General features: G+C 72.0%; 364 protein-coding genes and 6 pseudogenes. 213 read left to right on the top strand and 157 right to left on the bottom strand.

Annotated elements, in window-relative coordinates:
* Positions 1 to 86 precede the first annotated feature (86 nt).
* Genes JT362_RS13075 through JT362_RS13065 form a run of 3 tightly spaced genes read left to right on the top strand, consistent with a single transcriptional unit; the run spans position 87 to position 1,504 of the window.
* Positions 87 to 503, top strand: coding sequence for a prevent-host-death protein (locus tag JT362_RS13075; protein ID WP_260191407.1), 417 nt, complete (start codon positions 87 to 89; stop codon positions 501 to 503).
* Complete coding sequence (locus tag JT362_RS13070) at positions 500 to 928, top strand: cytotoxic translational repressor of toxin-antitoxin stability system (protein WP_260191406.1); 429 nt, start codon at positions 500 to 502, stop codon at positions 926 to 928. The genes JT362_RS13075 and JT362_RS13070 overlap by 4 nt, the downstream gene beginning before the upstream one ends.
* A 54-nt stretch (positions 929 to 982) precedes the next feature.
* A complete protein-coding gene (locus JT362_RS13065; RefSeq protein WP_260191405.1) occupies positions 983 to 1,504 on the top strand; it encodes a GNAT family N-acetyltransferase in 522 nt (173 codons plus the stop codon).
* Positions 1,505 to 1,511: 7 nt separating this feature from the next.
* Here JT362_RS13065 and JT362_RS13060 read toward each other — a convergent pair whose 3' ends face one another.
* Positions 1,512 to 2,684 carry an erythromycin esterase family protein gene (locus tag JT362_RS13060; RefSeq protein WP_260191404.1) on the bottom strand — a complete coding sequence of 391 codons (1,173 nt, stop codon included), beginning with the start codon at positions 2,682 to 2,684 and terminating at the stop codon, positions 1,512 to 1,514.
* Between the two features lie 113 nt (positions 2,685 to 2,797).
* On the opposite strand from JT362_RS13060, the gene JT362_RS13055 reads away from it, so the two are divergent.
* On the top strand, positions 2,798 to 3,493 hold the full coding sequence (locus tag JT362_RS13055) for a MerR family transcriptional regulator (RefSeq protein ID WP_260191403.1): 696 nt from the start codon (positions 2,798 to 2,800) through the stop codon (positions 3,491 to 3,493).
* 3 nt (positions 3,494 to 3,496) lie between these two features.
* Here JT362_RS13055 and JT362_RS13050 read toward each other — a convergent pair whose 3' ends face one another.
* Together JT362_RS13050 and JT362_RS13045 are read right to left on the bottom strand one after the other, a co-directional pair.
* On the bottom strand, positions 3,497 to 5,071 hold the full coding sequence (locus tag JT362_RS13050) for an alpha/beta hydrolase (RefSeq protein ID WP_260191402.1): 1,575 nt from the start codon (positions 5,069 to 5,071) through the stop codon (positions 3,497 to 3,499).
* 1 nt (position 5,072) lies between these two features.
* Positions 5,073 to 5,384: a WXG100 family type VII secretion target gene (locus JT362_RS13045; protein ID WP_260191401.1), complete on the bottom strand. Its 312-nt coding sequence runs from the start codon at positions 5,382 to 5,384 to the stop codon at positions 5,073 to 5,075.
* Positions 5,385 to 5,502: 118 nt separating this feature from the next.
* On the opposite strand from JT362_RS13045, the gene JT362_RS13040 reads away from it, so the two are divergent.
* Positions 5,503 to 6,279 carry a hypothetical protein gene (locus JT362_RS13040; protein WP_260191400.1) on the top strand — a complete coding sequence of 259 codons (777 nt, stop codon included), beginning with the start codon at positions 5,503 to 5,505 and terminating at the stop codon, positions 6,277 to 6,279.
* Positions 6,280 to 6,285: 6 nt separating this feature from the next.
* On the opposite strand, the gene JT362_RS13035 is transcribed toward JT362_RS13040, so the two are convergent.
* From JT362_RS13035 to JT362_RS13010, 6 genes are all read right to left on the bottom strand, one after another.
* The gene (locus JT362_RS13035) at positions 6,286 to 8,301 is read right to left on the bottom strand and encodes a prolyl oligopeptidase family serine peptidase (RefSeq protein ID WP_260191399.1); all 2,016 of its coding nucleotides are present in this window, start codon (positions 8,299 to 8,301) and stop codon (positions 6,286 to 6,288) included.
* Between the two features lie 15 nt (positions 8,302 to 8,316).
* The gene (locus tag JT362_RS13030) at positions 8,317 to 9,114 is read right to left on the bottom strand and encodes a class I SAM-dependent methyltransferase (protein WP_260191398.1); all 798 of its coding nucleotides are present in this window, start codon (positions 9,112 to 9,114) and stop codon (positions 8,317 to 8,319) included.
* Entirely contained in the window at positions 9,111 to 10,001 is an 891-nt protein-coding gene (locus JT362_RS13025) for a lysylphosphatidylglycerol synthase domain-containing protein (RefSeq protein ID WP_260191397.1), read from the bottom strand. The genes JT362_RS13030 and JT362_RS13025 overlap by 4 nt, the downstream gene beginning before the upstream one ends.
* Before the next feature lie 277 nt (positions 10,002 to 10,278).
* Positions 10,279 to 11,379 (bottom strand): glycosyltransferase family 4 protein, encoded by a 1,101-nt coding sequence (locus JT362_RS13020; protein WP_260191396.1) that lies wholly within the window; start codon positions 11,377 to 11,379, stop codon positions 10,279 to 10,281.
* A gap of 203 nt (positions 11,380 to 11,582) precedes the next feature.
* Positions 11,583 to 14,492: a YfhO family protein gene (locus JT362_RS13015; RefSeq protein WP_260191395.1), complete on the bottom strand. Its 2,910-nt coding sequence runs from the start codon at positions 14,490 to 14,492 to the stop codon at positions 11,583 to 11,585.
* Positions 14,493 to 14,805: 313 nt separating this feature from the next.
* Positions 14,806 to 15,426: a gamma carbonic anhydrase family protein gene (locus JT362_RS13010; protein ID WP_260191394.1), complete on the bottom strand. Its 621-nt coding sequence runs from the start codon at positions 15,424 to 15,426 to the stop codon at positions 14,806 to 14,808.
* Between the two features lie 208 nt (positions 15,427 to 15,634).
* On the opposite strand from JT362_RS13010, the gene JT362_RS13005 reads away from it, so the two are divergent.
* Positions 15,635 to 16,687, top strand: coding sequence for a DUF4192 domain-containing protein (locus JT362_RS13005; protein WP_260191393.1), 1,053 nt, complete (start codon positions 15,635 to 15,637; stop codon positions 16,685 to 16,687).
* Between the two features lie 248 nt (positions 16,688 to 16,935).
* Here JT362_RS13005 and galE read toward each other — a convergent pair whose 3' ends face one another.
* From galE to JT362_RS12985, 4 genes are all read right to left on the bottom strand, one after another.
* The gene (gene galE, locus JT362_RS13000) at positions 16,936 to 17,898 is read right to left on the bottom strand and encodes a UDP-glucose 4-epimerase GalE (RefSeq protein ID WP_260191392.1); all 963 of its coding nucleotides are present in this window, start codon (positions 17,896 to 17,898) and stop codon (positions 16,936 to 16,938) included.
* A gap of 80 nt (positions 17,899 to 17,978) precedes the next feature.
* Complete coding sequence (gene galK, locus JT362_RS12995; protein WP_260191391.1) at positions 17,979 to 19,175, bottom strand: galactokinase; 1,197 nt, start codon at positions 19,173 to 19,175, stop codon at positions 17,979 to 17,981.
* Positions 19,172 to 19,303, bottom strand: a complete 132-nt coding sequence (locus JT362_RS12990; RefSeq protein ID WP_260191390.1) for a hypothetical protein — start codon at positions 19,301 to 19,303, stop codon at positions 19,172 to 19,174. Before JT362_RS12990 ends, galK begins: the two co-directional genes overlap by 4 nt.
* Positions 19,304 to 19,329: 26 nt before the next feature.
* On the bottom strand, positions 19,330 to 20,025 hold the full coding sequence (locus tag JT362_RS12985; protein WP_260191389.1) for an iron-dependent transcriptional repressor DtxR: 696 nt from the start codon (positions 20,023 to 20,025) through the stop codon (positions 19,330 to 19,332).
* A gap of 168 nt (positions 20,026 to 20,193) precedes the next feature.
* Here JT362_RS12985 and JT362_RS12980 point away from each other — a divergent pair, with 168 nt between their 5' ends.
* The 5 genes from JT362_RS12980 to JT362_RS12960 all read left to right on the top strand — a co-directional run bounded on the left by JT362_RS12980 (position 20,194) and on the right by JT362_RS12960 (position 26,582).
* Positions 20,194 to 21,048 carry a sulfurtransferase gene (locus JT362_RS12980; protein ID WP_260191388.1) on the top strand — a complete coding sequence of 285 codons (855 nt, stop codon included), beginning with the start codon at positions 20,194 to 20,196 and terminating at the stop codon, positions 21,046 to 21,048.
* Positions 21,049 to 21,529: 481 nt separating this feature from the next.
* Positions 21,530 to 22,705 carry an acetoin utilization protein AcuC gene (locus tag JT362_RS12975; RefSeq protein ID WP_260191387.1) on the top strand — a complete coding sequence of 392 codons (1,176 nt, stop codon included), beginning with the start codon at positions 21,530 to 21,532 and terminating at the stop codon, positions 22,703 to 22,705.
* Between the two features lies 1 nt (position 22,706).
* Positions 22,707 to 25,382 carry a bifunctional acetate--CoA ligase family protein/GNAT family N-acetyltransferase gene (locus JT362_RS12970; RefSeq protein WP_260191386.1) on the top strand — a complete coding sequence of 892 codons (2,676 nt, stop codon included), beginning with the start codon at positions 22,707 to 22,709 and terminating at the stop codon, positions 25,380 to 25,382.
* Positions 25,383 to 25,468: 86 nt separating this feature from the next.
* Positions 25,469 to 25,912 (top strand): hypothetical protein, encoded by a 444-nt coding sequence (locus tag JT362_RS12965; protein ID WP_260191385.1) that lies wholly within the window; start codon positions 25,469 to 25,471, stop codon positions 25,910 to 25,912.
* 91 nt (positions 25,913 to 26,003) lie between these two features.
* The gene (locus tag JT362_RS12960) at positions 26,004 to 26,582 is read left to right on the top strand and encodes a hypothetical protein (RefSeq protein ID WP_260191384.1); all 579 of its coding nucleotides are present in this window, start codon (positions 26,004 to 26,006) and stop codon (positions 26,580 to 26,582) included.
* Positions 26,583 to 26,678: 96 nt separating this feature from the next.
* Here the strand turns inward: JT362_RS12960 and JT362_RS12955 are convergent, their stop codons facing one another.
* The 4 genes from JT362_RS12955 to JT362_RS12940 all read right to left on the bottom strand — a co-directional run bounded on the left by JT362_RS12955 (position 26,679) and on the right by JT362_RS12940 (position 31,001).
* Positions 26,679 to 28,334: a fumarate hydratase gene (locus JT362_RS12955; protein ID WP_260191383.1), complete on the bottom strand. Its 1,656-nt coding sequence runs from the start codon at positions 28,332 to 28,334 to the stop codon at positions 26,679 to 26,681.
* 273 nt (positions 28,335 to 28,607) lie between these two features.
* A complete protein-coding gene (locus JT362_RS12950; RefSeq protein ID WP_260191382.1) occupies positions 28,608 to 29,576 on the bottom strand; it encodes a sigma-70 family RNA polymerase sigma factor in 969 nt (322 codons plus the stop codon).
* Between the two features lie 230 nt (positions 29,577 to 29,806).
* On the bottom strand, positions 29,807 to 30,232 hold the full coding sequence (gene dtd, locus JT362_RS12945) for a D-aminoacyl-tRNA deacylase (RefSeq protein ID WP_260191381.1): 426 nt from the start codon (positions 30,230 to 30,232) through the stop codon (positions 29,807 to 29,809).
* Positions 30,233 to 30,263: 31 nt separating this feature from the next.
* Positions 30,264 to 31,001: a class I SAM-dependent methyltransferase gene (locus tag JT362_RS12940; RefSeq protein ID WP_260191380.1), complete on the bottom strand. Its 738-nt coding sequence runs from the start codon at positions 30,999 to 31,001 to the stop codon at positions 30,264 to 30,266.
* A 101-nt stretch (positions 31,002 to 31,102) separates the two neighbouring features.
* Here JT362_RS12940 and JT362_RS12935 point away from each other — a divergent pair, with 101 nt between their 5' ends.
* On the top strand, positions 31,103 to 31,429 hold the full coding sequence (locus tag JT362_RS12935) for a DUF3099 domain-containing protein (protein ID WP_260191379.1): 327 nt from the start codon (positions 31,103 to 31,105) through the stop codon (positions 31,427 to 31,429).
* On the opposite strand, the gene JT362_RS12930 is transcribed toward JT362_RS12935, so the two are convergent.
* Positions 31,401 to 32,297 carry a carbohydrate kinase family protein gene (locus JT362_RS12930; RefSeq protein WP_260191378.1) on the bottom strand — a complete coding sequence of 299 codons (897 nt, stop codon included), beginning with the start codon at positions 32,295 to 32,297 and terminating at the stop codon, positions 31,401 to 31,403. The two genes, JT362_RS12935 and JT362_RS12930, sit on opposite strands and share 29 nt — an antisense overlap.
* A gap of 42 nt (positions 32,298 to 32,339) precedes the next feature.
* Here JT362_RS12930 and JT362_RS12925 point away from each other — a divergent pair, with 42 nt between their 5' ends.
* The 3 genes from JT362_RS12925 to JT362_RS12915 are packed head-to-tail and all read left to right on the top strand — an operon-like array spanning position 32,340 to position 34,889.
* Positions 32,340 to 33,152, top strand: coding sequence for an ABC transporter permease (locus JT362_RS12925; RefSeq protein WP_260191377.1), 813 nt, complete (start codon positions 32,340 to 32,342; stop codon positions 33,150 to 33,152).
* Positions 33,145 to 33,939 (top strand): ABC transporter permease, encoded by a 795-nt coding sequence (locus JT362_RS12920; protein WP_260191376.1) that lies wholly within the window; start codon positions 33,145 to 33,147, stop codon positions 33,937 to 33,939. Before JT362_RS12925 ends, JT362_RS12920 begins: the two co-directional genes overlap by 8 nt.
* Positions 33,936 to 34,889 carry an ABC transporter ATP-binding protein gene (locus JT362_RS12915; RefSeq protein ID WP_260191375.1) on the top strand — a complete coding sequence of 318 codons (954 nt, stop codon included), beginning with the start codon at positions 33,936 to 33,938 and terminating at the stop codon, positions 34,887 to 34,889. Before JT362_RS12920 ends, JT362_RS12915 begins: the two co-directional genes overlap by 4 nt.
* Here the strand turns inward: JT362_RS12915 and JT362_RS12910 are convergent.
* Genes JT362_RS12910 through JT362_RS12900 form a run of 3 tightly spaced genes read right to left on the bottom strand, consistent with a single transcriptional unit; the run spans position 34,874 to position 37,206 of the window.
* Positions 34,874 to 35,818: a pseudouridine-5'-phosphate glycosidase gene (locus JT362_RS12910; RefSeq protein WP_260191374.1), complete on the bottom strand. Its 945-nt coding sequence runs from the start codon at positions 35,816 to 35,818 to the stop codon at positions 34,874 to 34,876. The two genes, JT362_RS12915 and JT362_RS12910, sit on opposite strands and share 16 nt — an antisense overlap.
* Positions 35,818 to 36,354: a pyridoxamine 5'-phosphate oxidase family protein gene (locus JT362_RS12905; protein WP_260191373.1), complete on the bottom strand. Its 537-nt coding sequence runs from the start codon at positions 36,352 to 36,354 to the stop codon at positions 35,818 to 35,820. Before JT362_RS12905 ends, JT362_RS12910 begins: the two co-directional genes overlap by 1 nt.
* A gap of 39 nt (positions 36,355 to 36,393) precedes the next feature.
* Positions 36,394 to 37,206 (bottom strand): sporulation protein, encoded by an 813-nt coding sequence (locus tag JT362_RS12900; protein ID WP_260191372.1) that lies wholly within the window; start codon positions 37,204 to 37,206, stop codon positions 36,394 to 36,396.
* 49 nt (positions 37,207 to 37,255) lie between these two features.
* On the opposite strand from JT362_RS12900, the gene JT362_RS12895 reads away from it, so the two are divergent.
* Complete coding sequence (locus tag JT362_RS12895; RefSeq protein WP_260191424.1) at positions 37,256 to 37,504, top strand: DUF3039 domain-containing protein; 249 nt, start codon at positions 37,256 to 37,258, stop codon at positions 37,502 to 37,504.
* A gap of 7 nt (positions 37,505 to 37,511) precedes the next feature.
* On the opposite strand, the gene JT362_RS12890 is transcribed toward JT362_RS12895, so the two are convergent.
* Positions 37,512 to 38,591: a YihY/virulence factor BrkB family protein gene (locus tag JT362_RS12890; protein ID WP_260191423.1), complete on the bottom strand. Its 1,080-nt coding sequence runs from the start codon at positions 38,589 to 38,591 to the stop codon at positions 37,512 to 37,514.
* Between the two features lie 198 nt (positions 38,592 to 38,789).
* Between JT362_RS12890 and JT362_RS12885 the strand changes: the two genes are divergently transcribed.
* From JT362_RS12885 to JT362_RS12865, 5 genes are all read left to right on the top strand, one after another.
* Positions 38,790 to 40,526 carry a DEAD/DEAH box helicase gene (locus JT362_RS12885; protein WP_260191371.1) on the top strand — a complete coding sequence of 579 codons (1,737 nt, stop codon included), beginning with the start codon at positions 38,790 to 38,792 and terminating at the stop codon, positions 40,524 to 40,526.
* Positions 40,527 to 40,681: 155 nt separating this feature from the next.
* Positions 40,682 to 41,812: a sugar ABC transporter substrate-binding protein gene (locus JT362_RS12880; protein ID WP_260191370.1), complete on the top strand. Its 1,131-nt coding sequence runs from the start codon at positions 40,682 to 40,684 to the stop codon at positions 41,810 to 41,812.
* A 57-nt stretch (positions 41,813 to 41,869) separates the two neighbouring features.
* Positions 41,870 to 42,643, top strand: a complete 774-nt coding sequence (locus JT362_RS12875; protein ID WP_260191369.1) for an ATP-binding cassette domain-containing protein — start codon at positions 41,870 to 41,872, stop codon at positions 42,641 to 42,643.
* A 23-nt stretch (positions 42,644 to 42,666) separates the two neighbouring features.
* Entirely contained in the window at positions 42,667 to 44,094 is a 1,428-nt protein-coding gene (locus JT362_RS12870; protein ID WP_260191368.1) for a sugar ABC transporter permease, read from the top strand.
* A gap of 31 nt (positions 44,095 to 44,125) precedes the next feature.
* A complete protein-coding gene (locus JT362_RS12865; protein WP_260191367.1) occupies positions 44,126 to 45,298 on the top strand; it encodes an ROK family transcriptional regulator in 1,173 nt (390 codons plus the stop codon).
* 83 nt (positions 45,299 to 45,381) lie between these two features.
* Here JT362_RS12865 and JT362_RS12860 read toward each other — a convergent pair whose 3' ends face one another.
* Complete coding sequence (locus JT362_RS12860; RefSeq protein WP_260191366.1) at positions 45,382 to 45,579, bottom strand: DUF7455 domain-containing protein; 198 nt, start codon at positions 45,577 to 45,579, stop codon at positions 45,382 to 45,384.
* Positions 45,580 to 45,850: 271 nt separating this feature from the next.
* On the opposite strand from JT362_RS12860, the gene JT362_RS12855 reads away from it, so the two are divergent.
* Complete coding sequence (locus JT362_RS12855) at positions 45,851 to 46,642, top strand: EamA family transporter (RefSeq protein ID WP_260191422.1); 792 nt, start codon at positions 45,851 to 45,853, stop codon at positions 46,640 to 46,642.
* 64 nt (positions 46,643 to 46,706) lie between these two features.
* Here the strand turns inward: JT362_RS12855 and JT362_RS12850 are convergent, their stop codons facing one another.
* Together JT362_RS12850 and ppgK are read right to left on the bottom strand one after the other, a co-directional pair.
* Positions 46,707 to 48,077 carry an RNA polymerase sigma factor gene (locus JT362_RS12850; RefSeq protein WP_260191365.1) on the bottom strand — a complete coding sequence of 457 codons (1,371 nt, stop codon included), beginning with the start codon at positions 48,075 to 48,077 and terminating at the stop codon, positions 46,707 to 46,709.
* Between the two features lie 177 nt (positions 48,078 to 48,254).
* The gene (gene ppgK / locus JT362_RS12845) at positions 48,255 to 49,016 is read right to left on the bottom strand and encodes a polyphosphate--glucose phosphotransferase (RefSeq protein ID WP_260191364.1); all 762 of its coding nucleotides are present in this window, start codon (positions 49,014 to 49,016) and stop codon (positions 48,255 to 48,257) included.
* A 65-nt stretch (positions 49,017 to 49,081) separates the two neighbouring features.
* Here ppgK and JT362_RS12840 point away from each other — a divergent pair, with 65 nt between their 5' ends.
* Complete coding sequence (locus JT362_RS12840; protein WP_260191421.1) at positions 49,082 to 49,894, top strand: inositol monophosphatase family protein; 813 nt, start codon at positions 49,082 to 49,084, stop codon at positions 49,892 to 49,894.
* On the opposite strand, the gene cei is transcribed toward JT362_RS12840, so the two are convergent.
* Complete coding sequence (gene cei / locus JT362_RS12835; protein ID WP_260191363.1) at positions 49,891 to 50,592, bottom strand: envelope integrity protein Cei; 702 nt, start codon at positions 50,590 to 50,592, stop codon at positions 49,891 to 49,893. The genes JT362_RS12840 and cei overlap by 4 nt on opposite strands.
* Positions 50,593 to 50,930: 338 nt before the next feature.
* Between cei and JT362_RS12830 the strand changes: the two genes are divergently transcribed.
* Entirely contained in the window at positions 50,931 to 51,239 is a 309-nt protein-coding gene (locus JT362_RS12830) for a DUF4193 domain-containing protein (RefSeq protein ID WP_260191362.1), read from the top strand.
* Between the two features lie 22 nt (positions 51,240 to 51,261).
* Here JT362_RS12830 and JT362_RS12825 read toward each other — a convergent pair whose 3' ends face one another.
* Entirely contained in the window at positions 51,262 to 51,759 is a 498-nt protein-coding gene (locus tag JT362_RS12825) for a DUF3093 domain-containing protein (RefSeq protein ID WP_260191361.1), read from the bottom strand.
* Positions 51,760 to 51,783: 24 nt separating this feature from the next.
* On the opposite strand from JT362_RS12825, the gene dut reads away from it, so the two are divergent.
* Genes dut through JT362_RS12810 form a run of 3 tightly spaced genes read left to right on the top strand, consistent with a single transcriptional unit; the run spans position 51,784 to position 53,647 of the window.
* Entirely contained in the window at positions 51,784 to 52,260 is a 477-nt protein-coding gene (dut, locus tag JT362_RS12820) for a dUTP diphosphatase (RefSeq protein WP_260191360.1), read from the top strand.
* Between the two features lie 6 nt (positions 52,261 to 52,266).
* The gene (locus tag JT362_RS12815) at positions 52,267 to 53,022 is read left to right on the top strand and encodes a DUF3710 domain-containing protein (protein ID WP_260191359.1); all 756 of its coding nucleotides are present in this window, start codon (positions 52,267 to 52,269) and stop codon (positions 53,020 to 53,022) included.
* Between the two features lies 1 nt (position 53,023).
* A complete protein-coding gene (locus JT362_RS12810) occupies positions 53,024 to 53,647 on the top strand; it encodes a LysE family translocator (protein WP_260191358.1) in 624 nt (207 codons plus the stop codon).
* On the opposite strand, the gene JT362_RS12805 is transcribed toward JT362_RS12810, so the two are convergent.
* Positions 53,644 to 54,285: an alpha/beta fold hydrolase gene (locus JT362_RS12805; protein WP_311202699.1), complete on the bottom strand. Its 642-nt coding sequence runs from the start codon at positions 54,283 to 54,285 to the stop codon at positions 53,644 to 53,646. The two genes, JT362_RS12810 and JT362_RS12805, sit on opposite strands and share 4 nt — an antisense overlap.
* 192 nt (positions 54,286 to 54,477) lie before the next feature.
* On the opposite strand from JT362_RS12805, the gene JT362_RS12800 reads away from it, so the two are divergent.
* A complete protein-coding gene (locus JT362_RS12800) occupies positions 54,478 to 54,858 on the top strand; it encodes an OB-fold nucleic acid binding domain-containing protein (protein ID WP_260191356.1) in 381 nt (126 codons plus the stop codon).
* The gene (locus JT362_RS12795; protein ID WP_260191355.1) at positions 54,855 to 55,607 is read left to right on the top strand and encodes a DUF3159 domain-containing protein; all 753 of its coding nucleotides are present in this window, start codon (positions 54,855 to 54,857) and stop codon (positions 55,605 to 55,607) included. Before JT362_RS12800 ends, JT362_RS12795 begins: the two co-directional genes overlap by 4 nt.
* Before the next feature lie 4 nt (positions 55,608 to 55,611).
* On the opposite strand, the gene JT362_RS12790 is transcribed toward JT362_RS12795, so the two are convergent.
* Complete coding sequence (locus JT362_RS12790) at positions 55,612 to 56,238, bottom strand: MerR family transcriptional regulator (protein WP_260191354.1); 627 nt, start codon at positions 56,236 to 56,238, stop codon at positions 55,612 to 55,614.
* Positions 56,239 to 56,312: 74 nt separating this feature from the next.
* Between JT362_RS12790 and JT362_RS12785 the strand changes: the two genes are divergently transcribed.
* Positions 56,313 to 57,260, top strand: a complete 948-nt coding sequence (locus tag JT362_RS12785) for an SDR family NAD(P)-dependent oxidoreductase (RefSeq protein WP_260191353.1) — start codon at positions 56,313 to 56,315, stop codon at positions 57,258 to 57,260.
* Positions 57,261 to 57,429: 169 nt separating this feature from the next.
* On the opposite strand, the gene JT362_RS12780 is transcribed toward JT362_RS12785, so the two are convergent.
* Both JT362_RS12780 and JT362_RS12775 read right to left on the bottom strand, forming a co-directional pair.
* Positions 57,430 to 58,086 (bottom strand): potassium channel family protein, encoded by a 657-nt coding sequence (locus JT362_RS12780; protein ID WP_260191352.1) that lies wholly within the window; start codon positions 58,084 to 58,086, stop codon positions 57,430 to 57,432.
* Positions 58,087 to 58,752, bottom strand: a complete 666-nt coding sequence (locus JT362_RS12775) for a potassium channel family protein (protein ID WP_260191351.1) — start codon at positions 58,750 to 58,752, stop codon at positions 58,087 to 58,089.
* A 107-nt stretch (positions 58,753 to 58,859) separates the two neighbouring features.
* Between JT362_RS12775 and JT362_RS12770 the strand changes: the two genes are divergently transcribed.
* Entirely contained in the window at positions 58,860 to 60,863 is a 2,004-nt protein-coding gene (locus tag JT362_RS12770) for an APC family permease (protein ID WP_260191350.1), read from the top strand.
* Positions 60,860 to 62,017, top strand: coding sequence for a class I SAM-dependent RNA methyltransferase (locus JT362_RS12765; RefSeq protein ID WP_260191348.1), 1,158 nt, complete (start codon positions 60,860 to 60,862; stop codon positions 62,015 to 62,017). Before JT362_RS12770 ends, JT362_RS12765 begins: the two co-directional genes overlap by 4 nt.
* Before the next feature lie 21 nt (positions 62,018 to 62,038).
* On the opposite strand, the gene JT362_RS12760 is transcribed toward JT362_RS12765, so the two are convergent.
* On the bottom strand, positions 62,039 to 62,746 hold the full coding sequence (locus JT362_RS12760; RefSeq protein ID WP_260191346.1) for a hypothetical protein: 708 nt from the start codon (positions 62,744 to 62,746) through the stop codon (positions 62,039 to 62,041).
* Between the two features lie 43 nt (positions 62,747 to 62,789).
* Entirely contained in the window at positions 62,790 to 64,118 is a 1,329-nt protein-coding gene (locus JT362_RS12755) for a hypothetical protein (protein WP_260191345.1), read from the bottom strand.
* 2,238 nt (positions 64,119 to 66,356) lie between these two features.
* Between JT362_RS12755 and dxs the strand changes: the two genes are divergently transcribed.
* The 4 genes from dxs to JT362_RS12735 are packed head-to-tail and all read left to right on the top strand — an operon-like array spanning position 66,357 to position 70,829.
* The gene (gene dxs / locus JT362_RS12750) at positions 66,357 to 68,288 is read left to right on the top strand and encodes a 1-deoxy-D-xylulose-5-phosphate synthase (RefSeq protein WP_260191344.1); all 1,932 of its coding nucleotides are present in this window, start codon (positions 66,357 to 66,359) and stop codon (positions 68,286 to 68,288) included.
* Positions 68,288 to 68,977 carry a DNA alkylation repair protein gene (locus JT362_RS12745; protein ID WP_260191343.1) on the top strand — a complete coding sequence of 230 codons (690 nt, stop codon included), beginning with the start codon at positions 68,288 to 68,290 and terminating at the stop codon, positions 68,975 to 68,977. Before dxs ends, JT362_RS12745 begins: the two co-directional genes overlap by 1 nt.
* 47 nt (positions 68,978 to 69,024) lie before the next feature.
* Complete coding sequence (locus JT362_RS12740) at positions 69,025 to 69,705, top strand: response regulator transcription factor (protein ID WP_260191342.1); 681 nt, start codon at positions 69,025 to 69,027, stop codon at positions 69,703 to 69,705.
* Positions 69,702 to 70,829, top strand: a complete 1,128-nt coding sequence (locus JT362_RS12735) for a sensor histidine kinase (RefSeq protein WP_260191341.1) — start codon at positions 69,702 to 69,704, stop codon at positions 70,827 to 70,829. The genes JT362_RS12740 and JT362_RS12735 overlap by 4 nt, the downstream gene beginning before the upstream one ends.
* Here the strand turns inward: JT362_RS12735 and JT362_RS12730 are convergent.
* Entirely contained in the window at positions 70,795 to 71,256 is a 462-nt protein-coding gene (locus JT362_RS12730; protein WP_260191340.1) for a GNAT family N-acetyltransferase, read from the bottom strand. The genes JT362_RS12735 and JT362_RS12730 overlap by 35 nt on opposite strands.
* Positions 71,253 to 72,227, bottom strand: a complete 975-nt coding sequence (locus JT362_RS12725) for a helix-turn-helix transcriptional regulator (RefSeq protein WP_260191339.1) — start codon at positions 72,225 to 72,227, stop codon at positions 71,253 to 71,255. Before JT362_RS12725 ends, JT362_RS12730 begins: the two co-directional genes overlap by 4 nt.
* Before the next feature lie 93 nt (positions 72,228 to 72,320).
* On the opposite strand from JT362_RS12725, the gene JT362_RS12720 reads away from it, so the two are divergent.
* On the top strand, positions 72,321 to 72,716 hold the full coding sequence (locus JT362_RS12720) for a RidA family protein (RefSeq protein ID WP_260191420.1): 396 nt from the start codon (positions 72,321 to 72,323) through the stop codon (positions 72,714 to 72,716).
* A 22-nt stretch (positions 72,717 to 72,738) separates the two neighbouring features.
* Here JT362_RS12720 and JT362_RS12715 read toward each other — a convergent pair whose 3' ends face one another.
* The 5 genes from JT362_RS12715 to JT362_RS12695 form a co-directional block, all read right to left on the bottom strand.
* Complete coding sequence (locus JT362_RS12715) at positions 72,739 to 73,938, bottom strand: MFS transporter (RefSeq protein ID WP_260191338.1); 1,200 nt, start codon at positions 73,936 to 73,938, stop codon at positions 72,739 to 72,741.
* Between the two features lie 128 nt (positions 73,939 to 74,066).
* Positions 74,067 to 74,231, bottom strand: a complete 165-nt coding sequence (locus tag JT362_RS12710; RefSeq protein WP_260191337.1) for a hypothetical protein — start codon at positions 74,229 to 74,231, stop codon at positions 74,067 to 74,069.
* 161 nt (positions 74,232 to 74,392) lie between these two features.
* Entirely contained in the window at positions 74,393 to 75,226 is an 834-nt protein-coding gene (locus JT362_RS12705) for a DUF72 domain-containing protein (RefSeq protein ID WP_260191336.1), read from the bottom strand.
* A gap of 4 nt (positions 75,227 to 75,230) precedes the next feature.
* On the bottom strand, positions 75,231 to 76,472 hold the full coding sequence (locus JT362_RS12700) for an HRDC domain-containing protein (protein ID WP_260191335.1): 1,242 nt from the start codon (positions 76,470 to 76,472) through the stop codon (positions 75,231 to 75,233).
* A 152-nt stretch (positions 76,473 to 76,624) separates the two neighbouring features.
* On the bottom strand, positions 76,625 to 77,341 hold the full coding sequence (locus tag JT362_RS12695) for a response regulator (protein WP_260191334.1): 717 nt from the start codon (positions 77,339 to 77,341) through the stop codon (positions 76,625 to 76,627).
* Positions 77,342 to 77,595: 254 nt separating this feature from the next.
* Between JT362_RS12695 and JT362_RS12690 the strand changes: the two genes are divergently transcribed.
* Positions 77,596 to 78,738 carry a dipeptidase gene (locus JT362_RS12690; protein ID WP_260191419.1) on the top strand — a complete coding sequence of 381 codons (1,143 nt, stop codon included), beginning with the start codon at positions 77,596 to 77,598 and terminating at the stop codon, positions 78,736 to 78,738.
* A gap of 49 nt (positions 78,739 to 78,787) precedes the next feature.
* On the opposite strand, the gene JT362_RS12685 is transcribed toward JT362_RS12690, so the two are convergent.
* Positions 78,788 to 79,354 carry a DUF3000 domain-containing protein gene (locus JT362_RS12685; protein ID WP_260191333.1) on the bottom strand — a complete coding sequence of 189 codons (567 nt, stop codon included), beginning with the start codon at positions 79,352 to 79,354 and terminating at the stop codon, positions 78,788 to 78,790.
* Positions 79,355 to 79,490: 136 nt separating this feature from the next.
* Here JT362_RS12685 and hemE point away from each other — a divergent pair, with 136 nt between their 5' ends.
* Genes hemE through JT362_RS12665 form a run of 4 tightly spaced genes read left to right on the top strand, consistent with a single transcriptional unit; the run spans position 79,491 to position 84,042 of the window.
* The gene (gene hemE / locus JT362_RS12680; protein ID WP_260191331.1) at positions 79,491 to 80,549 is read left to right on the top strand and encodes a uroporphyrinogen decarboxylase; all 1,059 of its coding nucleotides are present in this window, start codon (positions 79,491 to 79,493) and stop codon (positions 80,547 to 80,549) included.
* Positions 80,546 to 82,042, top strand: a complete 1,497-nt coding sequence (gene hemG, locus JT362_RS12675) for a protoporphyrinogen oxidase (RefSeq protein ID WP_260191330.1) — start codon at positions 80,546 to 80,548, stop codon at positions 82,040 to 82,042. Before hemE ends, hemG begins: the two co-directional genes overlap by 4 nt.
* 15 nt (positions 82,043 to 82,057) lie before the next feature.
* Positions 82,058 to 82,747 (top strand): hydrogen peroxide-dependent heme synthase, encoded by a 690-nt coding sequence (gene hemQ / locus JT362_RS12670; RefSeq protein WP_260191329.1) that lies wholly within the window; start codon positions 82,058 to 82,060, stop codon positions 82,745 to 82,747.
* A gap of 2 nt (positions 82,748 to 82,749) precedes the next feature.
* Positions 82,750 to 84,042, top strand: coding sequence for a CoA transferase (locus JT362_RS12665; RefSeq protein WP_260191328.1), 1,293 nt, complete (start codon positions 82,750 to 82,752; stop codon positions 84,040 to 84,042).
* Here JT362_RS12665 and JT362_RS12660 read toward each other — a convergent pair.
* The gene (locus tag JT362_RS12660; protein WP_260191327.1) at positions 83,960 to 84,790 is read right to left on the bottom strand and encodes a TetR/AcrR family transcriptional regulator; all 831 of its coding nucleotides are present in this window, start codon (positions 84,788 to 84,790) and stop codon (positions 83,960 to 83,962) included. The genes JT362_RS12665 and JT362_RS12660 overlap by 83 nt on opposite strands.
* Positions 84,791 to 84,827: 37 nt before the next feature.
* Here JT362_RS12660 and JT362_RS12655 point away from each other — a divergent pair, with 37 nt between their 5' ends.
* Entirely contained in the window at positions 84,828 to 85,559 is a 732-nt protein-coding gene (locus JT362_RS12655; protein ID WP_260191326.1) for a DUF8817 family protein, read from the top strand.
* 38 nt (positions 85,560 to 85,597) lie between these two features.
* Here the strand turns inward: JT362_RS12655 and JT362_RS12650 are convergent, their stop codons facing one another.
* Positions 85,598 to 88,831 carry a S8 family serine peptidase gene (locus JT362_RS12650; RefSeq protein ID WP_260191325.1) on the bottom strand — a complete coding sequence of 1,078 codons (3,234 nt, stop codon included), beginning with the start codon at positions 88,829 to 88,831 and terminating at the stop codon, positions 85,598 to 85,600.
* Positions 88,832 to 89,121: 290 nt separating this feature from the next.
* Here JT362_RS12650 and JT362_RS12645 point away from each other — a divergent pair, with 290 nt between their 5' ends.
* Positions 89,122 to 93,111: a discoidin domain-containing protein gene (locus tag JT362_RS12645; RefSeq protein WP_260191324.1), complete on the top strand. Its 3,990-nt coding sequence runs from the start codon at positions 89,122 to 89,124 to the stop codon at positions 93,109 to 93,111.
* Between the two features lie 177 nt (positions 93,112 to 93,288).
* On the opposite strand, the gene JT362_RS12640 is transcribed toward JT362_RS12645, so the two are convergent.
* Positions 93,289 to 93,876: a TetR/AcrR family transcriptional regulator gene (locus JT362_RS12640; protein WP_260191323.1), complete on the bottom strand. Its 588-nt coding sequence runs from the start codon at positions 93,874 to 93,876 to the stop codon at positions 93,289 to 93,291.
* A gap of 118 nt (positions 93,877 to 93,994) precedes the next feature.
* Between JT362_RS12640 and JT362_RS12635 the strand changes: the two genes are divergently transcribed.
* Positions 93,995 to 94,828 (top strand): alpha/beta fold hydrolase, encoded by an 834-nt coding sequence (locus JT362_RS12635; protein WP_260191322.1) that lies wholly within the window; start codon positions 93,995 to 93,997, stop codon positions 94,826 to 94,828.
* A gap of 21 nt (positions 94,829 to 94,849) precedes the next feature.
* Here JT362_RS12635 and JT362_RS12630 read toward each other — a convergent pair whose 3' ends face one another.
* Positions 94,850 to 95,578: a hypothetical protein gene (locus tag JT362_RS12630; RefSeq protein WP_260191321.1), complete on the bottom strand. Its 729-nt coding sequence runs from the start codon at positions 95,576 to 95,578 to the stop codon at positions 94,850 to 94,852.
* A gap of 573 nt (positions 95,579 to 96,151) precedes the next feature.
* Between JT362_RS12630 and JT362_RS35395 the strand changes: the two genes are divergently transcribed.
* The 3 genes and pseudogenes from JT362_RS35395 to JT362_RS35585 all read left to right on the top strand — a co-directional run.
* The gene (locus JT362_RS35395; protein ID WP_311202698.1) at positions 96,152 to 98,071 is read left to right on the top strand and encodes an MFS transporter; all 1,920 of its coding nucleotides are present in this window, start codon (positions 96,152 to 96,154) and stop codon (positions 98,069 to 98,071) included.
* Between the two features lie 167 nt (positions 98,072 to 98,238).
* Positions 98,239 to 100,119: an FG-GAP-like repeat-containing protein gene (locus JT362_RS12620; protein WP_260191320.1), complete on the top strand. Its 1,881-nt coding sequence runs from the start codon at positions 98,239 to 98,241 to the stop codon at positions 100,117 to 100,119.
* Positions 100,120 to 100,144: 25 nt separating this feature from the next.
* A pseudogene (locus JT362_RS35585) lies at positions 100,145 to 100,554 on the top strand (LLM class flavin-dependent oxidoreductase); the annotation flags it as partial.
* Between the two features lie 447 nt (positions 100,555 to 101,001).
* Here JT362_RS35585 and JT362_RS12605 read toward each other — a convergent pair.
* Positions 101,002 to 101,772 carry a metal-dependent hydrolase gene (locus JT362_RS12605; RefSeq protein ID WP_260191318.1) on the bottom strand — a complete coding sequence of 257 codons (771 nt, stop codon included), beginning with the start codon at positions 101,770 to 101,772 and terminating at the stop codon, positions 101,002 to 101,004.
* 119 nt (positions 101,773 to 101,891) lie between these two features.
* On the opposite strand from JT362_RS12605, the gene JT362_RS12600 reads away from it, so the two are divergent.
* The 10 genes and pseudogenes from JT362_RS12600 (at position 101,892) to JT362_RS12555 (ending at position 111,908) form a co-directional block, all read left to right on the top strand.
* Entirely contained in the window at positions 101,892 to 104,018 is a 2,127-nt protein-coding gene (locus JT362_RS12600) for a DUF6351 family protein (protein WP_260191317.1), read from the top strand.
* Between the two features lie 58 nt (positions 104,019 to 104,076).
* A complete protein-coding gene (locus tag JT362_RS12595) occupies positions 104,077 to 104,457 on the top strand; it encodes a hypothetical protein (RefSeq protein ID WP_260191316.1) in 381 nt (126 codons plus the stop codon).
* A gap of 10 nt (positions 104,458 to 104,467) precedes the next feature.
* Positions 104,468 to 104,785, top strand: coding sequence for a DUF6412 domain-containing protein (locus JT362_RS12590; RefSeq protein WP_260191315.1), 318 nt, complete (start codon positions 104,468 to 104,470; stop codon positions 104,783 to 104,785).
* A 65-nt stretch (positions 104,786 to 104,850) separates the two neighbouring features.
* Positions 104,851 to 105,567 carry a membrane protein insertase YidC gene (gene yidC, locus JT362_RS12585; RefSeq protein WP_260191314.1) on the top strand — a complete coding sequence of 239 codons (717 nt, stop codon included), beginning with the start codon at positions 104,851 to 104,853 and terminating at the stop codon, positions 105,565 to 105,567.
* A gap of 88 nt (positions 105,568 to 105,655) precedes the next feature.
* The gene (locus JT362_RS12580; protein WP_260191313.1) at positions 105,656 to 106,810 is read left to right on the top strand and encodes an FAD-binding oxidoreductase; all 1,155 of its coding nucleotides are present in this window, start codon (positions 105,656 to 105,658) and stop codon (positions 106,808 to 106,810) included.
* Between the two features lie 278 nt (positions 106,811 to 107,088).
* On the top strand, positions 107,089 to 107,661 hold the full coding sequence (locus JT362_RS12575) for a PadR family transcriptional regulator (protein WP_260191312.1): 573 nt from the start codon (positions 107,089 to 107,091) through the stop codon (positions 107,659 to 107,661).
* 91 nt (positions 107,662 to 107,752) lie between these two features.
* Complete coding sequence (locus tag JT362_RS12570) at positions 107,753 to 108,175, top strand: DoxX family protein (protein WP_260191311.1); 423 nt, start codon at positions 107,753 to 107,755, stop codon at positions 108,173 to 108,175.
* Between the two features lie 27 nt (positions 108,176 to 108,202).
* On the top strand, positions 108,203 to 109,036 hold the full coding sequence (locus JT362_RS12565) for an alpha/beta fold hydrolase (RefSeq protein WP_134130470.1): 834 nt from the start codon (positions 108,203 to 108,205) through the stop codon (positions 109,034 to 109,036).
* Positions 109,037 to 109,457: 421 nt separating this feature from the next.
* A pseudogene (gene istA / locus JT362_RS12560) lies at positions 109,458 to 111,132 on the top strand (IS21 family transposase).
* Positions 111,129 to 111,908: an ATP-binding protein gene (locus JT362_RS12555; protein ID WP_311202696.1), complete on the top strand. Its 780-nt coding sequence runs from the start codon at positions 111,129 to 111,131 to the stop codon at positions 111,906 to 111,908. The pseudogene istA and the gene JT362_RS12555 overlap by 4 nt, the downstream one beginning before the upstream one ends.
* 159 nt (positions 111,909 to 112,067) lie before the next feature.
* Here JT362_RS12555 and ligD read toward each other — a convergent pair whose 3' ends face one another.
* Positions 112,068 to 113,111 carry a non-homologous end-joining DNA ligase gene (ligD, locus tag JT362_RS12550; RefSeq protein WP_260191310.1) on the bottom strand — a complete coding sequence of 348 codons (1,044 nt, stop codon included), beginning with the start codon at positions 113,109 to 113,111 and terminating at the stop codon, positions 112,068 to 112,070.
* 68 nt (positions 113,112 to 113,179) lie between these two features.
* Between ligD and JT362_RS12545 the strand changes: the two genes are divergently transcribed.
* The 5 genes from JT362_RS12545 to JT362_RS12525 all read left to right on the top strand — a co-directional run bounded on the left by JT362_RS12545 (position 113,180) and on the right by JT362_RS12525 (position 116,147).
* Entirely contained in the window at positions 113,180 to 113,506 is a 327-nt protein-coding gene (locus tag JT362_RS12545; protein WP_260191309.1) for a hypothetical protein, read from the top strand.
* A 9-nt stretch (positions 113,507 to 113,515) separates the two neighbouring features.
* Entirely contained in the window at positions 113,516 to 113,941 is a 426-nt protein-coding gene (msrB, locus tag JT362_RS12540; RefSeq protein ID WP_260191308.1) for a peptide-methionine (R)-S-oxide reductase MsrB, read from the top strand.
* 60 nt (positions 113,942 to 114,001) lie between these two features.
* Positions 114,002 to 115,003: a sodium:calcium antiporter gene (locus tag JT362_RS12535; protein ID WP_260191307.1), complete on the top strand. Its 1,002-nt coding sequence runs from the start codon at positions 114,002 to 114,004 to the stop codon at positions 115,001 to 115,003.
* 135 nt (positions 115,004 to 115,138) lie between these two features.
* On the top strand, positions 115,139 to 115,336 hold the full coding sequence (locus JT362_RS12530; RefSeq protein ID WP_260191306.1) for a DUF8847 domain-containing protein: 198 nt from the start codon (positions 115,139 to 115,141) through the stop codon (positions 115,334 to 115,336).
* Between the two features lie 43 nt (positions 115,337 to 115,379).
* Positions 115,380 to 116,147, top strand: coding sequence for a hypothetical protein (locus JT362_RS12525; RefSeq protein WP_260191305.1), 768 nt, complete (start codon positions 115,380 to 115,382; stop codon positions 116,145 to 116,147).
* Here JT362_RS12525 and JT362_RS12520 read toward each other — a convergent pair whose 3' ends face one another.
* The gene (locus tag JT362_RS12520; RefSeq protein WP_260191304.1) at positions 116,148 to 117,689 is read right to left on the bottom strand and encodes an alpha/beta hydrolase; all 1,542 of its coding nucleotides are present in this window, start codon (positions 117,687 to 117,689) and stop codon (positions 116,148 to 116,150) included. It abuts the gene before it with no gap.
* Between the two features lie 194 nt (positions 117,690 to 117,883).
* On the opposite strand from JT362_RS12520, the gene JT362_RS12515 reads away from it, so the two are divergent.
* Positions 117,884 to 118,945 (top strand): ATP-dependent DNA ligase, encoded by a 1,062-nt coding sequence (locus JT362_RS12515; protein ID WP_260191303.1) that lies wholly within the window; start codon positions 117,884 to 117,886, stop codon positions 118,943 to 118,945.
* Here JT362_RS12515 and JT362_RS12510 read toward each other — a convergent pair.
* Positions 118,938 to 119,681, bottom strand: coding sequence for a pyrimidine reductase family protein (locus JT362_RS12510; RefSeq protein ID WP_260191302.1), 744 nt, complete (start codon positions 119,679 to 119,681; stop codon positions 118,938 to 118,940). The two genes, JT362_RS12515 and JT362_RS12510, sit on opposite strands and share 8 nt — an antisense overlap.
* A 21-nt stretch (positions 119,682 to 119,702) precedes the next feature.
* Positions 119,703 to 119,867, bottom strand: coding sequence for a hypothetical protein (locus JT362_RS12505; protein ID WP_260191301.1), 165 nt, complete (start codon positions 119,865 to 119,867; stop codon positions 119,703 to 119,705).
* Positions 119,868 to 120,007: 140 nt separating this feature from the next.
* Between JT362_RS12505 and JT362_RS12500 the strand changes: the two genes are divergently transcribed.
* On the top strand, positions 120,008 to 121,633 hold the full coding sequence (locus tag JT362_RS12500) for an ABC-F family ATP-binding cassette domain-containing protein (RefSeq protein ID WP_260191300.1): 1,626 nt from the start codon (positions 120,008 to 120,010) through the stop codon (positions 121,631 to 121,633).
* Positions 121,634 to 121,640: 7 nt separating this feature from the next.
* Here JT362_RS12500 and JT362_RS12495 read toward each other — a convergent pair whose 3' ends face one another.
* Positions 121,641 to 123,560 (bottom strand): serine hydrolase domain-containing protein, encoded by a 1,920-nt coding sequence (locus JT362_RS12495; protein ID WP_260191299.1) that lies wholly within the window; start codon positions 123,558 to 123,560, stop codon positions 121,641 to 121,643.
* Between the two features lie 101 nt (positions 123,561 to 123,661).
* Between JT362_RS12495 and JT362_RS12490 the strand changes: the two genes are divergently transcribed.
* On the top strand, positions 123,662 to 125,332 hold the full coding sequence (locus tag JT362_RS12490) for a sensor histidine kinase (protein WP_260191298.1): 1,671 nt from the start codon (positions 123,662 to 123,664) through the stop codon (positions 125,330 to 125,332).
* A 7-nt stretch (positions 125,333 to 125,339) separates the two neighbouring features.
* Here the strand turns inward: JT362_RS12490 and JT362_RS12485 are convergent, their stop codons facing one another.
* The 6 genes from JT362_RS12485 to JT362_RS12460 all read right to left on the bottom strand — a co-directional run bounded on the left by JT362_RS12485 (position 125,340) and on the right by JT362_RS12460 (position 132,100).
* On the bottom strand, positions 125,340 to 125,963 hold the full coding sequence (locus JT362_RS12485; protein WP_260191297.1) for a response regulator transcription factor: 624 nt from the start codon (positions 125,961 to 125,963) through the stop codon (positions 125,340 to 125,342).
* A gap of 7 nt (positions 125,964 to 125,970) precedes the next feature.
* Complete coding sequence (rocD, locus tag JT362_RS12480; RefSeq protein WP_260191296.1) at positions 125,971 to 127,176, bottom strand: ornithine--oxo-acid transaminase; 1,206 nt, start codon at positions 127,174 to 127,176, stop codon at positions 125,971 to 125,973.
* A gap of 100 nt (positions 127,177 to 127,276) precedes the next feature.
* Positions 127,277 to 128,275: a TIGR03842 family LLM class F420-dependent oxidoreductase gene (locus JT362_RS12475; RefSeq protein ID WP_260191295.1), complete on the bottom strand. Its 999-nt coding sequence runs from the start codon at positions 128,273 to 128,275 to the stop codon at positions 127,277 to 127,279.
* An 11-nt stretch (positions 128,276 to 128,286) separates the two neighbouring features.
* Entirely contained in the window at positions 128,287 to 129,672 is a 1,386-nt protein-coding gene (hydA, locus tag JT362_RS12470) for a dihydropyrimidinase (RefSeq protein ID WP_260191294.1), read from the bottom strand.
* A 5-nt stretch (positions 129,673 to 129,677) separates the two neighbouring features.
* Positions 129,678 to 130,520, bottom strand: a complete 843-nt coding sequence (locus JT362_RS12465) for a nitrilase-related carbon-nitrogen hydrolase (RefSeq protein ID WP_260191293.1) — start codon at positions 130,518 to 130,520, stop codon at positions 129,678 to 129,680.
* Positions 130,520 to 132,100 carry an NCS1 family nucleobase:cation symporter-1 gene (locus tag JT362_RS12460; protein ID WP_260191292.1) on the bottom strand — a complete coding sequence of 527 codons (1,581 nt, stop codon included), beginning with the start codon at positions 132,098 to 132,100 and terminating at the stop codon, positions 130,520 to 130,522. The genes JT362_RS12465 and JT362_RS12460 overlap by 1 nt, the downstream gene beginning before the upstream one ends.
* A gap of 286 nt (positions 132,101 to 132,386) precedes the next feature.
* Here JT362_RS12460 and JT362_RS12455 point away from each other — a divergent pair, with 286 nt between their 5' ends.
* Entirely contained in the window at positions 132,387 to 133,088 is a 702-nt protein-coding gene (locus JT362_RS12455) for a GOLPH3/VPS74 family protein (protein ID WP_260191291.1), read from the top strand.
* Between the two features lie 62 nt (positions 133,089 to 133,150).
* Here the strand turns inward: JT362_RS12455 and JT362_RS12450 are convergent, their stop codons facing one another.
* Complete coding sequence (locus JT362_RS12450; protein ID WP_260191290.1) at positions 133,151 to 133,858, bottom strand: TetR/AcrR family transcriptional regulator; 708 nt, start codon at positions 133,856 to 133,858, stop codon at positions 133,151 to 133,153.
* A 74-nt stretch (positions 133,859 to 133,932) separates the two neighbouring features.
* Between JT362_RS12450 and JT362_RS12445 the strand changes: the two genes are divergently transcribed.
* The 4 genes and pseudogenes from JT362_RS12445 to JT362_RS35580 form a co-directional block, all read left to right on the top strand.
* The gene (locus JT362_RS12445) at positions 133,933 to 134,805 is read left to right on the top strand and encodes an SDR family NAD(P)-dependent oxidoreductase (protein WP_260191289.1); all 873 of its coding nucleotides are present in this window, start codon (positions 133,933 to 133,935) and stop codon (positions 134,803 to 134,805) included.
* 101 nt (positions 134,806 to 134,906) lie between these two features.
* Positions 134,907 to 135,380: a peptidoglycan-binding domain-containing protein gene (locus tag JT362_RS12440; RefSeq protein WP_260191288.1), complete on the top strand. Its 474-nt coding sequence runs from the start codon at positions 134,907 to 134,909 to the stop codon at positions 135,378 to 135,380.
* A gap of 270 nt (positions 135,381 to 135,650) precedes the next feature.
* Complete coding sequence (locus JT362_RS12435; RefSeq protein WP_375546482.1) at positions 135,651 to 135,914, top strand: (2Fe-2S)-binding protein; 264 nt, start codon at positions 135,651 to 135,653, stop codon at positions 135,912 to 135,914.
* A 103-nt stretch (positions 135,915 to 136,017) separates the two neighbouring features.
* A pseudogene (locus JT362_RS35580) lies at positions 136,018 to 136,197 on the top strand (FAD binding domain-containing protein); the annotation flags it as partial.
* Between the two features lie 225 nt (positions 136,198 to 136,422).
* On the opposite strand, the gene JT362_RS12425 reads toward JT362_RS35580, so the two are convergent.
* Positions 136,423 to 137,253, bottom strand: a complete 831-nt coding sequence (locus tag JT362_RS12425; protein WP_260191287.1) for an NUDIX domain-containing protein — start codon at positions 137,251 to 137,253, stop codon at positions 136,423 to 136,425.
* Entirely contained in the window at positions 137,250 to 138,857 is a 1,608-nt protein-coding gene (locus JT362_RS12420; protein WP_260191285.1) for a PucR family transcriptional regulator, read from the bottom strand. Before JT362_RS12420 ends, JT362_RS12425 begins: the two co-directional genes overlap by 4 nt.
* 76 nt (positions 138,858 to 138,933) lie before the next feature.
* Between JT362_RS12420 and JT362_RS12415 the strand changes: the two genes are divergently transcribed.
* The 4 genes from JT362_RS12415 (at position 138,934) to JT362_RS12400 (ending at position 143,219) form a co-directional block, all read left to right on the top strand.
* Complete coding sequence (locus JT362_RS12415) at positions 138,934 to 140,232, top strand: aspartate aminotransferase family protein (protein ID WP_260191284.1); 1,299 nt, start codon at positions 138,934 to 138,936, stop codon at positions 140,230 to 140,232.
* A complete protein-coding gene (locus JT362_RS12410; protein WP_311202695.1) occupies positions 140,229 to 141,725 on the top strand; it encodes a CoA-acylating methylmalonate-semialdehyde dehydrogenase in 1,497 nt (498 codons plus the stop codon). Before JT362_RS12415 ends, JT362_RS12410 begins: the two co-directional genes overlap by 4 nt.
* 85 nt (positions 141,726 to 141,810) lie before the next feature.
* Positions 141,811 to 141,981 carry a hypothetical protein gene (locus JT362_RS12405; protein ID WP_260191282.1) on the top strand — a complete coding sequence of 57 codons (171 nt, stop codon included), beginning with the start codon at positions 141,811 to 141,813 and terminating at the stop codon, positions 141,979 to 141,981.
* A 389-nt stretch (positions 141,982 to 142,370) separates the two neighbouring features.
* The gene (locus JT362_RS12400) at positions 142,371 to 143,219 is read left to right on the top strand and encodes a S1C family serine protease (protein WP_260191281.1); all 849 of its coding nucleotides are present in this window, start codon (positions 142,371 to 142,373) and stop codon (positions 143,217 to 143,219) included.
* Here JT362_RS12400 and JT362_RS12395 read toward each other — a convergent pair.
* Together JT362_RS12395 and JT362_RS12390 are read right to left on the bottom strand one after the other, a co-directional pair.
* Complete coding sequence (locus JT362_RS12395; protein WP_260191280.1) at positions 143,148 to 143,381, bottom strand: hypothetical protein; 234 nt, start codon at positions 143,379 to 143,381, stop codon at positions 143,148 to 143,150. The genes JT362_RS12400 and JT362_RS12395 overlap by 72 nt on opposite strands.
* Positions 143,362 to 143,742 carry a hypothetical protein gene (locus JT362_RS12390; protein ID WP_260191279.1) on the bottom strand — a complete coding sequence of 127 codons (381 nt, stop codon included), beginning with the start codon at positions 143,740 to 143,742 and terminating at the stop codon, positions 143,362 to 143,364. Before JT362_RS12390 ends, JT362_RS12395 begins: the two co-directional genes overlap by 20 nt.
* 22 nt (positions 143,743 to 143,764) lie before the next feature.
* Between JT362_RS12390 and JT362_RS12385 the strand changes: the two genes are divergently transcribed.
* From JT362_RS12385 to JT362_RS12355, 7 genes are all read left to right on the top strand, one after another.
* Complete coding sequence (locus JT362_RS12385) at positions 143,765 to 145,855, top strand: S9 family peptidase (protein ID WP_260191278.1); 2,091 nt, start codon at positions 143,765 to 143,767, stop codon at positions 145,853 to 145,855.
* Positions 145,852 to 146,799: an LLM class F420-dependent oxidoreductase gene (locus JT362_RS12380; protein WP_260191277.1), complete on the top strand. Its 948-nt coding sequence runs from the start codon at positions 145,852 to 145,854 to the stop codon at positions 146,797 to 146,799. The genes JT362_RS12385 and JT362_RS12380 overlap by 4 nt, the downstream gene beginning before the upstream one ends.
* Positions 146,800 to 146,841: 42 nt before the next feature.
* Positions 146,842 to 148,509, top strand: a complete 1,668-nt coding sequence (locus JT362_RS12375) for a pyridoxal phosphate-dependent decarboxylase family protein (RefSeq protein WP_260191276.1) — start codon at positions 146,842 to 146,844, stop codon at positions 148,507 to 148,509.
* Positions 148,506 to 149,774, top strand: a complete 1,269-nt coding sequence (locus JT362_RS12370) for a lysine N(6)-hydroxylase/L-ornithine N(5)-oxygenase family protein (protein WP_260191275.1) — start codon at positions 148,506 to 148,508, stop codon at positions 149,772 to 149,774. Before JT362_RS12375 ends, JT362_RS12370 begins: the two co-directional genes overlap by 4 nt.
* A complete protein-coding gene (locus JT362_RS12365) occupies positions 149,771 to 151,501 on the top strand; it encodes an IucA/IucC family protein (RefSeq protein WP_260191274.1) in 1,731 nt (576 codons plus the stop codon). The genes JT362_RS12370 and JT362_RS12365 overlap by 4 nt, the downstream gene beginning before the upstream one ends.
* On the top strand, positions 151,495 to 152,784 hold the full coding sequence (locus tag JT362_RS12360) for a type I glutamate--ammonia ligase (RefSeq protein ID WP_311202694.1): 1,290 nt from the start codon (positions 151,495 to 151,497) through the stop codon (positions 152,782 to 152,784). Before JT362_RS12365 ends, JT362_RS12360 begins: the two co-directional genes overlap by 7 nt.
* 329 nt (positions 152,785 to 153,113) lie before the next feature.
* Positions 153,114 to 153,917, top strand: coding sequence for a hypothetical protein (locus JT362_RS12355; protein ID WP_260191273.1), 804 nt, complete (start codon positions 153,114 to 153,116; stop codon positions 153,915 to 153,917).
* Between the two features lie 76 nt (positions 153,918 to 153,993).
* On the opposite strand, the gene JT362_RS12350 is transcribed toward JT362_RS12355, so the two are convergent.
* Positions 153,994 to 155,094 carry an alpha/beta hydrolase gene (locus tag JT362_RS12350; protein ID WP_260191272.1) on the bottom strand — a complete coding sequence of 367 codons (1,101 nt, stop codon included), beginning with the start codon at positions 155,092 to 155,094 and terminating at the stop codon, positions 153,994 to 153,996.
* 197 nt (positions 155,095 to 155,291) lie between these two features.
* Between JT362_RS12350 and JT362_RS12345 the strand changes: the two genes are divergently transcribed.
* Both JT362_RS12345 and JT362_RS12340 read left to right on the top strand, forming a co-directional pair.
* Positions 155,292 to 156,191: an SDR family oxidoreductase gene (locus JT362_RS12345; protein ID WP_260191271.1), complete on the top strand. Its 900-nt coding sequence runs from the start codon at positions 155,292 to 155,294 to the stop codon at positions 156,189 to 156,191.
* Between the two features lie 419 nt (positions 156,192 to 156,610).
* Positions 156,611 to 157,147: a hypothetical protein gene (locus tag JT362_RS12340; RefSeq protein WP_260191270.1), complete on the top strand. Its 537-nt coding sequence runs from the start codon at positions 156,611 to 156,613 to the stop codon at positions 157,145 to 157,147.
* A 1,099-nt stretch (positions 157,148 to 158,246) separates the two neighbouring features.
* On the opposite strand, the gene JT362_RS12335 is transcribed toward JT362_RS12340, so the two are convergent.
* The 4 genes from JT362_RS12335 to JT362_RS12315 form a co-directional block, all read right to left on the bottom strand.
* Positions 158,247 to 159,227: a hypothetical protein gene (locus JT362_RS12335; protein WP_260191269.1), complete on the bottom strand. Its 981-nt coding sequence runs from the start codon at positions 159,225 to 159,227 to the stop codon at positions 158,247 to 158,249.
* 400 nt (positions 159,228 to 159,627) lie between these two features.
* Positions 159,628 to 162,795: a ThuA domain-containing protein gene (locus tag JT362_RS12325; protein ID WP_260191268.1), complete on the bottom strand. Its 3,168-nt coding sequence runs from the start codon at positions 162,793 to 162,795 to the stop codon at positions 159,628 to 159,630.
* A gap of 120 nt (positions 162,796 to 162,915) precedes the next feature.
* Positions 162,916 to 163,143: a hypothetical protein gene (locus tag JT362_RS12320; protein WP_260191267.1), complete on the bottom strand. Its 228-nt coding sequence runs from the start codon at positions 163,141 to 163,143 to the stop codon at positions 162,916 to 162,918.
* Between the two features lie 63 nt (positions 163,144 to 163,206).
* Positions 163,207 to 163,512 (bottom strand): hypothetical protein, encoded by a 306-nt coding sequence (locus tag JT362_RS12315; protein WP_260191266.1) that lies wholly within the window; start codon positions 163,510 to 163,512, stop codon positions 163,207 to 163,209.
* A 144-nt stretch (positions 163,513 to 163,656) separates the two neighbouring features.
* Here JT362_RS12315 and JT362_RS12310 point away from each other — a divergent pair, with 144 nt between their 5' ends.
* The 3 genes from JT362_RS12310 (at position 163,657) to JT362_RS12300 (ending at position 164,852) form a co-directional block, all read left to right on the top strand.
* Positions 163,657 to 164,445, top strand: a complete 789-nt coding sequence (locus tag JT362_RS12310; RefSeq protein ID WP_260191265.1) for a helix-turn-helix domain-containing protein — start codon at positions 163,657 to 163,659, stop codon at positions 164,443 to 164,445.
* A gap of 2 nt (positions 164,446 to 164,447) precedes the next feature.
* Positions 164,448 to 164,612 carry a DUF397 domain-containing protein gene (locus JT362_RS12305; protein ID WP_260191264.1) on the top strand — a complete coding sequence of 55 codons (165 nt, stop codon included), beginning with the start codon at positions 164,448 to 164,450 and terminating at the stop codon, positions 164,610 to 164,612.
* Positions 164,613 to 164,687: 75 nt separating this feature from the next.
* Positions 164,688 to 164,852 (top strand): DUF397 domain-containing protein, encoded by a 165-nt coding sequence (locus tag JT362_RS12300; RefSeq protein ID WP_260191263.1) that lies wholly within the window; start codon positions 164,688 to 164,690, stop codon positions 164,850 to 164,852.
* A gap of 52 nt (positions 164,853 to 164,904) precedes the next feature.
* On the opposite strand, the gene JT362_RS12295 is transcribed toward JT362_RS12300, so the two are convergent.
* The gene (locus JT362_RS12295; protein WP_260191262.1) at positions 164,905 to 165,561 is read right to left on the bottom strand and encodes a YdcF family protein; all 657 of its coding nucleotides are present in this window, start codon (positions 165,559 to 165,561) and stop codon (positions 164,905 to 164,907) included.
* 380 nt (positions 165,562 to 165,941) lie between these two features.
* On the opposite strand from JT362_RS12295, the gene JT362_RS12290 reads away from it, so the two are divergent.
* On the top strand, positions 165,942 to 166,340 hold the full coding sequence (locus JT362_RS12290) for an NUDIX hydrolase (RefSeq protein WP_260191261.1): 399 nt from the start codon (positions 165,942 to 165,944) through the stop codon (positions 166,338 to 166,340).
* On the opposite strand, the gene JT362_RS12285 is transcribed toward JT362_RS12290, so the two are convergent.
* The 3 genes from JT362_RS12285 to JT362_RS12275 are packed head-to-tail and all read right to left on the bottom strand — an operon-like array spanning position 166,333 to position 167,838.
* Positions 166,333 to 166,827, bottom strand: a complete 495-nt coding sequence (locus JT362_RS12285) for an SRPBCC family protein (protein WP_260191260.1) — start codon at positions 166,825 to 166,827, stop codon at positions 166,333 to 166,335. The genes JT362_RS12290 and JT362_RS12285 overlap by 8 nt on opposite strands.
* Positions 166,828 to 166,853: 26 nt before the next feature.
* Positions 166,854 to 167,498 (bottom strand): SRPBCC domain-containing protein, encoded by a 645-nt coding sequence (locus JT362_RS12280; protein ID WP_260191259.1) that lies wholly within the window; start codon positions 167,496 to 167,498, stop codon positions 166,854 to 166,856.
* A gap of 1 nt (position 167,499) precedes the next feature.
* Positions 167,500 to 167,838, bottom strand: coding sequence for an ArsR/SmtB family transcription factor (locus tag JT362_RS12275; RefSeq protein ID WP_260191258.1), 339 nt, complete (start codon positions 167,836 to 167,838; stop codon positions 167,500 to 167,502).
* Between the two features lie 70 nt (positions 167,839 to 167,908).
* Here JT362_RS12275 and JT362_RS12270 point away from each other — a divergent pair, with 70 nt between their 5' ends.
* Positions 167,909 to 168,427 carry an NUDIX domain-containing protein gene (locus tag JT362_RS12270; protein ID WP_260191257.1) on the top strand — a complete coding sequence of 173 codons (519 nt, stop codon included), beginning with the start codon at positions 167,909 to 167,911 and terminating at the stop codon, positions 168,425 to 168,427.
* Positions 168,428 to 168,483: 56 nt separating this feature from the next.
* On the opposite strand, the gene JT362_RS12265 is transcribed toward JT362_RS12270, so the two are convergent.
* The gene (locus JT362_RS12265) at positions 168,484 to 168,960 is read right to left on the bottom strand and encodes a hypothetical protein (RefSeq protein WP_260191256.1); all 477 of its coding nucleotides are present in this window, start codon (positions 168,958 to 168,960) and stop codon (positions 168,484 to 168,486) included.
* Positions 168,961 to 169,107: 147 nt separating this feature from the next.
* Here JT362_RS12265 and JT362_RS12260 point away from each other — a divergent pair, with 147 nt between their 5' ends.
* The 3 genes from JT362_RS12260 to JT362_RS12250 all read left to right on the top strand — a co-directional run bounded on the left by JT362_RS12260 (position 169,108) and on the right by JT362_RS12250 (position 171,793).
* A complete protein-coding gene (locus JT362_RS12260) occupies positions 169,108 to 169,722 on the top strand; it encodes a helix-turn-helix transcriptional regulator (protein WP_260191255.1) in 615 nt (204 codons plus the stop codon).
* 63 nt (positions 169,723 to 169,785) lie between these two features.
* Positions 169,786 to 170,961, top strand: coding sequence for a hypothetical protein (locus tag JT362_RS12255; protein WP_260191254.1), 1,176 nt, complete (start codon positions 169,786 to 169,788; stop codon positions 170,959 to 170,961).
* Position 170,962: 1 nt separating this feature from the next.
* Positions 170,963 to 171,793: a trypsin-like serine peptidase gene (locus tag JT362_RS12250; protein WP_260191253.1), complete on the top strand. Its 831-nt coding sequence runs from the start codon at positions 170,963 to 170,965 to the stop codon at positions 171,791 to 171,793.
* A 35-nt stretch (positions 171,794 to 171,828) separates the two neighbouring features.
* On the opposite strand, the gene JT362_RS12245 is transcribed toward JT362_RS12250, so the two are convergent.
* Entirely contained in the window at positions 171,829 to 172,416 is a 588-nt protein-coding gene (locus tag JT362_RS12245) for a TetR/AcrR family transcriptional regulator (RefSeq protein WP_260191252.1), read from the bottom strand.
* A gap of 171 nt (positions 172,417 to 172,587) precedes the next feature.
* On the opposite strand from JT362_RS12245, the gene JT362_RS12240 reads away from it, so the two are divergent.
* Genes JT362_RS12240 through JT362_RS12230 form a run of 3 tightly spaced genes read left to right on the top strand, consistent with a single transcriptional unit; the run spans position 172,588 to position 174,111 of the window.
* On the top strand, positions 172,588 to 173,028 hold the full coding sequence (locus JT362_RS12240; RefSeq protein ID WP_375546485.1) for an iron chaperone: 441 nt from the start codon (positions 172,588 to 172,590) through the stop codon (positions 173,026 to 173,028).
* 5 nt (positions 173,029 to 173,033) lie between these two features.
* Positions 173,034 to 173,651 carry a VOC family protein gene (locus tag JT362_RS12235; RefSeq protein WP_260191250.1) on the top strand — a complete coding sequence of 206 codons (618 nt, stop codon included), beginning with the start codon at positions 173,034 to 173,036 and terminating at the stop codon, positions 173,649 to 173,651.
* 13 nt (positions 173,652 to 173,664) lie between these two features.
* Positions 173,665 to 174,111 carry a pyridoxamine 5'-phosphate oxidase family protein gene (locus JT362_RS12230; protein ID WP_260191249.1) on the top strand — a complete coding sequence of 149 codons (447 nt, stop codon included), beginning with the start codon at positions 173,665 to 173,667 and terminating at the stop codon, positions 174,109 to 174,111.
* Between the two features lie 18 nt (positions 174,112 to 174,129).
* Here JT362_RS12230 and JT362_RS12225 read toward each other — a convergent pair whose 3' ends face one another.
* The 3 genes and pseudogenes from JT362_RS12225 to JT362_RS12215 form a co-directional block, all read right to left on the bottom strand.
* On the bottom strand, positions 174,130 to 174,429 hold the full coding sequence (locus JT362_RS12225; protein WP_260191248.1) for a gas vesicle protein K: 300 nt from the start codon (positions 174,427 to 174,429) through the stop codon (positions 174,130 to 174,132).
* A complete protein-coding gene (locus JT362_RS12220) occupies positions 174,419 to 174,628 on the bottom strand; it encodes a gas vesicle protein (protein WP_260191247.1) in 210 nt (69 codons plus the stop codon). Before JT362_RS12220 ends, JT362_RS12225 begins: the two co-directional genes overlap by 11 nt.
* Positions 174,625 to 174,918: pseudogene (locus JT362_RS12215) on the bottom strand (GvpL/GvpF family gas vesicle protein); the annotation flags it as partial. The gene JT362_RS12220 and the pseudogene JT362_RS12215, both read right to left, overlap by 4 nt.
* 185 nt (positions 174,919 to 175,103) lie before the next feature.
* Between JT362_RS12215 and JT362_RS12210 the strand changes: the two are divergent.
* From JT362_RS12210 to JT362_RS12165, 10 genes are all read left to right on the top strand, one after another.
* Positions 175,104 to 175,901, top strand: coding sequence for a TIGR03084 family metal-binding protein (locus tag JT362_RS12210; RefSeq protein WP_260191246.1), 798 nt, complete (start codon positions 175,104 to 175,106; stop codon positions 175,899 to 175,901).
* Positions 175,898 to 177,556 (top strand): acyclic terpene utilization AtuA family protein, encoded by a 1,659-nt coding sequence (locus JT362_RS12205; protein WP_260191245.1) that lies wholly within the window; start codon positions 175,898 to 175,900, stop codon positions 177,554 to 177,556. Before JT362_RS12210 ends, JT362_RS12205 begins: the two co-directional genes overlap by 4 nt.
* Positions 177,553 to 178,689 carry an acyl-CoA dehydrogenase family protein gene (locus JT362_RS12200; protein ID WP_260191244.1) on the top strand — a complete coding sequence of 379 codons (1,137 nt, stop codon included), beginning with the start codon at positions 177,553 to 177,555 and terminating at the stop codon, positions 178,687 to 178,689. The genes JT362_RS12205 and JT362_RS12200 overlap by 4 nt, the downstream gene beginning before the upstream one ends.
* Before the next feature lie 81 nt (positions 178,690 to 178,770).
* Positions 178,771 to 180,369 carry an acyl-CoA carboxylase subunit beta gene (locus JT362_RS12195; RefSeq protein ID WP_260191243.1) on the top strand — a complete coding sequence of 533 codons (1,599 nt, stop codon included), beginning with the start codon at positions 178,771 to 178,773 and terminating at the stop codon, positions 180,367 to 180,369.
* Positions 180,370 to 180,374: 5 nt separating this feature from the next.
* Positions 180,375 to 182,336 carry an acetyl/propionyl/methylcrotonyl-CoA carboxylase subunit alpha gene (locus tag JT362_RS12190; RefSeq protein WP_260191242.1) on the top strand — a complete coding sequence of 654 codons (1,962 nt, stop codon included), beginning with the start codon at positions 180,375 to 180,377 and terminating at the stop codon, positions 182,334 to 182,336.
* A complete protein-coding gene (locus JT362_RS12185) occupies positions 182,333 to 183,493 on the top strand; it encodes an acyl-CoA dehydrogenase family protein (RefSeq protein WP_260191241.1) in 1,161 nt (386 codons plus the stop codon). Before JT362_RS12190 ends, JT362_RS12185 begins: the two co-directional genes overlap by 4 nt.
* On the top strand, positions 183,493 to 184,098 hold the full coding sequence (locus tag JT362_RS12180) for a TetR/AcrR family transcriptional regulator (RefSeq protein WP_260191240.1): 606 nt from the start codon (positions 183,493 to 183,495) through the stop codon (positions 184,096 to 184,098). Before JT362_RS12185 ends, JT362_RS12180 begins: the two co-directional genes overlap by 1 nt.
* Before the next feature lie 72 nt (positions 184,099 to 184,170).
* Positions 184,171 to 186,402 (top strand): helicase domain-containing protein, encoded by a 2,232-nt coding sequence (locus tag JT362_RS12175; protein WP_260191239.1) that lies wholly within the window; start codon positions 184,171 to 184,173, stop codon positions 186,400 to 186,402.
* Between the two features lie 138 nt (positions 186,403 to 186,540).
* The gene (locus JT362_RS12170) at positions 186,541 to 187,398 is read left to right on the top strand and encodes a hypothetical protein (RefSeq protein ID WP_260191238.1); all 858 of its coding nucleotides are present in this window, start codon (positions 186,541 to 186,543) and stop codon (positions 187,396 to 187,398) included.
* Positions 187,399 to 187,437: 39 nt separating this feature from the next.
* Positions 187,438 to 188,313 (top strand): LLM class flavin-dependent oxidoreductase, encoded by an 876-nt coding sequence (locus tag JT362_RS12165; protein ID WP_260191237.1) that lies wholly within the window; start codon positions 187,438 to 187,440, stop codon positions 188,311 to 188,313.
* A 9-nt stretch (positions 188,314 to 188,322) separates the two neighbouring features.
* Here the strand turns inward: JT362_RS12165 and JT362_RS12160 are convergent, their stop codons facing one another.
* Positions 188,323 to 189,732: a cytochrome P450 gene (locus JT362_RS12160; RefSeq protein WP_260191236.1), complete on the bottom strand. Its 1,410-nt coding sequence runs from the start codon at positions 189,730 to 189,732 to the stop codon at positions 188,323 to 188,325.
* Positions 189,733 to 189,741: 9 nt separating this feature from the next.
* Entirely contained in the window at positions 189,742 to 190,959 is a 1,218-nt protein-coding gene (locus JT362_RS12155; RefSeq protein ID WP_260191235.1) for a TetR/AcrR family transcriptional regulator, read from the bottom strand.
* 211 nt (positions 190,960 to 191,170) lie between these two features.
* On the opposite strand from JT362_RS12155, the gene JT362_RS12150 reads away from it, so the two are divergent.
* The 3 genes from JT362_RS12150 (at position 191,171) to JT362_RS12140 (ending at position 197,800) form a co-directional block, all read left to right on the top strand.
* Positions 191,171 to 192,397, top strand: a complete 1,227-nt coding sequence (locus tag JT362_RS12150; protein ID WP_260191234.1) for an acetyl-CoA C-acetyltransferase — start codon at positions 191,171 to 191,173, stop codon at positions 192,395 to 192,397.
* Between the two features lie 8 nt (positions 192,398 to 192,405).
* Entirely contained in the window at positions 192,406 to 194,568 is a 2,163-nt protein-coding gene (locus JT362_RS12145; RefSeq protein WP_260191233.1) for a 3-hydroxyacyl-CoA dehydrogenase NAD-binding domain-containing protein, read from the top strand.
* Positions 194,569 to 194,830: 262 nt separating this feature from the next.
* Positions 194,831 to 197,800, top strand: coding sequence for a 3-keto-alpha-glucoside-1,2-lyase-like domain-containing protein (locus tag JT362_RS12140; RefSeq protein ID WP_260191232.1), 2,970 nt, complete (start codon positions 194,831 to 194,833; stop codon positions 197,798 to 197,800).
* A 9-nt stretch (positions 197,801 to 197,809) separates the two neighbouring features.
* On the opposite strand, the gene JT362_RS12135 is transcribed toward JT362_RS12140, so the two are convergent.
* The 5 genes from JT362_RS12135 to JT362_RS12115 all read right to left on the bottom strand — a co-directional run bounded on the left by JT362_RS12135 (position 197,810) and on the right by JT362_RS12115 (position 203,053).
* Positions 197,810 to 199,300 carry a beta-N-acetylhexosaminidase gene (locus tag JT362_RS12135; protein WP_260191231.1) on the bottom strand — a complete coding sequence of 497 codons (1,491 nt, stop codon included), beginning with the start codon at positions 199,298 to 199,300 and terminating at the stop codon, positions 197,810 to 197,812.
* Entirely contained in the window at positions 199,297 to 200,130 is an 834-nt protein-coding gene (locus tag JT362_RS12130) for a carbohydrate ABC transporter permease (protein WP_260191230.1), read from the bottom strand. The genes JT362_RS12135 and JT362_RS12130 overlap by 4 nt, the downstream gene beginning before the upstream one ends.
* Positions 200,127 to 201,062, bottom strand: a complete 936-nt coding sequence (locus JT362_RS12125) for a carbohydrate ABC transporter permease (RefSeq protein ID WP_375546481.1) — start codon at positions 201,060 to 201,062, stop codon at positions 200,127 to 200,129. Before JT362_RS12125 ends, JT362_RS12130 begins: the two co-directional genes overlap by 4 nt.
* Positions 201,063 to 201,064: 2 nt before the next feature.
* The gene (locus JT362_RS12120; RefSeq protein ID WP_260191228.1) at positions 201,065 to 202,351 is read right to left on the bottom strand and encodes an extracellular solute-binding protein; all 1,287 of its coding nucleotides are present in this window, start codon (positions 202,349 to 202,351) and stop codon (positions 201,065 to 201,067) included.
* A gap of 75 nt (positions 202,352 to 202,426) precedes the next feature.
* Positions 202,427 to 203,053: a bifunctional 4-hydroxy-2-oxoglutarate aldolase/2-dehydro-3-deoxy-phosphogluconate aldolase gene (locus JT362_RS12115; protein WP_260191227.1), complete on the bottom strand. Its 627-nt coding sequence runs from the start codon at positions 203,051 to 203,053 to the stop codon at positions 202,427 to 202,429.
* A 452-nt stretch (positions 203,054 to 203,505) separates the two neighbouring features.
* On the opposite strand from JT362_RS12115, the gene JT362_RS12110 reads away from it, so the two are divergent.
* The 3 genes from JT362_RS12110 to JT362_RS12100 are packed head-to-tail and all read left to right on the top strand — an operon-like array spanning position 203,506 to position 206,688.
* The gene (locus tag JT362_RS12110) at positions 203,506 to 204,747 is read left to right on the top strand and encodes a quaternary amine ABC transporter ATP-binding protein (protein WP_311202693.1); all 1,242 of its coding nucleotides are present in this window, start codon (positions 203,506 to 203,508) and stop codon (positions 204,745 to 204,747) included.
* Complete coding sequence (locus JT362_RS12105) at positions 204,744 to 205,733, top strand: ABC transporter permease (protein ID WP_260191226.1); 990 nt, start codon at positions 204,744 to 204,746, stop codon at positions 205,731 to 205,733. Before JT362_RS12110 ends, JT362_RS12105 begins: the two co-directional genes overlap by 4 nt.
* Before the next feature lie 46 nt (positions 205,734 to 205,779).
* Entirely contained in the window at positions 205,780 to 206,688 is a 909-nt protein-coding gene (locus JT362_RS12100; protein WP_260191225.1) for a glycine betaine ABC transporter substrate-binding protein, read from the top strand.
* Between the two features lie 63 nt (positions 206,689 to 206,751).
* On the opposite strand, the gene JT362_RS12095 is transcribed toward JT362_RS12100, so the two are convergent.
* From JT362_RS12095 to JT362_RS12080, 4 genes are all read right to left on the bottom strand, one after another.
* Positions 206,752 to 207,321 carry a dihydrofolate reductase family protein gene (locus JT362_RS12095; protein ID WP_260191224.1) on the bottom strand — a complete coding sequence of 190 codons (570 nt, stop codon included), beginning with the start codon at positions 207,319 to 207,321 and terminating at the stop codon, positions 206,752 to 206,754.
* 10 nt (positions 207,322 to 207,331) lie between these two features.
* Positions 207,332 to 208,390, bottom strand: coding sequence for a Kelch repeat-containing protein (locus JT362_RS12090; RefSeq protein WP_260191223.1), 1,059 nt, complete (start codon positions 208,388 to 208,390; stop codon positions 207,332 to 207,334).
* An 87-nt stretch (positions 208,391 to 208,477) separates the two neighbouring features.
* A complete protein-coding gene (locus tag JT362_RS12085; protein WP_260191222.1) occupies positions 208,478 to 210,052 on the bottom strand; it encodes an N-acyl-D-amino-acid deacylase family protein in 1,575 nt (524 codons plus the stop codon).
* A complete protein-coding gene (locus JT362_RS12080; protein WP_260191221.1) occupies positions 210,052 to 211,329 on the bottom strand; it encodes an amino acid deaminase in 1,278 nt (425 codons plus the stop codon). Before JT362_RS12080 ends, JT362_RS12085 begins: the two co-directional genes overlap by 1 nt.
* A gap of 105 nt (positions 211,330 to 211,434) precedes the next feature.
* Here JT362_RS12080 and JT362_RS12075 point away from each other — a divergent pair, with 105 nt between their 5' ends.
* The 3 genes and pseudogenes from JT362_RS12075 to JT362_RS12065 form a co-directional block, all read left to right on the top strand.
* A complete protein-coding gene (locus JT362_RS12075) occupies positions 211,435 to 212,397 on the top strand; it encodes a sugar kinase (protein WP_260191220.1) in 963 nt (320 codons plus the stop codon).
* On the top strand, positions 212,394 to 213,152 hold the full coding sequence (locus JT362_RS12070; protein ID WP_260191219.1) for an IclR family transcriptional regulator: 759 nt from the start codon (positions 212,394 to 212,396) through the stop codon (positions 213,150 to 213,152). Before JT362_RS12075 ends, JT362_RS12070 begins: the two co-directional genes overlap by 4 nt.
* 40 nt (positions 213,153 to 213,192) lie before the next feature.
* A pseudogene (locus tag JT362_RS12065) lies at positions 213,193 to 213,522 on the top strand (RidA family protein); the annotation flags it as partial.
* Between the two features lie 60 nt (positions 213,523 to 213,582).
* Here JT362_RS12065 and JT362_RS12060 read toward each other — a convergent pair.
* Entirely contained in the window at positions 213,583 to 215,838 is a 2,256-nt protein-coding gene (locus JT362_RS12060) for a glycoside hydrolase family 9 protein (RefSeq protein WP_311202692.1), read from the bottom strand.
* Between the two features lie 199 nt (positions 215,839 to 216,037).
* Between JT362_RS12060 and JT362_RS12055 the strand changes: the two genes are divergently transcribed.
* The 11 genes from JT362_RS12055 (at position 216,038) to JT362_RS12005 (ending at position 228,179) form a co-directional block, all read left to right on the top strand.
* Positions 216,038 to 217,327 (top strand): PQQ-dependent sugar dehydrogenase, encoded by a 1,290-nt coding sequence (locus JT362_RS12055; RefSeq protein ID WP_260191218.1) that lies wholly within the window; start codon positions 216,038 to 216,040, stop codon positions 217,325 to 217,327.
* Positions 217,328 to 217,384: 57 nt separating this feature from the next.
* A complete protein-coding gene (gene uraD, locus JT362_RS12050) occupies positions 217,385 to 217,873 on the top strand; it encodes a 2-oxo-4-hydroxy-4-carboxy-5-ureidoimidazoline decarboxylase (RefSeq protein WP_260191217.1) in 489 nt (162 codons plus the stop codon).
* Positions 217,870 to 218,187 carry a hydroxyisourate hydrolase gene (gene uraH, locus JT362_RS12045; RefSeq protein WP_260191216.1) on the top strand — a complete coding sequence of 106 codons (318 nt, stop codon included), beginning with the start codon at positions 217,870 to 217,872 and terminating at the stop codon, positions 218,185 to 218,187. The genes uraD and uraH overlap by 4 nt, the downstream gene beginning before the upstream one ends.
* 1 nt (position 218,188) lies before the next feature.
* Entirely contained in the window at positions 218,189 to 219,052 is an 864-nt protein-coding gene (gene pucL / locus JT362_RS12040; RefSeq protein WP_260191215.1) for a factor-independent urate hydroxylase, read from the top strand.
* Positions 219,053 to 219,054: 2 nt separating this feature from the next.
* Positions 219,055 to 219,915: an FAD binding domain-containing protein gene (locus JT362_RS12035; RefSeq protein WP_260191214.1), complete on the top strand. Its 861-nt coding sequence runs from the start codon at positions 219,055 to 219,057 to the stop codon at positions 219,913 to 219,915.
* A gap of 3 nt (positions 219,916 to 219,918) precedes the next feature.
* Positions 219,919 to 220,395 carry a (2Fe-2S)-binding protein gene (locus JT362_RS12030; RefSeq protein WP_260191213.1) on the top strand — a complete coding sequence of 159 codons (477 nt, stop codon included), beginning with the start codon at positions 219,919 to 219,921 and terminating at the stop codon, positions 220,393 to 220,395.
* Entirely contained in the window at positions 220,392 to 221,741 is a 1,350-nt protein-coding gene (locus JT362_RS12025; protein WP_260191212.1) for an 8-oxoguanine deaminase, read from the top strand. The genes JT362_RS12030 and JT362_RS12025 overlap by 4 nt, the downstream gene beginning before the upstream one ends.
* A complete protein-coding gene (pucD, locus tag JT362_RS12020; protein WP_260191211.1) occupies positions 221,738 to 224,017 on the top strand; it encodes a xanthine dehydrogenase subunit D in 2,280 nt (759 codons plus the stop codon). Before JT362_RS12025 ends, pucD begins: the two co-directional genes overlap by 4 nt.
* A gap of 216 nt (positions 224,018 to 224,233) precedes the next feature.
* Positions 224,234 to 226,327, top strand: coding sequence for a putative bifunctional diguanylate cyclase/phosphodiesterase (locus JT362_RS12015; protein ID WP_260191210.1), 2,094 nt, complete (start codon positions 224,234 to 224,236; stop codon positions 226,325 to 226,327).
* Positions 226,328 to 226,560: 233 nt separating this feature from the next.
* On the top strand, positions 226,561 to 227,748 hold the full coding sequence (gene tuf / locus JT362_RS12010; protein WP_260191209.1) for an elongation factor Tu: 1,188 nt from the start codon (positions 226,561 to 226,563) through the stop codon (positions 227,746 to 227,748).
* Positions 227,749 to 227,801: 53 nt separating this feature from the next.
* The gene (locus JT362_RS12005; protein WP_260191208.1) at positions 227,802 to 228,179 is read left to right on the top strand and encodes a VOC family protein; all 378 of its coding nucleotides are present in this window, start codon (positions 227,802 to 227,804) and stop codon (positions 228,177 to 228,179) included.
* Positions 228,180 to 228,276: 97 nt separating this feature from the next.
* On the opposite strand, the gene JT362_RS12000 is transcribed toward JT362_RS12005, so the two are convergent.
* From JT362_RS12000 to JT362_RS11980, 5 genes are all read right to left on the bottom strand, one after another.
* The gene (locus tag JT362_RS12000) at positions 228,277 to 228,549 is read right to left on the bottom strand and encodes a hypothetical protein (protein ID WP_260191207.1); all 273 of its coding nucleotides are present in this window, start codon (positions 228,547 to 228,549) and stop codon (positions 228,277 to 228,279) included.
* A gap of 171 nt (positions 228,550 to 228,720) precedes the next feature.
* Positions 228,721 to 229,146, bottom strand: a complete 426-nt coding sequence (locus tag JT362_RS11995) for a nuclear transport factor 2 family protein (RefSeq protein ID WP_260191206.1) — start codon at positions 229,144 to 229,146, stop codon at positions 228,721 to 228,723.
* 48 nt (positions 229,147 to 229,194) lie between these two features.
* Entirely contained in the window at positions 229,195 to 229,836 is a 642-nt protein-coding gene (locus tag JT362_RS11990; RefSeq protein WP_260191205.1) for a LysE family translocator, read from the bottom strand.
* 44 nt (positions 229,837 to 229,880) lie between these two features.
* A complete protein-coding gene (locus tag JT362_RS11985; RefSeq protein ID WP_260191204.1) occupies positions 229,881 to 231,410 on the bottom strand; it encodes an alpha-amylase family glycosyl hydrolase in 1,530 nt (509 codons plus the stop codon).
* Between the two features lie 17 nt (positions 231,411 to 231,427).
* Entirely contained in the window at positions 231,428 to 233,254 is a 1,827-nt protein-coding gene (locus JT362_RS11980) for a GH39 family glycosyl hydrolase (RefSeq protein ID WP_260191203.1), read from the bottom strand.
* A 148-nt stretch (positions 233,255 to 233,402) separates the two neighbouring features.
* Between JT362_RS11980 and JT362_RS11975 the strand changes: the two genes are divergently transcribed.
* Both JT362_RS11975 and JT362_RS11970 read left to right on the top strand, forming a co-directional pair.
* Complete coding sequence (locus JT362_RS11975) at positions 233,403 to 235,073, top strand: ABC transporter ATP-binding protein (protein WP_260191202.1); 1,671 nt, start codon at positions 233,403 to 233,405, stop codon at positions 235,071 to 235,073.
* A 130-nt stretch (positions 235,074 to 235,203) separates the two neighbouring features.
* Positions 235,204 to 236,946, top strand: coding sequence for an ABC transporter ATP-binding protein (locus JT362_RS11970; protein WP_260191201.1), 1,743 nt, complete (start codon positions 235,204 to 235,206; stop codon positions 236,944 to 236,946).
* 10 nt (positions 236,947 to 236,956) lie between these two features.
* Here JT362_RS11970 and JT362_RS11965 read toward each other — a convergent pair whose 3' ends face one another.
* Positions 236,957 to 238,591: an FAD-dependent oxidoreductase gene (locus tag JT362_RS11965; RefSeq protein ID WP_260191200.1), complete on the bottom strand. Its 1,635-nt coding sequence runs from the start codon at positions 238,589 to 238,591 to the stop codon at positions 236,957 to 236,959.
* Between the two features lie 93 nt (positions 238,592 to 238,684).
* On the opposite strand from JT362_RS11965, the gene JT362_RS11960 reads away from it, so the two are divergent.
* The 5 genes from JT362_RS11960 (at position 238,685) to JT362_RS11940 (ending at position 242,158) form a co-directional block, all read left to right on the top strand.
* Positions 238,685 to 239,317, top strand: a complete 633-nt coding sequence (locus JT362_RS11960) for a TetR/AcrR family transcriptional regulator (protein ID WP_260191199.1) — start codon at positions 238,685 to 238,687, stop codon at positions 239,315 to 239,317.
* A complete protein-coding gene (locus JT362_RS11955; RefSeq protein WP_260191198.1) occupies positions 239,314 to 239,733 on the top strand; it encodes an SAM-dependent methyltransferase in 420 nt (139 codons plus the stop codon). Before JT362_RS11960 ends, JT362_RS11955 begins: the two co-directional genes overlap by 4 nt.
* A 72-nt stretch (positions 239,734 to 239,805) precedes the next feature.
* Positions 239,806 to 240,852, top strand: a complete 1,047-nt coding sequence (locus JT362_RS11950; RefSeq protein ID WP_260191197.1) for a LacI family DNA-binding transcriptional regulator — start codon at positions 239,806 to 239,808, stop codon at positions 240,850 to 240,852.
* A gap of 26 nt (positions 240,853 to 240,878) precedes the next feature.
* Positions 240,879 to 241,607 carry a Clp protease N-terminal domain-containing protein gene (locus JT362_RS11945; RefSeq protein WP_260191196.1) on the top strand — a complete coding sequence of 243 codons (729 nt, stop codon included), beginning with the start codon at positions 240,879 to 240,881 and terminating at the stop codon, positions 241,605 to 241,607.
* An 11-nt stretch (positions 241,608 to 241,618) separates the two neighbouring features.
* Entirely contained in the window at positions 241,619 to 242,158 is a 540-nt protein-coding gene (locus JT362_RS11940) for a GNAT family N-acetyltransferase (RefSeq protein WP_260191195.1), read from the top strand.
* A gap of 27 nt (positions 242,159 to 242,185) precedes the next feature.
* Here JT362_RS11940 and JT362_RS11935 read toward each other — a convergent pair whose 3' ends face one another.
* A complete protein-coding gene (locus tag JT362_RS11935; protein ID WP_260191194.1) occupies positions 242,186 to 242,719 on the bottom strand; it encodes a carboxymuconolactone decarboxylase family protein in 534 nt (177 codons plus the stop codon).
* A gap of 16 nt (positions 242,720 to 242,735) precedes the next feature.
* Here JT362_RS11935 and JT362_RS11930 point away from each other — a divergent pair, with 16 nt between their 5' ends.
* The 4 genes from JT362_RS11930 (at position 242,736) to JT362_RS11915 (ending at position 246,796) form a co-directional block, all read left to right on the top strand.
* Positions 242,736 to 243,230: a MarR family winged helix-turn-helix transcriptional regulator gene (locus JT362_RS11930; RefSeq protein WP_260191414.1), complete on the top strand. Its 495-nt coding sequence runs from the start codon at positions 242,736 to 242,738 to the stop codon at positions 243,228 to 243,230.
* A 190-nt stretch (positions 243,231 to 243,420) separates the two neighbouring features.
* Positions 243,421 to 244,614 carry a DNA polymerase IV gene (dinB, locus tag JT362_RS11925; RefSeq protein WP_260191193.1) on the top strand — a complete coding sequence of 398 codons (1,194 nt, stop codon included), beginning with the start codon at positions 243,421 to 243,423 and terminating at the stop codon, positions 244,612 to 244,614.
* A gap of 168 nt (positions 244,615 to 244,782) precedes the next feature.
* A complete protein-coding gene (locus JT362_RS11920; protein ID WP_260191192.1) occupies positions 244,783 to 246,483 on the top strand; it encodes a sodium:solute symporter family protein in 1,701 nt (566 codons plus the stop codon).
* Positions 246,484 to 246,493: 10 nt separating this feature from the next.
* Positions 246,494 to 246,796, top strand: coding sequence for a hypothetical protein (locus JT362_RS11915; protein WP_260191191.1), 303 nt, complete (start codon positions 246,494 to 246,496; stop codon positions 246,794 to 246,796).
* A gap of 59 nt (positions 246,797 to 246,855) precedes the next feature.
* Here the strand turns inward: JT362_RS11915 and JT362_RS11910 are convergent, their stop codons facing one another.
* Complete coding sequence (locus JT362_RS11910; RefSeq protein WP_260191190.1) at positions 246,856 to 247,023, bottom strand: hypothetical protein; 168 nt, start codon at positions 247,021 to 247,023, stop codon at positions 246,856 to 246,858.
* A gap of 94 nt (positions 247,024 to 247,117) precedes the next feature.
* Here JT362_RS11910 and JT362_RS11905 point away from each other — a divergent pair, with 94 nt between their 5' ends.
* Positions 247,118 to 247,735 (top strand): UdgX family uracil-DNA binding protein, encoded by a 618-nt coding sequence (locus JT362_RS11905; RefSeq protein WP_260191189.1) that lies wholly within the window; start codon positions 247,118 to 247,120, stop codon positions 247,733 to 247,735.
* A gap of 3 nt (positions 247,736 to 247,738) precedes the next feature.
* On the opposite strand, the gene JT362_RS11900 is transcribed toward JT362_RS11905, so the two are convergent.
* Positions 247,739 to 248,245 (bottom strand): hypothetical protein, encoded by a 507-nt coding sequence (locus JT362_RS11900; protein ID WP_260191188.1) that lies wholly within the window; start codon positions 248,243 to 248,245, stop codon positions 247,739 to 247,741.
* A 280-nt stretch (positions 248,246 to 248,525) separates the two neighbouring features.
* Between JT362_RS11900 and JT362_RS11895 the strand changes: the two genes are divergently transcribed.
* From JT362_RS11895 to JT362_RS11885, 3 genes are all read left to right on the top strand, one after another.
* Positions 248,526 to 249,629 carry an FUSC family protein gene (locus tag JT362_RS11895; RefSeq protein ID WP_260191187.1) on the top strand — a complete coding sequence of 368 codons (1,104 nt, stop codon included), beginning with the start codon at positions 248,526 to 248,528 and terminating at the stop codon, positions 249,627 to 249,629.
* A 44-nt stretch (positions 249,630 to 249,673) separates the two neighbouring features.
* Positions 249,674 to 250,483, top strand: a complete 810-nt coding sequence (locus JT362_RS11890; RefSeq protein ID WP_260191186.1) for an endonuclease/exonuclease/phosphatase family protein — start codon at positions 249,674 to 249,676, stop codon at positions 250,481 to 250,483.
* Between the two features lie 350 nt (positions 250,484 to 250,833).
* Positions 250,834 to 251,877 (top strand): AI-2E family transporter, encoded by a 1,044-nt coding sequence (locus JT362_RS11885; RefSeq protein WP_260191185.1) that lies wholly within the window; start codon positions 250,834 to 250,836, stop codon positions 251,875 to 251,877.
* 3 nt (positions 251,878 to 251,880) lie between these two features.
* On the opposite strand, the gene JT362_RS11880 is transcribed toward JT362_RS11885, so the two are convergent.
* The 7 genes from JT362_RS11880 to JT362_RS11850 all read right to left on the bottom strand — a co-directional run bounded on the left by JT362_RS11880 (position 251,881) and on the right by JT362_RS11850 (position 262,260).
* A complete protein-coding gene (locus tag JT362_RS11880) occupies positions 251,881 to 252,105 on the bottom strand; it encodes a DUF2630 family protein (protein WP_260191184.1) in 225 nt (74 codons plus the stop codon).
* A 51-nt stretch (positions 252,106 to 252,156) separates the two neighbouring features.
* The gene (gene treZ / locus JT362_RS11875) at positions 252,157 to 253,881 is read right to left on the bottom strand and encodes a malto-oligosyltrehalose trehalohydrolase (protein WP_260191183.1); all 1,725 of its coding nucleotides are present in this window, start codon (positions 253,879 to 253,881) and stop codon (positions 252,157 to 252,159) included.
* Positions 253,881 to 256,124, bottom strand: coding sequence for a malto-oligosyltrehalose synthase (gene treY, locus JT362_RS11870; protein ID WP_375546480.1), 2,244 nt, complete (start codon positions 256,122 to 256,124; stop codon positions 253,881 to 253,883). The genes treZ and treY overlap by 1 nt, the downstream gene beginning before the upstream one ends.
* A gap of 614 nt (positions 256,125 to 256,738) precedes the next feature.
* Complete coding sequence (gene glgX, locus JT362_RS11865) at positions 256,739 to 258,913, bottom strand: glycogen debranching protein GlgX (protein WP_260191182.1); 2,175 nt, start codon at positions 258,911 to 258,913, stop codon at positions 256,739 to 256,741.
* Between the two features lie 91 nt (positions 258,914 to 259,004).
* The gene (gene malQ, locus JT362_RS11860; protein ID WP_260191181.1) at positions 259,005 to 260,939 is read right to left on the bottom strand and encodes a 4-alpha-glucanotransferase; all 1,935 of its coding nucleotides are present in this window, start codon (positions 260,937 to 260,939) and stop codon (positions 259,005 to 259,007) included.
* Positions 260,940 to 260,959: 20 nt separating this feature from the next.
* On the bottom strand, positions 260,960 to 261,322 hold the full coding sequence (locus JT362_RS11855) for a hypothetical protein (protein WP_260191180.1): 363 nt from the start codon (positions 261,320 to 261,322) through the stop codon (positions 260,960 to 260,962).
* Positions 261,323 to 261,441: 119 nt separating this feature from the next.
* Complete coding sequence (locus tag JT362_RS11850) at positions 261,442 to 262,260, bottom strand: SGNH/GDSL hydrolase family protein (RefSeq protein WP_260191179.1); 819 nt, start codon at positions 262,258 to 262,260, stop codon at positions 261,442 to 261,444.
* A gap of 183 nt (positions 262,261 to 262,443) precedes the next feature.
* Here JT362_RS11850 and JT362_RS11845 point away from each other — a divergent pair, with 183 nt between their 5' ends.
* From JT362_RS11845 to JT362_RS11825, 5 genes are all read left to right on the top strand, one after another.
* Positions 262,444 to 262,716: a DUF2277 family protein gene (locus JT362_RS11845; protein WP_260191178.1), complete on the top strand. Its 273-nt coding sequence runs from the start codon at positions 262,444 to 262,446 to the stop codon at positions 262,714 to 262,716.
* Positions 262,717 to 262,864: 148 nt separating this feature from the next.
* Complete coding sequence (gene lanKC, locus JT362_RS11840; protein ID WP_260191177.1) at positions 262,865 to 265,462, top strand: class III lanthionine synthetase LanKC; 2,598 nt, start codon at positions 262,865 to 262,867, stop codon at positions 265,460 to 265,462.
* A gap of 25 nt (positions 265,463 to 265,487) precedes the next feature.
* On the top strand, positions 265,488 to 265,640 hold the full coding sequence (locus JT362_RS11835; RefSeq protein WP_260191176.1) for a SapB/AmfS family lanthipeptide: 153 nt from the start codon (positions 265,488 to 265,490) through the stop codon (positions 265,638 to 265,640).
* A 90-nt stretch (positions 265,641 to 265,730) separates the two neighbouring features.
* Positions 265,731 to 267,377 carry an ABC transporter ATP-binding protein gene (locus JT362_RS11830; protein ID WP_260191175.1) on the top strand — a complete coding sequence of 549 codons (1,647 nt, stop codon included), beginning with the start codon at positions 265,731 to 265,733 and terminating at the stop codon, positions 267,375 to 267,377.
* A gap of 139 nt (positions 267,378 to 267,516) precedes the next feature.
* Complete coding sequence (locus JT362_RS11825; protein WP_260191174.1) at positions 267,517 to 269,208, top strand: ABC transporter ATP-binding protein; 1,692 nt, start codon at positions 267,517 to 267,519, stop codon at positions 269,206 to 269,208.
* Between the two features lie 2 nt (positions 269,209 to 269,210).
* Here the strand turns inward: JT362_RS11825 and JT362_RS11820 are convergent, their stop codons facing one another.
* The gene (locus JT362_RS11820) at positions 269,211 to 269,822 is read right to left on the bottom strand and encodes a response regulator transcription factor (RefSeq protein WP_260191173.1); all 612 of its coding nucleotides are present in this window, start codon (positions 269,820 to 269,822) and stop codon (positions 269,211 to 269,213) included.
* 523 nt (positions 269,823 to 270,345) lie between these two features.
* On the opposite strand from JT362_RS11820, the gene JT362_RS11815 reads away from it, so the two are divergent.
* The 5 genes from JT362_RS11815 to JT362_RS11795 all read left to right on the top strand — a co-directional run bounded on the left by JT362_RS11815 (position 270,346) and on the right by JT362_RS11795 (position 277,056).
* The gene (locus tag JT362_RS11815) at positions 270,346 to 272,145 is read left to right on the top strand and encodes an ATP-binding protein (protein WP_260191172.1); all 1,800 of its coding nucleotides are present in this window, start codon (positions 270,346 to 270,348) and stop codon (positions 272,143 to 272,145) included.
* 9 nt (positions 272,146 to 272,154) lie between these two features.
* The gene (locus JT362_RS11810) at positions 272,155 to 273,312 is read left to right on the top strand and encodes an exonuclease SbcCD subunit D (protein WP_260191171.1); all 1,158 of its coding nucleotides are present in this window, start codon (positions 272,155 to 272,157) and stop codon (positions 273,310 to 273,312) included.
* Positions 273,312 to 275,747, top strand: a complete 2,436-nt coding sequence (locus JT362_RS11805; protein ID WP_260191170.1) for an AAA family ATPase — start codon at positions 273,312 to 273,314, stop codon at positions 275,745 to 275,747. Before JT362_RS11810 ends, JT362_RS11805 begins: the two co-directional genes overlap by 1 nt.
* Before the next feature lie 10 nt (positions 275,748 to 275,757).
* Positions 275,758 to 276,702: a DNA double-strand break repair nuclease NurA gene (locus tag JT362_RS11800; protein WP_260191169.1), complete on the top strand. Its 945-nt coding sequence runs from the start codon at positions 275,758 to 275,760 to the stop codon at positions 276,700 to 276,702.
* Positions 276,703 to 276,768: 66 nt separating this feature from the next.
* Positions 276,769 to 277,056: a HesB/YadR/YfhF-family protein gene (locus JT362_RS11795; protein ID WP_260191168.1), complete on the top strand. Its 288-nt coding sequence runs from the start codon at positions 276,769 to 276,771 to the stop codon at positions 277,054 to 277,056.
* Here JT362_RS11795 and JT362_RS11790 read toward each other — a convergent pair.
* Positions 277,028 to 277,696, bottom strand: a complete 669-nt coding sequence (locus JT362_RS11790) for a TetR/AcrR family transcriptional regulator (protein WP_260191167.1) — start codon at positions 277,694 to 277,696, stop codon at positions 277,028 to 277,030. The two genes, JT362_RS11795 and JT362_RS11790, sit on opposite strands and share 29 nt — an antisense overlap.
* Before the next feature lie 94 nt (positions 277,697 to 277,790).
* Between JT362_RS11790 and JT362_RS11785 the strand changes: the two genes are divergently transcribed.
* The gene (locus JT362_RS11785; RefSeq protein ID WP_260191166.1) at positions 277,791 to 279,257 is read left to right on the top strand and encodes a flavin-containing monooxygenase; all 1,467 of its coding nucleotides are present in this window, start codon (positions 277,791 to 277,793) and stop codon (positions 279,255 to 279,257) included.
* Complete coding sequence (locus JT362_RS11780; protein ID WP_260191165.1) at positions 279,254 to 280,117, top strand: alpha/beta fold hydrolase; 864 nt, start codon at positions 279,254 to 279,256, stop codon at positions 280,115 to 280,117. Before JT362_RS11785 ends, JT362_RS11780 begins: the two co-directional genes overlap by 4 nt.
* Here JT362_RS11780 and JT362_RS11775 read toward each other — a convergent pair.
* The 3 genes from JT362_RS11775 to JT362_RS11765 are packed head-to-tail and all read right to left on the bottom strand — an operon-like array spanning position 280,107 to position 281,356.
* The gene (locus tag JT362_RS11775) at positions 280,107 to 280,487 is read right to left on the bottom strand and encodes a type II toxin-antitoxin system VapC family toxin (RefSeq protein ID WP_260191164.1); all 381 of its coding nucleotides are present in this window, start codon (positions 280,485 to 280,487) and stop codon (positions 280,107 to 280,109) included. The genes JT362_RS11780 and JT362_RS11775 overlap by 11 nt on opposite strands.
* 2 nt (positions 280,488 to 280,489) lie before the next feature.
* Positions 280,490 to 280,747: a ribbon-helix-helix domain-containing protein gene (locus JT362_RS11770; protein WP_260191163.1), complete on the bottom strand. Its 258-nt coding sequence runs from the start codon at positions 280,745 to 280,747 to the stop codon at positions 280,490 to 280,492.
* 45 nt (positions 280,748 to 280,792) lie between these two features.
* On the bottom strand, positions 280,793 to 281,356 hold the full coding sequence (locus JT362_RS11765; RefSeq protein WP_260191162.1) for a hypothetical protein: 564 nt from the start codon (positions 281,354 to 281,356) through the stop codon (positions 280,793 to 280,795).
* A gap of 101 nt (positions 281,357 to 281,457) precedes the next feature.
* Between JT362_RS11765 and JT362_RS11760 the strand changes: the two genes are divergently transcribed.
* Positions 281,458 to 282,243 (top strand): hypothetical protein, encoded by a 786-nt coding sequence (locus JT362_RS11760; RefSeq protein ID WP_260191161.1) that lies wholly within the window; start codon positions 281,458 to 281,460, stop codon positions 282,241 to 282,243.
* On the opposite strand, the gene JT362_RS11755 is transcribed toward JT362_RS11760, so the two are convergent.
* The 3 genes from JT362_RS11755 to JT362_RS11745 are packed head-to-tail and all read right to left on the bottom strand — an operon-like array spanning position 282,230 to position 286,824.
* Positions 282,230 to 282,919 (bottom strand): haloacid dehalogenase type II, encoded by a 690-nt coding sequence (locus tag JT362_RS11755; protein WP_260191160.1) that lies wholly within the window; start codon positions 282,917 to 282,919, stop codon positions 282,230 to 282,232. The genes JT362_RS11760 and JT362_RS11755 overlap by 14 nt on opposite strands.
* 10 nt (positions 282,920 to 282,929) lie before the next feature.
* Positions 282,930 to 285,428 (bottom strand): polynucleotide kinase-phosphatase, encoded by a 2,499-nt coding sequence (locus JT362_RS11750; protein ID WP_260191159.1) that lies wholly within the window; start codon positions 285,426 to 285,428, stop codon positions 282,930 to 282,932.
* Between the two features lies 1 nt (position 285,429).
* A complete protein-coding gene (locus JT362_RS11745) occupies positions 285,430 to 286,824 on the bottom strand; it encodes a 3' terminal RNA ribose 2'-O-methyltransferase Hen1 (protein WP_260191158.1) in 1,395 nt (464 codons plus the stop codon).
* Between the two features lie 95 nt (positions 286,825 to 286,919).
* Between JT362_RS11745 and JT362_RS11740 the strand changes: the two genes are divergently transcribed.
* From JT362_RS11740 to JT362_RS11710, 7 genes are all read left to right on the top strand, one after another.
* Complete coding sequence (locus JT362_RS11740) at positions 286,920 to 290,423, top strand: ATP-binding protein (RefSeq protein WP_260191157.1); 3,504 nt, start codon at positions 286,920 to 286,922, stop codon at positions 290,421 to 290,423.
* Between the two features lie 13 nt (positions 290,424 to 290,436).
* The gene (locus JT362_RS11735; RefSeq protein WP_260191156.1) at positions 290,437 to 292,923 is read left to right on the top strand and encodes a DNA gyrase/topoisomerase IV subunit A; all 2,487 of its coding nucleotides are present in this window, start codon (positions 290,437 to 290,439) and stop codon (positions 292,921 to 292,923) included.
* A gap of 4 nt (positions 292,924 to 292,927) precedes the next feature.
* The gene (locus JT362_RS11730; protein WP_260191155.1) at positions 292,928 to 293,734 is read left to right on the top strand and encodes a class I SAM-dependent methyltransferase; all 807 of its coding nucleotides are present in this window, start codon (positions 292,928 to 292,930) and stop codon (positions 293,732 to 293,734) included.
* 153 nt (positions 293,735 to 293,887) lie between these two features.
* Positions 293,888 to 295,489, top strand: a complete 1,602-nt coding sequence (locus JT362_RS11725; RefSeq protein WP_375546479.1) for a sugar ABC transporter ATP-binding protein — start codon at positions 293,888 to 293,890, stop codon at positions 295,487 to 295,489.
* Between the two features lie 52 nt (positions 295,490 to 295,541).
* Positions 295,542 to 296,537 carry an ABC transporter permease gene (locus tag JT362_RS11720; RefSeq protein ID WP_260191154.1) on the top strand — a complete coding sequence of 332 codons (996 nt, stop codon included), beginning with the start codon at positions 295,542 to 295,544 and terminating at the stop codon, positions 296,535 to 296,537.
* A 3-nt stretch (positions 296,538 to 296,540) separates the two neighbouring features.
* The gene (locus tag JT362_RS11715) at positions 296,541 to 297,509 is read left to right on the top strand and encodes an ABC transporter substrate-binding protein (protein WP_260191153.1); all 969 of its coding nucleotides are present in this window, start codon (positions 296,541 to 296,543) and stop codon (positions 297,507 to 297,509) included.
* 79 nt (positions 297,510 to 297,588) lie between these two features.
* Positions 297,589 to 300,957 carry a glycosyl hydrolase family 95 catalytic domain-containing protein gene (locus JT362_RS11710; RefSeq protein WP_260191151.1) on the top strand — a complete coding sequence of 1,123 codons (3,369 nt, stop codon included), beginning with the start codon at positions 297,589 to 297,591 and terminating at the stop codon, positions 300,955 to 300,957.
* 117 nt (positions 300,958 to 301,074) lie between these two features.
* Here JT362_RS11710 and aroF read toward each other — a convergent pair whose 3' ends face one another.
* The 5 genes from aroF to JT362_RS11685 all read right to left on the bottom strand — a co-directional run bounded on the left by aroF (position 301,075) and on the right by JT362_RS11685 (position 305,484).
* Positions 301,075 to 302,115 (bottom strand): 3-deoxy-7-phosphoheptulonate synthase, encoded by a 1,041-nt coding sequence (aroF, locus tag JT362_RS11705; RefSeq protein ID WP_260191150.1) that lies wholly within the window; start codon positions 302,113 to 302,115, stop codon positions 301,075 to 301,077.
* A gap of 14 nt (positions 302,116 to 302,129) precedes the next feature.
* Positions 302,130 to 302,252 carry a chorismate mutase gene (locus tag JT362_RS11700; RefSeq protein WP_260191149.1) on the bottom strand — a complete coding sequence of 41 codons (123 nt, stop codon included), beginning with the start codon at positions 302,250 to 302,252 and terminating at the stop codon, positions 302,130 to 302,132.
* A gap of 4 nt (positions 302,253 to 302,256) precedes the next feature.
* Complete coding sequence (locus JT362_RS11695; RefSeq protein ID WP_260191148.1) at positions 302,257 to 303,048, bottom strand: TIGR03084 family metal-binding protein; 792 nt, start codon at positions 303,046 to 303,048, stop codon at positions 302,257 to 302,259.
* Positions 303,049 to 303,131: 83 nt separating this feature from the next.
* A complete protein-coding gene (ligA, locus tag JT362_RS11690; RefSeq protein WP_260191147.1) occupies positions 303,132 to 305,174 on the bottom strand; it encodes an NAD-dependent DNA ligase LigA in 2,043 nt (680 codons plus the stop codon).
* 4 nt (positions 305,175 to 305,178) lie between these two features.
* On the bottom strand, positions 305,179 to 305,484 hold the full coding sequence (locus tag JT362_RS11685) for a DUF6235 family protein (protein WP_260191146.1): 306 nt from the start codon (positions 305,482 to 305,484) through the stop codon (positions 305,179 to 305,181).
* 131 nt (positions 305,485 to 305,615) lie between these two features.
* Here JT362_RS11685 and JT362_RS11680 point away from each other — a divergent pair, with 131 nt between their 5' ends.
* Complete coding sequence (locus tag JT362_RS11680; protein ID WP_260191145.1) at positions 305,616 to 306,281, top strand: TetR/AcrR family transcriptional regulator; 666 nt, start codon at positions 305,616 to 305,618, stop codon at positions 306,279 to 306,281.
* Here JT362_RS11680 and JT362_RS11675 read toward each other — a convergent pair.
* The 4 genes from JT362_RS11675 to JT362_RS11660 all read right to left on the bottom strand — a co-directional run bounded on the left by JT362_RS11675 (position 306,253) and on the right by JT362_RS11660 (position 313,900).
* Complete coding sequence (locus JT362_RS11675) at positions 306,253 to 306,954, bottom strand: maleylpyruvate isomerase family mycothiol-dependent enzyme (protein WP_260191144.1); 702 nt, start codon at positions 306,952 to 306,954, stop codon at positions 306,253 to 306,255. The two genes, JT362_RS11680 and JT362_RS11675, sit on opposite strands and share 29 nt — an antisense overlap.
* 40 nt (positions 306,955 to 306,994) lie before the next feature.
* Positions 306,995 to 307,465 carry a flavin reductase family protein gene (locus JT362_RS11670; RefSeq protein WP_260191411.1) on the bottom strand — a complete coding sequence of 157 codons (471 nt, stop codon included), beginning with the start codon at positions 307,463 to 307,465 and terminating at the stop codon, positions 306,995 to 306,997.
* Positions 307,466 to 307,569: 104 nt separating this feature from the next.
* Positions 307,570 to 308,049: an acyl-CoA thioesterase gene (locus JT362_RS11665; RefSeq protein WP_260191143.1), complete on the bottom strand. Its 480-nt coding sequence runs from the start codon at positions 308,047 to 308,049 to the stop codon at positions 307,570 to 307,572.
* 4 nt (positions 308,050 to 308,053) lie between these two features.
* Positions 308,054 to 313,900, bottom strand: coding sequence for a type I polyketide synthase (locus JT362_RS11660; protein WP_260191142.1), 5,847 nt, complete (start codon positions 313,898 to 313,900; stop codon positions 308,054 to 308,056).
* A gap of 264 nt (positions 313,901 to 314,164) precedes the next feature.
* On the opposite strand from JT362_RS11660, the gene JT362_RS11655 reads away from it, so the two are divergent.
* The 6 genes from JT362_RS11655 to JT362_RS11630 all read left to right on the top strand — a co-directional run bounded on the left by JT362_RS11655 (position 314,165) and on the right by JT362_RS11630 (position 321,436).
* Positions 314,165 to 314,992 (top strand): AfsR/SARP family transcriptional regulator, encoded by an 828-nt coding sequence (locus JT362_RS11655; RefSeq protein ID WP_260191141.1) that lies wholly within the window; start codon positions 314,165 to 314,167, stop codon positions 314,990 to 314,992.
* Positions 314,993 to 315,022: 30 nt separating this feature from the next.
* Positions 315,023 to 316,039 (top strand): DUF1702 family protein, encoded by a 1,017-nt coding sequence (locus JT362_RS11650; protein ID WP_260191140.1) that lies wholly within the window; start codon positions 315,023 to 315,025, stop codon positions 316,037 to 316,039.
* Between the two features lie 108 nt (positions 316,040 to 316,147).
* Positions 316,148 to 317,128 carry a DUF1702 family protein gene (locus JT362_RS11645; protein ID WP_260191139.1) on the top strand — a complete coding sequence of 327 codons (981 nt, stop codon included), beginning with the start codon at positions 316,148 to 316,150 and terminating at the stop codon, positions 317,126 to 317,128.
* The gene (locus JT362_RS11640) at positions 317,125 to 319,059 is read left to right on the top strand and encodes a CRTAC1 family protein (protein ID WP_260191138.1); all 1,935 of its coding nucleotides are present in this window, start codon (positions 317,125 to 317,127) and stop codon (positions 319,057 to 319,059) included. The genes JT362_RS11645 and JT362_RS11640 overlap by 4 nt, the downstream gene beginning before the upstream one ends.
* A gap of 5 nt (positions 319,060 to 319,064) precedes the next feature.
* Positions 319,065 to 320,048: an RnfABCDGE type electron transport complex subunit D gene (locus tag JT362_RS11635; protein ID WP_260191137.1), complete on the top strand. Its 984-nt coding sequence runs from the start codon at positions 319,065 to 319,067 to the stop codon at positions 320,046 to 320,048.
* Positions 320,045 to 321,436 carry a cytochrome P450 gene (locus tag JT362_RS11630; RefSeq protein ID WP_260191136.1) on the top strand — a complete coding sequence of 464 codons (1,392 nt, stop codon included), beginning with the start codon at positions 320,045 to 320,047 and terminating at the stop codon, positions 321,434 to 321,436. Before JT362_RS11635 ends, JT362_RS11630 begins: the two co-directional genes overlap by 4 nt.
* Positions 321,437 to 321,491: 55 nt before the next feature.
* On the opposite strand, the gene JT362_RS11625 is transcribed toward JT362_RS11630, so the two are convergent.
* Positions 321,492 to 322,262, bottom strand: a complete 771-nt coding sequence (locus tag JT362_RS11625; protein ID WP_260191135.1) for a helix-turn-helix domain-containing protein — start codon at positions 322,260 to 322,262, stop codon at positions 321,492 to 321,494.
* Positions 322,263 to 322,546: 284 nt separating this feature from the next.
* Here JT362_RS11625 and JT362_RS11620 point away from each other — a divergent pair, with 284 nt between their 5' ends.
* The 3 genes from JT362_RS11620 to JT362_RS11610 are packed head-to-tail and all read left to right on the top strand — an operon-like array spanning position 322,547 to position 325,891.
* Entirely contained in the window at positions 322,547 to 323,107 is a 561-nt protein-coding gene (locus tag JT362_RS11620) for a DUF5987 family protein (RefSeq protein ID WP_260191134.1), read from the top strand.
* A complete protein-coding gene (locus JT362_RS11615) occupies positions 323,104 to 324,738 on the top strand; it encodes an FAD-dependent oxidoreductase (RefSeq protein ID WP_260191133.1) in 1,635 nt (544 codons plus the stop codon). The genes JT362_RS11620 and JT362_RS11615 overlap by 4 nt, the downstream gene beginning before the upstream one ends.
* A gap of 58 nt (positions 324,739 to 324,796) precedes the next feature.
* A complete protein-coding gene (locus JT362_RS11610) occupies positions 324,797 to 325,891 on the top strand; it encodes a carboxymuconolactone decarboxylase family protein (protein ID WP_260191132.1) in 1,095 nt (364 codons plus the stop codon).
* Between the two features lie 54 nt (positions 325,892 to 325,945).
* Here the strand turns inward: JT362_RS11610 and JT362_RS11605 are convergent, their stop codons facing one another.
* From JT362_RS11605 to JT362_RS11590, 4 genes are all read right to left on the bottom strand, one after another.
* Positions 325,946 to 326,707: an AfsR/SARP family transcriptional regulator gene (locus tag JT362_RS11605; RefSeq protein ID WP_260191131.1), complete on the bottom strand. Its 762-nt coding sequence runs from the start codon at positions 326,705 to 326,707 to the stop codon at positions 325,946 to 325,948.
* A gap of 330 nt (positions 326,708 to 327,037) precedes the next feature.
* Entirely contained in the window at positions 327,038 to 327,238 is a 201-nt protein-coding gene (locus JT362_RS11600) for a hypothetical protein (RefSeq protein WP_260191130.1), read from the bottom strand.
* Entirely contained in the window at positions 327,235 to 327,930 is a 696-nt protein-coding gene (locus tag JT362_RS11595; RefSeq protein ID WP_260191129.1) for a hypothetical protein, read from the bottom strand. The genes JT362_RS11600 and JT362_RS11595 overlap by 4 nt, the downstream gene beginning before the upstream one ends.
* A 5-nt stretch (positions 327,931 to 327,935) precedes the next feature.
* Entirely contained in the window at positions 327,936 to 328,877 is a 942-nt protein-coding gene (locus tag JT362_RS11590; protein WP_260191128.1) for a hypothetical protein, read from the bottom strand.
* Positions 328,878 to 329,080: 203 nt separating this feature from the next.
* On the opposite strand from JT362_RS11590, the gene JT362_RS11585 reads away from it, so the two are divergent.
* Positions 329,081 to 329,215: a hypothetical protein gene (locus tag JT362_RS11585; RefSeq protein WP_260191127.1), complete on the top strand. Its 135-nt coding sequence runs from the start codon at positions 329,081 to 329,083 to the stop codon at positions 329,213 to 329,215.
* Between the two features lie 73 nt (positions 329,216 to 329,288).
* On the opposite strand, the gene JT362_RS11580 is transcribed toward JT362_RS11585, so the two are convergent.
* The gene (locus JT362_RS11580) at positions 329,289 to 332,360 is read right to left on the bottom strand and encodes an AfsR/SARP family transcriptional regulator (protein WP_260191126.1); all 3,072 of its coding nucleotides are present in this window, start codon (positions 332,358 to 332,360) and stop codon (positions 329,289 to 329,291) included.
* 363 nt (positions 332,361 to 332,723) lie between these two features.
* On the opposite strand from JT362_RS11580, the gene JT362_RS11575 reads away from it, so the two are divergent.
* On the top strand, positions 332,724 to 333,509 hold the full coding sequence (locus JT362_RS11575; RefSeq protein WP_260191125.1) for a winged helix-turn-helix transcriptional regulator: 786 nt from the start codon (positions 332,724 to 332,726) through the stop codon (positions 333,507 to 333,509).
* Positions 333,510 to 333,522: 13 nt separating this feature from the next.
* Here JT362_RS11575 and JT362_RS11570 read toward each other — a convergent pair whose 3' ends face one another.
* From JT362_RS11570 to JT362_RS11545, 6 genes are all read right to left on the bottom strand, one after another.
* Complete coding sequence (locus tag JT362_RS11570; protein WP_260191124.1) at positions 333,523 to 334,680, bottom strand: VWA domain-containing protein; 1,158 nt, start codon at positions 334,678 to 334,680, stop codon at positions 333,523 to 333,525.
* Positions 334,677 to 336,842, bottom strand: coding sequence for a DUF5682 family protein (locus tag JT362_RS11565; protein ID WP_260191123.1), 2,166 nt, complete (start codon positions 336,840 to 336,842; stop codon positions 334,677 to 334,679). The genes JT362_RS11570 and JT362_RS11565 overlap by 4 nt, the downstream gene beginning before the upstream one ends.
* Positions 336,839 to 337,915 (bottom strand): ATP-binding protein, encoded by a 1,077-nt coding sequence (locus JT362_RS11560; RefSeq protein WP_260191122.1) that lies wholly within the window; start codon positions 337,913 to 337,915, stop codon positions 336,839 to 336,841. Before JT362_RS11560 ends, JT362_RS11565 begins: the two co-directional genes overlap by 4 nt.
* 2 nt (positions 337,916 to 337,917) lie before the next feature.
* Positions 337,918 to 339,294, bottom strand: coding sequence for a DUF5691 domain-containing protein (locus JT362_RS11555; protein WP_260191121.1), 1,377 nt, complete (start codon positions 339,292 to 339,294; stop codon positions 337,918 to 337,920).
* A gap of 211 nt (positions 339,295 to 339,505) precedes the next feature.
* The gene (locus JT362_RS11550) at positions 339,506 to 340,798 is read right to left on the bottom strand and encodes an SWIM zinc finger family protein (RefSeq protein ID WP_260191120.1); all 1,293 of its coding nucleotides are present in this window, start codon (positions 340,796 to 340,798) and stop codon (positions 339,506 to 339,508) included.
* A 22-nt stretch (positions 340,799 to 340,820) separates the two neighbouring features.
* Entirely contained in the window at positions 340,821 to 341,444 is a 624-nt protein-coding gene (locus JT362_RS11545) for a hypothetical protein (protein WP_260191119.1), read from the bottom strand.
* A 114-nt stretch (positions 341,445 to 341,558) separates the two neighbouring features.
* On the opposite strand from JT362_RS11545, the gene JT362_RS11540 reads away from it, so the two are divergent.
* The 14 genes from JT362_RS11540 (at position 341,559) to JT362_RS11475 (ending at position 353,892) form a co-directional block, all read left to right on the top strand.
* Positions 341,559 to 342,542 (top strand): DNA polymerase domain-containing protein, encoded by a 984-nt coding sequence (locus tag JT362_RS11540; RefSeq protein ID WP_260191118.1) that lies wholly within the window; start codon positions 341,559 to 341,561, stop codon positions 342,540 to 342,542.
* A gap of 204 nt (positions 342,543 to 342,746) precedes the next feature.
* Entirely contained in the window at positions 342,747 to 343,232 is a 486-nt protein-coding gene (locus JT362_RS11535; protein ID WP_260191117.1) for a DUF6423 family protein, read from the top strand.
* On the top strand, positions 343,229 to 344,527 hold the full coding sequence (locus tag JT362_RS11530; RefSeq protein WP_260191116.1) for an FAD-dependent monooxygenase: 1,299 nt from the start codon (positions 343,229 to 343,231) through the stop codon (positions 344,525 to 344,527). Before JT362_RS11535 ends, JT362_RS11530 begins: the two co-directional genes overlap by 4 nt.
* Positions 344,520 to 344,969, top strand: a complete 450-nt coding sequence (locus tag JT362_RS11525; protein ID WP_260191115.1) for a DUF6187 family protein — start codon at positions 344,520 to 344,522, stop codon at positions 344,967 to 344,969. Before JT362_RS11530 ends, JT362_RS11525 begins: the two co-directional genes overlap by 8 nt.
* Complete coding sequence (locus tag JT362_RS11520) at positions 344,944 to 345,489, top strand: carboxymuconolactone decarboxylase family protein (protein ID WP_260191114.1); 546 nt, start codon at positions 344,944 to 344,946, stop codon at positions 345,487 to 345,489. The genes JT362_RS11525 and JT362_RS11520 overlap by 26 nt, the downstream gene beginning before the upstream one ends.
* 118 nt (positions 345,490 to 345,607) lie before the next feature.
* On the top strand, positions 345,608 to 346,168 hold the full coding sequence (locus tag JT362_RS11515) for a hypothetical protein (RefSeq protein WP_260191113.1): 561 nt from the start codon (positions 345,608 to 345,610) through the stop codon (positions 346,166 to 346,168).
* A 4-nt stretch (positions 346,169 to 346,172) separates the two neighbouring features.
* Positions 346,173 to 346,811, top strand: coding sequence for a DUF6239 family natural product biosynthesis protein (locus tag JT362_RS11510; RefSeq protein WP_260191112.1), 639 nt, complete (start codon positions 346,173 to 346,175; stop codon positions 346,809 to 346,811).
* Between the two features lie 342 nt (positions 346,812 to 347,153).
* A complete protein-coding gene (locus tag JT362_RS11505) occupies positions 347,154 to 348,500 on the top strand; it encodes a sensor histidine kinase (RefSeq protein WP_260191111.1) in 1,347 nt (448 codons plus the stop codon).
* On the top strand, positions 348,497 to 348,937 hold the full coding sequence (locus JT362_RS11500; RefSeq protein ID WP_260191110.1) for a roadblock/LC7 domain-containing protein: 441 nt from the start codon (positions 348,497 to 348,499) through the stop codon (positions 348,935 to 348,937). The genes JT362_RS11505 and JT362_RS11500 overlap by 4 nt, the downstream gene beginning before the upstream one ends.
* A gap of 20 nt (positions 348,938 to 348,957) precedes the next feature.
* On the top strand, positions 348,958 to 349,344 hold the full coding sequence (locus JT362_RS11495; RefSeq protein ID WP_375546483.1) for a DUF742 domain-containing protein: 387 nt from the start codon (positions 348,958 to 348,960) through the stop codon (positions 349,342 to 349,344).
* Positions 349,319 to 349,915 carry a GTP-binding protein gene (locus JT362_RS11490; protein WP_260191109.1) on the top strand — a complete coding sequence of 199 codons (597 nt, stop codon included), beginning with the start codon at positions 349,319 to 349,321 and terminating at the stop codon, positions 349,913 to 349,915. Before JT362_RS11495 ends, JT362_RS11490 begins: the two co-directional genes overlap by 26 nt.
* A 54-nt stretch (positions 349,916 to 349,969) precedes the next feature.
* Positions 349,970 to 351,214 carry a styrene monooxygenase/indole monooxygenase family protein gene (locus JT362_RS11485; RefSeq protein ID WP_260191108.1) on the top strand — a complete coding sequence of 415 codons (1,245 nt, stop codon included), beginning with the start codon at positions 349,970 to 349,972 and terminating at the stop codon, positions 351,212 to 351,214.
* 302 nt (positions 351,215 to 351,516) lie between these two features.
* Positions 351,517 to 352,683: a metallophosphoesterase gene (locus JT362_RS11480; RefSeq protein WP_260191107.1), complete on the top strand. Its 1,167-nt coding sequence runs from the start codon at positions 351,517 to 351,519 to the stop codon at positions 352,681 to 352,683.
* Between the two features lie 69 nt (positions 352,684 to 352,752).
* On the top strand, positions 352,753 to 353,892 hold the full coding sequence (locus tag JT362_RS11475) for a glycosyltransferase (protein WP_260191106.1): 1,140 nt from the start codon (positions 352,753 to 352,755) through the stop codon (positions 353,890 to 353,892).
* On the opposite strand, the gene JT362_RS11470 is transcribed toward JT362_RS11475, so the two are convergent.
* The 5 genes from JT362_RS11470 to JT362_RS11450 all read right to left on the bottom strand — a co-directional run bounded on the left by JT362_RS11470 (position 353,889) and on the right by JT362_RS11450 (position 357,554).
* Positions 353,889 to 354,392, bottom strand: a complete 504-nt coding sequence (locus JT362_RS11470; RefSeq protein WP_260191105.1) for a hypothetical protein — start codon at positions 354,390 to 354,392, stop codon at positions 353,889 to 353,891. The two genes, JT362_RS11475 and JT362_RS11470, sit on opposite strands and share 4 nt — an antisense overlap.
* A complete protein-coding gene (locus JT362_RS11465) occupies positions 354,389 to 354,952 on the bottom strand; it encodes a DUF3558 family protein (protein ID WP_260191104.1) in 564 nt (187 codons plus the stop codon). The genes JT362_RS11470 and JT362_RS11465 overlap by 4 nt, the downstream gene beginning before the upstream one ends.
* Positions 354,949 to 355,677 (bottom strand): hypothetical protein, encoded by a 729-nt coding sequence (locus JT362_RS11460; RefSeq protein ID WP_260191103.1) that lies wholly within the window; start codon positions 355,675 to 355,677, stop codon positions 354,949 to 354,951. Before JT362_RS11460 ends, JT362_RS11465 begins: the two co-directional genes overlap by 4 nt.
* Positions 355,678 to 355,823: 146 nt before the next feature.
* On the bottom strand, positions 355,824 to 356,807 hold the full coding sequence (locus JT362_RS11455) for a cation diffusion facilitator family transporter (protein ID WP_260191102.1): 984 nt from the start codon (positions 356,805 to 356,807) through the stop codon (positions 355,824 to 355,826).
* A gap of 33 nt (positions 356,808 to 356,840) precedes the next feature.
* The gene (locus tag JT362_RS11450) at positions 356,841 to 357,554 is read right to left on the bottom strand and encodes a DUF6882 domain-containing protein (protein ID WP_260191101.1); all 714 of its coding nucleotides are present in this window, start codon (positions 357,552 to 357,554) and stop codon (positions 356,841 to 356,843) included.
* A gap of 57 nt (positions 357,555 to 357,611) precedes the next feature.
* Here JT362_RS11450 and JT362_RS11445 point away from each other — a divergent pair, with 57 nt between their 5' ends.
* Together JT362_RS11445 and JT362_RS11440 are read left to right on the top strand one after the other, a co-directional pair.
* On the top strand, positions 357,612 to 358,244 hold the full coding sequence (locus tag JT362_RS11445; RefSeq protein WP_260191100.1) for a phosphatase PAP2 family protein: 633 nt from the start codon (positions 357,612 to 357,614) through the stop codon (positions 358,242 to 358,244).
* Positions 358,245 to 358,299: 55 nt separating this feature from the next.
* Positions 358,300 to 359,040, top strand: a complete 741-nt coding sequence (locus tag JT362_RS11440; protein ID WP_260191099.1) for a VOC family protein — start codon at positions 358,300 to 358,302, stop codon at positions 359,038 to 359,040.
* Between the two features lies 1 nt (position 359,041).
* On the opposite strand, the gene JT362_RS11435 is transcribed toward JT362_RS11440, so the two are convergent.
* Complete coding sequence (locus tag JT362_RS11435; RefSeq protein WP_260191098.1) at positions 359,042 to 359,665, bottom strand: SDR family NAD(P)-dependent oxidoreductase; 624 nt, start codon at positions 359,663 to 359,665, stop codon at positions 359,042 to 359,044.
* Positions 359,666 to 359,772: 107 nt separating this feature from the next.
* On the opposite strand from JT362_RS11435, the gene JT362_RS11430 reads away from it, so the two are divergent.
* The 3 genes from JT362_RS11430 (at position 359,773) to JT362_RS11420 (ending at position 361,475) form a co-directional block, all read left to right on the top strand.
* Positions 359,773 to 359,931 (top strand): hypothetical protein, encoded by a 159-nt coding sequence (locus tag JT362_RS11430; RefSeq protein WP_260191097.1) that lies wholly within the window; start codon positions 359,773 to 359,775, stop codon positions 359,929 to 359,931.
* Between the two features lie 84 nt (positions 359,932 to 360,015).
* Positions 360,016 to 360,474, top strand: coding sequence for a MarR family winged helix-turn-helix transcriptional regulator (locus tag JT362_RS11425; protein WP_260191096.1), 459 nt, complete (start codon positions 360,016 to 360,018; stop codon positions 360,472 to 360,474).
* A gap of 110 nt (positions 360,475 to 360,584) precedes the next feature.
* Complete coding sequence (locus tag JT362_RS11420) at positions 360,585 to 361,475, top strand: NmrA family NAD(P)-binding protein (RefSeq protein WP_260191095.1); 891 nt, start codon at positions 360,585 to 360,587, stop codon at positions 361,473 to 361,475.
* Positions 361,476 to 361,640: 165 nt separating this feature from the next.
* On the opposite strand, the gene JT362_RS11415 is transcribed toward JT362_RS11420, so the two are convergent.
* From JT362_RS11415 to JT362_RS11405, 3 genes are read right to left on the bottom strand one after another with little or no spacing between them, the layout of a single operon-like run.
* Positions 361,641 to 363,725: an iron ABC transporter permease gene (locus tag JT362_RS11415; protein WP_260191094.1), complete on the bottom strand. Its 2,085-nt coding sequence runs from the start codon at positions 363,723 to 363,725 to the stop codon at positions 361,641 to 361,643.
* Positions 363,726 to 363,732: 7 nt separating this feature from the next.
* On the bottom strand, positions 363,733 to 364,701 hold the full coding sequence (locus tag JT362_RS11410) for an ABC transporter substrate-binding protein (RefSeq protein WP_260191093.1): 969 nt from the start codon (positions 364,699 to 364,701) through the stop codon (positions 363,733 to 363,735).
* 19 nt (positions 364,702 to 364,720) lie between these two features.
* Positions 364,721 to 365,548, bottom strand: coding sequence for an ABC transporter ATP-binding protein (locus JT362_RS11405; RefSeq protein WP_311202691.1), 828 nt, complete (start codon positions 365,546 to 365,548; stop codon positions 364,721 to 364,723).
* A gap of 137 nt (positions 365,549 to 365,685) precedes the next feature.
* Here JT362_RS11405 and JT362_RS11400 point away from each other — a divergent pair, with 137 nt between their 5' ends.
* From JT362_RS11400 to JT362_RS11390, 3 genes are read left to right on the top strand one after another with little or no spacing between them, the layout of a single operon-like run.
* The gene (locus JT362_RS11400; protein WP_260191092.1) at positions 365,686 to 366,138 is read left to right on the top strand and encodes a MarR family winged helix-turn-helix transcriptional regulator; all 453 of its coding nucleotides are present in this window, start codon (positions 365,686 to 365,688) and stop codon (positions 366,136 to 366,138) included.
* Between the two features lie 12 nt (positions 366,139 to 366,150).
* Positions 366,151 to 366,567, top strand: a complete 417-nt coding sequence (locus tag JT362_RS11395) for an organic hydroperoxide resistance protein (protein WP_260191091.1) — start codon at positions 366,151 to 366,153, stop codon at positions 366,565 to 366,567.
* A complete protein-coding gene (locus JT362_RS11390; protein ID WP_260191090.1) occupies positions 366,567 to 367,571 on the top strand; it encodes an NADP-dependent oxidoreductase in 1,005 nt (334 codons plus the stop codon). The genes JT362_RS11395 and JT362_RS11390 overlap by 1 nt, the downstream gene beginning before the upstream one ends.
* Positions 367,572 to 367,574: 3 nt before the next feature.
* Here the strand turns inward: JT362_RS11390 and JT362_RS11385 are convergent, their stop codons facing one another.
* Genes JT362_RS11385 through JT362_RS11375 form a run of 3 tightly spaced genes read right to left on the bottom strand, consistent with a single transcriptional unit; the run spans position 367,575 to position 369,913 of the window.
* Positions 367,575 to 367,931: a DUF6542 domain-containing protein gene (locus JT362_RS11385; RefSeq protein ID WP_260191089.1), complete on the bottom strand. Its 357-nt coding sequence runs from the start codon at positions 367,929 to 367,931 to the stop codon at positions 367,575 to 367,577.
* Positions 367,921 to 369,144, bottom strand: a complete 1,224-nt coding sequence (locus JT362_RS11380) for an LCP family protein (RefSeq protein WP_260191088.1) — start codon at positions 369,142 to 369,144, stop codon at positions 367,921 to 367,923. Before JT362_RS11380 ends, JT362_RS11385 begins: the two co-directional genes overlap by 11 nt.
* 7 nt (positions 369,145 to 369,151) lie before the next feature.
* A complete protein-coding gene (locus JT362_RS11375) occupies positions 369,152 to 369,913 on the bottom strand; it encodes a polysaccharide deacetylase family protein (RefSeq protein ID WP_260191087.1) in 762 nt (253 codons plus the stop codon).
* Between the two features lie 184 nt (positions 369,914 to 370,097).
* On the opposite strand from JT362_RS11375, the gene JT362_RS11370 reads away from it, so the two are divergent.
* The 3 genes from JT362_RS11370 to JT362_RS11360 all read left to right on the top strand — a co-directional run bounded on the left by JT362_RS11370 (position 370,098) and on the right by JT362_RS11360 (position 372,683).
* Positions 370,098 to 370,661, top strand: coding sequence for a hypothetical protein (locus tag JT362_RS11370; RefSeq protein WP_260191086.1), 564 nt, complete (start codon positions 370,098 to 370,100; stop codon positions 370,659 to 370,661).
* A 118-nt stretch (positions 370,662 to 370,779) separates the two neighbouring features.
* Positions 370,780 to 371,463 (top strand): two-component system response regulator CseB, encoded by a 684-nt coding sequence (gene cseB, locus JT362_RS11365; protein ID WP_260191085.1) that lies wholly within the window; start codon positions 370,780 to 370,782, stop codon positions 371,461 to 371,463.
* The gene (locus JT362_RS11360) at positions 371,460 to 372,683 is read left to right on the top strand and encodes a sensor histidine kinase (RefSeq protein ID WP_260191084.1); all 1,224 of its coding nucleotides are present in this window, start codon (positions 371,460 to 371,462) and stop codon (positions 372,681 to 372,683) included. Before cseB ends, JT362_RS11360 begins: the two co-directional genes overlap by 4 nt.
* Positions 372,684 to 372,694: 11 nt before the next feature.
* Here JT362_RS11360 and JT362_RS11355 read toward each other — a convergent pair whose 3' ends face one another.
* Positions 372,695 to 373,606 (bottom strand): LLM class F420-dependent oxidoreductase, encoded by a 912-nt coding sequence (locus tag JT362_RS11355; RefSeq protein WP_260191083.1) that lies wholly within the window; start codon positions 373,604 to 373,606, stop codon positions 372,695 to 372,697.
* 95 nt (positions 373,607 to 373,701) lie between these two features.
* Between JT362_RS11355 and JT362_RS11350 the strand changes: the two genes are divergently transcribed.
* On the top strand, positions 373,702 to 374,013 hold the full coding sequence (locus tag JT362_RS11350) for an early set domain-containing protein (protein ID WP_260191082.1): 312 nt from the start codon (positions 373,702 to 373,704) through the stop codon (positions 374,011 to 374,013).
* A gap of 1 nt (position 374,014) precedes the next feature.
* Here the strand turns inward: JT362_RS11350 and JT362_RS11345 are convergent, their stop codons facing one another.
* Positions 374,015 to 374,842, bottom strand: coding sequence for an SGNH/GDSL hydrolase family protein (locus JT362_RS11345; protein ID WP_446014129.1), 828 nt, complete (start codon positions 374,840 to 374,842; stop codon positions 374,015 to 374,017).
* Between the two features lie 97 nt (positions 374,843 to 374,939).
* Here JT362_RS11345 and JT362_RS11340 point away from each other — a divergent pair.
* Positions 374,940 to 376,007 (top strand): annotated as a pseudogene (locus JT362_RS11340) (glycerophosphodiester phosphodiesterase family protein); the annotation flags it as partial.
* Complete coding sequence (locus JT362_RS11335) at positions 375,993 to 377,009, top strand: glycerophosphodiester phosphodiesterase family protein (RefSeq protein WP_260191408.1); 1,017 nt, start codon at positions 375,993 to 375,995, stop codon at positions 377,007 to 377,009. The pseudogene JT362_RS11340 and the gene JT362_RS11335, both read left to right, overlap by 15 nt.
* A gap of 6 nt (positions 377,010 to 377,015) precedes the next feature.
* Here the strand turns inward: JT362_RS11335 and JT362_RS11330 are convergent, their stop codons facing one another.
* Both JT362_RS11330 and JT362_RS11325 read right to left on the bottom strand, forming a co-directional pair.
* On the bottom strand, positions 377,016 to 377,672 hold the full coding sequence (locus JT362_RS11330; RefSeq protein ID WP_260191081.1) for a response regulator transcription factor: 657 nt from the start codon (positions 377,670 to 377,672) through the stop codon (positions 377,016 to 377,018).
* On the bottom strand, positions 377,660 to 378,790 hold the full coding sequence (locus tag JT362_RS11325; protein ID WP_260191080.1) for a sensor histidine kinase: 1,131 nt from the start codon (positions 378,788 to 378,790) through the stop codon (positions 377,660 to 377,662). The genes JT362_RS11330 and JT362_RS11325 overlap by 13 nt, the downstream gene beginning before the upstream one ends.
* A 131-nt stretch (positions 378,791 to 378,921) precedes the next feature.
* On the opposite strand from JT362_RS11325, the gene JT362_RS11320 reads away from it, so the two are divergent.
* The 3 genes from JT362_RS11320 to JT362_RS11310 are packed head-to-tail and all read left to right on the top strand — an operon-like array spanning position 378,922 to position 380,217.
* Complete coding sequence (locus tag JT362_RS11320; protein ID WP_260191079.1) at positions 378,922 to 379,512, top strand: class I SAM-dependent methyltransferase; 591 nt, start codon at positions 378,922 to 378,924, stop codon at positions 379,510 to 379,512.
* On the top strand, positions 379,509 to 380,030 hold the full coding sequence (locus tag JT362_RS11315; protein WP_260191078.1) for a YceI family protein: 522 nt from the start codon (positions 379,509 to 379,511) through the stop codon (positions 380,028 to 380,030). The genes JT362_RS11320 and JT362_RS11315 overlap by 4 nt, the downstream gene beginning before the upstream one ends.
* On the top strand, positions 380,020 to 380,217 hold the full coding sequence (locus JT362_RS11310) for a fasciclin domain-containing protein (protein ID WP_311202700.1): 198 nt from the start codon (positions 380,020 to 380,022) through the stop codon (positions 380,215 to 380,217). The genes JT362_RS11315 and JT362_RS11310 overlap by 11 nt, the downstream gene beginning before the upstream one ends.
* Positions 380,218 to 380,302: 85 nt before the next feature.
* On the opposite strand, the gene JT362_RS11305 is transcribed toward JT362_RS11310, so the two are convergent.
* A complete protein-coding gene (locus JT362_RS11305) occupies positions 380,303 to 381,655 on the bottom strand; it encodes a HAMP domain-containing sensor histidine kinase (RefSeq protein ID WP_260191077.1) in 1,353 nt (450 codons plus the stop codon).
* A 7-nt stretch (positions 381,656 to 381,662) separates the two neighbouring features.
* Positions 381,663 to 382,370 carry a response regulator gene (locus JT362_RS11300; protein WP_260191076.1) on the bottom strand — a complete coding sequence of 236 codons (708 nt, stop codon included), beginning with the start codon at positions 382,368 to 382,370 and terminating at the stop codon, positions 381,663 to 381,665.
* 182 nt (positions 382,371 to 382,552) lie between these two features.
* Between JT362_RS11300 and JT362_RS11295 the strand changes: the two genes are divergently transcribed.
* A complete protein-coding gene (locus JT362_RS11295; protein ID WP_260191075.1) occupies positions 382,553 to 382,978 on the top strand; it encodes an ATP-binding protein in 426 nt (141 codons plus the stop codon).
* Positions 382,975 to 383,358: an ATP-binding protein gene (locus tag JT362_RS11290; RefSeq protein ID WP_260191074.1), complete on the top strand. Its 384-nt coding sequence runs from the start codon at positions 382,975 to 382,977 to the stop codon at positions 383,356 to 383,358. The genes JT362_RS11295 and JT362_RS11290 overlap by 4 nt, the downstream gene beginning before the upstream one ends.
* 3 nt (positions 383,359 to 383,361) lie before the next feature.
* On the opposite strand, the gene JT362_RS11285 is transcribed toward JT362_RS11290, so the two are convergent.
* From JT362_RS11285 to JT362_RS11270, 4 genes are read right to left on the bottom strand one after another with little or no spacing between them, the layout of a single operon-like run.
* Complete coding sequence (locus tag JT362_RS11285; protein WP_260191073.1) at positions 383,362 to 383,952, bottom strand: hypothetical protein; 591 nt, start codon at positions 383,950 to 383,952, stop codon at positions 383,362 to 383,364.
* Complete coding sequence (locus tag JT362_RS11280; protein ID WP_260191072.1) at positions 383,952 to 385,526, bottom strand: VWA domain-containing protein; 1,575 nt, start codon at positions 385,524 to 385,526, stop codon at positions 383,952 to 383,954. Before JT362_RS11280 ends, JT362_RS11285 begins: the two co-directional genes overlap by 1 nt.
* Complete coding sequence (locus JT362_RS11275) at positions 385,526 to 386,680, bottom strand: toxic anion resistance protein (protein ID WP_260191071.1); 1,155 nt, start codon at positions 386,678 to 386,680, stop codon at positions 385,526 to 385,528. Before JT362_RS11275 ends, JT362_RS11280 begins: the two co-directional genes overlap by 1 nt.
* The gene (locus JT362_RS11270; RefSeq protein ID WP_260191070.1) at positions 386,677 to 387,741 is read right to left on the bottom strand and encodes a substrate-binding domain-containing protein; all 1,065 of its coding nucleotides are present in this window, start codon (positions 387,739 to 387,741) and stop codon (positions 386,677 to 386,679) included. Before JT362_RS11270 ends, JT362_RS11275 begins: the two co-directional genes overlap by 4 nt.
* 278 nt (positions 387,742 to 388,019) lie before the next feature.
* On the opposite strand from JT362_RS11270, the gene JT362_RS11265 reads away from it, so the two are divergent.
* The 4 genes from JT362_RS11265 (at position 388,020) to JT362_RS11250 (ending at position 391,199) form a co-directional block, all read left to right on the top strand.
* On the top strand, positions 388,020 to 388,970 hold the full coding sequence (locus JT362_RS11265; RefSeq protein ID WP_260191069.1) for an acyl-CoA desaturase: 951 nt from the start codon (positions 388,020 to 388,022) through the stop codon (positions 388,968 to 388,970).
* 71 nt (positions 388,971 to 389,041) lie between these two features.
* Positions 389,042 to 389,509, top strand: a complete 468-nt coding sequence (locus tag JT362_RS11260) for a hypothetical protein (protein WP_260191068.1) — start codon at positions 389,042 to 389,044, stop codon at positions 389,507 to 389,509.
* Between the two features lie 26 nt (positions 389,510 to 389,535).
* Positions 389,536 to 390,423 carry a transglutaminase-like domain-containing protein gene (locus JT362_RS11255; RefSeq protein ID WP_260191067.1) on the top strand — a complete coding sequence of 296 codons (888 nt, stop codon included), beginning with the start codon at positions 389,536 to 389,538 and terminating at the stop codon, positions 390,421 to 390,423.
* A gap of 47 nt (positions 390,424 to 390,470) precedes the next feature.
* Positions 390,471 to 391,199, top strand: coding sequence for a class I SAM-dependent DNA methyltransferase (locus tag JT362_RS11250; RefSeq protein ID WP_260191066.1), 729 nt, complete (start codon positions 390,471 to 390,473; stop codon positions 391,197 to 391,199).
* A gap of 6 nt (positions 391,200 to 391,205) precedes the next feature.
* On the opposite strand, the gene JT362_RS11245 is transcribed toward JT362_RS11250, so the two are convergent.
* Together JT362_RS11245 and JT362_RS11240 are read right to left on the bottom strand one after the other, a co-directional pair.
* Positions 391,206 to 392,447: an anti-sigma factor family protein gene (locus JT362_RS11245; RefSeq protein ID WP_260191065.1), complete on the bottom strand. Its 1,242-nt coding sequence runs from the start codon at positions 392,445 to 392,447 to the stop codon at positions 391,206 to 391,208.
* A gap of 7 nt (positions 392,448 to 392,454) precedes the next feature.
* Positions 392,455 to 393,012, bottom strand: a complete 558-nt coding sequence (locus JT362_RS11240) for a sigma-70 family RNA polymerase sigma factor (protein WP_260191064.1) — start codon at positions 393,010 to 393,012, stop codon at positions 392,455 to 392,457.
* Between the two features lie 477 nt (positions 393,013 to 393,489).
* On the opposite strand from JT362_RS11240, the gene JT362_RS11235 reads away from it, so the two are divergent.
* From JT362_RS11235 to JT362_RS11220, 4 genes are all read left to right on the top strand, one after another.
* On the top strand, positions 393,490 to 395,085 hold the full coding sequence (locus JT362_RS11235; RefSeq protein WP_260191063.1) for a DUF1996 domain-containing protein: 1,596 nt from the start codon (positions 393,490 to 393,492) through the stop codon (positions 395,083 to 395,085).
* A 97-nt stretch (positions 395,086 to 395,182) separates the two neighbouring features.
* Positions 395,183 to 395,758: a ferric reductase-like transmembrane domain-containing protein gene (locus tag JT362_RS11230; protein ID WP_260191062.1), complete on the top strand. Its 576-nt coding sequence runs from the start codon at positions 395,183 to 395,185 to the stop codon at positions 395,756 to 395,758.
* Positions 395,758 to 395,973 (top strand): ferredoxin, encoded by a 216-nt coding sequence (locus tag JT362_RS11225; protein WP_260191061.1) that lies wholly within the window; start codon positions 395,758 to 395,760, stop codon positions 395,971 to 395,973. The genes JT362_RS11230 and JT362_RS11225 overlap by 1 nt, the downstream gene beginning before the upstream one ends.
* Positions 395,974 to 395,978: 5 nt before the next feature.
* Positions 395,979 to 399,409: FAD-dependent oxidoreductase (locus JT362_RS11220; RefSeq protein WP_260191060.1), on the top strand; the 3,431-nt coding region annotated here is incomplete at its 3' end.

The following is a 399,409-nucleotide window of genomic DNA, read 5'->3' as shown; positions in this document are numbered from 1 at the left end:
TCTCTCCCCCCCCGGCCCCATCTTCGCCCTTTACTCGCCGCCCGGCCGGCGGAGGGGGAGCCTGGTGGGACACCGGGGAGGCTGGCATGTCCGCTGTCCACTACGACAGCTACACCGAAGCTCGCGCACATCTGAAGGACCTGTTGGACGCCGCGGAGAAGGGTCTGGTGGCCACGGTTCGGCGGGACTCCGCCACCACGGCCGTGGTGGATGTCGAGCGGCTGCGTCACTTCCTCGCGTCGATCGTTCCGTCCCGTGCCCAGGTCGTTCCGGAGGCCGGCGGTTGGTCGGTGTTCGTTCCTGGATTGCCGGTGGCCGCTGATGGCGCGTCGTTCGACGAAGCCGTCACCAAGATGGTCGTCGCCCTGCGGGAGTACGCGGAAGACTGGCAGCAGCGGCTGCTCGACGCTCCGAACCACCGCGACAACTGGGGACTGGTACAGCTGATCAGCTTCAGTGACGACGAGCAGTTGCGCGACTGGCTTGTCGGTGCCGCACGGTGACGTCCTGGCCACAACCGACGCGCAAGGATCACGAAGCGTTCTGTCGGACCGAGGAATGGCGCGTGGTGCGCGACGCTCTAGGCCGGAGCGGAACAGACCACGTCACCTACGAACTCGACCTTGTTGACGGGAGGATCCTGCGCAGTCGCGTCTCGCACCCGGTGGACCGCACCGGATACGGGCAGGGCATCTGGAAGCACATTCTGCGCGATCAACTCGACGTCGACGAAGCAGCGTTCTGGTCATGCGTGCGGGACGGCGTCAAACCTCGCCGCGGGACACCGGAGCCGCCCACGGCCGCGCTGCCGGCCGATCTGGTGCACCTGCTGATCACACGTGTCGGCCTCGACGAGTCCGAGATAGCCGCGATGAGCAAGGACGAGGCGATCGCCAGGCTTCAGCGTTACTGGACAGCGGGCGGCTGATCGAATGAGGGCAGGATGAACGGAGCGATCACCGAAAGGACGCCAGTGTTGCGGGTGGCCACGAGGTCGGACGTGCCGGGGATCGCCGAGTTGATGCGGCGGTCCGTGCTCGACGTGTTCCCGCACTTCCACGACGAGCGTGAGACGGCCGCCGCCGCCCGGTACCTCACCGAGCCCGACACGGCGCTGATCGACGACGGCACCTACTTCGTCTGCGAGAGCGACGGGCAGATCGTCGCCTGCGGGGGCTGGAGCAAACGGGACAAGCTCTACACCGGTTCCGGCGACCTGCCGACGGACGACCGCCTGCTCGACCCGGCCACCGAGCCGGCGCGGGTACGAGCGATGTTCGTGCGGGGTGACCGGACCCGCCAGGGGCTGGGGCGCGCGATCCTCGCCGAGTGCGTTGCGGCGGCCAGGGCCGAGGGGTTTCGGTCGCTGGTCCTGATGGCCACCATGCCTGGGGTGCCGCTCTACCGGTCGTTCGGCTTCCGCGACGTCCGGCGCACCGAGGTGCCGCTCCCCAACGGGGTCGTCCTCGACGGACTGTCCATGGAGTACCCGCTGTCCGGCTGAGCGGCCACTACCAGTGCCAGTGCCGCCTGCCGTCGGTGTCGGCGATGAAGACGACCGCGTCGACCCCGTCCAGCTCCGCCGGGTCCAGCGGGAGGTGGCCGGGCACGATCGGTTCGCCCTGCCCGGTCGACGGGGGCAGGGCGGCGCGCAGCTCCCCGGTCGGGAACAGGGAACGGCGCGTGGTCGCCTCGGCCAACACGCCCTGCAGGGTGCCCGGGGCGCCGTCCGGGTTCCCGTCGGTCGCCACGAACACGTAGCGCCCGTCGAGGGCGAGCGCCGCGAGCGCGCCGGCGCTGCCCCAGCCCTCCCCGGTGTCGGGCCGGAGGATCGCGTTGTGCGCGAACACCAGGGTCGGGCCACGCCGCCGCTCCTGGTCGACGATCGCGAGCAGGTTCTCGGCCATCATCTCGGCGCGCACGCTGAGCAGGGTGCCCATCCGGTCCGGTCCGGACCCGGCCATGGCCGCGTGGTAGCGCAGCAGCCCCTGGGCCGTGCGCGCGTGCGCGCGGGCCTCGTCGCTCGGGCGCAGGCCGGGGGCCGCTCGACGCAATGCGCTGGCGAGGTCGTCGGCGACGACCCGCAGGGCGCGGGCACGGTCCGAGTCGCCGATGGACGCCGACGGGTCGAACATGGCCGCCTCGTTCGTCCAGTCCGCGTCCTCGCCGCACAGCTCGTCGAGGTCGCGGGCCGACTCGGGGCGCAGTGCCGAGGGCAGGTGGTCGGCGACCGAGGCCAGCGCGTGTCGTGGGCTCGGCGCGTAGGCGTACTCGGTCGGCGGGTCGAAGCCGTGGAAACGAACCCGGTCCGCGGGCGGCCGGCCGGCGTTGTGCGCGCGCAGCCACTCGAGGAGCTCGCGGTTGCCTGGTACGGACCCGAACCCGTGGCTGAACCCGGTCGCGAGCACGGTGTCGATCTCCGCCGTGCCCCCGGCCACGTACTCGTCCACGATGGACGCGGCGAAGACGTCGGTCTCCAACGCGATCGACCGGTACCCGCGGTCCACCAGGTGGCCGAGGAATTCGTTGCGCAGCAACGGAAACGCGGTGATCCCGTGGGTCGGCTCACCGAGGGCGAGCAGGGCGGGCGGCTCTGGCCGGGCCGCGAGCAGCTCGTCGACGGCACGGCCCAGGCCGGCCGGGTCGTCGAGTGGGCGGCCGATCCCACGCAGGGCGGTGGACATAAGTTCCCCTTCCGAACGAGCCTTCCCCTTCGACCGTATCGCTGAAGGTTCGAGTGAAACTTCGCCGAAGCCGACCTGGGTTCGATACCGTGAAGTCTCAAACGGAGGTGAGAGTGCGACCCATCGACCTCGCCCGCGAGCACGGGTTGTCCGCACAGGCGGTGCGCAACTACGAGGACGCGGGCATCCTCCCGCCGGCCGAGCGCGGCGAGACCGGCTACCGGCGCTACACCCCCCGGCACGCGCAGGCCCTGCGCGCCTTCCTCGCGCTGCGCCGCGGCCACGGACACCAGCAGGCCACGGAGATCCTGCGCGCGACCAACCGCGGCGACACCGAGTCCGCCTACCGGCTCATCGACGCGGCACACGTCGAGCTGCTCGCCGAACGCGACACCCGCGCCGAGTCCGCTACGGCACTGGGCAGCCTGTCCGCCACGCCACCCGAGCCGATCGGCGGCCGCCCGCTGACCGTCGGCGAGCTCGCCCGCCGGCTCGGGGTGCACCCGGCGACGCTGCGCACCTGGGAGACCGAGGGCATCCTGCGCCCCGAACGCGACCGCGCGACCGGCTACCGCCAGTACGGGCCCGACCGCGTCCGCGACGCCGAGATCGCCCGGCAGCTGCGCCGAGGCGGGTACCCGCTGCGGCAGGTCGCGCGGTTCCTCGAATCGCTGCGTGCGGCGGGCGGCGCGGACGCGTTGCGTGCCTTCCTCGGCGCCTGGCAGGACCGGCTGGCCAGACGCGGCCGCGACCTCCTCGCCGGCGCGGCCCAGCTCGACGCCTACCTCACCCTGCTCGACCAGCCGTAGCGGTCAGCGGTCCGCGACCGGCCGGTCCCCGGTCACGATCCGCCCGATGTTGTCCACCGACTCCTCGCGGTCCCAGTACGCCCCGGTGTGGCCGTACTCGATACTGGGCCCGTCGCCACCCGTGCCGGTCTCGAACCGGTAGGCGCCGTAGTCGTCGGACATCGGGTCGTTGCCGTGCATCCCACTGAGGCCGGAGCCGACGAAGTCCTGCTCGGTGCGCCCGGCGTACACGGTCGACGAGTCGCCCCGCACGGTGTCGCCGTCGCCGGTGACCAGCCGCAGGTCGCTCGCGTCGTCGACGGTGGTGCCGACGCTGCCGACGAACGCGATCTGGTCGGTGTGCAGTCTTCCGCTGCCCGCGGCCTCGCCGACCACGGTCGACCCGTAGCTGTGCCCGAGCACGGTGTTGTTCGACGGCGGACCGTCGTGGCTCGCCCGCAGTCCTTCCTGGAACCGGCGCAGGTCCGGCGCGGCGTTCTCGGCGTACGAGCCGTCGAGGACCTCGCCGCCGATCGGCGCGTCGTACCCGTACCAGGCGATGGAGGCGGTGCTCTCCGATTCGTCCGCCCGGTTCGCCGCGTCCACGGTGGCGTCGTTCTGCTCCAGCCAGGTGCCGATGTTCCCGTCCACCGTGGAGTTGATGCCGTGCACGTTGGTCACCACGTTGTCGGCGGTGTCCGGGTTGCCGGTGGCGATGACGAACCGGCCCGGGTTGTCCCGGTCGGTGACGTCCTGGGCGTCGAAGTGGATCAGGTACGCGCGGTCCGGCTGGTCGCTCGCCAGCCGCTCGTCGATGAGCTCGATCGCCGCCAGCCGGTCCTGGATCCTGGTCCGCTCACCGCTGCCCTCGGGGTACTGGCCGAGCTGGGTCTCCAGGATTGCCTCGTGCTCGTCGAGCACGATCCGGTTGGCCCGGTCCCGTGCCACGACCGGGATGCCGTCCGTGCTGCCGATCAGCGCGCTGTTGCCGTGGATCAACGACTCCTGCTCGATCGCGCTCAGCCCGTCCCACCACTGGCGTATCTCCTCGGGCGTGCCGTTCTCCGGGAAGTCGGCCAGCGCGTCCCGGTTGGCCGCGTCCGTCACCGCCTCGCCGAGCCCGATCTCCACCGGGTTCAGCTCGCGCAGCGTCGACGCCGCCCGTTCGTCGGCCTCGGTGGCCTGCCGGACCGCCCGGTCGATCCGGTCCTGCAGGTCGGTCAGGTCCCCGGCGATGTCGCCGGTGAGGTCGCCCGAGGGCTGGACCGTGCCGTCCGCGGTGATCCGGAACCGGTCGCCCGCGTCGGCGATCGCCTCGTCCAGCAGCCGCTTGGCGCCACCGATCTCCTCCTCCGCCGTGCGCAGTGCCGGCGCGATCCGCTCCAACAGCCCGACCGAGTCGGCCAGGTTGCCCTTCAGGCCGTCGAAGTGCGTCCTGGCCGCCTCGGCCGCCTCCCCGCACCAGTCCGACAGGGAGTCCACCTCGGTGCCGAGCGCGGTCCGCTGGTCGCCGAGGTTCGTGGCGTGCGCCTCCCAGGCGTCGGCGGCGTCGGCGAAGACGCCCGGCTCGAACTCGTTCAGCTGCGCGAAGTTCACCATCTCAGGCACCCAACCCGTGGCTGAACACGTCGGTGTTCGCGTCCTCAGTGGACGCGTAGGTGTCCGCGTTGACGTCCATCGTGTCGCCGGCGAGCGAGATCCTGGCGGCGATCGCGTCGATCGCGGTCTCCCAGTTCCCCTCGAGCGTCCGCGCCGCCGCCTGGGTGTCGAACCCGCCGTTGGCACCGAACGCGGCGACCGCCGAGGTCTGCCCGGACAGCTCGCTCGCCGTGCGCTGGATCTCGCTCGCGATGTCCACGATGTTGCCGCCCGCCGTGCGCAGCTCCGCCGGGGTGACCCGCATCCCGTCCATTAACCCGCTCCCCACATCGCCCGTGTCACGATTCCTCCCGTCACCAGACTCGCGGCCTGACGCCCGTGGCGGAACACGTTTTCCTCCACGATCCGTGCGAGAAACCGGGGAACCAGACGTGACGAGAGGACCTGGGCGGCCACCCGCCGACCGGCGCGACGCGGTCGCGCGACGCCTGCTGACGCTCGCCGCCGAGGACATCGACGGCTTCCTCGCCGGCGAGGGCCGGGCCGGGGCGACCCCGTTCCCGCAGGTGCTGAGCCACCTCGATCCGGTCGCGATCCTCACCAGGGCCGGCTACTCGCCGGACCGCAGGACGATCACCAGCCGGTGGGGCTCGGTCGAGGCGTTCCGCACCGACGCCGCCGTGTGGGCGCTGTCCAAGCTGGACCGCGCGGCGGAGCCCCCACCGGTGCGGATGGCCGGCGACCTCGCCGACACCGGGGAACCGACCACGGTGGTCGACGCCACGATCCGCACCGCGGACACGCTGCTGCACGAGTTGGTCGCCGACCCCCGCTCGTACCTGATCGCCCACCTCGCCCCGCTGCTGTCGTCGAACGCCGACGGTGCCGACGCCGTGGTCGACGGGCTGCGGGCCGAACAGGACAAGTGGACGGCCACCTACGCGGCGCTGATGGAGGTGACCGGATCGCGGCTGCGCGCCGGGTGGAGCCCGCACCGGCTCGCGCTCGCGCTGCAGGCGATGATCAGCGGGTTCATCATCCACCAGCGGGTGCAGCCCGACGACTACGACTACGCCCGCTCCAGCAGCTACGACAAGCTGAGCCTGTTCGCCGACTCGGTGCTGACGTTCATCATCGGCGTCATCGACTTCTCCGACGAACGCCGCACCAGCCGCCAGGAACTGCTCGACCGGTGGGGCCTGTCCTGAGTCGGGTCACCCCACCTGCCGCCACAGGAACTCGAACACCAGGCCCCACTTGAACGCGGCCTGCTCGTTGTCCGCCGCGCCGCCGTGGCCGCCCTCGATGTTCTCGTAGTACCGCACGTCGTACCCGTGCTCGGCCAGCCGCGCCACCATCTTCCGCGCGTGCCCTGGATGCACCCGGTCGTCGCGGGTCGAGGTGAGCAGGAACGTCGGCGGGTAGGGGCGGTTCGGCCGCACGTTCTGGTACGGCGAGTACTCGCGCAGGAACGCCCAGTCCGCCGGGTCGTCCGGGTCGCCGTACTCCGCCATCCAGGACGCGCCGGCCAGCAGCTTGTGGTACCGCCGCATGTCCAGCAGCGGCACCTGGCACACCACCGCCCCGAACAGTTCCGGGTACCTGGTCAGCATCACGCCCGTCAGCAGCCCGCCGTTCGACCCGCCCTGCACCGCCAGCCGCGCCGGCGTCGTGATCCCGCGGTCCACCAGGTCCCGTGCCACCGCGGCCAGGTCCTCGTACACCCTCGGCCGCGCCTCCCGGAGCACCGACTGGTGCCACGCCGGCCCGTACTCGCCGCCGCCGCGGATGTTCGCCACCACGTACGTGCCGCCGCGCGCCAGCCACCCGCGGCCGATCGTGCCGCTGTACCCCGGGGTCAGCGACACCTCGAACCCGCCGTACCCGTACAGCAGGGTCGGGCCGTCCGCACCGGGGCGGCCGACCACGAAGTACGGGATCCGGGTGCCGTCGTCGGATACCGCGAAGTGCTGGTGGGTCTCCAGCCCGTCGGCGTCGAAGAACGCGGGCGACCGCTTCAGCACCTCGATCCCACCGTCGACCTCGCCCCGGTACAGCGTCGCCGGCTGGGTGTACCCGCTCGCGTTCAGCAGGTACTCGTCGTCATCGTCGGGGTTGGTGTCCAGTACGTCCGCCGAGCCGACCTCCGGCACTCCGGCCAGCGGCGCCCTGGTCCAGCCGGACGGCCCCGGTGTGAGCACCTCGAACCGGCTCTTCACGTCGTGCAGGGTGGCCACCAGCAGGTGGTTGCGGGTCCACCGGAAGTACGACAGCGACGTGTGCTCGTCCGGTGTGAACAGCACGTTCAGCGCCCGCGAACCCGCCAGGTACTCGTCGAACCGCGCGGCGAGCAGCGCCCCGCTCGGGTAGGTCACCTCGCCGACGGTCCACTCCGACCGGGTCGAGATCAGCAGCCACTCGCGGTGCGCCGAGGCCTCCGCGTCGTCCGGCACCTCGATCCGCACCAGCCCGGACGGTGTGCGCAGGAACCGCTCGGTGCGGTAGAAATCCGGGCTGCGGTAGACGATGTCGCGCTCGTAGCCCTCCGTCGGGTCGTGGTAGGCGCCCGCCGCCACGTCGTCCGGCTTGCCCTCGAACACCGTCACCGCCTCGGTCAGCGGTGTCCCGCGCCGCCACTCCTTGGCGATCCGCGGGTAGCCCGACGAGGTCAGTGAGCCCTCCCCGAAGTCGGTGCCGACGTAGATCCGGTCCTCGTCGATCCAGCCGACCTGGCTCTTGGCCTCCGGCAACACGAACCCACCGTCCACCTCCTCCACAAAGGACAGTGAGACCAGGTCGAACTCCCGCACCACCGCCGCGTCCGCTCCGCCGCGGGACAGCTCCACCAGCGCCCGCCGGTAGCCGGGCCGCAGCACCGCCGCGCCCTGCCACACCCAGCTCTCGCCCTCGGCGGCGGCCAGCGCGTCGACGTCGAGCACGACCTCCCACTCCGGCTCCGGTGACCGGTACGACTCCAGCGTCGTGCGCCGCCACAGCCCGCGCGGGTGCGCGGCGTCCTGCCAGAAGTTGTAGAGGTGCGTGCCGCGCCGGCGCGGGTACGGGATGCGGTCGTCGGCGTCGAGCACCTCGCGCACCTGGTCGCGCAGCTCGGTGAAGCGGGCGGAGCCGGTCAGCTCGGTCATGGTCTCGGCGTTGCGCTCCCGGACCCAGTCCAGGGCGGTGTCGCCGGTGACCTCCTCCAGCCAGAGGTACGGGTCGTCATCGGTCATGCCGTCGAGTCTGCCTCAGTTCCGGTCGAAGGCGAGGCGGATGAACGTGTAGTCCAGCCTCGTGCGGTTCCAGTACACCGGCCGTTCGGTGTGTTCGAGCTCGAGGTCGCCGCGCAGCATCAGCCCGTGGTCGGTCGCCATCCACACCAGGTCGCGGATGTCGTCGGGGGAGAAGATGCGCACCGGCTGGCCGTAGGCGGTGATGCCGGTGGTGTCCGGCGGTTCCATGTCGTAGTCGGTGGCGACCACGAGCACCCCGCCCGGCCGGATGATCCGCGCGCACTCGGCGACGAACGGCTCAAGCGCCACGCCGTGCTCGATCACGCTCATGCAGGTCACCGCGTCGAACCGGCCGTCAGGGAAGTCGGTGTCGGTGATGTCGCCGTAGCGGAACAGCACGCCGTCGCGGTGCACCTCGCGGCCGAACTCCAGGTTGTTGCCGACCAGGTCGGTGAGCCCGTACAGGCGCAGCCACGGCAGGATCGAGGAGTACCGAGCGGCACCCGCGTCGAGCACCGACGCCTCGCGGCCGACCGTGCGCAGGATCGTGCCGACCGCGCCGAGGGCGTCCCAGTTCTTCGGGATGTCGCGGTGCAGCGGCAGCCGGAGCCGCTTGCACTCCTCGACCGCCGCCTGCCAGGACGCGGCGTCGCGAAGCAGGTCGGTGTCCGGCATCGGCGGAGGCAGCGGCCGCGGCTCGCCGGACCGGGACTCCAGCCGTCGCCGCAGCGCGACCCTTGTCCACAGGACGCGCTCGGCGATCCGGCGGGCGACGGCGAGCGCGACCCCGCCGGGGGGATCGGCCTGGGTCATGGTCGGAGTCCCTTCGTCCGTCCCCGCGCCCGCAGCCGCGGACGCCGCTCGGCCCAGACCGCACCCGCGAGGACGAAGTCCAGCACCGTGAGCATTATCCGCGAGATGAGCGCGACGGCGAGCGACGCGCCGGGCCCGAGCACCGGCGCGAACGCCAACACCAGCGCGACCTCCCGGACCCCGGCGCCCGCCGGCGCGGGAACGACGATCAGCCCGAGGCAGAACGCCAGCGTGAGCCCGCCGACCGCCACCGGCAGCGACGTTCCGGCGGGCGCGCCGAACCCGAGCATCAGCAACCAGCAGTGCAGCCCGAGCAGCAGCCAGCTCAACGCGTACCACCCGGCCGCCGTCACCATCCCCCGGTAACTGGGCCGCCGCACCAACGGCTCCCGCCGCAACAGCCGCAACACCCGGTCCAACAGCGGCCCGATGACCCGAGGGTGCAGCAACACCAGCCCGGCCGGCACCACCAGCACCACCCACCAGTACGCCACCAGCGCGCCCGAGCCCCCACCGAGCGGCAGCGCGACGAACGCGGTGACCACCCCCGTGCCCACGGCGAGCAGCAGCCCCAGCACGCCGCCGGTGACCGTGACCCGCCGGGAGACCGCGTGGTCCCGAGCCAACTCCGCCTGCGCGACGAACGACCACACCGAGCCGGGCAGGTACTTGCCGAGCTGACCGAGCAGGTACACCCGCCCCGCGACCCGCGCCGGCAGCGGTGCCCCGAGGTCGGCGAGCATCGTCCGCCACCCCAACGCGGTCAACAGGATCCCGCCCGCCGCCGGCACCCCCGCCGCGACCACCAACCCCCACGACGGCCGCTCGAGCGCGACCCGCAACTCACCCCACCGCCCGACGACGACCGCGGCCCCGAACGCCAGCACCGCGACCAGAAACCCACACCGAACCCACCTCAAGGTCCCGCCCCAGCCGGCGGACGCTGCGTCGCTGCGCTCACGGTGTTCATGGTTCGCTGCGCTCCTCCGCTACCCGCCGGCTTCCCTCCTGCGCTGCTCGCCGTTCGTTCCTCACGGCTGCGCTGCTCGTCAGTCCAGCCGGCGGACGCTGCGTCGCTGCGCTCAGGGTGTTCATGGTTCGCTGCGCTCCTCCGCTACCCGCCGGCTTCCCTCGTCACGTGCTCGGCGCTTGGCGCGCCCGCGCTCACTGGCGATCTTCCGCGAACGACGTCAGCGCCTTCAGGTAGCGGCTCCACTGCGGCTCGGCGTCCGGCGGGCAGACGGCGGCGCGCAGCCGCAGCGCCGTGTCGTCGGTGTAGAGCCGGCGCAGTGCCGAGGTGAGGGAGTCCACGTCGTCGGGTACCACCAGCAGGCCGTCGACACCGTCCTGCACGTCGTCGGGCAGCGTGCCGATCCGGCTCGCGATCACCGGGACGCCGTGCTCGAACGCCAGGTACGGGTTGACCGACGCCGTGACCGACCGGTACGGCAGGGCGAGCGCGTCCACCCCGCGGAACAGCGCCGGCACCTGCTCGGCCTCCACGTACCCCGGCCGCAGCTCGACCCGCCCGCTCAGCCCGAGCTCCCGCACCATCCGGTCGGCCACCGCCGGCGTGTCGCCCCAGAACTCGCCCGCCACGGTCAGCGCCACGTCCGGCGGGCCCGCGGCCAGCGCCCGCAGCAGCACGTCCACCCCCTTGTACGGCCGCACCAGACCGAAGAACAGCAGCCGCCGGTGCAGCGCCCCGTCGTACACCCGGCTCGTCGCGCGCGCGACCACCAGCGGCGCCAGCTGCTCGGCCACGACCGGAACGCCGGTCAGCGAGGTCGCGATCCGCGCCTGGTCGTCGGAGTGCGTGAGGACCCCGTCGACCCGGGTGAGCAACCCGCTGATCAGTGCCTCGTCGGACGGTCGCCGCTCGTGCGGGAGCACGTTGTGGCACTGGGTGACCACGCGCGCCCGTCTTCGCCTGCCCAGGCCGGCGAGGACACCGCGGTAGGCGGGCATCTGCACCGGGCTCGCCACGACGAGCACGACCAGGTCGTGGTCGCGGAGGCGGCGGCCGCAGGCGTACCAGGAGTCCGGCCGCCGCCAGGACAGCCGGCGGTGGGTGCGGGGGAACGGGGGCAGCTCCGGCTTGTCGATGGTCAGCCGGCCCGGGTACAGGCGCGACGGGTACTGGTGCGACCACGACTCCAACCGCACCTCGTGCCCGAGCGCGGTCAGCCGGTGGGCGAGCTCGGTGGTGTACTGAGCGATTCCGCCCTTGTAGGGGTGGGTGGGTCCGATGACGGCAATCCGCATGGCAGCTTGGTCCCTGCGTCCGGGTGAACCTCTCCACGGCAGGTGCGACAGAGTAGCGCAGCTGTTATGGCGTCGTTATCGAGGTATGTACACCGCGGTACACCGAACTCACTGTCCGTAGTGGGCGGAGTGTGGGCCATGATCCCGGACCCACGTCGGCCCTGCTCCAGCGGGTACCGAGCCTGGTCACGCTCGGCAGCGGTTCACTCCGTCGGGCCCGGACGGCGGCGTTGACGGCGTAGCAGCAGCTGGTCGAGCACCACCAGGCCGACGAGCACCACACCGGTACCCACGGTCAGCCACAGCCCCGCGTTGTCGTAGGGGGCGGCGTAGCGCAGCGACACGGTGTGCCGGCCCTCCGGCACCGCGACCGCCACCACGCCGTGGTCGGCCGGCACCAGCTCCGCCGGCTCGCCGTCGACGGTGACCTCCCACCCGGCCTGGAGGGCGTCGGCCACCACCAGGTACCCGGCGCCCCGGGCATCGACGGTGGCCTCGATGACGTCGAAGCCGTCCTGGGTGACCTCGACGTCGGCCGGTTCCCCGTCGGTCGGAGCGCCGTGCTCGTTGAGCACGACCTGGTCCGGGTCGACCGCGCCACCGGCCAGCAACCGCACCCGCTCGTTCGGGTAGGGCGTGCTGATCGCGGACGAGGCCCAGCGGATCCGGGGGAGTGCCGTGGTCCGCTCCCAGACCACCGACGACCCGGCGTGCGCCACCGTCAGCCCGTCGTCGGCCGGCATCACCTTCGACACGGCCATCGCGCCGTCCGCGCCCCGGACGGTCAGCGCCGCGCCGGTGTGCAGCGTGAACGTCGCGGTGAGCTTGGCGTCGGCGGGAACGTCGTCGGCGTCCACCGGGATCAGGAACGGCTCGTTCGCGGTCATCTCGTGCGTGAGGCGTTGCGCGGTCGCGACCGTCGCGCCGCTGGCGTCGGTGACCACGACCTCGACCAGCCGGTCCGGGTCGACGTCCTGCTCGGGGATCGACGTGGTCGGAACGAACCCGACCGCGCGGACCGGCCCGGTGCCCGGCACCGGCCGCGACACGGCGGTCCCGTCCGCGACGGTGACCGGTGACCCGTCGCCGCGCGCGATCCTCGGCGCGCCGAAGATCCAGCTCCGCGGCGAGGTGACGAAGTACCGGACGCCGAGCCGGTCGAGGACCGGACTGCTGGCGACGTCCATGGTCGGCTTCAGCCTGATGTGCGTCGGGTAGGGGATCGGGTCGCGCGGGATGCCGCGCACCAACTCGGCGAAGTTCTCGTCGATGAACGTGTGACCGGTCAGCGCGCGCAGCTTCTTCGCGGTGTCCACGCCCATGATCATCGCGTTGCCCGTACCGGTGAACCGCTGGTGGCCGAGGTTCTCCGCGAGGAAGGCGTGCACGTCGGTGGTCGGGTAGAACGTGTCCTTGTCCACCCGTGGGTAGTAGGCGTTGGTGAGGGAGAACCCCTGCACCGCGACCAGCACGGGCAGGACCGCGGCCGCTCCGAACCGGGTCACCCGCCAGCCCAGACCCGTCCGGCCCGCGGTGGCGTAGAGCAGGACGGCGCCCAGCACCGCGAGCCCGAGGAAGCCGAGCCCGATCAGCATCTGCTCGTTGAGGTGGTCGACCCGGCTCACCGGATCGGTGCCGGCCGCGGCGTCCCGGCTGCTCGCCGCTTCCAGGCCGGCGCGCCACACGACGACGATCCCCGCCACGGCCCCCAGCACCACGAGCACGCCGTAGACCACGCGCAGCTTCGCCGCCCGCAGCGCGGCGACCACCCGCGTGCGGTTGCGCAGCAGCAGTTCGAAACCGATCGCGGCGAGGGCGGCGAGCAGCATGCCCAGCACGCTGCGGGCCCGGCCGATGTAGTTGCTGGAGAACACCGGCAGGTCGTTCACGAGCGCGAGCGGGCCGGGAAGGTAGATGAGAGCGAACCAGGCGACGGCCATGCCGACCAGTACCCACCAGGCACCGCGCGGCAGCAGCGACCGGCCGGTCCGCGCCAGCACGACGCTGACGAGCACGAGCACGACCGCGGCCGCGCCCACGTAGGACATGGCCTCGACCATGTTCCGCCCGAAGTGCGGCAGGTACCAGATCGGCGGGTCGGACCGGCTGATGCTGCCCATCGCGTGCGGAGCGATCGCCGTGGTCAGTTCGGGCAACCCGAGGTGTTCGTCCGCCCCCTGCGAGCGACCCTCGATCAGCCACCCTCCGTAGAACTTGGCGAACGGGAGCAACTGGACGGCCGACAACGCGGCACCGGCCGCGACCGCGCCCGCCGCCCCCGCCGTGACCCCGAGGAGCCGCCGCCATTGGCCCCAGTACTCGGCGAACACTCGGACGAGGAAGTACACCCCGACGGACATCAGCGTGAGGGCGGTGACCGCGGGGAAGCCGGCCAGCAGCATGAACGCGACCGGGAGGGCGAGCAGTACGGCGTCGGTCGGCCGTCGCCGCTGCACCAGCCGCTCGGCCGCCCAGAAGACCCACGGGATCATCGCGGCGACCCGGGTCTGCGGCCAGTTCGTCCACATGATCATGAAGGCCGAGCTGGTGAACACCATCCCGCCCAGGATCGCCGCGGGCCGGCTGAGACTGAGGCGGCGCAGGAAGAGGTAGCCACCGAGGAGGGCGACGGCGAGTTCGAGCAGCTTGGCGTAGGCGGGCGCGAGCCAGTCGGGGAGCAGGTAGTAGGGGATGGTCAGCGGGGAGAAGACCGCGTAGGTGGGGATCGCGCCGAGCGGGGTGCCGCCGGAGTTGTACGGGTTCCACTGCGCCGGGTTGCCGTCGAGCACGGAGTCGACGTACAGCATCGTGTTCGGCATGATGGCGTCGTACGTGTCGTCCATGTACGTGTTCTGCACCGGGATCCCGGCGAGCCCACTGTCGTAGTACGGACTGAATCTGGACAACTCGTCCGTGGCGGCGAACACCGAGGTACCGAGCAGCGGCGTGCCGATGCTCGCGAGCATGAAGAACACCGCGGCGATGAGCGTGATCCCGGTCAGCGGACGCGGAAACCGTCTCCGCCGAGTCGCGGCGGGCGCGCCGGTGTCCTCGGTCGAGTCCCCGGCCGCGACAGCACCCGGCGATGACGGTACTTCGGTCCGTTCGGACATCCTTCTCAGCTTCCGGCTCGGTACGTGACGCCCGCCGCGGTAGAACGCGAGGCCGAATCATCGCGCGCGACGCGGACCGGGCGACTCTACCGGGCGTCCACTCTCGACCTTCCTGGCGCCCGCCCGGCCCCACACTGGCGGCACCCGTCAGCCCACGACGTAGCCCCGATTCGTGCGGCGTACTCCCGCCGACGGCACCTGTCCGGCGTCGGCCCACCGCCGTCGGATGGCGGTGTCCTGGGCGTGCGCGGTACTCCCGCCGATGGCTCCCGCCGGCCCCACGTTCGGCCCGGTCACCGTCAGCCCACGATGGTCAACCCACGACGGTGTCCCCCTCGTGCGCGGCGTACTCGGCCGAGCGGACCTCGGCCACCCGCCGGTACCGGGTCAGTTTGTCCTCCCACCGGTCACGCACGCCGAACGCGGCGTCCGCGAACCCCACCTCGCGGATCGCGTCCGCCAACTCGCCAGCACCGTCCGCCGGCAGCACCCGCACCGGGTCACCCAGCGCCGTCGTGTGCGGCGGGACGAAGAACTCCGCCGGTACCACGCTCCGCGCGTGCACCAGCGCGCCGACCGCCACGCACGCGCCGTCCCCTATCCGCGCGGCCTGCAGCACGGTCGCCTGCGCCGCCAGGTACACGCAGCGCCCGACCGTCGCACCCAGCACGGTCGCGTGCGGACCGACGAACACGTGGTCGCCCAGCACCACCGGGCGGTCCTCGTCGGTGACCGCGGTCGCCCGCAGCACGGCGTGCTCGGACACCACCACCGACTCCCCGATCGTCACGCTCGCGCCCTCGGCGTCCAGTACCGCCCCGTACAGAACACGGGCCCTCGGACCCAATCGCACGTCGCCGACCAGCGTCGCGTTCGGCGCCACCCAGGCGGTCGGGTCCACGGTCGGCTCGGCGTCCCGGTGTCGAATCAACATGCTCCGATGCTCGTCGGCCCAGGCACGCCGGGCTGGCGGATTTCGGACACCGTCGCCGGTCGCCCGGGGCGCGGCAGGGTAGCACCCACCACCGACATTTCCGCCCGTCACGGCCACTCTCCGACCGAGTTGTCCACAACCCCTCCGGTTGTCCACAGTTCGCGGCCGCCCACCCCCGAACCCGCCCGTTCTCCCGCATGGTGAATGCATGACGTCTCCACTCGCACCCCCGTTCCCACCGCCCACCGTGATCCGCCTCGACGAACTCGGTGAGCTGATCGCCGGCATCCCCGGCCTGCTCGGCTTCCACCCGACCGACTCGCTCGTACTCGTCACCTTCTCCCACGCGGACGGGTACCGCATCGGCCCCACCGTCCGCATCGACCTGCCGGATCCCGCCGACGGACGCGACCTGGTCCACCAACTGTGCGGCGCGCTCGACCAGAACGACGTCGTCGCCACGGCCGTCGTGGTCGTCGGCGGCGGCGACGCCGATCCACCCGACCTGCCGCACCGCGAGCTCGCGCGGATCCTGACCGAGGAGCTGTCCGGCCTCGGCATCCGCCTGGTGCACTCCGCGTGGGTGCCGCTGATCGCCCGCGACGCGACCTGGTGGTGCTACGAGGAGGAGGAGTGCACCGGCCAGGTGCACGATCCCCGGACCTCGACCCTGGCCGTGCTCCAGACGATCGACGGTTCGGTCACCTACCCCAGCCGCGCCGACATGGCCGCCCTGCTCGCCCCCGACCACGAGGACCGCGTGGCGCACCGGGCCGACCTGCTGGCCGCCCTGGCCGACAGCGACCCACACCCCGACGACCTCACCGCCGACGTGCTGGCCGCCGTCGAGGCGACCACGTCCCGAGCGTCCCCCGCCATCGACGACGAACGGCTCGTCCGCCTCGGCGCCGCCCTGTGCCACGCCCAGGTCCGCGACACGTGTCTCGCCCTGTCGATCACCGAGTGGGCGCTACCGGCCGAACGCCTGTGGCTGGTCCTGACCAGATCCATGCCCGTCCCAGAACGCGCCGAACCGGCGTTCCTGCTGGCCCTGTGCGCCTACCTGCGCGGCGCGGCCGTACTCGCCGGCATGGCCCTCGAAGTCGCCATGGACGCCGACCCCGACCACCGCCTGGCCCCACTCCTCCGCGAAGCCCTCGACCGAGGCACCCCACCCGACGTCCTCCGCACGATGCTCGGCAAGAGCATCGAACGCGCCCACACCCGAACGGAGCCGACCCGAGATGTTCCCGACAACTGACCGCCCCCACCGCCGATCGCCCGAAGCCGAGGCACCACGAGGCGCCCCCACGTCCACAGCCGACTCGCCGCACCCGACCCCGTCTGCCCGCGCCGAACGAGCCACCCGGCCACGGGCGTCCGGCATCGGTCATCGAGCGGGGCCGGACGGAACCGGCGAGCGCGTTCGAGTAGGGACCAGGTGGACGCCTCGCTGCCTCCGCGGGCTCGCGCGGCGATGCTTGATCGACCGACGAGCTCGGCCTCAGGTCAGCGCTCGGCCCGGGAACGCGCGAACTCCCAGGCGTCCCGCACGATCCCCTCGAGGTCCGTGTGCTGCGGCTTCCACCCGAGCTCGGCCTTCGCCAGCTCACTGGACGCGACCAACGAGGCCGGGTCGCCCGCCCGGCGGCCCTTCACCTCGGCCGGCACCGGGTGCCCGGTCACCGACCGGCAGGCCTCGACGACCTGGCGCACCGAGAAGCCCGTGCCGCTGCCCAGGTTGTAGATCCGGTGCGTGCCGGGCGCGGCGTGCTCCAGTGCCAGCAGGTGCGCGTCGGCGAGGTCGCTGACGTGGATGTAGTCGCGGATGCAGGTGCCGTCCTCGGTCGGGTAGTCCTCGCCGTACACGTGGATGGCCGCACGCTGCCCGAGCGCCACCTGCAGCACCAGCGGGATGAGGTGCGTCTCGGTGGTGTGCCGCTCCCCGTAGGCGCCGTACGCGCCGGCGACGTTGAAGTACCGCAGGCTCACCGCGGACAGACCGTACGCGGTGGCATAGGAGGTGATCGCGTGATCGATGGCGAGTTTGGACGCGCCGTAGGTGTTCGTCGGCCGGGTGGCGGCTCCCTCGGGGATCGGCACCTGCTCCGGCTCGCCGTACACCGCGGCCGTCGACGAGAAGACCAGCCGGGGCGTCCCCGCCCGGCGGACGGCCTCCAGCAGGCGAAGTGAGGTGAGCACGTTGCCCGACCAGTACAACGCGGGGTCCTGCATCGACTCGGCCACCAGCGACTTCGCCGCGAAGTGCAGCACCCCGTCGAAGCCCTCGGCGAGCAGGTCGCCGGCCGCCTCGGCCAGGTCGCCCCGCTCGAACCGGCAGCCCTCGGGCACGGCGTCCGCGTGGCCGGTGCTCAGGTCGTCGAGCACCACCACCTCGTGGCCGGACTCGACCAGCCGCGCCGCGCAGACGCTCCCGACGTACCCGGCCCCGCCCGTCACGAGCAGCTTCACCGCGGTCCTCGCTTCCTCAGGTTCGCGGGCCGACGCCCGCTCGGTCAGTGCGGTGCACAGTGTGCCGGTCGCCCCAGGGGTCAGCGATCCCGCCCCGCGCCCCGCGCGGGCACCGCCGTGAACAGGCCTGGCGCGGGCAGCGAGCGTTCCGCGAACGCGGCGAGCACCTTGTCGCCGACGGCGTCCCGCTCCGCGTGCGGCACCAGCGCGATCGCGGAGCCGCCGAACCCGCCGCCGGTCATCCTGGCACCGAGCGCTCCGGCGGCGAGCGCGGCGTCCACGGCCACGTCCAGCTCCAGGCAGGACACCCGGTAGTCGTCGCGCAGGCTCACGTGCGAGGCGCTGAGCAGGTCGCCGGTGTCGGCGAGCCGGCCGGCACGCAGGAGCTCGACCGTGCGCCGCACGCGGTCGTTCTCGGTCACCACGTGCCGGACCAGGGGACGGAGCTCCTCGGGCAGCCGGGCCAGCGCGTCGTCGAGACCGGCCGGATCGACGTCGCGCAGGGCCGCCACCCCGAGCAGTTCGGCGGCGCGCTCGCAGCCGGCGCGGCGCTCCCGGTAGCCGGACTCGCCGTGCGAGTGCCGGGCCCTGGTGTCGATCACCAGCACGTCGAAGCCGGCCGCGGCCGCGTCGAACGGCACCTGCTCCATGGCCCCGGAGCGGACGTCGAGGAACAGCACGTGCGACTCGACACAGCACAGCGACGCGGTCTGGTCGAGCAGGCCGGTCGGTACGCCGACGAAGTCGTTCTCCGACCGTTGCACCCAGGAGGCGACCTCGGTCCTGCTCGGCGCGCCCGGCTGGTCCAGCTCGACGCCCGACAGACCCAACAGCGCCAGCGCCGTGGCGCACTGCAACGCATGGGAGGAGGACAACCCCGCCCCCGCCGGCACGTCGCCGGCGATCACCAGATCAGCTCCGGAAAGGAAGCCCTCGTGACGCAGCACCCAGCTCACCCCGGACGGGTACGCGGCCCACCCGGTGACGACACCTGGCTCGAGCGCGTCCACCGCCACCGGCTCGGCCCGCTGCGGGCGGCCGTCGTCACCGATCGTGGTGACCGCCAGCTTCCCGTCGGCGCGGGCCCGCGCCGCCACCGCGATCCGGAACGGCAGCGCGAACGGCAGCACGAAGCCGTCGTTGTAGTCGGTGTGCTCGCCGATCAGGTTCACCCGGCCCGGCGCGGACCACACCCCGGTGGGGGCCTGCCCGTGCAGCTGCTCGAACACCGTGGCGGCGCGCTCAGGTACCCCGCCGCTCCCGGCGGGTTCGCTCACTCGGTCCACCCCTGGTCGTCCTCCCGGTCGTTCCTCCGGTGCCGCTGGTCGTGCCGCTGGTCCACCCGTTCACCCGCCCGCTCACGCCAGCGGGTCACCTGCCAGACGGTCACCCGTCGGCCGGTCACTCACGGTCAGGGCACTCGCGGTCAGGTCACTTGGCCCGGGCGAGCACGGCGTGCAGCACGCTGGGCGGAACCTCAGTGGAGGAGTGGTCGCTCGAGACCTCGATGGTGTGGCCGTCGCCCTTGGACGGACCGACGTTGACCGTCTGGCCGGGAACGACGCCGACGGCCTTCAACTCGGCCATCAGGTCGGGGTCGAGCTGGACGTGTTCGGCGATGCGGCGGATCTCGACCTTGCCGCCGCCTCGGCGGGCCACGTCGTCGACCCGGACGAGGTCGGCGTCGACCGGCGGCGCCGGCTCGCCCTCGCCGAGCTTGTCCAGGCCGGGGATCGGGTTGCCGTACGGGGACGTGGTCGGGTGGCCGAGGAGCTTCACCAGCTTGCGCTCGACGGCCTCGCTCATCACGTGCTCCCAGCGGCACGCCTCGCTGTGGACGTGCTCCCACTCCAGGCCGATCACGTCCACGAGCAGCCGCTCGGCGAGGCGGTGCTTGCGCATGACGGTGACAGCGAGGGCGCGACCGTGGTCGGTGAGCTCGAGATGCCGGTCACTGGAGACGACGACCAGCCCGTCGCGCTCCATCCGGCCCACCGTCTGGCTCACCGTCGGACCGCTCTGGCCGAGACGTTCGGCGATCCTGGCACGCAGCGGGACGACGCCCTCCTCCTCGAGCTCGTAGATCGTCTTGAGGTACATCTCGGTGGTGTCGATGAGCTCGTTCACGCCATTCCCCTTCGTCGACATCCATGGTAGTCGTTCGCCCGCCCGGACCAGGTGTGTGGTCGCACAGGGTGAGCGCGCAACGCCCGAACCGGCACGAAAGCCACGACCGATTGGACCGAACGGCGGAAAGGAGGATGCCACCGGGTCGGTCACGGCGAGAATGACGCGGTGACCACTCCTCTCGTGTCCTGCACCGAACTCGCCGCCGCACTCGCCGGCCCGCAGCCGCCCGTCCTGCTGGACGTGCGCTGGCGCCTGGGCGGCCCGCCGGGCCGCGAGGACTACGACCGAGGCCACCTGCCCAACGCGGTCTTCCTCGACCTGGACGCCGACCTGGCCGGACCGCCCGGTGCCGGCGGCCGGCACCCGCTGCCCCAACCGGACGCCCTGCAGCGCGCGCTCCGCGCCGCCGGCGTGCGCCACGACCGGCCGGTCGTGGTCTACGACGCCGACAACGGCTCGGTGGCCGCGCGGGCATGGTGGTTGCTGCGCTGGGCGGGACACGAGCGGGTGAGCGTCCTCGACGGCGGCTTCGCGGCCTGGAGCGCCGAGCACTGCCCGGTCACCACCGCGACGCCGAACCCGGAGCCGGGCGACCTGACCGTGCGTCCCGGGGGCATGCCGGTCCTCGACGCGCCCGGTGCGGCCGCCCTCGCACGCGACGGCGTGCTGGTCGACGCCCGCGCGCCGGAACGCTACCGAGGCGACGTCGAGCCGATCGACCCGCGGCCCGGGCACATCCCCGGAGCGGTCAACGCACCGTTCGCCGGCCACGTCGCCGACACCGGCCGCTGGCATCCACCCGCCCGACTCGCGGAGCGGTTCGCCGCCGCGGGCGTGTCCGCCGGCACACCCGTCGGCGCCTACTGCGGCTCCGGCGTGACCGCGGCGTCGGTGGTCCTGGCACTCGAGGTCGCCGGAATCACGACCCCGCTGGCACCGGCACACCTGTACGTCGGCTCGTGGTCGGAGTGGAGCGCCGACCCCGACCGCCCCGCCGCCACGGGCCCACACCCCGGCTGACTACCGAACGCACACGGTTCGCCCGACTCGCAACGGGGCGATGGGTTCGACACCGCCGGCCAAATGCCGAATCGGACGTGCGAACACCGGCTGGCCCGGTACCGGTTGACTCGGTACCGAGCGTCGACGGTTCCCGCGACGACTGCCACACGCCGAGACGGTTCCCGCGACGACTGTCACGCGCCGACCACTCGTGCAACCGGCCGGCACCGCCTTGGCCTGCCAGCCCCGGCTGGCACCGCCTTGGCCGGCACAGCCTCGGCCGGCCAGCTCCGGCTGGCACCGCCTTGGCCTGCCAGGCCTGGCTGGCACCGTCCTGGCTGGCACCGCCCCTGGCCGGCACCGCTCCGGCTGGCACCGCCTTGGCTGGCTAGCCCCGGCCGGCACTGCCCCGGCCGGCGAACCCGGCGACGCTCACCTTCGCGGGCCACCGTCCGCGTGAAACCGGCCGGGGGCGGCGGGCACGGATAAGGTGGCCGGCATGGTGTTGCCAGCCGCGATTGTCTGGGATTCGGCGTTGCTCGGCTACGACCTGGGTGGGGAACACCCCCTCAACCCCATCCGGCTGGAGCTGACCGTTCGGCTGGCGCGCGCTCTCGGTGTCCTCGACGGCGTCGAGTTGCTCGTGCCGGAGGCGGCGCCGGAGGAGGAGATCCGCCGCGTCCACGACGCCGGCTACATCGACGCCGTCCGGGAGGCGCCGTTGGCGGGGTGGGACGTCGGCCACGGGCTCGGTACCTCGGACAACCCCATCTTCGACCGCATGCACGAGTCCTCCGCCATGGTCGTCGGCAGTTCCCTGCTCGCCGCCCGCCAGATCGCCTCCGGCGCCACCAAGCGCGCCGCCAGCATCGCCGGCGGGCTGCACCACGCCATGCGTGACCGTGCCGCCGGGTTCTGCGTCTACAACGACACCGCGATCGCCATCTCCTGGCTGCTGGACAACGGCTACGACCGCATCGCCTACGTCGACACCGACGTCCACCACGGCGACGGCGTGCAGGCCGCCTTCTACGACGACCCGCGCGTGCTCACGATCTCTCTCCACCAGAACCCGCTCACCCTCTTCCCGGGCACCGGGTTCGCCGACGAGACCGGCGGCACGGGAGCCGAGGGCACCGCCGTCAACGTCGCTTTGCCGCCCTACACCGACGACCGCGCCTGGTTCCGGGCCTTCCACGCCGTCGTCCCCTCGCTGCTCGCGGCCTTCCGGCCCCAACTGCTGGTCAGCCAGTGCGGCGTCGACACCCACGACGAGGACCCGCTCGCCGCGCTCTCCCTGTCCGTCGACGGGCACCGGCGGATCTACCAGACCGTGCGCGACCTCGCCGAGACCCACGCCGGCGGCAACTGGCTCGCCGCGGGCGGTGGCGGATACCAGCTGCTCCGCGTCGTCCCGCGGTCCTGGACCCACCTCATCGCCACCATGCTCGACCGTGACGTCGACCCCAAGACCGTGCTGCCGCCGGAGTGGACCTCGACGATCGACCGGATCGCCCCCACCGCGGAGCTCCCGCTCGCTATGGGCGACGGCAAGGACACCGACCACGATCCGTGGGACGGCACCGTCGACCAGCCGGTCGACAACAGCATCCGCGACACCCGCCGGGCCGTGTTCCCCCTGCACGGCCTGGATCCCGACGACCCACGGGACTGACATGGACCCGTTCGACTACCCCCGGCGGTGGGAGGCGGACGTGGTGCTGTCCGACGGCGGCACCGTCCACCTGAGACCCATCGTGCCGACTGACGGCGACGCGCTGCTCGCCTTCCACGGGCGCATGTCCGAGCGCACCCGCTACCTGCGGTACTTCGGGGCCTATCCGCAGATCCCGCCGCGCGACCTAAAACGGTTCAGCACCGTCGATCACCACGACCGGGTCGCCTTCATCGCCCTGCTCGGCGACGACATCGTCGCGGTCGCCCGGTACGAGCGCATCGACGGCGGCCCCTCCGCCGAGGTCGCGTTCGTCGTCGAGGACGCCCACCAGAACCGGGGCCTCGGCCCGATCCTGCTCGAACACCTCGCCGCGGCCGCGCGGGAGAGCGACATCCGCACCTTCGTCGCCGAGGTGCTGGCCGAGAACTCCGCCATGCTCGGGGTCTTCCGCGCCGCCGGCTACCAGCTCACCCGCGCCATGGACGAGGGCGTCTTCCACCTCGAGTTCGCCATCGACCCCACCGAGCAGTCCGTCGCCGTCGCCCACTCCCGCGAACAGGCCGCCGAGGCACGCAGCGTGCACAACCTGCTCCACCCCGGCTCGGTCGCGCTCATCGGCGCCTCCGCCGACCCCGACAAGATCGGCTACGTCGTGCTGGGCAACCTGCTCCGCGCGGACTTCAGCGGCCCCGTCTACCCGGTCAACGCCGAGCGCGGCTCCGTCCGCGGCGTCCGCGCCTACCCGAGCGTCACCGACATCCCAGGCCCGGTCGACCTCGCCGTGGTCGCGGTGCCGGCGGCCAGCATCGACGAGGTGATGGACGCCTGCCTCGCCAAGGGCGTCAAGGCGCTCGTCGTCATCTCCTCCGGCTTCGGCGAGACCGGCCCCAGCGGGCGGGGCGCCGAACGCCGCCTGGTCACCGAGGCCCGCGCGCACGGCATGCGCGTCGTCGGCCCGAACGCGCTCGGCGTGGTCAACACCGACCCGTCGGTGCGGCTCAACGCCACCCTCGCACCCGTGCTGCCCGGTCAGGGCCGCACCGGGTTCTTCTGCCAGTCCGGGGCACTGGGCACCGCGATCCTCGCCGACGCCGCCGCGCGAGGGCTCGGGCTGTCCACCTTCGTCTCCGCCGGCAACCGGGCCGACGTCTCCGGCAACGACCTGCTCCAGTTCTGGGAGACCGATCCCGCCACCGACGTCGTGCTGCTCTACCTCGAGTCGTTCGGCAACCCGCGCAAGTTCGCCCGGCTCGCCCGGCGGCTCGGGCGGGTCAAGCCGATCGTCGCGGTGAAGTCCGGCCGCAACGCCGTGCTGCCCGCGCTCGCCGCCACCTCCGTCCCGGTCGACGAGGCCAGCGTCGACGCGCTGTTCGAGCAGGCGGGCGTGATCCGTGTCGAGTCGCTCGCCCAGCTCTTCGACACCGCGCTGCTGCTCGCCCACCAGCCGTTGCCGCGCGGCGGGCGGGTCGGGATCGTCGGCAACTCCTCCGCGATCGGCGTGCTCGCCGCGGACGCCGCGCTCGCCCGTGACCTCGAGCTCGCCGGTGGCCCGGTCGACGTCGGCGCGTCGGCCGGCCCGGACGTGCTCGCCGGCGCGGTCCGCGACACCCTGCGGCGGCCGGACGTCGACGCGCTGGTCGTCGTGTTCGTGCCGCCGCTGACCACGCCGGGCGCCGCCTACGCCCGCGCGCTGCGGGACGCGGTCGCCGAACTGGACGAGCGCAAGCCGATCGTGTCGACGTTCCTCGCCACCGAGGGCATCCCGGCCGAGCTCGCCGTGCCCGGCCCCGGCGGCGCACCCGGCCGCGGCTCGATCCCGAGCTACCCGAGCCCGGAGCGCGCCGTGCTCGCGCTCGCCCGCGCCACCCGCTACGCCGCCTGGCGGTCCGCGCCGCAGGGCGAGCCGGCCCGCCCGGAGAACCCGGACACCGACCGGGCCAGGGAACTCACCGCCGCCGTCTTGTCCGATGTGGACGGAATGGTGGAGCTGGCCGACGCGGATGTCGTGGCCCTGCTGTCCTGCTACGGGATCGACGTGGTCGACTACCGGGTCGCCGGCAGCGCAGAGGACGCCGTCACGGCGAGCGCGGAACTCGGCTTCCCGGTCGCGGTCAAGGCGACGGGGGAGCGGTTCTGGCGCCGCGCCGACCTCGTCGGTGTCCGGCTCGACCTGGCCACCCCGGAGTCGGTGCGCACCGCCTACGCCGAGCTGACCGAGCTGTCCGGCGTGGACGACGTGTACGTGCAGCGGATGGCCCGCCGCGGCACCGGGTGCGCGATCGGCGTGCAGGACGACCCGTCGTTCGGCACGCTGGTCTCGTTCGGACTGTCCGGTGTGGTCAGCGACCTGCTCGGCGACCGCGCCTACCGGGCCGTGCCGCTCACCGACGTCGACGCCGCCGCGCTCGTCCGTGCCCCCAAGGCGGCGCCCCTGCTGACCGGGTACCTCGGCGACGAACCGGTCGACCTCGACGCGCTCACCGACCTGGTGGTCCGGGTCGCGGCGCTCGCCGAGGACGTGCCGGCCGTGCGCTGGCTCGCCCTCGAACCGGTCCTCGCCACGCCGGTGGGAGCCGCGGTGCTGCGCGCGCGGGTGCGGGTTGGCGCGCCACCGTCGAAGCAGGACACCGGACCGCGCCGGCTCCGGTCCCTGTCCTACGAAAGTAGGGTTTAGCGCCCGCGTGCAACGCGCCCCGCCCGACGGCCCGTCCTCCACACATGAAACGCCTAGGAACCGTCGTTGGCGCAGGCGTTCTGCTCTTGCTGACGAGCGCTTGCGCCAACCCGCAGGAGAACCAGGACAGCGCGGGCGACACCCGCCCCACCGAGACCTCCCAGACCTCAGCGCCGCCCGACACGGAACCGGACAAGCAGCCGGCGCGGACCCCGCCGTCCGGCGGAGAGCGGGTCGAGTCCGGCCGGATCGACGCCTCCGGGCTGCCCAAGGGCTACCCGGTGCTGGTGTGGACCGAGGACGACGGCCGCAGCGTCGGCGTCGTCGCCCAGGAGGGCGGCTGCGGCAAGGCCAGCCTCGAGGTGCCGGTGCAGAACGAGACACAGGTCGTGATCACCATGATCGAGACCGTGCCGAGCGAACCGAAGATGTGCACGATGGACCTGCGCTACCCGAAGCTGACCACCCAGCTCGAGCAGCCGCTCGGCGACCGCACGGTGGTGCTGAAGAACGACCAGCGCGAACGCTGACCTTCCCCCGTGGTGCCCGGCCGCGTATGCCCCTGCGCGGCCGGGCACCTTCCCGTGCAACCGGCGAGGCGGCCGCTACCGTCCTGTCCCCATGAGGGCATTGCTGATCGCGGCCGCTGCCGCCGGCCTGGTCGGCCTCGCCGGCTGCGGCCAGGGCACCGGGGACGGTGGGGACGACGTGTCGGCGGGAACGGACCGCAGCTCCGTGGTGGCCGAGCCGACCCCGCCGGAGGTCACCCGGACCCCGCCGGAAACCAAGCCGCAGGACCCGCCGGGGGACACCGAGGCGAAGGGCACCCCCGCCGCCCGGGTGACCTTGTCGCCGTCCGGCCCGGTGGTGCCGCCCGACGTGCGGCAGGTGCCGGCCGAGCAGGTCGACGCGAGCGCCGTGCCCGAGTACAACGAGCACCGCGGCCTGGTGTGGGTGTACGACGACGGCTACTCGCTGCAGACGTTCGCCATGGCGACCAGCGGCTGCACTGGTGTCGAGGGCGAGGTCGTGACCGAAACGGCGAGCGAGGTCGTGATCGCCACGCGCCCGCTGCCGCAGCCACAGGGCGGCCCCGCCGACGGTCGGATGTGCACGACGGTGATGACCCCGCGCCCGGTGACGGTCACACTGGACGCGCCACTGGGCGACCGAACGGTTCGACTCGAAAGCGGGCGCTGACCAGCGGAAACGCGGGCAGGCGCGGCCTCCGAGGCCACCGGGTTGCGGGGCCACCGGGTTGCGGGTCATGGGGGGCAGCGCGGCCAGGCCCGCTGGTCAGCGGCGGAAGGCGATCTGCAGGGTCGGCTGGGAGGTGCCGGCGAAGAAGTCGTTGCCCTTGTCGTCCACGACGATGAAGGCGGGGAAGTCCTCGACCTCGATCTTCCACACCGCCTCCATGCCCAGTTCGGGGTACTCGAGCACGTCGACCTGCTTGATGCAGTCCTGGGCCAGCCGGGCCGCGGGGCCGCCGATCGAGCCGAGGTAGAAGCCGCCGTGTGCCTGGCACGAGTCGGTGACCTGGCGGGACCGGTTTCCCTTCGCCAGCATCACCTGCGAACCGCCGGCCGCCTGGAACTGCTCGACGTAGGAGTCCATGCGTCCCGCCGTCGTCGGGCCGAAGGAGCCGGAGGCGTAACCCTCCGGGGTCTTCGCGGGCCCGGCGTAGTACACCGGGTGGTCGCGCAGGTACTGGGGCATCGGCTCGCCGGCGTCCAGGCGCTCCTTGATCTTCGCGTGGGCGATGTCGCGGGCCACCACCAGCGGGCCGCTCAGGGACAGGCGGGTCTTCACCGGGAGCCGGGTCAGCGTCGCGCGGATCTCGTCCATGGGGCGGGTGAGGTCGATGCGGACGACCTCGTCGGTGAGGTCCTCGTCGACCACGTCGGGCAGGTACCTGGCCGGATCCCGTTCCAGCTGCTCCAGGAACACGCCGTCGGCGGTGATCTTGGCCTTGGCCTGGCGGTCGGCGGAGCAGGAGACGGCGATGCCGACCGGGCAGGAAGCGCCGTGGCGGGGGAGGCGGATCACCCGCACGTCGTGGCAGAAGTACTTGCCGCCGAACTGGGCGCCGATGCCGAACTGCCTGGTCATCTCCAGCACCTGCTGTTCGAGGTCGACGTCGCGGAACGCGTGGCCGCCCGGCGAACCCTGCGGGGGCAGGGTGTCCAGGTACCTGGCGGACGCCAGCTTGGCGACCTTGAGGTTGTACTCGGCCGACGTTCCGCCGACGACGATCGCCAGGTGGTACGGCGGGCACGCGGCGGTGCCGAGGCTCCGGAGCTTCTCGTCCAGGAACTTGGCCAGCCGCGTCGGGTTCAGCAGCGCCTTGGTCTCCTGGTACAGGAACGTCTTGTTGGCGCTGCCGCCGCCCTTGGCCATGAACAGGAACTCGTACTCGGCCTTGCCGCCGTCCTTGTGGAACAGCTCGATCTGCGCCGGTAGGTTCGTCCCGGTGTTGCGCTCCTCCCAGAAGCTGACCGGCGCGAGCTGGGAGTACCGCAGGTTCAGCTCCTGGTACGCCTCGAAGATCCCCTTCGCCAGCGCGGCCTCGTCCGCCCCGCCGGTGAGCACGTTCTCGGTCCGCTTCCCCATCACGATCGCGGTACCGGTGTCCTGGCACATCGGCAGCACCCCGCCGGCCGAGATGCAGGCGTTGCGCAACAGGTCCATCGCCACGAAGCGGTCGTTGCCGCTGGCCTCCGGGTCGTCCACGATCGTCCGGAGCTGGGCCAGGTGCGAGGACCGCAGCAGGTGCTGGATGTCCCGCACCGCCTCCTTCGCCAGCGTCGTCAGCGCGGACGGCTCCACCTGCAGGAAGGTCCGCCCCGCGGCCTCGACCGTCGACACGCCGTCCGGCGACACCAGCCGGTACTCGGTGTCGACGTCCTGGCCGATCGGCAGCAGCTCAACATGGTCGAAAGAGGCGGTCACAGCGGGGACTCCCTTGTCACGTGGTGGGATTCCCCGACGTTACCGCGCCACCACCACGCCGTCCCCGAGGTGGTGCGCAAGACCACCAGTTGCCGGAAGGCCGGGGCGGCCCCCGGCCGTCCCGACCTCCCGTGGAATGCGCTACGGGCCGTCACCGACCGCCCGCAGCGCGTAGTCTCGTGCATCGACCGTGCCCCCATCGAGGGAACATGTCAATGGCTTCCGCGAAGGCTTCCACAGAGCAGGACGGAACGGCGGCGGAAAGGGTTGCTCTCAGCTCGCGTACGCGCGCAGCTTCTCCGCCCGCTCACCCTGGCGCAGCTTCGACATGACCTCGCGCTCGATCTGGCGCACCCGCTCGCGCGACAGGCCGAAACGCTTGCCGATCTGGTCGAGCGTGTGCGGCTGGCCGTCGTCGAGTCCGTAGCGCAGCCGGATCACCGACTGCTCGCGGTCGTCGAGGGTGGCGAGGACGCGGCGCAGGTCGTCGTGCAGCAGGCCGGAGATCACCGCGCTCTCGGCGTCGGTGGCCTCGCCGTCCTCGATGAAGTCGCCCAGCGGGGCGTCCTCCTCGGAGCCGACCGGCATGTCCAGGCTGACCGGGTCACGCGCGTGGTCGAGCAGGTCGGCGACCTTCTCCGGGGTCAGCCCGACCTCGGACGCCAGCTCCTCGTTCGTCGCCTCGCGGCCGAGCTGCTGGTGCAGGTCGCGCTTGAGCCTGGCCAGCTTGTTCACCTGTTCCACCAGGTGGACGGGCAGCCGGATGGTGCGGCCCTGGTCGGCCATGCCACGGGTGATGGCCTGCCGGATCCACCAGGTCGCGTACGTGGAGAACTTGAAGCCCTTGGTGTAGTCGAACTTCTCGACCGCCCTGATCAGGCCCAGGTTGCCCTCCTGGATCAGGTCGAGCAGTGGCATGCCGCGCCCGGTGTACCGCTTGGCCAGCGACACCACGAGCCGCAGGTTCGCCTCGAGCAGGTGGTTCTTCGCGCGGTGCCCGTCGCGTACGAGTGCGCGCAGCTCGCTGCTGTCCGTGCCCTCCGGGCTGTCGGACGAGTCGAGCATGTGCTGCGCGAACACGCCCGCCTCGATACGCTTGGCCAGGTCGACCTCCTGGGCCGCGGTCAAGAGCGCGGTCCGGCCGATGCCGTTCAGGTACACGCGGACCAGATCGGCCGCGGGGCCCTGCGAGTCGAGATCGATCTCGTTGGGCTCCGGCTCGCGCTGTTGTGGGACCGTCATGCTCTCCCTCCCCCTGTTCGCGGGTCGGTGTGCTGTGTGTCACACACCGGCGCCTACGTCCGGTGCGCCGGTCTCGGGCTCCAACGGTGGCTGTGGTTGGGGTTCCCCGTGTTCGGCTGGACACTCTGCAAAACGCTCGGGTGGTTCGTTTCGTTCCCGGGTTCTCAACTGGATGACGTCACGCGCGCCACACCGGTTGCTCCACCAAACCTGAGGTTTCCCTGAGAGTGCTAGACCTCGACGAGCACCGTGAACGGCCCGTCGTTGACCGACTCCACGGCCATCATCGCGCCGAACCGGCCGGTCTCCACCCGCGCGCCGCGCGCGCCGAGTTCGGCCACCACGGCGTCGACCAACGGCTCGGCGGTCTCCGGCCGGGCGGCCGCGGTCCAGGACGGACGGCGTCCCTTGCGGGTGTCACCGTAAAGAGTGAACTGGCTGACGACGAGCAGCGGCGCGTCCGCCGTGGCGCACGACTGCTCGTCGCGCAGGACGCGGAGTTCGTGCAACTTGCGGGCCATGGTCGCGGCGTGCTCGCGGGTGTCGTCGGTCGTCACGCCGAGCAGCACCAGCAGGCCGGGCTCGTCGATCCGCCCGACCACCTCGTCGCCCACGGTCACGCTCGCCGACGTCACCCTCGCCACCACCGCACGCACGGCGATGATGATGGCAGGCGCTCGACGGGGATCAGCGGCGGGCGACCAGGTGGAAGTACCGCGCGGTCAGCAGCTGCGGCATCCGGTCGGCCATCGCGACCTCGAGCCGGGTCAGGTCGGCCAGGAACACCGGGTCCTCCACCCGCGCCAGGTCGACCAGATCGGCCGCGCAGCGCACCCCGTAGCGGACCACCTCCGCGAACCCGACGCCGGCCAGCAGCGCGATCAGCTCCGCCGCCGGCGCCTCGCGCTCCCCGGACAGCGCGTGCACGGCCTGGTCCGGGTCGAACTCGCGGACCACCGCGTGCAGCGGGTCGAAGTCCGCGTTCGGGCCGAGGATCGACAGCAGCCCGCCCTCGCGCAGCGGCGCTGTCACCGCGGCCAGCACCTCGTGGCGGTCGTCCCGGTCGTCGACGAAGTGCAGCAGGTTGTGGCACAGCACCAGGTCGAACTCGTGCCCGCCGAGCACCTCCGGCGCGTCCAGCGCACCCGCCTGGACCACGTGCAGCCGGTCGGCGACGTCCTGGCTCTCCGCGGTCTCGATGGCCCGGTGCAGCATCGCGCCGGCCGGATCGAGCACGGTGACCTCGTGGCCGAGCGCGGCAAGCCGCACGGCCTCCACGCCGTTGCCGCCGGCCACGTCGAGCACCCGTTGCGGCGCGGGATCGAGGTGCCGCAACAGGTTGGCCTCGGTGACCGCGTACCGGAGACGTTCCAGCGGGCGCTGCTGGAACAGGTCCAGTCGGGTGTCGAACCCGCTCAACGTCATGTCACCTTCATACCTGGTTCACCCCGCCCGGCGACCCATCTCCACCCGGATGGCGCAATCCCGGCGACGGAGTGGCAGCATGGACCCCGGGAGGTGGTGTCGTGAAGGGCGATCAGGACGACACCCCGGTACTCATCACCGAGGCGGCGCCGTCGTACGAGGAAGAGTTCGCGGCGCGCAAACGCAAATACCTGACGATGATGCTGCTGCGTTTCCCGTGTCTGGTCCTCGCGGCCCTGTTCCACGACACGTGGTGGCTCGCCCTCGGGTTCGTGCTGCTGTCGATCCCGCTGCCGTGGATCGCGGTGCTGATCGCCAACGACCGGGCGCCGCGCAAGGCCGAGGAGGTCAACCGCTACCAGCGGGAGGCCAAGGCCATCGAAGGCCCTGGCCACACGGTCATCGACGGTCAGTCGGACGGTCGGTAGGGGGCTGCGCGCCCACCCGCCCGACCGCGAGCGCGCCCAGCCGCACCCCGGCCAGCAGGCTGTCCGCCGGTGACTCGCCGGCCAGCCACGCGGTCAGCACGCCCGCGTCGAACGCGTCGCCCGCGCCGGTGGAGTCCACGCAGTCGCCCGGCGCCGCCGGCACCGACGCCCGCGCGTCCCGCCCCACCCAGCTCGCCCCGTCCGGCCCGGTGGTGACCGCCACCGCGCCGAACGCGTCCAGCAGCTTCGCCGCGCTCTCCGGGTCGCGGGAGCCGGTCAGCGCCGCGAGCTCGTCGAGGTTCGGCAGCAGCAGGTCCACCCCGGACAACCGCTCCACGAACGCCTCCGGATCGGTGATCAGGCCGGCCGACTGCGGGTCGACCGACGTGGTCAGGCCGGCGTCGCGGGCCGCGGCCAGCATCGCCAGACCCGCGTGCTCGGTCGAGGCGTCGAGCAGCACGTAGCCGGACAGGTGCAGGTGGTCGGCCTCGGCGAGCAGCGCCGGATCGAGGTCGGCCGGCGCCAGCCTGGCGCCCGCGCCCCGGTCGGGCAGCATGCTGCGCTGGCCGCCGCCGTCCACCAGCACCACGACACAGCAGGTCGCGGCGTCGGGGTCCAAAGCGAATGCGCACCGCACCCCGGCTTTGGTTAGCTCCTCGCGTGCCTGCCGCCCCGCCACGTCGTCGCCCACCCGCGCGACCAGCACCGCGTCCGCCCCGCACCAGGCCAGCCACGCCGCCGTGTTCGCGCCGGCCCCGCCGGTCGTGAGCGCGATCCGCGCCCGCGAGTCGCCGCCGTGCACGACCGGTGCGGCATGAGCGGCGACGACGTCCACCCCCGCGTCCCCGACCACGACGATCGTGCTCATGATGTCCCCCTCGACGGTCCGAAGCGGACGGAGGCTACCCGTGTGACCGGGGCGAACGCCAGCCGGTCGGCTCGGGTCGTGCTCGCGGTCGCCGGCGCGGGGTTCCGGCGGTACTCGACCTACCGGCAGGCGACGGTCGCCGGTGCGTTCACCAACACCGTGTTCGGGTTCATGCGCTGCTACGTGCTGCTGTCGGTCGCCGGCGTGGCGGGGGAGGCCGGCGGGTACGACCGCGCGCAGCTCGCCACGTTCGTCTGGGTCGGGCAGGGCCTGCTCTCGGTGGTGAACTTCTGGAACCAGCTCGACCTGGCCGAGCGGGTGCGCTCCGGCGACGTCGTGTCGGACCTGCTGCGGCCGATGGACCTGATGACCACCTACGTCGCCACCGACGCCGGCCGCGCCGCCTACGCGATGCTGACCCGGTTCGTGGTGCCGGTGGGAGTCGGCATGCTCGCGTTCGGGCTGTACCTGCCGGCGAACCCGGTCGCCTACCTGGCGTTCGCGGTGTCGGTCGCGATGGCCGTGGTGATCTGCTCGCTGTGCCGGTACCTGGTGGGGCTTACCGCGTTCTGGCTGCTGGACGTGCGCGGCGTGAGCATGCTGTGGATGTTCGCGGCCGGCGCCGGCAGCGGCCTGTACTTCCCGCTGCCGCTGCTGCCGGACTGGCTGGTCACGCTGCTGTGGGTGGCGACCCCGTTCCCCGCGCTGCTCCAGGCGCCGCTGGACGTGCTGGTGGAACGCGGGCCGGCGGGTCCGCTGCTCGCCGGGCAGCTGGCCTGGCTCGCGGTGACCGTGGTGCTCGCCCGAATCGTGCAGCGGCGGGGGCTCCGGCGGCTGGTGATCCAGGGTGGCTAGCCCGTACTGGCACCTGCTGGTCGCACAGGTGCGCAGCCAGACGCAGTACCGGTTCTCGTTCACGCTGGAGCTGGTGTTCAGCACGGTGCTCACGCTGCTCGACGTGGCCACGGTGTTCGTGCTGTTCACCGTGAACGACAGCCTCGGCGGGTTCGGCGGGGGTGAGGTGTTCCTGATGGTCGGCATCTGCGCGCTCGGGTTCCCGCTGGCCGACTTCGCGGTCGGGAACGTGGAGCGGCTGCGGATCTACGTGCGTGGCGGCCTGTTCGACGCGGTGCTGCTGCGCCCGCTGTCGGCGCTCGGGCAACTGCTGGCGATGGACCTCAGCGCGCGCCGGGCCGGCCGGGTGGTCCAGGGGCTGGTGATCTACGTCGTCGCGCTCGTGGTGGCACCGATCGCGTGGTCGCCGGCGGCCGCGGTGCTCGTGGTGCTCGCGCCGCTGTCGGCCGCGGTGTTCTTCGGCGCGATCTTCGTCGGGGCCGCCACCGTGGCGTTCTGGTGGATCGAGTCCGGCGAGTTCGCGAACGCGTTCACCTACGGCGGCCGCGACTTCGCCTCCTACCCGACGACCGTCTTCGGCGGCCTGTTCCGGCGCGTGTTCGCCTACGCCCTGGGGTTCGCCTTCGTCGCCTACCTGCCGGCGCTCGCGCTGCTCGGCCGGTCCGACCCGCTCGGCGTGCCGGACTGGCTGCGCTGGTGCTCGCCGCTGGTCGCCCTGTTCGCCGCCGGGCTCGCCGCGCTGTTCTGGCGAACCGGTGTCCGCCACTACCGGAGTACCGGATCGTGATCATCCAGACATCAGCGCTGCGCAAGGACTTCACCGTGTGGCGCAAGCTCGGCCGGCTGCGCCGGGAGCGGCGCGTGGTGACCGCCGTGGACGGCGTTGACCTGACCGTGGCCGAGGGGGAGCTGCTCGGCTACATCGGCCCGAACGGGGCCGGGAAGTCCACCACGCTGAAGATGATGACCGGCGTGCTCACGCCAAGCGCGGGCGAGGTGTCGGTCTGCGGGCTCACCCCGGTGCCGCAGCGCACCCGGCTCGCCCGGCGAATCGGGGTGGTGTTCGGGCAGCGGTCGCAGCTGTGGTGGGACCTGCCGCTCACCGAGTCGTTCTCCCTGCTGCGGCACGTCTACCGGGTGCCGCCGGCCGACCACGCGGCCCGGCTGCGGCGGTGCCGGTCCCTGCTGGACCTCGACGCGTTCCTGGACACCCCGGTGCGCCAGCTGTCGCTCGGGCAGCGGATGCGCGCGGAACTGACCGCCGCCCTGCTGCACGGGCCGCGCGTGCTGTTCCTGGACGAGCCGACGATCGGACTGGACGTGCTCAGCAAACAGGCCGTGCGGGGCTTCCTCGGCGAGCTGCACGCGACCGGCGACACCACGATCGTGCTCACCACCCACGACCTGGCCGACATCGAGAAGCTGTGCCGCAGGCTCGTGGTGATCGACCACGGGCGGGTGGTGCACGACGGCACCGTGGAGCAGCTGCACGCCGCGTACCGGTCGAAGCGGCGGGTCGTGGCCGACCTCGACACCGCGTGGCCGGACGGCCTCACGCTGCCCGGGGCGTCGGTGGAGCGGGTGGAGGCCGACGGGCTGCGGGTGACGCTGTCGCTGGACGGCGCCACCGCGGGCGAGGTGGTGGCCCAGCTGGCCCAGGTGGTGCCGCTGCGGGACCTGTCGGTGCTCGAACCGGAGATCGAGGACGTGGTCGCGCGCCTCTACACCGGTCGCTGAGCGGCCAGCTCCACCGCGATCTCGGCGGCCACCCGCACGTTGTCCAGCACCAGCGCCTCGTTCGCGTCCAGCGACGCGCCGCCGCTCGCGGTGTGGAAGTGCTCCAGCAGCACCGGGGTCACGTCGCCGCCACGCACGTCCGACGCGGCCACCCGCGCCATGCCCTCGGCGAGCAGCCGGTCGTGCAGGTCGGCGTCCAGCTCGTGCTCGGCGGGCACCGGGTTCACCACCAGCACCCCCGAGCCGGGCCCGCGGCTCCGGTGCGCGGCGACCACCGAGGCCGCCGACGCCGGCGTGTCCACCCGCCACGGCACGCCGAACCGCGACTCGCGCCGGTAGAACGCCGGGAACGTGTCGGTCCGGTACCCCAGCACCGGCACCGAGCGGGTCTCCAGCACCTCGATGGTGGCCGCGATGTCCAGCACCGACTTCACCCCGGAGCACACCACCGCGACCGGTGTGGACCCCAGCACGTCCAGGTCGGCGGACACGTCCCAGGACGCCGTCTGGCCCGGTGCCGGCAGGTGCACCCCGCCCAGGCCGCCGGTGCCGAACACACCGATGCCCGCCGCGTTGGCGATCAGGGTCGTGCTGGCGATCGTGGTCGCGCCGTCCCGGCCGAGCGCGAGCGCCGGGCCGAGATCACGGGCCGACAGCTTCGCCAGGTCGGCGTCCGGGTCGCACACCCGGTCCAGGTCGGCCCCGTCGAGGCCCACGCGCAGGCGGCCGTCCAGCACGGCGATCGTGGCCGGCACCGCGCCGGCCGCGCGTACCGCGTCCTCGACCGAGGCGGCGACCTTCCGGTTGCGCCCCGGCGGCAGCCCGTGCGCCAGGATCGTGCTCTCCAGCGCGACGACCGCGCCGCCGCCGGCCAGCGCCGACGACACCTCCTCGGCTACCCGCATGCGCCCGCTCTCCACCTCAGACATCACCCCGAGGATACGGATGGGAACGTCCAGCGGGTCGGGGAGCCGTCGAAGTCGGTCGACACCACGCCGAACGCCCGCTCCGGGTTGACCTTCGCGACCACCGCCTGGTCCGGCGTGAAGTACGAGACCGGGTACTCGGTGCGGTACTTGACGTTGACCACCGCGACGAACCGGACCAGCCGCTCGTGGTCGGTCACCAGCTCCGCGACGCCCTCCAGCACCACCGGGTTCTCCGGATCCTCGGTCGACATCGAGACCCGGCAGCCGGCCCGGATGTTGCGCACCTTGCGGGAGCCGGGGCTCGCCGAGAACCACAGGCCGCCGTCGTCCCACACACCCCACACCGGCGTCAGGTGCGGGCGGCCGTCCGGCCAGACCGTGGCGAGCCAGAAGTCGTGGCTGTCCCGCAGCCGGGACAGCGCCCAGGTCCACGGCAGCAGCCCGGTGCCCTGCTCGGAGGGCCGCACGCCGTAGCCCGGCATGTACGGCCGGGACGCCTCCGGCTCGGTAGCGGGGTCGCTCGCTGGATCGGTCATCCGACGATTGTCGCGCGTCACACCGGTTCCGGCGACGGCTCAGTCGAAGATGCCCCTCGGCTTGGCGACCTCGCGCAGCCACCCCTCGATCTGCTGCTCCCAGTTGGTGCGCCCGAGCGCGGCGTACTCGACGACGAACATGCCGACCATCGCCCTGCCGCGCCCGCCGAGGCCGCCGCCCTTGGCCACCCGGACCCGCTTGTTCACGTCGAGCACCACCTGCACGTCCCTCGGCCGGGCCAGGAAGGTGACCGCGACCTCGTTGAACACCGGCGCGAACGCGGGCGACGGCGCGAAGTCGACCTCCTGGAAGAACGGCAGCTGCTGTTCGGCGCCGTCGACGCGGTCCTGCACCAGGTTCGCCGAGCGGAACTGGAAGCCGAGCCGGCTCATCGCGTCCAGGACGCGGTGCTGGGCGGGCACCGGCTCGATCGGGATGGCGTCCACGTCCTGCGGGTCGACCACGGTCCTGGCGAGGTTCAGGTTGGTCTGCAGCCCGACCGCCATGCCGGTGAGGTACTTGCCGAAGACCGTGGTGATCGGCGTCTCCCACGGCATCTGCACCTCGAACGGGACGGTGATCCGCGCGCCGGCCCGGACCAGCTCCCGGCCGGCGAGGTGCACGTTCTGGAACGGCATGTCCACCAGCGTCGGCTCGGCCCCGTTGCCGCCACCACGTTCGACCCTGGCCAGCAGGGTGACCCCGAGCGCCTCGACCTCCTGGTCGACCTGCCCGCCGATGAGCCGCACCTCACCGCGCAGCGTGCCGCCGGGGCGCACGTGCCGGTCGAGGAGCTGGGCGTCGACCGTGGCGCCGCCCTGACCGAAGCTGGCCAACACCTTCTGGAACATGCGGGCATCCTGCCAGGTGGCGTACGGCCGCGCCGCCGTTTCCGGCATCATGGACGGCGTGAGTACGCAGACACTGCCCGAGGTCGACACGCGCCCGGAGGGCACGGAGACCACCGGTGACGACACCCCGGACATGTTCCACTACGTCCGCAAGGACAAGATCGCCGAGAGCGCGGTCACCGGCTCGATGGTGGTCGCCCTGTGCGGCGAGGTGTTCCCGGTGACCAAGTCGCCCAAGCCCGGCTCGCCGGTGTGCCCGGAGTGCAAGCGCATCTACCAGCGGCTGCCCGGCGACTGAGGCGCGCTCAGGGCGTTCCGGAGCGTGGAACCCCGGGGTCGGGAGCGGGGGACTCGCGCGACGGGAGCGGGGGACTCGCGGGGTCGGCCGGCTCCTGGGCGGGGGTCGGCTCGGGGGTCGGTGTGTCGCGGGCGCGGTCCATCTCCAGGCGACGCCAGCGGCGGCGTTGGCGGCGGGTCATGCGCGCGGGCCACATCTCCTGGATGGCCGCGTTGAAGTACGCGCCGATCACGATGGCCAGGCCGATGAAGAACGCGAACAGCAGGAACGCGATCGGGGTGGCCAGCGCGCCGTAGGTGTAGCCGGTGGTGGTGATCCAGGCGATGTAGAGGCGCAGGCCGATGCTGGAGAGCAGGAACACGATCATCGCCAGTACCGCGCCGGGCAGACCGCGGTGCCAGGGGAGCTTGCGTGGCAGGGCCAGCTTGTACAGCGTGGCCAGGGCCAGCACGATCAGCACGGCCAGTGCCGGGTAGTAGAAGGCGTCCACCCAGAACCCGATCTCCGGGCGCCAGTCCGTGGGGAACAGCTTCGGCAGCAGCTCCGGGCCGAGCGCCAGGATCGGCAGCCCGATCACCAGCAGCACCAGCGACACCAGGTACAGCAGCAGCGCGAAGATCCGCTGCCACACCTCGTTGCGCACCCCGTACTGGTCGTGCGCGACGGTGATCGCGTCCACGAACGACGACATCGCCGACGAGCCGGCCCACAGCGAGATCAGGAAGCCGACGGTCAGGATCTCGCCCCGGCCGTGCTGCAGGATGTCGTCGACCGTCGGCTGGATGATCTGGTCGACCACGCTGGTGCTGAACGCCGTGCGGGACCACTCGATGATCGCGTCGTGCACGGACTGGATGACGTCCTCGCCGAACCAGTCGGCCACGTAGCCGAGGCTGCCCAGCAGCCCGAGCAGCAGCGGCGGCAGCGACAGGATCTGCCAGAACGCGGCCTCGGCGGCCTCGGAGAAGAGGTTGCCCTCCCACGCCTTGGCCATCGTGCGCCGGACCAGCCTGAGCGGTCCGCGCCGTGCGTGCGCGCCGGGCGGCTGCTCCCCGTCATGGGTCGGGTGCTGTGGCTGCGGGCTCATATCACGGTCAAGCATGGTCCATCGGGTCGCGATCGGCGCGATGCGCCCGGTGAACTGGACGGACGTGTCGCGGGGGCGCACCCCGGCGGCGCTCCGTTGGCGAGAGTAGAGTCATGACGCCCTCAACGGAGCCGGACCGGTCACTTTGAGGGCATTGGTTTGCCGGGAGTTCGTGTGGGGGAAGGGAGCGGTTGGCCGGTGACGTCGGAACCGATCGTGCACGGGGCCGGGGACCGGTCGGCTGCGCGGCCGTTGCGGGCCTGGCAGCGCCGGGCGATCACCAAGTACCTGGCCTCCGGGCCGAAGGACTTCCTGGCGGTGGCCACCCCGGGGGCCGGCAAGACCGTGTTCGGGCTGCGGGTGGCCGCGGAGCTGCTCGCCGACCGGATCGTCGAGCGGGTCACGATCGTGACGCCGACCGAGCACCTCAAGCACCAGTGGGCCGCGGCGGCGGACGCGGCGGGCATCCCGATCGACCCGAACTTCCGCAACGGCGACGGCGCCACGTCCGGCGACTACCGCGGTGTCGCGGTCACCTACGCGCAGGTCGCCGCGCACCCGATGCTGCACCGGGTACGCACCGAGAGCCGCAAGACGCTGGTGATCCTCGACGAGATCCACCACGGCGGGGACGCCAAGTCGTGGGGCGACGCGATCCGCGAGGCGTTCACCCCGGCGGTGCGCCGGCTCGCGCTGACCGGCACCCCGTTCCGCAGCGACGACTCGCAGATCCCGTTCGTCGGCTACGAGCCGGACGGCGCCGGCTTCCTGCGCAGCAAGGCCGACCACACCTACGGCTACGCCGACGCGCTGGCCGACGGCGTCGTCCGCCCGGTGATCTTCCTGGCCTACTCCGGCGAGGCGAGCTGGCGGACCAGCGCGGGCGAGGAGTTCACCGCGCGCCTGGGCGAGCCGATGACCGCCGAGCAGACCGCCCGGGCCTGGCGCACCGCGCTCGATCCGATGGGCGAGTGGATCCCGTCCGTGCTCGGTGCCGCCGACCTGCGGCTGCAGCAGCTGCGGCAGTCGGTGCCGGACGCCGGCGGGCTCGTCATCGCCTCCGACCACGACTCGGCGAAGGCCTACGCGACGATCCTCGAGCGCACGACCGGCGCGAAGCCGGTCGTGGTGCTCTCCGACGACCCGAAGGCGTCCAGCCGGATCGGTGAGTTCGCCGAGTCCGACGACCGGTGGCTGGTGGCCGTGCGGATGGTGTCCGAGGGCGTCGACGTGCCCCGGCTGGCCGTCGGGGTCTACGCGACCAGCGCGTCCACCCCGCTGTTCTTCGCCCAGGCGGTCGGCCGGTTCGTCCGCGCCCGCCGGCCAGGGGAGACCGCGAGCGTGTTCCTGCCGAGCGTGCCGGTGCTGCTGGAGCTGGCCAGCCAGCTGGAGGCGCAGCGCGACCACGTGCTCGGCAAGCCGCACCGGGAGAAGGACGGCTGGGACGACGAGCTGCTCGCCGACGCCAACCGGGTCAAGGACGAGCCCGGCGAGGAGGAGAAGGCCTACACCTCGCTCGGCGCGTCGGCCGAGTTGGACCAGGTGATCTACGACGGGTCCTCGTTCGGCACCGCGGCGTTCGCCGGCTCGGCGGAGGAGCAGGAGTACCTCGGGCTGCCCGGGCTGCTGGAACCGGACCAGGTGCGGGCACTGCTGCGGCAACGGCAGGCCGACCAGGTAACGGATCGGTCCCGTCGCGCGAAGGAGGAGCAAGCGGCGCCGGCCCAGCCGGAACCGCGACCACGCAGCGTGGCCGAACGGCTGACCGCGCTGCGCAAGGAGCTCAACACCCTCGTCGGGCTGTACCACCACCGAACGGGCAAACCCCACGGCATGATCCACAGTGAGCTGCGCAGAGTCTGCGCGGGTCCGCCGACGGCGATGGCCTCGGTGGAGCAGCTCGAGGAGCGGATCGCTACTCTCCGTTCCTGGTAGCGACCCCCGGTCGGGTGAGCGGCAGGTTTCCGGTTCGTTGCCGAATCGTGTCGCTTGCGAGTCGTAAAAAGCTGGTTCGTGGCTTCCATCACTGCCCGTCCGGGCATATGTTGTGCACCGCAACATTTGCCCGGTGGACCGTGAAGGGACCGTTGATGCGCAGTACAAGGCTTGCTCTGCTGGCCGCGGGGATGGGTCTGACCCTTGCCCTTTCGGCCTGCGGCGCCAATCAGGAGACGCCGAGCGAGGGCGGTGGCGGCGAGGGAACCGAGAGCGAGTCCTCGGGCGGCATCCCGGTGGGGGTGATCCTTCCGGAGACCGCGAGCTCGGCCCGCTGGGAGGGCTTCGACAAGCCCATGCTGGAGGAGGCCCTGCGGGCCGAGGGCCTGGACCCGGACATCCAGAACGCCCAGGGTGACGTGCAGAAGTTCAGCACCCTAGCCGACGGGATGATCAACGCCGGGGTCAAGGTGCTGATCATCGCCTCGATCAACAGCGAGGTCGGCGGCACGGTCGCGCAGAAGGCCAACGCCCAGGGCATCCCGACCATCGACTACGACCGGCTCAACCTCGGCGGCAGCTCCGAGTACTACGTGTCGTTCGACAACGTGAAGGTCGGCGAGCTGCAGGGCCAGGGCATGGCGGACGCGCTCGCCGACGCGCCGGACGGCGCCGAGATCATCGAGATCGAGGGCGCGCCGACGGACAACAACGCGACCCTGTTCCACCAGGGCCAGCGCAACATCCTCGACCCGCTGTACGAGTCCGGCAAGTTCGAGCTCGTGCAGTCGCAGGCGATCGACGACTGGGACAACCAGACCGGCGGCGTCACCTTCGAGCAGATCCTGACCGGCAACGGCGGCAACGTCGACGGTGTCGTGGCCGCCAACGACGGCCTGGCCGGCGCGGTCATCACCATCCTCAAGAAGAACGGCCTGAACGGCAAGGTCCCGGTCACCGGCCAGGACGCCACCGCGGACGGCCTCAAGGCCATCCTCGCCGGCGACCAGTACATGACGGTGTTCAAGCCGATCAAGGAGGAGGCGGAGGCGACCGCCAAGCTCGCCGCCGCGCTCGCCGACGGTGACACGGCCGCCGCCGACGAGGTCGCCACCGACACGATCAACGACCCCGAGGGCAAGCGGGAGGTCAAGTCCCTGCTGCTGGAGCCGTACCTGATCACCCGCGAGAACGTGAAGCGGGTCGTCGACGAGGGTTACGTCAAGGCCAGTGAGATCTGCACCGGCCAGCTGAAGGCCGAGTGCGACGAGCTCGGCATCTCCTGACCGGTTCCCCGGGGAGGGCCGCCCGCCGGGGTGGCCCTCCCCGGGCTTGGAGGAATCATGAGTGAACCCCTTCTCGAGCTGATCGGGGTCAACAAGAGCTTCGGCCCCGTGCACGTGCTGCACGACATCGACTTCACCGTCCGGGCCGGCGAGGTCACCGCGATGGTCGGCGACAACGGCGCCGGCAAGTCCACGTTGATCAAGTGCGTGGCCGGGATCCACCCGATGGACACCGGCGAGGTCCGCTTCCGCGGCAAGCCGGTCACCATCCACAACCCGAAGGACGCCGCCGACCTCGGCATCGAGGTCGTGTACCAGGATCTGGCGCTGGCCGACAACCTCGACGTCGTGCAGAACATGTTCCTCGGCCGGGAGCGCGGGTCGCGCTGGCTGATGGACGAGTCGAGCATGGAGCGCGCGGCCCGCGAGACCCTCGCGTCGCTGTCGGTGCGCACGGTCAAGTCGGTCCGCACCCCGGTCGCGGCCCTGTCCGGCGGGCAGCGGCAGACCGTCGCGATCGCCAAGGCCGTGCTGTGGGACAGCAAGGTCGTGCTGCTCGACGAGCCGACCGCGGCGCTCGGCGTCGCGCAGACCCGCCAGGTCCTCGACCTGGTCCGCAGGCTGGCCGAGCAGGGCCTCGGGGTCGTGCTGATCAGCCACAACATGGCCGACGTGTTCGAGGTCGCCGACCGCATCGCCACCCTCTACCTCGGCCGGCTGGTCGCCGAGGTACCGGCGAAGGAGACCACGCACGGCCAGGTCGTCGAGCTGATCACCGCGGGTCGCTCCGGCGACCTCGGTCTCGCCCGGCCCGAGGCCGTCACCCTCTGATTCACCACGCGAGGACCTCATCCATGACCGATTCCCCGGCCAAGACCGAGAACGCGCCCGGCGCGATCTCCGACTTCGGCATCGACACCACCTCCCAGTCCACCGGTGAGGCGATCCGGGACTACGTGGCCAGGTTGCGCGGTGGCGAGCTCGGCTCGCTGCCGGCGCTGCTCGGCCTCGCCGCCCTGGTGATCGTGTTCACCGCCCTGTCGGACAACTTCCTGACGCTCAACAACACGGCGAACCTGCTCGCGCAGGGCGCCGGCAAGATGATCATCGCGATGGGCCTGGTCTACGTCCTGCTGCTGGGCGAGATCGACCTGTCCGCCGGCACGCTGTCCGGTGTCTGCGCCGCGGTGATGGCCATGCACTACGTCCGAGGCGGCAACCTGCTCGGCGGCATGGGCAGCACGGTGTTCTACGTGTTCATCGCCGGCCTGCTCGCCGCCGCCGTCCTCGCGGTGCTGATGCGGATCTGGGCCGGCGCCGCGCTCAGCCTGGTCGCGGTCGCCATGGCGCTGCTCGGTGTGCAGCCGAACGCGTGGCTGGAGATGCTGCTCGCGGTCTGCGTCGGCGCCGCCATCGGCTGCATCACCGGCTACCTGGTCGCCAACATCGGCATGCCGTCGTTCGTGGTGACGCTCGCGCTGTTCATCACCTGGCAGGGCGTGATCCTGCAGTTCATCGGCGAGGGTGGGGTGCTCGGCATCCGCAACTCGCCGGTGCTGTTCAACGTCGCCAACGGCAGCCTCTCGGTAGTCGGCTCCTGGCTGCTGTGCCTGATCGCGGCGGGCGGTTACGCGGCGGTGGTGCTCGGCGAGCACTTCGCCCGGCTGCGCAAGGGCCTGGTCACCCAGCCGACGCCGATCGCGCTGTTCAAGGTCGGCACCGTCGCGGTGATCGCGGTCGCGTCGACCTGGGCGCTGACGCTGAACCGCTCGCCGAACCCGGACCTGGTCACCATCCAGGGCGTGCCCTACGTGGTGCCGATCATCCTGGGCCTGCTGGTGATCGGGACCTACGTGCTCAACCGCACCCGCTACGGGCGGCACATCTACGCTGTCGGCGGCAACGCCGAGGCCGCGCGCCGCGCCGGGATCGACGTGAAGAAGATCCGCGCCAGTGTGTTCGCCGTCTCCGCCTGCGCGGCCGCGATCGGTGCGATCGTGTACTCGTCGAAGGCCGGTTCGGTCGACCCGCAGGCCGGTGGGCTGAACACGCTGCTGTTCGCCGTCGGCGCGGCGGTGATCGGCGGCACGTCGCTGTTCGGCGGGCGCGGCAAGGTCGCGCACGCGGTCATCGGCGGGCTGGTGCTCGCGGTCGTGGAGAACGGCCTCGGGCTGTTGCGGCAGCCGGCGGCGGTGGTCAACATCATCACCGGGCTGGTACTGCTGCTCGCCGCCACGGTCGACGCGCTGTCCCGGCGGAGGGCCGCCGCGGCATCGCGGTGATCAGGGCGGTGATCGGACAGGAGCGAGGGGTTTGACCAGCACACCAACGGGCGCCCGGCCCGACGAGGTGCGCCGGCACAACCGCACGGTCCTGATCCGCAGGCTGCACGTCGGCGGCCCGTGCACCAGGGCGGCGCTCGCGACCGAGCTCGGGCTCAACCGCAGCACCATCAAGGCCCTGGTGGACGGGCTCGCCGAGTCCGGCGTAGTCGAGGAGCGGGTGCCGAGGCAGCGCAGCGGCGCCGGCCGGCCGTCGCTGCTGGTACTGCCGCAGGCGCACGCCGCGGTGGTGCTCGCCGTCGACATCCGGGTGGAGCAGGTGTCGATCGCGCTGGTCGGCCTCGGCGGCGCGATCCTCGGCCGGAACAGCTGGAACCTGCGGGTGCGCACCCGCGAGCCGGGCGAGGTGATCACGCACGTGGTCGACTCGGCCGTCGTGCTCGCCGCTGACCTCGGGGTGACCATCGTGGCCGCCGGGATCTCGGTGCCCGGCGTGGTCCGCCGTTCCGACGGGCTGGTGCACGAGGCGCCGAACCTGCACTGGACCGACGTTCCCCTCGGCGAGCGGCTCGCCGCCGTGCTCGACCTGCCGGTCGTGGTCGGCAACGACGCCGAGCTGGGCGCGCTGGCCGAGCACCTGCGCGGCACCGCGCGCGGCAGCTCCGACGCGGTGTACGTGGCGGCCGACGTGGGTGTCGGCGGCGGCGTGATCTCCGACGGCTCGGCGCTGCGCGGCACCGCCGGCTACCTCGGTGAACTCGGCCACATGGCGGTCCACCCCGGCGGGCGGCGGTGCTACTGCGGCAGCCGGGGGTGCTGGGAGACCGAGGTGGGCGAGCGGGCGCTGTGCCGGGCGCTCGGACTGCGCGAGGGATCCCCCCGCGGCGCGGTGGTCGCCGAGCTGCGGTCGCTGGGAACCGACGCGGAGCGGGTGCGTGAGCGCCTCGGGGAGTTCACCGAATGGCTCACGCTGGGCCTGGTGAACGTGGTGAACGTGCTCGGCCCGGAGCTGGTGGTGCTCGGGGACCTGTTCACCGCGCTGCCCGGATCGCTGGTCGCGGACGTGGCGGCGGAGGTGCGCACCAGGAGCCTGGTGTCACGCGCCGTGGGCGGCGTCCGGATCGTCGCGTCCACGCTGGGTGGCGACGTGACCCTGCTCGGCGCGGCGGAGCTGGCCTTCGAGCCGGTGCTCGACGCGGTCTGATTCCCGCGATGTGATAAGCGTCATGTATGAGCGGGCGGGATCCGGTTCGTCCGGATCCCGCCCGTCAACGCCTCGTGACCGCCTCAGCTGGTGAGCTCTTCCTGCCCCTGCTGAATGTTCGCCTCGAGCTCCTTCAGGCGGTCCTGGTGCTTGCGGGCGTGGTGCCCGCAGAAAAGGAGCTCCCCTCCGGAGGGAAGGACGGCACGTACCTTCGCGGCTGCTCCACAGCGGTCGCAGCGGTCGGCAGCGGTCAGGTCGGGGCGGGCGAGTGTGGTGTTCATGTCAGATCTCCCTCCGTCCCGGCACCGGTTGGCCCGATGCCGTCTCCGGCCGCGATCACCCGGAGAGGTGCTCGCGCCGTCTACTCTTCCAGACGTTTGAGCTCCCGTCAGTGTTCCCCGATGCGATGAGAGATCACTCGACGAGAGATTTAACCCAGTTGTCGTACCGGTCGTCCCGCGATGCAGGATCGGTGGCATGAGTGCGGTCGGTCGGCTACTCCGGGCCCGTCAGGTCCCCGCGCCGCTACTGTTCGTCACCGGCGGCCTGTCCATGTACCTCGGCGCCGCCGCGGCCGTGTGGCTGTTCGCCGAGATCGACCCGGCGTCCGTGGCGTGGCTGCGCCAGCTCGGCGCGGCGCTGGTGCTGCTGGCCTGGCGCCGGCCGGGGCGGGCGGCCTGGCGCGGCCGGGTGTTCTGGCTGGCCGCGGTGTTCGGCGTGGTCACCGCGGGCATGAACGTGGCCTTCTACGAGGCGATCGCCCGGCTCCCGCTCGGCACGGCGGTGGCGCTGGAGTTCGTCGGCCCGGTGCTGGTGGCCGCGTTCGGCTCGCGGACCAGGCGGGACGTGGCGGCGCTGCTGCTCGTGCTGTGCGGAGTGGTGCTGATCGCGGACGTGCAGTGGTCGGGGAGCACGCTGGGGGTGCTGTTCGCGCTCGCGGCGGCCGTGCTCTGGGCGGGCTACATCGTGCTCGGCAAGCGGGTCGCGGACGTGGGGCTCGGCGTGGACGGTCTGGCGGTCGGGTTCGCGGCGGCGACCGTGCTGATGGTGCCGCTGGCGTTCGGCACCGGGCCGGTGTGGTCCTCGCCACGGCTGTTGCTGCTGGGCGTCGGTGTCGGCGTGCTGTCGACCGTAGTGCCCTACGTGCTGGACCAGGTGGTGCTGCGGCGGCTGGGGCAGGCGTCGTTCGCGTTGCTGCTGGCGCTGCTGCCGGTGACGGCGACCGTGGTCGGGCTGGTCGTGCTGCGTCAGGTGCCGACGCTGCCGGAGGCCGCCGGGATCCTCGCCGTCGTGGTCGGGCTGACCCTGCGCTCCCGCGAGCCGGCCCGCCCGGAGCCCCTGTGAGCGGAACGCCCGCCAACCGGGACGGCTGGCGGGCGTTCGCACGTGGAGCACGTGGAGTCTCGGCTCACTCGAGGTAGTCGCGCAGAACCTGCGAGCGCGACGGGTGCCGCAGCTTCGACATGGTCTTCGACTCGATCTGGCGGATCCGCTCGCGGGTGACGCCGTAGACCTGGCCGATCTCGTCGAGCGTGCGGGGCTGGCCGTCGGTGAGGCCGAAGCGCAGCCGCACCACGCCCGCCTCGCGCTCGGACAGCGTGGCCAGCACCGACTGGAGCTGGTCCTGCAGCAGCGTGAAGCTGACCGCGTCGACCGCGACGACGGCCTCGGAGTCCTCGATGAAGTCGCCGAGCTGGCTGTCGCCCTCGTCGCCGATGGTCTGGTCCAGCGAGATGGGCTCACGCGCGTACTGCTGGATCTCCAGCACCTTCTCCGGCGTGATGTCCATTTCCTTCGCCAGCTCCTCCGGCGTGGGCTCACGGCCCAGGTCCTGGAGCAGCTCGCGCTGGATGCGGCCCAGCTTGTTGATGACCTCGACCATGTGCACCGGAATACGGATGGTGCGGGCCTGGTCGGCCATCGCGCGGGTGATCGCCTGCCGGATCCACCAGGTCGCGTAGGTGGAGAACTTGTAGCCCTTGGTGTAGTCGAACTTCTCGACCGCACGGATCAGACCCAGGTTGCCCTCCTGGATGAGGTCCAGGAACGCCATGCCGCGGCCGGTGTAGCGCTTGGCCAGCGACACCACGAGGCGCAGGTTCGCCTCCAGCAGGTGGTTCTTGGCCCGCTCACCGTCGCGCACGATCCAGCGCAGGTCGCGGCGCATCTGCGGGAGCAGCTTCTCCGAGGACTCCTCCTCGGCCTTGCGCACCCGCTCCGCCGCGTACAGGCCGGCCTCGATCCGCTTGGCGAGCTCGACCTCCTCCTCGGCGTTGAGCAGCGCCACCTTGCCGATCTGCTTGAGGTAGGCCCGGACCGAGTCGGCGGACGCGGTCAGCTCGGCGTCCTTGCGCGCCTGGCGCAGCGCCTCGGACTCCTCCTCGTCCCAGACGAAGTCGCCGTCCTTGGTTTCCTTGGTCGGCTTCTCCTCCGCCGGCTCCTCCTCGGCGACCGTGTCGTCGACGAGGTCGACCTCCACGTCCTCCAGGTCCGAGAGGTTGGGGGACTCGAGGTCCGGCTCCTCGCCGTCCTCGGCGGCCGCGCCGTCGGCCTTCTTGTTGGCCTCGGCGGCCTTCGACTTGTCCGCGGTCTTCCTGGCGGGCTTCTTCGCGCCGGCCGCGGGCTTGCGGGGTGCCCGCGTGGTGGTCTTCGCGGCCGGCTTCTTCGCGGTCTTCAAGGCAGGCTTCTCAGTCGGTTCGGTGTCCGGCTGCGCTTCCGCCGACTTGGCGGCGCTCGCCGAGGCGGTGGAGCGTCGGGTTGCGGTTCGTGCGGCTGCCACGTACGCCCTTTCGCTGCTGCGGTCGATCACGGAAACCAAGGAACGAAGCCCTGGTCAACCGGATTGCGGGGAAGTCCCGGGCCGCTGTGAGCCGCGGGCACTGTTCCATTGTAACGACGATACTCCTCCCCAGGTGCGCACCCGGGGCGAAGATCCACCCTGACGTCGGCGAACGTGTCAGCCGTGATGGCCCTGCCGGGCGGCCACGGCGGCCCCCACGATTCCCGCGTCGTTGCGCAGCTCGGCCGCGACGACCCTGGTCCGCACGTCCAGCAGCGGCAGCCACTTGTCGGCCTTCTTGCTGACCCCGCCGCCGGCGATGATCAGGTCCGGCCAGATGAGGTCCTCGAGACTGCGCACGTAGCGAGTGACCCGCTTGGCCCACTCGGCCCAGGACAGGTCGTTCTCCTCCTTGACCGAGGCAGCCGCGCGGGTCTCCGCGTCGTGGCCGTCGACCTCGAGGTGGCCGAACTCGGTGTTGGGAACGAGCTTGCCGTCGCGGAACAGCGCGCTGCCGATGCCGGTACCGAACGTCAGCAGCACCACCACGCCCTCCCGGTCGTCCGGCCAGCCGTAGGAGATCTCGGCGATGCCGGCGGCGTCGGCGTCGTTGAGCACGACCACCTCGCTCGGATCGAGGTTGAGCCGCTCGGCGAACAGCGCGGCGGCGTCGGTGCCGAGCCAGGTCTTGTCGATGTTGGCCGCGGTGTGCGCGATGCCGCGCTTGATGACCGCGGGCAGGGTGATGCCCAGCTTGCCGGTCCAGCCGAACTCGTCGACGATCTGCCGGACCACGTCCGCCACCGCGTCCGGCTTGGACGGGTCGGGCGTCGGGACCCGGATGCGCTCGCCGTGCAGCTTCCCCGCGTCGAGGTCGACCATGCCTCCCTTGATGCCAGAGCCGCCGATGTCCACGCCGAAGCCGAGGGTTGCACCCATCCCCACGGATCCCTTCGTACTCGATTCAGTTCACCTTCCCACGGAGATTAGCCGGATGTGGTCCGATAGGTCCCGTGGGTGTTGAAGAGGGTGACCTTCTCGAGATCGCGGTGTCGGTCGCGTCGGCGGCAGCCGAGCTGGCCAGGACCGCCCGGGAGGACGCGATCCGGGACGTCGGAACGAAGTCCAGCGAGACCGACGTGGTGACAGCGGCGGACCTCGCGGTGGAGCGGCTGGTCCGGGAGCGGCTGGCCGAGCTGCGGCCAGGCGAGCCGGTGCTGGGGGAGGAGGCGGGCGGCTCGACCCCCACGCCCCACGACGGCGTGTCCTGGGTCGTCGACCCGATCGACGGCACGGTGAACTACCTGTACGGCTACCCCTGGTACGCGGTGTCGCTGGCCGCGCAGGTCGGCGGTGAGTCGGTGGCCGCGGCCGTCGTGGAGCCGGTGTCCGGCCGCCGGTGGACGGCCGCGCGGGGTGGCGGCGCGTTCCTCGACGGGCGCCCACTGCGGGTGTCGGCGTCGACGAGGCTGGAGCTGTCGCTGGTCGGCACGGGCTTCGCCTACCGGCCGGAGCGGCGGGTCCGGCAGGCGGCCGGGGTGCCGGGACTGCTGAGCCGGGTGCGGGACATCCGCCGGGCCGGCGCGGCCTCGCTCGACCTGTGCGCGGTCGCGGCCGGCTGGCTCGACGGGTACTTCGAGCACGGCCTGAACCGCTGGGACTGGGCGGGCGGGGCGCTGATCGCGGCCGAGGCGGGCGCGGTGGTCCGGTTGCCGGAGTCCGACGACGACACCGACGGGCTGACGTTCGTGGCCGCGCCCGGGATCGCCGACGACCTGTGGGCCGCGCTGGCGGAGACCGGGTACCTGGACCTCTAGCAGCGGGTGCTGCGGGCGCCGGCGAGCAGTTCGGGGTCGAGGTCCGGCTGGGGGCCGTTGGCCTGCAGGCCGCCCTTGGTCTCCGGGTGCTCCTCGGCCCACTGGGTCAGCTGTTCCAGCGCGGTGCGGGCCTGCGAGTTCGGGGTGAGGGCGTCGAAGTCGGCGCCGATGACCAGGTCGACGGTGGCGTCCTTGCGCTCGTCGCGGATCAGCTCGACGCACGGGTCGAGCAGGCTCAGCGTGCGGGCCGAGGACGTGCCCTGCGGGCCGAAACGGATCTGGCCCCGGCACTCCATCGTGTCGCCGTACAGCGGGTCGTTCCCCGGGTCGGCGACCTTGGCGAAGCCGAGCTCGCGCAGGCGGGCGGTGACGATGCCGGCGGCACCCCGCTGCGAACTCGCGTTGCTCACCTTGACCAGGACCTGACCGGGTGGTGCCGGCACGGTGCGGTCGAGTGACGCGAACTCCAGCTGCTGACCGAGCGTGGTCGGCGGCGTGGTGGGCTTCTCGGTGCCCTTGCGCGGCGCGGGCGGCTCGCACCTGGTCGCGCCCGCGTTCTCGGCCGCGTCGGTCATCACGTTGATCCACACCACCGTGGCCGTGACGCCGAGCACCAGGATCAGGATGAGCGCGGGCAGCGGGCGCCGCTTCCGATAGCGCTGCGGACCGTTGTTCGGCCACACGTTCCGGGACGCCACGCGCTCCGCCTCCTCCGGTCCCCCAAGGACCCGCCGCACCCAGTTCGTTCGTTGCTGATCAGCCTAGGCGCTCGCGGGCCGGTCGGCGGGTCGGGGCGCGTCCTGTTGGCGCATCGTGTCGAGATTGAGTCATCCGTGGCGCGGACACACCCGATCGGGTGAAGTGCTGGATGCGCGCTCGCCGATGGGCTACCCTCCCCGCGCTCCGGTCGTCGAGGGTTCGAGCGAATCGATTCCGAAGCACGAGACCTGCGTCACGTGAGATGGCGGGCACAAACTGGGCCGCTGGGACGTTGTCCAGCGGCACGAACACATCCTGAAGTGGGGGTGCTAGACCAATGGCCACCGACTACGATGCGCCACGCCGAAACGAGGCGGACGACCTCGCGGAGGACTCGCTCGAGGAGCTGAAGGCGCGTCGCAACGAGAACCAGTCCGGCGTCGTCGACGTCGACGAGTCGGAGACCGCGGAGAGCTTCGAGCTGCCCGGCGCCGACCTGTCCGGCCTGTCCGGCGAGGACCTGACCGTTCGCGTCGTGCCGAAGCAGGCCGACGAGTTCACCTGCTCCAAGTGCTTCCTGGTGCATCACCGCAGCAGGCTGGCCGAGGAGAGCAAGGGCCAGTACATCTGCCGCGACTGCGCCTGACCGGCCGGCGCGAGCACACGGCTCAACCCGCGCGCAGCACCTCGGCCAACCGGTCCGGGTGCCGCGTGCTGAACACCCAGTAGGGGGTCGGGTCCTCGGGGTCGGTCTGCCGCAACCGGACGAGCGGACCGACCCAGCCCCGGTGCAGCACGTGCGCGGCGGGGTCCAGGTGCGGGCCGAGCACCTTCCGCTTGTCCTTCGCGGCCACCACCTGGACCTCGCCGACGAACTCCAGCGGCAGGTGCGCGCCGCCGACCCACAGCTCGCCGTCGCGCACCTCGACCTTCGTCCGGCCGGCGCGGTGCACCAGCAGCGCGGTCAGCGGCAGCAGGACGACGTAGGGCAGCCACGCCCGCACTCCCGGGTAGCCAAGGTGGACCTCCGCGGCCAGCAGCCCGGCCGCGAGCAACGGCAGCAGCCACCAGTACCACGTGACGTACAGCCGTTCGGAGTACCGCGCGGACGTCCGCTCGGTAGCGTTCTCGTGCTCGGCGCGCGCACCGGAAGACGTGTCGCTCACACCCCCAGGGTAGTCTCGCCGCTCGTGTCCGACGTGGAGGTCCTGCTGACCCGGATCGATCCGGGTGTTCCCCTGCCGTCGTACGCCCGGCCGGGCGACGCGGGCGCCGACCTGGTGACCACCTCGGACGTGACGATCGCGCCGGGGGAACGGTCGACGGTCGGCACCGGTGTCGCGATCGCCCTGCCCGACGGGTACGCGGCGTTCGTCCATCCCAGGTCCGGCCTCGCCGCCCGGGTGGGGCTGAGCGTGGTGAACACGCCGGGCACCATCGACTCCGGGTACCGTGGCGAGATCCGGGTCTGCCTGGTCAACCACGACCTCCGGGAGCCCGTCGAGCTGCGCCGGGGCGACCGGATCGCGCAGCTGGTGGTGCAGCGGGTGGAACACGCGGTGTTCCGCGAGGTGGCGGCGCTGGCCGACTCGCCGCGGGGCTCCGGAGGGTACGGGTCGACCGGTGGACACTCGGTGCTGAGCGGGTCCAGGGCCACGGAGGAGTAGACGCACGTGGGACTGTTCGGACGGCGGAAGCGGGACCTCGACGACGAGGAGCCCGGGTTCGCGGACGACTACGACGGTGACGCCGAGTACGGCGAGCTCGGTGGCGAGGTCGGCGGCGACCTGTTCGACGACGCCGGCCCGTACGACACCGAGGACGCGCCGGCGGACGGCGTGCCGCGCCTCGACTTCGGGGCGGTCCGGCTGCCGGTGACGCCGTGCGTCGGGTTCCGGCTGACCCCGGGCAACGGGCTCGAGCCGGTCCGCGGCTCCCGGTTCGCGGCGAAGATGAGCCAGGACGGCGCGGTCGCCAGCGAGCTCAACTTCGCCACCGAGCTGTGCCTGGTCACCCTCAGCGCCTACGCGGCGCCGCGCTCCGGTGAGCTGTGGCGCGAGGAGTGGTGCGGCGAGCTGGCCGACAACATGCGCGCCAAGGGCACGAAGGTGCAGAGCACCGCCGGCGCGTGGGGCCAGGAGCTGCTCGCCACCTACCCCGGCGAGGTGTGGCGGTTCGTGGGCGTGGACGGCCCCCGGTGGCTGCTGCGCGCCGCGGTCTGCTCGGCGCCCGACCGGGTCGACAACGCCGCCGCCGCGCTGTACGAGCTGATGCGCGGCACCGTCGTGGTGCGCGGCACCACCCCGATGCCGGTCGGCATGCCGCTCCCGCTGACGCTGCCGCCGCCGGTGCTGGCCTACGTCCAGGCGCAGGCCAGGGCCAGGGCACAGGCGCTGGCCAACGAGCAGGCGCGGGCAGCGCAGGGCTGACATGCCCACGTCCGCCGAGTGGCTGGTGTTCCTCGGAGCGTCGGCCCTGTTCGCGATCCTGCCCGGCCCCGGCGTGCTGTACGTGCTCGCCCGCAGCCTGCGCGGCGGCCGCGCGGACGGCGTGCGCTCGGTGGTCGGCAACGGCATCGGCGCCTCGCTGCACGTGCTGGCGGCGGCGCTCGGGCTGTCCGCGGTCCTCGCCACGTCGGCGACCGCGTTCACCGTGGTGAAGCTCGCCGGCGCGGCGTACCTGGTGTACCTGGGGGTGCGGGCGCTGCTCGACCGGAACGCGGGCGAGGTGGCGGTCCCGGCCGCGCGGCCGAGGCGGAGCGCGCTGCGCCAGGGCGTCGTCGTGGAGGCGCTGAACCCGAAGACGGCACTGTTCTTCCTGGCGTTCCTGCCGCACTTCGTGCACCGGGGCGAGGTGCCGGCGGCGGTGGTGTTCGTGGTCCTCGGGCTGATCGTGGTGGCCATGGCCATGGCGGTGGACCTGCTGGTCGCGTTCTTCGCCGGCGCGCTGTCCCGGCTGGTCGCGGCGCACCCGCGCTGGCAGGTGCGGGAGCGGATCGGGAGCGGCCTGACGATGATCGGCCTCGGTGGCGCGCTCGCGCTGGCCGAGCGCTAGCCGGGCCGCCCACCAGCGTGCAGCCAGGCGAGCACCGCCGCGCGCCCCAACGCCTCGGGATCCCGGCCGACCACCGCCAGCCGCGTGGTCCGCACGGCCGCGTGCGGCAGCGCACGCGCCCACGCCTCCGCCACGCCCACCGGATGGACCGGATCGTCGACACACGCCGCGATGCCCACCGGGACCCGTAGCGCCGCCAGCCCGTCCGGTGTGGGCGCCGCCCGGCCCGCGGCCAGCTCCAGCGAGCCGGCGAGCCCGTCGCCGTAGCCGGGCCAGGCGCGGGCGAGCTCCTCGGCGAGCCAGGCCGGAGCGGACGCGGCCACATCCGTCAGCGCCCCGTCGACGCCCCGGCGCCGTACGTCGGCCGCCGAGGCCCTGGCGGAGAGGGCGGCCGGCGCGTCCTCCGGCTCGCCGTTCCAGGCGGGCAGCGCGAGCACCAGGCCGGCGCACCGGCCGGGGTTGCGCAGCGCCCACTCGGCGGCCAGGTGCGCGCCGAACGAGACGCCCCCGACCAGCACCGGCTCGACCGCGGCGGCCGCGTCGACGGCGGCCAGGTGCGCGTCGGCGAGCCGGGGGCCGGGAACGGGAGTGGGCGCGAGTGTCCGCACACCGACCGCCGCCAGCGGGATCTCGAACACAGATCGGACGAATATGTCGTCGGATCCGGTGCCGGGCAGCATAATCGCCGTCCGTGGAGCGCCGTCCCCGGCGAAGGGGCATACCGAGACATTCACGTGCCACTTCCTCCACCCAGCGCGGCTTCGCGTGGTTACGCTGGAATTGTCCGGGCCGGGTGTCGGGGCCGGCCCCCAGCAGACTGGAGCGTCAGTATGGCCACCGGAGCCGGACGCGGTCCGATACGACGCCTGGTCAAGCGCCTGACCAGCGATGTCGACGAGCTCGACGCCGAGAGCCTCTCCGACAACGTCGAGGCGGTCGGCGCCCGCAAGGCGTGCGACTGCCGGTCCGGCGACGAGGTCACGGTCCTCGGACGACTCCGTACCGTCGAGCTCAGCCCGCGTGACGCTGTGGCGACGCTGGAGGCCGAGCTGTTCGACGGAACCGAGGGTGTGACACTAGTCTGGCTCGGTCGACGGCGTATTCCGGGCATCGAGCCCGGCCGGACCATCAAGGCCCAGGGCCGGATCGCGCTGCGCGACGGGCAGAAGGTGCTCTACAACCCCTACTACGAGTTGCAGACGGCTACATGACGGAACCTGACAGGTCCCCCAGTCCCCCCACCTCCACCGAGGAGCCGGAGCAGGAGAAGGAGAAGCAGCCCACCCTGCTGGAGCAGATGGGCGGCATCACCGGGCTCGTCTACTCGACGATCCCGGTACTGGTGTTCATCCTGATCAACTCCCTGTTCGGGTTGACCGCGGCGATCTGGAGCGCACTGGGCAGCGCGGTGGCGATCACCGTGATCCGGCTGGTGCGCAAGGAGCCGCTGCAGCCGGCGATCTCCGGGTTCTTCGGCGTGGCGATCGCGGCGTTCATCGCCTACCGGACCGGGGACGCCAAGGGGTTCTTCCTGTTCGGCATCTGGACCAGCCTGGTCTACGGCAGCGTGTTCCTGGTGTCGGTGCTGGTGCGCTGGCCGCTGGTCGGGGTGATCTGGTCGTACCTCAACGGGCACGGGATGCTCTGGCGCGGCGACCGCAGGGCCGTGCGGGTGTACAGCATCGCGACCCTGACCTGGATGTCGGTGTTCGCCGCCCGGTTCGTCGTGCAGCGCTGGCTCTACGACGAGGACCAGACCGGCTGGCTCGGCTTCGCCCGGCTGGCCATGGGCTACCCGCTGACCGCCGTCGCACTGCTGGTCACCGTGTGGGCGGTGCGGGCGGCCGGACACCGGCAGAAGGACATCCAGGCCGCCGCGGAAGCCCGCGCGGCCGAGGAACGCGAACTCGAGGCCAAACTGCGCGCCAAGTACGGCGGCCCCGCGCCGGAGAGCAGCTGAGCCCTCACGGCTCCTCGAACCGGCGGGTCGCGTCGGACTCCTGGGCCATCATGCGCAGGGCCGACATCATGGCGTCGCCGAGCACCGACATGGTCACGAGGGTCTCGGACATGCTGTCGACGTTCTCGCGGCTCAGCACCACGTCCACCTCGGAGACCGCCAGCAGCTCGGCGGCCGAGGCGTAGTGTCGCAGCAGCGGGAACAGGTCCCCGTGGCCGAGGCGAGTCAGGTACGCCAGGGCCTCGGCGAGTGACGCACGCGCCGGGTTGCTGTCCCGAACCTGCCAGCCCCGCTCCGCGACGAGTTCGTCCACCCGGCGGACGGCGTCGTGCCACGCCTCGTCCTCGTGCGGCTCGACGGGATCGGCGATGGCGAACTGGGCCTTGCCGATCGAGTGCAGCGTGTTGGTGGCGGCCCGCATCCGCGTGAGCACCTCGCGGGTCGCCGAGATCGACAGCCCGCCCACCTCGACAAGCGCGCGCACCAGGCGGAGCCGGTGCACGTGGGTCTCGCCGTACTGGGCCTGGTTTGGGCTCGTCAGCTCGCCGGGCGGGAGAAGGTGCTCGCGCAGGTAGAACTTGATCGTCGGGATGGGCACGCCCGTCCGCTGGCTGAGCTCGGCGATTCGCACATTGAGAATTCTCTCAGAAAGATAGTTCTACTATCCGTTACGGACAGCGAGGCTATCCATTCCGAAGGGATCCCATGAGTGAGAACGTAGGCCGCCGTACCGTGCTGGGCGGAGCCGCGGCCGGTCTGGCGGCCCTGGCCGCCACCTCGGCCACCGTCGGCACCGCGTCCGCCACCCCGCCCAGTTCCGCCGAGGGCCGTGGACGGCGTCGAGGCCGCTTCGCCGGAAAGGTCGTGCTGATCACCGGCGCCACGTCGGGCATCGGCAGAGAGACCGCGGTCGCGTTCGCGGCGGAGGGAGCCAGGGTCGGCTTCTGCGGCCGCCGCGAGCAGCTCGGCCGCGAGGTCGAACGCGAGATCCGGCGCGCGGGCGGTGACGCGTTCTACCTCAGGGCCGACGTGCGGGTGCCGGAGCAGGTGCGGTCGTTCGTCGACGCGGTGGCGCGCCGGTACGGCCGGCTCGACATCGCCTTCAACAACGCCGGCATCCACCTGGGCAAGCCCTTACACGAGACCACCGTCGACGAGTGGGAGGACGTGCACCGCACGAACGCGCGCGGCGTGTTCCTCGCGATCAAGTACGAGGTCCCGCACCTGCTCAGAGCGGGTGGCGGCGTGATCATCTGCACGGCGTCCTCGCAGGCCGAGCACACCCGTCCCGGCCACGCGACCTACTCGGCGAGCAAGCGCGCCGTGCAGGGCATCGTCCGCGCGGCCGCCCTCGATTACGGCGCGCAGGGCATCCGCGTCCTGTCCGTCGACCCGGGCACCACCGACACCCGCCTGGTCCGCCCCCCGGGCATCCCCGACGACCTGTGGGTGCAGTTCAAGGAGGCGTGGGGCCCACTGAACGTCCACGGACTCCCGCGCATGGCGGAACCGGAGGAGATGGCGACCGCCGTCCTGGCCCTGGCCTCCGCCGACTTCGGCTACCTGTCCGGAACGGAGATCCTCATCGACGGCGGCATGAGCGCCGGCCGGCCCATGACCATGCCCCCCGGCTTCCCGCCCCAACCACAGTGATCATCGTTCCGATCCGGCGAGCTCCCGCGGGTGCGTGGTCGCCGCGAAGAACGTCCGTCCCGATACGACGACGACAGTGGAGGTAGGGACGACAGTGGAGGTAGGGCTGAGCGGAGAAACTCCTCGCCACCCATGAGGCTGGCGTCGATCAGGCCGGCGTCGCCCCGCCTCAGTAACCCAGCGCCGTCCTGATCTCGTCCTCCACGTTCGCCGACGCGACGAACAGCAGCTCGTCGCCCGGTTCCAGCGGGTCGTCCGGCTGCGGCACGATCACCCGGCCGCCGCGCAGGATGGTCACCAGTGCGGCGTCCCGGGGCAGGTGCACGTCGCGCACCGGATGGCCGGCCAGCGGGGTGTCCTCCGGCAGGGTCAGCTCGACCAGGTTGGCCTGGCCCTGCCGCAGCGTCAGCAGCCGCACCAGGTCGCCGACGGAGACGGCCTCCTCGACCATCGCGGCCAGCATCCGCGGGGTCGACACCGCCACGTCGACGCCCCACGCCTCGGTGAACAGCCACTCGTTCGAGGGGTCGTTGACCCTGGCCACCACCCGCCGCACCGCGAACACCGTCTTCGCCAGCAGCGACACGACCAGGTTGACCTTGTCGTCCCCGGTCGCCGCGATGACCACGTCGCACAGCTGCATGCCGGCGTCCTCCAGCGAGGACAGCTCGCACGCGTCCGCCAGCACCCACTCCGCCTGCTCCACGGTGTGCGGCTCGAAGTGGGCGGCCAGCCGCTCGATCAGCATCACCTGGTGCTCGGCGGCCACCAGCTCGGCGGCGATGGACCGGCCGACGGCGCCGGCCCCCGCGATCGCGACCCGCATCTAGGACGCCTCCTCGGGCGATTGGCCTGCGGCGCTGGTGACGTCGGAGATCGTGCCGGACAGCGCCGCCACGTAGACCAGGTCGTCGGCCTGGACCACGGTCTTCGGCGTCGGCAGCACGCCGGTGCCGAACCGCATGACGAACGCGACCCTGGCCCCCGTCGCCTGCTCCAGCGAAGCCACCGTGTGCCCGACCCAGCCCTCGTGCATCGGCAGCTGGACCACCGCGACCTTGCCGGTCGGGTCCCGCCACGCCGACGCGACACCGTCCGGCAGCAGCGTGCGCATCAGCCGGTCGGTGGTCCACGGCACGGTCGCCACCGTCGGGATGCCCAGCCGCTCGTACACCTCGGCCCGCTTGGCGTCGTAGATCCGGGCGACCACGTGCTCGACGCCGAACGTCTCCCGCGCCACCCGCGCCGAGATGATGTTGGAGTTGTCCCCGCTGGACACCGCGGCGAACGCGGCGGCCTCCTCGATCCCGGCCTCGACCAGCACGCGCCGGTCGAACCCGCCGCCGACCACCTGCCGGCCGTGGAAGTCGGTGCCCAGCCGCCGGAACGCCTGCGCGTCCTTGTCGACGACCGCGACCGAGTGGCCGAGCCGTTCGACCGCGGCGGCGAGCGACGAGCCGACCCGCCCGCAGCCCATGATCACCACGTGCACGTCCAGGCCTTCCCTTCTCCTCCGGGCGGACCCCGCACGGATCGCCGGGGTGCAACCTACCGGCCGCTGCTCCGTTCCGGTGACGCGACCGCATACGCTTTGCATCCGTGCCCAAGCTCGCATCGGTGGCGAAGCGCCTGCTGGTCGGCCGACCGTTCCGCACGGACCGGCTGGCCCACACATTGTTGCCCAAGCGCGTCGCCCTGCCAGTGTTCGCCTCGGATGCGATGTCCAGCGTGGCCTACGCGCCCGAGGAGATCCTGCTGACGCTGTCGGTCGCGGGCATCTCCGCCTACGCGTTCAGCCCGTGGATCGCGATCGTCGTGGTCCTGCTGATGACCGCGGTCGTGCTGTCCTACCGGCAGAACGTGCACGCCTACCCGTCCGGCGGCGGCGACTACGAGGTGGCCACCGTCAACCACGGGCGCCGCTGGGGCCTGGTGGTCGGCAGCGCGCTGCTGGTCGACTACGTGCTCACCGTGGCCGTGTCGATCTCCTCGGCGGCGGCGAACATCGGGTCGGTGGTGCCGTTCGTGGCCACGCACAAGGTGGAGTTCGCGGTCGGCGCGATCGTGCTGCTGACCGCGATGAACCTGCGTGGCGTGCGCGAGTCGGGCACGCTGTTCGCGATCCCGACCTACGCGTTCGTGTTCGGCATCCTCGCCATGATCGTCTGGGGTGTCACCCGGGTGGTGCTGCTCGACGACGAGGTGCGCGCGGAGAGTGCCGACTTCACCCTGCTGGAGGAGGGTGACCAGCTCACCGGCATGGCCCTGGTGTTCCTGGTGCTGCGCGCGTTCTCCTCCGGCAGCGCGGCGCTGACCGGTGTCGAGGCGATCAGCAACGGGGTGCCGGCGTTCCGCAAGCCGAAGTCGAGGAACGCGGCGACGACGCTGCTGCTGATGGGCATCATCGCGATCACGATGTTCCTCGGGCTGATCGCGCTGGCCGGGATGTCCGGCGCGAAGATCGCCGAGCACCCCGCCGAGCAGCTCGTCGACGCCCCGCCGGACTACGAGCAGAAGACGCTGGTGGCCCAGCTGGCTAACGCCGTGTTCACCGGGTTCGACCCGGCGGTCTGGTGGATCATCTTCTTCACCGGGCTGATCCTGGTGCTGGCCGCGAACACCGCGTTCAACGGCTTCCCGGTACTCGGCTCGATCCTCGCGCAGGACCGGTACCTGCCGCGCCAGCTGCACACCCGGGGTGACCGGCTGGCGTACTCGAACGGCATCGTCGGGCTCGCCGCGTTCGCGATCATCCTGGTGGTGTCGTTCGACGCCGAGGTCACGCGGCTGATCCAGCTCTACATCGTCGGCGTGTTCGTGTCGTTCGTGCTGAGCCAGAGCGGGATGATCCGGCACTGGAACCGGCTGCTGCGCGACGGGCCGGACGAGGCAGCGGCCAGGCGGATGCGCCGCTCCCGCGCGATCAACGCGTTCGGGCTGACGATGACCTCGGCGGTGCTGGTGATCGTGCTGGTCGCGAAGTTCACCCATGGGGCGTGGATCGCACTCGCCGCGATGGGCACGATCTACGCCCTGATGACCGCGATCCGGCGGCACTACGACCGGGTGGCGGCCGAGCTGGCCGAGGCCGAGCGCAACCGCGACCCCGCGGTGCTGCCGTCACGCAACCACGTGATCGTGCTGGTGTCGAAGCTGCACCTGCCGACCCGGCGCGCGCTGGCGTACGCGCGGGCGACCCGGCCGGACGTGCTCGAGGCGGTCACGGTCAACGTCGACGACGCGGACACCAGGGCGTTGGTGGCGCAGTGGGAGAAGGAGGACTTCTCGGTGCCGCTCAAGGTGGTCGAGTCGCCGTACCGGGAGATCACCAAGCCGGTGCTGGACTACGTGAAGCGAATGCGCACCGACAACCCGCGCGACGTGGTCACCGTGTACATCCCGGAGTACGTCGTCGGCCGGTGGTGGGAGCAGCTGCTGCACAACCAGAGCGCGCTGCGGCTCAAGGGCAGGCTGCTGTTCCAGCCGGGAGTGATGGTGACCAGCGTGCCGTGGCAGCTGGCGTCGGCGCAGCGGGTGCGGGACCGGGACGTGACCGCGCCCGGTGCGGTCCGCCGGGGCCTGTCCGGGAAGGACAAGCGGTGACGTCCTGGGTCGGCCGCCGGTTCGAGGTCACCGTCGGCCCGGTCGCGCACGGTGGGCACTGCGTCGCGCGGCACGAGGGCCGGGTGGTGTTCGTGCGGCACACGCTGCCCGGTGAGCGGGTGGTGGTGTCGGTGACCGAGGACCGGGGTGGCTCGTTCTGCCGCGCGGACGCGGTGTCGGCGCTGGACGCGGCGCCGTCGCGGGTGCCGGCACCGTGCCCGTTCTCCGGCCCGGGCCGGTGCGGCGGCTGCGACTGGCAGCACGTGTCGGCCGAGGGCCAGCGGGCGTTGAAGGCGGCCGTGGTGGCCGAGCAGCTGTCGCGGTTGGCCGGCGTGTCGGTTCCGGTGGAGGTCGAGGAGCTGGCCGGCGGGCTGCTCTCCTGGCGGACCAGGGCCAGGCTGACGGTGGACCGGCTGGGCCGTCCGGGGTTCCTCGCGCACCGCAGCCACCGGGTGGTCCCGGTCGACAGCTGCGCTATCGCCGCGCCCGGCACGGTCGACGCGGTCGTCGACCGGCGGTGGCCGCCCGGGGCGTCTCTGGCCGTGGCGGTCGACTCGACGGCGCACACGCATGTCGTCGAGGACGGGCGGGTGGTGGCCGGCGGGGAGGCGGTGGAGTCCGCGGCGCGCCGGAGCTGGCGGGTGGCGGCCGACGGGTTCTGGCAGACCCATCCGGACGCGGCCGACGTGTACGCGGAGGTGGTCGCGGAGTGGTCCGGCGCGCGGGGTGGGGACGTGGCGTGGGATCTGTACGCGGGGGTGGGTCTGTTCGCGTCGGTGCTGGCCGGGCAGGTCGGCCCGTCCGGGCGGGTGCTGGCCGTCGAGTCGGTGGGGGCGGCCGCCGCGCTGGCGAGGTCGAACCTCGCGGACCTGCCGCAGGTGGAGGTGGTCACCGGTCGGGTGGAGCGGACGTCGTTGCCGGCGCCGAGGGTGGTCGTGCTGGACCCGCCGCGCAAGGGTGCCGGCCGGGCGGTGGTCGACACGATCGCGTCGGCCGGGCCGGAGCGGATCGTCTACGTGGCGTGCGACCCGGCGGCCCTGGCCCGTGACGTGGCCACGTTCGCCGGGCACGGCTACGGGCTCGCCGAGCTCCGGGCCTTCGACGCGTTCCCGATGACCCACCACGTGGAGTGCGTCGCGCTGCTCATGCGATGAAGGACGCCTTCATCGCATCGGCTACCAGGCCGGGCGGGCGGGTGTGGTGCCGTGGAACTGCTGGCCGCCGTGGGGCGGGGTGTGCGGCGGTCCCGGCTGGTGCGGCTGGCCGGGTTGGTGCGGCGGACCCGGCTGGCCGGGTCGGCCGGATTGGTGCGGTGGTCCCGGCTGGTGCGGTGGTTGCGGGGCGCCGTGCGGCGGCGTCGGGTGGGCCGGTTGTTGCTGGGGAGTCGCCGGCGCCCCGGCCGGTGGGGTCGGCGGCGCGTTCGGGGGTTGCTCGCCGCCGGCCGGGGGGAGGCCGGCGCGTTGGCGGAACCAGTCCGGGATGTGCTCGTCCGCGCGCGGGAAGAAGCGCAGCTCGTCCGCGAAGCCGATCGGGGGCGGGACGCGGCGCCAGCGCGGCTCGACGTCCGGTTCGAACTCGGCGCTGAAGCTGCTCGGCGGGTCGAGCAGGTACAGGGCGGACAGCCAGGTTCCGCGGCCCGGCCGGTACATGCCCTGGCGCAGCCGACCGAGTCCGTCGACCACCTCCTGCGGCGGGCGCACCGGCCGCGGCTGCCCGTCCGGGCCGCTGACGAACACGTCGACCTCGACGTGCCGTCCCGCGGACCGGTACTCGGCGCGTACCTGCGTCCAGTCCTGGCCGGCCACGGTCAGCAGGGCGCGCCCCACCTGCCGCGTCAACCGGTCCTGCTCCGCCTGCTCCATCACCGGCTGCGGCTCGGTCACTGCACTGTCCCCACCCTCTGATCACTCATCGTGAGAGTTGACCTTACCGCGTCGGTGTCTCACTGAGCGTGGGGTTTGGCCCGAACGTCAGCCCGAGCTGGAACGGGTGCAGCGACCACGTTCCGACGGCGAACCTGGTCAGCAGCCCGGCGGCGCGGATCGTCCGGTCCGTCGCCGGGGAAACCAGTAACTGGGTGTCGCCGTCAACCGGTTGTTGGTCACGCCACACGGGAGCGTCCACCGGAACAGGGGACGCCTCGACTACGGAGTGCCATTCCTCTCCGTCCGTCCGCAAAGTGACCTCGACCCGAGGCGACGCCGTGGCCGTCCACCCGCCGACCTCGACCGCGACGAGCTCGTCCCGCTCGCCCGCGGCCAGTGCCACCTCGCCGAGCCAGTGGTACAGCGCGGAGATCGCCTTGTCGTCGGCGGCGCGCCTTGCCTCGTCCTCCGTGGCGGGTTCCAGCGCGGTGGTCGGACCGCCGAGCCGGCCGGTGCTGTCGCGGAACCGGTCCGCGAGGAACAGCGTGTTCGCGTCCGGGTCGAGCAGCGCGGTCTCCCGGAACCGCCGGTCCTCGACCTCGGACCGCGCCTCGATCCCGGCCCCGAGCCGGGCGCGGACCGCGTCGGGGTCGGCCAGGCGCCAGTAGGTCAGCTCGTCGTTCACCCAGAGCGAGAGGTAGTCGCCCACCGGCAGCCCGACGAGGACGGTCCGCGTGGTCTCGGCCGGGCTGGCGTGCCGTGGTCTCGGCCTGGGGGAGCCGTTGGTGGCGGGCGAAACCGGGTCGGCGGGCGGTGCCTGCCAGACGGCGGCGGGTTCGTCCAGCGGAGGCACCGCGCGAAGACCGTTGGTGACCGGGTGCAGGGCGCGGACGGGTGGGGGTTCGGGTGGCGGCGGGCTGAGTTCGAGCGACTCCGGCTCAGGCGGCAGCGGAGACCGGCGGAACGGCCCGGCCGCGCTGTCGAGCGTGGCTCGCGGGGGGAGTTGGAACGGGGGCAGTTCGTCGGCCAGCGGGGGAAGGGAGAACGCGTGCGTCGGGCGCGGCGGCCCGTGGCTCGGCTCGTCTTCGACCGTTGGCCGCACCTCGTCGGAGTCACCCGATGAGCTGGAATCGATCGAGTGATCGCCCGATGTCGGGTCGGGCACGTCGGGCGGCGGCCCGAGCGTGGGCGGCGGCCTGAGGTCGGTAGGCGGCCCGTGGAGCGCCGCCGGTGAGAGGTCGGATTCGGAGATCGCCGGCACCTGCGGGTCGCCGCCCGGCTCGGTGGCTGTCGGCTCCGGCGCGTCACTGCGGGACTGAAGCCCGGCGAGCGGCGCGAGACCGTGCGGCTGGTCGTCCGATGCCGAAGATGCCGCCGGTACCGAGCCCATTTCGTCGATCGACGCCGGTGGAGTCTCGTCGACTCGCGGGGCGTCGGCCGGCGCGGGACGGGGTTCGTCGGCAGGTGCCGGGAGATCGTCCGGCGCCGGATCAGTTTCACCCTTCGCCACCGGTGCCTGGGGTTGGTCGCCTGGCGGTGGCACGTCGGGCAGTGCCGGATGTGATTGGTCGCTCGGCGCCGGAAGGTCGGCCGGTGCCGGGTGGGGTTGGTGGGCCGGCGGTGAGAAGCCGGCCGGTGGCGGATGGTGTTGGTCGCTTGGCGGTGGAGGATCGGCCGGTGCCGGGTGGGGTTGGTGGGCCGGCGGTGAGAAGCCGGCCGGTGGCGGATGGTGTTGGTCGCTTGGTGGTGGAGGGTCGGCCGGTGCCGGGTGGGGTTGGTCGCCTGGTGGTAGGAGGTCGGCCGGTGCCGGGTGGCGTTGGTCGTCTGGTGGCGGGTGCTGCTGGTCGCTCGGCGCCGGAGGATCGGCCGATGCCGGCTGAGGTTGGTCGGCTGACGGTGCGAGGCCGGCCAGTGCGTGGTGGGGTTGGCCGCTTGGCGGTGGGAGGTCGGCCGGTGCCGGGTGGGACTGCTGCTCGGCTGGGGGTGAGAGGTCGGCCAGTGCCGGGCGCGATTCGCCGGGTGGTGGTGGGACATCGAGTAGTGGCGGGCGGACCTCGTCAGCTCGTGGCGAGAGCTCGACCGGCTCTGGATGAGGTTGGTCGGCTGGTGAACCGTCGGGCACTGCCGGTCGCGGTGCGTCGGCTGGTGGTGGGACGTCGGGCAGCGCCGAGTGAAGTTGGTCGGCCGGCGGTGGGAGTGCCGCGCCCGCCTCGTCGGCCCATGGCGAAAGGTCGGCCGGTCCTGGACGGGGTGCGTCGGCTGGTGGCGGGGGGTCGGGCAGCGCTGGACGAACCTCGTCGACTGGCGGAGGCAGATCGGCTGGTTCCAGGTGGGGTTCGTCGGGTGGCGCGAGGCTGGTCGGTGCCGGGCGGCGTGCGTTGGTTGGTGGTGGGACGTCCCGCGGTGCTGGGCGAGGTTCGTCGGCTGGTGCGAGGGTGGTCGGTGCCGGGCGGGGTGCGTTGGTTGGTGGTGGGACGTCCCGCGGTGCTGGGCGAGGTTCATCGGCCGGCGCCGGGTGGGGTTGGTCGGCTGGTGGTGCGAGACCGATCGGGCGGGGTTGGTCTGGCCGTGGTGGAAGGTCGGCCGGTCCTGGTCGGGGTGGGTCGGGTCGGTGTCGGACCTCGGCCCGTGCCGGCTCGTCGGCCGATGGTCGCGGGGTGGGACGCGGCGCGTCGGGAACCGGTGTCGCCGCGTCCTCCGCTGACGACGTGGCCGGATGTGGGGGGCCGAACGGAGGTACCGACGTCGGCTCGGTCCACGAGCCCGTCGGCTGCCTCGGTTTCGGTGACGGCGGTACCGGTGCGGACCGCTCCTGGGCGAAAGGCGTCGGCGGCGCGGGGGGCTGGGACGGGGGTTTGGGCGACGGCGCCCGGTCCGTCGAGCCGACCGCCGGCGTGTACACCGTCTCCTGTCTCGGCAGGGTCTCCGTCTGGTCCGGGCGGAACGGGGCCAGGCGGGCGAACGCCGGGTCAACCCGAGCCGTCGCGATCGTGTGGTGGGCCCAGGCTCGGGCTCTGGTCAACGGGTGGTCGGGGAAGTTCGCGTCCCACCTCGCCTCGTCGGCCACGTGCCAGGGGAGCAGACCCGTCAGATCCGGCGCGTACGGGTGCGGGCGCAGGTAGTTCTCCGGGCCGACCTGCCCGGCCACCGTCGCCTCTCGCACGCCGGTCGTGGCTCCCTCGGCGCACTGGATCCGCAGCACCACGCTGCACGTCGCCTTCGGCAGGGTGAACGCGGCGATGAACGCCTGCCCCGTCTCCTGGTTCGGGATCGGCACCTTGAGCAGCTGAAACAGCGCCGGCACCTGGTCGATGAACACCGTGTGCGCCTCGATCAACCCGCCGATCTCGGCGGTCTCCAGCGCTAGCCGGTGGCGCAGCAGCGGCAGCGCGTCCAACCCCGCCGGCAGGTCGGGCACCATACCGATGTACGTCAGGCTCACCTGGTCGCCGGTGCGCGGGTCGAACCACGTCCGCTCGTCGTACTGCTCCATCCCGGCGGAGTCGAAGGCAACGGGCACGGGGGGAGTCTAGGCGCGGAGCCGCATCGAGTGGACGCTCGTAGACTTGCGGGGACCGCCGGATGGCCGAACGCCCCGAAACGAAACCCGAAACCGAGGTGACCATCGGTGACCGACCAGCTCGAGTCCCTGCACGGCCCCGCCGACCTCAAGCGGATGGCCGGCGAGGACCTCCCCAGGCTCGCGGCCGAGATCCGGGAGTTCCTGGTCGACAAGGTCACCACCACCGGCGGCCACCTCGGCCCCAACCTCGGCGTGGTCGAGCTGACCATGGCGATCCACCGCGTCTTCGACTCCCCGCACGACCCGGTCATCTTCGACGTCGGCCACCAGGCCTACGTGCACAAGGTCATCACCGGCCGCCGCGACGAGTTCGAGCACCTCCGCCAGCAGGCCGGCCTCTCCGGCTACCCCAGCCGCGCCGAGAGCGAGCACGACCTCGTCGAGAACAGCCACGCCTCCACCGCCCTCTCCTACGCCGACGGCCTCGCCAAGGCCTACGAGTTGCGCGGCGAGCACCGCCACGTCGTCGCCGTCGTCGGTGACGGCGCGCTCACCGGCGGCATGTGCTGGGAAGCCCTGAACAACATCGCCGCCGGCAGGAACCGGCCAGTGGTGATCGTGGTCAACGACAACGGGCGCTCCTACTCGCCCACCATCGGCGGCCTGGCCGACCACCTCACCTCGCTGCGCCTCACCCCCGGCTACGAGCGCGCGCTGGAGGGCGGCAAGCGGGTCCTGCAGGGCACTCCGGTGGTCGGCAAGCCGATCTACGCCGCCCTGCACGCAGCCAAGCGCGGCATCAAGGACGCGCTCAGCCCGCAGATGATGTTCGAGGACCTCGGCCTCAAGTACCTCGGTCCGGTCGACGGCCACGACTTCGCCGCCCTCGACGCGGCGCTGCGCCGGGCCAAGGAGTTCGGCGGGCCGGTCATCGTGCACGCGGTCACCTGCAAGGGTCGCGGCTTCCCGCTCGCCGAGAACGACGAAGTCGACCAGATGCACCAGACCGACCCGATCGACCCGGTCACCGGCAAGCCGACCACCGCCAAGAGCGCCACCTGGACCTCGGTGTTCGCGAACGAGATGGTGCGGATCGGCGAGACGCGGCCGGACGTCGTCGCGATCACCGCGGCGATGCTGCGCTCGGCCGGACTGGCGCCGTTCGCCGACGCCTACCCCGACCGCTGGTTCGACGTGGGCATCGCCGAGCAGCACGCCGTCACCTCCGCGGCCGGCCTGGCCATGGGCGGCCTGCACCCGGTGGTGGCGATCTACTCGACGTTCCTGAACCGCGCGTTCGACCAGATGCTGATGGACGTCGCCCTGCACCGGCTGCCGGTCACCGTCGTGCTCGACCGCGCCGGCATCACCGGCCCGGACGGCGCGAGCCACCACGGCATGTGGGACCTGTCGATCCTCGGTGCCGTGCCCGGTATCCGGATCGCCGCCCCGCGCGACGCCGGCACCCTGTCCGAGGAGCTGAGCGAGGCGGTCGCGGTGTCCGACGGGCCGACCGTGCTGCGGTTCCCGAAGGCGTCGGTCGGCGCCGACATCCCCGCGCTGGAGCGGCGCGGGGTCGTCGACGTGCTGCGTCACCCGGCCGCCGACGAGAGCGCCGACGTGCTGCTGGTGACCGTCGGCGCGTTCGCCGAGCTGGGCCTGGCGGCGGCCGAACGCCTCGCCGACCAGGGCATCGGCGTCACCGTCGTCGACCCGCGCTGGGTGCTGCCGGTGCCGGCCGAGCTGGTCGCCCTGGCCGCCGGGCACCGCCTGGTGGTCACCGTCGAGGACGGCGGCCGGCACGGCGGGTTCGGCTGGGCCCTGGCCGCGGCCCTGCGCGACGCCGACGTGGACACCCCGCTGCGCGACCTGGGCGTCCCGCAGGAGTTCCACGGCCAGGGCACTCGCGCGGAGGTACTGGTCCGGCTCGGACTGACCGCGCAGCAGGTGGCCCGCCGCGTCACGGAGTGGACGGTCGACCGCATCGGCGACCCGGTCGCCGGGGACCGCGCCCGCACCGAGCTGAACCAGGGCTAGTGGCGAGCGCCGCCGCGCTCCTCGCCGACCTGCTGGCGAACGCCACGGCCGAGGACCGTGAGAAGACCAGCGCCCGCCTCCCGGACGGCTACCCCGTGCTCGGCGTGCGGATGAGGACGACGTTCGACCTCGCCAAGGCCCACGCCGCGATGCCGCTGGACGAGGTGGCGTCGTTGTTCGACGAGCCGGTGTACGAGGCCCGGCTGTGCGCGGTGTGCGTGCTGGACTTCAAGGCCCGGTCCCCGAAGCTCACCGACGACGACCGGAGCGCCGGGTACGAGCTGTACCTGGCGAAACACGCGCGGATCGACTCCTGGGACATGGTCGACCGCGCCGCGCCCCGGGTCGTCGGCCGGTACCTGATGGACCGCTCGCACGACCCCCTGTTCACCCTCGCCCGGTCGACGAACCAGCACGAACGCCGGACGGCGATCACCGCGCCGCTCTACTGGGCGCGGTACGGCGCCCCCGCGCACCTGCCCGACCTGTTCCGGCTGGCCGAGGTACTCCTGCCGGACGACGACGTCGTGGTGTCCAAGCCGGTCGGCATCGCGCTGAAGTACGCGGGCCTGCTCGACGAGCCGGCCCTGCTGTCCTTTCTGGACCAGCACGCCGCCGCGATGCACCGCCCGACCCTCCGCTACGCCGTCGAGAAGCTGGCCCCGCCGTTGCGCGCCCGGTACCTGTAGCGGCCGGGCTGACGGCGACCGAACGTGGCCTCTGGCATCGTGGGGCCGTGCGGATACTGATCGTCGAGGACGAGGAGGCCCTGGCTGAGGCCGTGGCCAGAGGGTTGCGTCGTGAGGGCATGGCGGTGGACGTCGCGCTGGACGGGAACGAGGGGCACGAGAAGGCCACCGTCACCCGGTACGACGTGGTCGTACTGGACCGGGACCTCCCGGGTATGCCCGGCGACGAGCTGTGCCGGGAGATCGTCGCCTCCGGGGCGCTGACCAGGGTGATCATGCTGACCGCCTCGGGCACGGTGGCCGACCGGGTGGAGGGCCTGTCCCTCGGCGCCGACGACTACCTGGCCAAGCCGTTCGCGTTCGACGAGCTGGTCGCGCGGGTCCGGGCGCTCGCCCGGCGTTCGACCCCGGTCACGCCGCCGGTGCTGCGCGCGGGTGACCTGGAACTCGACCCCGCCCGTCGCACGGTGACCAGGGCCGGCGCCCCGGTGGAGCTGACCCGCAAGGAGTTCGGCGTCCTCGAGGTACTGCTCGCGGCCTCCGGGTCGGTGGTGAGCAGCGAGGAGCTGCTGGAGCGGGTCTGGGACGAGCACGCCGACCCGTTCACCACCACCGTCCGGGTGACGGTGATGACACTGCGCAAGAAGCTCGGCGAGCCGGGGATCATCGACACGGTCGTCGGTTCGGGGTACCGGGTGCCGTCCGCCGCCGGAGCCGGGTCAGGGTGACCGGCCCCAGGCGCGGTCCCGGCCTGCGCGCCCGGATCACGCTGCTCGCGACCGCGCTGGTCGCGGTGGTCGCCGCGTTGCTGCTCTGGCTGGCGTGGATCCTCGCCGCCGGCGCGGTCACCGTGCCCTCGCTCCCGGCGGGCACCACGATCGAGGTCGACGGTGTCGCGGTGCCGGCCGAGAAGCTGGCCGAGGTGCTGCGCGACAACGCGCGCTTCCGGGTGCTGGTAGCGGGTTCGATCGCGTTCGTGTGCGTGTTGGTCGCGACCGCCCTGCTGGCGTGGACGTTCACCGGCCGGGTGCTCAAGCCGCTGCGGGACGTCACCGGCACCGCCCGCCGGCTGTCCGCGGAGTCGCTCGGCGAGCGCATCGCCCTGCGGGGCCCGCGCGACGAGGTCGCCGAGCTCGCGGACACCTTCGACGCCATGCTCGACCGGCTGCAGGCCACGTTCTCCGCCCAGCGCCAGTTCGTCGCGAACGCCTCGCACGAGCTGCGCACCCCGCTGTCGGTGATCCGCACCGAGCTCGACGTCACCCTGTCCGACCCGAACGCCGACGCCGACGAGCTGCGCCGGATGGCCGGCGTCGTGCGCGACGCCACCCTGCGGTCCGGTCAGCTGGTCGAGGCGCTGCTGCTGCTCGCCCGCACCGACGGCATGGGCCTCGGCGTGGTGGAGCCGGTCGACCTGGCCGCCGTGGTCGCCGCCGCGTGGCGCCCGATCGCGGCGGACGCCACCCGCCGGGGCCTGTCCACGGCGTTCCACGACCTGCCGGCGCCGGTCGCGGGTGACCCGGCCCTGCTGGAACGGGTGGCGGGGAACCTGCTGGAGAACGCGGTCCGGCACAACGTCGACGGCGGCTGGATCGAGGTGTGGACGGGAGCGACCCCGGAACGGGCGAGCCTGCGCGTGTCCTCGTCCGGTGCGGCGGTCGACCCGGACCGGGTGGACGAGCTGTTCGAGTCGTTCCGCCGAGGCGGCGTGGACCGGACCGCCCAGACCGGCACTGGCCTCGGGCTGTCGATCGTGCGCGCGGTGGTGCTGGCGCACCGCGGCATGGTCACCGCGGAGGCGGTACCCGGCGGCGGCCTCACGGTGACCGTGCACCTGCCGACCCTCCGCTGACCGGCTCCCACCGCATCGCCACCCGGGGATCCTCGACCCGCACGACCTCGAATCCGAGGCGGGTGTAGAGCGCCCGCGCGGGATTGTCGACGAAGACGCTGAGCCGGACCGGAACGCCGCGCCGCTCGGCGGCCAGCAGGATGCCCCGCAACAGCTCGGTGCCGATGCCACGCCCCTGCGCCTCGGGCAACAGCGCGATCTCCTCGATGAAGTCGTACTCGCTCCGGTGCAGGACACACACGTAGCCGATGGGCCGACCGTCCTCCTCGACCACGGAGAACGGCAGGACGGCGAACTCCCCATCGGCGACCACGCGCTGCTCGGCGTCGTCCCAGCCCGACGTCTGTTCGACGTAGGTGCGCAGAGTTGCGCGCCGCACCTCGAAGAGGAACTCCCGGTCGCCGGGCAGCGCCGGCCGAACGTTCATGACGTCGCCCCGTAGCGGTCGGCGATCGCGGCTGCGCGGTCGTGCAGGGAGGCGCGTAACCACTGCGGCGCAAGGGCTTCCGCGTTCGTGGCGAGTTGCCATATGGTCCACTCGGCGTGCCGCGCGTCCTGGAAGGTCACCTCCAGGCGCAGCCAGCCGTCCGCGTCGACCTCCTCCGCGCGGACGGCGAGCGCGGTGTTCACCAGGTCCGACCGCCGTGCCGGGTTCAGCCGTACCAGGACGGCGACCTGGTCCCCACCGGTCCGGAACCGGGTGCCGCGTTCCTGCCACGCGCGGTCCAGGTCGACCCGCTCCGGCCGGTCCGCCGGCTCGTCCAGTTCCTCGGCGGCCAGCACCCGGGACAGCCGGTAGGTGCGGTCCGCGCCGGACCTCGTGGCCAGCAGGTAGCCCTGGTCGCGCACGGTGACCAGCCCGATCGGGTCCACCGTCCGCCACGCCGGCGCCTGGTCCACTGCCGCGTACCGGATCCGCAGCTTGTGCCCGGCGAACACCGCCCGCCGGATCTCGGCCACCGTCGCGTCGGGCACCTCGTCGGCGACCACCCGCCGCGCGAGCAGGTCGGACTCCGGGTCGATGAGCAGCCGCCGCACCGCGCCGGCCGCGGTGTCCCGCTGGCCCGCCGGCAGCGCGTCGACCACCTTCAGCATCGCCGAGGCGAGCGCCGAGCCGAGGCCGAACACCTGCGCCCCACGCCGCGACCCGGCGACCAGCAGCGCGAGCGCCTCGTCGTGGTTCAGCCCGGTCAGCTCCGCCTGGAAACCGGGCAACAACGCGAAACCGCCGTGCCGGCCGCGTTCGGCGTAGACCGGGACACCCGCCGAGGACAGCGCCTCGATGTCCCGCAACACCGTCCTGGTGGACACCTCCAGCTCCCTGGCCAGCGTCGCCGCGGACAGCCGACCGCGCTGGCGCAGCAGCAGCACCAGCGAGACCAACCGGTCGGCGCGCACCAGAAGACCGTACCGAATACACGACACAGGGTGTCGTGATTCCTTGCCAGGCTCGCACCACTGTCGATGAACCGAACGGAGCCTGATGTGACAGTGGAACGTACGACGGTCAACCCGTGGACGTGGTCGAAGGAACTGGGCTACAACCAGGGCGAACTCGTCTCCGGGCACACCCGGACCCTGTACTGCGCGGGACAGACCGCGCTGAGCGCCGACGGCACGCCCCAGCACGCCGACGACCTGGCCGCGCAGCTGACGCTGAGCCTGGACAACCTGGAGGCCGTTCTCGGCGCGGGCGGCATGTCCCTCGGGAACCTCGTCCGGCTCAACGTCTACACCACCGACGTCGACCTGCTCATCCAGCACTACGGTGTGCTGGCGTCCCGGCTGGACGCCGCCGGGGTGGCCCCGACCAGCACGATGCTCGGCGTGACCCGGCTGGCTGTCCCCACCCTGCTGGTCGAACTCGAAGGCACCGCCGTCGCTTAGCTGTGATGTCCAGGGAGGTTGGTCAGGCGGCCCTGGACAGCGAGCCGGCGGGGAACCGCGTCACCTCCGCCGGCTCGCGCCGCACCGCGAGCGCGGACGCGAGCGCCCCGAGCAGCGCGACCGCCGCGAACACCCCGACGTTCACCGTCAGCCCGGCGCCGACCAGCAGCCCGCCGAGCACCGGCCCGATCGCCGCCCCGAGCCGGCCGATGCCCGAGGTGACCCCGAGCGCGGTGGCCCGGTGTTCGGCCGGGAAGTGGGTCGCGACGTACCCGTAGACGACGATCTGGTTCCCGATCGTCGCCGCCCCCGCGACCGCGACGACCAGGTACACGAGCACGACCGGCATCGGCAGCGCCACCAACGCGAGCGACACCGCCGCTACGACGAACAGCCCGGTCGCGACCCAGCGCCCGCCCCACCGGTCCGCCAGTGCCGATCCCGCCAGCCCCCCGGCGACGGCACCGAGGTTCAGCACGAGCAGGAAGCCGAGCGCCGACCCGAGGTCGTACCCGGCGAGCCGCATCAGCTGCGGCAGCCAGGTGTTGAGCCCGAACACGAGCAGGAACCCGGCGAAGTTGGCGACGGCGAAGTAGGTCAGCGGCCCGAGCGGAATCCCGCGCAGGCTCGACCGAGCGCGCCGGAACTGCGGCGACTCCGGCAGCAGCCACAGCGCCAGCGGCACGAGCGTGACCAGCGGCAGCGCGCCGATCAGGAACAACACCCGGAAGCCGTACGGTTCGAGCATGGCGACCGCCAGCACGGCCGCGAGCACCCCGCCGACCGGGAACCCGGCGAGCATGACCGCGTTCCACAGGTTCTTCCGCGACGCGGGAACGGACTCCACCACGAGCGCGATCGCCGTCGGCGCGATCCCCCCGAACCCCAGCCCCGCCAGGAAGCGGAACACCCCGAGCAGTTCCGGGTTCGGCGCCAACGCCACCCCGATCATCATCACCGAGAACCACGCCAGGCACCCGACGAACAGCCGTCGCCGCCCGAACAGGTCGGTGAGCCACCCCGAGCTGATCGCCCCCACGAGCATCCCGATGAGCGCGTAACTGCCGATCGCCCCGACCTGGGCGGCGGTCAGGTCCCATCCCGGATGCTCCAGCAACGCCGGCACGACCGACCCGAAGACGATGAGGTCGTACCCGTCGAACACGATGGCGGCGAACCCGAGCGCGACCACCAGCGCCGGCGAGCCGTGGCGTAACGGCATGTGCGTCCTCCCGGTCAGGTTGGGGCGAGTGTGTTCGCGTCCGCTGACGGTGCGAGCAACACCCGAGCAACGCGAGCGTCCGCGGAACGGCGTGCCGGGCGCGCGGCGATCTTCGGCCGTCGCACCCGCTAATCGGGTTCGACCGCCGCGGCCAGGCGTGCGGCGTCCTGCGCGGCCCGGTCGCCGACGTCGATGGCCAGCTCGCCGGCACCCCGGTACACGGCCCACCCCGGCCTCGGGTCGTCGATGATGCCGACGATCGGGCGCACCGCGGCCTCCGGGCGTTGGCCCACCAGTCCACGTGGATCTCGAGGATGCCTCGCCCACCTCACGCAGATCGGTCAGCAAGCCGTCGACCGCTGCGACCGATCCATCGCTCCCGGCGTGACCGCGAACGACATCGCCCAACTGATGCCCGACCCGGCGCCGGGCGCGATCGAGCACCTGGTGGAACTCACGCTCCGGGCCATCGCACGTCCAGGCGTTCGCTGAGCGCCAGGGCGTCGAACGGCGCGCGGACCTTGGCGTCGTTGTCGAAGTAGGCGTAGGTGTCGACGCCCGCGGCGGTCCAGCCGCGGATCCGCTCGGCCCACTCGTCGAGTGACTCGGGCGTGTACCCGCTGGTGTACAGCTCTGTGCTGCCGTGCAGGCGCACGTAGGCGAAGTCCGTGGTCACCTGCTCCAGGTACGGCCAGTCGGCGGCCGCGTCGGCGATCACCAGGCCGACGTCGTGCGCGCGGAGGACGTCCGGGAACCCCGGATCGGTGAAGCTCGGGTGCCGGACCTCCAGCGCGTGCCGCAGCGGCGCCCGGAACTCCGCGACGGTCAGCGCCCGGCCGTCCAGGCGCTCGTCGTGCCGGGCGGCCAGCTCGGCGGCCTCGACCGTGCTGCGCGGCAGCATCGCGAAGAACCTGGTCAGCTGCTCCCGGTCGTACGGGAGGTTCGGCGGGAGCTGCCACAGGAACGGACCGAGCTTGTCGCCGAGCGCCAGGACTCCGGAGGCGAAGAAGTTCGCCAGCGGCGTCTCGACGTCGCTCAACCGCTTCATATGGGTGATGAAACGCCCGCCCTTGACCGCGAACTCGAACCCGTCCGGGGTCTGCCCGCGCCAGGACAGGTAGCTCGACGGCCGTTGCAGCGAGTAGAAGCTGCCGTTGATCTCCACCGAGTTGAGCCGGCCGGACAGGTGCTCCAACTCCCGGCGGTGCGCCAGCTTCTCCGGATAGAACACCCCGCGCCACGGCGGGTACACCCACCCCGAGGTGCCGATCCGGACCCGCCCGGCCATGCGCTCAGCCGGTGCCGTTGAGCGCGGTGGCCAGCGCGTCGACGGTCAGGTTGATCTGCCACTCCCGTGCCCCACCGGTCCGCAGCGCGTCGGCGACCGTGTCGGTGCCGAGCGGGTCCGGCGGCCGCCAGCAGGTGCGCCGCACCAGGTCCGGCTGGAGCAGGTTCTCGATCGGGAGCCGGTTGTCCTGGGCGATCGTGGTCAGCGCGCCGCGGGCCGCGGCGAGGCGGGCGGCGGCGGCCGGGTCCCGGTCCGCCCAGCGGTTCGGCGGGGGCGGGCCGTCGTGCGGCGGTGACGGGTCGGGCAGCTCGGAGCGGGACAGACCGGCCGCGGTGCGCAGGGCACGTACCCACAGGTCGGCGATCCGGCGCTGGGCGCGGCCCTTGAACACCGGCAGCTGGAGCAGGTCGGCCTCGCTGGTCGGCGCCGCGATCGCGGCCTGCACGATCGAGCTGTCCGGCAGCACCCGGCCGGGTGCGATGTCCCGCTGCCTGGCCAGCGCGTCCCTGGCCTCCCACAGCGCCCGGACCGCGGCCAGCCCGCGCGGGGAGCGCACCCGGTGGATCCCGGACGTGCGGCGCCACGGCTCTGCCCTCGGCGGCGGGGGCGGTGCGACGCGCAGTGCCTCGAACTCCTCCAGCGCCCACGCCAGCTTGCCCTGGTCGGCCAGTTCGGTCTCGAGCGCGTCGCGCAACTCGATGAGAAGCTCGACGTCGAGGGCGGCGTAGTCCAGCCAGTCCTGGGGGAGCGGGCGGCGAGACCAGTCGGCGGCGCCGTGACCCTTCTCCAGGTGGTAGCCGAGCAGCAGCTCGACCAGCGTGCCGAGGGCGACCCGCTCGAACCCGGCGAGCCGGCCGGCCAGCTCGGTGTCGAACAGACGCGCGGGCGCCAGGCCCAGCTCGGCCAGGCACGGCAGGTCCTGGGAGGCGGCGTGCAGCACCCACTCGGTGTCGGCGAGCGCCGCGATCAGGGGGTCGATGCGGTCGTGCAGCGCGACCGGGTCGACCAGGACGGTGCCCGCGTCCTCGCGGCGCACCTGCACCAGGTAGGCGCGCTGGGAGTAGCGGTAGCCGGACGCTCTCTCCGTGTCCACCGCGATCGGTCCGCGCCCGGCGGCCAGCGCGTCCGCTGCCGCGCGCAGTGCCTCGGACGTCTCGACCACGTCCGGTGTGCCGGCCACAGGCTGGGTCAGCAGTACCGGCTCCGGTCGGTCCTCCCCGTCAGTTTCGGTCCCCGATTCGCCCACGGCGGATGACCATACGGGACCGAGGGTGCGGGTGTCCCTCTAACCTGGAGCTATGCGGTCGAGCTGTGATCAAGGCGGGACCGAACACCGGCGGACCGGGGAGCGCACTGTGCCCCGCGCCCCGATCCGCCGACGTTCCGATCATGTTCCGCTCAGCGGATCACGCCCGCGCGCATGGCCAACGCGACCATCTGCGCCCGGTCACCGGTGCCCAACTTGCGGCCGATCCGCGAGAGGTGGCTCTTCACCGTCAGTGCAGACAGGTTGAGCCCCTCGCCGATCTCCTTGTTGGACTGGCCGTCCGCGACGAGCTGGAGCACCTCGACCTCGCGCGCGGACAGCTCGCGCGGGGTGTTGTCGGTGCCGGGGACCCTGGTGCCCGTGGCGAGGATCGGCGCGACACTCGGGTCGGCGTACACGCCGCCCTCGAGCACCCGCCGCACCCCGTCGGTCACCACCACCGGCGAGGCCGACTTCAGCAGGTAGGCCTGAGCCCCTGCCTGGAAGGCCGAACGCACGGCGTACGGGTCGTCCGATGACGCCAGCACCACGATCCGCGGCCAACCATGGCCGCGCAGCTCGGTGACCAGCTCGATACCGCTGCCGTCCGGCAGACCGAGGTCGAGGATCGCCAGGTCGCACGGCCCGGTGGCCAGCGCTCGCGCCCTCGCTTCGGCCACCGTGGCGGCCTCGTGAACGGTGCCCGCACCCATCTGGGTCAACCGGGCAGCTATCGCCTCCCTCAACAACGGATGGTCATCGACCACCAACACCGAGAACAGCTCTTCCCGCGGGTGCGGGACCATGTTCGCCGGCAAGACGCCGGCTGGCGTGGTTCGAACGGCCTGACCTAAGCCGACGGCAGCCACGTCACTACCTCCCTGGAGTCGGTCGTGCCCCCCGACCTACACCGGGACCTTCGGCCAAACAGCCGCGCCGCCATTGGACCGAAAGTGGTGTCGACGAGGGCAGCCTAGCCCCCCAAGCGGGTTAGCGGGATGATCAATTCGTTATCTATCCAATCGAGACATCACTCTGGCGTGCAGACGTCACACGATCGGGTGACATCTTGTTGGTGACGTAACGAATAAGAGTCGGTACACGATGAAACGGGGTCGTGGTTGTGCAGAACGGTTACTTCGAGCGGGCGCGGCAGTTGCTCGGCGCCACTCCACTGGTCGATGGACACAACGATCTGCCGTGGGCGCTGCGGTCCCTGCCGGGTGTCGACACAACCCGCGCGGACGGCTTCGGCGTCGACCTGACCGAGCACCAGCCCGGGCTGCACACCGACCTCGCCCGGCTGCGCGCCGGCGGGGTCGGGCTGCAGTTCTGGTCGGTGTACGTGCCGTGCCGGTTCACCGGCGACGCCGCGGTCACCGCCGTCGTGCAGCAGGCGGAGCTGGTGCACACCCTCGCCGAACGGTACCCCGAGCACCTGCGGGTGGTGTCCACCGCCGCCGAGGCCAGGGCCGCGTTCGCCGACGGCCGGGTCGCGTCGATGCTCGGCGCCGAGGGCGGCCACTGCATCGACTCGTCGCTCGGCGTGCTGCGCGCGCTGTACCGGCTCGGCGTGCGGTACATGACGCTCACGCACAACGAGAACGTGCCGTGGGCCGACTCGGCGACCGACGAGCCAGCGGTGGGCGGCCTGACCGACTTCGGCCGCGAGGTGGTGGCCGAGATGAACCGGATCGGCATGCTGGTGGACCTCTCGCACGTCGCGGCCACGACGATGCGGGACGCGCTGGACGTGAGCACGGCTCCGGTGATCTTCAGCCACTCCTCGTGCCGGGCGGTCACCGACCACCCGCGCAACGTGCCGGACGACGTGCTGGAACGTCTGGCCGGGAACGGCGGGGTGTGCATGGTGACGTTCGTGCCCTACTTCGTGTCGGACGCCCTGGTGGAGTGGGACAAGCGGGTGCACGAGGCGATGACCGAGGCCGGCCTGGACCACAACGACGTCGACGAGCGGAACCGCTTCGCCAAGACGTGGTCCGGCCCGCCCATGCCGCACGTGGGCATCGACGAGGTGGTCAAGCACGTGGAGCACGCCCGCGAGGTCGCCGGCATCGACCACATCGGCCTGGGCGGTGACTACGACGGCGTCAGCGCGCTCCCGGTCGGCCTGGAGGACGTGAGCCGCTACCCCGCGCTGTTCGCGGCCCTGCTGGAGCGGGGCTGGAGCGAGCGGGACTGCGCCAAGCTCGCCGGCGAGAACGTCCTCCGCGCCCTGGCCGCCGCCGAGGACGTCGCCCGCTGAGGAGCCCCGAAGGTGACCTTCGAGACGCCCGGCGTCCTCGAGGTCACCTTCAGGGCGTGCCCTGCCGCTGGGAGAAGACGGTGACGCCGACCGGGGGCAGGCCCACCACGCTCGCCATCAGGTCGCAGAACGCCTCGCCGTGCGGGACGAGGTTCGCGTCCACCGGGGTCCAGGACGCGCGGAGCTCGAGGTCGTCGGTGCGGGCCGGGCCGGAGATGTCGCCGAACCGGGCCGAGGAGGTGTCGGTGACGGTTCCGCCCAGCGCCGTGTACTCCGCGCCGGTGGCGGCCAGCGCGTCGGTCAGCCAGGACCAGCCGACCGTCGGCAGCAGCGGGTCGTCGGCCAGCTCGGCGTCGAGCTCGGCCCGGACGTAGGCGACCAGGCGCAGCACGCCGTCCCAGGACTCCGGGCCCTCCGGGTCGTGCAGCAGGACGAGCCGCCCGGTGGCGAGCACGTCCGCCGGCCCGTTGACCTCGGCGGTGATCGCGTAGGCCCACGGTGCCAGGCGTTGCGGTGCGCGCACCACACCGAGCTCCAACTCCGGCCGCGGACGCAGCGACTTCAGGGCTGCGACGGCCTGAGTGAACAGTTCGGGCGGTGCCGACGTTCTGGTCACGACTCGTAACTGTAAGACCACCCGAGCTAGTGAGCGTGTACGCCGCGCCGGAGGTCACCGTGATCTTCCTACGTACCCAGGGTGGCGGGAGGTCAAACCAGGGCCGCCGGCGCCCCGTGGCACGATTCGTGTCGTTATGACTTCCGTGCCCGATGCCGCCCCCCGCACCACCACAGCGCCGCTGCTGGTGGCCGCCGCGGGTGGTACCCCCGCCCGCGTCCCGGTCTGGTTCATGCGCCAGGCGGGTCGGTCCCTTCCCGAGTACCGCGAGGTCCGCAAGGACATCCCGATGCTGCGGGCGTGCTTCACCCCCGACCTGGTCCGCGAGATCACCATGCAGCCGGTCCGCCGGCACGGCGTGGACGCGGCGATCCTGTTCAGCGACATCGTCGTGCCGCTGGTGGCCGCCGGGCTCGACGTCGACATCGTGCCCGGCACCGGCCCGGTGGTGGCCGAGCCGGTGCGCACCAGGGCGGCGGTCGACGCCCTGCCCGAGCTGCACGCCGAGCAGGTCGCGCCGGTCGCCGAGGCCGTCCGGCTGCTGCGTGCCGAGCTGGGCGAGACACCGCTGATCGGGTTCGCCGGCGCGCCGTTCACGCTGGCGTCGTACCTGATCGAGGGCGGTCCGAGCCGCCACCACGAGCGCACCAAGGCGCTGATGCACTCGGAGCCGGAGACCTGGCACGCGCTGCTCGGCGCGCTGGCCGGCATCACCAGCACGTTCCTGGCGGAACAGGTCGCGGCCGGCGTGCAGGCGGTGCAGCTGTTCGACTCGTGGGCCGGCGCGCTGTCCGAGCGGGACTACCGCGAGTTCGTGCTGCCGCACTCGACCCGCGTACTGGACACGGTCCGCGAGGTACCGAAGATCCACTTCGGCGTCGGCACCGGCGAACTGCTGCCGGCCATGCGCGACGCCGGCGCGGACGTCGTCGGCGTCGACTGGCGGGTGCCGCTCGACGAGGCGGTGCGCCGGCTGACCGTGCCGGGCCGGCCGGCGCCGGTGGTGCAGGGCAACCTCGACCCGGCGGTGCTGCTGGCCGACTTCGACGCCGTGGAGCGCGAGGTCCGGCGGATCGTGGCGGAGGGCCGGGCGGCCGGTGGGCACGTGTTCAACCTGGGCCACGGGGTGCTGCCGGAGACCGACCCGACCGTGCTGACCAGGGTCGTGGAGCTGGTGCATAGCCTGGAGCCGTGAGGCATGTCGTTGTCGTGGGTGGGGGCGTGTCCGGGCTGGTGGCCGCGTACCGGTTGCGTGCGCTGCTCGGGCCGGACGCGCGGATCACGCTGGTAGAGCAGGCGAACCGGCTCGGCGGGAAGCTCCGGACGGTCCCGGTCGGCGGGGTGCCGACCGATGTCGGGGCGGAGGCGTTCGTCCTGCGCAACCCGGCGGCGGCGGCGTTGGCCGGGGAACTGGGGCTGGAGCTGATCCACCCGGGGCCGGCGGGGGCGACGGTGCGGGCCGGTGGACGGACGGTCCGGCTGCCGAGGCGGACGTTCCTGGGCGTGCCGGCGGACGCGGGCGAGGTACGCGGGGTGCTGTCGGCGGACGGGGCCTCGCGGGTGGCGGGGGAGGCGTCCCTGCCGCCGCTCGAGCTGCCGGCGGACGGGGATCGCGCGGTGGGTGAGGTGCTGGCGGAGCGCTTCGGCCGCGAGCTGGTGGACCGGCTGGTCGAGCCGCTGCTGGGCGGGGTGTACGCGGGCCGCGCCGACGAACTGGGCCTGCGCGCGACGATGCCCGCGCTGGTGGCCCGGCTGCAGGCCGCCGGTGGCTCCTTGACGAGGGCGGCGGCCGGGATTGTCGGCGGGACGGCGAGCGGACCTGGGGGCGGGGCCGGGTCCGGCGGCGAGCGGCGACCGAAAAGCCCTGAAGGTGACCTTCGAGACGCCCAACGTCCTGAAGGTCACCTCCAGGGCACTCGACCTCCCGTGTTCGGCGCGTTGCGGGGTGGGATGGGCGTGCTCGTCGACGCGCTCGCCAGGGCGGCGCGGGCCGACGTGCGGCTCGGGTACCCGGTGCGGGAGCTGGCCCGGGAACTTGACGGGTGGCGGCTCGAGATCGGCAGCCCCGGACGGGCCGAGGTCCTGCACGCGGACGCCGTCGTGCTCGCGGTTCCGCCGCCAGCGGCCCGGCGGCTGCTCGAACCGGTCGCACCCGAGGCGGCCAGGGGGTTCGCGGGCATCGAGGTCGGCTCCATGGCGGTGCTGAGCATGGTGCTGCCCGACACCGTCACCCTCCCCGACAGCAGCGGCGTGCTGCTCGCCGTCGGGCAGCGGCACTCGGACGGGACGCCGTTCACCGCCAAGGCGTTCACCCACACGAGCGTCAAGTGGGGCTCCGCGCCGGTGCGGCTGCGGGCCTCGATCGGCCGGGTCGGCGAGACCGAGCTGCTTCGGCGGGACGACCAGGAACTGCTCGCCGGGGTACTCGGCGACCTCCGGGAGTTGACCGGGATCGACGCCCGCCCGCTCGACTGGGTGATCACCCGATGGGGTGGGGGCCTGCCGCAGTACGGCGTCGGGCACGTCGCCGCCGTCGAGGCGATCGAACGGGCCGTCGCGGCGGTGCCGGGGCTCGCGGTCGCCGGTGCGTCGTTCCGCGGTGTCGGCATCCCGGCCTGCGTGGAGACCGCCACCGCCGCCGCCGAGCGTGTCGCCGCGCACCTTCTGGAGCACACCGCCGCGCGCTAGTGGAAACATGGGCACATGGCCCGCCTGAACTACGCCGAGCTCAACGACAAGATCGTCTACACCATGTGGTCGGTGTTCCGCGCCGAACCAGGCCGCCTGGAGGACCGGGACGCCGCCGCCACCGAGGCGCAGCAGTACCTGGACGCCCTCGGCGACAAGGGGGTCACCGTCCGCGGGGTGTACGACGTCGCCGGCCTCCGCGCCGACGCCGACTACCTCGTGTGGTGGCACGCCGAGGAGATCGAGCAGCTGCAGGCCGCGTACAGCGGGTTCCGCCGCACCGCGCTCGGCCGCGCGTCGACCCCGGTGTGGAGCCAGGCGGCGCTGCACCGGCCGGCCGAGTTCAACAAGAGCCACCTGCCCGCGTTCGTGGCCGGCGAGCCGGCGCGCAAGTACGTGTGCGTCTACCCGTTCGTGCGCTCGTACGAGTGGTACCTGCTCCCCGACGACGAGCGTCGCGGCATGCTCGCCGAGCACGGGCTGATGGCGCGCGACTACCCGGACGTGCGGGCGAACACGGTGCCGGCGTTCGCGCTCGGTGACTACGAGTGGATCCTCGCGTTCGAGGCGGACGCGCTGGACCGGATCGTCGACCTGATGCGGCACCTGCGGGGCAGCACCGCGCGCCGGCACGTGCGCGAGGAGATCCCGTTCTACACCGGGCCGATGGTCGCGCCGGCCGAACTGGTCGCGAACCTGCCCTGAACGTGGACGCGCTCGCCGCCCTCTGGCAGGAGGTGACCGGTGAGCCGTTGCCGCCGGTCACCTTCACCGGCGACGAGCACGTGCTCCCCGGCCGGTACCGGGTGGCGCACGCGGCCGCCGTCTGCGTCGCCGCCACCACCCTCGCGGCCGACGCCGGCTCGAAGGTCCACATAGGACACGCGGCGGAGGCGTTCCGCAGCGAGCGCCACCTGCGCCCGCCGGCCGACCTGTGGACACCACTGTCCGGCGACTACCGCACGGCCGACGGCTGGGTTCGCCTGCACGCCAACTACCCGCACCACGCGGCGGCGATCCTCCGGGCGTTGGGCGTGCCAGAGGACGGCGTCCGCGCCGAGGCGGCCCGCAGGCGGGCGGTCGACGTCGAGGAGTCGGTACTGGCCGAAGGCGGCGCGGCGGCGGCGATGCGCACCCGCGAGGAGTGGCTGACGGACGGACCGGGCGCCGCGATCCGCACGGAACCGCTGGTGGCGATCGAGCGGATCGACGAGACGGGACAACGGGACTCGGTCGTCGGCGCGCAGCGACCGGCGAACGGCCCGGGACCGGCGGCGTTGGCCGGGGTGCGGGTACTCGACCTCACGCACGTCATCGCCGGGCCGGTGGGTGGACGGGCGCTCGCCGCGCACGGGGCCGACGTCCTGCACGTCGGTGCGGCGCATCTGCCCGTGCTGGAGCAGCTCGTGCTGGACACCGGGTTCGGCAAGCGCTCGTGTCATCTCGACCTGCGTGCCGAGCCCGATCGGTTGCGCGCCTTGGTTTCCGGTGCCGACGTCTTCCTACAGTCCTACCGGCCCGGTGCCCTGGCCGCCAAGGGGTTCGGGGCGCGGGACCTCGCCGCCATGCGGCCGGGCATCGTCGTCGTCGAGTTGGCCGCGTACGGGCACACCGGGCCGTGGCGGGATCGGCGTGGGTTCGACAGTCTCGTCCAGATGTCCTGCGGGATCGCGGCCGGCGACCCGCCGGCGCCGCTGCCCGTGCAGGCGCTCGACCACGCGACCGGGTGGCTCGCCGCGTTCGGCACGATCGCGGCGTTGCGGCGGCGGGCCACCGAGGGCGGCTCGTGGCGCGTGCGGCTCTCGCTCGCCAGGACCGCGGAGTGGTTGCACGACCTGGGACGGCGGGACGACGTCCCGGTTCGCGAGGTCGACGTTCGGCCGTTCCTCGACGAGACCGACAGCGACTTCGGCCGGCTCACCCATCTCCGGGTGCCGGGGGCGCGGATCCGGCCGGCGGGGCCTCGCCGGCCGGGCCGGGATCCGGCCGAGTGGTGGTGAACTCCGCGATGCGGGCCTCGATGCCGTCGAGGATGGTGTCCAGACCGAACGCGAGCGCGTGCTCGGGGCTCTGCGCCGCGTCGAACCGCGCGCCGACCGCGCCGCCGACCCGCGCGGACAGCACGAGCTCGTCGTCGACCATGACCTGTTCGAGGACCGGGGCGACGGCCGCCCACCACTCGGCGTCCGACATCCCGGACTCGGCCCTGGTCCTGGAGACGTTCCGGTGCGCGCGGGCGGTGCTGTCGACGTGGCTGAGCACCAGGGTCAACGCGGCGTCCATCTCGACGTCGGGCAGGCCGATCCCGTCCAGCGGCCGCAGCTCCGTCTCGTACTTCCGGCTGAGGTTCGGCCCGAGGGACGGCCGGGCGGAGCGGATGTCGAACAGCCACGGGTGTCGTTCGTACAGGGCCCAGTTCCGCGCGGCGACGAACCTCATCGCCGCGCGCCAGTCACCGACGCGGGTCGCCGCCTCGACGTCGTTGTCGTAGAGCTCGCCGTAGACCGAGTCGACCATGAGCGCGGTGAGGTCGTCCTTGCCCGGCACGTGCCCGTACAGGGACATCGCGCCGACACCCAGCCGGTCCGCCACCTTGCGCATCGAGACGGCGTCGAGCCCCTCGGCGTCCGCGAGTTCGATGCCGGCACGGACGATCGCGGACACGGTGAGCCCGGAGCGCCCCGGGCTGGGGTGGTGACCCCACAGCAGGTAGATGGTGCGGGCCAGGTCCGGGGCGCCTCGAGGCACTGGTGAACCTCCAACGGTACGGTGTACGGTACAGCGTATGGCGAACGAGACGACCATACCGCTGCTGCCCTGCCGGTCGATCGACGACATGGCCGAGTTCTACGAGATGCTGGGATTCACGCAGACCTACCGTCAGATCCGTCCCAACCCCTACGTGTGCGTGCGGCGCGAGGACGTCAACCTGCACTTCTTCGGCATGCCGGAGTTCGTTCCGGCGGACTCGTACGGGACCTGCGTGGTGCTCGTCCCCGACACCGGAGCGCTGTTCCGGGCGTTCGCCGACGGGATGCGCGCGGCCCACGGCAAGCTCCTGGTCTCCGGGATCCCCCGGATGACCCGGCCACGCAAACGCAAGAACGCGGACGACCTGTCCGGGTTCACCGTCATCGACCCCGGCGGGAACTGGATCAGGTTCATGGCCGACAAGGCCGAGCCCTCGGCTGAGGAACCGGCCGAGGAACCGGCCGGGGGCAAGCTCACCTCGTCCCTGCGGAACGCCGTGGTCATGGGCGACTCCCGCGGCGACGACGGCCAGGCCGTCCGGATCCTGGACACCGCCCTTCGCCGCGACCGGCACACCGCGGCGCCCGGGGAACTGCTGGAAGCCCTCGCCTACCGCGCCGAACTCGCGGCGAGGACCGACGACCAGGCAGGCGTCCGCGCCTTCCTGGCCCAAGCAGGCGAGGTCCCCCTCACCGATGCCGAACGAGCCGCGTACGCCGAGACGCTCACCAGCCTCGACGACCTCGCGGCCACCCTCGCGGAGTGAGGGCCCGCGGCCGCACACGCGACCGCGGGCCCGGAAACTCACCTGAGGTCGTACGCGTCCACGATCGTCTGCTTCAGCGTGTTGCCCTCGCGGTCGGTCGCGGTCGCGCGCAGGGACACCGTCTCCGCGTCGGCCGGGTGGTGCAGTACCGCCACCAGCTTCAGCAGCACCGGCACCCGCTGCCACGACGCCCCGCCGTCATAGGACACGTCGACGCGCAGCGACCGGGGCCGCGCCCGCTCGCCCGACTCGTCCTGCACCGTCAGCGGCACCAGGTAGGACCGGCCGGCCGGGGCCGCGTTGTTCTCGTCGAGCCTCGGGGTGAACCGGACGGTGTTCAGGTCGACCGCGGTGGGCTCGCTGCCCTCGGCGTGCTCAGAGGTGAACGTCCACTCCGCCGTGACCGCCGTGGTCAGGTCGAAGATCGCCGGCCGGTGGGCCGTGCTGACCAGGCGGTACTCGCCCGGCTCCGGCGGCAGACCGGTCAGGTAGCCGCCGCCGGCCGGAAGCTCGCCGATCAGCTCGTCGCCCCGGTACAGCTTCGTCGACCCGGACTCCACCACCGAGAAGCCGGCGTGCCCGGCACCGTCGCTGAACAGCGGCACCGACACGGCCAGGTCGTCACCGACCCGGTACACCCACGGGTACTCGGTCTCCGGCAGCGCGGGCCCGAACACCGCGTGGTTGAACCGATCCTGGTACGTCCGGCCCGCCCGGTACGCCGTCGGCGGCGAGTCGAGGGACGAGATGCTGTCCCCCTCGGCGTCGGAGATCCACATGGTGCTCGCCCAGCGCACGCCGCCCTCGGTGCTGAGGTACTCGGTGCGCGAGCCGGGCAGTGCCAGCTCGCTGCCGAGACCGAACACGAACCCGGCGCCGGACGGCGGTTGCGGGAACATCGGCCGTGACGCCGTCGTCCCCTCGACCGCCTGCGCGAACTCGGCGCGCACGGTGGCCAGGTCGCCCTGCTCGACGTGCCGGGTGAACCCGGTCGGCATCCCGCCCTCGGGGAACCACGACAGCCCGTAGAAGTCGCCGTTCGCGCCGAGCCACTGGGTGTTGATCTTCGCGGTGAACCGGACGTCGGGCGACGCCGAACCGATCTGCCCGATCGACAGCGTGCTCAGGTCGTTGGTGAGGAAGGCGCTGCCGAACGAGCTGGTGTCGGTCGCCGCCTCGTACCCGAGGTCACCGAGGCCGAGGGTCACGTCGCCCGGCGGGGTGACCTCCACCGGTCCGGCCTCCCGCGCGTCGACGGTCACCGTGCGCTCCTGGTCCACCACCAGCCCCGGCTGCGGGAGCAGGTTGTAGTGGTCGCCGCCGGCGGTGAACACCATGTGGTCGGCGACGTACCGGCCCTTCGGCAGCCGCACCTCGACCGAACCGTCCTCGTCGTACGGGAAGGCGAACGTGTCGTTGTCCAGGCCGATCAGCAGCGTGGAGTACTCCCCGGTCGGCTGCCCGTTGTCGTCGAGGAAGTTCAGCGTGACGTCGTAGCTCTCCACCTCACGGGTGATCGCCACCGGCGTCCTGGTCACCGACTCGCCCGAGGTGGCGAGCACGGCGCCCGAGTACGCGCCGTCGACACTGCCGAGCGTGGTGTCGCCGGTGACCGACACGCTCGCCTCGCCGCCCGCGGGCACGGTGACCTCGTCGTCGCTCAGCGAGAACAGATCCGCCGGCGCGCCGTCCGGGCCGGTCGCCTCGACCGACAGCGCCAGCGTGACGTCGGTGTCGCCGAGGTTGCGGTAGGTGAGCTCCTTGGTCACCGGCTCGTCGTCGTCGTGCGGCCAGGCGACGGTGCCCAGGCTGACGTTCGTCGGCTCGGTCACCAGGGTCTGGGTCATCGCCGCCGCGACGTCGACGCGGCCGGAGCCCTGCTCGAACGCGGTCAGCGACTCGTGCGGGGTCGCCGAGCCGGTGAGCACGGCCTTGAGCTGCTCGCCGGTCCAGTCCGGGTGCTGCTGGGCGAGCAACGCCGCCGCGCCCGCGACGTGCGGGGCGGCCATCGACGTGCCGGACAGCGCGGTGTACCCGTCGACCACCGGCGGGCCGATGGTGCCGGCGGCGTGCAACGCGGCCACGATGTCCACGCCCGGCGCGGTGACGTCCGGCTTGATGCCGCCGTCACCGATCCGGGGGCCGCGGCTGGAGAAGTCGGCCAGCTCGTCGTCGCGGTCCACGGCGCCGACGGTCAGCGCGGCCTCCGCGCTGCCCGGCGAGCCGACCGTGCCCGCACCCGGGCCGGAGTTGCCCGCGGCGATCACGAACAGCGTGTCGGTCTCGGCCGACAGGCGGTTGACGGCCTCCTCCAGCGGGTCGATGTCCGCGGTGTCGCCGCCGCCGAGGCTCAGGTTCGCGACGTCGGCACCCTGCTCGGCCGCCCACTCCATGCCGGCGATGATCCACGACTCGAGGCCGCCGCCGAAGTCGTCGAGCACCTTGCCGTCCAGGATCGACGCGCCCCACGCCACGCCGCGGTACTTGCCCTCGGACTTCGCGCCGGTGCCGGCGACGATCGAGGCGACGTGGGTGCCGTGGCCGAAGTTGTCCACGTTGTCCGGCGCCTCGGTGAAGTTCTGCTCGGCGATCTCCCGGTCGGCGAGGTCGGGGTGGGTCTGGTCGACGCCGGTGTCGAGCACCGCGACCGTGATGCCCTCACCGGTGTAGCCGGCCTCCCAGGCGGTCGGAGCGCCGATCTGCGGCACGCTGTGGTCCAGTGTGGACGTTCGCTTGCCGTCCAGCCAGACCTTCGACACGCCGCCGGCGGTGCGCCTGGTCGCGGTGCCGTCGGTCAGCGCCTCCCAGGTGGTGCCGCCCTTCTCCGCCGTCATCGCGACGGCGTCGATGCTGTCCAGCGCCCGGGTGTCGGTGGCGCCGGCGACCCGCGGCGCGGCCCGATCCTCCGGATGGGTGACGATCAGCGGCACGCTGTCGCGGTGCGCGTCGTCGTAGCCGAACTCGATCAGCGTGGTGACGTCGAACAGCCGACGGTCCACGCGCCCGGTCGCGACGAGCCGCCGAGCGTCGGCCGGGATGACGTAGGTGTGGTCGTCGTGGGTGAACGCGGAGAACGACATTCCGTCGCGGCCCGGGCCCGGCCGCACGGATCTCGCCTGGCCGTCGTGCATGACGACCTGGTCACCGGTGATCAGGGTGACCGTCTGCACTGTCGAGTTGGCTGTGGTGTTGGCTGTTGTCTCCGGACTCGCGGCCGTTGACGGGGCCGCCGCGGCCGCGGGGGCGGTGGCGAGCACCGTCCCCAGGACCACGCCGCAGATCCCTGCTTTTCCGCCGATTCGCACCTGACACCTTCCGGTCGGGACTGGCGGCGCGGATCAGCTATACACAGGGCGTATAGCTGATTGCGTCTCGGGTGAGCAAGCCCCGACGCCCCCAGTCGTGCACGCACTGAACGTATCCATCACCTCACTGGGTGGCAATAGTCCGAGTGAACGACGCGGGAACCGTTGACTTTGAGTAGCCGATGGGCAACTCTTGACCTAATCATCGCAAGAATCGAGCAAACCCCTGCAAAACTCGTACAGATGAGAGCGACGCTATGAGAGCGAAGCGTTTCGTGTCCTGGCTGACCGCCGCGACCCTCCTCACCGGCGTGCTCGTCGCGACCGGTGCCACCACCGCCATCGCCGACCCGCACCCCGACGACCTGGCCTACGGCAAGCCGGTCACCGCGAGCAGCGCCACCGGGCCGGCGGCCAACGTGAACGACGGAAACCCCGAGACCTACTGGGAAAGCTCGACCGCGAAGCAGCAGTGGCTGCGGGTCGACCTCGAACGACAGGCGCGGCTCGGCACCCTGGAGCTGAAGGTGCCGGCCGGCTGGGACACCCGCTCCCAGGTGCTGACCGTGCGGACCAGCACCGACGGCGCCACCTTCACCACCGCGACCGGCTCGGCCACCCGGACCTTCGACCCCGACCGGGGCAACGCCGTCCGCCTCCCGCTCGCCGGTGTCCAGGCCCGCTACGTCGAGCTGGGCTTCCTCAACGACGGCGGCCGCGACACCACCCAGCTGTCCGACCTTCGGGTCTTCCCGGCCGAGGTGTCGACCACGAACCTGGCCCGGACGGCCACCGCGAACAGCGCGCTCGGCGAGTACCCGGCCGGCAACGCCACCGACGGCGACCAGGGCACCTACTGGGAGAGCGCCAACCACGCCTTCCCGCAGTGGATCCAGGTCGACCTCGGCGCGGTCGTCGCCACCAACCGGATGGTGCTGAAGCTGCCCGCCCACTGGGAGGCCAGGACCCAGACCATCGCCGTCCAGCGCAGCGAGACCGGCTCGGCCTTCAGCGACCTGGTCGCCGCCGCCGGCCACCGGTTCGACCCGGCCGGCGGCAACACGGTCACCATCGACTTCGGCCAGACCAGCACCCGGTACCTGCGGCTCGTCATCACCGCGAACACCGGCTGGCCCGCCGGCCAGGTCGCCGAGATCGAGGTCCACGGCCCGGCCGGCGGCGACACGCGGGCCCCGACCGCGCCCGCCGACCTCGCCTACACCCAGCCCGCGACCGGCCAGATCCGCCTCACCTGGGCCGCGAGCACCGACGACGTCGGCGTCACCGGCTACAACGTCTACGCCAACGGCACGCTGCGTACCAGCGTGGACGCGGACAGCCGCACCTTCACCGACAGCCAGCCGGCGAGCGCCACCGTCACCTACTACGTGCGGGCGGTCGACGCGGCCGGCAACGAGTCACCGAACAGCAACACGGTGACCCGCCAGGGCACCACCCAGGGCACGAACCTCGCCGAGGGCAGGCCGATCACCGCGAACGGGCACACCCACGGCTACGTCGCCGCCAACGCCAACGACGGCTCGCTGGCCACGTACTGGGAGGGCGGCGGCTACCCGAACGAGCTGACCGTGAGCCTCGGCGCGAACGCCGCGATCACGTCGGTCGTGGTGAAGCTCAACCCGGACCCGATCTGGGGCCCGCGCACCCAGACCTTCGAGGTGCTCGGCCGCGACCAGGACGGCGGTTCCTTCGCCGGCATCGCGCCGCCGGCCGCCCGCGAGTTCGACCCGGCGACCGACAACACGGTGACGATCCCGGTCACCGCGACCGCCGCCGACGTGCGGCTGCGGTTCACCGGCAACACCGGCGCCCCCGCCGGCCAGGTCGCCGAGCTCCAGGTCATCGGTGCCCCGGCGCCGAACCCGAACCTCGAGGTCACCGGCCTGACCTGGTCGCCGTCGACGCCGTCGGAGAGCGACGAGATCACCCTGTCGGCGACCGTCCGCAACAGCGGCGAACGCCCGGCACCCGCCACGACGGTCGGCTTCACCCTCGGCGACGACGAGGTCGGCACCACGCCGGTCGACACCCTCGCCGCCGGCGCGACCGCGACCGTCACCGCCGACATCGGCGCCCGCGAGGCCGGCAGCTACACGCCAGGCGCGACCGTGGACCCGGCCGAGCAGGTCACCGAGACCGACGAGTCCGACAACACGTTCACCAGCCAGAACGAGCTGGAGGTGACCGCGGTGCCGACCTCGGACCTGGTCGCCGCACCGGTCAGCTGGGCGCCGACCAGCCCGCGACCCGGCGCCACGGTGACGTTCTCGGTGGCGATCCGCAACCAGGGCACCGTCGCGTCGGCGAGCGGCGCGCACGGCGTCACGCTGACCGTCCTCGACGCGAACACCGGCGAGACGGTGCGCACGCTGACCGGCGCGCACGACGGCGTGATCGCGCCGGGCGCGGTGACCGGCCCGGTGCGCCTGGGTACCTGGCAGGCCGCCACCGGCCGGTACACCGTGCGGGTGGTGCTGGCGAACGACGCCAACGAGCTGCCGGCCAAGCGGGACAACAACACCAGCACGCACACCCTGTTCGTCGGTCGCGGCGCGAACATGCCGTACCAGATGTACGAGGCAGAGGACGGCCGCGTCGGCGGCGGCGCCACCGTCGTCGGTCCGAACAGGACGGTCGGCGACCTCGCCGGCGAGGCGTCCGGCCGGCGGGCGGTCACGCTGAACAGCAACGGGTCCTATGTGGAGTGGACGACGACGGCGCCGACCAACACCCTGGTCACCCGGTTCTCCATCCCGGACGCGCCGGGCGGTGGCGGGATCAACTCGACGCTGAACATCTACGTCGACGGGCGGTTCCACAAGGCGATCGACCTGACGTCGAAGTACGCCTGGCTGTACGGCAACGAGGCGAAGCCGGTCAACTCGCCGAGCGCGGGCGGCCCGAGGCACATCTACGACGAGGCCAACGTGCTGCTGGACTCGACGGTGCCCGCGGGCAGCACGATCCGGCTGCAGAAGGACCCGTCGAACGGCACCACGTACGCGATCGACTTCGTCAGCCTGGAGCAGGTGGCGCCGACCGGGAACCCGGACCCCGCGCGGTTCACGATCCCGGACGGGACGTCGCACCAGGACGTGCAGAACGCGCTGGACCGGGTGCGGATGGACCAGACCGGGAACCTGGTCGGCGTGTACCTGCCGCCGGGTGACTACCAGAGCCACACCAAGTTCCAGATCTACGGCAAGGCCATCCAGGTGGTCGGCGCCGGGCCGTGGTACACCCGGTTCCACGCGCCGTCCGGCCAGTTCAACACCGATGTCGGCTTCCGCGCCGACGCCTCGGCGAACGGCTCGGTGTTCTCCGGTTTCGCGTACTTCGGCAACTACAACGACCGGATCGACGGGCCGGGCAAGGTGTTCGACTTCGGCGCCCACTCCGGGTCGACGATCGAGAACATCTGGGTCGAGCACTTCGTGTGCCTGTTCTGGGGCATGAACACCGACAACATGACGATCAGGGACAACCGGATCCGCAACATCTTCGCGGACGCGGTCAACATGACGAACGGCAGTTCGGGGAACCTGGTCGCCAACAACGAGTCCCGGGCCACGGGTGACGACAGCTTCGCCCTGTTCAACGCCCAGGACGGCGGTGGCGGGGAGGTGACCGGGAACGTCTACGAGAACCTGACGTCGATCCTGACCTGGCGGGCGGCGGGGATCGCGGTGTACGGCGGGTACGACAACGTGTTCCGCAACATCTACGTGGCGGACACCCTGGTGTACTCCGGGATCACGATCAGCTCGCTGGACTTCGGCATCCCGATGAACGGCTTCGGCGCCGACCCGCCGACGAGGTTCGAGAACATCTCGATCGTGCGGGCGGGCGGCCACTTCTGGGGCGCGCAGACGTTCCCCGGAATCTGGGTCTACTCGGCGACGAAGATCTTCCAGGGGATCCGGGTGTCGAACGTGGACATCGTGGATCCCACATACAGCGGCATCATGTTCCAGACCGACTACGTGGGCGGCCAGCCGCTGTACCCGGTGGCGGACACCGTGTTCACCGACGTCACGATCAGCGGCGCCAGGAAGAGCGGCGACGAGTTCGACGCCAAGTCCGGGTTCGGCATCTGGGTGAACGAGCTGCCGGAAGCGGGGGAGGGGCCGGCCCGCGGCTCGGTCACGTTCAACAACCTGACGCTGCGGGACAACGCGGTCGACATCAGGAACACGACCGACACGTTCACGATCATCCGCGACTGACCCGGCAAGGGGGAACAGCGGTGCCGCCGGTCCTGCTCCGGCGGCACCGCCGTTTCCGGCTGACGAAGCGGGATCGTGTCGATCGTCTCCGGCGTGACGGCGGTCCTGACCCAGCTTCCGTCCGCCTGCCGGCCGGGGATACGGCGCGCCCAGCAGCGGTACCCGTCGCGGGGTGCCTCACGCCGGCCGGAGCGCGTGGTCGATGAGGACCTCGGCGGCCGCGCGGGCCTGCTTCGCCGGCTCGGGGTCGCCGGCGATCGCCGCGGTCGTCTGGGCGCCCTCGGCCAGGATCGCGAGCTGCGGGGCGAGCGAGGAGGGCGCGCCGGCCGCGGTGACCAGGTCCGCGACCGTGGTCTGGAAGCCGACCTTGTGCGCGCGCACGATTTCGGCGACCCGCGGCGACATCGCGCCGAGCTCGCCGAAGGAGTTGATGAAGAAACAGCCGCGGAAGTCGTCCTGGGTGAACCAGCGGGCCAGCATGTCGTAGATCGCGAGCAGGCGCGATCGCGGGCTGCCGGCCGCGGTGGCCTCCGCGATCCAGGCTTCCCAGGTCTCGTGCCGGCGTTCGAGCACGTGCTCCACGATCGACTCCTTGCCGGCGAAGAGCCGGTAGAGCCGCTTGAGCGACACCCCGGACTCGGCCCGCAGGTCGTCCATTCCGACCGCCTGTACGCCGCGCTCGTAGAAGAGGCGGTCGGCCGCGTCGAGTACGCGCGTCGCGGCCGCCTCGTCGTCGAGCCCGCGCTGTGCGGATGGAGTGCTCACGGTCCTGGCCCTTTCGTGTGACGACCGCCACGGCACCACCCGGAATGACGGTGCGAGAACGGTCGTTTTCCACGATACGCGGAGAACGAAGGTTCTCCATGGAAGCGGAGGAAGTCAGATGCCATACATCACCGTCGGCACCGAGAACAGCACCAGCATCGACCTCTACTACGAGGACCACGGCCAGGGTCAGCCGGTCGTGCTGATCCACGGCTACCCACTCGACGGGCACTCGTGGGAGAAGCAGAGCGCCGCGCTGCTCGACGCCGGCTACCGGGTCATCACCTACGACCGCCGCGGGTTCGGCCGTTCCAGCCAGCCCACCACCGGCTACGACTACGACACCTTCGCCGCCGACCTCAAGGTCGTGCTGGATACCCTCGACCTCACCGACGTCGTTCTCGTCGGCTTCTCGATGGGCACCGGCGAGGTCGGTCGATACCTGGGCACCTACGGGTCGGCGCGGGTCGCGAAGGCCGCCTTCCTCGCCTCGCTGGAACCGTTCCTGCTCAGGACCGACGACAACCCGACCGGCGTGCCGCAGGAGGTGTTCGACGGCATCCTCGCCGCCGTCAGGTCCGACCGCTACGCCTACTTCGACGACTTCTACCGGAACTTCTACAACACCGACGAGACGCTCGGCACCCGCCTGTCCGAGCAGGCCCTGCGCAACAGTTGGCAGGTCGCCGCCGGGTCCTCCTGGTTCGCCTCCAGTGCGGCGGTGCCGACCTGGGTGACCGACTTCCGCGCCGACATCCCGAAGATCGACGTTCCGGCGCTGATCCTGCACGGCACCGCCGACAACATCCTGCCGATCGACGCCACCGGTCGCCCCTTCCACCAGGCGTTGCCCTCGGCGGAGTACGTCGAGATCGAAGGCGCTCCGCACGGTCTGCTGTGGACCCACGCCGACGAGGTGAACGAGGCGCTGCTCCGGTTCCTCGCCAGATAGGTGCCGACGGGGCCCGGGTCCTCAGCCGGTGATTTCGTCCAGGCGGTGCAGTAGCCGCTGCCGGGCGTCCTCGCCAAGGGCGAACGGGGAGTCGGGCCCCTCGTCGGCGTCGTGCTCGTCGAGGAGGTCCGTTGCCTCCAGGACCCAGGTCGTCGAGCCGGCGGAGGCCAGACCGGGGGTCTCGGCCAGTGCCTCGATGCCGCCCGCCTGGTGCAGTTGCTGCAACGCCTCGCTCAGGTCCGTCACGTCGACCGGCTCGTCCCCGTCCTCGGCCGAGTCGTGGTAAGCCTCCTTACCGGCCTGGACGACCGCCGGCTCGTCGGTCACGACGAAGTCCGCCCGGTGCAGGACCGTCAGCCGGAACGACGGCTCGCCGGTGAACTCGAGCTCCTCGGTGCCGTCCTGGTCGACGTCCTCGTCCTCCGGCTCGCCTTCGTCCTCCTCGGCGAACTCCGCCAGATCCTCGTCCTCGTCTTCGTCGAGGTCCTCGTCTTCGTCGACGTCCTCGTCCAGGCCGAGGGGCGGCACGGTGCCGGTGAGCTCGAACTGCGCGTCGGCGTAGGCGGCGGCCGCGGCTTCGAGGTGCTCGTCAACCTCGGCGACGGTGTCGTCGTCCTGCTCCGCGCCGGTCAGCTCCAGCAGTGTCGCGCTGTGCTGGCGGATCGCCTCGACCAGGTTCGTCGTCGCTACCCGGAACGACTCGCGGGCCTCGTCGGTCCACCGCGGGTCGTTCTCGTCCAGCTCCGTCATCGGCGTGCCCGTTCCTCACCAGCGGCTCCCGGGTGGAGCCGAACCGGGCGGGACGCTACCGGAGTACCACCGGACCCCCGACGGCCGGTCGGCTCGAAACCGTTCCGAGACCAACGAAAACCCGGAACCGGCGTGCCGTCCGAAATGTGGGAATGTGCTGTTCATTGCGCCAATGACGCTTGATCGACGTCCGCACTGCCACCTCCACGCGATTTTCCGCGACCTCCAAACGGGTGAAATAGCTGGTTGTGCATCCCGGCGCGCCGTACGACCGGTGGCACCTGACCCGTATTCCAGCCATCACCGAATCGTGATGTACGGGCATTCCGCTACCTCGGGGTCAGCCGTAATGTCGTCTGCGAGTGACCAAAGAAAAGCATCCGGACCGCACCCGCAAACGTTCGCTACAAACGCAGCCGCAAACGCAATTGCAAGCTCCCTCGCCGAGCGTCACAGGACCCCGGCGGCGAACTCCTGCGCCCCCTCCAGCAACGCGGATCAGGTCGCCGTCCTGCGTACCGCGCCGCGGTTCGCGTCCTGCCGCCCTGTGGGGCTGTCCAGCTGGAGGCCGGCATGAGGCCGAACCATGTCGTCGGGCGGAACTCCCCGCCCTACCGAGTCCTTGTTCCGGCCCGACCGTCCGGCGCGGGCCTGCACCGGGGGGCGCGCCGGCGCCGTCCGCCGACCACCGGAGTTCCCGTCGAGGGCGCGCGCGTCGCGTTGTCGATCTCCGTTCTCGTCGCCGTTCCCCTGCTCGCGCTGAATCTTCGCCCGGCCGTCACCAGCGTCGGCGCCGTGCTCAACGACCTGCGGGCCGGCACCGGGTTGTCCGCGGTGCTCGCGTCGGTGGTGGTGTCCGCGCCGGTCTGGTGCTTCGCCGTCGGCGGCGCGTTGTCCTACAAGCTGCGCTCGGCGTGGGGCACCTCGCGCACGGTCACGGTCGCGCTCGTGGTGCTGGCCGCGACGCTGGCCTCCCGGGTCGCGTCCGGCCCGTACCTGCTGCTCGGCGGCACGGTGCTGGCGTGCCTGGCGATCGCCGTGCTCGGCACCCTGCTCCCGGTGATCACGCACGCCGCGCCGACGAAGGCGTGGGCGCTGCTGACCGGGTGTTACGTCGCCGCGATGGGCGGCGGCAGCGGGCTCGGCGCCCTGATCACGCCGCAGGTCTCCGACCGGATGAGCTGGCAGTGGGGGGTCAGCTCGTGGGCGCTGCTCGCCGCGGCGGCGCTGGTGGCGTGGCGGGTGGCGGCTCGCAGGTTCACCGAGCCGCCCGTCGCCGCTTCTGGCCCTCGGCCGAGCCCGTTCAACCTGCGGCCGCCGAGCACGGCCTGGACCACGACCATCCATTTCGGACTCACGTCCGGGTTCACGTTCACCATCATGGGCTGGCTGCCGAGTATTCTGCTCGACCACTCGCACGTCGACGAGTCGATGGTCGGCTGGATGTTCGGCGTGGCGATGGCGCTCGGCGTGCCGATCGCGTTGCTGGTGCCGAAGTGGGCGCGCGGCGCGCAGAGCCAGTCCGCACTGGCGATCGCGCTGTGCGCGCCGAACCTGCTGGCGATGGGCGGGTTGCTGCTGTATCCGCAGATGACGCCGTGGGTGTGGGCGGTGGGACTAGGGCTCGGGATGCCGGCGGTCGGTCTCGCGCTCGCGCTGATCTCGCTGCGCGCGGCGCCGGACGGGGACACGGCGGCGGCGTTGTCGTCGATGGTGCAGGGTTTCGGTTACGCGATCGCGGGGGCCACGACGCTGGGGGCGGGGCTGCTGCACAGCTCGACGCAGTCGTGGGAGTGGCCGCTGATCGCGCTGTTGGTGGTGCTGTGTGGACAGTTGATCACGGGGATGCACGCCGGCCTGCCGACGACGGTGTACTCCGGGCGGAAGCCCGAGCCGCCGGCGCCGCGCCCCACGCCGAGGCCGTCGCCACGCCCGCGCCGCGAAGCGCCGGTGGTGGCGGCGGTGTCGGGGAACGGGTCGGCGCCGGTGCCGGGGAACGGTTCGGGTGTGGTGCAGCGGGTCCCGGTTCCGGCGCCGATCCTGCTGCCGATGCCCGCACCGCGGGTCGGACGCGGAACGTGGGAGCGCGTACCGGGGCTGGAGCGGGTGCCGGAGTTGGAGCGGGTGCCGGAGTTGGAGCGGGTGCCGGAGATCGAGCGGGTGCCGGAGTTGGAGCGGGTGCCGGAGTTGGAGCGGGTGCCGGACCTGGAGCGTAGTCCGGCGGCCGCGGGAGCCGATGGCGTGGCCTGGGAGCGAATGCCGGAGATCGAGCGCGCACCCGAAGCGTCTCCCGATCCTGTTCCGGGTTCGGCGGACGCGCGGGGTGAGCCGGAGGTGCCGTCGGCCGACGTGGCGCCGGCGGCAACGGACTCCGAGCAACACGTCGAGGCGTTCGAGGTCCCGCTCTCCGCTCCGCGTCAGGAGGCGCTGTTCGACCTACCGCGCCAGGAGGCATTGTTCGAGATCCCGACGCAACGGCAGCCAATGACGTAGGCCGGGGCGGCGGGATCGCCGGTGGCCGTGTCGACGGGGCAGCCAGCTCCGCCGGCACGGCCATCGCGCTCCGGGGGTGGTCGGTGCGCGTCTGGTCGGGCTATTGACAGTCAATCACCAACCCCGCACCCTGGTGGGAAATCGATTACTCACCAGAGGTGGATGCGGTGAACCGAACCATGGCCGCCGTCCTGGCCGCGGCGACGCTCGTGACGTCCCTGCTCATCGCACCCGCCGCCGCCACGGCCGCCGAGCTGCCCACCGTGTCCGCCGGTACGTTCGTCCACGTCTACGACCCCTCGGTCGGCGAGTCGGAGCCCTGGTACTACAACGACCACACCCTCGTCCGCGACGTGCGCACCGGTACCTGGCACGTCTTCGCCATCACCCACGCCGAGCCGGCCAACCCCCTGGACGAGAAGAACTTCGGCCACGCCACCGCACCCACCCCGAACGGCCCGTGGACCAAACAACCGTTCGCGCTCACCGCCGACCCCGCCGCCGGCGAGAGCCACATCTGGGCCCCGCACGTCATCCACCACGACGGCGTCTACCACATGTTCTACGCCGCCGGCACCCCCGACCACGCCGCCTACCGCATGCACCTCGCCACCTCGACCGACCTGACCACCTGGACCCGCAGCCCGGCCAACCCCCTGTTCACCGACGGCTTCGACGCCCGCGATCCGATGGTCACCAGGATCGGCACCCAGTGGGTCATGTACTACACCGCCAACAGCACCCCCACCGGCGGCAACCACCAGGTCGCCTACCGCACCAGCACCAACCTCACCGACTGGAGCGCCAAGCGGGTCGCCTTCCAGCACCCGGCCTCCGGCACCTTCGGCGGCCCCACCGAGTCGCCGTTCGTCATGTGGCGCGGCGGCTGGTGGTACCTGTCCGTCTGCTGCGACCCCGGCTACAAGGACACCCGCGTCTACCGCAGCCGCGACCCGTTCCACTTCTCCGTCGACGACCTCGCCGGCCGGATCGACGCTCACGCCGCCGAGATCGTCACCGAACCGAACGGCGCCACCTGGATCACCGGCGCCGGCTGGGGCCAGGGCGGGCTGCACGTCGCGCCGCTGCACGTCAGCGAACCGCAGGCCCGCGTCTTCACCGGCACACCGGCCGACTTCGACGGGGACGGCCGGGACGACATCGTGACGTTCACGCACGGGCCGCTTGCCGACGTCTACGTCGCGCTGTCGGACGGCGGCCGGTTCGTCGGCACCTCCCGGAAGTGGAACGACTTCTTCGCGCTCGACGGCGAGACCCCGCTGACCGGGGACTTCGACGGCGACGGCCGGGACGACATCGTGACCTTCACCCACGGGTCGATGGCCGACGTGCACGTGGCGCTGTCCACCGGCTCCGCGTTCGCCGGCGCCACCAAGTGGCACGACCACTTCGCCCTCGACGGCGAGGTCCCGGCGGTCGGCGACGTCGACGGGGACGGCCGGGACGACATCGTCACGTTCACCCGCGACGCGCTCGGGGACGTCTACGTCGCCCGCTCCACCGGCTCCGGCTTCATTGCGTCGGCGAAGTGGCACGACTTCTTCGGCATCGCCGGCGAGTCGCCCGGGGTGGCCGACGTGAACGGCGACGGCCGCGCGGACATCGTCACGTTCACCCACGGCGGCGACGCCGACGTCTACGTGGCGCTCTCCACGGGCTCCGGTTTCGGCCCGTCGGCGAAGTGGCACGACTCGTTCGCGACGGGCCGGGTGACCCCGAGGCTCGGCGACGTGAACGGTGACGGCCGGGCCGACCTCGTCGCGTTCGACGGCGACCCCGCCGAGGTCCAGGTGGCGCTGTCCACCGGCTCCGGCTTCGGCGCGCCGTCGACCTGGCACGACTTCTTCGCGCCCACCGGCGAGTTCCCCTACGTCGGCGACTTCGACGGCGACGGCCGCACCGACATCGTCACGTTCACCCACAACGCGGGCGCCGACGTCTACACGGCGCTGTCCACCGGCTCCGGGTTCGGGCCAGGCACCCGCTGGCACGACTACTTCGGCCTCCCCGGCGAAACCAGCCTCTAGGCGCGGTGGCGATCACGTGGACGAGATGGGGCCTTCCCTGGACACGGTCGTCGACCAGTCCCGGTCCGTGGCCGACGCGGGCTTCGCCGGGGTGTGGGTCGGCCAGCGCACCGGTCGGGACGCGCTGACGACGCTCGCGGTGGCCGGGCGCGAGGTGCCCGGGATCGAGCTGGGCGTCGGCGTGGTGCGACCTATCCCCGGCACCCGCTCGCCCTCGCCGCGCAGGCGCTGACCGTTCAGGAGGCCGTCGGCGGCCGGCTCAGCCTGGGGCTCGGCGTGAGCCATCAGCACATCGTCGAGGACCAGTTCGGGTACTCCTTCGACCGCCCCGCTCGCCACCTGCGCGAGTACCTGTGCGCGCTGGTTCCGTTGCTATGTGGGGAAAGCGTGACCTACCGGGGTGAGACGCTCACCGCCGTCGGCGGCGTCGACCTGGCCGGGGTCGCGCCGCCGTCCGTGCTCGTCGGCGCACTCGGGCCGGCGATGCTCCGGTCGCCGGCGAGCTGGCCGACGGGACCATCACGACCTGGGCCACCGCGGCCGGTCTCGCCGAGCACGTGGTGCCCACGATCACCCGGGCGGCCGGCTCGCGCACGCCGCGCGTGGTCGCCGCGACGGTCGTCTGCGTCACCTCGCACGAGGAGGACCGCCGGACGTGGGTCGCGGAGAACTTCGGCATGGTCGGGCAGCTGCCCAACTACCGCGCGATGCTCGACCGGGGCCGTGCCGCCGGCCCGGAGGACACCGTCGTCATCGGCGACGAGCGCCGGGTCGAACGCCGGCTCCGCGAGCTGTTCGACGCCGGGGCGACCGACCTGGTGGTCATGCCGCTCGGCCCGGAGGACGAACAGCCAGGACCACCGCGCTCCTGGCCGACCTCACCTAGGGCATCGCGGTGGGTGGGGCGAAGCGGGCGACCAGGGCGGTCAGCGCGCCCCACACGCCGGGCAGCAGCAGCACGCCGGCGACCGTGGCCGCCGGCACCACCAGGTGCTTCTCCACCCCGCCGCCGGTGCGGAACCGCAGCCACTTCGGTGGCCGCAGCTCGTACCAGGTCTCGCCGGCGATCGGGATCGGCCACAGGAACGGACAGCCCGACTTGGTCGCGGCGTCGCCGAGGCAGTGCACGACGCAGCCGAGCGCGACCGCCACCCCCACCCAGCCGGTCGACGCGGTCAACGCGTCGTCCAGCCCGCCCGTGTACGCGGTGAACCCGGCCGCGGTGACCGACACCACCAGCAGCCAGTCGCCGAGCACGTCCGCGGCCAGGAACAGGCCGAACGCGATGATCCCGCCGACCGCCCAGCCGCCGCCCAGCTCGGAGATCCCGGTGGCGAGCCAGCCGAGCAGCAGCGCGAACGCCACCGTGTGCGTCATGTGCCGGTGCGTGCCGGTGCAGTTCTCGTCGCGCGGGCCCTTGGTCAGCGCGTACAGGCCGCGCGAGCACGCTCGCAGGATCTTCGACAGCAACCCGGTGACCGGCCCGAGGAACCGCGACGCGGTGGCGTGCGGGTGGTCCAGGTCGGGCAGCAGCGCGTAGCCCGCCGACGCGGTCGCGAACGGCAGCACCTCGGGCAGCGTGTGCAGGCCGACCAGCGGCGCCACGGCAAGACCGGCGCACCAGCCGGTCAGCGCGTGGCTGTGTCCCATCATGTCTCGCGGCTCCAGAAGGCAGGGTGGGCAGCCAGTTGATCTTACGGACCCGGAACGGTCCGGTCGGTACGCCACGCCGCTGCTCGATCCCTTCGGACCCGGATGGGAGGATCGCCGTCGTGCTCGAATCCCGTCGTCCGGCCGGACCACCCGCGCGCCGGGTCGCGTGGGCGCTGCTCGCCACCGCGGTCGTCACCATCGGCCTCACCGGTGCGATCAGCGCGTCCTCCGGCGATCCGGCGGACGCGCTGCGCCTCTCGACGGTGTCCAACCCAGACCCCGACCTCGTCAGCGGTGGGGACGTGCTGGTCCGGGTCACCAACCTCGACGCCGGCGAGCCGCTGGCGGTGCACAGCAACGGCGAGGACGTCACCGAGCGCTTCGTCGAGCAGCCGGACGGCTCGCTGCTCGGCCTGGTCACCGGCCTGGACGAGGGCCGCAACACGATCACCGCGACGTCCGGGATGCGGCACACGGCGCTGACCGTCACCAACCACGACCGCTCCGGGCCGGTCTTCTCCGGCGAGCAGCAGACGCCGTTCTACTGCGAGACCGCCGCGTTCGGTCTCGAGCCGGCCGAGCAGCCGGACTGCGCGGCGGAGACCGAGGTGTCCTACCGCTACCGCACCACCGACGGCGCGTTCCCGCGGCTCGACGACCCGGACCACCCGCCGGACGACGTCGCCACGGTGACCGTCGACGGTCGGGAGCGCCCCTACGTCGTGCGGGTCGAGATCGGCACGATCAACCGCGCGGTGTACGAGACCGCCGTCCTGTACGACGGCGGCGACCCGTCGCCGACCGACCAGGACGACGGGACGGCGTGGAACGGCAGGCTCGTCTACACCTTCGGCGGCGGCTGCAACGGCGGCCGGCACCAGGGCGTGGCCACCGGCGGCGTGCTGGAGGACCTGTTCCTGTCCCGCGGCTACGGCGTGGCCTCGTCGACGCTGAACGTGCTGGAGACCAACTGCGGCCCGGTCGTCTCGGCGGAGACCGCGATGATGGTCAAGGAGCGGTTCGCCGAGGTCAACGGCCCGATCCGGCACACCATCGGCTGGGGCGGCTCCGGCGGCGCGATCCAGCAGTACACGATCGCCGACGCCTATCCGGGGATCCTCGACGGCATCGTGCCCGGCATCTCCTACCCCGACCCGCTGACCGTGATGACCCCGATCGCCGACTGCGGCCTGCTGACCGCGTTCTTCGCCGGCCCCGGCGCCGACTTCACCACCGAGGAGCGGCACGCGGTCACCGGCTACGTCACCGGCAACACGTGCGCGTCCTGGACGACCTCGTTCCTGAGCCGGCTCAGCGCGACCGGCAGCTGCCCCGACGCGATCCCCGAGCAGGAGCGCTGGGACGAGCACACCAACCAGGACGGGGTGCGGTGCGGCGCCGCCGAGCAGTGGGCCAACCAGCTCGGCCGCGACCCGGCGACCGGGTTCGTTCGGTCCACACTGGACAACACCGGCGTGCAGTACGGCCTGGCCGCGCTGGAGTCCGGGGCGCTGTCGGCCGAACGGTTCGTGCGGCTCAACGCCGGCATCGGCGGCTACGACGCGCACGGCGAACGGGTGCCGGAGCGGATGTCCGCCGACCGGGAGGCGCTGCGCGCGGCCTACGCAGGCGGCCTGCTCAACACCGCCGGGCTCGGCCTGCGCTCCACGCCGATCATCGACCAGCGCACCTACCTCGACCGCTCCGGCTCGATCGCCGACATCCACACCTTGGAGATGTCGTTCGTCCTGCGCGAGCGCCTGCTGGCGGCCAACGGCACCGCCGACAACCAGGTGATCATCGTCAACCCGCCGGACCCGGCGCGGGAGGCCGAGGCCAAGGCCTACGCGCTGGACGCGATGGAGCGCTGGCTCACCGCGATCGCCGCCGACCCGTCCGACCGAGGCCGCGCGGCCAAGGTCGCCGCGAACAAGCCGGCTGACCTGGCCGACGGCTGCTACCCGCCGTCCGGCGAGCGGATCACCGAGCCGCTGACCCACGACGGTGACGGCCGGTGCGCCCAGCTGTATCCGATCGGCGCGAACCCCCGGCTGGTGGCCGGCGCCGACCTGGCGATGACCACCCTGACGTGCGAGCTGCGCCCGATCGACTTCGCCGACTACCCGGTGCGGTTCACCACCGAGCAGCAGGAGCGCCTGCTGACCGCGTTCCCCGACGGCGTGTGCGACCACTCGCGGCCCGGGGTGGCGGAGCGGCCCGCGGAGCACGCCTGGCGTTCGTACTGACTGGCAGCATCCGGCCCGGACGGGACCGGTCCCGTCCGGGCGGCGGCATACTGCCGGCATGACCTCGACCCCACGTCCCCGGCCGCTGGTCGGCGCCGTGGTCGCGGTCGCGCTGGCGGCCCTGCTCTACGCGATGACCGCCACCTCGACCGGCGACACCGCCGCGGGCAGCGGCCTCGCCGTCGTCGCGATCGGCGTCGGGCTGGCCGCCGCGAAGCACCACTGGGCGCGGATCACCGTGACCGTCCTGCTCGGCGTGCAACTCCTGTACTGGTTGCCGCTGCCGCTGAGCGGGGAATGGGAGTTCACCGACAACCCGGTGGTCTACGTGCTCGTCGCCGCGCTGCTCAGCGTCGCCGGAGTGGTCCTGCTGTTCGGGCCGTCGTCGAACGCCTACTTCGCCGCGCGCCGGGCCGAGCGGGCCGGCCGCGTTCGGTAGAGTCCGAGGCGTGGCGACCGAGACCTGGCTGATCCGACTGCGGATCGTGCTGGCCGTCGCCCTGCCCGGCTTCCTCGCCCTGCTCACGCAGTCCGGCGGTCCGCTCGGGCTCGCCGCCGCCGTCTCGGCGTTGACCGCGGGCCTCGCGGTGGCCGTGGTCGCCGCGGCGCTGTTCGTCCGGCTCGCCCCGCCGGCCACGCCCGTCCTGGTGCGGACCGTGCGGATGCGCGAGGCCGCGTGGGCGGCCGCGTTCCTGCGGCTCCGCGACCCGGACGCACCCGGTCGCACCCGTCCACGAGCACCGGGGTCGCGCAGCACGGCTGCGTGACCGGTTCCTTTTTCGCGCAGCCGTTCCGCTGTCCCCCCGATGACCTCGGCCCACGGAGCGCTCGCATGTTCGACCTCGTCCTTTACCCTGTCTCGGCCATCCTCTGGTGCTGGCACACGCTGTTCTCCGGCCTGCCGCCGGCCGCCGCCTGGAGCCTGTCGATCGTCTTCCTCGTGTTCACCGTCCGCGCGCTGCTGGTCAAACCGGCGATCAACCAGCTGCGGGCCGCCCAGCGGGCGCGTGAGCTCGCGCCGAAGGTGGAGAAGCTGCGCGCCAGGTACGGCCGCGACCGGCAGCGCTTCGCCAGGGAGGTCCAGAAGCTGCACGCCGACGCCGGGACCAGCCCGTTCGCCGGCTGCCTGCCCGCGCTGATCCAACTGCCGGTGTTCCTCGGCCTCTACTGGGTGCTGCGTGGTTTCACCGAGGGCGCGGAGTCCAACCAGGTCTTCGACCGGGCAGCCGTCGCGGACTTCGTCGGGGCGGACCTGTTCGGCGCGCCACTCGGCGACTGGATCGCCGAAGGCGCGACCCCCGCGATGCTGGCCGTCGGTGGCGTCCTGATGGTGGTGGCCGCGACCGCGACGTTCCTCACCATGCGCGCGTCGCTGCGTCGTCAGCCCTCGTCGGACCCCCGGTTCGCCACCGTCGGCCGGGCGATGCTGGTCCTGGCGCCGGTCGGGATCGTCACGTCCGGAGCGTTCTTCCCGGTGCCGATCGCGGTGCTGCTGTACTTCGCGGTCAACAACGTCTGGTCGCTCGCACAGCAGCACATCCTCGCCTGAGGTTTTTTTGGTGGAGGGTGTCGATCCGCCCCGAGGGTGTCCGACGCACTGGTGACAGCGAGTTCCGCACCAGAAGGGCCCCCGCGAGATGATCGTCAACGCCACCACCCCAGCCGACGTCCGCACCGCCGTCCTGACCGCGCACGAGCGGCGCCTGCCGCTGACCGTGTACGCGACGGGCCACGGCGGCCCGATGCCGACCGGCGAGGACACCGTAGTCGTCACCACGTCCGAGATGACCGGCGTGCTGGTCGATCCCGACCGCCGCACGGCACGGGTCGGTGCCGGCACGCGCTGGGCCGACGTGATCGCCGCCGCCGCCCCGTTCGGCCTCGCGCCCCTGTCCGGCACGAGCCCGACCGTCGGCGTGGTCGGCTACACCCTCGGCGGTGGTCTTGGCTGGCTGTCCCGCCGCTTCGGCTTCGCCGCCGACAGCGTCCTGCGAGCCGAGATCGTCACCGCCGACGGCGAGTCGCGGACGGTCACCCCCGACCAGAACCCCGACCTGTTCTGGGCCATCCGGGGCGGCGGCGGCAACTTCGGCGTGGTGACGAGCCTGGAATTCCGCCTGCACCCGGTGCATACCGTGCACGCCGGAACGGCCAAGTTCTCCCTCGACCGAGCCGCCGACATCCTCACCCGCTACCGCGAGACAGCCCCGGAAATGCCAGACGCCCTCACCGCGAACATCGTCCTCACCAAGGATTCCGTGGCGATCCGCGGCATGTACGCCGGCTCGGCGTCGGATGCCCGCCGAGCCCTCGCCCCCCTGTTCGAGGTGGCCGGAACCCCCCGCGAGACCACCTGGCAAACGATCCCGTACACGGAGAGCGGCACGGTCGGTGGCATGGCGCCCCGCCAGTTCACCTACCAGGCCGCCCTGCCCGACGCCGTGATCGAAGCCGCCATCGAGGCCGTCCACGGTGAGGCCAACGGCGTGGAGTTCCGCACCTGGGGCGGAGCGATGTCCCGTCCCGGGGCCGACCCGGCCCCCGTCGGCCACCGCGACGTCCCGTTCTCGGTGGTCATCGACGGCCCGCCGGTCCCCACGATCACAGCGGCCGCAACAGGTGGTGCGTTCCTCAACTGGCTCCCCGACCCGACCCGAGTGTCCACCGCGTACACGCCGTCCGACTACGCGCGCCTCCAGAACGTGAAACTGACCCACGACCCGGAGAACCTCTTCCGCCCGGTGAAGCACATCGCACCCGCGACACCCGCACTCGCCCGGCTGGGCGCGTAACCGGGTGCGCGCTGAACCGGACAAAGCCAGCCCATGGGGACGGGCTGAATGACGAGGGTGAAGGTACGCGATGCTACTGAGCGCCGGCCCGCCCCACAGCGAGGCCACGGACTACGAGGTACTGCACGTTGGCTTTGGAGGTCTCCACCAGCACCGTTTGTAGGTCAGTGCTGACACCACCCGGACCAGGAGGGCACCCTAGTGTTGGTGGGAGTTGACACCACCCTGGCGGGCGCGCAAGCGGAGCGAGTCCGAGCAGATTGAGCGGAGGTGGGCGCATGTCGGCGACGAAGCTCCTGGTACTCGGTATCGTGCACCTCTCCGGCGGCGCGCATGGCTACCAGGTGCGGTCCGAGCTGCAGAGCTGGCGTGCGGAGATTTGGGCCAAGATCAAGCCCGGCTCGATTTATCACGCGCTGAAGAAGGCGGCGGCTGATGGCCTCCTCACCGAACACGCCGAGCCGGGCAACTCCGGGCCGGAGCGCGTTCTGTACCGGGTGACAGCTCGGGGACGTGACGAGATAGTCGAACTGGTCCGCGACGGTCTGCGGCGCACCCATGACCCCACCATGCTCAACGCGTCGATCGCCATGTTGCCCATGCTGACCAGGACAGATGCCATCGCGCACGTCAACGAGCGGGTCGCGCGCCTGGAAGCGGAGCTCGTAGAGCAGGCCAAGTGGCGGGAGCACCCGAACCCCGACATTCCCGAACACGTCCGCGATCAGGCCGAACTGTGGGCGGGATATGCACGCACCGAACTGGAGTGGGCGAAGAGCCTGAGCAAACGACTGGCTGAGGGCGCCTACACCATGGCCGATGATCCGGGTTCGTGGCGAACGGTCCCCTAATCAACCTTGACTAGACGCTCCTCCTTGTGTACTTTGGCCGAGTAACCAAACTTGACTAGTCGGCCAGGTCGGACGCGGCAAGGAGAGCCGAATGAGCACCATCCTCAAGAACAGCTCGGAAACCGTTGCGCACACGCCCGGGCGGGCGAGCAGCATCGGAATCTGGATTCTGCATGTCGTGCTGGCGGCGATCATCGCCGGCGGCGGAATCTCGAAGCTCGCCGGCGACCCGGTCATGGTGGACATGTTCGCCGACATCGGGGCTGGCCAGTGGCTCCGGTACCTGGTCGGAGCGCTGGAGGTCGCGGGAGGGGTTGGACTTCTGATCCCGGCTCTGGCGGGCCTGGCCAGTCTCGGGTTGGCGGCATTGCTGACCGGTGCTGTCATCACCGATCAGTTCGTGCTCGAGCAGAGCCCTTGGCTGCCGCTCGCCCTTCTCGTCGTGGCGGCCGTGATCGCAAGGGCGCGGTGGTCGCGCACCGAGGCCGTCGTCGGCACGCTGCTCAGGCGCTGAGACAAACCTCTCGAACGGAGATGTGAGATGAACGAGATGGCCTTTCGCGTGACATCAAACGATGGCACCACCATCGCCTACGACCGGAAGGGAAGCGGCCCGGCTGTCGTCCTGGTAGGCGGCGCACAGGACGACGGAGCCGAGAACGCTCCCTTGATACCTGCTCTCGCCGAGCACTTTACGGTTTACAACTATGCCCGTCGGGGACGGGGCGCGAGCGGCTTCACCGAGCCCTACGCCGTGGAAAGGGAGATCGAGGACCTGGATGCGTTGATCGCGGAGGCGGGCGGCTCGGCACACCTGTTCGGGGCGTCCTCTGGTGGCGCTCTGGCGCTGGAAGCCGCCGCGGCCGGGTCAGCCATCGACACGATCGCCGTGTGGGAGGTGCCCTACGCGGTCGGGGACGACATACGCCCGCGATTCGAGGAGTACGTCGCGGACACCCGACGCGCCTTCGACGCCGGGCGAGACGAGGAGGTTCTCGAACTGTTCATGCGCATGACCGGCGCCTCCGACGACAACATCGCGGCCAGGAAAGCGGCAGGCAAGCAGACGGCGCACTGGGCGGATTCGGTCGCCCTCGCGCCCACGCTGGTCCACGACAGCCTCTTCCTCAACCGCTACCAGTTGCCGGCCGATCGACTGGCAACGGTCACCCAACCGGTCCTGGTCACCACCGGAGGACCGATCACGGTCCCCTACATGGCAGGCCTGCCCTCGGACTTCTTCGACCGCGCAGCCGACGAGCTTGCAGACCTCCTACCCCACGCTCAACGGGAGACCCTCGAGGGGCCGGATCACGTCGTCGACCCACAGATCGTCGGCCCGCTGTTGCTACGGTTCTTCAGCAGCGAACACTGAGGGGCCCGCGAGGTGTTGCGGGAAGACCGATTAGGCACCGCGCAAGCAGATCTTCGTCGCGCCAGGGACACGGGGCGGACAGGTGGTGTCGAGGTTGATGTCGTCGGCGGCATCACAGGCCTGATCCTGGGCGTGCTCGTCACCAACGTCTTCGTCACCACGCAAGGCCGGGCCGTCGTACTGACCTGGGCTTCAGTGGGACTCGACCTGGCCTACTCGCTGCTCATCGGCTCCGTCGTCGGTCGTACCCCGCACTCCGGGCCGACTCAGTACCGCCCTCCGAAGCCCTGCGCAGCACATGACCAGGCACCTCGGTAGGGCCAGTGATTCCGGGCTTTGGTCGCATGCGGTCACCGTTCCCGGGCGGTGGCCCGGTGCCGAAAGTCGTGCCCACGGCGTGCTCACGTCAGGAGTGCCACCGATGACGCAGCCGCGTTCCCGGGTCGACCTGTACGCGGCGATCCGACGGGATGCCCGATCTGGGATGTCCAACCGCGCGCTGCAGCGCAAGCACGGCGTCGGCTTCCGAACCGTGACAGCGGCGCTGGAATCTGCATGGCCGAAGGAGAGAAAGCAACCGCCCAAACGCGGCTCACGGCTTGACGCGTACCGAGTGGTGATCGACGACTGGCTGCGCTCGGACGTCGACGCGCCGGAAGCAGCGACACACGGCGAAGCGGATCTTCGATCGACTGCTTGACGAACATGACGGGGCCGGGGTGGTGTCGTACTGGATGGTCCGCGAGTACGTCGCCACCCGACGCCGTGAGATTCGCGTCGAGGTCGGACGGGAACCTGCCAACGCGTTCATCCCGCAAGAGCACCTCCCGGGCCGCGAGGCCGAGGTTGACTTCGGCGACGTCGCCATCCGCCTGCGCGGCGAGCTCGTAACCTGCGCGCTGTTCAGCCTTCGGCTCTCCTACTCGGGCAAGGCCGTGCACAGGGTCAGTGCCTCGGCTGGGCAGGAAGCCTTCTTCGAGGGTCACGTCCACGCCTTCAACGTGCTCGGCGGGGTGCCGACCGGGAAGATCCGCTACGACAACCTCAAGGCCGCCGTCGCGAGCGTGATCGGGTTCTCCCGCCAGCGGGTCGAGGCCGACAGGTGGACCGCCGTCCGTTCCCACTACGGCATCGAAGCCTTCTATTGCCAGCCCGGAATCCAAGGTGCGCACGAGAAGGGCGGCGTCGAGGGGCAGATCGGCTGGTTGTGACGCAACCACCTCGTCCCTATCCCCGAGGTCGACTCCCTAGACGAGCTCAACGCTATGGTCGACGCCTGGGACGAAGCCGACGATGCCCGGCGGATCGGGTCCCGCGCCCGCACGGTCGGGGAACACTTCGCCACCGAGCAGCCACTCCTCGCGCCCCTTCCGACCGAGCCGTTCGAGACCGGCCGCTGGTTCACCCCGCGCGTGGACAGGTACGCCCAGGTCACGGTCCGGATGAACAAGTACTCCGTGCCCGCGCGCATGGTCGGCCGTCAAGCCCGGGTGCTCCTGAACGCCAGCGACCTGGTCGTGTTCGACGGCAGGACCGAGATCGCCCGCGACGAACGGCTCATGACCAAGGGCTCGACCCGGGTCGACCTGGACCACTATCTCGAGGTCCTCCTCCGCAAACCGGGCGCGCTACCCGGTGCGACAGCGCTGGAGCAGGCCAGGGCATCCGGGCGGTTCACGCCCGTTCACGACGCCTGGTGGGCCGCGGCCTGCAAGGCCCACGGTGACGCCGACGGCACCCGTGCCCTCATCGAGGTCCTGATGCTGCACCGGCACCTTCCACACGACCACGTCGTCGCCGGACTCGCGACGGCGCTGCGTGCAGGCGCGCTCACCGCGGACGCTGTCGCGTTGGAAGCGCGCAAGTACAACGACACGGCAGATGGCGGAGCCGACGACACGACAGCGGACCACCAGTCCCTGATGAGCGGCGCCAGGGCACGCGGAGAAGGCGAGATCCCTGCCGTGCGATCGCTGACCGAGCGCCGGCTCCGCGCCCACATCCCGGCCGACACTCGGCCGCTGCCGAGCGTGGAGAAGTACGACCAGCTGTTGGCCAGCCGACGTGACACCCCGAACGAAGGAGCCGCACCGTGACCACCAAGCGCCGTGGAATGACCGAAGAAGCAGCCGACGCCGCGATCGACCAAGCGTGCCGGATGCTGCGAATGCCCACCATCCGCAACTCCTTCACCGACTACGCCGACCGGGCAAGGCGTGAGCAGATGTCTTACCGCGGGTTCCTCGCCGAACTATTGCTTGCCGAGTGCGACGATCGCGCCCGACGCCGGTCCGAACGCCGGATCAAGGCCGCCAAAGTTCCCCCGCGAGAAGTCCCTGCGGGCCTTCGACTTCGACGCCAACCCCAACATCGATCCCGCCGTGATCCACACCCTCGCCAAGTGCGAATGGGTCCAGAAGGGACAGCCGCTGTGTCTGATCGGGGACTCCGGCACCGGCAAGTCCATCTGCTGATCGCACTCGGCACCGAGGCCGCCATGGCCGGCTACCGGGTCAAGTACACCCTGGCGACCCAGCTTGCCAACGAGCTCGTCGAGGCCGCCGACGAGATGACGCTGGCGAAGACCATCGCCCGCTACGGCCGCGTCGACCTGCTGTGCATCGACGAACTCGGCTACATGCAACTCGACCGCCGCGGCGCGGAACTCCTCTTCCAGGTCCTCACCGAGCGTGAGGAGAAGGCCTCGGTCGCGATCGCGTCCAATGAGTCCTTCGGCGGCTGGACCAAGACCTTCACCGACCCCCGGCTATGCGCAGCCATCGTCGATCGACTCACCTTCGGCGGCACCATCCTCGAGACCGGCACCGACTCCTACCGTCTGGCCCAAGCCACAAAGCAGCGGACAACCTGACACCCGTCGGGCGCGGAAGCGGTGTCGACGCAAACCAACATCCGCGGCACCGACACGTGCCCGGCGGTGTCAGAACTCGCCAACAAGCGGTGTCGGACGAAACCTCCGCAGCCAGCACGTCTCACCCGGACCGGAGGCCAAGGGCTCCACAATGGACCGCTAGTCCTCCTGGCGGGCGCGGGACGGCTGCACGCGCTTGGGCTCACCCTTCATCTTCGGGTACTCGGGGGGATACGGCAGGTCGCCCAGGCCGTCGCGTTCGTCGCGGGACACCAGGGCCAGCAGGGGTTCCAGGGAGAACGCCTCGGTCGCCACGCCGGCGTGCAGGTCGCCGACGCGTTCGAACCGGGCGGGCATGGTGTGCACGTCGAAGTCCTCCGGGTGCACGTCGCCGAGTTCGTCCCAGGTCAGGGGAGCCGACACGAGGGCACGCGGGGTCGGGCGGATCGAGTACGCGCAGGCGATCGTGCGATCGCGGGCGGCCTGGTTGAAGTCGACGAAGATCCGCTCGCCGCGTTCTTCCTTCCACCAGTCGACGGTCACCTGGTCGGGCATGCGGCGGGCGAGTTCGCGACCGAGCGCGATCAGAGCGCGCCGGGCCTCCACGAACGTCCAGCGCGGCTCGATCGGCACGTACACGTGCAGGCCCCGGCCACCGGAGGTCTTCGGGTAGCCGGTCATGCCCAGCTCGTCGAGCAGGGCGCGCAGCTCGTTCGCCACCACGACGGCGTCGGCGAAGTCCGTTCCCGGCTGGGGGTCGAGGTCGACCCGCAGCTGGTCCGGGTGATCGACCTCGGGGCGGCGCACCGGCCACGGGTGGAACGTGAGCGTGCCGAGGTTCGCCGCCCAGGCCACCACGGCCAGCTCGGTGGGGCACACCTCGTCGGCCGGCCGGCCGCTGGGGAACGTGATGCGGGCGGTCTGCACGTACTCCGGCGCGCCCTTGGGGGCCCGCTTCTGGTAGAACGCGTCGCCCCGCTGGTCCGCGCGGGTGGCGAGCTTCGCGCCCTCGAACACCCCACCGGGCCATCGCTCCAAGGTGGTAGGGCGGTCACGCAGCGCACCCAGGATCCCGTCGCCGACGGACAGGAAGTACCGCACCACGTCGAGCTTGGTGACGCCCTTCTCCGCGAAGTACACCTTGCTCGGGTTCGACACCCGCACCGACCTGCCGTCTACCGTGATCTCCGTCGCCTCGGCCACCCCGCCAGCCTAGCCGCCCGGACCGCCGCGTCCGCCCGATCGCGACCCTCAGCGACTACCGTGGAGCCATGCCCCTCAAGACCCCGGACGACGACCGCAGGCCGGCGGACCCGCTGGCCAAGCGGTTCGACGACGACCTGGTCGGGCTCGACCCGGACGACCCGGAGGCCAGGGCGTTCGCCGAGCACCTGGAGCGCCAGCAGCGGGTCCGGCCCAGCTACACCGTCGAGGGGTACATCTCGGGCATGAGCGAGTTCGCCGGCTCCGCGAACCGCCTCGGCGGGCACCGGCGGCTCATGGCCACCCTGCTGGTCGTGCTGATCCTGCTCGGCGTGATCGTCGCCGCCTGGGACGCCATCGTCTACGTCCTCACGGTGTTCTTCGGACCGGGTTAACGTGGAGGCATGAGTACCGACGCACACGCCACCCCGCGCGTGGTCAAGTCCGATCAGGAGTGGCGCGAGCAGCTCACCGCCGAGGAGTACGCGGTCCTGCGGCAGGCCGGCACCGAGCGCCCCTGGACCGGCGAGTACACCGAGACCAAGACGACCGGCGTCTACCGCTGCCGGGCGTGCGACGCCGAGCTGTTCCGCAGCGACACCAAGTTCGACAGCCACTGCGGCTGGCCGTCCTTCTGGAGCCCGCTCGCCGAGGACCGGGTGATCCTGCGCCAGGACAGCTCCCTTGGCATGGTCCGCACCGAGGTCCTCTGCGCCAACTGCCACAGCCACCTCGGCCACGTGTTCGAGGGTGAGGGCTACGGCACGCCGACCGACCAGCGCTACTGCATCAACTCCATCTCGCTGACGCTGGTCCCCGTCGACAGCTGATCACCGCCGCGCCTGCCGGACCGACGTTCAACCCGGCCGAACCCGGGTACGGCTGACCGCATGCCGTGGACCTACGCCCTGCTCGCCCTGAGCTTCGTCATGATCCTCGCGGGTGCGTTCACGTTCACCAACGCGGTCGAGTGGGCCGGGGTGCGGCTCGGTCTCGGGCACGCCGCGGTCGGCAGCGTGCTGGCGGCGGTGGCGACCGCGCTGCCGGAGTCGACGATCCCGGTGATCGCGATCCTCTCCGGCGAGCAGGCGGGGCAGATCGCGATCGGCGCGATCGTCGGGGCGCCGTTCCTGCTGGCCACGCTGGGGATGATCGTGGTGGGCGCCTCGGCCGTGCTGGCGCGGGGCCGGCGGGAGCAGGGCACCCGGCTGCGGCTGCACCGCGCGTCGACCGTGCGGGACCTGGCGGTGTTCCTGGTGCTGCTGGCCGTGGCGCTGCTGCTCGGGGTGCTGGACGTCGGCAAGGTCGTGCACGTGGTCGCCGCGGTGCTGTTCGTGCTGGCGTACGGGGTGTACGTGTGGCGCACGGTGACCCGGGGCGGCGAGGCCGGCCAGGAGGAGGACCCGTCCGGGTTGTTCTTCGACCCGTCGAAGAACAACCCGCCGCGCAACGTGCAGATCGTCCTGCAGGTCGTGGTCAGCCTGGCGCTGATCGTGGGCGGGGCGGAGCTGTTCGTCACCGAGGTGGAGCACGTGGCGCACGCTCTCGGCGTGACCGCGCTGGTGCTCGCGCTGGCGCTGGCGCCGCTGGCGAGTGAGCTGCCGGAGAAGCTGAACAGCGTACTGTGGGTGCGGCAGGGCAAGGACTCCCTGGCACTGGGCAACATCACCGGTGCGATGGTGTTCCAGACGGCGATCCCGGTGGCGATCGGCATGGTGTTCGTGTCGTGGCGGCTGGAGCCCGCCGCGCTGTTGGCGATGGCGTGCGCGCTGGTCGGGGGCGCGCTGGCGCTGGTCAACATCTGGTTCGTCCGGCGGTTCACGGTGCCGTGGCTGCTCGGCTGGCTGGTGCTGTACGGCGGCGTGGTCACCTACCTGTTCACCGCCGCCTGACCGCACCCGCCCTGAACGACACTCTTGCGACACTCAACGTCCTGAACGGGTCGTTCAGACCATGGTTGATTTCCACCAGCACAGCAGGAAACATCGGACGAGGAGCGCGTCGAGCCGGAGGGAGGCGAGGTCATCGTGACGGAGCCGTACGTCGTGCGCTACGTCGGCGGGCCGCTCGACGGTCGGGTGGACACGCTGACCGAGCTGCCCGAGCAGCCACGCTCGACCGTCACCCACGTGCACCTGCACGAGGGTCCGAAGATCGTGCACCACTACGACCTGTGCTACGCCGTGGAATACGGCTGCGAGTACCGGGTGCGGGCCGAGGACTGAACACGGACTGAACACGGTCTGACGCGCGGCGGTAACATCCCGCATGCGCGATCGAGCCCCGGTCGGGGGGCGCCACGAGTACTGGTTACCGCTTGCGCTGCTGGGGCTCGGGCTGCTCGGCCTGCTCGGCTGGGAGTACATGCGACCAGGTTCGCCGTTCGGCTGGTTCGCCTACGCGCCGCTGTCCGCCGACCAGAGCGTGTCGGGGCACCTCGGGTCGGTGACGTTCTACGACCATTCGTTCCCGGCGCGGGACTGGCCGTGGGTGTTGGTGATCACCGCGGTGCTGGTCGCCACGGTGGCCCGGTACGGCGTCCTGGCGCGCCGGGCGGGCGGCTCGGCGCGTACCCACGTGACCCTGGCCGTGTGCGGTGGGGTCGGCCTGCCGCTCGGGTACGTCGTCGCGGGGATGGCCGGGACGACCGACGATCCGGCGGGGCTGATCACGTCGGTCGCGTTGCCGGTGCTGGGACTCGCCGCGGTCGCCGCGGCGTGGGCCGGACTTCGGCTCGGGCCGGGGCGGCGCTCGGCGACGCTGATCGGTGCCGTCAGCCTGGTGGTCGGGGCCGGTGTCCTGCTGGGCGCGTTGGCGGGGCCGGGACTGCTGGAGCCGGTGGTCGTCGCGGGCGGCCTGCTCGCCCTGGCCCGGCACGAGCGCAGCCTCCCGCTCGCGATCCTGGCCGGTGCGGTGCTGGTCCCGATGGTGCTGTTCCCGATCGGCGCGCAGGGCCTGCTCATCCCCGCCGTGCTGGTGTCGGCAGCCGCGGTCGTGGCACTGGTCCGGCGCCGCCGGCTGGCCGAACCGGCCTGATCAGGGCGGGCAGACGGTCCCGTCGCGGGGCACGGTGGCCTCGGTGAGGAAACCCACGGCCGCGTCGGTCGCGCAGGGGGAGAAGCCGAGGGCGCCGTGCCCGCTGCCCTGCCAGGACAGGAACACCCCGGAGTCCAGCTGTTGGGCCGCCCGCTCCGCGCCCTCGTGCGGGGTGACCGCGTCGGCCGCGGTGCCGAGTACCACGATCGGGGGCGCGCCGTTCGCCGTCGGGGTCGGCAACGGCTGGTTCGGCACCGTCCACGGGCCGCACTGCGCGAGCCGCTGCGCCGACAGCGGCCCGAACAGCGGGAACCGCTCCGACCAGTCCGTGCCGAGCTGCTCGATCCGCTCCGGCGACAGCCGGGTCTTGGTGTCGTTGCAGGTGGTCACCAGGGTGCCGTCCATCGTGGGCACCCGCACGGGCGAGCCGTACCGCACCGGCTCCAGGATCGCCGCCACGCCGGTCGGGTCGCCGTTCCCGGCGTCGGCCAGCGCGGTCGCCAGGGCGGGCCACCCGCGCCGGTCCGCCAGGCCGATCCGCACCGCGTGCAGCACCGTGCCGGCGGTGATCTCGCCGTGCACCCCGACCAGCGGGTTCGCCCGTACCTCGCCGAGCAGTTCGAGCAGCGTCTGCTTCGGGTCCTCGCCCAGCTCGCAGCCGCGGCTCACACAGTCCTCGGCGAACGCGTCGAACGCCGCCTCGGCGCCCTTCGCCACGCCCTCCTGGGCGATCGCCGCGTCCTGGGTCGGGTCGGGCAGTCCGTCGAGCACCATCCGGCCCACCTGATCCGGCCAGCGGTCGGCGAACACCGACAGCACCCGCGAGCCCTCGCCGTGCCCGATGCCGTTGAGCCGCGTCTGGCCGAGCGCCGTACGCAGGTTGTCCAGGTCGGCGGCGGTGCGCCAGGTGTCCAGCGCGGGTAGTTGCTCCTCCAGCTGGATGGAGCACTGCTGGCCCGCGGTCTGCGCGCTGTCCAGCCAGGTGTCGATCGGCAGGCCGGCCGGGTCGGTGTCGAGCAGCGCGTCGCGGACCTCCTGCGGCAGGCAGTTCGCGGCCGCCGAGCCGCCCGTGCCGCGCCGGTCCATGCCGATCAGGGAGAACGTGTCGAAGAACTCCTGCGGCAGGGTGGCGGCCAGGCGCGCCGCGTACACCGTGCCCGGCAGCCCACCGATGTCGTTGACGACGGCGATCGGCACCGCGCCGTGACCCGCGCGCAGCAGCTGGACCCGGGCGACGCCGCGACCGGGCGCGTAGGGCGAGTCGAGGACGCTGTTGAGCCGTTGGCACTCGATCCCCAGCCACTCGGGCGGCGGCTGCTCGTCGAGCATGGTCTGGATCTCGATCGGGCAGGGCCGCCACTCCGTGTCCTGCGGCATCTCCTCGAGCGGCGGGACCTCGGTGGCCTGCTCGTCGGGTCCCCGGCTCGGCGCGGGGGCGTCGTTGACCACGATCTCCGGCCGCGGCGACGGCCCGGGCGTGCACGACGCGACCAGGCCGGCGAGGACGCACACCACGGCGATCCGACTGCGCCAGCGCCTCACGTGCTCCTGTCCTCCCCTGAACTCACCCGGTCACACCGCAGCGTCGCACATACCGAGTGTGGGTTCCGTGAGCCATCTTCCGTCGCCCCGACGCGACCCAGCCACAAGTGCGTGACCAGGCCGAACACAGACTCCCAACGCGACCAACAGAGATAAACCCCCGGGGAGGCGGGACTGTGAGTAACAATGGCTCGGTGCAGCTGCCTGTGATGCCACCCGTGCCCCCGATGCTGGCCAAGTCCGTGTCCGGGATCCCGGCCGACCAGTTCTACGAGCCCAAGTGGGACGGGTTCCGGTCGATCATCTTCCGTGACGGCGACGAGGTCGAGATCGGCAGCCGCAACGAGCGGCCGATGACCAGGTACTTCCCCGAAGTCGTCGAGGCGGTCAAGGCCAACCTGCCGCCGCGGTGCGTTGTCGACGGCGAGATCGTCATCGCCAGTACGGAGAAGAAGGGCCTGGACTGGGACGCGCTCCAGCAGCGCATCCACCCGGCCGCGAGCAGGGTGGCGCTGCTGTCCGAGCAGACCCCGGCCAGCTTCATCGCGTTCGACCTGCTCGCACTCGGTGACGAGTCCTACCTCGACCGCCCGTTCGGGGAGCGCCGGGCCGCGCTGGAGCGGGCACTCGAACCGGCGAAGGCACCGGTGCACCTGACGCTGGGCACCACCGACCGGGACAAGGCGGCCGAGTGGTTCGAGCTGTTCGAGGGCGCCGGGCTGGACGGGCTGGTCGCCAAGCAGCTGGACGAGCCGTACCAGCCGGACAAGCGGATCATGCGGAAGATCAAGCACGAGCGCACCGCGGACTGCGTGCTCGCCGGGTACCGGGTGCACAAGTCCGGCCCGGACGCGATCGGGTCGCTGCTGCTCGGCCTGTACGACGAGGCCGGCAAGCTCGCCTCGGTCGGCGTGGTCGGCGCGTTCCCGATGGCCCGCCGCAAGGAGCTGATGGTCGAGCTGCAGCCGCTGGTCACCACGTTCGACGGCCACCCGTGGGCGTGGGCGGCGCACGAGGCGGGGGAGCGGACGCCGAGGAAGAACGAGGTCAGCCGGTGGAACGCGGGCAAGGACCTGTCGTTCGTGCCGCTGCGGCCGGAGCGGGTGCTGGAGGTGCGCTACGACCACATGGAGGGCGTCCGGTTCCGGCACACCACCCAGTTCGTCCGCTGGCGCCCGGACCGCGAGCCGCGCTCGTGCACCTACGACCAGCTGGAGCAGCCGGTCCGCTTCGACATCGCGGACATTCTCACGTAGGGCTCCTGCGGTAGCGGAGCATCAGGAAACCGTCCTCGGTCAGCACCGACGACAGTTCCAGGCCGAGTGGTTCCTGGCCGGGCACACCCTCGGCGATGCGAGGTGCGCCGGCGCCGGTGAGCAGGGGGGCGACGGTCAGGCACAGCTGATCGACCAGGCCGGCCGCGATCAGGTCGGCGAACAGGGTGGGGCCGCCCTCGCAGCACACCCGCAGCAGGCCCCGCTCGGCGAGGGCGTCGAGCGCGCGGTGCGGGTCGACCTTCTCCGCGCCGGCCACGACGACGTCGGCGCCGGCGGCGGTCAGGTCGGCGCGGCGGGCGGCCGGCGCGGCCTCGGTGGTGAGCACGATCGGCGGCACCCGGGTGTCGGCGATCACACTCGCCTCGGGTCCGATCGAGCAGCGGCCGGTGACCACGGCGATCGGGGGCAGCTCGGCCAGTCCGAGGCGGGCCCGGCGCTCGGCGCGGACCTCGGTGCGCTTGATGCCCCGGTAGCCCTCCACGAGCACGGTGCCCGCGCCGACCAGCACGACGTCGGCCAGGTCACGGCCCAGGGCGAAGATCTTCTTGTCGGCCGGATGGGAGAGACCGGCCGACTTCCCGCCGGAAGTCGCCGCGCCGTCCGCGCTGGCGATGAAGTTCACCTGCACGAACGGCCGGCTCAGCGTCTCCGGGTAGGCGTAGAGGTCCTCCAGTGCACGGTCGTCCAGGGTCTCGTCGGGCCGCAGCAGGTGCATGGGGACATCACAGCACGCCGATCAGTGGCGCTTCCCGGAGCGGTGCTGGTTCACCAGGGACCACACGGACACGCTCTGGCTCGGCTCGTCGGCCGCCCTCGACCGGCGGGCGGAGGGGCGTTCGGCTCGTTTCCCGCCGGACTCGAGCTCCTGGCGAATCTGGTCGTAGATCGGGGTGTCGGTCACGCCCATCCCTTCCCGTCGCAGGTAGCCCTCGCAGGCTACGCAGCGTACCGCTTCGGATCCGGACAGCGGTACCGGCACCCCATTACCACTTCGGCGAAAACAGAGTCGCACGAATCGGTGATTTCCCGGACGATCGCGGCGTGGCTACCGGACACCTCGAAGCGAACGGGCTCGGCTACCGGCTCGACGACGGACGCCGACTGTTCGGTGACGTGTCGTTCCGGGTGAGCGCGGGGCAGGTCGTGGCCCTCGTCGGCGAGAACGGCGCGGGCAAGACGACGCTGCTGCGGATCCTCGCCGGTGAGCTGGCGGCGCGCGACGGCGGCGTCGCCGTCCAGGGCGGGCTCGGCGTGATGCCGCAGTTCATCGGCTCGGTGCGGGACGACCGCACCGTCCGTGACCTGCTCCTCGCGGTCGCCCCGCCCGCGCTGCGAGCGGCCGCCGAAGGCCTGGACGCCGCCGAACTGGCGATGATGGACACCGACGACGAGCCGACCCAGCTGCGGTACGCGAACGCGCTGCACGCGTGGGGCGAGGCGGGCGGCTACCAGGCCGAGGTCCTGTGGGACACGGTGACGGTCGCCGCGCTCGGCGTGCCGTTCGACCGGGCACGGTTCCGCGAGGTGCGAACCCTGTCCGGCGGCGAGCAGAAGCGTCTGGTGCTGGAAGCGCTGCTCACCGGCCCCGAGCAGGTGCTGCTGCTCGACGAGCCGGACAACTACCTGGACGTGCCGGGCAAACGCTGGCTGGAACGCAGGCTCGCCGAGTGCGCCAAGGCGGTGCTGCTGGTCAGCCACGACCGCGAACTGCTCGCCTCGGCCGCGAAGCACGTCGTCACCCTGGAAGGCGGCACCGCCTGGGTACACGGCGGCGGCTTCACCACCTGGCACGACGCCCGGGTGGCCCGCTGGGAGCGGATGGCCGAGCTGCGCCGCCGGTGGGACGAGGAGCACGAGAAGCTCAAGGAGCTGGTGCGGTCACTGCAACAGGCCGCGAAGATCAGCGACGCGATGGCGGCCCGGTACAAGGCGGCGCAGACCAGGCTGCGGAAGTTCGAGGAGGCCGGGGCGCCGCCGCTACCACCGCGCGAGCAGCGGGTCCGCCCGAGGCTGCGCGGTGGCCGAACGGGCCTGCGCGCGATCACCTGCGCGGACCTGGAGCTGACCGGCCTGATGAAGCCGTTCGACGTCGAGGTGTTCTTCGCCGACCGGGTGTGCGTGCTGGGTTCGAACGGGTCGGGCAAGAGCCACTTCCTGCGCCTGCTGGCCGGTGACGAGGTGGCGCACACCGGGTCGGCGCGGCTGGGCGCGCGAGTGGTGCCCGGGTTGTTCGCCCAGACCCACCAGCACCCGGAATGGCTCGGCCGGACGCTGACCGACATCCTCTGGCACGGCGACGGCGAGCGTGCCGGGTTGGACCAGGGCCGTGCGTCGGCAGTCCTGTCCCGGTACGGCCTGGCGCCGGCTCGCGAGCAGCGCTTCGAGACGTTGTCGGGCGGTCAGCAGGCCCGGTTCCAGATCCTGCTACTGGAGTTGTCCGGCGCCACCCTGCTCCTGCTCGACGAGCCGACCGACAACCTCGACCTGACCTCGGCCGAGGCCCTCCAGGACGCCCTGGAGGAGTTCACCGGCACGGTCCTCGCGGTCACCCACGACCGCTGGTTCGCCCGCTCCTTCGACCGCTACCTGATCTTCCGCTCCGACGGTGTGGTGTCCGAAGTGGACTATCCGATCTGGGACGAGGGCCGCGTCGACCGCGCCCGTTGAGCGATGGTCAGCTGCTGTGGAAGCCGCCCGGTGAGACCGTGTCGCCGATGGCGAGTAGGTCGTAGTAGGCGCAGACACCGAGGAAGGCGGCCGCGGCGACGGTCATCGCCAGGTAGCCGGTCCAGCCGCGGGCCCGCCACCAGGACTTTCCGATGCCGACCACGGCCAGCACCACCATGCCCGCGAAGGTCACGAGCATCGCGGCGGGCAGGTAGGGGAGCACGGTCAGCAGCGGCGAACCGGTCAGGATCACCTCGTTCATGACGTTGCCGTCCGCGACCAGCACCACGAAGCCGACGAGGAACGCCACGCCGACGGCACAGTTGAGCCAGGCGACCACCCGCGCCACGCGCAGCGGCCAGGTCGTGCCGGCCCCGCGCCGGCGGCGGACCAGCGCGGCGACGGGGAACCAGACGAACCCGGCCAGCAGCCCGACCACCCCGACCACCAGCAGCAACAGGTGCGGCGCCGGGCTCTGGTACCAGGCGATCGGCACGTACACGACCGCCTCCGGGCCGGAGCCGCCGGCGAGGATCCCGTCGGGGCCGAACACGATCCGCTCGGACCCGCCGACCTCGGCGAACTCGCCGTCGCCCACGTGTACCCACTCCTGGGTCGCCTGGGCCGGGTCGGCGCTGATGCCGCTGGTGCGCAGCCTGCCCTCACCCGCCTCCTCGACCGAGACCGGCGTGGTCAGCGCGGTCACCTTCGCCAGCGAGTACTCACTGGTGTTGGACGCCCGGTAGCTGCCGGCGTACTGGCCGACGTCGCCGGGCGCCGGGTCCGGCGTGGCCGACGGTGTGCGCGGGGCGAAGTGGTCCAGCACCGCGGCGCGTACGACCTTGGCGTCCCAGTACGCGGCGCCCGCGTCGCCGTCGCCGTTGAAGCCGACGTAGACACCGACTCCCCGGTCGGGCAGCAGCGCCAGGTCGTGGTGGAACCCGGGCAGGTCACCGTCCTTGCTCAGCACCCGTTCGTCGCCATGGCTGCCCTCGACCAGCAGGTACCCGATGCCCGGCACCCTCGGGTCCTGCGTGAAGTGCTGCCGCTTGACCAGCCGCGCGACGCCGTCGCCGAGGCGGGGATCGTCGCCGAGCAGGGCCAGCATGAGCGCACCCAGGTCCGCCGCGTTGATCACGGTGCCGCCCCCGGTCGGGGTCCAGGGGCCGTACTGCCCCGACGCGACGTCCTGGCCCGTGCCGGCCGGCCGGTGCCCGGTGGCCAGGCGGGCCGCGAGCGCGGTCGGCGTCGGCTGGGTGAAGGTGGTGCTGTCCATGCCGAGCGGGCGCAGGACGTGGTCGGCGACGTACCGGTCGAACGGTTGCCCGGATACCACCTCGACGAGGTGGCCCGCGAGCGCGGCGCCGTAGTTGTCGTAGGCCATCGCCTCGCCGGGTGGGCGCACCCGGATCGGCTGCTTGTCGGCGAGGCTGCGGCCGAGTGCCTCGATGCCCTCCGAGCCGGTGCTGTTCAGCCCGACGAAGTCCTGGTCGAAGCCCGCCGTGTGGGTGAGCAGGTGGTTCATGGTGACCGGCCGGCCGGGGAAGGTGTCCTCGATCGTGAAGTCGGTCAGGTACCGGTTGACGTCCGCGTCCGGGTCGATCCGGCCGGACGCGATCAGCTGCGCGGCGGCGATCGCGGTCAGCACCTTCGCCTCCGAGGCGCCGAGCAGGGTGGTTCGCACCGGGTCCATCGGCGTCCCGTCGTGGACGTCGGCGAGCCCGTACCCCTTGGACAGCACGACCCGGCCGTCCGCGACCACCGTCACCACCGCACCCGGGATGTGGTCGTCGGTCAACTGCCCGCCGACCAGGTCGTCCAGCCGCCGTTCGAGGTCGGCCGGCGGAGCCGGTGCGGGCTGCGCGGCGGCGGCCGGCGCGGCGAGCAGCATCGCGGCGAGCGCGAGCGCCACAGCGTTTCGGTACATGCCGCCAGCCTGTCGATCCCGGCACCGTGCCCGACAGTGCCTGGCGCCCGAGTCCGATGTGCGCAACGCACGAACCGGACAGCTGGCTACAGTGGACACCCGTGCTGGTCGTCCTCGTGCTGGTCGCGTTCGCGGTCGGTCCGGGACTGTCGTCGCCGGACTGGGCGACCGCGCTGACCTTCGCGCTCCAGGTGCTCCACTGTCTGCCCAGGACACGGCGCCTGCGGGGGTGGTGGACGTTGGCCGCGCAGGCCGCGCTGTTCCCGTGGGCCGCGCTGCCGGGATTCCTGTCCGGCTCGGTGCTGCTGATCGTGCCGGACCGCCGGCTGCGCTGGGCGCTGTTCGCCGCCGTCGTGCTCGCCGCCGGCCTCAGCACCACGACGAGCCTCTACGACTGTGCGAACGCCGTGGGCAACACGATCTCGCAGGGGCTGGTGATCTTCGCGCTGACCAGGCTCGACGAGGTGCGCGCCGAGTTGCACGCGACCAGGGGCGAGCTGGCGGCCCGGTCCGTGGCGACCGAGCGGGCCGAGGTGTCCCAGGAGCTCGAGGCGACCGTCGGCAGCGCGCTCGCGGAGATCATCCGGCAGGCCGAGCGCGGCGACCTCGGGCGCGTCGCGACGCTCGCCCGTCAGGCCGCGGAGCGGGTGCGCCAGGACCTCGCCCGGCCGACGGGAGCGGTGCCGACGGACCTGACCCCGAGGATGATGCTGCCGATCCTGGTCGTCGTGCACCTGTCCTACCTGGTGGTGGCGACGCTGTTCGTCCAACGGTCGCACCCGCCGGCCGCATGGTTCGCCGGCGACCTGCTCCTGTTGACCGCGGTCGTCGCCCTGCAACTGCACCACTCCCTGCCGAGGACCCCGCCGGCCAGGGCCGCGCTGGTCGCGTGGACGCTGCCCGTGCAGGTCGTGCTGGCGTGTCTCCCGTTGGTCCAACCCGGCACGCCGTACCCGCAGCTCGTCGGTCTCGCCGCGGGCGCGCTGCTGATCCAGCTGCCCGGCAGGATCGCGTGGCCGCTCTGCGCCGCGCTGCTGGCCGCGGTGCCGGTGGTCCTAACCACCCGGGGCGTCGCGGCCTTCGACGTGCTCTCGCTCAGCCTGGACACCGTGGTGATGGCCGTGATTTTCCACGGGATCGCGCTGACCACCGGACTCGTCCACGAGGTGCGGGAGACCCGGCGGGAGCTAGCCGAGATCGCCGTCGCGCGGGAACGGCGGCGGATCGTGCGGGACACCCACGACCTGCTCGGCCACGGCCTGTCGGCGATCGTGATCAAGGCCGGGCTGGCGGTACGGCTGCCGGACCGGGCCGGGCGGGACGCGGCCGAGATCGCCGGCATCGCCCGTCGCTCGCTCGCCGACCTGCGCGCGATCCCCGGCGACAGCGTCACGTTGTCGCTGGACCGCGAGCTTGGGTCGACCGGTGACGTGCTCGCCGCCGCGGGCACGTCGCTGCGGCTGACCACCCGGCACGGCCGGCTGCCGTCCCGGGTGGACGGTCTGCTGGCGACGGTGCTGCGGGAGGCGGTGACCAACGTGCTGCGCCACAGTCGGGCGCGGCTGTGCGTGATCGACACCGATCGGGCCGGCGACGAGGTCCGGTTGCGGGTGGCCAACGACTCGACCGTCGCCGCGGAGGGCCACCGGGCCGGGCGGGGGATCGGGAACCTGGCCGAGCGGGTGCGCGCGTCGGGGGGCGCGCTCACCACCCGTGCCGACGAGGACGGCTTCGCGCTGACCGTCCGGCTGCCGGTGGAGCCCAGCGCCTGAGGACGCGTCAGAGCCAGTCGTGTTCGACGGCGATGCGGACCGCGTCCAGGCGGTTGCGGGCGTCCAGCTTGGTGACCACGGCACCGAGGTAGTTGCGGACCGTGCCACTGCTCAGGTACAGGCGGCGCGCGATCTCGGCGGTGTCGGCGCCGTCCGCGGCGAGCCGCAGCACCTCGACCTCGCGCTCGCTGAGGGGGTTGTCCCGCAGCCTGAGCGCGGCCGCGGCGAGCGCCGGATCGAGCACCCGCTCACCCGCCACGACGGCGCGGATCGAGGGGGCCAGCTCGGTGGGCGCCGCGTCCTTGGCCAGGAACCCGTCGACGCCGGCCGCCATCGCGTTGCGCAGCACGGTCGGCCTGCCCAGCGCGGTCAGCACCAGCACGCGACAGTCCGGCGCCCGCTCCCGCAGCGAGGCCGCGACGGCGATGCCGTCCATGACGGGCAGGTCGACGTCCAGGACCACCACGTCCGGCCGGTGCGCGAGCACGGCCGGCAGCACACCGTCACCGGTGGACACCTCGGCGACCACGTCGAGGTCGGGCTCGTTGTCGAGCAGTGCCGCCACCGCGCCGCGCACCAGGTGCATGTCCTCGGCGAGCAGCACCGAGATCGGCCCGGCCGCGGGCGTCACCTCGTCCTCACCCGGCCAGGGCGGCGGCGATGGTGTCGATGCCGTGGTCCAGGTCGTCCTTGGCGATGACCAGGGGCGGGGCGATGCGCAGGGTGGTGTCGTGGGTCTCCTTGCACAGGACCCCGCGCGCCATCAGGGTCTCGCTCAGCTCGCGGGCCGTCCGCCCGCCGGGGGCGATCTCCACGCCGGCCCACAAACCGCGGCCGCGGACCTCGGCCACCCCGTGCCCGACCAGCTCGCCCAGGCGCGTGTGCAGGTGCGCGCCCAGCGTCCGGGACCGCTCCTGGAACTCGCCGGTCGCCAGCAGCCGGATGACCGCGCGGCCCACCGCGCAGGCCAGCGGGTTGCCGCCGAAGGTGGAGCCGTGCTCACCCGGACGCAGCACACCCAGGACGTCGCGGCGGCCGACCACCGCGGACACCGGCATGATGCCGCCGCCGAGGGCCTTGCCCAGGGTGTACAGGTCGGCGCGGACGCCGTCGTGCTCGGAGGCGAGCAGGGTGCCGGTGCGGGCCAGGCCGGACTGGATCTCGTCGACGATCAGCAGGGTGTTGTTCGCGTCGCACAGCTCGCGGACCTCGCGCAGGTACCCGGCCGGCGGCACCAGCACGCCGGCCTCGCCCTGCACCGGCTCGATCAGGACCGCCGCCGTGCGCGGCGACAGGGCCGCCTCCAGCGCCTGGGCGTCGCCGTACTTGACGACCTGGAAGCCCGGGGTGAACGGGCCGAAGTCGGCGCGGGCGGTGTCGTCGGTGGAGAACGAGACGATCGTCGTGGTGCGGCCGTGGAAGTTCGAGCCGGCGACCACGATCTCCGCCGTGCCGTCGGGCACGCCCTTGACCTGGTACGCCCACTTGCGGGCCACCTTGATCGCGGACTCGACGGCCTCGGCGCCGGAGTTCATCGGCAGCACCATCTCGGTGCCGGTCAGCTCGGCCAGCTCCCGGCAGAACAGGCCCAGCTGGTCGTGGTGGAACGCGCGGCTGGTCAGCGTGAGCCGGCCCAGCTGCGCCACCGCGGCCTCGACCAGCGCCGGGTGGCGGTGGCCGAAGTTGAGCGCCGAGTAGCCGGCCAGGAAGTCGAGGTACCGCTTGCCGTCCACGTCGGTCACCCAGGCTCCGTCGGCCTCGGCGAGGACGACCGGCAACGGGTGGTAGTTGTGCGTGCTCCACGTCTCGTCGAGCGCGATGAGGTCGGCGGCAGTCTTCGACATGTGAACAGGTTAAGCCCAGTCGGCGGCGGTTTCATCCGCGAACCATTGCGCATACCGAGCAATCGTTGCGTGATCCGCCGCCGACCCGGCGAATCGTTGATCAGGCGGTGAGCTTCGGGATGATCTCGTTGCCGTAGGCCGCCAGCGTCTGCTCCTTCGCGTCGTGCATCAGGTAGATGGCGAACTGGTCGACACCCAGCTCGGCCAGCTCGGTGAGGCGGTCGACGTGCGCCGACGCCGGGCCGAGCAGGCAGAACCGGTCGACGATCTCGTCGGGCACGAAGTCGGTCGACGGGTTCCCGGCCTTGCCGTGGTGGGCGTAGTCGTAGCCCTCCCGGCCGCGGATGTAGTCGGTCAGCTCGCGCGGCACCGGGCCGGACTCGCCGTACCTGGCCACCAGGTCCGCCACGTGGTTGCCGACCATCCCGCCGAACCAGCGCAACTGGTCCCGCTGGTGCGCCAGGTCGTCACCGACGTACGCGGGCGCCGCCACGCACATCGTGATCCCGCCCGGGTCACGGCCGGCATCACGGGCCGCCGCCCGCACCGACTCGATCGTCCAGCGGGTGATCGCGGGGTCGGCCGTCTGCAGGATGAAGCCGTCGGCGTGCTCGCCGACCATCCGGAGCGCCTTCGGCCCGTACGCGGCCATCCACACCTCCAGCCGCCCGTCCCGCACCCACGGAATCCGCACCGGCGCCCCGTGGTGGTCGACCTCCCGGCCCTCGGCCAGCTCGCGGATCACGTGCATCGACTCGCGCAGCACCGACAGCGACGCCGGCTTCTGCCCGATGACCCGGCGCGCGGAGTCCCCTCGGCCGATCCCGCACACCGTGCGGTTGCCGAACATGTCGTTGAGCGTGGCGAACAGCGACGCGGTGACCGACCAGTCCCGGGTGGACGGGTTCGTCACCATCGGCCCCACCACCATCGACCGGGTGCTCGCCAGGATCTGCGAGTAGATGACGAACGGCTCCTGCCACAGCACGCACGAGTCGAACGTCCAGCCGTACCGGAAGCCCTGCTCCTCGGCCGAGGTCATCAGCCGCACGACGTCCCGCGCCGGCGGGTCGGTCTGCAGCACCACTCCGAAGTCCATCGTGGACCCTCCTAAACCAGGTACTGCGACAGATCGCGGGACAGGAACTTCCCGTGGCCCTCGCGGCCGTGGAACTCGCCGTCGGCGATCACCACCGAGCCCCGGGACAGCACGGTCTCCACCCGGCCGGTGACCGACATGCCCTCGTACGCCGAGTAGTCGACGTTCATGTGGTGCGTCTCGACCGACAGCGTCTGGGTCGCCGCCGGGTCGTACACCACGATGTCCGCGTCCGCCCCGGGCGCGATCACGCCCTTGCGCCCGTACAGCCCGAACATCCGTGCCGGCGTCGCCGACGCGACCTCCACCCAGCGCGCCAGCGACAGCTCGCCGGCCACCACGCCCTGGTGCAGCAGGTCCATCCGGTGCTCCACGCCGGGCATGCCGTTCGGGATCTTGGAGAAGTCCCCTCGGCCAAGTTCCTTCTGGTCCTTGAAGCAGAACGGGCAGTGATCCGTCGACACCACCGACAGGTCGTTGGTGCGCAGCCCGCGCCACAGGTCGGCCTGGTGGTCCTTGGGCCGCAGCGGCGGCGACGCCACGTACTTCGCGCCCTCGAACTCCGGCTTGGCCAGGTCCTCGATGGACAGGTACAGGTACTGCGGGCAGGTCTCGGCGAACACGTTCTGCCCGGTGTTCCTGGCCTCCGCCACCGCCTCCAGCGCGTGCCGGGCCGACAGGTGCACGATGTAGAGCGGTGCGCCGGTGACCTTCGCCAGCCGGATGGCCCGCGACGTCGCCTCGCCCTCCAGCTCCGGCGGGCGGGTGATGCCGTGCTCGACCGGATCGGTGCGGCCGGACGCGATGGCGTCGGCGACCAGTTCGTCGATCGCGATGCCGTTCTCCGCGTGCATCATGATCATCGAGCCGGTCTCGGTGGCCTTGTTCATCGCGCGCAGGATCTCGCCGTCGGTCGCGTAGAACACGCCGGGGTAGGCCATGAACATCTTGAAGCTGTTCACGCCCGCGTCGATGCAGGACTCCATCTCCTTCAACGACTGCTCGTTGACGTCGGAGACGATCATGTGGAACCCGTAGTCGACCGCGCAGTGCCCGTCGGCCTTCTCGTGCCACTTGTCCAGGGTGGACAGCAGGGAGGTGCCCTTGGCCTGCACCGCGAAGTCGATGATCGTGGTCGTCCCGCCCCACGCCGCCGCGGTGGTGCCGGTGGCGAAGGTGTCCGCCGAGAACGTGCCGCCGAACGGCATCTCCATGTGCGTGTGCGCGTCGATCCCGCCGGGCAGCACGTACCGGCCCTCGGCCTCGATCACCCGGTCCGCGGTGTCGAACAGGCCGGGCGCGGTGACCGCGGCGATCGTCTCGCCGTCGACCAGCACGTCCGCGGCCAGCGCGCCGCCGGCATTGACCACCGTGCCGTTGCGGATGAGCGTGCGCATCGGCCTCACGCCCCGGTCAGCGAGTCGTAGGTGTCCGGGCGGCGGTCGCGGTAGAACTGCCACAGGTCGCGGACCTCGGTCAGCCGGCCCATGTCCAGGTCGCGCACCACGACCTCGTCGTCGGTGTCCGACGCGGCGTCCCCGACCAGCTGCCCGCGCGGGTCGGCGAAGTACGACTGACCATAGAAGTCGTTGTCGCCCAACGGTTCCACCCCGACCCGGTTGATCGCGCCGACGAAGTACTCGTTGGCCACCGCGGCGGCGGGCTGCTCCAGCCGCCACAGGTACTGCGACAGGCCCCGGCTGGTCGCCGACGGGTTGAACACGATCCGCGCGCCGCCCAGCCCGAGCGCCCGCCAGCCCTCCGGGAAGTGCCGCTCGTAGCAGATGTAGACGCCGATCTTGCCGACCGCGGTGTCGAACACCGGGTAGCCGAGGTTGCCCGGCCGGAAGTAGAACTTCTCCCAGAAGCCCTTGACCTGCGGGATGTGGTTCTTGCGGTGCTTGCCGAGGTAGGTGCCGTCCGCGTCGATCACCGCGGCGGTGTTGTAGTAGACCCCCGGCTGCTCCTGCTCGTACATCGGCACCACGAGCACCACGCCGTGCTGGTCGGCCAGCTCGCACATCAGCTGCGTGGTCGGACCGTCCGGGATCTGCTCGGTGTAGGAGTAGTAGTCGGCGTCCTGCACCTGGCAGAAGTACGGGCCGTAGAACAGCTCCTGCAGGCACACCACCTGTGCGCCCTGCGAGGCCGCGGTCGCGATGTGGGCCACGGCGGCCTCGATCATCGACTCCTTGTCGCCCGTCCAGCGCTGCTGGACCAGGCCGGCCCGAATGATTTCCGACATCAGACAACTCCTTCCGCGCGCCGCTCGTGCGACGCGGCCTCGTCGCGCCGGCCCGCGGTCAGCACCAGGTACGCGACGAATGCTGCCACGAATCCGACCATCCAGCTGTAGTCGTAGAGTCCCTTGAGGAACGGGATCAGTCCGTCCACCGGGAACGGTCCGGTCTTCACGCCCTGGGCGTCGACGTTCGAGTACGCGCCGCCGACGGCGAGCAGGGCGCCGATCAGGGTGGCCGCCAGCGCCGGCCAGTGCCAGCCCCCGGTGTACCAGTACCGGCCCCGCTCCTCGTACAGCTCGCGGAGGTCGAGGTGGGTGCGGGCGCGGATCCAGTACCCGGCCGCCAGCACGCCGGCCACCGGGGCGAGCAGCCCGCCGTAGGTGTTGAGCCAGGCGAAGATGTAGATGTCCGGGTCCTCGAACAGCTTCCACGGCAGGATGACCACGCCGATGATGCCGGTGATCAACCCGCCGGCCCGGAAGCTGATCCGCTTCGGGAACGCGTTGGAGAAGTCGTAGGACGGGCTGACGACGTTCGCCGCGAGGTTCGTGGAGACGGTCGCCACGATGACCACGATCAGGCCGAGGAACACGGCGAACGAGCTGTCGAACTGGTTGACCAGGTTCACCGGGTTGAACAGCGCGCTGAGATCGTCGCCCATCTCATCGGCGTAGAGCTCCCTGGCGCTCGAGGTGATGATGATCGACAGGATGGCGATGAAGGCCATGCTGGTCGGCAGGCCGAGGGCCTGGCCGATGGTCTGCTTGCGCTGGCTGGCGGCGAACCGGGAGAAGTCCGGGATGTTCAGCGACAACGTGGCCCAGAACGCGATCATGCCCATCAGCGAGGGGGCGAAGACCTTCCAGAAGTCGGCGCCCCAACCGAGCTGGGACTCCTGGGAGAAGATCGTGCCGATTCCGCCTGCCTCGCCGACGATCCACACCGCCACCGCGACCAGGCTCAGCGCCAGCACCGGCGCGGCCCAGTTCTCGAGCATCTTGACCGCGTTCATTCCACGCCAGATCAGCACCATCTGGGCGGCCCAGAACAGCGCGAAGCACAGCCACAGCGTCCACGGCTTGCCCGCGATCATCCCCGCGTCGACCCAGACCGGCCCGGTCAGCCGGCCGATGATCGAGTACATGGCCGAACCGCCGATCCAGGTCTGCACCCCGAACCAGCCGCAGGCGACCAGGGCACGCAGCAGGGCGGCCAGGTTCGCGCCGCGTATCCCGTAGAAGGCGCGCGAGTACACCGGGTACGGAATGCCGTACTTGGTGCCCGCGTGGCTGTTGAGCAGCATCGGCACCAGCACGATCACGTTGGCGAGGGTGATCGTGAGGAAGGCCTGCAGCCAGTTCATGCCGAGCAGGATCAGCCCGGCCGCCAGCGAGTAGCTGGGCACGCAGAACGCCATGGCCATCCACAGCGCGGTGTAGTTGTAGGTGTTCCACGTGCGAAAGCCGACCGGGACCGGGGCGAGCTCGGCGTTGTAGAAGCGACTGTCGCGTATCGCGGAGTGATCGGGTAGGTCGACCCGTCCGTCCGGATGAGTCGTCATGGTCGTGCTGACAGTGGTCATAGCTACTCCGCCGCTTTCAGCCTGCCGATAGGAGGGCGATCTTGACACCCGGGCATGTTTGAGGGTTGGAAGCCGGGACGGGAGTGTCAGATTGTCAAAAATTCGCGGTGCTTGTGAACAGTCTGCTTCTTGACTCGAACGTCGGAAGCCCTCTAGGCCCAATCCCCCGGGTTGGGCCATTCGAGGTAATTATCCCGCCTGTTTCGGACAAAGCACTTGTGCGGCGCGTGATCTTCGTCAATTGTCGTGCGCCGACCGGGTCGGTGTAGCGCGACGGGTAGGGGACATGGCGAGCAGTCAATTGCCGGGGCTGCGGCTGGCCGACGAGTTCTTCCTGGCCGCGCACGACCACGAAGCGACCCGGATGCGCCCCAGGCTGCAGCCGGTCGTACTGAGCCTCGGGCTGACCGGCGCGCTGCTCACCGAGCTGATGCTGGACGGGCGGGTCGGGCAGACCGACGACTACATCCTCGCCGCCAACCTGCGGGCGGCCCGAACCGGACGACACCGGGCCGACGGCCACGGGTCGGACGAGATCAGCGAGCAGATCACCGAGCGGATCGCCCGCCACCCGGGGCAGCCGGTCTCGGCATGGCTCAGCGAGCTGCGCCACGACGTCACCGACGGCGTGGTCGCCCGGCTGTTCGCCGCCGGGCTGCTGCGGGAGGTCCGGGCGCGACGCTGGTGGGGTGGTTCGAGTATGGAGTACCACGCCGTCGACCCGAACCGGGCGATGGGCCCGGAGGCCCGGATCTTCGGACTGATGCGCAACCGGGGCGCGGACACCAGCCTGAACGCGGTGCTGCTCGCCGGGCTCGTCGACGCCACCGGACTCCGCGAGAAGCTTCCGGCGTGGGACCTCCCCGCGACCGAGGTCAGGACGATGATGTCCCGGCTGCGAGCCGGCCTGCCCGCGCCGCTGCACCACCTGCTCGCGGACGTGGAGACGTCGGTCGGCGCGGCCCTGCTGTCCACCGGCCACCACTGACCCGGGGGCATGGCCGGTCTCGGTGGGGTCGACCCGGCCGTCCGGTTGAGTGCTCTGCGCCATCACGGCATCGTCGTCGTGTCCCGGGGCGGTAAGGCAGTGTCACGGTGTTCGCCGTTGGCGCGGACGGTGGGCACTGTGTCAGTTGCGTCGCGGCCGCACAGCGGGTCGAGGGTGACGGCGACGCCCTGGACGGCGACGTCGATCGCGCGGCGGAGGGCGTCCGGCAGGTCCGGCTCGTGCGCCGCGAGACCGCTCAACGTGGTGCTGACCACCGCGCCGACGAGCGCGCCGACGGTCGCCGAGGCCGTGACCCGGTCGACCTCGGGATAGGCGTCGTGCAGGGCGTCGGCGAGGCGTTGTTGGGCGTCGGCGAACCGGTGCACGGCGCGGGCGCGGAGCGCGGGTACCGAGTTGAGCAGGCGCAGCCGTAGTGGGCCGAACTCGGCGGCGTGCGCCAGCGCGGCCGAGTGGGCCACCGACATCCGCTCGACCGCCCGGACCAGCACGTCGAGCGGCCGCTCGCCGGCCGCGCGTGTGGCCAGCACGCCGAGGGCCGCGTCGATGCCCTCGTCGTTCGAGGCGAAGAAGACGTCGTCCTTGGTGGGGAAGTGGGTGAAGAACGTCCTGGTCGACACCTCGGCGGCGGCCGCGATCGCCGCGACCGAGGTCTCGTCGTACCCCTGCTCGTCGAACAGGCGCATCGCCGCGTCGACCAGCGCTCGACGGGTGCGTTGCTTCTTGCGCTCGCGCAGGCCGGGCTCGGTCATGTGGACAGCCTACTGCAGCGTCTGCATACTTGCAGTGAGTGTAATTAAGCATCAACTGCAACCAAGGAGTGCGTATGGACACGTTCGACGGCAGGACGGTGTTCGTCACCGGCGGGGCTCGCGGGATCGGGCTCGCGATGGCCCGGGCGTTCGCCCGCGAGGGCGCGAAGGTGGCCGTCGCCGACCTCGACGCGGCCGAGCTCGACCGTGCGCGGGCCGAACTCGCCGAACTCACCGAGGTCGCGGCCTTCGAGCTGGACGTGCGGGACCGAACGGCATTCGAGCGCGTCGCCGACGAGGTGGAGAGCCGGCTCGGGCCGGTCTCGGTGCTGTGCAACAACGCCGGCGTCGGCAGCGGGCTCGGCCTGGCCGAGATGACCTACGCGCACTGGGACCTGGTGCTCGGGGTCAACCTCGGCGGCGTCGTCAACGGCGTCCAGACGTTCCTGCCTCGGATGCTCGCCCGCGGCGGGCCGGGCCACGTCGTGAACACCTCGTCCGGCGCCGGGCTGGCGGTCATGGCCGGCACCGAGTTCATGTACCACACGGCGAAGTACGCGGTGGTCGGCATGTCGGAGGCGCTGCGGCTGCTGCTCGAACCACACGGGATCGGGCTCACCGTGCTCTGTCCCGGCCTGGTGGCGACCGGCATCGCGGCCACCAGCCGGGCCAGCGAGCCGGCGGCGGCGCGCACAGCCGAGGAGCAGGTCGCGGTCGACCAGGCCTGGACAGTCCGGGAGACGCTGCTCGGCGAGCTGGGCCTCGACCCGGAGCAGGTCGGCGACCAGGTGCTCGCCGCGATCCGCGCCGACCAGCTCTACCTGCACACCGACCGGATGATGGTCGACGCCATCGCCGCCCGCACCACCGCCCTGCTCGACGCGATGCCCGAGGAGACCGACCACGACCGGGCGGTCGCCGCGGCCATGCGCCGGCATCTCGGTTAGCCGAACGCTTGCCCTTCGATGAAAGCGTCAGGAAAGCGCCGACGGCAGGATCCGTTCCGGCGTCACAGGGAGTGACGCGGGTATGTGACGAAGGGGGACTCATGCGACGTTTTCTCGCCACGGTCGTGGCCTCGGCCGCGGTACTGGTAGGACTCGGCGCTTCCACCACCACCGCGGCGGCGGTGCCATCCGTGCCGCCGACCGTGTCGCCTGCCGTGGCGGCGTCGGCCGACGGCTGGTGCGACTCGTGGAAGAAGCTCTCGGTCGGCAGCTACGTCCTGCACCAGCCGATGATCAAGGCCACGGGCAGCCGGAACTGCCTGCTCGCCGAGGGAGCCTCCGGCAGCGTGGTGCGGATCCTGCAGCTGACGCTCAAGCAGTGCAACTACGCGTCCGGCCTGGTCGTGGACGGGGACTTCGGGCCCAGGACCAAGAAGGCCCTGGCGTACGCGCAGTACAAGCGCGGCGTCGACGACGACGGCGTGTACGGCCCGAACACCCGCAAGGCCCTGCTGTGGCCGGTGTACTACCCGAACGGGGGAACGGTCGGCACCTGCCGGCCCTCGCCGTCCTGATGGGCCACCGCTCGCCGGAAAGCCGGCATCAGGGGACATCCCTGATGTGCGGGCGGACGAACTCTCGTTAGTTTCGCCCGCATGATCAGGTTGTGGCGACGATGAGTGACGTCTCCCGGCGCGTCTTCCTTGCGGGTGCGGCGCGGTCTCGGCCGCCGTGCTGGCCTCCGGGGGCTCCGGCACGAGTGCGGCGGCCGCGGACACGACGTCGGCGGCCGCCGACACCGTGGACGTCGACACCTGGCTGTCGCGCTGCGGGTGAACGGCCGGGTGCACCACCTCCAGCTGGATCCGAGGACCACGCTGCTGGACACCCTGCGGGAACGGTTGGAACTCACCGGCACGAAGAAGGGCTGCGACCGCGGCCAGTGCGGCTTCTGCACGCCCGGACAGATCATGTCCGCCGTGGCCCTGCACCGCGAAGGACTTCCCGCGTCGGACGAGGAGATCCGCGAGCGGATGTCCGGAAACATCTGCCGGTGCGGTGCCTACCCGAACGTCGTCGACGCGGTGCGCCGGGGCGGGGTGCGCTGATGCGGCCGTTCACCTTCACCACCGCGGCCACTGTGGACGAGGCGATCGCGCTGGCCGGCGAGCACGGCACCTACCTCGCGGGCGGCACCACGCTCGTCGACTGATGAAGCTCGAGGTGACGACACCGGGCACGGTCGTGCACGTCGACCAGTTGCCGCTGCGGGAGATCCGAGGTGACGACGGAGGGCCGCACCTGGGTGCCATGGCCAGGATGAGCGAGGTCGCGGCCAACCCACTGGTCACCACCCCCTACCCGGTGATTTCCCAGGCCCTGCTGCGAAGCGCGTCGCCCCAGCTGCGGAACATGGCCAGCATCGGCGGGAACCTGTTGCAGCACACCCGGTGTGGCTACTTCCGCGACGTCACCACGCCGTGCGACAAACGATCCCCCGGCTCCGGCTGCTCCGCCATCGAAGGCCACAACCGGACGCGCGGTCCTCGGCGGCAGCGAGCACTGCGTGGCCACCCACGCTGGACTGAGTCGCGTCGCGCCCGACCCGCCGGTGGCTCAGAGCTGGTTCAGCAGCCAGCGGGGGCCGGTGACCTCCGCACCCTCCGCGCGGACCCGGGCCTTCAGCGCCCGGTCCGCGGTGACCACCAGGCACGGCACGCCCGGCTCCCGGGTGGCCTCCGCGACGGTGGCCACGATCTGGTCGTCGCCATCGCCGGGTGCGGCGACGACGCGGACGGACGTGTCGCCGGCGCCGATGTCCCTGGCCCTGCCCTCGACGACCAGCACCCGCTCCGGATAGGCCACGTCGAACGGGGCCATCCCGGTCAGGCCGTCGATCGCGGCGATCTCGTCGCGCAGGCGGGCGGCGGCGCCGGCCCGGTCGCGCCACCAGCCGTCCGCCCGCGAACCCATCACGTTGGCCACGTCCACCACCAGCACCGGGCGGCGCAGAACCGGCCGCAGCCGGGGCCACGCGGCGGCGAACGGCGGGAACAGGTCGTGGTCGGCCACCGCGTCGACCGGCACCCACGCGGCGTCCTTCGACTCCCACGACGCGGGCTCGACCACGAGCAGCGACGGCACCGTCGCCAGCACCGTGTCGTAGGACCAGCCGCCGTGGTCCTCGCGCATCACGCCGTGCACGGTCACCTCGGCGGTGTCCAGCGTGGACTCCTCGGCGGTCTCCCGCAGCGCCGCGTCCACCGACGGTTCGTCCCGGTCACGCGCGCCGCCGAAGATGCCCCAGGTGCCGCCGCCGATGGTCAGCTTGGCCCGGTGCTGCAACAGCACGTGCCCGTCGGCGTACGGCAGCAGGCCCGCGGCGCCGTAACGGCCCCAGTGCGTGTGGCCCTGTCCACACCGGACAAGCCGGTCGCCGCTCCTCATCGTGCTCCGATCTCGTTCACCAGCAGGGCCACGTGCAGGGACAGCACCGACTCCGGGTCGTCCAGGGAGACGCCGAGGACCTGCTCGATCCGCGCCAGCTGCTGGTAGTACGCCGTCCGCGACATGTGGGCCGCCGCGGCGGCCGCCGACTTGTTGCCGCCGTGCTCGCAGAAGTGGCGCAGCGCGTCGACCAGGCGGCTCGCGTGCGCCGTGTCCCGCGCCAGCAGCGGGCCCAGCTCGCGCTCCGCGAACGCCGTCACCCGGTCGTCGTCCGCCAGCAGGTGCAGCAGACCGCGCAGCCGCACGTCGTCGAGGCGGTGGTAGGGCCGGGCGTCCGGGAACCGGGACGCGGCCTTCGCCACGTGTGCGGCCTCCACCAGGCTCCGGCGCGCGTCGGGCACCGCCTGGACGGTCGTGCCCACCGCCACCACCACCGGCGGGCCGGCGGACGCGGCCTGGTGCAGTTCCTTGGCCAGCCTGCGCACCACCGACGTCGCGTCCGCCTGCGGGGTCAGCGACAGCAGCGCGCGCACCGAGATGTCGTCGACCACCCCGACCAGCGCCGCCACCCGTGCCCTCCGCGCGGCCAGCGCGGTCGCCTCGGCGAGGTCGCGCAGCACCTCCTGGGTGGCCATCGTCGGTGACGACGTCACCGTGCTCGGGCGCACCGACACCCCGACCAGCTGACGGCGGTACAGCGGCACGCCGAGCGCGTCGGCCCGCGCGGTCAGGTCCGCCGGCGGCGTCGGCGACGCCAGCAGCTCGGTCAGCAGCGTGCGGTGCGCGTGTCGCTCCAGGCCCTCCCGGTCGCGGGCCACCAGCCGGTGCACGGCCAGCGCGGACGCCGCCCGCTCGGCGATCACCACCACGCGGTGCGCCGGCTCGTGCGGGGTCACCAGCACCAGCCTGCCCCAGTCGTTGCCGCGCGCGCCGACCACGGTGACCAGCCAGCCCGGGCCGGCGTGGTAACTGGTCCGCGTCGCGCCGGCGACCGCACGCGAGCGCGCCGCCCAGTCGGCCACCAGCTCCGCGGGGTCCGCGCCGGCCGCGTCGTAGGCCAGCACGTCGTGCCCGAGGGTCTCCAGCACGACCGGCAGCCCGGACGTCCTGGCCACCTCGCGCAGCACCTCCGACGGCTCCGCGCCAGCCACGGTCAGCGCGGTGAACGTCTCGTGCACCCGCTCCGCAGCGCGCAGCTCCGCCACCTGCGCCTCGACGATCAACCCGACGACCGCCTCGGTGACCGCGACGAACCGGGTCTCCCGGGACAGCGTGACCAGCGGGAGCCCGTGCCGGTCGGCCGCCGCGAGCAGCGCGGGCGGCAGTGTGTGGCTCCAGTGCCGGACCAGCTCCACGACCAGGCCGACGACCCCCGCCCCGGCCAGCTCGTCGACGTAGGTGGCCAGCGCGTCCGCGTCGTCGGGCAGGGCGATCCCGGTGGTCAGCACCAGCTCGCCGCCGCGCAACAGCGGCGCGATGTCGGCGATCTCGGCGACGTGCACCCAGCGCACCCGTCGGTCGAGGCCGCCCGCGCCGGCGACCACGGTGGCCACACCCTGCCGGATCACCGGCAGCGCGAGCACGTCCGCGACGGTCGGGTACATAGTGTGCACAGCCTACGGCCGCGCCGATACACACTGTCCATGGCGCGCCGGCAGCCGCGCGGCCACACTCGGGGGCATGGCCGAACCGCCCCTCGTCGAACGACACCGCGCCGTCATGCCGTCCTGGCTCGCCCTCTACTACGACGAACCGCTGGAGATCGTGCACGGGCACGGCCGGCGGGTCACCGACTCGACCGGCCGGACCTACCTCGACTTCTTCGCCGGGATCCTGACCAACGCGATCGGCTACGACGTCGCGGAGATCAGCGACGCGGTGCGCAAGCAGCTCGACAGCGGCATCCTGCACACCTCGACGCTGTACCTGATCCGCGCCCAGGTCGAGCTGGCCGAGCGGATCGCGAAGCTGTCCGGGATCCCGGACGCGAAGGTGTTCTTCACCAACTCCGGCACCGAGGCCAACGAGACCGCGCTGATGCTCGCCACCCAGTACCGGCGCAGCAACCAGGTGCTGGCCCTGCGCAACTCCTACCACGGCCGCGCGTTCGCCACGATCGGCGTGACCGGCAACCGCGGCTGGTCGGCGTCGTCGCTGTCGCCGGTCAAGGTGTCCTACGTGCACGGCGGGTACCGGTACCGGAGCCCGTTCGGACACCTGTCCGACGCCGACTACATCGCCGCGTGCACCGACGACCTGCGCGACGTCCTGCACACCGGCACCTCCGGCGACGTCGCCTGCATGATCGCCGAGCCGATCCAGGGCGTCGGCGGGTTCGCCGTGCCGCCGGACGGGCTGTTCACCAGCTTCGCGCAGGTTCTCGCCGAGCACGGGATCCTGCTCGTCTCCGACGAGGTGCAGACCGGCTGGGGCCGCACCGGCGAGCACTTCTGGGGCATCCAGGCACACGACGTGACCCCGGACATGATGACCTTCGCCAAGGGGCTGGGCAACGGGCTCGCGATCGGCGGCGTGGTGGCCCGCGGCGACGTGATGGACTGCCTCGGCGCGAACTCGATCTCCACGTTCGGCGGCAACCCGGTGGCCACGGTCGGCGCCGGTGCGGTGCTCGACTACGTGCTCGACCACGACCTGATGGCGAACGCGGCGACTCTCGGTTCGGCGCTGCTCGGCGGCCTCCGGAAGATCGCCGAACGGCACCCGGTGGTCGGTGACGTGCGCGGCAAGGGCCTGATGGTGGGTGTCGAGCTCGTCGAGCCGGGTACGACCACGCCGGCACCGGCCGCCGCGACCGCCGTCCTCGAGGAGACCCGGCGGCGTGGCCTGCTCGTCGGCAAGGGCGGGCTGCACAACAACGTCATCCGCCTGGCGCCGCCGATGACGTTGACGGCCGAGGAACTGGACGAGGCGCTGGACATTCTCGCCGCGGCGATCGCCGTGGCGGACGGGGAGCGGTGATGGCGCGGATCAGCCACTGGATCGACGGCAAGACCTGGTCAGGGGTCACCCAGCGGAGTGGCGACGTGTACGACCCGGCGACCGGTGCGGTCACCGGGCAGGTCGACCTGGCCGCACAGTCCGAGGTGGACGAGGCGGTCGCCGCGGCGGAACGCGCCTTCCCGGCGTGGCGGGACACCTCGCTGGCCGCCCGGTCGCGGGTGCTGTTCGCGTTCCGGGAGCTGCTGAACGAGCACAAGGACGAGCTGGCCGCGATCGTCACCGCCGAGCACGGCAAGGTGCTCGACGACGCGGCGGGCGAGGTGCAGCGGGCGATCGAGAACGTCGAGTTCGCGTGCGGGATCCCGGCGCTGCTCAAGGGCGGCTTCTCGGAGAACGCGTCGACCAGGGTGGACGTGTACTCGATCCGGCAGCCGCTCGGCGTGGTCGGGGTGATCTCGCCGTTCAACTTCCCGGCGATGGTGCCGCTGTGGTTCGTGCCGAACGCGATCGCGTGCGGGAACACGGTGGTGCTCAAGCCGAGCGAGAAGGACCCGTCGGCGGCGAACTTCGTGGCCGGGCTGTGGGCGCGCGCCGGGCTGCCGGACGGGGTGCTGAACGTGCTGCACGGCGACAAGGTCGCGGTCGACGGGTTGCTCACCCACCCGACCGTGCGCGGGATCTCGTTCGTCGGGTCGACGCCGGTCGCCCGGTACGTCTACGAGACCGGCACCAGCCACGGCAAGCGGGTGCAGGCGCTCGGTGGGGCGAAGAACCACATGGTCGTGCTGCCCGACGCCGACCTCGACCTGGCGGCCGACGCGGCGGTGTCGGCCGGGTTCGGGTCGGCGGGGGAGCGGTGCATGGCCGTGTCCGTGGTGGTCGCGGTCGACCCGGTAGGCGACGAGTTGGTCGACAAGGTGCGTGCCCGGATGGGTGACCTCCGCGTGGGTGACGGCCGCCGGCCCGGGTGCCAGATGGGTCCGCTGGTCAGCGCCGCGCACCGGGACAAGGTGGCGTCCTACCTCGACGCCGGGGTCCGGGCCGGCGCGTCCCTGGTCGTCGACGGCCGCGGCCACGAGGTCGACGGCGATGCCGACGGCTTCTGGCTCGGCCCGACCCTGTTCGACCGGGTGGAGCCCGGGATGTCCCTGTACACCGACGAGATCTTCGGGCCGGTGTTGTCCGTGGTGCGCGCACCGAGCTACGACGCGGCGGTCGAGCTGGTGAACGGCAACCCGTACGGCAACGGCACGGCGATCTTCACCAACGACGGCGGTGCCGCGCGACGGTTCCAGCACGAGGTCGAGGTGGGCATGGTCGGGGTGAACGTGCCGATCCCGGTGCCGGTCGGCTACTACTCGTTCGGGGGATGGAAGGACTCCCTGTTCGGGGACACCCACGCCTACGGCCCGGACGGGATCCACTTCTACACCAGGACGAAGGTCGTCACCGGCCGCTGGCTCGACCCGTCCCACGGCGGGGTGAACCTGGGCTTCCCACGCAACGACTGACGCGCCGGAGCGGCCGGCCGGGGTGTGAGGCTGCGGGGATCACGACGTAGGGTGCCCCTCGGGAGATCCACAGAGGGGGAACACCATGCCTGATTCGACGGCCTATTCGATGTCGGACGCCCGCCGCGCCGAGGCCGAGGACGCACCGTACGCGGAGGTCGACGAGCTGGAGTCGGCCAGGCCGCCCCGGCACGCACCCCCGCGCCCGGCCCGGCGCCGAGGCCGCCCGACCGGGGACACCCACGAGGATCGCTGAGCCCGGGCGGCCGAGGGCCCGCACAGGAAGTTCTCGGACAACCCTGTGGTGCTTCACAGCTGATTCCCAGCCTGCCCCCGCAATGTGAGGGCATGAACGAGAACCACCTGCCGCCAGTGCCCCCGCAAAGCCCCGCCTCGACCCCACCGCCGGTTCCGCCGGGGAATCCGGGGCAGTCACAGCCGTCTCCGTGGCGCCCACCCGCGCAACCACAGCATGTGCCGGCGCAAGCGCCGGGACCGACGGGATCGCGGGCGTCGGAGTCGGGGCAGTCGCCTCAGTCTCCGTGGCATCCGCCAGCGCAACCGCATCCATCGCCGGAAGTGCGGGCGCCGGAGCCGGGGCAGCCGGTCCAGTCGCCGCAGCCGCCGCAGTCTCACTCGCCGCGGGTGCCACTGCATCAGCAGCCACCGCAGCCGCCGGTGGCGTTGCGGGCGCCGAAGTCGGCGGGTCGGTTCCGGCGGAGCACGGTCGCCCTCGTCGCCGCGGTCACGCTCGCCGCCGGGGGGATCGGGGGGTCGGTGGGGGCGCTCGTCGGCGGGGACGACAGCTCGAGCACGGCCGCTCCGGCCGCGAACGCCTCCGCCAGCGCACCGACCGACATCAGCTCCGTCGTCGCCAAGGTGCGGGACAGCGTCGTGCGGATCGACACCGCCAGCTCGTCCGCCCAGGGGTTCGGCTCCGGTGTCATCGTCGACGGCGACGGGCGCGTCCTCACCAACAACCACGTCGTCGCGGGGGCCGAGCAGATCCGGGTGACGCTCGCGGACGGACGTACCGCGGCGGCGACCGTTCTCGACGCCGACCCGGACGCCGATCTCGCGGTCCTGCGGCTCGAGGGCGTCGACGACCTCACCCCGGCCCCGCTCGGCGACTCCGACGACGTGCACGTCGGCGACCAGGTCATCGCGATCGGCTCGCCCGGCGGGCTGGACGGCACCGTCACCACCGGCATCGTCAGCGCGCTCGACCGCGAGGTCACCGTGCCGAGCGAGCAGCGCACCTCGCCGTGGCAGGGCCAGGACGCGGGCACCAACACCTACCGCGCCATCCAGACCGACGCCTCGATCAACCAGGGCAACTCCGGTGGTCCGCTGTTCAACTCCGCCGGCGAGGTCATCGGCATCAACTCGGCGATCTACTCACCGCTCTCCGGCCCGGACGGGTCAGCCGGCAGCGTCGGCATCGGGTTCGCCATCCCGAGCAACGACGCGCAGCAGTTGCTCGACCAGCTGTGACCCGCCGACCGTGACGCTCGCCCGGCGAGCCTCGGCCATCGCCTCGGTGGCGCGGGTGAGCAGCCACGACGCCCGCCGCACCCGGACCCGCAGCCGCCGCGCCGCCACCAGCAGCGCGGCGGCGCAGGCGACGAACACGACGCTAAGGACGGCGAGCAGCACGGTGCAACCTCACCTCCGCTCGGACGCCGGCGTCGGCGAGACTCCGCCGCACCCGGCCGATCAGGCGACGGTGCACGACATCCCGCAGCAGCCGGGGGGTGAGCGCGGTGAGGGGCCTGGTCAGCGCGCTCTCCCGGTGCGCCAGCTCGAACAGGTTCAGCAGCTCCACCGTGATCAGGTGCCGTGCGCCCGTACCGAACGTCCCGGACAGCTCCGGCGGCAGTGCGTCCAGTCGCTCGGCCACCTCGTCGGCCCGGACGCCCAGCGCATCCACCTCGGACCGCAGCCGCAGCACCTCCCGCACCGCGAACGCCAGCACCCCGAAGCCGACAACCACCAGAACCAGACCGACGACCGCCATACCCGCACCTTAAGGTGCTGGAGTGACCAACTCTTTCCTACGGCTGCAGGCCAGGACCCAGCGGTTCACCCTCGGCACCCCGCGCGGCTTCCAGGTCTCCCCGGACGGCGAGCGGGTGCTGTTCCTCCGCTCCGCCTCCGGTGAGGACCGCCAACACATCCTGTGGCGGCTCGACCTCGCCACCGGGCAGGAGACGCGGCTCGGCGACCCGGCCCGGCTGCTCGACGGGAGCGCGGGCGACGAGGAGTTGCCGCCGGAGGAGCGTGCCCGCCGCGAACGCAGCCGCGAGCAGGGCGGCGGTGTCGTCGGCAACGCCACCGACGCGGCCGTGCGGATCGCCGCGTTCGCGCTGTCCGGGCGGCTCTTCGTCGCCGACGCGGTCACCGGCGACGCCCGCGAACTGCCCACCGCACCCGGCGTGATCGACCCGCGCCCCGACCCGACCGGCACGCACGTGGCGTACGTCTCCCAGGACGCGCTGCGCGTGGTCGGCGTCGACGGCACCGGCGACCGCGCGCTCGCCGAGCCGGACGGGCCGGACCGGGCGTGCGGGGTCGCCGAGTTCATCGCCGCGGAGGAGATGGGCCGCGCTCGCGGGTACTGGTGGTCGCCGGACGGAGAACGGCTGCTCGTCGCGGTCACCGACCGCCGGCCGGTCCGCCGGTGGCACATCGCCGACCCGGCGAACCCCGAGGCCGCGCCGAACGTCGTCGCCTACCCGGCCGCCGGCACCGACAACGTCGAGGTCCGGCTGGTGCTCGTCGGCCTGGACGGCACGCGCGTCGACGTCGACCTGGAGACCGACGTCCTGCCGTACCTGGTCACCGTGCACTGGTCGACGGGCGGCCCGCCGCTCGTCCTGCTCCAGTCCCGCGACCAGCGCCGCACCCAGATCCGCTCGGTCGACCCGGACACCGGCGCCACCGAACTGCTCGCCGAGCACACCGACGAGCGCTGGGTGGAGATCGTCCCCGGCGTGCCGGCGTGGACGCCGGACGGGCGGCTCGTCCACGTGTCCACTTCGGAGGGTGTGAACCGGGTCGTGGTGGACGGCAAGGAGATCACGCCGCCCGACCTGCACGTACGAGCCGTGCTCGACGTCGCCGACGACGTGCTGTGCACCGCGTCCGAGCAGGACCCGACCCAGGTGCACGTCTACCGCGCCGGAGACACCGTCACCCGGATGTCCACATCGGACGGTGTGCACGGCGCGGCCAGGGCGGGCGAGGTGACCGTGCTGTCCTCGTGGTCGCTTCAGCACTCGGGCCCGGTCGTGCGGGTGCTGCGCGGTGACACCGAGGTCGCGCGGGTCGACTCGCACGCCGTCGACCCCGGCGTGGTCCCGAACCTGCACCTGTTCACCCTCGGCGAGCGCCGGCTGCGCGCAGCGGTCGTCTACCCGACCGGGCACGTGCCGGGCAGTGGGAAGCTCCCCGTGCTGCTCGACCCCTACGGCGGCCCGCACGCGCAGCGCGTGCTCGCCAGCCGCAACGCCTACCTGGGCCCGCAGTGGCTCGCCGACCAGGGCTTCGCCGTGCTGATCGCCGACGGGCGCGGCACGCCGGGCCGGGGTACCGACTGGGAGCGGGCGATCGCGTTCGACTTCGCCGGCGTCACCCTCGACGACCAGGTCGACGCCCTGCACGCGGCGGCCGAGGAACACCCGGACCTCGACCTGTCCACAGTGGCCATCCGAGGCTGGTCCTACGGCGGGTACCTGTCCGCGCTCGCCGTGCTGCGCCGCCCGGACGTGTTCCACGCGGCGATCGCCGGCGCGCCGGTCACCGACTGGCGGCTCTACGACACCCACTACACCGAGCGCTACCTCGGTCATCCCAACGAGCACCCGGACGTCTACACCCGCAACTCGCTGATCGACGACGCGCCGAACCTGCGGCGCCCGCTGCTGATCATCCACGGGCTCGCCGACGACAACGTCGTGGTGGCGCACTCGGTCCGGCTGTCGGCCGCGCTGGTCGCCGCCGGCCGACCGCACGCGCTGCTGCCGCTGCCCGGCGTCACCCACATGACCCCGCAGGACGACGAAGTGGCGGAGAACTTCATGCTGATGCAGGTCGAATGGCTGCGCGACGCTCTGGGGGTGGCGAAGTGAACCGCTGGGGCATCACCCTTCCGCTGACCGGCGTGCCGTTGGCCGCGCACCGTGACCTGGTGCGTGAGCTGCCCGACCTCGGCTTCACCGACGTGTGGTCCGCCGAGACCGCCGGCACCGACGCGTTCACCCCGCTCGCGCTGGCCGCCGAGTGGGCGCCTGGCCTGCGCCTGGGCACCGCGATCGCGCCGGTCTACACCCGGGGGCCCGGGCTGCTGGCGATGCAGGCGGCGACCATCGCGGAGCTGGCACCGGGCAAGTTCGTGCTCGGCGTCGGCACCTCGACGCCGGCGATCGTGACCGGGTGGAACGCGGTGCCGTTCGAGGAGCCGTACGCACGCGCCCGCGACACCCTGCGGTTCCTGCGCGCCGCCCTCGTCGGCGACAAGGTCACCGAGACCTACCCGACGTTCGCGGTGTCCAAGTTCCGCCTGGAGCGCCCGCCGACCCCACCACCGCCGATCCTGCTCGCGGCGCTGCGTCCCGGGATGCTCCGGCTCGCCGCCCGCGAGGCCGACGGCGCGATCACCAACTGGCTCGCCCCGACCGACGTGCCGACGGTCCGTGCCGAGCTGGGATCCGACCGCGAGCTGGTGGCCCGGATCTTCGTGTGCCCGACCGAGGACGCCGACGCCGCCCGCGGCCTTGGCCGCCTGCTGATCAGCAGCTACCTGACCGTGCCGGTGTACCGGGCGTTCCACGAGTGGCTCGGCCGCGGCGACGCGCTGGCGCCGATGCACGAGGCGTGGGCGGCGGGCGACCGCGCGGCGGCCAACGAGGCGATCCCGGACTCGGTGGTGGACGAGCTGGTCGTGCACGGGCCGGTCGAGCACTGCCGGGAGCGCGTCGCCGCGTACGTCGAGTCCGGACTGGACACGCCGGTGATCTCCGTGCTGCCCACCGGCGCCGATCCGCTGGACGTGGTGCGGTCGCTGGCACCCTGAGGCCCGGCCGTATTCTGAGGTTCAAGTTAGGTGAACCTAAGAATGGGGTCAGCCTTGATCGACTCGGGCAACTCCGCCGGCGGGCCGCTGCTCGCCGGCGGAGCAGCCGGCGCACACGAGGTGCGCGAACTGGTAGCGGTGGCCCTGGACGCGGTGGCCGAGGCCGCGGCGTCCCGCACCGGCCCGGTCCCGGCGGGCGGCCCACCGGCCGTCGCCGCGGCACTCGCGGCCGCGCTCGGCGCCCCGAACACCGGTAGTGGTTCGGGTGAGGGGCCGGACGCGAACGGTACCGGTGGCCCGGGCACGTACGGCGCCGGCGGTTCGGGTGGTGGCGCGGGTGCGGGTGGCGTCGATGGTTCGGGTGGCGGCCCGGGCACGTACGGCGCCGATGGTTCGGGTGGTGGCGCGGACACGTACGGCGTCGATGGTTCGGGTGGTGGCGCGGGTGCGGGTGGCGTCGGCGGTTCCGGCGCGGGCGGTGGCGGGTTGGCGCGTGGTGCGTCCGGGATCCTGCCCGAGCACGGCGTCGGGCCCGCCGCCGCGCTGGGGGAGCTGACCCGGCTGCTCACCGCCGGCTCCGTCGACCCGGCGCACCCCTGGTGTGCCGCCCACCTGCACGGCCCGCCGCTCGCCGTGTCCGCCGCGGCCGACCTGGTCGCCAGCATGCTCAACCCCTCGCTGGACTCCTGGGACCAGGCCCCGATGGCCAGTGAGCTCGAACGCGAGCTGACCGCCGCGCTCGCCCGCCTCTGCTTCCCCGACGGCACCCCGGACGCGGTGATCACCAGCGGCGGCACCGAGTCCAACCTGCTCGGCATCCTGCTCGCCCGTGAGGCGGGCGCCCGCAACGTCGTCTGTGGACCGACCGCCCACCACAGCGTCGCCCGCGCCGCCTGGCTGCTCGGGCTGCCCACCCCGACCGTCGTCGATCTCGATCGGCCCGACCGGATCAGCCTCCCGGACCGCGCGATCGTCGCCTGTACCGCCGGCACCACCGACACCGGCGCCATCGACCCGCTGCCCGGCCTCGCCGCGCTCGCCGACCGCGCCGGCGCCTGGCTGCACGTCGACGCCTCCTACGGCGGCGCGACCCTGTTCAGCGACCGGCTCGCCCCGCTGCTCGACGGGCTCACCCGCGCCGACTCGGTCGCCGTCGACCTGCACAAGTTCGGCTGGCAGCCGATCGCCGCCGGGGTGCTCGCCACCCGCGAGCCGATCACCGCGCTCGACGTGCGCGCCGACTACCTCAACCCGGACGACGACATGGCCGCCGGGCTGCCCGACCTGCTCGGCCGCTCGCTGCGCACCTCACGCCGCCCGGACGCGTTCAAGATCGCCGTCACGCTGCGGGCGCTCGGCCGCACCGGCGTCGCCGCGCTGGTCGAGCGGTGCTGCCGGATGGCGCGCGACCTCGCCGCCGAAGTACGCCGGCACGACGGGCTGCGGCTGTGGGCCGAGCCGACGCTGTCCACGGTGCTGCTGCGGCCCTCGGTCGCCGACGACCACCCGGACGGCGACGAGCTGGTGGCCGAGGTGCGCCGGCGGCTGCTCAACGCGGGCACCGCCGTGCTCGGCCGGGCCACGATCGACGGGCGGGTCTGGCTCAAGCTCACCCTGCTCAACCCGGAGGCCGACCTCGCGGGCTACGTCGACCTGCTCGACCTGGTGATCACGCACGCCGCGGAACTCGCCGGGGTCCCGCTGCCGTGACCCTCGACCTCGCCGGGGTGGGGATCGGGCCGGTCAACCTGTCCCTCGCCGCGCTCGCCGCCCCGGTGCCCGGCCTGCGCGCCGCGTTCTTCGAGCGGGAGCCGGAGTTCCGCTGGCACCCCGGGCTGATGATCGAGGGCACCACGCTGCAGGTGCCGTTCCTCGCCGACCTGGTGTCCCTGGTCGACCCGACCAACCCGCTGTCGTTCCTGGCCTACCTGCGTGACCTCGACCGGCTGTTCCCGTTCTACTTCGCCGAGAGGTTCCACATCCCGCGCGCCGAGTACGACGACTACTGCGCCTGGGCGTCCCGCCGGCTGCCGAGCTGCCGGTTCGGGCAGCGGGTGCGGGCCGTGCGCTGGGCCGGGGACGCCTTCGAGCTGGACGTCGAGCCGGCCGGCACCGTGCGGGCGCGGAACGTGGTGCTCGGCGTCGGCACCGAGCCGGTGCTGCCCGAACCGCTGGCACCCCTGGCGGGCCCGGACGTCCTGCACTCGGCCGACTACCTGCCCGCGCGGGACCGGCTGCTCGCCGCCGAGGACGTCACCGTGGTCGGCTCCGGGCAGTCCGGCGCGGAGGTGTTCCTGGACCTGCTGCGCGCCCGACCACGCGGGCGGCTGCGGTGGGTCACCCGCACGCCCGCGTTCGCGCCGATGGAGTACTCCAAGCTCGGGCTGGAGCAGTTCACCCCGGACCACACGCGGTTCTTCCACGGCCTCGACGAGCCAACCCGCGACCGGCTGGTGCCCGCGCAGTGGCAGCTCTACAAGGCGATCGACGCGGACACCATCGCCGAGATCCACGACGAGCTGTACCGGCGCACGGTCGGCGGCGGCTGGCCGGACGCCACGCTCCTGCCCGGCGTGGCGGTCACCGGCGCGACCGCGCGGCCCGACGGCGTCGAGCTGACGCTGCGGCACGTCCAGCAGGACAGCGTGGCGACCGTGGTCACCGGCGCGGTGGTGTGCGCGACCGGGTACCGCGAGCGGGACCTCTCCGCGCTGCTCGCGCCGCTGGCCGACCGGATCGAGCGGGACGCGGCCGGCCGGATCGCGGTCGACGCCGACCACCGGGTGCGGCTGGACGCGGGCGGGTCGCTGTTCACGCAGAACGCCGAGCGGCACACCCACGGCGTCGGAGCGCCCGACCTCGGGTTGGCCGCCTGGCGGTCGGCGAGCATCCTGAACTCGGTCTGCGGGCGGGAGGTCCACCGCCTGCCGGAGCGGACCGCGTTCACCACATTCGGACTCGGAGGAACCCCATGAGCGGCTGGAGCGACGCCGGATCACTCGTCGTGCACAAGATGCTGGGCGAGCTGAGCTACGAGGGCCTGCTCGAACCGGTCCGCGACGGCGACGACTGGGTGCTGGCGCTGCCGGCCGCCACCTACCGGTTCCGCGCCCGGCGCGGCGCGTTCGAGTCCTGGCACGTCGAGCCGGGCAGCGCCACCCGCGACGGCGAGCCGGCCCGCGACCCGCGCACGCTGGTCGTCGACGCGCGGGAACGGTTGGGGCTCACCGGGTTGCGGCTCGCCGACGTGCTCGCCGAGCTGACCGCGACGGTCACCAACGAGGCCGCCCGGCTCGACCGCGCGCCCACCGCGGCGGAACTGGTCGCGATGGACTACAACACCGCCGACGGGCATCTCACCGGGCACCCGAGGCTGGTGCTGAACAAGGGCCGGGTCGGCTTCTCCGCCACCGACCGCGCCCGCTACGCGCCGGAGTCCGGGCGGGAGTTCCCGCTGCGCTGGTTCGCCGTGCACCGCGACCACGCGTCGTTCCGCTGCGTCGCCGAGCTGACCGAGGAACAGCTGCTGCGCGAGGAACTCGGCGACCAGCTCGACGCCTTCCGCGCTGGGCTGCCCGGTGACGACTACGTGCTGGTGCCGGTGCACCCGTGGCAGGCCGACGAGATCCTCGGCACCCTCTACGCCGGCGAGTTGGCCGAGGGCGTCGTCGTCCCGGTCGGCGAGAGCCGCGACCACTACCGTCCACACCAGACGATCCGCACGCTCGCCAACGTCACCCGCCCGGACCGCCGGGACGTCAAGACCGCCGTGTCGGTGCGGAACACGCTCGTCTACAGAGGACTCGCGCAGGCCGCCACGCTGGCCGCCCCGGCGGTCACCACCTGGCTGCGCGAGGTCGGCGCCGCCGACCCGCTGCTCACCGAGAAGTACCGGTTCGAGCTGCTCGGCGAGGTCGCCAGCGTGTCCGTGCGCCACCCGCTGCTCGGCCACCTCGACGAGCTGCCGTACCGGTTTCACGAGACCCTCGGCGCGCTGTGGCGCGAGCCGATGGTGGCCCGGCTCGCGCCGGGGGAGCGGGCGATCTCGTTCGCCGCCCTGCCCTACCGAGGCCCGGACGGCGGGGCCGTGCTCACCCGGCTCATCGCCGAGTCCACCCTGGACGCAGGGGAGTGGCTGGGCCGCCTGCTCGACCTGCTGCTGACCCCGCTGCTGCACTGGCTGCTGCGCTACGGCGTCGGCTTCTGCCCGCACGGTCAGAACCTGATCCTCGTCACCGACGAGCACGGCGTCCCGCTGCGCGTCGCGATCAAGGACTTCGCCCAGGGCGTCGACCTGATGGACGCCGACCTGCCCGAGTACGCGAGCCTCGCGCCGGAGGCGAGCGCCGACATGCTGCGCTGGCCCCCGCACCTGCTCGCCCAGTCGCTGTTCAGCTCGGTGTTCGCCGGCCAGCTCCGGTTCTGGGCCGAGATCCTGCTCGACGACCTCGGCCATCCCCGCGCCGACCTGTGGCGGCGGGTCCGGGAGATCGTCGGCCGGTACCGCGACGAGCACCCGGAGCTGGCGGACCGGTTCGACGCCTGCCAGCTCTTCGCGCCCGACGTCGAGCGGGTGACGCTGAACCGCGAGCACCTGGCCGGCCAGGGCTTCGACAAGGTCGACCGGGACGACGAGTTCGACGTCCGCTACGGTCGCGCCCGCAACCCGCTGGCCGGCCCCGACCCGGACGGCGCGTGGTGATCGACCACCAGCGCCCGCGCGGCCCCCGCACCCTGGCCGCCCGCGCGGCACCCGACCTCGCGGCCGCCCTCCGGTCCGACGTGGGCAGCGGCACGGTCCGCTCGCTCACCCTGCTGGTGCCCGACCCGCACGCCCGTTTCGCCGCGGTGACCCTCGGCGCGCGGTTCTTCGTCGACACCGTGCTGGCCGACGGGTACGGCGTCTGCTCCTACGTGTTCGCCTGGGACCCCGCGCGGGAGCCGGTCGCCGCGCCCGTGTTCGAGCCGTACACCGCCACCTACGGCGACCTGCGGATGCGCCCCGACCTGGCCACGCTCGCGCCGCTGCCGGGTGAACCGGGCAGCTGGCTGGTGGTCTGCGACGTCGAGTGGCCCGACGGCCGCCCGGTCCCGATCGCCCCGCGCACCGCCCTGCGCGACCAGCTCACCGCCGCCGAGGCCGCCGGCCTGGTCCCGTCCGTCGGCATCGAGCACGAGGTGACCTTCACCGACCCGTCCGGCACGCCGCTCACCCCCGGCGGCCTGGACTACGCCACCCTCGACCCGCTGCGCGGCCTGCTCGCCGCCGTCGAGTCCGACGTGGACGCCGCCGGCCTCGGCGTGGAGTCCCGCCGCGGCGAGTGCCACCCCGGCCAGTACGAGAGCGTCCTCGGCCACCGTGACGCCCTGGCCGCCTGCGACGACGCCATGCTGCAACAGCTGGTCATCCGCCGCGCCGCCGCGGCCCACGGGGTGCGCGCCGGCTACCTCGCCGCCGAGCGTCCCGGCACCGGTGGCTCCTGCCACGTGCACCTCTCGCTGTCCGACGCGGACGCACTGGACCACTTCGTGGCCGGCGTCCTGCACGCCGCGCCCGACCTCACCGCGATCTGGGCCCCGACCTGGAACTCCTACGTCCGCCTCCGCACCGCCCCGTTCGCCCCGCGCGAGCTGCGCGCCGGCGCCGACGACCGCACCGCCGCGCTCCGCATCGTCGGCCGGGGCGACTCCCGGCGCGTCGAGGTCCGCCTCGCCGGCGCGGACGCGCAGGTGCACCTCGTGGTGGCCGCGATCCTCGCCGCCGGCCGGCACGGCGTCCGCGAGTCCCTGTCCGTCCCGGCCGGCGCCCGCCTGCACGACACCCCCTGGGCGGCCCGGCACGCCCTGGCCGGATCCGCGCTGGCCCGCGCCCTGCTCGGCGACGCCATGGTCGACGCCAGAGTGGCCCTGCTGGACGAGGAACTGGCCACCGGCCTGGACTCGGTGTCCGACTGGCAGCGCACCCGGGGCGACCTGCGGCGCTGACCCGTCCAGTCCTGTCCCAATCCGTCCAAGCCCGCCGCGGCCCGCGCCGGCGGGACACCATGTCAGCCATGGTTACTTACCGGCAGCTCAGAGAGGCGAAGCCGGACGTAGAGCCGGCGGAGTCCGCCACACGTCCGGGTCCCGACGGCCCTGCTGATGTCCACCCAGGCCGGCCGCCGACCGGACCAACCCGGCTGCGCGGGATGGCCCCGGCGCCGTTCGGCAGGTCGGACGGACACGGCCAGGCTCGGGCCATCCCCGATCCGGAGGGGTGTACGTTGCCGAACCCACAGGCACGACTCCCGATCTCCATCACGAAGGCAGGCCCCGTGTCCGGAAAGCTCAGCAGACGACAGGCCCTCGCCCTCGGCGGCGGAGCCCTTCTCGGTGCCGCGGCCGGCACCGGCACCGCCGCCGCGGCGACCGACTGGATCCGTCTCCCCGTGGTCACCGCCAACATCGGCCGCACGAACCTCGGCGCACGGGACGACGCGATCCACGACGTTCGCGACGCCGACCCCGGACACCGGCCGCTGGTGGGCTGGCAGGAGATCTGCGAGGGGGACACCGGCGAGCGTCCGATGATCACGAGGTACTTCGGGAACCTCTACCAGAACGCGTTCCTGTGGCACGACAGGTCCTACCGGGTGCCGCTGTCGGTCCCGAGGCCGTGGAAGGTCGTCAGCTCCCGCGCCACCCGCGTACACGGCGGCATTCCCAAGGTGACGCCCCCGCGCTGGATCAACGAGGTCGTGGTCCGGCACGAGTCGCACCCCGACCTGCGGTTCGCGTTGATCAACACCCACTACATCGCCAACGCCTACAACGGCGACAACCGCGCCGACCTGCGGGACGAGTGGAACCTGCACAAGCGCGTGCACAAGGAGCGGGTGCTCGCCCAGCACCGGCTGGGCCGCCTGGTCATCTGGACCGCCGACACCAACCGTCGTGACTACCGGGATGCAACCGGATGGCAGGCGGAGCAGCAGGTCTTCACCGGCGGCATCGACCGGATCAACTGGTTGCCGGGAAACGGTGACGTCCAACTCCAGCTCCGCGGCACCAGAACGGTTCCCATGCGGGTGGACACACACGACGCACGGGTCGCGATCTTCCGGATCCGTCTGACCTGACGAAGCGGGCACGCGCTTGGTGGCCGAACACCCGGCCGACGGTGCGTGGCGCCTCCCTTGCCGCCGCGGTCGTCCTTCACCGGGGATCGGACCGCAACCAGTCGAGCATGGCGTCGTAGACGGCGTCGTGGCACAAGAGGTCGAAGTGGTGCATGCCGCCGAACCACCGGAGGTCCGCGCCCTGTGTGCTGTCGCCGGCGCTGGCCGGGGCCACCAGTAGGTCGCCGAGGAACCGGGCCAAGAGGCTTTCTCGCGAGCGGGTCAGGGTCGCGGCGACGAAGTACTGCCGGACCTCGGTGGGAAGCGTGGGAACGGGCGCCACGGTGGCGGTGGGCTCGGTGGCCCATTCGGTGCGGTGGAGGCTGCCCCGGGCGAGGTCTTTGATGCCGTCGCTGCGCAGGGCCAGGAGCCGGACCAGCGGTGCGGCGACCGCGAGCTTGTCGAGCAGCGCGGTCACATGGACGACCCCACGTTCGAGGGGCGCGCCCGTGTGGGGGGTGCCCAGGCACACCAGCCGGGTCACCGTCGAGAACCACGGAATCGGCTGTTCGGTGGCCTGGAGCAACGCGCTGCGGGCGACCAGCCCGCCCATGGAATGTCCGATCAGGACGATCTCGGTGACCTCCACAGGCCAGCCCGCGACGAGCTCGGTGAGCAGGTCGACGAGCTCGCCACCGTTGTCGGAGACGCGGCGGCCGGTGTTGTAGCGCACGTAGACGGGAGTGCAGGGCAGGTCTTCGGCGAGCCGGCTGCCGAAGTCCGTGCCAGAGCGGGACCTGCCTGGGGCGTGCCGGTGGAACCAGGAGCGCTCGGTTTCGACCAGTCCGTGCAGGAACACCACCAGGCGCCCGGTCGCGTCGGGGAAGGCGGCCGTGAGTGAGTCACCGTCCAGGTCGATCCGGCGGTGGTCCAGCCGCACCGTCATCGCGGCGGGCAGCGCGCCGCCGCGGGCGTCCGCCTTCTCGCCGAACATGCCGTTCGCGATGCCGAGGGCGCGCTGCCCCACAGGAGAGTCGATCAGCATTCGGGGCGGCCGTGTCGCGGTGGCCGCGAGCGAGCCGAGCACAGCACCGGACCTGCTGACTCCTGTGCGCGCCGTTTCGTGGATCAGCGCGGCGAGCCCGTGGTGCACCTTCTCCGCGCCGTGCACCACGTCCCCCAGCAGTTCGGTCAGCAACGTGTCTCCCCGCCCTCGTCTGCCCGGCCGGAGGGCGGGCAGGTGGCGAATACCCCGGCGACGGCTCCGCACACCGCCCGACCACCCGGTGTGACCGAGGTCAATCCTGAGGTGGGGTGCTGAGCCTCAAGTGTCGGGTTGCCGGGGCCAGCCGGCGGGAACACTGCGGGAGGAGCGTTCACCCAGGAGGGGCAGCCATGGCCGAGGACCAGTACACGCAGCGGAATCCGCGTGACCAGTACCCGCGACCGCAGGAACAGCGCGGGCAGGAGCAGGACCATCCGGGCACGGGTGAGGCGATGGGACCGGAGCCGGACCACGGCGAGGACTCCTACCGCGGGAGTGGCCGGTTGGCCGACCGCAAGGCGGTGATCACCGGTGGCGACTCCGGGATCGGTCGGGCCGTCGCGGTGGCGTTCGCCCGGGAGGGCGCGGACGTGTTGCTGTCCTATCTGGCCGAGGAGCAGGACGACGCCGAGCGGACCGCGGAGTTGGTTCGGGAGGCGGGACGCGAGGTCGTGCTGGTGGCCGGTGACATCCGGGACGAGACCCATTGCGAACGGATCGTCGAACGTGCGTTGGCGGAGTTCGGCCGGATCGACGTGCTGGTGAACAACGCCGCCTACCAGATGTCCCAGGACGACGGACTCCTCGGCATCTCGACCGAGCAGTTCGACCGGGTGTTCAGGACGAACGTCTATGCGATGTTCTGGCTGTGCAAGGCGGCCGTGCCGCACATGCGGGCGGGGTCGAGCATCATCAACACGTCGTCGATCCAGGCGTTTCAGCCGTCACCCGAGCTGCTGGACTACGCGTGCACCAAGGCCGCGATCGTGAACTTCACCAAGGCGTTGTCCGCGGACCTGGCGTCCAGGGGTGTTCGGGTCAACTCCGTGGCGCCGGGACCGGTCTGGACTCCGCTGATCCCGGCGACGATGCCCGCGGAGAAGGTCGACTCGTTCGGCGGGCAGACGCCGCTCGGCCGTGCCGCCCAACCCGCCGAGCTCGCACCGCCGTATGTGTTCTTCGCCTCGCAGGAGTCGAGCTACGTCACCGGCGAGGTGCTCGGGGTGACCGGGGGTCAACTGCTGACCTGAGCATCGGCTCGCGTCCCCTCGCGGCCCCGGACCACGTCCTCCCGGACCTCCTCGGGGATACGGCTCCCCTGGTCAGGAGCAGCCGCCTCCGCCGCCCCACCGCCGGAGGCGGCCGAACTACCACCGGCTCGGGGGCCCGGCGGCATGGCTTGGCGGCAGCGCTCACGAAAAGTGACCTGTGCCCCACTGTGGAGGGAATCTATTTGGGTAGCGTCGACGACAACGGCTACCGAAAACTCGCACTTCGAACAGGTTTCAGTTGCGATTATCCGCTCGACCTGCTGTCCCACGGCGTTTCTGCACTTTAACCGAATGGGTGTCGTTGTGCTCCTTCCGGTACCTCCGGTACCCACTACTTTGGGACGCGTCACCCGTTGGGACCAGTCCCCGGAAGCGGATAAACAGAAACGAGGCTTGTAATGTCTACCTGGACGATTCAACGTACTCGCCTTCGCTACAAGTGGTTCACGGACAAGACAACTCGACCGTCCGATGCTCCACAACTGTCCGACCCGACTGGCCAGCTGATCCTGCGTAGCGCACAGGAGGCTTATCTGCCTGCCGGGCGCTTCCGTGTCGATCAGGTCTCGGCTCTGCTCAACGAGTTGCTCACCCAACCGGATCGGCTGGAGGAGTCCCGAAAACAGCTCGCGAGCCAGGCCGGCCCCGCGCTCTACAGCGAGCTCCAGGGCCTTCAGGCGTGGATGCTGCGGACCGGTCGGGGCGACGACCTCTATGACGTCGTTCCCGTGCACAACGACGACTTGCCGAAGGTCTCCGTGCCGAAGCAGTCGCGCCACGAGGAGTCGTGGAACGAACCGGCCGACTACACCCCCACACCGCCGCCCCCCAAGCACGACGCCGGTATCTTCCCGCCGCCCAGCTACGACGAGCAACCTGTGGTGGACGACCGAGGCGTCAACGTGCCGTACCCGAGCTCGTCGTTCCGATCCTGAGCGACTGACCACGCCGCGGACGCCGAGCCCTCCCGTTCGGAGCCGGCGGGATTACCGCCGTGGCCGTTCACCGGCGGGCCCCGCGGAAGAGAATGCCAGTACCGGAGCGCTGGCCGGTCTCGCCAGCCGCGACGACCATGACACCGGCCGCCGTGGGTACCGTGATGTTCGGGCCGAACCGGGGTTGGCGAGGTATCGGGGAAGCGCCCACCGGCCCCACCGGGGCGCTGGCCCGTTCCGGCAGGTCACGCGGGACGCGGGTCATCGGGGCGACCCAGACGTGCCGCACCACGGGCTGAACCGCCATGTCCCATGGTGCGATTCCCACCGTCGTCGTGCGTGCAGGACACCGAGCCGGCTCACTCGCCTCGCCGGTCCGAGCCGCCTGGTTCTCCGCGACAACCCGACCATGGAGTCGCGTCCCATGGCCCGGCTGGCGCGCGCCCGGCGGGCCATCGTGTCGAGCTGGCCGGATGACCGAGCAGTGCGCCGAGGTCCTCGCCGGCACGTCCACCGCGGCGCCCCGTGCGTGGCTGTCGCGCCTGGACGGATCACCTTTCGTGTGCCGGGCCACGCTCCGCTTGTGGTGCTTTCACTCCGCGGGATGACCGATGTCGCACATGGGTGTGCGGCAGGTTGGACGTCCACCTGGGACGGGCATGCCTGGATGCGCAAGGCAGTCCATCTCAACGGAAGGAAGTGGTGACGATGCGGCGGATGGCGTCGTTCGCAGGTGCTCTGGCTGTCACAGTCGGGGTGATGGTGGGGCTGGCGGGGACCGCGTCAGCCCGACCCGATCCCATCCCCCCGGAGCAGTGCGAATGGGGTGGTGGATCCACTGTTTTCAACCCGCACAGCGAGACCGGCCTGACGTGCCAGGGCGGGTTGTTCGACGGTTGGCCGGTGCTCGTCGACTGAGCCATGAGCTCGTGACACGTCGGGTAGGCGGCCGGTCCGGGGCGAGCGGTCGCCTACCCGCTCGTGCCGCTCCCACTGGAGAACCGCCGGAAGCCCGCCTCGAACCACCGTGGGGTCCGGTTCGGGTGACGTGGGAGTGTCCGCGCCAACGGCGTCGGCAGCCTGGTGGAGTAGGCGCGGGCTACCCGCAGCGCCACACGGTCGGCACCAGGGCTCCGGCACTGGTCCTGGTCTGGCCGCCGACGGTGGTACCGTCCGAGCTGAGCGCGCCGGCCGAGGTGATCGTCGACCCCGCCGGCGGTGCCAGGTCGGTGCTCGTCCCGTCCCGGAACAACGCGTACCCGTCGGCACTGTTCGCGAGGATCGTGCCGTTCTTCAGGGAGATGCCTCGGTAGCCGGTGCTCCCGGGAACGGCCGTGACGTCCCCGGACGCGAGGTCGATCAGGGCGATGTCGTCGTGGAGGGCGCGGTTGACCAGGACCGTACCGGCGTCGATGTCCTCCGGGTCGAGTTCGTCGGCTGGACCGAGGTCCTGCGGCGCGCCGCTCGCGCCGTCGCGCCACACCGCGGCGGTGCGGACACCGTCCCGGTCGTAGTCGCTGCGTCCCAGCACGTCGCCGTTGTCGTCGACGGCGAGCGCGGCGATCGGTACGTCGAGCGAGGACTCCAGGGCATAGCCCGTCCACGTGTCGGCACTGCCGACGAACGCGATGCTGAAGTAGTACGGCCAATGCCCGACCGTGCCGCTGCCGACGTACGTGCCGGCGTCGTTGATCTCGTGCACGGCGTCCTGCGTCGAGCCGATGTCCACGGGCTCCTCGCCCGGCCGCTGCCCGACCGGCTGGGACCAGCGGGTGTCGGGGGTGTACCGGTAGCCGATGAGCACGCCGGAGGCGTTGGCGTCGACGGGATTGAACGCGAGGGCGTCCACGATCGCCCCGTCCCGCCACACCACGCCCGACCCGTTCCCGACCGGCGAGACGGAGCCGTAGAACGTGGTGTTCCCGGTCATCGCGGTCACGGTCGCGGTCCCGTCGGCGGGGTTGGGCAGGGTGGACACCGCACACGCGGACGCGTCGGCCTCGGCTGTCGCCTGTCCCGCCGCCGGCAGCCCGAGGGCCACGACGGTGGCGGACAACAGGACGGCACTGGTTCTTCTCACGGCGCTCCCAGGGAAGTTACGGGTGATGACGGTCTGTCGCACCGTAGGAGCCGGCGCTCAACTCATCGTCGCGGCGAACTCGGGAACCAGGCACCATAATCCTCACGGTGCGGATCACCGTGAAGATTGACGATGACCTAGCCCAGTTGATCGACGACGTGGCACGGCGGGAGCGCCGCCCGAAGAAGCAGGTCATCAACGACGCGCTCCGGCGCGGCTGGCTGACGCCACACGAGTCGGACGTACGGCCGGGATTCGATCCAACCGGGTTCAACCGACTGGTCGACGAGCTTGCCCGGCGGTCGCCCCCGTTCCGGGGCCAACGCTGTTGCCCCTGCGATCGACCCGACCAGCGGAAAGGTGGGGCGAGCCGAACACGCCGGCCCGCCCCACCTCGGTCCTACTGGTTGACGCCCTGCCCGTTGAACAGCAGCTCGTCGAGGGACAGCAGGTCGGCCTTGTCCGGGGACCAGTCCGGGTTGACGAACACCGCGTACAGGGTGATCGTCCGGCCCGGGTCGGTCAGCGGGACGTCCAGGTCCACCGTCGTGCCCCAGCCGCCGGTGTTCGGCACGTCCACCGAGCCCACCAGTTCGCCGTCCGGTGCGTCGGCGCGGAACTCGATCCGGCCGCCGATCCCGCCCGACGACGCCGTCACCGTCACCGAGTCGATCGCGGTCAGGTTGATCGGGTCGTAGGCGACCCAGTCACCGTGCTCGATCTCGCCGAGGCGCTTGCCGGCCGACGCGTCCGACCGGTCCAGCACCTCGACCCCCTCGGTGTCCTCGAAGTGCTCGGCCTCCTTGTGCTTCGGCTCCAGCACCAGGTGCGCGGACCCGACCAGCTCCGGCGCGTCACCCGTGCCGCCACCGTCGGTGTACTGCGCGCTCACCGCGGCGTAGAGGTTCTGCCCCGGCCCGTGGCTGTCGCCGGTGTCCGTCCGGACCGTGCCCGAACAGCCGGTGACGTTGTCCATCGGGTGCAGGTGGTCGTCGTGCCCGAGCTGGGACTGCACCACGACCCGGGAACAGTCGATCTCCGTGTCCTCCGCGTCGGTGACCTCGACCTCGAACGGGATCGTCGTGCCCCAGTCGAACATGCCACCGTCCGGCGGGAACACGATCCGCACCTGCGGCCGGGTGTTCCCCGACGTCACCGTGGTGGCCGCGACCGCGGTGAGGTCCGTGGTCGTGCTGGTCACCGTCAACAGCACCCGGTACTCGCCCGGCTCGGTGTAGGTGTGCGTCGGGTTCGCCTCGGTCGAGTCGACCGTGCCGTCGCCGTCGAAGTCCCAGGCGTAGGTGACCGGCTCGCCGTCACCGCCGCCGGAACCCTCGCTGGAGAACTCGACGGTCAGCGGCGCCGGACCGGAGTCGACCGACGCGGTCACCGCCGCGGTCGGCGCGCGCCCGTTGGCGACGTAGTCGATCCGGTAGATGCCGGAGCCCTCGTTGGTACCGCCCCGGCCGGTGCCGCTGCCGGCGCCGAAGTCGATCACGTACAGCGAGCCGTCCGGCCCGAAGTCCGCGTCGAACGGCTGGATCCACGACATGTCCCCGAACACCCCGTTGATCGACAGCAGGTCGCCGGCGTGCGCGTCCGGGAACCGGGGGTCGGTGAACGACTGGTCCCGCTCCTGCACCGACATGGCCTTGAACCAGCGCCGGGTCAGCTCGTAGGCGAAGAACTTGCCGTCGAAGTACTCCGGGAACTTGGTGACCAGCGGGTTCTTCCTGTCGTACTGGTACACCGGGCCGGCCATCGGGCCGCCACCGCCGGAGCCGAGCTCGGGGAACTCGGCGGAGGTGTCGTAGCTGTACCAGACCCAGGCCGGCTGCACCGGCGGCAGCTCCCGCAGCCCGGTGTTGTTCGGCGAGTCGTTCACCGGCGCGGTGCAGTCGTAGGCCGGGCCGGAGGTGCCGGTGGCGAAGTCGTAGTCGTGGAACGGCGTGTTGTTCCCGGTGCAGTACGGCCAGCCCTGGTTTTCGGCCTCGGTGATGCGCAGGTACTCGACGGTGCCGGCCGGGCCGCGCTCCGGGTCGGCCTCCCGCGCGTCCGGTCCGTAGTCGCCGACCATGAGCGCGTCGGTGGCCGGGTCGACGGTGATCCGGAACGGGTTGCGCATCCCCATCACGTAGATCTCCGGCCGCGTCTTCGGCGTGCCGGGCCGGAACAGGTTGCCCTTCGGGATCGTGTACGTCCCGTCCTTGCGCGGGGTGATCCGCAGGATCTTGCCGCGCAGGTCGTTGGTGTTGGCGCTGGTGCCCTGCGCGTCCCAGGCCGCCCGGCCCGGCCGCTCGTCGGTCGGCGCGAAGCCGTCGGAGTCGAACGGGTCGGTGTTGTCGCCGGTGGCGACGTACAGGTTGCCCTTCGAGTCGAACGCCAGCGAGCCCGCCATGTGCGAGTTCGCCCGGCCCTCGCCCCGGAACGTCGGGATCTCCATCAGCCGCTTCTCCGACGCCAGGTCGACGGTGTCGTCGGCCGAGACGGTGAACCGGGACAGGTTCAGCCGCGACTCCTCGGTGTCGGAGTACAGCAGGTACAGCCAGTTGTTCCGCTCGAAGCGCGGGTCGAGCGCCAGGCCGAGCAGGCCGTCGGACTGGCTGGTCATCTCCGGCGTGTACTCGAAGTCCAGGGCGGTGGTGACCGTGAGCGTTGCCTGGTCGATCACCTTGAGCGCGCCGGTGCGCTGGATGTAGAACACCCGGCGGTCAGGGGCGACGGCCAGCTCGAACGGGTCGGCGAGGCCCTCGGTGACCAGCGGAACCCGCTGGAAGTTGCCGGTCTGGGTGGCCGAGCAGTCGCCGTCCTTGGCGCCGGCCGCCCACTCGATGCCGCCGAGCAGGTGCGTGCGGAACCAGCGGTCGTCGAACTTCTCCGGCGCGTGCCCGCCGGCGGTGAACCAGGACCGGCCGCCGTCGTAGCGCTGGCACCAGGACCACGGGTGGTCGACGCCCTCGTTCAGGCCGGTGACGCCGTCATCGGTCTTGATCTGCACGAGGGTGTGCACCTTGCCGGTGGGGTTGGTCCGCCAGTTGTACCACTCCTCCTGCTGCTCCCACAGCTCCGGAAGGTGCTTTGTGGACGGATGGGCGCGGTCGAGCACCTTGACGCGGCCGACCTGCGGCGCGGGGTGGTTCTCGAAGATGGCGCCGACCAGGCCCTCGTACCACTGCCAGTCTCGTTCGGTGGCGGAGGCGGCGTGGATCCCGGTGAACCCGCCGCCCGCGCGGATGTACCGCTGGAACGCGGCGCGCTGGTCGGCGTCGAGCAGGTCCCCGGACTCCGGGGTCGAGTTGGTGTTGTTGAAGACGACGGCGTCGAACCGGGCCAGGTTGTCGTCGGTGAACGCCGAGGCGTCGTCGGTGGCCTCCACGGTGAACTGGTGGCGCTCGCCGAGTTCGCGGATGGCGTCGATCCCGGCGGGGATGGAGTCGTGGTAGAAGTTCGTGACCTTGGAGAACACGAGGACGGAGAACCTCGTGTGCGCGGTCGCGGTGGCCGTGCCGAGCAGCCCGGCCAGCATGGTCAGAACTACGAGGGTGGCGACTCTTCGTGAGGCGGGCATGCGCGTCCCTTCACGGTCAGCAGGGGAACCGGCCGACCCAGTGTGATACGCGCCCGTAACTCAGGCAAGGGCTTTCCTAGTGGCGGTCCACGCGCTATGCTGAAAGAAAGCCCTTTCCTGTCATCGGTCGCTCGAACCGCAGTCCCACACCAGGTCGAGCGGCGTGATGACGCTGAACCGCCGGTGCGCCGCCTCGACGGAGGCGTGCACCGAGAAGGTGCCGTGCCCGGCGTGGTCCCGCCGGAAGGTGATGACGTCCCGCCCGGACGGAAGATCGATGTCCAACCCGTAGGCGAAGATCATGTTCCGGTCGTCCGGGTCGACCAGGGCGAACGGTGTTGCCGTCACGGTGTGGGTCCCATCGGTTGGAATGGCCAGCAGTGCGGGGTGTCGGCGTCGAGGCGTTCCTGTTCATGCGCCCGTCGTTCGTTCCGCCGGGCGACCGCGGTGGCACAGCCGCGAGAGCCACCCCGACCGGCGCTGCGGTGCCGCGAGTTCGCGTGGCCGGAAGCGAGCGCGCCGGATCGTCCGGCAGCGCGCGCACCGGTGCAGCGGCGCGGCCTCCATGGCGGCGGCCAGGAGCACGGTCCCGCACTCCGCCTCGTACCGCCCGTCGCCGGCGTCCCGCGCGGCCTCCTGCGCCACGTCGGTCACCGCGTGCTCGGTCCCATCCTCCTGCGCGGTGATCCACGAGGATCGGATACTGTTCGTGTTCACTCCGGTTGTCTCCGTCTTCCTGGTCCTGATCGGTGCTGGTCAAGACCGTATGCTTCCTTTTGGAAGCGTGCTGACACTTCCGACTTCCGGGAAGGCATGAGCGTGGCGAAGAAGCGACAACCCCCGAGGCCGCGAGACCGCATCGTGGGCGCCCGCCTGCGCGCGATCCGCAGGGAACGCTCGGGCATGAGCCTCGAAGCGGCGGCGAAGGCGGTCGGCTGGGGCCTGTCCACGATGTCCAGAACCGAGAACGGCCAACGACACATCACCACCGAGGACGTGTCGTCGATCCTGACGGTCTACGGGCTGCCCGTGTACGAGCGCGAAGCGATCATCGCCGAGGCAAGGGCGGACAACGCGGCGGGTTGGTGGGACCGCCCACTCCCCGGCGTCCCCACCGAGATGGGCACCCTGGCGAGCTACGCGGCGGACGCCAACGGCATGACCAACTGGGCCGTGTCGCTGGTTCCGGGCTTGCTCCAGACCGAGGAGTACGCCATGGCGCAAATGCTCTCCCAGGACGTGCCATCGGATGTCGCCGAGTTGCGTTGGATAGCCAGGCGCCGACGACAGAAGATCGTCGGCACGTTGGACTATGCGGCTTACATCAGCGAGACGGCGTTGCGGACTCCATTCGGTGGTCCTCAAGGTCACCGGAAGCAGATCCAACACCTGCTGGACGCGCGGGAGCGTGGTATTCCGGTTCGCGTGGTGCCGGAGCATCTGCCGGTAGGGCTGATCAGTCACTCCTGGCTCTACATGACGTTCCCTCACACCCCGCCGGTAGTGAACGTCGAGGTCTACTCCGGCGGCTTCTACCTGCACGATGACCAGGCGGAGCCGTATACCAGGATGATTGCCAAGCTGGATCACATAGCCCTTCCGATCCGCGAGAGTCGGGCTAGGCTTGAATCGATCCTGAAGGAGGCGTGATCATGGATTGGCGCAAGTCGAGCTTCAGCGGTGACAGCGGCGAGTGCGTGGAGATCAGGCAGGACCTGGCCGCCGTGCGGGACAGCAAGAACCCCGGATCCCTGTCGCTGCTGGCGGACCTGTCTCAGCTGGTGGCGACGGTGAAGTCCGGCAGCCTGGACCGCTGACCAAGAATGATCAACCACTCGGCTCCCGCACCTCCCCGTGTCGGGAGCCGAGTGGTCGCCAACAAAGGAGCGATCATGGACTGGCGCAAGTCGAGCTACAGCGGAACCGGCGGCGACTGCGTGGAAATCAGGCAGGACCTGGCCGCCCTGCGGGACAGCAAGAACGACACTGGCCCCACCCTGGTCGCTGACCTGTCCCGGTTGCTGGCAACGGTGAAGTCCGGCGACCTGCACCGCTGACCCAGAACGCGATCGTCCAGCACGTCGTGGATCGGCGCGTCAACGCCGGCACCTAGATCAGGCGGCTGGTGAAACCCGCGCCGACGAGGCGTTGGTAGGCGGCGTGGACGTGGCCGGGTACGTCTTGCTCGACGGCGAAGCCACGGTGGGCGTATTCGGTGATGCGCTGGGTGTCGCCGACGAGCATGTTGATCACTCGGTCGACGTCGCCGATGCTCGCGACATACTCGTCGAGTGGCAAAGGCCGGGAGGCGCACACGACGTCGGCCTCGGGCCAGACCTTGCGGCAGGTCGCGTAGGCGCGTCGTTGTTGGTAGGGCCGGGAGATCAGCATGACCGATTCGGGGTGAATGCCGGTGTCGGCGAGAACGTGACGGCTGTTGGTGAGGTTCTGGCTGGTGTTGGTCGCCTCGGTCTCGATCAGAATCGCCTCGGCCGGCACGCCGATGCTGATGGCGTGTTCGCTGTAGTGGATGGCCTCGCCTCGGGGAAACCGTTCGATCGTGGTGGGCGCGTTCGCGCCAGTGAACACGATGCGCGGGAACATGCCGCGCTGGTACAGGTCGGCGGTGTGGATCGCGACCCCGAGGTCGTGCGAGCCAAGGCCGATGCCGACGTCGCAGCGGCGTGGCTGGTGGCCCAGGTCGTGGTAGCCCCACAGGGTCTCCACGTCAGCGCGCAGGTCCGGGGGAAGCGTCCTGCTCGCCATGGCGAGGCACTTTAGGCCGGCGTGGATCGGTGCCGTGTCCGGCACGCCGGGCGGAGGTTCGGTGACGAGCCGGGGCGGGACCTGTCGGCGGCGATGGTGCCGAGACGAAGGCTCCGGAGGTTGGTCACGCCGCGGGCGAGGTCGAGACCGACGTTTCCAGGGGCCGGAAGAGCATCGCCTCGCGCGAGGTGTTCCTGCCAGCCCGTGAGTAGCGATGCTGGTTCCACAAGATCGCCAACGTGCTGGTCGCACCGCCCAGATGCGCGCATCCTGGAGATCGTGACTACCCCCGGAACACTGGATCCATCCGCGTACCACCGATCTCGTCGAGTCGACCTTCGCCATACACTGCGGGGCCCCACCAGGTCAGGAAGGAAACGATGACGGCCATAGACAAGATCGCGTGGATTCGGCTGGAAAGCGGCAAGATCCTCAGTACGCGGTCGCACGGCAAGGACGTCTACTACCTCCCCGGCGGCAAACGCGAACCCGGCGAAACCGACATCCAGACCCTCGTCCGGGAGATCGACGAAGAACTCGCCGTCACCATCGCTCCCGCCACCGCGGCACACGCCGGGACCTTCCGAGCCCAAGCACACGGCCACGCCAACGGCATCACGGTGCGCATGACCTGCTACACCGCCGACTACCAAGGCACCCTGACCCCCAGCAGCGAGATCGCGGAGCTCATCTGGCTGACCTACGCCGACCGCGATCGCGTGTCCCCCGTCGACCAAATCATCTTCGACCATCTACATCAGACCGGACAACTCACCTGACACTTTCTTCGCGGACATCCTTCCCCTGTTCGGCGAACTCCTTGAAATCCTGCATGTGCTGTTGTGACTGCTTGTGAAAGGCGCCGGGCATCAGACGCCCCACCAGTCGCATCAACAGGCCGCTGAACCGGTACTCGCTCTCCTGCTCCCAGTGCGTCGTTCCCGGATCGGCTTCGGTCAGCCGGTCGCGCACGACGCTCCACATGCCCGCGCCGACGATCTCGCGGTCGAAGTGCACCACGGTCCCTTCGGGAATCTCGTGCAGGTCCGCCGGGTCCCGGCGGGTGATCGTCTCGGTGCACTCGATCTTCCGCTTCCCCGACTGCATCACGACCCGCGACTTGGTACCGAGCTGCCCGTGTACCCCACTCAGCGGCTCGTGCACCACCATGCCTCGCAGCCACTTCGGCAGGTGTGCCGGGTCGGCGAGCAGTTGGGCCGTCTTCTCCCGCGGCAGGGCGATCTCGATCGAGTTGGTGTACTTCACAACGCGCATTCCTTCTGAGGTGGAAGTCAGGTCGGGTCGGGTGCGTAGAACTTCGTCGTGGCCTCGACCGCGGCCGCGACGTGCTTCGGGTCGCCACCGGCGGCCAGATGGGCCTCGCCCCAGGCCGCGGCGCTGCGCCGGATGAACTCGCGCATTTCGGGCGACTTCTCGAGCGCCTCGTGGTCGGCGGTCTCGCCGTCGGCCAACAGGCGGGCCAGGGCGAGGAGACGCAGGTCCCAGCCGACGCCGCCGGCACCGGGGCCGTAGGTCGGGAAGAGGGGCTCCTCGACGACCGCTGCGTGGATCAGCTCGAACTCGGTGTCGCCGGTCGGGCCAGGGGCCAGGCGCACTTCCACCTCGCTCGTGCCGGGCCAGGCGTCGCCGTCCGGCCCGAAGAGCCAGGACACCTTCAACAGGCGCGGCGGGTCGCACCGGAGGATCTCGCCGTGTTCACCACTGTCCAAGTCGAACTTCCCGCCGAGCCGCAGGTCTCCGGTGACCGGGTTCAACCAGCGACGCAGCCGTTCGGGGCTGGTGACGGCGTCCCAGACGTCGTCGATCCGCGCGTCGTATCGCCGCCGCACCTCAATGGTGTATGCGTCGCCGGCGGGCACGCTGCCCTTGCCCAGTGCCCGGCGCGCGGCGGCCAGTTCGTCCAGTACGTCTTTCATGTCAGGTTCCCTTCGCTGATGGATCGGTCCTGCCCCGGGCCAGCTCGGTTCCCAGAGCGTCGAGGCGTTGTTCCCAGAACCGGCGAAACCGGTCCAACCACGCGTCGACCTCGCTCAGCGGCGCGGGCTCGACGGCGTAGAACCTGCGAGCGCCCTCGGCCCGCACCGACGCGAACCCGCTGTCACGCAGCACGCGCAGATGCTGTGAGACGGCCGGCTGGGAGAGTCCGAACTCGGCCCGGATCACATCCGTGATCGCGCCGGAGGTCTGCTCACCGTCGGCGAGCAGCTCCAGGATGCGCCGGCGACGAGGGTCGCCGAGGATGTCGAACGCGTGCACGATCGAATCATACCGGCCCTCACTTATATAAGTCAGACCTGGTGTCCTGATGGTGGCTAGGGTGTCGCAGGTGACCGAATCGGAGTCCGCCGCACCCGCTGCCGGCGCCATGTTGCCCGTGGAGCAGTACGTGGCGAGGTTGGCCAGGAAGCGGATGGCCGCCGGGATCGTGTTCCGTGACGGCGCGGGCCGGGTGTTGCTGGTCGAGCCGTCGTACAAGCCGAACTGGGAGATGCCCGGCGGTGCGGTCGAGGCCGACGAGTCACCGTGGGCGGCGGCGTCCCGCGAGCTCGCCGAGGAGCTGGGCTGGGACCGCCCGGTGGGTCGGCTGTTGGTCGTCGACTACGTGCGCCCGCGGGAATCCCGCCCGGAAGCCGTGGTGTTCGTCTTCGACGGCGGCGTGTTGGACGAAACGGGCCTGGTGGATCTGGCGTTCCCCGACGGGGAGATCCTCTCCGCCGGCTTCTACACACTGGCGGAGGCCAGGGGCAAGGTGAAGCCGATGTTGGCCGACCGGATCGCCGCCGCGCTGGAGGCCGTGGAACAGGGTGTGACCGTGTTGTGCGAGCAGGGTCAGCGCATCGCTTGACGTGCCGCGCGTGCCCGCGACCTGGTTTCTCGCCACGAGCACACGACTGTGAAGACCTAGCGGAGCGGACCTCGTTCGTCGACCAGGTGGGTCGGTGCTCCCAGAAACACGTCGGCATGGACCGGGCCGTAGGCGATGTTGAAGGTGTCCAGCCAGTAGGACCAGTCCTGCATGCCCGCCGCGCTGCTGAACCGGTAGTTCAGCTGCCAGCGGACCCACTGCCCGGGTGCGAGCCGCACCGCGGGCGGACGTCGCGGTCGTGGGGGCAGGCCGAACAGCGGGTTCACGCGCGGCAGTACCCGCAGCCTGCCGTCGGCCTCGTGCAGGCTCACCTCGACACGTGTCACCTCGGCGACGGTTTCTTCGGGGTGGAAGTCCTGTCGTTCGCTCATGGTGACCAGGTGCGCGAAGGGGATCGGCGCGTTGGGGACGACGAAGCCGATCGGCGCGGTGTTCCGCCGTGTCGCCGCCGCGCCACCGCGTGACCTCTTGGTCCAAGAGGTGTGCACCCACTGCACGGTGACATCCACCATGCCTCCCACCGCTGTTCCGTCGATGCCGGCGGCATTCGACCCGTCGTTGCCGATATTCGGTAAAAGCACCCTTTCGAGTGATGGGGTTGTCCCACGATCGTTTGTTGAAGCTTACTCGTCCAAGATCACGATCTTACGTTGGGCGTCGTGACGGACAGAGAATTGGCGCTGCCGATCCTGATGTTCCCGCATTTCCTCGCGCGTGCCCTGACCGCGGCACTGGACGCGTTGGGATGGCAGATCCGAGAGCACGCGACCGCGCTCAGCCGGCGAATCGTGCTCGTCGCCGATGACGACGGGGCGTTGCCCGTGTCGCCGGCGGTCGCCGCGCAGGTCGTCGTGGTCGGAGGGTTGAACAGTCTGGACTCCCTCGTCGGCCTGTGCGCGAGTGCCGCGGTGAACGCGGACCTGCCGTTCGGGGAGGTGGTCCGAGGTGTCGACGCGGCGCTGCGGGCCGGGCCGGCGCCGGTCGCCGACCGGGAGCGGCGGCAGCACGTGCTGCGTGCGCGGCGAGCCGAGTCGGCCAGGTTCGAGCGGTTGACCGACCGGGAGGCCGCCGTGCTCGCCGACCTGGTGCGGGGGTTGTCCGCCGCGGAGATCGCCAGGGGGCGGCCGGTGGCGCTGGCGACGGTCCGCACGCAGATCGCGGCGGTGCTGCACAAGTTGCGGGTTCGGTCGCAGGCCGCGGCGATCGCCATGGCCTACCGGTCCTGTTGCGACCGGCGGGTCCTGCCCGCGATCCGGTTTCATCAAAATTACTGATGACGTCCGCCTCCGTCGAGAACACTCTGATGGCTGTTACTCGACCTTACAAAGGAGGACGTTATGAGTGACAAATCCCTGACCGTCGCCATGACCGAGGCGACCGCCGGATGGTACTACGCGTTGTGCGACGGGCTCCATCTCGACGACCGGAAGTTCCAGCTCGCGCAGGGCAACGGCATTCCGTTCGGCACGACCTCCGACTACCTGTGGTCGGTCATGGACACCATTCCACCCTATTCCGCGACGAACGTGTGGGGCGGGTCCAGAGACATGTTCTCCAGCGGCTACGGCGACGTCCTGCAGAGCCTGCAGGACCCGCCGGACAGCGAGTTCCAGCAGGCGCTCGGCGACAACTACGACGCCTGGCAGCAGTACCTCGGCTCCTACACCTGGGGCCCGAACGACACCTACGAGTCCGTCTTCCGGCAGTGGGCCCAGCGGTACTACCCGCCCAACCAGGTCGACGAGCTCGTCGGCGAGCTGGACCAGGACACCCCGATCACCTCGGCGCGGGCCATGTGGGCCAAGGTCGGCACCTCGGGCACCAAGGCCTACGTCCCCTCGTACGACATGATCGCGGACAACATGAAGACCGCGCCAGGCGCCACGGTGAAGTTCACCAACGCGCAGTCGACGAAGACGTTCAGCGAGACCTGGGCCAAGGGGCAGGCCGAGATGTGGTACGACATCTTCGGCGGCGAGGGCAGCGCCTCGTACAAGCACACCAGCGAGCACGCCTTCAACGGCTCGATCGACATCGAGATGGACGTCGCGCACGCCCTCTCGGTCGACGTCATCCCGCTGTACGAGAAGAACGACGATCCAGAGCTGGCCAAGTTCACCCCGTGGTACGACGGCGCGGTGCTCAGCCAGGCCTACCGGAACCAGTCCAACCAGGACGAGATCTGGAACACCCGGGGCGAGACCGACTGGGACGACGCCTTCGGGCCCAAGGGGTTCATGCGCTACGTCACCACCGGCATCGTGATCGTCGACGGGGTGAACATGACGATGACGGTGAAGGCCGAGTTCGACGACCAGGACCAGACCAACATCGAGGGCCAGTACGCGACCGGCGTGTGGCCGTTCTTCTACAGCGAGGGCGACGCGGGGTCGAAGTACAAGCTCAACCACGTCGACTCCGCCGGGTTCTCGATGACCTTCACCAGCCTGGAGGGCAACTACCTGATCCTCGGCGCCAACGTCGAGGACGCGGCGACGGCGCTCGGGAGCTGACATGGACTGGACACCGAGGACCAGGTCCTCCGGCGCGACGCTCAGCGAACCGGTGGTCGGGGTCGTCTTCCCCGGCCAGCCCCGCGCGCGGGTCGCCGACACCACCGTCCCACCGTCCTGTTGGGTGGGCAGGCTGGTCACGTCCTGGCCGGACGGGAGCCGGACCTGGGGCACGGCGACGCTGCTCGACGACCGGCATCTGATCACCTGCGCGCACAACTTCTACAACACGCGGGTCGGCGTCGGTGCCGCGCAGGCGACCTTCTGGCCGGGGCTCAACCGGGACGCCCACGGCGGGCTGGTGCAGCCGTACAACGCCCTTCCGGTGCTGCGGTACCGGGTTCCGGACATCTACCAGCGGATCGGTGGACCCCCGCCGGGCCCCGGCGGCATCCCGAGCAACGAGATCACCAGGTACCTGTACGACTACGCGGTCGCCCGGCTGGGCACGGCGATCTCCGACCCGCCCGGCGATTCCCAGTTCGACACCAGCTGGCCGGGTACGAACGTGGTCGACGGACTCCAGTGCACGATCCTCGGCTACTCCGGCGACCTCGACACCACCGGCTGCACCCAGTACACGCGCTCCGGCGCGGTGCGGGTCGACGACGGGGAGAACTTCCTCCTGTACCAGATGTCGACCTACCACGGTGACAGCGGCGCACCGGTGTTCTACCAGCCCCCTGGCCGGCACTTCTGGCGGATCGTCGGCGTGCACGTCAGCGGGGTGCCGTCCACACCGGGCACCACCAACGGCCGGAACTTCGCGGTGGCGCTGACCGAGGACGTCATCGCGCACCTCCAGCAGATGCTGAACCAGGTCGACAGCTGAAACACGGTGAAGGACGTCTTCGCCCGAGGCGTCCTTCACCGCACGGCGTAGGCGGCCATGAACATGTCCAGCAGGGCGTCCACGGCCGCCTCGTCGACGAGGCGGGTCGACAGCAGGTGGCGGTAGTACAACGTGCCGCACAGCACCTCGGCCGCGAACTCGAGATCCACGTCCGGGACCAGTTCGCCGGCCCGCTGCGCGCGGGTGATCCGGTCCAGCGTGCTCTGCTCCACGGTGTGCAGGAAGCGCTCGTGCAGCGTGGCGCGGAGGGCCGGGTCGGACTGCGCCTCGGCGATCAGCCCGCGGTAGACCGGGCCGATCGGTGGGTCGGTGAGCGCGGGGGCGGAGCGCAGGAACTGCTCGCGCAGGTCGGCCCGGACGTCGCCGGTGTCGTGGTAGTCCAGGTCCGTGGTCCAGGCGCGGCTCAGGGCGTCGAGCAGGAGTGCCGACCTGGACGACCAGCGCCGGTAGATCGTGTGCTTGCCGACGCCGGCCCGGCGGGCGACGGCCTCGATGGTCATGCCCGCGTAGCCGACCTCCGCGGCGAGGTCGAGGGTCACCTGGAGCAGCTCGTCGGTGCGGGCGGCGCCTCTGCGTCGCGGGGTGGCGGGCTGGTCGGCCATGACCGTCACTATATCGGCACGGAGCGTGCCGTTGACATCCGGGGTTCTCGCGTGCATCATCGGTCTCGATCGGCACGCCGCGTGCCGATGTTGTGATCACCGAAGGGAACCGCTGTGGGAAGCAGTAGGAGCAGCACGCGCGAGGGCTTCAGCGCCGAGGAACGTGCCGCGATGAAGGACCACGCCAAGGAGCTGAAGGCCGCGGGCCGCCGCGGTACACGCGCGGAGAAGGCGGCGCTGGCGGAGCAGGACGTACTCGCGAAGATCGCCGAGATGCGGGAGTCGGACCGGGTCATGGCCGAGCGCGTGCACGCCGTCGTCATGGCCAGCGCTCCGGTCCTGGAACCGAAGCTGTGGTACGGGATGCCCGCCTATGCGCTGGACGGCAAGGTGGTGTGCTTCTTCCAGAGCGCGGAGAAGTTCAAGGCCCGCTACGCGACGCTCGGGTTCAGCGACCTCGCCACGCTGGACGACGGTCCGATGTGGCCGGCCGGCTTCGCGCTGGCCGATGTGACGGCGGAGGTGGAGGCGCGGATCGGAGCGCTGGTGGAGCGGGCGGTGCGACCGGTCAGGAATCGAGAAGCCCTCGCAGCCGCGGCGGACGTAGCGTGACCGCCATGAACATCGAATCCGTCACCCTCGACGTGGACGACCCCGCGGCCGCGAAACGCTTCTACGTCAAGGCTTTCGACCTGGAGTCCCAGATCCGGGTGCGGGCGTCGGAGGCACCGACGAGCGGCTTCCGCGGGTACACGCTGTCGCTCACGGTGTCCCAGCCGTCCACTGTCGACAGTCTCATCGGTTCCGCGCTCGACGAGGGCGCCACCACGCTGAAGCCCGTGTCCAAGTCGTTCTGGGGCTACGGCGGGGTCGTCCGGGCCCCGGACGGCGCGATCTGGAAGGTGGCGACCTCGGCGAAGAAGGACACCGGCCCGGCCACCCGGCGGATCGACCAGCTCGTGCTCCTGCTGGGCGTCGAGGACGTGGCCGCGAGCAAGCGGTTCTACGTCGACCAGGGCCTGGTCGTCGGCAAGAGCTTCGGCCGCATGTACGTCGAGTTCGCCGCCGAGGCGAGCGCGGTGAAGCTGGCGCTGTACCGGCGCCGCGCCCTCGCCAAGGACGCCGGCGTCGCTCCCGATGGCACCGGCTCGCACCGGCTCACCATCGACGGCTCCGGGTCCTTCACCGACCCGGACGGCTTCGCCTGGCAGCCCGCGACCGCACTCACGTCCTGAGGAAGGGAGAAGCATGACGAACGCGCCGCCACGGGAACCCGGTCCCAGAGCGCGGGACACCCGCGCGAAGCTGGAGCACGACGTCGATGTCTGGGTCGCGACGTCCGGTTCCACGGGCGGCGCCCATCTCGTTCCGCTCTCGTACTTCTGGGACGGCGCCACCTTTCTCATCTCGACCCCGCGAACCTCGGTCACCGCCCGCAACCTGCTGGCGGACGGCCGGGTGCGGCTCAGCCTTGGACCGACCCGGGACGTCGTCATGGTCGACGGCACCGCCGAGCCGGTCGACCCGGACACCGAGACCGGCGACGCGTTCGCGACCAGGACGGGTTTCGACCCGCGCGGGCTCGCCGAGCCCTATCAGTACTTCCTGATCCGGCCGCGGCGCATCCAGGCATGGCGTGAGGAGAACGAGCTACGCGGACGCGACCTCATGCGGGACGGCCGCTGGCTCGCCTGACGGGGTCGGGCAGGCGGGTCAGGGGTCGCCGAGCAGGGGGCCGAGGGGACCGAGGTCGATGTTCAGGTCCTCCGGGGTCAGGCCGAAGTGCTCGCGCAGCTCCTCCATGCGCTCCTCCAGGCGCATCAGGGTGAGGCCGAGCCGTTCCACCTGGTCGTCGGTGAGGTTGCCCTCGTCGACCCGGCGCAGTGCCTGGCGTTCGACCAGCTGCCGGAGTAGCTCGACGATCGTCAGGACCAGGCTCACCAGGCCGCGTTCCACGTTGTCCGGGTCGGCGGCGATCCGGTCGGCCAGGACGTTCCGCTGCTCATTCGTCATCGGCGGCGCTCCGTTCCAGGGTGCTGAGCGAGGTGATGAGCGCCCGGAGCGACACGTGCACCAGGTCGATGTCGGCCACCGCGATCCGGATCTCGCCGGCGAGCACAACGCCGCCGGCGAGTACCCGGTCGAGCAGGTCGACCAGGGCGATCCGCCGTTCCGGGGACACCTCCCGCTCGGTGCTCAGCTCGGTCGTCATCGCTGGTCGACCCCGGCGAACGAGTACGGCGACCACGGGCCGGTGCACTGGACCCGCACGCCGGGCAGCTCGTCGGACAGCCGTTCCGCGGCCGCCGCGATCTCGGCCGCTCCCGCGTCGTCGACGAGGTAGGCGCCGTTGAGCACCATCCAGCCCGGCTGCCCGGACAGCTTGCGGTCCTGCGGCGGGTGCCGGCGCGCGGCCACCGCCAGCGCGGCGAACGTGTCGTGCAGGCGGTCGCCATGGGCGACGGCGGCCTGCTGGGCCCGCTCGCTCGCGGACAACCGCGCCCGGCGGCTCTCCTGTGGATCTCAGTCGAATTTCATTCGGTGGGACGCAGACGACTACCACCGAGGTGTTACCCAAAACCGACAAGGCGCCGTGGCCGGCGCAATTACTCCATGTGGCGCAAAGCCTCCCGACGAAAAAAGCAAGCGTGCTTGCTTGTAACTCCGGCCCGTGTCATGGTGGTGCCGTGGTGGAGCTGAACGCGCTGGTCGCGGACCTTCGCGACGAGGGAGCCGAGATCGACGAGCTGGTCGCCGGCCTGGATCGGGACGGGTGGGCGACCGCGACCCCCGCCGCCGGCTGGACGGTGGCGCACCAGGTCGCGCACCTCGCGTGGACCGACCAGCGGGCGCTGCTCGCGATCACCAACCCCGCCGGTTTCCAGGCCGAGCTGACCGAGCTGGCGTCGACCACGCCGCTGGAGCGGATGGACGCCGTGGTCGACGAGGCCGCTGCCGACGGCGTACGGAAGCCGCCCGCCCAGCTGCTCGACGACTGGCGCCGGGGCCGCGCGGACCTCGCCCACGCCATCGAGCAGGTGCCGGACGGGACGAAGCTGCCCTGGTACGGCCCGCCGATGTCCGCCGCCTCCATGGCCACCGCCCGGCTGATGGAGACCTGGGCACACGGCACCGACATCGCCGACGCGCTCGGCGTCGCCCGCGCTCCGACCCGCCGGCTACGGCACGTCGCGCACATCGGGGTGCGCACCCGGGACTGGGCGTACGTGGTGCGCCAGGAGCCGCCGCCGGGGGAGCCGTTCCGGGTGGAGCTGACCGGACCCGACGGCGACGTGTGGACCTGGGGGCCGGCGGACGCGGCGCAGCGCGTCACCGGGCCGGCGCTGGACTTCTGCCTGCTCGCCACCCAGCGCGTCAACCGGGCCGACACGGCACTCACCGCCACCGGCGCGGACGCCGACCGGTGGCTGGACATCGCGCAGGCGTTCGCGGGTCCGCCGGGGACGGGCAGGGCGGCCACATGATCCGGATCGGGAACGCGTCGGGGTTCTACGGGGACCGGTTCGACGCCGTCACCGAGATGCTCACCGGGGGTGAGCTGGACGTGCTCACCGGGGACTACCTGGCCGAGCTGACCATGCTCATCCTCGGCCGGGACCGGATGAAGGACCCGGACCGCGGGTACGCGCGCACCTTCCTCCGTCAGCTCGAGGACGGGCTCGCGCTCGCCCTGGACCGCGGCGTCCGGATCGTCACCAACGCCGGTGGGCTCAACCCGGCGGGGCTCGCCGCCGCCATCCGGGAACTGGCCGCACGACAGGGGCTCGACGTGCGGGTGTCCCATGTGGAGGGTGACGACCTGCTCGGCCGCGGCATTGACGGTGCGCTCACCGCCAACGCCTACCTCGGCTGCTGGGGCATCGTCGAGTGCCTGAACGCCGGCGCGGACGTCGTGGTCACCGGCCGGGTCACCGACGCCTCGCTCGTCGTCGGGCCGGCCGCCGCGCACTTCGGGTGGCGCCGCGACGACCTGGACGCGCTCGCCGGGGCGACCGTCGCCGGACACGTCGTGGAGTGCGGAACCCAGGCCACCGGCGGGAACTACGCCTTCTTCACCGAGCTGGCCGACCCCGTCCACCCCGGGTTCCCGATCGCGGAGGTCGCCGCGGACGGCTCCGCGGTGATCACCAAGCACGCCGGTACCGGTGGCGCGGTCACCGTCGACACCGTGAAGGCGCAGCTGCTCTACGAGATCGCCGGCCCCCGCTACCTCGGGCCCGACGTCACCAGCCGGTTCGACACGGTCACGCTCATCCAGGACGGACCGGACCGGGTCGGGATCAGCGGCGTTCGCGGTGAGTCGCCGCCGGACACGGTCAAGGTCTGCGTGAACACCCTCGACGGGTTCCGCAACGCGATGACCTTCGTCCTCTGTGGACTCGACATCGACGAGAAGGCCGCGCTGGCCCGTCGTCAGCTCACCGACGCCGTCGGTGGAGACGGCCTGCACTGGACGCTCGCCCGCACCGACCACCCCGACGCGGACACCGAGGAGGCGGCGAGCGCGTTGCTGCACGCCACCATCCGGACCACGGACGCCAAGCGCGCCAAGGCGTTCTCCCGCGCCGCGGTCGAGCTGGCGCTGGCCTCCTACCCGGGGTTCACCCTCACCTCACCGCCCGGCGACCCCAGCCCGGTGGGCGTCTACCGGCCGGAGTACGTGCCGCAGCGCGACATCGAGCAGGTCGCGGTCCTCCCGGACGGCGAGCGGCGCCCGATCGCCCCGCCCACCGCGTTCGGCACCGGCACCGACGACCCGCCCGCCGAACCCGCGTACACCCCCGGCCCGACCCGCCGCGCCCCGCTGGGCACTGTCGTCGCGGCCCGATCCGGCGACAAGGGCGGCGACGCGAACCTGGGCGTGTGGGTGCGCGACCCGGCCGCCTACCCGTGGCTCCTGCACGAGCTGACCACCGACCGGCTGCGCGACCTGCTGCCCGAGGCCAGGGATCGCACGATAGACCGGCACCCGCTGCCGAACCTCGGCGCGATCAACTTCGTGCTGCACGGCCTGCTCGGCCAGGGCGTCGCCGCCTCCACCCGGTTCGACCCGCAGGCCAAGGCACTCGGCGAGTGGTTGCGCTCCCGGCACGTCGACATCCCGGAGGCGCTGCTGTGAACGAGACACCGGAGCGCCGGACCTTGCGGGAGACCACCCGCCGGTTCGTCGAGAAGGAGGTCCTTCCGCACCTCGACGACTGGGAGCTGGCCGGCGAACTACCGCGTGAGCTGCACCGCACGGCAGGTGACCTCGGCCTGCTCGGCGTCGCCTTCCCGGAGAGCGCGGGTGGCGGGGGCGGTGACCTGCTCGACGCGCTCACCGTCACCGAGGAGATCCACCACGCCGGCGGGTCCGGCGGGCTGGTCGCCGGCCTGTTCACCTCCGGCATCGCGCTCCCGCACATCGTCGAAGCCGCCGATCCAGCGCAGATCGACCGCTGGGTCCGGCCGACACTCGCCGGCAGCACGATCGGCTCGCTCGCCGTGACCGAACCGGACGGCGGCTCCGACGTCGCCAACATCCGCACCACCGCGCGCCGTGACAAGGACCACTACGTCGTCAACGGCGCCAAGACGTTCATCACCTCCGGCTGCCGCGCCGACTTCGTCACCACCGTCGTCCGCACCGGCGAGCCCGGCGCCGGCGGCCTGTCGCTGCTGGTCGTCGAGCGGGACACGCCCGGGTTCACCGTCAGCCGTGGTCTGCGCAAGATGGGCTGGCACTGCTCCGACACCGCCGAACTGTCCTACGTGGACGCTCGGGTGCCGGTGGCCAACCTCGTCGGCGCCGAGGGCGCCGGGTTCGCCCAGCTCGCCACCCACTTCGTGACCGAACGGCTCGCGCTGGCCACCCAGGCGCACGCCACCGCGCGGCGCGCGCTCGACCTCACCGTCGAGTGGTGCCGGCTGCGGGAGACGTTCGGCCGGCCGCTGATCTCCCGGCAGCTCGTCCGGCACACGCTCACCGAGATGGCCCGCCGCGTCGACGTCGCCCGCACCTACACCTGGGACGTCGCCGCCCGGCACGCCGCGGGCGAGCCGGTGGTCGCTGAGGCGTGCTTCGCGAAGAACACCGCGGTCGAGACCGGCGAGTGGGTGGTCAACGAGGCCGTCCAGCTGCACGGCGGGCTCGGCTACCTGAGCGAGTCTGAGGTGGAGCGGCACTACCGGGACGTCCGGATCCTCGGCATCGGTGGCGGCACCACCGAGATCCTCACCGGCCTGGCCGCGAAAGTGTTGGGGTATACGTGAGCGAGAGTGACGCAGCGTTCGCCGTCTGGACGAGGGAAGACGGCGAGTAGCGGAGGAGCGAAGCGAACCAATGGGCACAGCATGACAGTTCTCCAGTCCACCGTGGACACCCGGTCGGCCGAGTACGGGGCGAACCGGGAGGCGATGCTGGCCAAGCTCGCCGAGATCGACGCCGAACACGCCAAGGCCGTCGCCGGCGGCGGCGAGAAGTACGTCGACCGGCACCGGTCGCGGGGGAAGCTGCTGGTCCGGGAGCGGATCGAGCTGCTGCTCGACCCGGACTCGCCGTTCCTCGAACTCTCCCCGCTCGCCGCGTGGGGCAGCGACTACCGGGTCGGCGCGAGCGTGGTCACCGGCATCGGCGTCGTGGAGGGGGTCGAGTGCCTGATCTGCGGCAGCGATCCGACCGTCAAGGGCGGCGCCAGCAACCCGTGGACGGCCAAGAAGTCCTTCCGCGCCGCCGACATCGCGGCGCAGAACGGGCTGCCGACGATCAACCTGGTCGAGTCGGGCGGCGCGGACCTGCCGACGCAGAAGGAGATCTTCATCCCGGGCGGCCGGATCTTCCGCGACCTCACCCGCGCCTCGGCCGCCCGCACCCCGACGGTCGCGCTCGTGTTCGGCAACTCGACCGCGGGCGGCGCCTACCTGCCCGGAATGTCCGACTACGTGGTCATGGTCAAGGAACGCGCGAAGGTGTTCCTCGGCGGCCCGCCGCTGGTCAAGATGGCCACCGGCGAGGAGTCCGACGACGAGTCGCTCGGCGGCGCCGAGATGCACGCCCGCACCTCCGGCCTCGCCGACTACCTGGCCGCCGACGAGCAGGACGCCATCCGCATCGGCCGCCGGATCGTCGCACGGCTCAACTGGCGCAAGCAGGGGCCCGCCCCGGACGAGGACTACGCCGAGCCCCGGTACGACCCCGAGGACCTGCTCGGCATCGTGCCCACCGACCTGAAGACGCCGTTCGACCCGCGCGAGGTGATCGCCCGGATCGTCGACGGCTCCGACTTCGACGAGTTCAAGCCCCTGTACGGGACCAGCCTGGTCACCGGTTGGGCGCGGGTGCACGGTTACCCGGTCGGCGTCCTCGCCAACGCCCGCGGGGTGCTGTTCAGCGAGGAGTCGCAGAAGGCCGCCCAGTTCATCCAGCTCGCCAACCAGATCGACACCCCGCTGCTGTTCCTGCACAACACCACCGGCTACATGGTCGGCAAGGAGTACGAGCAGGGCGGCATCATCAAGCACGGCGCCATGATGATCAACGCGGTGTCCAACTCGCGCGTCCCGCACCTGTCGATCCTGATGGGCGCCTCCTACGGTGCCGGGCACTACGGCATGTGCGGCCGCGCCTACGACCCCCGGTTCCTGTTCGCCTGGCCCAGCGCCAAATCCGCGGTGATGGGCCCGCAGCAGCTCGCCGGCGTGCTGTCGATCGTCGCCAGGCAGGCCGCCGCCGGCCGCGGCCAGGACTACAGCGAGGAGCACGACGCGGCCATGCGCGCCATGGTGGAGAACCAGATCGAGGCGGAGTCCCTGCCGATTTTCCTGTCCGGCATGCTCTACGACGACGGCATCATCGACCCCCGGGACACCAGAACCGTGCTCGGCCTCTGCCTGTCGACCATCCACAACGGACCGATCAGTGGCGCCGGCGGCTTCGGCGTCTTCCGGATGTGACCGCCATGATCACGCGCCTCCTGGTCGCCAACCGGGGTGAGATCGCCCGCCGGGTGTTCCGCACCTGCCGCACGCTGGGCATCGCCACCGTCGCCGTGTACTCCGACGCGGACGCCGACGCCCCGCACGTGCGTGAGGCCGACGCCGCCGTGCGCCTGCCGGGCACCGCGCCGGCCGACACCTACCTGCGTGCCGACCTGCTCGTCGCCGCCGCCAGGACGGCCGGTGCCGACGCCGTGCACCCCGGATACGGGTTCCTGTCCGAGAACGCCGGTTTCGCCCGGGCGGTCACCGACGCCGGGCTCACCTGGGTCGGCCCGCCGGCCGCCGCGATCGAGCGGATGGGCTCGAAGGTCGAGGCCAAGCGGATCATGGCCGAGGCCGGCGTGCCGGTGCTGTCCGAGCTGGACTCGGACGCGGTCACCGAGGCCGACCTGCCGGTGCTGGTCAAGGCCTCCGCTGGCGGCGGCGGACGCGGCATGCGGGTCGTGCGTTCCCTCGACGAGCTGGCCGAACAGGTGGACGGCGCGCGGGCTGAGGCCGAGTCGGCGTTCGGTGACGGCACCGTGTTCGTCGAGCCGTACCTGGCGACCGGCCGGCACATCGAGGTGCAGGTCATGTGCGACGCGCACGGCGCGGTGTGGGCGGTCGGCGAGCGGGAGTGCTCGATCCAGCGCCGGCACCAGAAGATCGTCGAGGAGTCGCCGTCGCCACTGGTCGAGCGGCGCCCGGAGATGCGCGAGGAGCTGTTCGACGCCGCCCGGGACGCCGCCAAGGCCATCGGCTACGTCGGCGCCGGCACCGTCGAGTTCCTCGCCGACGACTCCGGCCGGTTCTACTTCCTGGAGATGAACACCCGCCTGCAGGTCGAGCACCCGGTCACCGAGTGCGTCACCGGCCTGGACCTCGTCGGCCTGCAACTCGGCATCGCCGAGGGCCGCCCGCTGCCCGCCGGGCCGCCGCCCTCGCTCGGCCACGCCATCGAGGTGCGGCTCTACGCCGAGAACCCGGCGCAGGACTGGCGCCCGCACAGCGGCACCCTGCACCGCTTCGAGGTCCCCGGCGTCGGCGCGGAGTTCACGATCCCGCTCGGCACCGGCATCCGCCTCGACTCCGGTGTGGAGTCCGGCGACGTGGTCAGCCCGCACTACGACCCCATGCTCGCCAAGGTCATCTCCGTGGCGCCGACCCGCGACGTCGCCGCCCGCGCGCTCGCGTCCGCGCTCACCCGGGCCCGGATCCACGGCGTCACCACCAACCGGGACCTGCTCGTGCGGATCCTCACCCACCCCGCGTTCCTGGCCGGCGACACCGACACCGCGTTCTTCGACACCCACGACCTCGGCACGCTCGCCACCCCGCTGGCCGACGACGACGCCGTGCGGCTCTCCGCGCTCGCGGCCGCGCTGGCCGACGCCGCCGCCAACCGGGCCGCCGCCCGCGTCCAGGGCCGGCTCCCCAGCGGGTGGCGCAACGTCGTCGCCGCGCCGCAGCGCAAACGCTTCACCCACGGCACCGCCGAGCACGAGGTGACCTACCGCCTCACCCGCGACGGCCTGACCGGCCAGGACGGCGTGGACCTGGTGACCGCGACCCCGGACACCGTGGTCCTCGACGTCGCCGGGCTGCGCCGCCGGTTCGACGTCGCCGCCTACCCCGGCCTGTCCTGTGTGGACTCCCCGCTGGGGTCGGTGGCGCTGGTCCCGGTCGGCCGGTTCACCGACCCGGCCGCCCAGGTCGCCGCCGGGTCGCTGCTCGCGCCGATGCCCGGCACCGTCGTCCGGGTCGCCGCCGCCGTCGGCGACGAGGTCCGGACCGGGCAGCCGCTGCTGTGGCTGGAGGCCATGAAGATGCAGCACCAGGTCAACGCCCCCGCCGACGGCGTGCTCACCGAGCTGGGCGTGGCGGCGGGGGACCAGGTCGAGGTCGGTCGCGTACTGGCCGTGGTGAGCAAGGAGGTCCCGTGAACACCTTCACCGAGTCCGAGGAGCGGCAGGCGCTGCGGGCGGCGGTCGCCGACCTTGGCCGGCGCTACGGCGGCGAGTGGTTCCAGCGCAAGGCCCGCGGCGGCGAGAAGACCACGGAGCTGTGGACCGAGGCCGGCAAACTCGGCTACCTCGGGGTGAACGTGCCGGAGGAGTACGGCGGCGGGGGCGGCACGATCGGCGACCTGGCCGCGGTGTGCGAGGAGCTGTCCGCCGCCGGCTGCGGCCTGCTGCTGATGGTCGTCTCCCCGGCGATCTGCGCCACGATCATCACCCGGTTCGGCACCGACGAGCAGAAGCAGGCGTGGCTGCCGCGGTTCGCCGACGGGTCGCTGCGGATGGCGTTCGCGATCACCGAGCCGGACGCCGGCTCCAACGCGCACAAGCTCACCACCACCGCCCGCCGCGACGGGGACGACTGGGTGCTCAACGGCCGGAAGGTGTTCATCTCCGGGGTCGACGAGGCCGCCGCGGTGCTGGTCGTCGGGCGCACCGAGGACGCGAGGACCGGGCGGCTCAAGCCCGCGCTGTTCATCGTGCCCACCGACGCCCCCGGCTTCGAGTACCAGCCGATCGAGATGGACATCGTGTCGCCGGACAAGCAGTTCATGCTGTTCCTCGACGACGTGCGGCTGCCCGCCGACGCGCTCGTCGGCTCCCAGGACGCCGCGCTGATGCAGCTGTTCGCCGGGCTCAACCCGGAGCGGATCATGGCCGCCTCGTTCGCCGTCGGGATGGGCCGGTACGCGCTGGACCGCGCGGTCGCCTACGCGGGGGACCGGTCGGTGTGGAGCACCCCCATCGGCGCGCACCAGGGCATCGCGCACCCGCTCGCGGTGGCGAAGATCGAGCTGGAGCTGGCGAAGCTGATGACGCAGAAGGCCGCCGCGCTCTACGACTCCGGCGACGACGCCGGCGCGGGGGAGTCGGCGAACATGGCGAAGTACGCCGCCGCCGAGGCGTCGATCAAGGCGGTGGACGCCGCCGTGCAGGCACACGGTGGCAACGGGCTGACCGCCGAGTACGGCATGGGCGCGCTGGTCGCGGCGTCGCGGGTGAACCGGATCGCGCCGGTGAGCCGGGAGATGATCCTCAACTTCGTCGCCCAGAACACCCTGGGCCTGCCCAAGTCGTACTGATGGACGTCGTCCGCGAGCCCCGGCAGGACCGCAGCCGCGCCACCCGCCAACGGCTGTTGGAGGCCGCGATCGAGTGCCTGGCCGAGGTCGGCTGGTCGGGCAGCACGGTCGCGGTGGTGGCCGAGCGCGCCGGGGTGTCGCGCGGCGCCGCGCAGCACCACTTCCCGACCCGCGAGGACCTGGTGACCTCGGCGGTCGAGTACGTGTCCCAGGAGCGGCTGGCGCGGCTGCGGGAGCTCGCGGTCGACCTGCCGAGCGGGCCGGGGCGCACCCAGGCCGTGATCGAGCTGGTCGAGCACATGTACACCGGGCCGGTGTTCGGCGCGGCCATCCACCTGTGGGTGGCCGCCTCCGCCGACGAGCGGCTGCGTGAGCGGGTGCTGGTGCTGGAGGCGCGGGCCGGCCGGGAGACCCACCGGGTGGCGCTGGAGCTGCTCGGGGTCGACGAGTCGGTGCCGGGGGTGCGGGAGACCGTGCAGGCGACCCTGGACCTGGCGCGCGGGCTGGGGCTGGCGAACCTGCTCAGCGACGACAGCCGGCGGCGCGCGAAGGTGCTGCGACAGTGGGCGCGAATGCTCGACGCGAGCTTGACATCCGGGTCATAATCGACGATGCGACAATTTCAGAAATACTCTGAATTGTCGCGCTGACGTGATGATACCGGATGAGGGGCTCTTTTGTCAAAAGCACTGGACAAGGCACGGCACGAGACGGAACTGGCGGCTGAACGAGAGCACATCGCCTTTCTGTACGGTCGGCTGGATGCCGAGCGGGCCGCGGCCGCTGGGGAGTTGTCGGGTGTCCTGGCTCACGGTTCCACCGAGACCACCGAGGACCTGTGGCAGCGCGAGGTCGCGGCCAACGCGGCGTCCGGGCGGATCAGCCGGCTGAAGGTGGCCGACAGCGGCCTGTGCTTCGGCCGGCTGGACGGCGGTGACGAGGGTCCGCTCTACGTCGGTCGAATCGGGCTGTTCGACGAGGAGGACGATTACCGGCCGCTGCTCACGGATTGGCGGGCGCCGGTGGCTCGCCCATTTTACACCGCGACCGCGGCGAATCCGGAAGGGGTCACTCGAAGGCGTCATTTCCGCACCCGGGAACGCCGGGTCCTCGATTTCCACGACGACGTCCTCGACCACGGCGTCGCGGACGGCGACGAGGTGCTCCTGGCCGCGCTGAACGCCCCCCGCGCGGACACCATGGGCGACATCGTGGCCACCATCCAGGCCGAGCAGGACGAGATCATCCGGCTCGGGCAGACCGGCGTCGTGGTCATCGACGGCGGCCCCGGCACCGGCAAGACCGTCGTCGCGCTGCACCGGGTGGCGTACCTGCTCTACGCGCACCGCGAGCGGATGTCCCGGCGCGGCGTGCTGATCATCGGCCCGAACACCGGCTTCCTGCGCTACATCGGCGACGTGCTGCCCTCCCTCGGCGAGACCGACGCCGTGTTCGCCACGCCCGGCGAACTGCACGTCGGCCTGGAGACCTCGGTCGCCGACGGCTCGGCCGCCCGCCGGGTCAAGGGCGGCCTGGCGATGGTCGACGTGCTCAAGGCCGCGGTGGCCGACCGCCAGGAGCTGCCGGAGACCCCGATCGAGATCGAACTGGACGACGTGACGGTCGAGATCGACGCCGAGGTCGCCGCCAGGGCCCGCGCCAGGGCCCGCGCGAGCGGCGTGCGGCACAACCAGGCCCGCCCGACCTTCCGCGACGCGCTCATCCTCGACCTGGCCGAGCAGGCGATCGACCGCATCGGCGGCGACTGGCTGGACGCCCGCGAGGTACCCGAGCTGGCCGGCGACCTGCGCGCCGACGTGCGGTCGGAGCTGGCCCGCAGCCGCGCCCTGTCGGTCGCGGTGAACCGGCTCTGGCCGCGGCTGACCCCCTACGGCCTGCTGGTCGAGCTGTACGGCTCGCCCGAGCGCCTGGCCGCGGCCTGCGACGGCATCCTCCCGCCCGAGGACCGCGACGCCCTGCACCGGGAGGCCGGCTCGGACTGGACGGTGTCCGACGTGCCGCTGCTCGACGAGTCCCTCGAGCTGATCGGCCCGCTGACCAGGGAGGACACCGTCGCCGAGCGCCAGCGGCGGGCCGAGCGCCGGTACGCCCGCGGTGTGCTGGAGATCCTCGACACCGAGGAGGACCCGGACGAGGAGACACTGCGCGCGGTCGACCTGATCGACGTGGAGCGGCTGGCCGAGCGGCAGGAGGAGCGCGACCACCGCACGCTCGCCGAGCGCGCCGCCGCCGACCGCGAATGGACCTACGGCCACGTCGTGGTCGACGAGGCACAGGAACTGTCCGAGATGGACTGGCGGGTGGTGATGCGCCGCTGCCCCAGCCGCTCGATGACGATCGTCGGCGACCTCGCCCAGCGGGAGTCGCCGGCCGGCGCGCGCACCTGGGCGCGGATGCTGGAGTCCTACGTGCCCGGCCGCTGGACCTATCGGCAGCTGACCATCAACTACCGCATGCCGTCGGAGATCATGGACGTCGCCGGGCAGGTGCTGTCCACGATGGATCCGTCGCTGCAGGCCCCGAAGTCCGTGCGCAGCAGTGGGGTCCAGCCGTGGGCCCACCACTGCGACCCGGCCGCGCTGGCCGCCACGGTCGCCGAGCTGGCCACCGCCGAGGCCCTCGACGAGGGCACCCTCGCGGTCATCGCCCCGGAGGGCCTGCCGCTGGACGTCGGCCACCCGGTGGTGACTCCTCGGGAGGCCAAGGGCCTGGAGTACGACGTGGTGATCATCGTCGAACCCCAGCGCATCCTGGCGGCGGAGCCGTCCGGCCCGGCGGACCTGTACGTCGCGCTCACCCGCGCGACCCAGCGGCTCGGCGTCGTGCACACCGAGCCGCTGCCGACCGAGCTGAGCGGCCTGCGCCGACCGGACGTCCCGACGACGTAGGGCCGGTCAGGGGTCACGCTCGCGGTTCCGCCAACCGGTGCTTCCCTGACGCGGCAGCGCATCCGGAGGTTGCTCCGCCCCCGGCGGAGCGGAACTTTCCGGTGACCCGAGGGGTTTCGCGTCATTACAGTGGTGATCGTGACGCGACGGGTTGCCGTTCAGCTGGTGGGTACGTTCGCACTGATCGCGCTTGGCCTGTGGGTGGCGGCGTTGGTGGTCACCGACTTCGTCGTGGCCGGCCGGTGGTTGCCCTCCCTGCTCGTGACCGCCGTGGTGCTCACCGCGATGGTGGGGCTGGTCACCGCTGGCGTGTCGGCGGTGGTGCGAGCGGCCCGACGCGCGGACGGGACGGACCGCGGCGAGGGACACGCGGGGCGGCTGCCCACCGCCGGGTGGGTGCTGGTGGTGCTGGCGTGGCTCGCCGCGCCGCTGCTGCTGTGGTTGTCCGTGCGGATCTCGGCCGCGCTCGGCCTTCCCGTGTCGCTGACGGGTTTCTGGCCGACGGTGCTGACCGGCCTGGTGATCCTGGTCGTGCGACGTGCCGTCGCCGAGCTGGTGCGCGTCGTGCTGCGCCACCGCCGCCCGGGCGTGCTGGTGATCACCGGCCTGCCGGTGGTCCTCTGCGTCGGCGTGCTGTGGCTGGCCGATGTCGTGTTCGACGGCGTCCGCCTCGGTTCCGGACCGGAGTGGCAGCGGTGGCTGACCCTCGTGGTGCTGGCCGCGGTGATGGCGGTGATGGCGTCGGCGGTCGACGTGCGCGGTCCCGGCATGTCGATCGTGCTGGTCGGTGCCGTCTGGCTGCTGCTGTGGCTGCTGACCTCGCTCAGCACCCTGCTCGACGTGACGTTGAGCGTGAGCGGGTTCTGGGCGTTCGCGGTGACCGCGATCGCGCTCAGCGTCGCGACCTGGCCGGGCCGGCTGGCGCACGCGAACGCGAACCAGCCGACCGGCCCCGACCCGTTCTTCGACGACCCGCTGCCCGGCGCGAGGTTCTAGTCTGGTTCAGGTCCCGTTCGAACCGTGGAAGGGATCTGGATGCGAATCAGCACGAACCTGCCCACCGCACGGTCCGGCGTGCCCGACATCGCGATGGCGCCACGTCTCGAGGATCTCGGGTACGACGCGCTCGGCGTGGCCGATCTCGTGGTCGGGGACGGGTCGCCCGGTTTCGACGCGATGCTCGTGCTCGCCGGGGCAGCGACCGTGACCTCGCGGATCAGCCTCGAGTTCGGCGTGCTCAGTCTTCCGTCGCGTCCCACCGCGTGGGTCGCCACGCAACTGCAGACACTCCAGCACATGTCCGGTGACCGCGTCGTCCTCGGCGTCGGGGTCGGCGGATTCCCCGGCACGCCGTTCTGGCGCGCGGTCGGCGGCCCGCCGCGGGAACGAGGGCGCCGGACCGACGAGGCACTGCGCGCGTTGCCGGGCCTGGTCCGTGGCGAGCCGACCGACCTGGGCGGCGAGGAGGTCACCCTCGCCCCGGCCGCCCCGGTCCCGCCGATCCTCGTCGGCGGGAACTCCGAGGCGGCGATGCGCCGCGCCGTCCGCTACGGAGACGGCTGGGTGCCCTCCCTGATCACCCCGACGGCTCTGGCCGGGAAGGTGGTGCGGCTGCGGGAGATCGCCGACGAGCTGGACCGGCCGGTCCCGTCGATCTACGTGGGTGGCCACGCGATCCTCGTCGACGACCCGGGTGCGGTCGAGTCCTTCACCCGCGATCTCGTGACCGAGCACGGCATGTCGCCCGAGGAAGCGGCGGCCGTCCCGGTCACCGGTGGACCGGCCGAGGCGGCGGAACGCCTGCACGCCTACGCGGAGGTCGGCGTCGACACCGTGTGGCTCGTCTTCGACGGCAGGGACTGGATGCGACAGGCGGAGGCCCTGGTCGAGGCCAGAGCAGCGCTCCGGTGACCTGACCGGCTACCTGCGGCGCAGGGAGATCGGCAGGCCGTCCTTCGGCAGCGGCAGCGCGGTCGGGTCCCAGCGGACCTCGTACCCGTCCGGCACCGTCCACTCGAAGCGGCGGAGCAGCTCGTGCGCCAGGGTCTTCACCTCGTAGGTGCCGAAGTGCATGCCGATGCACTTGTGCACCCCGCCGCCGAACGGCATGTACGCGAACCGGTGGGACTTGTCCTCGCGGCGGTCCTCGTCGAAGCGGTCGGGGTCGAACTCGAACGGGTTCGACCAGTGCTCCGGCAGCATGTGGTTGAGCCACGCCAACGTCACCACGATCACGCCCGCCGGCACGTGGTGGCCGAGCAGGTCGGTGTCCCGCACCGTCTTGCGGACCATCCACGGCACCGGCGCGACCAGGCGCATCGACTCCTTGAGGACCAGGTCCAGGGTCGGCAGCGCGGCCAGCGACTCGACGGTCAGCGGCTCGTCGCCCAGCGCCAGGGACTCCGCGCGGGCCCTGTCCTGCCACTCCGGGTGCTTGCCGAGGTAGTACACCAGCGCGGAGGTCGCGATCGTCGACGTGTCGTGCGCGGCCATCATCAGGAAGATCATGTGGTTGACGACGTCCTCGTCGCTGAACGTCTCGCCGTCGTCGGTCCTGGCGTGGCACAGGGCGGCGAACAGGTCGTCGGAGTCCGAGGCGCGCTTGGCCGGCAGCGCGCCGCGGAAGTAGTCCTCCAGCATCCGCCGGCCGCGCAGGCCGGCGCCCCACCGGCCGACCGGCAGCCGGACCAGCGCGGTGCCGGCACGCACCGTGTCGACGAACGCCCTGGTCAGCCGGTCGCTGTCGGCACCCATCGAGGACGCCATGAAGATCGTCGTGGCCACGTCCAGGGTCAGCTGCTTGAGCGCGCGGTAGACCGGGAACCGGTCGCCCGGGCGCCAGGTGTCCACGCCGCTCCGCACGACCTCGCCGACCCGCCCCATATACCCGGACAGCCGGTCCGCGGTGAAGGCGAGCTGCATCAGCCTGCGGTGGTAGAGGTGCTCGTCGAAGTCGAGCAGCATCAGGCCCCGGTTGAAGAACGGGCCGATGAAGTACTCCCACCCCTGCTGCGAGTACGCCTTGTCCCGGTTCGCCAGCACCACCTGGGTCGCCTCCGGGCCGGACGCCGACACCACGCGCACGCCGAACGCGCGGGCCCAGGACACCGGGCCGATCGTGCGGTACCTGCGCATGGCGTAGTCGAGGCCGAGGCGCAGCATCTCCAGGCTGTGCCCGAGCACCGGGAGGCCGGCGTCGCCCGGCACCGGCCGGAGCCCGCTGCCCGCCGGCGGCGTGGCGAGGTCGCGCAGCGGCCATTCCTTGCGGAACAGCCACTCGTCCAGCGGGTTCCGGTCGAGGGCGTAGGGAGCACGAACCGCGGTGGACATGACGAGCACCTACTTCCTGTGTCGAATGGTCGCTTCGCTCCCGCTCCGCGCCGACAACACTGTCTCCGCGAGCGAGGTCAGCTCGGCGGCGATCCGGGGGCGGGCGAGGACGCGCGGCGTGCGCGCGAGGTCGTTGACGATGGTCAGGGCCGCGTGCACGGTCACTCGGGCGTCCGGTTCGGACAGTCCGGGTGCGACAGTGCGGACCAGGCGCACCCACTGCGCCACGTAGTCCCGTTGTACGCGCACCAGTTCCTTGCGGTCGCGGTCCGGCAGGTTGCCCAACTCGCCGGCGAACGTGGCCATCAGGTTGTCCGACCGCAGTACGGTGTCCACATAGGACGCGGCCAGCCGGGCGAGCGCGTCGGCCGGGTCGGCGGCGTCCCCGATGGCTGCCTCGGCCGTCCGCGCCAGCCGGTCGCCCATCCGGTAGCCGGCCGCCACCAGGATGGCCGCCTTGCCGGGGAAGTACCGGTAGATGCTCGGCCCCGCGATCCCGGCCGCCGCGCCGATGTCCTCCATCGACACCGCGTGGTACCCGTGGTCGCGGAACAGCCGGGTGGCCGCGGCGAGCAGTTCCTCCCGCCGCGAGGACGGCGCCGTCACCCGCTGCCAGGACGCGAGCGGGGCCGGCGCCGGCGGCTCGGCGCCGGCCGGGACCGGCCAGTCGAGCACGGCTCGGCCCAGGGTCGCGAGCAGCGCCTCGAACCGGCGGCGCGGCGGGCTCACGTGGTGCACCGACACCGAACCGAACACGCTCAGCGCCGCCCAGCACAGCAGCTCGGCGTCGGCGGGGGACAGGTCCGGGCGCGCGTCACGCAGCGTGACACCCCACCGGGCCATCAGGTCGCCGCCGCGGTGCCGGATCTTGGTCTGGTCGGCCCGGTCGAGGTGACGGCCCTCCCACCGCCAGAGCGCGGTCACCTCGCGCCGGTCGACGGCCAGCGCGGCGACCGCCCGCAGCAGGGCGTCGAGCTGCTCGTTCGGGGTCCCCGGTTCGGCCAGCGCCTCCTCGGTGACCAGGCCGAAGACGTCCATGCCGGACAGCAGCACATGCGCCAGGATGTCCTGCTTGCCGCGGAAGTGCCGGTACACCGCGGGCCCGGTGACCCCGGCCGCGGCGGCGATGTCGTTGACGCTCACCTGGTGGTAGCCGCGCTTGCTGAACAGCTCCGCCGCCGCGTCGGCGAGCTGCGCCTTCCGGTTGCGTGGTCGACGGACGGTCACCACATCCTCCCGAAGTGAAGCGTCGTTTGCGACGGTAGACGAGCGTCGAAGCCGTTGGCAATCGGCCGATCCGGGCCGACATGTGAGCGACGATTAGCCTGGGGGACGACCCGGTGTTGCCCGCGCCACTATTTGCCGTGCGAGTCGTTGACAACCACGGAGACGGTGCCAACATGTTAATGAGGATTAGCACCAGGAGAGGACGCTGAGCGTGCCTACCGACGCCCCAACCGAAGCCTTCGTCTACGACGCCATCCGCACCCCGCGCGGCCGGGGCAAGAACACCGGCTCCCTGCACGGGACCAAGCCCATCTCGCTCGTCGTCGGCCTGCTCGACGAGCTGCGCAAGCGCAACCCCACGCTGGACCTGGACCGGGTGTCCGACCTGCTGCTCGGCGTGGTCACCCCGATCGGCGACCAGGGCAGCGACATCGCCAAGACCGCGGCCATCGCCGCCGGGCTGCCCGACACGGTCGGGGGCGTGCAGCTCAACCGCTTCTGCGCCTCGGGCCTGGAAGCCGTCAACATCGCTGCGCAGAAGGTGCGCTCCGGGTGGGACGAGGTCGTCATCGGCGGCGGCGTCGAGTCGATGTCCCGGGTCAAGATGGGCACCGACGGCGGCGCCTGGGCCATGGACCCGGCCACCGCCTACGACACCTACTTCGTGCCGCAGGGCATCGGCGCCGACCTGATCGCCACCATCGAGGGCTTCTCCCGCGAGGACGTCGACGCCTACGCGGTGTCCTCCCAGCAGCGCGCGGCCAAGGCCTGGGCCGGCGGCTACTTCGACAAGTCCGTGATCCCCGTGGTCGACCAGAACGGGCTCACCGTCCTCGACCGCGACGAGCACATGCGGCCAGAGTCGACCGTGGAGACCCTGGGCAAGCTGCCGGCGTCGTTCGCGGCCATCGGCGACATGGGTGGCTTCGACGCGGTGGCGCTGCAGAAGTACCATCACGTGGAGAAGATCGACCACGTGCACTCGCCGGGCAACTCCTCCGGCATCGTCGACGGCGCCGGCCTGGTGCTGGTCGCGAGCGAGGCCGCCGGCACCGCGATGGGCCTGACCCCGCGCGCCAGGATCGTCGCCACCGCCACCTCCGGCGCCGACTCGACGATCATGCTCACCGGCCCGATCCCGGCCACCGAGAAGCTGCTCGCCAGGACCGGGCTGACCGTCGAGGACATCGACCTGTTCGAGCTGAACGAGGCGTTCGCCTCGGTGGTGCTGAACTACCAGAAGAAGCTGAACATCCCCAGCGAGAAGTTGAACGTCAACGGCGGCGCGATCGCGATGGGCCACCCGCTCGGCGCCACCGGCGCGATGATCCTCGGCACCATGGTCGACGAGCTGGAGCGCCGGGACGCGCGCCGGGCGCTGGTCACCCTCTGCATCGGCGGCGGCATGGGCGTCGCGACCCTCATCGAGCGCGTGTAAGGAAGCCAATGACCACCAACACCATTCGCTGGGAGAAGGACGCCGACGGGATCGTCGTCCTCACCCTGGACGACCCGAACCAGTCGGCGAACACGATGAACCGCGCCTACGCCGAGTCGATGGCGGCCACCGTCGACCGGCTGGAGGCGGAGAAGGACGACATCACCGGCGTGGTGATCACCTCGGCGAAGAAGACGTTCTTCGCCGGCGGCGACCTCAAGGACATGATCCAGACCCGGCCCGAGGACGCCAAGACCGTCTTCGAGCACATCACCACGATCAAGTCCCACCTGCGCCGGCTGGAGACGCTCGGCCGCCCGGTCGTCGCCGCGATCAACGGCGCCGCGCTCGGCGGCGGCTGCGAGATCACCCTGGCCTGCCACCACCGGATCGCCGCCGACGTCAAGGGCTCGCAGATCGGCACCCCGGAGGTGACGCTCGGCCTGCTGCCCGGCGCCGGTGGGATCTCCCGGACCGTGCGGCTGCTCGGCATCCAGAACGCGCTGCTGAACGTGCTGCTGCAGGGCCAGCGGCACAAGCCGGCCAAGGCGCTGGAGCTGGGCCTGGTGGACGAGCTGGTGTCCGGTGTGGACGAGCTGCTGCCGAAGGCCAAGGAGTGGATCAGGGCCAACCCCGAGGCCGCGCAGCCGTGGGACGTCAAGGGCTTCAAGATCCCCGGCGGCTCGCCGTCCAGCCCGTCGTTCGCGGCCAACCTGCCGGCGTTCCCGGCGAACCTACGCAAGCAGCTCAAGGGCGCGAACATGCCAGCCCCCAAGGCGATCCTGGCCGCGGCGATCGAGGGCGCGCAGGTCGACATCGACACCGCGCTGGTGATCGAGTCGCGCTACCTGGTCGAGCTGATGACCGGACCGATCGCCAAGAACATGATCAAGGCGTTCTTCTTCGACCTGCAGCACATCAACTCCGGCGGCTCGCGCCCGGACGGCTTCGAGAAGTACACCGCCCGCAAGGTCGGCGTGCTCGGCGCCGGCATGATGGGCGCCGGCATCGCCTACGTGTGCGCGCGCGGCGGCATGGAGGTCGTGCTCAAGGACGTCTCCGCCGAGGCGGCGAACAAGGGCAAGGACTACTCGGTCAAGCTGTTCGACAAGGCCGTGTCCCGGGGCAAGACCACCCGGGAGAAGGCCGACGAGACCCTGGCCCGCATCCACCCCACCGACAAGGCCGAGGACCTGGCCGGCTGCGACCTGGTGATCGAGGCCGTGTTCGAGAGCCCCGAGCTCAAGCACAAGGTGTTCGCCGAGATCGAGGACGTCGTCGAGCCGGACGCGCTGCTCGGGTCGAACACCTCGACGCTGCCGATCACCGGCCTCGCCGAGGGGGTGAAGCGGCAGGAGGACTTCATCGGCCTGCACTTCTTCTCGCCGGTCGACAAGATGCCGCTGCTGGAGATCATCGTCGGCGAGCGCACCAGCGACGCGGCGCTGGCCAAGGCGTTCGACGTGGCGCAGCAGATCAAGAAGACCCCGATCGTGGTCAACGACTCGCGCGGGTTCTTCACCAGCCGGGTGATCGGCACGTTCATCAACGAGGCGGTCGCCATGGTCGCCGAGGGCGTGCACCCGGCGTCGGTGGAGCAGGCCGGTTCGCAGGCCGGGTACCCCGCCCCGCCGCTGCAGCTGCTCGACGAGCTGACCCTGACCCTGCCGCAGAAGATCCGCAAGGAGACCAAGGCGGGCGTCGAGGCCGCCGGTGGTGAGTGGGTCGTGCACCCGTCCGAGCCGCTGGTGGACCGGATGGTCGAGGAGTTCGACCGCAAGGGCCGCTCGTCCGGCGCCGGCTTCTACGACTACGAGGACGGCAAGCGGGTCGGCCTGTGGCCGGGGCTGCTGGAGCACTACACCAAGCCGGGCCACGAGATCCCGTTCCAGGACATGCAGGAGCGGATGCTCTTCGCCGAGGCGCTGGAGACGGTGAAGTGCTTCGACGAGGGCGTGCTGCGCTCCGTGCCGGACGCCAACATCGGCTCGATCATGGGCATCGGCTTCCCGCCGTGGACCGGCGGCGTGATCCAGTACATCAACAACTACGCCGGGGGCGTGGCCGGTTTCGTGGCCCGCGCCAACGAGCTCGCCGACCGCTACGGCGACCAGTTCCGCCCGCCGGCGTCGCTGGTGGAGAAGGCGGAGAAGGGCGAGATCATCGAGTAGACCGCGCTCGACCGATGCCGCCGTCGCCCTCCCGGGTGACGGCGGCATCGTCGTGTCCGGGAGCTTGTTCGGCCACTGAACGAAACGCGGATCCGGGTCCCGTGCTCGGCCGTCCGGCGGAGGGCGTTGCGGCAAACGTTTGACTTTGTCAGGAAAACGCTTTCCTGATGTTGTCTTTTGGCGAAAGTCGTCCTTCACTGTGAGCTGGCGGCTGTCGCGCACCCCCGAGCACCGGCCGCCTCGGCCCTCAAGGAGGAGGCCCATGCGGCCGTTCGTCGCCCTGCTCGCAGGACTGCTGGCAGTCTCGATAGTCCCTGGCCAGGCCACCGCACAGCCCGACATCCCGCCCCAGGAACCCGGGGTGACGATGCGGGTGTTCGACGTGCAGGTGCCGCTGGAGGACTTCTGCACCCTCAAGCCCTTCCAGACCCCCAACATCGACAAGCTGATGCCGACGATCGACTGGTCGGACACCGACCAGTTCGGGATCGCGGACCGGTTCGTCACCGAGGTCACCGGCTACCTCGACATCGACACCGCCGGCACCTACGTCTTCCGCCTGATCAGCGACGACGGCTCCCGGCTGATCGTCGACGGCGACGAGATCATCGACAACGGCGGCGTGCACGGCCCCACGCCCAAGGACGGCTCGGTCGACCTCACCGAGGGCCTGCACCCGTTCCGCATCGACCACTGGGACGGCGACTTCGACCAGCAGCTCACCCTGCAGTGGCAGCCGCCGGGCGCGGACGGGTTCACCGTCGTGCCCACCTCGGCGCTGAGCACCGACGCCGAGGTCACCCGGGTCACCTCACCCGGCCGCAAGGAGTGCGAGGGCGTCACCGAGTCGCCGGGCGACGGCCTGCCGCTGGTCGACGTGCACCCCGACTACCAGCTGACCAACCTGCGCCCCGAGGGCTTCGAGCCGCAGGTCACCGGCATGGACTGGCTGCCGGACGGCCGGCTGGCCATCTCCACCTGGGGCGGCGACCGGGAGTCGATCATCGGCGAGGTGTACCTGCTGGACAACGTCACCGGGAACACCGACCCGTCGAAGGTGACGACCAAGCGGATCGCCTCGGACCTGCAGGAGCCGATGGGCATCAAGTACGTCGACGGCACCCTCTACGTGTCCGAGAAGCACGGGCTCACCGCGCTGATCGACAAGACCGGTGACGAGGTCACCGACGAGTACCGCACGATCGCCACCTGGCCGTTCGGCGGCAACTACCACGAGTTCGCGTTCGGCCTGCTGTACCGGAAGGGGTACTTCTACCTCACCACGGGCATCGCGATGGTTCCCGGCGGCGCGACCGCCGACCCGCAGCCGGTGCTGAACCGCGGCTCCACCCTCAAGGTCAACAAGAAGACCGGCGAGGTGACCTTCCTGGCCGGCGGGCTGCGCACGCCGAACGGCATCGGCTGGGGTCCGGAGGGCGACATCTTCGTCACCGACAACCAGGGCGCGTACGTGCCGACGTCGAAGCTGGTGCGGATCAAGGAGGGCGCCTTCTACGGCCACCACACCAACCCCGACGGCGTGTACGACGACCAGCCGGCCACCGAGCCGGTGCTCTGGCTGCCGCACGGCGAGATCTCCAACTCGCCGAGCAACCCGCTGGTGCTGCCCGACGGCCCGTTCGCCGGCCAGATGGTCTTCGGCGACGTGACCTACGGCGGCCTGCAGCGGGCGTACCTGGAGAAGGTCGGCGGCGAGTACCAGGGCGCGGTGTTCCGCATGACGCAGGGCCTGGAGTCGGGCGTGAGCCGGATCTCGCTCGGCCCGGACGGTGCGATCTACACCGGCGGCATCGGCTGGCAGGGCAACTGGGGCCAGGCGGGCAAGCTCAAGTACGGCCTGCAGAAGCTCTCCCTCAGTGACGAGGACGCCTTCGACATCCACGCCATGCGGGCCGTCGACGGCGGCTTCGAGCTCGAGTACACCCAGCCGCTGTCCGGCGAGACCGCCCAGGACCTGGCGTCGAAGTACAACGCGGCGCAGTGGCGGTACGTGCCGACCCCTCGGTACGGCGGTCCGAAGGTCGACGAGGAGGAACTCGACGTCACCTCGGCGACCCTGTCCGCGGACCGCAGGACCGTCACGCTGAAGATCGACGGTCTGCTGCCCGGCCGGGTGGTGCACGTGCACTCCCCGCGCCCGTTCGCCGCGGAGTCCGGGGCCGAGCTGTGGAGCACCGAGGCGTGGTACACCCTGACCAGGCTGGCCGACGGCACGGAGGCACCCGAGGTGTACGAGGCGGAGTCCGCGCGGCTCGCCGGCGGCACCGGGTTCAACGACAACCACACCGGCTACTCCGGCGCCGGCTTCATCGACCGCAACTGGGAGGTCGGCACCAGCACCACCTTCTCCGTCCGCACCGACCGGGCCGGCCGGCACGACGTCGCCCTGCGCTACGCGAACGGTGTCAACCCCGACGACCCGGGTCCGCAGGCCAAGGCGATGAGCCTGTACGTCAACGGCAGGAAGGTCAAGCAGGTCTGGCTGCCCAGCACGGGTGCCTGGAACAAGTGGGCGACGCACATCGAGTCGGTGCCGCTGCGCCGGGGTGAGAACACGATCGGGTACGTGTACGAGCCGAGGGACGACGGCCACGTCAACCTCGACTACCTCACGGTCGAGCCGACGAAGCGGATCCAACTGTTCGACGGCACCGACCTCGACGCCTGGGAGTCGACCGACGGCAGCGCGGCGGACTGGCCGGTGGCGAACGGCTCGATGGAGTCGCTCGGCGGCGACATCCGCACCAGGGAGAAGTTCGACGACTTCCGGATGCACGTCGAGTGGTACCAGCCGCACTACCCGCCGGACGTCACCGGGCAGGCCAGGGGCAACAGCGGTGTCTACATCCAGGAGCGGTACGAGCTGCAGATCCTGGAGTCCTTCGGAGCCAGGCCGCCGAAGGACGACGACGCCGGTGCGATCTACCGGCAGAAGGCCCCGGACGTGAACGCGGCGCGGCCGTCTGGCAGGTGGCAGACCTACGACATCCTGTTCCAGGCCGCCCGCTACAGCAGTGACGGGACCAAGATCGCGGACGCCCGGGTGACCCTGTGGTGGAACGGCAGGCTGGTGCACCGCGACGTCGCCATCGAGGACAAGACCGGGAACGGCAAGCCGGAGGGCCCGGCACCGGGTCACATCAAGCTGCAGGACCACGGTGACCCGGGGGAGAACCCGAGGTTCCGCAACATCTGGATCGAACGGCGCTGACCACCGCGCTCAGCGGACCCGGCCGGGCACGCCCGGCCGGGTCTGCCACGGGTGCGGGCCGGAGCGCGGCCGGTACTCGACGCCGAGCGCGTCGAGGCGGGGCAGGTGGTGGCGGTCCAGCCGGCGCTCGAACTCGGCGAACGAGCGGCCCGCCGGCGGCGACCACACGACCTCCGCGAACGCCGCCAGCCGGGGGAAGGCGGCGTAGTCGACCCGGCGCTGGCTGTCCAGGTGCTCGGTCCACACCTGCGCCTGCGCGCCCAGCACCCGCTCCACCGGCACGGTCGGCGGCGCGGGGTCGTAGGCGTACACGTCGGACAGTGTGCGGTGGAAGCCGACCGGGATCGGCTCGTCCGGGTGGTCGGACTGGCGGTGGTCCAGGTAGACCTCCTGCTCCGGGCACATCAGCACGTCGTGGCCGGCCGTCGCGGCGCGGACGCCGAGGTCCTCGCCGCGCCAGGCGCCGACGATCGTGTCGCGGGCGACCTCGCCGGTGTCGAGCACCTCGTCCCAGGCGAGGGTCCGACGGCCCAACGTCGCCAGGTGCGCGCTCAGTCGGCCGACGAACCAGCCGTGCAAACCCGTCACCGACGGCAGGCCCAGCTCGGCGGCCCGGTCGCGGGCGACCGGGCTCGCCTCCCACTGGGTGACCGGTACCTCGTCGCCGCCGACGCAGATCACCTCGCTCGGGAACACCGACGCCACGTGGGTGAGCACCCGGCGGTAGAAGTCGAGCGTCTCGTCGGTCGGGCTCAGCAGGTTGTCGCTGACGCCCCAACCGGTGCGCACCTCCAGCGCCGCGCCGGTGACGCCGAGCCACGGGTACGCGGCGATCGCGGCCTGGCTGTGCCCCGGCACGTCCACCTCGGGCACCACGGTGACGTGCCGGTCCGCCGCGTAGGCGACGATCTCCCGCAGGTCGTCGGTGGTGTAGTAGCCGCCGTGCGGGCGGCCGTCGTGCTCGGTGGTGCCGTCCGGCTGGCGGCCGACCCACGAGCCGTGCCGCCACGAGCCGACCTCGGTGAGCCTGGGGTACTCCGGCACCTCGATCCGCCAGCCCTGGTCGTCGGTCAGGTGCAGGTGCAGCACGTTCAGCCGGTGCGCGGCCATCAGGTCGAGGAACCGGAACACGCCGGCCTTCGGCATGAAGTGCCGTGCCACGTCCAGCAGGCAGCCCCGCCAGCGGAACCTCGGGTGGTCCTCGATCTCGCCGCAGGGCAGCTCCCACGGTCCATCGTGGATGTTCGCGGCGCGGTACGCGTCCGGGCCGAGCAGTTGGCGCAGGGTGGTCTCGGCGTGGAACGCGCCGGCCGGGTCCGCGGCGGCCGTGGTGACCCCGTCCGGCGTGATCGAGACCCGGTAGCCCTCGCGAGGAATCGCCGGGTCGATGCTGACCACAGTGGACACGTGGGACGGGACACGGTCCGAGGTGAACCGGTAGGTGCCCGTCGCGGGCCGCACCCGGACCGGGCGGGGGAGCAGGCCGTCGAGCGAAGTCATCCCTTCACCGCACCTCCGAGTCCGGACACCAGATGCCGTTGCACGGCGACGAAGAACACCAGCACCGGGACGGTCATCAGCGTCGCCCCGGCCATGATCGCGCCCCAGTCCTGCTCCTCCGGCTTGAAGAACACCAGCAGCCCGAGCGGGAGCGTGCGGTTGTCCGTTCCGGAGATCAGGAACGTCTTGGCGAACAGGAAGTCGTTCCAGGCGTGGATGAACGACACCACACTCGCGGCCACCAGGCCCGGCGCGACCAGTGGGAACAGCACCTGCCAGGTGAACCGGAACCGCGATGCCCCGTCGAGTGCGGCCGCCTCCTCCAGGTCGTCGGGCACCGCGGCGACGAACCCGCGCAACATCCAGATCGCGAACGGCAGGCTGAACGCCAGGTGCACCAGCACCAGCGAGCCAAGCTCGTTCAGCCCGACCGCCGGCACCACGTCGCCGAACGAGCGCACCAGGAAGAACAGCGGGATCGTCAGCGCCTCCACCGGCACCATCTGCGCCACCAGCAGCATGACCAGCAGCACGGTCCGGCCGCGGAACCGGAACCGGGTCAGCGCGACCGCCGCGAGGAACGACGCCACCAGCGACAGCGCCACCACCGCCACCGCGACCACCAGGCTGTTCAGGAAGTACAGCCCGAAGTCCTCCACCGCGAGCACCCGGCGGAAGCTGTCCAGCGTGGGCGCGAGCGTCCACGGCCTCGGGTCGGCCGCCTGGATCTCGCCGGCCGGTTTGAGCGCGGAGAGCACCATCCAGTACAGCGGGAACGCCACCACGAGCGCGATCAGCACGCACGCCAGATCCGCCGCCCGTTTTCTCACGACGTCCTCCGCTGCGCCCGCACGTACAGCCCGGTGATCGACAGCAGCAGCACGGTCATCACCACGCCGATCGCCGCGCCGAGCCCGTACTGCTCGCCCGCGAACGCCTTCTGGTAGGCGAACACGTTCAGCACCAGGTTCTGCCCCGCCACCCCGCCGCCGCCCGTCATCACATAGATCTGGGTGAACACCTTGAAGTCCCAGATGATCGACTGGATCGTGGCGATCATCAGCAGTGGCCGCAGGATCGGCAGGATCACCGACGTCGCCGTGCGGGTGGCCGACGCGCCGTCCAGCGCCGCCGCCTCCAGCACCTCCGGCGCGATCGCCTTGATCCCCGCGTACATCGTCACCATGACGAACGGGAACGAGCACCAGACGATCTCCGCCGCCACCAGCCCGAACGCGGAGAACCGCTCGAACGTCCAGGAGTGGCCGGCCAGCCCGAGCACCTCGTTGACGATCCCGAAGTCCTGGTCGAACATGAACAGCCACACGTACGAGCCGGCCATGGCCGGCGTCGCCCACGCGCCGAGCGCGGCCAGGAACAGCAGCATGCGCGGCAGCGGGTTCGCCCGGCTCGCCAGCACCGCCAGCGCCGTCCCGACGAGCAGGCTGCCGACCACGCACACCGCGGCGAACACCACGGTCGCGGCCAGCACGTCCCAGAACTGCGGGTCACCGAGCAGGGTGACGTAGTTGTCGAAACCGAGGAACACCAATGGCGCCGCGCCGGACGCCTGCGGCTGCCCGTAGTCGTAGAACGAGATGACCACGAGCTGGTAAAGCGGATACGCCAGCAGACCGAGCAGGATCACCGAGGTGGGCAGCAGGTAGAGCGCCGCCGCGCGTGCCTGGCCACGCTGGGGCCCCCGCCGCGCCGGTCGGGTGCGGACGCCCGGCGCGGCAGGGGTGACCTGGGGGAGCACCACTCCTACGAGCCCGCGAAGGCCGCGTCCATCTCGGCCGCGGCGGCCGAGGTGGCGGTGTCGACGTCCTGCCGGCCGGTGGCGACCTGCTGCACGGCGGTGGGCAACACGGCCTGCGCGTCGATCCGCGTCCACGCCGGGGTGGCCGGCACGAACCGGGTGCCGGCCTGGACGGTCTCGATGAACGGCGCCAGGAACGGGTCGTCAATGGCGATCTCGTCCTGCACGTCGGCGAACGTCGGCATGGTGCCCATGGCGTCGTACATCTTCCGCTGGTACTCCTTGCCGCCGAGGAGCGTGACGAACTCCCAGCCGAGCGTGCGCCGCTCGCTTGAGCCGAACACGCCGAGCAGGTTGCCGCCGGCGAACGCGGGTGCGATCGAGCCGGGTTCGGTGCCGGGCAACGGAACCACCGCGTAGTCGTCCTTGACCGCTCCCGCGTCCACGGCCGCCCGGTTGAAGTCACCGCCGATGGCCATCGCCGCCTTGCCGCCGGCGAACGCGGCCACCGTCTGGCTGCCGGTGAGCTGCGCGCACTGGGCCGGCGGGCAGATGTCGGGCCGGAGCAGCTCCGCGTACTGGGCGAGCCCGGCGCGTGCCTCCGGGGTGTCGATGGTGGCCGACCACGCGTCGCCGTCCCGTTCGGCGATGTCGCCGCCGTTTGCCCAGACGTAGGGCAGCAGGGCGAACAGGTACTTGCCGCCGACCGCGATCCCGTACATGTCGGGTTTCGCCGCGCGGATCGCGCGCGCCGTCGTGGTCAGCTCGGCGAGCGTGGCCGGCGGCTCGAGCCCCAGCTCGGTGAAGACGTCGGTCCGGTAGTAGAGCGCCCGGGTGCCGGTGAACCAGGGGACGCCGTAGGTCCTGCCGTCGATCTTCGCGGTGTCGAGCACCTCGGGGACCAGGTCGGCCGCATCCGGCCACTGGTCCAGGTCGCCGCTGAGGTCGGCGAACCCGTTCGAGGCGACATAGCCGGCGAGGTCGGTGTTGCCGAACTCGGCGACGTCCGGGGCGCTGTCCGGGTCGTTGAAGGCGCCGTTGAACCGGCTGGCGCGGCCGTCGACCGGGAGGTACTCGACGTTGACCTTCACGTCGTCGTGGGCGGCCTCGAACTCGGCGATCGCCTGGTCGACGACGTCCTCCTTGGGACCGTTGCTGGCCTCCTGGAACAGCCAGACCTTCAGCTCGCCGGAGCTCCGGTCGGCGCCCTCGTCGGTGGTGTCGGCCTGCGGCGGAGCACACGCGACGGCCGTGGCGACGATCGCCGCCGCGGCGATGGCACGCTTGAGCATCGTCGGACCCCCGTTCGGTCTGGCGTCCTCGATGCTATTGCGCCCCAGGGGATCCGCACAAGGTCTAAACCAATCTCAGCGCGCGCCCCCCACCGCCGCGACGAACCCGCGGGCCCGCTCGGCCACCTCGTCGAACCGCGACTCGGCGGCGAGCGCCGGCCCCACGACGCCGCTCCCGGCCGTGACCGCGAGCGCGCCCCCGGCGAGGAACTCGGCCGCGTTGTCCGTGGTGACCCCACCGGTGGCGACGAGCGGCACGTTCGGGTAGGGCCCGTGCAGGTCGCCGAAGTACGCCGGCCCGAGCCGGGCGGCGGGGAACACCTTGACCGCGGTGGCCCCGAGATCCACGGCGGCCGCGACCTCCGTCGGCGTCATCGCCCCCAGTACGACCGGAACGCGCTGCCGGACCGCCTCCGCGGCCACCTCGGGCCGCAGCCCGGGCGTGAGCAGGAACCGCGCCCCGGCGTTGATGGCGTCCCGCGCGTCGGCCGCCGACATGACCGTGCCGGCCCCGAGAACCAGACCGTCCACTCCGGACGCCCGCTCGATGAGCCGGGGCGCGTCCGGCGTGGTCAACGCGAACTCGACGATCGGCAGCCCGGCGTCGACGAGCGTTCCGGCGAGCCCGACCGGGTCGGGAATGGCCGGCGCGCGAATGATGCACAACGCACGGCGGGCGGTCAGCTCGGCGAGCAGGTCCATTGTTGCCTCCTGGTCGAACGGAATTCGTCCTGAGTGGAAGTGCGACCCGAATTGTCCGCCGGGTCCGGACTCACCCGTGTTTTCGCTCGCACTCCGACCGGTAGACCATATTGTGTCGTTTCCGTGATCAACGATGGCGTGCCCCGCGTCACGTCGGATCGATCCTCCGGCCGTACGCACGGCAAACGGGTGGTTTCACCGACGCCGCCAGCTGGAAACACTGCGTGATCCAGTGACCCAGCGGGGTCCTTTGACGACCCAAAGTGGTGAAGCCGTGGTCCGCGCTAGCTACAGGGCCGTAACGGCCTGCCCGGGTGACTGCCCGTCGCTGTCGGACTTGTTAGGTTGCCATGCGTGGTTCGGCCCGGTCGTCACTGTCCGGAGCCGGACCGGACCGCTCCGAGGACGTCTACGGCAAGAGTGGCGTCCACCCCCGAGAGGTGAACCTGCCAGTGCCATTGATCGAGCTGTCCGAGATCTACAAGGTCTTCGGCCGCCGCCCGCACCGTGCGGTCGCCCGATTGCGGGACGGCGCCACCCGTGAAGAACTGCGTGCCGACGGCTTGACCGCCGCGGTCATCGACGCCTCCTTCTCGGTCGATCCCGGGCAGATCTACGTCGTCATGGGGCTGTCCGGTTCCGGCAAGTCGACGCTGATCCGGATGGTCAACGGCCTGCTGGAGCCGACGTCGGGCGAGGTCCTCATCGACGACCAGGACATCACCAAGCTCGACGCGCGCGGCCTGCGGCACGTCCGCCGCGAGCGGATCAGCATGGTCTTCCAGCACTTCGCCCTCCTGCCGCACCGCACGGTCGGCGAGAACGCCGCCTACGGCCTCAAGGTCCGGGGGATGAACCGCGCGGACCGCGAGCAACGCACCGAGAAGGCCCTGGGCATGGTCGGCCTGGGCAGCTGGGGCGGCTCCTTCCCCGGCGAGCTGTCCGGCGGCATGCGCCAGCGGGTCGGCCTGGCCCGCGCGCTCGCCGCGGAGACCGACATCATGCTGATGGACGAGGCGTTCAGCGCGCTCGACCCGCTGATCCGCCGGGAGATGCAGGACCAGCTGATCCAGCTGCAGCACGACCTGGACAAGACCATCCTGTTCATCACCCACGACCTGAACGAGGCGATGCGCCTCGGCGACCGGATCGCGATGATGCGCGACGGCCGGATCGTGCAGCAGGGCACCGCCGAGCACATCCTGAACGACCCGGCCAACGACTACGTCGCCCAGTTCGTCCAGGACGTCGACCGCACCAGGATCCTCACCGCCTCCTCGGTGATGGAGAAGCCGGTCGCCGTGCTCGGCGCGGAGTCGGGCCCGCGCGCGGCGCACCGGCTGATGCGGGAGAACCAGCTCAACGGGATCATGGTGGTCGACCGCAAGCGCAAGCTGCAGGGCGTGGTCGGCGAGTCCGCCGCCGCCGACGCGGTCGCCGCCGGCCGGGACGACCTCGCCGGCGTGCTGGAGCAGCCGGCCACCGTCTCCCCGGACACCGCGGTCGCCGACCTGTTCGCCACCTCGGCGAACAGCGCCATCCCGATCGCCGTCGTGGACGCCGAGCGGCACCTGCTCGGCGTGATCGCCCGGGTCACCCTGCTCAGCGCGCTGGGCAGCATCTCGCAAACCGCCGAACCCCCGGATCCGGCCTCCGAGCTGGTCCTCGACCACACCGGGGAGGCGGCCCGATGAGCGGCTGGCTGCGGGACATGTGGGAGGACCGGGTCGACGGGGTCGTGCCCCGGGTGCCCATCGGCGACTGGATCGAGAACGCCTTCGACTGGGTCAAGGAGAACCTCGGCGCGTTCTTCGACACGCTCGCGGAGCTGATGCAGGACTCGGTGAACGGGATCGCCGAGCTGCTCAACGCGCCGAACGCGCTGGTACTGGCGGCGGTGTTCGCCCTGCTCAGCTGGCTGGTCCGGGACTGGAAGGTCGCGGTCGGCACGCTCCTCGGGATGGCCCTGGTCGTCTCGATGGAACAGTGGGAGAACGCGATGGAGACCCTCGCGCTCATCGTGGTCGCCACCATCGTGGCGCTGGTGATAGCCATCCCACTCGGCATCCTCGCCGCGCGCTCGGACCGGTTCAGCCGGATCATCCGCCCGGTGATGGACCTGATGCAGACGATGCCGGCGTTCGTCTGGCTGGTGCCGGTGGTCACGCTGTTCAGCATCGGCGTCCCGGCCGGCCTGGTGGCCACCATCATCTTCGCGCTGCCGCCCGGCGTGCGGCTCACCGAGCTGGGCATCCGCCAGGTGGACGCCGAGGTGGTGGAGGCCGGGCACGCGTTCGGCGCCACACCGCGCCAGATCCTCCGCGAGGTCCAGCTGCCGCTCGCGATGCCGACCGTGATGGCCGGCGTCAACCAGGTGATCATGCTGGCGCTGTCCATGGCGGTCATCGCCGGGCTGGTCGGCGGCGGCGGCCTCGGCAGCGAGGTGACCAGCTCGATCTCCCGGCTGGACATCGGGCTCGGGTTCGAGGCCGGCATCTCCGTGGTGATCCTGGCGATCTTCCTCGACCGGGTCACCGCGTCCGCCGGTACCCCGCGTCGTGGCCTGCTGCGCGCCCTGCGCACCAGGGCGACGCGGCCGCGGACCGAACCCGCGGCGACGGACGAGACGCCCGCCGAGGTCGCCGACGACCAGGAAGCCGTCAGGACCGGATCCCCCTGACCTACACACGGTGCACGAAACGAGAGGACGACGAATGACGAGAAAGATGACCGGGAAGCGAGTCGGTGCGGTTCTGGCGGCACTCGGCCTGAGCTTCGGGCTGGCCGCGTGCGGATCCGAGAGCGACAGCGGTGACGGCGGAAGCAGCGGCGGCGGCGGTGGCGACGCCAAGCAGATCACCCTGGGCATCATCCCGTCCTGGACCGACGGCCTGAGCACCGCGCACCTGTGGAAGAACCTCCTGGAGGAGGACGGCTACCAGGTGGAGATCCAGGAGCTGTCCGAGGCCGCGCCGCTCTACACCGGTCTGGCCGAGGGCGACGTGGACATCTACCCGTCGGCGTGGCCGGAGGTCACGCACAAGTCGTACATGGAGCAGTACGGCGACCAGATCGAGGACCTCGGCGCGTACTACGACAACGCCAAGCTCACCTTCGCGGTGCCGGAGTACGTCGACATCGACTCGATCGAGGACCTGACCGGCAACGCGGACCGCTTCGGCGGCAAGATCATCGGCATCGAGCCGGGCGCCGGCCTGACCGAGGTCACCAAGACGTCGGTGATGCCGGAGTACGGCCTGGAGGGCGACTACGAGCTGGTCACCTCGTCGACCACGTCGATGCTCGCCGAGCTGCAGAAGGCGGTCGACGACAAGCAGGACATCGTGGTCACGCTGTGGCGGCCGTTCTGGGCCAACAACGCCTTTCCGGTGAAGGACCTGGAGGACCCGAAGGGCGCGCTCGGCGAGTCCGAGGCGCTGCACATGCTGGCCCGCAAGGGCTTCAGCGAGGACTTCCCCGAGGTCGCCGAGATGATGGGCAAGGCCAAGCTGGACGACGCGCAGTACGGCACGCTCGAGGACCTGGTGGTCAACGAGTACGGCGAGGGCAAGGAAGCCGACGCGATCACCCAGTGGCTCGAGGACAACCCCGACTGGAAGTCCACCCTCGGCTGACCGGCTCAGCACGACACCGCGGCCCGCACGGAACCTGTCCGTGCGGGCCGCGGCTTTTCGCGCTCACTTCACGACGCGGAACCGCAGATGGGTGGCGGCCGGGGTGATCACCGCGTCGACGCGCTCCAGCGTGACGGCGGAGTCGAGCGAGCCGAACAGCGGGGTGCCGCCGCCGAGCAGTAGCGGGACCACGTGCACGAAGAGCTCGTCCACCAGCCCGAGGGGAAGGCCCTGCTGCATCACGCTCGCGCCGTGCAGGCCGACGGACTTGGTGCCGGCCGTGTCCTTGGCCTGCTTGATCGCGCTGGCCACGCCGTCGGTGACGAACGTGTAGACCGACGGGTGCGACTCGGTCGGCGCCTCATGGGTGACCACGTAGCACGGGACGCCGTTCGTCGGCCCGTTCTCGCCCCACATCTCGACGCACTTGTCGAACGAGACCCGGCCCATCACCACGGCGCCGGTGCCCTCCAGGCCGCCCTGGAGCAGGGCGCGGTCCTCGTCGGTCGCGGCGTCGAACAGCCAGTCGTGCAGGGTGTCGGCGCCGTCGCCGAAGGGGTTCTCGCGGCTGTCGTTCGGGCCGGTGACGTAGCCGTCGAGCGACATCGACATGTCGCAGGTCACAAGTGTCATGGGGTACTTCCTACCGTCCCCGGCGCGGAAGGAAAACCTCGTTGAGGTCGGTGGCGAAGTTCCCGCCCGTCCTGGTCGAGCCGCCGAGGGTGTGGATCCGGTCGCCGACCGTGGCCGCGCCGAGTCCGTGCCGCGGCGTCGGCAGCGGCGGAAGGCTCCGCCACTCGTCCGTGCGGGGGTCGTACACCCAGGCGTCGTCGAACACGCGCTGCTCGGGGACCCACTGCTCGCCGCCGAACACGTACAGCTTGCCCCGGTAGGTGGTGGCGGCGAGACCGCCACGCGCCTCGGGCATGGGGGCGCGGGTCTCCCAGGTGTCCGTCGCCGGGTCGTAGACCTCGAGCGTGGGCACGTTGACCTGGCGCGCGGTGCCGTCGGGGTTGAGGGAGAACTGCCGGCCCCCCACGACGTAGATCTCGCCGTCGATGACCGCCGAGGCGGCGCTGTTCCGCGCGGTGGGTGCCGCGGCGCCGGCCGTCCAGGTGCCGGTGGCCGGATCGAGGACGTCGGTGCGGGTCGTGTCGACGTGCTCGTTGAAGGTCCGCGCGTCCGGGTGGGCGGGGATCCGGCCGCCGAGGTAGAAGATCCGGCCGTCGACGGACTCGGAGACACCTTCCGCGCGGGCGACCGGGAGGTCGGCGCCTCGGGTCCAGCGGTCGGCGGCGATGTCGTAGACGAAGGTGTCGGACTCGGCCCGCCAGTTGGGGAACCCGCCGGAGAAACCGCCGACCCCGTAGATCAGGCCGTCCTCCTCGGCGAGCGTGATGTGGTGCCGGGCCTCGGGCAGCGTGGCGAGCTGGTTCCAGCGATCCCGCCTAGGGTCGTACGCCTCGAAGTGGGCGGACAGGCCCGTGTTCGGGTTGAGCAACCCGCCCGCCACGTAGATCCGGCCGTCGACCACTTCGGGGTACAGCTCCTGCCTTTCGACGGCCATGGGTGCCGCTGTTCTCCAGCGGGCGCGCTCTCCCGGCGCGCCTTCGGTCGCACCGGTGGCCACCGCCGTGGCCGGCACCGCGAGAAGCACCGCGAGGACCGGGACGGCGCGACGGACGTGACGTGTACCGAACATGCTTGCTCCATCGATCGTTACATCAGTGACCATAACGACGTTAAGGTAACGAAAGTAAAGTCGATGTGATCGATTCGTGTATCGCCGTTACACGGTCCGGATGGTGTGGCCGGGGAGAGCGTCGGTGCGCTGGTGGTCGTCGATGACGAAGGTGCCGTTGACCAGGACGTACGGGATGCCGGCCGGGGCTCGCCGAGGGTCGGCGAAGGTTGCGGTGTCGGTGATCGTCGCGGGGTCGAACAGGACCAGGTCGGCGGCGTGGCCCGCGCGGACCAGGCCGCGGTCGCGCAGGCGCAGGCGGCGCGCGGGGCGGCCGGTCAGGTGGGCGACGCACTCCTCCAATCCCAGCACGCCCAACTCCCGGACGTACCTGGCCAGGTACCTCGGGAAGGTGCCCCAGCCGCGCGGATGGGGCCGCTCCCCGACCAGCAGGCCGTCGCTGCCGCCGGTGTGCGCGGGGTGGCGCATGATCGCCCGCACGTTCGCCTCGTCGCCGACGTGCATGAGGCACGACGTACCGAGCCGGTCGGCGACGAGCAGGTCGAAGTACAGGTCGGCGGGGGCGACACCGCGCGCCGAGTCGGCGATGGTGTGCCCGACCAGGTGCGCGTTCGCCGGGTCGCGGACGCCGCTGACCTCGATCGTCGACCAGTCGACCGGGACGCCGTGGCTGCCGTCGGTGCCGGTCTCCTCCAGTTCGTGGCGGATCCTGGCCCGGAGGTCCGGTGTGGACAGTCGGGCCAGGGTGGCGGCCGGGCCGCCGGCGGCCGCCCAGCTGGGCAGGAGCGCCGAGAGGTAGGTGGCGCCCGGCAGGTACGGGTAGGTGTCCAGGCTGACGTCCACGCCCGCGGCCACGGCGTCGTCCACCAGTGCCAGCAGGTCGCCGGCGCGGCCGGCGTTGACCGGGAAGTTCATCGTGGCGTGCGCCAGGTGCAGGGGACAGCCCGAGCGGCGGGACACCTCGACCACCTCGGCGTACGCGGCGAGCGCGCCGGCGCCGTAGCCCCGGGTGTGCGTGCCGTGGAACCCGCCGGCGGCGCCCACCACCTCGCACAGTGCCACCAGTTCGTCGGTGCTCGCGTACGTGCCGGGCGGGTAGGTCAGCCCGGTCGACAGGCCGAACGCGCCCTCCGCCAAGCCGATACCCACCAGCTCCCGCATCCGGTCCACCTCCGCGGGGGTCGCCGGCCGGTCCGCCCAGCCGGTCACGAGCATCCGGACCGTGCCGTGCGGGACGAGGTACACCGCGTTGCAGGCGATGCCCCGGTCCAACCGGTCCAGGTACTCGCCCACCGAGCGCCAGTTCCAGTCGAACCCGGGCGGGTCGCCGTTCCAGCCGGCGAGCTGCTCGCGCAGACCGTCCAGAGTGGACCCGTCGACCGGGGCGTAGGACAGGCCGTCCTGGCCGAGCACCTCCAACGTCACGCCCTGCGCCACCTTCGCCAGGTGCTCCGGCTCGGCCAGCAGCCGCAGGTCGGAGTGGGCGTGCATGTCGATGAACCCCGGCGCCAGCACCAGCCCGCCCGCGTCCACCACCCGGGTTCCCGACAGGCCGTGGCCGAGCTCGGCGATCCGCCCGTCCCGCACCCGGACGTCCGACGCGAACGCCGGCGCGCCCGTCCCGTCGACCACGGACGCGCCGCGGAAGACCAGGTCGGGCATCAGAAGTACGTCCGCACCAGGTCCACCACGGTCTCGCCGTCGACCACCGGGATCAGCGCCCACTTGTCGAACGTCGTGCACGGATGGGACACGCCGAGGCCGACCCAGTCACCGACCTCGAGCTTGTCGTGTCGGACGAACGCGTGCTGGTCGTTGACCGAGAACACCTCGGCGTCCAGCGGCACCGTGGCCCCGTCGCGACGCAGCACCTCCGGGGTCGGCAGGTCGATGTCGTAGGGCAGGTCGCGCTTGCCGGCGGCGAGCAGCGCCAGCCCGGGCTCCGGCGCCGAGTTCACCTGCGCCCACGCGCGCAGCGCCGGCCGCAGCGGAGGCGCGTCGTCGAGCCTGGGATGCCGGCCGAGCGGGGACTGGCGCGCGTAGAGGCCGGAGTCGTGCGTCAGGTACGCGCCGCCGCGCACCACCGGCAGCACCGACAGACCGTCCGGCCACGGCGCGCCCAGCACCTCGGCCACCACGTCGTAGTACGCGCTGCCGCCCGCGGTCACGATCACCCGCTCCGCGCCGAAGAGGCCGCGGTCCGCCAGCTCCACCGTCAGCGCACGCAGGTCCGACAGGTACGCGCGCACGGCGTCCAGCGCCTCGGGGTGCGTGTCGTGGGTGACCGCGCCCTCGTAGCCGCCGACCCCGACCAGCCGCAGGGCCGGGCTCGCGGCCACCGCCTCGGCGACCCCGGCCGCGGCCGGCCGCCCGCGCGCGCCGGTCCGTCCCCCCGGGAACCCCAGCTCCACCAGCACGTCGACCGGGCGCGACACCCCCCGCAGCGCCTCGGTCATCCGCGCCACGCCGGCGACCGAGTCGACCCAGCAGGAGAACTCGAACGTCTCGTCGCGCGCCAGCTCGCCGGCGACCCAGGCCAGCGCTGTCTCGTCCACCAGCTCGTTGGCGAGCATCACCGGGCTCACCCCGAACGCCCGGTACACCCGCAGCTGGCTCGCGGTCGCGCAGGTCAGCCCCCAGGCGCCGTGGTCGAACTGGCGCGCGAACAGCTGCGGGGCCATCGTGGTCTTGCCGTGCGGGGCGTGCGCGAGGCCGCGACCGGCGCACCACGCGGCCATCGTGGCCAGGTTGTGCTCGAGCGCGCCCGCGTCGATCGTCATGACCGGCGGGAGGAAGCCCTCGCGGAACAGGTCGGGGCGGGCGGCCAGCGCCTCGGCGATGGTCATGCCCGTCAGCGACGGCGGCATGCCCTTGAACCGCCAGTCGATGCGCTCCTCGCGGATCGCGGCGACGGCCCTGCGGTCGATGCGCCCGGCCATACGGCTCCCATTGCGGTGTGTGCAACGACTGTTGCGCTGTACGCTATGAACTTGTGTAGCATCCCCTTACCCGGCCAGTCAACGCGAGTCCGGAAGGGACGAATCATGGACGTGCTCTGTCTCGGCGAGTCCATGGCGCTGTTCGTGCCGGCCGAGGACGGCCCGCCCGAGCGAGTACGCGCGTGGACCAGGACCGTCGGCGGCGCGGAGTCCAATGTGGCCTGTCACCTGGCCGGTCTCGGCGCCGCCTCGGCGTGGGTGAGCGCGGTCGGCGACGACGCGTTCGGCCGCGCGGTGGTCGACTTCGTGTCCGGCCACGGCGTCGACGTCTCCGGCGTGCGCGTCGACCCGAGCCGCCCGACCGGGCTCTACATCAAGGAGAGCGACGCCTCGGGCAGCCCGGTGCGCTACTACCGGCGCGGCTCGGCGGCCTCGGGCATGGGGCCCGCGCTGCTCGCCGGCCTGCCGACCGAGGGCGTGCGGGTCGTGCACACCAGCGGGATCACGCCGGCGTTGTCGGACAGCTGCCTGGCGCTCATGCGGGAGCTGGTGGCCGCGCCGCGCACGTACCTGCTGGCGTTCGACCTGAACTGGCGGCCCGCGCTCTGGGCCGGCCGGGACACCTCGGTCCTGCGCGAGCTGGCGGCCGCGGCCGACATCGTGCTGGTCGGCGCGGACGAGGCCGCGACCGTGTGGGGCGCGGGCGACCCGGCGGCCATCCGCGCGGTCCTGCCGGAGCCGCCGACGCTCGTGGTCAAGCAGGCCGAGCACGGCGCGACCCTGATCGAGCGCGACCCGGCCACCGGCGCCGACCGGGCCGAGGTCTTCCAGCCCGCGCTCCGAGTCGACGTGCTGGAACCGGTCGGCGCGGGCGACGCGTTCGCCGCCGGCTACCTCGCCGCCACCCTCGCCGGCGCGCCACCCGCGCACCGGCTGCGTGCCGGGCACCTGCAGGCCGCCGCGGTGCTGCTCACCCGCGACGACGTCTGCGCCCCGCTGCCGGGCGACCTGGTCGCCGCCCTGCTGGCGGCGGACGACACCGGCTGGGCGGCGGCGCACATCCGGTGAGCCAGAGCGTGGATCGGGCGTTGACCCTGCTGGACGAGCTGGCCGGCGGGCAGCGGACCCTCGACCAGCTGGCGCACCGGGCCGGGGTGCACAAGTCCACGGTGCTGCGGCTGCTGCGCACGCTGGAGGCACGCCGGTACGTGCAGCGCGCCGGCCGGCACCACTACCGGCTCGGCACGACCCTGTTCGAGCTCGCGTACCGGGCGCTGGACGAGCGGGACGTGCGCCGCGCGGCCGAACCCGCCGCCCGCGAGCTGAACGCGGCCACCGGGCACACCGTGCACCTCGCGTCCTACGAGGACGGTGAGGTCATCTACGTGGACAAGTACGAGTCCAGGCACAACGTGCGGATGTACTCCCGCATCGGCCGGCGCGCCCCGCTGCACTGCACCGCGGTGGCGAAGGTGCTGCTCGCCGCGCTGCCGGACGGCGAGCGCCACCGGGTCGCGGCCACCATCGGGTACCCGAGGTTCACGGCCAACACCATCACCGGCCCGGACGCGTTCCTCGCCGAACTGGCCCGAGTGGCCGAACGCGGGTACGCCGTGGACGACGCCGAGCACGAGGACGTCATCCACTGCGTCGCCGCGCCGGTGCGCGGGCCGCGTGGTGAGGTGCTCGCGGCGCTGTCCTTGTCGGTGCCCCGGGTCGTGCTCGACCTCGACGGCCTGCTCGAACTCGTCCCCGCGCTGCTCGGCGCGGCGGACCAGGCGTCGGCCGAATGCGGCTGGCCGGCCAACACGAAGGAGAACTGAGTTGCCGAAGAACGTGATCGCCCTGCCGAACGACCGGCGCATGGCGGTGCCGTTGAGTCACGGGATCCGCAAGGGGAACATCCTGCAGGTCGCCGGCCAGGTCGCGTTGGACCCCGCCACCGGCGACGTCGTCGGCGCCTCGGTGGCCGAACAGACCGTGCAGTGCCTCACCAACGTCGAGGCGATCCTCGCGGCCGGCGGGGCGACCTGGGACGACGTGGTGATGGTCCGGGTCTACCTCACCGACACCGAGCACTTCGCCGAGCTGAACGAGGCCTACGCCAACTTCCTCGCCGAGCCCTACCCCGCCCGCACCACCGTCTACGTCGGCCTCCCACCCGGCTTCCACGTCGAGATCGCCGCCCGCGCGGGGCGGGCTTGTGGACGGGGGCGGGGCGGGGGCCCCCCCCCCCGGCCCCGGCCACCGGGCTCAGCCCTGGTCGGCCAGGAACGATGCGATCCAGGCCAGCGCGGAGTTCCAGTTGATGGCGACCTCGTTGGTCGAGTACGACTGGATGTCGTCCACGTAGCAGAACTGCGGGGCGCAGCCGGCCAGCAGGTCGGCGGCGAACGGGTCCTCCAGGTTCGCGTTCGCGCCGCCGGCGATCGAGCCGGACGGCGGGTTCGGCGAGTTCGGGTCGAGCTGGGCGCCGAAGATCCGGCTGTGCTGGTTCTGCGGCGTCGTCGTGCCCCAGTCGGTGACGTAGGAGTGGTTCAGCGCGTTGCGGCCGAAGATGTAGTCCACCGACTGCAGCGCGCCGTCCCGGTAGCGGGTGTCACCGGTGAGGTCGAACGCGGTCGCCAGGACCACCGCGTTGTTGATGATGTTGCCGTTGCCGCCCCAGAAGTAGCTCTCCGGCTCACCCGGGATCGGCAGCCCGTACGCCTCGCCGGCCAGCGTCGCGAGGTACGCGTCGGCGCCGTCGACCACCGACTGCCGGACCCGGTCCAGCTCGTCCGCCGGGAGTCCACTCGGGACGGTCGCGAGATCGAGCCGGGCGAGCGCGGCGGTGGACGGCCAGCTGAACCCGGTCGGGGCGAACACGTCGTCGGTGTGGTGCGGCGACGCGCGCAGGTCGTTCAGGAAGCACCGCTCTCCGGTGGTCAGGTAGAGCTCGGCGGCGGCCCAGTAGAACTCGTCGCTGACGTCGGCGTCGCTGTACGCGCCGCCGCCCACGCCGTCGTTCGGGTCGGCCAGCAGGTCCGGGTTGGCCTGGGCAGCCGCGTAGGCGGTGCGGGACGCGTCCAGGCAGGTGGCGGCGAGGTCCTGGTCGTACGGCTCGAACAGCCTGGCGCACTGGGCGGCCGTGGCGGCCAGGTTCAGCGTGGCCGCGGTCGACGGCGGGTGCAGCTCGCGCAGCTCCGGGTCGTCCTCCGGCGCCAGCGGCAGACCGGTCCAGTTCTCGTCGTGGATCTTGTGGTGGGCCATGCCCGCGAGCGGCTCGCCGGCCGGAACCTGCATGCGCAGCAGGAACTCCAGCTCCCAGCGCGCCTCGTCGAGGATGTCCGGCACGCCGTTGCCGCGCTCCGGTACCCGCAGCGTGCCGTCGTCCAGTGCGCCCGGGGTGGCGGTCGGCGCGGTCAGGACGCGCTCGTAGGTGCTGAGCAACTGGTAGGTGGCGATGCCGCCGTTGACCACGTACTTGCCGTGGTCGCCGGCGTCGTACCAGCCGCCGCGCACGTCCAGCCGGTAGTCGCACACGCCGGGCTGGCACGGCACGTCGATGTCGCCCTGGTTCGGTGCGACCCCGAGGTGACCGGCCGGGCGGGCGTACTCCGCGCCGACCAGGGAGCCGTCGATGGCGATGCCGCTGCGCTGGATGTAGAAGAACTGCAGCGAGTCCGAGCGCAGGCGGTCGTACACGTCGCCGATCGTGAACGGGTAGCTGGTCTCGCCGTCCGCGGTGAGCGTGTAGCCGGTGCCCTCGGCGGTGACGGCGGAGAAGTCGATCGTGTGGGTGTTCTGGCCGGACGCGGGGTCGACACCGCGCGGGGTGGAGGTGCCTTCGGCGACGACGGTGCCGTCACCGGAGGCCACCGACCACGCGAACGGCTCGGTGGCCTCGGTGACGACGGTGGCGTTCTTCGGGCCGTCCGGCAGGTAGCCGACCTGGTTCACCCGCACCCGGGGGCCGGTGTCCGGTTCGTATACGGGTGGCTCAGCCCCTCCGGTGAGCGAGACGTTGTCCAGGCAGAACGTCCACGGGTCGGCCGATCCGCCGACCTGGAACGCCAGCTGCTCGGCGGCGCTGTCCACGTCGGAGGTGAACGTGTACGAGAAGTGCTGTGGCTCGGTGTCCAGGATGGTCGGCTCGGACAGCCGTTCGGTCCACGGCTCGACCTGCAGCTGCACCTTGGCCAGCACACCCACCGGGGTGGAGGCGGACGCGTCGAAGGACAGCTCGTAGGTCTCGCCTGCCTGTAGCGGCAGGTCGTTCTGGCCGACGATGGCGTCCCACGGGTTGACGGTGCCGCCCTCGATCTCGGCGCACAGTTGGCCGTCGACGACGGCGGCCGGGGCGTTGGCGGTCCACCACCAGGGGGCGGTGTCGGCGGTGTCGAAGGTGCCGTTGTCGATCAGTTCGGGTGGTTGCGCGGAGGCGGTCGGAGCGAGCAGGGCGGCGGTGACGAGCGCGGCGGCGGCTGCCGCGACGATCGACGCCACGCGCCGGTGGTGGCGGGGCACGGCGGATCCTCTCCGTGGTTGACGACGGTGACGAACCACGGTCTGGGAGCGCTCCCAGACGCGAGTACCGATAGTGGTCACGTCGTGACGCAGTTGTCAACACTCCCGCCGTGATCGTGGATTGGGGCTGGTGCGACAGCCATGCGGGCGTGTACGTTTGGGAGCGCTCCCAGAACCCTGCCCCCCGAGGAGCCCCGCGATGTCGCGAGTCCTGACCCGTGTCGCCACCACCGCAGCGGCCCTCGCCGTGCTGCTTCCGGCCGCCCCGGCAACGGCCGCCCCAGCAACGGCCGCGCGCCCGAACGCCGAACCAGCCGCCACCACCGTGACCGCTGCCGGCGCCACCGGCACCGCCGCAACCGGCACCGGCACCGCCGCCACCGCGCCCGGGTCGCCGGGCAGCGTGCCGCTGGCCGAGCTCACCGTCGGCACCGAGCAGGTGGCCTTCGGGCTCCGCCGGCCCACCGCGATCGCCGGGGTACCCGATGGCCGGCTGCTGATCACCGAGAAGGACGGCATCGTCCGCGCGTACCACCCCGACACCGGCCTCGCCGCCGAGCCGGTGCTCGACATCACCGACCGGGTCGACAGCCTCGCCTACAACGAACGCGGCCTGCTCGGTATCGCCCCGGCCCCCGACTTCGCCCGCTCGAACGTCGTCTACGTCGCCTACACCAGCGTCGACGAGGGCACCCTCACCCTCTCCCGGATCCCGCTCGACGACCCGGACCGCGAAGAGGTCCTGCTCACCCAGGCACACGCCGAGTACGGCAACCACAACGGCGGCGCGCTCGCCTTCGGCCGCGACGGCACCCTGTTCTGGTCCCTCGGCGACGGCGGCGGCGCGGGCGACCCGTTCGGCACCGGCCAGGACCTTGGCACCCTGCTCGGCAAGATCGTGCGGATCGACGTCTCCCGCGAGTGCGGGACGCTGCCGTACTGCGTGCCGTGGACCAACCCGTTCGTGCACACCCCCGGCGCGCGCCCGGAGATCTGGGCCTACGGCGTGCGCAACGCGTGGCGGTTCTCCGTCGACGCCAACGACGGCTCGCTGTGGATCGGCGACGTCGGGCAGGGCACCCGCGAGGAGGTCAACCACCTTCGGCCGTGGCAGGGCGGGGCGAACCTCGGCTGGTCGTGCCGCGAGGGCACCACGGTGTTCGACGAGACCCGTTGCGACCCCGACGCCCACTACACCGACCCGGTGTTCGAGTACAACACCTCGCTGGAGGGCTGCTCGGTGATCGGCGGGCACGTGTACCGGGGCAGCGAGTACGCCTCACTCGCCTGGGGGACCTACGTCGTCACCGACTACTGCTCGGCCACCGCGTGGGCGGTCCGGGAACGCCCGCACGGCGACTACGAGTCGGCAACCGTCGGTGCCTTCCCCGGCCAGGTCACCGCGTTCGGCGCGGACGCCGACGGCGAGCTGTACGTGGTCAACGACCTGCCCGGCCAGCTGCACAAGGTGACCTTCGCCCGCGGCTGAATCGAGCGTCCAGCAGGGCGCGAGCGGTTCGGGCATCGGGTAAGTACAGTTCCAGGGATGTCCGATCACCTGCGAGCGTTCAACCGGGCCGAGCCGGCCGAGGCCGAGCGGGAGCTGCTCGCCTGCTGCGCGTCCCGGCGCTGGGCGCGTGAGCTGCTGGCCCGGCGGCCCTACGCCGACCTGGCCGGGCTGCGTGCCGTCTCCGCGCGGGTGCTCGCCGGGCTGACCTGGGCCGACGTCGAGGAGGCGCTCGCGGCGCACCCGAGGATCGGGGAGCGCGCGGCCGGTCAGGACCGGGAGGCCGCCTGGTCACGGGAGGAACAGGCCGGTGCGGAGACCAGGGAGGATCTCGCCGCCGGCAACCGGGTCTACGAGGAACGTTTCGGTCACGTCTTCCTGATCCACGCCACCGGGCTGTCCGCGGAGACGATGCTGACCAGCCTGCGCGCGCGACTCGGCAACGACCGGGAGACCGAGCGCGAGGTCGTGCGCGCGGAACTCGGCAAGATCGTCGATCTGCGACTGGGGAAGGCGTTCGGCACATGAGTCTGTCCACCCACATCCTCGACACCACCGCCGGCCGCCCGGCACCCGACGTGCCCGTGCGGCTGGAGGCCCGCACCGAGGGCGGCTGGCAGGCCCTCGCCGACGGCTGCACCGACGCCGACGGGCGACTCGGCGGCTGGGGCGTGGAGGCCCCCGGCGTGTACCGCCTGGTGTTCGGCACCGGCGACTACCACGGCCCGGACGCCTTCTACCCGGAGGTCGTGGTCGCCTTCCGGATCACCGACCCCGGCGAGCACCACCACGTCCCCCTGCTGCTCAGTCCCTTCGGCTACTCCACGTACCGGGGGAGCTGACATGATCAAGCTCGGAGTCAACCAGTACGGGAAGGCCGAGACCCGCCTGGTCCGGGTGGACCGGGGCGACCGGCACGCGATCACCGACCTGAACGTGACCACCACGCTCGCCGGTGACCTGGACGCCACCCACCTCACCGGCGACAACAGCGGCGTGTTGCCCACCGACACGCAGAAGAACACCGTCTACGCCTTCGCCCGCGACGGTGTCGGCGAGCCGGAGGAGTTCGGGCTGCGCCTCGCCCGCCACTTCGTCGACACCACGCCCACGATCACCCGCGCCAGGGTGCGCGTCGAGCAGTACCGGTGGGAGCGGATCACCGTCGACGGCGAGCCGGCGCACCACTCGTTCGCCCGCGCCGCCGGCACCCGCACGGCGACCGCCACCTACGACGGCACCACCGCCTGGGTGGTCTCCGGTGTCGAGGACCTCACCGTGCTGAACACCACCGGCTCGGAGTTCCACGGCTTCCACCGCGACCGGTACACCACCCTCGCCGAGACCACCGACCGGATCCTCGCCACCGCGGTGTCCGCGAACTGGCGACACGAGTCGACGGACTCGCCGTGGGCGGAGAGCTTCCGCGACGCCCGCGCGCACCTGCTGGCGGCGTTCGCCGAGACGCACTCGCGGTCGCTGCAGCAGACCCTGCACGCCATGGGCGAGCGGGTGCTGCGCCACCGGGACGAACTCGTCGAGGTCCGGCTCGCGCTGCCGAACAAACACCACTTCCTCGTCGACCTGGAGCCGTTCGGGCTGGACAACCCCGGCGAGGTGTTCTTCGCCGCGGACCGCCCGTACGGGCTGATCGAGGGCACCGTGCTCCGCGACGGCGCGCCAGAGGAGGGCCTGGCGTGGTGGTGAGCATGGACTTCCTGCGACCGGCCTCGCTGGCGGAGGCCCTCGAACTCAAGGCGGCGAACCCGGACGCGGTGCCGATCGCCGGCGGTACCGACGTCATGGTCGAGCTGAACTTCGACAAGCGCCGCCCGGCCGCCCTGCTCGACCTGGGCCGGGTGCCGGAGCTGGCGACCTGGCGGGCGGAGAACGGGCGCGTCCGGCTCGGCGCCACCGTGCCGTACACGCGGATCGTCGACGAGCTCGGCGACGTGCTGCCCGGCCTGGCTATGGCCGCGCGCACGGTCGGTTCCCCGCAGATCCGCAACCGTGCCGGTGTCGGCGGCAACCTGGGCTCGGCGTCCCCGGCCGGCGACGCGCACCCGCCGCTGCTGGCCACCGGCGCGGACGTCGAGGTCGCCTCCACCCGCGGCACCCGCACGGTCCCGATCGGCGAGTTCTTCCTCGGCCCCAAGCGGTCCGCGCTCGCCGCCGACGAACTGGTTACCGCCGTGCTGGTGCCGGTCGCCGCGGGCCCGCAGCAGTTCGCGAAGGTCGGCACCCGCAACGCCATGGTGATCGCGGTCTGCTCGTTCGGCCTCGCGCTCGACACCACCCGGCGCACGGTCGGCACCGGAATCGGCTCGGCCGGCCCGGTCCCGCTGCGGGCGGCAGCCGCCGAGGACTTCGCCGCCGAGGTGCTCCCGTGGGACGAGCCGGCGGCGAACACACTGACCGACGACACGGCGAAGGAGTTCGGCGAGCTGGTCGCGGCCGCCGCGCGACCCATCGACGACGTGCGCGGCAGCGCCGCCTATCGCCGGCACGCGCTGGCCGTGCTGGCGCGGCGGACACTGCGCTGGGCCTGGCAGGACGTGAGCGGGAGGTAAGGGTTGCGGGTCACCATCGAGGTCAACGGCGAGCGGCGCACGGCCGACGACGTGTGGCCGGGGGAGAGCCTGCTGTACGTGCTGCGCGAACGGCTCGGCCTGCCGGGCGCGAAGAACGCCTGCGAACAGGGCGAGTGCGGCTCGTGCACGGTGTACCTGGACGACACGCCGGTGTGCGCGTGCCTGGTCGCCGCCGGGCAGGCGGAGGGCCGGTCGGTGCGCACGGTCGAGGGCCTGGCCGGCGGGGACGGGCTCGATCCGGTGCAGGAGGCGTTCGTGGCCACCGGCGCCGTGCAGTGCGGGTTCTGCACCCCGGGCCTGATCGTCGCCGCGCACGAGCTGGTGCACCGCGACCCGGGCGCGACCGACGCCGAGATCCGCGAGGCACTGGCCGGCAACCTGTGCCGCTGCACGGGATACGAGAAGATCCTCGACGCCGTCCGGCTGGCGGCCGCGAAGAAGGCGGGGGAGCGGGCATGAGGACCGTCATCGAGAACGCGGCGGTCGTCACCGTCACCGGCGAGGAGTACGCACCGGGACACCTGGTCGCCGACACCGGCGTGATCACGTCCGTCGGCGCCGGCCCGGCACCCGAGGGCCGCGTGGACCGGTACATCGACGGCACCGGCTGCCTGGTCACACCCGGCCTGGTGAACACCCACCACCACCTGTACCAGTGGGCGACCAGGGGCCTGGCCCAGCAGTCGACGCTGTTCGAGTGGCTCACCGAGCTGTACCCGGTCTGGGCCGGCGTCGACGAGCAGATCACGCACGCCGCGTCACTGGCCGGCATCCTGCGCCTGGCGCTGACCGGCTGCACCACGGTCGCCGACCACCACTACGTCTACCCGCGCGACGGCGGCGACCTGCCCTGGGCGATCGTCGACGCGTCGGCCAAGGTCGGCACCCGGCTGCACCTGGTGCGCGGGTCGATGGACCGGGGCGAGTCCGACGGCGGGCTCCCGCCGGACTCCATCGTGGAGGACATCGACGAGGCGCTCGCGGGCACCGCCGACGCCATCGACTCCTACCACAACACCGAGCCGGACGCGTTCGTCCGCGTCGCGGTCGGCCCCTGCTCGCCGTTCACGGTGACCGAGGACCTGATGCGTGAGACCGCCGCGCTCGGCCGGGACAAGGGCGTCCGGCTGCACACCCACCTCGCCGAGACCCTCGACGAGGAGCGGCAGTGCCTCGACGAGCACGGCTGCACGCCGGTGGAGTACGCCGAGCGCACCGGCTGGCTCGGCGACGACGTGTGGCTCGCGCACGGCGTGCACCTGTCCGACAGCGCGATCGCGCGGGTCGGCGCCACCGGCACCGGGGTCGCGCACTGCCCGACCTCCAACGGCCGTCTCGGCACCGGCATCGCGCGCGCGGCCGACCTGCTCACCGCGGGTGGCCCGGTCGGGCTCGGCGTCGACGGCGCGGCGTCCAACGAGGACGGTGGGCTCGTCGGCGAGCTGCGTGCGGCCACCTACGCCGCCCGCGCCACCGGTGGCCCGGCCGCGATGTCGGCCAGGGACGCCTTAGGGATGGCCACGATCGGCGGCGCGCGCTGCCTCGGCCGGGAGGACGAGCTCGGCTCGCTCGAGGTGGGCAAGCTCGCCGACATCGCGGTGTGGCGGGTGGACGGCCTGGCGCACGCCGGCATCACCGACCCGGTGGCCGCGCTGGTGTTCGGTGCGCCGCCGCCGCTGGTGCTGCTGCTGGCCGGCGGCCGGGTCATCGTCCGGGACGGCTCGTGCGCCACGGCGTCCGAGGAGGAGGCCACCGCGATGCTGCGCCGGGAGAGCGCGCGGCTGCTGGCGAAGGCCGGCCGATGAGCCGCGCCACCACGGAGTCGTTGACGGCGACCGGCGGCGGCCGGGTCGGCGACAGCCCGCAACGCCCGGACGGCAATCTCAAGGTGCGCGGGGAGTTCGCCTACTCGTCGGACCTGTGGCACGAGGACATGCTGTGGGGCGCCACCCTGCGCAGCCCGCACCCGCACGCCCGCATCCGCGGCCTGGACGTCGGGCCCGCGCTCGCCGTGCCCGGCGTGTACGCGGTGCTCACCCACTCGGACGTGCCGGGCGAGAACCTCTACGGCCTGGAGCACCCCGACCAGCCGGTGCTCGCCGGGGACGTGGTCCGGTACCAGGGGGAGCCGGTCGCGATCGTGGCCGCCGACCACCCGGAGACCGCGCGCCGGGCGGCCGCGCGGGTGCGGGTCGACTACGAGGTGCTGGAGCCGGTGACCGACGCGGAGACGGCGCTGCGGGCGGACGCGCCGGTGCTGCACCCGACCAACCCGGACGGGAACCTGGTGCGGCACGTACGGATCCGGCACGGCGACCCGGCGCCGGCCGCCGACGTGGTGGTGTCCGGCGAGTACACCGTCGGCATGCAGGACCAGGCGTTCCTCGGGCCCGAGTCGGGCCTGGCGGTGCCGGCCGAGGACGGCGGCGTCGACCTGTACGTGGCCACCCAGTGGCTGCACGCCGACCAGCGGCAGGTGGCCCGCGCGCTCGGGCTGCCGGCGGAGCGGGTGCGGCTGCACCTGGCCGGCGTCGGCGGCGCGTTCGGCGCCCGCGAGGACCTGTCCATGCAGGTGCACGCGTGCATGCTGGCGCTGCGCACCGGGAAGCCGGTGAAGATCGTGTACGGGCGGGAGGAGTCGTTCTTCGGGCACGTGCACCGCCACCCCGCGGTGCTGCGCTACGAACACGGCGCCACCCGCGACGGTGACCTGGTGTACGTGCGGGCGGAGATGATTCTGGACGGCGGTGCGTACGCGTCGACCACCGCCGCGGTCACCGGCAACGCGGCCACCCTCGGCGCCGGCCCGTACCGGGTGCCGAACGTGCACGTCGACTGCTACGGCGTCTACACCAACAACCCGCCGTGCGGGGCGATGCGCGGGTTCGGCGCGGTACAGGCGTGCTTCGCCTACGAGTCGCAGATGGACAAGCTGGCCGCCGCGCTCGGTATGTCCGAAGTGGACGTCCGGGTGCGGAACGCGGTCGAGCAGGGCTCGGTGATGCCGACCGGCCAGGTGGTCGACTCGGCCGCGCCGGTCGCCGAGCTGTTGGCCCTGGTGCGGGACCGGCCCATGCCGCCGGCGCCCTCGGCCCCGTACGACCTGCGCGAGCTGCCCGGCGGGGTGTCGAACACGACCCACGGCGAGGGCGTGGTGCGCGGGGTCGGGTACGGGGTCGGCGTGAAGAACGTCGGCTTCTCCGAGGGCTTCGACGACTACTCCACCGCGCGGGTCCGGCTCGAGGTGGTCGGCGGCGAGCCGGTCGCGTCCGTGCACACCGCGGCCGCGGAGGTCGGCCAGGGGCTGGTGACGCTGAAGGCGCAGATCGCGCGCACCGAGCTGGGGGTCGAGCGGGTGGTGATCCTCCCGCCCGACACCAGTGTCGGCAGCGCTGGCTCCAGCTCGGCGTCCCGGCAGAGCTACGTGACCGGTGGTGCGGTCAGGGCCGCGTGCGAGGAGGTCCGCGCGGCCGTGCTCGCCCGGGCCGGCGCGGGAGCCGGGCTCGCCGGCGGCAAGGTCGTCTCGGCCGGCGGCGACGTGCTCGCCGACCTCGTCGAGGTGCTGGGCGGCGAGCCGGTGGAGCGCACCGTCGAGTGGCGGCACCGGCCGACCGAGGCGTTGGACCCGTCGACCGGCAAGGGGTTCGCACACGTGCAGTACGCGTTCGCGGCGCACCGGGCGGTGGTCGACGTGGACGTGGAGCTCGGGCTGGTGCGGGTGGTGGAGTTGGCCTGCGCGCAGGACGTCGGCCGGGCGATGAACCCGGACGCGGTGCTCGGTCAGATCCAGGGCGGGTCCGCGCAGGGTCTCGGGCTCGCGGTGATGGAGGAGATCCAGGTCGTCGACGGCGTGGTGCGCAACCCGTCGTTCACCGACTACCTGATCCCGACCGTGCTCGACATGCCGACCATGCCGATCGACGTGTTGGAGTACGCCGACCCGCACGCCCCGTACGGGCTGCGCGGCGTCGGTGAGCCGCCGACGCTGTCCTCGACCCCGGCGATCGTGGCCGCCATCCGGGCCGCGACCGGCCGGGCGCTGACCCGGGCCCCGGTCCGTCCCGAGCACATCGTCGGCTAGCCCGGATTTCTCCGGTTTCTTCCACGATCAAGAGGGCCGTTCGGGTCGCATTTCACCCGTTCGGCGCAGTCGCGAACACATAGGGTATGTATCGGCCCGGACACAAGGTGCCCGTTTGGGTGCAGAGCGAGTGACAAGTCCACTGGTAACGTCAACCAGCGGCTCACCGGAGAAGGACGACGAGAAACCCGATGACTTGGCCTATGGATGGCTCCGGTGGATCGATCTGAGCTGGTCAGTGAGTGGGCGGGGGCGCTGGCTCGGGTCATCTACATCGCGCGGTCAGCCGACGAAGTCGAGCATGAGCTGAAGGCCGCGCTCGACGACGTCCTGCACACGCTGACGACGGCACCGTTCGACGCGGAGCCGGTGTCGGCCGTCGCGAAACGGTTGGTGGGACTGGGGCTGACCAGTTCCGAGTGTGTCGAGAGGTCGATAACGGTACTGGGGACGGGAATGCCTCAACTGCCTGAGCTCGCTGGCATCGACGACGCCGCCGACAAGCTCGTGCACGTCTTCAGCGCGATGGCCCGCGGGTTCAGCGACGGCATGCGCAAGAAGCTCTACGACGAGCAGGAGGGCCTGACCCGCGCGCTGATCCAGGCCAGGGAGAACGCCGAGCGCGCGCTGTCGGACAGCGAGGCGCGGTTCGAGGAGATCTTCACCAGCTCGTCGGTGGGCATGGCGATCAGCGCGCTGGACGGCACGCTCATCCGCACCAACCGCGCGCTGGCCGACATCCTGGGCCACCGCAGGGGAAAGCTCCCCGCCAACCGGGTCGAGGACCTCTTCCACGCCGAGGACGCCGACTACCTCAAGATGCGCTACCAGGTGCTGCTGGAGGAGGACGCGCTCCCGTTCCGCGAGCGAAGACGACTCCTGCGCCAGGACGGCGACGACGCCGTGGTCTTCCTGTCCGCGTCCGTGCTGCGCGACCCGGACGGCACCCCGCGCTACTACGTCACCTCCGCCGAGGACGTGTCGGACAAGCAGCTGCTGGAGGGCCAGCTCCAGTTCCAGGCCACCCACGACGCCCTGACCGGCCTGGCGAACCGGCCCCGGTTCCTCGGCCGGCTCGAGGAGGCGTTGCGCGGCAAGCGATCGCACGAGGACGTGACGGTCTTCCACCTCGACCTCGACGGCTTCCGCGCCATCAACAACGGTCTCGGCCGTGAGGCGGGCGACCGCCTCCTGCACGCCGTCGCCGCCCGCCTGCGGGACGTCTTCGACGGCGAGAAGGCGACGGTCGCCCGGTTCGACGGCGACGAGTTCGCCGTCCTGGTGGAGAACACCGCGACCACGCCGAGCGTCGAGATGCTGGCCGCGCGGATCAACGACGACCTGGCCGAGCCGGTCTACCTGGGGGAGCGGGGCATCGCGGCCACCGCCAGCATCGCGGTCATGCACCGCCCGCCGCCGGACACGCTGCCGGTGAACGTCCTGCGCGCCACCGACATCACGTTGCAGCGCCTCAAGAGCAGCGGCCGTCGCCAGTGGGGCCTGGTCGACCTGGAGGCCAACGAACGCGACCGCGCGCGGTTCTCCCTCGCCAGCTCGATGCCCGGCGCGTGGGAGAACGGTGAGATCGACCTCGAGTACCAGCCGCTGGTGTCCAGCGAGACCCGCGAGCTGGTCGCGGTCCAGGCGCTGCTGCGCTGGGACCACGAGGAGCAGGGCCCACTGGACCACGAGCAGTGCCTGGACGCGCTGTCCGAGACCGGCCTCGCGCTGCCGATCGGCCGGTGGATACTGGAGCGTGGGTGTGCGCAGCTGCGTACGTGGAGCGACCGGCACGACAGCGGGGTGCCGAAGCTGTACGTGGAGCTGAGCTCGGACCTGGCCGCCGACCCCGACCTGATCGCGACCGTGCGCGATGTGCTCGCCGACACCGGCGTCGAGCCGGACCGGCTGCGGCTGGGGATGCCGGTGCGGGCGCTGTGCCAGCACGACGGGATGGCCGAGGACAACCTGGAGGTACTGCAGGACGTCGGCGTCGCCGTGGTGCTCTACGAGTTCGGCAACACCCGGGGTGACCTGGCCTGCCTGGAGGACCTCCCGGTGGTCGCGGTGAAGATGTCGTCCGGCGTGGTGTCCCGGGTACGGCGGCAGGGCGAGGACTCGCTGTTCACCCGGTCGATCCGGCAGCTGGTTCCGCTGGTCCGGGAGAACGGCACCCAACTGATCGTCGGCGACGTGCACACCGGACCCCAGCTCGACTGGTGGCGCGACATCGGCGCCGACCTGGTCCAGGGCGAGCACACCGGAGCCGCCGGCACTCCGGGCGAGACCGAGCGCCGCTTCGACCGCTGAGCCGAAACTCGGGTGCGCGCAACCGGTTCGGCTGGCATGCTCGCCCGCATGTTCCTGGCAGGCACGGCCGATACATCCGCGGGCTTCGGCCTGCCGGGTGCGGTCGTGGCCGCATCGTGGCTGGCCGGCGCTCGACGCTGACCCTCCTCGCGAACGCATCCGTCCGGGAACCCACCGGGGAGGGTGGGTCCTCCCGTGGGTTCCCCCATGTCTTTCACCCAAGGACTTTCGCGATGCGCAAGCAGGAGTACGTGCGGACCAAGCCGCACCTGAACATCGGCACCATGGGCCACGTCGACCACGGCAAGACCACGCTCACCTCGGCGATCACCAAGGTGCTCGCCGAGCTCGACCCGGCCACCACGGAGGTCGTCGCGTTCGCCGGCATCGACCGCGCCCCGGAGGAGCAGGCCCGCGGCATCACCATCAACATCGCCCACGTCGAGTACGAGACGGCCACCCGGCACTACGCCCACGTCGACATGCCCGGCCACGCGGACTACGTGAAGAACATGATCACCGGCGCCGCCCAGCTGGACGCGGCGATCCTGGTGGTCTCCGCCGAGGACGGGGCCATGCCGCAGACGCGGGAGCACGTGGTGCTGGCCAGGCGGATCGGCGTGCCGCACGTGGTCGTCGCGCTGAACAAGGCCGACCTGGTGGGCGACCAGGACCTGCTGGACCTGGTCGAGCTGGAGCTGCGTGAGCTGTTGTCCCAGTACGGGTACGACGGCGACACGGTGCCGATCGTGCCGGTGTCCGGCCTGGGCGCGCTGAACGGTGAGCCGAGGTGGACCAGGAGCGTGGTCGAGCTGCTGGCCGCGGTCGACGAGCACGTGCCGCTGCCGGTGCGGGCGCTGGACCGGCCGTTCCTGCTGCCGATCGAGAACGTGCTGACCATCAGCGGCCGGGGCACCGTGGTGACCGGTGCCGTGGAGCAGGGCGCGATCGCGATCGGCGACCCGGTCGAGGTCGTGGGCCTCGGAGCGGGACGGACCACGGTGGCCACCGGGCTGGAGACGTTCGGCAAGTCGCTCGCTCGCGCCGAGGCGGGGGACAACGCGGCGGTGCTGCTGCGCGGGGTGCGCCGGGAGGAGGTGCGGCGCGGCCAGGTGCTCTGCGCGCCGGGCAGCGTCGCGCCGCACACCACGTTCGGTGCGCACGTGTACCTGCTGTCCGCCGACGAGGGCGGCCGGCGCACCGGGTTCGGGTCCACCTACCGGCCGCAGTTCCACTTCCGGACCGCCGACGTCGTCGGCGAGGTCACCTTGAGTGACGCCCGGGTCGCGCTGCCGGGTGACTCGGTGGAGCTGACGGTCCGACTGGGCCAACCGATCGCGATGGACGTCGGGCTCGGGTTCGCGATCCGCGAGGGCGGCCGGACGGTTGGCGCCGGCACGGTCGCGGCGTTGCTCGACTGAACCCCGGGGGCGGTTCCCACGCGGGACCGCCCCCGACCCGGCATGCTGGGAGCATGGAGTTTCTTCGCAGCCGGATGATCGTGCGGCCACTGGACCCCGAGCGGTCACTCGCCTTCTACCGCGACACCCTCGGCCTCGCGATCTACCGGGAGTTCCCGGGTGGCACCGTGTTCTTCCTCGGCAACGGGCTGCTCGAGGTGTCCGGGCGCGGTTCGACCGGGCCGGGGCAGGACACCGTCCTGTGGCTCCAGGTCCGCGACCTCGACGCCACCGCGCGCGAACTCGCCGAGCGCGGGGTGCCGATCGTGCGGGAGCCGAGGGAGGAGCCGTGGGGGTTGCTGGAGATGTGGATCGCCGATCCGGACGGGTTGCGCATCGTGCTGGTGCAGATTCCGGAGAATCATCCACTGCGGGTCGACCAGCGCTCGTAGACCGCTCTAACGGAACGTGCTCAAACGCCACCGAAGGGTTACACGCGAAAGGGGCGCCCTCCCGAGGGGCGCCCCTTTCGAGTACGAAGAAAAAGTTTCAGGCAGCCGCGGGCGCCGGCTCCAGCGCGGCCTTGCCGGCCTCGGTCACCCGCGCAGGCACCAGCTCGCCGAGCGCGCCGCGGGTCGCCGGCTCGATCAGCCCGGCGTGCGCGAGCGTGTGCGCCGTGTACTGGTCACAGCAGGGAACGTCGTCGATGAACAGGTCCGGCTCACTGCTGCAACTGATCGTCGCCCGGCCGTCAACCGCCGCGCGGAGCATCGACAGGGCACGGTGGTTCAGACCTTCTGGCAGTGCGGCTCGGGCGCGCATGGTGTTCCCCGGTCCTACTCGGCTCTCCTGCGAGTCTGTTGTAGCACTCGACACTGACAAATCGTTGGACGTTCACTGATCCCCGTAGGTTTCATCGAAACTTTCCAACCGATTGTTACTAACAGGAGTACCCCCGGTCCACCCAGATACGCCCGGCCGAAACGGCGAACCTCAGCGGTCCAGCTTGGCCTTGAGCCAGACCGGCCACCCGCGGGGCCGGCGCGCGAGGGCGCCGAGCAGCCGCAGCCCGTCGAAGTTGGCCGTCCGCTCCGCGACCAGACCGTCCCGGAGCACGATCTTGTCGACCGTGATCCACTCGATTGGGCGACGCCCGAAGGTGCCGGACAACCGCAGCTCCACGAACACCGTGTCGTCCCCGGCCGCCGCCCAGTTCAGCACCTCGCCGCGCAGGTCCGGAATGGTCTGCAGCAGCTCGTCCAGGACGTTCGACAGGCGGTCGTGCCCGCGCGCGACGGTGAACAGCGGCTGGACGAACGTGGCGTCCGGATGGGTGAGTGCGACCAACCCCGCCACGGTCGGCGCCGACCACGCGTCGGCGAACCGGCGGACGAACTCGGCCGTGTCGGTCTGGAGCATGCGGTCACGCTAACGGATTCGGCCAGCGCCCCGGCGTCCGGAGCACGGTCAGGCCGGGGCGGGCGAGCGGTCGGTGGCGAGCCGGACCGCGAGCGCGCCCAGCACGCCGCCCATCAGGTAGCGCTGGACCCGCAGCCACAGCGGCCGGGCGGCCAGGAACCGGGCCAGCGAGCCCGCGCCGAGCACGATCAGCCCGTTCACCAGCAGCGCCACCGCGATCTGGACCGAGCCGAGCGTCAGGCTCTGCAGTGCCACCGATCCGCGCGTGTGGTCGATGAACTGCGGCAGCAGCGCGACGTAGAGCACCGCGATCTTCGGGTTCAGCAGGTTCGTCACCAGTCCCATGGCGAACAGCCGACGCGGCCGGTCCGCGGTGAGCTCCCCCGGCTCGAACGCGGAGCGGCCGCCGGGGCGGACCGCCTGCCACGCCAGGTACAGCAGGTACGCCGCGCCGGCGATCTTGAGCGCGGTGTACGCCGCCGGCACCGCGAGGAAGATCGCGGTCAGCCCGGCGGTCGCGGCCGCCAGGTAGACGAGGAACCCGACCGCGACGCCGAGCAGCGACACCAGGCCCGCGCGCCTGCCCTGGGTGATGGACCGGGACACCAGGTAGATCATGTTCGGCCCCGGGGTGAGCACCAGGCCCAGCTCCACCAGCGCTATCCCCGCCACCGCAGCCCAGCTCACCATGCGGCCAGCCTACGACCGGCGCCCGGGCCCGTCCCACGATCCGGTCAGCGGCGGAACACCGCGTAGCCGAACCGATCAAGGTGCAACCGGTCGCGTTCGTGGGTCGCGCCCCGGCCGATCACCTGCGCGCCCGGCATCGGGATGTCCACGGTCGCCGGGGTGAAGCTCGGGTTGACCGCGACCGTGAACTCCCCGCCCCGCCGGTACACGAACGGGTAGCCCGGGTTGACGATCTCCACCCCACCCGTCGGACCGAGCGCGGAGTTCGCCCGGCGCAGCGTGATCAGCTCGCGCACCAGGTTCAGCAGCGAGTCCGGGTCGGCCCGCTGGTCGGCGACGTTCGGGCGATCCGGCGACGGGTGCGGCGGCAGGTAGGTAACCTCCGGGTCGGTCGCGTCCCACTGCATCGGCGTGCGGGAGCCGGCCCGGTTGTGCCCGTCGGCCAGCGCGCCGATCGCGCTGCCCTCGTGGTCCGGCAGGCCAGGCTGGTACTGCATGCCGATCTCGTCGCCGTAGTAGATCGCCGGCAGCGTCTGCCAGGTCAGCAGGAACACCAGCGCCGCGCGCGCCTGCTCTGGCGTGCGGGTGCCGGCGACCAGGCGCGGGAAGTCGTGGTTGGACGTCGGCAGGATGACGTGCCCGTCCGGGCCGATCACGCTCGTCGCGGTAGCCCACTCGGCGAGGAAGTCGGCGATCGAGCCCGCACCGGAGGCGTCGAAGAAGCACGGCCGCGGCCGCCAGGTGTCGTCGTACACGGCTCCGTTGTGGAACAGCGAGCGGTAGGCCTGGCTGGACCCGAAGTGCAGGAAGAAGTCCGCGTGGAACCCCGCCGGCACCGACACCTGCGGCTGCGCCCACTCGCTCAGCAGCGCCGCCTCCGGGTGCGCGGTGTCGATCCAGCCGCGCAGCTCCCGCCACAGCTTCGCCGTCTCCGCCTTGCCGGCGTCGTCCTTCACCAGCGAGGACGCCATGTCCACGCGGAAACCGGACACGCCGAGCGACAGCCAGTGGTCCATGATGTCGCGCAGCGCCTGGCGGTTGGCCCGCGGGCCCTCGGCGTCCACCGGCTGGCGCCACGGCTCGGCGTCGTCCATCCGCGCGTAGCCGAAGTTCAGCGCGGGCTGCACCGGGAAGAAGTTCGGCAGGTAGAAGCCCTCGCGGCTGCCCGGCGACGGCTGGAACCCCTCGGTCTGGCGGTCCGACCAGATGTAGCGGTGGTCGTCCGGGTCGTTCGCCGAGTGCCGGAACCACGGGTGCTGGTCGGACGTGTGCCCGGCGACCAGGTCGAGCAGCACCCGGATGCCGCGCCGCCCGGCTGTCTCGACCAGCTTGCCCAGGTCGTCGTTGGTGCCGTAGCGCGGGTCGATCGTGTAGTAGTCGGCCACGTCGTAGCCGGCGTCGCCCATCGGCGAGACGAAGCACGGGTTGAGCCACACGGTGTTCACGCCGAGCCAGGCCAGGTAGTCCAGTTTGGACTCCACGCCGGTCAGGTCGCCGATGCCGTCGCCGTTGCTGTCCGCGAAGCTCTGCGGGTAGATCTGGTACAGCACGGCGTCGGACAGCCAGGCGGGCATGCGCACTCCTCGCGGGGTCAGCGCCGGGTCAGGCGCAGGGACCGGATACCGGGCATGGGCAGCTCGACGGTCACCGACACGGTTCCCGCCGACCCGGCCACATCAGCAAGGTACTCGACCGGCAGCGTGTCGGCGCCCCGCAACGCCTCCCACTGCTCGGGCGTCGGCCACTCCGCACCAGCCAGCTCGCGCCACACCCTGGCGATGTTCCCGTGCTCCTCGTCCACCCGGCGCGACGCGACGGCGTAGCCGCCCGGCTCGAGCCCGGACACCGTGACGGTCACCGTCCGGTCCAGCACGGACGCTCCGTCCACCTTGGACTGGTCGAGGGTTCCGTTCCACACCAGCACGTCCACGGTCCGCTCGGCGCGGGTGGCGAGGGCCTCGACCGTCGCCCCGGCGCCGTCGCCGGTCACCTCCGCCGGCACCCGGCCGCCCTCGAGCGCGGAGAGCAGGGCCAGCGCCCAGAACCGCGGCTTGCGCAGGTTGCCGACGGTGAGCAGGCCGAACCCGCCGTGCAGCAGCGCGGGCGGCCAGCCCAGCTCCTCGAACTGGTCGGAGGCGACCCAGTAGGACAGGGCGTCGGTGCTGGCCAGCGCGCTCCGCATGCCGCGCAGCAGGAACGGCGCGGCGAACACGGCGTCGTTGACCCGGTGGAAGTGCGTCGGCGTGACGCCCCACTCGGTCCACAGGATCTCCGGCTCCGCCCGCCCGGTGACCTCGGCGAACGACCGGGTCAGCGGCCGCAGGTCAAGCGGCGCGTTGCCGTAGGTGTGGGTGGAGACGAAGTCGATCGGCACGTCGTTGGTCCGGCAGTGCTCCAGCAGCGCGCCCACCCAGCCGGCCGCGGCCGACGACGGCCCGCCGACCCGGATCCGCTCGTCGACGCCCTTCACCGCGCGCGCCGCGACCTCGTACAGGCGCAGGTAGTCGGCCCGGGTGCCGTTCCAGAACACCTCCAGGTTGGCCTCGTTCCAGACCTCGAACTCCCAGGTCGCCACCTCGTCCGCGCCGTACCGGTTGCGCAGGTGGACGGTCAGCTCCCGCACCAGGTCGCCCCAGCGGGACCAGTCGGCGGGCACGGAGACCTGGGCGCGGTAGGCGAACACCGTGTGGTCCGGGTCCGCGCACAGCTCACGCGGCATGAACGACAGCTCCACCACGGGCCGCAGCCCAAGCGCGAGGAACCGGTCGTACACCGCGTCCAGGCCGGTGAAGTCGAACGAACCGTCCGCGCGCACGGTGACCGTCTCCGGCAGGAACGTGCCGTGTGCGCGCACCGTCCGCACCCCGACCTCGTCCCGCATGATCCCGAGCGCCTCGGCGTACTCGGCGGCGACGTCCGACCCGCCGGGCCCCGGCCCGTCCCAGACGAGCAGCGACAGGTGCTCCGCGCCGATCATCCGCCGCCACACCGCCGGCAGGGGGACCGGCGGTGCGGCGGCGTCCACCGCGACCTCGACCCGCGCCGGCGCCGGACCGGCGGGCAGCGGGGTGGCCGAGGTGGTGTCCGACAGCGGTCCCGGTCCGCCGTCGAACCAGGTGGCGACCCGGTAGTGGTAGGTGACGCCCGGGTCGACCAGGGTGTCGGCGTAGGGCGGGTGCGGCACCGCGAGCACGTCGCCGCCGAGGTGGTCCAGCGGCTCGAACGGCCCGTCCTCGCTGGTGGCGCGGTGCACGAGGTAGCCGAGCGCGCCGGCCACGGGCGGCCAGTCCAGCCGCACCAGCCCGGTGCCCGCCTCGGCGATGAGGCTCGTGGGGGCGGGCAGTGCGCCGGTCCCGGTGAGCCGTTGGTCGCTGGGCTGCCCGATCCGTTGCTCCCAGTCGGCACGTGCACCGGTCAAAGATCGTCCTCCCGGGATCGCGGGCGTGTTGTAAGCGCATACACTAGGTCTCGTCGCGCACTCTCCGCAAGCACTGAGAAATCGGTGACACCTGCCGGGTGATGCCCAAGTCGCCTGATTAGGCTCGCCTTAACTGGGAGGAGCGTTCGTGCGCGAGCTGACGGGCGGTCGCCTTCTGCGCAGGTCGATCGGCCGTCATCGCGGCCGCCTGCTCGCGGGCGTGCTGCTGCTGTGTGGACACCAGGCCGCCGAGGCGCTGGTGCCGGTGATGATCGGCGTGATCATCGACCAGGCCGTCGGCACCGGCGACGTGCTCGCCCTGCTGTGGTGGGTGTTCGTGCTCTGCGTGCTGTTCGCGTCGCTCACCACGTTCTGGCGGTTCGGTGCCCGCAACGTCGTGGTGGCGATGCAGCGGGAGACCCACCAGTTGCGGATCGAGGTCGTCACCCGGGTGCTCGATCCGCGCGGGCACCGCACCGGCATGCGCGCCGGCGAGGTGCTGCAGGTCGGCACGTCCGACGCGGAGAAGTCCGCCACGGTCATGCAGGCCGGCTCGATGGGCGCCGCCGCGGTGGTCGCGCTCGGGGTGTCCGCGGTGTCGCTGCTGACCATCGACGTGCCGCTCGGGCTCGCCGTGCTGGTCGGCGTGCCGGTGCTGGTGGCCGGGCTGCAGTCGCTGAGTCCGCTGCTGACCCGCCGCGCCGCCGCCGCGCAGCAGGCCGCCGGCGAGACCACGGCGCTGGCCACCGACCTGGTGCGCGGCGTACGGGCGCTGCGCGGCATCGGCGCGCAGGCCAGCGCCGCGGACACCTACCGAGGGTCCAGCCGCGCCTCGCTGCGCGCCTCCCTGCGCGCGGCCACCACCAACGGCGTCTACCTCGGGATCACGGCCGCGATCAGCGGGCTGTTCCTCGCCGCGATCGCCGGGTTCGCCGGCTGGCTCGCGCTCGACGGGCGGATCAGCATCGGGGAGCTGATCACCGTCGTCGGGCTGGCCCAGTTCATCGCCGAGCCGGTGCGGCTGCTCGGCGTCGCGGGGCAGATGGTGGCCAACGCCCGCGCCTCGGCCAACCGGCTGGTGCGGATCCTCACCGCGCCCGCCGTGCTCACCCCCGGCCCGCGCGCCGACGTGCCGGGCGCCGGCGTGCGGCTGCGCGAGGTCTCCTGCCGGTCGCTCGCCGGCCTGTCCCTCGACCTGGCGCCCGGCGAGACCGTCGGCGTGCTCGGCTACGACCAGCGCGACTGCGACGCCCTGCTGGACCTGTTGTCCGGCGCCGTTCCACCCGGCGAGTACACCGGCAGCGTGGAACTCGGCGGCGTCCCGCTGGCCGACCTGGACCTGGACGCCCGCCGCGCGGCCGTGCTCGTCGAACAGCACGACGTTGCCCTGTTCGAGGGCACCGTGCACAGCAACCTGCACGCCGGCAGGGAGCGTCCCCGGGACCGGGTCGAGGCCGCGGTCGTCGCGGCGGCGGCCGACGACATCCCGCTCGACCACGCCGTCACCGACCGCGGCACGACGCTGTCCGGCGGCCAGCGCCAGCGCATCGGGCTGGCCAGGGCACTCGCGGCCGACCCGCCGGTGCTCGTACTGCACGAGCCGACCACCGCCGTCGACGCCGTCACCGAGGAGCGGATCGCGCACGGCATCGCCCGGCTGCGCGCCGGCGGATGCACCCTGCTGGTCACCGCGAGCCCGGCCCTGCTGGCCGTCGCCGACCGGGTCCTCGTCCTCGACGGCGGCCGCATCACCGCGACCGGCACCCACGCCGAACTGACCGACACCGACGGCAGGTACCGCGCGGCGGTGCTGCGGTGACTCACCGCCCGTCAACCTCAGGAACCGTCACCTCAGGGGAACGTGACGCAACCCAGCCACAAGTACGTGACCGAGCCGAAGTTGTCCTCCCCCACGCGACCAACAGGCAAGAATTCGGGGAGGCGGAACTGTGACTCGGGGGCTGCTGCCGATCGCGTCCGCGCGCCGGACCTGGGCCGTGCTGTGGGTCGAGGTACGCCGCCTGCCCTGGCTCGGCGTCGCCACCCTCGCCACCTCGGTCGCCGCCAGTGCCGGCGGCCTGGTCGCGCCCTGGGTGCTCGGCGCGATGATCGACGACATCGCCGGGGGTGCCGACCACGGCGACGTGGTGGTGGCCGCCGTGATCATCGCCGTCGCGGCGCTCGGCACCGGGCTGCTCACCGGCGTGTCGGCCGCGCTGCTCAGCCGGCTCGGCGAGACCGTGCTGGCCCGCCTGCGCGAGCGGGTGCTCGACCGGACCCTGCACCTGCCGGCCACCACGCTGGACCGGGTCGGTGCGGGAGACCTGCTCTCCCGGGTCGGCGACGACGTCTCGGCGGTCACCACCGCCCTGGTCACCACCGGGCCGCAGCTGGTGTCCGCGCTGCTGACGATCGTGCTGACCGCGGGCGGCCTGTTCGCGCTGGACTGGCGGCTCGGGCTCGCCGGGCTGCTCGCCGGGCCGATGTACGTGCTGGCCGTGCGCTGGTACCTGCCCCGCTCCGGGCCGTTCTACGCGCGCGAGCGGGTGGCGATCGGCGAGCGCGCGCAGGCCATGGTCAGCTCCCTGCAGAGCGGCGCGACCGTGCGCGCCTACCGCCTGGAGGCCGCGCACACCGCCCAGGTCAACGAACGGTCGCGGGTGGCGATGGACCTCTCGATCGGGGTGTTCCGGCTGTTCACCCGGCTGGTCGGTCGGCTGAACCGGGCCGAGCTGGTCGGGCTCGCCGCGATCCTCGTCTGCGGCTTCCTGCTGGTGCGCGCCGACCTGGTGACCGTCGGCGCGACCACGGCGGCCGCGCTGTACTTCCACCGCCTGTTCAACCCGGTCGGCGCGGTGGTGCTGGAGTTCGACGAGATCCAGTCGGCCGGCGCGAGCCTGGCCCGGTTGGTCGGCGTCGCCGAGCTGGAGCGTCCCCGTCCGCCGGCCGTGCTGCGCGAGCCCGCCGACAGCGGCCTCGAGCTGACCGGCGTCGCGCACCGCTACGACGGCGGGCCGCTGGTGCTCGACGACGTCTCGGTGCGGATCGCCCCGGGCGAGCGGCTCGCGGTGGTCGGCGCGACCGGCGCCGGCAAGTCGACGCTGGCCGGCATCGCGGCCGGTCTGCTCGACCCGGCCGCCGGCAGCGTGTGCCTGGGCGGCGTGCCCGTCGGCGAGCTGGACCGCGGCCGGCACATCGCGATGCTCAGCCAGGAGGTGCACGTCTTCTCCGGTCCGCTGGTCGCCGACCTGCGACTGGCGAAGCCGGACGCGACGGTGACCGAGGTCGAGCAGGCGCTGTCACTGGTCGGCGCGACGGCGTGGGTGCGGGCGCTGCCCGACGGGCTGGACACCGTGGTCGGGGAGAGCGCGCACCGGCCGACCGCGGCCCAGGCCCAGCAACTCGCCCTGGCCCGGCTCGTGCTCGCCGACCCGACGGTCGCGATCCTGGACGAGGCCACCGCGGAGGCGGGCAGCGCGGGCGCCCGCGAGCTGGAGCGCGCCGCCGCCGCGGCGACCAAGGGCCGGACGACGCTGATCGTCGCCCACCGGCTGACCCAGGCGGAGCTGGCGGACCGGGTGCTGGTGCTCGACCACGGCCGGGTGGTGGAAACCGGCACGCACGCGGACCTGGTCGCGGCGGGCGGCCGGTACGCCGAGCTCTGGCGCAGCTGGACCGGCGCCGGCCGCTGAACCGGTCGTCTCAGCGGGCGCGGTGGTCCCGCGCCAGTAGCCGGCCGAGAACCCGCTCGAGTTCGTGTTCCGGGAGGGGCGCCGGGCCGTCGGCGCGCCAGGCGACGAACCCGTCCGGGCGGACGAGACTCATGCCGCCGGCCGTGATGCCGTACGCGTCCAGGAAACGACCTTCGGGGTCGTGCAACTCGATCCCGACCTGATGGACGTCCAGTTCGACGCCCAGCGACGCGGCCACCGTGCGGGCGGCCGCCGCCCACTCCCCGCCGTGGGGTCCGACCAGGACGGTGAACGCACCGGTGAACAGGTCGTGGCTGGACAACCGTGTCCCGGCCCGGTCCAGCCACACGTGCGGAGCGCGCAGGCCCGGGCGTCCGCTCGGCTGGCGCGGGTCCTCGACGGGTCCGTCCGGGCCGGGGGGCTCGACCAGGACGGCCGCGGAGTCGTACCAGTACCCGAAGATCATTGCCAGGTCGTCGATCGCGGTGAGCTCGTCCGTGGTTCCGTGGTGGCGGGCCCGCAGCAGCCGCATCGTCTGGTCCAGCGTGAGCTGTGCGACCGGCCGGCGTTCGTCCTCGTAGGTGTCCAGCAGGGACTGTCCGGCCTGGCCGCCGAGGACGGCGGCGAGCTTCCACGCCAGGTTGTGCGCATCCGCGATCCCGGTGTTCGCGCCGTAGGAGCCCGACGGCGGTACGACGTGGGCCGAGTCCCCGGCGAAGAACACCCGGCCGGCCCGGTAACCGCGGGCCACCCACCCGCCGATCCTGACCTCCATCAGCGTCCGGCTCGAACCGGGCACCAGGGGGACCAGCGTGCTGTCGAGGTCCTCGACGCCGACCGCGCGACGAACCAGCTCGACACAGCGCTGCTCGGTGAAGTCCTCGACGCGCTGGCCGTCCCGCGGCTCGAAGGGAACCCCCAGCATCCACCGGCCGCGCTGTCGCAACGGCGCCAGAACGGTGCCGGTCGCCGGTTGGTCGAGGTAGGCGAGCAGGAATCCGGGACCCCGCAGCGCCTCGCCGAGGTCGGCGTCGAAGACGAAGTGCGCGGAGTGGCCGAGGACGCCGGGACCGTCCGCACCGACGCCGAGCTGGTCGCGCACGCCCGCGCGGCTGCCGTCCGCGGCGACGAGGTAGTCGGCGTGCACCCGGTGCTCGGCGCCGGTGCCGAGATCGCGCACGACGGCCCGCACGCCGTCCTCGGGGGGGTTCGGGGAGCCCTGCGGGGGGCCGACCCGTCCGCCCGCGCCGCGGCGTTCGGCGGCGGCGCGGACGACTAGCTCCAGCTCGTCCTGGTCGATCAGTCCCCAGTCCGTCGGACTGAGCGACGTCGGCGGCCGGACCTGGGCGAGCAGATCGACGCGGAAGCGCTCCTGCCCGGTCAGCGTGTCCGCGCCGATCATCTCCGGCAGGTCGGCCAGGATCGAGGTGCGGGCGCGGATCTCCTTTTCGAGGCCCAGGGTGCGGTAGATCTCCATCGAGCGGGGGTTGAACGCCCTGGCCTGCGGCATGATCGCCGTCGACGGGTGCCGTTCCACCAGCGTCGAGCGGACCCCGAGCCGGGTGAGGAACAGCGCCGTGGACAGGCCGGTGATGCCTCCTCCCACGATGAGCACGGCGGTGGTGTGGTCGTGCGGTCCGGTCATTCGTGCCTCCTTGGTCCACTTCACTTATCAAGTAGATTCTTGACTAGTGTAAGCACACAGTTGATGGCGTTGAGTGGGACTACACTTCCCGGCGTGCCCACGTCGAAGCCGCGCCGCTCACCCAAGCCACCGGAGCGGCAGCGCGACCCGGAGCGCACCCGCGGGCTCATCCTCGACGCGGCGGTGGCCGAGTTCGCCGCCCACGGATACGCGGGTGCGCGGACCAGCACGATCGCGGCGAGGGCCGGGGTCAACCAACAGCTGATCTGGTACTACTTCGACAGCAAGGAAGGCCTCTACCAGGCCATCTCCGAGCGCTGGCGGCAGCGTGACCGCGAACTGGTCCCGCCCGACACGCCCCTGCCCGAACAGATCCGCCGGTACGCGCTGGAGGCGCTGAACAACCCGGACGGCGTTCGACTGATGGCCTGGGGCGGTCTGGAGTACACGGGCCCGGACGACGACCCGGACCACGCACCCCGCGGTGAGCGGCTGCGGCACTTCGTCGACCAGGTCCGCGCGCACCAACAGGCCGGTCGGCTGGCAGCCGAGCTGGACCCGGCCTGCCTGGCGATCATGCTCGTGGCGGCCGCGATGGCCACCACCAGCCTCCCGCACGTCATCGAGGGCGTCTGCGGGGTCGACCCCCGGGGAGCCGAGTTCGTCCAGCACTACGCCGACCAACTCAGTGTGCTCGCCCGGCTCCTGGGTCTCGACGCGCCATGACGACGCTCTCCCCGCGCCTCGCCGCGATCGTCGACGCCCTGCCGCTGCGGCCCGGAGCGCGCGTGCTGGAGATCGGCGGCGCTCCCGGCGCGGCCGCGAAGGCCGTCTGCGCGCGCATCGCTCCCGGCGGGCACATCCTGGTGATCGACCGGTCCGCGAAGGGCGTCGCCGCCACCGAACGCAACGCGGCTGGGGAGATCGCCGACGGGCTGCTGAGTGTTCGCCACGTGGCCGCCGAGGACTTCACGCTGTTGCCCGGCGAGCCGCCGTTCGACCTGGCGTTCGCCGTCCGGGTCGGCGCGTTCGACGGTCGGCATCCCGACGCGGGCCGCCGCGCCATGGAACGCGTGCGGCGAGCGCTGGTGCCGGACGGTCCGTTCCTCGTCGACGGCGGTGCGCCGTTGCGCCTGGCGTGAGCCGCTCCGCTGCTTGCCCTTGCATTGGCAAAGCGGTAACGTGGCGCGGTTGAATGCGCTTACAGGAGGGTCATGGGCGCCCCGACGGTCTACGACGTCGCCGAGCGCGCACGGGTGTCCATCGCCACCGTGTCGCGGGTGTACCGCAATCCCGACACGGTCCGCGAGCAGACCAGGGAACGCGTGCTCGCCGTGGCGCGCGAGCTGGGCTACGTGCCGAGCGGCAACGCCCGCGGCCTGGCCAGCCGGAGTACCGGAGTACTCGGCCTGTGCTTCCCCGACCACGGGGACCCCGAGGTGGAGGACGGTGACGACGACGCCACCGACCCGGAGCGGATGCTCTACGCCGACGAGATCACCCGCGGCATGGAGCGGGCGGCGCGCCGGCACGGGTACGCCCTGCTGATCGCCGCGTCGCTCGCGGGCGGTCCGGAGAGCCTGGTGGCGAAGGTGGCCGGTCGGGTCGACGGGTTCGCCGTGCTGGCCAGGACGGTGCCCACCGAGGACCTGGAGATCATCTCCCGACGGCTCCCGGTGGTGATGATCGCCGGCCCGCGCGAGATCGACCACCTCGACCACATCGAGGTCGCCAACGCCGACGGCGAGTTCACGATGACCACGCACCTGATCGCCGACCACGGGCTCCGGCGGCTCGCGTTCCTCGGCGGCACGGCCGACTCACCCGACGCGGAGGCCCGGTTTCTCGGGTACCGGCGCGCGTGCGCGGCGGCCGGCCTGCCGGTGCCGGACGAGCCGGACGCTCGGGGCGACTTCACCCAGTCCGACGGCCGGGCCGCGGTCGACCGCCTGCTGGATCGCGTCGGCCGCCCGCCCGAGGCCCTGGTGTGCGCGAACGACCAGATGGCCCTGGGCGCGCTGCGGTCGCTGGAGCGGCGGGGGATCCGGGTGCCGGAGGACGTGGCCGTGGTCGGGTTCGACGGGATCCCACTCGGCCGGGTGGTGCGCCCCAGCCTGACCACCGTGACCCAGCCGATGCGCAAGCTCGGCGAGACGGCGGTGGACCTGCTGGTGGAGCGCCTGGGCGAGCCGAACCGCGAGCCGCGTTCGGTGCTGCTGCCGGTGCTCCAGACCCGCCGCCACAGCTGCGGTTGTTCATAACCCCTTTTGGGGGTACAAATGGGGTCATGCCGAAAGTCAACGTGTACCTGCCCGATGACCTGGCCGAAAGCGTGAAGGACACCGGGTTACCGGTTTCCGCGATCTGCCAGCGCGCCCTGGAACAGTCAGTCAAGCGGGTCACAGCCATCCGGGCGGTGGCCGTCGGCGACCTGGAGGGTCTGGACCCCACGGCCGGGCTCACCCACTTCACCCAGCGCGCCAAGGAGGTCGTGAAGCTCGCCATCGCCCGCGCGCAGGAGCGCGAGGCGGCCGAGATCGGCACCCGCGACCTGCTGCACGCCCTGCTCGCCGAGGGCACCAACCTCGCCCTGCACGTGCTGCGCTCGATCGAGGTCGAGCCGGCGACCGTACTGCGCGAGGTCGAGCGGGCCGGTGCCGGCGAGCGCGGCCGGGCCGTGCGACTGAGCTCCACCGCCGCGAACGCGCTGGAGCTGACCGTCGTCGAGGCGCTCCTGCTCGGCCACAACTACATCGGCTGCGAGCACCTGCTGCTCGGGCTCATCGCCGAGCCGGACGGCACCGCCGGCGAGGTGCTGCGCGGCCTCGGCGTCGAGTCCCGGTCCGCCCGCCAGGCGGTGTCCGCCGCACTGGCCGGCTACGTGCACCTGCGCGCGAACCAGGGTGGCGCGGATCCGGTGGCCACCGCGCTCGGCAAGGCGTTGGAACCCGTCCTGCGTCGGCTCGACCGGCTGGAGGAGCGAGCGGGCCTGAACCAGCCCGGCGCCGAGGGATAATCTGCCTGGTTGTGCACCGAGGCATCACGGTCCGCCGCACCGACGCCATCCAGCTCGGCCGGCACGCGCACCGGCTGGAGACCCTGTACCGGCGATGCTTCTCCGCGCCGCCCTGGCAGGAGTCGGCCGAGCGCCTGGCGGGCTTCCCGGGACGCCTCACCGCCCACCTGGGCCGCGACGGCTTCGCCGGCCTGGTCGCGATCTCCGGCGGCCACCTGGTCGGCGCCGTCTACGGCTGGCCGGCCGGCCCGCACCTGGCCACCGGCACGGCCTTCGACGACGCCCTGGCCGCCGCGGTCACCCCCGACGTGGCGAGCCGGCTGGTCGCCCCCGCACTGGTCGTCGCCGAGCTGATGGTCGACCCCGAGCACCAGCGGCAGGGCATCGGCCGCGCCCTGCTGATCCGCTTCACCGCCGGCTGGCCGTCGGCATGGCTGTGCACCCATGCCGACGCCCCCGCCGCCGACCTGTACCGCCGCACCGGCTGGCACGAGGAGGCGGCGTTCGTGGTCGAGGAGTACCCGCTGGTCCTGTTCACCTGGCGCGCGTAACGGCTTCCGCGAACGACCGCTGATCGGTCAGGCGTAGGCGGCCAACTGTTCGTCCAGGGGCGCGTCGGTCAGCCTGTTGGCCACTGTGGACAGTGTGTAGGCGCCGATGCCCAACACCACCTCGAGCGCCTGGCGGCGGGTGAAACCGTGCGCCAGAAAGGCCGTCAGCCGGTCCTCGGGCACCGCGCCGGCCGACGCCAGGACCTCGACGGTGAACTCCCGCACCGCCGCCAGTCGTGGGGCGGGGATCGGCCCGCCGCCGCGCAGGGCGGAGATCAGTTCGGGGGCCGCGCCGAGGGCGGTGAGCTTCGCGGTGTGCATGGCCACGCAGACGTGACAGCCGTTGCGGGTGGCGACGGTCATGATCAGCGTCTCGCGGGCCAGCGGGTCCAGTGTCGTGGTCTCGAACAGGCCGCTGAGCTTCCGGAAGCCGTCGAGCAGGGCGGGGGACTCGGCCATCCGGGCCACGGGCGTCGGCAGGTAGCCGAGTTGCTCGACCACGGCGGTCATGGCGCGGCGCGCGGCCGGTGGGGCGGACTCGATGGTGTGGTCGGTGAACATGGGCGTCTCCGTTAGTTTGGTCAACGTGGTTGACGAGATGGTAAACCAGGTTGACGATAATGCGCCAGGGTTCGAGTTGCCGCTGCTGCTGTTCGCCGGGTTCCGGTCGCTCATCGACCGGCTGCACGCCGAGCTCGCCCGCCAGGGGCACGTCGACTTCCGGCCGGCCTACGGGTTCGCCCTCCAGGCGGTCGGCGCCGGGGCCACCGCGAGTGAGGTCGCGCGCCGGCTCGGGGTCAGCAAACAGGCGGCCGGCAAGACGATCGACCGGCTCGAGCGGCTCGGGTACGTCGAACGCTCGGCCGACGAGGCCGACGCGCGGCGCAAGCTCGTCGGCCTGACGCCCGCCGGGGCCGACGTGCTCGCCCGCTCCGCCGCGATCTTCGACGAGCTGCGCGCCGAGTGGGTGCGCGTCCTGGGGTCCGGGCGGGTCCGGGACCTCGAGACGAGCCTGCGGACCGTGGTGCCCTCGGGTTTCCCGCTCGACGTTCCCGGCTGGCTCGGCACCTGAAGCCGAGCGGAAATCACGCCGAGGTCACGCTCGCCGCCTGCCGGACGACGTCGGAGGCAAGCCCTGCGAGGCCGGACGATCCGTTCGGCCGGCAGAAAATCGCTGGCGGATAACGGCCTCGCGGTGACCCGTTCCCGATCGGGTGGATCTTGCTCTCGGGCTGCGCGTTGTCGGACTTCGATGCGAACATATGTTCGTGAGCGAAGCCACCATCCTCCACGCCGACCTGGACGCGTTCTACGCCTCCGTCGAACAGCGCGACGACCCCCGCCTGCGCGGGCGGCCGGTGATCGTCGGTGGCGGCGTCGTGCTCGCCGCGAGCTACGAGGCCAAGTTCCACGGAGTACGCACCGCGATGGGTGGCGGTCGCGCCTTACGCCTGTGCCCGCACGCCATCGTCGTACCGCCGCGCATGTCCGCGTACAGCGCGGCGAGCAAGGCCGTGTTCGACGTGTTCCGCGACACCACGCCGCTGGTCGAGGGCATCTCGATCGACGAGGCCTTCCTCGAGGTCGGCGGCTTACGCCGAATCTCCGGTACCCCACGCGAGATCGCCGAGCGATTACGCGGGGAGGTGCTCGAGCGGGTCGGCCTGCCCATCACCGTCGGCGTCGCCAGGACCAAGTTCCTGGCGAAGGTCGCCAGCGGGGTGGCCAAGCCGGACGGCCTGCTCGTGGTACCTCCGGACGGTGAACTGGACTTCCTGCACCCCCTGCCGGTGGAGCGGCTCTGGGGTGTCGGGACGGTGACGGCGGAGAAGCTGCACGCGCGCGGCATCGCCACGGTCGGGCAGGTCGCGGCGATGGCGGAGTCCACGCTCGTCGGCATGCTCGGTCGAGCCTCCGGGCGGCACCTGCACGCGTTGGCGCACAACCACGATCCGCGCCGGGTGCGGGTCGGCCGCCGCCGCGGATCGATCGGTGCGCAGCGGGCCCTCGGTCGTTCGCCGCGTACCCGCGACGAACTGGTGGCGTTCCTGGCCGCGCTGGTCGACCGGACGACCAGGCGGCTGCGCGCCGCACACCGGGTCTGCCGGACCGTCGTGCTGCGACTGCGGTTCGCCGACTTCGCGCGGGTCACGCGGTCGCAGACCCTGGTCCAGGCCACCGACGACACGCAGCTGATCCTGGCCACCGCCCGGCGGCTGCTGCACGACGCCATGCCGATGATCGACGAGAGAGGAGTCACCCTGATCGGTGTCGCTCTGTCCAACTTGGACAGAGAAAACGCTGTCCAGCTTGTCCTGCCGTTCGACGGCGGACCGGCCGGAACGCTGGACGCCGCGCTCGACCACGTCCGCGACCGGTTCGGCACCGCGGCCGTGACGAGAGCCGCCATGCTGAACCGCCATCCCGGCGTCTCGGTGCCCGTGCTACCCGACTGAAAGGAGTTCGCGAACACAACTGAACACCGCGCCATACCGGTCTCGACCGCTCGCGCGCCCCGGCGTGGTTCGACCGATTCGTCCGCTGTGGATGATCGCTCACCGCGCGTTCCACGTCGTTGTGGTGTTGGGTTGAGCGAGGGGGTCTGACTGGAGGAGGTGCCCGGGGTGACCGTTCTGGCCCAAGCAGACCTGCGGCTGGACGCCAACGCTGTCGACTACATACTGCTGGCGCTGTATTTCCTGCTCGTCCTGGGTATCGGTTACCTGGCACGACGACGGGTGTCGACCAGCCTCGACTTCTTCCTGTCGGGACGGTCGTTGCCGGCGTGGGTCACCGGGCTCGCGTTCATCTCCGCGAACCTCGGCGCCATCGAGGTCATGGGCATGTCGGCCAACGGGGCCGAGTACGGCATGCCGACCGCGCACTACTTCTGGATCGGCGCGGTTCCGGCGATGTTGTTCCTCGGCATCGTGATGATGCCGTTCTACTACGGCTCCAAGGTCCGCAGCGTCCCCGAGTTCATGCTGCGCCGCTTCGGCAAGGGCGCTCATCTGCTGAACGGGGTCAGCTTCGCCCTCGCGCAGGTGCTGATCGCGGGCGCGAACCTGTTCCTGCTCGCCAGCGTGGTCAACCTGCTGCTCGGCTGGCCGCTGTGGGTGTCGGTGATCGTCGCGGCGGTGATCGTGCTCAGCTACACCACGCTCGGCGGGCTGTCCGCGGCGATCTACAACGAGGTCCTGCAGTTCGTGGTGATCGTCGCCGCGCTGCTGCCGCTGACCATCGTCGGGCTGTACAAGGTGGGCGGCTGGCAGGGGCTGGTCGACAAGGTCAGCGCCGGTCCGGGCGGGCCGGAGCAGGTGAACAGCTGGCCGGGAAACCAGCTCACCGGGTTCGAGGACAACTTCCTGTCGGTGCTCGGACTGGTGTTCGGGCTCGGTTTCGTGCTCTCGTTCGGCTACTGGACCACGAACTTCGTCGAGGTCCAGCGGGCGATGGCGGCCAAGAGCATGTCGGCCGCCCGGCGCACCCCGATCATCGGCGCGTTCCCGAAGATGCTGATCCCGTTCATCGTGATCATCCCGGGTATGGTCGCCGGTGTCGCGGTCACCGAACTGCAGGGCGAGAACAAGACCGCGCTGATGGCGGGCGAGTCGGCGCCGAGCGGCGCCACGTTCAACGACGCGTTGCTGCTGCTCATGCGGGACCTGTTGCCCAACGGGATGTTGGGCATCGCGATCGCCGGGCTGCTCGCGTCGTTCATGGCCGGCATGGCGGCGAACCTGAGCTCGTTCAACACGGTGTTCACCTACGACATCTGGCAGGCCTACATCCGCAAGGATCGACCGGACGACTACTACCTGCGGTTCGGCCGGTTCATCACGATCGTCGCCACCGCGCTGGCGATCGGCACCGCGTTCATCGCGTCCACTTACAGCAACCTGATGGACTACCTGCAACAGCTGTTCTCGTTCTTCAACGCGCCGCTGTTCGCGACGTTCATCCTCGGTATGTTCTGGCGCCGGATGACGCCCGCGGCCGGTTGGGCCGGTCTGGCCAGCGGCACCCTCGCCGCGGTCGTCGTGTTCATCCTGAGCGAGACCGGTGTGTGGGTGCTGCCCGGTCAGGGCGCCGCGTTCATCGGAGCTGGTGCGGCGTTCGTCGTCGACATCGTGGTGAGCGTCGCGGTGACCTACGTGAGCGCGCCGAAACCGGCCGCACAGCTGACCGGGCTGGTCTACTCGCTCACGCCGAAGGAGACCCGCCAGCACTCGACGACCGGCGAGGACGCCGGCTGGTACCGCAACCCGAGCCTGCTCGCCGGCATCGTGCTGGTCGTGACGATCGTACTCAACATCATCTTCTAGGGAGGGACCGATGACGACGAAGACGAGTGCCAGGAGCCGATTCGCCGTGTTCGACATCCGGCTGGTCATCGCCCTGCTGATGGGGGTGTACGGCGCGGTGCTCACCGTGATGGGCGCCGCGGTGACCAGCGACGCGGACATCGAGCGCTCGGCCGGCGTGAACATCAACCTGTGGGCCGGGCTCGCCATGCTCGTGGTCGCCGCGCTGTTCGTGCTGTGGACACTGCTGCGGCCGCTGCGCGTGTCCGCCGAGAACACCGACAGCGACACCGGCACCGACAGCGACACCGGCACCGGCACCGATCAGTCGTAGATAGGACCTCGTCGGCCGGGCCGGGGGTCCGGCCGACGAGGAGAGAGGAGACTTTCGCGTTACGGCTCTCGGGGGTCGGGCCCCGGTTCCGGGTCGTCGTCGGCAGGCGGCTCTGGATCCCGCCACTCCTCGGCGCGGCTCGGGCCGTTGCCGCGGAGCATGCCGTCCAGCTCGTGCTTGAGGTTCTCGTCCTGCCGGGGGCCGTGGGTGTCGCTTTCCCTGTGCATCGCGTTCCCTCCAATCGGCTCCGGCCAGCGGCTACCCGTGACCCCGGTGATCGAAACTCGTTTGGTGCGGGGGCAGCCGGGTAGTCCCGCGGACATGACCGCGCAGGATTTCGTGCCGCCGAACGCCGACCTCGACACCCTGCGCAGCGCCGCCGACACCTGCCGCGGTTGCGACCTGTACCGGGACGCGACCCAGACCGTGTTCGGCGCCGGCCCGTCCGACGCGCGGGTACTGGTCGTCGGCGAGCAGCCGGGGGACCAGGAGGACCGCAAGGGCGAGCCGTTCGTCGGCCCGGCCGGTCGCCTGCTCGACCGCGCGATGGAGGAAGCCGGCATCGACCGCGACCAGGTCTACGTGACGAACGCGGTGAAGCACTTCAAGTTCACGCTGCCCGAACGGGGGAAGCGGCGCATCCACAAGACGCCGTCGCGTACCGAGGTGGTGGCCTGCCGCCCGTGGCTGGACGCCGAACTGGACACGATCGGTCCGGACCTGGTGCTGTGCCTTGGCGCCACGGCGGCGAAGTCGCTGCTGGGCCCGAGCTTCCGGGTGACGAAGGAGCGTGGCACCGTCGTTCCGCTGCCCGAGCGCGAGCCGACCCGGGTGGTGACCACCGTGCACCCGTCGTCGGTGTTGCGCGCAGACGACCGCGAGGCGGCCTACCAGGAGCTGGTGGCCGACCTCGCGGCCGCTGCCGGGGTGCTCGACTGAGAGCTAACGAACCACGCGGCGGTACCGCTGCACCCGGCGCGGTCCCGGCAGGGCGAACCGGCGGATCAGGTACGTGAGCAGGGCGCCGATCGCGAGCCACAGGATCGCCGCGAGGCCCTCGTTCAGGAGCGTGGCGAGCTGGACGCTGTCCGGGGTGAACAGTCCGTTGAGCCCCAGCCGGATGTTCGCCGCCCAGCTCTCCACGAAGGACGCGAAGCCGTTCGCCATGTTGGCGGAGCCGAGCACCAGCACGATGTGCACCGCGAGCACGATGGCGAACAGCGCCGTGATCACGTTGATGATGGTGCAGACGATGTTGACCGCGCGGATGCGGCGGTAGTCCGGGTTCGAGACGCCTTCCTCGACGACCTCGTCCTCGTACGGCCCGGCCGCGCGAGGCGCCGAGACCGGCGGCGGCGCCGGCGTCCGCGACGCGGCCGGGTGCTGCACGGTGGGCGGATCGGCGGCGGGGTACGGGTCAAGCCGAGTTCTGTCGGGATCGTTGCGCATGGGTTCCTCACAGACCAGCCACGCGGGCCGGAACCGGCCCCGCGCCTGTCGGTTCGGCGAGTCGCCGGCTCCGCGTGGCGCGGCGGCCGGCTCGGAGAGCGGGTACCCGGACCAAGCCGACTGATAAACCCGTTCGGGGGGTTTGCTGGTATCGATCGTGTGCGCCGCCGGGGGCTGGGTGGCTTCTGACGGTCCGCGTGGCTTGTTCAAGCGTGTCCCTCGCGGCGGGGCGGTCTCGTCGTGCTGAGGATCGGGGTGTGCTCGGATAGCCTCGGTTGGCGTGCGGGTGACCGGGGTGCGGGTTCGGAGCGCGGGGCGGCGGCGGATGCGCCGGCTGCGGCTGATGGCGTTGCCCATTCTCCAGTGCGGGATCGCCGCCGGGTTGGCCTGGTTCGTGGCCACCAACGTGTTCGGGCACCCTCGGCCGTTCTTCGCGCCGATCGCGGTGTTGATCTCCATCGGGGTCGGGCTCGGGCAGCAGCGGCTTCGTCGGGTGGTCGAGCTCGTGGTCGGCGTGAGCGTCGGCATCGGTGTCGGTGACCTGCTCGTCTACACCATCGGCACCGGCGCGTGGCAGATCGTGCTGGTCGTGACGCTCGCGATGACCGCGGCCGTGCTGCTCGACGGCGGCCCGCTGATCACCGTCCAGGCCGGATCCTCCGCGGTGCTCGTCGCGACCCTGTTGCCGCCCGGCGGCACCGGCGGGTTCGACCGGATGGTGGACGCGCTCATCGGCGGCCTGCTCGGGCTCGCGGCCGTCGCGCTGCTGCCCGGCAACCCGCCGGAGATCGCCCGGCGGCACGCGCGGCTGATGGTCAACACCCTCATCAACGCGTTGACCAGCGCCGCCGACGCCATCGACCGGCGCGACCCGGACCTCGCCTACCGGGCGCTGCGCGGGATCAGGACCCAGCAGCCCATCGACGACTACCGCGACGCCCTGCGGACCGCCAGGGACATCCTCGCCATCTCACCGCTGCACCGACGGCAGCGCCGGCTCCTCCGCTCCTATGTGGACGCCTACGAGCCGCTGGACCACGCGTTGCGCAACTGCCGGGTGCTGTTGCGGCGCACCCGGTCCGCGCTCGTCGACGGCGAGCCCGTGCCCGCCGCGATCCCGGCCGGACTGCGGCAGCTCGCCGACGCCGCCGCGTCGCTCCGTGACCGGCTCGGGCAGGACATGAGCGAGGTGCGGGAGGAACTGGGGAACGCCGGGTCGTCGGTCGACGCCCCGCGGCTGGCCGGGGGCGGGTTCTCCGCGCAGGTGGTGGCCGCACAGCTCCGGTCGGTCGCGGTCGACCTGCTGCAGGCGACCGGGCTGCGGCACGAGGAGGCCCGCGCGGTGCTGCCGAGGATCGGCCGGCGACCGTCCTCGACGGAGTAACCGGTTTGCCCGGCTCACGATCGGGCTATGCGTACGGCATGCGCGTGATCACGCAGAACATTCTCGGCCGCCAGCAGGACTGGGAGTCGCGACGGGCGGTGCTGCAGGCGGGGTTCGGCGAGCTCGCGCCGGATCTGGTGCTGTTCCAGGAGGCCGTCGTCACCGGCGACTACGACCAGGTGGTCGACGTGCTGGGGGACGGCTACCACGTGGCGCACCAGTCACACCGGGACATCACGGGTGAGATCGGGTCCGGGATCTCGATCGCGAGCCGGTGGCCGCTGGGCGCGCAGCGCGAGATCGACCTGCGGGTGGGGGCGCGGACGGTGGACTTCCCGGCCGGTGCGCTCGTCGTCGACGTGCGGTGGGACCGCGCGGAGGAGCCGTTACTCCTGGTGAACCACAAGCCGTCGTGGCCGACGAACGTGGAGTACGAGCGCGAGGTGCAGGCGGTGCGGACCGCCCGGTTCGTGGAGGAGATCGTCGAGCGGACCGGGCAGCACGTGCTCCTGGGCGGCGACTTCGACGCGATGCCGGACGCGTCGTCGGTGCGCTTCTGGCGCGGTCTGCACTCACTGGACGGAACGAGCGTGAGCTACCGGGACGCCTGGGAACTCACGCACGGTGGCGAACCGGGCGCGACGTTCGCGCCGTCGGTCAACCCGCTGATGGAGGCGCACTGGCAGGCGGACCTGGACCGCCGCATCGACTACCTCCTGGTGCGCTGCGGTCGCGAGGGCCCGACGATGCGGGTGGTGGAGTGCGACCGGGTGTTCGCGGGAGCGGTCGCCGGGGCGTGGGGCAGCGACCACATCGGCGTACTGGCGCAGGTGGAACCCCGCGAGAGCGGGTGACGACGGTGGATCCCGACGAGCCCGACTCGGGTGATCGACGACGCGACACCGGTCCGGGTGGTGCGGAGGACGCGGGTCCCGGTCGCGAAGCCGACCGGGAGGTGACTGGCGGAGCCGATGGGGTCGGCTCGGGCGGGACTGACGCGGCGGATTCACGCTCGGTTGGCGATGCCGATGCGGGCAGGGCTCAGGCGGCTGGCGCCGGGGTGGCCGGCGGAGTTGATGTGGGCAGGGCTCAGGCGGCTGGCGCCGGGGTGGCCGGCGGAGTTGATGTGGGCGGCGGTGGCGCGGCCGATGCGGATGCGGCTGGTGGGGCAGGCGCGGGTGCGAGCCGTTCGGCGGGGGCGGCGGTGAAGCGTCGGTGGGGTTGGGGGGACGGGTGGATCGGGCGGCTTGCTGTTCGGGCCGCGCAGTTGGTGATCGTGGCGGTCGCGGTGTGGGTTGTGGGGCAGGTGTTGGGGCGGGTCACGCTCGTGGCGGTCTCGGTGGCGGTCGCGGTGTTGTTGGCGGCGCTCCTGGCGCCGGGGGCGCGGTTTCTCGCCGAGGGCGGGGTGCCGAAGGTCTTGGCGACGCTGCTCGTCGTCCTGGGCGGGCTGGCCGTTGTCGGAGGGCTGATCGCGTTCATGGTCGGGTCGGTCATCGGGGGGTTGCCGGACCTGGAAGCCCGGTTGGCGGAGAGCTACGACCAGCTGCGCGGCTGGCTCGGCGGGCTCGGGATCAGCGGGGAACAGCTCGACCGGATGGTCGCCGACGGCCGGGAGTGGGTGGCGCGGAACCAGTCCAACCTCATGTCGGGGGTGTGGGGTGTCCTTTCCACCGCGGGCACGCTGCTGGCGGGGATCGCGCTCGCGGTCTTCCTGCTGGTCTTCTTCGTGCACGACGGGGAGCGGCTGTGGCGCGGGATGCTCCGGCCGCTTCCTCGGGCCACTCGGGAGCGGGTGTTCGACGGGGGACGGCGCGCGTTCCGCGACCTCACCTCGTTCGTGCGGACGACGTTGGTGGTCGCCCTGATCGACGCGGTCGGGATCGGGGTCGGGTTGTGGATCACCGGGGTGCCGCTGGTGTTGCCGCTGGCGGGGCTGGTGTTCCTCGGCGCGTTCGTGCCGTTGGTCGGCGCGTTCGTGTCGGGGTTGGTGGCGGTGCTGGTCGCGCTGGTCACCCAGGGACCCGTGATCGCGCTGATCGTCGTCGGGATCGTGGTGTTGGTGCAGCAGCTGGAGGGGAACCTGCTCGAGCCGCTGCTGATGAGCCGGTCGGTGCGGCTGCACCCGGTCGCGGTGATCGTCGGGGTGGCGGTCGGGGCCGAGTTGGCCGGCATCGCGGGAGCGCTGATGGCGGTTCCCGTGATGACGACGGTGCGTAGCGCTGCGGCGCCGGCGCTGCCGCCCGAGTGACGGTTACTGCAGGTAACCCTCGACGACGTTGCCGGGGCGTGCTTCCGCGTCGTCGGGGTTCTCGCCCGCGGTGCGGCGGGCTCGACGCTGCCGGAGGAGGTCCCAGCACTGGTCGAGCTCCACCTCGAGTTCGCGGCGCCGCACGGTGTCGGCGTCGCCACCGCGTTCCAGCTCGTGCTCCTCGGCGATCAGGTCGCCGATGCGGGCCGCGATCTGCTTGTCGTCCATGCCTCCATGCTGGCACGACGCGCGCCGGCGGGCTCGTCGTCGGAACCGGCGTCAGAAGACGGCGAACGTGTCGGGGGGAAGCGTGACGTGGGTGCCGGTCACCTCCGGTTCGGTTGACGCGAGTAACGGCTCGCCCGGTGGCCGGTCGAGCGGGATCGTGGCCGAGGCGCCGCCGAGGTTCACCACGACGCGGCGGTCGCCCCGGTGCAGGACCAGGCAGGCGTCGTGGGTGTCCACGTGGAAGCGGTCGAGTCTTGGGTCGGCCAGGTCGGGGTGTGCGCGGCGGAGGGCGATCAGGGCGCGGTAGGTCTCGTACACCGTTCGGTGAGCCGGGTCGTTCAGCTCGGACCAGGGCAGGGTGGAGCGGGTGACGGTCGCGGGGTCCATGGGATCGGGTACTTCCGCCTCGCCCCAGCCGTGCTCGGCGAACTCCTTGCGGCGGCCGTCGCGGACCGCGGTGGCCAGGTCGGGGTCGGTGAACGAGGCGAAGAACTGCCACGGGGAACTCGCCGCCCACTCCTCGCCCATGAACAGCATCGGCGTGTACGGCGAGCACAGCACGATGGCGGCGCCGCAGAGCATCCGGGCCGCGGGGATCGTCGCGGTCATCCGGTCGCCCTGGGCGCGGTTGCCGATCTGGTCGTGGTTCTGCAGGTAGCAGAGGAAGCGGTGGCCAGAGTGTCGGCGGGGGTCGATCGGACGGCCGTGGGTCCTGCGGCGGAACGACGACCAGGTGCCCGCGTGGAAGAAGGCGCGGCGCAGCGTGTCCGGCAGGGCGTCCGGCCGGCCGAAGTCGCGGTAGTAGCCGTCGGTCTCGCCGGTGAGGGCGACGTGCAGGGCGTGGTGCAGGTCGTCGCACCACTGGGCGGCCAGACCGTAGCCGCCGGCGTCGCGGGAGGTCACCAGCTTCGGGTCGTTCAGGTCGGACTCGGCGATGAGGTGCAGTGGTCGGCGCAGGCCGGCCGCGAGGGCGTCGACCTCGTCGGCGAGCTCCTCCAGCAGGTGGGTGGCGCCCCGGTCGACCAGGGCGTGCACGGCGTCGAGCCGCAGCCCGTCGAGGTGGTAGTCGCGCAGCCAGCTCAGCGCGTTGTCGATGACGTAGCGGCGGACCTCGTCGGAGTCGGGGCCGTCGAGGTTCAGCGCCGGGCCCCAGATCGTGCTGCCGGCGAAGTACGGGCCGAACCGGTCGAGGTACGCGCCGGACGGCCCGAGGTGGTTGTAGACGACGTCGAGCAGTACGGCGAGGCCACGGGCGTGGCAGGCGTCGACGAACCGTTTGAAGGCGTCCGGGCCGCCGTACGGGTCGTGCACCGCGCCCCACAGCACGCCGTCGTAGCCCCAGCCCGCGGTGCCGTCGAACGCGTTGACCGGCAGTACCTCGACGAAGTCGACGCCGAGGTCGACCAGGTGGTCGAGGCGGTCGAGCGCGGCGTCGAACGTGCCCTGCTCGGTGAACGTGCCGATGTGCAGCTCGTAGATGACGCCGCCGGCGAGCTGCCGGCCGGTCCAGGCGGCGTCGGACCAGGCGAACGCGCGGTGGTCGTAGCGGCGGGACGGGCCGTGCACGCCGGCGGGCTGCCAGCGGGACCTGGGGTCGGGCAGTGGGGTCTCGTCGTCGTCGAGCAGGAACGCGTAGTCGGTGCCGTCCCCGGCGCCCCGGATCTCGGCGTGCCACCAGCCGTGGTCGTCGCGTTCCATGGCGTGGGTGGTGGGGCCGATGGTGAGGCGCACGCGGTCGCGGTGCGGGGCCCAGACGGAGAAGTGCTCGGCGGTCATCACGGCTCTCCGACCAGAAGGGCGACGGGGTAGCGGTCGAGCAGGTCGGCCAGCGGCACGACCGGTGGGACGGGCCGGCGGGTGAGGTGGTCGGTCCAGCGGCCGGGGGGCAGGGCGAGGACGGTGTCCCGCCAGCCGGTGCGGGAGAGCGTGACGGGCAGGCGGGTGGCGACCGCGACCACGCCGGAACGGGCGAACGCGAGCGCGTGGTCGGCGGCCGGACCGTCGGCGCGCAGCGGGCGGTAGCCGGTGAACAGGTCGGGCCGGTCCCGGCGCAGGCGCAGGGCGGTGCGGACGACGTGCAGCTTGACGGCGCCGGTGTCGTCGACGGTCTCGGGCAGCCAGCCGTCCTCGAGGCGGGTGAGGAGGGCGTCGCGGGCGGCGAAGTCGACCGGGCGGCGGTTGTCCGGGTCGACCAGGGACAGGTCGAACAGCTCGGTGCCCTGGTAGACGTCCGGGACGCCGGGGCCGGTGAGGTGCAGGAGCTTCTGGCCGAGTGCGTTGGACCAGCCAGGGCCTGCGACGCGGGCGACGAACGCCTCGAGGTCGGCACGGGTGGTGGTGTCGGCCATGACCTCGGCGGGCCAGGCGGCGACTGCGGCCTCGAACGGCTCGTCGTGGTCGACCCAGCTGGTGCGGAGCTTGGCCTCCTTGGCGGCCTTGTCGAGGTAGGCGGCGAGCCGGTCCGCTGTGATCGGCCAGGCGCCGACGAGGGACTGCCAGGCCAGTAGCTCCAGCGTCGGTTCGCCGAGCGGGTGCCTGGCCGACCAACGGCGCACGGCGGCGGCGAACTCGTGCGGTACCTCGGCGAGGACCGCGAGCCGGGCCCGGACGTCCTCGGAGCGCTTGGTGTCGTGGGTGGACAGTGCGGTCATGCCCGCCGGCCAGCCGGCTTCGCGGGCGGCGGCGCCGGCGTGGAACTCGGCCGGGGTGACGCCGAAGCGGGTGGGGTCGCCGCCGACCTCGTTGAGCGCGGTGAGGCGGGGGTAGCGGTAGAAGGCGGTGTCCTCGTCGCCCTTGGCCACGACCATGCCGGAGGTCTGCTGGACGCGGGTGGCCAGCTCGCCGTCCGGGTCGTCGCGGACGGCCCGGTCGAGCCGGGTGAGCGCGTCGGCGAGGTCGGGGCGGCGTGCGCGGGCGGTGTCGACGGCGGCGGTCCAGTGCGCGAGGCCCTCGGGGAGGTAGGAGCGGTACACGGGGAACGCGACCATCAGCTCGGCGACGGCGTCCTCTGGCACGTCCGGGGCGAGCGCGGCGATCCGGCGCAGCTCGGCGACCAGCGAGCGGTCGGTGATCATGCGGCGGCTGCGGGCCTCCTCGACGGCGAAGTCGGGTGCGGCGGCCAGCTCGGTGAGCGCGGGCTCGCCGCTCGGGTCGACGAAGACGCCGCAGACCTGGCGGAGGGCGTCGTAGCCGGTGGTGCCGTGGACCGGCCAGGAGGCGGGAAGTTCCTCACCGGGGGCGAGGATCTTCTCCACGACGAGCCAGCAGTCGGCGGCGTCGCGGAGGCGGGCGAAGTAGCCGCCGGGGTCGGCGAGGCCGTCGGGGTGGTCGATGCGCAGGCCGTCGACCTCGCCCGCGCGGACCCAGCGGAGGACCTCGGCGTGGGTGGCGTCGAACACGGCGGGATCCTCGACGCGGACGGCCGCGAGCGAGGTGATGTCGAAGAACCGGCGGTAGGTGAGCTCGGCGTTGCCGCGGCGCCAGTGGACGAGGCGGTAGTGCTGGCGTTCGTGGACCTCGGCGGGCGTGCCGTCGCCGGTGCCGGGGGTGATGGGGAACTCGTGCTCGTAGTAGGCGAGGCGGTCGTCGCGCAGTTCGAGCGCGCCCTCGTCGCCCAGGACGGGGAGCAGGATCGGGCCGCGGGACCAGTCGATGTCGAAGTACCCGGCGAAGGCCGACTCCGGGCCGTGGGTGAGGACGTCCCACCACCAGGGGTTGGCTGCGGGGACCTCGACGGACATGTGGTTGGGCACGAGGTCGACGACGAGCCCGAGCCCGTGTTCGCGAGCGGCGGTGACGAGCCCGCGGCGGGCGGACTCCCCGCCGAGCTCCGGGTTGGCGCGGGTGGGGTCGACGACGTCGTAGCCGTGGGTCGAGCCGGGAGCGGCGGCGAGAAGGGGCGAGGTGTAGACGGCGCCGACGCCGAGGCGGTGCAGGTAGGTCACCAGCGAGGCGGTGGCGTCGAGGTCGAAGGTGGGTCGCACCTGGACGCGGTAGGTGGAGCTGGGCACGTGGGTCACGCGAGTTACCTCGGGTTGGACGGAGTCGGCGTGGTCGGCTGCGGGTTGTGGTCGGGGAGCGGGTGCGTGGGTTGTGCTGAGCGTGGGCGGTGGTGCGTGGGGTTGGGCGGTGCGTGGGTGACGGTGCGAGGGGTTGGGCGGTTGTGCGTGGTTGGGCTGAGCGTCGGCGGTTGTGGGTGGCTGGGCGGCTGCGTAAGTGGCTGTGCGTGGGTTGGGCGGTGCGCGGGGCGGCGGTGAGTGTTTGGGTTGTGCGCGGGCGGCGGTGGGTGGTTGGGCGGTGCGTCGGCGGCTGCGCCTGGGTTGGGCGGGTGCGTGAATTGGGCTATGCGTGGGCGGTTGTGGGCGGGTGCGTGGGTCGGGCTGTGTGTGGGCGGTTGTGCGTGGTTGGGCGGGTGCGTGGGTTGGGCTATGTGGGCGGTTGTGCGTGGTTGGGCGGGTGCGTGGGTTGGGCTATGTGGGCGGTTGTGCGTGGTTGGGCGGGTGCGTGGGTTGGGCAACGCGTGGGCGGCTGTGCGTGGTTGGGCGGTGGTGCGCGGGGCGGCGGTGCGTGGGTTGGGCTGTGCATGGGCGGCTGTGCGTGGGTTGGGACGAGCGCGGATGAATCGGGCGCGTGGTCAGGTTGGTTGGGCGGTGCGTTGGAGGACCAGGAGCGAACGGCCGGTGACGGTGAGGTTGGTGCTCGCCTTGGCTGTTTTGGGGCTGGAGGGGGTTTCGCCGGCTACTACGCCTACCACCACGCCTCCTCCTGAGTCGGAGGAGACTTCGCCGGTGGCGGTGTCGACTACGACTGTCCACTCGGCGCCGTAGTCGGGGTCGGGGAGGGTCATGTCGATGTCGTCGTGGTGGGCGTTGAAGCAGAGGAGGAACGAGTCGTCGGTGACGCGGTCGCCTCGGCGGTCCAGGTCGGGGATGCCGTCGCCGTTGAGGAAGACCATGATGCTGCGGCCGAACCCCGACTCCCAGTCCTGTTCGGACATCTCCTCGCCCGACGGGGTGAACCAGGCGATGTCCCGGAGCTCGTCGCCTCGGCGGATCGGGCGGCCGTTGAAGAAGCGGCGCCGCCGGAACACCGGGTGGTTGTGTCTTAACGCGATCACGGCGCCGGTGAAGTCGACCAGGTCGCCGTTGGTTTCCAGCAAAGACCAGTCGACCCAGGACAGCTCGTTGTCCTGGCAGTAGCCGTTGTTGTTGCCCTGCTGGGTGCGGCCGAGCTCGTCGCCGTGCAGGAGCATCGGCACACCCTGGGACAGCAGGAGGGTCGCGAGCAGGTTCCGGCGCTGGCGGGCCCGGAGGTCGAGGATCTTCTCGTCGTCGGTGGGGCCCTCGGTGCCGCAGTTCCACGACCGGTTGTCGTCGGCGCCGTCGCGGTTGCCCTCGCCGTTGGCCTCGTTGTGCTTCTCGTTGTAGGAGACCAGGTCGTTGAGGGTGAAGCCGTCGTGCGCGGTGACGAAGTTGATCGACGCGTACGGGCGGCGGCCGTCGTCCTTGTAGAGGTCCGACGAACCGGTGATGCGGGAGGCGAACTCGCCGAGCGTGGACGGCTCGCCGCGCCAGAAGTCGCGCACCGTGTCCCGGTACTTCCCGTTCCACTCCGTCCACAGTGGAGGGAAGTTGCCGACCTGGTAGCCGCCGGGGCCGACGTCCCACGGCTCGGCGATCAGCTTGACCTGGCTGATCACCGGATCCTGCTGCACCAGGTCGAAGAACGTGGACAGGCGGTCGACGTCGTAGAACTCGCGGGCCAGCGTCGCGGCGAGGTCGAACCGGAAACCGTCCACGTGCATCTCGGTGACCCAGTACCGCAGCGAGTCCATGATCAGCTGCAGGGTGTGCGGGCTGCGTACGTTCAGCGAGTTGCCGGTGCCCGTGTAGTCCATGTAGTAGCGGCGGTCGTCCTCCACCAGGCGGTAGTAGGACTCGTTGTCGATGCCGCGCATGGACAGCGTGGGGCCGAGGTGGTTGCCCTCCGCGGTGTGGTTGTAGACCACGTCGAGGATCACCTCGATGCCGGCCTCGTGCAGCGCGCGGACCATCGCCTTGAACTCCTGGACCTGGCTGCCCGGCATCGTGTTGGCCGCCGCGTACCCGTCGTGCGGGGCGAGGTAGGCGATCGTGTTGTAGCCCCAGTAGTTCGACAGCCCGCGCTCGGTGAGCCCGTGGTCGTGCAGGAACTGGTGCACCGGCATCAGCTCAACGGCGGTGACGCCCATGTCGAGCAGGTACTCGATCATCACCGGGTGCGCCAGGCCGGAGTAGGTGCCGCGCATCTCCTCCGGGATCTCCGGGTGCAGCTTGGTGAGGCCGCGTACGTGCGCCTCGTAGATGACCGACTCGTTGTACGGGATGTTCGGCGGCCGGTCGGTGGCCCAGTCGAAGAACGGGTTGATCACCACGCCGCGCGTGGTGTGCATGGCTGAGTCGGCGTCGTTGCGCTGGTCCGGCTTGCCGAACGGGTAGCCGAACACCGACTCGTCCCAGTCGACGTGGCCGCTGACCGCCTTGGCGTACGGGTCGAGCAGCAGCTTGTTCGGGTTGCACCGCACGCCGTCGCGCGGTTCGTACGGGCCGTGCACGCGGTAGCCGTACTCCTGGCCAGGGCCCACGTTCGGCAGGTACCCGTGCCACACGAAGCCGTCGACCTCCGGCAGCTTGACGCGGGTCTCGGCGCCGGACGGGTCGAACAGGCACAGCTCGACCCGCTCCGCGACCTCGGAGAAGAGCGCGAAGTTGGTGCCGGCGCCGTCGTAGGTGGCGCCGAGCGGGTAGGGGGAACCAGGCCAGGGCTGCACGGGTGCTCCTCGGTGGGGTCGAAGCGATCGACATCCACGTTATCGGCTGAAACAGGGGTGAAATCGCGAATGGAACTTTTGTTCGGAATGATCATCCGATCGTGTCCGGGGGTCGCTCGGTACGGAGGGTGGCGAGGGCGCGGACGACTACGGGGTGTTGAAGAAATTCGGCCACGGTGACCGCAAGGGGGATACGCCAGTTGGGGTACTCGTCGACGGTTCCGGGCAGGTTCGGCTGGCGCGGCTCGCCCATCGCGTCCTGTGGGGAGGTCAGCAACAGCGTGCTGGCCGACGTCGCGAGCAGCGCGTGCAACGCGACGACGAGGTCCTCCTCGGTCGCCTCCTCCGGCAGCAGCCCGTGCTCGGCCAGCTCCGCGAGCAGCTCGTCCCGGTCGGCGGCGGCGCGCTCCCGCTCGGCAGCGGGATCGGCCAGCAGCCCAAGCTCGGCGCGCACCCGAACGTGCTCGCCGCGCAGGAAGCCCGCCGCGGTCGGCAGGTCGTGGGTGGAGATGGAGGCCATCGCGTCCGATGGCCAGCGGGCCGGGGGCAGCAGCGGCTCGCCATCGGCCTGCTCGTCGCGCTCGAACCACAGCACCGACGAGCGCAGCACGCCCCGTTCCCGCAGCGTCGCGCGGACCTCGTCGGACACCGTGCCCAGATCCTCGCCGACGACGATCGCCGACGCCCGCCGCGCCTCCAGCGTGAGCACCCCGAGCAGCGCGTTCGCGTCGTAGTGCACGTAGGTGCCCTCGCTCGCGGGACGCCCCGGCGGGATCCACCACAGCCGCCACAGGCCCATCACGTGGTCCACCCGGATCCCGTCCGCGTGCGCCAGCACCGCCCGGATGACGTCCCGGAACGGCTCGTACCCGGCCGCGGCCAGCCGGTCCGGGCGCCACGGCGGCAGGTTCCAGTCCTGGCCCTGCTGGCTGAACGCGTCCGGCGGCGCCCCGACGGTGACCTCGGAGGCCAGCACGTCCTGCAGCGCCCAGGCGTCCGCGCCGGCCGGGTCGACGCCGACCGGGAGGTCGTGCACGACCCCGACCCGCATGTCGGCCGCCGCCTCCCGCACCGACGCCAGCTGCGCGCGGCACAACCCCTGCACCCAGGCGTGGAACGCGGCCCTCGGCGCGGTGAGATCGGCGCCGCGCGGATGCCGCAGCCCGGCGGGCCAGGTACGCCAGTCGGGGCCGTGTTCCTCGGCGAGCGCGCAGAACGCGGCGAACTCGGCCAGGTCCGGTTCGGGTTCGGGCACCGGGCCGGCGTGCCGCCACAGCACCTCCAGCGCGGCGAGCTTGGCCGCCCACACCGCGTCGTAGTCGATCAGCTCGGCGCCGGGCGGCGGGGCGAGCGCGGCGACCTCGGCCCGCACCCGTTCCGGCGCGCGGTGGAACGCGTCGGTCTCGGTGATCCGCAGGTACAGCGGGTTCGCGAAGCGCCGGCTGGACGGCGAGTACGGCGAGCGCTTGACCGGCTTGACCGGGGTGATCGCCTGCACCGGGTTGACCAGCAGCACGCCGGCGCCGAGCCGGGCCGAACCGCCGACGAGCTCCCGCAGGTCGGCGAAGTCCCCGATGCCCCACGAGCCCGGCGAGTGCAGGGCGTAGAGCTGCGCCATCAGGCCCCAGGCCGGCGGCACCGGCGGCAGCGCGGGCGGCGCCACCACCACGGGCACGCGTTGGTCGCCGAACGACAGCGAGTGGTAGCCGAGCGGCAGGTCGCCGGGCAGCCGGTCGTGCACGGGACGCACCGTGCCGTCCTCCAGCGTCAGCTCACCGGTCACGCTCAGCACCGGCGACTCGCCGGCACGCACCACCAACGGGTCCGGCACCGTCACTCGGCCGTGTCGGCGCAGGGCGTCCGACAACTCGGTGCGCACGGTCGCGGAGGTGCCGGCGTCCACGCCGAGTTCGGCGAGCACCGCCACCACGACGTCCTCGGCCACCTCGACCCGGCGGCGTTCGGTGTCCTCGTACCAGGTCGCGACCCCGTGCGCGGCGGCGAGCGCGCGCAGCTCAGCGTTCATGCACGTCCGTCCGCGACCGGTCAGCGCCGGGCGACCGGGGGAGCGAGGTCCTCCCGTGCGGTCAGCAACGCGGTCCTGGCACCGTCCGGGTCGGCCGCGCCCAGCCGGACCCGCGCGTCGCGGACGGCGTGCACGGCGTGTTCGACCCGGCAGGTGTCGCCGGTCGCCGCCGTCCACGCCAGGCCGCCGACCAGCACGTCCTCGAGCCGGCGCAGTACCGGCCCGTCCGGGGTGCCGTTCGCGGCGAGCTCGACGAGGACGGCGTCGACCGCCCGACGCAGTTGCTCACCCGGTCGGGGTAAGGGCCGCTCGTGGGCGACCGCGGCCGGAATCCCGGCTCCGAATTCGTGATGGAGGTCGTCGGACAGTCGTTGCTTGGCCACGATGGCTCCCGCCGCGCTGAAAGGCTTCGCAGGGCCGGCCGGTCCCGCGGCCGGCGCGTTCCCCGATCCTCGCACGCGTAAACCATTACCGCCCATCCCGGCCGCCCGACGTCACCCGGTCAGACGTCGGTCAGGCCGGGTGACGTGGCCGCCGCGCCGAGCCGGGAGCCCACCAGCGGCGTGTACCCGTTCGCCTGCCCCGCGGTGTTCGGGTGGTAGGACTCGAGGATCGGGTTGGACAGGCCGTTGATCCACTCGACGTCGTCGCACACCGCGTGTCCGGTGAACGCGGCGCGGACGTCGACGAACGCGAACCCGTGCGCGGCGGCCCGTCCGCTGATCGTGGTGGCCAGCAGGTCGGCGGTGGCGTTGAGCGCGGTCTGCTCGGCCCGGCTGATCCTGGCGCCGAAGTTGCACGACTCGCCGTTGAACAGGCGCGGGTAGCCGACCACCGCGACCCGCGCGTTCGGGGCCCGGTCGCGGATCTCGGTGTAGAGCCCGTTCAGCAGCCCGGGCAGGGTGTTCCGGATGAAGGCGTTGGCCGCCTCGATGTCGCTCGTGCAGGTCCACGGCCACGGCAGGGCGCACTGGGTGATCACGTCGGCGAACCCGGCGTCGTTGCCGCCGACCGAGACGGTGACGAACGCCGTGCCGGCGTTCAGGCTGCCCAGTTGGCCGCGTACGTCGGGCACGCGCGCGCCGGAGCAGGCGGCGAAGGTCAGCGGCGCGCCGAGCCGCTGGGCGACGAGCACCGGATAGGCGCGCGGGGAGCGGTAGCAGTCGCCGCTGTCGGCGTAGTAGGTGCGGGTGCCGACTCCGGAGGAGTAGGAGTCGCCGAGGGCGGTGTAGGCGCCGGCCGCCGCCTGCGCGGTGTGCGCGCCGGTGACGGTCAGTGCGGCGGTGAGGGCGGCGAGGAGCAGGGCTCGGACGGTGCGCATGGGCTGCCTCCACACGGGCTCGGTCCGGGTGCAGGGGTTCCCGGACTGGTACCAGCGTGCGGATCCGGTGTGGACGGCGGCAATCGGCCAACAAGGTACCGATTTTCCCGGTATGGGAACGTTTGGCAACTTTCCGTCTATGTTGGGACCGGACTGTCGGCGGCGCGCCGTACGCTCGGGGGCATGTGCCGGAACATCACCGCCCTGCGCGGGCTCGAACCCGTCGCGACCGCCGAGGAGATCGAGGCCGCCGCCCGCCAGTACGTCCGCAAGGTCAGCGGCGTCCAGTCGGTGTCGGACCGGACGCGCGAGCCGTTCGAGGCCGCCGTCGCCGCCGTCACCGAGGCCACCACCCGCCTGCTCGCCGAGCTGCCGCCCCGCAAGCAGCCCCCGACGACGGTGCCGCCGCTGCGCCGCCCGGAGGTCCGGGCCCGGCTGGCGGCCAAACAGCGGTGAACCCCTCGGCGGGTGCGGATCGCACATCGTCGGCCATGACATCCGCGTGGTCGGGCGGTGACGATATGCACTGATGGTCGGCTCCGACCATGCAGCACGATGGCTCTCGTCCACAGTGGCCCGACCACCGGCCGACGAGCGGAGCAGCATGGATCAGGACTACCAACCGTTCTGCATGGCGGATCCGTCCTTCTACGACGCCCTGCACTCCGAGCGCACCGCCGGGGAGTCCTTCGCCACCGCCGCCCGCCCGCTGCCCGACGGCTGGACGCTGCGCGAACAGGACGACTGGCTCGTCGTCGACCCGGCCCGACGCCAGGACCTCCCCCTCCAGGGCTGGAAGATCCACGCCTCGGCCACCGCCGACAACGCCGAACGGGTCCTCGACACGATCTGGGACTACTGCGTCCCGCGCGGCATCTCGTTCAAGTTCCTCCGGTCGGCCACCGCCCTCACCGCCCGCGTCTCCAAGTACGCCCCGCGCGGTTACAGCGGCAAGCTCGTCACCATCTACCCGCGCGACGACGCGGCCTGCGAGACCATGCTCACCGAGCTCGGCCGGCTGCTCGACGGCGAGCCCAACCCGTACATCCTCAGCGACCTGCGCTGGGGCAAGGGCCCGCTCTACGTCCGCTACGGCGCCTTCGCCAACCGGTACACCGTCGACGAGCGCGGCGAGGTCATCGAGGCCATCGCCGACCCGGACGGCAACCTCGTGCCGGACCGGCGCGACCCGGTCTTCAAACCCCCGCCCTGGGTGACGCTGCCCGACTTCCTCGCCCCGCACCTCGCCGCCCGCAACGCGGTCACCACCACCGACCTGCCCTACCGGATCGAGGAGGTGCTGCACTTCTCCAACGGCGGCGGCATCTACCTCGGCCGCGACACCCGCTCCGGCGAACGGGTCGTGCTCAAGGAGGGGCGCCCGCACGCCGGCCTGGACGCCCGGGGGCACGACGCGGTGCGCCGGCTCGGCCGCGAGCACGAGACGCTGCGGCGCCTCGCCGGCATCCCGGGCATCCCGGCGGTGCACGACATGTTCTGGCTCGGCGAGCACCGGTTCCTGGTGATGGAGTACGTCGAGGGCGACGTGCTCGGCAAGGCCATCGTCACCCGCTACCCGATGATCGACCCGAGCGCGACCGCCGACGACTACGCGGAGTTCACGCGCTGGGCCACTGGCATCCACGACCAGGTGGCGGAGACCATCGCCCAGGTGCACGAACGTGGCGTCGTGTACGGGGACCTGCACCTGTTCAACATCATCGTGCGACCCGACGACACGGTCGCGTTGCTCGACTTCGAGGTCACCTCCGACGTCGCGGACGCCGAGCGGCCCGGTCTGGGCAACCCCGGGTTCACCGCGCCGCGCGCCACCCGAGGGTTCGACATCGACCTGTACGCGCTCGCCTGCCTGCGCCTCGCGCTGTTCCTGCCGATGACGAACCTGCTCGGCCTGCACCGGGTCAAGGCGCGGCACTTCGCCGACGTCATCGCCGAGCACTTCCCGGTCGACCGGGCCTTCCTCGACCGGGGCGTCGAGGTGATCGTCCCGCCCGACACCCCCGCGACGACCGCCCCCTCCACCGAGCCAGGGGAGTGGCCTCGACTGCGCGACGACCTGGCCCGCGCGATCCTGACCAGCGCCACCCCCGACCGCGACGACCGGCTGTTCCCCGGCGACCCGCAGCAGTTCGCGGTCGGCGGCCTCGGCCTCGCCTACGGTGCCGCCGGCGTGCTCTACGCCCTCGACGTCACCGGTGCCGGCCGCTACCCCGAGCACGAGGCATGGCTGCTGCGCCGCGCCACCGACCCGCCGTCCGGCTCCCGGCTCGGCCTCTACGACGGCCTGCACGGAGCCGCGTTCGCCCTCGACCACCTCGGGCACCGGCAGGAGGCCCTGGACGTCGTCGACATCTGTCTGCGCGAGGACTGGGAGAAGCTCGGCCCCGACCTGGCCGGCGGCCTGTCCGGGATCGGGCTGAACCTGCTGCACCTCGCCGACGTCACCGGCGAGCCGGCGCTGCGCACGGCCGGGCTGCGGGCCGCCGAGCTGGTCGCGAACCGGGTGCCGCCGCTGCCTGAGCCCGACCCGGACGCGCCCCCGCCCGTCTCCGGCGGCGGGCAGCCCAGCGCCGGGCTGCTGCGCGGGTGCGCCGGCCAGGCGCTGCTGCTGCTCCGTGCCTACGACGAGACCGGCGAGGACGCCCTGCTCGACCGCGCCGCGCTCGCCCTGCGGCACGACCTGCGCCGGTGCGTCACCCGCGACAACGGCACCCTCGAGGTCAACGAGGGCTGGCGCACGATGCCCTACGTGGACGGCGGCAGTGTCGGCATCGGCATGGTGCTCGACGAGTACCTGACCCGCCGGCCCGACGGCGAGCACACGGCGCGGTTCGCCGAGGCGAGCGAGGGAGCCTGGCGCGCCGCGCAGTCCGCGATGTACATCCTGCCCGGCCTGTTCACCGGCCGCGCCGGGATCCTCTACTACCTGGCCGGCCGAGGCGCCACCGGCGAGTCACTGCACCGGCAGGTGCGCAACCTCGCCTGGCACGCGCTCCCGTTCGGCGACGGTACGGCGTTCCCCGGCACCGGCCTGCTGCGGCTGTCGATGGACCTCGCCACCGGCACCGCGGGCGTGCTGCTCGCGCTCGGCGTCGCCCTGCACGAGCACCCGGTGCACGCGCCGGGACTCGGCCTCGCGGCCGTCCCCATGACCCCCGCGCCGTCCGGCGCGGGTCGGTAGGAAATCCCCACTCAAGGAGAACACGATGGCGCTTCTCGACCTGCAAGGCATGGAGACCGCCCCGCAGACCGGCGGCCACGGCGGTGGCAGCTCCGCGTCGGGGCACTCGTGCCCGAGCAACCTGAGCCTCACCCTCTGCGGCGGCACCAGCGGGCTGTCCCTGCTGATCTGCCACTGACCCGAGCGGTCGGAAGGCGGACCGCGGTCCCGGACGACTGGCGTTCGTCCGGGGCCGCGGCCCGTCCCGCAAGTCTAAACGGGAGCACCCATGACCACCTTCGGCTCGATCGCCCGGCATGCCGGTGGTTGGCTCCCGGTGATCGGCGCGGCGTCGCTGCTCGGCATCCTCGGCACGCTCGCGCTGCCGATCGTGCTCGGGCGGGCCGTCGACGCGATCGTGTCCGGTGTGGACGGCGGGCTGTGGCTCGCGCTGGCCGCCGGGCTCGTCCTGCTCGGCGTCGTGGTCGACCTCGTCGACGCGTTCGCCGGGACCGCCTGCGTCGCCGGCACCACGGCCTGGCTGCGCGAGCGGCTGGTGCGCCACGTGCTCGCCGCGGGTGACAGCGGGCGGCGCGGGTTCGAGACCGGTGACCTGGTCGGCCGGGTGTCCGGCAACGCCGCGGAGGCCGCGCAGGCCGGGCCGAGCCTGGTCACCGTCGGCAGCGCGTTCCTGCCCCCGGTCGGCAGCCTGGCGCTGTTGGTCTACCTGGACGTCTGGCTCGCCGTCGCGTTCCTCGCGGGGGTGGCCCTGGTCGCGCTGGTGCTGCGGGCCTTCACCCGGCGGACGGCGAGCGCGGTCACCGCGTACCTGACGACGCAGGGCCGGCTCGCCGGGCGCCTCGCCGAGTCGCTCGCCGGGGCCCGCACGATCGCGGCCGCCGGCACGCTCGAGCGGGAGCGGCGGCGCGTGCTCGCTCCGCTGGGGCGCCTGCACGAGGAGGGCATGCGGAGTTGGCGGGTGCTGGCGACGTCGGCCGCGCAGGGGGCGGTGGTCGGGCCGCTGGTGCTGGTGGCGGTACTGGTGACCGGGGGGTTCGCGCTGCACGGGGGGCGGATCACGCCGGGGGAGCTGTTCGCGGCGAGCCAGTACGCGCTGCTCGGAGCCGGGTTGGGCGGGCTGACCAGCGTCTTCGCCCGGCTGGCGCGGGCGCGGGCCGGCGCGGTGCGTGCCGGGGAGGTGCTGGCGGTGCCGGTGTTCGGGCACGGGTCCGGGGAGCTTCCGGCCGGGCCGGGGCGGCTGGAGCTGCGCGGGGTGACCGTGCGGGCCGGCGACGCGGCGCTGCTGTCGGACGTGGACCTCGACCTGCCGGGTGGGGGGTCGGTGGCGGTGGTCGGGCGGTCCGGGGCGGGCAAGTCGGTGCTGGCGGCGCTGGCCGCGCGGCTGCGGGATCCCGACGAGGGCGTGGTGCTGCTGGACGGGGTGCCGCTGGCGTCGCTGTCGCACGACGCGCTGCGGGGGGCGGTCGGGTGCGCGTTCGAGCGGCCGGTGCTGGTGGGGGCGACGGTGGCGGAGGCGGTCGCGCCGGGGGCGGCGGCCGGGGACGTCGAGGCGGCGGCCAGGGCGGTGCACGCGCACGAGTTCGTCAGCCGGCTGCCGCACGGGTACCACACGCCGCTGGCGTCGGCGCCGATGTCTGGCGGGGAGCGGCAGCGGCTCGGGCTGGCGCGGGCGTGGCCGGCGGCGCGGCTGCTGGTGCTGGACGACGCCACGTCGAGCCTGGACATGGTCACGGAGTCCCGGATCAGCCGGACCCTCACCGAGAGCGGTGACCGCACCCGACTGGTGGTCACCCATCGCCAATCGACCGCCGAGCGCGCGGACCTGGTCGTGTGGCTGGAGGCCGGCCGCGTCCGCGCCGTCGCCCCGCACGCGGACCTGTGGACCGACCAGAGCTACCGGGAGGTCTTCGCATGAGGCGGACCGGGAACGTACGACTCGCCGGACGGGAGCGTACGACTCGCGCGACGGGAGCGTACGACTCGCGGGACGGGAGCGTACGACTCGCGGGAGGTGCCCATCGTGACCACCGGGGGAGATACGGGGAGGTGGGGCTGTGAGGCGGGAGATCCGGTACGCGGTGGGGTCGTTGCGGCGGGGGCCGGTGGTGCGGTTGGTGGGGTGGTCGGTGCCGGAGGCGTTGCCGGCGGCGGCGTCGGGGCTGGTGGTGGCGCGGGCGGTGGACGACGGGTTCCTCGCCGGGCGGCCGCTGGTGGGGGTGGGATGGCTGGTGGGGCTGGTGGTCATGTCGGCCGTCGGCGCGGTGGGCACGCGGATGGTGTTTCGGCGGCTGGGGGATCTGGCGGAGCCGTTCCGGGACGACCTGGTGCGGCGGGTGGTCGGCGGGGCGTTGCGGCACGCGGTGGACGGGCGGGGGGACGACGGGGCGGTCGCGCGGCTGACCCGGCAGGTGGAGATCGTGCGGGACACCTACGCGGGGCTGCTGATGGCGGTGCGCGGGTTCGTCGTCACCGTGGTGGGGGTCGTGGTCGGGTTGCTGTCGGTCGCGCCGGTCGTGGCCGCGTTGATCGTGCCGCCGTTCCTGCTCGGGCTGGTCGCGTTCGTGGGGATGCTGGGGCTCGCGGCCAGGCGGCAGCGGGAGGCGGTGCTGGCCGACGAGCGGCTCGCCGCCGCGGCCGGGAGCGTGCTCGCCGGGGCCAGGGACATCACCGCGGCCGGCACCGAGGAGCACGCCGCCGCGATGGTCGCCGGGCCGGTCCGGGAGCAGGCCCTGGCCGAGCGGCGGCTCGCCGGGGTCGCGGCGCTGCGCACGCTCTGCTTCGCCGTCGGCGGGTGGCTGCCGCTGCTGGTCGTGCTGTTCGCCGGCGGCTGGCTGGTCGACCGGGGGCTCACCGCCGGCACCATCATGGGCGGGCTCACCTACGTCCTGTTCGGGCTCCAGCCCGCGCTGCAGAACCTGGTCAGCGGCGTCGGCGGCAGCGGGCTGCGGTTCGTCGTCACCCTCGGCCGGATCCTCGACGCGACCACCGTGCCGCCGGACCCCGCGCCCGACCGCCGACCGACCGACGGGCACGACCTCGTGCTGCGCGGGGTCACCTTCGCCTACGGGCCGCACGCCGAGCCGGTGCTGCGCGATCTCGACCTCACCGTCCCGGCCGGCGCGCACCTCGCGGTCGTCGGCCCGAGCGGGATCGGCAAGTCGACGCTGGCGAGCCTGCTGTGCGGGCTGCTGCGGCCCGACGCGGGCACGGTGACCGTGGGTGGGGTGCCGACCGCCGAGCTGCCGCCGGACCGGCTGGCCGCGCTGCGCGTGCTGATCCCGCAGGAGGCGTACGTGTTCGCCGGCACCGTGCGGGAGAACCTCACCTACCTGTGCCAGGACGATCCGGCCGACCTCGACCAGGCCGTCGCCGCGGTGGGCGCCGAGGACCTGGTCGCCCGGCTCGGCGGGTACGCCGGCGAGGTGCGGCCGGCCGAGTTGTCGGCGGGGGAGCGGCAGCTGCTCGCGCTCGTCCGGGCCTACCTCTCGCCGGCGCCGGTGGCGGTGCTGGACGAGGCCACCTGCCATCTCGATCCGGTGGCCGAGCGGCGCGCGGAGGAGGCGTTCGCCGCTCGGGGCGGCACGCTGGTCGTGATCGCGCACCGGACCAGCTCGGCGCTGCGTGCGGATCGGGTGCTCGTGCTCGACGGCGCCGGCGCCCGGTACGGCGACCACGAGACGCTGGCCGCCACCTCGCCGCTCTACCGCGAGCTGGTGGCCGCGGGCCGGCCGGCCGTGCGGCTGTAGCGCTACAGCCAGCCGGCCTCGCCGGCGATCCGGATCGCGTCGATCCGCGTGCGGGCGCCGGTCTTGTTCATCGCGCTGGACAGGTAGTTGCGGACGGTGCCCTGGGACAGGCACAGCTCCTTGGCGATCTCCGGCCCGCTCGCGCCACCCGCGGCGAGCCGGAGCACGTGTAACTCTCGCGGGGTGAAGGGGTTGCGCCCGGCCGAGAGCGCCGCCGACACCAGGTGCGTGTCGATCATGGTGTCGCCGCGTGCCACCCCGCGGATGGCGGCCAGCAGACGCGCGGCGGACGCGTTCTTGTCGATCAGCCCCGGGACGTTCGCGGCGAGCAGCCGTTTCAGCAGGCCCGGCGGCTTGGGCGCGGTGAGCGCCACGATCCGGCAGTCCGGCAACCGGCGGCGCAGCTCGTGCACCGTCGACAGGCCCCCGATCTGGGGCACGTCCGCCGCCACCACCGCGACGTCCGGGCGCAGTCGCTGGGCGACCGAGACGACCTCGGGAGCGCACTTGAGGTCCGCGACGACCTCCATGTCGTCCTCGTCGGAGAGCACGCTGACCAGTGCCGTGCGCAGCAGCTCCATGTCCTCGGCGAGCAGGACCCTGATGGACCTCACGTCCGTTCGCACGTCCGCGTGTCGTACCGCCATGCCTACCTCCCGGGCGTGAGGGATCGCCTTCCCATTAAGAGTTCCGACTGCGTCATATTCCCGTTACAGGTTTCCTTCGGTTGGAGTAGTCGGTCACGGCGCGAATTCGTTGAAATATCTACCCGAAATATTTCGCAACTTACTCCGCCTGGAGTAAGCCGAGGTGCGAATGAGTGTGGTAACCGTGGTTCGTCGCTCTGTCGGGTGACCTGCCAGGACGTTCGAAGATCGTCCTCCGTTCGGTATCGCCGTTACCGGATCGTCGGCGCGTCGAGTCCGCGTTCACCCGTTCGTGTTCACCACTTTGCCGCCCGGTCGAGCGCGGGGATTTCCGGAGTTTCTCGGCCGTCCGGGAGCGATCGTTTTCCGTCCCCTTCGGAATGATCTCCGCCGGCCAGGGGCGACAGGCCAGGCCGACGCTCCCCGGCGGAGTCGGGGCCCGGACATAGACTGGCGGCCCCGTCCCCGAGGAGCCACCCGAGGAGCCACCGTGACCGAACCCCAGGCGAACGGCGCCGCGCCGGCGGACCTGGTGTCGCCGGACGGCAGGACGCCGGTGGGGCTCGTGGTCGGCACGGTGTCGGCGAGCCCGCTCGAGTTCTCCGTCGGTGTCGCGCCCGACCAGTTCCTGCAGCTCGACGACGTCGTGGTCACCCGGCGCGCCCTGCCGGACGGCGGCGAGGTGCGGATCGCCGGCGTGGTCACAGGAGTCGAGGCGGGTCACGAGGGCGCCCGGTTCGCCTCCGACGTGTTCCTCATCGAGCAGGGCGCGCTGCCGGCGGAGGTCTCCGAGGTCGCCGAGGTCACGGTCACCCGCGTGGAGCCGGAGGTCTACGTGCCGCCCCGGCCGGGCACCGCCGTGGTCCGCGCCACCGGCGCCGACCGGGACTCCGCGCTCTACTTCGACACGATGGCCGACGCCAAGCTCCCGGTCGGTCTCGGCCGCGACGGGCAGCCGGTGTACCTCAACTTCGAGTTCGTCGACGGCACCCGGGGCGGGCACGTGTCGATCTCCGGCGTCTCCGGCATCGCCACCAAGACCAGCTTCGCCACGTTCCTGCTGCACTCGATCTTCAACTCGGGCGTGCTGGCCGGCGAGGCGCACAACACCAAGGCGCTGATCTTCTCGGTCAAGGGCGAGGACCTGCTGTTCCTCGACTACGCCAACGCCCGGCTCACCGAGGAGTTCCGCGCCCGCTACGCCCACCTCGGCCTGCCCGCGGACTCGTTCCGCAACGTCCAGGTGTTCGCCCCGCCCCGGCCGGGCGACCCCAGCGGCACCCCGGACGTGCGGGCCAGGGACAAGGCGGTCAGCCCGTTCTACTGGACGCTCGCCGAGTTCTGCGAGCAGGAGCTGATGCCGTTCGTGTTCGCCGACGGCGAGGACGAACGCAGCCAGTACACGATGCTGATCGGCCAGGTCGCCGCCCGGCTCAAGCGTGACCACCAGAAGGTCGGCAAGGACGGCGCCGTGCAGGTCACCGGCGTCGACCCCGGCCGGGGCGGGCAGCTGCGCAGCTTCGAACAGCTCGTCGGCCTGATCGAGGACGAGCTGCTCGACGAGGACACCCGCCGCGACTGGGTCGCCGGCTCCACCTCCACCGGCAGCGTCAACGCCTTCCTCCGGCGACTGCGTTCCGCGGTCCGCCCGCTGTCCACGATCATCCGGTCCGACCTCGCCGACCGGGGCGACCGGTCGCTGTCCACCTCACAGGCCCAGGTCACCGTCGTCGACCTGCACAACCTGCCCGACCGCGCGCAGCGGTTCGTGGTCGGCGTGTCGCTGCGCCAGGAGTTCCGCCGCAAGGAGGAGCAGGGCACCGCGCGCCCGCTGATGTTCATCGTGCTCGACGAGCTGAACAAGTACGCCCCGCGCGACGGGGACAGCCCGATCAAGCAGATCCTGCTCGACGTCGCCGAACGCGGCCGGTCCCTCGGCGTGATCCTCATCGGCGCCCAGCAGACCGCGTCCGAGGTCGAGCGGCGGATCGTCGCGAACTGCTCGATCCGCGTCGCCGGCCGGCTCGACCCGGCCGAGGCGTCCCGCCCCGAGTACGGCTACCTGCCGCCGGCCCAGCGCCAGCGCGCAACGATCGCCAAGCCCGGAACGATGTTCGTCTCGCAGCCCGACATCCCGGTGCCGCTCGCGATCGAGTTCCCCTTCCCCGCCTGGGCGACCCGTTCGTCGGAGAAGGGCACCTGGAACGGCGTCGACACCGGCCCGGCCACGCCAGAGGACCCGTTCGCCGGCATGGGCGCCGACGATGACGACGACCCGCCCCCGTTCTAGAGGACGCACATGAAGATCCTGCACACCGCCGACTGGCACGTCGGCAAGGTGCTGAAGAACCAGCCGCGCATCGACGAGCAGAAGGTCGTGCTGCGTGACCTGGTCCGTATCGCCGACGAGGAGGACGTCGACCTGGTCGTGGTCGCTGGCGACCTGTTCGAGACCGCGGCGCCCAACCCGCAGGCGCAGGGTCTGGTCATGCACACCCTGATGGCGTTGCGGGCCGAGGGCCGGCACGTCGTCGTGCTCGCCGGCAACCACGACAGCCCGCGACTGGTGCACGAGGTGTACCGCCCGGTGCTGGGTGAGCTCGGCATCCACGTCGTCGGCACCCCGCAGCGCCCCGACCGCGGCGGCACGGTCACCGTCGACACCCGCTCCGGCGAGCGCGCGGTGGTCGCGGCGCTGCCGTTCCTGTCCCACCGCTACGCCGTGCGCGCCGCGGAGGTGCTGCTGCACGACCCGTCGCGGCACAACCAGGACTACGCCAACCGCGTGCGCGCGATCGTCGATGTGCTGTGCCGCGGGTTCACCGCCGACACCGTCAACCTCGTCACCACCCACGCCACCCTGCTCGGCGGCCGCTGGGGCGGCGGCGAGCGCGCGGTGCAGACCCTGCTCGGCTACGAGATCCCGCCGGACACGTTCCCGACCAGCACGCACTACGCCGCGCTCGGCCACCTGCACCGCTACCAGCAGATCGACGGCCCGTGCCCGATCGCCTACTCCGGCTCGCCGATCGCGCTGGACTTCGGCGAGGAGGCCAACGAGCCGGTCGCGCTGGTCGTGCACGCCACCCCGGACAGCCGCGCGAAGATCCGCCCGGTGCCGCTGACCGGCGGCCGCCCGCTCGCCACCCTGCGCGGCACCCTCGACGAGGTCGTCGCCGCCGGCGAGGAGGCCGGGGACGCGTTCCTGCGGGTCGTCCTGACCCAGAAGGCCGCCGCCGGGCTCGCCGACCAGGTCCGGGAGAAGCTGCCGAACACGCTCGACGTGCAGATCGACGAGAAGTTCCGCGCCCGCACCGAGTCCACGGTGACCCGCTCCCGGATCGGCCGCTCGCCCACCGACCTGTTCGCCGACTTCCTGTCCGAACGCGAGATCGACGACCCCCGGCTGGGCGAGATGTTCGCCGAACTGCTGGAAGAAAGCACCGGAGGCCGCTGATGCGCCCACTGCGCCTGATGTTCGAGGGCTTCGGCAGCTACCGCGACCACACCGACGTCAACCTGTCCGATGTGGACTTCTTCGTGCTCACCGGGCCCACCGGCGCCGGCAAGTCCACGGTGATCGACGCGCTCTGCTTCGCCCTCTACGGCACGGTTCCGCGCTGGGGCAAGAAGGACGCGATCCGCAACGCGCTCGCGCCGTCGGTGAACGAGGGCAAGGTCTGTCTCGTCTTCGAGGCCGCCGGCGGCCGGTACGCGGCGGTCCGGCTGCTGCGCCGGTCCGCGCAGGGTGCCGTGCAGACCAAGGAGGCGCGGCTGGACCGGCTCGACGCGAGCGTGCCGCCGGACGCCGACCTGACCAAGATCCTCGAGGCCGTCGCCGAGTCGCTCGCCGAGGGCGACAAGGTCACCGGCGCGGTCGCCGAGCTGCTCGGCATCGGCTACGAGCAGTTCACCCAGTGCGTCGTGCTCCCGCAGGGCCGGTTCGCCGAGTTCCTGCAGGCCAAGCCCGGTGACCGGCAGGACCTGCTGATCCAGCTGCTCGCCTTCGCCGTCTACGAGGACGTCGGCCAGCGGGCCAGGGCACGGGCGAGCGCCGCGTCCGGGAAGCTCGAGATGGCCCAGAAGCGGCTCACCGAGCTGGGCACGGTCACCGACGACGTGGTCGCGGCCGCCTCCCGCAAGGTCCGGGAGCTGGCCGACCTGGTGCCCACCGTCGACGAGGCCGTCGAGGAGATGGCCGGCCTGCGCGCCAGGTGGACCGAGGCCAACGCCGCGGCCGCCGCCGCCCGCGAGCAGCTCACCGGGCTGGCGTCGCTGCGCCGGCCGGGCGACGTGGTCGACCTGGCCACCCGGCTCACCCTCGCCGACGAGGCGGTCGGCCGCCGCGCCGACGAGCGGGCCGTCGCCGAGAAGGAGGAGGCCGACGCGGAGGCCGCCCGCGCCGGACTCCCGGAGCTGACCGTCCTCCAGGGCTGGCGCACCGCGCACACCCGCGCCGCCGCGCTCGCCGACCGCCTCGACCGGCTGCGCGCCACCGCCGCGAACGCCGAGGCCGCCGAGGAGACCGCCCGCGCCGAGTCGGCCGCCGCCGAGCGGGAGCTGGCCGACGCCGAGACCGCGCGGGCCGACGCCGACCGGGCGCACCGCGCGGTCGCGCTGGCCGCCGACCTCGCCGAGGGTGAGCCGTGCCCGGTGTGCCGCCAGCAGGTGCACGACCTCCCCCAGCACGACGTCCCCGCCGACCTCGACACCGCCATGAACGCCGTCCGGGCGGCCAAGTCCCGGGTCACCGCCCAGGGCCGCGCGTACACCGACGCTGGCAAGGCCGCCGCCGAGGCCCGCGCCGAGGTCGCCTCCGCCGAACGGCAGGCCGCCGACCTCGCCGCCGAGCTGCGCGACGCCCCGCCGCCCGCCGAGGTCGACGCCGCGCTGGCCAGCCGGGAGGCCGCCGACGCCGCGCTCGACCGCGCTCGCGCCCGGACCCGCGCGGCCAGGAAGGACGAGGAGGACGCCGCCAGGAAGCGGACCGCGCTCGGCGAGGAGGAGCAGCGGGCCTGGTCCGCGCTGCGGGCCAGTCGCGACCGGTTCGTCGCCCTCGGCGCGCCGCCGGTGGACGGCACCGACCTCGCCGCGGCCTGGCAGTCGTTCCTCGACTGGGCGAAGGACCAGCACACCGAGCTGTCCGGGCGGGCCGCCGAGCTGGAGCTGGCCGAGAACGAGCTGCGCACCCAGGGCGGCACCGCCCGCGCCGCGCTCACCGACCTACTGGACCGGCACGGGATCGCGCTGGCCCGCGACGCCAAGCCGGACGTGGTGCTCGCCTCGCACCTCGCCGGTGCCGAGCGCGACCTCGCCGACCTGCGGGCGCGCCGGGAGCAGTCGGCGGCGCTGGCCGAGGAGGTCGAGCGGTGCCGCGAGGAGGAGCAGGTCGCCAAGTACCTCGGCAACCTGCTCAAGTCCAACGGGTTCGAGGCCTGGTTGTGCGCGGAGGCGCTGGACTCGCTGGTCACCGAGGCGTCGGAGATCCTGATGCAGCTCTCCGGGGGCCAATACGAGCTGGTGCGCGCCGCCCGCAACGAGCTGGTCGTGCTCGACCACAACGACGCCGGCACCCAGCGCCCGGTGAACACCCTGTCCGGCGGCGAGACGTTCCAGGCCTCGCTCGCGCTCGCGCTGGCCCTGTCCCACCAGGTCGTCGACCTGTCCGGCGGCCGCCGCGACCTGAACTCGATGTTCCTCGACGAGGGCTTCGGCACCCTGGACGAGGCCACCCTGGACACCGTGGCCGCCACCCTGGAGCGTCTGGCCCAGGAGACCGACCGGGTGGTGGGCATCGTCACCCACGTCCCCGCCCTGGCCGAACGCGTCCCGGTCCAGTTCGCGGTCACCCGCGACGGCGCGTCGTCCCGGCTCCAGCGGGTCGAGGTGTGATCGTGGGCCTATGACGGGATTGCTCTCACCGCCGTCGTACACGGTCGACCCGTGGGACCCCGGGTACGGGGTCGCCCGGGGCGACGAGCTGGACGGGCGGGAGTCGTCGGCGACGCTGGAGCTCGACCTGGAGCTACCGGCGTCCGAGTGGCGTCCGGTCACGCCCGGGGGTGGTCCGCTGCCCGGCTCGGTGCTGTTCCTGGACGGGGTGCGCCGGATCGACGCGCGGGTGTGGGTGCACGCGGACGAACCGGAGCCGCAGCCGGGCGTGGTCGCCTCCCTGGCCGCCGGCCTGGTGTGCTGCGACAGCTCCGCCCGGATCCTCGACGTCGCCGTCGACCGCGGCCTGTACGCCGAGACCGGCGAGGACATCAAGACCCGGCACGCGACCTACACCTTCCGCCACACCCCGGGCGGCCTGGACAAGCTGACGCTCGGCGTGCAGGCCAGGCTGGCCGCGCTGGAGGTCGAACTGGCGACCGCGTGGCGCCGGGACTCGAACGTCGAGGACGACCTGCTGGTGGTCGACGGGCCACTGCGCGGGCGCACGCACCTGGCCAGGACGGTCGGCTACGTCAAGACCCACCAGAAGTCCTACCTCCAGCCGGAGCAGGCCGCGGTGGTGGCGGCGCTGGAACCGGGGCAGCGCAGTCCGGTGTTCGGCATGGGCACCTCGTGGGAGCGGACCTCCTGGTACCTGCGCCTGCCCGGCGCGACCAGGGCGCCCTGGTCGGCCGTCGTCCGCCTCGAATGCGCCGCCGACCTGCCGACCGAGGACGCGCGAGCGCTCGCGGACGTGACCGCCCGGGTGCTGCCGACCCTGGCCAGCTCCCCGCACAAGGACCCACGCGCCCCGCAGAACCTCGTCCCGATCGGTGGCCTGGAACGCCAGCTCCGGCACCGCCTCGGCGACGCCGGACTGCTCTACCGGGCCCTGCGCGGCGCGCTCGCCTAGCCGTACCACGATTGGGCGTCCGGTGGCGCGGGTAGTCACGGGTTCCGACGAGATGGGAGGTAGGCCGTGCTGCGGATCACGCCGGAGGCGGGCCTGGCCATCAAGCGCCTGGCCGAGCACGAGGGCGGTGGCGGGTTGCGTCTCGAGGCGACCGACGGCGGCGGTGTGACGACCTCGCCGGCCGCGATCCCGGACGAGACCGACCTGGTGGTGACCGAGGAGACGACCGGCGCCAGGGTCGTACTGGACTCGCTGACCGCGGAGCTGGTCGACGACCGCACCCTGGACGCCGACGACACCGTGGAGGGCGAGGCCAGGTTCCGGCTCACCGGTCAGGACGTGACGAGCCGGTAGGGGGCGTCGTGGTCTGGTAGATCGCGTTCAGCCAGACCGTGTGCAGGACGTCGACCACGTCGCGTTCGTCGACGGTCGGCACGTCGTGGGCGAACGACGAGTACAGCACCCGCTCGTTCATCGAGACCAGCGCGATCGCCAGGTCCCGCGCGGGCAGCCCGGCCGGCGCCGTACCGCGCTCCCGCTCACCCTCGACCGCGGCGGTGACGGCCTGGGTCCACGACTCCATCACCCGCGACCACAGCGCGCCCACCTCGGCGTTGCTCAGCCGTACCTCCGCGCAGGCCAGTGTCACCGCGGCGTGCGCGCCGAACGTCCGGTGGTAGGTGGCGATGCACTCCCGCCAGAACCGCGACGGGTCGGCGGCCAGCGTGTCCGGCACCGCCGCCAGCGCCTCGTCGGCCTCCCGCACCACGCGGTCCAGCAGCGCGAGCAGCACCGCGTCCTTGGACGGGAAGTAGAAGTAGAACGTCGGCCGCGAGATCCCGGCCCCTCTGGCCAGGTCGTCGATGGAGATCGCCCGCAGCGCGCGCTCGCCGAGCAGGCGTTCCGCGGTGGCCAGGATCGCGCCCTCGCGGTCGTCGCCGGACGGCCGGGACGCGCGGCGGCCGCGAACGGACCGGGCGGGAGCGGAGGCCATGCGCTCACGCTACACCCCGTTCGACACTGTGTTGACCGACTCGACACTGTGTCGATACCGTGACCGGAAGGGCCGGCTCGTGGATGGGACTGAGATGGATCACGTCGATGTGCTGATCGTGGGCGCCGGTCTGTCCGGCATCGGCGCCGCCTGTCACCTGCGGCGGGAGTGTCCCGACCGGAGCGTGGCGATCCTGGAGGCCAGGGACGCCATCGGCGGCACCTGGGATCTGTTCCGCTACCCGGGCGTGCGGTCGGACTCGGACATGTTCACCCTCGGCTACTCGTTCCGCCCGTGGACGAAGTCCCGGGCGATGGCCGACGGCCCGTCGATCCGCGAGTACGTGCGGGAGACCGCCCGCGAGTACCGTGTCGACGAGCAGATCCGCTTCCGGCACGAGGTGATCGGTGCCGAATGGTCCACATCGGACCGCCGGTGGACCGTCCACGCGCGACACGACGGCGTCGACGTCACGCTCACCTGCTCGTTCCTGTTCGTCTGCTCCGGCTACTACCGCTACGACCAGGGCTACACCCCCGACCTGCCCGGCGTGGCGGACTTCGCCGGGCCGGTCGTGCACCCGCAGCACTGGCCGGAGGACCTCGACTACGCCGGCAAGCGGGTCGTGGTGATCGGCAGCGGCGCGACCGCGGTGACCCTGGTGCCCTCGATGGCCGAGACCGCCGCGCACGTCACCATGCTGCAGCGCTCACCGAGCTACGTGCTGGCGCTGCCGGGAGTGGACCCGCTCGCGAACCTGCTGCACGGCAAGCTGCCGACCCGGTTGCTCTACCCGATGCTGCGGTGGAAGAACGTGCTCTCCCAGCAGCTCGCGTTCCAGCTCAGCCGCCGCGCGCCGAAGCTGATGAGGTCGTTGCTGCGCAAGGGCGCGATGAGGCTGCTGCCGGCCGGCTACGAGGTCGACACCCACTTCGCGCCCCGCTACGACCCGTGGGACCAGCGCATGTGCTTCGTCCCCGACGGTGACCTGTTCGCCGCGCTGCGGTCCGGCCGCGCGTCGATCGCCACCGACCGGATCGCCGGGTTCACCGCGGACGGCATCACGCTCGAGTCGGGCGACGAGCTGCCGGCCGACATCGTGGTGACCGCGACCGGGCTGAACCTGCTGCCCATCGGCGGCATGTCGCTGACCGTCGACGGCGAGCCGGTCGAACTCGGGAAGACGTTGGCGTACAAGGGGATGATGCTCTCCGGCGTGCCGAACTTCGCGCTCACCATCGGGTACACGAACGCGTCCTGGACACTCAAGGCCGACCTGGTCGCCCAGTACGTCTGCCGGCTGCTCAACCACCTGCGCGCCCACGGCCTGCACAGCGCGACCCCCGAACCGCCACCGGGAACGGCCGCGACCGTGCCGCTGGTCGACCTCCAGTCCGGGTACGTGCTGCGCAGCATCGACACGCTGCCCAAGCAGGGGACCGCCACGCCGTGGCGCCTGCACCAGAACTACCCGAGGGACGTGCTGCTGATGCGCCACGGCCCGGTCGACGACGACATGGCGTTCGACCGGGTGCCCGCCGCCGTCGGGAGCCACGCATGAGTCACCTGCGGCTCGGCGGCCGGAACGTGCGGTACCGGGTCACCGGCGACGGCGATCCGGTACTGCTGTTGCACGGCATCGCCCGCAGCCTCGACGACTGGACCGAGCAGCACGACCTGCTCGACGGTCACCGCGTGTACAGCGTTGACCTGGCCGGATTCGGCGAGTCGGACCCGCTGCCCGGCCGGGCGACCCTGCCGCCGCTGGCCGAGTTCACCCGCGAGTTCCTCGACGCGGTGGGGGAGACCCGTCCCGTGCACGTCGTCGGCAACTCCCTCGGCGGCGCGGTGGCCATGCTGCTCGCGCTCCGGTACCCGTCGCGGGTGCGCACCCTGGTGCTGGCGAACAGCGCCGGCTTCGGCCAGGAGGTGACCGCGGCGCTGCGGATCCTCGCCGTGCGCCCGCTCGGTCGGCTGCTGCTGCGCCCGTCCCGCGCCGCCGCCCGCCGCACCGAACGCGCCCTGTTCCGCGACGCCCGTTTCGTCACCGACGACCGGGTGGAGCGCTCGTTCCGCCTGGCCGGCCGCCCGCACGGCGCCCGCGTGTTGCTGGAACTGTGCCGTTCCCTCGGCACCATCCGCGGCATCAGCCAACCCTGGCGCGACGCCGTCCTCACCGCGACCGCCGCCGCGGCCGCGCCGACGCTGGTGGTCTGGGGTTCGCACGACCTGATCCTGCCGGCCGCGCACCTGGAGGCCGCGCGGACGCTGCTGCCGCACGCGCGCACCCACCTGTTCGAGAACACCGGCCACATGCCCCAGATCGAACGCGCCGACGAGTTCGCCGACCTGCTCCGGGAGTTCTGGGCCGAATCCGTGCCGACCAGCGCGGACGGGAGATCCCGGTCCGTCACAGGGTGAACGGTGCCGTGAGGTCGTCGAACATCGGGAAGTGGCGGGCGTTGAGGGTCGCGAGCCGAAGACCACGGACATCCGCGGTGCCGGCGATGAGGTAGTCGGCGATGCCGATTCCGGTGTGACTACGGCGGTACTTCCGCATGAACTCGCCGGCTCTGCCAGCCGCCGGCGCGGTGACCGGTTCGACCCGGAACGAGCCGAGCAGCTGCCAGACCTCGCGCCGTTCGGCCGAGCGCATGTCGCCGGTGATCTCGGTGACGGACACGGCACTGACGGCGAGTGGGCCGGTTCCCCGTGCCGTTCGCAGCCATTCCCTTGCCGCTTCGATGCCGCGCAGGTGGGCGATCAGGATGTCGGAGTCGACCAGGTACACGGCTACGAGCCGATCGCCCACATGTCGGCGAGGTGTGCTTCCCGACCGCCGGCACGTCGCTCCGACCAGTCGTTGTCGGCGAGCACCCCGAACGACTCGTCGATGGCGGCGAGCCCGACGGCGACATCGTCCACCTCGCCGCGCAGCGAGCGATCGAGCAGCCTGCGGATCATCTCGGCGCGGGAGACCCCCTCGACGCGGGCGAGGCGATCGAGCAGTTCGGCCTGCGCCTCGTCAAGGTAGATGTTCGTCCGCTTCATACACCACAACATACACCGCGTGGCATCGTGGAGCGGTCGAACAGGCTAGCGGCGGCACTTCGCGCAGTGCGCGCGGACGGCCGGGTGCAGCAGCACCGCGCCCAGTGCCAGCAGCACTCCGATCTGCACGCCCTGCTGCACCTTCAGCACCGGGGTGTACGGCTGGGTGAGCAGGTAGCCGATCGCGATCGCGCCGGCGAAGGCGAGCCACAGGAGGCGGCGCCACGCCCAGCGCTTGCCCTGCCACGCACCCCACATCAGGAAGCCGTAGGTCACCGCGACCAGGAGGTTGCCGCCGGCGCGCAGCAGCAGCATGCGCTCGGCGAAGGTCTCGGCGCCCGCGTCGTCCATGCTTCCGCCGGACGCCGACACCATCATCGCCACCATGTCGTCGCGGTTGAGGAACGACACCACGGTCACCGAGATCGACAGCACCAGGTTGAGCAGCAGCAAACCACCGGCCCACCTGAGCTGCGTCGGCACGGTCCCCGGGCCGGTCGGCTCCGGCTGCACCGGCGGGCCGTGGCCGGCGGCGGAGCCGGCGGGTACCGGTGCGCCGTCGGCGGGGCCGGCCTGCGGGTAGGGCGGACCGGGGTGGGGCCTGGACATCGGTGTGGGGCTCAGGGGCTCAGCATCGTGCGGATTCGCAACTTCTCGGTAGCGCGGGTGTGCGGCTGTTCCGTCCCGGGTCCGGCCGGTACCGTGCCCGCATGTCCCGACCCGGGCCCTACCAGGGCGATCCAGGGCGGCAGCCCTACGGCCGGCCGCCCCAGCAGCCGTACCCACCACACCAGCCGTACCAGCAGGACCCCTACCGGCAGCCGCCGCCACGCAGACCCGCGCCGCCGCCGGAGCGACCGTCCTACGACGACGGTGACGGGTTCCGGCTCCGGCTCCCCGGGCTCGGGCTGATCCTCACCCTGCTCGGACTCGTCGTGCAGGCGCTGAGCCTGCTCGTGCTGCCCTGGCTGTCCTCGGCCGCGGCCACCGGCGAGTCGCTGTCCCTGCCCCGGCTGTGGGACCTGCTCACCGACCACGGCACCGGCGGCTTCGGCGGTTGGTACGTCGTGCTGTTCACCTACCCGCTCGCCGCCCTCGGCATCCTGCTCGCACTCGTCTCGGTGCTCGAGTCGGTGGCGATGAAGTTCGTCTGGGCCGGGCTCGCGCTCGTCGGCGTCGGGTACCTCGTGCTGAAGTACGGCCTGCTCCAGATCGTCGGCGGGGACGGGTTCGACCTGTCGCGACAGGAGCTGACCGCGCTGGTCATCGGCGTCGCCGTGCTCGTGCTGGTGATCTTCATGCTGCGCACGGCCATGGTCTGGTTCCGGCGGATCGCCGGCCTCGTGCTCGTCGGGCTCGCCGCCGTGCACGTCTACGCGATCCGGGACTTCGCCGACGCGGACGCGCTCAGCATCGGCGCCTACGGACCCGCGCTGGGCTACCTGCTCACCGGTGTCGCCGCGCTGATCGGGCCGAGGCGGCTCACGCCGGGCTGAGCACGTCGGCCAGCTCGGTGAAGCTGGACACCGTCAGGTCGGCGTCGGCCTTCCGGTCCGCCTCCTGGTGCGGCCCCTTCTCACCGGGCCGCACCAGGAACGCGGTACGCATGCCCGCCGCCCTGGCGCCGTCGATGTCCCAGGTGTGCGCGGCGACCATCAGCACCTCGCGCGGGTGCACGTCCAGCAGCTCGGCCGCCCTGCGGTAGACGGCGGCGTCCGGCTTGTACGCGCGGGCCAGCTCGGCGGACAGCACGCAGTCGAACGGCAGGCCAGCCGACTTGACCAGGTTCGTGAGCAGCGCGAAACCGCCGTTCGACAACGCGGCCAGCGTGTAGTGCAGGCTCAGCCTGGCCAGCCCGCTGACCGAGTCCGGCCAGGCAGGCAGCCGGTGCCAGGCCCGCACCAGCCGCTCCCGGTCGGCCACCCCGACGTCCACCCCGTGCCGGGCGACCAGCTCGTCCAGCGACTCCCGGTGCAACGTGTCGAGGTAGGCCCACTCCCGCTCGCCGTTCCGGACCCGCGCCATCGACGGCTGGTACATCGCCCGCCACTCGCTCGCGAACGCGCCGGGGTCGTTCAGCCGGAGGATCTCCTCGACCTGTCTGGTCACCCCCGTGTACCAGTCCACAGTGGTGCCGAAGATGTCACAGGCGATCACCTGGATGCCGTCCACGTCCCATATGCTAAAGGCGGGGATCAACTCCCGCCGACTCCAGCGCCAGCACCGCGAACACCGGCTCGTGCACCCGCCACAACGGCTCGCCCTCGGTGAACCGCGCCAGCGCCTCCAACCCCAGCGCGTACTCCCGCAGCGCCATCGACCGCTTGCGCCCCAGCGACCGCTCCCGCAGCCGGTCCAGGTGCTCGGTGTAGTCCGGGCCGTAGATGATCCGCAGGTACTCCCGGCCCCGGCACTTCACCCCCGGCTGCACCAGGCCCCGCCGCCCACGCGCCAGCCCGTCGAACGGCTTGACCACCATGCCCTCACCGCCGGCCGAGGTCAGCTCCGTCCACCACTCGACGCCCTCGGCCGCCGAGTCGGCCAGGTCGAGCGTGATCCGCCGGGTCGTCCTGAACACCTCCGGATCCGCCTCGACCAGCCGGTCCAACACCGCGAAGTGCCAGTCCCGGTCCCGGTCGGCGTACACCCCACCGGCACCCGCCAGCACCGCGAACGGCGCCAGCGACACCCCGCGCAGCCCGTCGGTGTCCCAGCAGTACCGCCCGTACGCGGCGGTGAACGCCGCCGCGTCGGCCAGCCGCACCTCCTGCCTCGCCGCCAGCTCGCCCACCGCGTCCGCGCCGAGCCGCGCACCGGTGCTGGACAGCACCGACAGCACCTCCGGCAGCACCGCCCGCGCCGCCGCCCCCACCGGCGCGTACTGCCGCCGCAGCAGCTCCCCGGCCTTCGCCGACCACGGCAGCAGCTCCAGGTCCAGCACCAGCCAGTCGGTCGCCAGCTCCGCCCACAGCCCCGACGCCGCCGCCCGCACCCGCGCCAGCAGCTCCTCGGTCAGCTCCGGCGGGAAGAACGCGCGCCCGGTGCGGGTGTACACCGCGCCCGTCGACCCGTCCGACACGCCGAACCGCTCGGCCGCCACCGCCGCCGACCGGCACACCACCGCCACCGCCCGCGAGCCCATGTGCTTCTCCTCGCACACCACCCGCGTGACCCCGGCCGACCGGTACGCCTCGAAGGCCGTCGACGGATGCTCCAACAGACCGTCCAGAGTGGACGTCGGCGCCGGCGCCATCGTCGGCGGCAGGTACACCAGCCACCTCGGGTCGATCGCGAACCGGCTCATCACCTCCAGCGCGCCCGCAGCGTTCTCCTCGAGCACCTTCACCCGCCCGAGCAGCCGGGTCTCCACGTACCGGGTGCCCGCCACGTCGTCGAGCCGCAACAGGTCCGGCGGACGCGGCGGCGGCGCGAGCGGACGCACCGGCTCGTAGTGCTCCCGCTCCGCCGGCACCGACACCAGCTCCCGCTCCGGCCACCGCAGCGCGGTCAGCGCCCCGCCGAACACGCAACCCGTGTCCAGACAGATCGTGTTGTTCACCCACTCCGGCACCGTCGTCGGCGTGTGCCCGTAGACCACGGCCGCCGCGCCCCGGTAGTCGTTCGCCCACGGCAACCGCACCGGCAACCCGTACTCGTCGGTCTCCCCGGTGGTCTCGCCGTACAGGCAGAACGCGCGCACCCGCCCCGACGAACGCCCCTGGTACTCCTCCTTGAGACCCGCGTGCGCCACCACGAGCTTGCCGCCGTCCAACCGGTAGTGGCTGACCAGCCCGTACATGAAGTCCCGCGCCGCCGCGCGGAACTCCGCCGGCTGCGCCGCGAGCTGCGCCAGCGACTCCGCGCGCCCGTGCGCGATCCGCACCTGCCGCCCGTCCAGCGCGCGGACCAGCTTCTCCTCGTGGTTCCCGGCGACGCACAACCCGGTACCGGCCGCCACCATGCCCATCACCAGCCGCAGCACCCCCGGCGTGTCCGGGCCCCGGTCGACCAGATCGCCGACGAACACCGCCGTGCGGCCCTCCGGGTGGTGCGCGCCGTCCGGCGTCACCACGTAACCCAGCCGGCCCAACAGCTCCCGCAACTCGCTCAGGCAGCCGTGCACGTCGCCGATCACGTCGAACGGCCCGGTCAGCTCCCGCCTGTCGTTGTACGCCTTCTCCCACTCGATCCGCGCCGCCGCCACGTCGTCCACACCGGACAGCACGTGCACCTTGCGGAACCCCTCGCGGCGCAGCCCGCGCACCGACCGCCGCAACGCCTCCTGCTGGCGCCGCAGCACGTGGTCGGGCAGGTTCCGGTGCCCGGCGTTGCGCGACCGGGGAACCTCCGGCGGCAGGTCGAACACGATCGCCACCGGCAGCACGTCCTGCTCCCGCGCCGCCGCCACCACCTGCGCCCGGTCCTCCCGCCGCAGGTGCGTCGCGTCGATCACGGTCAGCCGCCCGGCGCGCAAACGCTTGGCGGCCACGTAGTACAGCGCGTCGAACGCGTCCCGCGTCGCGCCCTGGTCGTCCTCGTCGTCGGACACCAACGCGCGGAAGGCGTCCGACGACAGCACCTGCGTCGGCGCGAAGTGCCGGGCCGCGAACGTCGACTTGCCCGACCCGGTCACGCCGACCAGCGCGACCAGGCTCAGCTCGGGAACCGCCAAGGTCGGCATGTCAGGACCCCCTCGTGAACACGGCGAGCTGCGTCGGCGCGCCCACCTCGGTGTCGACCGGCCCGACCGGCACGTGCCGCACCGCGTACCCGTGCGCGGCCGCCACCTGCTCCGACCAGGCCGCGAACCCGGCGCGGGTCCACTCGAAACGGTGGTCCGGGTGCCGGTACTCCCCGGCCGGCAGGGTGTCCCAGCGCACGTTGTACTCCGCGTTCGGCGTCGTCACCAGCACCGTCGCCGGCCGCGCGGCACCGAACACCGCCGCCGCGAGCGCCGGCAGCCGGGGCGGATCCACGTGCTCGACCACCTCGGACAGCACCACCGCGTCGAACCCGGCGAGCCGGTCGTCGGCATAGGTCACCGACCCGTGCAGCAGCCGTACCCGCTGGGCCTCCGCGAGCCGCGCCGCCGCCCGGCGCAGCGCGCTCACCGACACGTCCACGCCGACGAGCTCGGTGAACGCCGAGTCCGCCAGCAACGCGCGCAGCAGCGTCCCCTCACCGCAGCCCAGGTCCACCACCCGCGCCGCCCCGGCCGCCCGCAACTCGCCGAGGATCGCCGCCCGGCGCTGCTCGGCCAGCGAGGGCAGCCGCTCGTCGCCCGCGTCGTGCCCGGTGCGCCCGACGCGCTCGTCCGGCTCGTCCGGGTCCGGCCGGTCGTCCAGCTCGGCCAGCCTGGCCTCCGCCGCCGCGGCGTACCCGCGCTGGTGGGCGAGGTAGCGGGTGGTGATCAGCTGCCGCTCCGGATGCGCGGCGAGCCAGTCGCCGCCCGCCCGGACCAGCTTGTCGATCTCGTCACCGGACACCCAGTAGTGCTTGGCGTCGTCGAGCACCGGCAGCAGCACGTACAGCTGCGCCAGCGCGTCCGCCAGCCGCAGCGTGCCGGCCAGCCGCAGGTCGACGTAACGGCTGTCACCCCAGGCCGGGAACGCCGGGTCCAGCGGGATCGGGTTCGCCGCGACGGCCCAGCCGAGTGGTCCGAACAGTCGTGCCGCGAACTCCGGACCGCCCCGGCACGGCAGCACCGGTACGTGCACCTCCAGCGGGATCGCGGTCGCGGCCAGCTCCGGCCGCGCGTCGCAGCGGCCCTTCATCGCCGTGCCGAACACCCTGCCCAGCGCCACGGCGAGCAGCGACGAGGCGGCGTATGGTCGGTCGTTGACGTACTGGCCGAGCGAGAACCCCTCGCCGGCCGGGCCCCGGGCCGAACGCACCAGGTCGACCGGGTCCACCTCCAGCACGAGCGCGGCGGTGCAGCGCTCGTCGCCGACCTCCGGGTACATGACGTGCGCCACCCCGGCCGCGACCTCGAACCGCTGCACCCGGTCAGGGTGCTTGTGCAGGAGAAAGCCCAGGTCACCGGCGGGGCGATGGGTGGTGGAGACGGTCAGCAACACGGTGATCAGTATGGCGGCCAGGGCAAATGCATTGGGTTGTCGGAGGGTGCGGATACCCTCTTGGGCGGCGGCGCGGCGATGACACAGGAGTAGTGGTGACTGCGGAGACCTTGTACGGGGCCGACGATCTGACGCATCTCGAGGGGCTCGATGCGGTCCGGAAGCGACCCGGCATGTACATCGGGTCCACCGACAGCCGCGGCATCAACCACCTGTTCAACGAGATCCTCGACAACGCCACCGACGAGGGCGTCGGCGGCCACGCCAGCCGCGTCGTGGTCACCCTGCACGCCGACGGCAGCGTCCAGGTCGACGACGACGGCCGCGGCATCCCGACCGGCGTGCACGCCAAGTCCAAGCTGTCCGGCGTCGAACTGGTGCTCACCCGGCTGCACGCCGGCGGCAAGTTCGGCGGCTCCGGCTACAAGACCTCCGGCGGCCTGCACGGCGTCGGCGCGTCGGCCGTCAACGCCCTGTCGCACCGCTTCGACGTCACCGTCAAGCAGGACGGCAAGGTGCACGCGATGTCGTTCGCCAGGGGCGTGCCAGGCGTGTTCGACGGGCCCGGTCCGAAGGCCAAGTTCCGCAAGCAGTCCGGCCTCCAGGTCGAGCGCAGGATGAAGCGCGGTGAGTCCACCGGCACGTCCATCCGCTACTGGCACGACGCCCGGTACTTCGAGAACGGCGCCGCCCTGGACATCGAGGCGCTGCGGGCGAAGATGCGCAACACCGCGTTCCTGGTGTCCGGCGTGTCGTACGTGCTGCGCAACGCCACCGAGGGCGCGATCGAGGAGGAGGTGTTCTCCTACCCCAACGGCCTCGTCGACATGGTCGACTTCCTGGCACCGTCGGACGAGAAGGCCGTCTCCGGCACCCTGATGATCACCGGCGAGGGCGTCTACCGCGAGAACGCCGCGGACGAGAACGGCGTCATGCAGTCCAAAGTGGAGCGTGTGGCCGAGGTCGAGGTCGCGCTCCGCTGGGGCACCGGCTACGAGCGCACCGTCGAGTGCTTCACCAACACCATCCGCAACATGCACGGCGGCACGCACCGCCGCGGGTTCGACCGCGCCGTCCTGCGGTCCGTGCAGGACGCGATCGGGAGAACCAGGGGCCTGCTCAAGCCGAAGGAGGTCCCGCCCACCCTGGAGGACGTGCAGGAGGGCATGACCGCGGTCGTGCACGTGCGCATCCCCGAACCCCAGTTCACCTCCCAGACCAAGGACGAGTTGTCCACGGCCGGCATCACCAAGGTGCTGCAGGGCATCGTCGAACAACACGTCAAGGCCTGGACCGAGGCCCGCAAGACCAAGACCGAGGCCAAGACCGTCCTGCAGAAGGTCGTCGACGCCTCCCGCGTCCGCCTCGCCCAGAAACAACAGAAGGACGCCGCCCGCCGCAAGACCGCCCTCGAGGGCGCCGCGATGCCCCCCAAACTCGTCGACTGCCGGGCAACGGGCATCGCGCGCAGCGAGCTGTTCCTCGTGGAAGGCGACAGCGCCCTCGGGTGCTTCACGGGCGACACCATGGTGGCGCTCGCTTCCGGCGAGAGCCGCTCCTTCGCCGACCTCGCCGCAGACTGGAAGCGCGGCATCACCCACTTCGGCTACACGACGAACAAAGCCGGTCGCGTGGTCGTCGCCCCACTGGTCGAACCGCGCCTGACCCAGCGTGGCGCCCCGCTCGTGCGCGTCACCCTCGACAACGGCGAGTCCGTCCGCTGCACCCCCGACCACCTCTTCCGCCTACGCGACGGCTCCTACCGCCGCGCCGACGCGCTCGCGCCCGACGACTCGTTGATGCCTCTGTACCGGTCCGTGTCGTCCAAGTCAGCCGGCGACAAGCTCGACGGGTACGAGCGGGTATGGATGAACGACCGAGAGGAGTGGGTGTACACGCACTACCTCGCCGACGGGTACAACGTCCGGAACGGCCTGGACAGCGCTGCCAACGGCAACGTTCGGCATCATGTCGATGTCGACAAGCGAAACAACGAACCGCGCAACATCCGCCGCATGACGTGGGACGACCACGCCACCCTGCACGCCGCGATGATGGGCGAGCATGTTCACGCCGGATACCGAGCATGGCTGGCGGCCGGCGGCCAGGAGTTCAAGTCGGCGATGCTCACGGAGCAGTGGAAGGATCCCGCGTTTCGCCAGGCCTGCCTTGCTCGGCTGGCCGCGCTGAACGCCGACCCGACGATCCGCGCGCGGATCGAGCAAGGGTTCCAGGACTGGTACGCCGCCCTGAGCGACGACGAGAAGGCAGCGTATGCCGAACGTATGCGTGTGATGCAGCACGAGTACTGGTCCAGTGCCGAGCATCGGGCAGAGGCGGCCGAACGTGCGCGAATCTACTTCGCCAAGCCGGGCCAGCGTGTCGAGTGGAGCGAGCGGTCCCGCGCGCAGTGGCAGGACGAGGCCTTGCTGGCCTGGCGCCAGCAGACCACGGTCGCTCAGTTCGCCGACCCGGCCGAGCGGGAGCGCCAGCGAGACGCCGTCGTCGCCTGGCACCGCGCCCACCCCGAGTTCGGAACCCAGCACTCGCTGCGGATGAAGGTCCGGATGAAGGATCCGGACACCGGTCACCTCGCCAAGATTCAGGCCGGCCGCGCGCGCTACGTGGCAACGGTTCCTCGTGCGGAGCGGGTCGCGCAGCAGAACGATGGGCGTCGGATTGCCGCACTCAAGCGCATTTCCGCGTTCCTGGCCCTGACTGACGGTGAACTCGGTGCGGCCTATGAAGTCGAGCGCCTGCGTTCCGCGCGGACAGGGCTGAGGTACGACCGTCTCCTCGCCCACTACGACGGTGACGTCGCCCGGCTGCGCGAGGCGGCGCTCCAGGTCAACCACTCCGTGGTGTCGGTCGAGCCGTTGGAGGAGACGGCCGACGTCTACGACCTGACCGTCGACGGGTATCACAACTTCGCGCTCGAGGCCGGGGTGTTCGTGCACAACAGTGCCCGGCACGCACGCGTGTCGGAGTACCAGGCGCTGCTTCCCTTGCGCGGCAAGATCTTGAACGTGCAGAAGGCCAGTCTCGCCGACACGTTGCGCAACGCCGAGATCGCGTCGATCGTGCAGGTGCTCGGGGCGGGGAGTGGGCGGACGTTCGACCTGTCGACGATGCGGTACGGGCGGGTGATCCTGATGGCCGACGCCGATGTCGACGGTTCACACATCCGCACCCTGCTGATCACGTTGTTCGCCAGGTACATGCGGCCGGTGATCGAGGACGGGCGGCTGTACGCGGCCATGCCGCCGCTGCACAAGATCACCACCAAGGGGCGCAACCCGGAGACCATCTTCACCTTCACCCAGCGGGAGATGGAGGCCAAGGTCGCCGAGCTGGAGCGGAAGGGCAAGCAGATCGTCACGCCCGTCCCCCGGTTCAAGGGTCTCGGCGAGATGGACTCCGACGAGCTGTGGGACACCACGATGAACCCGGCCACCCGCTCGGTGCGCCGCATCACCATCGAGGACGCCGACGCCGCCGAGGCGGCGCTGGAACTGCTGATGGGGGAGAAGGTCGAACCGAGGCGGGCGTGGCTGGTCGAGTCATCCGTCCGCGTGGACCAGGCCGCGATCGACATCTGAGGACAGGAACGACATGGCACGCCGCAAGGCCCGCACGACCCGGGTCGACCCGACCGCGTTCGACCAGCCGGGCGCGAACGTCTTCGACAACCCGCTGAAGACCGAGATCGAGGACTCCTACCTGGAGTACGCCTACTCGGTCATCCACTCCCGCGCCCTCCCCGACGCGCGCGACGGCCTCAAGCCGGTCCACCGCCGCATCCTCTTCTCCATGAACGAGAACGGGTACCGGCCCACCCACGCCTACGTGAAGTCCTCCCGCGTGGTCGGCGACGTCATGGGCCGCTACCACCCGCACGGCGACATGGCCATCTACGACGCCATGGTCCGGCTGGCGCAGGACTTCTCGATGAACGCGCCGTTGATCGACGGGCATGGAAATTTTGGAAGCCCCGACGATGGACCGGCTGCTTCGCGTTACACCGAGTCACGGCTTTCGCCTGAGGCGATGCTGCTCGTGGGGGAGCTGAACGAGGAGACGGTCGACTTCCGGCCGAACTACGACGGGTCGTTGGAGGAGCCGGCCGTGTTGCCGGCCGCGTTCCCGAACCTGCTCGTGAACGGGACCTCGGGGATCGCGGTCGGGATGGCGACCAACATGATCCCGCACAACCTCGGTGAGGTGATCGGGGCCGCTCGGTGGCTGATCCACCATCCCAACGCGACACTCGACAAGCTGATGGAGTTCGTTCCCGGGCCCGACCTGCCCACCGGCGGCATGCTGCTGGGCCTGGACGAGGTCCGGCGGGCCTACGAGACCGGACGCGGCGTGGTCCGGATGCGGGCGAAGGTCGAGATCGGACCCCTCGAGGGCAGTCGCGGCCGGCAGGCGATCACGGTGGTCGAGCTGCCGTACGCCGTCGGGCCGGAGAAGATCATCGAGAAGATCACCGACGAGGTCACGAAGTCCAAGCGGCTCACCGGGATCGCGGACGTCAAGGACCTCACGGACGGGGAGAACGGGACCCGTCTCGTGATCGAGTGCAAGGTGGGGGTCAACCCGCAGGCACTGCTCGCCGACCTCTACCGGCTGACGCCGATGGAGCAGTCGTTCGGGATCAACAACCTCGTTCTCGTCGACGGGCAACCCCAGACGCTGGGGCTCAAGGCGCTGCTCGAGGTCTTCCTGCGGCACCGCTACGACGTCGTCACCCGACGCACCCGCTTCCGGCGCCGCAAGCGCGAGGAACGGCTGCACCTGGTCGAAGGCCTGCTGATCGCCCTGCTGGACATCGACAAGGTGATCCGGCTGATCCGGACCAGCGAGAACGCCGCCGAGGCCAAGGAAGGCCTGATGAAGCGGTTCAAGCTCACCGAGATCCAGGCGACCTACATCCTGGACACCCCGCTGCGGCGCCTCACCAAGTACGACCGGATCGAGCTGGAGAACGAGCAGGAGCGGCTGCGCGCCGAGATCGCCGAGCTGTCGAAGATCCTCGACGACGAGTCGGTGCTCAAGAAGCTCGTCTCCAATGAACTGGCCAAGGTCGCCAAGGACCTCGCGGGCGAGCGGCGAACCGCGCTGATCGACGGTGACCTCAAGGAGGTGCTCGCCGCGTCGAAGCCGGCGGGGCCGCTGGAGGTCGCCGACGACCCGTGTCAGGTGCTGCTGTCCGCGACCGGGCTCGTGGCCCGCACGGCCGCCGAGTCGGAGGAGGCCACCGAGGCCCGCCGGCGCAGCGGGCGCGCGAAGCACGACGCGGTGTCCGCGCTGGTGCACACCACGGCGCGTGGGCAGATCCTGGTGGTCACCAGCCGCGGGCGCGCGTTCAAGACCGACGTGCTGCCGCTGCCGGTGCTGCCCGAGCACGCCGGCACGGTCTCCCTCGGCGGCGGGATGGCGGCCAGCGAGCTGGTGCCGCTGGAGTCCGGTGAGCGCGTGGTCGGCATCGCCCCGCTCGGCGAGCGGGCGGCGGGGTCGCCGGGGCTGGCGCTGGGTACGCGGACGGGGGTGGTGAAGGTCTGCGTGCCGGACTGGCCGGTGCGTTCCGACGAGTTCGAGGTGATCGGCCTCCGGGACGGTGACGAGGTCGTCGGCGCGACCTGGCTGACCGACGGCACCGAGACGTGCGTGTTCCTGTCCTCGGACTCGTCGCTGCTGCGGTTCCCGGCGTCGCTGGTGCGGCCGCAGGGGCTCAAGGGCGGCGGCATGACCGGCATCAACCTGGCGTCCGGTGCTGGCGCGGTGTTCTTCGGCGCGGTGCGCACCGACGACGACGAGCACGGCGAGCCGATGGTCGTCACGGTCACCGGGCAGAGCGTGAAGGTCACGCCGTTCGCGAAGTACCCGGCGAAGGGCCGGGCGACCGGCGGCGTGCGGACGCACCGCTTCCTCAAGGGCGAGTCGCGGCTGGTGCTGGCCTATGTCGGTCCGCGCCCGGCCGGCATCGCGCGGAACGGCTCGTCGGTGGAGCTGCCCGAGCCCGACCCGCGTCGGGACGGCTCCGGCACCGCGCACCCCGGCCCGGACATGATCGGCCGCCTGGTGGAACGCGGCTGAGCCGATGACGAACTCCGGTTCGGACGGGGCGGTGCGGGCGCTGGCCGAGCACTACGGGAACACCGCCGAGCACTACGAGCGGCGGTGGGCCGGGGTGCTGCACCCGGTGAGTCTGGCGCTGCTCGACCGGCTGCCGCTGGCGGGCGCGCGGGCGGTGTTGGACCTCGGGACCGGGGTGGGCACGTTGCTGCCGGCGTTGCGGGAGCGGGCCCCGGACGCGCTGGTGGTCGGCGCCGACCGGGCCGAGGGGATGGTCCGGCGGGCCCCCGCCGGGTTCCCCCGGGTGGTGGCGGACGGGATGCGGGTGCCGTTCGCCGGCGGGGTGTTCGATGTCGCGGTGCTCGCGTTCATGTTGTTCCATCTGCCCGATCCGGCGGCGGGGGTCCGCGAGGCCAGGCGGGTGCTGCGTCCGGGTGGGACGGTCGGGATCGCCGTGTGGGGCGCGGATCCGCCGATGCCGGCGGTGGAGATCTGTCACGACGAGTTGGACCGGCACGGTGTTCCGGCTGACTCCTCGCTGGTGAGCCGGCACGTCGTGCTCGACACGGTCGAGAAGCTGACCGGGGTGTTGACCTCGGCCGGGTTCGGGGACGTGCGGGTCGGGCCGGTGCCGTGGTCGTACCGGCCGAGCGCGGAGGACTTCGTCGCGCAGCACGCCACGGTCGGCTCCACCGCGCGGCGGCTGGCGAAGGTGTCAGAGGCGGTGCGGGAGGAGTTCCTGCGCTCGGTGCGCGTCCGGCTCGCGGAGCTGGGGCCCGATGACTTCGCCGACCGGCGGGAGATTCTGGCGGGAACCGCGCGGGCCGAGTAGAGATCTGACGATTATCCGGTTCCGGTGACCGGTTCACGGCGGTACGTTGCAGTGTGTTGCTAGCGGCTTACATAGTCTTGACGGCGAATACATCGGATGTCTAACCTCCCGGAAGATTCTCGCCGGCTGTGACTAGGCGGAAAGAGGACCGGGTTGCTGACCGAGACCGCGACACCACGGACGTTGCCGCTGCTCGAGGTGGAGGGCGTGGACAAGTCCTTCCCCGGCGTGCGCGCCCTGTCCGACATGCGCCTGGAGCTGCGCGCCGGCGAGGTGCTCGCCCTCGTCGGCGAGAACGGCGCCGGCAAGTCCACGCTGATGAAGCTGCTGTCCGGCATCCACACCCCGGACACCGGCACCTTCACCCTCGACGGCGAGCCGTTGACGATCGCCGGCCCCAAGCACGCCACCGAGCTCGGCATCAGCATCATCCACCAGGAGTTCAACCTGGTTCCGCACCTGACCGTGGCGCAGAACGTCTTCATCGGCCGCGAGCCGCGCCGCGCGCGGCTGCTGCTCGACGAGCGCCGCCTGGTCCGCGACGCGCGCGAGCTGATCGGCCGCCTGCACCTGCCGCTGGACCCGAACGCCGTGGTCGGCGACCTGACCGTGGCCAATCAGCAGATGGTCGAGATCGCCAAGGCGCTCTCCTACGACCCCAAGGTCCTGATCATGGACGAGCCGACCGCAGCGCTCAACGACGCCGAGGTCGCCACCCTGCACGAACTGATCCGACGTTTCGTGCGGCCGGAGACCGGGGTCATCTACATCTCGCACCGGATGGAGGAGATCCGCCGGATCGCCGACCGGGTCACGGTCATCCGCGACGGCCAGTACGTCGACACCGTGGACGTCGCGGCCACCAGCACCCGGGAGATCATCGCGATGATGGTCGGCCGCACCCTCGCCGACCACGCCGGACCGCAGGGGGTGCGGGCCGACCGCGAGGTGCTGCTCGAGGTCACCGGCCTGTCCACCAAGGCCCTGCTCAAGGACGTCACGTTCGACCTGCGCGCGGGGGAGATCCTCGGCTTCGCGGGGCTGATGGGTGCCGGGCGCACCGAGACCGCCCGCGCGATCGTCGGCGCCGACCCCGTCGACGGCGGCGTGCTCACCCTGCGTGGCAGCCGCATCCGCATCGGGCACCCGGCCGACGCGGTGCGGCACGGCATCGGCTACCTGTCCGAGGACCGCAAGCGCTACGGCCTGCTGCTCGACAAGGACGTGAAGGCCAACGTGACCCTCGGTGCGCTGGCCAGGCGGTTCACCACGGCCGGGTTCGTGCACGACCGGGCCGCACGAGCGGCGGCGAGCGAGTACGTCGGGTCGCTGCGGATCAAGACCCCGTCGGTGGACCAGACGACGAAGTTCCTCTCCGGCGGCAACCAGCAGAAGGTCGTCATCGCCAAGTGGCTCGCCCGGGACTGCGACATCCTGATCTTCGACGAGCCGACCCGCGGCATCGACGTCGGCGCCAAGGAGGAGATCTACCAGCTGCTCAACGAGCTGGCCGAGCAGGGGAAGTCGATCATCATGATCTCCTCGGAGCTGCCCGAGGTGCTGCGCATGTCGCACCGGGTGGTGGTGATGAGCGAGGGCCGGGTCACCCGGATCCTCGACGCCGCCGAGGCAAGCCAGGAGACGATCATGCACTACGCGACGCTGCGTCCGGACGAGAACGTCGAGGACGCCAAGGAACTCGGGCTGGACCCGGTGGAGACCGGCGCGGCCGAAGACGAAGAGGGGAAGGCATGACGCCCTCGCACGAACCGGCCACCGGTACGTCCCGAACTGGAGGCAGCAACCGATGGTGACCACGAGGGAGAAGTCCGGGGTGGCGGGCAGGCCGGTCGGGGCCGTGGTGAAGGGCCGCCTGCAGCAGCTGCTGGCGTTCGCCAGCCTGATCGTGATCTTCGCGTTCTTCTCGGTGGCGAGCCCGTTCTTCTTCACCTACGGCAACTTCACCGCGATCCTGTTCTCCACCGTGGTGATCGGCACGCTCGCGATCGGCACCACGTTCGTCATCATCACCGGCGGCATCGACCTGTCGATCGGCACCGGGATGGCGCTGTGCGCGGTGATGTCCGGCGTGTTCATCGTGAACCTGGACCTGCCGCTGGCCGTCGGGCTCGTCGCGACCGTCCTGTTCGGCGGGCTGATGGGGCTGGTCAACGGGATCAACATCGCGCTGCTGAAGATCCCGCCGTTCATCGCGACGCTGGCGATGATGCTGGTGGCCGAGGGGCTCGCCCTGGTCGTGTCCGGCAGCGCGCCGATCTACTTCTCCGAGGAGCCCGCCTACACCAAGATCTCCACCGGCAACCTGATTCCCGGCGTGGACTTCCCGAACGCGGTGATCGTGCTGATCGTGGTCGCGGTGATCGCCGGGGTGCTGCTGACCAAGACCGTGCTCGGCCGCTACACGTACTCGATCGGCAGCAACGAGGAGGCCACCGCGCTGTCGGGCATCGACGTGCGGAAGTGGAAGATCGCGGTCTACGCGTTCGCCGGTCTGTTCATCGGGCTCGCCGGCATCATGATCTCCGCCCGGCTCGGGTCGGCCCAGCCGGCCACCGGCATGGGCTACGAGCTGCAGGCGATCGCCGCGGTGGTCATCGGCGGCACATCGCTGTCCGGTGGCAAGGGCTCGATCGTCGGCACGCTGATCGGGGCGCTGATCATCTCCACGCTCAACAACGGTCTGCAGATCATGTCCATCCCCCAGGAGTGGCAGAACGTCATCCTCGGCTGCGTGATCCTCGTGGCCGTCTACACCGACATCCTCCGGAAGAAAGAGGCCTGATCGATGAAGATGCAGAAGGTCGGCGCCGTCGTGGCCGGTGCCGCCCTGGCCCTCTCGCTGACCGCGTGCGGTGCGGAGGGCGGCGGTGCCGGTGGTGGCGGTGGGCAGCCGTACATCGCGATCGTGTCCAAGGGCTTCCAGCACCAGTTCTGGCAGGCGGTCAAGCAGGGTGCCGAGGAGGAGGCGTCGAAGCAGGGCGCGCGGGTGACGTTCGTCGGCCCGCCGACCGAGGCCGACGTCGAGGAGCAGATCAACATGCTCACCAACGACATCGCCAAGAGCCCGGACGCGCTCGGGTTCGCCGCGCTGGACAGCCAGGCCGCCGAGCCGCTGCTGCAGCAGGCGAAGTCGCAGGACATCCCGGTGATCGCGTTCGACTCCGGAGTGGACAGCGACGTGCCGCTGACCACGGTCAGCACCGACAACAAGGCCGCCGCGGCCGAGGCGGCCAAGCACATGGCCGAGCTGGTCGGCGGCTCGGGCAAGGTCGCGATGGTCGTGCACGACCAGACCTCCCAGTCCGGCACCCAGCGCCGGGACGGCTTCCTGGAGTGGATGGAGCAGAACGCGCCGGACATCGAGGTGCTTGACCCGCAGTACGGCGGCGGCGACCAGCTGGAGTCGGCGAACATCACCAAGTCGATCGTCTCGTCGAACCCGGACCTCAAGGGCATCTACGCGTCCAACGAGGGCTCGGCGATCGGCGTGATCAAGGGCGTGCAGGAGAGCGGCAAGCAGGGCCTGCAGCTGGTCGGCTTCGACTCGGGCAAGGCCCAGGTCGACGCGATCCGCAACGGCACGATGGCCGGCGCCGTCACCCAGGACCCGGTGAACATGGGCCGCCAGCTGGTGATCGCCGCGATGAAGGCGATCAACGGCGAGGACCTGCCGGAGACCGTCGACACCGGCTTCAAGTGGTACGACCAGACCAATGTGGACGACCCGGAGATCGCGGCCGTCCTCTACGACTGATCCTTTCCTGAACACAGCTTCTCAGCACGGAAATCCTTCCGGGCTTACTTCGGCGTGCCTTCATGACAGAGGAGTCGTGATGTCCAGACGCTCACGGGTGAGAACCAGGATTCTGACGACGGCGGTGGCCGCGGCCACCGCACTGGCCGGGACCGCGCTGGTCGACAGCGGTGCGGTGGCGGAGGACCAGGGCCACGGGCACCGCAACGACGGCCTGACGCTCTGGTACGACGAGCCGGCGACCGACTGGGAGTCGGAGTCGCTGCCGATCGGGAACGGGGCGCTCGGTGCGAGCGTGTTCGGCGGTGTCGGCACGGAACTGTTGCAGTTCAACGAGAAGACCCTGTGGACCGGCGGGCCGGGCTCGCCGGACTACGACTTCGGCAACTGGCGGGAGCCGCGGCCCGGGGCGATCGAGCGGGTGCGGGAGCGGATCCGGGTCGATGGCCAGGCCGACCCGGAGTGGGTCGCCGACCAGCTCGGACAGCCCAAGACCGGGTTCGGCGCCTACCAGATCTTCGGTGACCTCCGGCTCACCCAGGTCGAGGAGCCGACGAACGTCACCGACTACCGACGTGACCTCGACATCGCCGAGGCCGTCGCCGGTGTCGGGTACACCGCGGACGGGGTGCGGTACTCGCGGGAGTACTTCGCCACCGCCGCCGACGACGTGATCGTGGCGCGCCTCTCGGCCGACGAGCGCGGCCGGGTCGGCTTCACCACCTCGGTCAGCGCGCCGGACAACCGCTCGCGGACGGTGACCGCGCGGGACGGCCGGATCACGTTCGCCGGCGCCCTGCACGACAACGGGCTGCGGTTCGAGGCCCAGATCCGGGTGCTCAACGACGGTGGCACCCGTACCGACAACGCCGACGGCTCGGTGACCGTGCGCGACGCCGACGCGGTGACGCTGGTGATCGCCGCCGGCACCGACTACTCCGACGTGTACCCGGCCTACCGCACCGGCGAGGACCCGCACGCCGAGGTGACCAGGCGGGTCGACCTGGCCGCGCACAAGGGCTTCCACCGCCTGCGGCACGCGCACGTGGCGGACCACCGGGAGCTGTTCGACCGGGTTCGCCTGGACATCGGCCAGGAGATGCCGGACCTGCCGACCGACGACCTGCTGCGCGCCTACCGCGATCCGGCGACCCCGGCCGCGCACCGCAAGGCGTTGGAGAACCTGTACTTCCAGTACGGCCGGTACCTGCTCGTCGCGTCGTCGCGGCCGGGCTCGCTGCCGGCGAACCTGCAGGGCGTGTGGAACAACTCCACCTCGCCGCCGTGGAGCGCCGACTACCACGTCAACATCAACCTGCAGATGAACTACTGGCCCGCGGAGACCACGAACCTGTCGGAGACCACCGCGCCGCTGTTCGACTACGTGGACTCGATGGTGCCGGCCGGCGAGGTCACCGCGAGGGAGATGTTCGGCAACCGCGGCTGGGTGGTGCACAACGAGACCAACCCGTTCGGCTTCACCGGCGTGCACGACTGGGCGACGGCGTTCTGGTTCCCCGAGTCCGGCGCGTGGCTCGCGCAGCACTACTACGAGCACTACCTGTTCACCCGCGACGAGGAGTTCCTGCGGGAGCGGGCGTACCCGATGCTCAGGTCGCTGACGCTGTTCTGGATGGACGAGCTGGTCGAGGACCCGCGCGACGGGAAGCTCGTCGTGACCCCGAGCTACTCGCCGGAACAGGGCCCGTTCTCCTCCGGCGCGTCGATGTCCCAGCAGATCGTGTGGGACCTGCTGAACAACACCGTCGCCGCCGCGCGCCAACTCGGCGACGACGCGTTCGCGCGTCAGGCCCAGGCCACCCTGGACCGGCTGGACCCGGGCCTGCGGGTCGGTTCGTGGGGCCAGCTGCAGGAGTGGAAGGAGGACTGGGACGACCCGAACAACCAGCATCGGCACGTGTCGCACCTGTTCGCCCTGCACCCGGGCCGGCAGATCACCCCGCAGGACGACCCGGAGCTGATCACGGCGGCCCGCACCTCGCTGGAGGCGCGCGGTGACGGCGGGACCGGGTGGAGCAAGGCCTGGAAGATCAACTTCTGGGCGCGGCTGCTCGACGGCAACCACTCGCACCTGATGCTCTCCGAGCTGCTGAAGAACAGCACGCTGGACAACCTGTGGGACACCCATCCGCCGTTCCAGATCGACGGCAACTTCGGGGCCACCGCCGGGGTCGCGGAGATGCTGCTGCAGAGCCACTCCGGCGTGGTCGACGTCCTGCCCGCGCTGCCCGATCTGTGGGCCGACGGCTCGGTCGACGGCCTGCGTGCCAGGGGCGACGTGACCGTCGACGTCGACTGGGCGGGCGGCACCCCGACCAGGATCGCCCTGGAGGCGGGTCGGTCCGGCCCGATCACCGTGTCGTCGGACCTGTTCGCCGGCCGGTACGAGCTGACCGACTCGTACGGCAACCGGGTGCGGGCCGACCGTTCCGGTGACCAGGTGACGTTCGACGCCGATCGTGGCCGGACGTACGTGTTCCGGGCGCTGGCGTCGATGTCGGTGGACGCCCCCGACCGGGTGGTGGACCAGACCCCGTTCGAGGCGGAGGTGACCGTCTCGGCGCACGGCCGGACGCTGCCGGCGGCCCGGCTGGCGCTCGACCTCCCCGACGGCTGGACGGCGTCCCCGGCCCGGCACCACGTGCGCCCGATCCGGCGCGGCGGGTCGAGGACGTACACGTTCACCGTCACCCCGGCGGCCGGGGACACCGAGTTCCAGCCCCTGACGGCCGTGCTGACCGGGGACGGCTGGCGGCACACCGGACGCACAGGCGTGGCGATCGAGCCGCTGCCGCCGTGCGCGGCACCGCCGGACGGTCCGCTGGTGGCCTGGGACCCGGCGTCGGGGTCCACTGTGGACGACGCGTCCCGGCACGACCGGGACGCCACCGTGCGCGGATCCGTGGCCTACGACGACACCGCGCCCACCGGTAGCGGCGTCGTCCTGGACGGCGGAACGTACCTGGGCACCGAGCCGACGTCGCTGGGCTTCCTCCGCGAGGCGACGTTCGCGGCGGAGGTGAAGGCGTCCGGCAGCGGCTACCGCCGGCTGTTCGACTGGCAGCCCAGCGGCGATCCCGGCACCGACGGGGTGCTGATCGACCTGACCCCGTCGAACCAGCTGCGCTTCATCGGCTCCGGCACCAACGTCACCACCGGCGCGGTGGTCCCGGCGGACCGCTGGACCGACGTGGCCGTCACCATGACCGACGCCGGCGAGCTGACCGTGTACCTGGACGGCGCCCAGGCCGCGACGGCGGCGGTGCCGGCCGACGGCATCAACGGCTGCGCCACCAGGGAGCTCCGCTTCGGCGCCGACCAGGGCGGCGGCCAACGCCTCACCGGCGCCGTCGACCGCGCCACGATCCTGCCCGTGGCCCTGAGCGCGGCGGAGATCCCGAACTGGCGCACCCACGCCTTCGGCTGACCACGACCGGAACGTACGACTCGCGCGCCGGGAACGTACGACTCGCGCGCCGGGAACGTACGACTCGCGGTGGTCGCGAGTCGTACGTTTCGGTTCGGCGAGTCGTACGTTCCCGGTTCAGCTCGCCTTGCGGAGGGGGCGGGTGGGGTTGGTGCGGCCCATGTAGACGGACAGGTCCTCGATGGTGCGGGACAGGTCGGTCAGGTCCTCCTCGACCAGGGCCTGGGGGCCGTCGCAGAGGGCCGTGGCGGGGTCGGGGTGGACGTCGACGATGACGCCGTCGGAGCCGGCGACGATGCCGGCGCGGGCGAGGGGGAGGACCAGGTCGCGGCGGCCGCCGGAGTGGGACGGGTCGACGATCACCGGAAGGTGCGAGAGGCGTTGCGCCACGGGGACGGCCGAGACGTCGAGGGTGTTGCGGGTGGCGGTCTCGAAGGTGCGGATGCCGCGCTCGCACAGCACGATGCTCAGGTTGCCGCGCTGCGCGATGTACTCGGCGGCCATCAGCCACTCCTCGATGGTGGCGTTCATCCCGCGCTTGAGCATCACCGGCTTGCCGGCGGCGCCGACCTCGCGCAGGAGCGTGAAGTTCTGCATGTTCCTGGTGCCGACCTGGAGCATGTCGGCGTAGGAGGCGACCATCTCGACCTCGTGCGCGCTGAGCACCTCGGTGACGATCGGCAGCCCGGTCTCGGTACGCACGTCGGCCAGGATCTTCAGGCCGAGCTCGCCGAGGCCCTGGAACGCGTACGGCGACGTGCGTGGCTTGAACGCGCCGCCGCGCAACAGGGTCGCGCCGGCGCGCTGGGCCATCCTGGCCGCGGCCAGCGTCTGCTCCGGTGTCTCCACCGCGCACGGTCCGGCGATCAGCGTCAGCGTGTCCGGCCCGATCGGCACCCCGCGCACGTGCACCACCGACCGGTCCGGGTGCTGCTCGCGGCTCACCAGCTTGTAGCCGGTGGACACCCGGGTGACCTGGCCGACGCCCGGCATCCCGGACAGGTTCAACGAGGCGAACAGGTCCACGTCGCCCACCAGCCCGACGATGACCCGGCTCACCCCTCGGCTCACGAACGCCCGCCCGCCCGCGGTCTCCACCCGCGCGACGACAGCGTCCACATCGGACGGTGTGGCGTCGGGGGACATGACGATCACCACGGTTTCCTCCATGTTCAGGCCGCCAGGTAGGGCCGGGGTCCGGGCGCGTCACGCAGGTACACGTGCCGGATCGCCGACCGGGGGCGGTCGCTCTCGATATGGGCGAGCAGCCGGATCAGCCGGCGTGGGGGCATCATGGCGTCAGGACGAGAACTGTCCCGGCCTGCGGCCTTGCCCGGCGGGTCCTCGGTAGGCCTGGGCGAGGTCCAGCCACGCGTCGGCGTCGTCGCCGACCGCCTTCACGTCGAGGTCGTCGCGGTGCCGCCGGCGGGTGACCAGCAGGCAGAAGTCCGTCGCGGAGCCGGTGATCCGCTGCTCGGCGGTGGGCGGGCCGAACTCCCACAGGTCACCGGACGGCGCGGTGAGCTCGTAGCGGAACTGGACGTCTGGCGCGGTGAGCCCGCGGGACTGGTAGCCGAAGTCCCAGGTGAGCGTGGCGAACCAGGCGAGGTGCCAGAGCCGGTCGGTGCGCTCGCGGGCGACGCCGAGCGCGTCGGCGATGTCCTGGCCGTGGCCGAAGCACTCCATGGTCCCGGCGCAGGCGAGCACGGTCGGCGGCAGCGGACGCACCAGCCACGGCACCACCTGGTCCGGTGGTACGGCGGCGAGCGCCTCGATCGCGGTGTCCCGCTCGGTCCGCCACTTGCCGAGCAGCACCTCCGGCGAGTCGCCGTCGAACTCGCGCAGCGCGCCGTTGACCGCGCCCTCGAAGTTCTCCGCGGCCTTGGCGGTCATCGCGGCGAACCGTTCCGGGGCGGCGGCCGCGGTGCCGGCGAGACGGAAGATGAAGGCAAGGTGGGCGATCTGGTTGGCGACCGTCCAGCCAGGCGCGGGCGTCGGCCGCGCCCAGTCGGCGGCGTCGATGCCGGCGACGAGCGCGTCGACCGCCTCGGCTTCTGCGGTCAGGTCGGCGATCACGTCCCGCTGAGTCACGCGTCTGTCCTCTCGCCCGGGAGCTGTTCTGTCCCAAGGATGACCGGACCGCGACGCGGTGTCTTATCCGCAGATGCCGGTTTCTACAGCAGGGCGGCGAACTCCTCGGCCGGCATGATCCGGATGCCCAGCTCCTCGGCCTTCGCGGCCTTGGACCCCGCGCCGTCGCCGACCACCACGAGGTCGGTCTTCGCCGACACGGATCCGGAGGCCTTGCCGCCCAACCGTTCCACCGCGTCGTTGGCGTCCGTGCGGTTGGTCAGGCCGGGGACCGCGCCGGTGACCACCACCCGCATCGGCGACCCGTCCGGTTTGCGCAGCGGAAGGCCGGGCTCGGCGGGTCCGGTCCGGGGCTCGGTGGTGTTGACCCCGCGGGCGATCAGCTTCTCGATCACCGCACGGTAGTCGGCCAGCTCGGCGGCGATCGTGACCGCGCGTTCCGGCCCGACCCCCTCGACCCGCTGCAGGTCCGCCACCGACGCCTCCAGCAGCGCGGTCACCGTGCCGAACTCGGCGGCCAGCCGGCGGCACATCGCCCGCCCGGCCATCCGCATGCCCAGCGCGGTGAGCACCTTGGACAACGGCCGGTCCTTGGCGCCCTGGATGCTCGCGACCAGCTTGCCGGCGGACACCTCACCCATCCGCTCCAGCCGCACCAGCGTCGGCACGTCCAGGTCGAACAGGTCCGCCGGGTCGGCCACCAGCCCGGCCGCCACCAGCTGGTCGATGATCTTGTCGCCGAGGTGCTCGATGTCCATCGCGTCGCGGGTGGCGAAGTACGCCAGCGTCTGCCGGGCGCCGCACACCCGGCCCTGCACGCACCGCCAGCGCTTCTGTGACCGGTCGATCCCGCCGCCGCAGCGCGGGCAGTGCTCCGGCGGCTCGAACGGCACCGAGTCGACCGGGCGCTCGTCCAGCTTCGCGCCGGTGATCTCCGGGATCACGTCGCCCGCGCGGCGAACGAACACCGTGTCGCCGACGCGGACGTTGCGTCGCACCAGGTCGCCGAAGTTGTGCAGGGTGGCCGACACGACGGTGACGCCGCTGATCACGACCGGCTCAAGCACGGCGACCGGCGTGATCACCCCGGTGCGGCCCACCTGGACCTCGATGCCGAGCAGGGTCGTGGTGCGGGTGTCGACCGGGAACTTGTAGGAGATGCCCCAGCGCGGCGCGCGGCTGGACGAGCCGGCGGCGTCGCGGTCGGCCGGCTGGTCGGCCTTGACCACCGCGCCGTCCACGCCGAACCCGAGCGCGCCGCGCAGCTCGCCGATCCGCTCGACGGCCGCGAGGGCCTCGTCGATCGTGGTGCACACGGTCATCCCGGCCGGGCAGCCGAGGGTGGTGGCCACGCCGAGGCGCTCCAGCTCGGCCATGGCGGCGGAGTGGGTGACGTCCGGCATGCCCTGCACGGCGTAGGCCAGGAACGACAGCGGCGCGTCGTAGGCGCGCTGGTCGGCGCGCAGGGTGCCGGCGGCGGCGCTGCGCGGGTGGGCGAACGCGGGCTCGCCGGCGCCGATCCGCAGCTCGTTCGCGGCGGCGAAGTCGGTCTCGGTCATATAGACCTCGCCGCGCACCTCCAGGGTCACCGGCTCGGCGAGCCGCTCGGGCAGGCCGGCCGCGCGCCGGGCGATGCGGGTGACGTTCTCCCCGGCGACCCCGTCGCCGCGGGTGGCGACCAGCGTGAGCCGGCCGTCGACGTACCGGGCCGCGATGGCGAGCCCGTCGATCTTGGGTTCGACCGTGTACCCGGCGGCGGGCCGGCCGAGGAGCCGGTCCAGCCGGGCGGCCCACTTCCGCAGGGCCTCCTCGCCGAAGACGTTGTCCAGTCCCAGCATCGGGCTGGAGTGGGGGACGTCGCCGCCGATCGGGACGCCGGCGGCGACCGTCTCGGTCGGCGAGCCGGTGACCTTCCACTCCGGGCGGGCCGTCTCGGTGGCGGTGACCCTGGCGAGCAGCGCGTCGTAGGCGGCGTCGTCCATCAGCGGGTCGGCGCTCTGGTAGTAGGCCAGCGCGGCGGCCCGGAGCTCGGCGACCGCCGCGGCATAGCTCTCGATCGAGCCGAACGGCGCCGCGAGGTTCGGATCCACGATCGGGGCGGCCACCAGTGGGTCGGACACGGTCATCAGATTACGGTGTGAACTGGTCGCGGGGGCCGATCCCGACGATGCCGAACGAGTCGAAGCAGTTGATCCGAAGCTTGAGCACGAGGTCGTCCTTGACCAGGACGTACAGCTCGCTCAGCTGCTGGAAGTCGTCGATGATCCGGTAGGTGCGGAACAGCGACCCGTCGGCCATCGCGAACAGCGCCTTGTAGATCGCGTTGCGGTCGGACTGCCCGGCCGACTCGGCCCAGGCGTCCAGCACCTCCAGGCCGGTCTCCATGCGGAACCGGGCGTGGGGGGCCGACTGACCGATGTTGGTTGGCTCGTTCATGTCTGTCGCCAATCTCTCCCGCGGCTGACCGCCGCCTGTTCCATAACGCCGTTGTACTTACAACGGTAGGGGTGTTATGTAACACTGTCAAGGTGAGCCCACGGCGAAAAGACCCCAGAGCACGTTCGGAGTTGGTCCAGATCGCGGCCCGGCTGCTGGCCCAGGAAGGACCGGAGGCGATGTCGACCCGACGCATCGCCACCGAGGCCGGCACGTCGACGATGGCCGTCTACACGCATTTCGGGAGCATGAGCGGCCTGGTGCGCGAGATCGTGCACGAAGGATTCGGCCGGCTGCGGCACTACTTCGAGCGGCTCGTCCCCACCGACGACCCGGTCGCGGATCTGGCGCTGTACGGGCGGGCCTACCGGCACACGGCGACGAGCGCCCCGCACCTGTACTCGGTGATGTTCGGCGGCCTGTCGCTGGCCGGCTTCGAGCTGACCGAGGAGGACCGCCAGTACGGGCGCTTCATGCTGGTCCCCGTGGTCGAGTGCTCGGCACGGTGCATCGCCGCGGGACGGTTCACCGCCGGCGACGAGATGGTGGTCGCGCACCACATGTGGCTGGGCATGCACGGGCTGGCAGCCCTCGAGATCGGTGGCTACCTCATCGACCCGTGCGACGCCGACCGGAGCTTCGAGACGCAGCTGGTGACCCTCATGGTGGGCGAGGGTGACACCGCCGAGGCGGCGACGGAGGCGGTGCGGCGCTCGGCGGAACGCTTCCCCCGCGAGATCCTCCGCGAGGAGGCGGTGGAGGAGGAGGTCACTCCACCGGGGACTCGGGTGGGCTGAACGGGCCCCAGCTGAACGCGGGTAACCAACGGTGGGAGTCGCGGTCCCAGCCCAGCGCGGTGATCTGCGAGTGGCTGCGCCGCCCGGCGAGCGACCGGTAGAGGTCGTGGCGGTCCGCGGTGACCGTCGCCACCGGCTCGCCGTCCCCGACGGTCCACCGGGTGCTTCCGGTGGACAGGCGCAGCGCGGGCAGGTGGTGCGCGGTCACCGCGGCCGAGAACCCGTTGGCCAGCACCTCGAACGCGCCCGCGAACGCGAGGTGGTCGGCCGGCATCGGAGCGCCGACCGCGTAACGCAGGTCCAGCTCGTGGGTGAACGCGTCGGTCACCAGGAGGTTGCCCGCCCGCGCGCCCCGGTCGGCGAGCAGCAGGTCGACCTCCGCGCCGAGCCGGTCCCACGCGTCCAGCAGTTCCGGGACACCCATGCCGGACGAGGACGACGGGTGGGTCGACGGCCATCCGGACATCCGGCCGACCGCGAGCGCCGCCGACCCCACCAGGTGGGCGAGCAGGTCGCGGACCGTCCACTCCGGACAAGACGGCACGGTCGGGTTCCCCGGGTCGCCGGACAGCACCTCGAGCACGTTCTGGCGCACCTGCCGGTAGGCCACGTGGTTGGGCGAGCGAGCGGCGCGCAGCGTCGGTCGACCGGCTTCGTACAGGCTCGTGTCCATGGTCATCCTTGGGTGTCCGCGGTGGAACGTGCTGCCCCGTTCAGGCGCTTCGCGCCGCCGGCACGCCGTGGTGGTGGAAGCCACCGCCGAGGAACAGCAGCGGCTGTCCGCCGCCTCGGCTGGCACTGAGCACGGTGCCGAGGAAGATCGAGTGGTCGCCGCCCTCGTAGGTCTGCCGCAGGTCGCACTCCAGCCAGGCCAGTGACCCGACCAGCAGCGGAGCGCCGGTGTGGCGGCCGGGGAACCAGTCCACCCGTTCGAACTGGGCCATCCCGGCCGGCCGGCCCCGGCCGGCGAAGTAGCGCGCCACGCCCTCCTGCTCGGCGCTCAGCACCGACACGCCGAAGTGGCCCGCGTCGATGATCGCGTCGTGGATCCGGGCCGTCCGGCCGACACAGCACAGCACCAGCGGCGGGTCGATGGAAACGGAGGTGAAGGCGTTGGCCGTCATCCCGTGCGCCTTCTCCCCGCGCGCGGTGAGCACCGTGATACCCGTGGCGAACTGGGACATCACCTCGCGCAGCGCCCGCCCGGCGACCTCCTGCTCGTTCGTGGGCCTGAGCACCGACACCGGCGGCGAAACCGACGCCCCCGGCCCGTCCGCCGGCCCGGGGGTCACCGCGTGTCCCCGGTACCGACGGGCTTGCTCGTGGCCGGAGCCACGTTCGGGTTCGCGGTGTACGGCGCGAGCGCCTCACGCAGCGCCGCGGGCACCCGCGACGGGACCGTGTCGTTGTTCGGCCCGCGCATGCACGCGATCCGCTGCCGGCCCCGCGCCACCAGGAACTCCACGTCCTCGACCAGCTTGACGTAGTCGAAGCTGAACTGGATCTGGGTCTGGGTCAGCTCGTCGAGCCGCATGCGCACGGACAGCTCGTCGAACGCGGTGATCTCGGCGAAGAACTCGCACTCGACCTTCAGCGTGAACAGCTTCAGGTCCTGCTGCATCTCCGCCAGCACCTTCGGGGCCTTCTCCTTGAGGAACATCTCCCGGCAGCGTCCCTGCCACCGCAGGTAGTTCACGTAGTAGACGTTGCCGACGAGGTTGGTCTCCTCGAACCCCACGGTGTGGCGGATCTCGTAGTACCCGGCCATTTCCTCAGTTCTCCTCTCCCGACAGGACGGCGAAGACCACCGGCTCACGCACGTCGTTGAGCGTGGTGACCCAGGTCGCGATGCGCGCATCGCCGTCGGACAGCAGTACCCAGCCCTCCTCGTCGACCCGGTCCAGGGTGAGCGCCTGGGCGGTCACCCCGGCCTTGCGCAGGCACTCCAGCGCGCTCCAGACCCTGGTGGCGGCCAGCGACAGCGACTCACCGGTCTCGGCGGCCACCAACTCGCACACCGGGACCTGCTGCTCGCCGAGCAGCGTCGCCCAGTCGTCGCCGTCGCGGTCGAGGACGGTCTCCACGTCGCAGGCGAGCGGGCCGGTCCCGGTGACGACCATCGTCACGCCCGCCCCGTGGGAGGCCGACAGCGCGGCGTCGTCGATCTCCGGGCGGCCGTCCGGCCGGTACCGGACCCGGGCCACGCGGCCGAGTGCCCGGCCGGCGGCAAGGGCGGTCTGTGCCCGTCGGTCCTCGGCCTCGAACAGGCCGGTCGCGGGGTTCGGTTCGACCACGACCGCCCGGCTGCCGCCGAGCACCCGCTCGGCCGCGCGCTCCAGGTAGGAGCCGAGCAGTGCGGGGACCCAGGGCCCGGCGCCGGCGCGCTTGCGCACCGCGCGCAGCGACAGGCCCTCCCAGCGCTCGACCAGCGTCCCGTCCGTGGTCAGCACGTCGATGTCGTAGACGTAGGTGTCGCCGTCCTGCAGGCGCTCCCGGGCGTCCATCACCACGACCTCGGTGTCGGCCTCGAGGTCGGGGTCGGCCAGGTACAGCTTCTCGATGCCCTGCGGCAGCAGCGTCGCGTCGGGGACGCAGCACTGGATGGCGTGCATCACCGCGTCGCGGGTACCGGGATCGGCCAGCACCCGCTCCTGGGAGAGGAACGCCGCGAACCAGGGCGCCGGGGTGGTGGTGGACAGCTCCGCCACCGCGTGCCTGGCGGACGCCCTGCGGTAGGACAGCAGGCGCTGGAACCGCTTGCCCTGGAACAGCACGCCCCCGTACAGCTCGGCGACCGGGTCGACCGGCACCGCGGGCAGGTTGGTGACGATGCCCGTGGTCCCGGCCGCCGGGGTGGGCGGCTCCGGCCGGGGGAACCGCAGTCGTGCCCGGAAGTGGTCGCTGCTGAACGCCGTCTCCTCGCTGCGGATGGCGACCGCCACCGTCTCGGCGTCCCGGTTGAGCGCGACGATCCGGATGCCGGTCGAGCCGCCGGGCCGCACCACGATCGGCCGCAGGAACTCGACCTCCTCCAGCAGCGGCGCGCTCGGCCGGCCGGTGAGCGCGGTGGCGACCTGGGTCATCGCCTCCATGCCGATCACCGCGGGGAACAGCAGGTCGCCCTCCAACAGGTGGTCGGACAGGTACGGGTCGCTGCCCGCGCTCAGCTCGGTCTCGCTGATCAGCTCGACGCCCGGGTAGTGCACCGGCACCCGGTCGATGAACCGGGTCAGCGGCAGTTCCTCGCTCGCGAACGCGAGGGTGGGCAGCCCCGCCGCCCGGCCGCTGACCACCAGCACCGGCCCGGCCGACGGGTCGGCCAGCACGCGCCGGAGCACCGCGAGCCCGTTGTCCAGGGAGATCGGGGTGATGCCGTCGCGCATCAGCGCCTCGACCACGCCCAGCTTCTCGCCCATGCCGGCACCGGACCAGACCGACCATTCCAGCGCGAGCACCCGCGCGTTCGGGTGCTCCTCGCCGAACCGGACGGTCAGCTCGGACATCCAGTCGTTCGCGGTCGAGTAGTGCGCCTCGCCGCGCAGCCCGGCCCGGCCGATGATGCTGCCGAACGTGACCAGCAGCTTGATCCGGTCCGCGTCGACCGCGCCGAGCACCGTGCGCAGACCGGCGATCTTCGGCGCCAGGGTCTGCCGGAACTGCTCATCGGTCAGGTTCGCCAGCGCGCTCGGCTCGTTGCGCCCCGCGCCGTGCAGCAGCGCGGTCACCGGCCCGAGCTCGTTCTCGAACCGCGTCACCGCGGCCAGGACCTGGTCGGCAGCGGTCACGTCGGCGCGTTCGTAGCGCACCTCGACACCGGCCGAGGCCATCCGGGCCAGGTTCGTCGAAACCTCATCGTCCTCGGCCGGGTCGGCCCGCCCGAGCAGGGCGAGTCTGGCTCCCGAGTCCCGCGCCATGGCCAGCGCGCACTCCGCCGTGATGCCCTTCGCGCCGCCGGTCACCAGCAGCACGTCACCCGGTCCGAGCGGGCTCGCGGCACCCGTTGTCCCGTCCGGAGCCACGTCCGGAAGCGCGCGCAGGACCGGCACCGTTCTGGTGCCCTCCTCGGTGTACCGGACCTCGGCGAAGCCGGTCGTCGCGGCGACGTCGCCGACCACGTTCGCGACGGTGGCGTCGATGTCCTCCGGGCTCGTCGGCTCGGAGTCGGCCAGCCCGATCACCGTGGTGGGCACCGACGGGTGTTCCAGGTGCAACGTCCTGGCCAGACCCGAAGCGCCGAGGTTCTCCTGCACCACCACGAACCGCGTGTCGGTGCCGGCGACGGCCCGTTGGCCGGCGCGCAGGAACAACTCGACGTGCGGTTCACCGTCGCGGGGCAGGCACAGCAGCACCCCGTTGCCGACGCCGGCATCGACCAGCGCGGCACGCAGCCGCTCCCCGAGCGGGTGGCCCGCCGGGGCGACCAGCTCCCAGTTGCCGGGCGCGCCGGTGCCGAGCGCCAGCGTGGTGCGCGGTGCCGGCAGGTAGTCCACCGAGAACGGCCGCACCCAGGGCGCGAAGCCGGGAATCTCGTTCGGACCAGCCGCGCCGTCCTGCGCGGTCTCGTCGAGCTGGTCGATCATCTCGGCCAGCTCGCCGAGGGTGACGGTCGCGAAGTTCGCCGTGGCGGCCAGCGCGGGCAGACCGAGCTCGCGGGTGGCCTCGTTGACGATCTGCCCCACGGTGATCGAGCTGAGGTGCAGGTCGTCGAGCGGGTGGGTCTGTGCGGTGACGGTCTCCAGCGGGAGCTCGACCCGGTCGGCGGCCAGCCGACGCAGCACGTCGAGCGTCGCCGACTCCGAGCTACCCGCCGCGACCGCGTCGGCATCCGTGGACTCCGCGGCATCCGTGGCATCCGCCGGCTCGGCGTCCACGGTGAGGTCCTCGGCGATCTCCGGGGCCGTCTCGCACGGGCTCGCCAGGAACGTGAGGTCGGCGTCCTCGGGCATCGGCCGCACCACCCGGTCGGCGAACAGCGGCGTCGGGTCGAGGTCGACGCCCAGCGCGTAGGCGGCGCCCGCGGCGCCGAGCAGCGAGCTGAGCGAGGGGCTGTCGGTGTCCAGCGCGAGCACCGCCGTGTCCGGCGCCTGCTGGGCGACCAGCCCGGAGAGCACCCGGCCGGGGCCGACCTCCAACACCAGGTCCGCTCCGGCGACGGCGACGGCCGCGGCCTGCTGGAAGCGAACCGGCCGCACCACCTGGTCGACCAGCAGCGCACGCAGGTCGGTGTGCGGTTCGAGCAACTCGCCGGTGACGGTGGAGACGACCGGGCGCCGGGGCGTGCCGAGGTCGAACTCGGTCAGCCGCTCGGCCATCGCCTCGGCGGCCGGCCGCACCATCGGGGAGTGGAACGCGTGCGAGACGTTGAGCCGGGTCGCGGTCAGACCACGGGAACGGGCCCGCACGCACACCTCGTCCACGTCCGAGGCCGGGCCGGCGATCACCGTCTGGGTCGGGCCGTTGTAGCCGGCGACGACGACGTCCCGGTCGCCGGCCAGTGCCTCGACGGTCGCCGGGTCGGCGGACACCCCGGCCATCGCACCGCCGGTCCGGCTCGCCCGCCCCATCACCCGGCCGCGGACCGCGGCCAGCCGCAGTACGTCGCCGCCCTCGATCGCGCCGGCCCAGGAGAGCGCGGTCAGCTCGCCGAGGCTGTGCCCGACCGCGATGTCCGCGTCGATCCCCAACGAGTACAGCACCCGCAGGCCGGCGACCGAGCCGGCGACGATCCGCGGCTGAGCGACCTCGGTGGCCACGTGATCGCCGTCGGCCGGCACGGCCTCGTTGGCGAAGACCGTCCGGGCGGCGGTGAACCGGCGCCGGATCGCGCCGACCGTGTCCCGGCCCGATCCCTGCCCGGGGAACAGGTAGGCGATGCGTGGCGCGGTGGTCCGGTGGTCGAGGAACACCCCGTCCGCGGGTGCGAACAGCCGCGTGGTCCCGGCGGCCAGCTCGTCGCGCACCCTGGTCAGCTTGCGGACCGCGTCGGCGGGGTCGCCGGCCACCACCGCGGCCCGGTGGTGACCGCCGGTCTGCTCGACCGCCAGCGTGCCGGCCAGGTCGGTGAGCTCGGCGGTGGCGAGCGTGCCGACCAGGCCGACGAGGTTGGCGACCCGGGCGTGCAGGGCGTCGTGGGTGTGCGCGTCGACCAGCAGCAGCTCGACGTCCTGCCGGCCGGCGACCAACTCGCCGGCCCGCCGGTCCACCTCCGTACGCCGCTCGCGGCCGGGTGCCTCCTCGATCGCCACGTGCGAGTTGATCCCGCCGAAGCCCATCGCCGACACACCGGCGCGAACCGGGCCGTCGGCGGGCCACAGGCCGGCCTCGTCCGGCACGTACATCGCCGCGTCCGGCTCGGTCAGCTTGGGGTGCGGGTCGACGTGGCCGGTCGCGGGCGGGATGACCTGGTGGTACACCGCCAGCGTCGCCTTGATCAGGCCGGCGATGCCGGCCGCGGCCTTGGTGTGGCCGAAGTTGCCCTTGATCGTGCCCAGCGCCGCGGGCGGGGCGGTGGGGTCGGCCTCGCGGCGGGCGCCGGACAGCGCCTCGATCTCGGTCGCGTCGCCGACCGCCGTGCCGGTGCCGTGGCCTTCGAAGTAGGACACGGTCTCCACGCCGTAGCCGGCCCGCTCGTAGGCACGGGTCAACGCGAGCTGGTGGCCGGACGCCTCCGGCCGGGTGATGCCGCCCTTGCCGTCCGAGGAGACGCCCCAGCCGGTGACCGAGGCGTAGATGCGCAGGTTGCGGGCGATGGCCTCGCTCTCGCGCATCAGTACGACCATGCCGCAGCCCTCGCCCGGCCAGAAGCCGTTGGAGTCCTTGTCGTACACCTTCATCTCGCCGGTGGCGAGCGCGCCGGTCTTGGCGAACCCGATCACCTCGAACGGGTCGATGGACAGGTCGACACCACCCGCGATGGCCACGTCCAGGTCGCCGTCCACCAGCGCCCTGGCCGCCGACGTGATCGCCAGCAGCGACGACGAGCAGGCCCCGTCGACGGTGAAACCGCCGCCGCCCAGGTCGAAGTAGTTGCAGATGCGCCCGGCGATCGTGTTCGCCAGACCACCGGCCAGGGTGTCCTCGTCGATCGGCGGGAACGGCGCCTTGTACTGCGGCTCGAGGTCGCGCAGGAACGCGCCGGTCTCCTCGGCCGACCATCCCTTCGCGGACAGCGCCGCGGCCACCGTGCGCCGCACGTACGGCCAGCGCAGCCGCATGAGGTTGGCCCGGGAGAACTCGCCGGTCAGGCTGTTGCCCAGGATCACTCCGGCGCCCCGCCTCGGCAGGCCCTCCGCGAACGGGAAGCCCGCGTCGGCCAGTGCGGTCGCGGCCGTGTCCAGGGCAAGCCAGTGGGTCAGGTCCGTCGACCGGTAGGTGCTGCCGGCGATCTTGTACTTGACCCGGTCGAACTCGAAGTCGCGCAGTACCGCTGCTCTTGTCGAGTAGAACCTGTCCGGGGCGTGCGGGTCCGGCGACCAGTAGTCCGCCTGGTTCATTCGTACATCGGGCAGGCGTCGGAATGCCCTACGACCGGCGAGCACGTTCTCCCAGAGTTCTTCGGGAGATGTGGCGTCCGGATAGCGCAACCCAATGCCAACGATTGCGATCCGCTCGTTGCTCACGTTCACCGCCTCACGGCCAGAAGGAACCACGGGCGAACGGCTTACGTATCGGCCCGGCCGCCCGGTATCAAATACAGCCTGCATCAGCGCTCTTGGCCCAACTACTTCCTTTGTGCGGAGCGCGGTCGGCTCGGTCCGAGTAGCAAGATCGAATCACGCGGCTACTCCTGTGATGCTCTGGTCGCCGGTCGCATTTCGGAAGATTCGGCGGTCGTCCCGGGGACTTACGCTGCGATGAGGTGTACCGGTGAAATGAGCTGACTTATGCGAGCTGAAATCAATGTGCTCGGCGCACTGGAGGTCGCCGTCAACGGCGTCTCGGTGGTGCCGACGGCGAGCAAACCGCGCCAGCTACTGGCGATGCTCGCGATCAACTCGGGGCAGTTGGTGACCAACGCGGCGCTGATGGAGGAACTGTGGGGTGCAAACTCACCCCGCAGCGCGCCCAGCACACTGCAGACCTACGTGCTGCACGTGCGCAAGCTCATGCGCGGCGCCCTGCCCGCCGGGCAGGAAGACCTGGCGCGTGACCTCCTGGCCACCCGGCACACGGGGTACCTGCTACGGGTGGAGCCCGAGCAGGTGGACCTGGTGCGGTACGGCCGGTTGGCGGCGGCCGGGCGGGCCGCCGGCGCGGTCGGCGACTACGAGCGGGCCCAGCGGCTGCTGTCGTCGGCGCTCGCGATGTGGCGGGGCCCGGCGCTCGTCGACGTCGCCATGGGGTCGCAGCTGGAGATCGAGGCGATGCGGTTGGCCGAGAGCCGGCTGACCGATCTGACCCTTCGGATCGACGCCGACCTCCACCTTGGCCGACACCACCAGCTGCTCGGTGACCTGGCCGCGTTGTGCGCCCGCCACCCCTACATGGAGAACTTCCGGGTGCAGTACATGTTGGCGCTGCACCGCTCCGGACGGCCGGGTCAGGCGCTCGAGGTCTACTACGAGATGTGCGTGACCATCCGTGACCAGCTCGGGGTCGATCCCTCACCGCGTGCGCGGGAGCTGCACCGGGCGATTCTCCGCGGGGACCCGGTCATCGACACCCCGAGGTTCCTGGTCGACGCGTGGGCGTCCGACGCCGTCGCGGGTTGAGCCGCACTTCGTACCGTCTTCAGGAGAGGAATGCCGGTGGTTCTCGGTACCATACGCAGGCTGGCGCTGACCCCGAAGCTGCGCGCCGTCACCTTCGCCCACCGGGGGTTCCCCGGCGCCGGGTCGCCGTCCGCTGAGCGTCTCGAGGCGATCCCGCAGTCGGTGATCTGCGGCTTCGAGTGGGGGATCGAGCGGCGCACGCTCTGGGAGGTCGAGCGGCGCCTGGAGACCATGTCCCCCGAACTGCGCGGGTTCGCCTACGAGGGCGCGGCGATGGCCTACACGGTGCGCGACGCGATGGCCGGCGGCCGCGGCCGCCGGGCCGGCTCGAAGACCAGGGCGCTGCTGCTCGGCACCGGGGCCCCGCACATCTTCCTCACCTACATCGGCATCGGCTTCGCGATGGCGCGGCTGCCGAGACCGCTGTGGCGCGACGTCCTGCCCGACCTGGCCGGCTCGCCGTACCACCCGACGATGAGCTGGCTCGCCGTCGACGGCTACGGCTTCGACCGCGCGTACTTCCACACCCGCGCGGTCGTCGACGAGCAGCGGGTGCCCCGGCCCTATCCATGGGCCGGTGCGCCGGACTACTTCCCGCGTGCCGTCGACCAGGGGATCGGCCGTGCGCTGTGGTTCATCCACGGTGCCCTGCCGGACGGGGTCGTCGCCGCCGTGCGCGGGTTCCCCGCCGACCGGCGCGCCGACCTGTGGAGCGGGGTCGGGCTCGCCGCCACGTTCGCCGGCGGCTGTTCGGCCGCCAACCTCGCGCGGATCCGCGCGGCGGCCGGTGAACACGCCGACGAGGTCGCGCTCGGTTCGGTGTTCGCCGCGAAGGCACGTACCTACGCCGGTTTCGTGCCCGAGCACGGCCGGGTCGCCACCGAGGTCCTCACCGGGCTGACCGTCGAGGACGCGGTCGCGGTCGCCGACGCCACCGAGGTTCCCTCGGACGCGAGCGGTCCCGGCGGCGAGCCGGCGTACGAGGTGTGGCGGGAGCGGATCAGGTCGCGGATACGTTCGGCGCCCAATGTGGCCGACGCCGCCTGAGCCACCTCCGAACAGCTCGCACAGCCGAAGTGGAATAGCCACGCGGCACCCGTCGACAATTGAGTGGAATACCTCTCGCGAACTTACCCGAAAAAGGGGGAGAGCGTCTTGGGTCACGGCTGGCGCACGCTCCGGCGCAAGATACTGACGCCGAATGTATCGGCCACCTACCTGGAAACCCGTGGATTCCGCCGCAAGGATCGAGAATCCCAGGAACTGCTCGAGAAGGTGGGCGCGTTGTTCCTCGCCGGGTACGCGCACGCGGTGGAGGCGAGCTCGATCGCCGATGTCGAGGCGCGACTGGGCACGATCGAGCACCGGTTCCGTGGCTTCGCCTACGAGGGCGCCGGCATGGGCTACGGCATGCTCGACGGGTTGCCCTTCGGCCACCGGCACCACAACGACGACTTCCTCGCCGGGCCGGCCGCGGACCAGATCTACATCGTCTACTGCGGGATCGGCTGGGCGATGGCGCGGCTGCCGCGGTTCCGCTGGCCGAAGGCGGAGAGCCTCGACCCGTTGCTGCGCTGGCTGGTGCTCGACGGCTACGGCTTCCACCAGGCCTACTTCCACACCCGCAGGTACGTGCACGAGCACTACCAGGCCCCGCGCTTCCCGTGGCCGGACGACGAGTCGCGGGCCTACGCGAACCGCGCGATCGACCAGGGCATCGGCCGGGCGCTGTGGTTCGTCGGCTGTACGGACGTGGCGGAGGTCGCCCGCCTGGTCCGGACCTACCCGGCCGCGCGGCACGGCGACCTGTGGGCGGGGGTCGGGCTCGCGTCGACCTACGCGTGCGGCGCGAGCCGCGACGAGCTCGTGCGGTTGACCGAGCTCGCGGGTGAGCACCGTCCGCAGCTGGCCCAGGGCTCCGCGTTCGCCGCGGAGGCGAGGGTCAAGGCCGGGCTGTGGATACCGGAGACCGACAGCGCCACGAAGATCCTTTGTGGACAGGACGCGGAGACCGCGGCGCGGATCAGCGTCGAGATGCGACCCGAGCACGTGCGGAACGGTGCCCTGCCGAGCTACGAACTGTGGCGGCAGCGCATCGCAGAAGAGTTGATGTCCCTTGGAGGTGTGAGTAAATGACCACGAAAGTGGGCTGGCTGCGCAGGCAGCTGCCGGGGGTCATCGCCGTGGTGGTGGCCGTGGTCGGCTACGTCGTGGTCAGCCTGCCGTCGGTGTCGGCGGCCGAGCAGAACCGTGTGGCGAGCCGGTACGGATTCCAGGCGATGACCATCGCGCTGCCGGAGGCGGACAAGAACCAGACGATCCGCCCGGTGAACCAGGAGTACGAGAAGATCCAGGCCTGGATCTCCTCGGTCGGCGCGGCGATCGCGATCAACGACCTGGACGGCGACGGCCTGTCCAACGACCTGTGCCTGGTGGACACCCGCACCGACCAGGTCGTGGTGACGCCGACGCCGGGCGCCCGCGACGACCGCTACGAGCCGTTCGAGGTCGACCTGGCGCCGCTGCCGAGCAACGACGCGATCGCCCCGATGGGCTGCGCGCCGGGCGACTTCAACGAGGACGGCCGGATGGACCTGCTGGCCTACTACTGGGGCCGCACGCCGGTGATCTTCCTCGGCGACCCGGAGGCGACGGAACTCGGCGAGGACGCGTACACCGCGACCGAACTGGTGCCGGAGCCGAAGGTCGTCGACGGCGAGTACGCCGACGACCAGTGGAACACGAACGCGGTGGCGGTGGACGACTTCGACGGTGACGGGCACCAGGACATCTTCATCGCCAACTACTTCCCGGACAGCCCGGTGCTCGACCCGACGGTCGACGGCGGGGTCGAGATGAACGACGGCCTGTCCAACGCGAAGAACAGCGGCAAGAAGATGATCTTCCGGTTCGAGGAGGCGGATTCGGACTCGGTGTCCTTCACCCGGGCACCGGACTCGATCTTCCCGGACGGTGCGCTGTGGGGCTGGACGCTCGCCGCGGCGGCCAACGACCTGGACGGTGACCTGCTGCCCGAGCTCTACATCGCCAACGACCACGGTGTGGACCACCTGCTGTACAACAAGTCCGAGCCGGGTCGGATCGAGTTCGGCGGGGCCAAGCAGACCCGCACGCCCGGCGTGCCGAAGTCCAAGCAGCTCGGCAACGACTCGTTCAAGGGCATGGGCATCGACTACGGCGACCTGAACCACGACGGCATCTACGACCTGTTCGTCTCGAACATCACCACGCCGTGGGGCATCCAGGAGTCCAACCTGCACTTCCTGTCCACCGTGGACAACCAGAAGGAGCTGCGAGCCAAGCTCGCCGCGGGCGAGGCGCCGTGGGAGGACCGCAGCGCCGACCTCGGCACCGCGTGGTCCGGCTGGGCCTGGGACGTGAAGCTCGCCGACTACGACAACAACGGCGAGCTGGAGATCACCCAGACGACCGGGTTCGTGCAGGGGCAGACCAACCGGTGGCCGAACCTGCAGGAGCTGGCCACCGCGAACGACAGCCTGATCGACCAGGAGGTGTTCTGGCCGAACGTGGAGAAGGGCGACGACCTCGCCGGCGACCAGACCCTGCACCTGTTCGCGAAGAGCAACGAGGACGGCGGCCGGTACGTCGACGTCGCGCCGCACCTCGGCCTCGCGGTCCCGGTGCCCACCCGCGGCCTGGCGACCGCCGACGCCGACGGCGACGGCCTGCTCGACTTCGCGGTGGCCCGCCAGTTCGCGGCGCCGGTCTTCTACCGGAACACCAGCGACACCGACGGCGACTTCCTCGGCCTGCGGCTGACCCACCCGGACGGCGCGCCCGTGGTCGGCGCGCAGGTGGAGGTGACCACACCGGACGGCCGCGACCTCATCGCACGGGTCGACGGCGGCAGCGGCCACTCCGGCAAGCGCAGCACCGACGTCCACGTCGGACTGGGTGAGGTGGACGGCGAGGTCGACGTGACCATCAGGTGGCGGGACCGAACTGGCGAGGTTCACGAGCAGAGCCTCGATCTGAGCACCGGCTGGCACGACTTCCAGCTCGGCGGCCAAGCTGAGGAAAGGTGAGCAAGGTGGCTGAATCGACAGAGCCGAAGGCGCCGCCGCGGCACAACCCGAAGGTCATCATCGCGTTACGCAGGTTCGCGATCTCGATCACGGTCTTCAACATCGTCGGCTACCTGTTCCTCGGTTTCGAGCAGCCGTGGATCTGGCCGTTCGTCGCGCTGGCGACCGCCTACACGACCGAGCTGGTGCTGGAGTGGGTGGGTTCCCGTGCCGAGCGCCGGGACCCGAGGTATGCGGGCAACGGCGCCCGCGGCCTGATGGAGTTCCTGTTCCCGGCCCACATCACCGGCCTCGCGCTGAACATGCTGACCTACGTCAACGACCGCATCTGGGTGATGATGCTCGGCGTGTTCATCGCGGTGAGCGCGAAGTGGGTGCTGCGCGCGCCGGTCAAGGGCAAGCTGCGGCACTACATGAACCCGTCGAACTTCGGCATCGCGATGATCCTGGTGCTGTTCCCGTCCTGGGCGAGCATCGCGCCGCCGTACCACTTCACGGAGAAGGTCGACCACTGGGTCGGCTGGCTGATCGTCGCGGTCATCATCGTCTCGGGCACGATGCTCAACGCCAAGCTCACCGGCCGCATGTGGCTGATCTTCGGCTGGCTGTCGTTCTTCGTGCTACAGGCCGTGGTCCGCGGGCTGCTGTTCGGCGTCTCGATCCCGGCCGCGCTCGGGATGATGACCGGCGTCGCGTTCATCCTCTACACCAACTACATGGTGACCGACCCCGGTACCACGCCCTCCAAACCGGGCGCCCAGTTCCTCTTCGGCGCGGGCGTCGCGGTGGCGTACGGGTTCTTCATGGTGGCCCACATCGCCTACGGCCTGTTCTTCGCCACGGCGGCGGTGTGCCTGATCCGCGGGGTGTTCCTCTGGTCGCTGCACTTCGTCGAGAAGGCGAAGGCGCAGCAGCGCCCGAGCGCGGAGGTCACGACGTTGCCGACGGGCGGGACGCCGGCTGGCAGGTCGGAGGTGCGGGCGGCATGACCGCGGTCGACGACCCGGTCGACAGCGTGCGGGCGGCATCCGGAGCGATCCGGGTGCCGCCCGGCCCGCCGCGCAGCGCGACCCTGAAACTGCTGCGACAGCTGAAGAACGACCGGCTGACGCTGATGTCGACCGCCGCGGCCGAGTACGGCGACGCCGTGCGGGTCGGCATCGGGCCGAAGACGCTGTACTTCTTCAACCACCCCGACACCGCCAAGCACGTGCTGGCCGACAACGCCGCGAACTACGACAAGGGGATCGGCTACCAGGAGGCCAAGCGTGCCCTCGGCGACGGGCTGCTCACCAGCTCCGGGGAGCTGTGGCGCAAGCAACGGCGCACGATCCAGCCGGTGTTCCAGAACAAGCGGATCACCGGCCTGGCGGACGTCGTCGCCGAGGAGGCCGAGCGGCTGGTCGGCCGGCTGCGGGCGGGCGCCGGCGGCGTGCCGGTCGACCTGCTGACCGAGCTCACCGGCTTCACCCTGGGCGTGCTCGGCCGCACCCTGCTCGACGCGGACCTCGGCGAGTTCGACTCGATCGGGCACAGCTTCGAGGCGGTGCAGGACCAGGCCATGTTCGAGATGGAGACCATGGGCCTGGTACCACGGTGGCTGCCGCTGTCCGGCCAGCGCCGTTTCCGGCGGGCCAGGGCGGACCTGCAGCGGATCGTGGACAAACTGGTCGCCGACCGGCTCGCCGAGCCGCGCCCGGACGGGGACGACGTGCTGACCCGGCTGATCCACTCGACGAGCCTGGAACGGGACCCGGGGGTCGCCGCGACGCGGATGCGCGACGAGCTCATCACGCTGCTGCTGGCCGGGCACGAGACGACGGCGAGCTCGATCGGCTGGACGATGCACCTGATCGACGAGCATCCGGAGACCGGCCGGCGGCTGCACGAGGAGGCCCTCGAGGTGCTCGGCGACCGGTTGCCCACCTACGCCGACCTGAGCAGGCTTCGCTTCCACACGATGGTGCTGCAGGAGTCGATGCGGCTGTTCCCGCCGGTGTGGATCCTCACCCGGCGAGCGCTCGCCGAGGACACGGTCGGCGGCTACCGGGTCCCGGCCGGCGCGGACGTCCTGATCTGCCCGTACACGTTGCACCGGCACCCGTCGTTCTGGGACCGGCCGGACGAGTTCGACCCGGACCGGTTCGACCCGGACCGGCCCTCGGCACGGCCGCGCTACGCCTTCCTTCCGTTCGGTGCCGGGCCGCGGTTCTGCGTCGGCAACCACCTCGGGCTGATGGAGGCGACCTTCGTGCTGGCGTTGCTGTCCAGGGAGCTGCGGCTGACGAAGGTCCCCGGCCACGACGTGGTCGCCGAGCCGATGCTGTCCCTGCGGATGCGCGGCGAGCTGCCGATGACCGTGCGAAAGGCGAACTGACGTCGAGAAGCGACGGCACCTCCCGGGCCCGCCCGGGAGGTGCCGTCGTCGTTGGTCAGGCTCCCGGCAGGACGGCGTCCTCAGTCCTGCCGGGAGCCCACGTTCCCCTGACCCACATCGGCTCGTCGAGTTGCGCGAGCAGTACGGGCGGGTCGAACAGGCTCCGCGGTCGCAGCCACAGGTCCGTGGTGCGAACCGGAACGTCGTGCCGGATGTCGAGCGGGCCGAGCGCGGCGACATAGGACAGCGGGATCGGGTCGGTCAGGTCGGCGGTGTGCGCGAGGACGTGCCAGGTTCCGTCCGGCACGCCGTCGATGGTGAACGCGCCGGCGCCGTCGACCGTGACGTGGCGTACCGGGCAGCCCTGGGCGACCCGGTCGGCGAACACGCCGATCACGATCCGCTGCGGGCGGCAGGACGGGGGCGTCCAGACCCTTCCGTGAATGTGGCCCCGGCCCGGGCCGGGCGTTGCCACCTCGGGCAGCGGCGGGGGGAACCCGCCCAACTGGCGGTATTCCGTCGGCGAGACGCCGACACTGCTCCGGAACCGCGAGCTGAACGTGCCGATGCTGTTGTAGCCCACGGTGTGGCTGATGTCGGCCACCGTCGTGGACGTCGTCAGCAGCAGCCGTTTGGCCTCCTGCAGGCGGAGTGCGGACAGAAAACGTCCTGGGGATATCCCGGTGACCCGCAGGAAGATACGGGAAAAATGGAACTTGCTGAACATCGCGGTTCGCGCCATGTCGTCAATGGTTATTCGCTCGCCAAGATTTTCCGACATCGCGCGAATGACGCGAGTAACCGCGTCTCTGGATACGTCGTCCATTGTTGGCACCGCTCACTGGATTAGAGGAATCAATTCGAAGGTAGGTTTGTGGGCAGTCCTGGGCAACCGGTCTCGACAGCGGCGCAAGCACCGGCCCAACACCGGTCGAGAACCGCTTCAGGAACGCCACAGCCGCATGCCGACGGCTCTCGGCGCGGGCGAGGGATGGCAATGAAGAAGATGTGATCGGACGAAGCGGGTCGGCAGAATGAAGCAGGTCAGCGCGGAGGTCTGGCACGCCGGTCAGTACGCGGCTTCATTCGCGGCATACGAGGAGGACCACTGTGGAACCAGGTTCGGACTCCGACCGGACGGCGACACTCGAGGCGTTCGCCGACACGATCGTCCCCGGAGTGAAACGGTCCCCGGACGACCGCGCCATCGCCGGAGTGTGCGACGACCCCGGTGCCGTCGAGGCGGGTGCCCTGGAACTGCTGAACACTCCGGCCACCGGGGTGACCGAGGGGCTGCCCCACCTGGCCACGGCGCTCAACACGCACGCGCGGACCTACGCCGACCGCGAGGGTGTCGAATTGGACGACGACGTGCCGTCGTTCGTCGCGCTGACCTACGAGCACCGCGCCGCACTGGTCGCCGAGCTGACCGCGCCCGGGCATCCGGAGAAGGACGGTTGGGTGCTGCTCGCCCTGTTCTCCAACATGGCCTACGACAGCGCGGCGCACCGCAACACCGCCGAGGCTCTTGCCGACGGCCACCCGGGCCTGCTCGCGATGGGCTTCGCCAAGCCGGACGCCGACGGCCTGTGGCGGTTCCCGGAGTACAGCTACGGCGAGAAGCTCGCCAAACGGCATCCACGTACGACCGACTCGGGGAGCCCGGAATGAGCGCCGTGGAGAAGACCGACGTACTCGTCGTCGGCAGTGGCTTCGGTGGGTCGATCGCCGCCTACCACCTGGCCGCGGGCGGGGCGAAGGTCACCGTGCTGGAGCGTGGTCCCTGGCTGGAGGGCAAGGACTTCGACCACGACTACCTCCTTGGTTCGTCCTACACAAGGGTTTTCGACTTCGTCGCCGGTGACGGGATGAGCGTCCTCGGCGGAAACTGCGTCGGCGGCGGCAGCGTCGTGTACTTCGCCGCGCTGCCGCGCGCCCCCCGGTTCGTCTTCGACAAGCAGGGCTCGATCGGCCGGCGCATGTGGCCGGCCGCGATCGACCGCGACACCCTCGACCCGTGGTACGACCGGGTGTCCGAGGTGATGCCGGTCAGCCAGCAGGACTGGGACGACGTCACCTACAGCGGTGGGCTGTGGGCGGCGGCGTGCCACCACTCGGGTCGATCGGCCAACCCCGTCCCGGTCGGCATCGACAAGGCGAAGTGCACCAACTGCAACTGGATGATGGCCGGCTGCCGGTTCGACGCCAAGCGGTCGCTGCTGCTCAACTACCTGCCGGCGGCCATCGCCCACGGTGCCCGCATCCGCCCCCTGCACGAGGTGCAGCAGATCTCCCGCACCGACGACGGCGGCTACCGGGTGCACTACAACCTCATCCACGACGAGGACTACCGCATCACCACGGGCAGCGGCACCATCGACGCCTCGATCGTCGTGCTGGCCGCCGGCACGGCCGCCACCCCGGTGATCCTGCAGCGCTCGGAGGAGACCCTCGGCGCGATGCCGCACGCCGTCGGCCGCTACTTCTCCGGCAACGGCGAGCGCCTCAACACCGCGATCATCAACGAGGACCGCGTCCGCGACGTACTGGGACTGCGCCGGCCGAACGGCGCGGCCTACGAGGCCAACCAGATCGGCAAGGGTCCGGTGGCGGCGTGCTGGGACTTCCTGGACGGCTCGCGGCCGGAGTACTCCCGGTTCTCCATGGAGCAGCTGTACTTCCCGCCCGGTCTCGGCACCATCCTCGCCCAGGCGCCGGGCGCCACCGGCCCGGCCTGGTTCGGCAAGGAGAAGAAGGAGATCCTCAAGCGGTGGAAGTCGTGGCTCACGATCTTCCTGATGACCGAGGACGACAACGAAGGCGTCTTCGGGCCGCCCCCGCCGACGGGCAACGCCTACCGGATCTCCCAGCAGATGCTCGGCCGCGGCTCGCTGCGCTACGACCCGACGCCGAACACCCTGCGCGGGTGGGCCGAGGCCGATGCCGAGGTCAAGAAGATCCTGGAGAAGGACGGCCTGGCCACCGTCGAGCCGTGGACCAACGACGTGGTCGGCGCGTACACCGTGCACCCGCTGTCCTCCTGCCGGATCGGCGACGACCCGGCCACCTCCGCGCTCGACGACCGGCACGAACTGCGCGGCCATCCGGGCATCTTCGTCACCGACGGCTCCGCCGTGCCGAGTGCGCTGACCGTGAACCCGGCGCTCACCATCGCGGCGCTGGCCGAGCGGGCGATCCCCGGCATCGTGCGCGCCGCGCGCGACCGCGGGGTCGACGTGACCTATGGCGCCCCACTGCCGACGGCCGCCGCGAGCGGCCCGGCGACGGAGTCGGTTGCCTGACGCCCGCCCATCCGATCCCGCGGGGATCGAGTGATTCATCGCGGATCGAGGAGGACGGATGGCCGGGTGGCTGGTCCGCACGGCACTGCGGTCGTCGCTGAACCAGGTGCGGCACGTGCGCCCGGTGCCCCCTCGACGGGCCACGGGTCTGACGGCCGCCGTCTACCGCCAGGTCGAACGCGACTTCGGCATGCTGGCCCCGCCGGTCGCGCTGCACTCTCCGTCGCCGGCGGTGCTGGCCGCCGCGTGGTCGATGCTGCGCGAGGCCCTCGTGACCACCACACCGGTGCGCCGGGCGGTCAAGGAGGCCGTGGCGACCGGGGTGTCGCGGGCCAACTCCTGCCCGTACTGCGTCGAGGTGCACTCGGCGGTGCTTGGCACGCTTCCGGTGGAGCACGCCACCGCCGCGGTCACCGAGTGGGCGAGCGGCGGTGGGTCCCGGGCCGGCACGACGACCGACAGCGTGGGGCGCGCGGGCCGGGTGCTCACCGCGCCACGGCCGTTCCCCGACCGGGACGCGGCCGAGCTGATCGCGGTCGCCGTCACCTTCCACTACCTCAACCGGGTGGTGAACGTCTTCCTCGGCGACTCGCCGCTGCCGCCCGGCGTGCCGGCGGCGGCGCGGGAACGGGCGGGCCGGTTCGTCGGCCGCGTCATGCGGGCGCCGGCGTTGCGCGGCGGCGAGGCGTCGGCGTCGGCGACGCTGCTCCCGGCGGCACCGCTGCCGGCGGACCTCGCCTGGGCGGCGGGGGAGGAGCACCTCGCCGCCGCGTTCGCCCGGGCGGCCTCGGCAGTCGACACGGCCATCGACACAGGCATCGACTCGGCGGTCCCGGCTTCCGTCCGCGACCTGGTCGTGGCCGAGCTGGCCGACTGGGACGGCGAGCCGCCCGGGATGTCCCGTGCCTGGCTGGACGGTCCGGTGTCCTCGGTGCCGAGCCAGGACCGACCGGCCGCGCGACTCGCGCTGCTCGTGGCCAAGGCGTCCTACCAGGTCGAGGACGATGTCGTCGCGGCCTACCGGCGGGACCGCCCGGCGGACGCCGCGCTGGTCGAACTGGTCTCGTGGGCGGCACTCGTCGCGGCGCGCCGGGCCGGTGTCCGGCTGGCGGGGGACGGGACCGGCCGGCCGGGACTCGGCGAGGTCGGCTGAGTCCGGCGGCCCGTTCCCTGGGTACCCGGGTAACGAGTTGTCCTGCTCGTCACGTCAACTGGTGAACACGAAGTTCGAGTCGTCCATCACCGCGTGCCCGGTGAGGACCGCGTGGTGCACCTGCCGCACTCGGGCGGACGGCTCCACCCCCAGCTGCTCGACCATCGCCGTGCGCAGCCGTCGGTACGCCTCCAGCGCCTGGCTCTGCCGGCCGGACCGGTACAGGGCGACCATGTGCTGGGTGCAGAAGTTCTCCAGCAGCGGGTGCCGCGCGCACAGCATGGCCAGCTCGCCGAGTAGTTGGTGGTGCCGGCCCAGCCGCAGGTCCGCCTCGATCCGCAGGTGCAGGTCGCCGAGCCGGGTCTCCTCCAGCCGCATCGCCTCGATCGCGAGCTGTGGCCCGGTGGGCACGTCGGCGAGGGCCGGTCCCCGCCACAGCCGCAGTGCCTCGCCCAGCGCGCGGGAGGCGGTTTCGTGGTCTCCCGCGTTCACCGCGTCGCGTCCGGTCGCCGACAGTTGCTCGTACCGGAACGCGTCGACGCTTTCCGGTGCCACGTTCAGCAGGTACCCGGAACGCCGGGTGATCAGGATGTCCTTGGAGTCGATCGACCCCTCCCCGGCCAGCGCGTGTTGTAACTTCCGGCGTAACTTCAGGATGTAGGTGTGCAGGGTCGGCACCCCGCTGCGGGGCGGCTTGTACTCCCAGATCTCCTCGGTCAGGGCGGTCGTGGAGACGACGCGACCGGCGTTGAGCGCGAACATCGCCAGCAGCTGGCTCGGCTTGCTGGCGGTCGGAACGATGGACTCTCCCCCCACGGAAACCTCCAGCGGACCGAGAACCTTGATCTCTACTCGCATCGGAGACAACTCCCTCTCGTTTCAGCACGCACGACGAATGCCCACCCGCCGAACCGGCGGATGGGCACATGTGTTATACGCTTCGAGTTCTGCAAGAAAGAGGGCATGCGAAGCCCAAGAAAAGCGTGACAGGTTACCGAGTCATTGTCAAGTCGGCCGCGAGAAGGTGTTCAGCGGACGGATACAATAATCAGCGCCCCAGGTGGGGAATCACCCGGGGCGCACCCGTAATACAATTTTTCGGACCGTCCGGCTATGTGGTCCGCGGTCGTCGGTTTTTGTCGGACGTCAGTTTTCTCGGCCGCTCGCCGCCCGGTCGACCACCAGTCGGAGAAGCTCGTCCAGGTCGTACTCCGCTCGACCCGGCCGGCCGTAGCGGGTGAGCTTGCCCCGGCTGGCCCACTTCCGGACGGTCGCCTCGCTCACCCCGGCCGCCAGCGCGGCGAGCTGGGTCGGAACGGTGCGCCGCACACCGGTCGGTGACCTCATTCCGCGCCCTCCGGTGCCCGCTTGCTCGCGTCCTTCTCGCCGTTCCGCGACCTGTTCTGCTGCGCCCAGAGCGACAGCCAGTGCTCCGGTGCCCACACGTGCCCGGCCTCGCAGCTGACCTCGTAGGGCTCCCCGCCCTCGCGATGGGCCTCGGCGTGCACGGTCCGGTCGCAGCCCGGGTGCAGGCACTCGCCGACGGCCACCCGGAACCCGGCGTTCGGTCGCAGTGCCTCGCTGACCGCGTTGGCCAGGTCGGTCAGCTCGTCCACCAGGTCCGGCGCCGCCGGGTGCGCGCACAACCAGTGCAGGTGGATGGCGAGGAAGCTGGCGAGCTTGCGGACGGCCAACTCGTCCGGCCCGGGCACCTCGCGCTCGTTGCTCACCAGGCTGCACCAGGAGGCCAGCACACCGAAGATCTCGGTCCGCACGGTGACCACGGCCTCCCGCAGCGCGATGCCGCGCGGTCGGTGACCGCTCACCCGCTCGCGCATCAGGTGGTGCGGCCTGGGGTCGAGCATGTACGCGCACATCTCGAACAGCGCGGGCAGGGCGACCAGCTCGTCCTCGATCCGGTCGCGGCAGTCCGCGCAGATCCGCAGTCCCGGTACGACCGGCGCGGGACCGGCCTCGTCGTGTCGCCGGCTCTCGCAGCGCGGTGCGGTGCCGTTGGTCCGCCGTGCCCCACTCGCCATTCCGCTCACTCCTCGTCGGTCAGGATCTGGACACCCAGCCCGCGCTGCTGTGCGGCCTGGCAGATGCGGTACGCGAGCTCGACGTTCAGCTCCTCGACGCCGAGCAGCTCCACCAGCACGATGTCGTTCGTCCGGCGCCGGTCGGCCTCCCGTCCGGTCAGCAGCTGGCCGAGGTCGCCCGCGACGGTGACCTCGGCGGTGACCTCGGCGGTGACCTCGGCGGTGACCTCGGTGTAGGAGGTGTCCGCGACGCGCCGGGCGGGGACGGACGACAGCAGGTCGAGGTCGTCGACGTAGACCTGGTCGACCTCCCCGTCCAGCGGGAGATCGAGGCCGGTCGCGTTGACCAGCACGGTTCCCCGGGCGAGGCGTTTGAAGCTCACCTCGTCGAGGTCCGGCTGGCAGGTGCCGTCTCCGCCCGCGACCACCAGGTTGGCCCCGAACATCGCGTCGGCCGCGGACGGGGCGACGGAGTGGCCGATGCCGCTCAGGTCGAGGTGGTCGAGGAGCTCGGCGCCGGGGTGGGCCTCGGGGCCGCCGCCCACCCACAGCGCCACGTGGCTGATGTCCGGGACGTGCCGGGTGATCACGGCCAGCTGTTCCTGGACCGGTCCGGTGACCCCCAGCATGGCGACCGTGACGCCGCCCGGGACCAGCAACTCTCGTGCGGCCAGCGCGGCCAGGGTCGCGGACTGGGCCACGCGCAGGCTCGTCGCGGGAAGGACGCGCAACGCCGTGCCGGACGGGTGGTCGAGTGCCACCAGCTCGGCGGCCTCGTCGCAGCCTGGCCCGGACCACGGGACCAGCCGGCCTGGTCCGCGACGCGCCGGCTCGGCTCGGGTGATGGTCCGCCCGATCAGTTCCTCGGCCAGTACCGCGACCGGGTCGATGGCCGCCAACGCCTGCCACACCTCGGGGGCGCGGAGCAGGAACACCTTGTCGGTCATCGGACTTGCCTCTCTACACGTGCGCGAGCCATGACCGTCAATCTCGCGGAGTGCGCTATAGAGGCCTTATTTGATCACTATCGACGGACGATAGCGATTCTTAAAGCGACCGAATGTCAACCAAAGGCGAGCCCCTGTTGAGTCGTTCTCGAGCGGAACACCCGCCGAAACGAAATCCAAACAACAGCCTCGGAGGCATTGCCATGTCTGCCATTCGCAAGATCGCCGTGTCCACCGCCGCCCTGTTCCTCGGCCTGACCGCGCTGTTCGTGACGACCGGTACCGCCGCGGCCGACTGTGACTGGAACGCGCCGGTTCCGTGCCGCATGGCGAACTGACGATTGTCGGATAGGTGCGGTTCGGCGGCAGGGCAGTCAATCGGGGAGATCGCTCTGCCGCCGCGGGTCGCGCTCAGCGAAAGATGGCGCTCCCGTAGGTGCGCTCCAGTTCCTCACGCAACCTTGTCGCCTCGACGGAATGCACTTTGCCGAGCAGGGTGATGGCCTGCTCGAGATCGCGCGCGGCGAGTTGCTCCTCGCCCCTGGCCTGGTGGATGTCCGACCGGAGGATCAGCGACTTGGCCCGCCAGATCGTCGAGTCGAGCTCGGTGAACAACGCGTAGGCGGCATCGACGTGGTTCGCGCCCGCGGCGAGGTGGCCACGGGCCAGGGCGATCGTACCGAGGGAGTGGTGGGCCATGCCAGCGACGACCCGCTGGCCGACCTGCTCGGCGATGGACAACGCGTGCTGCAGCGTGGTCTCGGCGTTGTCCAACCGCCCGGTGCGTTGACGGACCACGCCCAGGCGGCACAGCGCGTGCGCCTCGCCGATCCGGTCGCCGATGTCCCGAACGATCAACAGCACCCGGTTCAGCGCCGTGTGCGCCTGCTCGACCTCGTTGGTCATCAGGTGCAGCTCGGCGAACCGGTTCAGCGCCTGCGCCTCGCCCCGCAGGTACCCGACCCGCTGGAAGCGCTCCAACGCGGTGTCCAGCAGCCCCCGCGCGCGGTCGGCATCCCCCTCGTCGATCGACACCTTGGCCAGGCTCTGCAGAATGTGCGCCTCGCCGACCAGGTCGCCGACACGGCGCATCCGCTCCAGGGCGGCCTCGTACTTGGCACGCATCTCCGCGGCCCGGTTGCGCATCCGGTCGGCCGTCGCCGCGTTGCGCAGCACGAGTGCGTACCCGTGGTCGTCGCCCTCCTCCTCGAAGATCTCCAGCGCGGCGGAAAGGCACCGCTCGGCGTCGACGGGCCGGGTGTGGAACAGGTACATCGTGCCGAGCGAGTACAGCATAGCGGCGCGGCCTCGCCGGTTGCCCGCGGCCTCGGTCGTGGCGAGCGCCCGCTCGGCGGTCTCGCGCCAGTCGTCGAAGTAGCTCTTCACCTCGAACAGGGTCACCGAGCTGAGCGCGAGGTCCCAGCACGCCTCCGCCATCCCGTAGTCGGCGGCCAGGTGGACCGCCGACACCAGCGACCGGCGCTCGGACTCGAGCCACTCGATCTGGTCGCCGATCTCGTCGATCTCCTCCAGCTCGGCCGCGCGCTCCCACCGGGCCGCGGTCCCGTGCAGGGTGGTGTAGTCGCCGCCGTACTCCTTGCGATGCGCGTGCTCGGCCCTGGCCAGCCAGGCACCGAGCAGCCGGGTGACCGCGCCGGCGCGGTCCTCCTCGGGCTCCTCCCGCAGCTGCTCGGTCGCGTAAACCCGGATCAGGTCGTGGAACCGGTAGCGCAGGTGCTCGCCCGGGTACTGCACGGTGTCCAGGAGCTGGGCCTCGACCAGGCTCTCCACCACCTCGTAGGCGTCGAACGGGTCGATGTCGAGCAGGGGCGCGGCGGTCCACGCGGGGAAGTCGGGCGTCGTGATCAGCGCGAACCGCCGGAACAGGCTGCGCGCGACGGGGGAGAGGGACTGGTAGCTCAGGCCGATGTTGGATCGCAGGACCAGGCCGCGGTAGGACAGCTCGTCGAGGCGACGGACGGAGTTGCGCAGCCGCGCGACCAGCACGTCGAGCCGCCAGTGCGGTCGTGACGCCAGTCGGGCGCCCGCGATCCGGATCGCCAGCGGAAGCCCGCCGCAGAGGGTGACCAGCTCGGCCGCGGCGTCCTGCTCGGCCGCCAACCGCGTCGGGCCGATGATCTTGGCGAGCAGCTCCAGCGACCGGTCGACGTCGAACACGCCGACGTCCTGCAGGTGGGCACCGGGCAGTCCGGACAGCGGGGCCCGGCTGGTCGCGATCACCGCGCACCCGGGTCCGCCCGGCAGCAGCGGCAGGATCTGTTCCTCGCTGCTCGCCCCGTCCAGCACGACGAGCACCTTCTTGCCCGCCGTACGGCTGCGGTACAGGTCGATCCGCTCCTCCACGTCGTCGGGCAACGCCGAGCCCTCGACGCCGAGCGCCCGCAGGAACCGGGTGAGGACGGGCCGCACCCGGTCCTCACCGTCGGGGGAGCCGAGGTCGCCGTAGAGGTGGCCGTCCGGGTAGACGTCGCGCAGCTCGTGGGCGGCCCGCAGCGCGAGGGTGGACTTGCCGACCCCGCCCTTGCCGGACACGGCCACGATGCGCGTGCCGTACCGGCTGCCCGTCTCCTCGTCGTCGGACAGCGCCCGCTTGATCTCGTCGAGCTGCGCCTGCCGGCCGGTGAAGTCGGCGATGGTCGCCGGCAGCCTGCGCGGCACCACCGAGGGCTCCGCGGGCGCGGTCGAGCTCGGGCCGTGGCTCACACCGTGGTTCACCGGCGCCGACGGGATGTCGAGCTCGGGGTCGCGGTTGAGGATCGCGGTCTCCAGCCGCCGCACGCTCTGGCCGAGTTCGATGCCGAGCTCCTCGACGAGCGTGGCGCGGGCCCGCCGGCACAGTTCGAGCGCCTCGGCCTGCCGGCCCGACCGGTACAGGGCGAGCATGAGGAACTCGTAGAGCCGCTCGCGCAGCGGGTGCTCGTCCACCAGGGCCGTGAGCTCGCCGATCACCTCGTCGTGCCGACCCAGCGCGAGGTCGAGCCGGATGCGCTCCATGATGGCCGAGAGTCGCGCGTCCGCCAGTTGGGCGGCCTCGCGCCGGAGCCGCTCGCTGTGCAGGCCGCCCAGCGCCGGACCCCGCCACAGTCCCAGCGCGCTGCGCAGGGTGGCGACCGCCTCGGAGAGCCGGTCGGCGTTGACGTGCGCTCGCGCGGAGGCGACCAGGCCGGCGAACTGCGCGGTGTCCAGGTCGGTGTCGGCGACCTCGAGCAGGTAGCCCGGTGCGCGGGTGTGGATGGCCATGGTCCCGCCGGTGTTGCCGACCACCCGGCGCAGTGCCGAGATGCAGATCTGGATCTGCGCGCGCGCCGTCGTGGGCGGCGAGGTGTCCCAGACGGCGTCGATGAGCTGTTCGATCGGAACCACCCGGTTGGCGTTGAGGGCGAGCATCGCCAGCACCACCCGTTGCCGGGTGCCGCCGAGGTCGAGTGCCTCACCGCCGTGCGACAGTTCGAGCGGTCCCAATAAGCGGAGAGTCAACCACATCCCCCTTTGAGGCGAACGCAGCCGCCACACCTATCCGTAATGGCTCCGTCGCCAACAGTTGTCGTGGCGCGCCCCCGCACGAAACCACGCTTCGTGCATCTCCGATTCTGCCACACATTTGCCATATTCCGATCGGAATGGTTCGAATGGCTCACTATCTGCTTGCGGCTGTGGCGGTCGAGGTCCTGAGCAGGCGTAGCCGGCCCATCGCAAACGAGGAGATGCGTCGTGAACGGCTCGGGTCCGACCATGGACACCGGCACGACGACCGCGCTGCCCAGAGCGCCGCCCACGTCCTAGAGATTGGACCACGGAATGACTGAGTCCGGGTGGAAGGTGGTCATGGATCGGGACGTAGTCACGATCTCCGGCGACGAGTTCCAGCTCACCACGAATGGGTCCGACCCCTCCCGGCTCGACTCGGTCGTGTCCGAGCTGCAGAGCATGGCCCGAACGACCTACGGCCAGTACTGCGGGCTGTCGCGCGCCAGCGAGATGATCGGTGAGCGCTGGGGCCTGCTGATCCTTCGCGACCTGCTGGTCGATCCGAAGTCGGCGGCCGAACTGCACAGCGGCCTGCCCCGCATCCCGTCCAGGCTGCTCGCCATGCGACTCAAGGAGCTGGACTACAGCGGTGTCATCCGTCCGGCCGAGTCCACCGACCCGAACGGGGGACAGCGCTACGAGCTGACGGCGTACGGCCGGGTACTCGAGGACGTGCTGCTGGCGCTCGGCAGGTGGGGCGCGGCCACCCTGGCCATGCCTCGCCCGGAGGACGTCGTCACCGAGGACTCGATGATGGTGGCGCTGCAGGCGACGTTCCAGGAGCACGTCGCGCTCGACGTCCAGCTGAGCTTCGAGCTCCGGGTGGCCGAGGTGGTCATCCACGGCGAGGTGGACCGCGGTCGCCTGGTCGTGGGTCGTGGGCCGCTGCCCGGTGCCGACGTGGTGATCAACCCGGGTCCGCTGTTCCGGGACCTGTTGACCCGCGAGGTCTCCGCCGCGGCCGCACTCGCCAGCGACCAGACGTCGATCACCGGCGACCCGGCGGTGTTCGAGCGGTTCGTCGACCTCTTCGCGTTGCCCGCCCTGCCCGCGCCGGTGCCGGCACACGCCGTGACCCGCTGAACACGGGTGGTCCTCAGCCGTCCACCGTGGGCGCGGCGAGCTGGATGTCGTTGTTGTTGGCCCAGGTGGTGAGGTCGTCGCGCTGGATGGCGGCGGCGATGAGGTCGGGGAACCGGTCTGGCGTGCAGGCGAAGGTCGGGACGCCCAGCGCGGCGAGGGCGGCGGCGTTGTCGTGGTCGAAGGCCGGCGCGCCGTCGTCGGAGAGGGCGAGTAGGCAGACGACCTGGGCGCCACCGGCGACGATGGCCTGGGCGCGGCGCAGCATCTCGTCCTCGTCGCCGCCCTCGTACAGGTCGGAGATGAGCACGACGATCGTGTCGCGCGGGTTCTCGATCTTCGTCTGGCAGTAGGCGAGGGCGGCGTTGATGTCGGTGCCGCCGCCGAGCTGGACGCCGAACAGCAGCTCCACCGGGTCGGACACGGCTTCGGTCAGGTCGGCGACGGCGGTGTCGAACGCGATCACCTGGGTGCGCAGCGACCGCACCGACGCCAGCACCGCGCCGAACACGCTCGCGTACACCACCGACGACGCCATCGAGCCGCTCTGGTCCAGGCACAGCACGATCTCCCGGCTCACCTGCGGCAGCCGCCTGCCGTAGCCGACCAGCCGCTCGGGGATCACCGTGCGGTGCTCTGGCTGGTAGTGCCGCAGGTTCGCCAGGATCGTGCGGTGCCAGTCGATGTCGCCGGCACGTGGGCGGCTGGTGCGCCCGGCCCGGTGCAGGGCGCCGCTGACCGCCTGGCGGGTGGGCTGGGCCAGGCGCTGCTCCAGCTCGTCGACGACCTTGCGCACGACGGCCCGCGCGGTCTCGCGGGAGCGCTCCGGGATGGCCTGGTTGAGGCTGATCAGCGTGCCCACCAGGTGCACGTCGGGCTGCACCGACTCGAGCAGCTCCGGTTCGAGCAGCAGCCGCCGCAGGCCCAGCCGGTCCATCGCGTCGCGCTGCATCACCTGGACCACCGACGCGGGGAAGTACCCTCGGATGTCGCCGAGCCAGCGCGCCACCCTCGGCGACGAGCCGCCGAGGCCGCCCTTGCGGTCCTGGTCGCCGTACAGCGCGTCCAACGCCTTGTCCCGCTTCTCGTCCACTCCGGACAGGTCGATGCCGGTGCCCTCCGCGTCCTCGCCGCCGAGGATCAGCCGCCAGCGCCGTAGCCGGTCGTCGTTCATCGTGGGCTCCCGAGGATGTCGAGGACGCGGGGGAGGACCCGCGCCGCCCGCTCGTGGTCCAGCTCCTCGTCCACTTCGGAACGAGCGGCGGCACCCCGGCTGAGACGGTCGCCGATGATCCGCCGCTCGGCCGGCGCGAACGCGGAGAACGTCCTGCGCAGCAACGGAAGCAGCCGGTCGAACACCCCGGCGTCCACCTCGGACGCCCACCGGTCGACGACCGCAAGAAGCTCCGGCTCGTGGATCAGCAGCGCCGCCTCCCCGGACAGGAACCCGTCCAGCCAGGCCGCGGCGGCCACCGCGTCGGCCGCCGGGGACAGGCGCAGCGACAGGCGCCGCCCCGCCTCGTCCACGTCGATCAGGGCGGCGTCCAGCAGCAGCCGGGTGGCGCGCCCGGACACCAGCCCGTGCACGCCCGGCTGCTCGGCCACCGCCCGCAGCGCTCGCTGCCACTCCGCGCGCAGCTCCGGCTGGTCCAGCAACGCCACCCCGCGCTGCACCCCGTCGACCAGCTCCCGCACCTCGGCGGCCGCGTCGTCGTCCAGCGCCGCGCACGCCGCCGGCAACCCGACCGCCACCCGCGTCACCACCCCGGCGAGCACCCGCTGCACCAGCTCGGTGTCGGCCCCCCGGACATCGCCGTAGCGGCGCACCCTGGCCATCGGCTCCACCGCCGCCATCAGCCGGGTGGTGTCGTGCTGGCGCGCGGCCCGCTCCGCCAGCGCGTCGAGCACCGAGGTCAACGCGGCCGGCAGGTCGGCGGTCAGCGTGGTCTCCACCAGCGACGCCAGCACGCCGACGTCCGCCTCGGCGGCCCGGTGGGCCACCACCGACGCCGCGGCCGCCGGGATCGTGGTGCCGTGCACGCTCGCCTCGATCAGCGCCACCTCCAGCTCAGGGCGCCACTCCAGCACCCACGACTCGCGGAACGTGCCGCGGGTGCGGCCGGTGTCCGCGGGCCGCCCCCACGGCACGTCCAGCAGCAGCAGCCGGTGCAGCAGCGTCGACCGCCCCCGGCCCGTCTCGGCGCGCAGGTCGAGGTCGAGGGTCTGCTCGGCCGCGCTCTGCCGCATCCGCAACCGCTTGCGGGTGGCGGCCAGGTCGCGGGCGAGCGGCACCATCGGCGTGTCCGGCGGCACTCGGCCGAGCACGTCGCCGACCAGCAGCCGGCGCGCGACCAGCCCCATCGGCACCGGCGATCCCCCGGACAACACCGCCTGCGCCGACTCCATCACCTCGGTCAGCCCGGGCAGCGGACGGTCGCGCAGGCCCGCGAGCGCGTGCGCGAGCCGCACCGCCTCGATCACCGACGCCGAGGACACGTCGTGCTGCTCGTCGCGCAGCAGCCGGGCCACCCGCACCAGCCAGCGCGGGATGACCTCGTCCGGCGCGGTGAACAGGTGGTGGTACCAGCCGGGGGAGGAGATGCCGGCGCCGTAGCCGCTGGTCCGCGCCAGCCGCCCGGACGTCCACGGCACCCAGGTCGCGGTGACCTTCGTCGTGCGCAGCCCCTTCAGCAGCGCGGTGTCCTCGGCGATCGTGGGGAACGTGTGCGGTTCCAGCACGGGCGCGTGCCAGGCCCCGCACACGACCGCCACCGGCCCGGTCGCGGTCCGCAACGCCTTGCGCATGACCCGGCGCATCGCGGCCTCCCGGCGACGGGTGACGATGTCGGTGTCCTGCCCCTCGCGCAGCGTGCGCATGGCCTCCGCCACCGCGGCGAACACGTCGGTGCCGTGGTAGCGCAGCTCGATCGCGTCCTCCCACCAGCGCTCCGGGTCGTCGTAGCCGGCGGCCTCGGCGAGCGTGGCGATCGGGTCGAACCGGTCGCGGTCCTCCTCGTCGAGCGCGAACGCGTTCGTGGCCGGCAGGTCGAGGAACCGCACGTCCCGGCCGCGTTCCAGCGCCCAGCGCAGCGCCACCCATTCGGGGGAGAACACCGCCATCGGGTAGAACGCCGCCGTCGCCGGGTCGTCCACCGCGTACACCAGCCCGGCGACCGGCGGGCGCATGCCGGCCTCGGCGGCCAGCGGCGCCACCGCGTCCAGCTCGGGCGGCCCCTCGATCAGCACGAGAGCCGGGTCCAGCTCGTCGAGCGCGCCGGCGACCGCCCGCGCCGACCCCGGCCCGTGGTGCCGGATCCCCAGAACGTGAACGGTCACAGGAACTCTCGGCAGGCGCGGTAGAGGTCGGTCCACGGCCTGCGTTCCCGCACCACGGCCTCCAGGTACTCCTGCCACACCAGCCGGTCGGCGACCGGGTCCTTCACCACCGCCCCGTACAGGCCGGCGGCGATGTCGGCGGCCCGCACCACGCCGTCGCCGAAGTGCGCGGCGAGGGCGATCCCGCTGGTCATCACCGAGATCGCCTCCGCGGTGGACAGGGTGCCCGACGGCGACTTGATCTTCGTGCGGCCGTCGGCGGTGACCCCGTCGCGCAGCTCGCGGAACACCGTGACCACCCGCCTGATCTCGTCCACAACCTCCAGCTCCGCCGGCAGCCGCAGCGCCTCGCCGAGCTGGCCGACCCGCAGCCGCACGATCTCCACCTCCGACTCGACGTCGTCGGGCAGCGGCAGCACCACGACGTTGAACCGGCGCTTGAGCGCCGCGGACAGGTCGTTGACGCCCCGGTCGCGGTCGTTGGCGGTGGCGATCACGTTGAACCCGGTGAGCGCCTGCACCTCGTCGTCGAGTTCGGGGATCGGCAGCGTCTTCTCGCTCAGCACGGTGATCAGCGCGTCCTGCACGTCCGACGGGATGCGGGTCAGCTCCTCGACCCGCGCGATCCCGCCGGAGGCCATGGCCCGGAACACCGGCGACGCGACCAGCGCGTTCCGCGACGGGCCCTCGGACAGCAGCCGGGCGTAGTTCCAGCCGTACCGGATGGACTCCTCGGCGGTGCCGGAGGTGCCCTGCACGAGTTGGGTCGAGTCACCGGAGATCGCGGCGGCGAGGTGCTCGGACAGCCAGGTCTTCGCGGTGCCGGGGACGCCGAGCAGCAGCAGTGCCCGGTCGGTGGCCAGCGTGGCGACCGCGACCTCGACCAGCCGGCGCGACCCGAGGTACTTCGGGGTGATCGGCGTGCCGTCCGGTGCCTCCCCGCCCAGGACGTAGGTGACGACGGCCCAGGGGGACAGCCGCCAGTTCGGCGGGCGCGGCCGGTCGTCGGCCTTCGCGAGGGCGGCCAGCTCCTCGGCGTGCTCGTCCTCGGCATGGGCGCGTAGCACTGCCATGGTCAGAACTCCTGCTCGATCGTGCTGCGAATGGTCAGGGCGTGGGCGAGGCCGCGCAGGGTGCGGCGGCGGGCGCGTTTGTCGATCGGGGTGGCCTCGATCCAGTCCTCGACGGCCGGGAGCGCGCTGTGGTGCAGGTGCTCGGCGAGCGCGCCGAACGCGAGGGTGAGCGCGCCCTCGGTCCGCGCCTTCCGCAGCCGCCCCACGACGTCGCGGGAGAACTTCGCGGGCCACGGGCCGGGACAGGCGGCGAGCAGACCGGCGAACCGGGCATCCACAGTGGACTCCACAGCCACGATCGCGGTCGCCTTCTCCGGCGGGAGCGCGCCGAGCAGCTCGGGCGTCGGCCGCACCCGCGCCAGGGCGGCCAGCCAGTCCTCGTTCCGCTGCCGCAGCGCGGCCCTGGTCCAGCCGACGAGCAGGGCCGAGCCGGCCGAGGCGAGGTCGGTCGGGACGTCGCCGAGCGGGGCCGCGCCGAGCAGCTGGATCAGCCAGGACTCCCGGCGGCCGTGCCCGTGCTCGCGCTGGTCGGAGATCCCGTCCCGGCGGGCGGCGGCGTCCAGTTCGTCCGGCGGCGTCAGGTCCCGGACCCGCTCGGCCATCCGCGCGGCCCGCCGGGAGTGCGGCAGCCGGTCCAGCAACGCCGCCGCGGCCGCCCGTACCGTCGCCGCCCGGTCGTCCAGACTGGACTCCAGGAACGGCTCGTCCGCGTCGGACAGCCCGACCGCGAGCGCGTCCACCAATCCGGCGCGGGTGGCCGCCTGCTCGGTGTCCCAGGTGTCCTCGACCAGCCGGCGCCCGGCGGCGGGGTCGGCGCGCCGCACGGCGATCAGGATCGACAGCCGCTCGGTGCGGGTGCCGGTGGCGAACCGGGCGGCGGCGTCGGCGGTGTCCACCGGCGCGGCCCACGCCCAGCGCGGGTTGTGCCGGGCGAGCCAGGCGCCCCGGGGCCCGGTGACGGTCCGCACGTCCTCGCGGAGCGCGGTGGTGGTCGTGGCGAGCCGCAGCAGCTCGACGAGCAGGTGCGCGGGCGGCCGGCGGTCCGCACCCGCGCAGGTGCGCAACCAGTGCGCGACGAGCAGCTCGTTCCCGCCGTCGACCCGGATGTCGCGGCTCAGCAACAGCTCCAGCACCTGCGCCGCCGCGTCCGAGCACACCGGCCGCTCGTCCACTCCGGACGGTTCGGGCAGCGGTTCGCGCCACCGCGACGGTGTCCACCCGGCCCGCCGGTACGCCCCGAGCACGGCCGCCGCCGCGAGCACGGTCTCCTCCGGCCCGTCGGCGTCCACCTCGGCCAGCCCGCCGAGCACGTCCGCCGGCACGTTCCGCCGCCCGGTCCCGACGACGGCCGTACTGAGCAGCCTTTCCCACTGAGTCATGGTTCGCTGCGCTCCTCCGCTACCCGCCGGCTTCCCTCCTGCGCTGCTCGCCGTTCGTTCCTCGCGGCTGCGCTGCTCGTCAGTCCAGCCGGCGGACGCTCCGTCGCTACGCTCACGGTGGTCATGGTTCGCTGCGCTGCTCGCCGTTCGTTCCTCGCGGCTGCGCTGCTCGTCAGTCCAGCCGGCGGACGCTCCGTCGCTACGCTCACGGTCACAGCGACACCAGCCGCCCGTCCACGGCCACGCTGCACGGGTACAGCCGCCGGTCGATCCACTCGCCGAACACGTCGACCGGGTGGCCGCCGGACAGCGCGAGCAGCGACCACACGTCGGCCTCCGCCGCGAGCCGCAGCGCCGTGCCGTCCCGGTCCACGAGCACGTCACCGTCGTCGCCGGGCACCACCGTGACCGCGCCGAGGGACATCGGGATCCGGCTCAGCCACGGGTTCCCGGCCTGCCAGGTCGCCGCCAGGTCCAGCGCGCGCTCGATCGTGTCCGTCACCGGCAACCCGTCACCGGTGCCGGTCGACGGCTCCCCGGCCAGCAGCACCCGCCGCGGCGGCGACCCCGGGTACAGCGCCAGCTCCCCGTCGAGCACCGAGCCAAGCACGTGCGGCACCCGCAGCGCGTTGCCGGCCGCCGCGAAGTCCAGCAGCACCACCGTCTCGCCGGACTCCTCGCCGTACAGCCACGTCCGCTGGGACAGCAGCCGCTCGTCCTCGTCCTGGCGCAGGCCAAGCACCCACCACCGGTCCCGCAGCCGCTCCCCGGCCAGCACCTCCTCCGACCGGCGCGACCAGCCGAGTACCGCGCGCAGGTCGCCCATCGTCGCCGCCGGCAGCGTCGCGCGGCCACGCCACGCCCGCACCGCCAGATACCACCGCCCCAGCTGCGTGAGCAGGTACGGCGCCCAGTCGTCCCGCGCGTGCACGGCGGCGCCCATCGACCGCACCCGCTCCGCGAGCCCCGGCAGCTGCGCGTCGACCAGCCGCGCCGCCGCGGTCTCCCAGTACCGCGCCGGCTGCGCCCGCACCCCCGCGAGACCCTGCCGGACCAGGTCGAACAGCCACCGCTCGAACTCGTCGAGCCCGGCCGACATCAGACTCTCCCGCTCGGCGACCCGCCGCGCCCGCGCCTCCGGATCCGGCTCGCCGCTCGGCTCGCGCCGGGTCTGCCGCCCCCGCGCCCAGTCGGCCGCGAAGTCCGCCGTGGTGTCCAGGTCGGCGACGGCGCCGCCGCCCGCCGCCCACAGCAGGAGCAACGCGAGCCCGTGCTTGCAGGGGAACTTCCGGCTCGGACACGTGCACCGGAACGCCGGCTCGTTCAGGTCGACGGTGACCTGGTAGGGCTCCCGCGCGCTGCCCTGGCACTTCCCCCAAACGAGTGATTCGGTACTGCCCAGGTCCGACCACGTCCCCGGGCGGGCGAGCGCGCGGGCCGCGCGCGCGGACCCGGCGTCCGGCGCGAGCCCGAGCACCCGGGCCACCGTCCACCGCGCGCCCACGCACCACTCCTCCCGAACCGGCTCACCGCACGCCAACCCTAGCCGCCGGCACCGACAGAACCCCGGGACGCGCCCGCCCGACCACGTACAGCGCGACCCCGACCGCGACCCCGCCGGCGACTATCAGCGCGGTGCCCTGCGTCCCGATGCCGACCGTGCCGGCGAGGAACAGCAGCGCCGGCCACCAGTCGACCCGCCCGCGCGCCGCCAGCCACAGGACCAGCACCGACAGCCCGGCCAGGCTCAGTGCCGGCACCAGCCCGTAGAAGAACGCGTCGAACCCGGGCAGGTCGTGGTACCGGTCGGAGATCGCCGACATCTCCGCCCGGCTCCCGGCCTCGAACCCGACCAGCAAATCGATCACCATCTGTCCGAGCACCGCCACCAGCCCCACCGCGCCGACCGCGCCCGTGACGTGCACCCCCACCCGCTCGCCGGCCGACCTGGCCGCGTCCCTCGCCCACACCCACACGGTCAACAGGACCGCGCCGAGCGCCAGGTAACCCACGACGTACGCGACGTGCGCCGCGGTCCACAGCGGCAGCGCGACGTCCCAGTCCAGATCGTCGTTGGGCGCCCACCCGAACTTCATCCCCAGCACACCCAGTATCAGCGCCACCGGCGCGACCACGAAAGCCTTGTTCATGCCAGGAACCCTGTCCCGCCGCGGACCGTTCCACATCGGGGAATGTCCACCGTCGCACCCCTAGGGGCCACGGCCGCGGTTGACCGGCGCGACCGGACAGGGTGAGCTACCCGCATGGCGGCCAAGAGCACCGAGTCGCGGGACGGGGTCCCGCTCACCAACCTCGACCAGGAGCTGTTCGACGGCGCGGGCGCGACCAAGCGCGACCTGGTCGACTACCTGGACGCGGTACGCGAGCGCATCCTGCCGGTCCTGCGCGACCGGCCGCTGTCGGTGATGCGCGTCCGCCCCGGCCAGCCCGCCTTCATGCAGAAGAACACCCCGAAGTACACCCCGGACTGGATCCGCACGCTCGACCTGTGGGCCGAGGCGTCCCGCCGGAACATCTCCTACGCCCTGTGCGACGACCGCCGCACGCTGATCTGGTTCGCCAACCAGCGCGCCGTCGAGTACCACGTGACGCTGTTCCAGGCCGCCTCGATGCCGCACCCCACCCACCTCGTGCTTGACCTCGACCCACCGGAGTCCGAGCTCCCGGCCGGCTTCCGCGCCGCGGTCGACGCGGCCAAGCTCGTCAACCAGGCCCTGGCCGACCTCGGCCTGCGCGGCGCGCTCAAGACCAGCGGGGCGAAGGGCGTGCACGTCATCGTCCCGGTGACCACGACGACGAACCCGGACGACGCCGCCGCCGCGACCCGCGCGATCGCGGCGCGGGCCGCGCGGCTCGACCCGGCGATCGCGACGACCGCGTACATCAAGACCGACCGGGAGAACAAGGTCTTCGTCGACTCCACCCGCGCCCACGGCGCCACCGTGATCGCCGCGTACAGCCCGCGCCTGCGTCCCGGCACGCCGGTCTCCTTCCCGGTCGCCTGGGCGGACGCCGACGACGTGCACCCGAACGACTTCACGCTGAAGAACGCCGCCGCTCTGCTGGGCGACCGGGACCCGTGGGCCGAGGCGCTGCCGGAGCCCCAGGAACTTCCGGCCGACCTGGTCGCCGAGGGCCACGAGATCCCGGTGGCCAGGGTGGCGGCCATGCACGAGGGCAAGCGCCGCAAGCGCGCGGCGGAGCGGGCCGCGGCAGAGAACGACTGAGGAAAGGGCGAACTCCGCAATCTCGAATAGGCCGGATGGTCCATTCGGACAATAAACTGGAGTATTGTTCGGGCTCTTCGAACATGCCACGCTGATTCGAGAAATCCACCGAGTCGCTCACCGCTCTCCGGGAGGTAGTCAGTGTCCTCGCTCGAGGTTCCAGGGTTGGACGTCGCGGGTCGGGTGCGCGCCAGGGACATTCAAATGGCCGGAGTCGCGGATGTGCGGCGTCGGGTGTTGATGATCTCCGGTGCGATCGACGCGGTGGACTACGACGTGTCGGTCTCGATCAATCTCCCCGAGCCCGGGCGTTGGCAGATCATCAAGTCCGAGACCAACCTGACCGACCAGACCTGGGTCGCGATGCAGGTCACCACGGACGAGGACACCCATTTCGTCGACGACGGCGAGGCGATGGTGATGTCCCGCCAGTTCGCGAAGACGTTCCTGACTCCGGACATGCGCCGGCTGACGTTCTTCGACGGTGAGGTCCGCCCCGGCGAGGCGGTGCTCAAGGTGTTCGAGATCGAGAGCGACGGCCGCCGCCCCGCGTACGCGCACGCCCGGTACAGCCCGGTCTCCGCCGACAGTGCGGAGCGGTCAGAGGAACTGCTGCAGCGGATGGTCAGCGACGGGATGCCGGAGCGGCCGGTCATCGAGGTGATCGTGCCGGTGACGGTAATCGGGTGACCAGGTTCGTCCCCCACCCGCGCCTGCTCGACTCCCCCCGCCACCGGTACTGGCCGGCTTACCCCACCCCGGTCACCCGGAACCGCCAGGAACTTCCGCCGAACTCCGCCGAGGTGGTGATCGTCGGTGCGGGCCCGGCCGGGCTCGCGGTGGCCGCCGCCTTGTGGCACGTCGGCGTGCGCGATGTGGTGCTCGTGGACCGGGACGGACGTCCGGCCGGCCGGTTCCTGGAGCGGATCGACCTGCTCGACCAGCGGGTGCTGCGCTCGCCCTACGAGCACCATCCCGGGGTCGAGGGCTACCGGGACTGCGAGTTGCGGGACTTCGCGCGGATGCACTGGGGACTGCTGACCCCGGTGGAGCGCAACGAGATCCGCATGTCGCAGGCCGGGCACCGGTCGGTGGTACCGGTCGACGTGTTCGCCGCCTACTGCCAGCACACCGCCGAGCTCCACGAGGTGCCGCACCGGTTGTGGCGTGGCGTGGTGCGTGCGCTCGACGTCACCGAGGACCGGGTGACCGTGCGCGGTGACGGGTTCGCGATCGAGGCCGGTCAGGTCGTGCTGTGTCAGGGCGAGGAGCGTCGTGCGGCGCCCGCCGAGTGGTGGAGTGGTGCGCGTCCGGCCGGGGTCGGCTACTGGGACGAGCCGGTGCCGGACGGTGTCGAGGCGCAGGTCGTCGTGGGTGCCGGGCTCACCGCCGCGCACCTGGTGCGCAACGCGCTTGCCGCGGGCGGGCGGGTGGCGTGGGTGCTGCGCGCGGAGTCCGAGCGCTACCAGTGCTCCGACGTGAACGCCTCCTTCTTCCGCGCCGAGGGCCGGGCCAGGTTCGACGGTCGGAGTGGGCCCGTGCCGTGGGCCGATCGGCTCGCGCTGATGGCCCGCGAGCGGCGGGCGTCGGTGATGTTCGAGTTCCGTCCGTCGTTCGAGGCCGCCGAGGGCGACGGCCGGCTGACCGTGCACCGAGGCGCCGGGGTGCGGTCGGTGTCCGGCGGGGGAGTCGAACTGGCCGGCGGCCGGCGCGTCGGCGGCGACCACGTGTCGCTCGCGCTGGGCACCGTCCCGTCGATCGGCACCGGGTTGTTGCCGGACGAGCTGGTCGGTGCGCGTGACGGCTGGCCGGACCTCGACGAGCGGACCCTGGCCTACCGGCGCGCGCCCGGGGTGTTCGCCGCCGGTGCCGCCGCGTGCATGGTGCTCGGTCCGGCGGCTCGCAACCTCGACGGCCACCGGGTGGCCACCGCCCGCGTCGCGCAGACCGTCGCGGCCCGGATCCGGCGGGTCGCGCATGTCTGAGTACGACACCGCGTTCTCCCTTCCGTCGGTGGACGACGACCCGGACACCGAACTCGGCGTACTGCTGATGGGCCTCGGTCCGGAGCGGCTGCTCGCCGGCCTCGGCGCGGCCGGTCCGGACGACGACCCGGCCACGGTGACGCTGCTGGTGGACCAGCTCCGCCACGGTGTGCGCGGCGAGCACGCCATGACCGAGGCACTCGCCACCGGCGGCGCCCGCTGGCGGCGTGCGCGGCGGGCACTGCTCGCCGCCGAGCCGGCGGCGCCGGTCCGGACCGCGGCGCTGCGCCGGCGGTGGGAGACCGCGCTCGCGACCGTGCGTGCCGCGGTTCGGCCGTCCGGGCGGGCCGAGCTGGTGTACCTGGCGGCGTGTTGGCAGCGCCGGGACGAGATCGACCGACTGACGGAGGACGACAGTGTCACACCTGGGCTCCCTTCCTGACGACGCCGTGCTGATGGACGTGTTCCGCGCCTACCCGGACACCTCCCGCCCGCTGCTCGACTACCACGAGCTGGTGATGCGCGGCCCGTCCCCGTTCACCGTGGCCGAACGCGAGTTGATCGCCGCCTACGTGTCCGGGGTCAACTCGTGCGGCTACTGCCACGGCGTGCACACCGCGACCGCCGAGGCATGCGGCATCCCGTCCGGCGCGGTGCCGGCCGCGGTCGTCGACCTCGACGCCGCGCCGGTCGACGAGCGCATGCGGCCGGTGCTGCGTTACGTCGGCAAGCTCACCCGCACGCCGGCCGAGGTCACCCGTGCCGATGCCGACGAGGTTCGTGCCGCCGGCTGGGACGACCGGGCGCTGCACGACGCGGTCATGGTGTGCGCGTTGTTCAACTTCATGAACCGGATGGTCGAGGGCCACGGCATCCACGCCGGCCCCGACTATTTCGCCACCTCCGGGGTGCGGCTCAAGGAGATCGGTTACGCCGGACTGACCGATCTGCTCGAACAATGACGTGAAACCACGAACCACCGCAATTCGGGAGATTCGTTCCTGACGTTCGAAACCCCACCATGGACAGACAGCCGTTCCACGTCGGCGCGCGAGCCGCCGACCGAGAGATTGGACCGGAATGAAGCGCTGGCTCGGCCAGGGTGGTTTGCTCAACACCCGCCATCACCGGATCGGACTATGGGTGTTCCTGATCGTCGTGTTGGGGCACTGGGCCGAGCATCTCGTTCAGGCCGCGCAGATCTACTGGCTCGGCTGGCCCCGGCCGGAGGCGGGCGGCGTGCTCGGGCTGGTGTTCCCCGTGCTGGTCACGTCCGAGTGGCTGCACTACGGGTACGCCGTGGTGATGCTGGTGGGTTTCGTGATCCTGCGACACGGGTTCACCGGCCGGTCCAGGACCTGGTGGAACCTGGCGCTGGGCATCCAGGTCTGGCACCACTTCGAGCACCTGCTGCTGCTGGTGCAGGCGATCACGGGGGCGCACCTGCTCGGTGAGCCGGTGCCGACGAGCGTCGCGCAACTGGTCTTCCCCCGGGTCGAGCTGCACCTGTTCTACAACGCGGTGGTGTTCGCGCCGATGGTGGTGGCGATGGTCTACCACCTGCGTCCCCGGCCGGCCGAGCGCGCGCTGATGACCTGCTCCTGCGCCCGACCCGTGCCGGCCACGACCGTTTCCGCCTGACCCCGTGGCTCCGGGTCTGCTGATCGCTCAGGGGCACGACCACGTGCTCACCGTGGGCATCAGCATCGGGCCGCTGGCGCTGCGGGTCGCGCTGCTCGTGGTGGTCCCGCTGGTCGCGGCGTTCACGGTGCTGCGCGGGTTCATCGGCCCCCCGGACCGGCGCACGGCGGCGGGCGTGGTGTGCGCGGCCGGCACCGCCGTGGTGCTGGAACTGCTGCTCGCCGGCGGTCTCGGGCTGCCACGCCAGGTGGTTCCGCTGTTGCTGCTCGGGCTCGCCGCGCCGCTGTACCTCGTGCTGTCCCGCGACCCCCGGTTCGCACCCGCCGTCCGCCTGTCGCGCCGGCTCGCGCCCTGGGTGTACTGGCCGGTCGCGGTCCTGGCGTCGAGCTGGTTCTGGCGCGGGTTCACCGCCGACGGCGACGGCGCCCTCCTGCTGCACACCGGAGCGATCCTCGCGCTGGTCGCGCTGGCCTGGTTCGTGGTCGCCGGACCGCGGTGGCGGCCGGCCGTCGCGGCGTTGCGGATCGGCGCCGGGGCCCTCGCGGTCGTGCTGCTTGCCGCCACCGCCCAGGCGACGGTGCTGCGCGAGGACGGCCCGGTACCCGGCGCCGTGCGTGGTGCGCCGAGCGGCGCGACACCCTGACGCACCCCTCCGGCCGGGCCCGGGGACCGGCCGTCCGGCCCAACCCGCACGCCCGGCCGGGCGCACACGTCGGATTGGTGCAACTTGCAATGAGCACGTAGAGTAACCACCCGTTGGTGTCATGGGGGCGCGTTCTCGCCTGTCAGTGCCAGTGCGCCGACCACAAGGGACACAACGGCCCTGATTACTGTGCGCACAGGATCTTGGACTGGACGTAGACACTCGTCCGGGGGTCTGGTTACATGTCCGCGTCGCCGTCCGCAGTCGGCCCCCGCACCCCGCTCATCACGAGATTCCCTTGGGACACCGAGACTTGGGACACCGAGAAACCGCTGGGACACAATGACCAACCGATCGTCCACCCGAGCCAGACAACTGCTGCAACGCTCCCGTGATCTGCTCGAGCGCTCCCGCGTCGCGGCCGTCCAGTTACTGGAGCCGCCGCGCACCCCGGTGCCCCGGGTGATCGAGGGCTCCCGGGAGGCGATGGTCCACCAGGAGCGTGAGGGTGCGGTCGTCGACATCTGCGCCAGCATCGCCTTGCGCGACCTGAACCTCGTCGACTCGCTGCTCGCCCTGCTGGAGCGGATGGAGGAGGGCGAGGCCGACCCCGAACGGCTCGCCGAGCTGTACAAGCTCGACCACCTCGCCGCCCGGCTGCGCCGCAACGCCGAGAACCTGCGCGTGCTCGCCGGCCGCGACGCCAGCGACGCGACGTCCGACGCCGCCTCGATCGTCGACGTGGTCCGGGCCGCGATGTCCTCGATCGACGGGTACTCGCGCGTCTCCATCGGCCGGGTGCTGTCCCTCGGCGTCGTCGGCATCGCCGCCGACGATCTCGGCCGGCTGCTCGCCGAGCTGCTGGACAACGCGGCCAAGCAGTCGCCACCGGACACGTCCGTGCGGGTCAGCGCGCACCTCACCGACTCGGGCAGCGTGCTGCTGCGCATCGAGGACGACGGCATCGGCATGCCGGCCGAGCGGGTCGAGGAGCTGAACGCCCGCCTGTCCGACGAGCCCACCCTCGACGACGACTCCGTGCGGCACATGGGTCTCGCGGTGGTCCGCCGGCTCGCCGCCCGGCACGACATGCGCGTGCGGCTCGACCGGCGTTCCCCGCACGGCACCACCGCCACCGTCCTGCTGCCGGCCGGGCTGATCTGCGACCTCCCGGACACCGCGTGGTCCGGCGCGCAGACCGTGGCCGTGCCCGCCGCCACCGAGGCGACCCGCGATCCGGTGCCACCGCCTCCGCGCCGCCCGTCGTCGCGGCCCCGGCACAGCGCGCAGAACGCCTCGTCCAACGCCTCGTCGAACGCCGCCGACAGCGACCTGCCGCGCCGCGGCACCCGCACCGTCACCAAGCCCCGCCCGCAGGACCCGACCGAGGGCGGCACGACCGCCAACGGCCTGCCCCGCCGGGTGTCGCGCAGCATCAAGAACCCCGGCGACGGCGCCGACGGCGGCAAGCCACCGCCGCCACCCGTGCCCCCGACGTCCCCGTCCGAACCGGACCTCGCCGGGCACGAGCAACTGCTCGCCGACCTCGACGCCTTCGCCGAGGGCGAGGCCGCCGCACGCGCGACCGGTCAGCCCGGCGAACCCGACCAGGCACCGGACGACACCCGGTGGCCCAAGGACCCGGACGAGCCGGGTCAGCAGACGCCGCCCGGGGGAACCACGCCGTGACCGCAGCGAACCACAAGCCGACCGCCGACATCACCTGGCTGCTCAACGACTTCGTCGACAAGGTGCACGGCGTCAGCCACGCGCTGATCACCTCATCGGACGGGTTCCCGCTGACCGCGTCCAAGGAGGTGCGCCCCGACGACGCCGAGCAGCTCGCCGCCATCGCCAGCGGCCTGCTCAGCCTCGCCGGCAGCAGCGCGGCGTTGTACGGCAAGGGAAACTGCGAGCAGATCATCATCCGGTTGACCCGCGGGTACTTCCTCTTCATGGGGATCGGCACCGGCGCGGGGCTGGCCGTGCTCACCGGGCCCGAGTGCGACATGCGGGTCGTGGCCTACGAGATGACGCAGTTCGTCACCAACGCGGGCCACGCGTTGACTCCCGAGCTACGCGCCGACCTGCGCCGGGTGCTGACCGCGCGCAGGCCGCAGGCATGACCGACTCCGCCAAGGACGTGATGACGGTGTCCCATGACGACAAGAGCGACGGTGCCCAGACCAAGATGCGGAGCAAGCGGGTGCGCCCGTACGCGCTCACCGGCGGCCGCACCAGGACCAGGCACCACCTGCTCGTCGAGACGCTGATCTCGGTGCCGGAGTTCGACCCGGTCCTGGCCGAGTCGCTGATGCCGGAGTCCAGGGCGCTCTACTCCCGGGCCTGCCAGCGCATGTCGATCGCCGAGCTGTCCGCGAACCTCGATCTGCCACTCGGGGTCATCCGGGTCCTGGTCAGTGACCTGGCCGGCCAGAACGCGGTCTTCATCCACCCGACCGCGTACGCCTACCAGAACAATCCGCAAGTGCTGGAGAGGATCCTCGATGGACTCAAGCAGCTCCCCGTCTGACCCGGGTCTGCTGACGATATCCGCGAAGATCGTCGTTGCCGGTGGGTTCGGGGTGGGCAAGACCACCCTGGTCAACTCGGTCTCCGAGGTGCGACCGCTGAACACCGACGCGTGGATGACCGAGGCGAGCGAGGGCGTGGACGACCTGCCGCCCGGCGGCGGCAAGTCGAAGACCACGGTCGCCATGGACTTCGGCCGGATCACCCTGCAGCCGGACCTGTTGCTGTACCTGTTCGGCACGCCGGGTCAGGCCAGGTTCTGGTTCCTGTGGGACGACCTGTCCCGCGGCGCGCTCGGCGCCGTCGTGCTGGTCGACACGAACCGGATCGACCAGTCGTTCGCCGCGGTGAACTACTTCGAGAACGACTCGGTGCTGCCGTTCATCGTGGCGGTCAACCGGTTCGAGGGGAAGCCGGAGCACGACCTCGCGGAGGTCCGGGAAGCGTTGGCGCTCAACGAGGACGTCCCGCTGATCGAGTGCGACGCACGCAGCCGGGCCTCGGCCATCGACGTGCTGCAGGGGGTCGTGACACACTCCCTGTCGCTGGCCAAGGTCTCCGCGCCGGGCTAGCGCATTCCCGTTCCCTCCCCGCCGTCCCCACGCTTCCCCGGAGGAAACCAGACCATGCGAAAGGTGCTGATCGTCGGTGCGGGCCAGTCCGGTCTGCAACTCGGCCTGACCCTGCTCGAGCACGGGTACGAGGTGACGGTCATGTCGGCCAGGACCCCCGAGGAGATCCGCGACGGCCGGGTCATGTCGACCCAGGGCATGTTCCATCCCGCGCTGCAGCACGAGCGCGACCACGGCCTGAACCTGTGGGAGGAGGAGACGATCCCGTTCGAGGGGCTCGGCGTCTCCATCGCCGCGCCGGACGGGTCCAGGATGCTCGACTGGGTGGCGAAGACGGACAACTACGGGATGTCGGTCGACCAGCGGGTGAAGATGGCCGGCTGGCTGGAGCTGTTCGAGGAGCGCGGCGGCCAGCTGGTGATCCACGGCGTGACGACCGCCGACCTGGACAAGCTCGCCGGCATGTACGACCTGACGGTGATCGCGGCCGGCAAGGGCGAGCTGGTGCAGCTGTTCGACCGCGACCCGGAGAAGTCCCCGTACACCGCGCCGCAGCGCGCGCTGTCGCTGGCCTACTGCCACGGCGTCGAGTACCGCCCCGAGCACCCGGACTTCAAGGCGGTGCGCTTCAACATCGTGCCGGGGGTCGGCGAGCTGTTCATGATCCCGGGCTACACGACCTCCGGGAACTGCGACATCCTGTTCTTCGAGGGCATCCCCGGCGGGCCGTTGGACGCGTTCGCCGACCGCCCGTCACCCGACGAGACCCTGCGCCGGATCCTCGAGCTGATGCGCACCTACGTGCCGTGGGAGTACGAACGCTCGCGCAACGCCGAACTGACCGACCAGGGCGGCGCGCTGGTCGGCGGCTACACGCCGGTGGTCCGGCGCCCGGTCGGCGAGCTGCCGTCTGGCACGACGGTGCTCGGCATGGCCGACGTCGTCGTGGCCAACGACCCGATCACCGGCCAGGGCTCGAACAACGCGAGCCACTGCGCCGCGCTGTACCTGGAGGCGATCCTCGCGCACGGCGAGCGGCCGTTCGACCGCGCGTGGATGGAGGCGACGTTCGCCAAGTACTGGGAGTACGCCCAGCACGTGACCCAGTGGACCAACGCCATGCTCCAGCCGCCGCCCCCGCACGTGCTGGAGATCATCGGCGCCGCCGGCCAGATTCCCGCGGTGGCGCGGCGTTTCGCCAACGGCTTCTCCGACCCGACGGACTTCCAACACTGGTTCATGTCGCCGGACAAGGCCGCCGAGTACCTGCGCAGCGTCGCCACCCCGGCCGGCGCCTGAACCGAGTGCGCCCGGAGCGTGGACGGACACACTCCGGGCGCGTCTCCCGGCAGGCGGCAGGCGTGCCACTGGAGGTGCACGTCCGGTTGCCGGGCGAGATCCTGGTTATCACTCGGCCAGGTGAACCCACCATTTCACCCGACCGAATCGATTCGCAAGAGCACCACCGGGTGATTCTGCCGACCACGTGATAACCGGTGTCGATCACTGCTCGCGGGTCGCTCGAGTCGGCGTCGGGAGTAGGCGCGATGTCGCCCACGGGATGATGTTGACCCGCTCCCGGTCGGGCACGATTGCCTGCGATGCCCTTCTATCACGTACCCCTGTCGGTCGTCCTCACCCTGCTGCACTGGTTCGTCTGGCGGCGGGTGGTGCGGCCGAGCATGGCGCCCGGCCCCCGCCGGCGCGCCGTCGCGGTGCTGCTCGTCGTCGGGGACGCGTTCATGGTCGCCACCCTGCTGGCGACCACGCGGCTGCCGCGCGAGTGGTCCGCCCTGTACTCCTGGCCGGGGTACATCTGGTTCGGGTTGTTCTTCTACTTCATCATCGTCGTGCTGGTCGCGGAGCTCCCTCGGTTCGCGCTGCGGTGGTGGGTGCGCAAGGACCCGCGCCCGGCGGACGCGAACGGGCCGGGCATCTCGCGGCGGACGTTCGTGGCCCGTTCGGTCGGGGCGGTCGCCGGGGTCACGGCGCTCGGCGCGGTCGGCTACGGGATGCCGGTCGCGCTCGGCGACCCGGAGATCAAGAACGTGCGCATCCGGTTGCCCCGGCTAGACCCGAGGGCCTCCGGCTGCCGGATCGCGCTGATCAGCGACCTGCACCTGGGGGCGCTGCTCGGCCGCTCGTTCACCGAGCGGGTGGTGGAGCTGGTCAACTCGACCAGGCCGGACCTGGTGGCCGTCGCGGGCGACCTGGTGGACGGCCGGGTCGAGCACCTGGCCGAGGCCGCCGAGCCGCTGCGGGACCTGCGCAGCACCCACGGCAGCTTCTTCGTCACCGGCAACCACGAGTACTACTACCAGTACGAGCAGTGGGTCGACCACGTCCGCACGCTCGGCATCACCACGCTGCTCAACGAGCACACGACGATCGAGCACAACGGCGGGCGGTTCGAGCTGGGCGGGCTGATCGACCCGAACTCGACGGTCGAGGGCATCGAGCCCGGCCCGGACCTGCCGAAGACCCTCGACGGCTGGGACCGGGAGCGGGCGTTCGTGCTGTTGTCCCACCAGCCGGCCCCGATCGACGAGGTGGCGGCCGAGGGCGTGGACCTGCAGCTGTCCGGCCACACCCACGGCGGTCAGCTGGCGCCGTTCAACCTGCTGGTCAAGGCACTCGAGGGCTCGATCGCCGGCCTGTCCCGGCACGGCGACACGCAGCTCTACATCACCCGCGGCGCCGGGTTCTGGGGCCCGCCGGTGCGGGTCGGCGCGCCACCGGACATCACCGTCGTCGAGATCGTGTCCTGACCCGTTCGCCCGTAACGGCGCGGTGGAGCGCGCCGACCCTCCATCGGGACCGATCCGAGCGGAGCGAACATGGCGGGCTTGTCCTATCTCGTGTGCGGCGCGCCCGTTCGCGGGCACGTCACCCCGTTGTTCGAGGTCGCCGAGCACCTGGTCGGCCGGGGCGACCGGGTTCGGTTCCTCACCGGCGCGCGGTACCGCGAGCGCGTCGAGGCCACCGGCGCGACGTTCCTTCCGCTGCCCAGGGAGGCCGACTACGACGACGCCGACATCGACGCGTCGTTCCCCGGCCGGGTCGGGCTGACCGGTGCCGCCGGTCTCCGCTACGACCTGGCCACGATCTTCGTCGCTCCCGCCGGCGCGCAACTCGCCGCGCTCGACGCCGCGCTCGCCGACGAGCCGGTGGACGCGGTCCTCGCGGAGACCCTGTTCACCGGGGCCGCCGCGCTGCTCAGCCGCCCGGACCGGCCGCGGCTGGTCAACCTCGGCGTCGTCGGCCTGGGCGTCGGCGGTCGCGAGATCCTGCTCCCACGCAACCGTCTCCGCGCGGCGCTCACCCGTCGTGCCGTACAGCGCGTAGCCGAGCGGGTCTTCTTCGAGGCGACCGGCCGCCCGCCGGTGTGCGAGGTACTGGACTGGCCAACGCGCGCGGACGCGGTGGTGCGGTTCACCGTGCCGGCACTCGACGATACGCGCGCGGTGCACGTCGGCCCGGTAGGCCGGGAGCCGGTCCCGAACGTCCCGCTGCCCACCTGGTGGTCCGATGTGGACAGTGGCTGCCCGGTGGTGCACGTCGCCCCCGGCGCGCTGGCCGCGGCCGCCGTCGAGGGACTGGCGGATTCCGGGATGCTCGTCGTGGTCACCGGAACCGCGCCGCCCGCGCCACCCCCGAACGTCCGAACGGCGCCCGTCCTCCCGTACGACAAGCTCCTTCCTCGCACGAGCGCCATGGTCACCGCCGCCGACTGGGACGGAGCGCACCGCGCGTTGGAGCACGGCGCGCCGCTGGTGGTGCCGGCCCACACCGGCATCGGTGCCGCCGTCGCGCGGTCCGGTGCCGGTATCGCCCTGCGCGGCACCCGCCCCGCCGCGGTGGCCGGCGCGGTACGCACAGTCCTGTCCGATCCCCGGTACCGCACGGCGAGCGAGGCCGTGGGAACGCAGCTGACCTCGGCCCCCGGCGTCGCCGCCCTGGCGACGTTGCTCGCCTAGATCTTCGGCGGCGGAATCTTCACCATCTTCCGCATCCAGCCACTCGTGTAGAGGCTGGCCCAGAGGTAGGTGAACCGAGGAACGAAGCACGCGAGCCCGAGCAGGGTCACGAACACCGGGAGGGTGACGAGCGGACTCCGGGTGAAGTCGGAGACCACCAGACGCGTACCGGTCAGCAGTACGACCGGCTCGTCGCAGGTGATGGTGGCGGGCCCGGTGAAGTCCGGTGTCAGCGGACGGTCGATCCCGTGCGGCCACGGGTCCTCGGCGGGACGGCCCCGCGGCGTCACCGTGCAGGTGGTCGACGTGTACCCCAGTTCCTGGAGACTTGTCAGCTCAACCGTCTCGCCTGCCGGCCAGGTCGCCTCCTGTCCCGGCCCCGCCGGCTGCCCGCCGGAGACCGCCAGCGCGCCGCCCCCCAGCATGAGCGCCGACAGCGCTCCACCGACGATCGTCATACCCCAGGCCGTCCGGCGCAGCGGCTTGCGCGTTCTGGTCACGCCGACTCCCGAAGCGTTGCCACGGCCGTCTCGGAGATCTCGGTCGCCTTCCGGCAGCCGGGCTCCTCCAACGTCACCACCAACACCACCATCCGCTCCGCGACGCCCGTCATGAGCCGACACAGCCCGCCGGTGTCCAGGATCGCGGGGTACCGCTCCACCTCGGTCGGCCCCCAACTCTCGCACGACTCCGGCGCGTACTCGCCACGACACATCTCGACGAGGTCCGCCAGGCCGCGGTCGAGCATGAGCTTCACCTGCACCGTGGTGATCCGGTCACCCGGCGGGTGCAGCAGACACTCGAACGTGCCGAACCGCTCCTTGCGTTCGGCGTCCGGCAGCCCGAGCTCGATGCGCCGCTCCTCGCTGAGCAGCGCACACGGATCGTTGGCGAACCGCCCTGGCTCCAACGGATCGGCGATCGTGGGAGCCTCGTAGTCGGCGGGCAGACCGGTCTGGGTCGGCAGGGCCTCGGGTCGCGCCTGCCCGGCCTCCGAGTCCGCACACCCGGCGAGCACCAGCAGGACCACCGCCACGCCGCTGATCACCGCGGCTCTCATCGCCCGCGTCGCTTTGCGATGCCCTGGAACACGTCCTGGGCGTCGTCATCTTCGTCGTGTTCTCGCTGCCGCCGTTCAACGGCCGCCTGCACCTGGCCGAGTTCGTCCGCGAGCGTGCCGAGGTCGAATTCCCTGGCCTTCTCCAGGCTTTCGGAGACGACCTCCGCATAGGCCGAGTTGCCCCAGTCGCCGACCCAGGGCTTGACGATCTCCGCCTGCGGGTCTATCCCGGTGACGAGCTCGATCGGGCTGCCGAACAACGCCATCGGGCTACCCGCCTCCCACCAGCCCGGCGTGGCGTCCAGCTTCTGGGTGTAGTCCGTTGGGTCGATCAGGTGCCGCTGCGGTTCGACCACGTCGCCGAACCGGGCGGTGTCCTCCGGCGGCTCGATCGGCACGTAGTCGGTGTGCTCGCGGGCGTCGGACAGCTCGGCCGGCGGGTAGGTGTCGTCGAGCCGTGCGGCGACGTTTTGATCAGTGCGCTCGTAGTATGCGGCGGCCTCGGTGACCGCGGTGGACGTCGACGCGAGCGCCATGTCGGCGACCTCGCCGAACCAGGTATCGAGGGTCCGCACCACTGTGTCGTGGCTGGCGGTGATGCGGTTGATCAATCCCTCGCCGTCGATTTCGGACACTTCGTCGGCCAGGTACTTGCGACCGGCTTGGGAGTCGTCCTTGGCCCGGTCGAGCAGGCTGGCGAGCTCGCGCAGAGCCGCCGGTTGCACATTGAATCCACTCATGTTGTATCTCCCCAGTGGCAGAAAGTCACCCCATTCTATGGGCCTTGGCATGGCGATATACGGGATGAATTGATGGGCAAATCCTTGTTATCGAGAGGGGAACAACAAATTAATTGTGGCGAAGCTCCGTGCTAGTCGGAGCGGAGTGGGCGGCCGTAGCGGGCGAGCACGCGGGCGCGTAGTTCCGGGTCGGTGCGGGGGACCGGTTCCAGGAAGATCTCGTCCAGTTCGGTGTATCGCTCGGTGAGTTCCGCCGCTATGCGTACGCAGGCCAGTTCCAACTCGTGCGCGGTCAGGTCGTCGGCGAAGTCGAGGCGTGCGCACAGCAGGACCCGGTCGGTGCCGGTGACCATCGTCAGCAGGTCGACGACCGCGTCGACCTCCGGGGCGGCGGACAGGCGCCGGCGGATGTCGCGGACGATCACCGGGTCGGCCTGGCGGCCGATCAGCAGGCGCAGGTTCGTACGGCCGAGGATGTAGGCGACCACCGCGAGCAGTACGCCGATCAGCACCGACGCGAGGCCGTCCCAGACGCCGTCGCCGGTCAGGCCGTGCAGGACGAGGCCGCCGAACGCGAGCAGCAGGCCGATCAGCGCGGCGCTGTCCTCCAGGAACACCGTCTTGACCGTCGGGTCGTCGGCCAAGCGCAGGTACTCGCGCGGGCGACGGTTCTCCTGCGCGGCCTCGGCGCGCACCTGCTTGACCGCCCGCAGCCAGGACACACCCTCGAGCACGAACGCTAGCCCGAGCACGAGGTACGCCACCCAGGCGCTCTCCTGCTCCTCACCGCCCCCGACGATCGTGCTGATCCCCTCGTAGAGCGCGAACACCGCGCCCGAGGCGAAGATCGACACGGCGGCGAGCAGTGACCAGACGTACCGTTCCTTGCCGTACCCGAACGGGTGACGCCGGTCGGCCGGGCGGCCGGACCGACGCAGCGCGGTCAGCAGGAACACCTCGGTGAACGTGTCGGCCACCGAGTGCGCGGCCTCGGCCAGCATCGCGGCGGACCCGGTGATCAGGCCCGCGACGAGCTTCAGCACGGCGATGGCGAAGTTCGCCCCGAGGGCGACGAGCACGGTGAGGGTGCTCTCCGACCGCTGCTCCTCCGCCATCACGCACCTCCGGGCCTCGACCCTAACGGCGTGTCAGGCGGGCTGCTCCATGGAAGCGTTGATGTTCTCGATCCGCCCCAACTGGTCGAAGTGGACTGTCGCGGACAGACCGGGCGAGTTGAGCGTGAGCCGGTCGGCGTCGTGCACCGGGCTCAGCCCGCGCCGCACCGCGTAGGCGTGCACGGCCCGCCGGTGGTCGCTGAGCCGCAACTCGGCGAGCCCCTGTTGGAGGACCCGCATCACCCGAGTGGGTGCCGGCGGTGGCAGCGTGAAGTCCGGGTGCTCGACGAGGAACGCCGCACGGGTACCGCCGCCGACCTCGCCGGAGTAGCTGGTCCAGTTGTTGGCCGCGGCCTTCGCGGCCTCGGTGAGCATGCCCGCGACGAGGTTCGGGTCGGTCGGCGCGCCGGGCAGCGCGTCGAACGGGACCTCCGGCTCGGCGAGCGCGTCGATGCCGTGCCGCTGCCCGAAGTCCCGGACGTACTCGCCCAGCGCGAGGATCGGCTGCGGGTAGCCCTGCGGGTTGGCCCAGCCCCAGAGCCACGAACGCGGGCCGGGTGCGGCGGAGCCGAGCAGGTGGAAGCGCGAGCAGACGCGTGGCTGGACCCCGGTGAACGCGAAGCGCGGTTCCGCGAGGTCGGCCTCCCAGGCATGCTCGCCGAGCACCTCCGCGAGGTGCAGCTGGTGCTCGAACGAGTAGAGCGCGGCGTCGTCGAGCAGTTGCTCGAACGTGGGTGATGCGGACACGACCGCACCCTACCCCGGCGCCGCGCCGGGTCCCTGCTGTTCACCTACCGTGCACTTATGGCCCCATCCGACCGGCAGGCGGTCCACCTGGCGCTGGTCGGCCTGTTGTTCGCCGCCGCTGTCGCCCTGACCGCGTTCGCGCACGACGTGACGGACCTGGACACCGCCGTGCGCCAGTGGGCCCTCGGCCACCGCGCGGCCGGCCTCACCACGGCCGCGACCGTGGTGACGACCATCGGCGGCTCGCTGGTCCTGGCGCCGGTCGCGGTGGCGGTGGCACTGGTACTGGCCGTCCGCGGTCGCCGGTCGGACGCCCTGCTGGTCAGCGCGACGACGCTGGGCGCGCTGGTGCTCGGCCCGCTGCTGAAGGCCGTGATCGAACGCCCCCGCCCGCGCGAGGATCACCTGGTCGTGGTCGACAGCTTCGCCTACCCGTCGGGTCACTCGCTCACGTCGATGGCCGTGCTCGGCGTGCTGACCGCGCTGGCCGTCCGCCACCTGACAGTCCGTGCGGCCCGGGCGACGGCGGTCGCCGCGGGTGCGTTCCTGATCGCCGCCGTCGGCGTCAGTCGGGTCTATCTGGGTGTCCACTGGCCCACCGACGTGCTCGCCGGCTGGCTCGTCGGGGCCACCTGGCTCACCGTCTGCCTGATCGTCGTCGGCCGCCGGGTGAAACAGGACGTGAAGTGACCGGTTTCCGGTCTAGCTTCGAGCGCGTCAGCCACCTCCGTCCGAAGGGCACCCGATGAGCGACGTCAGCCGGAACCAGCCACTGGGCACACCGACCTGGATCGACCTCGGGGTCCCGGATCTCCGCGCGGCCGAGGCCTTCTACGGCGCGGTGTTCGGTTGGGAGTTCGCCGCCAGCGCACGCGGCTCGGACTGTCTGCTGCGCGGTCTGCCGGTCGCGGGTCTGCGTCAGGGCACCACCGGTCCCGGCTGGGCGGTCCACCTCGCCACCGACGACTGCGACGGGACGGCCAAGCGGGTCGTCGCGGCCGGGGGCACGCTGCTGGAGGGCCCGCACGAGGTCGGCGACCTCGGACGCGCGGCCATCGGCGCCGACCCCACCGGCGGGCGGTTCGGGCTCTGGCAGGGGCGCGCGCAGCCGGGCTGCCGGCTGGTGAACGAGCCGGACACGTTGATCCGCAACGACCTCGTGACCGCGCGGGCGGAGGCGGCCAGAGCCTTCTACGCCAACGTCTTCGACTTCACCCTGGACGGCAACCCGGACCTGCCCGAGCTGGACTTCACCTTCCTCCGCCGCCCGGACGGGCACGAGGTCGGTGGCATCGTCGGCTCGTCCGACGCACCCGCCACGACCTGGGTGACCACGTTCGCGGTCGCCGACACCGACGCGACCCTCGCACGGGTGGTGGCGGCCGGCGGCACGCACACCGCTCCCGAGGACACCGTGTACGCCCGCGTGGCCACGGTCACCGACCCGTTCGGCGCGGAGTTCTCCGTCGGCGCGCCCCCCTCCTGAGCTAACCGGCGAGGTAGCCGCCGGTGGCGTCGAGGTCGTGGCCGACCACCGCGCTCGCGTCGGCCGAGGCGAGGAACATGACGACCCGGGCGATCTCGTCGGCGTGGACGATTCGCCTGATCGGGTAGTCCTGCGCGATCTGCTCGTAGGTCACGCCGAACGCCTCGGCCGCGCGCCGCAGCATCGGCGTGTCGACCGCGCCGGGAGCGAGCGCGTTCACCCAGATGTTGTCGGCCGCGTACTCGAGGCCCGCGGCCTTGGTGAGCGAGGCCACCGCGCGCTTGCTCGCGTTGTACGGCGCGATGGTGGCCCATCCGACCTCCGCCGACACCGACGCGGTGTTCACGATGACGCCGCCGCCCCGCACGAGCATCCTCGGCAGTTCGTACTTCATGGCGAGGAAGACGTCGGCCGCGTTGGTACGCCACACGGCCTCCATGTCGGCGAGCGTCTGCTCGTGCAGGCGGACCGCGCGGGGGCTCTCGATGCCCGCGTTGTTGATCGCGATGTCGAGCCCGCCGTGTCGGCGCACGCACGCGGCCACGAGGTCGCGGACGTCCGACTCGACGCGGCGGGGGAGCAGTTGGTGTCCGCCGCTCGCCGTCACCTGGCCGACTGGCAGCACACGACCCGCCTGGTCCGCACCACCGCGGCGGCCGAGGGCAACGTCCTGCGGTTCGGGTTCGCGTCACCGGCGGCGGCGCACTGGCCAGGCGGGCGAGGGCGGCGTCGATGGCCGAGTACTACCGGCACCCCGACCTCGCCTGGCTGCCGATCACCGACGTCGAGCCGCTGCGCATCGCCCTCGCCTGGCCGCGTGACTCGGTCAACCCGCTGGTGGAGGCGTTCGTCCTGGTCGTGCGGGAGCTGGTCGAACAGGACGTGAGCTGACGTGCGTGCGGGGGACAGCCGGCGCCGGGTGCTCGACGGCGGTGACGCCTGGAATACCTGTCTGTGCAGTCACGTTTCCCGGGCATGGCGACCATGCGGTTGAGTGAGCTCGAGGACGAGGCCTGGCGGGGGTTCCTGTTCGCGCACGACCGGATCTGGCGCGAGATCGAGGCCGGTCTCGCCCCGCTGGGCGTGAGCATGGCCGAGTACAGCGTCCTGGCACTGCTCGGCGAGGCCGGTCCCAAGGGCATGCGGATGTCGGACCTCGCCAAGCGCCGGGTGATGTCCACGGGTGGGTTCACCCGGCTCGCCGACCGGTTGGAGAGCCGCGGCGCGATCGAGCGGCGGCGCTCGGCCGTCGACGGCCGCGGCTTCGAGGCGGTCCTGACCCGAGAGGGGCGGGCGCTGTTGCGCAAGGCCTGGCAGCAGCAGTACCGCGACCTGCGCAAGCTCTTCTTCGACCGGCTCGACGACGACGACCTGCGCAACCTGGCCGCCGTCTGGGCACGGATCGCCCCCGAGGACGAGGACGCCACGTACTGATCCCGGGCACCAGCGGCGGCCCCGGCCGTGAGTCACGTCACAACCGGAAATTTGTCTGCGCAGGCAGATAGTTCGTTCCTGGTGTGAACCACTCATACCAAGGAGCGCCCATGCCGATCGCATTCGTGGCCGGGGCCACCGGCACCCTCGGTGGTCTGATCGTCGAGAGTCTGCGACGCCGGGACGTCCAGGTCCGCGCCCTCGTCAGGCCGGGCAACGCCGAGGGCCGCCAGGCACTCGACGGCCGCCCAGGCGTCGAGGTCGTGGAAGGGGACATCCGCGACTCCGTCGACAGCCTCGGCCGAACGCTGGACGGGGTCGGCGTCGTGATCTCCGCCGTCCTGGGGGACGCGGACGTCATCGTCGACGGCCAGGTGAACCTGCTCCGCGCCGCCGAGAAGGCCGGGGTCGCTCGCTTCATCCCCTCGGACTTCTCCTACGACCTGTTCCGGCTGGACCCGGACGACAACGCCTACTCCAACCTCCGCCTGGAGGCCCACAAGGCCTTCGGCGAGAGCCCGGTGGCGGTCACGTCGGTACTCCCCGGCGCCTTCCTCGACGTCGTGCACCAGCCCTACTTCGAACACGTCGACTGGGAAGCCGGCACGTTCAGCTACTGGGGCGACGGCGACCAGCCCATCGAGTTCACCAGTTACGCCGACACCGCCGAGTGGACCGCCGAGGTCGCCCTCGACCCCACACCCGGACCCACCGTGCGAGTGGCGGCCGACATCCTGACCACAAGAGGACTGCACCAGACCCTGGAACGCGCCTCGGGACGAAGGCTCGAACCGCGCAGGCTCGGCGGCCTCGACGACCTCAAGGCGGAGATCGAGCGGCGCAAAGCGGGCTCCACCAACGTGTTCGACTACCTCGCCCTGCAGTACGCCTGGGTCATGAACACCGGGAAGGCGAGCTTCGACCGGCTCGACAACGACCGCTATCCCGGTGTGGAGCCGACCAGGGCCGAGGAGTTCTACCGGCGCGCCCTGAACTCCTGACGACCCGCCGGATCCGTCGGCCGACGGGGGCCGCGCCCACGGCGCCGATCCGTGTGACGTACCGGGGCGGGAGCGTGGTCACGTCGGTCGGCGGCGAACCGGAGCGGGAGCCGCCCGTCGAACGCCGGAGTTCGGCGAGGTGCTGAACCACGTCAAGGACTCGGCTCAGGCGCGGCGGCGGTAGAGGAGCCAGACGAAGTACGGGGTGCCGACGATCGCGGTGACCAGGCCGGCGGGGAGTTGGGCGGGGGCGATCACGGTGCGGCCGACCACGTCGGCCAGGCAGACCAGGGTGGCGCCGAGCAGGGCCGCCACCGGCAGGACCCGGGCGGAGCGGCGGCCGACCATGGCGCGGGCCGCGTGCGGGGCCACCAGGCCGACGAACGCGACCACCCCGATCCCGGCCACCGCCGTCGCGGTGAGGGCGACCGCGCAGACCATGAGCAGGAGCCTGGTTCTGGGCACCCCGATCCCGAGTAGGCGCGGGGTTTCCTCGTCCAGGGACAGCAGGTCGAGCGCCGCGCGCAGGTACCACAGCAGGGGCACCACGACCGCGATCGCGATCATCATCGGGACCAGGTGCTCGAACGTCCGGCCGTACGTCGACCCGGCCAGCCAGGTCAGCGCCTTCGCCTCGTTCCACGGGTCGGTGAGCGTGATCAGCAGGGCTACCAGGGCGTTCGTTCCCGCATAGACCCCGAAGCCGATCAGTACCAGGTTGTCGCTGGCGAAACCGCGCCTGGCGGCCGACACGAACACCAGGGTCGCGGCCACGCCGGCACCCACCCCGGCCGCGGCGGCCTGCAGCCAGAACCCGGACATCGGCACCAGCGTGATGATCACGATCGCGCCGACGCCCGCGCCGCCGGTGACACCGAGGATCCCGGGCTCCGCCAGAGGGTTGCGGCTAACGTTCTGGGTGACCACGCCGGCGAGCGCCAGCGCCGCGCCGGCCAGGACGGCGGCGACCACGCGAGGCACGCGGTTGTCCATCACGCCGGACACGATGGGGCCCGCCTGGCCGCTCACCCAGTTGACCAGGTCGCCCATCAGCAGCTTCGCGTCGCCGAGCAGGACGCCGGCGACGACGACGCCGAGCGCCACGGCGACGAGGACCGTGAGCAGGACCAGGTACCGGACGCGGCTCACCCCGGTCCGCACCCCGGCCGCGGGTGGCTCGCCGCCGGACCCGGACACGCGCAGCGTCCTGGCCAGCCCCACCACGAAGATCATGCCGATGATCGTCGTCACGACGCCGGTCGGCACGTCGAGCGCGCTCTGCGAGCCGACCAGCGCGCGCAGCAGCACGTCCGCGCCGATCAGCAGCACGGCACCCATCGCGCCGGACACCGGCAGCAGCGCGGCGTGCCGGTGCAGGCCGGGCACGCCGGCCGCCAACAGCCGCACCAGCGCGGGTGCGGACAGCCCGAGGAACCCGACCGGGCCGGCCAGCACCACGGCCGACGCCGCCATCAGCACCGCCATCACGACCGCGGCCACCCGCACCCGGTTGACCGCGACACCGAGCGCCCTGGCGTGGTCGTCGCCGACGTACACCAGGTCCAGCCGCCGGGCCAGCACCAACAGCGCCAGCAGCACGGCCCCGACCAGCGGCGCGAACGTCAGCACACCGTCCAGGCCGTTCTGGTCCAGCGAGCCCTGTCCCCACGCGTACAGGCCCTGCGTCTCCTCGGTGAACAGCACCAGCAGCGCCGTCGTCATCGCGACCAGCGCCAGCGTGATCGCCGTGCCGGCCAGCACCAGGCGCGCGGAGCCGTTGCCGCCGGCGCCGGACAGCACCAGCACCAGCGCCGCCGCGCCGAGCCCGCCGAGGAACGCCACCCCGGCCGCCCCGAGCAGCGGCAGCGACACCCCGAACGCGGCGAACGCGACGATCCCCAGGTGCGCGCCCGCGTTCACCGCGAGCGTGTCCGGGGACGCCACGATGTTCCGCGTCACCGACTGCAGCGCCGCGCCGGCGACCCCGAGCGCGACCCCGACCACCACCCCCACCAGCAGCCGGGGTAGGCGCGCCTCGACGACCACGTCGACGGTGCCGTCGCCGGACGCGCCGACCAGCAGGCCGAGCACGTCACCGGCACCGACCGAGGACGTGCCCTGCGTGAGGTGCACCAGCGCGAGCACCCCGAACGCCGCGGCCAGCGTGACGACCAGCAGGAACAGCCGGCCGCGCCGGGGCGGCGCCGGGGTGGGCGCCGGCGCCTCGGTGGGGGTGAGCAGGGCGGTCACTGGCGGGTCAGCTCACCGCGTCGACAGCGGCGTCGATCAGCTGGGCCATCGAGGTGGGGCCGCCGAACATCCAGATCGAGTCCGGGAAGCGGTGCACGGTGCCGGCCTTGACGAACGGCAGGTTCCGCCAGATCGCGTTGTCGGCGAGCTGGTCGGCGTACGGGTCGCCCTCCGCGCTGTTCGCGATGTACCAGAACCGCACGTCGTCGGGGAGGTTCGTCAGGCCCTCGACGTCGGCCTGCGCCAGCCCGTACACCGCGTCGCCCTCCATCGACCACGCGTTCTCGAACCCGAGCTCGGCGAGCACGCCGCCGATCAGCGAGCCGCTGGTGAACGGGCGGATGCTCACCGAGCCGGAGTCCGCGTAGGCGTCGGAGAACGCGACCTTCGAGCCGTCCGCACCGGCCTCGGCGATCGCGGCCCTGCCGTCGGCGACCTTCGTGTCCCAGTCCGACCGCAGCTCGGCCGCCCGGTCCTCGGTGCCGGTGGCCTCCGCCAGGATGTCGACGTTCTCCCACATCGCGCCGATGGGGTCGGCCGAGTCGCCGCCGGTCAGCACGATGACCGGGGTGTCCTTCTCGATCTGCTCCAGCGCGCCCTCGACCAGCGAGTCGGTGACCACGACCAGGTCCAGGTCCAGCTGGGCGAGGGTGTCCATGCTCGGCTCGCCGCGGGTGCCGATGTCGGTCGGGGTGTCGTCCAGCGGCTCGGAGCTGACCCACTGGCCGTAGCCCTTGATGTCGGACACGCCGACCGGCATCACGCCGAGCGACACCAGGTGCTCGACGGCGTTCCACTCGGTCGCGGCGACCCGCTCCGCCGGGCCGTCGAGCACGACCTCCTTGCCGCGCGAGTCGGTCACGGTGATCCGCTCACCGGAGGACGGCGCGGTCTCGTCGGCGGCCGTCGGGTCCTCGGTCGTGCCGCACGCGGCCAGCGCCAGGACGGCGAGGCCGGACACGATGATCTTGCGCATCGGGGTCTTCTTCTCCTTGTCAGGCGCGCAGCGCCGGGTCGTTGTAGCGGCCGACCGCGCGGGTGTGGATGCGCCCGTCGACGGGGTCCCGGTGCACGTCCACCCGGATGCCGTAGGCGCGGCTGAGGTTCTCGGTGGTGAGCACGTCGTCGGGCGGGCCGTCCGCGGTCACCCGGCCCTCCTCGAGCAGCAGCACGCGGTCGGCGACCGCGGCGGCCTGGTCGAGGTCGTGCAGCACCAGGCCGATGCCGACCCCCTCGGCATCGGCCAGGTGCCGGACGACGTCCAGGATCTCGACCTGGAACCGCAGGTCGAGGTGGTTGGTGGGCTCGTCGAGCAGCAGCAGCCCGGTCCGCTGGGCGAGGCAGCTGGCCAGCCAGACCCGCTGCGCCTGCCCGCCGGACAGCGCCTGCACCGGCCGGTCGGCGAGCGGGGTGAGCCCGGTGAGCTGGAGCGCGCGTTCGACCGCGGCGGCCCCGTCGGCGTCGCGGCCGCCCCAGCGGGAGCGGTGCGGGTGGCGGCCGAACTCGACCAGCTCGCGCACGCTCAGGCCGCCCGGCGCGGTGCGGTTCTGGGAGAGCATGGCGATCCGCTTGGCCAGGTCGCGGCCGCCGAGCAGCCGCAGGTCCTCGCCGTCGGCGAAGGTCACCGTGCCCGACTTCGGCGGGTGCAGCCTGGCCACGGCCCGCAGCAGGGTGGACTTGCCGCTGCCGTTCGGCCCGATCAGGGCGGTGACCGTGCCCGCGTCGAACGAGAGCGACGCCGCGTGCACGACGACGTCGCGGCCGTAGGCGACGTCGACCTGGTGCGCGACGACGCTGTCGCCGGAGCCGGAGGTGGGAAGCACGCCAGTACGTTAAGGAAGGCTTGCCTAAGGTGCCAACCCGGTGGGACGAGATCGTTATCACTGTTCCGCTCTGATCGCGCACGATCGAGTTGCGCACAATCGAATTCGGGCTAGGGTCGGGGCCAGGAGGTGGCGGCATGGCGGACGACCTGGAGCTGGACCGGCAGGTGTGCTTCGCGCTGTACGCCGCGTCCCGCGCGGTCACCCAGCTGTACCGCCCGCTGCTCGACGCGCTCGGCCTGACCTACCCGCAGTACCTGGTGATGCTCGTGCTCTGGGAGCACGGCCCCACCACCGTCAAGGAACTCGGCAGACGGCTGGAGCTGGACTCCGGCACGCTCTCGCCGCTGCTCAAACGCCTGGAGACCGCGAACCTGGTGACCCGCAGGCGGCTGGCCGCCGACGAGCGCTCGGTCGAGGTCCACCTCACCGACGCCGGCCGGTCCCTCCGCTCGCGGGCGACGACCGTGCCGCGCAAGGTCTCCGCCGCCACCGGCCTCACCTCGCACGAGCTCCGGTCGCTGCGCCGCGACCTGGTCCGGCTCACCGAGGCGGTCGGCTCCTCGCGGCTCGACCCAGACCAACCGTAGAAGGGAACACGCATGTCCACGCTCTACACCGCCAAGGCCACCTCGACCGGCTCCGGCCGCGCCGGCCACGTCGAGTCCGACGACGGCGTGCTGTCGGCCGACCTGAGCATGCCGGAGGGGCTCGGCGGCGCTGGCGGCTCCGGCACCAACCCCGAGCAGCTGTTCGCCGCCGGGTACGCGGCCTGCTTCCACAGCGCGCTGCACGGGGTGGCCCGCCGGGAGAAGCTGCGGCTCGCCGACTCGTCGGTGACCGCCGAGGTCGGCATCGGCAAGGTGGGGGAGGGCTTCGGCCTGTCGGTGGAGCTGGTCGTCAGCATCCCCGAGGTCGACCAGGACACCGCGCGCAAGCTCGCCGACGCCGCGCACCAGGTGTGCCCGTACTCCAACGCCACGCGGGGCAACATCGACGTGACGGTCCGGGTCGCCTGATGGTCGCCACCCGCGAGATCCACCTGGCGTCCCGCCCGGACGGCTGGCCGACGGAGGCGAACTTCGCCGTGGTCGACCGCGACCTGCCGGCGCCCGCCGACGGCCAGGCGCTGGTGCGCAACGTGTACATGTCGGTCGACCCGTACATGCGGCCCCGGATGAACGACGTCAAGTCCTACGTGCCGCCGTTCCAGGTCGGCGAGCCGCTCGACGGCGGCGCGATCGGCGAGGTCGTGGAGTCCCGTGTGGACGGTCTGGCGCCCGGCGACCTGGTGCTGCACCGGCTCGGCTGGCGCGAGCACGCGCTGGTCGACCGCCCGCGCCGGCTGGAGCCGATCGAGGGGGTGCCGGTGTCGCACTACCTCGGCGCGCTCGGCTCGACCGGCCTGACCGCCTACGTCGGCCTGTTGGAGATGGCGTCGATGCGCGAGGGCGACACGGTGTTCGTCTCGGGCGCGGCGGGCGCGGTGGGCAGCATCGCCGGTCAGATCGCCCGGTTGCGCGGCGCCGCGCGGGTGGTCGGCAGCGCCGGCTCGGCCGAGAAGGTCGCGCTGCTGACCGACAAGCTCGGCTTCGACGCGGCGTTCGACTACCGGGACGGCGACCTGTACCGGCAGCTCGCCGCCGCGGCCCCGGACGGCATCGACGTGTACTTCGACAACGTCGGCGGCGACCACCTGGAGGCGGCGATCACCGCGATGAACGACTACGGCCGGGTGGCACTGTGCGGGTCGATCTCGCAGTACAACCAGGCCAAGCCGCCGCCAGGTCCGCGCAACATCGGCCTGGCCGTCGGCAAGCGGCTGACGCTGCGCGGGTTCATCGTCAGCGACCACGCCAGCCGCTTCCCCGAGATGGCCCGCGAACTGGGCGCCTGGCTGGCCGCCGGTGACCTGGTGGCCGAGGAGACCGTGGTGGACGGCGGCCTGGACGCCGCGGTCGACGCGTTCCTCGGCATGCTCCGCGGCGCCAACACCGGCAAGATGGTCGTCCGCATGCCCTGACCTTCAGTGCACTCGACGCCGCGCGTGGAGCACCCGGGCCAGCACGACCAGGCCCACCGCGACCATGGTGGCGAGCAGGTACGGGAAGGTGGCCGACACGTCGACAGCCGCGCTGAGCGCGGGCCTGCCGAGCAGTACCGTGCCGGCCACCACCACCCCGGTCACCACCGGCGGCTGCACGACCACCGTGAAATACCCGTCCGGCCGCACCACCAGGGCCGCGAGTACGCACGCGGCCGCCACGGCGACGGGGAACCAGCGACCACCCAGCCATCCGCCGACGGCGGCCAGCCCGGTCGCGCCGAGCGCGACGGCCCACCACGGCAGACCCCAACGCCCAGTTGACCGCTCAGTTGACACAGGGCACCCCGTCCGCCGTGATCGGTTCCTCGTCACCCTCGTCGCCCTGGCCCGCGGGCGTGGTGATCCCGTAGCGGTCCTCGGCCAGCGGCTCGCGCACCGGCGCCCGCCCGTCGCCGCCCGGCTTCCCCTTGGCCGGCTGATCACCGAGCAGCGCGGCGAAGTACGCCCGGACCTCCTCCGGGTCCACCTCCACCGCGCTCCCGTCGTACGGCGTCTCCAGGTTCGACCGCCCGGTCGGGATCGTGGAGAACTCCAGCCGGTCGCCGCTCAGGTCCGCCACCTGCTGCGCGAACCCCAGCAGGTCCCAGTCCTCGTCCAGCACCACCGAGCGGGTCAGCGCGTCCACCAGTGCCGTCACCCGCGCCGGGTCGGTCAGCGTGCCGGCGGAGAACATCCGGTTCGCCAGCCCGGCCAGGAACGCCTGCTGCCGGCGCACCCGGTCGAGGTCCCCGTTCGGCAGCCCGTGCCGCTGCCGCACGAACTTCAGCGCGTCGACGCCGGCCAGCAGCTGGTGCCCGGCGGGGAACTCGGCCCCGGAGAACTCGTCGTCGACCGGCGCGGTCAGGCACACCGGCACCCCGCCGACCGCCTTGGTGATCTCGCTGAACCCGTACAGGTTGATCTCCGCGTAGTGGTTCACCCGCAGGCCGGTGAGCGCGTTCACCGTGGCGATCAGGTTCCGCCGCCCCGCCGTCCGCGATTTCCGCTCCACCACGGCCTCCGCCGCCCCGGAGGCCCGCAGCTCGTCCGCCTTCGCGTTCATCGCCCTGGCATAGGCCGAGTTCAGCTTGTGCCGCCCGAACCCGCCCGCTATGTCCACATAGGAGTCACGGGGCAGCGACACGGCGAACGCGGTGCGGTCCGGGTCGGCCGGCACGTGCACGACGATCATCGTGTCGGTGTTCCGCACCCCGGTCGCGTCGCCGGCGTGCAGGTGGTCGAGCACGTGCTGCGGCAGCGGGTCGCCGTGGGTGTCGGTGCGGCTGTCGATCCCGACCAGCAGGATCGTCTGGTCGGTGCGCGGCGCGTCGGGTGCTGGCGGCCCGGGGTCCGGCGCCGACGGGTCGGCGACGATCACGTCGTCGGTGACCAGGTCGTCCACCGCGTCCCGGTAGGTCGCCCAGCCGAACCCGATCCCGGCGAGCAGGGCGGCCGAGACCAGACCGGCCACCCCGCGTCCCGCCCAGGTCAGCGCGCGCCGTGCGGACATGGTGACCTCACTTCAGGTAGTCGGACAGCAGGGCGGGGGTCAGCCCGTCCTGCTTGGCCTGCACGACGAACGCCGCGATGTCGGCGCGGAAGTTCTGGGTGAAGTGCATGAGCACGATCGAGCCGGGCCGGAACTCGTGCGGCCCGGCGAACACGAGCTGCCCGTCGCGCACCTCCGAACCCCAGTGCACGACGTACTTCGCGCCAGCGTCGGCGGCCGCGCGCAGGGTCGTGGCGTCGCTGTTGCCGTAGGGCGCGCGGAACAGCGTCGGCCGCTCGCCGAACACCTCGGCGTAGTGGTCGGACACCGGCCCGATCTCGGCGCGCTGCGCGGCGAGCGCTCGGCCGAGCAGGTTCGCGTGGGTGGCGGAGTGGTTCTGGATCGAGCCGCCGGTCCTGTCCCGCAGCCGCCGGAAGTACGCGGGGTCCTGGTCGGCGTACGTGCGGGTGAGGAACAGCGTCGGCGGGATGCCGTTGCGCTTCAGCTCGGTGATCAGCGCGGGGTCGCGCACGGTGCCGTCGTCGATGGTCAGGAAGACGACCGGGTCGCTGGTGTCGACCTTGTACACCAGGGTCGCCGGCGGCGGGGGAGTGCGCCGGGGCGCCCGCCTCGGTTCGGGCGGCGCGGTCGACCGTTCCGTCGCGGCGGCCGGCTTCGCCGTGTCGGGCGGTGCGGACCCGATGCCGGACCCGATGTCGGGCACGATCACGACCGCCGCGCCGACGAGCAGCGCGAGCACGACCGTGGCCAGGTGTCGCCGGTTCGGCATGCGGACCCCCCTCGAGGAACTCTTTCCCGCCGGCGACGCTATGGATCTTTTCCGCCCGGCCAGCGACGGTCGTGTAACAGCCGCCCGGCGGATCCCCCGCGGCCCGGTAACGGCACCTCGGGGGCGTGTGGCCGCGGCCGGCGGGACGTGGTCTGCTTGGGTCCGAACGGGTGAAGGAGGTCGGATGCGTCGGCTGGTCGCGGTGCTGTGCTGCGCCGTGCTGCTCGGCGCGGCCGGGTGCGCGACGACCGGCGGGGTCGAGGTCGCCGGGCAGGCCAGCCAGGTCGAGCCGCCGCCGGTCGTGCCCCCGCTGCCCAGCGGCACACCGGAGTCGGTGGACGCGGTCGCGGTGCTGCGGGCCGATCCCGCGGTCCCGGAGAAGATCAAGTCCCTGTTGGTGCCGTGCGAGGGCGGCAGCTACCCGGTGGTCGACCGGTACGCCGACCTCACCCGGGACGGCGTCGTGGAGCTCGTGGCTACCGTGTTGCCGTGCCATTGGGGTCAGGTGCCGATGCCGTCCGAGACCTCCGGCATCGGGCTCGCCGGCTACGTCTACGACCTGTCCGCCGACCCGCCGACGCGGTTGCTGGCGCTGGAGAACGGGGTGGAGCTGCTGGTGGACCGGGGGAACCGGTTGGTGGCGACCGCCAGCCGCTACCTCGCCGAGGACGAGCTGTGCTGCCCGACCGACCAGCGGATCACCTTCTACACCTGGAACGGAACCGGCTTCGTGGAGACCGACCGATGACCACCTCCGGAACCGTCACCTCAGGAGAACGTGACGCAAACCGGCCACAAGTACGTGACCGAGCCGAACCCGAACGGCCCAACGCGACCAACAGGGTTGATTCCGGGGAGGCGGAACTGTGAGCGACCTGCGCGTCCTGCTGGTGGAGGACGACGCCGTGATCCGCGAGGCGACCCAGCTCGCGCTGGAACGCAACGGCTTCACGGTGACCGCGGCCGCCGACGGGCTGACCGGGCTGGCGGACTACCGCGCGCGGAACCCGGACGTCGCGCTGCTCGACCTGATGCTGCCCGGCATGAACGGCGTCAGCCTGTGCCGGCAGATCCGGGAGGAGGGCCAGACCCCGGTGATCATGATGTCGGCACGGGCCGACCCGATCGACGTGGTGCTCGGCCTGGAGGCGGGTGCGGACGACTACGTCACCAAGCCGTTCGACAGCACGGTGCTGGTGGCGCGGATCCGGGCGGTGGTGCGGCGGATGGGCCGGGCGGCGGCGCCCGCCGCAACGGACTCGGTCCGGGCGTTCGGCGCGCTCGAGGTCGACCGGTCGGCGCTGGAGGTGCGGCTGGCCGGGAGCCCGGTGGAGCTGACCCCGACCGAGCTGCGGCTGCTGCTGTGTTTCGTCGACTCGCCCGGCACCGTGCTGACCAGGGACGTGCTGCTCGAGCAGGTGTGGGACTACCAGTGGGGCGGCGACTCGCGGGTGGTGGACGTGCACGTGCAGCGGCTGCGAGCCAAGATCGGCCAGGAGCTGATCGAGACCGTGCGCGGGTTCGGCTACAAGCTGCGGACGGGTCCGTGAGGCTGTTCCCGCAGAGCCTGCGCTGGCGGCTGTCCGCGGTGATCGCGGTGGTCAGCGCGGTGGTGGCGGTGGCGCTGAGCCTGCTGGTGCGGGCGGAGTTCAGCCGGGTGCAGCTGGCCGACGCGCGCAGGGTGCAGGACGAGCGGATCCAGCTGGTGGTGCGCGACTACGGGTTGACCGGGCGGGTGGCGCTGGGCAGCGAGCTGGACTCGTCGCGGGTGCCGGCACAGCTGCGCGCGGCGGTCCGCGGCGGCAAGCGGGCGACGTACCTCGAACGGGGGACCGACGGCGCGTGGATCTGGGCGGCGGCGGAGACCGGTGGCCGGGTGCTGTCGCTGCGCAGCTCGTACCGGGACCGGGACGAGGCGCTGGCCCAGCTGGACAACGTGCTGATCATCGGCTCGTCCGGGGTGCTGGTGCTCGGGTCGGTGCTCGGTGTGGTCCTCGGCGGGCCGCTGTCCCGCCGCCTGCGCCGGGCCGCGGTGGCCGCGCGCCGGGTGGCCGACGGCGACGCCGACACGACGGTCGGCGACACGATCGGATCACGTCCGCGCGACGAGACCACCGAGCTGGCCGAGGCGGTGGACGAGATGGCGCTGGCGCTGCGCGAACGCCTGGCCGCCGAGCAGCGGGTGACCGCCGACATCGCGCACGAGCTGCGCACGCCGGTGACCGGTCTGGTGACCGCGGCGGAGCTGCTGCCGCCGTCCCGCCCGGCCGAGCTGGTGCGCGACCGGGTGCGGGTGCTGCGGTCCCTGGTCGAGGACATCCTGGAGGTCGCCCGGCTGGACACCGCGACGGAACGGGCGGAGCTGGTGGAGCTGTCGCTGGCCGACTTCGTGCGCAGGCGCGTGCCGGCGGTCAGCCAGGACGCGGAGGTGCGGGTACTGGCCGAGGAACAGGCGCGCACCGATCCGCGCCGGCTGGAGCGAGTGCTGGTGAACCTCCTGGTGAACGCGGACCGGCACGGCGAGTCCCCGGTGACCGTCGAGGTCGACGGCCTGGTGGTGCGGGTGCGCGACCACGGCCCCGGCTTCCCCGACGAGCTGCTCCGCGACGGCCCGTCCCGGTTCCGCACCGCGAGCAGCGAGCGGGGTGGCGGGCACGGCCTCGGCCTGACGATCGCACTGGCCCAGGCGAAGGTCCTCGGCGCCCGCCTCGACCTAGCCAACGCCGACACCGGCGGCGCCCAGGTCACCCTCACCCTGCCGGCGTCCTGACCCGCCGTGACCTACAGCTGGGGGCGGACGGCCGAGGCGATCAGTTCCAGGTGGTCCAGGTCGTCGAGGTCCAGGATCTGCAGGTAGGCGCGGGAGGCGCCGGCCTCGGCGTAGCGGCCGAGCTTGTCCACCGCCTCCGCGGGCGACCCGGCCGCGCCGTTGGCCTTCAGCTCGTCGACCTCGCGGCCGATCGCCGCCGCCCGCCGCGCGACCTCCGCGTCGTCCTTGCCGACACAGGCCACCACGGCGTTGGAGAGCACGATCTCCGACCGCTCCCGGGCCGCCAGCGCCTCGCGCACGCGCCCGAACTGGGCGGCGCTGTCCTCGACGGACGCGAACGGCATGTTGAACTCGTCCGCGTACCGGGCCGCCAGCTCCGGCGTCTTGGACTTGCCGTGCCCGCCGACGATCACCGGAACGGGTGACTGCACCGGCTTCGGCAGGGCGGGGGAGTCGGTCAGCGAGTAGAACTCGCCGGCGAAGCTGTAGGTCGACCCGGGCGGCGTGGCCAGCAGCCCGGTGACGATCTCCAACTGCTCGGCCAGCCGGGCGAGCCGCCTGGCCGGGAAGGGGATCCCGTAGGCGGTGTGCTCGGCCTCGAACCAACCCGCGCCGAGCCCCAGCTCGATGCGCCCGCCGGACATCTGGTCGACCTGGGCGACCTGGATCGCGAGCACGCCGGGAAGCCGGAAGGTGCCGGCCGTGAGCAGCGTGCCCAGCCGGATGCTCGACGTCTCCCGGGCCAGCCCGCCGAGGGTCACCCAGGCGTCGGTCGGGCCGGGCAGCCCGTCACCGCTCATCGTCAGGTAGTGGTCGGACCGGAAGAAGCCGCTGAACCCCAGCTCCTCGGCCGCCCGCGCCAGCCGCAGCTGGGTGTCGTAGGTGGCGCCCTGCTGAGGCTCGATCATCACGCGAAGATCCATGCCCCCATTCAACATCGGACCGCGTCGAATCGCGGAGCCGGCTCGCGTCCGCCATCCTGTGACCAACAACCAGTGTGAAAGGAACACCTCGAGTCATGCTTCGGATCGACCGCGACAACACCGGTGGGCTGCGTCTGACGTTCGTCCTGCGTCCGGACACCCCGCGGGGACGGGTGAGCGTTGTCGGCGACTTCAACGACTGGCGACCCGGCCAGCACGAGCTGCGGCCGCGCAGCAACGGCACCCGGTCGGTCGCGGTGATCGTGCCGGAGGGCACCGACGTGCGGTTCCGCTACCTCGGCGAGGACGGCCACTGGTGCAACGAGACCGAGCACCCCGACGTCCGCCAGATCGGCGAGGACAGCGTCATCCGCGTCGCCGCGCCCCGCCGCCCCCGGGAGGCCTGACCTATCCGCCCGTGGTGACCCGGGCCGGTTCCGGGCGCTTCGGCACGAAGCCGTCGCCCGGCTGACGCCCGATCAGGCGGTTGCGCACCGTGCCGTGGACCGCGGGGAACACGTGGTGACGCAGCCACGTCCACTCCCGGGCGGCCAGCCGCCAGTACGGCTCGCGGACCACCGGCGGCAGCGGCGCCAGCCAGTTCTCCGCCGGCGGGATGTCCAGCGCCCGCAGCAGGTGCGCCGCCACCCGCCGGTGACCCAGCTCGCTCAGGTGCAGCCGGTCGCCGCCGAAGTACCGGCCGTCGCCCGCCGCCACGTCTCCGCGCAGGTCGACCAGCACGGCACCGTGCCGCGCGGCGGTTCCCACGATCATCCGGTTGAGCAGCGCCACCCTCGGGGCCAGCCGTCGCAGGCCGGGCAGGCGGCCGGTGATGTCGGTCAGCGTGAACAGCACCACCGTCGCCGCGGCCTCGGCCAGCGCGCGCACCGCATCGTCCAGTGCCTCCGCCACCGCCCGGGTCTCCCACCGGCCCTGCAGCACGTCGTTGCCGCCACCGAAGAGGGTCACCAGATCGGGGCGCAACGACGTCGCCAGCGGCACCTGCTCGGCCAGGATCTGGTCGAGCCGACGCCCCCGGACCGCCAGATTCGCGTACTCCAGACTCGGCGCGCGCTCCGCCAGCCGCGCGGCGGCGAGGTCGGCGAAGCCCCGGTAGCCGCTGCCGTCCGGGTACGGGTCGTCCAGGCCCTCCGCGCAGCTGTCACCGAGCGCGACGTATCTCCGGTACCGCAAACCGAACCCCTTCCGCCCGTGCGGGATGAACTCCGCACGCATGGCGGATGTCCCCAGGGTAAACGCACCGGCCCGGTACACGCGTTGTTCACCTCGTGCGCCTCCCGGCCGGCACCGGTTCGGCGTCAGAATGCGGCCCATGAGCAGAACACCCGGTCCACGGTTGGCGACCGCCGCGCTGGTCGTCTCGGTCCTGGCGCCGCTGGTCGCCGCAACGCCGGCCGCCGCCCACTCCGCCGCCCACCCCGGCCGGGGGCACCACGCGGAGTTCGACGTCCAGGCGCACCGAGGCGGGCTCGGCCTGCGCTCGGAGAGCACGCTGAGCTCGTTCGGCAACGCCCTGCGCGTCGGGGTGTCCACGCTGGAGCTGGACGTGCAGATCACCGAGGACGGCCAGGCCGTGGTCACCCACGATCGGGTGGTCGCGGGCACCAAGTGCGTCGACACCGCGCCGGCCACCCCGGGCGATCCCGAGTTCCCCTACGTCGGCGACTACGTCAAGGACCTCACCCTCGCCCAGGTCCGCACCCTCGACTGCGGCAGCAAGCGGCTCGCCGACCGGCCGGAGCAGGAGATCACGCCCGGCTCCAGGATGCCGCTGCTGAGCGAGGTCTTCGCGCTCGTCGAGCGGTACCGAGCGGACGACGTCGAGCTCAACATCGAGACCAAGGTCGAGGCTGGCGCCCCGCACGAGACCGCGCCGCGTGAGCAGTTCGTCCAGGTCGTCGCCCGTGAGGTGCGGGCGGCCGGGTTCCTGCGCCGGGTCACCATCCAGAGCTTCGACTGGGGCGCGCTGATGCGGATGCGCGAGGTCGAGCCCCGGCTCCCACTGGTCGCCCTGACCAACTACGACTTCCTGCGGACCGGCCAACCGGGTGCGTCGCCGTGGCTCGGCGGCATCGACATCGACGACTTCGGCGGCGACCCGATCCGCGCGATCAGGTCCTTCGGCGCCACCACGTTCTCGCCCGTGCACGGCTTCCCGCAGGGCGGCTCGGTGACCGACCCGGACTACCGGCCCTACGTCACCCGGGACATGGTCCGGCACGCGCACCGCAACGGGATCGAGGTCGTGCCCTGGACCGTGAACGACCTGCCGACCATGCGCAAGCTCGTGGCCGACGGCGTGGACGGCATCATCACCGACTACCCGGACCGGCTGCGCCGCGTCGCCGCCGAGAACCGGTTCCGGCTGCCGGGGAAGTACGCCTCGCCGTTCGACATCCAGGCGCACCGAGGCGGCCGGGCGGTGCGGCCGGAGAACACCCTCGCCGCGTTCCGCAACGCGCTCGCCATGCCCGGAGTGTCCACTCTGGAGCTCGACACCGGCGTGACCCGGGACGGGCACCTGGTCGTCACGCACGACCGCGCGGTCAACGGGTCGCACTGTGTCGACACCGCGCCCGCGTGGCCGGGCGACCGGGACTTCCCCTACGTCGGCGACCTGATCCACGACCTGACGCTGCGGCAGGTCCGCACGCTCGACTGCGGGGTGAAGACGCTGCCGGAGTTCCCCGACCAGGTGGCGGTGCCCGGCGCGCGGATCCCGACCCTGCGCGAGGTGTTCGACCTGGTGCGGCGCGGCGACCGCGACGACGTCCGGCTGAACATCGAGACGAAGATCAGCCCGCTGGTCGACGACACCGCCGATTACCGCGTGTTCACCGCGAAGCTGGTGTCGGCGATCCGCTCGGCGCGGCTGACCGACCGCGCGACGATCCAGTCCTTCGACTGGCGCACGATCGACCTCGCGCGCCGGCTGGACCGCCGGATCGAGACCGTCGCCCTGGTGTGGCAGTACGGCCCGGAAGAGTGCCGGTCGCTGGCCGACGAGTGCTCCCTGCGGGCGGTGTACGGGGACCCGAGCGTCACGAGCCCGTGGACCGGCGGCCTTGACTGGTGGCGCCACCGCGACCTCGGCCGGCTGACCCGCCGGATCGGCGCCGACACGGTGTCGGCGAACTGGCAGGTGCACGACCCGGACCAGGGCCGGGTGGCCGACCCGGACTGGTACCTGCGCCAGGACCCGGCGTACTACCACGGTCCCTCGGTGGCGGAGCTCCAGCGCCGGTACGGCCTCGAGGTCGTCCCGTACACGGTGAACGACGAGGCCACCATGGAGCGGGTCATCGCCCTCGGCGTCGACGGCCTGATCACCGACGACCCGGAGCTGCTGATCACCGTCGCCGAACGGGCCGGACTGCGCTAGACGCGGTCAGCAGAGGCCCGCGTCGTGCGTGAGCAGGGCGATCTGGGTGCGGTTGCCCAGTTCGAGCTTGGTGAGGATGCGGGTGATGTGAGCCTTCACCGTGGCGACGCTCAGGTGCAGGGTCGCGGCGATCTCGGCGTTGGTGTGGCCGTGACCGACGGCGACGGCGACCTCGTGTTCGCGCTCGCTCAGCCGGGCCAGCGCGGCACGGGCCCGTTCGTGCGCGCCGGCCTCGGTGGCGGCGCGGTCCATCAGGCGCCGGGTGATCCGCGGGGACAGGATCGGCTCACCGGCCGCCACCCGGCGCACGGCTTCGGCGATCTGTGTCGGCGGGGAGTCCTTGAGGAGGAAGCCGCTGGCGCCGGCGCGGAGGGCGCGGAGCACGTTCTCGTCGGTGTCGAACGTGGTCAGCACGATCACCTCGGGCGGCTCGGCGCGGGCCCGCACCCGGCGGGTGGCGACCAGGCCGTTGACCTTCGGCATCCGCAGGTCCATCAGCACCACGTCGGTCGGATGCGCGTCCAGCGCGGCCGGCACGGCCTCGCCGTCGGCCGCCTCGCCGACGACCACCACGCCCTCGGCGCCGTCGAGCATCATGGTCAGGCCGGCGCGGACGAGGGCGTCGTCGTCGACGACCAGGACGCGGATGGTCATGCCGGCCACGGTAGCCAGGCCGACAACCGGAACTCGCGCGCGGTCGCCCGGTGGTCGAGCCGCCCGCCGGCCAGCCGCACCCGCTCGGTGAGGCCGACCAGGCCGCTGCCCGCGCCCGGGACCACGGCCGGAGCGGGTGCCGGCGGCAGCGGGTTGCACACCTCGATCAGCAGCCGCCCGCCCGGCGTCCCGTCCAGGGTGACGGTCACCGCCTGGCCGGGGGCGTGCTTGCGGGCGTTGGTCAGCGCCTCCTGCAGCACGCGGTAGGCGGTGCGCCCGGTCGGTCCAGGCAGCTCCGCCTCGGGACGGGTGTCGCGGACGTCGACCGGGGTGCCGATCGCGCGGGACTCCTCGACCAGCTCCGGCAGGTCGTCCAGGGCGGGCAGCGGGCTGTCGGCCGCACTGGTGTCCTCGTTGAGCAGCGTGATCACGTCGCGGAGCTCGTCGAGGGCCTGGTGGACGCCGCCGCGCACGACGCCCGCGGCCGTGGCCAGCTTCTCCGGCGGGAGGTCCGGCCGGTACTCGATGGCGCCGGCGTACGTCGCGACCAGCGAGAGCCGGTGGGCGAGCACGTCGTGCATCTCCCTGGCGATCGCGGCCCGCTCGGCTGCCCTGGCCTCGGCCACCCGCCGACCCTGCTCGGCCTCGGCGCGTTCGGCGCGTTCGCGCAGGGAGTCGATCAGCGCCGCGCGGGTCTGGCTGAGCGCGCCGATCGCGACGAGCGCGGCGTGCGCGACGACCACGAGGACGAGCCACCAGCCGTAGGACAGGCCAGCCATCGGCAGCCACAGCCCGCGCACGGCGTGTGCGGCGGTGCCCGCGGCCGCGACCCCGATCGCCACCGGCAGCCGGCACACCCGCGAGACGGTCAGGGTGCCGATCGTGGCGACCGGCGTGGCGGTGGGCGCGACCGCGGCGAGCGCGGCGAGCGCCAGCGCGGTCCGTACCGGCCGCCGGAACAGCCACGGCAGCACGCCGATCCCGACCGCGCCGAGTACCAGCTCCATGACCAGGACCCAGCCGACCGTCCCGGCGGCGTACTCGCCGTACGCGGTGGCCCCGACCAGCACGGCCACCACGCCGAGGAGCAGTGACATCCTGGTTCCGCAGGTCAGCGAGCCGTACACGGTGCATGAGCGTACGGGGACGGCCGGAAACCGCACACCGACCAAAGTCGAACCCGGCCGCGACCGTCGTCGCGGCGACCGCCGACTCGGGACCGACGCGGCGGCGTGTCGATCGTGCCGATACTGGGGCCATGACGATGACCGACGATCCGCTCGACCCGGCGGCGGTGCTGGGGTCGCTGCGCGGCACCGTGCTCGAGATCGGGCCGGGTGCGGGGCGGAACCTGCCGCACTACGCCCCGGGCGTGCACTGGGTGGGGGTGGAGCCGAACGCGCGCCGGCGGTCCCGGCTGCGGGCCCGGGCCGACCGGCTCGGGCGGCCGGTGCTGGTCCTGCCGGGCGTCGCCGAGCGGTTGGCATTGGGCGACGGGCGGGTCGACGCGGTCGTCGGGACGTTCGTGCTCTGCTCGGTGGGGGACCTCGCCCGCGCGGTGGACGAGGTGCGCCGGGTGCTGCGGCCGGGCGGGCGGTACGTGTTCGCCGAGCACGTCGTCGCGGCGGAGGGGTCCCGGTCGCTGCGCGCGCAGCGGGCGTTCGGAGCGGTGACCAGGCTGTTCGGCGCCCGGTGCCGGCCCGACCGGGACAGCCTGGCCGCCATCACGCGCGCCGCGTTCGAGGTCACCGAACTGCGTCGTTGGGGGCGCCCCGGTCCGCTCGGGGTCGTCCAGCACATCGCCGGGGTCGCGCGACGCCCGGCCACCACGGAAGGAACCCTGCCATGACCACCGCGGTCCAGCTCCCCGTCGCCGGTGCGTACCGGGTCGACGCCGGCGCGTCCAGGATCTCGTTCACCACCAGGCACATGTTCGGACTGGACACCGTGCGCGGCACGTTCGCGCCGCACGAGGGGCACATCGACGTGGCGGACCCGGTCGACGGGTCGGCGGTGCGGGCGACGGTCGCGGCCGGCAGCGTCGACACCGGGAACGCCACCCGGGACCGGATGGTGCGCTCCGGCACCTACCTCGACGCGGAGCGGCACCCGTACTTCACGTTCGTCTCGACCGAGGCCGAGCAGGTCGACGGGCGCTGGGTGCTGCACGGAACGTTGACGGTGCGTGACGTCAGCCGCCCGATCGACCTTCACCTGGAAGAGGTGCGAAGCGACGAATCGCGTCTGCGGGTGGTCGCGACCGCGGTTGTCGACCGCTACGAGTTCGGTATCACCGCGATGCGGGGAATGACCGGACGACGGCTGTCGCTGCGGCTGGAGGTCGTCGCCGAGAAGAATCTCGGCTAGGGACCAATCCCGGCTCGCCCCCGACGCGGTCGTCGGCGAGCAGACCACCGTCCAGGGCGGCATCGTCGACGTCACCGGTGTGGGCGACAACCTCAAGGTCAACGACGCCAATGTCGTCTGCGGCGGCGTGCGGACCGCCAACGCCACCGTCTACCTGATCGACTCGGTGCTGATGCCGGAAACGTGATCCCCGGAAAACCGGAACCGCCGAAGCCGCGACCCCTGGCTTCGGCGGTTTCCCCATTTCATCTTCGACGGAAGAAAAACAAGCCTCAGTCCGTGACTTCGGGCAGCTCCACCACGAACCGCGCCCCGCCGCCCGGTCTCGCCTCGACCCACGCGTGCCCGTGGTGCCGCCGAACGTGCTGGGTGACCAGTGCCAGCCCGAGCCCGGCGCCGCTGTCCGTCGCCTCCCGGCGCGCCGGTGACCCCCGGGCGAAGCGCTCGAAGATGTGCTCCCGCGCCTCCTCCGGCACCCCCGGCCCGGCGTCGTCGACTTCGATCCTGGCCCGGTCCTCGCGGGTCAGCACGCCGAGGCGAACCAGGCCCCCGCCGTGCCGGCCGGCGTTGTCCAGCAGGTTCGCCACCACCCGCTCCAGGCGCCTGCGGTCGGCCAGCACCCACGGCCGCGCCTCGATGTCCAGCACCGACTCCGGCAGCGTCGGGCCGGTCGCCTGCACCAACCCGGCCAGGTCCACCAGCTCGAACGTCGAGTAGTCCTGGTCCTGGTCGCCCCGGGAGATCTCCAGCAGGTCGTCCACCATCCGCCGGAACCGCCGCAGGTCGGTGTTCAGCAGCTCCACCGCCTGCCGGGTACCGGCCGGCAGCTCCGCGCTCCGCCGGTGCAGCACCGACATCGCGTTCAGCATCGTGGTCAGCGGCGAGCGCAGCTCGTGGCTCACGTCCCCGGCGAACCGGGTGTCCCGCGCCACCCGCTGCTGCAGCCGCTCCGCGGTGTCGTTGAACGCCGCGGCGAGCGGGATCAGGTCCGGGTCGCCGGTCGCCGGCAGCCGCACCGACAGGTCGCCGCGGGCCGCCTCCGCCGCCGCGTCGGTGACCTGGCGCAGCGGACGCAGCGAGTGGGTCGCGGCCCACCGGCCGAGCACCGCCCCGGCGAGCCCGCTGACCAGCGTGCCGCCGATCAGCAGCCAGCTCAGGAACCGGAACGTGCGGTCCATCTCCCGCATCGGCGACACCTCGACGTAGGTCGCCGCCTTCGCGGGCAGCGGCAGCCCCACCGCCTGCACCGGGATCCCGTTCAGCACCGTCCGCTGGTGCGCCGGTCTGCCGTTGCGCACCATGTCGAGGAACGCGGTCGGCAGACGGGTCGGGTCCACCGAGTTGCCGCCGACGATCAGGTCGCCCTGGTCGACCAGCAGCACCGCCGACTCGACCTCGGCGACCAGTCCGGTCAGCAGCTCGTCCAGGCCCGCCGAGCCGCGCTCCAGCACCTGCGTGACCAGCCGCGCGTTGCCCTTCGCCTGCCGGATCGCGCTGCGTTCGCGCTGGTCGAGCATGTAGCCGGTGGACAGGTGCCAGGTCGCCAGCGCCAGCACGCCGGCCACCACCAGCGACACCAGGCTGAACCAGGCCATCACCCTGGTCCGCAGCGGGAGTCTGCTCACCGCTCGCTCACTGCGCCGGCGGTGCGCCGGACTCGGCGCGGTAACCGACACCGCGCACCGTCACGATGTGCGTCGGCTGGCCGGGATCGGGCTCGACCTTGCGGCGCAGCCTCCGGATGTGCACGTCGAGCAGCCGGGTGTCGCCGAAGTAGCCGTAGTCCCACACCCGCTCGAGCAGCTGCTCCCTGGTCACGACCGCGCCGCGCGCGGTGACCAGCGTGCACAGCAGCCGGAACTCGGTCTTGGTGAGCGGGATCTCGGTGCTGCCGCGCAGCACCCGGCCCTCGGTGACCCGCACGGTCAGGTCGCCGAGCTGCAGCGACGAGGGCAGGTCGTTCTCACCCGCCCTGGCCCGGCGCAGCAGCGCCCGGATCCGCGCGCCCAGCTCGCCGGCGTCCACCGGCTTGGTCACGTAGTCGTCGGCACCCGCCTCCAGGCCGGCGATGACCTCGTGCGGCGCCGTCCGCGCGGTGACCATGATGATCGGCAGGTCGCCCTGCTCGCGGATTCGGGCGCACACCTCCAGGCCGTCGATGCCGGGCAGCATGAGGTCGAGCAGCACGACGTCGGGCAACGGCTCGTCGGCGAGCCGGGTCAGTGCCTGCTCCCCGGTCGCCGCCTCCACCACGTCGTAGCCCTCGTCGCCCAGCGCGAGCCGCAGTGCCTCGCGGATGCGCGCGTCGTCCTCGACGAGGAGCAGGGTGGCTGTCGTCATCTCCGTCTCGAGCCCATGATCGGCGGCGATACTACGCGGATCGGGCGTGGTCATGCGGAGTTCCTAGCCCGTGCCGCACCCGTCCGGCCGCCAGTCAACCGGATCGTCAGGTAGTTGTCAGGTCTACCACCCGGAAAACCCTTCAGGATTGACCCAACCGACCTTGGGGGACGGCAGGGCTGATGACGATCCTGATCATGCCGACGGAGCACGAGCCGTCGCTGGACGTGGTGCGCGGGTGGATCCGCGGCGCGCTGCGTGACCTGCCGCTCGCGGTGCGGCTGCACACCGAGGTGGTGGCCGACGAGCTGGTGTCCAACGCCCGCCGGCACGGGCTGCCGCCGTACGTGCTGCGCCTGGACGTGCGCGACGACCGCCGCGCGCTGCTGGTCTCGGTCGACGACTGCGCCCCGCCGCGCGGCGACTGGGCGGCCGGCGGCGGGTTGGTCCTGGTCGGCGGGCTGTCGGAGCGGTGGGGCGTCGAATCGAGGCGCCAGGCGAAGACGGTGTGGGCGGAGCTGACCTTCGACCTCCCGGTGCTGGACCTCGATCCGCCGGAGCAGCCCGTGCCGCGCCCGAGGCGTCGCGGACGCCGGGCCCGGCCGTGACCGCCCGGGTGCTCGCCGAGAGACACCTGCCCGCCGCCGACGACCTGTTCCTGGCGGGGATGCGCCGCTGGGTGGCGTCCTCGATGCACGGCTGCACGCGCGGCGCGATCCAGGAGGCGTGCATCGTGCTCGCCGAGCTGCTGGGCAACGCCTACCGGCACGCGGACGCGCCCTACGGCGTGCGGCTGGAGCTGCCGGCCGAGGGGAAGGTGGTGGTACTGCGCGTCGACGACAGCACCGCCGCGCCGGCCGAGCCGTGGCCGGTGGGGAAGGGCCTGCTCATCGTGCGTGGCCTGTGCCCCCAGTGGGGTGTGGAGACCCGCCCGCCGGGCAAGGCTGTCTGGGCCCACCTCCCCGTGCTGGTGACACCGGTGCCATGAAGGTCACCTTCCTGGCTCGTCCGGCTCCGTGCGGGAGCGGATGTAGCGGGTGTGGTCGGTCTGCTGCCGCACGTCGCCGGCATGGTGGCGGGCGGCGATCCGGTTCGCGTCCCGTTCCAGCAGCTCCAGCTGGTCCAGCAGCTCGGCGGCGGGGTCGTGGTCGCGGCCGTCGATCCTTGCGGTCAGGTTCCTCGGCAGGTTCAGGTACGTGCGCACCGACAGCGGCAGGTCCGTGCCGGCGAGCCGGATCACCGCGTGCAGGGTCTCCGGGTCCTCGCCGAGCGGGCGGGCCATGAGCGGTGTCAGCGTGCCGGCGATCCGCTCCAGCCGCTCCACCGCCCCGGCCGGCAGGTCCGCGCGCCGCGCCACCGCCGACTCGACCAGCGCGGCCAGGTCCGCGCGCAGGCGAGGGAGCTCCGCCGCCGGGGACCGCCGCACCCGCTCCGGCGGCGCCAGCAGCGCGCCCGCCGCGTACAGCACGGCCACCAGCGCCAGGCCGTACGACCCGGTCACGCCCGTCACGTACAGCACGATCCCCACCAGCCCGCACGCCGAGCCGACCAGGTTCTTCGTGGATCCCAGGTAGCGCCCCATCACTGGTAGCCGCGGATGTCCCGGAACACCTCGGCCAGCGACGAGCTGCGCGCGTCGAACACCTCGCCGCCGGTCAGCTCAGCCACCCTCGTCATGTCGGCCGCGTGCGACTCCCCGTACAGCACCGTGAACACCGGGACCGCGCGCGACGGCGACGCCCGCAGCTCCCGCTCGAACGCCGTCAGCGGCGAGCCGTTCCGGTTCTCCCCGTCGGTCATCAGCACGATCGAGGTGAACCGCGCCGGATCGGGGTCGCCGAGCAGCTCGTAGGCCCGCACCAGGCTGTCGTAGATCGCCGTGCCGCCGCGCGCGGTCAGCGCCTCGGCGTACGCGGAGATCCTGGCCAGCTCCGCCGCCGGGTCGCCGGGCGGCAGGGTGAACGTCCTCGGCCGGCCCGGCACGGTCCCGAACGGCAGCAGCGTCACCTCCTCGCGGCTGCGGAACCCCCGGTACCGCCCGACCAGCGAGCCGTCCGCCCCGGTCAGCGCCACCAGTGCGGACTTCAGCCCGGCGATCCGCTCACCCTGCATCGACCCCGACGTGTCCAGCACGTACAGGGTCCGCGACGGCCGCCGGAGCTCGTTGAAGTACGCCCGCAGCAGCGCGTCCATCGCGTCCTGCGTGGCCGGGAACGGCAGCTCCACCAGGTCCCGCACCGCGAACTCGTCGGACAGCGCCACGCCGGGCACCGCGGGCCTGCGGTACGTGTCGGCCATGATCCGCCGCTGGGTCTCCGGCGACCGCAGGTGGTCGGCGAGCCGCTGGTGCGCCGCCCGGGCGTCCGCCGACGCCGAGGTCAGCACGGTCAGCGGGTAGTCCGCGGTCACCACGCCGTCCGCCGGGTACACCACGGTCAGCGGAGTCGGCAGCGTCCGCAGCACCGACTCGTAGTTGATCAGCCCGTCGACCTTCGGCCCCGGCGCCGTGCCGGCCAGCCGCCGCTGGTACTCCTCCGACAGCCAGCCCGACGACCCAGCCGACAGCTTCTGCGCGCTGAAGAACCGGGTCATCGCCGGCGCCACCGCGTCGATCTGGTCCGGTGTCACCGCGTCGCCGGTGCCGGCGAGCGCCGACGCGACACCGACCAGCGCGGAGAAGCCGGAGTTGGACGCCGACGGGTCGGTCATGCCGTAGGTGAACCGGCCCTGCCCCGCCGCCTCCGCGATGTCCGCCCAGGTCGGCCGCGTGCGGTCCCAGCCGAGCTCACGCACCTTCGCCTCCGGCAGCCCGAGCACCACCGGCGAGCGCATGATCTTCACCTCGTCGCCGAGCCGCCGGTCCGCCTCGGGCAGCGACCTCGGGTACCGGTTCGAGGAGAACCACACCGCGTCGAACGCCCCGTCCGCCTCGCCGCTCGCCAGCGTCTCGGTGCCCTCCAGGGTGCCGGTGAAGGTGAACTCCACCCGCACCCCGGTCACCCGCGCGGCCTCGTCGAGCACCGGCTCCAGGTCGGCCAGCTCGCTTCCGGCCAGCACCCGCAGCACCGCGGACTCGGCGGCCGGCTCCGGTGCGCTGTCACAGCCCGCCAGCACGGCCGCCACGGCCAGCACCGAGGCAAGCGCCTTCCGCCCCATCACGCCCCCTCAGCGGCGTGCGAGCGCCGCAGGTACTCCTCCGCGCGACGGATCTCGGTGGACAGCGCGTCGACGGTCGACGCCATGCTGTGCACCGCGGCCGCGCGGTACTCGTCGATCGAGTCGATCGCGGCGTAGATCCGCTCGAACGACTCGCGAATGGTCGCCACCCCCACGGCCGGGTCGGCGGCGGCCCGGCGCATTTCCTCGGTGCGCAGCGACAGCAGCTCCGCGTTCGACCGGATCAGGCCCTCGGTCGTCGAGCGCACCGCCTCGACCTCGTCGGCCACGTCGCGCTGGTGGGCGAGCGCGCCGGACACCACCAGCGCGATCCGCAGCGCCGACACCGTGGTCGACACCGCCCGCTCCACCCCGCGCACCAGCTCGTCGTTGTTGCGCCGCAACAGGTCCAGCGCCAGGTAACCCTGCGCGCACACCGCCAGCTGGGTGAGGATGTCCTGGTTGCGCTGCCGGATCGGGTGCAGCACGTCCGACCGCAGGGCCAGGGCGCGCCCCGGGTCGGCGAGGTCGAGCACGCCGGCCTGCCGGTCCACCGCCTCGTCCACCGCCGCCGCCAGCGCCGCCGCGCGGGACAGGTCGGACATGGTCCGCCACAGCCGTTCCCGCTCGCCGCCGATGGCCGCGTTGTCCCGCTTCAGCGTGTCCTGCCGGGTGCGCAGGTGCACCACCAGCGCGTTCACCGGTTCGCGCGCGGCCCGGTAGCGGGCCAGCAGCTTGCGGGCCTCGTTGGCCGCCGGGAACCAGCGCCGGAGCTTGCGGCCGGTCACCGGCAGCCGCGCCGGGTCGAGCTCGTGGACCGTGCGGCGCAGCTCGGCCAGGCTCAGCGCGATCTCCTGCTGCGCCGTGGCGGGGCCGCCGCGCTCGCCGGCCAGCGCGTTCGCCGACCGGTCCAGCAACGCCTCCGCGATCGACGCCGCCACCCGCATGTCCGACTCGCCGACGGTCAGCAGCTCGGTCAGCGCCGCGTGGAACTCCGGCGCGCGCGGGTCCAGCGCGCCGAGCCGCTCCCCGAACGCCGCCGCCCGCTCGGCGACCTCCGCCCGCACCTCGTCGTCCAGGGCGACGAGCCCGGCCGCGCTGGACACCGGCACCGGCTCCACCGGCTCCGGCGGCGTCAGCACCACGTCATTCACGAATACCGCGCCTCGATCCCGTCCAGCAGCCGCTCCAACGTCTCGAACGACGGCGGCTCGACCACGTCCACCAGGTCCGGCGCGGTGAGGTCGTGCTCGGCCATGACGTCGGCGAACACCCCGGGGTCGCTGGTGCGGAAGCCGAACTCCGCCGCGAGCCTGCCCAGCCGGTCGTCGGTGGTCAGCAGCCTGCCCACCTCGTCGCCGGGGTCGGTCAGCGGCACCAGCGTGTGCTCGGAGTACACCGTCGGCGCCAGGTACACCAGTCGCATGTCCGGCTGGATCGTGCCGTCGCCGCGCACCTGCCGGCCGAGGAACTGCGACTCGTACACCAGCGCCATCGGCACCCGGCCCATGCCGGCCACCAGGTAGTCCTCGAACGGCCCCGCGCTCGACGACTGCGCGTACCCCTGCCGCAGGAACAACCCGGTCAGCTCCGGCAGCAGCCTCGCCTCAGCGTCCTGGCTGGCGACCACCGCGTTCCCGTTGGCGACGTAGGACGCGATCGCCACGTACATCGCGGCCGAGTTGGAGTCCCTCGGGTCGGTCGTGGTGATCAGCACGCTCTTGCGCGCCCGGAACTCGGTGTTGCCGGGCAACTCGTCCCACCGGGTGCCCGCCCTGGCCAGCTCCAGGTACCGGCCAACGTCCAGCAGGCCGTCGCGGATCACGCCCGCCCGTTCCAGCACCTCGACCACCGGCGCGAACGTCGCCACCGCCATCGGCGACTGGAACGGGGTGTAGGCCGTGGTGACGTTCCGGTCCCGCTGGATCCGCTGCGCGGCCGGCTGGCTGGACGGGAACACGAAGTCGTACCCGGCGAGGTCCACCGTGGTCGCGATCTGCCGCGAGCCGGCGGTGTCGACCTCGACGGTCACCCCGTGCGCGGCGAACGCCTCCCGGACCCGCTCGTCACGGAAGAACGCCAGCTTCTCCGAGCCGATGACCCCCCGGACCACAACATCCCGCGTGGGGGTCTCGTCGTCCCGGTCGAACACGATCACCCCGATGACCGCGACGAGCAGGACCACCCCCAGCGCGATCGACAATCGACGCTTCACACGCCTCCTTAGCTTCTCGTGGCCCCATCCTGCGGAGCGCACGACTCGTTTGACGTGCGATCCGGGCGCGCGGGGGTGAACGACCGGTGAACACTCGCCGTCATCGCGCGCCGAAATTCATGCCACGGAGCACGAGCACTGTGCAAGAGTTCGGCCGACCTCCGTTGGCAACGCAACTCACCTGTTCGAGGCACGACCCGTCGGCCTGTTTCAAACAGCACTCGCCCATTTGCCCGCCAAAGGTGGCATCGAGCCCGCCGACCTGCTTTGCTACCCGCATGGCGCTGACCTCCGAGGCTCCGCGGCGCGAGGTGCGCCCCATCCACGGCCCACCCCGCGGACTGTGGCCGCATGTCGGGACCTACCTGTTCATCCTCGGGCCGTTCGTCGCCCTGATCGCGGCCGTGCCGCTGGCCTGGGGCTGGGGCCTCGGCTGGGTGGACATCGCGCTGGCCGCGGTGTTCTACACGGTCACCTGCCTCGGCGTGACCGTCGGCTTCCACCGGTACTTCACCCACCGGTCGTTCAAGGCGCGCCGCCCGCTGCGGGTCGCGCTCGCGATCGTCGGCAGCATGGCGTTGCAGGGGCCGATCACCCACTGGGTCGCCGACCACCGCCGCCACCACGCGTTCTCCGACCGCGACGGCGACCCGCACTCGCCGTGGGCGTTCGGCACCTCGCCGGTCGCGCTGGTCAAGGGCTTCTGGCACGCGCACATGGGCTGGGTGTTCGACCGCAACCTTACCAACGCCGAGCGGTTCGCCCCCGACCTGCTCGCCGACAAGGACATCGCCAGGGTGCACCGCCAGTTCGGGCTGTGGACCGCGGTGACGCTGCTCGCGCCCGCCGTGCTCGGCGGACTGATCACCTGGTCCTGGTGGGGCGCGGTGACCGCGTTCTTCTGGGCCGGGCTGGTGCGCGTGTCGTTCCTGCACCACGTCACCTGGTCGGTGAACTCGGTGTGCCACATGATCGGCAGCCGGCCGTTCGCGGCGCGGGACAAGTCGGCGAACTTCTGGCCGCTGGCCATCCTGTCCATGGGCGAGTCGTGGCACAACCTGCACCACGCCGACCCGACCTGCGCCCGGCACGGCGTGCGGCGCGGGCAGATCGACATCTCCGCGCGGATGATCTGGCTGCTGGAGAAGTTCGGCTGGGCGACCGACGTGCGGTGGCCGACCGAGCGGCGGCTGACCACGCTCGAGGGCCGGGGGCGCGCCACCGCCTGATCGCCCGGCCCGCACGCTTGGTACGTTGGCGGCTCGCGTGAGTCACCGAGCGCCTACCGGGAGTCCCCAGCATGCCGCGACTGGGCTACGAGACGCCGTGCCGGCCGGTTCCCAGGCCGACCGAGCGTGACCGGTTCCTGGTCGTCGTCAAGCTCGCCACGTTCGCGTTCGCCGTCGCCGTGCTCGGCGCGTTCGCCCTGCTCTCCGGCACCACCCGCGAGGCCGGCAGCCCCTCGGCCGCGGTCACGCCGACCACCACCCCGTCCCGGCCCGCCGTCATCGCGCCCCCGGTCGCGAGCACGATGACCTCCGAGATCGTGCCGACCCCGCCGCCGGCCCCCGCGACGACCACCACCACGACGACCCGGACCACGCCGCCGCCAGCACCGCCGCCGCCCGCGTCCACCCCGCCTCGGGACCCGAGGTTCGCGGTGGTGGGGGAGCCGTGCCCGCGCGCCGGGACGTACTCGCTCACCGCCCGCTACCGGCCCGTGGTGTGCCGGGACGGCGCGTGGCGGCTGATCCCGTTGGGGCGCTGAGGGAAGCTGCCTGTAGAACAGAAGGCATGCAGACGCTTCCCAGATATACCAAGCAGATCGGGTTCACGTCGGCGGGCGGGCACGCGGCTTTGTTCGAGGGCCTGCCGAACGACGTGGCCGAACTGTGCTCGGTGACGCAGGGACTGCTGATCCACGAGCACCTCGCCGGCTCCTACGGCGTGACGCTCGACGAGGACGACCGGCGCAGCGCGCACCTGCGGCGGGTGGCGGAGCTGCTGGACTGGATCGTCGACCGTGACCCCCGTCCGCTCGACGTCGCGCGGGAGCCCGCCGCGCGCACCGCGGGCAACTGCCGGCAGTTCACCGTGCTGCTGGTGTCGATGCTGCGCGCGCAGGACGTCCCGGCGCGGGCCCGCTGCGGGTTCGGCACCTACTTCGGATCATCGCTCGGCGAGGACCACTGGGTCGCCGAGGTCTGGCTCGACGGACGCTGGCGGCTGGTCGACGCGCAGGTCGACGAGCACCAGCGCGCGCTGTTCGGCGTCGACCTCGACCTGACCGACGTGCCGAGGGACCGGTTCCTGGTCGCCGGCGACGCGTGGGCGGCCTGCCGGTCCGGCGAGGCGGACCCGGCGACGTTCGGGCTCAGCGTCACCGGGGAGACCGGCGCCTGGTGGATCGCCGGCAACCTGATGCGCGACGTCGCCGCGCTGAACAACGCCGAGATGCTGCCGTGGGACGTCTGGGGCGCGATGCCCGGCCCGGACGACGTGATCGACGAGGACCGGGTGGCGTTGTTCGACGAGCTGGCGGCGCTGACCGCCGAGCCGGACGGCCACCTCGACGAGCTGCGCGCGCGGTTCGAGTCCGACGACCGGCTGCGGGTGGGGCCGGTGGTGCACAACGTGCTGCGGTCCCGGAACGAGGAGGTCAGCCTCGGCCTTACGCGCTAGGACGAATCCGTTGCCGGGCGGCGGCGGCTCCCGCCAGGGTGTGCCCCATGACGGAATTCGACCCACGGCTGTACGGCGCCCGCTGGGCGGGCGTCTACGACGATTGGCACGCCGGGATGATGGACGACGAGGGCGCGGTCGCCGTGCTGGCCGAGTTGGCCGGTGGGGAACCGGTGCTGGAGTTCGGCGTCGGCACCGGCCGGCTGGCGGTGCCGCTCGCCGGGCGCGGGCTCGCTGTGTCCGGTGTGGACATCAGCGAGGAGATGCTGGCCAAGCTGCGCGAGAAGCCAGGCGCGGAGGGCGTCAGCACGGTCGTCGGCGACATGACCACGGTGCGGGTGGACGGCGAGTTCGCGCTGGCGTTCATCGCGTTCAACTCGATCTTCGTGCTGCCAAGCCAGCGCGCGCAGGTCGACCTGTTCCGCAACGCCGCCGCGCACCTGCGTCCCGGCGGGCGGTTCGTGCTGGAGACCGCCGTCGTCGGCAACAAGCCGCCCAACGAGGCGTTGCGCGTGGCCAAGGTCGAGCCCGACCAGATCACGCTCAGCGGCGGCACCTTCGACCCGGTCACGGCGACCCACAACGGCACGTGGATCGTGCTCGGCACGAACGGCACGCGGTTCTACCCGATCTCCGGCCGGATCGTCACCCACCACGAGATGGACCTGATGGCCCAGCTCGCCGGGCTGGAGTTGGAGCACCGGTGGGGGGACTGGAAACGCGGCCCCTTCACCGGTGACTCCCAACTCCACGTGTCGGTCTACCGGAAGCCGTGAGCCGGCTCAGGTCGGCACCACCAGCAGGGGCTCGATCCCGTTGCCGTGCACCTCGAAGCGGGTGATGTCGCCCTGGGCGAACGGGACGACGCCGGACACCTCGATCGCCTCGCCGCGGCCGGCGCGCCCTTCCGGGACGTCGAAGGCGGTGACCTCCTCGCGCTCCCCGAACCGGGACACGGCGACGAGCCTGCCCCGCTGCGGGCCGTCGATCGCGTAGAGCGACAGGTCGACCTGGGTGCCACCGGAGATCGGCTCGATGGTGATGATCGCCGTCACGCCGGTCTCCGGGTCGGTGCCGCTCACCACGTGGGCGCCGGCGACCGCGCCGGACGGGGGCGTGGCCGGCGCGCTGGTGCCAGGGTCGGCGACCTGGGTCGCGGGATCCTCGCCCGAGGACAGGCTGACCACGACACCGACGGTGAGCGCCACCAGCACGGCGGCCGCGGCGCTCAACCACACGGGTTTCCGGTTTCTCGGCCCACCGGCCCGGCCCGCGGGGCGGGTGTCCCGGGGCTTCGCCTTCGACGGCGTGACCGGCGGTTTCGCGGGTGCGGCCGGGCGCATCGCGGGGGTGGAGTGCTGCGCGCTACCGGGTTCGGGCGCGGCCGGGCGCATCGCCGGGGTGGAGTGCTGTGCGCTGCCCGGCGCGGGTGGTGCCGGCCGCCGGTCGGACCGGGGCGGGAGCGGGTTGCCGTTCACCCGGGGCCGCTCGTTGGGCGGCGACGGGAGCGGGCGGGCGACGTCGTTCCGGTGTGGGGCGCCCTCTGTGGGTGGGCGAGCCACGTCGTTCCGGTGTGGGGCGCCCTCTGTGGGTGGGCGAGCCACGTCGTTCCGGTGTGGGGCGCCTTCCGTGCGTGGGCGGGCCACGCCGTTCCTGGGCGCGGCGTCCTCGGGTCGCGGGCGGGCGGTGCCGTTTCGCGGCGGGGCGCCGTCGCGGTGCGGGCGGGGGATCCGGTGTGGCTGGGTCGCCCCGTTCGGCCGTTGTTGGGGCGGCACGGCCGGCGTCGGCGCCCCGTCGGTCTGGCGCAGCTTCGAGAAGTCGATCAGCGCGGACAGGGGTGGTGGAGTCACCTCCGGCGCCGCCGGCTTGAGGGTGTCCAGGACCGACGGCATGTCCGCGAGCTCGATGAACTCGCGGCGGCACCGTTCGCACTGTGCGAAGTGCTCCTCGTAGGCCGCCTCGTCCGGTGGGTCGAAAATGCCGAGGACGTAGGCGCCCACGTCCACGTGTCGTGGTGCGGTCATCGTCGGTTCACTCCCCGTCCCGAAGCTGTTGCCGCAGCGCGCGGAGTGCGTAGTACACCCGCGACTTCACCGTTCCCGGCGGTACGCCCAGCACCGCCGCCGCCTCGTTGACCGTCCGGTCACGCAGGTACGTCTCGGCCAGCGCCTCCCGGTGCTCGGGGCTCAACCCCTGCAACGCGTCCGCGACGACCATGGCCGACAGGGACTTCTCCGATCCGTCGGGGATCGGCATCGCCTCCAGCGGCGCGGGGTCCACCTCCTTCGGTCGAGCGCTGTGGCTGCGCCGGCCGTCGATGACGATACGGCGGGCCACGGTGTACAGCCAGGCGCGAAGCATGCCTGGCTCCCGATCCAGTCGATCGGCATTGCGCCAGGCACGGACCAGGGTCTCCTGCACGACGTCTTCGGCCCACTGCCGGTCATTGCCGGTTAGGTGCAGCACATGGCCGAACAGCGCGCCACCGAACTCGCGGTAGAGCATCCTGACCAACGCCTCGCTTCTGTCGCCCGAGGCGTCTTCCGCGCCGGCGAGTTCGAGTCTTGAACGCCGGCTCACGGCGCACATCGTGGACCTATCCGCCACTCCTTGTCGAGTGACCTACGTCACATCCGTTGTGTCGTCGTGATTGAACCGTGACTCCGGGGTTTCCGTATCTGCTGGTGACCGCACCTGCTGGTGACGATGGAAACTCCTTGCGAAGAAAGGAAAATCTCGATGAGCACCCGACACGGCCGCTCGGTCGCGCCCACCCCGTACGCCAGTTCTGGCGGGCGCGCCGGCCGCGACTCGCTCTGATTCCACAATGGACGGAGGGTTCCCGGTCGTGTCAGTGCGGTGACGTCGCCGGCGTCGCCCATCCCGATGGCTGCTGCGGTCCACGGGATGGGCGCGCCGGTCGCGTCCGGCGGCTCGGGCGACACCCACCAGGGCGCCTCGACTCCGGCCGCGACCCCACGGGGTCCGGCTGCGGGAACGGCGTCGACCTCGCACCTGGTGCTGAGGCGCTGAGCTCCCCGAACGAACACAACGAATCTGCGAGGCATGAGCATGGGAAGACACCAGATACCGCGACATCTGCGCCGACGGCTGGTCGCCGCGGGTACGGCCGCGGTCTGCATCCTCGGCACGGCTGTCGGCATCGGCATCTACGGTGCCGCGCAGGCCGACAACGTCGCCGACGCCCGACCGGTGCAGTGTCTGCCGGAGGTCCCACCCCCTGCGTCGAGCGAGGTCGTGCCGCCGCCCGACGAGTCCGCGCCACCCGAGGAGCCGCCCGCCGAGGAGCCCCCGGCCGAGGAACCTCCCGCCGAGGAGCCTCCCGCCGAGGAGCCTCCCGCCGAGGAGCCTCCCGCCGAGGAGCCGCCGGCGGAGGAGCCACCCGTCGAGGAGCCCCCGGCCGACGAGAATCCCGAGGAGCCGCCTGCCGACGAGCCTCCCGCGGACGAGCCGCCGGCCGAGCAGGGCGAGGAGGCGCAGTCCTTCGGCCTGACCTCGCCGCAGGGTGCCCGTCCGAGGGGTGAGCCGACGCAGGAACCGCCGACCGAGCAGCCTCCGGGCGAACAGGCCCCTGAGGAGCCCCCGGCCGAGGAACCCCCCGCCGAGGAACCCCCCGCGGAGGAGCCGCCGGCCGAGGAGCCGCCCGCCGAGGAGCCGCCTGCGGACGACGACTCGAACGAGGAGGGTCCGCCGCCGGCCGAGACCGTGCCGCCGGTGCCGCCGGACGCCCCCGAGGACGAATTCGGCAACGAGGACTGCACCGACGAGCTCGGCCCGTTCGCGCAGGACTTCGTCAGCATCTTCGAGGTCGAGCCGAACAACCTCGCCGACAGCCCGGCGCCGGGCGCCAACGCCTCCACCGGCACCTTCGTGTCCGACTGCGGCACCAACGAGAACGAGAAGTTCAACTCGGACAACCTGATCGCCGCCCCGGGCAAGGTGAACGCGGCCGAGCACACGCACGGCCACGTCGGCAACCTGGACACCAACGCGGGCTCGACCGACGAGAGCCTGCTCGCCGCCGGGACCACCTGCGAGAACCAGGCGGACAAGTCGTCCTACTACTGGCCGGTGCTCCGGGTGCGCAACGCGGACGGCAACGGCGCCGAGGACGACACCAACGCGCACAACACCGGCGAGATCCTGCGGCCGGCGAGCGTGCTGCTGGAGTTCCGCGGCAACGCGCAGTCCGACGTCGTGGCGATGCCGCCGCTGCTCAAGGTGCTCACCGGCAACTCGAAGGCGGAGACCAACGACAACGCCAACACCAACGCGAAGTGGACGTGCTCCGGTTTCGAGGACCGGATCACCGACAAGTACCCGCTGTGCCCGAGGGGCAGCCAGGTGGTTCGGATCGCGGACTTCCCCAGCTGCTCGGACGGCAACACCGACAGTGCCAACCACCGCGACCACATCGTCTTCCCGGACGAGACCGGCGCGTGCCCGGAGGGCACCCAGGCGGTGCCGCAGCTGCGGATCACGTTGAGCTATGACGTGCCGCGCGGGCGGGTGTTCGCACTGGACGCCTTCCCGGCGGAGTTGCACAGTCCGCGTACCGACCACAACGACTTCATCAACGTCATGTCGGAAGACCTGATGAACGAGGTCGTGAGCTGCATCAACAGCGGCCGGAACTGCTGATCCTCCCGCGTCCGCGGTTTCCGGCGGGCGGGCAGGTCGGGGCTCCGCCGACCTGCCCGCCGTACCTCGTCTCGCACCTGCCAAGGGAGTCCTGACCGTGCACAGCTACCTGGCCGACGCCGGGCACGACAGCGGCGTGCTCGAGGTGTCGACGCTGTCGGCCCGGCTCGCGTACGCGCTGATGTGCCTCACGCTCGTGTGGGGCGTGCTCACCAGCACGGGCTGGGTCAGCCGGCTCACCGGGCGCGAGGCGTTGCGCGGCGCCCACCAGACGCTGGCGACGCTGACCCTGGCGTTCGCCTTCGTGCACGGGGTCACCCTGCTGATGCTGGACAGCGGCGCGTGGGGGTTCGCCGAGGTGGTGGTCCCGTTCACCGAGTCCCTGCGCTACACCTTCGGCACCCTCGCCTTCGAGGGGATGCTGGCCGCGTCGATCGCGGTGGCGCTCAAGCGCTGGATGTCCTACTGGCGGTGGATGTGGATCCACCGGCTCGCCTACCCGGCGTTCGTGCTCGGCGTGGTGCACGCGTTCTTCGGCGCGCTGGCCGCCGGCAGCCTGGCGACCGTGTGGCTCGGCGGCATCACCCTGCTGGTGCCGGCGGTGACCGTGATGCTCCTGCGGTTCGTGCCGGCGCGCACGCTGTCCGCGGCCGGACTCGTCGAGGACGCCTGATGGGTCGCAAGAGCAGGCGCAACGCGCTGAGCGTGGACAACGACCGCTGCCGCCGGTATGGGATCTGCGTGGCCGAGGCGCCCACGCTGTTCCGGATGACCACCGACGGCGGCCTGAAGTACCTGAGATCGGTGCCGGACAAGGAAGTCGAGCAGGCGAAGGCGGCGGTGCGCAGCTGCCCGATGCTCGCGATCATGCTGGACGAGAGGCGTTAACGTAGATGGGCCGGGAGCGAATCGTCGTCGTCGGCGGTGGGGCCGCTGGGCTCCGCGCCGCGGAACGGTTGCGGGAGCTGAACTTCGGTGGCGAGCTGGTCGTCATCGGCGAGGAGCCGTACCGCACCTACCACCGCCCCGGCCTGACCAAACACCTGCTGACCGGCATCGCCCGCCCCCGGGAACTGGTGCTGCCGGTGCTCACCGACCTGGACGCGATCTGGCGGTACGGGGTGCGCGCCTCGCACCTCGAGCCGGACGAGCACGTCCTGCACCTGCCCGGCGGCGAGGAGATCCCCTACGACGGGCTGGTCGTGGCCACCGGCGCGCAGGCCAGGCACCTGCCGGGCGCGCCTCGGCACGACCCCCGCGTGCACGTGGTCCGCACGGTCTCCGACGCGGTCGCGGTGCAGAAGAGCCTGCGCCGCGGCAAGGGCGGACTCGCGGTCGTCGGCAGCGGGTTCCTCGCCTGCGAGCTGGCGTCCGCGGCCCGCGCGCTCGGCCGCGACGCGACGATCGTGACGAAGGACCGCGGCCTGCTGACCAGGGTGCCCGGCGCCGACCTCGGCGAGACGGTCACCGCGCTGCAGGAGGCGCACGGCGTGCAGATCGTGACCGAGGCCGAGGTGCACCACTGGGTGCGCCAGCAGGACGGCGTGGCGATGCACCTGACGACCGGGCAGGTCGTGGTGGCGAGCTGCGTGGTGCTCGCGGTCGGCGCGGTGCCGGCGGTGAGCTGGCTGCGCGGCTCCGGCCTGATCCTCGACGACGGCGTGATGTGCGACGCGACGTGCCACGCGATCGGCGCCGAGGACATCGTGGTCGCCGGGGACGTCGCGCGCTGGCCCAACCTGCGGTTCGACACCCAGCCCAGGCGGGTCGAGCACTGGCTGAACGCCGTCGAGATGGGCCGGGCGGCCGCGGAGAACCTGCTGGCCGGGGCGTCGAGCGCGAAGCCGTACACGCCGCTGCCGAGGTTCTGGACCGACCAGCACGGGCTGCGGATCCAGGGGGCCGGGCTGCCGGCGCTGGCGCAGGACACCGTGGAGCTGGCCGGTTCGGTGGACGTCGGGCAGCGGGTGACCGGGTACGTCAGCAACGGCGAACTGGTCGGCGTGGTCGGCTTCGACAGCCCACGCGGCATGCTGCACTGGACCGCGGAGCTGGAGAGCCGCACCACCGAGGCGATGGAGCGCCGCCCAGCCCCGGCGCGCCGCGAACCGGCGCGGCCGGCGCCGGCGGAGGTGTCCTGGCCGTCCCTGGCCGCGATCGAGGCCCTGACCGCGACCCCGTCGTCGGAGACGGTGGTGGCGGCCCCCGCGACCCAGGCCATCCCCGTACACGCGATGAGCGCGATGGAAGCGGCGGCCGCGATGGACGCGGCGGTGGCCAGAGCGATGGACTCCGGCGCCTCGTCCGGCGACTCCTGGCACCGGCGCCCATCGGAACCGTCGCGCCCGTCCGGGGCCGCGCGGGGTTCCGGCGGCCAGGTGCCGGGGTTCGGTCCGTTGGACCCGCCGCCGCTGGGCCCGGAGGACTCGTGGCCGTCGATGCCGGCGGCGGGGGCGGGGGCGTCGTGGCCCGAACTGCCGTCGGTGCAGGCGATGGATTCGTGGCTGTCGATGCCCGCCGTGGACTCGGCCCCTCGGCTTCCCGCCGTGCGTCCCGAGCCCGAACGATCCTTTCGGGACACCGAACGTCCGGCGGGCCGGCGAGCGAGAGCGGACGACGCACCGCCGTCCCCGTCCCTGGCCGGTGCGCTGGACGCCGTGGCCGGCCGGCGAGCCCGCCCGGAGCCGACCGAGTCGATCCCCGTGGTGCGGGAGACGAACCTGACCCGCTCGGAGCGCAGAGCCCAGGCGGCCGAGGTGACGTCCGCGATCCCGCCGGTGCCGTCGGACTCGCCCCGGCCTCCGGTCTGGACGGACGCGCCCGCACCGGACCGCCGCCCCGTCCCGGCGGACTACTCGAGCCGAACCGGCGCGCCGAGGGAGTCGTCGAACGCCCCGGCGATGGCGTCGGTGCCCGTCCGCCGCCCGGAGCCGCCCGAAGCGGCACGAACCGGCGAGCTGCCGGCGGTGGACGCGGGTGCCCCGGCCCGCCCGATGTTCTCCGCCCCGATGGGGGCGACGGCGTCGTCCCCCGGGTCGCCGCCGGTCCGGCCGACGTTCCCGCCGCCCACGAGGGCGCGCTTCTCCGCTCCCGAGAGCCGCCCGACGTCACCTCGAACGCACACGTCCGCTGGGATGTCGCCAGCGAGGGCGGCGACATCCCAGCGGCGCATGGCGCCCGTCCCGCCGCCGACGGCGTCGTCCCCGGGAATGCGACGGGCCGACCCGATGGCGTCGTCACCTCGGATGTTGCCGCCCACCGGCCCGTTCGCCTCGTCCCCCGGATTCCCGCCGGACAACGGAACACCACCGGCGAACGGCAGCGCTTTCGCGAACCACGCTCCACGGGGACTCCCGCGACACAACGGAAGATTCCCCACGGACCGGTCGCCGAACGACACCTCGCCCGGAATGCCCCGGCACAACGGACCCCCTGCCGGCGCGCGACCGGCCAACGGGACGTCACCGGGAATGCCCGCAGTCGACCGAATCCCACCCGGCATGCCTCGAGCCAACGGCACTTCACCAGGAATGCCACCGGCCAGCGGAACGTCGCCCGGGATGCCACGCGCCAACGGAACCTCGCCAGGAATGCCACCGCCCCACCGAACTCAGCCCGGGATGCCGCCGGGTGAGGGTTCGTCGTCTGGGAGGTGGTCTGCCGACCGGGTGTCGCCTGGGGTGCCGTCGGCCAACGGCTCTTCGCCAGGGATGTCGCCGGCTTATCGAAGTCAGCCCGGGATGCCGCCGGGGGAGGGTTCGTCGTCTGGGAGGTGGTCTGCCGACCGGGTGTCGCCTGGGGTGCCGTCGGCCAACGGCTCTTCGCCAGGGATGTCGCCTGCTTATCGAAGTCAGCCCGGGATGCCGCCGGGGGAGGGTTCGTCGTCTGGGAGGTGGTCTGCCGACCGGGTGCCGCCCGGGACGCCGTCGGCCAACGACTTCTCGTCTGGGATGCCGCCGGTTCACCGGGTGCCGCCTGGGGTGCCGTCGGCCAACAGGTCCTCGCCAGGAATGCCGCCGGCGACCGCCTCCTCGCCCGGTATGCCGCCCGTCAACCGAGGCGCGTCCACCGCGTCCCGTATGCGTCCGCCACAGAACCCCACCGCGTCGTCCCCCGGCATGCCGGCCATCGCGCGTGACGTCGGCCGGTCGCACGGATCCGTGCCCGACACACCCCCGCGGGACCGGCTCTTCGCCTCCATCCCGCCCACCGACGACCGCGCGGCCGGTCCGACCCCAGCCGGCCGCGCGGCACCTTCCGCCCCGCCCGAACCGACCTTCTCGCCCCCCGACAGCCGCGCGGCCCCGCCCCCCCCCCCCCCCCC

It is taken from the genome of Actinophytocola gossypii, from assembly GCF_025165815.1.
Taxonomy (GTDB): Bacteria; Actinomycetota; Actinomycetes; order Mycobacteriales; family Pseudonocardiaceae; genus Actinophytocola; species Actinophytocola gossypii.
This window is presented reverse-complemented; position numbering and strand designations above follow the sequence as displayed.

Coding starts and splice junctions, on each gene's coding strand:
- JT362_RS12900 (WP_260191372.1), bottom strand. CDS start 37,206: ATGTTCCAGAAGGTGTTGGCCAGCTTCGGTCAGGGCGGCGCCACGGTC.
- JT362_RS11935 (WP_260191194.1), bottom strand. CDS start 242,719: ATGTTCACCGACCACACCATCGAGTCCGCCCCACCGGCCGCGCGCCGC.
- JT362_RS11420 (WP_260191095.1), top strand. CDS start 360,585: ATGCCGATCGCATTCGTGGCCGGGGCCACCGGCACCCTCGGTGGTCTG.
- JT362_RS12265 (WP_260191256.1), bottom strand. CDS start 168,960: ATGGTGGATGTCACCGTGCAGTGGGTGCACACCTCTTGGACCAAGAGG.
- JT362_RS12950 (WP_260191382.1), bottom strand. CDS start 29,576: ATGACGGTCCCACAACAGCGCGAGCCGGAGCCCAACGAGATCGATCTC.
- JT362_RS11355 (WP_260191083.1), bottom strand. CDS start 373,606: ATGGATCTTCGCGTGATGATCGAGCCTCAGCAGGGCGCCACCTACGAC.
- JT362_RS12875 (WP_260191369.1), top strand. CDS start 41,870: ATGAGTGAACCCCTTCTCGAGCTGATCGGGGTCAACAAGAGCTTCGGC.
- tuf (WP_260191209.1), top strand. CDS start 226,561: ATGCGCAAGCAGGAGTACGTGCGGACCAAGCCGCACCTGAACATCGGC.
- JT362_RS12465 (WP_260191293.1), bottom strand. CDS start 130,520: ATGTCGGAAATCATTCGGGCCGGCCTGGTCCAGCAGCGCTGGACGGGC.
- JT362_RS12190 (WP_260191242.1), top strand. CDS start 180,375: ATGATCACGCGCCTCCTGGTCGCCAACCGGGGTGAGATCGCCCGCCGG.
- JT362_RS12325 (WP_260191268.1), bottom strand. CDS start 162,795: ATGCCCGCCTCACGAAGAGTCGCCACCCTCGTAGTTCTGACCATGCTG.
- JT362_RS11595 (WP_260191129.1), bottom strand. CDS start 327,930: ATGGCGAGTGGGGCACGGCGGACCAACGGCACCGCACCGCGCTGCGAG.
- JT362_RS12635 (WP_260191322.1), top strand. CDS start 93,995: ATGCCATACATCACCGTCGGCACCGAGAACAGCACCAGCATCGACCTC.
- JT362_RS13035 (WP_260191399.1), bottom strand. CDS start 8,301: ATGACCGATGACGACCCGTACCTCTGGCTGGAGGAGGTCACCGGCGAC.
- JT362_RS12405 (WP_260191282.1), top strand. CDS start 141,811: ATGCCTGATTCGACGGCCTATTCGATGTCGGACGCCCGCCGCGCCGAG.
- JT362_RS11955 (WP_260191198.1), top strand. CDS start 239,314: ATGACGACGCTCTCCCCGCGCCTCGCCGCGATCGTCGACGCCCTGCCG.
- JT362_RS11780 (WP_260191165.1), top strand. CDS start 279,254: ATGAGTCACCTGCGGCTCGGCGGCCGGAACGTGCGGTACCGGGTCACC.
- JT362_RS12235 (WP_260191250.1), top strand. CDS start 173,034: ATGAACATCGAATCCGTCACCCTCGACGTGGACGACCCCGCGGCCGCG.
- hemE (WP_260191331.1), top strand. CDS start 79,491: ATGACTTCCGTGCCCGATGCCGCCCCCCGCACCACCACAGCGCCGCTG.
- JT362_RS12860 (WP_260191366.1), bottom strand. CDS start 45,579: ATGAACACCACACTCGCCCGCCCCGACCTGACCGCTGCCGACCGCTGC.
- JT362_RS12085 (WP_260191222.1), bottom strand. CDS start 210,052: ATGCCCGACCTGGTCTTCCGCGGCGCGTCCGTGGTCGACGGGACGGGC.
- JT362_RS12715 (WP_260191338.1), bottom strand. CDS start 73,938: ATGCCGTTACGCCACGGCTCGCCGGCGCTGGTGGTCGCGCTCGGGTTC.
- JT362_RS11770 (WP_260191163.1), bottom strand. CDS start 280,747: ATGAAGCGGACGAACATCTACCTTGACGAGGCGCAGGCCGAACTGCTC.
- JT362_RS11545 (WP_260191119.1), bottom strand. CDS start 341,444: ATGAACAAGGCTTTCGTGGTCGCGCCGGTGGCGCTGATACTGGGTGTG.
- JT362_RS11590 (WP_260191128.1), bottom strand. CDS start 328,877: ATGACCGACAAGGTGTTCCTGCTCCGCGCCCCCGAGGTGTGGCAGGCG.
- JT362_RS12005 (WP_260191208.1), top strand. CDS start 227,802: ATGGAGTTTCTTCGCAGCCGGATGATCGTGCGGCCACTGGACCCCGAG.
- JT362_RS12295 (WP_260191262.1), bottom strand. CDS start 165,561: ATGGCGAGCAGGACGCTTCCCCCGGACCTGCGCGCTGACGTGGAGACC.
- yidC (WP_260191314.1), top strand. CDS start 104,851: ATGTTCGACCTCGTCCTTTACCCTGTCTCGGCCATCCTCTGGTGCTGG.
- JT362_RS12105 (WP_260191226.1), top strand. CDS start 204,744: ATGAGCGGCTGGCTGCGGGACATGTGGGAGGACCGGGTCGACGGGGTC.
- JT362_RS12220 (WP_260191247.1), bottom strand. CDS start 174,628: ATGACGACCGAGCTGAGCACCGAGCGGGAGGTGTCCCCGGAACGGCGG.
- JT362_RS12970 (WP_260191386.1), top strand. CDS start 22,707: ATGGACCCGTTCGACTACCCCCGGCGGTGGGAGGCGGACGTGGTGCTG.
- JT362_RS12240 (WP_375546485.1), top strand. CDS start 172,588: ATGAAGGACCACGCCAAGGAGCTGAAGGCCGCGGGCCGCCGCGGTACA.
- JT362_RS11465 (WP_260191104.1), bottom strand. CDS start 354,952: ATGAGAGCCGCGGTGATCAGCGGCGTGGCGGTGGTCCTGCTGGTGCTC.
- JT362_RS12795 (WP_260191355.1), top strand. CDS start 54,855: ATGACGGAACCTGACAGGTCCCCCAGTCCCCCCACCTCCACCGAGGAG.
- JT362_RS12895 (WP_260191424.1), top strand. CDS start 37,256: ATGGACGGCGTGAGTACGCAGACACTGCCCGAGGTCGACACGCGCCCG.
- JT362_RS11535 (WP_260191117.1), top strand. CDS start 342,747: ATGGCCGGAGTCGCGGATGTGCGGCGTCGGGTGTTGATGATCTCCGGT.
- ligA (WP_260191147.1), bottom strand. CDS start 305,174: ATGACCGTGTCCGACCCACTGGTGGCCGCCCCGATCGTGGATCCGAAC.
- JT362_RS12415 (WP_260191284.1), top strand. CDS start 138,934: ATGGCCGAACCGCCCCTCGTCGAACGACACCGCGCCGTCATGCCGTCC.
- JT362_RS13020 (WP_260191396.1), bottom strand. CDS start 11,379: ATGCGGATTGCCGTCATCGGACCCACCCACCCCTACAAGGGCGGAATC.
- JT362_RS12340 (WP_260191270.1), top strand. CDS start 156,611: ATGTCTACCTGGACGATTCAACGTACTCGCCTTCGCTACAAGTGGTTC.
- JT362_RS12000 (WP_260191207.1), bottom strand. CDS start 228,549: ATGCGCGCCCGAGCCGCACTGCCAGAAGGTCTGAACCACCGTGCCCTG.
- JT362_RS11575 (WP_260191125.1), top strand. CDS start 332,724: ATGGATCGGGACGTAGTCACGATCTCCGGCGACGAGTTCCAGCTCACC.
- JT362_RS11505 (WP_260191111.1), top strand. CDS start 347,154: ATGACCAACCGATCGTCCACCCGAGCCAGACAACTGCTGCAACGCTCC.
- JT362_RS12375 (WP_260191276.1), top strand. CDS start 146,842: ATGGGGTCAGCCTTGATCGACTCGGGCAACTCCGCCGGCGGGCCGCTG.
- JT362_RS11375 (WP_260191087.1), bottom strand. CDS start 369,913: ATGCCGAACCGGCGACACCTGGCCACGGTCGTGCTCGCGCTGCTCGTC.
- JT362_RS12830 (WP_260191362.1), top strand. CDS start 50,931: ATGGCCACCGACTACGATGCGCCACGCCGAAACGAGGCGGACGACCTC.
- JT362_RS12100 (WP_260191225.1), top strand. CDS start 205,780: ATGACCGGGAAGCGAGTCGGTGCGGTTCTGGCGGCACTCGGCCTGAGC.
- JT362_RS12880 (WP_260191370.1), top strand. CDS start 40,682: ATGCGCAGTACAAGGCTTGCTCTGCTGGCCGCGGGGATGGGTCTGACC.
- JT362_RS11810 (WP_260191171.1), top strand. CDS start 272,155: ATGAAGATCCTGCACACCGCCGACTGGCACGTCGGCAAGGTGCTGAAG.
- JT362_RS11445 (WP_260191100.1), top strand. CDS start 357,612: ATGGCCCCATCCGACCGGCAGGCGGTCCACCTGGCGCTGGTCGGCCTG.
- JT362_RS11350 (WP_260191082.1), top strand. CDS start 373,702: ATGCTTCGGATCGACCGCGACAACACCGGTGGGCTGCGTCTGACGTTC.
- JT362_RS11480 (WP_260191107.1), top strand. CDS start 351,517: ATGCCCTTCTATCACGTACCCCTGTCGGTCGTCCTCACCCTGCTGCAC.
- JT362_RS12425 (WP_260191287.1), bottom strand. CDS start 137,253: ATGAGGAGCGGCGACCGGCTTGTCCGGTGTGGACAGGGCCACACGCAC.
- JT362_RS12165 (WP_260191237.1), top strand. CDS start 187,438: ATGCGAATCAGCACGAACCTGCCCACCGCACGGTCCGGCGTGCCCGAC.
- JT362_RS12890 (WP_260191423.1), bottom strand. CDS start 38,591: ATGAGCCCGCAGCCACAGCACCCGACCCATGACGGGGAGCAGCCGCCC.
- JT362_RS11265 (WP_260191069.1), top strand. CDS start 388,020: ATGGCGCTGACCTCCGAGGCTCCGCGGCGCGAGGTGCGCCCCATCCAC.
- JT362_RS11730 (WP_260191155.1), top strand. CDS start 292,928: ATGACGAACTCCGGTTCGGACGGGGCGGTGCGGGCGCTGGCCGAGCAC.
- JT362_RS12475 (WP_260191295.1), bottom strand. CDS start 128,275: ATGGACTTCGGAGTGGTGCTGCAGACCGACCCGCCGGCGCGGGACGTC.
- ppgK (WP_260191364.1), bottom strand. CDS start 49,016: ATGGGTGCAACCCTCGGCTTCGGCGTGGACATCGGCGGCTCTGGCATC.
- uraH (WP_260191216.1), top strand. CDS start 217,870: ATGAGTCTGTCCACCCACATCCTCGACACCACCGCCGGCCGCCCGGCA.
- JT362_RS12135 (WP_260191231.1), bottom strand. CDS start 199,300: ATGACTTCGCTCGACGGCCTGCTCCCCCGCCCGGTCCGGGTGCGGCCC.
- JT362_RS11540 (WP_260191118.1), top strand. CDS start 341,559: ATGGCGGCCAAGAGCACCGAGTCGCGGGACGGGGTCCCGCTCACCAAC.
- JT362_RS11555 (WP_260191121.1), bottom strand. CDS start 339,294: ATGACTCAGTGGGAAAGGCTGCTCAGTACGGCCGTCGTCGGGACCGGG.
- JT362_RS12290 (WP_260191261.1), top strand. CDS start 165,942: ATGACGGCCATAGACAAGATCGCGTGGATTCGGCTGGAAAGCGGCAAG.
- JT362_RS11900 (WP_260191188.1), bottom strand. CDS start 248,245: ATGCGCAACGATCCCGACAGAACTCGGCTTGACCCGTACCCCGCCGCC.
- JT362_RS12730 (WP_260191340.1), bottom strand. CDS start 71,256: ATGAACGTTCGGCCGGCGCTGCCCGGCGACCGGGAGTTCCTCTTCGAG.
- JT362_RS12910 (WP_260191374.1), bottom strand. CDS start 35,818: ATGTCTGAGGTGGAGAGCGGGCGCATGCGGGTAGCCGAGGAGGTGTCG.
- JT362_RS12450 (WP_260191290.1), bottom strand. CDS start 133,858: ATGACCGAGCCCGGCCTGCGCGAGCGCAAGAAGCAACGCACCCGTCGA.
- JT362_RS12975 (WP_260191387.1), top strand. CDS start 21,530: ATGGTGTTGCCAGCCGCGATTGTCTGGGATTCGGCGTTGCTCGGCTAC.
- JT362_RS12195 (WP_260191243.1), top strand. CDS start 178,771: ATGACAGTTCTCCAGTCCACCGTGGACACCCGGTCGGCCGAGTACGGG.
- rocD (WP_260191296.1), bottom strand. CDS start 127,176: ATGTCGAAGACTGCCGCCGACCTCATCGCGCTCGACGAGACGTGGAGC.
- JT362_RS11280 (WP_260191072.1), bottom strand. CDS start 385,526: ATGGGGCGGAAGGCGCTTGCCTCGGTGCTGGCCGTGGCGGCCGTGCTG.
- JT362_RS11845 (WP_260191178.1), top strand. CDS start 262,444: ATGTGCCGGAACATCACCGCCCTGCGCGGGCTCGAACCCGTCGCGACC.
- JT362_RS11525 (WP_260191115.1), top strand. CDS start 344,520: ATGTCTGAGTACGACACCGCGTTCTCCCTTCCGTCGGTGGACGACGAC.
- JT362_RS11790 (WP_260191167.1), bottom strand. CDS start 277,696: ATGGCCTCCGCTCCCGCCCGGTCCGTTCGCGGCCGCCGCGCGTCCCGG.
- JT362_RS11430 (WP_260191097.1), top strand. CDS start 359,773: ATGGCCGAGTACTACCGGCACCCCGACCTCGCCTGGCTGCCGATCACC.
- JT362_RS11700 (WP_260191149.1), bottom strand. CDS start 302,252: ATGATGCCCCCACGCCGGCTGATCCGGCTGCTCGCCCATATCGAGAGC.
- JT362_RS12115 (WP_260191227.1), bottom strand. CDS start 203,053: ATGGACCTGCTCGCCGAGCTGACCGCCCGCCGTGCGTTGTGCATCATT.
- JT362_RS12960 (WP_260191384.1), top strand. CDS start 26,004: ATGAGGGCATTGCTGATCGCGGCCGCTGCCGCCGGCCTGGTCGGCCTC.
- JT362_RS12255 (WP_260191254.1), top strand. CDS start 169,786: ATGAGTGACAAATCCCTGACCGTCGCCATGACCGAGGCGACCGCCGGA.
- JT362_RS11750 (WP_260191159.1), bottom strand. CDS start 285,428: ATGCCGACCTTGGCGGTTCCCGAGCTGAGCCTGGTCGCGCTGGTCGGC.
- JT362_RS11880 (WP_260191184.1), bottom strand. CDS start 252,105: ATGGACGACAAGCAGATCGCGGCCCGCATCGGCGACCTGATCGCCGAG.
- JT362_RS12580 (WP_260191313.1), top strand. CDS start 105,656: ATGATCGTCAACGCCACCACCCCAGCCGACGTCCGCACCGCCGTCCTG.
- JT362_RS12305 (WP_260191264.1), top strand. CDS start 164,448: ATGGATTGGCGCAAGTCGAGCTTCAGCGGTGACAGCGGCGAGTGCGTG.
- JT362_RS13075 (WP_260191407.1), top strand. CDS start 87: ATGTCCGCTGTCCACTACGACAGCTACACCGAAGCTCGCGCACATCTG.
- JT362_RS11990 (WP_260191205.1), bottom strand. CDS start 229,836: ATGGTGAGCTGGGCTGCGGTGGCGGGGATAGCGCTGGTGGAGCTGGGC.
- treZ (WP_260191183.1), bottom strand. CDS start 253,881: ATGACCGCCGAGCACTTCTCCGTCTGGGCCCCGCACCGCGACCGCGTG.
- JT362_RS11440 (WP_260191099.1), top strand. CDS start 358,300: ATGAGCGACGTCAGCCGGAACCAGCCACTGGGCACACCGACCTGGATC.
- JT362_RS11735 (WP_260191156.1), top strand. CDS start 290,437: ATGGCACGCCGCAAGGCCCGCACGACCCGGGTCGACCCGACCGCGTTC.
- JT362_RS11685 (WP_260191146.1), bottom strand. CDS start 305,484: ATGAACGAGCCAACCAACATCGGTCAGTCGGCCCCCCACGCCCGGTTC.
- JT362_RS11765 (WP_260191162.1), bottom strand. CDS start 281,356: ATGTCCAGGCCCCACCCCGGTCCGCCCTACCCGCAGGCCGGCCCCGCC.
- JT362_RS11830 (WP_260191175.1), top strand. CDS start 265,731: ATGACCACCTTCGGCTCGATCGCCCGGCATGCCGGTGGTTGGCTCCCG.
- JT362_RS13005 (WP_260191393.1), top strand. CDS start 15,635: ATGACGTCTCCACTCGCACCCCCGTTCCCACCGCCCACCGTGATCCGC.
- JT362_RS11250 (WP_260191066.1), top strand. CDS start 390,471: ATGACGGAATTCGACCCACGGCTGTACGGCGCCCGCTGGGCGGGCGTC.
- JT362_RS11370 (WP_260191086.1), top strand. CDS start 370,098: ATGCGTCGGCTGGTCGCGGTGCTGTGCTGCGCCGTGCTGCTCGGCGCG.
- uraD (WP_260191217.1), top strand. CDS start 217,385: ATGTCCGATCACCTGCGAGCGTTCAACCGGGCCGAGCCGGCCGAGGCC.
- JT362_RS13060 (WP_260191404.1), bottom strand. CDS start 2,684: ATGTCCACCGCCCTGCGTGGGATCGGCCGCCCACTCGACGACCCGGCC.
- JT362_RS11805 (WP_260191170.1), top strand. CDS start 273,312: ATGCGCCCACTGCGCCTGATGTTCGAGGGCTTCGGCAGCTACCGCGAC.
- JT362_RS12420 (WP_260191285.1), bottom strand. CDS start 138,857: ATGTACCCGACCGTCGCGGACGTGCTCGCGCTGCCGGTGATCCGGCAG.
- JT362_RS12140 (WP_260191232.1), top strand. CDS start 194,831: ATGCGGCCGTTCGTCGCCCTGCTCGCAGGACTGCTGGCAGTCTCGATA.
- JT362_RS12940 (WP_260191380.1), bottom strand. CDS start 31,001: ATGACGTTGAGCGGGTTCGACACCCGACTGGACCTGTTCCAGCAGCGC.
- JT362_RS11985 (WP_260191204.1), bottom strand. CDS start 231,410: ATGCCCGCCTGGCTGTCCGACGCCGTGCTGTACCAGATCTACCCGCAG.
- JT362_RS12755 (WP_260191345.1), bottom strand. CDS start 64,118: ATGGGCTCGGTACCGGCGGCATCTTCGGCATCGGACGACCAGCCGCAC.
- JT362_RS12565 (WP_134130470.1), top strand. CDS start 108,203: ATGAACGAGATGGCCTTTCGCGTGACATCAAACGATGGCACCACCATC.
- JT362_RS11665 (WP_260191143.1), bottom strand. CDS start 308,049: ATGGCCGGGTACTACGAGATCCGCCACACCGTGGGGTTCGAGGAGACC.
- pucD (WP_260191211.1), top strand. CDS start 221,738: ATGAGCCGCGCCACCACGGAGTCGTTGACGGCGACCGGCGGCGGCCGG.
- JT362_RS11995 (WP_260191206.1), bottom strand. CDS start 229,146: ATGCTCCAGACCGACACGGCCGAGTTCGTCCGCCGGTTCGCCGACGCG.
- JT362_RS11630 (WP_260191136.1), top strand. CDS start 320,045: ATGACCGCGGTCGACGACCCGGTCGACAGCGTGCGGGCGGCATCCGGA.
- JT362_RS11570 (WP_260191124.1), bottom strand. CDS start 334,680: ATGAACGACGACCGGCTACGGCGCTGGCGGCTGATCCTCGGCGGCGAG.
- JT362_RS11235 (WP_260191063.1), top strand. CDS start 393,490: ATGAGCATGGGAAGACACCAGATACCGCGACATCTGCGCCGACGGCTG.
- JT362_RS11300 (WP_260191076.1), bottom strand. CDS start 382,370: ATGACGACAGCCACCCTGCTCCTCGTCGAGGACGACGCGCGCATCCGC.
- JT362_RS11675 (WP_260191144.1), bottom strand. CDS start 306,954: ATGGACACGAGCCTGTACGAAGCCGGTCGACCGACGCTGCGCGCCGCT.
- JT362_RS12630 (WP_260191321.1), bottom strand. CDS start 95,578: ATGACGGAGCTGGACGAGAACGACCCGCGGTGGACCGACGAGGCCCGC.
- JT362_RS11245 (WP_260191065.1), bottom strand. CDS start 392,447: ATGACCGCACCACGACACGTGGACGTGGGCGCCTACGTCCTCGGCATT.
- JT362_RS12160 (WP_260191236.1), bottom strand. CDS start 189,732: ATGTCCACCGCGGTTCGTGCTCCCTACGCCCTCGACCGGAACCCGCTG.
- JT362_RS12545 (WP_260191309.1), top strand. CDS start 113,180: ATGCCCCTCAAGACCCCGGACGACGACCGCAGGCCGGCGGACCCGCTG.
- JT362_RS11395 (WP_260191091.1), top strand. CDS start 366,151: ATGTCCACGCTCTACACCGCCAAGGCCACCTCGACCGGCTCCGGCCGC.
- pucL (WP_260191215.1), top strand. CDS start 218,189: ATGATCAAGCTCGGAGTCAACCAGTACGGGAAGGCCGAGACCCGCCTG.
- JT362_RS11910 (WP_260191190.1), bottom strand. CDS start 247,023: ATGCACAGGGAAAGCGACACCCACGGCCCCCGGCAGGACGAGAACCTC.
- JT362_RS11345 (WP_446014129.1), bottom strand. CDS start 374,842: ATGCGTGCGGAGTTCATCCCGCACGGGCGGAAGGGGTTCGGTTTGCGG.
- JT362_RS11260 (WP_260191068.1), top strand. CDS start 389,042: ATGCCGCGACTGGGCTACGAGACGCCGTGCCGGCCGGTTCCCAGGCCG.
- JT362_RS11950 (WP_260191197.1), top strand. CDS start 239,806: ATGGGCGCCCCGACGGTCTACGACGTCGCCGAGCGCGCACGGGTGTCC.
- JT362_RS12575 (WP_260191312.1), top strand. CDS start 107,089: ATGTCGGCGACGAAGCTCCTGGTACTCGGTATCGTGCACCTCTCCGGC.
- JT362_RS11560 (WP_260191122.1), bottom strand. CDS start 337,915: ATGGCAGTGCTACGCGCCCATGCCGAGGACGAGCACGCCGAGGAGCTG.
- JT362_RS12090 (WP_260191223.1), bottom strand. CDS start 208,390: ATGTTCGGTACACGTCACGTCCGTCGCGCCGTCCCGGTCCTCGCGGTG.
- JT362_RS12280 (WP_260191259.1), bottom strand. CDS start 167,498: ATGAAAGACGTACTGGACGAACTGGCCGCCGCGCGCCGGGCACTGGGC.
- JT362_RS12525 (WP_260191305.1), top strand. CDS start 115,380: ATGCGCGATCGAGCCCCGGTCGGGGGGCGCCACGAGTACTGGTTACCG.
- JT362_RS12645 (WP_260191324.1), top strand. CDS start 89,122: ATGAGAGCGAAGCGTTTCGTGTCCTGGCTGACCGCCGCGACCCTCCTC.
- JT362_RS12095 (WP_260191224.1), bottom strand. CDS start 207,321: ATGACACTTGTGACCTGCGACATGTCGATGTCGCTCGACGGCTACGTC.
- JT362_RS11410 (WP_260191093.1), bottom strand. CDS start 364,701: ATGCGCAAGATCATCGTGTCCGGCCTCGCCGTCCTGGCGCTGGCCGCG.
- JT362_RS11585 (WP_260191127.1), top strand. CDS start 329,081: ATGTCTGCCATTCGCAAGATCGCCGTGTCCACCGCCGCCCTGTTCCTC.
- JT362_RS11650 (WP_260191140.1), top strand. CDS start 315,023: ATGCCGGTGGTTCTCGGTACCATACGCAGGCTGGCGCTGACCCCGAAG.
- JT362_RS12250 (WP_260191253.1), top strand. CDS start 170,963: ATGGACTGGACACCGAGGACCAGGTCCTCCGGCGCGACGCTCAGCGAA.
- JT362_RS12535 (WP_260191307.1), top strand. CDS start 114,002: ATGCCGTGGACCTACGCCCTGCTCGCCCTGAGCTTCGTCATGATCCTC.
- dinB (WP_260191193.1), top strand. CDS start 243,421: ATGTTCGTGAGCGAAGCCACCATCCTCCACGCCGACCTGGACGCGTTC.
- JT362_RS12495 (WP_260191299.1), bottom strand. CDS start 123,560: ATGTACCGAAACGCTGTGGCGCTCGCGCTCGCCGCGATGCTGCTCGCC.
- JT362_RS11455 (WP_260191102.1), bottom strand. CDS start 356,807: ATGGCGGAGGAGCAGCGGTCGGAGAGCACCCTCACCGTGCTCGTCGCC.
- JT362_RS11255 (WP_260191067.1), top strand. CDS start 389,536: ATGCAGACGCTTCCCAGATATACCAAGCAGATCGGGTTCACGTCGGCG.
- JT362_RS12855 (WP_260191422.1), top strand. CDS start 45,851: ATGTACCTCGGCGCCGCCGCGGCCGTGTGGCTGTTCGCCGAGATCGAC.
- JT362_RS12055 (WP_260191218.1), top strand. CDS start 216,038: ATGTCGCGAGTCCTGACCCGTGTCGCCACCACCGCAGCGGCCCTCGCC.
- JT362_RS11485 (WP_260191108.1), top strand. CDS start 349,970: ATGCGAAAGGTGCTGATCGTCGGTGCGGGCCAGTCCGGTCTGCAACTC.
- JT362_RS11835 (WP_260191176.1), top strand. CDS start 265,488: ATGGCGCTTCTCGACCTGCAAGGCATGGAGACCGCCCCGCAGACCGGC.
- JT362_RS11625 (WP_260191135.1), bottom strand. CDS start 322,262: ATGGACGACGTATCCAGAGACGCGGTTACTCGCGTCATTCGCGCGATG.
- hemQ (WP_260191329.1), top strand. CDS start 82,058: ATGGCCCGCCTGAACTACGCCGAGCTCAACGACAAGATCGTCTACACC.
- JT362_RS11315 (WP_260191078.1), top strand. CDS start 379,509: ATGACCACCGCGGTCCAGCTCCCCGTCGCCGGTGCGTACCGGGTCGAC.
- JT362_RS12300 (WP_260191263.1), top strand. CDS start 164,688: ATGGACTGGCGCAAGTCGAGCTACAGCGGAACCGGCGGCGACTGCGTG.
- JT362_RS12230 (WP_260191249.1), top strand. CDS start 173,665: ATGACGAACGCGCCGCCACGGGAACCCGGTCCCAGAGCGCGGGACACC.
- JT362_RS11655 (WP_260191141.1), top strand. CDS start 314,165: ATGCGAGCTGAAATCAATGTGCTCGGCGCACTGGAGGTCGCCGTCAAC.
- JT362_RS12905 (WP_260191373.1), bottom strand. CDS start 36,354: ATGACCGATCCAGCGAGCGACCCCGCTACCGAGCCGGAGGCGTCCCGG.
- JT362_RS12440 (WP_260191288.1), top strand. CDS start 134,907: ATGCGACGTTTTCTCGCCACGGTCGTGGCCTCGGCCGCGGTACTGGTA.
- JT362_RS11240 (WP_260191064.1), bottom strand. CDS start 393,012: ATGTGCGCCGTGAGCCGGCGTTCAAGACTCGAACTCGCCGGCGCGGAA.
- JT362_RS12780 (WP_260191352.1), bottom strand. CDS start 58,086: ATGCGGGTCGCGATCGCGGGGGCCGGCGCCGTCGGCCGGTCCATCGCC.
- JT362_RS11515 (WP_260191113.1), top strand. CDS start 345,608: ATGAAGCGCTGGCTCGGCCAGGGTGGTTTGCTCAACACCCGCCATCAC.
- JT362_RS12870 (WP_260191368.1), top strand. CDS start 42,667: ATGACCGATTCCCCGGCCAAGACCGAGAACGCGCCCGGCGCGATCTCC.
- JT362_RS12595 (WP_260191316.1), top strand. CDS start 104,077: ATGACCTCGACCCCACGTCCCCGGCCGCTGGTCGGCGCCGTGGTCGCG.
- JT362_RS12225 (WP_260191248.1), bottom strand. CDS start 174,429: ATGACGAATGAGCAGCGGAACGTCCTGGCCGACCGGATCGCCGCCGAC.
- JT362_RS12510 (WP_260191302.1), bottom strand. CDS start 119,681: ATGCACCTGCTGCGGCCCGACGAGACCCTGGACGACCGTGCACTGGAG.
- JT362_RS12035 (WP_260191214.1), top strand. CDS start 219,055: ATGGACTTCCTGCGACCGGCCTCGCTGGCGGAGGCCCTCGAACTCAAG.
- JT362_RS12800 (WP_260191356.1), top strand. CDS start 54,478: ATGGCCACCGGAGCCGGACGCGGTCCGATACGACGCCTGGTCAAGCGC.
- malQ (WP_260191181.1), bottom strand. CDS start 260,939: ATGAACGCTGAGCTGCGCGCGCTCGCCGCCGCGCACGGGGTCGCGACC.
- JT362_RS11965 (WP_260191200.1), bottom strand. CDS start 238,591: ATGACCGGACCGCACGACCACACCACCGCCGTGCTCATCGTGGGAGGA.
- lanKC (WP_260191177.1), top strand. CDS start 262,865: ATGGATCAGGACTACCAACCGTTCTGCATGGCGGATCCGTCCTTCTAC.
- JT362_RS12120 (WP_260191228.1), bottom strand. CDS start 202,351: ATGCTCAAGCGTGCCATCGCCGCGGCGGCGATCGTCGCCACGGCCGTC.
- JT362_RS11390 (WP_260191090.1), top strand. CDS start 366,567: ATGGTCGCCACCCGCGAGATCCACCTGGCGTCCCGCCCGGACGGCTGG.
- JT362_RS13010 (WP_260191394.1), bottom strand. CDS start 15,426: ATGTTGATTCGACACCGGGACGCCGAGCCGACCGTGGACCCGACCGCC.
- JT362_RS11380 (WP_260191088.1), bottom strand. CDS start 369,144: ATGTCCGCACGGCGCGCGCTGACCTGGGCGGGACGCGGGGTGGCCGGT.
- JT362_RS11495 (WP_375546483.1), top strand. CDS start 348,958: ATGACGGTGTCCCATGACGACAAGAGCGACGGTGCCCAGACCAAGATG.
- JT362_RS12180 (WP_260191240.1), top strand. CDS start 183,493: ATGGACGTCGTCCGCGAGCCCCGGCAGGACCGCAGCCGCGCCACCCGC.
- JT362_RS12785 (WP_260191353.1), top strand. CDS start 56,313: ATGAGTGAGAACGTAGGCCGCCGTACCGTGCTGGGCGGAGCCGCGGCC.
- JT362_RS12455 (WP_260191291.1), top strand. CDS start 132,387: ATGGCGAGCAGTCAATTGCCGGGGCTGCGGCTGGCCGACGAGTTCTTC.
- JT362_RS11295 (WP_260191075.1), top strand. CDS start 382,553: ATGACGATCCTGATCATGCCGACGGAGCACGAGCCGTCGCTGGACGTG.
- JT362_RS11400 (WP_260191092.1), top strand. CDS start 365,686: ATGGCGGACGACCTGGAGCTGGACCGGCAGGTGTGCTTCGCGCTGTAC.
- JT362_RS11670 (WP_260191411.1), bottom strand. CDS start 307,465: ATGTCCCAGTTCGCCACGGGTATCACGGTGCTCACCGCGCGCGGGGAG.
- JT362_RS11490 (WP_260191109.1), top strand. CDS start 349,319: ATGGACTCAAGCAGCTCCCCGTCTGACCCGGGTCTGCTGACGATATCC.
- JT362_RS11850 (WP_260191179.1), bottom strand. CDS start 262,260: ATGCGCACCGTCCGAGCCCTGCTCCTCGCCGCCCTCACCGCCGCACTG.
- JT362_RS11710 (WP_260191151.1), top strand. CDS start 297,589: ATGTCCAGACGCTCACGGGTGAGAACCAGGATTCTGACGACGGCGGTG.
- JT362_RS12810 (WP_260191358.1), top strand. CDS start 53,024: ATGCCCACGTCCGCCGAGTGGCTGGTGTTCCTCGGAGCGTCGGCCCTG.
- JT362_RS12930 (WP_260191378.1), bottom strand. CDS start 32,297: ATGAGCACGATCGTCGTGGTCGGGGACGCGGGGGTGGACGTCGTCGCC.
- JT362_RS12705 (WP_260191336.1), bottom strand. CDS start 75,226: ATGGCCGGGCGGGTCCGGATCGGCACCTCGGGGTGGGTGTACCCGCCG.
- JT362_RS11945 (WP_260191196.1), top strand. CDS start 240,879: ATGCCGAAAGTCAACGTGTACCTGCCCGATGACCTGGCCGAAAGCGTG.
- JT362_RS12605 (WP_260191318.1), bottom strand. CDS start 101,772: ATGATGGGACACAGCCACGCGCTGACCGGCTGGTGCGCCGGTCTTGCC.
- JT362_RS12205 (WP_260191245.1), top strand. CDS start 175,898: ATGATCCGGATCGGGAACGCGTCGGGGTTCTACGGGGACCGGTTCGAC.
- JT362_RS12390 (WP_260191279.1), bottom strand. CDS start 143,742: ATGGCGGTCGTCGGTCTGGTTCTGGTGGTTGTCGGCTTCGGGGTGCTG.
- JT362_RS13050 (WP_260191402.1), bottom strand. CDS start 5,071: ATGGTGAACTTCGCGCAGCTGAACGAGTTCGAGCCGGGCGTCTTCGCC.
- JT362_RS35395 (WP_311202698.1), top strand. CDS start 96,152: ATGAGGCCGAACCATGTCGTCGGGCGGAACTCCCCGCCCTACCGAGTC.
- JT362_RS13030 (WP_260191398.1), bottom strand. CDS start 9,114: ATGACCCAGGCCGATCCCCCCGGCGGGGTCGCGCTCGCCGTCGCCCGC.
- JT362_RS12655 (WP_260191326.1), top strand. CDS start 84,828: ATGGCGAACGAGACGACCATACCGCTGCTGCCCTGCCGGTCGATCGAC.
- JT362_RS11225 (WP_260191061.1), top strand. CDS start 395,758: ATGGGTCGCAAGAGCAGGCGCAACGCGCTGAGCGTGGACAACGACCGC.
- JT362_RS11320 (WP_260191079.1), top strand. CDS start 378,922: ATGACGATGACCGACGATCCGCTCGACCCGGCGGCGGTGCTGGGGTCG.
- JT362_RS12075 (WP_260191220.1), top strand. CDS start 211,435: ATGGACGTGCTCTGTCTCGGCGAGTCCATGGCGCTGTTCGTGCCGGCC.
- JT362_RS11610 (WP_260191132.1), top strand. CDS start 324,797: ATGGCCGGGTGGCTGGTCCGCACGGCACTGCGGTCGTCGCTGAACCAG.
- JT362_RS13045 (WP_260191401.1), bottom strand. CDS start 5,384: ATGGACGGGATGCGGGTCACCCCGGCGGAGCTGCGCACGGCGGGCGGC.
- JT362_RS12345 (WP_260191271.1), top strand. CDS start 155,292: ATGGCCGAGGACCAGTACACGCAGCGGAATCCGCGTGACCAGTACCCG.
- JT362_RS11600 (WP_260191130.1), bottom strand. CDS start 327,238: ATGAGGTCACCGACCGGTGTGCGGCGCACCGTTCCGACCCAGCTCGCC.
- JT362_RS11615 (WP_260191133.1), top strand. CDS start 323,104: ATGAGCGCCGTGGAGAAGACCGACGTACTCGTCGTCGGCAGTGGCTTC.
- JT362_RS11640 (WP_260191138.1), top strand. CDS start 317,125: ATGACCACGAAAGTGGGCTGGCTGCGCAGGCAGCTGCCGGGGGTCATC.
- JT362_RS11720 (WP_260191154.1), top strand. CDS start 295,542: ATGGTGACCACGAGGGAGAAGTCCGGGGTGGCGGGCAGGCCGGTCGGG.
- JT362_RS12365 (WP_260191274.1), top strand. CDS start 149,771: ATGAGCGGCTGGAGCGACGCCGGATCACTCGTCGTGCACAAGATGCTG.
- hydA (WP_260191294.1), bottom strand. CDS start 129,672: ATGCGCACGCTCATCCGCAACGGCACGGTGGTCAATGCCGGCGGCGCG.
- JT362_RS11425 (WP_260191096.1), top strand. CDS start 360,016: ATGGCGACCATGCGGTTGAGTGAGCTCGAGGACGAGGCCTGGCGGGGG.
- JT362_RS11760 (WP_260191161.1), top strand. CDS start 281,458: ATGTCCCGACCCGGGCCCTACCAGGGCGATCCAGGGCGGCAGCCCTAC.
- JT362_RS11285 (WP_260191073.1), bottom strand. CDS start 383,952: ATGGGGCGCTACCTGGGATCCACGAAGAACCTGGTCGGCTCGGCGTGC.
- JT362_RS11785 (WP_260191166.1), top strand. CDS start 277,791: ATGGATCACGTCGATGTGCTGATCGTGGGCGCCGGTCTGTCCGGCATC.
- JT362_RS11800 (WP_260191169.1), top strand. CDS start 275,758: ATGACGGGATTGCTCTCACCGCCGTCGTACACGGTCGACCCGTGGGAC.
- JT362_RS13015 (WP_260191395.1), bottom strand. CDS start 14,492: ATGTCCGAACGGACCGAAGTACCGTCATCGCCGGGTGCTGTCGCGGCC.
- JT362_RS11475 (WP_260191106.1), top strand. CDS start 352,753: ATGGCGGGCTTGTCCTATCTCGTGTGCGGCGCGCCCGTTCGCGGGCAC.
- JT362_RS12570 (WP_260191311.1), top strand. CDS start 107,753: ATGAGCACCATCCTCAAGAACAGCTCGGAAACCGTTGCGCACACGCCC.
- JT362_RS11715 (WP_260191153.1), top strand. CDS start 296,541: ATGAAGATGCAGAAGGTCGGCGCCGTCGTGGCCGGTGCCGCCCTGGCC.
- msrB (WP_260191308.1), top strand. CDS start 113,516: ATGAGTACCGACGCACACGCCACCCCGCGCGTGGTCAAGTCCGATCAG.
- JT362_RS12460 (WP_260191292.1), bottom strand. CDS start 132,100: ATGACCACTGTCAGCACGACCATGACGACTCATCCGGACGGACGGGTC.
- JT362_RS12145 (WP_260191233.1), top strand. CDS start 192,406: ATGACCACCAACACCATTCGCTGGGAGAAGGACGCCGACGGGATCGTC.
- JT362_RS12245 (WP_260191252.1), bottom strand. CDS start 172,416: ATGGCCGACCAGCCCGCCACCCCGCGACGCAGAGGCGCCGCCCGCACC.
- JT362_RS12080 (WP_260191221.1), bottom strand. CDS start 211,329: ATGGCCGGGCGCATCGACCGCAGGGCCGTCGCCGCGATCCGCGAGGAG.
- JT362_RS11905 (WP_260191189.1), top strand. CDS start 247,118: ATGACCGCGCAGGATTTCGTGCCGCCGAACGCCGACCTCGACACCCTG.
- JT362_RS12025 (WP_260191212.1), top strand. CDS start 220,392: ATGAGGACCGTCATCGAGAACGCGGCGGTCGTCACCGTCACCGGCGAG.
- JT362_RS12445 (WP_260191289.1), top strand. CDS start 133,933: ATGGACACGTTCGACGGCAGGACGGTGTTCGTCACCGGCGGGGCTCGC.
- JT362_RS11915 (WP_260191191.1), top strand. CDS start 246,494: ATGACGACGAAGACGAGTGCCAGGAGCCGATTCGCCGTGTTCGACATC.